This is a genomic window from Arthrobacter sp. Ha26, assembly GCF_059091705.1.
In genome coordinates, this window is record NZ_JBNHGX010000001.1 from 511040 (window position 1) to 959456 (window position 448417).

Annotated in this window: 435 protein-coding genes, 1 tRNA gene, 2 pseudogenes and 2 riboswitches (1 of these 440 only partly in view); of the genes and pseudogenes, 209 read left to right on the forward strand and 229 right to left on the reverse strand. The window is 64.9% G+C overall.

Going from position 1 to position 448417, the window contains the following annotated elements:
* From AC5RVY_RS02385 to AC5RVY_RS02435, 11 genes are all read left to right on the forward strand, one after another.
* A protein-coding gene (locus AC5RVY_RS02385) for a glycosyltransferase family 4 protein (RefSeq protein WP_493953090.1) crosses the window boundary here: on the forward strand, window positions 1–983 show its 3' portion. 52 nt of this gene lie to the left of the window's left edge; only the last 983 of its 1035 coding nucleotides appear in the window; its start codon lies beyond the left edge, outside the window; the stop codon is at window positions 981–983.
* A complete protein-coding gene (locus AC5RVY_RS02390; RefSeq protein ID WP_493953091.1) occupies window positions 946–1530 on the forward strand; it encodes a serine O-acetyltransferase in 585 nt (194 codons plus the stop codon). Before AC5RVY_RS02385 ends, AC5RVY_RS02390 begins: the two co-directional genes overlap by 38 nt.
* 191 nt (window positions 1531–1721) lie before the next feature.
* Window positions 1722–2732 (forward strand): hypothetical protein, encoded by a 1011-nt coding sequence (locus tag AC5RVY_RS02395; protein WP_493953092.1) that lies wholly within the window; start codon window positions 1722–1724, stop codon window positions 2730–2732.
* Between the two features lie 559 nt (window positions 2733–3291).
* Window positions 3292–4152, forward strand: coding sequence for an STELLO glycosyltransferase family protein (locus AC5RVY_RS02400; RefSeq protein ID WP_493953093.1), 861 nt, complete (start codon window positions 3292–3294; stop codon window positions 4150–4152).
* 482 nt (window positions 4153–4634) lie between these two features.
* Window positions 4635–5225, forward strand: a complete 591-nt coding sequence (locus AC5RVY_RS02405; protein ID WP_493953094.1) for a glycosyltransferase family 4 protein — start codon at window positions 4635–4637, stop codon at window positions 5223–5225.
* 435 nt (window positions 5226–5660) lie between these two features.
* A complete protein-coding gene (gene gmd, locus AC5RVY_RS02410) occupies window positions 5661–6689 on the forward strand; it encodes a GDP-mannose 4,6-dehydratase (RefSeq protein WP_493953095.1) in 1029 nt (342 codons plus the stop codon).
* Window position 6690: 1 nt separating this feature from the next.
* Window positions 6691–7665 carry a GDP-L-fucose synthase family protein gene (locus AC5RVY_RS02415; RefSeq protein WP_493953096.1) on the forward strand — a complete coding sequence of 325 codons (975 nt, stop codon included), beginning with the start codon at window positions 6691–6693 and terminating at the stop codon, window positions 7663–7665.
* Between the two features lie 56 nt (window positions 7666–7721).
* Window positions 7722–9158: a sugar transferase gene (locus AC5RVY_RS02420; protein ID WP_493953097.1), complete on the forward strand. Its 1437-nt coding sequence runs from the start codon at window positions 7722–7724 to the stop codon at window positions 9156–9158.
* A gap of 46 nt (window positions 9159–9204) precedes the next feature.
* Window positions 9205–11076: a DUF4012 domain-containing protein gene (locus AC5RVY_RS02425; RefSeq protein WP_493953098.1), complete on the forward strand. Its 1872-nt coding sequence runs from the start codon at window positions 9205–9207 to the stop codon at window positions 11074–11076.
* A 179-nt stretch (window positions 11077–11255) separates the two neighbouring features.
* Window positions 11256–11852: an LPXTG cell wall anchor domain-containing protein gene (locus AC5RVY_RS02430; protein ID WP_493953099.1), complete on the forward strand. Its 597-nt coding sequence runs from the start codon at window positions 11256–11258 to the stop codon at window positions 11850–11852.
* Window positions 11853–12192: 340 nt separating this feature from the next.
* Entirely contained in the window at window positions 12193–12600 is a 408-nt protein-coding gene (locus AC5RVY_RS02435; protein WP_493953100.1) for a VanZ family protein, read from the forward strand.
* Between the two features lie 8 nt (window positions 12601–12608).
* On the opposite strand, the gene galU is transcribed toward AC5RVY_RS02435, so the two are convergent.
* The 9 genes from galU to paaA all read right to left on the reverse strand — a co-directional run bounded on the left by galU (window position 12609) and on the right by paaA (window position 19065).
* A complete protein-coding gene (galU, locus tag AC5RVY_RS02440; RefSeq protein WP_493953101.1) occupies window positions 12609–13499 on the reverse strand; it encodes a UTP--glucose-1-phosphate uridylyltransferase GalU in 891 nt (296 codons plus the stop codon).
* 113 nt (window positions 13500–13612) lie between these two features.
* A complete protein-coding gene (locus tag AC5RVY_RS02445; protein ID WP_493953102.1) occupies window positions 13613–13789 on the reverse strand; it encodes a hypothetical protein in 177 nt (58 codons plus the stop codon).
* A gap of 41 nt (window positions 13790–13830) precedes the next feature.
* A complete protein-coding gene (locus AC5RVY_RS02450; RefSeq protein ID WP_493953103.1) occupies window positions 13831–13959 on the reverse strand; it encodes a hypothetical protein in 129 nt (42 codons plus the stop codon).
* A 121-nt stretch (window positions 13960–14080) separates the two neighbouring features.
* The gene (locus AC5RVY_RS02455) at window positions 14081–14860 is read right to left on the reverse strand and encodes an enoyl-CoA hydratase/isomerase family protein (RefSeq protein ID WP_493953104.1); all 780 of its coding nucleotides are present in this window, start codon (window positions 14858–14860) and stop codon (window positions 14081–14083) included.
* A 29-nt stretch (window positions 14861–14889) separates the two neighbouring features.
* Window positions 14890–16131 (reverse strand): 1,2-phenylacetyl-CoA epoxidase subunit PaaE, encoded by a 1242-nt coding sequence (paaE, locus tag AC5RVY_RS02460; RefSeq protein WP_493953105.1) that lies wholly within the window; start codon window positions 16129–16131, stop codon window positions 14890–14892.
* Between the two features lie 9 nt (window positions 16132–16140).
* On the reverse strand, window positions 16141–16662 hold the full coding sequence (gene paaD, locus AC5RVY_RS02465) for a 1,2-phenylacetyl-CoA epoxidase subunit PaaD (RefSeq protein WP_493953684.1): 522 nt from the start codon (window positions 16660–16662) through the stop codon (window positions 16141–16143).
* 11 nt (window positions 16663–16673) lie between these two features.
* Window positions 16674–17609, reverse strand: a complete 936-nt coding sequence (gene paaC, locus AC5RVY_RS02470; RefSeq protein ID WP_493953106.1) for a 1,2-phenylacetyl-CoA epoxidase subunit PaaC — start codon at window positions 17607–17609, stop codon at window positions 16674–16676.
* Window positions 17606–18064, reverse strand: coding sequence for a 1,2-phenylacetyl-CoA epoxidase subunit PaaB (gene paaB, locus AC5RVY_RS02475; protein WP_493953107.1), 459 nt, complete (start codon window positions 18062–18064; stop codon window positions 17606–17608). The genes paaC and paaB overlap by 4 nt, the downstream gene beginning before the upstream one ends.
* On the reverse strand, window positions 18061–19065 hold the full coding sequence (paaA, locus tag AC5RVY_RS02480) for a 1,2-phenylacetyl-CoA epoxidase subunit PaaA (RefSeq protein ID WP_493953108.1): 1005 nt from the start codon (window positions 19063–19065) through the stop codon (window positions 18061–18063). Before paaA ends, paaB begins: the two co-directional genes overlap by 4 nt.
* A 366-nt stretch (window positions 19066–19431) precedes the next feature.
* On the opposite strand from paaA, the gene AC5RVY_RS02485 reads away from it, so the two are divergent.
* The 3 genes from AC5RVY_RS02485 to AC5RVY_RS02495 all read left to right on the forward strand — a co-directional run bounded on the left by AC5RVY_RS02485 (window position 19432) and on the right by AC5RVY_RS02495 (window position 22846).
* Window positions 19432–20403, forward strand: a complete 972-nt coding sequence (locus AC5RVY_RS02485) for a hypothetical protein (RefSeq protein WP_493953109.1) — start codon at window positions 19432–19434, stop codon at window positions 20401–20403.
* Window positions 20404–21011: 608 nt separating this feature from the next.
* Window positions 21012–21524: a GAF domain-containing protein gene (locus AC5RVY_RS02490; protein ID WP_493953110.1), complete on the forward strand. Its 513-nt coding sequence runs from the start codon at window positions 21012–21014 to the stop codon at window positions 21522–21524.
* 473 nt (window positions 21525–21997) lie between these two features.
* Window positions 21998–22846, forward strand: coding sequence for a hypothetical protein (locus AC5RVY_RS02495; protein WP_493953111.1), 849 nt, complete (start codon window positions 21998–22000; stop codon window positions 22844–22846).
* Between the two features lie 56 nt (window positions 22847–22902).
* On the opposite strand, the gene AC5RVY_RS02500 is transcribed toward AC5RVY_RS02495, so the two are convergent.
* The 5 genes from AC5RVY_RS02500 to AC5RVY_RS02520 form a co-directional block, all read right to left on the reverse strand.
* Window positions 22903–24849 carry an APC family permease gene (locus AC5RVY_RS02500; RefSeq protein ID WP_493953112.1) on the reverse strand — a complete coding sequence of 649 codons (1947 nt, stop codon included), beginning with the start codon at window positions 24847–24849 and terminating at the stop codon, window positions 22903–22905.
* 136 nt (window positions 24850–24985) lie between these two features.
* Complete coding sequence (locus tag AC5RVY_RS02505) at window positions 24986–25669, reverse strand: response regulator (protein WP_493953113.1); 684 nt, start codon at window positions 25667–25669, stop codon at window positions 24986–24988.
* Window positions 25666–27204, reverse strand: a complete 1539-nt coding sequence (locus AC5RVY_RS02510; protein ID WP_493953114.1) for a sensor histidine kinase — start codon at window positions 27202–27204, stop codon at window positions 25666–25668. Before AC5RVY_RS02510 ends, AC5RVY_RS02505 begins: the two co-directional genes overlap by 4 nt.
* 77 nt (window positions 27205–27281) lie before the next feature.
* Complete coding sequence (locus AC5RVY_RS02515; RefSeq protein WP_493953115.1) at window positions 27282–27944, reverse strand: dihydrofolate reductase family protein; 663 nt, start codon at window positions 27942–27944, stop codon at window positions 27282–27284.
* A gap of 168 nt (window positions 27945–28112) precedes the next feature.
* A complete protein-coding gene (locus AC5RVY_RS02520) occupies window positions 28113–28763 on the reverse strand; it encodes a DUF1345 domain-containing protein (protein ID WP_493953116.1) in 651 nt (216 codons plus the stop codon).
* 117 nt (window positions 28764–28880) lie between these two features.
* On the opposite strand from AC5RVY_RS02520, the gene AC5RVY_RS02525 reads away from it, so the two are divergent.
* The 4 genes from AC5RVY_RS02525 to AC5RVY_RS02540 all read left to right on the forward strand — a co-directional run bounded on the left by AC5RVY_RS02525 (window position 28881) and on the right by AC5RVY_RS02540 (window position 31939).
* Window positions 28881–29570, forward strand: coding sequence for an SGNH/GDSL hydrolase family protein (locus AC5RVY_RS02525; RefSeq protein WP_493953117.1), 690 nt, complete (start codon window positions 28881–28883; stop codon window positions 29568–29570).
* A gap of 169 nt (window positions 29571–29739) precedes the next feature.
* Window positions 29740–30504: a hypothetical protein gene (locus tag AC5RVY_RS02530; RefSeq protein WP_493953118.1), complete on the forward strand. Its 765-nt coding sequence runs from the start codon at window positions 29740–29742 to the stop codon at window positions 30502–30504.
* A 23-nt stretch (window positions 30505–30527) separates the two neighbouring features.
* The gene (locus tag AC5RVY_RS02535; protein ID WP_493953119.1) at window positions 30528–31244 is read left to right on the forward strand and encodes a sortase domain-containing protein; all 717 of its coding nucleotides are present in this window, start codon (window positions 30528–30530) and stop codon (window positions 31242–31244) included.
* Between the two features lie 53 nt (window positions 31245–31297).
* Entirely contained in the window at window positions 31298–31939 is a 642-nt protein-coding gene (locus AC5RVY_RS02540) for a hypothetical protein (RefSeq protein ID WP_493953120.1), read from the forward strand.
* Window positions 31940–31973: 34 nt separating this feature from the next.
* Here the strand turns inward: AC5RVY_RS02540 and AC5RVY_RS02545 are convergent, their stop codons facing one another.
* The 3 genes and pseudogenes from AC5RVY_RS02545 to AC5RVY_RS02555 all read right to left on the reverse strand — a co-directional run bounded on the left by AC5RVY_RS02545 (window position 31974) and on the right by AC5RVY_RS02555 (window position 33332).
* Window positions 31974–32516, reverse strand: a complete 543-nt coding sequence (locus tag AC5RVY_RS02545; RefSeq protein WP_493953121.1) for a TOPRIM nucleotidyl transferase/hydrolase domain-containing protein — start codon at window positions 32514–32516, stop codon at window positions 31974–31976.
* A gap of 176 nt (window positions 32517–32692) precedes the next feature.
* Window positions 32693–33032 (reverse strand): annotated as a pseudogene (locus AC5RVY_RS02550) (YnfA family protein).
* A 36-nt stretch (window positions 33033–33068) separates the two neighbouring features.
* Window positions 33069–33332 (reverse strand): hypothetical protein, encoded by a 264-nt coding sequence (locus AC5RVY_RS02555; RefSeq protein ID WP_493953122.1) that lies wholly within the window; start codon window positions 33330–33332, stop codon window positions 33069–33071.
* A gap of 285 nt (window positions 33333–33617) precedes the next feature.
* Here AC5RVY_RS02555 and efeU point away from each other — a divergent pair, with 285 nt between their 5' ends.
* Genes efeU through AC5RVY_RS02575 form a run of 4 tightly spaced genes read left to right on the forward strand, consistent with a single transcriptional unit; the run spans window position 33618 to window position 37637 of the window.
* Window positions 33618–34484 (forward strand): iron uptake transporter permease EfeU, encoded by an 867-nt coding sequence (gene efeU / locus AC5RVY_RS02560; protein WP_493953123.1) that lies wholly within the window; start codon window positions 33618–33620, stop codon window positions 34482–34484.
* A 47-nt stretch (window positions 34485–34531) separates the two neighbouring features.
* On the forward strand, window positions 34532–35719 hold the full coding sequence (efeO, locus tag AC5RVY_RS02565) for an iron uptake system protein EfeO (RefSeq protein ID WP_493953124.1): 1188 nt from the start codon (window positions 34532–34534) through the stop codon (window positions 35717–35719).
* Window positions 35716–37008: an iron uptake transporter deferrochelatase/peroxidase subunit gene (efeB, locus tag AC5RVY_RS02570; RefSeq protein ID WP_493953125.1), complete on the forward strand. Its 1293-nt coding sequence runs from the start codon at window positions 35716–35718 to the stop codon at window positions 37006–37008. The genes efeO and efeB overlap by 4 nt, the downstream gene beginning before the upstream one ends.
* A complete protein-coding gene (locus AC5RVY_RS02575) occupies window positions 37005–37637 on the forward strand; it encodes a hypothetical protein (RefSeq protein ID WP_493953126.1) in 633 nt (210 codons plus the stop codon). The genes efeB and AC5RVY_RS02575 overlap by 4 nt, the downstream gene beginning before the upstream one ends.
* 172 nt (window positions 37638–37809) lie before the next feature.
* On the opposite strand, the gene AC5RVY_RS02580 is transcribed toward AC5RVY_RS02575, so the two are convergent.
* The 3 genes from AC5RVY_RS02580 to AC5RVY_RS02590 are packed head-to-tail and all read right to left on the reverse strand — an operon-like array spanning window position 37810 to window position 39268.
* Window positions 37810–38220, reverse strand: a complete 411-nt coding sequence (locus tag AC5RVY_RS02580) for an arsenate reductase ArsC (RefSeq protein WP_493953127.1) — start codon at window positions 38218–38220, stop codon at window positions 37810–37812.
* Window positions 38217–38921, reverse strand: coding sequence for an aquaporin (locus tag AC5RVY_RS02585; RefSeq protein ID WP_493953128.1), 705 nt, complete (start codon window positions 38919–38921; stop codon window positions 38217–38219). The genes AC5RVY_RS02580 and AC5RVY_RS02585 overlap by 4 nt, the downstream gene beginning before the upstream one ends.
* Complete coding sequence (locus AC5RVY_RS02590) at window positions 38918–39268, reverse strand: metalloregulator ArsR/SmtB family transcription factor (protein WP_493953129.1); 351 nt, start codon at window positions 39266–39268, stop codon at window positions 38918–38920. Before AC5RVY_RS02590 ends, AC5RVY_RS02585 begins: the two co-directional genes overlap by 4 nt.
* 164 nt (window positions 39269–39432) lie before the next feature.
* On the opposite strand from AC5RVY_RS02590, the gene AC5RVY_RS02595 reads away from it, so the two are divergent.
* The 5 genes from AC5RVY_RS02595 to AC5RVY_RS02615 all read left to right on the forward strand — a co-directional run bounded on the left by AC5RVY_RS02595 (window position 39433) and on the right by AC5RVY_RS02615 (window position 44742).
* A complete protein-coding gene (locus tag AC5RVY_RS02595) occupies window positions 39433–42081 on the forward strand; it encodes an AMP-binding protein (protein ID WP_493953130.1) in 2649 nt (882 codons plus the stop codon).
* 310 nt (window positions 42082–42391) lie between these two features.
* Window positions 42392–42760, forward strand: coding sequence for a PadR family transcriptional regulator (locus tag AC5RVY_RS02600; protein WP_493953131.1), 369 nt, complete (start codon window positions 42392–42394; stop codon window positions 42758–42760).
* A 2-nt stretch (window positions 42761–42762) separates the two neighbouring features.
* Window positions 42763–43128, forward strand: a complete 366-nt coding sequence (locus tag AC5RVY_RS02605; protein ID WP_493953132.1) for a DUF1048 domain-containing protein — start codon at window positions 42763–42765, stop codon at window positions 43126–43128.
* Between the two features lie 25 nt (window positions 43129–43153).
* On the forward strand, window positions 43154–43981 hold the full coding sequence (locus AC5RVY_RS02610; RefSeq protein WP_493953133.1) for an ABC transporter ATP-binding protein: 828 nt from the start codon (window positions 43154–43156) through the stop codon (window positions 43979–43981).
* Window positions 43978–44742 carry an ABC transporter permease gene (locus tag AC5RVY_RS02615; protein ID WP_493953134.1) on the forward strand — a complete coding sequence of 255 codons (765 nt, stop codon included), beginning with the start codon at window positions 43978–43980 and terminating at the stop codon, window positions 44740–44742. The genes AC5RVY_RS02610 and AC5RVY_RS02615 overlap by 4 nt, the downstream gene beginning before the upstream one ends.
* 218 nt (window positions 44743–44960) lie before the next feature.
* Here the strand turns inward: AC5RVY_RS02615 and AC5RVY_RS02620 are convergent, their stop codons facing one another.
* Together AC5RVY_RS02620 and AC5RVY_RS02625 are read right to left on the reverse strand one after the other, a co-directional pair.
* Window positions 44961–45767, reverse strand: a complete 807-nt coding sequence (locus tag AC5RVY_RS02620) for a YsnF/AvaK domain-containing protein (protein WP_493953135.1) — start codon at window positions 45765–45767, stop codon at window positions 44961–44963.
* Between the two features lie 59 nt (window positions 45768–45826).
* Window positions 45827–46621, reverse strand: a complete 795-nt coding sequence (locus AC5RVY_RS02625) for a hypothetical protein (RefSeq protein WP_493953136.1) — start codon at window positions 46619–46621, stop codon at window positions 45827–45829.
* Between the two features lie 188 nt (window positions 46622–46809).
* On the opposite strand from AC5RVY_RS02625, the gene AC5RVY_RS02630 reads away from it, so the two are divergent.
* The 3 genes from AC5RVY_RS02630 to AC5RVY_RS02640 all read left to right on the forward strand — a co-directional run bounded on the left by AC5RVY_RS02630 (window position 46810) and on the right by AC5RVY_RS02640 (window position 49044).
* Complete coding sequence (locus tag AC5RVY_RS02630; RefSeq protein WP_493953137.1) at window positions 46810–47175, forward strand: ArsR/SmtB family transcription factor; 366 nt, start codon at window positions 46810–46812, stop codon at window positions 47173–47175.
* Window positions 47172–48242 (forward strand): cation diffusion facilitator family transporter, encoded by a 1071-nt coding sequence (locus AC5RVY_RS02635; RefSeq protein WP_493953138.1) that lies wholly within the window; start codon window positions 47172–47174, stop codon window positions 48240–48242. The genes AC5RVY_RS02630 and AC5RVY_RS02635 overlap by 4 nt, the downstream gene beginning before the upstream one ends.
* A gap of 61 nt (window positions 48243–48303) precedes the next feature.
* Window positions 48304–49044 (forward strand): ABC transporter permease, encoded by a 741-nt coding sequence (locus AC5RVY_RS02640; protein WP_493953139.1) that lies wholly within the window; start codon window positions 48304–48306, stop codon window positions 49042–49044.
* 37 nt (window positions 49045–49081) lie between these two features.
* On the opposite strand, the gene AC5RVY_RS02645 is transcribed toward AC5RVY_RS02640, so the two are convergent.
* The 4 genes from AC5RVY_RS02645 to AC5RVY_RS02660 form a co-directional block, all read right to left on the reverse strand.
* On the reverse strand, window positions 49082–49381 hold the full coding sequence (locus AC5RVY_RS02645; protein WP_493953140.1) for a DUF4193 domain-containing protein: 300 nt from the start codon (window positions 49379–49381) through the stop codon (window positions 49082–49084).
* A gap of 91 nt (window positions 49382–49472) precedes the next feature.
* Window positions 49473–49952: an SgcJ/EcaC family oxidoreductase gene (locus tag AC5RVY_RS02650; protein WP_493953141.1), complete on the reverse strand. Its 480-nt coding sequence runs from the start codon at window positions 49950–49952 to the stop codon at window positions 49473–49475.
* Between the two features lie 2 nt (window positions 49953–49954).
* Entirely contained in the window at window positions 49955–50959 is a 1005-nt protein-coding gene (locus AC5RVY_RS02655; protein ID WP_493953142.1) for an alpha/beta fold hydrolase, read from the reverse strand.
* Window positions 50960–51015: 56 nt separating this feature from the next.
* The gene (locus tag AC5RVY_RS02660) at window positions 51016–51390 is read right to left on the reverse strand and encodes a cupin domain-containing protein (RefSeq protein WP_493953143.1); all 375 of its coding nucleotides are present in this window, start codon (window positions 51388–51390) and stop codon (window positions 51016–51018) included.
* Between the two features lie 312 nt (window positions 51391–51702).
* Between AC5RVY_RS02660 and AC5RVY_RS02665 the strand changes: the two genes are divergently transcribed.
* Window positions 51703–51987, forward strand: coding sequence for a DUF1540 domain-containing protein (locus tag AC5RVY_RS02665; protein WP_493953144.1), 285 nt, complete (start codon window positions 51703–51705; stop codon window positions 51985–51987).
* Window positions 51988–52070: 83 nt separating this feature from the next.
* Here the strand turns inward: AC5RVY_RS02665 and AC5RVY_RS02670 are convergent, their stop codons facing one another.
* The 9 genes from AC5RVY_RS02670 to AC5RVY_RS02710 all read right to left on the reverse strand — a co-directional run bounded on the left by AC5RVY_RS02670 (window position 52071) and on the right by AC5RVY_RS02710 (window position 60670).
* Complete coding sequence (locus AC5RVY_RS02670) at window positions 52071–53243, reverse strand: carboxylate-amine ligase (protein ID WP_493953145.1); 1173 nt, start codon at window positions 53241–53243, stop codon at window positions 52071–52073.
* Between the two features lie 32 nt (window positions 53244–53275).
* Window positions 53276–53683: a four-helix bundle copper-binding protein gene (locus AC5RVY_RS02675; RefSeq protein WP_493953146.1), complete on the reverse strand. Its 408-nt coding sequence runs from the start codon at window positions 53681–53683 to the stop codon at window positions 53276–53278.
* A 132-nt stretch (window positions 53684–53815) separates the two neighbouring features.
* A complete protein-coding gene (locus AC5RVY_RS02680; RefSeq protein WP_493953147.1) occupies window positions 53816–54949 on the reverse strand; it encodes a glycosyltransferase in 1134 nt (377 codons plus the stop codon).
* A complete protein-coding gene (locus tag AC5RVY_RS02685) occupies window positions 54939–56258 on the reverse strand; it encodes a family 1 glycosylhydrolase (protein WP_493953148.1) in 1320 nt (439 codons plus the stop codon). The genes AC5RVY_RS02680 and AC5RVY_RS02685 overlap by 11 nt, the downstream gene beginning before the upstream one ends.
* Complete coding sequence (locus AC5RVY_RS02690; RefSeq protein WP_493953149.1) at window positions 56255–56533, reverse strand: DUF6752 domain-containing protein; 279 nt, start codon at window positions 56531–56533, stop codon at window positions 56255–56257. Before AC5RVY_RS02690 ends, AC5RVY_RS02685 begins: the two co-directional genes overlap by 4 nt.
* Window positions 56530–58263 carry a class I SAM-dependent methyltransferase gene (locus AC5RVY_RS02695; protein ID WP_493953150.1) on the reverse strand — a complete coding sequence of 578 codons (1734 nt, stop codon included), beginning with the start codon at window positions 58261–58263 and terminating at the stop codon, window positions 56530–56532. The genes AC5RVY_RS02690 and AC5RVY_RS02695 overlap by 4 nt, the downstream gene beginning before the upstream one ends.
* Window positions 58260–59159 carry an SDR family NAD(P)-dependent oxidoreductase gene (locus AC5RVY_RS02700; protein WP_493953151.1) on the reverse strand — a complete coding sequence of 300 codons (900 nt, stop codon included), beginning with the start codon at window positions 59157–59159 and terminating at the stop codon, window positions 58260–58262. The genes AC5RVY_RS02695 and AC5RVY_RS02700 overlap by 4 nt, the downstream gene beginning before the upstream one ends.
* Window positions 59134–59724 (reverse strand): IspD/TarI family cytidylyltransferase, encoded by a 591-nt coding sequence (locus tag AC5RVY_RS02705; protein WP_493953152.1) that lies wholly within the window; start codon window positions 59722–59724, stop codon window positions 59134–59136. The genes AC5RVY_RS02700 and AC5RVY_RS02705 overlap by 26 nt, the downstream gene beginning before the upstream one ends.
* Window positions 59725–59752: 28 nt before the next feature.
* Window positions 59753–60670 (reverse strand): metallophosphoesterase, encoded by a 918-nt coding sequence (locus AC5RVY_RS02710; RefSeq protein ID WP_493953153.1) that lies wholly within the window; start codon window positions 60668–60670, stop codon window positions 59753–59755.
* Between the two features lie 333 nt (window positions 60671–61003).
* On the opposite strand from AC5RVY_RS02710, the gene AC5RVY_RS02715 reads away from it, so the two are divergent.
* The 4 genes from AC5RVY_RS02715 (at window position 61004) to ctaD (ending at window position 64289) form a co-directional block, all read left to right on the forward strand.
* Complete coding sequence (locus AC5RVY_RS02715; protein WP_493953154.1) at window positions 61004–61261, forward strand: hypothetical protein; 258 nt, start codon at window positions 61004–61006, stop codon at window positions 61259–61261.
* A gap of 32 nt (window positions 61262–61293) precedes the next feature.
* The gene (locus AC5RVY_RS02720; protein WP_493953155.1) at window positions 61294–61518 is read left to right on the forward strand and encodes a hypothetical protein; all 225 of its coding nucleotides are present in this window, start codon (window positions 61294–61296) and stop codon (window positions 61516–61518) included.
* Window positions 61519–61652: 134 nt separating this feature from the next.
* The gene (ctaC, locus tag AC5RVY_RS02725) at window positions 61653–62534 is read left to right on the forward strand and encodes an aa3-type cytochrome oxidase subunit II (RefSeq protein ID WP_493953685.1); all 882 of its coding nucleotides are present in this window, start codon (window positions 61653–61655) and stop codon (window positions 62532–62534) included.
* A 78-nt stretch (window positions 62535–62612) separates the two neighbouring features.
* Complete coding sequence (ctaD, locus tag AC5RVY_RS02730; protein ID WP_493953686.1) at window positions 62613–64289, forward strand: aa3-type cytochrome oxidase subunit I; 1677 nt, start codon at window positions 62613–62615, stop codon at window positions 64287–64289.
* Window positions 64290–64473: 184 nt separating this feature from the next.
* Here the strand turns inward: ctaD and AC5RVY_RS02735 are convergent, their stop codons facing one another.
* Together AC5RVY_RS02735 and AC5RVY_RS02740 are read right to left on the reverse strand one after the other, a co-directional pair.
* Window positions 64474–65424 (reverse strand): manganese catalase family protein, encoded by a 951-nt coding sequence (locus AC5RVY_RS02735; RefSeq protein WP_493953156.1) that lies wholly within the window; start codon window positions 65422–65424, stop codon window positions 64474–64476.
* Between the two features lie 133 nt (window positions 65425–65557).
* Window positions 65558–66049 carry a DUF2243 domain-containing protein gene (locus AC5RVY_RS02740; RefSeq protein WP_493953157.1) on the reverse strand — a complete coding sequence of 164 codons (492 nt, stop codon included), beginning with the start codon at window positions 66047–66049 and terminating at the stop codon, window positions 65558–65560.
* Between the two features lie 244 nt (window positions 66050–66293).
* Between AC5RVY_RS02740 and AC5RVY_RS02745 the strand changes: the two genes are divergently transcribed.
* The 5 genes from AC5RVY_RS02745 to AC5RVY_RS02765 all read left to right on the forward strand — a co-directional run bounded on the left by AC5RVY_RS02745 (window position 66294) and on the right by AC5RVY_RS02765 (window position 69855).
* Window positions 66294–67442: a zinc-dependent alcohol dehydrogenase gene (locus AC5RVY_RS02745; RefSeq protein ID WP_493953158.1), complete on the forward strand. Its 1149-nt coding sequence runs from the start codon at window positions 66294–66296 to the stop codon at window positions 67440–67442.
* Between the two features lie 13 nt (window positions 67443–67455).
* Window positions 67456–68073: a hypothetical protein gene (locus tag AC5RVY_RS02750; RefSeq protein WP_493953159.1), complete on the forward strand. Its 618-nt coding sequence runs from the start codon at window positions 67456–67458 to the stop codon at window positions 68071–68073.
* A complete protein-coding gene (locus AC5RVY_RS02755; RefSeq protein WP_493953160.1) occupies window positions 68070–68840 on the forward strand; it encodes an MBL fold metallo-hydrolase in 771 nt (256 codons plus the stop codon). The genes AC5RVY_RS02750 and AC5RVY_RS02755 overlap by 4 nt, the downstream gene beginning before the upstream one ends.
* A 328-nt stretch (window positions 68841–69168) precedes the next feature.
* Window positions 69169–69393, forward strand: a complete 225-nt coding sequence (locus AC5RVY_RS02760; protein ID WP_493953161.1) for a hypothetical protein — start codon at window positions 69169–69171, stop codon at window positions 69391–69393.
* Window positions 69394–69537: 144 nt separating this feature from the next.
* Window positions 69538–69855, forward strand: coding sequence for a GlsB/YeaQ/YmgE family stress response membrane protein (locus AC5RVY_RS02765; protein ID WP_493953162.1), 318 nt, complete (start codon window positions 69538–69540; stop codon window positions 69853–69855).
* A 24-nt stretch (window positions 69856–69879) separates the two neighbouring features.
* Here the strand turns inward: AC5RVY_RS02765 and nhaA are convergent, their stop codons facing one another.
* Window positions 69880–71220 carry a Na+/H+ antiporter NhaA gene (gene nhaA / locus AC5RVY_RS02770; protein ID WP_493953163.1) on the reverse strand — a complete coding sequence of 447 codons (1341 nt, stop codon included), beginning with the start codon at window positions 71218–71220 and terminating at the stop codon, window positions 69880–69882.
* Window positions 71221–71301: 81 nt separating this feature from the next.
* Window positions 71302–71976 carry a PAS and ANTAR domain-containing protein gene (locus AC5RVY_RS02775; protein WP_493953164.1) on the reverse strand — a complete coding sequence of 225 codons (675 nt, stop codon included), beginning with the start codon at window positions 71974–71976 and terminating at the stop codon, window positions 71302–71304.
* Between the two features lie 373 nt (window positions 71977–72349).
* Here AC5RVY_RS02775 and AC5RVY_RS02780 point away from each other — a divergent pair, with 373 nt between their 5' ends.
* The 3 genes from AC5RVY_RS02780 (at window position 72350) to AC5RVY_RS02790 (ending at window position 75688) form a co-directional block, all read left to right on the forward strand.
* Window positions 72350–74506, forward strand: a complete 2157-nt coding sequence (locus AC5RVY_RS02780) for a heavy metal translocating P-type ATPase (RefSeq protein WP_493953165.1) — start codon at window positions 72350–72352, stop codon at window positions 74504–74506.
* A 57-nt stretch (window positions 74507–74563) separates the two neighbouring features.
* Window positions 74564–74998: a hypothetical protein gene (locus AC5RVY_RS02785; RefSeq protein WP_493953166.1), complete on the forward strand. Its 435-nt coding sequence runs from the start codon at window positions 74564–74566 to the stop codon at window positions 74996–74998.
* Between the two features lie 69 nt (window positions 74999–75067).
* Entirely contained in the window at window positions 75068–75688 is a 621-nt protein-coding gene (locus AC5RVY_RS02790) for a DUF305 domain-containing protein (protein ID WP_493953167.1), read from the forward strand.
* A gap of 35 nt (window positions 75689–75723) precedes the next feature.
* Here AC5RVY_RS02790 and AC5RVY_RS02795 read toward each other — a convergent pair whose 3' ends face one another.
* Window positions 75724–76959, reverse strand: coding sequence for an FAD-dependent oxidoreductase (locus AC5RVY_RS02795; RefSeq protein WP_493953168.1), 1236 nt, complete (start codon window positions 76957–76959; stop codon window positions 75724–75726).
* A 180-nt stretch (window positions 76960–77139) separates the two neighbouring features.
* Between AC5RVY_RS02795 and AC5RVY_RS02800 the strand changes: the two are divergent.
* The 4 genes and pseudogenes from AC5RVY_RS02800 to AC5RVY_RS02815 all read left to right on the forward strand — a co-directional run.
* A pseudogene (locus AC5RVY_RS02800) lies at window positions 77140–77769 on the forward strand (arsenate reductase/protein-tyrosine-phosphatase family protein); the annotation flags it as partial.
* Between the two features lie 168 nt (window positions 77770–77937).
* Window positions 77938–79032 carry an LCP family protein gene (locus AC5RVY_RS02805; protein WP_493953169.1) on the forward strand — a complete coding sequence of 365 codons (1095 nt, stop codon included), beginning with the start codon at window positions 77938–77940 and terminating at the stop codon, window positions 79030–79032.
* 125 nt (window positions 79033–79157) lie between these two features.
* Window positions 79158–79934, forward strand: a complete 777-nt coding sequence (locus tag AC5RVY_RS02810) for a histidine phosphatase family protein (protein ID WP_493953170.1) — start codon at window positions 79158–79160, stop codon at window positions 79932–79934.
* A complete protein-coding gene (locus tag AC5RVY_RS02815) occupies window positions 79912–80871 on the forward strand; it encodes an NAD(P)H-hydrate dehydratase (RefSeq protein ID WP_493953171.1) in 960 nt (319 codons plus the stop codon). The genes AC5RVY_RS02810 and AC5RVY_RS02815 overlap by 23 nt, the downstream gene beginning before the upstream one ends.
* Before the next feature lie 179 nt (window positions 80872–81050).
* On the opposite strand, the gene AC5RVY_RS02820 is transcribed toward AC5RVY_RS02815, so the two are convergent.
* Both AC5RVY_RS02820 and AC5RVY_RS02825 read right to left on the reverse strand, forming a co-directional pair.
* Window positions 81051–81473, reverse strand: coding sequence for an Hsp20/alpha crystallin family protein (locus tag AC5RVY_RS02820; protein WP_493953172.1), 423 nt, complete (start codon window positions 81471–81473; stop codon window positions 81051–81053).
* Window positions 81474–81677: 204 nt separating this feature from the next.
* The gene (locus AC5RVY_RS02825) at window positions 81678–81869 is read right to left on the reverse strand and encodes a hypothetical protein (protein WP_493953173.1); all 192 of its coding nucleotides are present in this window, start codon (window positions 81867–81869) and stop codon (window positions 81678–81680) included.
* Between the two features lie 306 nt (window positions 81870–82175).
* Here AC5RVY_RS02825 and AC5RVY_RS02830 point away from each other — a divergent pair, with 306 nt between their 5' ends.
* Window positions 82176–84413, forward strand: coding sequence for a S9 family peptidase (locus AC5RVY_RS02830; protein ID WP_493953174.1), 2238 nt, complete (start codon window positions 82176–82178; stop codon window positions 84411–84413).
* Window positions 84414–84514: 101 nt separating this feature from the next.
* On the opposite strand, the gene AC5RVY_RS02835 is transcribed toward AC5RVY_RS02830, so the two are convergent.
* Window positions 84515–84967, reverse strand: coding sequence for an SRPBCC family protein (locus AC5RVY_RS02835; RefSeq protein WP_493953175.1), 453 nt, complete (start codon window positions 84965–84967; stop codon window positions 84515–84517).
* 296 nt (window positions 84968–85263) lie between these two features.
* Here AC5RVY_RS02835 and AC5RVY_RS02840 point away from each other — a divergent pair, with 296 nt between their 5' ends.
* The 4 genes from AC5RVY_RS02840 to AC5RVY_RS02855 are packed head-to-tail and all read left to right on the forward strand — an operon-like array spanning window position 85264 to window position 89850.
* The gene (locus tag AC5RVY_RS02840) at window positions 85264–86028 is read left to right on the forward strand and encodes a peptidoglycan-binding protein (protein ID WP_493953176.1); all 765 of its coding nucleotides are present in this window, start codon (window positions 85264–85266) and stop codon (window positions 86026–86028) included.
* Window positions 86029–86034: 6 nt separating this feature from the next.
* A complete protein-coding gene (locus tag AC5RVY_RS02845; protein ID WP_493953177.1) occupies window positions 86035–88434 on the forward strand; it encodes a zinc metalloprotease in 2400 nt (799 codons plus the stop codon).
* 8 nt (window positions 88435–88442) lie between these two features.
* Complete coding sequence (locus tag AC5RVY_RS02850; protein WP_493953178.1) at window positions 88443–88649, forward strand: hypervirulence associated TUDOR domain-containing protein; 207 nt, start codon at window positions 88443–88445, stop codon at window positions 88647–88649.
* A gap of 4 nt (window positions 88650–88653) precedes the next feature.
* The gene (locus tag AC5RVY_RS02855; protein WP_493953179.1) at window positions 88654–89850 is read left to right on the forward strand and encodes an NAD(P)/FAD-dependent oxidoreductase; all 1197 of its coding nucleotides are present in this window, start codon (window positions 88654–88656) and stop codon (window positions 89848–89850) included.
* Window positions 89851–89933: 83 nt separating this feature from the next.
* Here AC5RVY_RS02855 and AC5RVY_RS02860 read toward each other — a convergent pair whose 3' ends face one another.
* Window positions 89934–90521 carry a GNAT family N-acetyltransferase gene (locus tag AC5RVY_RS02860; protein WP_493953180.1) on the reverse strand — a complete coding sequence of 196 codons (588 nt, stop codon included), beginning with the start codon at window positions 90519–90521 and terminating at the stop codon, window positions 89934–89936.
* A gap of 220 nt (window positions 90522–90741) precedes the next feature.
* Between AC5RVY_RS02860 and AC5RVY_RS02865 the strand changes: the two genes are divergently transcribed.
* Window positions 90742–91854 (forward strand): TRAP transporter substrate-binding protein, encoded by a 1113-nt coding sequence (locus AC5RVY_RS02865; protein ID WP_493953181.1) that lies wholly within the window; start codon window positions 90742–90744, stop codon window positions 91852–91854.
* Window positions 91855–91886: 32 nt separating this feature from the next.
* Here AC5RVY_RS02865 and AC5RVY_RS02870 read toward each other — a convergent pair whose 3' ends face one another.
* Window positions 91887–93053, reverse strand: coding sequence for an acetate kinase (locus tag AC5RVY_RS02870; protein ID WP_493953182.1), 1167 nt, complete (start codon window positions 93051–93053; stop codon window positions 91887–91889).
* A gap of 138 nt (window positions 93054–93191) precedes the next feature.
* Here AC5RVY_RS02870 and AC5RVY_RS02875 point away from each other — a divergent pair, with 138 nt between their 5' ends.
* Entirely contained in the window at window positions 93192–93485 is a 294-nt protein-coding gene (locus AC5RVY_RS02875; protein WP_493953183.1) for a hypothetical protein, read from the forward strand.
* 111 nt (window positions 93486–93596) lie between these two features.
* Here the strand turns inward: AC5RVY_RS02875 and AC5RVY_RS02880 are convergent, their stop codons facing one another.
* From AC5RVY_RS02880 to pta, 3 genes are all read right to left on the reverse strand, one after another.
* Window positions 93597–94028 carry a hypothetical protein gene (locus tag AC5RVY_RS02880; protein WP_493953184.1) on the reverse strand — a complete coding sequence of 144 codons (432 nt, stop codon included), beginning with the start codon at window positions 94026–94028 and terminating at the stop codon, window positions 93597–93599.
* Complete coding sequence (locus AC5RVY_RS02885; protein WP_493953185.1) at window positions 94025–94405, reverse strand: cupredoxin domain-containing protein; 381 nt, start codon at window positions 94403–94405, stop codon at window positions 94025–94027. The genes AC5RVY_RS02880 and AC5RVY_RS02885 overlap by 4 nt, the downstream gene beginning before the upstream one ends.
* A 97-nt stretch (window positions 94406–94502) precedes the next feature.
* Window positions 94503–96581 (reverse strand): phosphate acetyltransferase, encoded by a 2079-nt coding sequence (pta, locus tag AC5RVY_RS02890; RefSeq protein ID WP_493953186.1) that lies wholly within the window; start codon window positions 96579–96581, stop codon window positions 94503–94505.
* 245 nt (window positions 96582–96826) lie between these two features.
* Between pta and AC5RVY_RS02895 the strand changes: the two genes are divergently transcribed.
* The 5 genes from AC5RVY_RS02895 (at window position 96827) to AC5RVY_RS02915 (ending at window position 100919) form a co-directional block, all read left to right on the forward strand.
* Window positions 96827–97288, forward strand: coding sequence for a hotdog fold thioesterase (locus AC5RVY_RS02895; RefSeq protein WP_493953187.1), 462 nt, complete (start codon window positions 96827–96829; stop codon window positions 97286–97288).
* A gap of 8 nt (window positions 97289–97296) precedes the next feature.
* Window positions 97297–98655, forward strand: a complete 1359-nt coding sequence (paaK, locus tag AC5RVY_RS02900) for a phenylacetate--CoA ligase PaaK (RefSeq protein WP_493953188.1) — start codon at window positions 97297–97299, stop codon at window positions 98653–98655.
* An 89-nt stretch (window positions 98656–98744) separates the two neighbouring features.
* Window positions 98745–99362 (forward strand): TetR/AcrR family transcriptional regulator, encoded by a 618-nt coding sequence (locus AC5RVY_RS02905; protein WP_493953189.1) that lies wholly within the window; start codon window positions 98745–98747, stop codon window positions 99360–99362.
* Between the two features lie 94 nt (window positions 99363–99456).
* On the forward strand, window positions 99457–100587 hold the full coding sequence (locus AC5RVY_RS02910; RefSeq protein ID WP_493953190.1) for a S1C family serine protease: 1131 nt from the start codon (window positions 99457–99459) through the stop codon (window positions 100585–100587).
* A 26-nt stretch (window positions 100588–100613) separates the two neighbouring features.
* Window positions 100614–100919 (forward strand): hypothetical protein, encoded by a 306-nt coding sequence (locus AC5RVY_RS02915; protein WP_493953191.1) that lies wholly within the window; start codon window positions 100614–100616, stop codon window positions 100917–100919.
* A gap of 78 nt (window positions 100920–100997) precedes the next feature.
* Here the strand turns inward: AC5RVY_RS02915 and AC5RVY_RS02920 are convergent, their stop codons facing one another.
* Together AC5RVY_RS02920 and paaZ are read right to left on the reverse strand one after the other, a co-directional pair.
* Window positions 100998–101405: a VOC family protein gene (locus tag AC5RVY_RS02920; protein WP_493953192.1), complete on the reverse strand. Its 408-nt coding sequence runs from the start codon at window positions 101403–101405 to the stop codon at window positions 100998–101000.
* 143 nt (window positions 101406–101548) lie between these two features.
* Window positions 101549–103660, reverse strand: coding sequence for a phenylacetic acid degradation bifunctional protein PaaZ (paaZ, locus tag AC5RVY_RS02925; RefSeq protein WP_493953193.1), 2112 nt, complete (start codon window positions 103658–103660; stop codon window positions 101549–101551).
* Window positions 103661–103806: 146 nt separating this feature from the next.
* Between paaZ and AC5RVY_RS02930 the strand changes: the two genes are divergently transcribed.
* Window positions 103807–104250 carry a PaaI family thioesterase gene (locus AC5RVY_RS02930; protein WP_493953194.1) on the forward strand — a complete coding sequence of 148 codons (444 nt, stop codon included), beginning with the start codon at window positions 103807–103809 and terminating at the stop codon, window positions 104248–104250.
* A gap of 60 nt (window positions 104251–104310) precedes the next feature.
* On the opposite strand, the gene AC5RVY_RS02935 is transcribed toward AC5RVY_RS02930, so the two are convergent.
* On the reverse strand, window positions 104311–106518 hold the full coding sequence (locus tag AC5RVY_RS02935) for a S1 family peptidase (protein ID WP_493953195.1): 2208 nt from the start codon (window positions 106516–106518) through the stop codon (window positions 104311–104313).
* Window positions 106515–107234, reverse strand: a complete 720-nt coding sequence (locus AC5RVY_RS02940; protein ID WP_493953196.1) for a tyrosine-protein phosphatase — start codon at window positions 107232–107234, stop codon at window positions 106515–106517. The genes AC5RVY_RS02935 and AC5RVY_RS02940 overlap by 4 nt, the downstream gene beginning before the upstream one ends.
* Before the next feature lie 274 nt (window positions 107235–107508).
* Between AC5RVY_RS02940 and AC5RVY_RS02945 the strand changes: the two genes are divergently transcribed.
* Window positions 107509–108231, forward strand: a complete 723-nt coding sequence (locus AC5RVY_RS02945; RefSeq protein ID WP_493953197.1) for an SGNH/GDSL hydrolase family protein — start codon at window positions 107509–107511, stop codon at window positions 108229–108231.
* A 3-nt stretch (window positions 108232–108234) separates the two neighbouring features.
* On the opposite strand, the gene AC5RVY_RS02950 is transcribed toward AC5RVY_RS02945, so the two are convergent.
* Complete coding sequence (locus tag AC5RVY_RS02950) at window positions 108235–108843, reverse strand: GNAT family N-acetyltransferase (protein ID WP_493953198.1); 609 nt, start codon at window positions 108841–108843, stop codon at window positions 108235–108237.
* Between the two features lie 68 nt (window positions 108844–108911).
* On the opposite strand from AC5RVY_RS02950, the gene AC5RVY_RS02955 reads away from it, so the two are divergent.
* A complete protein-coding gene (locus AC5RVY_RS02955; RefSeq protein ID WP_493953199.1) occupies window positions 108912–109145 on the forward strand; it encodes a DUF6480 family protein in 234 nt (77 codons plus the stop codon).
* 9 nt (window positions 109146–109154) lie between these two features.
* On the opposite strand, the gene AC5RVY_RS02960 is transcribed toward AC5RVY_RS02955, so the two are convergent.
* The 5 genes from AC5RVY_RS02960 to AC5RVY_RS02980 all read right to left on the reverse strand — a co-directional run bounded on the left by AC5RVY_RS02960 (window position 109155) and on the right by AC5RVY_RS02980 (window position 113351).
* Complete coding sequence (locus tag AC5RVY_RS02960) at window positions 109155–110027, reverse strand: 3-hydroxyacyl-CoA dehydrogenase family protein (protein ID WP_493953200.1); 873 nt, start codon at window positions 110025–110027, stop codon at window positions 109155–109157.
* Window positions 110024–110851 (reverse strand): enoyl-CoA hydratase/isomerase family protein, encoded by an 828-nt coding sequence (locus AC5RVY_RS02965; protein ID WP_493953201.1) that lies wholly within the window; start codon window positions 110849–110851, stop codon window positions 110024–110026. The genes AC5RVY_RS02960 and AC5RVY_RS02965 overlap by 4 nt, the downstream gene beginning before the upstream one ends.
* On the reverse strand, window positions 110851–112077 hold the full coding sequence (locus AC5RVY_RS02970) for a thiolase family protein (RefSeq protein ID WP_493953202.1): 1227 nt from the start codon (window positions 112075–112077) through the stop codon (window positions 110851–110853). Before AC5RVY_RS02970 ends, AC5RVY_RS02965 begins: the two co-directional genes overlap by 1 nt.
* Window positions 112078–112197: 120 nt before the next feature.
* The gene (locus tag AC5RVY_RS02975; protein WP_493953203.1) at window positions 112198–112890 is read right to left on the reverse strand and encodes a pentapeptide repeat-containing protein; all 693 of its coding nucleotides are present in this window, start codon (window positions 112888–112890) and stop codon (window positions 112198–112200) included.
* Window positions 112890–113351, reverse strand: a complete 462-nt coding sequence (locus AC5RVY_RS02980; protein WP_493953204.1) for an SRPBCC family protein — start codon at window positions 113349–113351, stop codon at window positions 112890–112892. The genes AC5RVY_RS02975 and AC5RVY_RS02980 overlap by 1 nt, the downstream gene beginning before the upstream one ends.
* A gap of 140 nt (window positions 113352–113491) precedes the next feature.
* Here AC5RVY_RS02980 and AC5RVY_RS02985 point away from each other — a divergent pair, with 140 nt between their 5' ends.
* Entirely contained in the window at window positions 113492–113668 is a 177-nt protein-coding gene (locus tag AC5RVY_RS02985; RefSeq protein WP_493953205.1) for a CsbD family protein, read from the forward strand.
* Between the two features lie 110 nt (window positions 113669–113778).
* Here the strand turns inward: AC5RVY_RS02985 and AC5RVY_RS02990 are convergent, their stop codons facing one another.
* From AC5RVY_RS02990 to AC5RVY_RS03025, 8 genes are all read right to left on the reverse strand, one after another.
* On the reverse strand, window positions 113779–114849 hold the full coding sequence (locus AC5RVY_RS02990) for a DNA polymerase IV (protein ID WP_493953206.1): 1071 nt from the start codon (window positions 114847–114849) through the stop codon (window positions 113779–113781).
* Window positions 114850–115077: 228 nt separating this feature from the next.
* Entirely contained in the window at window positions 115078–116538 is a 1461-nt protein-coding gene (locus AC5RVY_RS02995) for an amino acid permease (RefSeq protein ID WP_493953207.1), read from the reverse strand.
* A gap of 173 nt (window positions 116539–116711) precedes the next feature.
* Window positions 116712–117050 (reverse strand): Rieske (2Fe-2S) protein, encoded by a 339-nt coding sequence (locus AC5RVY_RS03000; RefSeq protein ID WP_493953208.1) that lies wholly within the window; start codon window positions 117048–117050, stop codon window positions 116712–116714.
* Window positions 117047–119560 (reverse strand): nitrite reductase large subunit NirB, encoded by a 2514-nt coding sequence (gene nirB / locus AC5RVY_RS03005; protein ID WP_493953209.1) that lies wholly within the window; start codon window positions 119558–119560, stop codon window positions 117047–117049. The genes AC5RVY_RS03000 and nirB overlap by 4 nt, the downstream gene beginning before the upstream one ends.
* Window positions 119560–119907 (reverse strand): molybdopterin oxidoreductase, encoded by a 348-nt coding sequence (locus AC5RVY_RS03010; protein WP_493953210.1) that lies wholly within the window; start codon window positions 119905–119907, stop codon window positions 119560–119562. Before AC5RVY_RS03010 ends, nirB begins: the two co-directional genes overlap by 1 nt.
* Before the next feature lie 227 nt (window positions 119908–120134).
* Entirely contained in the window at window positions 120135–121004 is an 870-nt protein-coding gene (locus tag AC5RVY_RS03015; protein WP_493953211.1) for a metal ABC transporter permease, read from the reverse strand.
* Window positions 121004–121780: a metal ABC transporter ATP-binding protein gene (locus tag AC5RVY_RS03020; RefSeq protein WP_493953212.1), complete on the reverse strand. Its 777-nt coding sequence runs from the start codon at window positions 121778–121780 to the stop codon at window positions 121004–121006. The genes AC5RVY_RS03015 and AC5RVY_RS03020 overlap by 1 nt, the downstream gene beginning before the upstream one ends.
* Window positions 121777–122763 (reverse strand): metal ABC transporter substrate-binding protein, encoded by a 987-nt coding sequence (locus tag AC5RVY_RS03025; RefSeq protein WP_493953213.1) that lies wholly within the window; start codon window positions 122761–122763, stop codon window positions 121777–121779. Before AC5RVY_RS03025 ends, AC5RVY_RS03020 begins: the two co-directional genes overlap by 4 nt.
* Window positions 122764–122847: 84 nt before the next feature.
* Between AC5RVY_RS03025 and AC5RVY_RS03030 the strand changes: the two genes are divergently transcribed.
* The 5 genes from AC5RVY_RS03030 to AC5RVY_RS03050 all read left to right on the forward strand — a co-directional run bounded on the left by AC5RVY_RS03030 (window position 122848) and on the right by AC5RVY_RS03050 (window position 127278).
* A complete protein-coding gene (locus AC5RVY_RS03030) occupies window positions 122848–123609 on the forward strand; it encodes a CPBP family intramembrane glutamic endopeptidase (RefSeq protein WP_493953214.1) in 762 nt (253 codons plus the stop codon).
* A 65-nt stretch (window positions 123610–123674) separates the two neighbouring features.
* A complete protein-coding gene (locus AC5RVY_RS03035; RefSeq protein WP_493953215.1) occupies window positions 123675–124115 on the forward strand; it encodes a VOC family protein in 441 nt (146 codons plus the stop codon).
* Window positions 124116–124137: 22 nt separating this feature from the next.
* Window positions 124138–125091: a 1,4-dihydroxy-2-naphthoyl-CoA synthase gene (locus tag AC5RVY_RS03040; protein WP_493953216.1), complete on the forward strand. Its 954-nt coding sequence runs from the start codon at window positions 124138–124140 to the stop codon at window positions 125089–125091.
* Between the two features lie 13 nt (window positions 125092–125104).
* Window positions 125105–126328 carry an AMP-binding protein gene (locus tag AC5RVY_RS03045; protein ID WP_493953217.1) on the forward strand — a complete coding sequence of 408 codons (1224 nt, stop codon included), beginning with the start codon at window positions 125105–125107 and terminating at the stop codon, window positions 126326–126328.
* Window positions 126329–126396: 68 nt separating this feature from the next.
* Entirely contained in the window at window positions 126397–127278 is an 882-nt protein-coding gene (locus AC5RVY_RS03050; protein WP_493953218.1) for a 1,4-dihydroxy-2-naphthoate polyprenyltransferase, read from the forward strand.
* On the opposite strand, the gene AC5RVY_RS03055 is transcribed toward AC5RVY_RS03050, so the two are convergent.
* Window positions 127275–127586 carry a DUF4229 domain-containing protein gene (locus AC5RVY_RS03055; protein WP_493953219.1) on the reverse strand — a complete coding sequence of 104 codons (312 nt, stop codon included), beginning with the start codon at window positions 127584–127586 and terminating at the stop codon, window positions 127275–127277. The two genes, AC5RVY_RS03050 and AC5RVY_RS03055, sit on opposite strands and share 4 nt — an antisense overlap.
* A 62-nt stretch (window positions 127587–127648) precedes the next feature.
* Here AC5RVY_RS03055 and AC5RVY_RS03060 point away from each other — a divergent pair, with 62 nt between their 5' ends.
* Together AC5RVY_RS03060 and AC5RVY_RS03065 are read left to right on the forward strand one after the other, a co-directional pair.
* Window positions 127649–128050: a PLD nuclease N-terminal domain-containing protein gene (locus AC5RVY_RS03060; RefSeq protein WP_493953220.1), complete on the forward strand. Its 402-nt coding sequence runs from the start codon at window positions 127649–127651 to the stop codon at window positions 128048–128050.
* Between the two features lie 201 nt (window positions 128051–128251).
* Complete coding sequence (locus AC5RVY_RS03065) at window positions 128252–128662, forward strand: hypothetical protein (protein WP_493953221.1); 411 nt, start codon at window positions 128252–128254, stop codon at window positions 128660–128662.
* On the opposite strand, the gene AC5RVY_RS03070 is transcribed toward AC5RVY_RS03065, so the two are convergent.
* The 10 genes from AC5RVY_RS03070 to AC5RVY_RS03115 all read right to left on the reverse strand — a co-directional run bounded on the left by AC5RVY_RS03070 (window position 128659) and on the right by AC5RVY_RS03115 (window position 142851).
* On the reverse strand, window positions 128659–130146 hold the full coding sequence (locus AC5RVY_RS03070; protein WP_493953222.1) for a dynamin family protein: 1488 nt from the start codon (window positions 130144–130146) through the stop codon (window positions 128659–128661). The genes AC5RVY_RS03065 and AC5RVY_RS03070 overlap by 4 nt on opposite strands.
* The gene (locus AC5RVY_RS03075; protein ID WP_493953223.1) at window positions 130146–132086 is read right to left on the reverse strand and encodes a dynamin family protein; all 1941 of its coding nucleotides are present in this window, start codon (window positions 132084–132086) and stop codon (window positions 130146–130148) included. Before AC5RVY_RS03075 ends, AC5RVY_RS03070 begins: the two co-directional genes overlap by 1 nt.
* Before the next feature lie 108 nt (window positions 132087–132194).
* Entirely contained in the window at window positions 132195–133403 is a 1209-nt protein-coding gene (locus AC5RVY_RS03080; protein ID WP_493953224.1) for an IniB N-terminal domain-containing protein, read from the reverse strand.
* Between the two features lie 170 nt (window positions 133404–133573).
* Entirely contained in the window at window positions 133574–135637 is a 2064-nt protein-coding gene (locus AC5RVY_RS03085; RefSeq protein WP_493953225.1) for a helix-turn-helix domain-containing protein, read from the reverse strand.
* Window position 135638: 1 nt separating this feature from the next.
* Window positions 135639–137783: an Hsp70 family protein gene (locus AC5RVY_RS03090; protein WP_493953687.1), complete on the reverse strand. Its 2145-nt coding sequence runs from the start codon at window positions 137781–137783 to the stop codon at window positions 135639–135641.
* Between the two features lie 153 nt (window positions 137784–137936).
* Window positions 137937–139022: a c-type cytochrome biogenesis protein CcsB gene (gene ccsB / locus AC5RVY_RS03095; RefSeq protein WP_493953226.1), complete on the reverse strand. Its 1086-nt coding sequence runs from the start codon at window positions 139020–139022 to the stop codon at window positions 137937–137939.
* The gene (resB, locus tag AC5RVY_RS03100; protein WP_493953227.1) at window positions 139022–140785 is read right to left on the reverse strand and encodes a cytochrome c biogenesis protein ResB; all 1764 of its coding nucleotides are present in this window, start codon (window positions 140783–140785) and stop codon (window positions 139022–139024) included. The genes ccsB and resB overlap by 1 nt, the downstream gene beginning before the upstream one ends.
* A complete protein-coding gene (locus AC5RVY_RS03105) occupies window positions 140785–141540 on the reverse strand; it encodes a cytochrome c biogenesis CcdA family protein (protein ID WP_493953228.1) in 756 nt (251 codons plus the stop codon). Before AC5RVY_RS03105 ends, resB begins: the two co-directional genes overlap by 1 nt.
* Before the next feature lie 2 nt (window positions 141541–141542).
* Window positions 141543–142157: a TlpA family protein disulfide reductase gene (locus tag AC5RVY_RS03110; protein ID WP_493953688.1), complete on the reverse strand. Its 615-nt coding sequence runs from the start codon at window positions 142155–142157 to the stop codon at window positions 141543–141545.
* Between the two features lie 13 nt (window positions 142158–142170).
* Window positions 142171–142851, reverse strand: a complete 681-nt coding sequence (locus tag AC5RVY_RS03115; RefSeq protein ID WP_493953229.1) for a histidine phosphatase family protein — start codon at window positions 142849–142851, stop codon at window positions 142171–142173.
* Between the two features lie 198 nt (window positions 142852–143049).
* Here AC5RVY_RS03115 and AC5RVY_RS03120 point away from each other — a divergent pair, with 198 nt between their 5' ends.
* From AC5RVY_RS03120 to AC5RVY_RS03130, 3 genes are all read left to right on the forward strand, one after another.
* Complete coding sequence (locus AC5RVY_RS03120) at window positions 143050–143598, forward strand: YceI family protein (protein ID WP_493953230.1); 549 nt, start codon at window positions 143050–143052, stop codon at window positions 143596–143598.
* Window positions 143599–143697: 99 nt separating this feature from the next.
* On the forward strand, window positions 143698–144174 hold the full coding sequence (locus tag AC5RVY_RS03125) for a hypothetical protein (protein WP_493953231.1): 477 nt from the start codon (window positions 143698–143700) through the stop codon (window positions 144172–144174).
* Between the two features lie 183 nt (window positions 144175–144357).
* On the forward strand, window positions 144358–145131 hold the full coding sequence (locus AC5RVY_RS03130; protein WP_493953232.1) for a hypothetical protein: 774 nt from the start codon (window positions 144358–144360) through the stop codon (window positions 145129–145131).
* 51 nt (window positions 145132–145182) lie between these two features.
* Here the strand turns inward: AC5RVY_RS03130 and AC5RVY_RS03135 are convergent, their stop codons facing one another.
* Together AC5RVY_RS03135 and AC5RVY_RS03140 are read right to left on the reverse strand one after the other, a co-directional pair.
* Window positions 145183–145887 carry a redox-sensing transcriptional repressor Rex gene (locus tag AC5RVY_RS03135; protein WP_493953233.1) on the reverse strand — a complete coding sequence of 235 codons (705 nt, stop codon included), beginning with the start codon at window positions 145885–145887 and terminating at the stop codon, window positions 145183–145185.
* A gap of 119 nt (window positions 145888–146006) precedes the next feature.
* Complete coding sequence (locus tag AC5RVY_RS03140) at window positions 146007–146261, reverse strand: glutaredoxin family protein (RefSeq protein WP_493953234.1); 255 nt, start codon at window positions 146259–146261, stop codon at window positions 146007–146009.
* Window positions 146262–146338: 77 nt separating this feature from the next.
* On the opposite strand from AC5RVY_RS03140, the gene AC5RVY_RS03145 reads away from it, so the two are divergent.
* On the forward strand, window positions 146339–147157 hold the full coding sequence (locus AC5RVY_RS03145; RefSeq protein ID WP_493953235.1) for an HAD family hydrolase: 819 nt from the start codon (window positions 146339–146341) through the stop codon (window positions 147155–147157).
* A gap of 84 nt (window positions 147158–147241) precedes the next feature.
* Here AC5RVY_RS03145 and AC5RVY_RS03150 read toward each other — a convergent pair whose 3' ends face one another.
* The 9 genes from AC5RVY_RS03150 to AC5RVY_RS03190 all read right to left on the reverse strand — a co-directional run bounded on the left by AC5RVY_RS03150 (window position 147242) and on the right by AC5RVY_RS03190 (window position 156042).
* On the reverse strand, window positions 147242–147340 hold the full coding sequence (locus AC5RVY_RS03150; protein ID WP_003792170.1) for a 30S ribosomal protein bS22: 99 nt from the start codon (window positions 147338–147340) through the stop codon (window positions 147242–147244).
* Between the two features lie 190 nt (window positions 147341–147530).
* A complete protein-coding gene (locus AC5RVY_RS03155) occupies window positions 147531–147743 on the reverse strand; it encodes a helix-turn-helix domain-containing protein (RefSeq protein ID WP_050053879.1) in 213 nt (70 codons plus the stop codon).
* A gap of 155 nt (window positions 147744–147898) precedes the next feature.
* Window positions 147899–149044 (reverse strand): 3-deoxy-7-phosphoheptulonate synthase, encoded by a 1146-nt coding sequence (locus AC5RVY_RS03160; RefSeq protein ID WP_493953236.1) that lies wholly within the window; start codon window positions 149042–149044, stop codon window positions 147899–147901.
* A 215-nt stretch (window positions 149045–149259) separates the two neighbouring features.
* Window positions 149260–150366, reverse strand: coding sequence for a glycoside-pentoside-hexuronide (GPH):cation symporter (locus AC5RVY_RS03165; RefSeq protein WP_493953689.1), 1107 nt, complete (start codon window positions 150364–150366; stop codon window positions 149260–149262).
* Window positions 150273–150587 (reverse strand): MFS transporter, encoded by a 315-nt coding sequence (locus AC5RVY_RS03170; protein WP_493953237.1) that lies wholly within the window; start codon window positions 150585–150587, stop codon window positions 150273–150275. The genes AC5RVY_RS03165 and AC5RVY_RS03170 overlap by 94 nt, the downstream gene beginning before the upstream one ends.
* 186 nt (window positions 150588–150773) lie before the next feature.
* Window positions 150774–152324: a rhamnulokinase gene (locus tag AC5RVY_RS03175; RefSeq protein WP_493953238.1), complete on the reverse strand. Its 1551-nt coding sequence runs from the start codon at window positions 152322–152324 to the stop codon at window positions 150774–150776.
* Entirely contained in the window at window positions 152321–154423 is a 2103-nt protein-coding gene (locus AC5RVY_RS03180; RefSeq protein ID WP_493953239.1) for a bifunctional aldolase/short-chain dehydrogenase, read from the reverse strand. Before AC5RVY_RS03180 ends, AC5RVY_RS03175 begins: the two co-directional genes overlap by 4 nt.
* A gap of 4 nt (window positions 154424–154427) precedes the next feature.
* Window positions 154428–155594, reverse strand: coding sequence for an L-rhamnose isomerase (gene rhaI / locus AC5RVY_RS03185; RefSeq protein WP_493953240.1), 1167 nt, complete (start codon window positions 155592–155594; stop codon window positions 154428–154430).
* 103 nt (window positions 155595–155697) lie between these two features.
* Window positions 155698–156042 carry an L-rhamnose mutarotase gene (locus AC5RVY_RS03190; RefSeq protein ID WP_493953241.1) on the reverse strand — a complete coding sequence of 115 codons (345 nt, stop codon included), beginning with the start codon at window positions 156040–156042 and terminating at the stop codon, window positions 155698–155700.
* Window positions 156043–156191: 149 nt separating this feature from the next.
* Here AC5RVY_RS03190 and AC5RVY_RS03195 point away from each other — a divergent pair, with 149 nt between their 5' ends.
* Window positions 156192–157214 (forward strand): LacI family DNA-binding transcriptional regulator, encoded by a 1023-nt coding sequence (locus AC5RVY_RS03195; protein WP_493953242.1) that lies wholly within the window; start codon window positions 156192–156194, stop codon window positions 157212–157214.
* Window positions 157215–157229: 15 nt separating this feature from the next.
* Here AC5RVY_RS03195 and AC5RVY_RS03200 read toward each other — a convergent pair whose 3' ends face one another.
* On the reverse strand, window positions 157230–157607 hold the full coding sequence (locus AC5RVY_RS03200; protein ID WP_493953243.1) for a DUF7793 family protein: 378 nt from the start codon (window positions 157605–157607) through the stop codon (window positions 157230–157232).
* Between the two features lie 152 nt (window positions 157608–157759).
* On the opposite strand from AC5RVY_RS03200, the gene AC5RVY_RS03205 reads away from it, so the two are divergent.
* From AC5RVY_RS03205 to AC5RVY_RS03225, 5 genes are all read left to right on the forward strand, one after another.
* Window positions 157760–158380, forward strand: coding sequence for a nucleoside/nucleotide kinase family protein (locus AC5RVY_RS03205; RefSeq protein ID WP_493953244.1), 621 nt, complete (start codon window positions 157760–157762; stop codon window positions 158378–158380).
* 76 nt (window positions 158381–158456) lie between these two features.
* Complete coding sequence (locus AC5RVY_RS03210) at window positions 158457–158666, forward strand: hypothetical protein (RefSeq protein WP_493953245.1); 210 nt, start codon at window positions 158457–158459, stop codon at window positions 158664–158666.
* A 568-nt stretch (window positions 158667–159234) separates the two neighbouring features.
* Window positions 159235–159651, forward strand: a complete 417-nt coding sequence (locus AC5RVY_RS03215) for a hypothetical protein (RefSeq protein ID WP_493953246.1) — start codon at window positions 159235–159237, stop codon at window positions 159649–159651.
* 202 nt (window positions 159652–159853) lie between these two features.
* Window positions 159854–160453 carry an alpha/beta hydrolase gene (locus AC5RVY_RS03220; RefSeq protein WP_493953247.1) on the forward strand — a complete coding sequence of 200 codons (600 nt, stop codon included), beginning with the start codon at window positions 159854–159856 and terminating at the stop codon, window positions 160451–160453.
* Window positions 160454–160619: 166 nt separating this feature from the next.
* Window positions 160620–161879, forward strand: a complete 1260-nt coding sequence (locus AC5RVY_RS03225; RefSeq protein ID WP_493953248.1) for a Gfo/Idh/MocA family protein — start codon at window positions 160620–160622, stop codon at window positions 161877–161879.
* Between the two features lie 28 nt (window positions 161880–161907).
* Here AC5RVY_RS03225 and AC5RVY_RS03230 read toward each other — a convergent pair whose 3' ends face one another.
* Genes AC5RVY_RS03230 through AC5RVY_RS03250 form a run of 5 tightly spaced genes read right to left on the reverse strand, consistent with a single transcriptional unit; the run spans window position 161908 to window position 167087 of the window.
* Complete coding sequence (locus AC5RVY_RS03230) at window positions 161908–163170, reverse strand: MFS transporter (RefSeq protein ID WP_493953249.1); 1263 nt, start codon at window positions 163168–163170, stop codon at window positions 161908–161910.
* 40 nt (window positions 163171–163210) lie between these two features.
* On the reverse strand, window positions 163211–163867 hold the full coding sequence (locus AC5RVY_RS03235; protein WP_493953250.1) for a Poxvirus protein I5: 657 nt from the start codon (window positions 163865–163867) through the stop codon (window positions 163211–163213).
* A gap of 18 nt (window positions 163868–163885) precedes the next feature.
* A complete protein-coding gene (locus tag AC5RVY_RS03240; protein WP_493953251.1) occupies window positions 163886–164803 on the reverse strand; it encodes a carbohydrate ABC transporter permease in 918 nt (305 codons plus the stop codon).
* Window positions 164800–165753 carry a carbohydrate ABC transporter permease gene (locus AC5RVY_RS03245; protein ID WP_493953252.1) on the reverse strand — a complete coding sequence of 318 codons (954 nt, stop codon included), beginning with the start codon at window positions 165751–165753 and terminating at the stop codon, window positions 164800–164802. The genes AC5RVY_RS03240 and AC5RVY_RS03245 overlap by 4 nt, the downstream gene beginning before the upstream one ends.
* A 44-nt stretch (window positions 165754–165797) precedes the next feature.
* Window positions 165798–167087, reverse strand: coding sequence for an ABC transporter substrate-binding protein (locus tag AC5RVY_RS03250; protein ID WP_493953253.1), 1290 nt, complete (start codon window positions 167085–167087; stop codon window positions 165798–165800).
* A gap of 187 nt (window positions 167088–167274) precedes the next feature.
* Between AC5RVY_RS03250 and AC5RVY_RS03255 the strand changes: the two genes are divergently transcribed.
* Complete coding sequence (locus AC5RVY_RS03255; protein ID WP_493953254.1) at window positions 167275–169293, forward strand: beta-galactosidase; 2019 nt, start codon at window positions 167275–167277, stop codon at window positions 169291–169293.
* 283 nt (window positions 169294–169576) lie between these two features.
* On the forward strand, window positions 169577–171871 hold the full coding sequence (locus AC5RVY_RS03260) for a DUF222 domain-containing protein (protein ID WP_493953255.1): 2295 nt from the start codon (window positions 169577–169579) through the stop codon (window positions 171869–171871).
* Between the two features lie 8 nt (window positions 171872–171879).
* On the opposite strand, the gene AC5RVY_RS03265 is transcribed toward AC5RVY_RS03260, so the two are convergent.
* From AC5RVY_RS03265 to AC5RVY_RS03275, 3 genes are all read right to left on the reverse strand, one after another.
* Window positions 171880–173247 (reverse strand): ABC transporter substrate-binding protein, encoded by a 1368-nt coding sequence (locus AC5RVY_RS03265; RefSeq protein ID WP_493953256.1) that lies wholly within the window; start codon window positions 173245–173247, stop codon window positions 171880–171882.
* Between the two features lie 237 nt (window positions 173248–173484).
* Window positions 173485–174429 carry a carbohydrate ABC transporter permease gene (locus AC5RVY_RS03270; RefSeq protein ID WP_493953257.1) on the reverse strand — a complete coding sequence of 315 codons (945 nt, stop codon included), beginning with the start codon at window positions 174427–174429 and terminating at the stop codon, window positions 173485–173487.
* The gene (locus AC5RVY_RS03275; protein ID WP_493953258.1) at window positions 174419–175363 is read right to left on the reverse strand and encodes a carbohydrate ABC transporter permease; all 945 of its coding nucleotides are present in this window, start codon (window positions 175361–175363) and stop codon (window positions 174419–174421) included. The genes AC5RVY_RS03270 and AC5RVY_RS03275 overlap by 11 nt, the downstream gene beginning before the upstream one ends.
* Before the next feature lie 495 nt (window positions 175364–175858).
* Here AC5RVY_RS03275 and AC5RVY_RS03280 point away from each other — a divergent pair, with 495 nt between their 5' ends.
* The 4 genes from AC5RVY_RS03280 (at window position 175859) to AC5RVY_RS03295 (ending at window position 181077) form a co-directional block, all read left to right on the forward strand.
* A complete protein-coding gene (locus AC5RVY_RS03280; RefSeq protein ID WP_493953259.1) occupies window positions 175859–176398 on the forward strand; it encodes a hypothetical protein in 540 nt (179 codons plus the stop codon).
* Window positions 176399–176549: 151 nt separating this feature from the next.
* A complete protein-coding gene (locus AC5RVY_RS03285) occupies window positions 176550–177731 on the forward strand; it encodes an alpha/beta hydrolase family protein (protein ID WP_493953690.1) in 1182 nt (393 codons plus the stop codon).
* A 53-nt stretch (window positions 177732–177784) separates the two neighbouring features.
* Complete coding sequence (locus AC5RVY_RS03290; RefSeq protein ID WP_493953260.1) at window positions 177785–179917, forward strand: DUF6807 family protein; 2133 nt, start codon at window positions 177785–177787, stop codon at window positions 179915–179917.
* Entirely contained in the window at window positions 179914–181077 is a 1164-nt protein-coding gene (locus tag AC5RVY_RS03295) for a M24 family metallopeptidase (RefSeq protein WP_493953261.1), read from the forward strand. The genes AC5RVY_RS03290 and AC5RVY_RS03295 overlap by 4 nt, the downstream gene beginning before the upstream one ends.
* 100 nt (window positions 181078–181177) lie before the next feature.
* On the opposite strand, the gene AC5RVY_RS03300 is transcribed toward AC5RVY_RS03295, so the two are convergent.
* The 5 genes from AC5RVY_RS03300 to AC5RVY_RS03320 all read right to left on the reverse strand — a co-directional run bounded on the left by AC5RVY_RS03300 (window position 181178) and on the right by AC5RVY_RS03320 (window position 187238).
* Window positions 181178–182647 (reverse strand): aldehyde dehydrogenase (NADP(+)), encoded by a 1470-nt coding sequence (locus AC5RVY_RS03300; protein ID WP_493953262.1) that lies wholly within the window; start codon window positions 182645–182647, stop codon window positions 181178–181180.
* Window positions 182648–182797: 150 nt separating this feature from the next.
* Window positions 182798–183901 (reverse strand): mandelate racemase/muconate lactonizing enzyme family protein, encoded by a 1104-nt coding sequence (locus AC5RVY_RS03305; protein ID WP_493953263.1) that lies wholly within the window; start codon window positions 183899–183901, stop codon window positions 182798–182800.
* The gene (locus AC5RVY_RS03310) at window positions 183901–184806 is read right to left on the reverse strand and encodes a 5-dehydro-4-deoxyglucarate dehydratase (RefSeq protein ID WP_493953264.1); all 906 of its coding nucleotides are present in this window, start codon (window positions 184804–184806) and stop codon (window positions 183901–183903) included. Before AC5RVY_RS03310 ends, AC5RVY_RS03305 begins: the two co-directional genes overlap by 1 nt.
* Window positions 184803–185768 carry an NAD-dependent epimerase/dehydratase family protein gene (locus AC5RVY_RS03315; RefSeq protein ID WP_493953265.1) on the reverse strand — a complete coding sequence of 322 codons (966 nt, stop codon included), beginning with the start codon at window positions 185766–185768 and terminating at the stop codon, window positions 184803–184805. The genes AC5RVY_RS03310 and AC5RVY_RS03315 overlap by 4 nt, the downstream gene beginning before the upstream one ends.
* A gap of 27 nt (window positions 185769–185795) precedes the next feature.
* Window positions 185796–187238 (reverse strand): Gfo/Idh/MocA family oxidoreductase, encoded by a 1443-nt coding sequence (locus tag AC5RVY_RS03320; RefSeq protein ID WP_493953266.1) that lies wholly within the window; start codon window positions 187236–187238, stop codon window positions 185796–185798.
* 381 nt (window positions 187239–187619) lie between these two features.
* Here AC5RVY_RS03320 and AC5RVY_RS03325 point away from each other — a divergent pair, with 381 nt between their 5' ends.
* Window positions 187620–188654, forward strand: coding sequence for a LacI family DNA-binding transcriptional regulator (locus AC5RVY_RS03325; RefSeq protein WP_493953267.1), 1035 nt, complete (start codon window positions 187620–187622; stop codon window positions 188652–188654).
* Between the two features lie 10 nt (window positions 188655–188664).
* Here AC5RVY_RS03325 and AC5RVY_RS03330 read toward each other — a convergent pair whose 3' ends face one another.
* Entirely contained in the window at window positions 188665–189366 is a 702-nt protein-coding gene (locus AC5RVY_RS03330) for a FadR/GntR family transcriptional regulator (protein WP_493953268.1), read from the reverse strand.
* Window positions 189367–189470: 104 nt separating this feature from the next.
* On the opposite strand from AC5RVY_RS03330, the gene AC5RVY_RS03335 reads away from it, so the two are divergent.
* A complete protein-coding gene (locus tag AC5RVY_RS03335; RefSeq protein WP_493953269.1) occupies window positions 189471–190811 on the forward strand; it encodes an alpha-hydroxy acid oxidase in 1341 nt (446 codons plus the stop codon).
* A 78-nt stretch (window positions 190812–190889) separates the two neighbouring features.
* Here AC5RVY_RS03335 and AC5RVY_RS03340 read toward each other — a convergent pair whose 3' ends face one another.
* Window positions 190890–191510 (reverse strand): ArsR/SmtB family transcription factor, encoded by a 621-nt coding sequence (locus AC5RVY_RS03340; protein ID WP_493953270.1) that lies wholly within the window; start codon window positions 191508–191510, stop codon window positions 190890–190892.
* A gap of 89 nt (window positions 191511–191599) precedes the next feature.
* Window positions 191600–192811, reverse strand: a complete 1212-nt coding sequence (locus AC5RVY_RS03345; RefSeq protein ID WP_493953271.1) for an acetoin utilization protein AcuC — start codon at window positions 192809–192811, stop codon at window positions 191600–191602.
* A gap of 104 nt (window positions 192812–192915) precedes the next feature.
* On the opposite strand from AC5RVY_RS03345, the gene AC5RVY_RS03350 reads away from it, so the two are divergent.
* Entirely contained in the window at window positions 192916–194349 is a 1434-nt protein-coding gene (locus AC5RVY_RS03350) for a TrkH family potassium uptake protein (protein WP_493953272.1), read from the forward strand.
* Window positions 194350–194389: 40 nt separating this feature from the next.
* The gene (locus AC5RVY_RS03355) at window positions 194390–195028 is read left to right on the forward strand and encodes a potassium channel family protein (protein ID WP_170850877.1); all 639 of its coding nucleotides are present in this window, start codon (window positions 194390–194392) and stop codon (window positions 195026–195028) included.
* A gap of 9 nt (window positions 195029–195037) precedes the next feature.
* Here the strand turns inward: AC5RVY_RS03355 and proC are convergent, their stop codons facing one another.
* The 5 genes from proC to AC5RVY_RS03380 form a co-directional block, all read right to left on the reverse strand.
* Window positions 195038–195871: a pyrroline-5-carboxylate reductase gene (proC, locus tag AC5RVY_RS03360; RefSeq protein ID WP_493953273.1), complete on the reverse strand. Its 834-nt coding sequence runs from the start codon at window positions 195869–195871 to the stop codon at window positions 195038–195040.
* A 287-nt stretch (window positions 195872–196158) separates the two neighbouring features.
* A complete protein-coding gene (locus tag AC5RVY_RS03365) occupies window positions 196159–197145 on the reverse strand; it encodes a Ppx/GppA phosphatase family protein (RefSeq protein WP_493953274.1) in 987 nt (328 codons plus the stop codon).
* Window positions 197146–197152: 7 nt separating this feature from the next.
* Window positions 197153–197572, reverse strand: a complete 420-nt coding sequence (locus tag AC5RVY_RS03370; RefSeq protein ID WP_493953275.1) for an SseB family protein — start codon at window positions 197570–197572, stop codon at window positions 197153–197155.
* Window positions 197573–197634: 62 nt separating this feature from the next.
* Window positions 197635–200361 (reverse strand): type I DNA topoisomerase, encoded by a 2727-nt coding sequence (topA, locus tag AC5RVY_RS03375; protein WP_493953276.1) that lies wholly within the window; start codon window positions 200359–200361, stop codon window positions 197635–197637.
* Window positions 200362–200497: 136 nt separating this feature from the next.
* Window positions 200498–202159: a DUF7059 domain-containing protein gene (locus AC5RVY_RS03380; RefSeq protein ID WP_493953277.1), complete on the reverse strand. Its 1662-nt coding sequence runs from the start codon at window positions 202157–202159 to the stop codon at window positions 200498–200500.
* Window positions 202160–202237: 78 nt separating this feature from the next.
* Between AC5RVY_RS03380 and AC5RVY_RS03385 the strand changes: the two genes are divergently transcribed.
* Both AC5RVY_RS03385 and AC5RVY_RS03390 read left to right on the forward strand, forming a co-directional pair.
* Window positions 202238–202714: a DUF6023 family protein gene (locus tag AC5RVY_RS03385; RefSeq protein ID WP_493953278.1), complete on the forward strand. Its 477-nt coding sequence runs from the start codon at window positions 202238–202240 to the stop codon at window positions 202712–202714.
* 38 nt (window positions 202715–202752) lie between these two features.
* A complete protein-coding gene (locus tag AC5RVY_RS03390) occupies window positions 202753–203322 on the forward strand; it encodes a DUF6023 family protein (protein WP_493953279.1) in 570 nt (189 codons plus the stop codon).
* 35 nt (window positions 203323–203357) lie between these two features.
* On the opposite strand, the gene trhO is transcribed toward AC5RVY_RS03390, so the two are convergent.
* Window positions 203358–204251, reverse strand: coding sequence for an oxygen-dependent tRNA uridine(34) hydroxylase TrhO (trhO, locus tag AC5RVY_RS03395; protein WP_493953280.1), 894 nt, complete (start codon window positions 204249–204251; stop codon window positions 203358–203360).
* Between the two features lie 151 nt (window positions 204252–204402).
* On the opposite strand from trhO, the gene AC5RVY_RS03400 reads away from it, so the two are divergent.
* Both AC5RVY_RS03400 and AC5RVY_RS03405 read left to right on the forward strand, forming a co-directional pair.
* Entirely contained in the window at window positions 204403–205095 is a 693-nt protein-coding gene (locus tag AC5RVY_RS03400) for a GNAT family N-acetyltransferase (protein ID WP_493953281.1), read from the forward strand.
* 118 nt (window positions 205096–205213) lie between these two features.
* The gene (locus AC5RVY_RS03405; RefSeq protein ID WP_493953282.1) at window positions 205214–207589 is read left to right on the forward strand and encodes a DEAD/DEAH box helicase; all 2376 of its coding nucleotides are present in this window, start codon (window positions 205214–205216) and stop codon (window positions 207587–207589) included.
* A gap of 20 nt (window positions 207590–207609) precedes the next feature.
* Here the strand turns inward: AC5RVY_RS03405 and AC5RVY_RS03410 are convergent, their stop codons facing one another.
* The 7 genes from AC5RVY_RS03410 to ssd form a co-directional block, all read right to left on the reverse strand.
* The gene (locus AC5RVY_RS03410; RefSeq protein WP_493953283.1) at window positions 207610–207984 is read right to left on the reverse strand and encodes an Rv3654c family TadE-like protein; all 375 of its coding nucleotides are present in this window, start codon (window positions 207982–207984) and stop codon (window positions 207610–207612) included.
* Window positions 207985–208104: 120 nt separating this feature from the next.
* On the reverse strand, window positions 208105–208515 hold the full coding sequence (locus AC5RVY_RS03415; RefSeq protein ID WP_493953284.1) for a TadE family type IV pilus minor pilin: 411 nt from the start codon (window positions 208513–208515) through the stop codon (window positions 208105–208107).
* Window positions 208512–208859: a DUF4244 domain-containing protein gene (locus tag AC5RVY_RS03420; protein WP_493953285.1), complete on the reverse strand. Its 348-nt coding sequence runs from the start codon at window positions 208857–208859 to the stop codon at window positions 208512–208514. Before AC5RVY_RS03420 ends, AC5RVY_RS03415 begins: the two co-directional genes overlap by 4 nt.
* A 137-nt stretch (window positions 208860–208996) precedes the next feature.
* A complete protein-coding gene (locus tag AC5RVY_RS03425) occupies window positions 208997–209617 on the reverse strand; it encodes a type II secretion system F family protein (RefSeq protein WP_493953286.1) in 621 nt (206 codons plus the stop codon).
* Window positions 209614–210438: a type II secretion system F family protein gene (locus AC5RVY_RS03430; RefSeq protein WP_493953287.1), complete on the reverse strand. Its 825-nt coding sequence runs from the start codon at window positions 210436–210438 to the stop codon at window positions 209614–209616. Before AC5RVY_RS03430 ends, AC5RVY_RS03425 begins: the two co-directional genes overlap by 4 nt.
* The gene (locus AC5RVY_RS03435) at window positions 210435–211709 is read right to left on the reverse strand and encodes a TadA family conjugal transfer-associated ATPase (protein ID WP_493953288.1); all 1275 of its coding nucleotides are present in this window, start codon (window positions 211707–211709) and stop codon (window positions 210435–210437) included. Before AC5RVY_RS03435 ends, AC5RVY_RS03430 begins: the two co-directional genes overlap by 4 nt.
* Window positions 211706–212905: a septum site-determining protein Ssd gene (gene ssd / locus AC5RVY_RS03440; RefSeq protein WP_493953289.1), complete on the reverse strand. Its 1200-nt coding sequence runs from the start codon at window positions 212903–212905 to the stop codon at window positions 211706–211708. Before ssd ends, AC5RVY_RS03435 begins: the two co-directional genes overlap by 4 nt.
* 138 nt (window positions 212906–213043) lie before the next feature.
* On the opposite strand from ssd, the gene AC5RVY_RS03445 reads away from it, so the two are divergent.
* Both AC5RVY_RS03445 and AC5RVY_RS03450 read left to right on the forward strand, forming a co-directional pair.
* Window positions 213044–214762: a bifunctional 3'-5' exonuclease/DNA polymerase gene (locus AC5RVY_RS03445; RefSeq protein ID WP_493953290.1), complete on the forward strand. Its 1719-nt coding sequence runs from the start codon at window positions 213044–213046 to the stop codon at window positions 214760–214762.
* 161 nt (window positions 214763–214923) lie between these two features.
* The gene (locus AC5RVY_RS03450; RefSeq protein ID WP_493953291.1) at window positions 214924–215115 is read left to right on the forward strand and encodes a YegP family protein; all 192 of its coding nucleotides are present in this window, start codon (window positions 214924–214926) and stop codon (window positions 215113–215115) included.
* 46 nt (window positions 215116–215161) lie between these two features.
* Here AC5RVY_RS03450 and AC5RVY_RS03455 read toward each other — a convergent pair whose 3' ends face one another.
* The 3 genes from AC5RVY_RS03455 to AC5RVY_RS03465 all read right to left on the reverse strand — a co-directional run bounded on the left by AC5RVY_RS03455 (window position 215162) and on the right by AC5RVY_RS03465 (window position 218139).
* Window positions 215162–215839 (reverse strand): NUDIX hydrolase, encoded by a 678-nt coding sequence (locus AC5RVY_RS03455; RefSeq protein ID WP_493953292.1) that lies wholly within the window; start codon window positions 215837–215839, stop codon window positions 215162–215164.
* Window positions 215836–216630 carry an endonuclease III gene (gene nth / locus AC5RVY_RS03460; protein ID WP_493953691.1) on the reverse strand — a complete coding sequence of 265 codons (795 nt, stop codon included), beginning with the start codon at window positions 216628–216630 and terminating at the stop codon, window positions 215836–215838. The genes AC5RVY_RS03455 and nth overlap by 4 nt, the downstream gene beginning before the upstream one ends.
* A gap of 99 nt (window positions 216631–216729) precedes the next feature.
* Entirely contained in the window at window positions 216730–218139 is a 1410-nt protein-coding gene (locus AC5RVY_RS03465; protein ID WP_493953293.1) for an energy-coupling factor transporter transmembrane component T family protein, read from the reverse strand.
* 407 nt (window positions 218140–218546) lie between these two features.
* On the opposite strand from AC5RVY_RS03465, the gene acs reads away from it, so the two are divergent.
* The 5 genes from acs to AC5RVY_RS03490 all read left to right on the forward strand — a co-directional run bounded on the left by acs (window position 218547) and on the right by AC5RVY_RS03490 (window position 224951).
* Complete coding sequence (acs, locus tag AC5RVY_RS03470) at window positions 218547–220565, forward strand: acetate--CoA ligase (protein WP_493953294.1); 2019 nt, start codon at window positions 218547–218549, stop codon at window positions 220563–220565.
* A gap of 204 nt (window positions 220566–220769) precedes the next feature.
* The gene (locus AC5RVY_RS03475; RefSeq protein ID WP_493953295.1) at window positions 220770–222080 is read left to right on the forward strand and encodes an ABC transporter substrate-binding protein; all 1311 of its coding nucleotides are present in this window, start codon (window positions 220770–220772) and stop codon (window positions 222078–222080) included.
* A 144-nt stretch (window positions 222081–222224) separates the two neighbouring features.
* Window positions 222225–223196 (forward strand): carbohydrate ABC transporter permease, encoded by a 972-nt coding sequence (locus AC5RVY_RS03480; RefSeq protein ID WP_493953296.1) that lies wholly within the window; start codon window positions 222225–222227, stop codon window positions 223194–223196.
* The gene (locus AC5RVY_RS03485) at window positions 223193–224104 is read left to right on the forward strand and encodes a carbohydrate ABC transporter permease (RefSeq protein ID WP_493953297.1); all 912 of its coding nucleotides are present in this window, start codon (window positions 223193–223195) and stop codon (window positions 224102–224104) included. Before AC5RVY_RS03480 ends, AC5RVY_RS03485 begins: the two co-directional genes overlap by 4 nt.
* A gap of 58 nt (window positions 224105–224162) precedes the next feature.
* Window positions 224163–224951 carry a DeoR/GlpR family DNA-binding transcription regulator gene (locus AC5RVY_RS03490; protein WP_493953298.1) on the forward strand — a complete coding sequence of 263 codons (789 nt, stop codon included), beginning with the start codon at window positions 224163–224165 and terminating at the stop codon, window positions 224949–224951.
* A 68-nt stretch (window positions 224952–225019) separates the two neighbouring features.
* Here AC5RVY_RS03490 and AC5RVY_RS03495 read toward each other — a convergent pair whose 3' ends face one another.
* Window positions 225020–226048, reverse strand: coding sequence for a LacI family DNA-binding transcriptional regulator (locus tag AC5RVY_RS03495; RefSeq protein ID WP_493953299.1), 1029 nt, complete (start codon window positions 226046–226048; stop codon window positions 225020–225022).
* A gap of 5 nt (window positions 226049–226053) precedes the next feature.
* Window positions 226054–227256, reverse strand: a complete 1203-nt coding sequence (locus AC5RVY_RS03500; protein WP_493953300.1) for a Gfo/Idh/MocA family protein — start codon at window positions 227254–227256, stop codon at window positions 226054–226056.
* A 208-nt stretch (window positions 227257–227464) separates the two neighbouring features.
* On the opposite strand from AC5RVY_RS03500, the gene AC5RVY_RS03505 reads away from it, so the two are divergent.
* The 5 genes from AC5RVY_RS03505 to aroQ all read left to right on the forward strand — a co-directional run bounded on the left by AC5RVY_RS03505 (window position 227465) and on the right by aroQ (window position 233614).
* A complete protein-coding gene (locus AC5RVY_RS03505; protein WP_493953301.1) occupies window positions 227465–228406 on the forward strand; it encodes a carbohydrate ABC transporter permease in 942 nt (313 codons plus the stop codon).
* A 9-nt stretch (window positions 228407–228415) separates the two neighbouring features.
* Window positions 228416–229342, forward strand: coding sequence for a carbohydrate ABC transporter permease (locus AC5RVY_RS03510; protein ID WP_493953302.1), 927 nt, complete (start codon window positions 228416–228418; stop codon window positions 229340–229342).
* Window positions 229343–229387: 45 nt separating this feature from the next.
* Complete coding sequence (locus AC5RVY_RS03515) at window positions 229388–230728, forward strand: ABC transporter substrate-binding protein (RefSeq protein WP_493953303.1); 1341 nt, start codon at window positions 229388–229390, stop codon at window positions 230726–230728.
* Between the two features lie 151 nt (window positions 230729–230879).
* Window positions 230880–233066, forward strand: a complete 2187-nt coding sequence (locus AC5RVY_RS03520; protein ID WP_493953304.1) for an alpha-galactosidase — start codon at window positions 230880–230882, stop codon at window positions 233064–233066.
* Between the two features lie 89 nt (window positions 233067–233155).
* Window positions 233156–233614: a type II 3-dehydroquinate dehydratase gene (gene aroQ, locus AC5RVY_RS03525; RefSeq protein ID WP_493953305.1), complete on the forward strand. Its 459-nt coding sequence runs from the start codon at window positions 233156–233158 to the stop codon at window positions 233612–233614.
* A gap of 4 nt (window positions 233615–233618) precedes the next feature.
* On the opposite strand, the gene AC5RVY_RS03530 is transcribed toward aroQ, so the two are convergent.
* A complete protein-coding gene (locus AC5RVY_RS03530; protein WP_493953306.1) occupies window positions 233619–234803 on the reverse strand; it encodes a MarP family serine protease in 1185 nt (394 codons plus the stop codon).
* Between the two features lie 184 nt (window positions 234804–234987).
* Here AC5RVY_RS03530 and AC5RVY_RS03535 point away from each other — a divergent pair, with 184 nt between their 5' ends.
* Window positions 234988–235665: a Crp/Fnr family transcriptional regulator gene (locus tag AC5RVY_RS03535; protein WP_009359192.1), complete on the forward strand. Its 678-nt coding sequence runs from the start codon at window positions 234988–234990 to the stop codon at window positions 235663–235665.
* Between the two features lie 71 nt (window positions 235666–235736).
* On the opposite strand, the gene AC5RVY_RS03540 is transcribed toward AC5RVY_RS03535, so the two are convergent.
* From AC5RVY_RS03540 to sp36, 3 genes are read right to left on the reverse strand one after another with little or no spacing between them, the layout of a single operon-like run.
* On the reverse strand, window positions 235737–236648 hold the full coding sequence (locus tag AC5RVY_RS03540; protein ID WP_493953307.1) for an NUDIX hydrolase: 912 nt from the start codon (window positions 236646–236648) through the stop codon (window positions 235737–235739).
* Window positions 236649–236663: 15 nt separating this feature from the next.
* Window positions 236664–237197, reverse strand: a complete 534-nt coding sequence (locus AC5RVY_RS03545) for a RidA family protein (RefSeq protein ID WP_493953308.1) — start codon at window positions 237195–237197, stop codon at window positions 236664–236666.
* Window position 237198: 1 nt separating this feature from the next.
* The gene (sp36, locus tag AC5RVY_RS03550) at window positions 237199–237354 is read right to left on the reverse strand and encodes a Sp36 family protein (protein ID WP_003797879.1); all 156 of its coding nucleotides are present in this window, start codon (window positions 237352–237354) and stop codon (window positions 237199–237201) included.
* 37 nt (window positions 237355–237391) lie between these two features.
* On the opposite strand from sp36, the gene AC5RVY_RS03555 reads away from it, so the two are divergent.
* The 5 genes from AC5RVY_RS03555 to AC5RVY_RS03575 all read left to right on the forward strand — a co-directional run bounded on the left by AC5RVY_RS03555 (window position 237392) and on the right by AC5RVY_RS03575 (window position 244672).
* The gene (locus AC5RVY_RS03555; RefSeq protein ID WP_493953309.1) at window positions 237392–239713 is read left to right on the forward strand and encodes a transglycosylase domain-containing protein; all 2322 of its coding nucleotides are present in this window, start codon (window positions 237392–237394) and stop codon (window positions 239711–239713) included.
* 6 nt (window positions 239714–239719) lie between these two features.
* On the forward strand, window positions 239720–240667 hold the full coding sequence (locus AC5RVY_RS03560) for a metallophosphoesterase (RefSeq protein ID WP_493953310.1): 948 nt from the start codon (window positions 239720–239722) through the stop codon (window positions 240665–240667).
* 212 nt (window positions 240668–240879) lie between these two features.
* Window positions 240880–242688, forward strand: coding sequence for an ABC transporter ATP-binding protein (locus AC5RVY_RS03565; RefSeq protein ID WP_493953311.1), 1809 nt, complete (start codon window positions 240880–240882; stop codon window positions 242686–242688).
* Window positions 242685–244511, forward strand: a complete 1827-nt coding sequence (locus tag AC5RVY_RS03570) for an ABC transporter ATP-binding protein (protein ID WP_493953312.1) — start codon at window positions 242685–242687, stop codon at window positions 244509–244511. Before AC5RVY_RS03565 ends, AC5RVY_RS03570 begins: the two co-directional genes overlap by 4 nt.
* Window positions 244512–244595: 84 nt before the next feature.
* Window positions 244596–244672: transfer RNA gene (locus AC5RVY_RS03575), tRNA-Pro, on the forward strand.
* Window positions 244673–244809: 137 nt separating this feature from the next.
* Here the strand turns inward: AC5RVY_RS03575 and AC5RVY_RS03580 are convergent.
* Window positions 244810–245028 (reverse strand): hypothetical protein, encoded by a 219-nt coding sequence (locus AC5RVY_RS03580; protein WP_493953313.1) that lies wholly within the window; start codon window positions 245026–245028, stop codon window positions 244810–244812.
* A gap of 133 nt (window positions 245029–245161) precedes the next feature.
* On the opposite strand from AC5RVY_RS03580, the gene AC5RVY_RS03585 reads away from it, so the two are divergent.
* The gene (locus AC5RVY_RS03585; protein ID WP_493953314.1) at window positions 245162–246427 is read left to right on the forward strand and encodes a helix-turn-helix domain-containing protein; all 1266 of its coding nucleotides are present in this window, start codon (window positions 245162–245164) and stop codon (window positions 246425–246427) included.
* 10 nt (window positions 246428–246437) lie between these two features.
* Here AC5RVY_RS03585 and AC5RVY_RS03590 read toward each other — a convergent pair whose 3' ends face one another.
* Both AC5RVY_RS03590 and purD read right to left on the reverse strand, forming a co-directional pair.
* A complete protein-coding gene (locus AC5RVY_RS03590) occupies window positions 246438–247376 on the reverse strand; it encodes a phosphoribosylaminoimidazolesuccinocarboxamide synthase (protein WP_493953315.1) in 939 nt (312 codons plus the stop codon).
* Between the two features lies 1 nt (window position 247377).
* Window positions 247378–248694, reverse strand: coding sequence for a phosphoribosylamine--glycine ligase (gene purD / locus AC5RVY_RS03595; RefSeq protein ID WP_493953692.1), 1317 nt, complete (start codon window positions 248692–248694; stop codon window positions 247378–247380).
* Between the two features lie 106 nt (window positions 248695–248800).
* On the opposite strand from purD, the gene AC5RVY_RS03600 reads away from it, so the two are divergent.
* Genes AC5RVY_RS03600 through AC5RVY_RS03610 form a run of 3 tightly spaced genes read left to right on the forward strand, consistent with a single transcriptional unit; the run spans window position 248801 to window position 251851 of the window.
* Entirely contained in the window at window positions 248801–250375 is a 1575-nt protein-coding gene (locus tag AC5RVY_RS03600) for a molybdopterin-dependent oxidoreductase (RefSeq protein WP_493953316.1), read from the forward strand.
* 36 nt (window positions 250376–250411) lie between these two features.
* Complete coding sequence (locus tag AC5RVY_RS03605) at window positions 250412–251428, forward strand: asparaginase (RefSeq protein WP_493953317.1); 1017 nt, start codon at window positions 250412–250414, stop codon at window positions 251426–251428.
* Window positions 251429–251470: 42 nt separating this feature from the next.
* Complete coding sequence (locus tag AC5RVY_RS03610) at window positions 251471–251851, forward strand: sterol carrier family protein (RefSeq protein WP_493953318.1); 381 nt, start codon at window positions 251471–251473, stop codon at window positions 251849–251851.
* Between the two features lie 10 nt (window positions 251852–251861).
* Here the strand turns inward: AC5RVY_RS03610 and AC5RVY_RS03615 are convergent, their stop codons facing one another.
* The 3 genes from AC5RVY_RS03615 to AC5RVY_RS03625 all read right to left on the reverse strand — a co-directional run bounded on the left by AC5RVY_RS03615 (window position 251862) and on the right by AC5RVY_RS03625 (window position 255016).
* Window positions 251862–252623 carry an SDR family oxidoreductase gene (locus tag AC5RVY_RS03615; protein ID WP_493953319.1) on the reverse strand — a complete coding sequence of 254 codons (762 nt, stop codon included), beginning with the start codon at window positions 252621–252623 and terminating at the stop codon, window positions 251862–251864.
* Window positions 252624–252694: 71 nt separating this feature from the next.
* Window positions 252695–253438, reverse strand: a complete 744-nt coding sequence (locus AC5RVY_RS03620) for an aspartate/glutamate racemase family protein (RefSeq protein WP_493953320.1) — start codon at window positions 253436–253438, stop codon at window positions 252695–252697.
* A gap of 9 nt (window positions 253439–253447) precedes the next feature.
* On the reverse strand, window positions 253448–255016 hold the full coding sequence (locus AC5RVY_RS03625; RefSeq protein ID WP_493953321.1) for an NCS1 family nucleobase:cation symporter-1: 1569 nt from the start codon (window positions 255014–255016) through the stop codon (window positions 253448–253450).
* 293 nt (window positions 255017–255309) lie between these two features.
* Between AC5RVY_RS03625 and aceE the strand changes: the two genes are divergently transcribed.
* The gene (aceE, locus tag AC5RVY_RS03630) at window positions 255310–258078 is read left to right on the forward strand and encodes a pyruvate dehydrogenase (acetyl-transferring), homodimeric type (protein ID WP_493953322.1); all 2769 of its coding nucleotides are present in this window, start codon (window positions 255310–255312) and stop codon (window positions 258076–258078) included.
* 79 nt (window positions 258079–258157) lie between these two features.
* Window positions 258158–258847: a nicotine blue oxidoreductase gene (nboR, locus tag AC5RVY_RS03635; protein ID WP_493953323.1), complete on the forward strand. Its 690-nt coding sequence runs from the start codon at window positions 258158–258160 to the stop codon at window positions 258845–258847.
* Between the two features lie 289 nt (window positions 258848–259136).
* Here nboR and AC5RVY_RS03640 read toward each other — a convergent pair whose 3' ends face one another.
* The 8 genes from AC5RVY_RS03640 to AC5RVY_RS03675 all read right to left on the reverse strand — a co-directional run bounded on the left by AC5RVY_RS03640 (window position 259137) and on the right by AC5RVY_RS03675 (window position 268412).
* Window positions 259137–259370 carry a hypothetical protein gene (locus AC5RVY_RS03640; RefSeq protein WP_493953324.1) on the reverse strand — a complete coding sequence of 78 codons (234 nt, stop codon included), beginning with the start codon at window positions 259368–259370 and terminating at the stop codon, window positions 259137–259139.
* Window positions 259351–259998, reverse strand: coding sequence for a uracil-DNA glycosylase (locus tag AC5RVY_RS03645; protein ID WP_493953325.1), 648 nt, complete (start codon window positions 259996–259998; stop codon window positions 259351–259353). Before AC5RVY_RS03645 ends, AC5RVY_RS03640 begins: the two co-directional genes overlap by 20 nt.
* 89 nt (window positions 259999–260087) lie before the next feature.
* Entirely contained in the window at window positions 260088–261068 is a 981-nt protein-coding gene (locus AC5RVY_RS03650) for an aldo/keto reductase (RefSeq protein ID WP_493953326.1), read from the reverse strand.
* A gap of 87 nt (window positions 261069–261155) precedes the next feature.
* Window positions 261156–263999 (reverse strand): molybdopterin-dependent oxidoreductase, encoded by a 2844-nt coding sequence (locus AC5RVY_RS03655; RefSeq protein ID WP_493953327.1) that lies wholly within the window; start codon window positions 263997–263999, stop codon window positions 261156–261158.
* A gap of 2 nt (window positions 264000–264001) precedes the next feature.
* Window positions 264002–264952, reverse strand: coding sequence for an FAD binding domain-containing protein (locus tag AC5RVY_RS03660; RefSeq protein ID WP_493953328.1), 951 nt, complete (start codon window positions 264950–264952; stop codon window positions 264002–264004).
* Complete coding sequence (locus tag AC5RVY_RS03665; protein WP_493953329.1) at window positions 264943–266235, reverse strand: XdhC family protein; 1293 nt, start codon at window positions 266233–266235, stop codon at window positions 264943–264945. Before AC5RVY_RS03665 ends, AC5RVY_RS03660 begins: the two co-directional genes overlap by 10 nt.
* Window positions 266236–266382: 147 nt before the next feature.
* A complete protein-coding gene (locus tag AC5RVY_RS03670) occupies window positions 266383–267903 on the reverse strand; it encodes an NCS2 family permease (RefSeq protein WP_493953330.1) in 1521 nt (506 codons plus the stop codon).
* Between the two features lie 14 nt (window positions 267904–267917).
* Window positions 267918–268412 carry a nucleoside deaminase gene (locus AC5RVY_RS03675; protein ID WP_493953331.1) on the reverse strand — a complete coding sequence of 165 codons (495 nt, stop codon included), beginning with the start codon at window positions 268410–268412 and terminating at the stop codon, window positions 267918–267920.
* A gap of 402 nt (window positions 268413–268814) precedes the next feature.
* On the opposite strand from AC5RVY_RS03675, the gene AC5RVY_RS03680 reads away from it, so the two are divergent.
* The gene (locus AC5RVY_RS03680; protein ID WP_493953332.1) at window positions 268815–270182 is read left to right on the forward strand and encodes an 8-oxoguanine deaminase; all 1368 of its coding nucleotides are present in this window, start codon (window positions 268815–268817) and stop codon (window positions 270180–270182) included.
* A 194-nt stretch (window positions 270183–270376) separates the two neighbouring features.
* Here AC5RVY_RS03680 and AC5RVY_RS03685 read toward each other — a convergent pair whose 3' ends face one another.
* Entirely contained in the window at window positions 270377–270562 is a 186-nt protein-coding gene (locus AC5RVY_RS03685) for a hypothetical protein (RefSeq protein ID WP_050053784.1), read from the reverse strand.
* 351 nt (window positions 270563–270913) lie between these two features.
* Here AC5RVY_RS03685 and pucL point away from each other — a divergent pair, with 351 nt between their 5' ends.
* Both pucL and AC5RVY_RS03695 read left to right on the forward strand, forming a co-directional pair.
* Window positions 270914–271822, forward strand: coding sequence for a factor-independent urate hydroxylase (gene pucL, locus AC5RVY_RS03690; protein ID WP_493953333.1), 909 nt, complete (start codon window positions 270914–270916; stop codon window positions 271820–271822).
* 133 nt (window positions 271823–271955) lie between these two features.
* Window positions 271956–273461, forward strand: a complete 1506-nt coding sequence (locus AC5RVY_RS03695) for a nucleobase:cation symporter-2 family protein (RefSeq protein WP_493953334.1) — start codon at window positions 271956–271958, stop codon at window positions 273459–273461.
* A gap of 77 nt (window positions 273462–273538) precedes the next feature.
* Here AC5RVY_RS03695 and AC5RVY_RS03700 read toward each other — a convergent pair whose 3' ends face one another.
* Window positions 273539–274294, reverse strand: a complete 756-nt coding sequence (locus AC5RVY_RS03700; protein ID WP_493953335.1) for an IclR family transcriptional regulator — start codon at window positions 274292–274294, stop codon at window positions 273539–273541.
* 234 nt (window positions 274295–274528) lie between these two features.
* On the opposite strand from AC5RVY_RS03700, the gene AC5RVY_RS03705 reads away from it, so the two are divergent.
* From AC5RVY_RS03705 to AC5RVY_RS03725, 5 genes are all read left to right on the forward strand, one after another.
* Entirely contained in the window at window positions 274529–275968 is a 1440-nt protein-coding gene (locus tag AC5RVY_RS03705) for an NAD-dependent malic enzyme (protein WP_493953336.1), read from the forward strand.
* A gap of 37 nt (window positions 275969–276005) precedes the next feature.
* Window positions 276006–277604: a malate synthase A gene (gene aceB, locus AC5RVY_RS03710; RefSeq protein WP_493953337.1), complete on the forward strand. Its 1599-nt coding sequence runs from the start codon at window positions 276006–276008 to the stop codon at window positions 277602–277604.
* A 3-nt stretch (window positions 277605–277607) separates the two neighbouring features.
* Window positions 277608–278888, forward strand: coding sequence for a DUF6986 family protein (locus tag AC5RVY_RS03715; RefSeq protein ID WP_493953338.1), 1281 nt, complete (start codon window positions 277608–277610; stop codon window positions 278886–278888).
* 12 nt (window positions 278889–278900) lie between these two features.
* Window positions 278901–279713 carry a bifunctional allantoicase/(S)-ureidoglycine aminohydrolase gene (locus AC5RVY_RS03720; protein ID WP_493953339.1) on the forward strand — a complete coding sequence of 271 codons (813 nt, stop codon included), beginning with the start codon at window positions 278901–278903 and terminating at the stop codon, window positions 279711–279713.
* A gap of 90 nt (window positions 279714–279803) precedes the next feature.
* Entirely contained in the window at window positions 279804–280955 is a 1152-nt protein-coding gene (locus AC5RVY_RS03725) for a serine hydrolase domain-containing protein (protein ID WP_493953340.1), read from the forward strand.
* On the opposite strand, the gene AC5RVY_RS03730 is transcribed toward AC5RVY_RS03725, so the two are convergent.
* Window positions 280952–282127 (reverse strand): zinc-dependent alcohol dehydrogenase, encoded by a 1176-nt coding sequence (locus AC5RVY_RS03730; protein ID WP_493953341.1) that lies wholly within the window; start codon window positions 282125–282127, stop codon window positions 280952–280954. The two genes, AC5RVY_RS03725 and AC5RVY_RS03730, sit on opposite strands and share 4 nt — an antisense overlap.
* A gap of 160 nt (window positions 282128–282287) precedes the next feature.
* Between AC5RVY_RS03730 and AC5RVY_RS03735 the strand changes: the two genes are divergently transcribed.
* A complete protein-coding gene (locus AC5RVY_RS03735; RefSeq protein ID WP_493953342.1) occupies window positions 282288–282536 on the forward strand; it encodes a hypothetical protein in 249 nt (82 codons plus the stop codon).
* Window positions 282537–282543: 7 nt separating this feature from the next.
* On the opposite strand, the gene AC5RVY_RS03740 is transcribed toward AC5RVY_RS03735, so the two are convergent.
* The 3 genes from AC5RVY_RS03740 to AC5RVY_RS03750 form a co-directional block, all read right to left on the reverse strand.
* Entirely contained in the window at window positions 282544–283251 is a 708-nt protein-coding gene (locus AC5RVY_RS03740) for an HAD family hydrolase (RefSeq protein WP_493953343.1), read from the reverse strand.
* 5 nt (window positions 283252–283256) lie between these two features.
* Window positions 283257–283547 (reverse strand): hypothetical protein, encoded by a 291-nt coding sequence (locus AC5RVY_RS03745; RefSeq protein WP_493953344.1) that lies wholly within the window; start codon window positions 283545–283547, stop codon window positions 283257–283259.
* A 116-nt stretch (window positions 283548–283663) separates the two neighbouring features.
* Window positions 283664–285472 (reverse strand): glycoside hydrolase family 15 protein, encoded by a 1809-nt coding sequence (locus tag AC5RVY_RS03750; protein WP_493953345.1) that lies wholly within the window; start codon window positions 285470–285472, stop codon window positions 283664–283666.
* Window positions 285473–285556: 84 nt separating this feature from the next.
* Here AC5RVY_RS03750 and AC5RVY_RS03755 point away from each other — a divergent pair, with 84 nt between their 5' ends.
* A complete protein-coding gene (locus AC5RVY_RS03755) occupies window positions 285557–286288 on the forward strand; it encodes a DUF72 domain-containing protein (protein ID WP_493953346.1) in 732 nt (243 codons plus the stop codon).
* A gap of 67 nt (window positions 286289–286355) precedes the next feature.
* Window positions 286356–287447 carry an App1 family protein phosphatidate phosphatase gene (locus tag AC5RVY_RS03760; protein ID WP_493953347.1) on the forward strand — a complete coding sequence of 364 codons (1092 nt, stop codon included), beginning with the start codon at window positions 286356–286358 and terminating at the stop codon, window positions 287445–287447.
* 52 nt (window positions 287448–287499) lie between these two features.
* Here AC5RVY_RS03760 and AC5RVY_RS03765 read toward each other — a convergent pair whose 3' ends face one another.
* The 4 genes from AC5RVY_RS03765 to AC5RVY_RS03780 all read right to left on the reverse strand — a co-directional run bounded on the left by AC5RVY_RS03765 (window position 287500) and on the right by AC5RVY_RS03780 (window position 290722).
* A complete protein-coding gene (locus tag AC5RVY_RS03765) occupies window positions 287500–289122 on the reverse strand; it encodes a glycoside hydrolase family 1 protein (protein ID WP_493953348.1) in 1623 nt (540 codons plus the stop codon).
* A gap of 158 nt (window positions 289123–289280) precedes the next feature.
* Window positions 289281–289658, reverse strand: a complete 378-nt coding sequence (locus tag AC5RVY_RS03770) for a hypothetical protein (RefSeq protein WP_493953349.1) — start codon at window positions 289656–289658, stop codon at window positions 289281–289283.
* A 131-nt stretch (window positions 289659–289789) separates the two neighbouring features.
* Window positions 289790–290182, reverse strand: a complete 393-nt coding sequence (locus tag AC5RVY_RS03775; RefSeq protein WP_493953350.1) for a J domain-containing protein — start codon at window positions 290180–290182, stop codon at window positions 289790–289792.
* A 114-nt stretch (window positions 290183–290296) separates the two neighbouring features.
* Window positions 290297–290722, reverse strand: a complete 426-nt coding sequence (locus tag AC5RVY_RS03780) for an Hsp20/alpha crystallin family protein (protein ID WP_493953693.1) — start codon at window positions 290720–290722, stop codon at window positions 290297–290299.
* A 139-nt stretch (window positions 290723–290861) separates the two neighbouring features.
* On the opposite strand from AC5RVY_RS03780, the gene AC5RVY_RS03785 reads away from it, so the two are divergent.
* Window positions 290862–291182 carry a MerR family transcriptional regulator gene (locus AC5RVY_RS03785; RefSeq protein ID WP_493953351.1) on the forward strand — a complete coding sequence of 107 codons (321 nt, stop codon included), beginning with the start codon at window positions 290862–290864 and terminating at the stop codon, window positions 291180–291182.
* Between the two features lie 117 nt (window positions 291183–291299).
* Here the strand turns inward: AC5RVY_RS03785 and AC5RVY_RS03790 are convergent, their stop codons facing one another.
* Complete coding sequence (locus AC5RVY_RS03790; RefSeq protein ID WP_493953352.1) at window positions 291300–292112, reverse strand: phosphatase PAP2 family protein; 813 nt, start codon at window positions 292110–292112, stop codon at window positions 291300–291302.
* Between the two features lie 132 nt (window positions 292113–292244).
* Between AC5RVY_RS03790 and AC5RVY_RS03795 the strand changes: the two genes are divergently transcribed.
* Window positions 292245–293372 (forward strand): DNA alkylation repair protein, encoded by a 1128-nt coding sequence (locus tag AC5RVY_RS03795; protein WP_493953353.1) that lies wholly within the window; start codon window positions 292245–292247, stop codon window positions 293370–293372.
* A gap of 6 nt (window positions 293373–293378) precedes the next feature.
* On the opposite strand, the gene AC5RVY_RS03800 is transcribed toward AC5RVY_RS03795, so the two are convergent.
* The 3 genes from AC5RVY_RS03800 to AC5RVY_RS03810 form a co-directional block, all read right to left on the reverse strand.
* Window positions 293379–295241 (reverse strand): S8 family serine peptidase, encoded by a 1863-nt coding sequence (locus AC5RVY_RS03800; protein ID WP_493953354.1) that lies wholly within the window; start codon window positions 295239–295241, stop codon window positions 293379–293381.
* A gap of 168 nt (window positions 295242–295409) precedes the next feature.
* Window positions 295410–296282 carry an NAD-dependent epimerase/dehydratase family protein gene (locus AC5RVY_RS03805; protein ID WP_493953355.1) on the reverse strand — a complete coding sequence of 291 codons (873 nt, stop codon included), beginning with the start codon at window positions 296280–296282 and terminating at the stop codon, window positions 295410–295412.
* Entirely contained in the window at window positions 296279–296872 is a 594-nt protein-coding gene (locus AC5RVY_RS03810; RefSeq protein WP_493953356.1) for an adenylate kinase, read from the reverse strand. The genes AC5RVY_RS03805 and AC5RVY_RS03810 overlap by 4 nt, the downstream gene beginning before the upstream one ends.
* A 305-nt stretch (window positions 296873–297177) precedes the next feature.
* Here AC5RVY_RS03810 and AC5RVY_RS03815 point away from each other — a divergent pair, with 305 nt between their 5' ends.
* Window positions 297178–297921 carry a GAF and ANTAR domain-containing protein gene (locus tag AC5RVY_RS03815; RefSeq protein WP_493953357.1) on the forward strand — a complete coding sequence of 248 codons (744 nt, stop codon included), beginning with the start codon at window positions 297178–297180 and terminating at the stop codon, window positions 297919–297921.
* A gap of 56 nt (window positions 297922–297977) precedes the next feature.
* The gene (locus AC5RVY_RS03820; protein ID WP_493953358.1) at window positions 297978–298397 is read left to right on the forward strand and encodes a response regulator transcription factor; all 420 of its coding nucleotides are present in this window, start codon (window positions 297978–297980) and stop codon (window positions 298395–298397) included.
* A gap of 85 nt (window positions 298398–298482) precedes the next feature.
* Here the strand turns inward: AC5RVY_RS03820 and AC5RVY_RS03825 are convergent, their stop codons facing one another.
* From AC5RVY_RS03825 to AC5RVY_RS03845, 5 genes are all read right to left on the reverse strand, one after another.
* Complete coding sequence (locus AC5RVY_RS03825) at window positions 298483–299319, reverse strand: alpha/beta fold hydrolase (RefSeq protein ID WP_493953359.1); 837 nt, start codon at window positions 299317–299319, stop codon at window positions 298483–298485.
* Window positions 299320–299553: 234 nt separating this feature from the next.
* A complete protein-coding gene (locus AC5RVY_RS03830) occupies window positions 299554–299751 on the reverse strand; it encodes a hypothetical protein (RefSeq protein WP_493953360.1) in 198 nt (65 codons plus the stop codon).
* 188 nt (window positions 299752–299939) lie between these two features.
* The gene (locus tag AC5RVY_RS03835; RefSeq protein ID WP_493953361.1) at window positions 299940–301127 is read right to left on the reverse strand and encodes a fatty acid desaturase family protein; all 1188 of its coding nucleotides are present in this window, start codon (window positions 301125–301127) and stop codon (window positions 299940–299942) included.
* Window positions 301128–301140: 13 nt separating this feature from the next.
* Window positions 301141–302238 (reverse strand): ferredoxin reductase, encoded by a 1098-nt coding sequence (locus tag AC5RVY_RS03840; RefSeq protein WP_493953362.1) that lies wholly within the window; start codon window positions 302236–302238, stop codon window positions 301141–301143.
* A 232-nt stretch (window positions 302239–302470) separates the two neighbouring features.
* Complete coding sequence (locus tag AC5RVY_RS03845; RefSeq protein ID WP_493953363.1) at window positions 302471–303505, reverse strand: LLM class flavin-dependent oxidoreductase; 1035 nt, start codon at window positions 303503–303505, stop codon at window positions 302471–302473.
* Window positions 303506–303639: 134 nt separating this feature from the next.
* On the opposite strand from AC5RVY_RS03845, the gene AC5RVY_RS03850 reads away from it, so the two are divergent.
* Window positions 303640–304044 (forward strand): YidH family protein, encoded by a 405-nt coding sequence (locus AC5RVY_RS03850; protein WP_493953364.1) that lies wholly within the window; start codon window positions 303640–303642, stop codon window positions 304042–304044.
* Between the two features lie 3 nt (window positions 304045–304047).
* The gene (locus AC5RVY_RS03855; protein ID WP_493953365.1) at window positions 304048–304383 is read left to right on the forward strand and encodes a DUF202 domain-containing protein; all 336 of its coding nucleotides are present in this window, start codon (window positions 304048–304050) and stop codon (window positions 304381–304383) included.
* 17 nt (window positions 304384–304400) lie between these two features.
* Here the strand turns inward: AC5RVY_RS03855 and AC5RVY_RS03860 are convergent, their stop codons facing one another.
* A complete protein-coding gene (locus AC5RVY_RS03860; RefSeq protein ID WP_493953366.1) occupies window positions 304401–304799 on the reverse strand; it encodes a hypothetical protein in 399 nt (132 codons plus the stop codon).
* A gap of 54 nt (window positions 304800–304853) precedes the next feature.
* On the opposite strand from AC5RVY_RS03860, the gene AC5RVY_RS03865 reads away from it, so the two are divergent.
* The 3 genes from AC5RVY_RS03865 (at window position 304854) to AC5RVY_RS03875 (ending at window position 307762) form a co-directional block, all read left to right on the forward strand.
* Window positions 304854–305090, forward strand: a complete 237-nt coding sequence (locus tag AC5RVY_RS03865; protein ID WP_493953367.1) for a DUF2630 family protein — start codon at window positions 304854–304856, stop codon at window positions 305088–305090.
* Window positions 305091–305167: 77 nt separating this feature from the next.
* The gene (locus tag AC5RVY_RS03870; protein WP_493953368.1) at window positions 305168–305962 is read left to right on the forward strand and encodes a carbon-nitrogen hydrolase family protein; all 795 of its coding nucleotides are present in this window, start codon (window positions 305168–305170) and stop codon (window positions 305960–305962) included.
* A gap of 444 nt (window positions 305963–306406) precedes the next feature.
* Entirely contained in the window at window positions 306407–307762 is a 1356-nt protein-coding gene (locus tag AC5RVY_RS03875; RefSeq protein ID WP_493953369.1) for an ammonium transporter, read from the forward strand.
* Window positions 307763–307804: 42 nt separating this feature from the next.
* Here the strand turns inward: AC5RVY_RS03875 and AC5RVY_RS03880 are convergent, their stop codons facing one another.
* Window positions 307805–308440, reverse strand: coding sequence for a PadR family transcriptional regulator (locus AC5RVY_RS03880; RefSeq protein WP_493953370.1), 636 nt, complete (start codon window positions 308438–308440; stop codon window positions 307805–307807).
* Between the two features lie 177 nt (window positions 308441–308617).
* Here AC5RVY_RS03880 and AC5RVY_RS03885 point away from each other — a divergent pair, with 177 nt between their 5' ends.
* Both AC5RVY_RS03885 and AC5RVY_RS03890 read left to right on the forward strand, forming a co-directional pair.
* Window positions 308618–310777, forward strand: coding sequence for a transglycosylase domain-containing protein (locus AC5RVY_RS03885; RefSeq protein ID WP_493953694.1), 2160 nt, complete (start codon window positions 308618–308620; stop codon window positions 310775–310777).
* Window positions 310778–310824: 47 nt separating this feature from the next.
* On the forward strand, window positions 310825–311394 hold the full coding sequence (locus AC5RVY_RS03890; RefSeq protein WP_493953371.1) for a GNAT family N-acetyltransferase: 570 nt from the start codon (window positions 310825–310827) through the stop codon (window positions 311392–311394).
* Here the strand turns inward: AC5RVY_RS03890 and AC5RVY_RS03895 are convergent.
* The 7 genes from AC5RVY_RS03895 to AC5RVY_RS03925 form a co-directional block, all read right to left on the reverse strand.
* Window positions 311391–311990: a DnaJ family domain-containing protein gene (locus tag AC5RVY_RS03895; protein WP_493953695.1), complete on the reverse strand. Its 600-nt coding sequence runs from the start codon at window positions 311988–311990 to the stop codon at window positions 311391–311393. The genes AC5RVY_RS03890 and AC5RVY_RS03895 overlap by 4 nt on opposite strands.
* Before the next feature lie 183 nt (window positions 311991–312173).
* A complete protein-coding gene (locus AC5RVY_RS03900) occupies window positions 312174–312671 on the reverse strand; it encodes an SRPBCC family protein (RefSeq protein ID WP_493953372.1) in 498 nt (165 codons plus the stop codon).
* 14 nt (window positions 312672–312685) lie between these two features.
* Window positions 312686–313018 (reverse strand): ArsR/SmtB family transcription factor, encoded by a 333-nt coding sequence (locus AC5RVY_RS03905; RefSeq protein WP_493953373.1) that lies wholly within the window; start codon window positions 313016–313018, stop codon window positions 312686–312688.
* A 100-nt stretch (window positions 313019–313118) separates the two neighbouring features.
* Complete coding sequence (locus tag AC5RVY_RS03910) at window positions 313119–313853, reverse strand: ANTAR domain-containing protein (RefSeq protein ID WP_493953696.1); 735 nt, start codon at window positions 313851–313853, stop codon at window positions 313119–313121.
* A gap of 370 nt (window positions 313854–314223) precedes the next feature.
* Window positions 314224–314481, reverse strand: coding sequence for a hypothetical protein (locus AC5RVY_RS03915; RefSeq protein ID WP_493953374.1), 258 nt, complete (start codon window positions 314479–314481; stop codon window positions 314224–314226).
* Window positions 314482–314654: 173 nt separating this feature from the next.
* Window positions 314655–314999 (reverse strand): hypothetical protein, encoded by a 345-nt coding sequence (locus AC5RVY_RS03920; protein ID WP_493953375.1) that lies wholly within the window; start codon window positions 314997–314999, stop codon window positions 314655–314657.
* A 76-nt stretch (window positions 315000–315075) separates the two neighbouring features.
* Window positions 315076–315867 (reverse strand): GAF and ANTAR domain-containing protein, encoded by a 792-nt coding sequence (locus AC5RVY_RS03925; RefSeq protein ID WP_493953376.1) that lies wholly within the window; start codon window positions 315865–315867, stop codon window positions 315076–315078.
* 186 nt (window positions 315868–316053) lie between these two features.
* On the opposite strand from AC5RVY_RS03925, the gene AC5RVY_RS03930 reads away from it, so the two are divergent.
* The 6 genes from AC5RVY_RS03930 (at window position 316054) to AC5RVY_RS03955 (ending at window position 319542) form a co-directional block, all read left to right on the forward strand.
* Window positions 316054–316773 (forward strand): GAF and ANTAR domain-containing protein, encoded by a 720-nt coding sequence (locus AC5RVY_RS03930; protein ID WP_493953377.1) that lies wholly within the window; start codon window positions 316054–316056, stop codon window positions 316771–316773.
* A 9-nt stretch (window positions 316774–316782) separates the two neighbouring features.
* Window positions 316783–317112: a hypothetical protein gene (locus AC5RVY_RS03935; protein ID WP_493953378.1), complete on the forward strand. Its 330-nt coding sequence runs from the start codon at window positions 316783–316785 to the stop codon at window positions 317110–317112.
* A gap of 169 nt (window positions 317113–317281) precedes the next feature.
* On the forward strand, window positions 317282–318013 hold the full coding sequence (locus tag AC5RVY_RS03940; protein ID WP_493953379.1) for a GAF and ANTAR domain-containing protein: 732 nt from the start codon (window positions 317282–317284) through the stop codon (window positions 318011–318013).
* Entirely contained in the window at window positions 318010–318261 is a 252-nt protein-coding gene (locus tag AC5RVY_RS03945; RefSeq protein WP_493953380.1) for a hypothetical protein, read from the forward strand. The genes AC5RVY_RS03940 and AC5RVY_RS03945 overlap by 4 nt, the downstream gene beginning before the upstream one ends.
* Window positions 318258–319040, forward strand: a complete 783-nt coding sequence (locus AC5RVY_RS03950; protein ID WP_493953381.1) for an ANTAR domain-containing protein — start codon at window positions 318258–318260, stop codon at window positions 319038–319040. The genes AC5RVY_RS03945 and AC5RVY_RS03950 overlap by 4 nt, the downstream gene beginning before the upstream one ends.
* 304 nt (window positions 319041–319344) lie before the next feature.
* Window positions 319345–319542, forward strand: a complete 198-nt coding sequence (locus AC5RVY_RS03955; protein ID WP_493953382.1) for a hypothetical protein — start codon at window positions 319345–319347, stop codon at window positions 319540–319542.
* Between the two features lie 91 nt (window positions 319543–319633).
* Here the strand turns inward: AC5RVY_RS03955 and trxB are convergent, their stop codons facing one another.
* On the reverse strand, window positions 319634–320632 hold the full coding sequence (gene trxB, locus AC5RVY_RS03960) for a thioredoxin-disulfide reductase (protein ID WP_493953697.1): 999 nt from the start codon (window positions 320630–320632) through the stop codon (window positions 319634–319636).
* Window positions 320633–320898: 266 nt separating this feature from the next.
* Here trxB and AC5RVY_RS03965 point away from each other — a divergent pair, with 266 nt between their 5' ends.
* The 9 genes from AC5RVY_RS03965 to AC5RVY_RS04005 all read left to right on the forward strand — a co-directional run bounded on the left by AC5RVY_RS03965 (window position 320899) and on the right by AC5RVY_RS04005 (window position 330526).
* Entirely contained in the window at window positions 320899–321669 is a 771-nt protein-coding gene (locus tag AC5RVY_RS03965; protein ID WP_493953698.1) for a CPBP family glutamic-type intramembrane protease, read from the forward strand.
* 351 nt (window positions 321670–322020) lie between these two features.
* Window positions 322021–322446: a nuclear transport factor 2 family protein gene (locus AC5RVY_RS03970; protein ID WP_493953383.1), complete on the forward strand. Its 426-nt coding sequence runs from the start codon at window positions 322021–322023 to the stop codon at window positions 322444–322446.
* Window positions 322447–322804: 358 nt separating this feature from the next.
* Window positions 322805–324148 carry an ABC transporter substrate-binding protein gene (locus AC5RVY_RS03975; RefSeq protein ID WP_493953384.1) on the forward strand — a complete coding sequence of 448 codons (1344 nt, stop codon included), beginning with the start codon at window positions 322805–322807 and terminating at the stop codon, window positions 324146–324148.
* Entirely contained in the window at window positions 324148–325041 is an 894-nt protein-coding gene (locus AC5RVY_RS03980; protein ID WP_493953385.1) for a carbohydrate ABC transporter permease, read from the forward strand. Before AC5RVY_RS03975 ends, AC5RVY_RS03980 begins: the two co-directional genes overlap by 1 nt.
* Entirely contained in the window at window positions 325038–325877 is an 840-nt protein-coding gene (locus AC5RVY_RS03985; RefSeq protein WP_493953386.1) for a carbohydrate ABC transporter permease, read from the forward strand. Before AC5RVY_RS03980 ends, AC5RVY_RS03985 begins: the two co-directional genes overlap by 4 nt.
* A 41-nt stretch (window positions 325878–325918) precedes the next feature.
* On the forward strand, window positions 325919–327001 hold the full coding sequence (locus AC5RVY_RS03990) for an ABC transporter ATP-binding protein (protein WP_493953387.1): 1083 nt from the start codon (window positions 325919–325921) through the stop codon (window positions 326999–327001).
* Window positions 326998–328377, forward strand: a complete 1380-nt coding sequence (gene ggh / locus AC5RVY_RS03995) for a glucosylglycerate hydrolase (RefSeq protein ID WP_493953388.1) — start codon at window positions 326998–327000, stop codon at window positions 328375–328377. The genes AC5RVY_RS03990 and ggh overlap by 4 nt, the downstream gene beginning before the upstream one ends.
* Complete coding sequence (locus tag AC5RVY_RS04000) at window positions 328374–329321, forward strand: N-acetylglucosamine kinase (protein ID WP_493953389.1); 948 nt, start codon at window positions 328374–328376, stop codon at window positions 329319–329321. The genes ggh and AC5RVY_RS04000 overlap by 4 nt, the downstream gene beginning before the upstream one ends.
* A gap of 20 nt (window positions 329322–329341) precedes the next feature.
* Window positions 329342–330526, forward strand: a complete 1185-nt coding sequence (locus tag AC5RVY_RS04005) for an ROK family protein (protein WP_493953390.1) — start codon at window positions 329342–329344, stop codon at window positions 330524–330526.
* 29 nt (window positions 330527–330555) lie between these two features.
* Here the strand turns inward: AC5RVY_RS04005 and AC5RVY_RS04010 are convergent, their stop codons facing one another.
* The 5 genes from AC5RVY_RS04010 to AC5RVY_RS04030 all read right to left on the reverse strand — a co-directional run bounded on the left by AC5RVY_RS04010 (window position 330556) and on the right by AC5RVY_RS04030 (window position 334677).
* On the reverse strand, window positions 330556–331302 hold the full coding sequence (locus AC5RVY_RS04010) for a hypothetical protein (protein WP_493953391.1): 747 nt from the start codon (window positions 331300–331302) through the stop codon (window positions 330556–330558).
* A 175-nt stretch (window positions 331303–331477) separates the two neighbouring features.
* Entirely contained in the window at window positions 331478–332521 is a 1044-nt protein-coding gene (locus tag AC5RVY_RS04015; protein ID WP_493953392.1) for an NAD(P)-dependent alcohol dehydrogenase, read from the reverse strand.
* A 112-nt stretch (window positions 332522–332633) separates the two neighbouring features.
* A complete protein-coding gene (locus AC5RVY_RS04020; protein WP_493953393.1) occupies window positions 332634–333041 on the reverse strand; it encodes a cupin domain-containing protein in 408 nt (135 codons plus the stop codon).
* 63 nt (window positions 333042–333104) lie between these two features.
* Entirely contained in the window at window positions 333105–333428 is a 324-nt protein-coding gene (locus AC5RVY_RS04025) for a carboxymuconolactone decarboxylase family protein (protein WP_493953394.1), read from the reverse strand.
* On the reverse strand, window positions 333421–334677 hold the full coding sequence (locus AC5RVY_RS04030; RefSeq protein ID WP_493953395.1) for a multidrug effflux MFS transporter: 1257 nt from the start codon (window positions 334675–334677) through the stop codon (window positions 333421–333423). Before AC5RVY_RS04030 ends, AC5RVY_RS04025 begins: the two co-directional genes overlap by 8 nt.
* Window positions 334678–334846: 169 nt before the next feature.
* On the opposite strand from AC5RVY_RS04030, the gene AC5RVY_RS04035 reads away from it, so the two are divergent.
* Both AC5RVY_RS04035 and AC5RVY_RS04040 read left to right on the forward strand, forming a co-directional pair.
* Window positions 334847–335728, forward strand: coding sequence for a helix-turn-helix transcriptional regulator (locus AC5RVY_RS04035; RefSeq protein WP_493953396.1), 882 nt, complete (start codon window positions 334847–334849; stop codon window positions 335726–335728).
* Between the two features lie 323 nt (window positions 335729–336051).
* The gene (locus tag AC5RVY_RS04040) at window positions 336052–337446 is read left to right on the forward strand and encodes an LLM class flavin-dependent oxidoreductase (protein ID WP_493953397.1); all 1395 of its coding nucleotides are present in this window, start codon (window positions 336052–336054) and stop codon (window positions 337444–337446) included.
* Between the two features lie 104 nt (window positions 337447–337550).
* Here the strand turns inward: AC5RVY_RS04040 and AC5RVY_RS04045 are convergent, their stop codons facing one another.
* The 5 genes from AC5RVY_RS04045 to AC5RVY_RS04065 form a co-directional block, all read right to left on the reverse strand.
* Window positions 337551–338363: a phosphatase PAP2 family protein gene (locus AC5RVY_RS04045; protein WP_493953398.1), complete on the reverse strand. Its 813-nt coding sequence runs from the start codon at window positions 338361–338363 to the stop codon at window positions 337551–337553.
* A 31-nt stretch (window positions 338364–338394) separates the two neighbouring features.
* Complete coding sequence (locus AC5RVY_RS04050; protein WP_493953399.1) at window positions 338395–339294, reverse strand: DUF817 domain-containing protein; 900 nt, start codon at window positions 339292–339294, stop codon at window positions 338395–338397.
* Entirely contained in the window at window positions 339287–340099 is an 813-nt protein-coding gene (locus AC5RVY_RS04055) for an oxygenase MpaB family protein (protein ID WP_493953400.1), read from the reverse strand. Before AC5RVY_RS04055 ends, AC5RVY_RS04050 begins: the two co-directional genes overlap by 8 nt.
* Window positions 340100–340200: 101 nt before the next feature.
* The gene (locus AC5RVY_RS04060) at window positions 340201–341814 is read right to left on the reverse strand and encodes an amidohydrolase (protein ID WP_493953401.1); all 1614 of its coding nucleotides are present in this window, start codon (window positions 341812–341814) and stop codon (window positions 340201–340203) included.
* A 5-nt stretch (window positions 341815–341819) separates the two neighbouring features.
* Complete coding sequence (locus AC5RVY_RS04065) at window positions 341820–342329, reverse strand: MFS transporter (RefSeq protein ID WP_493953402.1); 510 nt, start codon at window positions 342327–342329, stop codon at window positions 341820–341822.
* Window positions 342330–342403: 74 nt separating this feature from the next.
* Between AC5RVY_RS04065 and AC5RVY_RS04070 the strand changes: the two genes are divergently transcribed.
* The 8 genes from AC5RVY_RS04070 to AC5RVY_RS04105 all read left to right on the forward strand — a co-directional run bounded on the left by AC5RVY_RS04070 (window position 342404) and on the right by AC5RVY_RS04105 (window position 351383).
* Window positions 342404–342856: a hypothetical protein gene (locus AC5RVY_RS04070; protein ID WP_493953403.1), complete on the forward strand. Its 453-nt coding sequence runs from the start codon at window positions 342404–342406 to the stop codon at window positions 342854–342856.
* 414 nt (window positions 342857–343270) lie between these two features.
* A complete protein-coding gene (locus tag AC5RVY_RS04075; protein WP_493953404.1) occupies window positions 343271–343873 on the forward strand; it encodes a TetR/AcrR family transcriptional regulator in 603 nt (200 codons plus the stop codon).
* Window positions 343874–344060: 187 nt separating this feature from the next.
* Entirely contained in the window at window positions 344061–345179 is a 1119-nt protein-coding gene (gene chvE / locus AC5RVY_RS04080; RefSeq protein ID WP_493953699.1) for a multiple monosaccharide ABC transporter substrate-binding protein, read from the forward strand.
* Window positions 345180–345287: 108 nt separating this feature from the next.
* Window positions 345288–346817, forward strand: coding sequence for a multiple monosaccharide ABC transporter ATP-binding protein (gene mmsA / locus AC5RVY_RS04085; protein ID WP_493953405.1), 1530 nt, complete (start codon window positions 345288–345290; stop codon window positions 346815–346817).
* 4 nt (window positions 346818–346821) lie between these two features.
* Window positions 346822–348108, forward strand: coding sequence for a multiple monosaccharide ABC transporter permease (gene mmsB / locus AC5RVY_RS04090; protein WP_493953406.1), 1287 nt, complete (start codon window positions 346822–346824; stop codon window positions 348106–348108).
* A gap of 352 nt (window positions 348109–348460) precedes the next feature.
* Complete coding sequence (locus tag AC5RVY_RS04095; RefSeq protein WP_493953407.1) at window positions 348461–350083, forward strand: HNH endonuclease signature motif containing protein; 1623 nt, start codon at window positions 348461–348463, stop codon at window positions 350081–350083.
* A gap of 269 nt (window positions 350084–350352) precedes the next feature.
* On the forward strand, window positions 350353–350775 hold the full coding sequence (locus tag AC5RVY_RS04100; RefSeq protein ID WP_493953408.1) for a universal stress protein: 423 nt from the start codon (window positions 350353–350355) through the stop codon (window positions 350773–350775).
* A 341-nt stretch (window positions 350776–351116) separates the two neighbouring features.
* Window positions 351117–351383 (forward strand): hypothetical protein, encoded by a 267-nt coding sequence (locus AC5RVY_RS04105; protein WP_493953409.1) that lies wholly within the window; start codon window positions 351117–351119, stop codon window positions 351381–351383.
* A 99-nt stretch (window positions 351384–351482) separates the two neighbouring features.
* Here the strand turns inward: AC5RVY_RS04105 and AC5RVY_RS04110 are convergent, their stop codons facing one another.
* Window positions 351483–351635, reverse strand: a complete 153-nt coding sequence (locus tag AC5RVY_RS04110; RefSeq protein ID WP_493953410.1) for a hypothetical protein — start codon at window positions 351633–351635, stop codon at window positions 351483–351485.
* 40 nt (window positions 351636–351675) lie between these two features.
* Window positions 351676–351912 (reverse strand): hypothetical protein, encoded by a 237-nt coding sequence (locus AC5RVY_RS04115; protein WP_493953411.1) that lies wholly within the window; start codon window positions 351910–351912, stop codon window positions 351676–351678.
* Window positions 351913–352127: 215 nt separating this feature from the next.
* Here AC5RVY_RS04115 and AC5RVY_RS04120 point away from each other — a divergent pair, with 215 nt between their 5' ends.
* Together AC5RVY_RS04120 and AC5RVY_RS04125 are read left to right on the forward strand one after the other, a co-directional pair.
* Window positions 352128–352625, forward strand: coding sequence for a DUF2975 domain-containing protein (locus AC5RVY_RS04120; RefSeq protein WP_493953412.1), 498 nt, complete (start codon window positions 352128–352130; stop codon window positions 352623–352625).
* The gene (locus tag AC5RVY_RS04125; protein ID WP_493953413.1) at window positions 352625–352855 is read left to right on the forward strand and encodes a helix-turn-helix domain-containing protein; all 231 of its coding nucleotides are present in this window, start codon (window positions 352625–352627) and stop codon (window positions 352853–352855) included. The genes AC5RVY_RS04120 and AC5RVY_RS04125 overlap by 1 nt, the downstream gene beginning before the upstream one ends.
* 30 nt (window positions 352856–352885) lie before the next feature.
* Here the strand turns inward: AC5RVY_RS04125 and AC5RVY_RS04130 are convergent, their stop codons facing one another.
* From AC5RVY_RS04130 to gcvP, 10 genes are all read right to left on the reverse strand, one after another.
* Window positions 352886–353050 (reverse strand): hypothetical protein, encoded by a 165-nt coding sequence (locus tag AC5RVY_RS04130; protein ID WP_493953414.1) that lies wholly within the window; start codon window positions 353048–353050, stop codon window positions 352886–352888.
* Between the two features lie 58 nt (window positions 353051–353108).
* Complete coding sequence (purU, locus tag AC5RVY_RS04135) at window positions 353109–354029, reverse strand: formyltetrahydrofolate deformylase (RefSeq protein WP_493953700.1); 921 nt, start codon at window positions 354027–354029, stop codon at window positions 353109–353111.
* Window positions 354030–354067: 38 nt separating this feature from the next.
* A complete protein-coding gene (gene cycA / locus AC5RVY_RS04140) occupies window positions 354068–355558 on the reverse strand; it encodes a D-serine/D-alanine/glycine transporter (RefSeq protein WP_493953415.1) in 1491 nt (496 codons plus the stop codon).
* The gene (locus AC5RVY_RS04145; protein ID WP_493953416.1) at window positions 355548–356381 is read right to left on the reverse strand and encodes a methylenetetrahydrofolate reductase; all 834 of its coding nucleotides are present in this window, start codon (window positions 356379–356381) and stop codon (window positions 355548–355550) included. Before AC5RVY_RS04145 ends, cycA begins: the two co-directional genes overlap by 11 nt.
* Window positions 356382–356411: 30 nt before the next feature.
* Window positions 356412–357419: a lipoyl synthase gene (lipA, locus tag AC5RVY_RS04150; protein ID WP_493953417.1), complete on the reverse strand. Its 1008-nt coding sequence runs from the start codon at window positions 357417–357419 to the stop codon at window positions 356412–356414.
* Between the two features lie 13 nt (window positions 357420–357432).
* Window positions 357433–358875 (reverse strand): L-serine ammonia-lyase, encoded by a 1443-nt coding sequence (locus AC5RVY_RS04155; RefSeq protein WP_493953418.1) that lies wholly within the window; start codon window positions 358873–358875, stop codon window positions 357433–357435.
* Window positions 358876–359147: 272 nt separating this feature from the next.
* Window positions 359148–360470, reverse strand: coding sequence for a serine hydroxymethyltransferase (gene glyA / locus AC5RVY_RS04160; RefSeq protein WP_493953419.1), 1323 nt, complete (start codon window positions 360468–360470; stop codon window positions 359148–359150).
* Window positions 360467–360850 (reverse strand): glycine cleavage system protein GcvH, encoded by a 384-nt coding sequence (gcvH, locus tag AC5RVY_RS04165; RefSeq protein WP_493953420.1) that lies wholly within the window; start codon window positions 360848–360850, stop codon window positions 360467–360469. Before gcvH ends, glyA begins: the two co-directional genes overlap by 4 nt.
* Window positions 360851–360954: 104 nt before the next feature.
* Window positions 360955–362103, reverse strand: coding sequence for a glycine cleavage system aminomethyltransferase GcvT (gcvT, locus tag AC5RVY_RS04170; RefSeq protein ID WP_493953421.1), 1149 nt, complete (start codon window positions 362101–362103; stop codon window positions 360955–360957).
* Between the two features lie 10 nt (window positions 362104–362113).
* A complete protein-coding gene (gene gcvP / locus AC5RVY_RS04175; protein ID WP_493953422.1) occupies window positions 362114–364966 on the reverse strand; it encodes an aminomethyl-transferring glycine dehydrogenase in 2853 nt (950 codons plus the stop codon).
* Between the two features lie 51 nt (window positions 364967–365017).
* Window positions 365018–365125, reverse strand: a riboswitch (glycine riboswitch).
* A 1-nt stretch (window position 365126) separates the two neighbouring features.
* A riboswitch (glycine riboswitch) is annotated at window positions 365127–365224 on the reverse strand.
* A 183-nt stretch (window positions 365225–365407) separates the two neighbouring features.
* Here gcvP and AC5RVY_RS04180 point away from each other — a divergent pair.
* The gene (locus tag AC5RVY_RS04180) at window positions 365408–367282 is read left to right on the forward strand and encodes a Na+/H+ antiporter (RefSeq protein WP_493953423.1); all 1875 of its coding nucleotides are present in this window, start codon (window positions 365408–365410) and stop codon (window positions 367280–367282) included.
* Window positions 367283–367357: 75 nt separating this feature from the next.
* On the opposite strand, the gene AC5RVY_RS04185 is transcribed toward AC5RVY_RS04180, so the two are convergent.
* Both AC5RVY_RS04185 and AC5RVY_RS04190 read right to left on the reverse strand, forming a co-directional pair.
* Window positions 367358–367765, reverse strand: coding sequence for an SRPBCC family protein (locus AC5RVY_RS04185; protein ID WP_493953424.1), 408 nt, complete (start codon window positions 367763–367765; stop codon window positions 367358–367360).
* The gene (locus tag AC5RVY_RS04190; protein ID WP_493953425.1) at window positions 367762–368076 is read right to left on the reverse strand and encodes an ArsR/SmtB family transcription factor; all 315 of its coding nucleotides are present in this window, start codon (window positions 368074–368076) and stop codon (window positions 367762–367764) included. Before AC5RVY_RS04190 ends, AC5RVY_RS04185 begins: the two co-directional genes overlap by 4 nt.
* Window positions 368077–368236: 160 nt before the next feature.
* On the opposite strand from AC5RVY_RS04190, the gene AC5RVY_RS04195 reads away from it, so the two are divergent.
* The gene (locus tag AC5RVY_RS04195; RefSeq protein ID WP_493953426.1) at window positions 368237–368596 is read left to right on the forward strand and encodes a VOC family protein; all 360 of its coding nucleotides are present in this window, start codon (window positions 368237–368239) and stop codon (window positions 368594–368596) included.
* Between the two features lie 126 nt (window positions 368597–368722).
* On the forward strand, window positions 368723–369007 hold the full coding sequence (locus AC5RVY_RS04200; RefSeq protein ID WP_493953427.1) for a DUF427 domain-containing protein: 285 nt from the start codon (window positions 368723–368725) through the stop codon (window positions 369005–369007).
* A gap of 145 nt (window positions 369008–369152) precedes the next feature.
* On the opposite strand, the gene AC5RVY_RS04205 is transcribed toward AC5RVY_RS04200, so the two are convergent.
* Window positions 369153–369767: a hypothetical protein gene (locus tag AC5RVY_RS04205; protein ID WP_493953428.1), complete on the reverse strand. Its 615-nt coding sequence runs from the start codon at window positions 369765–369767 to the stop codon at window positions 369153–369155.
* Window positions 369768–369974: 207 nt separating this feature from the next.
* A complete protein-coding gene (locus AC5RVY_RS04210) occupies window positions 369975–370184 on the reverse strand; it encodes a DUF4177 domain-containing protein (RefSeq protein WP_493953429.1) in 210 nt (69 codons plus the stop codon).
* Window positions 370185–370546: 362 nt separating this feature from the next.
* Between AC5RVY_RS04210 and AC5RVY_RS04215 the strand changes: the two genes are divergently transcribed.
* From AC5RVY_RS04215 to AC5RVY_RS04225, 3 genes are all read left to right on the forward strand, one after another.
* Window positions 370547–371110, forward strand: a complete 564-nt coding sequence (locus AC5RVY_RS04215; protein WP_493953430.1) for a dihydrofolate reductase family protein — start codon at window positions 370547–370549, stop codon at window positions 371108–371110.
* Window positions 371111–371284: 174 nt separating this feature from the next.
* On the forward strand, window positions 371285–371689 hold the full coding sequence (locus AC5RVY_RS04220; RefSeq protein ID WP_215053967.1) for a VOC family protein: 405 nt from the start codon (window positions 371285–371287) through the stop codon (window positions 371687–371689).
* On the forward strand, window positions 371686–371967 hold the full coding sequence (locus tag AC5RVY_RS04225) for a winged helix-turn-helix transcriptional regulator (RefSeq protein ID WP_493953431.1): 282 nt from the start codon (window positions 371686–371688) through the stop codon (window positions 371965–371967). The genes AC5RVY_RS04220 and AC5RVY_RS04225 overlap by 4 nt, the downstream gene beginning before the upstream one ends.
* Before the next feature lie 1318 nt (window positions 371968–373285).
* Here the strand turns inward: AC5RVY_RS04225 and AC5RVY_RS04230 are convergent.
* Window positions 373286–373630, reverse strand: a complete 345-nt coding sequence (locus AC5RVY_RS04230) for a hypothetical protein (RefSeq protein WP_493953432.1) — start codon at window positions 373628–373630, stop codon at window positions 373286–373288.
* On the opposite strand from AC5RVY_RS04230, the gene AC5RVY_RS04235 reads away from it, so the two are divergent.
* The 3 genes from AC5RVY_RS04235 (at window position 373629) to AC5RVY_RS04245 (ending at window position 376381) form a co-directional block, all read left to right on the forward strand.
* Window positions 373629–373901, forward strand: coding sequence for a hypothetical protein (locus AC5RVY_RS04235; protein WP_493953433.1), 273 nt, complete (start codon window positions 373629–373631; stop codon window positions 373899–373901). The two genes, AC5RVY_RS04230 and AC5RVY_RS04235, sit on opposite strands and share 2 nt — an antisense overlap.
* A 215-nt stretch (window positions 373902–374116) precedes the next feature.
* The gene (locus AC5RVY_RS04240) at window positions 374117–374590 is read left to right on the forward strand and encodes a GNAT family N-acetyltransferase (RefSeq protein ID WP_493953434.1); all 474 of its coding nucleotides are present in this window, start codon (window positions 374117–374119) and stop codon (window positions 374588–374590) included.
* A gap of 207 nt (window positions 374591–374797) precedes the next feature.
* Window positions 374798–376381 (forward strand): phospholipase D family protein, encoded by a 1584-nt coding sequence (locus AC5RVY_RS04245; RefSeq protein WP_493953435.1) that lies wholly within the window; start codon window positions 374798–374800, stop codon window positions 376379–376381.
* A gap of 23 nt (window positions 376382–376404) precedes the next feature.
* Here AC5RVY_RS04245 and AC5RVY_RS04250 read toward each other — a convergent pair whose 3' ends face one another.
* Entirely contained in the window at window positions 376405–377238 is an 834-nt protein-coding gene (locus AC5RVY_RS04250) for a response regulator transcription factor (RefSeq protein ID WP_493953436.1), read from the reverse strand.
* A 385-nt stretch (window positions 377239–377623) separates the two neighbouring features.
* Here AC5RVY_RS04250 and AC5RVY_RS04255 point away from each other — a divergent pair, with 385 nt between their 5' ends.
* Window positions 377624–378661: a LamG domain-containing protein gene (locus AC5RVY_RS04255; protein WP_493953437.1), complete on the forward strand. Its 1038-nt coding sequence runs from the start codon at window positions 377624–377626 to the stop codon at window positions 378659–378661.
* On the opposite strand, the gene AC5RVY_RS04260 is transcribed toward AC5RVY_RS04255, so the two are convergent.
* Window positions 378662–378826 carry a hypothetical protein gene (locus tag AC5RVY_RS04260; protein ID WP_493953438.1) on the reverse strand — a complete coding sequence of 55 codons (165 nt, stop codon included), beginning with the start codon at window positions 378824–378826 and terminating at the stop codon, window positions 378662–378664.
* Between the two features lie 5 nt (window positions 378827–378831).
* The gene (locus AC5RVY_RS04265; protein WP_493953439.1) at window positions 378832–379881 is read right to left on the reverse strand and encodes a glycosyltransferase family 2 protein; all 1050 of its coding nucleotides are present in this window, start codon (window positions 379879–379881) and stop codon (window positions 378832–378834) included.
* 330 nt (window positions 379882–380211) lie between these two features.
* On the opposite strand from AC5RVY_RS04265, the gene AC5RVY_RS04270 reads away from it, so the two are divergent.
* The 3 genes from AC5RVY_RS04270 (at window position 380212) to AC5RVY_RS04280 (ending at window position 385561) form a co-directional block, all read left to right on the forward strand.
* The gene (locus tag AC5RVY_RS04270) at window positions 380212–380781 is read left to right on the forward strand and encodes a hypothetical protein (RefSeq protein WP_493953440.1); all 570 of its coding nucleotides are present in this window, start codon (window positions 380212–380214) and stop codon (window positions 380779–380781) included.
* Complete coding sequence (locus AC5RVY_RS04275; RefSeq protein ID WP_493953441.1) at window positions 380778–383606, forward strand: ATP-binding cassette domain-containing protein; 2829 nt, start codon at window positions 380778–380780, stop codon at window positions 383604–383606. Before AC5RVY_RS04270 ends, AC5RVY_RS04275 begins: the two co-directional genes overlap by 4 nt.
* A 329-nt stretch (window positions 383607–383935) precedes the next feature.
* Window positions 383936–385561, forward strand: a complete 1626-nt coding sequence (locus tag AC5RVY_RS04280) for an ABC-F family ATP-binding cassette domain-containing protein (RefSeq protein WP_493953442.1) — start codon at window positions 383936–383938, stop codon at window positions 385559–385561.
* Between the two features lie 26 nt (window positions 385562–385587).
* On the opposite strand, the gene metH is transcribed toward AC5RVY_RS04280, so the two are convergent.
* On the reverse strand, window positions 385588–389229 hold the full coding sequence (gene metH / locus AC5RVY_RS04285; protein ID WP_493953443.1) for a methionine synthase: 3642 nt from the start codon (window positions 389227–389229) through the stop codon (window positions 385588–385590).
* A 327-nt stretch (window positions 389230–389556) separates the two neighbouring features.
* Between metH and AC5RVY_RS04290 the strand changes: the two genes are divergently transcribed.
* From AC5RVY_RS04290 to AC5RVY_RS04310, 5 genes are all read left to right on the forward strand, one after another.
* A complete protein-coding gene (locus tag AC5RVY_RS04290) occupies window positions 389557–390648 on the forward strand; it encodes a type I restriction endonuclease (protein WP_493953444.1) in 1092 nt (363 codons plus the stop codon).
* Between the two features lie 232 nt (window positions 390649–390880).
* Window positions 390881–391318, forward strand: coding sequence for a DUF8548 family protein (locus tag AC5RVY_RS04295; RefSeq protein ID WP_493953701.1), 438 nt, complete (start codon window positions 390881–390883; stop codon window positions 391316–391318).
* Window positions 391319–391613: 295 nt separating this feature from the next.
* Entirely contained in the window at window positions 391614–392492 is an 879-nt protein-coding gene (locus AC5RVY_RS04300; RefSeq protein ID WP_493953445.1) for a DUF4393 domain-containing protein, read from the forward strand.
* Window positions 392489–393391 (forward strand): LuxR C-terminal-related transcriptional regulator, encoded by a 903-nt coding sequence (locus AC5RVY_RS04305; RefSeq protein ID WP_493953446.1) that lies wholly within the window; start codon window positions 392489–392491, stop codon window positions 393389–393391. The genes AC5RVY_RS04300 and AC5RVY_RS04305 overlap by 4 nt, the downstream gene beginning before the upstream one ends.
* A 32-nt stretch (window positions 393392–393423) precedes the next feature.
* Window positions 393424–394119, forward strand: coding sequence for a hypothetical protein (locus AC5RVY_RS04310; RefSeq protein ID WP_493953447.1), 696 nt, complete (start codon window positions 393424–393426; stop codon window positions 394117–394119).
* 358 nt (window positions 394120–394477) lie between these two features.
* Here the strand turns inward: AC5RVY_RS04310 and AC5RVY_RS04315 are convergent, their stop codons facing one another.
* The 7 genes from AC5RVY_RS04315 to AC5RVY_RS04345 form a co-directional block, all read right to left on the reverse strand.
* Window positions 394478–394759, reverse strand: a complete 282-nt coding sequence (locus tag AC5RVY_RS04315) for a recombinase family protein (RefSeq protein ID WP_493953448.1) — start codon at window positions 394757–394759, stop codon at window positions 394478–394480.
* Between the two features lie 513 nt (window positions 394760–395272).
* Window positions 395273–395866 carry an RloB family protein gene (locus tag AC5RVY_RS04320; RefSeq protein ID WP_493953449.1) on the reverse strand — a complete coding sequence of 198 codons (594 nt, stop codon included), beginning with the start codon at window positions 395864–395866 and terminating at the stop codon, window positions 395273–395275.
* On the reverse strand, window positions 395860–397326 hold the full coding sequence (locus tag AC5RVY_RS04325; RefSeq protein ID WP_493953450.1) for an AAA family ATPase: 1467 nt from the start codon (window positions 397324–397326) through the stop codon (window positions 395860–395862). The genes AC5RVY_RS04320 and AC5RVY_RS04325 overlap by 7 nt, the downstream gene beginning before the upstream one ends.
* A 210-nt stretch (window positions 397327–397536) precedes the next feature.
* Entirely contained in the window at window positions 397537–399555 is a 2019-nt protein-coding gene (locus AC5RVY_RS04330; RefSeq protein ID WP_493953451.1) for an ABC transporter ATP-binding protein, read from the reverse strand.
* Complete coding sequence (locus AC5RVY_RS04335) at window positions 399552–401285, reverse strand: ABC transporter ATP-binding protein (RefSeq protein WP_493953452.1); 1734 nt, start codon at window positions 401283–401285, stop codon at window positions 399552–399554. The genes AC5RVY_RS04330 and AC5RVY_RS04335 overlap by 4 nt, the downstream gene beginning before the upstream one ends.
* A gap of 161 nt (window positions 401286–401446) precedes the next feature.
* Window positions 401447–402232, reverse strand: coding sequence for a ZIP family metal transporter (locus tag AC5RVY_RS04340; RefSeq protein WP_493953702.1), 786 nt, complete (start codon window positions 402230–402232; stop codon window positions 401447–401449).
* A 78-nt stretch (window positions 402233–402310) separates the two neighbouring features.
* The gene (locus AC5RVY_RS04345) at window positions 402311–403270 is read right to left on the reverse strand and encodes a GlxA family transcriptional regulator (protein ID WP_493953453.1); all 960 of its coding nucleotides are present in this window, start codon (window positions 403268–403270) and stop codon (window positions 402311–402313) included.
* A 131-nt stretch (window positions 403271–403401) separates the two neighbouring features.
* Between AC5RVY_RS04345 and AC5RVY_RS04350 the strand changes: the two genes are divergently transcribed.
* The 3 genes from AC5RVY_RS04350 to AC5RVY_RS04360 all read left to right on the forward strand — a co-directional run bounded on the left by AC5RVY_RS04350 (window position 403402) and on the right by AC5RVY_RS04360 (window position 404829).
* Window positions 403402–404040, forward strand: a complete 639-nt coding sequence (locus AC5RVY_RS04350) for an isochorismatase family protein (RefSeq protein ID WP_493953454.1) — start codon at window positions 403402–403404, stop codon at window positions 404038–404040.
* Between the two features lie 115 nt (window positions 404041–404155).
* Complete coding sequence (locus AC5RVY_RS04355) at window positions 404156–404512, forward strand: DMT family transporter (RefSeq protein WP_493953455.1); 357 nt, start codon at window positions 404156–404158, stop codon at window positions 404510–404512.
* The gene (locus tag AC5RVY_RS04360) at window positions 404509–404829 is read left to right on the forward strand and encodes a DMT family transporter (protein WP_493953456.1); all 321 of its coding nucleotides are present in this window, start codon (window positions 404509–404511) and stop codon (window positions 404827–404829) included. Before AC5RVY_RS04355 ends, AC5RVY_RS04360 begins: the two co-directional genes overlap by 4 nt.
* A gap of 77 nt (window positions 404830–404906) precedes the next feature.
* On the opposite strand, the gene AC5RVY_RS04365 is transcribed toward AC5RVY_RS04360, so the two are convergent.
* The 5 genes from AC5RVY_RS04365 to AC5RVY_RS04385 form a co-directional block, all read right to left on the reverse strand.
* Entirely contained in the window at window positions 404907–406262 is a 1356-nt protein-coding gene (locus AC5RVY_RS04365; protein ID WP_493953457.1) for an MFS transporter, read from the reverse strand.
* Window positions 406263–406919: 657 nt separating this feature from the next.
* Window positions 406920–408395, reverse strand: coding sequence for a Re/Si-specific NAD(P)(+) transhydrogenase subunit beta (gene pntB, locus AC5RVY_RS04370; protein WP_493953458.1), 1476 nt, complete (start codon window positions 408393–408395; stop codon window positions 406920–406922).
* A complete protein-coding gene (locus AC5RVY_RS04375; protein WP_493953459.1) occupies window positions 408392–409951 on the reverse strand; it encodes a Re/Si-specific NAD(P)(+) transhydrogenase subunit alpha in 1560 nt (519 codons plus the stop codon). The genes pntB and AC5RVY_RS04375 overlap by 4 nt, the downstream gene beginning before the upstream one ends.
* A gap of 188 nt (window positions 409952–410139) precedes the next feature.
* Window positions 410140–411099 (reverse strand): 2-hydroxyacid dehydrogenase, encoded by a 960-nt coding sequence (locus AC5RVY_RS04380; RefSeq protein WP_493953460.1) that lies wholly within the window; start codon window positions 411097–411099, stop codon window positions 410140–410142.
* Window positions 411096–412295, reverse strand: a complete 1200-nt coding sequence (locus AC5RVY_RS04385; RefSeq protein ID WP_493953461.1) for a pyridoxal phosphate-dependent aminotransferase — start codon at window positions 412293–412295, stop codon at window positions 411096–411098. The genes AC5RVY_RS04380 and AC5RVY_RS04385 overlap by 4 nt, the downstream gene beginning before the upstream one ends.
* Before the next feature lie 429 nt (window positions 412296–412724).
* Here AC5RVY_RS04385 and AC5RVY_RS04390 point away from each other — a divergent pair, with 429 nt between their 5' ends.
* The 4 genes from AC5RVY_RS04390 (at window position 412725) to AC5RVY_RS04405 (ending at window position 418017) form a co-directional block, all read left to right on the forward strand.
* Window positions 412725–414695, forward strand: a complete 1971-nt coding sequence (locus tag AC5RVY_RS04390; RefSeq protein ID WP_493953462.1) for a BCCT family transporter — start codon at window positions 412725–412727, stop codon at window positions 414693–414695.
* A 103-nt stretch (window positions 414696–414798) separates the two neighbouring features.
* A complete protein-coding gene (locus tag AC5RVY_RS04395) occupies window positions 414799–414987 on the forward strand; it encodes a hypothetical protein (protein WP_493953463.1) in 189 nt (62 codons plus the stop codon).
* 109 nt (window positions 414988–415096) lie between these two features.
* On the forward strand, window positions 415097–417391 hold the full coding sequence (katG, locus tag AC5RVY_RS04400) for a catalase/peroxidase HPI (protein ID WP_493953464.1): 2295 nt from the start codon (window positions 415097–415099) through the stop codon (window positions 417389–417391).
* A gap of 119 nt (window positions 417392–417510) precedes the next feature.
* On the forward strand, window positions 417511–418017 hold the full coding sequence (locus tag AC5RVY_RS04405) for a methyltransferase family protein (RefSeq protein ID WP_493953465.1): 507 nt from the start codon (window positions 417511–417513) through the stop codon (window positions 418015–418017).
* A gap of 38 nt (window positions 418018–418055) precedes the next feature.
* Here the strand turns inward: AC5RVY_RS04405 and AC5RVY_RS04410 are convergent, their stop codons facing one another.
* Entirely contained in the window at window positions 418056–418631 is a 576-nt protein-coding gene (locus AC5RVY_RS04410; RefSeq protein ID WP_493953466.1) for a TetR/AcrR family transcriptional regulator, read from the reverse strand.
* A 105-nt stretch (window positions 418632–418736) separates the two neighbouring features.
* Between AC5RVY_RS04410 and AC5RVY_RS04415 the strand changes: the two genes are divergently transcribed.
* The 4 genes from AC5RVY_RS04415 to AC5RVY_RS04430 all read left to right on the forward strand — a co-directional run bounded on the left by AC5RVY_RS04415 (window position 418737) and on the right by AC5RVY_RS04430 (window position 424077).
* Entirely contained in the window at window positions 418737–419957 is a 1221-nt protein-coding gene (locus AC5RVY_RS04415; protein ID WP_493953467.1) for an MFS transporter, read from the forward strand.
* Window positions 419958–420049: 92 nt separating this feature from the next.
* A complete protein-coding gene (locus AC5RVY_RS04420; RefSeq protein WP_493953468.1) occupies window positions 420050–421036 on the forward strand; it encodes an aldo/keto reductase in 987 nt (328 codons plus the stop codon).
* Between the two features lie 725 nt (window positions 421037–421761).
* Window positions 421762–423561 (forward strand): glycoside hydrolase family 15 protein, encoded by a 1800-nt coding sequence (locus tag AC5RVY_RS04425; RefSeq protein WP_493953703.1) that lies wholly within the window; start codon window positions 421762–421764, stop codon window positions 423559–423561.
* A 9-nt stretch (window positions 423562–423570) separates the two neighbouring features.
* Window positions 423571–424077: a DUF2231 domain-containing protein gene (locus AC5RVY_RS04430; RefSeq protein WP_493953469.1), complete on the forward strand. Its 507-nt coding sequence runs from the start codon at window positions 423571–423573 to the stop codon at window positions 424075–424077.
* Window positions 424078–424310: 233 nt separating this feature from the next.
* Here the strand turns inward: AC5RVY_RS04430 and AC5RVY_RS04435 are convergent, their stop codons facing one another.
* A complete protein-coding gene (locus AC5RVY_RS04435; protein ID WP_493953470.1) occupies window positions 424311–424499 on the reverse strand; it encodes a hypothetical protein in 189 nt (62 codons plus the stop codon).
* Window positions 424500–424598: 99 nt separating this feature from the next.
* Complete coding sequence (locus tag AC5RVY_RS04440) at window positions 424599–425354, reverse strand: ZIP family metal transporter (RefSeq protein ID WP_493953471.1); 756 nt, start codon at window positions 425352–425354, stop codon at window positions 424599–424601.
* Window positions 425355–425658: 304 nt separating this feature from the next.
* Here AC5RVY_RS04440 and AC5RVY_RS04445 point away from each other — a divergent pair, with 304 nt between their 5' ends.
* Window positions 425659–426132 (forward strand): sensor histidine kinase, encoded by a 474-nt coding sequence (locus AC5RVY_RS04445; protein ID WP_493953472.1) that lies wholly within the window; start codon window positions 425659–425661, stop codon window positions 426130–426132.
* Between the two features lie 79 nt (window positions 426133–426211).
* Here the strand turns inward: AC5RVY_RS04445 and AC5RVY_RS04450 are convergent, their stop codons facing one another.
* Window positions 426212–426823, reverse strand: a complete 612-nt coding sequence (locus AC5RVY_RS04450; RefSeq protein WP_493953473.1) for an NADPH-dependent FMN reductase — start codon at window positions 426821–426823, stop codon at window positions 426212–426214.
* A 210-nt stretch (window positions 426824–427033) separates the two neighbouring features.
* On the opposite strand from AC5RVY_RS04450, the gene AC5RVY_RS04455 reads away from it, so the two are divergent.
* Entirely contained in the window at window positions 427034–427189 is a 156-nt protein-coding gene (locus AC5RVY_RS04455) for a hypothetical protein (RefSeq protein ID WP_493953474.1), read from the forward strand.
* Window positions 427190–427359: 170 nt separating this feature from the next.
* Window positions 427360–428340, forward strand: a complete 981-nt coding sequence (locus AC5RVY_RS04460) for an SRPBCC family protein (protein WP_493953475.1) — start codon at window positions 427360–427362, stop codon at window positions 428338–428340.
* A gap of 131 nt (window positions 428341–428471) precedes the next feature.
* Here AC5RVY_RS04460 and AC5RVY_RS04465 read toward each other — a convergent pair whose 3' ends face one another.
* Complete coding sequence (locus AC5RVY_RS04465) at window positions 428472–430469, reverse strand: rhamnogalacturonan lyase (RefSeq protein WP_493953476.1); 1998 nt, start codon at window positions 430467–430469, stop codon at window positions 428472–428474.
* Between the two features lie 368 nt (window positions 430470–430837).
* On the opposite strand from AC5RVY_RS04465, the gene AC5RVY_RS04470 reads away from it, so the two are divergent.
* A complete protein-coding gene (locus AC5RVY_RS04470) occupies window positions 430838–431479 on the forward strand; it encodes an NADPH-dependent F420 reductase (RefSeq protein ID WP_493953477.1) in 642 nt (213 codons plus the stop codon).
* A 27-nt stretch (window positions 431480–431506) separates the two neighbouring features.
* On the opposite strand, the gene AC5RVY_RS04475 is transcribed toward AC5RVY_RS04470, so the two are convergent.
* Window positions 431507–432457 (reverse strand): SMP-30/gluconolactonase/LRE family protein, encoded by a 951-nt coding sequence (locus AC5RVY_RS04475; protein WP_493953478.1) that lies wholly within the window; start codon window positions 432455–432457, stop codon window positions 431507–431509.
* Window positions 432458–432657: 200 nt separating this feature from the next.
* On the opposite strand from AC5RVY_RS04475, the gene AC5RVY_RS04480 reads away from it, so the two are divergent.
* A complete protein-coding gene (locus AC5RVY_RS04480) occupies window positions 432658–432996 on the forward strand; it encodes a hypothetical protein (protein ID WP_493953479.1) in 339 nt (112 codons plus the stop codon).
* 39 nt (window positions 432997–433035) lie between these two features.
* Here the strand turns inward: AC5RVY_RS04480 and AC5RVY_RS04485 are convergent, their stop codons facing one another.
* From AC5RVY_RS04485 to AC5RVY_RS04495, 3 genes are all read right to left on the reverse strand, one after another.
* Window positions 433036–433968, reverse strand: a complete 933-nt coding sequence (locus AC5RVY_RS04485) for a threonine/serine dehydratase (RefSeq protein WP_493953480.1) — start codon at window positions 433966–433968, stop codon at window positions 433036–433038.
* A 1-nt stretch (window position 433969) separates the two neighbouring features.
* Window positions 433970–434230, reverse strand: coding sequence for a hypothetical protein (locus AC5RVY_RS04490; RefSeq protein ID WP_493953481.1), 261 nt, complete (start codon window positions 434228–434230; stop codon window positions 433970–433972).
* A 196-nt stretch (window positions 434231–434426) separates the two neighbouring features.
* Complete coding sequence (locus AC5RVY_RS04495; protein WP_493953482.1) at window positions 434427–435290, reverse strand: hypothetical protein; 864 nt, start codon at window positions 435288–435290, stop codon at window positions 434427–434429.
* Between the two features lie 212 nt (window positions 435291–435502).
* Between AC5RVY_RS04495 and AC5RVY_RS04500 the strand changes: the two genes are divergently transcribed.
* Window positions 435503–436261, forward strand: a complete 759-nt coding sequence (locus tag AC5RVY_RS04500) for a GntR family transcriptional regulator (protein WP_493953483.1) — start codon at window positions 435503–435505, stop codon at window positions 436259–436261.
* Between the two features lie 11 nt (window positions 436262–436272).
* Here AC5RVY_RS04500 and AC5RVY_RS04505 read toward each other — a convergent pair whose 3' ends face one another.
* Both AC5RVY_RS04505 and AC5RVY_RS04510 read right to left on the reverse strand, forming a co-directional pair.
* Window positions 436273–436731, reverse strand: a complete 459-nt coding sequence (locus tag AC5RVY_RS04505) for a PTS sugar transporter subunit IIA (protein ID WP_493953484.1) — start codon at window positions 436729–436731, stop codon at window positions 436273–436275.
* Window positions 436731–436961 carry a PTS sugar transporter subunit IIB gene (locus AC5RVY_RS04510; RefSeq protein ID WP_493953485.1) on the reverse strand — a complete coding sequence of 77 codons (231 nt, stop codon included), beginning with the start codon at window positions 436959–436961 and terminating at the stop codon, window positions 436731–436733. The genes AC5RVY_RS04505 and AC5RVY_RS04510 overlap by 1 nt, the downstream gene beginning before the upstream one ends.
* Window positions 436962–437192: 231 nt before the next feature.
* On the opposite strand from AC5RVY_RS04510, the gene AC5RVY_RS04515 reads away from it, so the two are divergent.
* The 4 genes from AC5RVY_RS04515 to AC5RVY_RS04530 all read left to right on the forward strand — a co-directional run bounded on the left by AC5RVY_RS04515 (window position 437193) and on the right by AC5RVY_RS04530 (window position 441247).
* Window positions 437193–438443, forward strand: a complete 1251-nt coding sequence (locus AC5RVY_RS04515) for a PTS transporter subunit EIIC (RefSeq protein WP_493953486.1) — start codon at window positions 437193–437195, stop codon at window positions 438441–438443.
* 67 nt (window positions 438444–438510) lie between these two features.
* Window positions 438511–439290 (forward strand): glucosamine-6-phosphate deaminase, encoded by a 780-nt coding sequence (nagB, locus tag AC5RVY_RS04520; protein ID WP_493953487.1) that lies wholly within the window; start codon window positions 438511–438513, stop codon window positions 439288–439290.
* 2 nt (window positions 439291–439292) lie between these two features.
* Window positions 439293–440045, forward strand: a complete 753-nt coding sequence (locus tag AC5RVY_RS04525) for a copper homeostasis protein CutC (protein WP_493953488.1) — start codon at window positions 439293–439295, stop codon at window positions 440043–440045.
* Complete coding sequence (locus AC5RVY_RS04530) at window positions 440045–441247, forward strand: N-acetylglucosamine-6-phosphate deacetylase (RefSeq protein ID WP_493953489.1); 1203 nt, start codon at window positions 440045–440047, stop codon at window positions 441245–441247. Before AC5RVY_RS04525 ends, AC5RVY_RS04530 begins: the two co-directional genes overlap by 1 nt.
* A gap of 62 nt (window positions 441248–441309) precedes the next feature.
* Here the strand turns inward: AC5RVY_RS04530 and AC5RVY_RS04535 are convergent, their stop codons facing one another.
* Window positions 441310–441678 carry a hypothetical protein gene (locus AC5RVY_RS04535; RefSeq protein ID WP_493953490.1) on the reverse strand — a complete coding sequence of 123 codons (369 nt, stop codon included), beginning with the start codon at window positions 441676–441678 and terminating at the stop codon, window positions 441310–441312.
* A 309-nt stretch (window positions 441679–441987) separates the two neighbouring features.
* On the opposite strand from AC5RVY_RS04535, the gene AC5RVY_RS04540 reads away from it, so the two are divergent.
* Complete coding sequence (locus AC5RVY_RS04540; RefSeq protein ID WP_493953491.1) at window positions 441988–443112, forward strand: HNH endonuclease signature motif containing protein; 1125 nt, start codon at window positions 441988–441990, stop codon at window positions 443110–443112.
* A gap of 33 nt (window positions 443113–443145) precedes the next feature.
* Here AC5RVY_RS04540 and AC5RVY_RS04545 read toward each other — a convergent pair whose 3' ends face one another.
* The 3 genes from AC5RVY_RS04545 to AC5RVY_RS04555 all read right to left on the reverse strand — a co-directional run bounded on the left by AC5RVY_RS04545 (window position 443146) and on the right by AC5RVY_RS04555 (window position 445915).
* Window positions 443146–444048, reverse strand: a complete 903-nt coding sequence (locus AC5RVY_RS04545; protein ID WP_493953492.1) for a Rieske (2Fe-2S) protein — start codon at window positions 444046–444048, stop codon at window positions 443146–443148.
* Window positions 444049–444172: 124 nt separating this feature from the next.
* Entirely contained in the window at window positions 444173–444472 is a 300-nt protein-coding gene (locus AC5RVY_RS04550; protein ID WP_493953493.1) for a putative quinol monooxygenase, read from the reverse strand.
* A gap of 39 nt (window positions 444473–444511) precedes the next feature.
* On the reverse strand, window positions 444512–445915 hold the full coding sequence (locus AC5RVY_RS04555) for a cation:dicarboxylate symporter family transporter (protein ID WP_493953494.1): 1404 nt from the start codon (window positions 445913–445915) through the stop codon (window positions 444512–444514).
* 236 nt (window positions 445916–446151) lie between these two features.
* On the opposite strand from AC5RVY_RS04555, the gene AC5RVY_RS04560 reads away from it, so the two are divergent.
* Complete coding sequence (locus AC5RVY_RS04560) at window positions 446152–446565, forward strand: Hsp20/alpha crystallin family protein (protein WP_493953495.1); 414 nt, start codon at window positions 446152–446154, stop codon at window positions 446563–446565.
* A 208-nt stretch (window positions 446566–446773) separates the two neighbouring features.
* The gene (locus tag AC5RVY_RS04565) at window positions 446774–447733 is read left to right on the forward strand and encodes a hypothetical protein (protein ID WP_493953496.1); all 960 of its coding nucleotides are present in this window, start codon (window positions 446774–446776) and stop codon (window positions 447731–447733) included.
* 41 nt (window positions 447734–447774) lie between these two features.
* Here the strand turns inward: AC5RVY_RS04565 and AC5RVY_RS04570 are convergent, their stop codons facing one another.
* Entirely contained in the window at window positions 447775–448173 is a 399-nt protein-coding gene (locus AC5RVY_RS04570; protein WP_493953497.1) for a cupin domain-containing protein, read from the reverse strand.
* Between the last annotated feature and the right edge of the window lie 244 nt (window positions 448174–448417).

Sequence of the window (448417 nt, forward strand, 5' to 3'; positions counted from 1 at the left end):
TCGTGGATCGACGATTTAGCGTGAATATGACACAGGTCGGTAAGCCATCGTTAGGAAAGATCTGGAGTGCTTTTGGGCTGCTCCTACGCTTGATCGGTTCTATCGTAAGAGGCAGACCTGATGTGTGCGTATTTTTCGTCACTACGCGACCTGGTTCCCTGATTATAGATTGGGTTCTCTCCGAAACACTTGCGGCCTTTAAAATCCCTACAATAGCGTACTTGCATACGTTGGGGTTTGGAGCGTTGGCGGCAAAGTCGCCCTTCTGGAAGATGCTCATCCAACGCCTACTTCGAAACTGCGCGAAAATTGTGACCCTTTCGCCGCATTTATACTCCGATGCGGCCAAGTTCGCGCCAAGAAGCGAGTTCTCGTTTGTTGCTAATACTGTCCACAATGCGACTGACGGGTGTAAACACCGCACGCCACCATCGGGGGGACACGTAGTCTTCATGTCGAACTTGCTTCCTGAGAAGGGTGCCAGAGACTTTATTCTTATGGCCAAAAAGCTGATGCCTGTGACAGATGCCAAGTTTAGTCTCATCGGTGCTAGTACGGACGAGGATTTCTTGGCTGAATTACGGCTCTTGGTTCAAGAGTTGGGCCTAAGCAATCGGCTTTCGATGCCGGGCCCGCTCTATGGCGCCGAAAAATGGCGAGCCCTTAGTGAAGCCACTGCGCTTGTATTTCCGAGCACATATCGCTTTGAAGCGCAGCCTCTAACGATCATTGAAGCTTTGCTGACCGGGACACCAATTCTCGCCTATCGTGCTGGTGCCATCGCAGATTGCATCGTCGCGGGAGAAACGGGCTGGCTAACGGACCCCGGAGATATCGACGCCTTAGCGGAGCGCGTGCTCGAGCTCCTGACCGATGACCAAGAGTGGTCCGTCCTATCGGACAAATGCCGAGCCTTGTACGCCGACCGCTTCTCAAGAGAGACTTATGAAAGGAGCTGGCGTGAAATTCTCAAACCCTTCTGACTCTTCAATCCGCTCCGCATTCACATTGGCGTTAAGTGACATTGCCGCTAACCCCCGCGATCCGAAGGCGCAGCTTGCCCTAACCCTATTTCGTCTTGCGCACTGGGCTCGGACAGGAAGCCGGCCCAAAGCCCTTATCCTGTGCCCTATCGTGATCCTTTATCGAATCGCGGTCGAATGGCTTCTTGGAATCGAACTTCGGCCCAAAACCAAAGTAGGTCCTGGGCTTAGGCTATACCATGGGATTGGGTTGGTAATTAACGATGGGGCCACACTAGGCCGCAACGTAACGCTTCGGCATGGTGTGACCATCGGTAGTGCGCAACATGGCGGGCCGTCCCCCGTAATTTGCGACGACGTAGAAATTGGCGCTGGGGCAATCCTGTTGGGTGGTATCACTATAGGTCGGGGGGCTTCAATCGGAGCGGGAGCCGTAGTGGTGCGGGATGTCCCCGCAGGGTGTATAGCCAGAGGCAACCCAGCGGCCATCTTCCACGGGAAGGATCAAATCTATCCCGTCATAGACCGATTAGAGAGTCGCACATGATTCGACGGCGAAACCCGTTGAAGAGCGGATTGGCTGGAATAGTTGATCAGTCCTCTATAGCAATTACAAACCTTTTACTAACACTTTATGCCGCGCAGGGCGGCGTCAACAGCTTGGGTTCGTTTGCCCTTGTAGGAGCACTTTATTTCTCGAGTCTCATTCTTATGCGGGCGCTCCTAGCCGAACCATACATGGCCATTGACGACACCGGATCAAGACACTTTTACGGCACCATTTCGTTGACATTTGCGCTAATTGGTTGCACGGTCAGTGGTATCATCGCCGTTGCATTCTTCCCCATGAGCATCCAATGGTACCTGATGCCTCTATTGATTCTGGTCCTAAGCCTGTTTGAATTCGCACGTATCAGGGCTTACGCGGAAGGACGTCCTGGTACTGCCTTGGCCGGCTCTCTTGCTGTGCTCCTTGTTGTCGCCGGTACTGGGTTAGTCGACGCGAACTTCAGCCAAGACAGATGGGTAGCTCTGACGTGGTATTGGTTGGCAGGAGGTCTCATTGGCTATATTATTTTGATATTCCGAACCGGAGGCTTACCGACAGTCAAGTCCGGGGCTTGGTCTTGGTTTATGCAGAACCTGCTACCAAAGGGGAAAAGCCTCGCCTTGGACTCGGCTGGGATCATCCTTGTGGCACACGTCGGCCTATTTATCATCAGCCACAATGGAAACCTTACTGAGGTTGCGTCGGTAAGGGCCATTACGGCACTCCTTTCCCCTGTTTCTCTGGTCTTTACCGGCCTAACTATTAGCTTGACACCAGCACTCGCGCGATCAGACTCTGCATCGCATGGATCCACCCTCAGGGCCTTTTGGACCCTGATTCTGACCGTCTCCTTATCAGCCACAGTGGTCGTTTCTGCATTTGGCTCGCAAATTATTTCAATTGCATTCGGCATATCTGCTGTGCCGGAATACCGGACTCTACTGGTGGCCGTTGCCTCGGTAGTCGTGTTCTCTCTGGGAGCGCCACTGCTCGCGCAGGTCCGCGTTCGTGGAGCCTATTCCATTGTTGCCGCAGTGCGCTTGGTCACGGGTATTATCACCGTCTTAGCCCTTGCCTTAGCAAGCGCGGGCGACTTAGGCTTGATGTTCTTTTCTCTCCAGCTCGGACAAGCAGTTCTTATCCTGGCAGGCGCATGGTTCGCCCTCAGGCCCCCGGGAGACGGTGTTCGGGCCGTGTAATTTCGATGACACTAGCAGAAGTTTTGAGATCTGCTCCAGTACAGAGGTCAGCGTTCTTAGCTCGGCTTGTTCATGACCTGAAACAAGTGCCCTCGAGCACAGCCTGAATATTCACTTGCCGTTAACGTATTGGGATAGGTCACTCAGTCTTTTGCGACCCTCACATTGCACGTGGGGGGATTCCTGCTGCCAGCTCAAGACCCTGCGCACCGCGGAGGCGTCAGTACCAAAAAGAGTTCACGAGAGTCGACTGGTACGCAATGTCGCCTGGCTCGGTAACTTTATTCTTGGAACTTGTGACAAAAACCATCCGAATTCTTCATTCGCAGCAGGCGTAGCTAAGATGTGGAAGAAACCTCGCTACATTCGCAGCGACAGTCAGTGTTTTTATGGGAAGTGACAAAATATGAACCGTCAAGCTATGGTCCTAACAACGATCAATGGCCCAACGCCAGCTGTGCTTGAGCTGGCTGGCAGAAGCCACGATTGGCCGCTAATAGTCGTTGGCGATGCCAAGACACCCACGGACTGGCAGGCGCCTGATACCAAGTTCATGTCTATGACTGATCAGAAGGCATCGCGAGGGCGTCTGGCCGCGTCACTTCCACAGAATCATTACTGCCGAAAGAATCTGGGTTACCTCGCAGCCATTTCAAACGGTGCCACCATATTGGCGGAAACTGATGACGACAACTTCCCCCAGGGTTGGCCCTACGAGGCGCCGGTCGACCACCTCGAGGCGCCCGTCCTGTCAACCGATGGCTGGGCCAACGTATACTCCTTCTTCACCGAAGCGAAAATCTGGCCACGAGGGCTGCCTCTAGGGGAAATAGCGGGTGACCTGCCGCGTTGGGAAAATTTGCCCACGGCGCGCCGAAAAATAGGTGTTCATCAGTTTCTCGCGGCTGGCGACCCCGATGTTGATGCAATTTACCGCCTCACCGTAGGTCGCGATGACCACAAGTTTTATGACCGCTCGCTTATTCTCGACAAGGGCACAGCAGTCCCTTTCAATTCACAGTGCACCATCTGGTTTGAAGAAGCGTTTCCGTTGATGTATCTGCCAAGTAATGTGAGCTTCCGCATGACCGACATCTGGCGGTCCTTTGTCGCGCAAATCTGCCTTTGGGCGATGGACAGTCACGTCGCATACCACGGTCGAGGCGTTTATCAGGAGAGGAACGCGCACGACCTTCACCGAGATTTCCTTCAGGAGGTGGTGGGATACGAGCGCAATGATGAGATATTCAAGGTCCTTTCAGGGCTCGAACTCGATTCGAATCCCGCCGAGGCGGGTAGTAATCTAAGGACGTGCTACTTGGCGTTGCGGAAAATCGAGGTTGTCGATGACGCCGAATTAGCCATGGTCAACGACTGGCTGGCCGACCTTGAGGCTATCAAGAACGGTCAAAAGCTTTGACGGAGCAGATTGGCATAACTGCCGCCGGTGACCCTCGGGACGGGAAAACTTGGAGTGGTACTCCAAAAGCTTTGGTAAATGCTGCGGAAGCCCTGGGCAAGTCAGTAGTCACTTTCTCTGGACAATATTCCCAACAGTTAGACAACATGCTCTACCTGCCATCGATTCTCCGCCATGGGGTGGGTGCACGGCGATTCAGGCACTACTACGGTCCCTCATTTCGTAAAAACGTAGCTCAGTATGCAATACGGCGAGAAGCGCATCCGGACATTCCCTTTTTGCACACGGACCATCTATGGCTGGACCCGGCTCGAGTGGACCGGAAAGACTTCCTTTTTAGAGACTGTGGTTGGACGTCGTGGGCACAGTCGAGGGGGTTGAGTGTAGCTCTGACTCAGAAAATTGGTCGTCGGTATGCCGCCTTGCTGAATCGAGTAGGACACGTCTTTACGACGTCAGAGTGGGCCAAGAATGAACTCATTATGGACGGTGCTCGCCCTGAAAATGTGACTGTCGTGGGCACGGGTGTCGGCAATCTGATTAAGCCATATTTCGGCGAGAAGGACTATACAAGCGGCGTCACTTTGTGCGTCGCCAAAGTTCGTCATTACGATAAAGGTATCGACCTATTACTGGAGGGTTTCAAAGTAGCGCGGCGTTCACGGCCGGATCTATCCTTACACCTAGTTGTTCCTCCTAATTCTGTAAGGCAAGCCCCAGGGCTCCATCTATACAGCAGTTTGCCTGCCGACGACTTGATTTCGCTGTACCAAAAGGCTCCCTTGTTTGCGATGCCAGCTAGAAACGAGCCATATGGTCTTGTATATCGAGAAGCCCAACTAGCTGGCATGGCCCTCCTAGGGGCATCGCGGGGGGCATTTCCCGAGTTTGCAGCTCATGGAAATAGCGGCTTCATCGTCAAGGAATTAACAGCGGAAGCTGTGGCTCAAGCACTATTGGACGCTCATGGGGACCCTGAAGGCCTTAGGCGTATGGGTCACCTCGGGCGCGAAGCGGCAATCGGCGCGACTTGGAAAAACACCACAGAGGCTATTCTCGAGCGCATGATCTGACGTTATTGTCGACCAAGAGGATCTTCCTGTTTTTGTGAATCGGAAACGGTACCAACCCGGATGACACCCTTTCGATTTGGACGCCGGGCAAGTGCTGGGGATCGTAACGGTCGAGACAGCACAGACGTTGGAAAACTTGTTGTTCGCCCGACGGCTTGAATGGCGTACGAATGCGCAGATCGTCGAGTGCTGGGGCAGCCTCCTCATAGGCTTGAAAGCTAGCCTCCGGTAGGCAACTTTGTAGCAGTCGCAAATGGGCCTTGAGTTGCGGTGCAACCAACCCTCAGATACTTCACGACGGAATGCCACCCCAGCAGACAGGTCCCATTCCCAAGACGTTACAAAGAACGGTTATAGTAAGTGTGAAACACTAGCTAAGGGGCAGTGTGCCGCATTTAGCGTTGAGACGTGCCCCTTTTTCGTACTGGGGGAACCTTGACCAAGCGCGCTCTTATTACCGGCATTACAGGCCAGGACGGCTCCTACTTAGCAGAACTATTGTTGAGCAAGGGTTACGAAGTCCATGGCCTTATACGCCGGGCATCTACGTTCAATACAGCACGAATCGACCACCTGTATGTAGACCCGCATGACCCCAAGGCTAAGCTCTATCTCCATTACGGCGACCTCAGCGATGGCGCTCGCCTCGTAACTCTTATAGCTGAAATACGGCCCGACGAGGTATACAACCTTGCCGCGCAGTCCCACGTTCGCGTCTCGTTCGACGAACCAGAGCACACTGCGGACACGACAGGTGTCGGCTCAATCCGGCTACTAGAAGCAGTTAGGCTGTCCGGAATAGAGACGAAGTTCTACCAAGCGTCATCCTCAGAGATGTTTGGGGCAACGCCTCCTCCGCAAGACGAAGAGACGCCTTTCTATCCTCGCTCCCCATACGGCGCAGCGAAGGTTTACAGCTACTGGATTACCAAGAACTACCGCGAGGCCTACGGACTCTTCGCGGTGAATGGCATCCTGTTCAACCATGAGTCGCCGAGGCGCGGTGAGACCTTCGTTACAAGAAAAATCACTCGTGCGGTGGCCGCCATAAAGGCAGGCAAACAAGATTTACTCTATATGGGCAACCTGGACGCCGTTCGAGATTGGGGTTATGCAGCAGAGTATGTCGAAGGAATGTGGAGGATGCTCCAAGCGGACGAACCTGAAGATTTTGTTTTAGCCACGGGCGGTAATTACACGGTCCGAGACTTCCTGCAAATTTCCTTCGAACATGCCGGGTTGAACTGGGAAAATCATGTGCGTTTTGATGAGCGATACTTGAGGCCCACGGAAGTGGATGCCTTGGTGGGCGATGCCTCTAAAGCTCAGGAAAAGCTCGGGTGGAAAGCATCAATCCACACTCCTGAGTTGGCCCGCATCATGGTAGACGCTGACATTGAAGCTCTTAAACATGCCGGCAACCATTGGATTGACACCGTTTCGTTGGAAAGTTGGACGAAATAGAATGCATGATGGTATCGAGTTTAGAGCAACTCCCTTAGATCGCTCGTCGACCTTTTACGTTGCAGGACACCGTGGCCTAGTAGGATCCGCGCTATGGCGACAGTTGAAGGCTGCGGGTTTCACTGAGCTAGTGGGACGCACTTCCGCCGAGTTGGACCTGAGGAACCGCGATGCCGTTTTTGACTTTTTTTCTTCTACGAAGCCTCGCTACGTTGCACTCGCTGCAGCCAAAGTCGGTGGCATCATGGCCAACAACACCTATCCGGTGGACTTTCTGAGTGAAAATCTCAGGATTCAGGTCAACGTCCTGGACGCGGCAAGGGAGCACGGAGTTGAAAGGCTGTTGTTCCTGGGTTCCTCGTGCATCTATCCGAAGTTCGCCGCGCAACCAATCCGGGAGGATTCTCTTCTTACAGGGCACCTAGAACCCACAAATGACGCCTACGCTATTGCAAAAATTGCCGGCATTATGCACGTTCAAGCGATTCGCCGCCAGTACGGCCTCCCTTGGATTTCGGCGATGCCCACCAATCTCTACGGACCTGGCGATAATTTTTCGTCTACAGGTTCACACGTCCTGCCCGCACTGATTCGGCGGTACGACGATGCAGTAAGGTCAGGCGCAACCACGGTTACAAATTGGGGGTCCGGATCGCCTCGACGTGAATTCCTGCATGTCGACGACATGGCGGCCGCGTGTTTGCATCTGCTTGAAAACTACGACGGGCCTTCACAAGTCAATGTAGGCACGGGCAGTGATGTCACGATCAAAGAGTTGGCGTCCATAGTAGCGGACGCTGTGGGCTACAGCGGGACTATCGAGTGGGACTCGAGCAAGCCCGATGGAACGCCTCGTAAACTCCTAGATGTATCGACACTAAGCGATGTTGGATGGACCGCGGCCATCAGTCTTTCTGACGGCATCCGAGAGACTGTCGACTGGTATCGAGCGAATGTGTCGGCCGTTCGGCGCTAGACCACGCACCGTCTAATGGCGCCCGTGGGTTAAATCTAAGTGAATGGGGGACTCCGTTGAGGGCGGACGCGAACTGGCGCCTACGGGCGTCCCGTCAGCTGAGGTGTGTCGATGCTTTTGTCGTAGCCTGGGCAGTCGTCGGCGCCTATATCGTGCGGTTTGGACTCGAACCTGATTTCGTGGTGTCTGGTCAGGAGCTTAATTACGCAATATTGTCTCTGTCGCTATCTGTCGCATGGTGGCTGATGCTTGGCGCTTGGAACAGCAGACAAAGCCGCATCCTTGGCGCGGGGCCCGATGAATACAAACGAGTGGCGGCGGCATCGCTCTGGCTATTCGGGTTGGTAGCCATCATTTCTTACCTGCTCCGCGTCGACACCGCACGGGGCTACGTCGGTATCGCACTCCCAGTAGGGCTCGGCGGACTGTTGCTTGCAAGATGGCTTCTTCGGCAGCACCTAAACATCGAGCGGCAACGAGGTGGGAGCATGTCGCGTCTCTTGCTGTTAGGAGGACCAAGCGCTATTGCCCATCTCGCAGCGTCACTGGAGAGTGCCAAGCACGCTGGCTACCTACCCGTTGCTGCGTACGCACCGGGGTCACACGACTGTCCAGACATTGAGTCCGAGTCGGGCCTACCCATTTTGGGGTCCAGGCCAGAAACGAAATCTATTCTGGAATGTATTGAGCTGTGCCGCGCAGACGCGGTCGCCATTTCCGCTGGGGTCCAATTGCATCCTCAAACACTTCGTCACTTGGGTTGGGAGCTTGCAGCTAGGAATGTCGGCCTCATCATGGCTCCCGCGCTTACCGACATAGCAGGACCGCGCATACATACACAACAGGTTGCTGGACTCCCGCTTATCCACGTGACGACACCTACACTGGAAGGCGGCCAGCGAGTCGCCAAACGTCTAACGGACCTAGTGGTGTCCTCGCTGATGATTGCTGTCCTGGCCCCACTTATGATTGTGATTGCTGTGCTCGTGAAGTTAGAAAGTCACGGTCCCGTCCTTTTCAAACAAGAAAGAGTTGGAATCGAGGGCAAACGCTTTGGCATGCTCAAGTTCCGCTCAATGGTGGTTGACGCCGAAGACATGCTCTCCGGGCTCGCGGAACACAATGAAGGCGCCGGAGTTCTGTTCAAGATGCGAAATGACCCGCGCGTAACACGCATCGGTGCACTTTTGAGAAAGTACAGCCTGGACGAGCTCCCTCAGCTACTCAATATCTTGGCAGGATCCATGAGTTTGGTCGGTCCTCGTCCGCCATTGCCGCAGGAAGTCGAGGCTTACGAACAGGACGTTCGTCGCCGCCTGCTGGTGAAACCAGGTTTGACGGGTTTGTGGCAGATAAGCGGTCGATCTAACTTGTCTTGGCAAGACTCTGTTCGCCTTGACCTTTACTACGTAGAGAACTGGTCGTTGGCTGGTGATCTTGTAATTATCTTGCGGACCTTCCGCGCAGTCTTTCTCAGCACGGGCGCATACTGATGCGAGTGCTGCCTATATACATCCCCCGGAAAGGACTTGGGCTCCTATGAGCGAAGTCAAGGAGCGCGGCACTGACCGTAAAAAAAGCGATGGGTCCGAATCCGGACGGGGACAGAGATCTCACCTCCGTCATCGGCTGCTGACTGCCTTCATCTGGATCGCCATCCTAGTGGCCGTCACCGCAACTGCTTCCGGCTGGCTGGGGTCACGAGCGTCGATAATAAAGGAACAGCTCCAACTGGCAAATGGCATGGTTCCGCTACTCAAGGAGAATTTGGTTCAAGGCGACGGCGCGGCTGCTGCCGAAACCATGGATGCGATTACGAATCACACGTCGAATGCTAGGCGTGCCGCGGCTGACCCGGCTTGGGTTTTGGCCGGTACTTTACCATGGATAGGAAACAATTTTCGGGTTGTAAATGAGTTGGCCAAGACTGTCGACGATGTCACTACTCTCGGCGCGGCACCTCTCGTGCAAGTTTCTGAGTCACTAGATTGGAAAACACTCGCTCCCGCGGGCGGCGAGATCCGTGTGGGCGAAATCGCCAAGGTGGCGCCGACAGTCCGGTCTGCGTCCGACGCAATCGGCCAGTCATCCGATCGCCTCGATGCACTTGATGCTGACGGCGTCATCCCTCAGGTTGCCGCGCCTCTGCTGGAAGCGCGGGAACGGCTCGCCTCCGTACGCGCAAGTCTGGACTCAGCAGCCAATGCGGCGATGATTTTGCCCGAGATGGTGGGGGCCGAATCACCGCGGACTTACTTGCTGATGATACAAAACAGTGCGGAGGTGCGGGCCTCTGGTGGAATCCCTGGAGCTCTTGCAGTACTGAACATGGATAAAGGCAAACTGACTTTGGGAGTTCAAAGCAGCGCAGGAGAATTTGGAACGATGACTCCCGTTTTACCGGTTGATTCATCTCAGGAGCAAATATATTCTGCACGTCTAGGCAAATACATGCAGGACGTCAATCTGACACCTGACTTCCCCACTACGGCCAGCATTGCCCAAGCTATGTGGGAGAAGAAGACAGGCCAACGCGTAGACGGTGTGATTTCGATTGATCCGGTCGCACTAAGCTACCTTCTGGAGGCCACCGGACCCGTGCAAGTCAACAGCGCTGAGTCACTTCCAGTGACTGGCCAAGGATTACCAACCGAGCTGAACGTAAACAACGTCGTCCAGACACTACTCTCGGACGTCTACTCCAAGATCGAGCAACCAAACCTTCAGGACGCATACTTCGCAGGCGTGGCTCAAGAGGTGTTTGCAGTTCTATCGAATGGCGGCGGTGATGCCAAGGGACTCATAAATGCGATCGGGCGCGGTACGCAGGAAGGTCGCATATTGCTTTGGGCGGCCAATAAGAACGAGCAAGCCGTAATTTCGAAGTACCCGCTAAGTGGTTCTATAGCCGGTCCGAGCGTCCAACCAGCCCAGTTTGGTGTCTACTTCAATGATGGTACCGGTGCGAAGATGGATTACTACGTAAAGCGCACAGTTCGACTAATCAAGGAATGCCCCAAGGACGGATACGAGCAGACTACCGTGCGCGTCACGAATACGAACACTGCTCCTGCAGACGCTGCTATAGCGCTGCCAGCGTATGTGACGGGAGCCGGGAAATATGGTGTGCCCCCCGGTTCTATACGCACCAACATCGTGGCCTACGGGCCGGTCCAGGCAAATATGGAAACCGCCAAGTTGGATGGTCAGAGAACGGAATTTGCCCCCTACCAGCACAGCGACAGGCCGGTCGGCGTCTTGGCCGTGCAGTTGGCGCCTGGAGAAAGCAAGACGGTGGAATTCACCTTCGGGAAAATTGTTCAGCACTCGGAACCTAACCTGGTTGTCACGCCAACCGTTCAGGATGTAAAAGATGTGGCTTTGCCTACAGAGAACGCGGTATGCGGCTAGCACGCATATACATCGCGTTAACACTATGTAAACCGATTGGATTGAGATTGCTCACAAGCCATAGCAGATGGTAGCGTCTTCTTTGGGATATCTATCCGTAGTTCTGCACAAGGTCTCGTGCGGAGGGGAATACGCCCCAAAATCGGGTACATTAATACTTATCGTCTCCGGGGGGACACATGAAGAAAACACTCGCAGCACTTGCACTTGCCGGCTCGCTCGCCCTTATTGGGTCACCTGCCGTTGCAGCCACCTACCCAGCACTTCCGCCTCAGGCTGCCGTTTCCGACGGCACTGTTGGCCCAGGCGAAACCTTCGTTTTCCGCGGTCAGGGTTTCCTCGCCGGCGAAGGGCTCACCATCACCGTCACACCGGGACAGGCTCCCGCTTCCAACGGTGCAGCCTTGGGCCGCTCTGTTGTCGCAAAGATTCCCGTCTTTCAGGCTCCCCAGACGCTCTCGGCAGTTGCCGACGCTCAGGGCGCCTTCTCACTGCCGATCTCCATCAGCGAAGCCGGCACCTACAGCCTCACCGCCACGGGTAATACCTCCGGCATCACGGTTGGTCCCGTCACCGTCACTGTGGCGGCTTCCCTGGCAAACACCGGTGGTAACGCTGGCGGCGCTGCGCTGGCTAACACCGGCTCGGGCCTTGCCAACACTGGTGCCGACTCGGGTCTGGTTCTCTGGACTCTGGTTGGTGCCGGCGCTCTCGCTGCGGGTGCAACTTCCGTAGTGGTTGTTCGCCGCCGGGCTAAGGCCGAGGTAGCTGCATAACCGCAGTTCCCTACACGCACCAAAGAAAGGTGGGTGTTCTCCTGAAAGCGGAGGACGCCCACCTTCTTTTGTTTCGGTTTCGGCGGGCTCAACCACTGGCCGCGCTCAACGGATCAGGTGTGGTAACTATTAGAGTTATGGGGACACATTGACGCGGACCACCGAGAGACTTCGACTTCTCCGTACCGCTCCCCCGCTCTCAGATGCTCGGGCACGTCCTGCTGGGGGTCCTGACAGTTGTCGGCCCTAGCCACAGCGGCGGTCGCCCTTCTGCGGACCTCCTGAGGCCGGCTTGAGGCATCTTCACAATCGCCTGCTTTGGCGAGTCATCCTTGCCGCGATGCTCATCCCCCTAGCATTCATCGCCTTTTGGCCGACGCCCGTGGACGAACCTGTTCAAAGGCAGCTCTCGGGCGCCCTGGATTTTCTCCACCATCACGGTATCCCCCAATGGTTCAATTACAAATTCGTTGAGGCGTCCGCGAACGTCGTTCTTTTTGTACCCGTGGGGTTAGTGGCCGCACTCGCGTTCCCGCAAAAGCGCTGGTGGCAAATCGGCGCATTCGGCTTGCTGGTTTCTGGCGGAATCGAACTTAGCCAGCTCTTGTTGCTTCACCAACGCTTTGCAAGCCCGTCAGACGTCGTGACCAACACGTCAGGCGCTGTTATCGGCGCTCTGCTAGCCGCTCTGGCCAGTAAAAAAGGAAGGCCTGCCGCCTTTCGGCAGCAGGCCTTCCAGAAGCGTTAGCGGCAGAATTAGCCGACGAAGCCTTTCATCCAGGTCTTCAGGTCCTCGCCGAACTCCACACGCTCAGAAGCCAGCGTGATGACGGCCTTGAGGTAGCTCAGCTTGTCGCCCGTGTCGAAGCGGCGGCCCTTGAAGACTACGCCGTACACTCCTGAGCCTTCACCCTCCCCGGCGGCCAGGGTCTGCAGGGCGTCCGTCAGCTGGATCTCTCCACCGCGGCCCGGCTCAGTGTTCTCCAGGACCCCGAATACGGACGGGTGCAGGACATACCGGCCTATTACAGCCAAGTTGGAGGGAGCTTCACCAACAGCAGGCTTCTCCACCAGGCTGTTCACGCGGACGTAATCCTCGCCGTCGACCGCTGTGATGTCAGCGCAACCGTAGGCGCTGATCTGGGTGGGATCCACCTCGATGAGGGCGATGACCGATCCCCCGGTCTTCTGCTGCACCTCCATCATGGTGGTCAGCAGGTCCTCCGCCTCGTCAATGAGGTCATCACCCAGCAGGACAGCGAAGGGCTCGTTGCCCACGTGCTGGGCGGCGCACAGCACTGCGTGGCCCAGGCCCTTGGCCTCACCCTGGCGGACGTAGTGGATGGGGCCCAGCTCCGACGCGTACTGCACGGAGTCCAGCTTGTCCTTGTCCCCCTTCAGCTCCAGCGCGCGCTCCAGGCCCGGCTCGCGGTCAAAGTGGTCCTCCAGGGAGCGCTTGTTGCGCCCCGTGATCATCAGCAGGTCGGTGAGCCCGGACTTGACGGCTTCCTCCACGACGTACTGGATGGCGGGCCGGTCAACCACCGGCAACATTTCCTTCGGCATTGCCTTGGTGGCGGGCAGGAAGCGAGTCCCCAATCCGGCAGCAGGAATGACGGCTTTGGTGATAGCTTTCCCCTTAGTCATAGCTGAACCATACAAATCAGCGGCAGGCAAAGGCAATTTCCCGCCAGCGAACTTCGGCTCCCGCTTCTCCTGGAAAGCCCGGACACCCTCCCGTCCAAGGGGCTATGGACAACCTAGGTGCGTGGGCTGGGACCCGCCTCGTCCGAGAAGGTGGTTCCGCCTTCATCGGTCACCAGCTCATCGGATTCCTTCAGGCCTGCTGACCCGGAACAGTCATCGCAGCGGCCCACAAACTGGTGGGGGCAGGTGGCGAGGTTGATGCCGTCCCCCGTGGATAACCTGGCTCGCATTGAATCCGCCGTTCCTGAATCGTCCCGGTCCCCCGGGGGATTCATTGTTCAGCCGCCGTGATGATGGTGCCGGCGAACTGCTGGGGCGGGAGCCGTGATCGCGAAAGCTCTCTCTCCTCGCCGGCACTTTCAGTGAACAGGGAACCCAAACGGGAAACACGAGTAGCCAATACCCGATTCCTTCAGCCCGACCGTACCTTCCTAAGCCAAAGGAGGCGGAACCTACCTAAGCCCCTACTTGGTTTCGCGTCCCGGCACCTCAACCACCGAGCGGCTTAACCGCAGAACGGCTCAACCGCGGAACTGCGGCTCGCGCTTCTCTTGGAACGCCCGGAAGCCCTCGGCGTAATCGTCGGTCTTGCAGAGCCTGGCTTGCTCGGTATTCTCCTCCGCCATGGCCTCCCACAGGCCCAGCCGCTGGTCGCGGATGTGCGCCACCAGCTCCTTGCTCGCGGTAAAGGCACCGGTGGCGCCTCGCGCCACCCGGCCCACAATTTGCCGGGTGTTTTCCAGCAACGAATCCGCCGGCATGGCACGGCTGAACATCCCCTGCGCCACGGCCTCGGTGCCGCTCATCAGGTCCGCCGTGTAGATCAGGTCCAGCGTCCGGTGCATTCCCAGCCGCTCCGTGAAGTACCAGTGCCCGCCCGAATCCAGCGTTGCCCCCAGCTTGGCGAACGGCGACCCGAACTTGGCGTTCTCCGCCACATACACCACGTCAGTGGCCAGCAGCAGCCCCAGCCCCACGCCCAGGCAGGCGCCGTGGGCTGCGGCGAAAGTCGGCGCGGGAAAAGAAGCCATTTTCTTCAGCAGCGGCTCCACCAGCCCGCCCAGGTACGCGGCGGCATCGTCACTGTCCGGCGAGACGTTCGAAATGTCCCGGCCCGCGCAGAAGGCGCGGCCCTCTCCCCTGAGCAGCAGCGCCCGCACCTCACCGCGTGAGGCGGCGGCAGCAGCGTCGTCGTACGCCTGGGACAGTTCCTCCAGCGCCGGCTCGTCCAACGAGTTCAGCTTGTGCGGGACGTCCAGGACAACTTCGGCGATGCTGTTGCTGATGGAGAGGGAAATCATGGGGCTCCTTCTTTAGGGGCGGGCAAAACTTAGACGTCGAAGTCGACGGTGACTTCCTTGCTGGTGGGATGGCTCTGGCAGGTCAGTACGTAGCCCTTGTCCAGCTCATCCTGCTCCAGCGCGTAGTTTTCGTCCATGGTCACGCTGCCGGTGACCACCTTGGCCCGGCACGTGCCGCACACTCCCCCGGCGCACGCGAACGGCACATCCGGGCGGACCCGCAGCGCGGCGTTGAGGATGGACTCGCGGGCGTGGGTGGGGCTGGCCACCTCGCCCTGCAGGCCGTCCAGCTTGAACGTGATCTTGTACGTCTCCTTGGACTCGTCCACCACCACGGGGCGGCCGGCGTGCCCCTCCGGCCGGTCCGGCTTGCCCGACGTGAACAACTCGAACCGGATGTTCTCCGGCTTCACCCCGCGCTCGGCCAGGGTGTCCCGGCACAGCTGCACCAGCTCGAACGGCCCGCACAGGAACCACTCGTCCACATCGTCCGCGTGGATGGCCGTGCCCAGCAGCTGCTGGAGCTTCTGGGCATCGATCCTTCCACTGAGCAGCGGCGCGATCCGCTGCTCGCGGGACAGCACGTGGTGGATGGCCAGCCGCTGCGGATACTTGTCCTTCAGGTCCGCCAGCTCCTCCAGAAACATCACGTCCATGGCGGCCTTGTTGGCGTAGATCAGGTCGAACCGGCACTCCGGGTTTTTGGCCAGCAGCGTGCGGGCGATCGCGATCACCGGGGTGATACCGCTGCCCGCGGCGATGGCCACAAAGTTCGCTTCCCCGCTGGAGGCGACGTCCCCGGCGAGCTCCTCCGGGTTGTTCATGGAGTTCATCCGGTTCTGCTCCACGGCCTTGCCGTCGCGGCCGTGCTTGGACACGAACGCGCCCATGGGGCTCATCACGTCCAGGGTGTCCCCGGCCTTGAGCTCGGCGTTGGCCCAGGTGGAGAACAGCCCGCCCAGGTCCTTCTTCACGGCCACCCGGATCTCGCTGCTGCCGTCCCCGAAGCTGCGCGGCTCGGCGCAGATGGAGTAGCTGCGGCGTACCTCGTGCAGTTCGCCGGTCTCGTCCGGGAGCTTGGTGCGCAGGGCCACGTACTGGCCGGGCAGGTAGTCGAACTGGCCGGCGAGCTCCTGGGGGACGTGGAAGGCCACCTCGATGGCGTCCTCGGTGAGCCGGCGCACCTCCTTCACGGCGAGGCTGTGGAAGGACGGACGACGGCGGCCGGTGGCCTGCGCCGATTCGGCGGCGGTCTGGCGGACAACAGGCATGGGGCTTCCTTACAGCACTTTGAAGTAGTCGAACGGTTCCTTGCAGTCCTGGCACGCGTACAGGGCCTTGCAGGAGGTGGAGCCGAAGCGGGTGAGCTCTTTGGTGTTCAGGCTGGCGCACTGGGGGCACTTGACGGCCATCTTCAGGCGGATAGGGCCGGCGTGCCGTGCCGCATTGGACATGCCCGACGGCGGGGCGATGCCGTACTCCTGCAGCTTCGCCTTTCCGGCGTCGGTCATCCAGTCCGTGGTCCAGGCCGGGGCGAGCACCAGGTCCACCTCGACGTCCTGGTAGCCCTCTTTCCTGAATGCCGCTTGGACGTCGTCGCGGATGGCGTCCATGGCCGGGCAGCCCGAGTACGTGGGGGTGATGGTGACTGTGACTTGTCCGTTTTTTACTTCCACGTTGCGCAGGATGCCCAGGTCCTCGATGGTGAGCACCGGGACCTCGGGATCGCAGACGGTGGCGGCGATGTCCCACGCCTTCTGCCGCGGGGTCCGGGTCCGGGTTTCAAAGTCCGAGATGTACATGGCCGCCGCCGTCACCAGCTTGCTCCTGGGTGCTCGCGGGCCAGCACCTGCATCTCGGCCAGGATGTAGCCCAGGTGCTCCGAATGCTTGCCGTGCCGCCCACCACCGGGAGCGGCCGGGACGTCCGGGACCTCGAGTTCTGGCTCTTTCAGGATTTCCCCGGTCAGCCGGTCAAAGTCCTCGCGCAGGCTGGAAGGCGCGACGGCGGCACCCGCCTCGGCGAGCCGCTGCGTCAGCTCATCGTCCTGGAACAGTTCGTTGACGTACGGCCACATCAGGCGAAGCCCGTGGATCATCCTTCTGCGGGATTCCTCGGTGCCGCCGGCCAGCCGGAGGATCCATTGGGCACTGTGGTCCCGGTGGTAGTCCACTTCCTTTACGGCCTTGGCGGCTATCGCGGCCAGGGTTTCGTCCGTTGATGCGGTGAGCCGGCGGTACAGCTCGAACTGGTAGTAGCTCACGATGAACTGGCGGGCGATGGTCACCGCGAAGTCGCCGTTGGGCTGCTCGAACAGCTGGACTGAGCGGAACTCGTGCTCGCGGCGGAAGTAGGCGAGATCGTCCTCGGACTTGGCGGTGCCGTCGTCGTTGGTCCATCCACCGCCGGCGTAGCTGAGGAAGCTGCGGGCGTGGCCCAGCTGGTCCAGGGCGATGTTGCCCAGGGCCACGTCCTCCTCCAGCTCCGGGGCGCGGGAGATCCAGTGGCCCAGGCGCTGGGCGAGGATCAGGGCGTCGTCACCAAGCCGCAGCGCGTACTCTGCTACGTCCTCTGTTGGTTTCGCGAGTCCAGTGCGGACCTCGAGTGCGATGTCCTCCGGTCGCAAGGCGTTGCCGGGCGTGATTCTTGTTGCGCTGGCGTTCGAATCGCCGCTTCCGGAAGGGGCATGCACACCGGTGGAGATATCGCCGTGGCCTGTTGTTTCGGTCTTGGAGCCGGTGGGGATCACAGGTGCTTCACCCCCTCGCTCTTGGTGTAATACGTGGCGTGCCGGTAGTCCTTGCCCTGCGGCGACTCAAAGAACGAGCCCTTGGCGTCCGGATCGCTGGCGGCGATGGCCTCGGCCGGGACAACCCAGATGGAGACGCCCTCGTTGCGGCGGGTGTAAAGGTCGCGGGCGTTGCGCAGGGCCATGGCGGCATCGGGTGCGTGCAGGGACCCGGCGTGGACGTGGCTCAAACCGCGGCTGGACCGGACGAAGACCTCCCACAGGCCCCAGGCGTTCCGGTCGTGGTGCTCGGGCTGCGCAACGGCAGCCGGGGCGGCCGGAGTTCCGGGAGCCGCGGAAGCACTAGGGGCCGCGGTATCTGCCGCGGTGTCCGGACCTGCCGAGACCTTGGGCGCGTCGCGGTTGATTTCACTGGCGGAGCTGGCGGGCTCTTCCGGGTTGCCGTGCGGGCTCATGCTGCGTATTCCTTCGTCGTCATTGACTGTTTTGCTGCGTAAGCGGCGGCTGCCTCGCGGACCCAGGCGCCGTCGTCGTGCGCTTCCCTCCGGCGCTCCAGGCGCTGGGCGTTGCAGGGGCCGCGGCCGGCGAGGACTTCCTGGAACTCGTGCCAGTCCAGCGGGCCGTGCTCCCACTTCCTGGTGTCCTCGTTGTAGCGGACCTGGTCATCGGGGAGGGTGAGGCCCAGGACCCGGACCTGCTCCACCATCATGCCCACGAAGCGGCTACGGAGCTCATCGTTGCTGAAGCGCTTGATGTTCCAGGCCATGGACTGCTTGGAGTTGGGCGAATCGTCATCCGGCGGCCCGAACATCATCAGGGCCGGGGCGTACCAGCGGTTCACGGCGTCCTGGGCCATCTGCTTCTGCTCCGGGGTGCCGTTGGAGAGTTCGAGAAGGATCTCGAAACCCTGGCGCTGGTGGAAGGACTCTTCCTTGCAGATGCGCACCATGGCGCGGCCGTAGGGGCCGTAGGAGGCGCGGCACAGCGGGACCTGGTTGCAGATGGCGGCGCCGTCCACCAGCCATCCGATGGCGCCCATGTCCGCCCAGGTGAGCGCCGGGTAGTTGAAGATGCTCGAGTAGCGGGCCTTGCCGGCGATGAGGTCTTCCATCATCTTGTCCCTTGTTTGGCCAAGGGTTTCGGCGGCGCTGTAGAGGTAGAGTCCGTGGCCGGCCTCGTCCTGGACCTTGGCCATGAGGATGGCCTTGCGCTTGAGGCTGGGGGCGCGGGAGATCCAGTTGGCTTCGGGCTGCATGCCGATGATCTCGGAGTGCGCGTGCTGGCTGATCTGGCGCAGCAGGGTCTTGCGGTAGGCCGCCGGCATCCAGTCCTTGGGCTCGATGCGTGAATCCTCGGCCATGACCCGGTCAAAGTTGGCCTGGCCTGCCGCCTCTGCCGTCTCGCTGGTTCCAGCCGTTAGCTCAGCCGGCACTGACTGCAAGTTCTGCGCTGCCATGGTTGCTCCTATGCAAAGACCTTCTGGGACGGCCCGAATTATTTACCGACCGTTCGTTCAGGATATGCGGAAGCGCGGAAGCCCGTCAAGCGCCCCACCCCTCCCCCCGAACGCCCCATCACCTCCCGCACGTTTTTCAGGAACGCCCCATCACCTCCCGCGGGTTCTCCCGGACGCCCCTGCGCCTCGCCAATTCAATTTCGACACGGACACTACATCTCGCACCCCATATCTAGGGTGCGTCAGAGAAGGTGCGCGTCGGGACTGCATGTGCGCGTCGGGACGGAAGGTGCGCGTCGCCCGCGTTTCTCCACATAGCCGCACCGACCCCTACTGCCGGATGATCCCGGCTGGCAAGTTCAACCTATGCCGGATCTTCCACCACTCCTGTTGTCCCGCGAGCGGCTCGTGCATGGGCTCACCCCGAACGATCTCGCCAAACGCGTAAAGGCCGGCGCATTGGTCCGCGTCCGGCACGGCGTCTATACCGACGGGCCGGCCTGGCAGAATCTAAAGCCCTGGGAGCAGTACCGCCTCCGCGTCCAGGCAGCGGCCGAAACTTTCGAAAAACCCACGGTCTTCGCCCGGTGCTCTGCTGCCAGCGCCTGGGGTTTACCCACTATTGGTGTACATCCCGTCCAAGCCCTCACCTTGAAGAACGACGGCGGCCGGTCACGTGCCGGAGTCAGCCGCCACTTTGCAGCGCGGGAAGGCTTGGAGGTGGTCCGGCGGGACGGCCTGCTGATTACCAGCCGCCGCCGCACCGTGCTTGACCTTGCCGCGTTTTTGCCGTTCGCCGAAGCGGTTCCAGCCATGGATCATGTCCTGCAGCCGGACAGAATTCAGCGGCTTCCCGCTATGACCAGGGATGAACTGGAGGCCGGGATCGGATCGCAGTATTCCGCTGCAGCCGTCCGGAGGATACGGGCAGTCATCGGGTTTGCTGATCCCGCTTCGGGTTCGGCTGGAGAATCCCTGAGTCGGGCGCTGATGCACGTGGCTGGCTTCGAAGCCCCGGTCCTCCAGCAGATGTTCTCCGACGCGGCCGGTTTAGTGGGTTACACAGATTTCCACTGGAAACGGGCGAAGGTTGTTGGTGAATTCGACGGCGAGGAGAAGTACGTCAAACCCGAATACCTGAAGGGCCAAAGCGCGTCCCAGGTGGTTATGGCGGAAAAGCAGCGCGAAAACCGGATCCGCGCCATGGGTATGAACGTAGTCCGCTGGGACTGGGCTGACCTCATGCAAAGCGGGACGCTGGAACGAAAGCTCACGGCGGCAGGCGTGCCCCGCCGTCATACGCGTTCTGCAGCTGCCGACGCGCAAAACCACCTGTGACGCGCATATTCCCTGACGCACCTGAAATATGGGTAGCGGAAACGCATACGCGCGTCACGGATGAGTGCGCGCGTCGTGGGAGAACCTGAGCGTCTTAGGAAAGATGCGGGTCGCGAGCGGAAGGCGGCGAGACTGGCGCGCCTGGCTTTCGTATGCGTTCGGCAGAGATTGCCGACGCGCAAGAACTGTCTGCGACACGGGTCATTCCCTGCCAGTTCCCTGCCGGGCTAGCCATCGGCACAAAGAAGTAAGTAGCCTTATCAGTATGATTACTGCAGGTGCGGAACTCTGTGCGCCAGGGATGCGTTTGGTTGGAGGTTCAGGCGGTGGATGAAAACGCGGAGCGGTACGCCAAACTCGCTGCCCGCCTCGGTTTAGATCCACTGAAGCTTCGGGCTGCAAATTCCGGCCGCTCCCGGTGGTCGGAATTCGAGTTGGGCATGTATATGCGTGATCCCTCGGTCTGGTCGAAACCGGAACGTGCTCATAGCTCCGGCAGGAGGGGGGGCAAGCACACGCCTGGACAGCGGCAGAAGGCCTCACCTCGTGAAATGGCGGGAAAGTCCAGCCCGCGCCCTGCGGATAGGAGAAAGACCCGGGAGCGTGCCATGTCCGGGCTGGGAGCGGCCGGCAGGTTCCTCCTTACGCCTGAACAGGCAGAGACGGAACGCCTGGCGTCACTGAACGAGACAGACCTGCTGCAGACGGGCGCGGAGGAACCATTTGACCGGATTGTGGCTGCCGCCCGGGAGTTTTTTGACGTCGGCGCTGCATCGCTATCCCTCATCGGCCGGGACGCTCAACACTTCAAGTCGGTCATCGGGCCCCTCCGCGACGAGACTCCACGGCAAATCGCGCTCTGCACGGCGACTGTTGAACAGAACTCGATGCTAATCATCAACGACACTCTGACCGATGACCGCTTCGCATCCAACCCCCTCGTCGTCGGAGAGCCGCACATCCGCTTCTATGCCGGCTATCCGTTGCACGGACCACGCGGCTGGAACATCGGCACCCTGTGCGTGATCGATCAGAAACCCCGGCCGTTCCCCCCATCGGAACAACAGGTACTCCGGATACTCGCGGCAATCGCCCAGGACCGTATAGACGCAAGGACCTAGACGCACTTTGCGGCATCCCGCCGTTCCCGCACGAGATGCGCACCGCCGTCGTAATAAGCGGAGAGACTCCGCCAGGACGCTGGCCTGCTACTTACCCCGGGCATATACTGGCCGAGCCTTTTGTGGCCTGAGTCACACTTGGACATCGCACGGTCCGTGCTAAATGCCGGCAGCGGGCCGTCGCGCAGTTTTTCCGGATACACATACCGACCCCTCCGGGCGGGCCTTGGTGATGACGACGCCGCCTCAACGAACCTTGCCAACATCGTGCCGAGCATGAATGGTGGCTCGAAGGACAGATGGTCATGAGACGTTGCTTGGCACTCGTAATAGCTGTTGCTTTGGCCTTTGTCCTCTTGCCAGCGAGTCCTGGTGCTGCCCGTGCTGCGGCGGGCCTATGCGTAGGTGCACCTGGCGCCGATGGCACCACGTACTCAGAGACGCGGCAGTTCGTGGATACCCAGGCGTGGTGGATGCCGGACACTGACCAGGCCGACAACTCCACCACCAATACCGGCCATGTGCACCTGGGGGCATGCATCCCTGAACGTGAAACCATCAGCTCCGGCAACCTCACCGTGAATGTGCGGGTGGTCCTCCATGACAATCCGGGCACGGCCAATTACGTCGCGATGGTGTTCAAGACCTCGGACCGCGAAACCACGGTCCAGAAGTGTTACCTGCGGGCCACAGCAACGGACTTCACTTGCCCCGGACCGTCCGGCACCGGCAAGGGCGACTTCGTGTGCAACGGAACCTGCGAGCGCTGGCTGACGTTCTCGCGGCCAATTTCTGCGTTCAACCACTCCGGCGTCCAGGACGTGCGTTTTCGCGCGTTCGTTCCGGAACCCGACGGCAACGAAATGCAGGCCAACTTCAACTGGCAAGTCAACATCCAAAACGGCAGGTCTGCGTCCGACGCATCCAGGGATGTGTTCCTGCGGGGCAAGGGATGGTACACCCACGCCCTGTACTGCGAGGCCTCGTTCCGCGCCGTACCCCTTGCCGATGGTCCGGTGTCAGGAATCTGGACTCCCGCAGTAGGCCTGACCAACCGTTCCGATAACTCGCGGCCGGTGACTCACTCCTTTATTTCGATCGACCCCGACTTCCACGCTGTTCCGTCCAACCCCGGGACCGTGCTTTGGGACGCTGCCGGTCCATACGGGGCCGGGAACTTCGGGTCCGCGCCCATTTCGATTGATACCAGGACGCTGGCCAACGGCGTGCATAAGCTGCATCTGCGATCGTCGTGCCGCGACAACAAGCTGGGTTCCACCAACTCCGGGGTAACCGTAGTTCCCTTCACAGTGGCCAACTGACTGCCGGCTCCCATTGCTCGACGCTGCCCGCTGCCGGAGCACCGTGCCGGAAGGCGTCAGCCCACGTGCACCCAGGGCCGCCGGGTCACGTCGGGGACCGCCTCGCGCAGCACTTCCCGGGTGACGGGTGCGATTTCGCCTTCGCCCAGGAACAGGAACCGCACGAGGTTGCTGATGGGGTTCCCCTCGGTCCAGCGGAAGTAGATGTGCGGCATCAGCCCGGTGACGTCCCGGATGTGCAGCAGGACGGAGGCGATGGTGTTGGGCACCACCGGTCCGTGGACTTCCAGGATCCGGTAGCCGTGCCGGTTCACCCCGTGGACGTGCAGCTCCGTTTCGAAGTCCGAGGAGTCATCCACGATGACCTCCAGGAACAGGGCCTCGCCCGCCAACGGCAGGTGGCTGACCTCGATGGCCGATTCGAGCTTGTCCCGGTACGCCTCGGCGGACAACCGCAGCGGCTCGTGCGCGATGATGGCAATGGGGCCCTCGAGCTTGTCCGACATGAACTCCAGTGCCTGCTGGTCCAGGTGGACGCGGGTGGCGTGCAGTTCGAAGGAACGGCGGATGCGGGAGAGCAGCGAAATCACAATGATGCCCAGGATGAAGATTCCGGCGATCCTGATGCCCTCGGGGCGTTCGAAGATGTTGGCCACGGTGGTGTAGGCGAACACCACCGAGATGGCACCAAACCCGATGGTGAGTTTGCGCTGCCGCCGGCGCTGGGCGGAGAGCGTGACGGCGACGGCCGCGGACGTCATCAGCACCAGGACGCCGGTGGCGTACGCACCGCCCTGGGCATCGACGTCGGCATTGAACAGGAAGGTGATCAGGAAGCCCACCAGGGTGAAGACGAGGACCAGGGGGCGTACCGCCTTGGCCCACTCCGGTGCCATGCCGTAGCGGGGCAGGTACCGGGGCACCAGGTTCAGCAGGCCGGCCATGGCCGACGCCCCGGCGAACCAGAGGATGGCGATGGTGCTGATGTCATAGATGCTGCCGAAGCCCACCCCCAGGTACTCGTGGGCCAGGTAGGCCAGTGCGCGGCCGTTCGCCTGGCCCCCGGGCTGGAACTCCTGCTCCGGAATGAGGACCACGCTCATGATCACGGCGGCGGTGGTCAGCATGCGGCGGGTGCCCCTGATCCGGCCGGCAGGGTTTTCCTCGGTGTCCTCCGCCGCTCCCCTGACCTGCGGCATCACGGCGACGCCGGTTTCGAACCCGGACAGGCCCAGTGCCAGCTTGGGGAAGACGAGCAGTGCGATGGCCACGGCCATCAGCGGGTCGCCGTGGGACGTCCACAGCGCGGCCCACCAGTTGCCCATCGCAATGGGGTGCACAAAGACCTGGAGCAGCGTGACGGCGACGACGACCGCGTTCAGTCCCAGGTACAGGACCACCAGCGCGACGGCGACGCTGATGGCCTCCTTGAAGCCGCGCAGGAACACCGCGGCCAGCAGCGCCAGCAGGATAAGGGTGACCGCGACGTTCTGCGTTTGCAGCCAGTCCGGCGCCACCGGGTTATGGATCAGGTGTGCGCTGGCGTCGGCGGCCGAGAGGGTCATGGTGATCATGAAGTCGGTGGCAGCGAACCCGAGCAGCACCAGGACCAGGACCTTGCCGCCCCAGCGCGGCAGCAAGCGCTCCAGCATGGCGATGGAGCCCTCCCCGCGGGGGCTTTCACCGGCCACGCGCCGGTAGACGGGCAACGCTCCCAACAGCGTGACGGCCACCAGCACCAGGGTGGCCAGCGGTGAGATGACCCCGGCTGCGAGCGCAGCAATCGCGGGCTGGTAGCCGAGGGTGGAGAAGTAGTCCACACCGGTGAGGCACATGACCTGCCACCACGCATGTTTCTTTTCGTGCCCGGCGGCCACCCCGCCGGGGCCCGGGTGGCTGCCCTTGCTGTCCTGGAGCCCGAACAGCAGCCAGTCCTTCAGCGCTTCCCTGCCGTGCGGATGGGGAGCGGAAGGATCCGCCGGGGGCCTGCTCAACGTGGTCATGTTTGCCTTTCCGCGCTGCCCACTGCACCGCGACCAGTGCGAAACTAGCACCGGCAAAAACGGCGGCAGCGCGAAAAGGATGATTATTGATGAATCATTTACGCCCCCGCTGACGACGGCGATGGGCGCCCGCGGCTCAGGGCTCGAACCGGTAGCCCATCCCCGCTTCAGTGAGCAGGTGCCGGGGACGGGCCGGGTCTGCCTCGAGCTTGCGCCGCAGCTGTCCCATGTAGACGCGCAGGTAATGTGTTTCGCCGTCGTAGCCCGGTCCCCAGATCTTCGCAAGCATCTGCTGCTGGGTGATGAGCCGTCCGGGGTTCCGCACCAGGAGCTGGAGGATGGCCCATTCCCTGGGAGTGAGGCGGACCGGGGCGCCGGCGTGGGTCACCTTCTGGTTGGCGAGGTCCACTTCAAAGTCGCCCATGCTGATGATGGGACCCGGGCCGCCGGGTTCGAGGGCACCGAGCCGGCGCTCGGCCACCCGGAGCCGGGCCAGGAGTTCGTCGAGGCCGAACGGCTTAGTGACGTAGTCATCGGCACCGGCGTCCAGGGCACGGACCTTATCCGCCGAACCGTGCCGGGCCGAGAGCACGATGATGGGGGTGCTGCTGCTGCGGCGGATCCTGGTGATGATGTCCACGCCGTTGATGTCCGGAAGGCCCAGGTCAAGGACGACGACGTCCGGGTGCGCAGTCTCCGCATGGTGGAGTGCGGCCATGCCGTCCAGCGCGGCCAGCACCCGGTAGCCTTCCGCTTCAAGGTTGACCTGGAGGGCGCGCAGGAGTTGGGGCTCGTCATCGACGATCAGCACTGTTCTCATGACGGACCCGTTCCTGCGTCCCGGCGTGGAAAGGCAGGTACTTCGGGCCCGGCGGACAACGGCAGCCGGATAATCATCGTCAAGCCCCCGCCCGGGGTCGGTTCCGCCACCAGCTCCCCGCCCATGGCTTCCATGAAGCCCTTTGCGACGGCGAGCCCCAGCCCTATTCCGAGCCCTTCGGGAGCGTCATCGAGCCGCTGGAACGGCTGGAACATGGACACGACGGCGGCAGCGGGCACACCCTGCCCGTGATCGACGATGCGCAACTCGCCCAGGGGGCGCCCGCCGTCGGCCGTTCCGCTGAAGCCGCCAGCCGTACCCACGATGCCCACATCCGAGTCCGGCGCGTATTTCAGCGCGTTCTCCACCAGGTTGGCGATGACCCGCTCCAGCATGCCCAGGTCCGCATCCACCGTGGGCAGGTTGGGTGCGAGGTCGATCCGGATCCGCCCGGCAGGAATTCCCCGCAGGGCTTCTTCGACGGCGTCACGCCAGGTCACTGCCTCGGTGAGGGGTGCTGCCGAGCCGCTGGAAATCCGGGACATGTCCAGGAGGTTGGAGATGAGGGCATCCAGGCGCGCGGTGTAGGACTCGATGGTGGCCAGCATCTCCGCATGCACGTCCTCCGGCAGCCGCCCGCCCTGGCGCTGCAGTGCAGTTACAGCGAGCCGGATGCCGGCCAGCGGTGTCCGCAGGTCGTGGCCGACGGCGCGCAGGATGGAGGTGCGGACGCTGTTGCCCTCGGCCAGCTTCGCGGTGTGCTGCAGCCTCTGCTGAAGGTCGTGGCGCCGGCGCAGCATCAGGAGATGGGCTCCGTGCGCGGCCAGGAGTCGCCGGTCGCCTGAGGTGAGGGTTTTGCCGGAGAGGACCAAGGCCGTGTGGGGGTCGGCCAGTTCGACGCTGTCCGTCCCGGGCACCGCCGCATCCGGGGAGGGTGGCGCCGTGGTGCCGGAAAAATCCTCAAGCTGCCACCCGGCGTCGCTTTCCCTGGTGTAAAGGCCCGCGGCCCCGGCCTGGAAAGTTTCGCGGAGCTTGTCCAGGAACGCGGCAACGGTGTCATCCTCGATCAGCGCGTCGCGGGCAAGGTCCGCCAGTGTTGCTGCTTCGGCGCGGGCCCGGTTGGCCTCCCGTGCCCGCCTGGCCGAAACGCCCACGAGGAGCGAGACGGCCGTGGCGGCGCCAACGAATACCAGCAGCGCAAAGACGTTCTGCGGATCGTTTATGGTGAACGTCCCCACCGGCTCCGTGGCGGAGTAATTGAGCAGCAGCGAGGCCCACAGCGCGGCCAGCACCGCGGGCCAGAGACCGCCCACGAACGCCACTGCTATGACCCCGGTGAGCTGGACGAGGGCGTGCGTGGTGAGGTTCAGCCCCGGGGCAAGCGACATGGCTGCCGTGGCGAGGACGGGGATGAGCACGGCCAGGACAAAACCCAGGGTGGTGCGTACCCTGCCCAGGGCGGCGGGAAGCATGGCGGACGTCTTGACCGCCCCCGCTGCCGGCCCCAAAAACATCCGCCGCGTTTCCTGTGCCATACCCCCAGTCTTGCAGTTCTTCGTGCTCCGGCGGGAGTTGCCTGGCGGGCGTTGGAGGCGGCGCCGCAGCAGGTTTTCTAAGCGCCCTGGCTGCGCCGGGAGAAGGTCAGGTGGATGACACCGCTGGGCGAAGGTGCCGCCTCGATCCGGAAGCGTTCCTCAAGTCCCTCGAGGTTGTCCCAGAGCCGCTCGCCGCGGCCGAGAAGAATCGGCACAACAACGATGTGCATCTGGTCGATCAGGTCGGCCTCGAGGAACTGGCGGACGGTGGTGGCGCCGCCGCCAATCCGGACGTCGAGGTCGCCGGCGAGGGTGCGTGCCTGCTCGAGCGCCTCGGCGGGTTCGGCGTCGACAAAGTGGAAGGTGGTGCCGCCGTCCATGGTCAATGTGGGGCGCGGGTGGTGGGTGAGCACGATCACCGGGGTGTGGAAAGGCGGATTGTTGCCCCACCAGCCCTGCCACTCCTCGTCCTCCCACGGGCCGCGTTGAGGCCCGAACTTGTTGCGGCCCATGATCTCCGCACCGATCCCTGAGGCCCACCGGCTTGCGAAGGTTTCGTCGATTCCGGTGGAACCTCCCTCCTGGCCATGGAAGCCCATCTGCTGGAAGGTGCGCGTGGGGAAGGCCCACTCCATCAAGCGCCTCCCGGCGTGCCCGAAGGGCGCTTCGAGCTCCTGCCCCTCACCGGTGCCGAATCCATCCAGGGAGACAGAGAAGTTGTGAACGCGAACGAGTGACATAGGGCTCCTTGCTCATGGTCCTGATACCGGAGGCGGCACGGGGAAGGGTCAGCGCCTCAACCTGTGCAATCTTCCACCGCTGCGCCGACCGTAGCCCGGCTGCCGGTAACGCGCAAGCAGCTCGGGCGATGCGTGGTGGCGGCAGCCCGGCCGGCTACCGAAACCGCATCACCGCACCAGTCCGGCCACCAGGTTGACGGTGGTGGCCAGCACGATTGTGCCCAGCACGTAGGAGAGCAGTGCCTGGCGCAGCACTGTATACCGGGTGGTGTCCGTGGTCAGGCTGGTGTCCGAGACTTGGAATGTCATGCCGATGGTGAACGCCAGATATGCAAAGTCGGCGTACCTGGGAGGGTGCCGCTTGTTGAAATCGACTCCATCGTCTGCCCGGAAGTAGAGCGTGGCGTACCGGAGCGTGAAGAGGGTATGGACCAGGAGCCAGGAGAGGACGACGCTCGCCAGGGCGAGGCCAATGATGGCCGCCTTGAGGCCGCCCTCGGCGGAGCCGGCGTCGAAAAGGATGAGCGCGACGCCGCCGAAACTGCTCACCGTGGCCACCAACACCAGCAGGTCCGATGCAATTCGCCCTGGATCCTCCCTGAGCGCATGGGCCGAGGTGCCCGCGGCGTCGAGGCGTCCGATAACGGACCACACCCACACCAGATAGATCAGCGACGCCGCCGCCCAGCCGAGGGCCGGTGCGTAGGCCCAGGAACCCAGAAGCCCAACGGCCAGCGCGACGCCGGCCCCTCCTGCCGCCATAACCAGCAGCCGGACCCGGGTGCTGTGGACCGGTGTGCTGAAATGCTCGATGCTCATGGCCCGATCATGACAGCTGCAGCTGGACGTTCCACGACTTTCTGGCCGGGTCCATGAAAAGCGGGTTAGCATAGGGCTTTTCATTGATGTCCTGGCTTCCGGGAAGTTGGAGGAGTGGTGGACGGACGGTCACTTCGTGTCCTTGCCCCGTTGGCCGCCGGTGCTGCACTGCTTCTCGTGGGGACCACGGCCTGCACTCCGGGCACTGTAGACCAGGGATCCGGTGACACTGCGGTGAGGGTTGTTGTGATCGGGGACTCGCTGAGCACGGGTTACGGAACCTCGCCGGAGCAGGCATGGCCACGGCTCCTTCAGCAGGCGCACCTGCTTCACAAACGCCCGGTCCAGGTCACCAACGCGGCCGAGAACGGCAGCGGTTACCTGGTTGCCGGGGAGAACGGAAACACCTTCGCCATGGAAGTGGAGACGGCCGTGACGGCTGACGCCGACGTGGTGGTGTTCTTCGGGTCGGACAACGACTGGGGTGCAGACCCTGAGGAACTCCGGGAGGCTGCGGCCTCAACGTTCGCCGCCGCTTCGTCCCTGGCACCACAGGCAACCCTCGTGGCGGTGGGGCCGCTGTCCAGCGCGGAGGAACCAGATCCGGTGCTGGCCGGCGTCCGTGATTCTGCGGCCTCTGCAGCGCAAAGCAGGGGGATAACGTTCGTCGATCCCGTTGCCGACCAGTGGCTCAGTGGCCGCGCCGACGTTCTCTTGGGACCGGATGGTGAACACCCCAGCGTCACGGGGCAAAAGTTCCTGCGGGACAAGATGAAGCGGATTCTTTCCGCTGCCGTGGTGGGCTAAGAGCCTCCCCTTCGCGGTGCAGCCCACGGCGGCACTGATGCTGCTCTAACCTCCCGGCCAGTGAACTGGGCCACTTCCTCACCCATCCTTCCCCTGGGCTGCCGCGAAGTACTGTTGTCCCCTCCCGGGGCGCCAACATCACACGGACGTGTATGAGGAGATTTTTCCAATGAATAAGACACTTCGCTTTATGGCAGTCCCCACCCTGGCCTTGGCCGCTCTTGCCCTGTCCGGTTCGCCGGCCATGGCTGCCGACGGCTCCTACCAGTCCACCCTGAAGCAGATCAACGGCAGCGCCGGCTCGGGCACCATCACACTCGATGTCACGGGCAACCAGGCCCACGTGGTCCTGAAGGTTTCGGGCATGCCGGCCACCTTCATGGACGCCCCGTACCCGCACGTCCAGCACATCCACGGCGGCGCCAAGGGCACCTGCCCGGACCCTTCCGCGGATAAGGACGGTGACCAAGTCATCTCCACCACTGAAGGCGCACCCTCTTACGGAGGCATCGTCACCACTCTGTCCACCAGCGGCGACACGAGCCCGGCAGCAGGCCTTGACCTGAAGGTCGGCGGACAGGGCGCCTCCTACACTGTGGACCGCACCTTCGAACTGAACGCTGAAACCAAGGCCGCCCTCGAAGCAGGCACCGCAGTGGTTGTTGTCCACGGCCTTGACCCCGCCACCCTCAGCGCAGCAGGCCAGGCCGCCAAGAGCGATCTCGCCCCCACCCTTCCCCTGGCCGCTACTTCGCCCGCCCTGTGCGGCACCTTGACGGCCGGCCAGATGAAGATGCCCGCAGGCGGCGCCAACACCGGCATCGCTACTGAAACCGGCACGGACACAGGTGCCCTCGCCGTCGGCGGTGGCCTGGCCCTGATCGCCGTCGCCGGTGGAGCCTACGCAGTCCGCCGCCGCAACGCAGCAGCCTAAGCGGATCTGAACGGATCAATACTGTGACAAACAGGAATCCCGGCCACCGCGGAGGTCTCGGGGCCTCCACGGCGGCCGGGATCCTGCTCGCGCTTTCCCTGGCAGGCTGCGCCGCCGGACCCGCTGCAACTCCCGACGCCGGCGCGTCGCCTTCCGCCTCCGTCTCACCACCGGTGGCCCCCGCCGCAGATCCGTCCCCGGCCGGGACGGCTGCAACGCCCGCCGCCGCACCCGCGCAGGCGCAGGCGCAGGCGCAGCCTACAGCGCAGCTTCCGGCGGTGCTTGGCACTTCGGCTCCCGTCACCCTGAGCATTCCCTCGATCGGGGTCCGGACTGACCTGCTTCATTTGGGGCTGGAAGAGAACGGCTCGTTGAAAGTACCGGAGGACAAGGGCAACGGGGCGCCGGCCAGCTGGTACGACGGCTCCCCCACGCCGGGCGAACGCGGACCTTCAGTGTTGTTGGGCCACGTTAACGCCCTGGGCGGAAACAAGGGTGTGTTCGCTGACCTCCGCAAGCTGGCCCCCGGCGCTGAAATCAGCGTTTCACGAACCGACGGCAGCACCGCCCTGTTCACCGTTGACCGCGGCGCCCTCTACTCCAAGAATGAATTCCCCACCCTTGAGGTGTACGGCAACACTCCCGGGGCCGAACTCCGGCTGATTACCTGCGACGGCTACGACCCCGCCACCGGGCTCTTCGACGACAACTACGTCATCTACGCCAAACTCAAAGCCTGACTACGGAACTGCCGCTCGTTCCTGAAGCGGCCCTTGGTGCGAATGGACTGGACATGAACAACCGAAAGAACACTTTGGCTGCCGTTGGCCTCGCGTCCCTGCTGCTGGCCGGCTGCGCCACTGCCGCCGGATCCGTGTCCGCACCATCAGATGTGTCCGCGACGGCGTCCTCGCCTGGCGCTGCATCCGCTCACGGGCATGCCGGCGGCCACGGCGCGAGCCACAGCCAGGGGTCCTCTTCCGGGAGTACGACGGCGGCCGGGCCCAGCGAGGCCGCCCTGATGGTTTGCGGGGACCAGCCCAAGGAGAGGTTGCGGTCCATCCTGGACCTGGACTCCGCCCCGCACACCATCAACGACTGGGCCGACAGCACCTTCACCTGCACCTACCACCTCGCGGAAGGGGCTCTGAAGATTTCCGTCCAGGAAGCTTCAGATAAGGCGTCCGCTTTGGGTTACTTCAATGCGATGCAGGCTCTGGCGAAGGATGCCACTGCCATCGAAGGCCTTGCGAACCTTGGCTTCCCGGCCTACGAGACTGCGGACGGGTCAGCGGTTTTCCAGAAGGACAGCTTCGTGCTGCACGTAGACGCTTCCGATCTGCCGGCCACCCTCGGCCCGGACAACATCACCCGGAACGCCCTGGCGTACCAGCTCTCCACCACCATCCTGGCCTGCTGGGTGGAGCACCACTAACACGCTCAGGGCCCTTTTCGGCCCGGCACCTTCTTCAGAATGACGCGACAAGGCGGGCCAGCGGTGGGGGTGCCTGCCCGGCTGGCAAGGCGTCGACGAGCAGACGGGCGTAGCGGACCTTGTTGCCGCTGCGTCCGGCGAAGAACCGGCGCAACTGTGCCGAAACGGGCTGCTCCCGCTGGGACGGCTGCTGTTGGAGGATCCGGAATGACGCGAGCTCGCCTTGAGCTGCGATGACGTTGAGCACGGCGTCGATCCCAAGGCAACGGATGAGTTCATCCTCCAGGTCGGCCTGGCAGACCTCGAACCCAAGCTCCGCCAGGGAACCTGACCCGATTCCTGCCCGGGCCAGGGCACGGGCGATACCAGCGGATTCCGCTGCATCACACAGGCCGAGCAGCCGGTGGTCTGCGCCAGTCGGGCCGTAGCGGCCAAGAAAGTGGACAATGCTTGTTGCCCCTCCCATCGGCACCACGGTCACCCGCCCAGACGCCAGGTCAAGGCCAACGTGACGGGCCAGCGTCTCCACAGCCACCCTGTCGCTCTCGCCCTCAACCAACACCGTTGTCGCCTGCATACGACCAGTATGACAAGGGCCTGCCAGGGCAGTCCTCCCTTCCGCGGCCTTGACCCGGCACTTCGGCCGCTTACTAGACCTGGTGAGGGCCGCCGTCGTCCATTCCTGCCCGGTTGACTGCCGCGCCGCGCCAGGTACGACGGCGTGTCCCCGGCTCAGAGCAGGTGGTTCACCGTTCAACCAGCGTTTCGGGGCGCAAACATGATCACCGCAACCCCGAGCAGGCAGATGACTGAGCCTGCAATGTCCCACCGGTCGGGTTTGAAGCCGTCGAAGATCATGCCCCATGCCAGGGAGCCGGCAACAAAGACACCGCCGTATGCTGCCAGGATCCTGCCGAAGTGTGGGTCAGCCTGAAGGGTGGCGGCGAATCCGTAAATGCCAAGGGCCATGACACCGAGCCCCGCCCACCACCAGTCCTTTCCTTCGCGGACCGCCTGCCAGACCAGCCAGGCCCCACCTATCTCGGCGGCCGCGGCGACGGCAAAACAACAGAATGGTCCTGGCGATATTCATTGGGCCGATTATTCCAGCCCCCACTGGCCCGCTAGGTCAGGGCAGCTTCCGGCCGGAGGAGTCCAGGGATCCGGCAGTTGCTGATGGCCGCAGCGAAAGCATGTGCATCAATAGAGCCCGCTGAGGCTGGCCGGGATAGTTGGATACATGGTGCCGCAAGCACGTACGTACCTCATCGCCGGCCGGATCCGTGCCGGCTAGAACGTCGTCGATAATCTCGAGAGCCTGCAGTTGCAGTTGCAGGTGCAGGTAGCAGACATCATGCTCAATGTCCGCGGAAAGCCGCTCGTTTCCGCTCACTCGCTCACCTTCGCATTCACCGCTCGAAATCGACGCCAACGCCCGCCTGAATCCCCCAACCCAATTTACTAAGTGTACTTATGGAACCGGCATTTTATAAGACGGCGAATTGACTCAACAATGACCCCGCATGGTGCGGTCCGCTGCACTCATCCACCCCGCCAACGACTGTAGTAATTTTCGATTCAATTACGACATGCTTCTTTTTCGTAATCCGACGATGCATGTACTCTTCACTCTTAGGCAAGCCTAAGAAGGGCTTCCTTGATAGAAGGCACAGTGCATATGACAGCCAACTTCCTGATTGGCCTGCGCGAGGGACTTGAGGCCACGCTCATCGTGGTCCTCCTGACGGCATACCTCACCAAGAGCGGACGCCGCGGGCTGCTGCCCAGGCTGTGGGCCGGCGTCGGGATCGCCGTCGCCGTGTCCGCCGGATCCGGTGCGCTGTTGACCTTCGGTCCCCGCGGCCTGACGTTCGAGGCGCAGGAAGCCATCGGGGGCGGCCTGTCCATCATCGCCGTCGGCATGGTGACCTGGATGGTCTTCTGGATGGCCCGCGCGGCCCGCACGCTCGGCGCCGACCTCCGCTCGCAGGTGGACGGAGTGGCGTCAGGAGCGGCGTGGGGACTCATAGCCGTGGCCGCCCTGGCCGTGGGGCGGGAGGGTTTGGAGACGGCGTTGTTCCTGTGGGCCGCAGCCCAGTCCAGCGGCGAGTCAACGTCCCCGCTCATCGGCGCCCTGCTTGGCCTGGCTGTCGCCGCCGGCCTCGGCTTCCTCCTCCACCGCGGGGTGCTGAAGATCAACCTGACCCGGTTCTTCACCTGGAGCGGCGCAGCCCTGGTGGTCATCGCCGGCGGGGTCCTGGCCTACGGCGTCCATGACCTGCAGGAAGCCGGCATCCTGCCGGGGCTCCATAACCTTGCCTTCGACGTCTCAGCCGCCATCCCGCCGTCGTCCTGGTACGGAACGCTCCTCAAAGGCACGCTGAACTTCTCCCCTGCCACCACCTGGCTGGAATCAGCCGCCTGGGTCCTCTACACGGTCCCCGTCCTGTTCTTCTATCTCCGCACCAACCGGCGCCCCGCCATCCGGCCCTCGGGAACCCCGGCAGTGGCAACCCCCGCCGTGCCGGCCCCCGCAGCATCCTGACCTAACCCCATCACCGCATCACCCCAACAACCCCTGAAGGAATCCCCATGCCTGGCTTGACCCTGCCTAAATTCCGCCGCACCGCCGGCCCACGGCTCGCCCTGCTGTCCGCCGCCGTCGTCCTGCCCCTGGCACTGACGTCCTGCACGGACAACACGAAGGCGGCCGCCACCGAGGGTCCCATCCAGGTCAGCAGCACCAGCACCGAGTGCGCGCTGACAGCGTCCGAGGCACCCAGCGGAAACCTCACGTTCGCGGTCAAGAACGACGGCGCCGAAGTCACCGAGTTCTACGTGCTGGCGGAGGACGGCCTGCGCATCCTGGCCGAGGTGGAGAACATCGGCCCCGGCATCACACGCAACCTGGTCCTCACCGCAGCGCCCGGGACATACGTCACGGCGTGCAAGCCGGGCATGGAAGGAGAAGGTATCCGGGCAGCCTTCAAGGTGACCGATTCGGGCAAGAAGCCTGTGGTGGACGCCGATTCGCAGAAGCTCCTGGACACCGGTGTCAGCCAGTACGCCGCCTACGTCAAGGACCAGACCGAACAGCTGGTGGCCGGAACCAGGGAATTCGCGGAGGCCTATGCTGCCGGCGATACCGCCAAGGCCCGGGACCTCTACGCCGCCACCCGCATGCACTGGGAGCGCATCGAGCCAGTGGCGGAGTCCTTCGGTGACCTGGACCCGAAGCTGGATGCCCGCGAGGCGGACCTGGAACCCGGCCAGGAATGGACCGGCTGGCACCGCGCCGAAAAAGACCTCTTCCCGCCGGCGGACTACACCGCTCTGACCACCGACGAGCGCGCAGCCCTCGCCACGCAGCTGGTGGCAGACACCGAGGAGCTCGCGAGCCGCACCCGGACCGTGGAACTTTCCGCGGACAAGCTTGGGAACGGCGCCAAGGAACTCCTTGACGAAGTGGCCCGCGGAAAGGTCACCGGGGAGGAGGAAATCTGGTCCCTCACCGACCTCTGGGATTTCCAGGCCAACGTGGATGGAGCGCGGATCGCCTTCGAGAACCTTCGGCCCGCCCTGGAGCAGAAGGACGCCGCCCTGGCCTCCGACCTCGATGCCAAGTTCACCGCACTGCAGTCCGAGCTGACCAAGTACGCCAAGGGCGAGGGCTTCGCCTACTATGACGAGCTGAGCCAGGACCAGGTCCAGCAGCTCAGCGCCCTGGTGGATTCCCTGGGCGAGCCGCTGTCCCAGCTCACCGCTGCCGTCATACTGTGAGCGGCTGCCCCTTCGGGCACGGCCTGTCCCGCCGTGGCCTGCTGGGCCTTGCCGGGGCAGGCGGAGCGGGCGCGGTGGCGGGAATTGCTGCGGGGCTGCTGGGCCATGACGCCCTCGCCGCCGCGGCGGCTCCCCCCGCCGCCAACGGCTCCGTTGTCCCCTTCTTCGGTGAACGGCAGGCAGGAATTACGACGGCGGCACAGGACCGGCTGCACATGGCCGCCTTCGACGTCACTACAGAGGACCGCGCGGCCCTGATCAAGCTCCTCAAGGACTGGACGGCTGCGGCGGAGGCGATGACGGCGGGCCGTACCACCGGCGAAACCGGCGCCGTCGGCGGGCCCTATGACGCGCCGCCGGAGGATACCGGCGAAGCCCTGGACCTCGATGCCGGCCGGCTGACGCTGACGTTCGGATTCGGGCCCGGGCTGTTCGAAAAGGACGGCGCAGCCCGCTTCGGCCTGGGCGGCCGCCAGCCCGATGCACTGATCGACCTCCCGCACTTCCCCGGAGACGCCTTGGAACCCGGCAGGACCGGTGGCGATATTGTGGTGCAGGCCTGCGCCGACGATCCGCAGGTGGCCGTGCACGCCATCCGCAACCTGGCCCGGATCGGCTTCGGCAAGGTCCGCGTCCGCTGGTCACAGCTGGGTTTTGGCCGCACCTCCTCCACCTCCCGCACCCAGCAGACGCCGCGGAACCTGTTCGGCTTCAAGGACGGGACGAACAACCTCAAGGCCGAGGACACAGAGCTACTCGACCAACACGTCTGGGCAAGCGGCGGTTCCCGCCAGGCCGAGGCGTGGATGGAAGGCGGCAGCTACCTGGTGGCGCGGCGCATCCGGATGCACATCGAAATCTGGGACCGCACCTCGCTGCGGGAACAGGAAGGGCTCATCGGCCGGACCAAGGGCGAAGGCGCGCCGCTGTCCGGCGGCAAGGAGTTCAGCAACCCGGACTTCGCCCTGGCCGGCAGGGACGGCCAACCGCTCATTCCCCTCGACGCGCACGTGAGGCTGGCCCACGCGGACCAGAACGACGGCGTGCGGATGCTGCGCCGCGGCTACAACTACACGGACGGCTCAGACGGACTGGGCCACCTTGACGCCGGGCTGTTCTTCATCGCCTTCGTCACCGACCCCAGGACCCACTACGTGCCCATGCAGATGGCCATGGCGAAAGAGGACACCCTGGCCCTGGAGTATCTCAAACACACCGGTTCCGGCCTGTTCGCGGTCCCGCCCGGCACCCAGCCCGGAGGGTTCATCGGCGAGGGCCTGTTCACGTGAGCCACAGCGTTGTTGACTCCGACGGCGTCAACGGTGTCTCCGGACCCAGTACGGATACGGCCACCAGCAACGCTCCCGGAGGAAATCCTCGTCATCGGAAAGGTTTCCTCCTGGCCGGCCTGTGCACCTTGGCATGGCTGGCATCGGTGTCCGCCGGTTCCTTCCTTGACTGCGGGCCGGAGCTGCACCGGATCGGCCTGGCCTGCCACATCATCGCCCTGGTCTTGTCCTTCGGCGCGATCCTGATTGTCGACTGGGTGGGATTCCTCTGGCTCCTGGGCAAGCGGGACCTCCATGACACCCACAAGCTTGAAGCAGCAGCGCAGCCGTTGATTTGGGGCGGCCTGCTGGTCCTGCTGGCCTCCGGGGCCCTCATCAAGCCGGACGTCACCAACCCGGTCACCCAGATCAAACTGGTGTGCGTCCTGGTTCTGATGCTGAACGGCCTCGCACTTGCCCCCGTACTTCGCCGGCTCCGCGCCCTCCCGGCGGGAACCCATTTCAAGGCCGTGGCTCTGCGGGTGCGCACGCGGCTGCTGGTGGCGCTGTGCATTTCACAGGGTTGCTGGTGGACGGCCGTGCTGGTGGGCCTGGTCAACAGCACCCTTCGGCGCTGGGCGGACGGGTAGGGCCCTCGGGCCCCGGCGTCCACTACCTGCCGGAGGGGGGCTGCCCGCTCTTTGCGCGGGCAGCCCAGCGATTGTGCGGCCGGGGTTAGCAGCAGCACTGTTCGTCGTCGCAGCAGTTGTCGTCGCAGCAGCCGGTGTTCATGCGTGTCGCCCCCTTCCCGTGACGGTGTGGTTATGCAGAGGCCGGGGCCAGGGAGGCGATCAGGGCCTCGACCCGGGTTTTGATGTCGTCGCGGATGGGCCGGACGGACTCCACCCCTTTGCCGGCCGGGTCCTCCAGGACCCAGTCCTCGTAGCGTTTGCCCGGGAAGTAGGGGCATTCGTCGCCGCAGCCCATGGTGATCACCACGTCAGAGTCCTTGACCGCCTCGGTGGTGAGGATCTTGGGGATCTCGGCGGACATGTCGATGCCCACCTCGGCCATGGCTTCCACGGCGGAAGGGTTGACCTTCTCGGCGGGCTGGGACCCGGCGGAGCGGACCTCGATGGCGCCCTTGGAGAGGGTGGTGAGGAACGCGGCGGCCATTTGGGAGCGGCCCGCGTTGTGGACGCAGACGAAAAGGACGGAGGGTTTCTGGCTCATGAGAGCACCTTTCGGTCAGCCGCCGGAGCGGCGGAATCAGCAGTGAAGGAGGGGTAGAGGAACCGGACCAGGAAGTATCCGGCGGCACCGCCGAGCAGCTGCGCGAGGATAAAACCTGGGGCCGACGGCGGTGCGATGCCGGCGAAGGTGTCCGTGATGGTGCGGGCGACGGTGACTGCGGGGTTGGCGAAGCTGGTGGAGCTGGTGAACCAGTAGGCGGCCGTGATGTACCCGCCGACGGCGAATGCCACCCGGTCCGCCCTGCCCGACCGGACGGCGCCGAAGATGACCAGCAGCAACCCGACCGTGGCGATGACCTCACCGAGCCAGAGCGCGGGACCGGTCCGTTCGTGGGTGGAGAGGGAGACTGCGTCCAGCCCGAACATCAGATTGGCTGCCACCGTGCCGGCCAGGCCACCCAGGAACTGCCCGGCGATCAGGAACACCGTGGTCCTGCTGTCGATCATCCCCAGCGCCCGTTCAACCAGGGTGACCACCGGATTAAAGGAAGCGGACACGGGCTGCAGGGCCACGATCAGCGCCACCAGGGCGGCACCCGTGGCGAGGCTGTTCTGTAAAAGCTGCAGGCCGACGTCGTCCGGGGACAGCCGCGAGGCCACGACGCCGGAGCCAACCACCGCCATCACAAGGAAGGCCGTGCCGACAAACTCCGCCGCGGCCCGGCGCGCCAGGAAGGTCATTTGGCCTGCCCGCCGATCAGGGCTGCCAGGTTCTGCAGGGCCTCGGTGCGGGCCCGGTAGTACACCCAGACGCCCCGCTTCTCCCGGTCCAGCAGGCCCACCTCGTGCAGGATTTTCAGGTGGTGGCTGATGGTGGGCTGTGAGAGCTCAAAAGCGTGGTTCAAATCGCAGACGCACGCTTCGCCGCCCTCGTGCGAGGCGACCATGGACATCAGCCGCAGCCGGACGGGGTCGGCCAGGGCCTTCAGCAGCGGGGCGATCCCGTCGGCTTCAGACTCGGACAACGGCTCCCGCGTCAACGGGGAGCAGCACGCCACCGTCTGGACCGGGGTCAATTCCAAGGACATAGACACAGGTAAATATATACACTTGTCTATATCTGGAGGCAAGACTTCCAACGGGGAGACCCCATTCATCTCGGAGCATTGTGGCACCTGCAGGCGTCGCCCCTTTATGACACGGACCAAAGTCCAGTTGAGTTAGGTAAGCATTACCTTCTACAGTTCACCGGGTGACGTTACAGACAGAGCTCGCCGGCGTCTCCTTTGCCGCCGCCCTGGCCCGCTTCGGAGACCGCCTCGCCGTCAGCACCCCCAAGGAGTCGCTCAGCTACGGGGAACTGGCGCGCCGGGTGGAGGACATGGCCCGCTCCTTCGGGCCCGGCCGCCGCCTGGTTGCCCTCGAAGCGGAGAACACGCTGGCGTCGCTCATTGCCTATCTTGCGGCTCTTTCGTCCGGCAACCCCTTGCTGATCCTGCCCGCCGGCGGCGGCGCAGCAGGGGAGGCGCTCGTGGCGGCCTATGATCCCGACGTGGTTGTCCGCGCGTCATCCGGTGAAGCAATCCTCGACGTCCGCCGCGAAACCACCAGCCATGATTTGAACCCGGAACTGGCACTGCTGCTCAGCACGTCAGGATCCACCGGCTCGCCGAAACTCGTCCGGCTTTCCGGGGACAGCATCCAGGCCAACGCAGGCGCCATTGCGGAATACCTCCAGCTGCGCCCCAGCGACACCGCTGCCACCACACTCCCCCTCTCCTACTGCTACGGGATGAGCGTGGTGAACAGCCACCTCCTGGTGGGCGCGTCCCTGGTGTTGACGGACCTTTCGGTGGTGGACCCGTGCTTCTGGCAACTGGTCCGGAGTGAAAAAGTGACGTCCTTCGCCGCGGTGCCGTACACGTTCGACCTCCTGGACCGCGTGCGTTTTGCGGACATGGACGTGCCGAGCCTGCGGTACATCACGCAGGCGGGCGGACGGCTCTCGCCGGACCGCGTCCGGTCCTATGCAGAGCTGGGCCGGCGGCAAGGGTGGGACCTGTTCGTCATGTACGGCCAGACAGAAGCCACAGCCCGCATGGCATACCTGCCCCCTGACCAGGCTGCAGATAATCCCCAGGCGATCGGAGTGCCCGTGCCCGGCGGCGCCTTCCGGCTTGAACCGGTCCCCGGGCTCGACGAGCGCGAGCTCGTGTACACCGGGCCCAACGTCATGCTCGGGTACGCCGAACGGCCCGAGGACCTTGCCCTGGGCCGGGTCATCACCGAGCTTCACACCGGGGACCTGGCACGGCGCGGACCCGACGGCCTGTACCAGATCGTGGGCAGGCGCAGCCGGTTTGTGAAGATTGTAGGACTCCGGGTGGACCTGGGGCAGGTGGAAAAATTGCTGGCGGACCTCGGGCTTACTGCAGCCGCCGCCGGAACGGACGATGCCGTGGTGGCCGCCGTCGAAGGCGACCACGACCTCGCCCTGATCGCCAAAACCCTGGCCCAGGACCTCGGCCTGCCGCGCGCCGCCGTCGAACTCGTTGCCGTGGAAGCCATCCCGCGCCTTGCCAACGGGAAGCCGGACTATCCCGCCGTCGCCGCCCTCGCCCCTGCAGGGGAACTCGCCTCTGGAGGAGAAGATGACGACGGCGGCCCTGCTCCGGTCCCGGACGCCGGCTCCACCGATGTGCGGCGGATCTTCGCGGAGGTCCTGGAGCAGGACAACGTCACCGATACGGACTCGTTCGTTTCGCTGGGCGGCGATTCCCTGTCCTACGTGGCGGCGTCCATCCGGCTGGAGCAGGCGCTCGGGCACCTTCCGCAAGGGTGGCACCTGATGCCGGTTTGCGAACTGTCGCCTGCGCCGCACCTGTCGCCCGGCCAGGTGCCGTCGTCGGGCCGTTCCCTCGCGGAGAAAGTGCCGCGGCTGCACACCTGGCGGCGGCGCATGCTCGCGCCCCTGGAAACGGGGATCGTGCTCCGCGCCGTCGCCATCATCTTCATCGTTTCCACCCACATCGGGTTCTTCCACTGGACCGGCACCGCGCACGTCCTGATGGCCGTGGCCGGCTACAACTTTGCCCGCTTCCAGCTCGCGGGCTCCCGAAGCGCCCGGTTGCGGCGGCATCTGCGCAGCATCACACGCATCGTGGTGCCCAGCGTGGCGGTCATCGCCGTCGCGTTTGCCATCACGGACAAGTACGCCTGGTTCAACGTGTTCCTGCTGAACTCGGTCCTCGGCCCGCAGGGGTGGACCGACTACTCCCGCTTTTGGTTCGTGGAGATCCTGGTCCACATCCTGATTGCGCTCGCCCTCATCCTGGCAATACCGGCGGTGGACCGTGCAGTTCGCAGATGGCCGTGGGCTTTCGGGCTTGCACTGGTGGCCGTTGACCTGCCGCTCCTTTTTGACCTGGTGGAAAACCGCTATCCGGGCCAGGGGCCGGTGCTGTGGCTGTTCGGGCTGGGCTGGGCCGCCGCGGCGTCCCGCACCCTGTGGCAGAAGGCGGCCGTAACGGCGGTGGCGTTCCTGATCGTCCCGGAATCGTTCGACAACCCCTACCGGAGCGCCACCATCCTGGCGGGCTGCCTCATCCTGCTCTGGGTGCCCACCCTGCACGTGCCACGCGGACTTCACCGGATCACGGCCCTGCTGGCCAGTGCGTCCCTGTACATCTACGTCACGCACTGGCTGGTGTACCCGCTCATCGACCCCGTCAGCAAGGGCCTGGCCGTCCTGGCCTCCCTGGCCTTCGGCGTCCTCTACTGGGCTGTGGCCACCCGGGTGATGGGCTTCGCGGAAAAGCGGCTGAAGGGCCGGCGCTCCTTGGCCCGGACTCCCGCTCTTGTGGGCCCTCGAGTGGATAGGCCGCGCACTCCCGCCGTCTAGGTCCGCCCTTTCCTGACCCGGCGCGCGTTCCAGCCCCGACCGGGCGCGCGTGCCAGCTCTGGCGCGTGCCGCCGTCGTACCTTCTCACGCGTGCCGCGGCCGTACCTTCCTGCCCGGTTACCTTTTTCGCACGCTGACAACGCGCCGCCTACGACGGCATGTCCCGCCCCGAGTGCCCGCCCGCACCGCGGGCAACTGGGCAGGAAGGTCTTAAAGAACCGATAGATCGGCCCCGGGCCTCTTGCGCCACCGCTATTCAGCGATACTATGTACTGGTAGTCAGTAATACTGAATAGCTGAGGTGGTCCGCATGGGCAAGCAAATGACAGAGATGCTCAAGGGCACCCTCGAGGGGATCGTCCTTGCGATCCTGGCCGTCAAGCCGGCCTATGGGTACGAGATCACGGCCCGGCTGCGCGACCAGGGCTTTTCCGACATCGCGGAGGGCACGGTGTACGCGCTGTTGATCAGGATCGAGCAGCGCCGACTGGTGGATGTGGCGAAGGTCCCGTCCGAGAAGGGCCCCCCGCGCAAGGTCTATTCACTGAACGGCCAGGGCAGCGAGTACCTCGAAGAATTCTGGCGCACCTGGGGCTTCCTTGCAGAACGCATCGACCAGCTCCAGGGCCACATCGGCACCGCACAAGACAACAAAAACGCACGGGATAAAGGAGAGTAACCATGGCCGCAGGATGGCTGGAAAAGATCACCGGCTCACTGGACGACAAGAAGCGCTGGCGCCAGTACAAGGACCGCAAGGAACAGCTTCCCCCGCGCTACCGGACGACAATCGACGGGCTGGAGCGCTACTTCACCTACGCCGGCGCCATCGTGAAGGGCGATGTGATGATGCAGATGCTCGAGGACCTCGCGGACCTGATTGAGCGGGCCGCTGCAGACGGCACCCCCATCCGCGACATAGTGGGGGACGATCCCGTGGAGTTCGCGGAGGCCTTTATCCAGAACTACTCGGACGGCCAGTGGATCAACAAGGAGCACAAGCGCCTGACGGACGCCATCAACCAGGCCGCAGCCGGCGACGCGTAAATCTGCCGGGAACGGAGAACCGGACATGACAACCAACCCGGCCCTCACACCGGCCATCCAGGTGCGGGGCATCGAAAAGTCCTTCAAGGACCTGCACGTGCTGCGGGGCGTCGACTTTGACGTGGCCGCCGGCACCATCTTCGCCCTGCTCGGCTCCAACGGCGCGGGCAAGACCACCCTGGTGCGGATCCTGGCCACGCTGCTCAAAGCTGACTCAGGCACCGCCACCGTCAACGGCGCCGACCTCGCCGCGGATCCCGCCGTCGTGCGCGGTTCCATCAGCCTGACCGGACAGTTCGCCGCCGTGGACGAAGTACTCACCGGCCGGGAAAACCTGGAGCTGGTGGCCAGGCTGCGCCACCTGAAGAATCCGGGCCGGATCGCCGATGGCCTGCTGGCCCGTTTTGACCTCGCCGAGGCAGCGAACCGCAAGGCAGGGACGTACTCGGGCGGCATGCGGCGGCGGCTGGACATCGCGATGAGCCTGATCGGGAACCCGCCGGTCATCTTCCTCGACGAACCGACAACCGGCCTGGACCCGCAGGCACGGATCGAGGTCTGGCAGACCGTCCGGCAACTGGCCGGCCAGGGCACAACGGTGCTGCTCACCACGCAGTACCTCGACGAGGCCGAGCAGCTCGCCGACCGGATAGCGATCCTCCACCAGGGCACCATCATCCGGAACGGCACTCTCGCGGAACTCAAACAGCTCCTCCCGCCCGCGAAGGTGGAATACGTCGAGAAGCAGCCCTCGCTTGAGGACGTCTTCCTCGCCCTCGTCGGCGGCACGGACGGTACGCGCGGCACCGGCGGGAAACACGGCGCGGGTGGAACACGAAAGGAACTTCCATGACCAGCCATGCCCTCAGCGACACCCGCATCCTGACCGGCCGCTCGCTGCGCCACATCCTCCGCAGCCCCGACACCATCATCACCACGGCCGTCACCCCCGTGGCGCTGATGCTGCTCTTCGTTTACGTGTTCGGCGGCGCGATCAACACCGGCTCCGACGAGTCCTATATCAACTACATGCTCCCGGGCATCCTGCTCATCACCATTGCGTCCGGCGTCGCCTACACCGCATACCGACTGTTCCTTGACCTGCAGGGCGGGATCTTCGAACGGTTCCAGTCCATGCCGATCGCGCGGCCCAGCGTGCTCTGGGCGCATGTGCTCACCTCGCTGACGGCCAACCTGGCGTCCGTGGCGGTTGTGGTGGGCGTCGCGCTGGTGATGGGATTCCGCACCGGAGCATCCGTGGCCGCCTGGCTCGCAGTGACCGGCATTTTGGTCCTGTTCACCTTGGCCCTGACCTGGGTTGCGGTGATCGCCGGCCTCTCGGCCAAAACCGTGGACGGCGCCAGCGCCTTCAGCTATCCCCTGATCTTCCTGCCGTTCATCAGCTCGGCGTTCGCGCCCACGGACTCAATGCCGGGCCCGGTGGCCTGGTTCGCCGAGAACCAGCCGGTGACCTCGATGGTGAACAGCATCCGGTCCCTGTTCGCCCAGGAGCCCGTCGGCAGCGACATCTGGACCGCCCTCGCCTGGCTCGTGGGCCTGCTCGTGGTTGCCTACGCCTTCGCGGGCGCGGCCTACCGGCGCAGGATCAGCTGACTGGCCAGTCCACGTCACGCAAGGGCAACTGCTACCACAACGCGGTGATGGAAACACCGTCAAAATCTCAACAAAGCCCAAGGGCCTGAGCTCGGTGCAATACCGTGCTCAGGCCCTTGCGGCGTAGGCTCTCAATTGGCCAGTCCAACTTCGGGGACCAGTTCAGGCAGGAGGGTGGACCGCGCTTTGCTTATCCCCGGGAATCCCGGCCGGAAGCCTTAGCGGCGGGTGCGGCCATCGTCGTCGAGCTCGATCTCTTCCTTGCGGACTTCCTCGGTGACGGTGTGCTCGTTGGTCACCGTCTCCTTGTCGAGGCGCACGCGCTCCACCGGGACGGTTTCCTTTTCCACAACGGGGCGTTCCTCGTGGAGGATGACCTCGTGCTCTTCCTCGCTGATGGCGGGCCCGTCCAGGGCGGCGCCCCTGTTGGCATCCGTGATGGGCTCGCGCTCGATGCGGACCTCTTCGCGCTGCACCGGGACGGTGGTGGTGACGTTCTCGGTGACGACGTACTTGCGCAGGCGTGCCCGGCCGGTTTCTTCCTGGCGGGTGCCCACGTGCAGCTGCTCCTCGGAGCGGGTCATTGCGTCGTCGGTGGTGGGACCGGAGGTGTCGTGGCCGACGGTTCCGCGGCTGTCCGCCGTGTCCGCGGTGCCGGTGAAGCCGTTGCCGGCAACGTCGCCGTTACCGCCCGCGAACCCGTTGCCGCCGGTGATGCCGTAGTAGGTGTAGAGCCGGTCTTCCTCCGCGGGCTCAAGGTGCCCGTCCGGGGCCACGCGCGGGGCGTCCTTGACCTTGTCCTTGGTGTGGGCCACCACGATGTCGTTGCCGTCCTGGGAGGCAGAGTCCAACGGTGCGAAGGATTCGTGGGTTCCGAAGAGCCCGGTCTTGACGGTGACCCAGGTGGGTTCTGAGGTGTTGTCGTCAACGTAGATCTGTCCGATGGATCCGATCTTGCTTCCGTCGGAGCCCAGGACATTTCCTCCGGCAGTGCTCAGTGCAGAAAGGTTCTCAGTGCTGATCATGTGTTTCTCCTTCTTGTTACTGGTTTGGTGCTGCTTGGGGGCAAAAATGTGGGCCTCTGTTAAGGCTGGCGCTCGGAGCCGCGGACCTCGCTGTACGGGTCATCCGGATCCTTCAGCGGGACTCCCCCCGCTTGGGTCCCGGAGTAGGCGGGACGCGCAGGTTCTCCGTAGATGGTTTCGCCGTAGGCCGCGGGTGCTGCGGGCTGCTCCCGGTATACGGGCTCCCCGCCCCATGGCGGAGCAGTTGCGCCGGCAACCGGCGGCTGTGCCGGCTTCGGCGGGATGGCAGCTTGCGGCGCCGCCGGCTGCAGGCCGCGGGCGAGGCGACCGGCGAGGATGCCCGCACCGGCGGCCAGGAGCAGGAAAGTGCCCGGCTTGCGGCGCGCGAACCGCTGAACCTCGCCCAGCAGCGCCCCCGGGTCCTTGCCCTCAACCCAGGAGGCGACCGACGACGTCCTGTCGGCAACCTGCCGGACCAGGTCGCTTGCGACGCCCTGCTGGTCCGGGGCCTCGGCCATGCGCTCCAACTGGCTGGAGATGGTCCGAAGTCCTTCTGCCGCCTTCCGTTGTTGCGCGCCGGCCTGGCTGCCCAGGCCCGACTTAGCCTGGTCCAATAAACCGCGGGCGCTGGACTTCGCCTCAGCTGCGACGTTTCCGGCCTCGTGCCTGGCGGTCTGGGCCACATTGTGGGCCGCACCGGCCGCCTGCCCGGCGAGCTTGGACGTCTCCTCCTTGGCTGCTTCCTTCTTGGTCAGGTACGTTTCCGGCTCCGCTGAGGGATCCGCCGGTATTGCATTCCCGTACTGGTCGAGAGGGCTTCGGGCAGAAGCCTCAGGCCACTGGTTCTCCGTCATCGTCACTCGCTTCCACTGGTGGTCACCGGCTGCTGAAGCCCTGCCGGATCGAATAGTAAGTAAGGTTACTAATTAGATACTAAGCACACTTGCTATCTTTGATGCAAGCGGATGCGAAGGAATTCGCTCGGCGCTTTGTGCTTCGAGCCGATTGTCACCCACGGGCCAAGCTATGCCATTATGTGCGTATGAATGCAGATAAGAGTGCATGCTCGCTGAGTGCGGACAGCCAGTACGTGGAGCTCGCCGTGGAGGTCTTCGCCATGCTGGCCGATGCCACCCGCGTACGGATCATCCTTGCCCTGCGCGACGGCGAGATGGCCGTAGGTGCCTTGGCGGACGCCGTTGGAAAATCACCCGCTGCCGTCTCCCAGCACCTGGCCAAGATGCGCCTGGCCCGGATGGTTTCCACCCGGCAAGACGGGACCAGGGTTCTCTATCGGCTCGAAAACGAGCATGCGCGCCAGCTGGTGGCCGACGCGATCTTCCAGGCTGAACATGCTCTGGGCGGCGAGCCGGCGCATCACCGGCGCGAGCGGAAGGCAGCGTCATGAGCAGTTCCGGGCACGTCCATCAGCACACGGACGACGAGCACGAGCATGACCACCACCATGGGCACGACGACAGCCACGACCACCCCCACGGTCACGGGCACGACCACGACCACGACCACAGCCACCATCACCACGGCGGTTTCAAGGGCTGGCTGTTCGAGCTGTTCGTCCCGCATACCCACGACGCCGCGGACTCCATTGATGACGCTATGGAAGCCAGCGTGGAGGGCGTCCGCGCGCTGAAGATCAGCCTCTTCCTCCTCCTGGGCACCACTATCCTGCAGTTCCTCGTGGTGCTGGTCAGCGGTTCCGTGGCGCTGCTGGCAGACACCATCCACAACTTCTCGGACGCCCTAACCGCCGTACCGCTGTGGGTCGCCTTCATCCTGGGCCGCCGCGCAGCAACCCGCCGGTACACCTACGGCTTTGGCCGGGCGGAGGACCTCGCGGGCCTGTTCATCGTCGGCGTCGTGGCCCTGTCCGCCGTCGTCGCAGCCTGGCAGTCAGTGGAGCGCCTCCTGAACCCCCAGCCGCTGGCCAATCTGTGGTGGGTCTTCGCCGCGGGCCTGATCGGATTCGCGGGGAACGAGGCGGTGGCCATCTACCGCATCCGGGTGGGCCGCCGCATCGGCTCCGCAGCCCTCGTCGCCGACGGCGTGCACGCCCGCACGGACGGCTTCACCTCCCTGGCCGTGGTGCTCGGCGCCGTCGGTGTGATGCTCGGCTTCCCCCTCGCCGATCCCATCGTTGGGCTCCTCATTTCCGCGGCCATCCTGGTTCTCTTGTGGGGGACGGTCCGCAGCATCGGCCGGCGGCTGATGGACGGGATCGAGGCTGAACTGGTTGAAACGGCGCAGCGGGCCCTCGAGGGCACGCCGGGAGTCCTGGCCGTGCCGCGGCTGCAGCTGCGCTGGTCCGGTCACCGTTTGCAGGGCGCAGCCACCCTGGTGATGGACGACGGCGTCACGCTGGCTGCCGCCGCTGAGGTCACCCACGAAGCCGCGCACCGCCTTAAGCATGCCCTGCCCAAGGTGGACGACATGATCCTCACCCCGTTCCGTGGCTGAGCTTTCGAAAGGCTCAACCACCCTGGACCGTTCACGCCACCGCCGGGCTTAGTCTGGGCTGATGGCCGTCCTCGCTGCCCTGGCACCCACGTTCGCGGCGGTGGCCATCCTGATGCTGCTCACCGTTGCGGTGCTGCGCGGCTCGCGCACGCCGTCATACCTGGGCCCAGCCCTGGCCATCCTCCGGGGGGCTGCCCAGCTCGCCCTCATCAGCCTGGTGCTCGGCGGCATCATCACGGCGCCGCTGTTGGTGGCATTGGCGCTCCTTGTCATGTTCACGGTCGCTGCCGTCACCGCCACCCGCAGGCTGGCGTGGTCCTGGCCGCGCTTCCTGGTAGTGGCAGGAACCATGGCCGCGGGCATCACGGTGACTCTCGCCGTCGTCTTCGGCACTGGCGCCATCGAATTCACGCCACGCTACGTTCTCGCCGTCGGCGGCATTGTGATCGGCAACTGCATGACCATAGCCGTCCTGGCCGGGCACCGGTTCTTCGAGGCCGTCCGGGAGCAGTGGGACCAGGTGGAAGGCTGGCTGGCCCTGGGTGCCACAGCCAGGCACGCGACCCTGACCCAGGCGCGCTATTCGGTGCATGCGGCCCTGATCCCGTCCACCGACCAGACGAAAACCACCGGCCTGGTCACCCTGCCCGGCGCATTCGTGGGCGCGATCTTCGGCGGGGCGTCACCGCTGGAGGCCGGGCGGTTCCAAGTGGTGGTGCTTGCGTCCATCATGGCGGCCGGCGCCATCACCGCCGTCGCGCTGATCCGTTCGCTAGGGGCGGTGAAGGTGCGGCCGCCCTAGCCGTCCACGCAGCCGATCCGTACTCGCGCCCCGGGCGTCAGCCTTCGCACTCGCGGCAGTATTTCTTTCCGTCCTTTTCCCGCGCGAGTTGGCTGCGGTGGTGCACAAGGAAGCACGACATACAGGTGAATTCGTCGGACTGGACCGGGACCACCTGCACCTGAAGCTCTTCATTGGAAAGGTCCGCACCGGGCAGTTCAAAGGCGTCCGCCAGGTCCGCTTCATCGAGATCGATCACCGCACCCTTGGGCGTGGCCTTCTCCGTGTTGAGCTCATCAAGCGGCTGGGGCAGCTCGTCCTCGGCCGAGCCGCGTGGTGCGTCGTAATCAACTGCCACTGGTTCTCCTTTGTTGCTCAGTCATTGTAGTTCCGAACCACCACACAACCCCGCGCATGGGCAGGATATTCCCGCGTGAAACGAGCGCGTTTCAGTGCCGGTGCCGCGCCTCCTTGCTCGAGCCGGTCAACAACTGCTGCAGCTCGGCGGTCAGCGCATTGACCAGCTCGGGCCTGCCATGGAACTGTGCCGGGGTGTTCTGGAGGAGCTCGATACCCCAGGCGCCATCCTGGCGGACCGCAATGAGGGTCTGATGCGCGTTCGTGGCGGGTGATACGTCTGACCCGCCCGGCGCCACGAGGCCTGCAATGGCGATCAGAAACGCAAGGTCCGGTCCGAGCAGGCGCACTTCCCTGACCTTGGTGACGTACCTTGCCGTGGCATGGTCCTTGAAGATGGGCTCCAGGTGCTGGAAGATCTCCTCCGGCCCCGTGGCGGTGCTGCCATCGAACCCGATCTGGAGCCCGTGTTGCCTAAAGCGCCCTGCCATTGATCTGGCGTCACGCCGGTTCCAGGCATCAATAAATCCTTCGTACAGTTCCTGTACTTCATAGAGGTCCGGCTGGTCCACGGCTACTCCTTGAGGAAGGTCTGGATAGTGTCTGCCATTCGCTCCGCCTGGGTCCAGTGCAGGTAGTGGTTGCCTTCCAGCGCGACGATGTGGTGCCGCTTGACGTTTTTCAGCAGGCTTTCGGCCCTGGCTGCCTTCTCGGCTGTGTGCTCGGTCTTTTCGTCCGCGATGAAGGCGAGAACGGGCAGGTCGTCCGGGTAGGTCACTCCCCGGAGGGCAGCGGCGTTGTTCGCAATCCGGGCCGTCTCGTCCACCACGGCCGGGTTGCCGAAGTTCCAGTTCAGCATCATCCGCATGCGCCGCAGCTCGTCGTCGGTGTAGGCGTCGCTGTCCGGATCAAGGAGGCCCGGCGCCACCCAACTCACTACCCGGATCGCGCCGGTGGCGGCCAGCGCCCGTTGCCAGTTGAACTCCGGCTGCGGGTCCGGAACCGGCTGATCCCCGGGCGTCGGGATGGTGGCATCGATTCCCACCACGGCAGACACCTCGGCACGGTAGCGGTTGGCGTAGTCAAGCAGATAGAAACCGGCGATCGAGTGCCCTGCCAGAACGTAGGGCTGCTTCACCTGGAGCCTGGTGAGCACTTCGTGGAGTTCGGTGCTGATGTTCTCGTTGGTCCGCGGACCGGCGTCGGGGTCGCTGTAGCCATACCCAAACCCCTCCACCACTGTGACGTCGAAGCCGTTGAACTCGCGGATCAAAGGCTGGAAATCGAGGGCAGGAGCCGGGGTTCCCAGGCCGCTGAGGAGGACGATCGGCTGGCCATCCTGCCCGTTCCGGTAGACGTTCAGGGCACCGCTTCCGACGGCGACGCGCTCGCCGTAGGCAGGGGTGCTGGATTTTTCCGTCCGCTCCAGGATCAAGTTGACCGCCGTCGACATCAGGATCAGGCCCAGGATGGCGAGCACCAAGACCCCGGCGCGGCGCAACCGGCGCCGGGGCCTCTTAACGGTCCCGGCGCCGTGTTCTTCCGGTTGATCAGGGATGTTTTTCGGGAGTGCACGCATGGAGGTGCCTGCGGTTCCGTTCCGTCCGGCTTTTATGTTCGGGCCAGCAGGTGAGCCTAGGCAGGCTTGGCGTAACCGGCCGCACTCATGATTTCGTAACCCACAAATGGCTCGTCGCCTTCCACCCAGGCATCGTGGCCCGCCGGAACGGTATAGGCCTGGCCGGCCGTCACCGTGGTCCGCGTGCCGTCATCCATTTGTACCGTGAGTGTCCCGGCGGCGCAGATCCCCACGTGGTTGACCTGGCAGCTGTCCGTATGCACCACGGTCTTGACGGTCTCGGACCACCGCCAGCCCGGCTCAAAAGTGAAGCGGCCCAAGGTGGTGTCTCCTATGCTGACCACATCGACGGCGGTCTTGGGCGGCCGGCGCCTTTCATCGGGTTCGTCAAATGACTTCGCTTCAAGGGTTCTGACTGCTTCTCCGGCCATTTCCGTCTCCTGACAGGGAGTGATTGGAACTATTCATCCGGAGCGCCCAGACCGCTCCCGGGGTTGGTTGGCCGGCCCGGACAGGTTCTGTGCCGTGCCAACGCTGGCGCCCAGCGGTATCAGAGTGCTCCCAGGAGTGGGTGGTGTCAATACATTCGCCACCCGGATGCGGTTTACCGAACGGGCCAGAAATCCGCAGGCCATCAAGGAATTAGGTCAAACAATTGGGTCTTTTTGATCGCCGCCGCCGGGCCTACCGTAGGAAAACACAGGACGGCCACACCGGGCTGCCGAAGTACGGAGGGTCTTAAGATGACATCGCACGTCGCAGACTGCAGCGTAACCAACTGTTCCTTCAATGACCATACAAACTGCAACGCCGCCGCCATCACCGTCAGCGGTGCCGAAAATCATGCCCATTGCGCAACCTTCATTGACACCGGCATGCACGGCGGCCTCCCCAAGGTGCTGGCCGACGTCGGAGCCTGCCAGCGCACCGAATGTGTCCATAACGACCATCTGATGTGCCAGGCACCGGAAGTCCATGTTGGTCCGGGCGCAGATAACGCCGACTGCCTCACCTACTCCCACCGCTGACCTTTTAGCCTTCGGTGGCTGAGCTTGGGTCGAAACCTGGATTTCGACAGGGCTCACCCGCCGAGGGCTTTTGGTTGCCCTCTTCAGTCCGCGGGCACCCACACCGTGCAGTTGGCGGCGTCTTTGACCACGTCTTCTAGGTCACCCGTGCGGTGCAGCACTTCCAGCTGGCGGGTCGCGCCGGTGCCCGCGTAAAGCAGGTCGTCGATCAGTTCCTCCACCCGGGGCAGGTCCCCGATGTCCTGCAGCGCCTCCCGGATGTGGTCCAGCAGCAGATTCACCACCGTGATGGCGGAGGCCGGCTGGAAGGTCAGGGGGTCCAGCAGTTCGCCGCGCAGTCCCCACCGACTGGCTTTCCAGCTGGCCAGCCGCAGCAGCTCGGTGGGGACGGCCACGGGCGGGATGCCCTCCCGCCACTCCCGGGCCCCCGTCTCCACCAGCCCGCGCGCAATCCCCGCCAGCAGCACGGCGTTTTGCGGCCGGAGGCACACATCGGCAATCCGGATTTCAACGGTGGGATAGTGCCGGGACAGGCGCGCGTCGAAGTAGACCATGCCTTCATCGAGCACCACCCCGGTGCTCACCATGTCATGCACCAGCTGGTGGTACGCATCCGGCGAGCCAAGAATACCCAGTGGCCCGGCGGACGGCCACCGGCTCCAGACCTGGGCACGGTAGCTGGCGTAGCCCGTGTCCTGCCCGTGCCAGAAGGGCGAGTTCGCACTGAGGGCGCTCAGTACCGGCAGCCAAATGCGGATCCGGTCCAGCACCGCCACACCTTCCTCGGCTGAATCCACGGACACGTGGATGTGGCAGCCGCACGTGAGCTGCTCCCTGGCGGTCAGCCCGTATTCCTGGGCCATTGCCATGAAGCGGCGCAGCTGCACCGGATGCGGATCAGAAGGAAGCGGGGATGTTCCCAGGGCAGCAACCCGGACCCCCACGTCCTGCGCTGCCCGGTCAGCCACAGCGCGCCCTGCGATGACGTCTTCCTGCAGTCCCGCCATGGTGGAATGCGGGGGCGTGACAACCTCGATCATCTCCTGTTGGAACTCGGCGGTCAGGACCGGCCCCTTGCTGGATTCCATCGGGCGCACGTACAGGTCCAGGAGCGCACCGGCCATGGGCACGGCTTCCCCTGTCCCCGGGTCTACCAGGAGCAGTTCCTCCTCCATCCCAAACGTACGACGACGTCCCTCGCCTGCGCTGGAATCTCCAGTTGCCGCCGGGGTGCTTTCCGCTTCCAAGCCATCCATCGCCGTCGTCCTTCTGCTATTCCATCCGGGCCTCAACTAAGTGAGGTCAGCAGGGCTGCGCACGCCTGTTCGCAGCGCCGGCACGCCTCCGCACAGATCTGGCACTGGTCATGCATGTCCGCGTGCTTTTCGCATTCCTCCGCGCATGCTTTGCAGGCCGTCCGGCAGGCTTCCACGAGAGCCCGGGTGACGGCGGCCTCATACCCGGTGAGCCGGGACAGCACTTTTCCGGTGGTGGCACAAATGTCGGCGCAGTCAAGGTCAGTGCGGATGCACTGGGCCAGATCCGCCACCATGTCTTCGCCCAGGCAGGCATCGGCGCAGCCAGTGCACGTCTGGGCACATTCGTAGCAGGCGCTGATGCACTCGGAAAGCTTGATGACGTCGATACCGCCGAGGTCCTTGGGATACGCATCAATCATGGACCGTATATGGGTCATGGCTGTTCTCCCTCTCGCTTGGGTTTACCCGCCCGCTTTATTGGTAAGTACACTTACTTCTTTTACGGTACCGGGATGGGCGCCGCTGGTACAGAGGAGCCCATCCCGTCGAACCGCCCGCCGGACAGCCCGCTAGGCGCTCACCTCAGCCCCCACCGGTTCCGGTTCCCGGGAGCCGGCCGCGAAAACAGACTCCGCCATCTGGTCAGCTATCGCATCCCAGTGGTACTTCTTCAGCAACTCACGGGTTTTCGGCTTCGGCCCGCGCGACGGATCCCGCTGGCCAAGGGTGCGGCAGAGCGCTGCGAACCCTGCGGCGTCGTCCCGCAGGTGCACCACTCCCGGGAAATCCGCGACGACGTCCGGCACCCGGGTGGAGACCACAGGCAGGCCGGCGGCCAGGTATTCCAGGGTTTTGGTGGGGCTGATGGAACGTGTCGCCTCATTCAGTGCGAACGGCATCAGTGCCACGTCCAGTCCTGCCATCGCGGCGGGCAGGTCCGTGTAGCAGGTGTAGCCTTCGTAGCTGATGTTGGGGGCCTGGGGCAGGCTGGCCGGATCGATTTTGGCCACCGGCCCGTACATTTTGATGTCCCACTCCGGCAGCGCGTGCGCCAGGCCGGCGATCAGCCCGAGATCCAGCCGTTCGTCCAGGACGCCCACGTAGCCCGCGACCGGACGCTGCCCCGCAACCCGCGGTTCCGCCGTCGGGAATCTGTAGTGCTCCGGCTCCACGCCGCTGGGAAAGAGCAGCGTGTCCGCGCGGCCCTGCCGCACCATGGAGCGGTGGAGCGAGCGGCCGCCGGCAAAAACGACATCGGCCCTGCGCAGCGCCTGCCGCTGCCTCACCACCAGTTCCGGCGGCGCGTCCTTGAACGCGGCAAGATCGTCCATCACGTCGTACACCAGCGTGGTGGGGTTCAGGGCCAGGGCCAGTTCCAGGGCCAGCGGGGTGTACAGCCAGACCACCCGGTCCCCTGCCGGCGGTCCCACCAGCCCGGGCAGCTGCTCGATGTAGTCCGGGAGGACGTCGTCGAAGAATCCCACGTGGTGGCCCTGCTCCGGAATTTCCAGCCAGGCGCGGTTCAGCCCGTCCACCTTCGTGTGGTTCATCCGGTTCGGCCCACTGAATCCCGGCGACGGTGTCAGCGGCTCCTCCACGTACCAGGTGGAACACCGGGAGCCCAGGCGGGAAACGAGGTGCTGGGGGCGCTGCCAGACCCAGTCCCAGCGGAGGTGCGACAAGACGATCAGTTCACTCTGCATTGGTTATCCTCAATTCCATTCGTGTCTCCGTGCGGGGAAGGCTGTTTCCCTGGTCCGCTTCAGGGGCCGGTATCCACTTCCAGTGGGACATCTGTGGCTCATAACCGCGCAGCCAGGTGGCCACGGGCTCGCCCAGCGTGTAGGCCGGCAATTCCCTCGAGGGGCTTCCGGCTGCGGCTTTCGCGTACGTCTCGGACATCGCTGACGGTTGGCGGCTCAGCTCGTCATCCAGCCAATACACCCCCACCGGGTCGATGTGCCCGTCGCTGCGGAACAGGAGTGAATCCCAGTCCGTGGAGTCAATTACCGGGAACCAGCAGAGCCCGTCCAGGGGGACCCCCATCCGCCGGGCGCGTTCGCACTGCTCCAGCACGTACTTGAACCAGGTGGCACGGTCCGTTGTCCTGCCGCGGACGTTGGTTTCGGTGAGCAGGCAGGGCAGGCGGTAGCGGTCCCAGTACAGGTAGATCTGCTGTGCCAACGGCAGCGGAAACGGGGTGTTGGGAGCGCCGCCCTCGTCATCGAAGTGCCACTGGCAGTGGGCGTAATAGTCCAAGCCGAGCACATCGACCCGGCCCGCTTCCAGTTCCTGCAGTTTCTCCCCGCCGGCTTCGCGGAGCAGGCCGGCCAGGGGGCCGCCCGGATCAAATCCCTTGCCGAGGAAGCTGTCCAGCACCAGGAACCGGCGCTCATTGGCCATGGTGGCGTAGGCGCTTCCGCCGGCGCCCTGCCCCGTGTGGTGTTCGCAGCTGTCCACCCAGACGTGCTTGGCGTCCGGCAGCAGTTCCGCATAGGCCCTGCTGGCCTCCGCCACGGCCGGGAGCACGTTGAGGAGTTGCGCCACGAAGGTGTCCAGGCCCTTCTGGTAGGGCGGCCAGATGCCTTCGTGCCCCGTCAGGAACAGGGTGGAGAAAGGCTCGTTGAAGAGCGTGTACTCCTGGACCCACGGGTAACGCCGGGCGAATGCCTCCGTGTACTGCAGGTAGGCGGCGTGGAACCTGGGGTCGGCGAAACCGCCATGCAGCCAGCGGGGGTAGCTGGTGTGGTGCACCAGGTCCACGATGGGCCGGAACCCGTGGTCGCGCAGGTAGTGCAGCACCTTGTCCGTATCCTGCCAGTCATAGACTCCCCTTTCGGCCTCCACCCGGTGCCACCGGACGGGATACCGCAGCCTCTTCACGCCGCAGCCGGCCAGGAGTTGGAGGTCCTGCTTCCACTGGACGTCGTGGGCGGTGGATTCAAAGATGTCCTTGTCGTGCCGGGGAAGGTAGGTGCTCTCGAAGGCGCCGATGATGTCGATTCCGCTCATATCCCAGCCCCTTCGCCCTGCAGGACGGGACTTTCTGCCTGGCCGTGAGCGACAGGAGCGGGTTTGGCGGCCAGGTGCTCGTACACCAGGTCCAGCAGTTCCGCTGCCCGCAGGTTCAACCTCCGGGATTCATCCAGGTCCCGGTCCAGCCGGGCCACTTCAGCCCGCAACTCCGCGATGTCCGTCGCGGCGATGGCCAGCCGCAGGTTGATCTCCTCCAGCGGGTCGCCCAGGGGCTCGTGCTCGTGGATGGCGTCAATCAGGGGATCATTCATGGCAGGGCCCTCACTTTCAGTCGGTTGGTGGAAAGGGCGCCTTCTTCCGGACGCCCTGATGGTGGTGGAACATCTTCTGTTTCCAGCCCCAGCCCGGCGAGGGTGGCCTTGAGCGCCGCGACGTCCACGGGAGCGTGGAAGCGGCTGTCCGGAAACGGCGGCTCGGAGTCTCCCGGGTGGACCTCCAGGAACGCCTCGGCCGGGTGGGACTGCTCCCTCAGCACATGCCCGATAAGCGTCAGCACGTTGTCCCTGCCCTGCCCGTTCAGGGAATTCAGCAACAGCCGGGCATACACGTGCAGCGGGCCGGGACCCTTGTTGGCCAGCCGTGCAAGCGGAGCGGTTTCCCGGACCGAATTGAGGTTGGCCCGCAGTGCCTCAAGGGAGCCGGGGCCGGATTGGGGGGTGTGCAGGCTCTGGACGGCGGGGCGGCTGTAGTCCACGGCCACCACGTGGTGTCCGTGTTCTGCGAAGTGCCGGGCATCGGCGCCGAGGCCGCAGCCCAGCTCCAGGATCCGGGAGCCCGGCGGGAGTTCCCGGGCCAGCTCCCGGGCCCAGCGGGATGGCAGGAGACAATCCGACGGCGTTGGGCCGGCATGGTGCCCGGCTTCCGGTCCGGCACGGTGCCCGGCTTCCGGTCCGGCACGGTGCCCGGCCTCACCGCGCGCTTCCTTACCGTGCGCGTCCTTAATACGGAGCAGCGAGCGGTGGTGGTCCTCCCAGTTCTCCCGGTCCCCGTCCAAATTGCCCAGCCAGTTGTCATAGCGGCGGCGGGCCGGCGGCGGGGTGGTGAACCGGAAGGCAGGATCGGGTGTAGGCCAGCCGGGGCCGTAAATGGCGGCGAGCATTTGCGCGGGTTCCGCCGGCGCGGGCAGGTCCCTGCCGTTGATCTGGAGGCTCCGCAGCGGAAAGATCTTCACCTTTTCGCTGCGCTCCCGGGCGTGGAAGGTGCCGTGGAACCAGCCGCCCACGGTGAAGTAGGTGAAGATGTCCAGGTAGAACCGGTCCGTGCCGTCAGCCCCTGGAAACAGCAACTGCAGGTGCCCTGCGGAGTGCCGCACTGTTTCGTAGCCCTGGGCATGCAAAGCGCGTTCCAGCTCGAAGCCCTCCAGCACTATGTCCGATGGGTTTTGGTGCCGGCTCAGGTAGGCCAGGTCCACGTCGTCATCACCCGGCATGACCCGGCCGTCCCGCACCGGTCCCAGGAGCGTGCCACCGGTGACAAACAACTCCTGGCCGCGGCCGCGCATCCACTCCACCAGCCTGCAGGCCTCGTCCAGCGCCTCATCAATGAGGTAGGCGCGCTCCCCCGCGAAGTTGCGGGCGATTCGCCCCCACTTGTTGACTACCTGCGGCATTCCGGTCCCCGGCTCCTCGAGGAAGAACTGGTGCGGTGCCTCATCGAAGGCGACTGTCGCCGTCGTACTTAACGGGCTGCCGTCCTGCAGCACGCTTAACCGGGCCCAGCCGGACAGGCGGGCGGCGAGCGCCGGGGGCCAGTCGACGATGGACACGCCGCGGCCGGGCCGGGCGGCCTCGCCGGCACGGACGTTCCAGATGGACCGGTCCTCCAGCACGATGGACAGGATCGCGTCCGCGGGGATGGGCGGGCCTTCAAGCCACAGCGACGACTTGTCCGCCCGCAACGCGTGGCTGGGGACTCCGGTTGCCCCTGCGCCTGCCTCAGCCCCGGCCCCGGCTTGATCCCTGGTTTCCACATCCTGGCTCACGGCTGGGCCACCAGTTCGGGATCCTTGGAGGCGTCCGTGTAGGGAAGCCGGACGTCAACCACCTGCCCGGTCATGGCCGAGGCCAGTACCTGGATGCTGGCGTCAGCAACGACCGCGGCCGGCAGGAGCGATCCTTCCGCTTCCAGCCCGAACGCCCTGGTCCGCATGGGGGTGGCGGTCCGGCTGGGGCTGATGCAGTTCACCCGGATGCCGTCCGTGCTCCATTCATCCGCGAGCGCCTGGGTGAGGTTTACGATGGCGGCTTTGGTGGCGGAGTAAAGGGTGTAGTTGGCGCGGCCGCGGGTGTACGAGCTGGAGGCGAAGAAGGTCAGGGATCCCCTGCTTTCGGCCAGGTACTTCTGCGATTCCTGGGCCACGATAAAGGCGGCAGTAAGGTTGACATCCACGTCGTGGTGCAGCTGCTCGTCCGTCAGCTGGGCCAGCGGACCCACGTTGAGGACGCCGGCGGTGAGGATCACGTGGTCCACGCGTCCGTGGATGGCGGCGGCCTGGGCGAGCGCCTGCGCCACGCACCGGCGGTCCTCCACATAGGTTCCATTGCCCGTACGGCTTTGCCCGATCACCAGTGCGCCCTCAGCCTCCAGCTGCTGGGCCAGTTCCAGCCCAATCCCTGAGCTGGCACCGAAGACCATCACCGTGGAACCCCGGAGCCCAGCCGTATCTCCGCCGGGCAGCACACTCTTGTGCTTGAGCTGGAACAGCTTGTCCGCGAGGTGGATGTCGATGGGCTGGGTGATCTTGATGTTGGCCTCGTCGCCGTCCACCACAAAGATCGGGACGTCCGGGCAGTACTTAAGGACCACGGAACAGTCGTCAGTGGCGGAGAAATCGGGGTCCTGGCTGGCCCGTTCATACGCTTGGGCTATGACCGGCATCCGGAAGGCCTGCGGAGTCTGGCCCCGGCGGAGTTTGGCCCGCGGGGGGGACGGCGCGGATGAAGTTGTTGTCATCCACTTCGATGATGGTGTCCGCTGAGGGAATGGCGGTGTCGACGGCGGCGTAGACATCCAGTGCGCGGATGCAGGCGGTGATGATGTCGCCGTCCAACAGGGGCCGCACGGCGTCGTGGAAGATGACGTTGGCGTCCTTGTCCGCGATGGCGGCAAGGGCCCGGCAGGACGTTTCGCTGCGGTCAGCGCCGCCGGTCAGGATCGCCGTGACCTTGCCCGCCCGGCTGGCTGCCTTTCCATCCTTGGTGCCGTTCAGAAGCAGTTCCCGGGCTTTGGGAATATAGCCCGGTGCCATCATCACGACGATCTCGTCCACGAGCTCGGAGTGCTGGAACAGCTCCACCGTGTGCTCAAGGCTGGTGCGGCCGGCGATGGGGACAAACTGTTTGGGAATGTCCAGGCCCATGCGGGCGCCCACTCCTCCCGCAAGGATGACAGCCACGTTTCGGCGGCGCGTGCCGGAGGAGGAAGAGGGTGGTTTCTGGTCCATGGCTGGTCCTTTCAATCGGGGTTTCGGCCTAGTGGCGGCCGCAGGGGGTGCCTCCCGCGTTCTCGCTGGCAGACGGAATGACGATGGCGGCGGCCTGGAGCCGCTGCTTGGCTTCCTCGGCTGTGATCTGGGAATTCATCCGGGGGTATTCGCCCACCGGAACCACTGCCGAAACGAAGGTCCTGTTGTGGATGCGGACCAGGTTGAAGGACCGCGCCCCGGCCAGCCCCTGCATCGCCCCGCCCGGCAATGCCAGGTCCTGGTTGTAGCTGGTGGATGAGGCCACCGATACGGGGATGTTGGCGAACACTGAAAAAACGGTGTGGTGGGTGTGGCCGGACAGGATCCCGATGACGTCGCTGCCTTCCAGCACCTGGGCCAGATGCTCCTGGTTCCGCAGCTCGGAAAGCACCGCGAGTTCCTGTACCGGCGGGACAGGCGGGTGGTGGATCACCAGGAGGGTGCCGTCGTCGGCCGTTGTTTCCAGCTCACCTGCCAGCCAGCGCAGCTGCTCGTCGGTAATGTCACCGTGATGGTGGCCCGGTATGGACGAATCCAGGACCAGCACGCGCAGGCCGCCCAGCCAGTAGCTGCGGTCCACGGGGAGCGACTGCGGTTCCTCGTCCAGGAGCGATTCCCGGAAGTTTGCCCGCTGATCGTGGTTTCCCATGGCCCAGATGAGTTGTGCGCCCATCCGCCCGGCGTATGACTCGCAGGTGTTCCTTAGCCGGCGATAAGCGTCTGCGTTCCCCTTGTCAGTGAGGTCGCCGGAGAAGATGATGGCTTCGGGGTGCAGGCCGCTTGCCTCGATGGAAGTGAGGACTTCCACCAGCCCCGCCTGCGGATCCAGCTCGCCGTACAGCAGCCCTTCTTCCACAAAGTGCGGGTCACTGACGTGGACCAGCACATGGTCGGGCGTGGAGTACTCAGAGCGGATCACGTGCATGGAAGCCTTTCAGCAGTTTCCCGCCGGGCATGCCGGGGGTGGTGTGCTGACGGACTCTGCATGCCGCCGAAAGAACAACATCATAAGCATGCTTACGAAACCTTGGGAAGACTTCCCCCTACCCTGCTTTGCGCCCCCGCCTTGCACAACTGGCCCGGCGCTCCCGCAACGTCTGGCGTTCGCTGGTCCGCTGTACTTACCCGCCGGCCGCGAGTAGATTCAAAACTGTGACGTGGATAATTCCCGTTCCTCGCCGGCCCCGCTGCATCCGCCGGACGAGCAGCTGCTGGAGCCAGCCGGCAGCACATGTTGCAGAACCGGAGAGAGCCTGAAATGCAGTCCTCCCACTACCAACAGTTCCTTGAGGAAGCCACCACTCCAGATCCTTCTGCCGACCACCCCCTGGGCCCTGATTGCCTCTACGGCCTGTACGTCAGCTGGGCTTCCCTGCACAATTTCCGGGCGAAACCGGACCAGGCCTTCCGCGCCGGCATGCGGCGCTGCGGCGTGGACCCGGATGACTGCCGGCTGCACATGACCGGTCCCGCGGCGGCGGACTACATCCTCTGCAGCTATCCCGCCGTAGCGTGACGTTCAAGCCCACGGCCGGAAAGGGGACAGCCATGGGGTTCGATCCGCACGAACCGGAGGAACGCAGCCGACTCAACCACACGTTGGAGGAAGCTGACATCACCGTTTCAGAACTCTGGCTGCAGTACTTCAGCATGAGCGGCACCGCCGGGGAATACGAGGTGCAGGCCTACGTGGAGGGGGTTATCTCCCTGCCCGCCCTGCAGCGCGACCTTCTGGCCATGGCCGCGGAGGAGATCATCAGCGAAACAGCCTGACCCCGGCACGGCAGCCCCTTTCCATGCGGCTCCCTTCCGCGCTACTGTGAGCACATCCACTGGCCACGAGCCATGGATTACTGGGCTCATGCAGTTGGGCCTCTGGAGGATTTCCGGAGGAGAACCGCGCGGTGATCACTACTCAACGAAGCACTTCCAGATGGCGGCGGGCCGCCCTCTTCTCCCTCCCCGCCCTGTTGGCTTTGACCTCGTGCTCCGCAGAGGTCCAGCGCGGCTGGCTTCCCGGGGAACGGGACACCACGGACCACACCCCCCTGGTCACCGACCTGTGGGTGAACTCGTGGATTGCGGCCCTGATTATCGGCGTCATCACCTGGGGACTCATTCTCTGGTGCGTCATCGCCTACCGCCGCAGGAAAAACACTGAGGGCTTCCCGCGGCAGATGAGCTACAACCTTCCGCTGGAAGTCTTCTACCTCTCCGTGCCGCTCATGGTGATCATGGTGCTGTTCGTCTTTACGGACCGGGACCAGCGGGCCATGGACGACCGCTTCAAGGACCCGGACGTGGTGATCGACGTACGCGGCAAGCAGTGGTCCTGGGACTTCAATTACGTCAAGGAAGATGTCCACGAGGACCCGGGCCAGCAGGCACACCTGGATGGCAACTGGGGCACGCCGGACCGGCTTCCCACCCTTTACCTGCCGGTCAACAAAAAGGTGGAACTGCAGGTGAATTCCCGCGACGTCCAGCATTCGTTCTGGGTAGTGGAGTTCCTCCAGAAACGGGACCTGTACCCGGGCGAAAACCAGTACAACAGGTACATCGACATCATTCCCACCCGCACCGGTGAGTTCACCGGCAAGTGCGCTGAACTCTGCGGTGAGTACCACTCCGAGATGCTCTTCAAGGTCCGGGTAGTCACCGAACAGGAATACAACAACCGCATTTCCGAACTGCGGGCCAAGGGCAACACCGGAATCCGGGGCGACGAATACGACCGGAATCCCGAACGGCCGGCCCTGGAGCAGGCACAGCAAAGGACGGAACCCTAAATGACCACCACCGGGCACAACCTGGGCGCCACGACGGCCACCGCCGCACCGGCGGCGGTCAAACGCCCCAAAGGCAGCATGGTTGTCAGCTGGATCACCTCCACCGACCACAAGACCATCGGGTTCATGTACCTGATCGCGTCGTTTGTGTTCTTCTGCCTGGCCGGCGTGATGGCGCTGCTCATCCGGGCGGAACTGTTCGAACCAGGCATGCAGATCCTGCAGACCAAGGAGCAGTACAACCAGCTGTTCACCATGCACGGCACCGCCATGCTGCTGATGTTCGCCACCCCGCTTTTTGCCGGCTTTGCGAATGTGATCATGCCGCTGCAGATCGGTGCGCCTGACGTGGCGTTCCCGCGGCTGAACGCGCTGGCTTTCTGGTTCTTCCTCTTCGGCTCCATCATCGCAACCGCAGGGTTCATCACCCCGCAGGGTGCTGCCTCCTTCGGCTGGTTCGCCTACGCGCCGCTGTCCAATACCACCTTCACACCAGGGGTGGGCGGCGACTTGTGGGTGTTCGGCCTGGCCCTGTCCGGCTTCGGCACCATCCTGGGCGCAGTCAACTTCATCACCACCATCATCTGCATGCGCGCACCCGGGCTCACCATGTGGCGGATGCCGATCTTCACCTGGAACACCCTGGTCACCGCCATCCTGGTCATCATGGCCTTCCCCCCGCTGGCCGCCGCACTGTTCGCTCTCGGTGCGGACCGGAAGTTCGGCGCCCACATTTACGACCCAGCCAACGGCGGCGCCATCCTCTGGCAGCACCTGTTCTGGTTCTTCGGCCACCCCGAGGTGTACATCATCGCGCTGCCGTTCTTCGGCATCGTTTCCGAGATTTTCCCGGTCTTCAGCCGCAAACCGATCTTCGGCTATAAGGGCCTGGTCTATGCGACGATCGCCATCGGCGCGCTGTCCGTGACCGTGTGGGCCCACCACATGTACGTCACCGGCGCGGTGCTGCTGCCGTTCTTCGCCTTCATGACCATGCTGATCGCGGTTCCTACCGGCGTGAAGTTCTTCAACTGGATCGGCACGCTGTGGGGTGGCTCGTTGACGTTCGAGACTCCTATGCTGTGGAGCCTGGGCTTCCTCATCACGTTCCTCTTCGGCGGCCTCACCGGCATCATCCTGGCTTCCCCGCCACTGGACTTCCACGTGTCCGACTCCTACTTCGTGGTGGCACACTTCCACTACGTGGTGTTCGGCACCGTGGTGTTCGCCATGTTCGCCGGGTTCTACTTCTGGTGGCCCAAGTTCACCGGCACCATGCTGAACGAACGGCTGGGCAAGATCCACTTCTGGATGCTGTTCCTCGGCTTCCACGGCACGTTCCTGATCCAGCACTGGCTCGGCGTGATGGGCATGCCCCGCCGGTATGCGGACTACATGCCGGAGGACGAGTTCACCTGGATGAACCAGTTCTCCACCATCAGCTCCTACCTGCTGGGGGCTTCCCTGATCCCGTTCTTCTGGAACGTTTACATCACCTGGCGGCGGGGCCACAAGGTTACCGTGGACGATCCGTGGGGTTTCGGGGCTTCGCTGGAGTGGGCCACGTCCTGCCCGCCGCCGCGCCACAACTTCACCTCGCTCCCCCGCATCCGGTCCGAGCGGCCGGCCCTTGACCTGCACCACCCCGAGCTCAGCGTCCGGGAGCACCCGGCCGCGCACGGCCCGGCCGCAGACATCCTGGGCGCTGCGGACATCGGCCCGGGCGACGTCAAGAATCCGGACCCCAACCAGTAGCATCCATCAACCAGTAAGCACCGACGAAGCCCCCTGCCGCCCGGTCCCTCGATCCGGCCGGCAGGGGGCTTCTTACTGCCATAGCGTACTGTGCTGTTTCCCCCGTGACGCCTTACCCGGGTACGCAGCCAGCCGTCGTCGTGCGCCCGCCCGCACTCTGCTGAGCGCGGGCCGGCGCCGCGCGTTAGACCTTCGACTCCTTAGGGTTGTCTGCGTCCTTCAGCTCAATCTCGGCCGTGGCCTGGATGAGTGCGAGCAGCTCGGGGTCCAGGCCCGGCGCGAACTCTTCCTTACGCTCCGGGGACATGGTCAGCGGGACGCCCGTGGGCATGACCTCGGTGCTCAGTTCGGTGCCGTCGTTGGACGGCGATGCACCCCGGTACAGCTTTCCCGCCTGGCTGAGGTTGTCCGCGCTGAAGGTGTACTGAACACTTTGCAGCCCCAGGTCGAGCAGCTTCTTGACTTCGGGGAACTGCTCGGCGTTGGTCTTGGGAATAGGCAGGACCTTGCCCCAGTTCACCCCGAGGCTTTCAAGGGCCTTGGCAAAGGCGTTCTCGTGCGCCTGGTCCCGGACGATCAGGTAGGCGATGGTGGACCGGGCCGTCTTGTTGTCCGTCATCTCGTAGATGCGGCATTTCTGGAGGCGCCCGGTGGATTCCAGCATCAGGTTGTACAGCAGGTCCAGGACCAGGTTCCCGCTGTTGTAGACGTACGATCCGCTCCAGGGGTTCCCTGCGGCATCCACGGGCAGCGCGCCCTGGGCGCCCACCAGGTAGTGGTGGATATTGCTGGTGTCCAGCGCGATCTTCAGCGGCGTGGCACCCTTGGCGCCGGGCTCGTCCACGGGGTCGGTTTTCTTGCCCTGGTACCGCGGGGATCCGTCCAGAAGCTGGGAGATGGTGGTTCCGATGAGCTCGACGTGGCTGATTTCCTCGGTGCCGACTCCCTGGAGCAGGTCCTTGTACGGCTTGGAGGACCGGTCCCCGCGGAAGTTCATGCTTTGGAACAGGTACTGCATCATGGTGCGCATCTCACCGAACTGGCCACCCAGGCCTTCCTGCAGCGCATTTGCTGCTGCCGGATCCGGCTCGTCGGCAGCGATTTCGTTGATGAGAAGCTCAGTATGCAGGTACATGGTGATTCTCTCCCTTGTTCGTGTGGCTTTGCCGCTTCATGCTTCGGGCCCGCCTACCGCGGGAAACCCTTGCCTGCGGCCGTAGGTACCGTCACGCCGATGCCTACGCCAGCCGACTTAGTCAGCATGCTTACTATCCTGTACCAGCCGCGTGGATATGGCCAGACGTTTGGCTACCCCGGTACCAAAACCATCCGCCCACGGCCAGGAGGAGGCTCACGCCCAGGAAGCCCAGGTCCCAGGCCAGCGGTGCGCCCAGGTCGTCCCGGACATGGTGGATCTGCAGGAGCTGATGGTTGACCAACCCCTCGATGATGTTGAAGACGCCCCAACCGCAGAGGACCAGTCCGGCGTGGAACCGCCATCCCGCGGACAACCGCCCCTTCCGCCGGGCACGGACGGCAAGAACCCCTGCGGCCGCCACCAGCACCCACATGGCGCTGTGGAACAGCCCGTCAGCCACGGTGTTCAGTTCCAGTCCGGCCACGGTTTTGGTGTTGCCTGCCCCGGTGTGGCTGAGCAAGTGGTGCCACTGCAGCAGCTGGTGCAGCACAATGCCGTCCACAAACCCGCCCATTCCCATGCCGAAAAGGAAGGCGGGTGCCTTCGCCGGCCTTTCAGCCATGGCTGGTGGTTGGGTTTCCCGTGACACTCTTCCGTCCCCTCTTCGGCGCGCCTTTCACTTTGTCCCTACCCGCCGTCGTCCGCGCTAACCACCTGGGGCCCCGTCAGCGGCCACCCTGGGCTACCGCCCTTGACCAATTCCCGCACCAGGTGGAAACGTAGGGCACGCGGTGCGCCTCCAGCAGCGGGGTGGTTCCTGCAATGGAGGGAACCGCACTGCCAGCCACAAATGTGAGGCGGCGCTCATGCGAGCGATGGTTTACCGCGGCCCGTACAAGATCCGGGTCGAAGAAAAAGACATTCCCAGGATCGAGCATCCCAACGACGCGATCGTGCGGGTCACTACGGGGGCCATCTGCGGCTCCGACCTGCACCTCTACCACGGCATGATGCCGGACACGCGGGTGGGGATGACGTTCGGGCACGAGTTCGTGGGGGTGGTGCACGAGGTTGGCCCGTCGGTGCAGAACCTCGCCCCCGGCGACCGCGTCATGGTGCCCTTCAACGTGTACTGCGGCTCCTGCTACTTCTGCTCCCGCGGCCTCTACTCGAACTGCCACAACGTCAACCCGAACGCGACGGCGGTGGGCGGCATCTACGGCTACTCCCACACCTGCGGAGGGTACGACGGCGGCCAGGCTGAGTTTGTGCGCGTGCCGTTCGCCGATGTGGGACCCGCCAAGATTCCGGACTGGATGGACGAAGAGGACGCCGTCCTCCTCACTGACGCGCTTCCCACCGGCTACTTCGGTGCGCAGCTGGGCGACATCGTGGAAGGCGACACCGTGGTGGTGTTCGGCGCCGGGCCCGTGGGGCTTTTCGCGGCCAAGTCCGCTTGGCTGATGGGCGCCGGACGGGTGATCGTGATCGACCACCTGGAATACCGGCTGGAGAAGGCGCGCTCGTTTGCACACTCCGAGACGTACAACTTTGTGGAGTACGACGACATTGTGGTGCACCTGAAGAAGGCCACTGATTACCTGGGCGCCGACGTCGTGATCGATGCCGTGGGGGCCGAGGCGGACGGCAACTTCCTGCAGCATGTGACCGCAGCAAAGCTGAAGCTGCAGGGTGGCTCGCCGGTGGCACTGAACTGGGCCATCGATGCGGTGCGCAAGGGCGGGACTGTGTCCGTGGTGGGCGCATACGGGCCGATCTTCAGCGCCGTGAAGTTTGGCGATGCCGTGAACAAGGGCCTCACGTTGCGGATGAACCAGTGCCCGGTGAAACGGCAGTGGCAGCGGTTGTTCGAACACATCCGGAACGGGTACCTGAAGCCCAGCGACATCGTCACCCACCGCATTCCCCTGGAGCACATCGCCGAGGGGTACCACCTGTTCTCCGCGAAGCTCGATGACTGCATCAAGCCGCTCATCGTTTCCACCGCATCGTGAAAGTGAGCGCAGCATGACTGATTCAGCAGACACACACCCAACGCCATACGTAGGGGCCCGGCCTTTGCCCAAGGAGTCCGCGGCCTCGCTGCTGGCGCGGATTCCGGGCTGGGGCGTGGACCTCGACCCGGCGGACCGCCCGTCGTTTCCCCGGGAAAAACCGGGCATCCCCACCGGCGCGCACTGGGACTTCCCCGAGCGCCAGCCCGAGGAGTGGCCCCGGGAGCGGTCCATCGAACACGCCATGCTGACTCCCGTTTTCGGCACGTCGTCCCCGCCAAAGGGAGCATCGGGAGCCATCAGGAAATATGCCTACGCCAGGTTCAGCGAGGGCCGGGCCGCGCACTGGCTTCTGCTGATTGCCGCTGACCGGGTGGACGCGTGGGAACACCACCTGCGGTCGCTGGCCACGCTGCGGCCGGACAATCCGGTCACCGAAACCGGGGTGCTCAGCGAGTTCTCCCGCCACGGCGTCCGCTCCCGGTTCGGGCAGAAGCGGGCCGACGTCAACCACCAGTGGATTGATCCTTTACTGGTGGGCGGGCCGTGGGTGCTGGCCGGGCTGGGCGCTGTTGCTGCAGTCCGGGCGGTGCGGCGGAGTTCAGGGCGGCTGGCAGGAGCCAGGCGATGACGCAGCCCGCCACCGGCAGGGCGTCGTTCACCACCGTGGCCGAGGGCGTGCACCGGATCTCCAAGGCTTACGTCAACTTCTACCTGGTGGAAAGCGCCGATGGGTTGACGCTGGTGGACTCCGGGCTGCCCGCGATGTGGAAGTACTTGGCGGAGTCCGTCCAGGGACTCGGACATGCGATCGGCGACATCAAGGCGGTGGTCCTCACCCACGCGCACTTCGACCACCTGGGCCTGGCGCATCGGCTGCATACGGAGTTCAAGGTGCCGGTCTGGGTCCACGGCGGCGACTCCTTCATTGCCCGCCACCCGTACCGGTACCAGCACGAGAAGTCCCGTTTTGTGTTCGCGTTGGCCCATCCTCAAGGCTTTCCCGTCCTGGCCCGAATGACGCGGGCGGGGGCGCTGAGGGTGCACGGCGTGGATGACCTCACCCTGTTTCCGGCCCAGTCCGGGACCCTGCCGGTGCCGGGCTCGCCCGAGGTGGTGTTCTCCCCCGGGCATACGGCGGGGCACTGCGGGCTGTACCTGCGGGACAGGGACGTGCTGTTCAGCGGGGATGCACTCGTGACGCTTGACCCGTATTCCGGCCGGACCGGTCCGCGCATCGTGGCCGGAGCTGCAACCATGGACAGCCTGCAGAACCTGGACACCCTCACCCAACTGGCACAGACCGGGGCTTCCCTGGTGCTTCCCGGGCACGGTGAACCCTGGACCGCGGGCATCGAGGAGGCCGTTTCAGCAGCCCGGCGCGAGGCGGCCACCTGAAAGATGCCGGACTTCGACGCGCACATGCGCATTCGAGGCGCAGATTTCAACGCGCACCGCTTATATCCAGCGCGTCAAGTAATTTGCGCGTCGGGGCTGCATTTCCGCGTCGAGGGTGAATCTGCGCGTCGGTGTGTCCAGTCCGTCGGCGCGGGCCGTAAGCATCACGTGTTCATGAGAACCGCAGCCCGCCGCGATATGTCGCGCCGGACCGCCGTCGTCGTAATCCCGCCACTGGATACAGAAAAAACACTGGATTGAAACATTTCAGCAACCTCCGCCGGGCAAGCTGTGACCACGGGGATACAACAGCAGGAGGCACCGCATCATGGAGGCACAAGGAGTACGCACCGCCCAGCTTCGCATCGGCGACCAGATCGAAGCGTGGCACAACGGCAAGCTTTTCCACCGGGGACGGGTCACGGACGTGGTTCCGGCCCTGGAACTGTTCTGGATCCTGGACGCCCGGACCGGCACGCGCAAGTTGCTGGATCCTGAGGCGCTGGAGATCCGGCACGTCGAGGCGCCGGCTAAACCGCTGGCCACGGCTTGAGAATGGGCGCCGTCAGCGGCAGGGGTTCCGACGCAGCCGGGGACAGCATCCGGGCCCTGCTCGAGCGCTAAGGAGCGGCGGCCCTGTCTGCCGCTCCTGAGCGGCAGCCGCGGACATAAGGTCAGCATGCTTACAATTAAGCCGATGCGGACCCGCCAGGGCCGTACGGGCCACATGCCCGCCAAACCGAAGGAGAACACCGTGATCGGATTTATTGTTGCCGGCCTGATCATTGGCGCACTTGCCCGCCTCATCAAACCTGGCAAGCAGAACCTTGGCCTGCTTGCCACACTGTTGCTGGGCCTTGTGGGGTCCGTCATTGGGGGCGTGGTGGCTTCGCTGCTCGGCACCGGGAACATTTTCGAGCTGAACTTCCTGGGCTTCGTGGTGGCCGTCATCGCCTCGGTGCTCCTGGTGGGAACCGCCGAGGCAGTTGCCGGGCGCCGCTCAGTGCGCCGCTGACACCATCGCCGGGAGCGGCCGGCGTTAAGGCCGCTCCTGGTAGACGTCCGGGATGCCGTCCTGGTCCGCGTCCAGTTGTTCGGCTTCCTCAGCTGCGCGGTATTGGCGGTTCCTGGCGCGCAGCACAACAGTGGCGAGCAACGCCGCCAGCAGGGATGCAGTCAGGATTCCCACCTTGGCGTGGTCATCATGCGGGCTTCCCTGCCCAAAGCTGAGCTCGGCCACCAGCAGGGACACCGTGAACCCGATGCCGGCCAGGACCGCCACTCCGAAGACGTCGATCCACCCGAAGGAATCGTCCAGCCGCGCCCTGCTGGTCTTAGTCAGGAGCCAGGTGGTGCCCATGATGCCCACCGGTTTGCCCAGCACCAGCGCCACAATGATGCCCAAGGCCACGGGATCAGTCAGGGCAGAGCCAAGGCCCTCCCAGCCGCCCACGGCCACGCCGGCGGAAAAAAACGCAAAGATGGGAACGGCGATGCCGGCGGAGATGGGCCGGAACCGGTGCTCGAAGATCTCGGCAAGGCCTGGCCCTGCTTCCGGCCCGCCGCTGGCCTGGGAACGGATCACGGGGATGGCAAAGCCGAGCAGGACCCCCGCCACGGTCGCGTGGATGCCCGAGGCATGGACAAGGGCCCAGGTGGCCACCCCGAGCGGCAGCAGGATCAGCCAGGCTGCTGCTGTATGCCGGCCGAAGAAGCGGCGGTATTTCTGCGCCAGGAACGCGTAGACGGCCAGCGGAATGAGCGCCAGGAGCAGCGGCATGACCTGGAGGTCGCTGGAGTAGAAGAACGCGATGATGCTGATGGCGATGAGGTCATCCACCACGGCCAGTGTCAGCAGGAAGATCCGCAGGGCGCTGGGGAGGTGGGAACCGATGATGGCCAGGACCGCCACCGCGAACGCGATGTCCGTGGCGGTGGGGATGGCCCAGCCGCGGAGGGTTTCCGGGCTGGCGAGGTTGATCAGGGCGTAGATGGCCGCTGGGGCCACCACTCCGCCGAAGGCCGCAGCTACCGGAACAATCGATTTGTTGATCTGGCGGAGGTCCCCCGCCACGAACTCCCGCTTAAGCTCAAGCCCCACCAGGAAAAAGAAGATGGCAAGCAGTCCGTCCGCCGCCCACGCGCCGAGGCTCAGCTGAAGATGCCAGGGCTCATAGCCGACTTTGAAGTCCCGCAAGGCGAAGTAGCTGTCCGACGCCGGCGAGTTGGCCCACACCAGGGCCACTACGGCTGCGGCAACGAGCAGGGCGCCGCCCACGGTTTCCTTGCGAAGGATCTCCCCGATCCGCAAGGCTTCGGCATAACTGCCGCGGCCGAAAATCGTGGACCGGGTGGCACCGGAACGGGGCGTTTGGCTCATAAAGGGTCCTCAAACTTGGCTCGACAAAATTATGCCGACCAGACTTCCCGGCGCACCTTCAAACCATCCTACAGGGGACTCCTAGCCCGCCCGGCGCCGCCCGCTTCCCGCCGGCCTGCTGTCCTGGGCGATGGCAGCCACCGCGTCGTTCAAATAACGGCGCGTCGCCCCGGAGTTGGCCAGCTTCACCAGTTCGGCGGCCACCACCACCAGTTTGACGTTGCGGTGGCTGCTGGTGCTCACAAGCACCTGGAAGGCATCATCGGAGTTCATCTCAAGCTGGCCCATCAGGATTCCGCGCGCCTGGTCGATGACGCTGCGGGTGGAGGTTGCCCCTATCACCGCATCCCGTGCCGTCTCCTCGGTTTCCCGCCGAAGGGTGGAGGTGAGATCCACCATCACGCCGTCAATGGCAACCACTTTTCCGGTGGCGTCCAAGATTCCATCGCCAGAGGTCAGCACCCGCCTGGTCCGCCCGCGGGAATCAATGATGCGGTGATACATACAGAAGTAGCCGCCGGTCCGGGACACCTGCTCAACGATTTCCTGGCAGCGCGCCCTGTCGTCCGGGTGTTTGTGGGAGAACAGCAGTTCAATCGTGGGGACCACCTCGCCGCGCTGGTACCCGTGAAGTTGGTACATCCCGTCCGACCACTCAAACTTCCAGCCGTCCAGTTCCACATGATAGGTGCCAGCCACGCACTGGTCGTCCCCCAGGGCACTGGAGTATGTGTAGGGGCTGCTGAGTTCAGCCACAAAGCCACCTCCGGTCTAGATTTCCCGGCCGCACGCGGCCAGGGCAGGCACCATTGCCCTGTGACAAGTATGGCCATGATGGCGCGCGGCGGATAGGTGGCGTCCAGGTTTGTGTGCTGCGCACGCAGGGTTGGGGAAAGCCGCACTCCGTTGACACGTATACCCCCTAGGGGTATATTTTGGAGTGTTGCCAGTGAAGTGGTATGTCCCGGCGGTGCACCGCACCCGCTTTCACAGCCGTTCAACCCTGCCACGCCCCATCACCTTTCGCGCTGATCCGGGCGACGCCCATCACCTTTCGCACGACCTACCGCAACGCTCCATCACCTTTCGCCGCCAGGCAGTGGCGGCGACGTCCTCCAAGGAGGAACACATGCAGGACCACATGCACCATCACGACGACGACAGCCGGTCCAGCGGCACCCTCACCGACGCGGGGGCTGCTTCAGCCCCGGCCGCGGCTGCTGCAGGGCACGGACACGGGCACGCGCACGAGCACCACCCTGCCCAGCACGACGACGACCACGCCGTCCACACCCACGGCCAGCACGCCGGGCACAGCACAGCCATGTTCAAGAACAGGTTCTGGCTGACACTGGCGCTCTCCGTTCCCGTGGTCTACTTCAGCCCCATGGTGGGCCACATCCTGGGGTATATGGCCCCCATGTTCCCCGGCTCCACCTGGATCCCCCCGGTCCTGGGCACAGTGATCTTCCTCTACGGCGGGCAGCCGTTCCTCAAGGGCGGGCTGCAGGAGCTGAAGGACCGCCGGCCCGGCATGATGCTCCTGATCGGCATGGCCATCACGGTGGCGTTTACCGCGTCGTGGATTACCAGCCTGGGCCTGGGCGGTTTCGATCTGGACTTCTGGTGGGAACTTGCGCTGCTGGTGGCCATCATGCTGCTGGGCCACTGGATCGAGATGCGGGCCCTGGGTTCGGCTCAGGGTGCTCTGGATGCGCTCGCCGCGCTGCTGCCCGATGTAGCTGAACGCATCACGGACGCCGGCACGGAAACCGTTCCCGTCTCAGAACTCCGCCCCGCCGATCTAGTGCTGGTGCGCTCCGGCGCCCGGATGCCCGCCGACGGCACGGTGGTTCAGGGGCAGGCCGAGTTCGACGAATCCATGATCACCGGTGAATCCAAGACGGTCCCGCGAGGCCCGGGGGACGCCGTGGTGGCCGGAACCGTGGCTACGGATTCGAGTGTCCGGGTCCGGGTGGACGCCGTGGGCGACGATACCGCGCTGGCCGGCATCCAGCGGCTGGTGGCCGAAGCGCAGGCTTCCTCGTCGCGGGCCCAGGCTTTGGCCGACCGCGCCGCGGCCTTCCTGTTCTACTTCGCGGCGGGCGCCGGCGTCATCACCTTTATCGTGTGGGCACTGCTGGGCAGCATTCCCGAAGCGGTGACCCGGACTGTGACCGTCCTGGTGATCGCTTGCCCGCATGCCCTGGGCCTGGCCATTCCGCTGGTCATTGCCATCTCCACGGAGCAGGCAGCCCGCGCCGGCGTCCTGATCAAGAACCGGATGGCGCTGGAGCGGATGCGCACCATCGACGTTGTCCTGTTCGACAAGACCGGCACCCTCACTACCGGCGAACCGGAGCTTAAGGACGTGGCCGCCGCGCCGGATGTGGACGCCGATGAGCTGCTGGCCCTGGCCGCCGCCGTCGAATCCGACAGCGAACACCCCGTGGCCCGGGCCATTGTCCGCGCCGCCCGGGAACGGAACCTGGCCCTGCCCGCCGTCGACGATTTTACGTCGCTCACCGGCCGCGGCGTCCGCGCCTCCATGGACGGCCGCACCGTGCACGTGGGCGGGCCCGCGCTCCTGCGCGAGCTTGGCGCCGTCGTACCCTCTGCCCTGTCCGGCACAACGCGGGGGTGGATGGACCGCGGCGCGGCCGTCCTGCACGTGATTGACGACGGCGGCCGCGTGCTGGGCGCCGTCAGCCTCGAGGACGCGGTGCGGGCGGAGTCGCGGCAGGCGGTGGCTGCCCTGCAGCAGCGCGGGGTCAAGGTGGCAATGATCACCGGCGACGCGCGCCAGGTGGCACAGGCGGTCGCGGCGGACCTTCGGATTGACGAAGTGTTTGCCGAGGTCCTGCCCGCGGACAAGGACAAGAAGGTGGCGGAGCTGCAGGCCCGCGGCCTGAAGGTGGCCATGGTGGGCGACGGCGTCAACGATTCACCCGCGCTGGCCCGCGCCGAAGTAGGCATTGCGATCGGCGCGGGGACGGACGTGGCGATGGAATCGGCCGGTGTGGTGCTGGCCGGAAACGACCCGCGCGCCGTGCTGTCCATGGTGGACCTGTCCCGGGCGAGCTACCGCAAGATGTGGCAGAACCTGGTGTGGGCCACCGGCTACAACATCCTGTCCGTGCCACTGGCCGCAGGCGTCCTGGCCTTCGCCGGCGTGGTGCTCTCCCCCGCCGCCGGCGCCGTGCTGATGTCCGTGTCCACCATCGTGGTGGCCCTGAACGCCCAGCTGCTGCGGCGCCTGAAACTGAACCCCGCCGAGGTACGTTAGAAACGCTGCCCCACTTACAACCATGTGCCGCCAATTCCCGGGAAGGAGGAACCGCCGGTGACTGCACGCCTCGAAACTTTGCCGGCAGTCCCCCGCACGGCGGCTCTGCTGGCTGTTGTGCTCGCCGTCGTGGCCGGGATCCTGGGAATGCACGTCATGACCGCCGGCCACTCGGAGCACTCGTCCCGCCCGGTGGTGCAGGAAGCCATGGTCTCACACGCGGCCGACGGTCTGCATAAGGCGGCCGCGCATGGAGGGCATGCGGCACACACAAGCCTGGCAACGGACCACTGCATGGGTTCCTGCCCGGGGATGCAGGACGCGGGACCAGCATGCATCCTCCTGGCCAAGACCCCGTCACTGACTGTCTTTCCGCCCGAGGAAACCCTTGCCCTGCAACGTGGCCCCGCGGCCGGTATCAGTCCGGTCCTTCCCTGCTCCTACAGGCCGGCAAGTCCCACGCCCGGTGAACTGTCCATCTCGCGAACGTAAACCCGGCCCCCGCGTAGCTCACCACGCACCAAACGGCCCGATTTACTACTTTCTTGAAGGACACCCCACATGACTACGAAGATCAAAACCCTGTCCATCGCCGCTGCCCTGGCTGCCTCGCTCGGACTGGCTGGCTGCGCGTCCGATTCCGGATCGTCCGGGGGCAGCAGCATGCACTCCGGCCATGGCAGCTCCAGCCCCATGTCCAGCATGACGCCGGAGGCCAACGCCGACCATAACCAGGCAGACATCGTGTTTGCCCAGATGATGATTCCGCACCATGCCCAGGCTGTTGAGATGAGCGAGATCGTCCTGGCCAAGCCGGACCTGCCCGCGGATGTCGCCGCGCTGGCCACCAGGATCAAGAACGCCCAGGCACCGGAAATCGAGACCATGACCGGCTGGCGGACAAGCTGGAATGTGCCCACCATGATGTCCGACCATTCCGGGCACGGCATGTCCGGCATGGTGGACGCCGAGGGCCTCGACAAGCTCAAGGCGGCCCAGGGAACCGAGGCTGCCCAGCTGTTTATGGAGCAGATGACGGGGCACCACGAAGGCGCCATCGACATGGCCAAGCAGGAGATCGGCGGGGGCAAAAACCCGGAGGCCATCCAGCTCGCGCACGACATTGTCACGGCCCAGGAAGCGGAGATCGCGGAGATGAAGGAACTCCTGGCCGGCCTCTGACTTTCCCTCAGGCTTGGGGCAGCCACACGGGCCGGTCAGGCGCGGCGTGTGGCGGGTTCAGGGTGGCTGATATGTTCGGGGCGGATTCCGACTCCGATGAACCGGGCTGTCACCGGGCGCAGCAGCGGCGAGGCGGCACGCAAGAGCCGCACCAGCCAGCGGGGTGCGACGCGGTTCCCGGTGGCAGCCCTGAACAGCACCCTGTGCCCGTTGCGCTGAAGCTGCTGCATGATCTTCACCGGCATCTCCCGGCGCCGCTGCACGCCCGCGAGCTTCTGGTCCGGAGCAGTTCCGGTGGCGAGGTCTTCCGCAACAGCGTTGGCCAGCGCGACGGCGTCCTGGATTGCGAAGTTCACACCCACGCCGAACATGGGTGACATCGCGTGGGCGGCGTCGCCGATGGCAATAAACCCAGGGCGGTGCCAGCGCCGAAGCCGGTTGATCTGGACGGTGAGGAGTTTCACCTGGTCCCAGCCGGCGAGGGTTCCGACGACGGGCAGCAGGGATGGGGCCGCGCTAACGATCCGCGCCCGAAGGGCTTCGATCCCCGCCGACTGCAGCTCGTCAAAGCCGCCTTTGGGGATCACCATTCCCGACTGATACCTGTCGCCGCGGTCGATTGTGAGGACCAGCCCCTGCGCCGAGATGTAGCCGAGCGTCACGGGCGGAGGGTCCGGCGGCTTGGGCAGGTTGAACCAGAGCACGTCAATGGGCACTCCGAAGTCATCGGGAACCAGCCCGGCAGCGGCGCGCAAGGCGGACGCGCGTCCGTCGGCAGCGACGGTGAGCGTCGCGCGGATCTCCAGCCCGCCGTCGGACGTTCTTGCCCTGACGCCGCGCACCTGGCCGTCTTCAATGATGAGCCCGGTGGCCTCGGTGAGCATGCGGAGTTCGAAGGTGTGGAACGCCGCCGTTTCGCGGGCGAGGAAGTTCAGGAAGTCCCATTGGGGCGCGAGGACGAGGAAGTTGTCCGGGGCGGGAAGGGTGCCAAAGTCGACGATAGTGATCCGCTGTCCGTCCACGACGGCGTCCAGGGTGGACAACCTGGTCAGCGGAAGTTCCAGGAACTTTTCGCGCAGCCCGAGCTCGCCCAGCAGGGTGACGGTGGACGGGTGCACGGTGTCGCCGCGGAAGTCGCGCAGGAAGTCCCCATGTTTCTCCAGGACGCTGACCCGCAGGCCTTTTCGCGCGAGCAGGTAGCCGAGCACCATCCCTGCCGGGCCGCCGCCGGCGATAACGCAGTCCCGTTCGATCAAGCTTTCCACAGTCATATCATCGTGCTTCCTCTCCTGAGGTGATAGAGCGTCGCCGGAAACCGTTCGGGAAGTGATGGAGCGTCGCCGAAAAACGCGCGAAAGGTGATGGAGCGTCCGGGGTGGGGCGGGCCCGGCAAGCCCGTCGCGTGTTAAGTTGAAAGGCACGGACGCACCGGCTGGAAAGAGAAATCTCCCTTGGACTCACCCGCACCAGTAAGAATCCTCACTGTCTGCACGGGCAACATCTGCCGCTCTCCCGTGGCCGAGCGGCTGCTGCAGGCCGGGCTCAACCAGGTGGTGCCGGATGGTTTCGAGGTGCGCAGCGCAGGGACCCGGGCCATGGTGGGCGACCCCATGCAGCCGATTTCCGCGGACATCGTGCGCACGTTCGGGGGCGACCCGGAGCATTTCGCCGCCCGCCAGCTGACTCCAAAGATCCTGCGCGGTGTCGACCTGGTGCTGACCATGACCGCCGGGCACCGCGGCGAAGTCCTCCAGCTTGATGCATCCCTGCTCAAGCGCACCTTCACCCTCCGCGAGTTCGCCCGGATGCTCGACGTCCTGGACCAGCGCGCCGGGGCTGCGGGCACCGTACCCGGGGAAACGTACGACGACGGCGATCCCCTCGCTGCCAACCACGCCTTCTGGCGGGGCTTGCCTGCGCGCGCCGCCGCAGTCCGGCACCTCTCGCTGCCCGCAGACCCGGCGGAGAACGACATCATCGACCCATACCGCAGGGCGCCGGAGGTATACCGCCAGATGGAGGATGAACTGGCGCCGGCCATTGTGTCCATCCTGCGCCATGCACGCCTCAATGCCCCGGCTCCCGGAACGCCGGCGCGCCCGCTTAAAGCCCGGCAACCCAGCCCCTCCCCGGGAGAGCGGAACAGCATCTTCCACCCATGGCAGATGACAGTTTGGATACGTATATAGCCAGCGAAGGCCCGGCGGGCGGACACTGATCCCACCAAGTCCACAATGAGGTGAGGCACAATGAGCACGCCAGGCGGTTCTGACCCCTCCAGCACGCATCCCCACGGCCTGGGCTGGGTGGCACACGGACGTCGCCGCTGGATCGCGGCCCTGCTGGCGCTGGCACTCGTGGCGGTCGCCGTCGTCGCGATCGTTAACCTGAACCGGGCCGGCTCGGAAGCGCAGCCCGCAGGACCCCAAACTGCTTCCCAGATGCCCACTCCAAGCGAGACACCCTCGGAAACGCCGCCCCCTGCCCCGGCACCCCCGCCACCGCCTCCCCCCATTCCGGAGCTTCCTGCGGCCGCCATGAACGTATTGGTGATCGGCAGCGACAGCCGCGAGAACGCCCGGGACGCGGCGGCGCATACGGCGGCAACCGGTGAGCCCATGGACCACCGCTCGGACACCCTGATGGTGGTCCACGTCCCGGCGGACCGGCACACCCTGTACATTGTGTCCATCAACCGGGACCTGTGGGTGGACATCCCCGGTTTCGGCGGCGGGAAGATCAACGCGGGGCTGCAGTACGGCGGCATCGACATGACCACCCAGACGGTGCAGCAACTCCTGGGCATCACCATCGACCACACCCTGATGCTGGACTTCAACGGCTTCCGGGGACTGATCGATAATCTCGGCGGAATCGATGTCAACGTCACCCTGCCGTTCCAGTCCACGCACGATACCGGGCACGTCTTCGGTCCCGGTGTGAACCACCTGGACGGGCAGGCCTCGATGGAGTTCGTCCGCGAGAGGTACGCATTTGCCGACGGCGACTTCCAGCGGGTGCGCAACCAGCAGACCATGCTCCGCGCCATCCTCGCCCGGCTCACCGCTGGCGGCGCCCTGAATGACGTCACCGCGGTCCGTAGCCTGGTGGACTTCGCCTCCTGCTGCCTCACCGTGGACAAGGGCTTCGATCCGGTCCAGGCCGCCATCCTCGCTTACAGCCTGCGGAACCTGGACACCAACGCGATCGGCACCATGACCCTGCCCACGGCCGGCTACGCAATGATCGCCGGCCAGTCGGTAATCCTCCCCGACTACGGCGGCATCGGCGCTGTCGGGGCGGCGCTGAGGGAGGGCCGGATCGGCGATTTCGCAGTGCCGTAAGGGCATCGGCCGGTTCTCCGTGCCGTGACGGCATCTAGGGCTTTTCCGTTTACACCGCTGCCCGGTGGGTACGCCGCTGATAGTGTTCCTGCATTCGGCACGGCACGCGGACGGGGTGATTTCTTGTGAAAGAGAACGGGCTGACGGAGGCTGTCCAGGAGGCCGGGGCGGTGGAACTGCTCCTGGTCCGCCATGGCGAGAGCGAAGGCAACGTGGCGGCCACGGACGCGAGGGTGGCCGGGGCCGAGGTGATCGAGGTGCCGGCAAGGGATGCGGACGTGAACCTCTCGGGGACCGGCCAGGAGCAGGCCAAGGCATTGGGTGCGGCGCTGGCACGGATCGCTGAAGACCTCCGGCCTGATGCCGTGGTTTCCTCTCCTTATGCGCGGGCGCTGCAGACTGCCGAGATTGCCGTGGAAACCGCAGGGTGGCCTGTGAAGGTCCGCACGGATGAGCGCCTGCGCGACCGGGAACTCGGCATCCTGGACCGGCTGACGCGGAGGGGGGTGGAAAAGCGCTTCCCGGAGGAGGCCGAACGCCGGGAGTGGCTGGGCAAGATGTACTACCGACCGCCGGGCGGGGAATCATGGGCCGACGTGGCATTGCGCCTGCGCTCCGTCCTGGACGAGCTGAACAACCTCAGCACCGGGCACCGGGTGATGCTGGTCTGCCATGACGCCGTGATCATGCTGTTCCGGTACGTGCTGGAGGGCATGAACGAGCGGGAACTCCTGGACTTGGCGGCGAACACGTCCGTCCTTAATGCCTCGCTGACACGGTATGTCCGGCCGTCAGGGGCGGGTCCCTGGACATTGGAGAGCTTCAACGTTGCGGACCACCTCACGGAGCAGGGTGTCACAGTCACCGAGCATGCGGGGGATGCCAGTGTCCACCCGAAATGAGTCCACGTCCCCCACGCTGGTGACGCCGTCGCTGCTGCGTGACTGGCCGCTGCCGGCCGCGGGCGAGGACAAGTATTCACGCGGCTCGGTGCTGGTGATCGGGGGCGCACGGTTCACCCCGGGTGCTGCGCTGCTGGCCGGCACTGCCGCCCTGCGGGCCGGCGCGGGCAAACTCACGCTGGCGGTGGCGGAATCCGTGGCCATGCAGGTAGCTGTGGCGCTCCCCGAATGCGGGGCCATGGGGCTGCCCGAAACCCCTGATGGGTCGGTGACAGGCGAAGGGCTGGACGTGCTCTCGTCCTACCTCAACCGGGCGGACGCGATCCTGGTGGGCCCCGGGCTGGATGACCAGGACCTTGCCGAGGCTCTGTTGCGGGCCCTGCTCGATCGGGAGACCGACGGCGGTTCAGGCTCGGGTGATTCAGGCTCCGGTGAGGGAAAAGGGGGCGGAGGTCCCGCCGTCGTTCTTGATGCGTATGCCTTGGGCGGCCTGCTGAAAGTGGCCGACCAGCTGGACCCGTGGAAGGGGCGGCTGATCCTCACGCCGAATCCCAAGGAGGCGGCTGTCCTGCTGGAGCGCGACGTGGATGACCTGGCGGCAGATGTTGCTGAAATTGCGGATAAGTTCCAGGCGGTGGTGAGCTGCCAGGGCCTGATCGCCCGGCCGTCCGGCGGGGACGCGGCCGACGAACCGGAGCTGTGGCAGATGACCACGGGTTATGGCGGACTGGGAACATCCGGAAGTGGCGACGTGCTGGCCGGCGCGATTGCGGGCCTCCGCGCACGGGGAACCAGCAGCACGCAGGCGGCCTGCTGGGGGACGCATCTGCACGCCGCGGCAGCCGACCGGCTCGCCAGCAGGATGGGCCCCCTCGGCTTCCTCGCCCGCGAGCTCGCCGACGAACTGCCCGCCCTGATGCTGGAGCTGAACACCTAAACGCATTGCAGGGACACCTGGGCATGGGATGACCCCCGGCTGAAGCCGGGGGCCACCGTATCGGGAGGTTCAGGTGTAGGCTGCCGGTGCGCTTTAAGCGCTGTGGCGTGCATACTTGGCGATCCGCCCAAAAGGCAGTCAACAATTAATCAATACCCGACGTCCCGATCCTGTTGAGACTAGGCGGAAATTTCCTGCTTTGCCCCCTTCGTTTCAATTTCAATCTTGCGCGGCTTGGCCTTTTCGGCGACAGGAATCCGCAGCGTCAGGACACCGGCGTCGTAGCTTGCCTTGACGTTATCGGTATCCAGGGTGTCCCCGAGGATCAGCTGGCGGCTGAACACGCCGCGCGGCCGCTCGGAGGCGATCAACTCGGTGTCTTTGCCTGCAGGCTCAGGGCGCTCGGCCCGCACCGTCAGGACATTCCGTTCCACATCCAGATCCACTGAATCCAGTGCCACGCCGGGCAGATCAAAGGCGACGACGAATTCCTGGTCCTCACGCCAAGCGTCCATGGGCATCGCTGCCGGACGCGCTGCCGTTCCGAGGACCTGCTGGGCCAGCCTGTCCAGCTCGCGGAACGGATCGGTTCGCATCAACATGGCTTCCCTCCTCGTAAGAGACGGTCCAACATTGGTTGTGGTACCAGCCGATCTATGTTGGCTGATATAGATTTTTTACCACTGGGCCAGCAGGTCTGCAAGCGGTTTTGGGGAAGATTTTTCATGCTTTTTCAGTCCGCGCGGACACGGCGAAGGGGCCCCCTGCGGTGTGCGGAAGGCCCCTTCTTTTAGGGGTTTGGGCAATCAGCTCCGGGTGGGATCCGGACGCAGCGGTGCGGGCCCTGGATCCGGCACCGGCAGCGGACCGGGAGGTTCCGGCGCGGGGAACGGATTGGGCGGCTGCGGGCCGGGATGGCCGGGCTGGGTGGGATCAGGCTGGTCCGGGCCTGGTTCCGGCGGGAACGGTTCGGGCTCGTGCACTGGCGGGATGGTCATATGCTTCCCCTCTCACGCTGGGCGGATGTGCCTTAGCGTGAACAGGATACGCCTGCGCCCGGAACCCCACTAGGCCACCCGACCTCCCCGGATGCGCTATCAGGTTTGGTCCCCAAGACGGGCCGTTGGGGACCAAACCTGATAGCGCATCGTCCGGATTCGCGCGAAAGGTGATGGGGCGTCGGGCCGAAAGGGGCGGAAGGTGATGGAGGGTTTCGGGGTGGTGTTGACGGGGTCGCGCGGCGGAGCTCTCGTCCGGTAGCGAACGGCCGGTCCATTGTCGGGGCGGGTCGATATATTGAAACCATGACCCAGACTCCCCTGCAGGATTCCGCCAGCACCGCGACTGCCACGCCCGCTCCCCCGGTTGCCAGGAAGGTCCCCACCGAACGCACGCACCACGGGGACACCTATGTGGATAACTACGAGTGGCTGCGGGACAAGGAATCCCAGGAAGTTGTGGAGCACCTGAAGGCGGAGAACGCCTACCAGGAAGCGGTCACAGCCCATCAGGAGCCGCTGCGCGAGGCCATCTTCCAGGAAATCAAGGGCCGCACCCAGGAAACAGACCTCTCCGTCCCGCACCGCAAGGACGACTGGTGGTACTTCAGCCGCTCCGTGGAGGGCAAGGAGTACGGCATCCAGTGCCGGGTCAAAGCAGAAAACACGGGCAATCCAATCCGGGACTGGACTCCGCCCCGCGTGGAACCCGGGGTGGACATCCCGGGCGAACAGGTCCTGCTGGACGGCAACGTCGAGGCCGAGGGCAAGCCCTTCTTCTCCGTCGGCGGCACGGCCGTGACAGTGGACGGGAACCTCTACGCCTACGCAGTGGACAACAGCGGCGACGAACGCTTCACCCTGCGCATCAAGGACCTTCGCACGGGTGAGCTCCTTCCGGACGTCATCGAGAACATCTTTTACGGCGTCTCCTTCTCCCCGGACGGCGCCCGCATCTTTTACACCGTGGTGGACGAGTCCTGGCGCCCCTACCAGGTCAAGGCACACACCCTGGGTACTCCCGTCGAGGAAGACGCGGTGATTTATCAGGAGGACGACGCCGCCATGTGGCTCGGCTTCGAGCTCTCCGCCGACAGGCGCTACCTCGTGCTGGGCATTGGCTGCTCCGAGTACAGCGAGACCCGCCTGCTCCGCTTCGATGACCCTGCGGGCGAACTGACAACGGTGATCTCGCGCAACGAGCGCGTGCTGTACGAGGCCGAGCCGTTCCTGCTGACGGGCCCGGACGGCGGAAAATCGGAGAAGATCCTGCTGACGCACAACCGCGGGGCCGTCAACTCCATGGTTTCCCTGGCAGATCCGGCCGAGCTCAGCAAGCCGCTGGCAAAGCAGCAGTGGGACACCGTGGTGGAGCATTCCGACGACGTCCGCGTCAATGGCGCGGGGGTCACCTCCACGCACCTCGTGGTGTCCATCCGCAAGGACACCATCGAACGTGTCCTGGTGATGGGGCTGTCCGGGCTGGGGACAGCCGCACAGGAACCGCCAGTGGAGCCGGCGTTTGATGAGGAGCTGTACACGGCCGGCGTGGGCGGCTCGGATTACGAGGCCCCGTTGATCCGCCTGGGGTACACCTCCTACTTCACGCCGTCGCGGGTTTACGACTTCGTGCTGCCCACCCCCGAACAGCCCGCCGGGGAGCTGCTGCTCCGGAAGGAAAGCCCCGTGCTGGGCGGCTACGACGGCAGTGACTACGTGGCCACGCGCGAGTGGGCGAAGGCCCAGGACGGAACCCGGATCCCGCTCTCGGTGCTGCGGCACAAGGCAGTCCGGCAGGATTCGACGGCGGCTGGCCTGGTGTACGGCTACGGCTCCTACGAGATGAGCATGGACCCGGGCTTCGGCATTGCGCGGCTGTCCCTGTTGGACCGCGGAGTGGTGTTCGTGATCGCCCACATCCGCGGCGGCGGTGAGCTGGGCCGGCACTGGTACGAGAACGGCAAGAAGCTCACCAAGAAGAACACGTTCACCGACTTCATCGACGCCACCGACTGGCTGGCCGGTTCCGGCTGGGTGGATCCCACCAGGATCGCCGCGTTGGGCGGCTCGGCCGGCGGGTTGCTCATGGGTGCCGTAGCGAATATTGCACCGGAAAAGTACGCCGCAATTGTGGCGCAGGTGCCGTTCGTGGACCCGTTGACCAGCATCCTTGACCCCGAACTGCCCCTGTCTGCGCTGGAGTGGGAAGAGTGGGGCAATCCGATCACGGACCCCGAGGTTTACGCGTACATGAAGTCGTACGCCCCTTACGAGAACATACGCCCGGCGGCGTATCCGAAGATTGCCGCCGTGACCTCCTTCAATGACACCCGGGTCCTCTACGTGGAGCCTGCCAAGTGGGTGCAGGAGCTGCGGAACAAGACCACCGGAACCCAGCCGATTGTGATGAAAATCGAGATGGACGGCGGCCATGGCGGCGCGTCCGGCCGCTACGTCCAGTGGCGCGAACGGGCCTGGGACTACGCCTTCATCGCCGATTCACTCGGGGCCAGGGAGGTGCTGCCGGGCGCCGGCCTGCGGTAACACTTAAGGCGACGACGGCGGGCGGGTCCCGCCGTCGTTCGTCCGTCTTGCGCCGATGCGCCGTGCCCCAGGCTGGGGGCTCCCGGGCAGGTCTTTGGACATCAATACTGCGGGTGCTCGGCAAGCCACTCCGCCAGGGTTTCCAGGTTCGCGCGGACCGTCCTCCCCTGTGCGCGTTCCACCAGGGAGTCGGCCAGTTTGCCAAAGACCCCGCCCAAGCCGGACGCGGCGTCGATCCTCTGGGTGAGGCGGGTGCCGTCGGCAGCCGGTTCGAGTGTGAACGCGACCGTAAAGTCCAGCTTGCCCTCGACCGAACGGGACACCATGCGCCGGGGCGGATCGAACTCGATGACCTCCACAGTCCAGTCAAACTGGCGCCCCATGATCTTGCTGGTACCGCGGCCCCGGGAACCGAGGCCAACCGGGCCTTCCCCCACCTGCGCAGACGAGGTGACGGAGGAATCATAGACGGCGATGTTTTCGAACTTCGAGAGGAAGTCAAAGACCTCCTGCGGCGGCCTTGCAATAACCACACTTTCCTCTACAACAGGCACAGCAGTCTCCTTTGGAAGGCACCTGATCCGGCCCGGCTGGCCGGCGCATGGGCAGGCACAGCGCCAGAGTGGACCCGGAGCCTGCCAGTGTCAATGCCCTGCGGGAGAGCAAAGCCGGGCTGCAGGGAGGGCAGCCTCCTGCGCCACTCCGACCCGCCTGACCGCCCTGACCTGCTGCAACAGGGCGCGCGGCAGGTCCCGCGCAATTCCCAAAAAAGCTAATCATGCTTACCATTGTCTGGCGTTGGCTGCCCGCTGGGGGCAGGAGTACCGGCGTTGAATGTGGAGGTTTGAGCATGGAACAGGAAATGCGTCCCGTGACCGCTGACGAACTGATCGCAGAACAGGCAACGGCTTTGCCCGATAAGGAAGTTGCCTCTGTCCTTGACCTGAACGCGGACCTGGACCTGGGCATCGACGCGGCAGCGCCCATTGATCTCGCCGTGGCCGCCAACGCCAACGTCGCTGCCCCGATTGACGCCGCCGCTTCTGCCAACATCCTCTCCTACGGCTCGGACGCGCAGGCGCTGGCGGACCAGGGCGTCATGATTGACCAGAGCATCGTGGCCGACGCGAACGCCGAGTCCACGCAGGACAGCGTCATCGACCAGGGCAACGACACCGTCGATGACGGCACGTCGGGCACCGACGGCACGTCAACTACCGGGGGCACAGAAGCGGCCGGCACCGAAACGGCGGCCGACGGCGGCACCCTCCTTCCGGATGGAGCGGGCACCGACGGGCTCGTCTCCGACGGCGGCCTGACCGACGCCCTGCCCGACGTTGGCGCGCTGCCCGTGGATCCCGCAGCGGCGCTCGACGGGGACCTGCTCAACGTCAACGTGGACCTGGCAGCCGACGCGGATATTGCGGCTCCCATCAACGGTGCCGTGGCCGCCAATGCGAACGTCGCCGCACCGATCGACGCCGCCGTCGCAGCCAACATCGGTTCCATCGACAGCCAGGCCTACGCCGTGGCGGACCAGGACGCCTTGATCACCCAGCACATCGAGGGCGAAGCCAACGCCTCCGCCGACCAGCAGTCCGACCTCGAACAGTAAGCCCAGATGACCCACACCAGCGGCGGGCCGCGCTCCCAGGCCGGCCCGCCGTCGTCTGCTGTGCCCTTTGCCGAACAGCGGCCGCACGTCCCTGCCACGGCGGATGGCGTGCAGCTCATCGGCCCGTCCCAGGGATCCGGCTACCGGGAGCCGCCGTCGCTGGTGCGCCGCGCGGACGGCCAGACCCTCCAGCTGACGCCGTTGCTGTTCGCGGTGCTGGAAGCGGTGGACGGCAGGCGGACGGTGGAGGACATCGCCCAGCACGCCAGCCAGGCAACCGGGCGGCTGATCAGCGCCGAAAATGTGCGCACCCTGATCGATTCTCAACTCCTGCCGCTGGGCCTGCTCCGGCTGGCAGACGGCTCGCAGCCCCAAGTTCGCAAGGCCGACCCACTGCTGGGCATGCGCTTCCGCTACACCGTGACGGACCCGGAACGCACCCGCCGGATCACGGGACCGTTCGCGGTGCTGTTCAACCCGTTCATTGTGGTGGCCGTGACGGTGGCATTCCTGGCCTCGTGCTGGTGGGTGCTTATGGTGAAGGGGCTGGGATCGGCCACCCATGAAGCGTTCGGGAACCCTGTCCTGCTGCTGCTGATCTTTGCCGTCACCATCCTCTCCGCCGGCTTCCACGAGTTCGGACATGCCGCAGCCGCCCGCAAAGGCGGCGCCACACCGGGCGCCATGGGTGCCGGCGTCTACCTCATTTGGCCCGCGTTCTTCACGGACGTCACTGATTCATACCGGCTGGGCCGGGCTGGCCGCCTCCGCACGGACACCGGCGGACTGTACTTCAACGCCATCGTTGCCGTAGTGATCATGGGGCTATGGTGGGCCACCGGCTTCGACGCGCTGCTGCTGGTGGTCGTCACGCAGATCCTGCAGATGGTCCGGCAGTTGCTGCCCCTGGTCAGGTTCGACGGGTACCACATCCTGGCCGACGCCACCGGGGTCCCGGACCTCTTCCAGCGCATCAAGCCGGTCCTGCTCGGCCTGCTTCCCTGGCGGTGGGGCCGGCCGGAAAACAAAGTCCTCAAGCCCTGGGCACGTACCGTGGTGACCCTGTGGGTGCTGGTCACGGTGCCGTTGCTGATATTCAGCCTGGCCATGATGGTGATCTCCCTCCCGCGGCTGCTGGCCACCGCCTGGAGCAGCGCGGCCAAACAGCAAGGGCTGTTCGCCCAAAGCCTTTCCGACGGCGACCTTGCCGGCGCTGCGGTGCGCGTCCTGGCGATCCTGGCCGTTGTACTGCCCGTGGTGGGGATGCTCTACATCCTGCTGCGGCTCCTGCGGCAACTGGTCACCGGGCTCTGGCAGAAGACGCACGGCAAGTTTATGCAGCGCACCGCTGCCATGGGTGCCGTGGCGGCATTGCTCGCCGGGCTCGCCTGGGCGTGGTGGCCCGACGGCGGGACCTACCGTCCGGTCCAGCCTTACGAACGCGGGACGCTGGCCGATGCGACAACAACAATCTTTCCGTCCACGGGAACGGCCCTTCGTGAGGGGCGCAGCGGCAGGACCGTGGCGCTCTGGCCGGAAGGGGCGGCGAAGCCAACCCGCGAGAACCCGCAGCTGGCCATGGTGCTGGTTCCGGCCGACGGTTCGGCCACTGGCCCATCTGCCGTTTCCCCTGCCGGGTCTGCCGGTCCCGCCGCTCCATCATGGGTCTTCCCGTTCGACCGGCCGTCTGCTCCTGAACGGGACGGCAACCAGGCGCTGGCGGTGAACACCACCGACGGTTCCGTCACCTACAGCGTGGCATTCGCGCTGGTGTGGGCTGAGTACGGGGAACCCGTTGATGCGCGCAATGAGGCCTACGCCTTCGCCAGCTGCACCGGTTGTGCTGCCGTGGCGGTGGGTTTCCAGGTGGTCCTCATCGTGGGGCAGGCGGACGTCATTGTTCCGGAGAACCTGTCCGCTGCTGCGAACTACAACTGCCTTGAATGCCTTACCTACGCCCTCGCCAGCCAACTGGTCCTCACCTTGGACGGACCGTTGACGGACGATGGCATGGCAGCCCTTCAGGCGCTCTGGACGGAGATCGCGGAGTACGGCCGGAACATCCAGAATGTGCCGCTCTCCGAAATCCAGGACCGGCTCGCGGCCTACAAGGAGCAGATCACGGCCATCATCAAAGCCGACCCGGGTGCTACGAAGAGCCCGACGGCGCCAAGCACGTCCGGGCCGACAGGAGCCCCAGGAGCAACGGGGGCTTCAACACCGCCCAGCCAGGGAGCCGAAGCACCTGCTCCGGCAGGAACTGCGGCCGCGACGGCACCGGCGGCGCCGCCGGTCCCCGGTGACGCCCCGCCGTCGTACGCCCCCGTTGAGACGGCGGTCCCAACAGCGGATACTGGGGGCACGGCCCCGGCCGTGGAGCCCCTACCGACCGCAAATCCCAGCTAGGAGTGCAGATGCCGTTGAGCAAGGGAACGTCCGTGGAATGGAACACGCCGCAAGGCACAACGCACGGCAAGATCGTGGAGAAAAAGACCAGCGACTTCGAGCTGGATGGGCACACGCACCGCGCCACTGAGGAGGAACCCCAGTATGTGGTGGAGTCCGCCAAAACCGGAGCCCGCGCGGCCCACAAAGCCTCGGCCCTGACGGAAAAGAAATAACCCGGTGGCTGGGCAGCACGAAGTTGTCATCATCGGCGGCGGCAACGCGGGCATCTCCCTCGCCGCCCGGCTGGAGCGGTACGGGGTCAAGGACGTGGCCGTTGTTGAGCCCCGGGACCACCACCTTTATCAGCCGCTGTTCTCGCACATTGCCGGCGGCAGGGCGTCAGCCAAGGAAGCGGTCCGGCCCCAGGAACCGTTGATCCCGAAAGGCGTGACGTGGATCCGGGACGCAGCCGCCGGTGTGGACACCGACTCGAACACGGTGACTCTTGGGTCCGGCACCACCGTTGCGTACGGGCAGCTGGTGGTGTGCCCGGGCCTGCAGTATGACTGGGACGCTGTGCCCGGGCTCGCCGAGGCAGTCCATTCGCCACACGGCGCCTCGCATTACGAATTCGAACTCGCACCCAAGGCCTGGACCCTGCTGAGCGGGCTGACATCCGGCACGGCCTTGTTCACCATGCCGTCCGGGCCCATCAAATGCGGTGGGGCGGCGCAGAAGCCCATGTACCTGGCCTGTGACTACTGGAAGGAACAGGGCGTGCTGGACCGGATCCGGGTGGTCATGGTGCAGCCTTACCCCACGATTTTCGGCGTGCCCGAGGTGGACCGGGAACTGGACCGGAAGATCGCCGAGTACGGCATCGAGCTGTGGACCAACAGCGAACTCGTGTCTGTTGATGCCGCAGGCCAGCTCGCCACCATCCGCAACACGGGCTCAGGCGACGAGGAGAACCTGCACTACGACGTCCTGAACGGCGTCCCGCCGCAGTCCGCCCCAGACTGGCTAAAAGCCACCAACCTGCCGGCGGCCGGCGATGCCGGCGGTTTTGTGGAAGTGGACCGGCAAACCCTGCGGCATATCCGGTTGCCGAACGTCTGGTCCCTGGGTGATGCTGCCGGGACCACCAACTCGAAGTCCGGCGGTGCACTGCGCAAGCAAGCGTCCGTGCTGGCCAAGAACCTGGTGGCAGCGCGGAAGGGGAAGCAACTGCCCGCCAAATACAACGGCTACTCGGTCTGCCCGTTCACCGTCTCCCGCGACACTGTGGTGTTTGCCGAATTCGATGACCGCTACCGGCCCATGCCCACCATCCCGCGGGTCCCCACCTGGAACGAGAGCAGGCTGTCCTGGGTGGTGGACCGTGACATTTTTCCGCAGGTCTACTGGAACATGATCCTCAAGGGGCGGGCCTGACCGAAGGGTCGGGCCTAACCGAAGGGGCGGGCCTCACCGAAGGGTCGGGCCTAACCGAAGGGGCGGGCCTCAGCGCCTTCGGCTCAACCAGGGGCATTCTGCTGCAGCCGCCCCAATTCCCGGGCCACGCGCCACTCGTCAGCCAGGACTGCGTAGATCAGCTCGGTGGCCCACTGGCCCTTGTAATGCCACTTGTCCACATGCCGTGCCTCCTGCCGCATGCCCAAACGGCGGCACAGCCCGGCGGATGCCGTGTTGAGCTCGTCCAGCCGTGCCTCGATCCGATGCATCCCCAGGTCCTCAAAGCCCAGCCGGAGAACGGCCGCGGCGGCTTCCGTGGCGTATCCCTTGCCCCTCGCGGCCGGTGCCAGGGTCCAGCCCACTTCGCCCTGGCCATGGCCGGGGAGCCACTTCAGCACCACCTCGCCCTGCAGTCCCGGGACGCCCGGCACCTCGATGGCCAACGCCACCCAGTCCCCCTCCTTCTCGAAGACAAAGTTGGCGTACCTGCCCACCCGCTCCATCGATTGCGTGTACGTCTTGGCCGGCCCTGGCAGGAAGCGGGCGGTTGCCGGCAGCGAATGGTAAGCATGGAAGGCGTCCAGGTCGGTGCCGTCAAAGCGGCGCAGGATGAGCCGTTCGGTATGGATCGGCAGGGTGATATGCGGCATGGACAGAGGCTACGCCATGGCCCGTCCATTGCTCCAAATCAGCCCTTTTGAGCGTCCAAAAGGGCCTTGATGGAGCAACCGATGAAGAGACGGCGGCGGCAGCTGCCTCCGTGTGGAGTGCTGACTGTTGCTCCTCCCACCGTCCAGGCGTAGGGTTCGCGTACGGCCTGCTGGCGCCCGCCCTGTCGCATATTCTTGCCCTTCGTGGAAGGTCGTTGCCATGGTCAAGCCGGTGGGGCGTTGGGCCGGATCCCTGGGGTTCGTGATGTTGCTGGCCCTTCCCGCCTGCACCTACGAGGAGAACACGGAGGAGCCAACCCAGGCAGCGACGACAGCCGCTCCTGCCAAGGTTCTCCGGGTGGGGACCCAGGATGATGGCAATGTGCCTACGCGCGGCCAGATCGAGGAATTTGCCCGGCAAGTTGCGGAACGATCCGGCGGAAGCCTCGCTATTGAGCCGGTTTTTAGGGCCGGAGGCGACGAAGTGAGGGCCTGGGATCAACTCGTCGCGCACCGGGTGATGACCGGCGACCTGGAGATGGCGGTAATTCCCGCCCGGACGTGGGATACCGAAGGCGTGTTATCTTTCCGCGCCCTCTCCGCACCGTTTTTGGTAACGTCCAGCGCCATCATCCGGGAAGTCGTCAAACCCGAGTACGCACAGGGCATGATGGCCGGCCTCAAGGACGTGGGCGTCACAGGGCTAGCCCTGTTCCCTGACGGGCCGCGGGTGCTGTTCTCCTTCACCACCCCGATCCTCACGCCTGATGACATCAAGGGGAAGGTGGTCAGGGCGCCCCTGTCCGCCACTACCTTCGCTGTCCTGGAGGCTCTCGGCGCGGTGCCGCAGGATCTGGCCGACCAGGAATTCGGCAATCGGGTTGAAGACGGAACGGTGGGCGGCGCCGAATCGTCAATGGCCTATGCCTCCAACTTGCCAGGTGCGCTGAACAGGTCGGGGCACGCGGTCGCGACAGGTAATGTGGTGGTCCACTCGAAAATCAGCACCCTGGTGATCAATGACAAGGCCAAGGATGCCCTCACCGCCGCGGAGCAGCAGATTCTCCAGGACGCGGCGGACTACACCCGGGAATGGGCCGTGGCACTGCTCTCACCGCTCGCGGCGGAGGCTCGGAAGTACTGCGAAGACGGCGGCCGAGTGGTGCTGGCAACCGAACAACAACTGGCTGCCTTCCGTGAGGCCGCAGCCCCGGTCTATGGCGCTCTCGAACAGGACGCCGGCACCCGGAAACTCATAGCATCAATCCGCGATCTGGCCGCCAGGACTCCAGCCGAGCCCGCCGTCGCGCCCTGCGACTACGACACCTACTGACGGCACACGCGCCAGCTCTGGAAGCGGGACCGTCAGGAAGGAACCGATGAAGAGACGACGGCGGCAGTCGCCTCCGCGATGGCGCGTTCCTCGTCGGTGGGAATCACCAGGACGGGGAGGGCAGACTGTGGCGTGGAAATGACGCGCGGTTCCTTGGACCGCGCAGCGTTCAGGCCGCCGTCGAGCTCCACCCCCAGCGCACCCAGCTTCTCCGCCACGAGCGCGCGGAACTGGTGTGAGTTCTCGCCGATCCCGGCGGTGAAGACCAGGGCCTTGGCCCCGCCCACGGCCACGTGGTAGCCGCCGATGTACTTGGCCAGCCGGTAGGAGGCGACCGCGAGCGCGGTGGCAGCCTTCGCGTCACCGGCCTCGGCCGCCTCCACCACGGAGCGCATGTCGTTGTTCCCGGCCAGGCCCTTCAGCCCGGATTCACGGTTGAGCATGGTGTCCAGGTCCTCGGGGCTCCACCCGGCCCGGCCCAGGAACACCAGGATGGAAGGGTCAAGGTCACCCGAGCGGGTCCCCATCACCAGGCCCTCCAACGGCGTGAAACCCATGGACGTGTCCACGGAGCGGCCGCCGCGGATGGCCGTGACGGAGGCGCCGTTGCCCAGGTGGGCGATCACGCCGTCGAACTCCTCCACGGGCAGGTCCAGCAGCGCTGCCGCCTGGCGGGTGACGTACTCATGGGACGTCCCGTGGAACCCGTAACGGCGGATGCCGTGGTTGGTGTACAGCTCGTCGGGGACGGCGTACCGCCAGGCCTGCTCCGGGAGGGTGCGGTGGAAGGCGGTATCGAAGACGGCCACCTGCGGCATGCTGGGCCACTTCCTGGTGATGGCCCGGATGCCCAGCACGTTGGCGGGGTTGTGCAGGGGCGCCAGCGGGTTGAGGCGCTCGATGGCACGGGTGATCTCGTTGTCGATCAGGACCGGCTCGGCAAACCGCTCACCGCCGTGCACTACCCGGTGCCCCACGGCGGCCAGCTCGAGATCACCCAGCTCCTGGTGGATGGCCGCGTCCACCTGCTCCAGCGCCTCGGCGTGGTCCCGCGGGCCCTCGATTTCGCCGTCCCCGTCGCCACCGTTGCCCATGCCGATCTTTTCGATCAGCCCCTCGGTGAGGACGCTCCCGTTGGCCACGTCACGGACCTGGTACTTGAGGGAGGACGAGCCGGAATTGATGACGAGCACGAGCATACGGGCCTCCTGAGCCTGGCTTTTGCAGTTCAAACCACACTATAGGTGGCACGGCCGGCTCGGCGTTTTCCTTGCGGACGGGCGCGGGCTGCGCCTAGAGTCGGCGGACAGGCTGGACCACGGCGAGAGGACATCTTCATGACAAGCGAGCCCACCCAGATCGACGAGAACGACCCCACCAACACGGGGTCCAGCAGTACGGCGCCTCTGAACGCACACGAGGGCGGCAGGTCCGGAACGTCAGATCCCACCGGCGTGGAGGGTGCCAACCCGGCCCTGGATGACACGGGCGGCCTCAAGGCAGCCGAGACCGGGGACTCTCCGGAGGCACCGGACAACACCGAGAACCTCGACCTGACACCGCAGGGACTGTCCGACGAGCCTGCCAAGCAGGAGGACGACGAAAGCCTGGCCAAGCCGGACAACAGCTAACCCCTCGGAAAGGACGACGGCGGCACCGCCTGGGTGCCGCCGTCGGCCTTTGTTGTGTCCCCGGAATCAGGACCCCGCCTGGTCGCGGCAGCCTCAACCGGCGGGAGGACCTCAGGCGGGACGCCCCTGTGCGGGCCCAGGAGTGCCGTGTACCCGCCGTGTGGCGGGCGCCCGGGCAAGGCCGATGGCCGCGAGCACGGCTCCCACGCCTTCGGCGACAGCGCTGAGCGTCTTCTCGAAGAACCACACGGGCTCATACATGGCGGGCAACGGGCCGAAGGCCGGGATATCGACATAGCGGTACAGCATCACGGCAGCGAAGGCACTCAATGCAACTGCCAGGGCCAGGGCGTAGGCGAGCTTGCTGCCCCGGATCAGGACATAGAACGCCACCAGCACCGCCGCAGCCGATTCGAGCAGGAACAGGTTGCCCTGCCCTATCCCGCCCGGGTTCGCGGCCTGGTAGCCCGGAGCCAGAATGATATGCACTCCGGCGTCGATGAACAGCGCCAAGGCTGTCAGCACCCTCAGGGTGATGTTCATTTCACCGTCAGCGTTCCTTTCATGTTGGAGTGGTACACACAGATGTAGGCGTAGGTGCCGGGTTGCGAGGGGGCCGTGAAGGTGCCCGTTGCGCCGCCGGCGAGGTCGACGTCAAAGACCTTGTTCTTTTCGGCTGTGACGGTGTGCGGGGCGGAGTCCATGTTCTTGACCGTCACCACCGCACCGGGTGCCACCGTCAGCGGCGCACCATAGTTGAAGTCCTTGATGGTGATGGTCGCCGCCGCTTCCGGCGCTGCGTCGGTGCTGGCTCCTCCTGGCGGTGCAGCCCCGGTTCCGCCTCCGCCGCCGGGGGCGCAGCCGCCCACCAGGACCGCGGCCATCAGGAGCACTGCCGCCTTGCCTCGAACCGCCCTCATCCTGCACCACCCTTGACGCCGGAAACCAGGCCGGGAAGTCCCCGCCCGTCCCTCTAATTGTGCGCCTAATGGTGGGGGCTGGCGGGCCGAAATGATCCTACAAAGCCGGAGCCTGCGCCTGGATGGCAGTGATGGCAACAGTGTTCACGATGTCCTCGACAGTGCAGCCGCGCGAGAGGTCGTTCACCGGCTTCCGCAGCCCCTGCAGGACCGGCCCGACGGCGACAGCCCCCGAGCTCTGCTGCACCGCCTTGTAGGTGTTGTTGCCGGTGTTCAGGTCCGGGAAGATGAACACCGTGGCCTGCCCGGCAACGGAGGAACCGGGCATTTTGGACTCGGCGATGGAAGCGTCCACGGCGGCGTCGTACTGGATGGGCCCTTCCACGGCGAGGTCGGGGCGGCGCCGGCGCACCAGTTCGGTGGCCTGCCGCACCTCATCCACCGCCTCGCCCGAGCCGGAGCCGCCGGTGGAGTAGGACAGCATGGCCACCCGCGGCTCCACCCCGAACTGGGCGGCGGTCTCGGCCGAAGCCAGCGCAATGTCCGCCAACTGCTCCACGTTGGGGTCCGGGTTCACCGCGCAGTCCCCGTACACCAGCACCCGGTCCGGCATGAGCATGAGGAACACGGAGGACACGATCTTCACGTCCGGGCGGGTTTTAACGAACTCCAGCGCCGGCCGGATGGTGTGCGCCGTGGTGTGGGCAGCCCCGGACACCATCCCGTCCACCACGCCGAGCTGGACCATCATGGTGCCGAAGTAACTGACGTCCTGCATGACCTCCAGCGCCTTGGCCAGGTCCACGCCCTTGTGCGCCCGCAGTTCGGAGTACTTCTCGGCGAACTTCTGCCGGAGGTCCGACGTGGCAGGGTCCACGATGTTGATCCCGGACAAGTCGATGCCCCGCGCGGCCGCCAGCTCCCGCACATCCAGTTCCGGGCCCAGCACAGTCAGGTCGCAAACGTCCCGCCGGTGCAGGATTTCAGCCGCCCGCAGGATCCGCACGTCCGTCCCCTCCGGGAGAACCACATGCCGGCGCTGGGACCGCGCACGTTCGATGAGGTCATGCAGGAACCGCAACGGGGTCATGCGTTCGGCCCGGGGCAGGTGCAGCCGTTCCACCAGCTCAGCCTCGTCCACGGTGCGGGACCAGAGGCCCAGGGCCGAGGCCACCTTGCGCCGGTGCCCGGACCAGATCTCGCTCCGCACTTCCGAGACGCGGCGGGCCGTGGTGTAGGTGTCATCGCCGGCCGCGAACACCGGGAACGGTGCCTGTGCCAGGAGCGGGTAAATGTTGGCGTCAGGGGCCAGACCACCGGTGAGGATCAGCGCCGATGCCACCGGGAACTCGGGCGAGAAGGACGACGCCAGGCAGGCCACCATCACATCCGCGCGGTCGCCCGGCACAATCACCAGGGCGCCTTCGTCCAGGACGTTCAGGAAGTTGCCCACATTCATGGCCGCCACCTTGATATCGCGGACATCGCGTTCCATATCCGCCCGGCCGGCGATCTGCCGCACACCCAGCGCGGCGGCCACCTCACCGGTGGTGGGCCGGGCGATCTCCTCCAGCTCCGGCAACACGTATACCGGTCGTTTGGAAGCGCCGGGCTTCACGGCTGCGGCGATTGACTCCACGTCGTCCGGGTGGGCGCGGTTCACCATAATTGCCAGCAGGGCGCACTTCTCCGCGACGAGCTCCTTGCGGGCAACCTCGACGGCGGCCGCCGCTTCCGCCACCGTGCGCCCCTTCGCGCCCACGACCGCCACAACAGGTGCCGCCAGGTTGTTGGCAAGGCGGGCGTTCAAGTCGAATTCGACGGCGGCGTCCTGGCCCGTAAGGTCGGTCCCCTCGATGATCACCACATCGCAGTGGCGGGACATTTCGGCGAAGATCTCCACGCAGCGGGAGTCGATGTCCGCCCGCTTCCCTTCGGCGAGCAGGGACCGGACTTCCTCGTGGGTGAGGCCGCCGCGGCACCGTTCATCCTCCAGCTCGAACCGCGACTTCATCAGGGCCACCATGGGATCGTTTGCCGCATCGGGGCCGTGGACCACGGGTTTGAAGAAACCGATCCTGTCCGCGTGCCGGTACAGGGTGTCCGCCAGGCCCAGGGCCACGAGGGACTTGCCCGAGCCGGGGGTGGTTGCGCTGACGTAGATGCCTTTGGCCATGGTCCGCCCTTTGCTGGTCTGCTGGTGCCGGTACTCCATCCTTGCACTTACCGCACAGAGCCGCCTGCCATCCACTCCAGCCCAGCTTTTGGCTGTCCTGCCCTAAGGCGTCCCAAGGTTGGGTTCTGAATCGGCAAAAACTGGGCTGGTCTGGACTGCTCGCTGATTCCCCTGCCCTTGACACCGGACCCCCTCATGGGATTACCTAATGAACATTCGGTAAATAAAGCTGGAGGCAATGACGCATGGCTGAAACGACAGTTTCCGGGGAAATACACCCCATCCTGGAAAACGACTACGCCTCCGAATGGATGGGAATCCAGGTCCTGTCCCTCAGCGACGGACACGCCACCATCCGAATGACCCTCCGCCAGGAGATGCTCAACGGCTTCGGCATGGCCCACGGCGGAATGATCTTCGCCTTCGCGGACACGGCCTTCGCGCTGGCCTGCAACCCGGTCAACCCGGCACCCGGCGAGGAAAAGAACATCACCGTGGCTGCCGGCGTCGACATCAACTTCCTGAAGCCGGCCTACCGCGGCCAGGTGGTCACCGCCGTCGCAGACCGCCGCTCCAGCGCCGGCCGCAGCGGGCTGTACGACATCCAGATTTTCGCTGCCGATGCCGGCTCCCAGCCGCATTCCGAAACGCCGGGTGAGCTTATCGCCGAGTTCCGCGGCCGCAGCCGGACCATCCCCAAGAAGTAGGAAACCCAATGACCCTCCACGCCCCCGAATCCCCCACATCCGCGGCCGCCCCAACAGATGCCACCCTGGACCGCGAGGAAACCATCTCCCGCGACGAGCTCGAAGCCCTGCAGCTCAGCCGGCTGCAGCACAGCGTGGCCTATGCCTACGAGCGGGTGCCCCTGTACAAGCGCAAGTTCGACGACGCCGGCGTCCACCCCTCGGACCTGCGCGAACTGAGCGACCTGGGCAACTTCCCGTTCACCACCAAGGAGGACCTGCGCGCCGAATACCCGTTCGGCATGTTCGCGGTGCCGCAGAGTGAAGTAGCCCGTATCCACGCCAGTTCGGGCACCACGGGCCGGCCCACCGTGGTCGGCTACACCAAGCAGGACCTGGCCGACTGGGCCAAGCTCGTGGCCCGCAGCTTCCGCGCCTCGGGCATCCGCCCCGGGATGAAGGTCCACAACGCGTACGGCTACGGCCTGTTCACCGGCGGCCTGGGCGCCCACGCCGGTGCCGAAGCGCTGGGCTGCACCGTCATCCCGATGTCCGGTGGACAGACCGAACGCCAGATCCAGCTCATCCAGGACTTCAAGCCGGACGCCATCCTGGCCACTCCCACCTACCTGCTGACCATCGCGGATGCCATGGCCCACATGGGCATCGACCCAGCCTCCACCTCGCTGAAGTTCGCCGTACTGGGCGCCGAGCCGTGGACCCAGGAAATGCGGCACGAACTCGAAGTCACCATGAACATCAAGGCCTGCGACATCTACGGCCTGTCCGAGGTGATGGGCCCGGGCGTCGCCGGCGAGGCCGTGGAAACCCAGGACGGCAGCCACATCTGGGAGGACCACTTCCGCCCCGAAATCATCGATGCCTTCAATCCCGTAGTGGGCAAGGAAAACGTCCTGCGCGACGGCGAACACGGCGAGCTGGTCTTCACGTCGCTCACCAAGGAAGCCCTGCCGATCATCCGCTACCGCACGAAGGACCTCACCCGGCTCCTGCCCGGCAGCGCCCGTCCCGCGCACCGGCGGATGGGCCGCATCACCGGCCGCAGCGACGACATGATCATCCTGCGCGGCGTGAACCTCTTCCCGTCCCAGATCGAGGAAATCGCGCTCCGCATCCCCGAACTGAGCCCGCACTTCCAGCTCGAACTCACCCGCCCCGAGGGCCAGCGGATGGACCAGCTCACCGTCCGGATTGAACGGCGGGACGCCGTCAGCCCGGAGCAAAGCACGACGGCGGCACGCACCTTGAAGGAACAGATCAAGATCCACGTGGGTTCTTCGTGCACGGTGGACGTGGTGGAGCCGGGCTCGCTGGAGCGGTCCAACGGCAAGCTGCGCCGGATCTACGACCTGCGGCCGAAGGGATGACCGGCAGGGGGCGGTATGGCCTTGGCCGGACCGCCCCCTGCCGTTGACCCTGCGCCGGCCGACCGACCGTTCATGAGAAACTAGCCACCATGCCCAGCAGCACTGAAACCGCAAGCACCGGCACCAAGCGCGGCCGCCCCGGATACGACCAGCAATCGGTGCTGCGCATCGCCGTGGACGTCTTCAACCGGCACGGCTACGACGCGACGTCAATGGGCATCCTGGCGGACAACCTGGGCATCTCGAAGTCGGCGATCTACCACCACGTACCGTCCAAAGGCGATCTGCTCAAGCTCGCGCTGGACCACGCGCTGGGCGGGCTCGAGGCCATCCTGGAGCAGCCTGAGGCCACCTCAGGGGCAGCTGATGCCCGGCTCGAGTTTGTGCTCCGGCAGACCGTAGCCGTACTCGTGGACCGGCTGCCGTTCGTCACGCTGCTCCTGCGGCTGCGCGGCAACACCGAGATTGAACGTGACGCGCTGGAACGTCGCCGCACCTTCGACCACAAGGTGGCCGGCCTCATCTCCGCGGCGCGGGACGAGGGCTCGCTGCGCCAGGACATCGATCCCCGGACGGTCACCCGGCTTCTTTTCGGCATGATCAACTCGATCGTGGAATGGTACAAACCGGGCGGTTCCCTCTCCCCCCAACGGCTTGCCGACGACGTCATCACCATGGCGTTCGACGGGCTGCACTCCCAGCCCTAGACTCTCCCGACCCCCCAATACTAAGTGTGCTTGGTATTTCTGCTGAAGCCCGGCTACGGTGGTAGGACAGCCAGCATCCGCAGGAGGTCAGCCCATGAGCACCAGCCGGGAATTACACGATTCCGCCCGCCTCGGCACCCTCGCCGGAGCCGTGGTGCTGGCAGCTTCCCTGACCCTGACTGCCTGCACGGGATCCCAGGCTCCGCCAGCCCCGAGCGAAACGTCCGGTGCCACTACGGCTGGCAGCAGCGGCTCGCCGTCGGCGGGCACTCCATCCGGCTCCAGCGCCGCACCCGGCGCCAGCAATCCCGCCCCCGGGCCGGACGCGGCCGGCGGAATTCCCCAACTGGTGGAGAACCTGGCTCCTTCGGTGGTGACCATCTTCACCCAGGACGGGCTGGGCAGCGGCGTGGTGTATTCCGAGGACGGGCTCATCCTGACCAACGAACATGTGATCAAGGGCAACAGCCGGGTGGAGGTCGGTTTCGCTGACGGCCAGCGGGTGCAGGGCACGGTCAAGGCGAGCGACGCCGTCACCGACCTGGCCCTGGTCCAGGCGGACCGGAAGGGCCTGCCCAAGCCCCCCTACCAGAGCACGCTGCCTAAGGTCGGAGAAGGCGCCCTGGTCCTCGGCTCCCCGCTGGGCTTCGAGAACACGGCGACGGCCGGGATCATCTCCGGACTGCACCGTGCCATCCCGGGCTCGGCCTCCAACAGCCTGTCCCTGGTGGACCTGATCCAGACGGACGCACCGATCAGTCCGGGCAATTCCGGCGGCGCCGTGATCAACATGCGCGGTGAAATCATCGGTATCAGCGAGGCGTACATTCCGCCGTCGGCCGGTGCAGTCTCCCTGGGCTTTGCCATTCCCGCCGCCACCGCCGTCCAGGTGGCGGAGGAACTGCTTGCCGACGGCACCGCCGAACACGCCTATCTGGGACTCACCCCGGGCGAACTCACACCCCAGATCGCGGACCAGCTGGGCATTCAGGCGAGTACCGGCGTCGTAGTCCTGTCCGTGGACGAGGACGGCCCCGCGGGGCGGGCCGGGATCCGGCCCGGTGACGTCCTGGAATCCATGGAAGGAGTGGAGCTGAATACCCCCGAAAAGCTCCTCGCGGAACTGCGGAACCGCAACCCCGGCGATACCGTGAGTTTCAAAGTCCAGCGCGGAGACGAGAGCCTTGAGCTCAAAGCTGACCTGATCGACAGGCCCACCCAGTAGTAAAACCCCGAAAGGAAGGTAGGACCATGAGCCACCCCAAGGAAGAACCGGACGCAGGCTTCATCATCCCGGACCCGTCCAAGCTCCGCGAGGACGTTCCCGGCGACGCCGCAGACGAGGCCAACGCGATCCGCTTCAGCGAAGAGCAGGCGCTGATCGAGGAACAGTCCCACGGCATCCGCCCGGACACCTACAGCGTCCCCTCCGGCGGCCCCACCATGGACGAGGCCCGCGGCAACATGGACTTGTCCGACCGCAGCGAGGGCGGCCGCGGTACGGGCCCAGAGGATGACAGCAGCGATGACGGCCTGCACGGCGGCGCCGAATCCTGACGCTTTCCCGTTAGAACGGCGGCAGGCGCGTCCCGGTCACCGGGGCGCGCCTGCCGCTGTCTGCGGGTCTTTAGTTCGTCAGAGTTCGTACTCGGCCTGGACGCCGCGCGTTTCGTGGACGCACAGGATGTTGTGCTCCGTATCCATGAACCAGGCGCACTTCTCCGAGTCCGTGGTGCAGATGTGGTTCTCGGTCCGAAGGTTCGGCAGGTCGTAATCCTGGAACTGCACTCCCCTGGCTTCCATGTCCCGGACAGTTCCTTCGATGTCCGTCACCTCGAAGGTCAGGGCCGTGTGCTCGGAATGTTTGCCATCCGAGACGGGCATCAGCTGCAGCATCGGGCCGCCGTTGGTGCCGAGGAGTACGCTACCGTCGTCTGTCTTGCCGCGGTGCGGGAGTCCGAGTTTTTCGGTATAGAACCGGCGGGCGCGCTGCGGATCATCGACTGGCAGGACGGTTGTGACTGTGTTCAATCTAAGGCTCATCTAGCCACCTCCTACGGGCAAAATTTTACGCGCGGGCAGCCCGAAAAGCCCCTGCTCCCCTTCACCGGATGCGCTATCACTTTTGGTCCCCATTCGGCGGTTTTAGGGACCAAAAGTGATAGCGCAACTGGCAGGGGGTGGGGTTACTTTTCGACCAGGGTGAGGACGTCGTAGGTGGCCACGATCTCGTCGTTCTGGTTGGTGAGGACTGCGTCCCAGGCCACCTCACCATACTCGTCCGTTTCGCGCGGGGTAATCTTCTTCGCGGTCAGGGTCACCCGGATGGAGTCGCCCGCGGCCACCGGCGTGATGAAGCGCAGGTTCTCCAGGCCGTAGTTGGCCAGGACGGGCCCCGGCGCCGGCTCCACAAAGAGTCCCGCACCCCAGGCCAGCAGGAGGTAGCCGTGCGCCACGATGCCCGGGAAAAACGGATTGGCCTCCGCGGCTTCCTCATTTGTGTGGGCGTAGAACGTATCGCCGGTGGAGTTGGCGAAAGCGGTGATGTCCTCCAAGGTGACCTGGCGCAGGTCGGAGCGGACGGCGTCGCCAATCCGCAGCGTCGCCAGGGACTTCCGGAACGGATGGGTCCCCTCAGTGTCGACCGTGAAGTTGCGGTCCGCTCCGGCGTGCCACACGCCGGTGACGGCGGTGAGCATGTTGGGCGAGCCCTGGATCGCGGTGCGCTGCATGTGGTGCATCACCGAACGGATGCCGCCCAGTTCCTCGCCGCCGCCTGCCCGGCCGGGACCGCCGTGGACCAGGTGCGGCACCGGTGAGCCGTGGCCGGTGGAGCTGCGGGCGTCCTCGCGGTTGAGCATGAGGACCCGGCCGTGGTGGGCTGCGATCCCGGTGACCAGTTCGCGGGCAACCGCGGGATCGTTGGTGCAGACCGAGGCGACCAGGGAGCCGCTGCCGCGGGCGGCGAGGCGGACGGCGTCGGGAAGGTCTTTGTACCCGATGACCGACGAAACAGGACCGAACGCTTCCAGCGAGTGGACTTCCTCTGCCTCCGGGTCCGGCCAGCTCAGCAGGACGGGCGCCATAAACGCCCCGCCGTCGGCCACGCCCGTGGATCCATCGGCAGAGGTGACCGACGGCGATTCGAGGGTTCCGTAGGCAAGCTCACCGCCGGCGTCGAGCATGGACTGCACGGCCGCGCGGACGTCGTTGAGCTGCTCCACGGAGGCGAGCGCGCCCATGGTGACACCGTCTGCGCGGGGGTCGCCGAGGACAATGCATTCTCTGATGCGCTTGCCGACGGCGGCGGACACGGCCGGGACCAGCTCCTGCGGCACGATGGCGCGGCGGATGGCAGTGCACTTCTGCCCGGCCTTGGCCGTCATTTCGGTGACCACGGATTTCACGAATGCGTCGAATTCCGGCGTTCCCTCCACCGCGTCGGGGCCGAGGATGGCGGCGTTGAGTGAGTCGGTTTCGGACGTGAAACGGACGCCGCCCTGGACCACGTTGGGGTGGGACTTCAAGGACAGCGCGGTGGAGGCGGAGCCGGTGAAGGCCACGAGGTCCCGGTAGTCCAGGACGTCCAGCAGTCCGCGGACCGAGCCGGAAATCAGCTGCAGCGAGCCCTTGGGCAGGATGTTGGATTCGACGATGGCTTTGACCACGGCCGCTGCCACGTAGCCGGTGGGTGTGGCCGGTTTGACGATGGTGGGGACGCCGGCGATGAAGGCAGGCGCGAACTTCTCCAGCATGCCCCAGACTGGAAAGTTGAACGCGTTGATCTGCACGGCCACACCGGGGATGCGGGTGTAGATGTGCTCGCCGGCGAAGGATCCGTCCTTGGACAGCACCTCCATGGGCCCGTCCACCACCACCTGCGAGTTGGGCAGTTCGCGCCGGCCCTTGGAACCGAAAGTAAACAGGACGCCGATGCCGCCGTCGATGTCGATCATGGAATCGACCTTGGTGGCACCCGTCTGCGCAGAGTAGGTGTAGAAGTGTTCGCGCCGGGCGTTGAGGTACTGCGCCAGTTCCTTGAGCTTGAGGGCCCGCTGGTGGAAGGTCAGCTGGCCGAGTTCGGCCTGGCCGGTGGTGCGCCCGTACTCAACCACGGCGCCCAGGTCCAGCCCCTCCGTGCTCACCTTGGCCAGGATCTCTCCGGTGCTCGCGTCACGGACGGGAACGGCGGAACCCGCGGCGCCGTCGTCGGGCGTCCACCATGCATCCATGATGTAGCTGGGCACTGTCTCCACGGTGTCGACCGTGGCCTGGGGAGCTGTGGCGGTGGTGGTCATCGTTGACGTGTCCTTCCAACAAAGGGGGCATACTTCGGCGGGCAATGATTACTGACCGTCCGTTCGGTAATATATTCACCATACATGAAGTGCCATGCTGCACACTAGAAGGCCAGGACTGAAATGCCCGCCCAGAAGGAGAACGTATGAGCACCACATCAGCGAAGGACGCCGCCGAGGACCAGCCGTCTGCGCATGAGCTGTGGAAGATCACCCTCGGCGAGCTCGACGAAAAGATGGGTGTCAAGATCCTGGAGGAGTCCGTCGAACGGGTGGTGGCCACCATGCCTGTGGAGGGGAACAGGCAGTCCTTCGGGTTGCTGCATGGTGGCGCGTCCCTTGCCGTCGGCGAAGCCGTGGGGTCCTGGGCAGCGGTGATCCATGCCAGCACGATGGGCAAGACGGCGGTGGGCGTGGACGTTTCCGCCACCCACCACCGCTCGGCGCGCGAGGGCCAGGTGACTATCACTGCAACCCCCATTCACCTGGGCGGCACGCTCACCACGCACGAGGTGGTCATCACCAACGAGGCCGGCCAGCGGCTGTGCACCCTCCGCATCACCAACCTGCTGATGAGGCGCCACAAATAACGCCGTTGCCCTGCCAGTTATCGTCGTCATCCATCGCTTTTGACGACGATAACTGGCAGATCATTTGCCCGTGCGTTGCCTCCGACGGCGGACCAGCACCATCAGGACGCCGCCGACGACGATCGCGCCTGCGGCAGCGGCTCCCGCGGGAAGCAGGGAGGAGGATCCGGTGAAGGCCAGGACGCCGGTGTCTTTTCGGTCACCGGTGTCTGTTCGGTCGCCGGACGTGTCCGCCAGGTCAGCGGGAGGGCTGACTGGTGGGATGACGACGACGGCGGTCGGGTCGTTCGCGGGTGCCGGCGGTACCAGCGGGGCCGGGTCAGCGGGAGCGGCGGGAGCGGCGTCAGCGGGGCCAGGATCCGCCGGAGCAGGGTCCGGTTCAGCGGGAGCAGGGTCCGGTTCAGCGGGAGCGGGGCTGGCCGGAGCAGACTCCGCTGGAGCAGGCGGCGGCGGTGTTGGTTCAGCCGATGCAACTTCTCCGAGCTCGAAGCTGCTGGCGCCGGAGGTGCTGAACCCGTTCACCGTTTCGGCAGTAAACCGGAGCGGTCCGTTGCCCCCGGGAGCGGGGAAGCTCCAGTTGCCGTCAGCGTCGACAGCAACATCAAAGGGCTCTTGTCCTTGAAGGGTGATCCGGACTTTCGAACCGGCCGCAACTGCCGCGGCGGGGGCTGCCGGGACATTGCCGTTGATGACCTGTCCGGGTTCGTAGGCGGCACCTGGCAGCGGCGAGGTCAGCACCGGCTTGTTGAGGAAAAGCTCCAGCTGGTACCCGGGTAGGACGGACATGCTGTCGCTCAGGGTGGCCGCGACCGCGAAATTCTGGATGACGTTGCCCTGCTTGTCCGGGGTATCGCCGGCTGAATGGGTACCCACCGCGTAGTTACCGCTGACGTATGGGCCGCCGGAGTCTCCGCCACTGGACTGGACGCCGTATGACAGGAACCCGCGGAATGCCCTGAGGTCCAGGGGCTCAGGGGGATCGGTGGGATTAGTTGGCTCTACATATGTCGGGCCGGGAACAATGAAGATTCCCACTGCATCCACTGTGCCGCAGGACCAGGCGGAGGTCCTGCCCGAACGGCATACCGGCATTCCGGCCACGGGATCTGCCGTGCCAATGATCTTGACGTCAGGTTCCGGCTGCGATGCGTCGCCCCACGTGCTGGCTGCTGGAAGCGGGTCCAAGTCGGGACGGAGGGACTCCACCACGGCGATATCCGTTCCCACGTTGCCGGGGTCCGTAAGGGCAGTATTATCCGGGCCTATGGGAGTGTTGGGATCGACTACCCATGAGTTACCTGGGCCCCCGAACTGGCTGAAACCAAACCTGCCCAGGAGCCCGATGGGATTGAACTGGAATTCAAGCGTGGCGGTCCGGGCAGCACCATCTGAAGCGCAATGCCCTGCGGTGAGGACCGCCGGCAGCCCGGCCGGGTCGAATGCGGAAAAGCCGGTGGAGCAGAACCAGCCGGTGTCGGCGAAGTAGCCAACTCCCCCGGGGACGTCCGCTTCGGGCGCGAGTAGAGCGCCGCCGTCGAGCTCCACGTTCGCAAAACGTGAGACGAACTCGGCCGGCGACTTCCTGCCGGTCTCCGCTTTCACAGCAGCCGCAGTGCCGGCCCCCGCGGGCCCGCTGCTGGTGGACGCAGCCGCAGTTTCGCCGTTAGCTGCGTTCTCCGTTGACTCCGGAGTGTTGATGCCGCCGGTGCGGATGACAAATTTCCCGCCCGTGGACACCACTGCCTGCAGGCCCTCCGTGCCCACCTCGCGGACATAGGCCTGGAAAAGCTGTTCCGTGCTGACCGCCAGTTCGGAACCGCGGGGCTGGGCAGCGGTCCCAGGGAGCGCCTCAGCCTCCTCCGCGGTGACGGGGTCCTCCACTGCCAAAGCAGGGACGGTCTGCGAAAGCACTGCCACTGCCGCCAGCAGTTTCTCGCCGGAGCCGGACACAACAATCCGGGCATCCTGCAACCTGACCCCCACAAATCCCGGAACGTCCCGCAGTTGCCCTGCCACCTCTGCCGCCCGGGTACCCAGCTCGCCCGCGGCGGCGAACTCCGCCGGAGTTAGGCCAAGATCGCGGGCCACGGCTTCCTCAAGGGCAGCCGCGGACAGGCCGGAGCCATTGGAAGCCCTGACGGTTGCCGAAGGTTCCGGCAGCCCGGGCTCGTCATTAGCCCACGCCGGAGCCACGGCGTAACCGGAGGCCGCAAGCAACCCGGCAGCCGCGCCGGCCGCCAGCATGCGCTGCACACCGCCCGGCGTCACCGGGATACCCCGGCTCCGCAGAGGGACCGCACGGCATCCAGTTCGGTCGCGGTGAGGCCGTTGCGAAGCAGGAACTTCGCCGTGTCCAGGCCGCGCACAAACGCCACCACGGCGTTCCCGCGCTGCTCAAGCAGTGGGGCCAGTTCGTGCTCCTCAACGTAGCGTTCGCGGGCATGCGGCGGGCCGTGCGTACGGTAGCGCTCATTGATGCCGCGGGCCGCCCGCCGGTAACCGTCCGCGATGTCCTGGTCGGAGTCCCCTGCCAGGTCCTGCACCATGGCTGCCACCATGCCGCTGCGGTCCCTGCCGGCGGCGCAATGCAGCACCACATCCCCGCGCTGGGATGCTGCCGCGAGCGCCTGGAAAACACCAGCGAGCTTTTCGGGGAAAAGCCGGGCGTTGTCGGCGTAGTAGGCAGGATCGTTAAGGTAGGGGCCAGCCAATTCCGTGAAGCGCACATCGTCCGGTTGTTCGGTGGGCGCGGACACCACTGTGATTCCTGCCAAGGCGGACTCCACCACCAAAGGGTCACTGTCCCGGCGCCGCGCCTCCGCAGCGTTTCGGAGGTCGATTACGGTGCGGACGCCGTCGTCGTACGCCTGCCGCCACCCCGCCTCGGTCAGCCACTCGCGCCGCCCCATACGGTAAACCCCGCCAGCCACATGCCACGCGTTGACAGCACCATCCCAGTCCATGGACCCGTCCGCTCTCTTCATCCGCACAGCTAATCACACGCGTCACAGGGGTGCACGTCACGTGCAGTGACATGGGAAGGAAAACGGGTACTCAGGTTCAGTGACCGGTGCTGCCCGCAGGCGTACGGTGACACCTACCGACTTCGCACGCCCACAGTTGATGTTCAAAGGAGAACCCATGGCCAGTACAGTACGACGACGGCACTCGGCTTTTGCTGCAGCTCTCGCCGCTTTTGCAATGACGTTGAGTCTCGCCGCTCCTGCGCAGGCACGCACAGTCCAAGACTAGGTCGCCTTGGGAGACTCCTATGCGGCCGGAATCGGAGGTGGATCGTACGCGATAGAAGACTGCGTCCGTAGTGCAAACGCCTACTCCCAACTCGCGGACGATCTGAAATCCGTCAGGGACGTCACAAACGTGGCGTGCGGCGGAGCTACGACTCAGCAAGTGGTGCAAACCCAGCTCGCCCTGCTCGACAAGAAGACCGACCTTGTCACCATCACGGCTGGCGGCAATAACTTAGGCTTCCGGACCCTCGCTGCTGCTTGCGGCCCCGCTCTGATCGATCCTGCCGCCGGTCCGGCGTGTTTCGGCTCCATCGCTGAGGCTCGAGCCAAGATTGCGAGCGGACTTCTGCTCCAGGACCTTGTCACCATGATCGAAGCCGTGAAGGGCGCCGCGCCAAAGGCCGAGATTGTGCTCACCGGGTACCCCTACCTCTTCGATCCGGTCCCTTTCGATCCAACCAATCCGACGTCTGTCTTCATCAGTCAAGCCAATCTCCTGGTGTCCGAGCTGAACGCCACTATCGAGGCCGCCGCCGAAGCCACTGGAACGGAGTACGTCGACGTCACGGACGAGTTCGCGGGCCATGGCATCAACTTGACGAACAACGACTCCTGGATCAACTTCAACGTTCACCCGGCTGCCCCGAACAGCTTCGAAAATCTCCACCCCAACGCCGAGGGCTACCAGGCGTACTTCGCCGCGATCTACAGCGAGGGCTTCTACAACTAGCCCCTACCCGCGCCGGACCAGCCGGTATTCGAGCCCGGCGCGGACCATGGGCCATTCGTGCTCAAGGATGGAGAAGACCACGGTGTCGCGGAGGATTCCGTCGCGGGTCCTGGAGTGGTTGCGGAGCACACCGTCCTGCTTCGCACCAAGCCGGGCAATGGCTTCGCGCGACTGGTGGTTGAGCCAGTGCGTCCGGAACTCCACCGCCGGGCAGCCCAGCACCTCAAAGGCGTGCTGCAGGAGCAGCAGCTTGGAGTCCGGGTTCGTTCCGGTCCCTTGTACGGAGGCGGCATTCCAGGTGGAACCGATCTCCACACGGGGAGTTCCGGCGTCGACATTCATATACGTGGTCATCCCGATGATCCTGCCCGGCCCACCGGTGGCGGGATCGATCAACCGGGTGGTGAACGGCAGCATGGAGCCCTGCTCCTGCAGGGCGAGCCGCCGCTCAATCTCCGCCGCCATCCCCTCCGGAGCCGGCACCGAGGTGTACCAGAGCCGCCACAGCTCGCCGTCGCTGGCCGCCTCAACCAGACCGTCGTGGTGATGACCGGAAAGCGGCTCGAGGATTACATGGCGTCCGGTCAGGGTAAGGGGTTCAAGGAAAGTCACTGCACCAGCCTAGGTCCAACCCCTTGCGCCGGGGAGGAGACCAGGGACCCGCAAACGAAGGAGATGACATGTCAGGACACAATCCGGACCCGGAGGATGACAAGCTGACCGGCCTGGAGCCGGGCGGTGGAGTCCCGCCGGGGGAAACGCCGCCGGGTGAAGCTTCGACGACCACCACGCAGGGCCATGACGAGCATGGCACGAAGAGGGGCACGCAGTTCATCGTGATCGGTGCGATCGCGGTGGTGGTCCTGCTGTCGCTCCTCTACTTCGTCGGCTACATCGTGGGGATGTTCGACTGACGCGGTGTCCTAGCTGGGCCAGTCGAAAAAACCCTTCCCGGTTTTGCGCCCCAGCTCGCCCCTTGCCACCTTGTCCTTGAGGATCTGCGGCGGTGCGAAGCGTTCACCCAGGGTGGAGTGCAGGTATTCGGCAATGCCCAGCCGGACGTCCAGCCCCACGATGTCGGTGGTTTTCAGCGGCCCGGTGGGGTGCTTGTAGCCAAGGACCATGGCAGCGTCGATGTCTTCCGCCGACGCCACGCCCTCCTCCACCATGCGCATCGCTTCCAGCGCGATGGCCACGCCCAGCCGCGAGGACGCGAACCCGGGAGCATCGTTGACGACGACGGCGGTCTTGCCGAGTGCCTCCACCCACCCTTTCGCCGCGGCCGCGAGTCCGGGAGACGTGCGCGTCCCGAGCACCACTTCGATGAGTGTGGATGCCGGAACCGGGTTGAAGAAATGCAGGCCCACGAAATTTTGCGGCCGCTTCAGCTCACCGGCCAGCCCGCTTACGGACAAGGACGACGTGTTGGACGCCAGGTACGCCTCATCCGCCAACCGCTCCTCTATCCCGCGCAGCGCCGTCACTTTGAGGTCCCAGTCCTCCGGCACCGCCTCAACCACCAGCTGCCGGTCCTTGAAGGCGTCATAATCCACGCCCACCTTCAGCCGTGACACCAGCTCGTCCATGGTGGCATCCACGGACCCGCGCTCGATGCTCTTGGCCGTGGCCGATTCGACCCGCTCACGCGCTGCCTCTGCCGATTGCTCGTCGCGCTCAATGACCAGAACATCGGCACCCTTCACCAGGAAGGCGTGGGCAATGCCGGCACCCATGCGCCCACCGCCGAGGACACCCACCCGCGACGGCAGGCCAGTGGAAAGTTGCGGTGTGCTCATGAAATCTTGTCTCCGGTCTCGGCGCCGGTATTCGCGCCAGTAGTCTTATTGGCCTTCTTGCCGGCATTCCTGTCGAGGAATTTCTGCATCCGGTCGAACTTGGCCTCGGATTCAAAGAGGATCCCCTGGGCCAGCTGATCAATCAAGGGGTGCGACTCTGCCGGGGCGTGGAACACGGACTTGGTGATCCGGACCGCCAAAGGGTCCTGCCGGCCGATCCGGTCCGCCAGGTCATGTGCCGCGCCCAGCAGTTCTGCGGGCTCGTGGATCCCCGCAATGAGGTTCACGGCGAGGGCTTCGTCCGCGCCAAGAACCCGCCCGGCGAGGAGGAGCTGCTTGGCTACCGGCTCCCCCACCAGTTCCTTGAGCCGCCAGCTGGCACCGGCGGCGGCGAGGATGCCCAGCCCCGTTTCGGGGTTGCCAATCCGGACGTTGGGGGTCCCGATCCGGAAATCGGCTGCGTAGGCGAGCTCCGCCCCGCCTCCCAGGCAGTATCCGTCCAGAGCCGCGATAACCGGCATCGGCAGCTTCGCGATCCGTACAAAAATCGTGGAGTTGATCCCCTGCAGGGCGTCATCCCGGCGCCGCTCGCGCAGCTGGGCTATGTCCGCACCGGAAGCGAAGACACCATCCACACCCGCGATGATCAGTACCTTCGGATTCTGCTCCAGGGCCGCACAGACCAGATGGAGTTCATCCACCATCTGCTGGTCGATGGCGTTACGCACCTCAGGGCGGTTGAGGAGCACCACCACCCGGTCGGAGCGCTCCTCCACCAGCAGGGCATGGAACTTCTCCGCCGCCAGGTCCACAGCGTCCGCCATCAGACCTTCTCCAGCAGCATCGCCGTACCCTGGCCCACACCGATGCACATCGTGGCCAGGCCCACCTTGGCATCCTCACGCTCCATCCGCCCCAGCAGCGTGATGGCAATCCGTGCCCCGCTGGAACCCAGCGGGTGCCCCAAAGCGATGGCGCCGCCGTCGTTATTCACAATGTCCGCTTCCAGGCCCAGCCGGCGGATGCAGGCCAGGGACTGCGTGGCAAACGCTTCATTAAGTTCGACGGCGTCAAGGTCGCCTACGCTGAGGCCGGTCCGCTTCAGGATTTTCTGTGTGGCCGGCACGGGGCCGATGCCCATGATTTCCGGTTCGCAGCCGGCCGACGCGCCGTCGAGGATCCGGGCCCGGGGCGTGAGGCCGAGCCGTTCGATGGCTGCTTCGGAGGCAACGATGATCGCGGAGGCGCCATCGTTGAGTGACGAGGAGTTGCCGGCTGTGACCACCTTGCCGCCGTGGGTCACGGGCTTCAGTCCGGCCAGGACGTCCATGGTGGTGCCCTCGCGGGGGCCTTCGTCTGTGTCCACGACGTGTTCGGACTTGCGGGTCTTGACGGTGACGGGGACGATCTCATCCTTGAACCGGCCGGCAGCGATGGCGTCCAGGGCGCGCTGGTGGGAGCGGACGGCGAAGGCGTCGGCGTCCTCACGGGAAATGCTGTCCACGCGCGCCACTTCCTCTGCGGTTTCCGGCATCGCGTAGGTCATTTTGCCGTCCCGGGACAGCTCGCCCTTGTGGAAGCGGGGGTTGGTGAAGCGCCAGCCGATGGAGGTATCGAAGATCTGGCCGGGTTTGGCAAAGGCAGCGGTCGGTTTCTCCTGGACCCAGGGAGCACGGCTCATGGATTCAACCCCGCCGGCGATCACGATGTCCGCGGCGCCGGCCTTGATCATGTGGCTTGCCTGGATGATGGCGCTGAGGCCGGAGGAACAGAGGCGGTTGACCGTAATGCCCGGGATGTGGAGGGGCAGTCCTGCGAGCAGGGTGGCCATCCGCGCCACGTTTCGGTTTTCCTCGCCCGCCCCGTTGGCGTTGCCCAGGATCACTTCATCAATGCTGTCCGGATCAAGGCCGGCCCGGTTCACCGCTTCCCGGATCACCAGGGCGGCGAGGTCATCCGGGCGGATCGACGACAACGCGCCGCCGTATTTGCCCACCGGCGTTCGGACCCCGCCAACAAGGAAAGCCTGCGGACCTGCGGTTGCAGCCATGGAAACACCCTTCACGCGATAAACAACACTGTCATCTGCGGCCGGCGGCTCCCCGCGCACTTACCGACCGTTCGTTCTGTAAATGGTACACGGGAGGAGGCTGCGGTGAATACCTGTTACCTAGAGGACCGTCATCCCCAGGTGCGCTGCGAGCAATGGCGCCAACAGGCCCAGCTGGTATTCATCGATCACCACACCGGCCAGGCTGCCGAGACCGCTGATGCTGCGGAAGTTGTTGCCGCGGAGGTCGAAGTCCTTGAGCCGCGCCCCGCTGACGTCCAGCGAACCGATGGTGCAGTTCTTCAATGCCACCCGCGTACCTGCCGCTGAACCGAGATCCAGTTCATTGATGATGCAGTCACTGATCAGGACGTCCACGAGCTTGGCGCCCCGCAAATTCAGGAAATCCACCTTGCCGCCGTCAATGCGGACGGACTGCCAGCCACTCTCATACAGTTCCGCAGAGCCCAGCCGCGGGTTCCGCAGCTCAACGTCCCGCCACGTGCTCCGGGCCGCCCGAAACACCGGGGCATACAGCTCCCCGACGATGCAGTCGCGGAAGGAGGCGCCGCGCAGTTGGGTGTCGTTGAAGGAGGCGCCCGTAAACTCACACTCGGCGAAATCCGTGCCGCCCAACTCAAGGCCGTCAGCTGCCACCCTGCTGTACCGGCCGCCGTCGTACCTTTCACCACGCCGGAAAACCGGCGCGGAACCCTCCTCCAGCTCCTCCAGCACAACGGGCGAAAGCCTGGGGGCAGTAACTGCTGGCGCGGCCGCTTTCCGGGCGCCGCCACGGCCGGTGGAGGCTGCCACTACGCTTGAGATTCCGCTTTGGCCGCGATCTCCGCCAAGTCCTTGGTGAGGGCCTTGCGGGTGGCAGCCATTCCCATCCTGCCAAACAGCAGCATCAGGATTTTGCTGGCGGGCGTGGGCTTGAGGACCTCGGCGCCGAACGTAAGGGTGAGGTCCGTGCCGCCGTCGCGCGGGGCGAGGTTGAACCGGGTGGTGTAGTCCGCCCCACCCTGGAGGGCCTTGACAGTGGTGCTCCGGTTCGGCTCAGCCTGGGCCACCCACATCTCCACCGTTTCAGCCCTGCCGAACATCTTCCGGGTCTCCTTCCAGCGGGTTCCCTCGGCATAAGGGCCGTCGGTGAGGAGCTGGACGGAATCGACCCCGGAAAGAGTGGCCGCGGAGCCCGGGATGTCCGTTATGACGGACCAGACCCTTTCCGGTGGCGCCTGGATGTGTTGGGTGAGGCTGGTTTTGTGGTCCATGATTCGAGCCTAGCCGCGGGCACTGACGATCAACAGGCGCCCAGTCTGGGTGGGACAGAGGAATCGGAGATAGTAAGTAAGCTTCATGTTATGGTGAAACCGCACTGTTTGATCACTGGAAACGAAAGGAGGCCACCACCATGGGCCTCGGAGACAAGATCAGTAACGCAGCAGAAGACATGGGCGGCAAGGCCAAGGAAGCAACCGGCAATGCCACCAACAATGACCGCTTGAAGGCTGAAGGCCAGACCGACCAGGTCAAGGCTGACGCCAAGAAGGTGGGCGAAAGCGTGAAGGACGAGTTCAAGCGCGACTAGCATCTTCCTGCGGCAGCCACCCCCCAAGCTGGCTGTGACAGAGCGAAACGGCGGCGGATCCCCCCGGATCCGCCGCCGTTCTGTTTGTCCCGGAACTAATCACTGGAGCATCACCATCCGCTGCGGGTGGGAGTATGCCCTTGCCGGGAATCCTCGGGCATGGTCATTTCGGCGCGCAGGCCAAGGAGCCGGATGGGACGCTCCGGCTCGATCTTGGCCATGAGCTCGAGGGCGCGGGTGAGCACTTCTTCAGGAGCCGATGTCTCCGGGATCTTCCGTGCGTACGTCTTGGTGATGAACGGGGCGTAGCGGACTTTCAGGGTGAGTCCCACCACCGGCCGCCCCTCAGCCGCAACATCCGCCAGGACGTGCGCTGCCAAGTCCCTGACAGCGTCCTCAATCTGCCCGGGTTCGGTCAGATCGCGCTGGAAGGTGGTTTCCCGGCTGTGCCCGCGCGCCACCCAGGGCGTGTCATCGACTACCCGCGCTCCGTCGCCCCGCCCGAGCTGTGCATACCAGGGACCCATCTTTGGACCGAACTCGGGAACCAGGTCCTGGGGAGGGGAAGCGGCCAGTTCGGCAACGGTCCCGATGCCGAGCTTGGCAAGGCGGCGCGAAACCTTGGTTCCCACACCCCACAGCTCGATGGTGGGCCGGCTCCCCATCACCTCGAGCCAGTTCGCTGCCGTGAGCCGGAAGACGCCGGCGGGCTTGCCGAACGTCGTCGCCACTTTTGCCCGCACCAGGGTGTCGCCGATGCCCACACTGCAGTGCAGCCGGGTCTCCTGAAGGATGGCCTGCTGCATCTGTCGGGCGTAGGCCGTGGGATCATCCGTCTGCACGCCAACAAACGCCTCATCCCAGCCGAGCACCTGAACCGTGGCACCGGGTTGTGAGCGCAGCACCGCCATAACGTTGTCGGATGCCTCGAGGTAGGCCTCGTGGTCAACGGGCAGGATCACCGCATCGGGGACCTTCCGGGCGGCGATACGCAGCGGCATCCCCGAGCCCACACCGTATGCCCGGGCTTCGTAAGATGCCGTCGAGACCACTGCCCGTTCGGTGGGATCGCCGCGGCCGCCGACGATCACCGGCTTGCCCGCCAGCTCAGGCCGGCGCAGCACCTCCACCGCCGCGATGAACTGGTCAAGGTCCACATGCAGCACCCACGGTTCACTCACAAGCCCCAGTCTGCCCCGGCCGGTGCCCGCAGCACCACCGTCTCCGCCGGACGTCGTCGAAATCGCCGAAACAGTGCCCGGACGCTGAACCGTTCCGACTACCCGGCACTGTTCCGGCGATTCGGCCCTTCCAGGTTCCGTACAGAAGCCGGGAAACGCCGACGGCGGGACTCCCCTCCCCCAGGGATCCCGCCGTCGTCGTACTGCTTGGAGGTTGCCGCTTGGAAGCTAGCTGTACAGCTCGCTCTTCGGCTGGTTGTTTTTGACCTTCTGCCAGCCCAGCCACAGAACCAGGGCGAAGAACGGGATGGTGGCCAAAGTCCAGAGGCCCAGGTAGAAGACCTCGCCGCTCTTGCTGGTCATCGTGTCGAAGCCGATGAGCACGGTGATGGCGAGCAGGCCAACCAGGCCCGCCCAACTGGTCCACGGCGAGCCGGGCATCGCCAGGGTGGACGTGACGCCCTTGCGGTGGCGCAGTGCGATCTGGCTGGCGAAGATGGAGCCCCAGCAGAAGATCACGCCGATGGAGGCCGAGTTCAGAGCCAGGTCGAACGCGTAGGAGCCGCCCAGCCAGATGTTGAGCAGGATGCCCACCAGGTAGAAGACCGCGATGGCGAGGATGGCCGCGTACGGGACGTGGCGCTTGGACATCTTGGTGAGCCACTGCGGGGCGTGCCCGTTGTTGGCCATGGTGCGGAAGACGCGGCCGATGGAGTACAGGCCGGAGTTGCAGGAGGACAGGGCGGCGGTAATAACGATCATGTTCATCACGTCACCCACCCAGCCCAGGCCCATCTGGCCGAAGACGGTGACGAACGGCGAGGTCCCGGCAACGTACTGGTCCGAGGGCAGCAGCATGGCGAGCAGGGTCACGGAACCGACGTAGAACACCACAATGCGGAGCACGACGGCGCGGATCGCCTTGGGCACTTCGCGTTCCGGGTTCTGCATCTCGCCGGCGGTGATGCCCACCAGTTCGATGCCGTTGTAGGCGAAAATCACGGCGTTGAGGACCAGGACCATCACCAGGGCGCCCTTGGGGAACATGCCGCCTTCTGCGGCGAACAGGTTCGCTACGGAGGCGTGGCCGTCGCCCACCTGGGCGTTGGTGAGGACCATGAACGTGCCCACGGCCAGGAAGATCAGGATGGCGCCCACCTTGAGGCAGGAGGCCCAGAATTCGAACTCGCCGAACGCCTTGACGCTCAGGAGGTTGACGGCCACCAGGAGCAGCAGGGCGGCGATGGCGGAGGCTTCCACCGGGACGTTCGGGAAGAAGAACTGGAAGTACAAACCGATGGCGATCAGTTCCGCGATCCCGGTCATGCCCCAGTTGATGAAGTACATCCAGCCGGAGAGGTAGGCGCCCTTTTTGCCGAACATCTCGCCGGCATAGCTGACGAATGAACCGGAGGTCTGGCGGTACATGATGAGTTCGCCCAGCGCGCGCATCAGCAGGTAGGCGATGACGCCGGCGATGGCGTAGGAGAAAATCAGGGCCGGTCCCGTGGAGGCCAGGCGGCCGCCGGCTCCCATGAACAGGCCGACGCCGATGGCGCCGCCCATGGCGATCATGGTGACATGGCGCCGGCCCAGCGTCTTGCTGTAGCCCTCGGCGCTGAGGGTGGGGTCGACGGCGGTGGATGGGGCCGTGGGGTTCTGGAGATCTGTGGGGGTACTTTGAGGCACAACGATTCCTTGTGGGTTGGGGGTTGGCCGCATCCGGACACAAATGATCCGGCTCACAAAATTCGGGGAAATGCCTGTTGGGCAACCGAATGTGATCGGAATCTCTCGTGGCGCCGAAGCTTCGAGCGGCTCGTCTATCTTACAAGACGCGAAGGGGTGCTACGTGACGCGCGCTACACCGGCATCCGCAGGACCAGGTTGTGCTGCCCGTCCGTGGACACGGGGTAAGTGCGGAGATCGTCCGCGCCCGTGGTGGAACATCCCGTTGCCAGGTCAAACGCATGCTGGTGCAAAGGACACACCACAAGGTTGAGGTCAATGGTGCCGTCAGCCAGCGGGCCTCCCCTGTGCGGGCAGACGGCGGGAAGCGCCCGGAGCGAGCCGTCGCGGAGCCGGAAGACGGCCACCTCCCCACCGTCCACCGCGAAGGCTCTGCCCTCACCCAGCGGAATCTGCTCCACGGGGCCCAGCACGAACGTCTTCCCTCCTGCCGGACTGGGATCGGCGCTCATCGGACGGGTACCTGCGGGAGAACGGTCAGCGGCAGGGACGTGCGGAACTGCCCGGGGGTGGCTGGTTCCCCGCGCTCGGCCCAGGGGTCCTCGTAGCTGTCCACGGAGTCCTGCATCGCGGAGTCCAACTGGGCCGCGATGCCCTCCGAATCGGCCACAATAACCGCGCGCAAATGCTCGATGCCAACCCGCGGGACAAACGAATAGGTCCGTTCCAGCCAGTTGGCCCGCTCCCGGTAGTACTGCATGAACCTTCCGGTGAGGACCTTGACCTCTTCAGGATCGTCAACGGTGGCAAGGAGGTCGCCCTTGCGGATATGGGCGCCGGCAGCACCACCAACGTAGATCTCCCACCGGCCGCCTTCCACAGCCACCACGCCCACGTCCTTCACCAGCGATTCCGCGCAGTTGCGGGGGCATCCAGACACGGCCAGTTTCAGCTTGGCCGGTGCTTCGATCCCCTGGAAGCGGGATTCGATTTCAATGCCCAGTTTGGTGGAGTCCCCGGTTCCGTAGCGGCAGAAGTCCTTGCCCACGCAGGTCTTCACAGTGCGGAAGCTCTTGCCGTAGGCGTAGCCCGAGGGCATATCCAAGTCCGCCCACACCTGCGGCAGGTCCTCCTTGCGGATGCCCAGGAGGTCGATGCGCTGCCCACCGGTGAGCTTGATCAGCGGGACGTTGTGCTTTTCGGCAACATCGGCGATGCGGCGGAGCTGCTGGACAGACGTCACGCCGCCTTTCATCTGCGGCACCACCGAGAAGGTGCCGTCCCGCTGGATGTTGGCGTGCACTCGGTCGTTGATGAACCGGGCGTCGCGTTCATCGATGTAGCGGTCGGCCAGCATCATCTTCAGCAGTGAGGCGAGCCCCATCTTGGATTTGGCGTCTTCCCCGCCCGGTGCCAGCGCTTGGAACACCGCCGAGACCGACCGCAGCCCGCGCTTCCGGATTTCGGCCATCAGCGCGGGCTTGTCCAAGGGGATGGCCGGCACGTAGTAGCTGGCCGCGGGGTCCTCTTCAACGGCTCCGTCCGCAGCCCACTCCACCACCTGCCGCACCAGCAGTTTGCACGAGCCGCACCCCTTGCCGGCACGGGTGGCCTCCATGGCTCCGGCAACCGTGGTGCAACCGCCCTGCACCGCATCCACGAGCGTCTTTTTGCTCACGCCGTTGCAATTGCAGACCTGCGCGTCATTGCTGAGCTCGCCGACCCCTGCGTCCCCGTCCGGGGTCCCGATATCGAACATCAGCCCGATCCGTTCCTCGGGCAGGGGCAGTCCGCGGTCGTATGCTTCGGTCAGGTAGGCCACTTTGCGGCTGTCGCCAAGGAGCGTGGCTCCTACCATTTTGTTGTCCCGGACCACGATGGATTTGAAGACGCCGCGGCTGGGCTCGGAGAAAACGATGTGTTCATCCGTATCGAGCACCGGTGCGTGCAGGCCCATCGAGGCCACCTCGACGCCGGCAACCTTCAGTTTCGTGGCTGTACGTGAGCCCAGGTACTGGGCTGACGTATCCGCCCCGGTGACGTGGTTTGCCAGCACCACCGCCTGTTCCCAGAGCGGTGCCACCAGGCCGTACACCTCGCCGCGGTGCTGGACGCACTCGCCCACGGCGTAAATGTCGTCCTCGTCCTGGACCCGCAACCTGTCATCCACCACGATGGCCCGCTCCACCGGCAGGCCACTGAGGACGGCGAGGTCAACGTTGGGGCGGATCCCTGCCGCCACCACCACCATGTCGCATGCGATATCGGTGCCGTCGCGGAGGCTGACTCCGGTGACCCGGTCGCTTCCCTGAACAGCGGTGGTGCGGCTGCCGGTAAGTACCCCGATGCCCAGGGACTCCACGCTGCGGCGGAGCACGGCACCGCCGTCGGGCCCCATTTGGGCGCTCATCAGGTGGCCGCCGGAGTGGACCACGTCCACCTCAAGCCCGATACTCCGCAATCCGTAGGCGGCCTCAAGCCCCAGCAGTCCCCCGCCGATCACCACGGCGCGGTGGTGGTGATCATGCTGGGCGTACGCCACCATCCTGCGGGTGTCGTCGATGGTGCGGAAGCCGAAAACGCCCTGCTTGATCGATCCGCCCGGCGTGTATAGCCCATCCATTGGCGGCATGTGGGAGCGGCTGCCCGTGGCGATGACCAGGGTGTCGTAGGGCGTTACCCTGCCGTCGCTGGAGAACACGTGTTTGGTGAAACGGTCTATCCGCTCCGCCTTCACCCCGGCGTGGAGCGTGATGCCGTTGTCCTGGTACCAGGACAGGGAGTTGAGGAAGATGTCGGCATCGCTTTCCTCGCCGGAGAGGACGTGGCTGAGCATGATCCGGTTGTAGTTTCCATAGGGCTCGTCGCCGAACATGGTGATGGTGAACTGCCCGCCGCCGCCCCGGGCCAGGATTTCCTCCACCGCCCGGGCTCCGGCCATGCCGTTGCCGATGACCACCAGCCGGCGTCGCTGACTCTGCCCGGACGGCCGGGTCCGCGGGTTGTCCAGGATGCTGGTCATCAGTGCTCCACCATGCCCAGGTCGATCACCACGGAGCCGCTGGCGCCCTCCGGCGCTGCCAGGTACAGTTCGATGGCCGATCCGCCCTCGATGTCCTCCACCACCCGCAGCGGAACGTGGACGTCGCTTTTGGCTCCGATGGGAAAGTACCGCATGGGCACGCCGTTGCGCAGCAGGACCACCGTGATCAGTTCCGGGCTTGAGTTGCCGCCGCGGAAGTAGAGCGTCTGGTTGACCACTCCGTCCGGGACGTAGTGCGAGAGCTCGCTGTGGATGGGCACCGGCTTTTCCAGGCCCGCGCCGTGGAACGGGAAGATGCCTTGCAGGAAAAGGTTTTTGGTCAGCATGGGCGTTCCCTTTCGGCCGGCAACAACTGTTACAGCCCATCCTGCGACGCCGATGTTTCAGCCTGCCGGTTCCCCGGTAACGATCCTTTTACGCAAAACTCACGGTTTTTCGGGCTGGCCGTACTACCGCCGACCCAAATGCGTGACTTATGCCGGCTGCGTCGAACCGGAAGCCCGGCAATCCAAGGAAACCGGCTCACTGGGAAGCTGAAAATGACGCATTAACGTCAGGAGGCGGCGAGTGCTGCCGCTTTCCTGCGACGGGCCTTTGCCAGCCGGGTACCGATCAGGCCCTGCCGCGGGCTGAACAGGTAGACAACGGCGAACACCACCCCCTGCGTGAGCACCACCATGGCTCCGGAGGCGGTGTCCAGGTAGTAGCTGATGTAGATGCCGGCCAGCGAGCACACGGCCGAGACCACCGGGGCGATGACCAGCATGCGGGAGAAGCGGTCCGTCAGCAGGTATGCCGTGGCGCCCGGGATGATGAGCATGGCCACCACCAGCACCACACCCACTGTCTGCAGTGCCACCACGGAGGTGAGGGCGAGCAGGCCCAGCAGCAGCGCACCGAGGCGTTTAGGTGAAAGGCCAATGGCGTGTGCGTGGGTGGGATCGAAGGCGTAGAGCGTGAGGTCGCGCCGTTTGAGGATCAGGATGGCGAAAGCCACCACGCCGAGGACAAGGACCTGGATCAGGTCCGGGACGCTGACGCCCAGGAGGTTGCCGAAGATGATGTGGTTGAGGTCCGTCTGGCTGGGTGTGACCGAAATCAGCACCAGGCCCAGGGCGAACAGCGACGAGAACACAATGCCGATCGCGGCGTCCTCCTTCACCCTGCTGGTGTTGCGGACCACCCCGATCAGGGTGACGGCGACCAGCGCGAAGACGAGTGCCCCCAAGGCAAACGGGGCACCGACGATGTACGCCAGCACAACACCCGGGAGCACTGCGTGGGACACGGCATCGCCCATCAGGGACCAGCCGATCAGTACCAACCAGCAGCTCAGCACGGCGCACACCACTGCAGCCAGGGCGGTGGTGACCAGTGCGCGGACCATAAAGTCGTAACCCAGCGGTTCGAGGAGGAGCTCCATCAGCGGGTCACCTTCTTCGTGTCCGTGCCCTTGCCGCCCGGCAGCTCCCGGTCCAGCACGTCCAGGCCGAACGCCATGGCCAGGTTCTCCGGTTGCAGCACCACATCCGGCGGCCCGTGCATGAGGACCTTGTGCATCAGGAGTATGGCCTCATCGCACAGCTGCGGCAAGGCATGCAGATCGTGGGTGGATACCAGGATGGTGCAGCCATCTGAGGCCAGTTCGCGCAGGAGCCGGGTGATGGTGGCCTCGGAGCGTTTGTCCACGCCGGCGAAGGGTTCGTCGAGCAGCATAGTGGTGGCCCCCTGGGCGATCCCGCGGGCCACAAAAGCTCGCTTCTTCTGCCCGCCCGAGAGCTGGCCGATCTGGCGCCCGGCATACGCCCCCAGCTCCACCCGGTCCAGGGCTTCGTCCACGGCCGCGCGGTCCGCCTTGGAGGCACGCCGGGTGAAGCCCTGGTGGCCGTAGCGGCCCATCATCACCACGTCCCGGACGGACAACGGAAATTGCCAGTCAACGTCCTCGCTCTGCGGCACGTAGCCGATGCCGCCCTGCCTGCGCGCCTTGGAAGGCGACGCTCCGTTGATCCGGACGGTGCCGGCGTCGGGCTTGACCATTCCCATGATCACCTTGAACAGGGTGGATTTTCCCGAGCCGTTCATGCCCACCAGGCCGCAGATCCGGGCGGGCTCGAGGGTCACGGACGCCGAGTCCAGCGCCAGCACCTCGCCGTAGTGGACGGTGACGTTCTCAACAAGGATGGCCGGTGGGGTCATGATGCCGCTCCTGTGCTGGCTCCGGCGAGCGCCTTGGTGATGAGGCCGGCGTCGTGCCGGATGAGGTCGAGATAGGTGGGCACCGGGCCATCTGCCTCTGAGAGGGAGTCCACGTAGAGGGTGCCGCCGAACTTGGCTCCGGTGGCGCCCACCACCTGCTGCATGGGCGCATCGGAGACGGTGGATTCACAGAAAACCGCGGGGACTTTATTGGCCTTGACGTATTCTATGGCGCGGGTGATCTGCTGTGGCGTGGCCTGCTGTTCGGCATTGACGGCCCAGATGTACACCTCTTTGAGTCCGGCGTCGCGGGCCAGGTAGGAAAACGCGCCTTCGCAGGTGACCAGCGCGCGCTGGTTCTCCGGCAGGACTGCCAGGCTTGACACCATCTGGTCCTGCACCGCCTGCAGTTCAGCCTTGTAGGCATCCCCGTTGGCCTTGAAAACCCCGGCATTATCAGGATCCAGAGCGCTGAAGGACTTCACCATGTTGTCTACATAGATCTGGACATTCACAGGCGACATCCACGCGTGCGGGTTCGGCTTGCCCTGGTACGAGTCCTCGCTGATGGACACCACCTTCACCCCGTCACTCACCACCGCATGCGGCACGTCCAGGCCCTCCACGAATTGCGCGAACCAGGCCTCCAGGTTCAACCCGTTGTCCAGGATGAGGTCCGCCTTCGAGGCTTTCCGGATGTCGCCGGGAGTGGGTTCGTAACCGTGGATCTCGGCGCCGGCTTTGGTGATCGACTCCACGGTGAGCTTGTCCCCCGCAACGTTCTTCGCGACGTCGGCCAGCACGGTAAAGGTTGTGAGGACCACCTTCTTGTTGCCGTCGCCGTTTCCGGAGGCGCCTCCTCCGCAGGCTGTCAGCAGGAGGGAAAGCACGACGGCGGCTGCCGCAGCCAGGCGCAAGCGCTCCTTGCGGAGGGAGCGGGTCCGGGCGGCTACTTTGGCGCACCGAAACGAAAGTTTAGGCATACCGAATATTCTAAGGGACGCACGAATCACGGGACAACGCTGTTACGGCAAATGCAGTGGGATGTGGGGGGATAGGCTGAAACCATGGCCATCGCACACCGCCGACCACCCGCTCCGCAGCCACAGCTCTACCGGTTTACGGCATGGGACTTCACCACCGCGGGCCTGTACGTGGCGATCGCCGGGTTCTTCGCGGTGGCCGGGCAACTGGTGGAACCGTTCCTGCGCCAGATTGCCCCTACCCCCGCAGCCGCCTCCTATGCCACCAACCTGCTCTTCTATGCCTCGGTGGGAATTCTTGCGGTGCTTGCAGCCCGGCGCGTGATAGCCCGGGACCTGCGGGTCCTCGCAACCAGGCCGTGGTTCACCCTGCTGATGGTGCCCGCAGCCGTGATCGCGATGATGATCCTCTCGGCCATCGCCGTGGCGGCCAGCGGCAGTGTGGCGACGTCAGAGAACCAAGCGGGCCTGCAGGCGCTGATGCAGCAGGTCCCGGCCTGGCTGATGGTCCCGCTGCTGGTGGTGGTGGGCCCGTTTGTGGAGGAATATATTTTCCGCCACCTGCTGATCGGCAAGCTGAGCCGGCGGATCAACATCTGGGTGTGCTGCATCCTGTCCGTGTTCCTGTTCGCAGCCCTTCACATCGTGGGCCAGGAAGCACTGACCCTCACGGTCCTGCTGCCGTACCTGGCCATGGGCGCAACGCTGGTGTTTGTGTATGTGTGGACCGGCAGGAACCTGATGTTCTCCTACTTTGTCCACGCCGCCAAGAACCTGCTGGCAGTGGTTTTTATCTACGCCATCCCGCCCGAGGTCTACGAACAGCTCCAGCAGGTCCAAACCTAAGAGAGGCCGCTCAAGCGGCATGCTTAGCGCTGTCGCAATGGCCCCGGCCCACGTAGCTTGGTGCCATGGGACTGAATATCCAGATCGTCATCGACTGCCGCGATCCGCACCACCTTGCAGAATGGTGGGCTGAATCCCTCGCCTGGGCGGTGGAACCCCAGGATGAGCGCTTCATCCGGTCCATGATCGAGCAGGGCTTCGCGACCGAGGACCAGACAACCATCCACAACGGGGCACTGGTGTGGCGGGATGCGTGCGCCATCCGCCCGCCCGAGGAACTGGAATCCAAGGCGCCCGCCCGGCGCCTCCTGTTCCAGACGGCGCCGGAGGAAAAGACAGTCAAGAACCGGGTGCATTGGGACTTAAACCTGGCAGGCCGGGACAAGGACGAGGCGCGCCGGGAACTCGAGGCCCGCGGCGCAACATTCCTGTGGACGGCCAATGAAGGACCTCACTTCTGGCACACCATGGCGGACCCTGAGGGCAACGAGTTCTGCATCAGCTGACCCCGATTACTAGACTTGGACGGTGAGCAACCAAATCCCCGCCTCGGTGTCCGATGTCTTCGATCCCAGCCGCTGGCGTGTTGTGTCCGGCTTCGAGGACTTCCAGGACATGACCTACCACCGGCAGGTGGAAAGGGATTCCGACGGCGGCTGGGTGCGTGACCTGCCCACGGTCCGGATCGCTTTCAACCGGCCCGAGGTCCGCAACGCTTTCCGGCCCGGGACCGTGGATGAGCTGTACCGGGCAATGGACCACGCCCGGATGTCCCCGGACGTCGCCACCGTCCTGCTCACCGGCAACGGCCCCTCCCCCAAGGACGGCGGCCACTCCTTCTGCTCCGGCGGCGACCAGCGGATTCGGGGCCGGGACGGGTACCGGTATGCCGACGGCGAGACCCAGGAGAGCATCGACCCCGCCCGGGCCGGCAGGCTGCACATCCTGGAAGTCCAGCGGCTGATGCGGACCATGCCCAAGGTGGTCATCGCCGTCGTCAACGGCTGGGCGGCCGGCGGCGGCCACTCCCTGCACGTCGTCGCGGACCTCACCATCGCCTCCCGTCAGTACGGCAAGTTCAAGCAGACTGACGCCACCGTGGGCAGCTTCGATGCCGGCTACGGCTCCGCGCTGCTGGCACGCCAGATCGGCCAGAAGGCTGCCCGGGAAATCTTCTTCCTGGCCCGCGAATATTCCGCAGAGGACATGGTTCGGATGGGCGCCGTCAATGAGGCGGTGGACCACGACCGCCTTGAGGAAGTGGCACTGGAGTACGCCGCCGATATCGCCCGCCAGTCGCCGCAGGCCATCCGGATGCTGAAGTTCGCCTTCAACCTTGCCGACGACGGCCTGGCCGGCCAGCAGGTGTTCGCCGGCGAGGCCACGCGCCTGGCCTACATGACGGACGAGGCGGTGGAGGGCAAGGAGGCGTTCCTGCAAAAACGGGACCCGGACTGGTCCGGCTTCCCGCACTACTTCTAAGGCAGGACCGGCCATGAGCACCGAACCTACCGGCGCCCGCGTCAACGGAGCCCTCAACATCGATCCCGCGCTGAAGGCCTTGGCTGCAGCCCTTCACGGTGAAGGCCCTGCGGTGGAACTTTCCGTCGACGACCAAGGCCACCTGGTGGTGGGCCACGTGGAAACCCCCGGCTGCGACGACGCCGTCGCCGTGGTCCGCACCTCCGGTTCCACGGGGACCCCGAAGGCCACCGTCCTCACCGTTGAATCCCTGGCCGCGTCCTCCATGGCGACGGCACTGGCGCTCAAGGGCGAGGGCCAGTGGCTGCTGGCGCTGCCCGTGCAGTTCGTCGCGGGCATCCAGGTCCTGGTCCGTTCCCTCTTCGCCGGCACCCGCCCGTGGGTGATGGACTTGTCCGGCGGGTTTACCCCCGAAGCCTTCACTGCGGCAGCCCTGGAGTTGACCGATAAGATCCGGTTTACCTCGCTCGTCCCCACCCAGCTGCAGCGGCTGCTCGAGGATCCGTCGCCGGAAACGCTGGCTGTGCTCCGCCGCTTCAATGCGGTCCTGCTGGGTGGGGCCCCTGCCTCCGCTTCGCTGCTGGCCGCTGCCAGGGATGCAGGCGTCCGCGTGGTCACCACGTACGGTTCCGCCGAGTCCTCCGGCGGCTGCATCTACAACGGCTATCCGCTGGAAGGTGTCTCGGTCCGGGTGGACGGGGACGGCCGGATCCTGCTGGGCGGCGACACTATCGCCGCCGGCTACCTGGAAGCCCCGGACCAGGAGTCCGGCACCTTCTTCGAAGAGGACGGCGTGCGCTGGTACCGAACCAGCGACCTCGGCACCATCGACGAGGACGGCCGCCTCACCGTCCTGGGCCGCGTCGACGACGTGATCATCACCGGCGGCATCAAAGTGTCTGCCGCGCTTGTGCAGGAAGAGCTGGAAAAGTCCGACGCCGTCATCGCCGCTTTTGTGGCGGGCGTCCCGTCCGCGGAATGGGGCCAGGCCGTGGCCGCTTACGTGGCACTGGCCGCAGAAGGCTCCGCGGCGGGTACCGGGACCGCCTCCGAAAGCGGCGGGCCCTCACGCAGCCGGGACCACGCCGTCGTCCTTGAACAGGAATGGCACCGGACGCTGGGCATCCTGGCGCCCAAAACCGTGCTCGCCGCCCCCGCGCTGCTGATGCTGCCGAACGGAAAGCCGGACCGGCTGGCCATGACCGCCGAACTCAACGCCCTGCACCAGGGAAAGTAAAGTAGACCTGCACCACCTGGCAGGACCCCATCCTGCCGCCTTCCCCAAACCAACGCGAGGTACTGACCGTGGCCACAGCCGCACAATGGATCCAAGGCGCCCGACTCCGGACGCTGCCCGCTGCGATTGCGCCGGTGCTGATCGGTTCCGCCGCCGCCTATGAGATGGATTCGTTCCTCCTGTTCAACGCCATCCTCGCGGCGCTTGTGGCACTCCTGCTGCAGGTGGGCGTGAACTTCGCCAACGACTACTCGGACGGGATCCGCGGCACGGACGATGACCGGGTGGGCCCGCTCCGCCTGGTCGGCTCAGGCGCCGCCAAGCCCGAGCACGTCAAGTATGCCGCTTTCGGTACGTTTGGCGCCGCCATGCTCTTCGGCCTGGTCCTGGTGGTCATGACGCAGAGCTGGTGGCTGATCCTGGTGGGCCTGGGCTGCGTGATGGCGGCCTGGGGATACACCGGCGGCAAAAATCCCTACGGCTACATGGGCCTGGGCGACGTGTTCGTGTTTGTGTTCTTCGGGTTGGTGGCCACCCTGGGCACTACCTATACCCAGGCGGGGCAGATCAACCTGCCGGCCATCATCGGCGCGATCGGAACCGGGCTGATTGCCACGGCGCTGCTCATGGCCAACAACGTCCGGGACATCCCCACCGACATGCAGGCCGGCAAGAAAACCCTGGCCGTGCGGCTGGGTGATAAGCATGCCCGCGAAAGCTACGTGCTGATGCTTGCCGTCGCCATCATGCTGGTGGTGATCCTGGCCCCGGGACGGCCGTGGATGCTGATTGTCCTGCTGCTGATCCCGGCTTGCCTGATGCCTGCGTGGCTGATGATCAACGGCCGCAAGCGCAAGAGCCTCATCCCGGTGCTGAAGCAGACCGGGCTGATCAACCTTGGATACAGTCTCCTGTTCTCGCTGGGCCTGGTCCTCAGCCACGGCTTCTAGGAGCGCTTGGGATCCTTGGCGTCGTTGCTGATGGCGATGTCCGGGTTGGCATCCAGGAGAGCGTCCTCGGCGTTCGCGTCCAGGACTTCACCTGCTGAGCGGAGCGGCTTGGCCTTACCGGAAAAGCGGTGGTGGAGGGCCGCTGCCGCAGCGTCCCGCTGCTTCTGGAAGAACAGGTAGCTCACGGCGAAAGCGATCAGGGCAGCGCAGATCACGGACATCAGTACGCCCAGCTGGAGGAGCATAAAAACCACGAACAGGGGCGCGAAGAGCGCCAGGCGGATCAGGGAATATTTCAAAAAGGCCACTATTCAAGTTTAGCCGCCTCCCGCCCAAGGCCCCTGCGCCTCCTGACGATAGACTTAATGGCATGCTCCTCCGTGTGGCTTTGGCCGTGGCAGTCCTCGTCATCTTTGTGTATGGCCTCGTGGACGTGATCCGCACTGATGGGCGACTCACCCGGGGGATCTCCAAACCGGCCTGGATTGTGGTCATGATCGTCCTGCCCGTCATCGGCGCCATCCTCTGGCTCCTGATCGGCCGGCCGCGCGGCACCTCCCCCCAGCAGAGCCAGCGCCATCCCACTGCTCCGGACGACGATCCGGATTTCCTCCGCAACCTTGAGGCGCGCCGGCGCAACCAGGCGGAAGCGGAGCGCCTGAAGAAGCTCAAGGATGATCTCGATGCCAAAACGAAGAACCATGGCGAAGGGACAGCCGGCGGCAAGGACAAACACGAAACCGACGAACACGATGCCGACGGACTGAAGTAGGGGCGGATGGCTCTGGACTCTGAGGGAGAAGACCGGCTTCGGGCCGCATCCAATGGGCCTGCAGCCCCGTCTTCATCCCCAGGCCCGGCGGCCCCTCCGCCCAGGCCGGGGTTGTCCTGGTCCGCTCCGGCCCCCATTCCCGCCATCCCGTCACCGCCCCGCAGCGTCCGAAACGCGAGGACCCTATGGCTGTTCAGTTTCGTGGCTGGCCTGGCCGTCCTCATCGGATCCTTCCTGACCCGGGATTCCCATCTTCAACGGCTGAAAACCGTAGTGGAAGGGATGGCGCCCGGCCGGGACGCCGAGGCCGTCACCACTGCAACCGGGGTCGTCTTCTGGGGAAGCCTGGGGGCAGTCCTCCTGGTCATCCTTCTGGAGGGCGCCATGCTGGGCGTGGCGATGGGCCGCCGCGGCTGGGCCCGCTGGGCGCTGCTCCTCCTGCTGGCCGGGCATGCGGTGGTCCTGTTCGTGGCCGCAGCCTTCCTGGTGCCCGACGGCGATGCCGGCAGCTATGTGGTGCTGCTCTGGGGCCTTGATCTCCTGCTGGCGGTTGTTGGGCTGGTGTTCTTCTTTATGCCCGCCGCCAACGCCTGGCTGAAATCGCGCCGCTAAGCTGGTTGGTCCGCCAGTTGCGCGCATTCGGCCAGCACGCCTTCGCAGCTGCGGATCACCACCCGGCACACCTCGAGGGCGGATCGGTCGGTCAACGGGCTTTCCGCCACGGCCCGCCACCTGTCCAGGCAGCGACGGGCAGCAGCCGACAGCTCGTCCGGGCCGGCGTCGGCTCGGAGTCCCAGCCGCAGGTGGGAGGCTGCGCCCCAGCCGCCGATGAGGCCTTCGGCTTCGGCAGCCACCTCAGGGGGCAGCGCGACGCCGGTGGTCCGCAGGGTTGCCAGCAGCCTCAGTTCACGGAACTCGTGGGCGTTGACCTGGAGCCGCTCCAGTGCGGCCTGCAGCTTGCCGGTGCCCTCCCGGGGTGAGTTCCGCAGCAGGGTTTCCACCCCCACCAGGGCTGTCCTGGCCTTGAGTGCCTCGGCGCGGGCCTGGAACTGGCTTGCCAGCAGGTCCAGCAGCGGGTGCAGGCCGCTGCGCCGGGCCAGTTCGTGTGCCAGCGGCGTGGGTTCGGCAAACCCATTGCGGATGAGGACCACTGCAAGGCGGATCCCGAACAGCCCGTACCTTTCCAGCAAGGACCTGCGGGACGCCGCGGTCAATCCCTCCGGGCCTGCCACCCGCACAAACCGGTCCGCGGACAGCAGGAGCTTTTCCCGCTCACCCCGTTCCATTCCAGCCAGGAGCTGCAGGGCCTCGAAGTCGGGCTGGCGCATGGTGCGGGCGCTTTGCGCCAGGAGCCCCGCCACCGGGACCACCCCCAACGCCAATTTCCGCAGGTTGTGGTCCTGCCGGTACCTTTCGGCGATGTCCGCGGCGGACAGCAGGGAATCAATCCGTCCTGCGCCCACCTCGTCTGCCCTGGAAAGCACGGCCAGGGCATTGACGGTGCCGGACCTGCCCGTCTCCGTGTCCTTGAAGGATTCGAGGAACCGCAGGTCCGAGGCATGCATGTGCCGCATCAGGTAGACGATGGCATCAGCCTCCGACGGCGTGTCCCCCGGGGTGAGGAAGCTGGTGGTCCGTGCGGCCACGTCCGTCGACAGGGAGGCAATGCCAGGCGTATCGATCAACGTCATTTCCCGCAGCCCCGGCGACGGCCACTCTACGTCCAGCCGGTCGACGTCGTCTGCTTTAAACCCGCCCAGAACAAACGCGAGCCGGCCGTCCACGCGCTTGACGGGGAGGCTGCGCGGTTCACCCTGAACGGGGAAGAGCGTGATGCGGGGCGTGTGGCCGTAGCGGTACCAGGTCACGATGCGGGTGCATTCCGCAGTGTCCGTCGGGGCTATTTCTTCGCCGAGGATCGCGTTCAGCAGCGTGGACTTGCCGGCCTTCACCATGCCGGCGACAGCGATCCGCAGCGGCTCTTCCAGTCTCATGGCATAGCCCTGAAGTGCTGACACAGCTGCCGGATCATCCCGGTAGGCCACCAACGCCTCCCGGACCAGGTCCGCCGCTCCCGCGATCGTTGATGCTGTCATCACACCCCCGCCGCTGCCGGTGACACGCCCGCACCACCGGTCGGGCCTGCCGGCGCGTTCGAAGGCACGGCCGGCTGGCCGGGCTGGGCAGTGCCGGTGGCCACTTCCGCGGCCACCGCCTCCGCGGCACGCGCCAGCGCATCAACCTTTTTCAGCTCCGCCTTGATCTCCCGGATGCGCTCGTCCTTCTCCAAGGCGTAGGTGGTGGCCGCTTTTTGGGCTGCAGCCACTGAATCCGCCAGGGACCGATGGTGCTCGTCTGCGACCTCCGTGAAGTGGTCCCGGGTGGAACGCTGGACCAGCCGCAACCGGTCTTTCAGCTGTTTGCCCACCTGGAACGTCACGTCGTCGAGTTGGCGGCGCACCAGCGCTTTCGCCTCGGCCTGGCGCCGCTTCAACCGGGCTTCCTTGTCCTCCCGGTATGCCTTGCGTCCCAGGAGCAACCCGGCACCCACGGAAAGGGGGTTGATGAGCGCCATGCCGAAAATCCCGGTCAACAAGCCGAACATCAGCACGCCCCCGTAGGACCCCCGCATGCCGATCAGCACTTTCTGCACGGGGTTGACCCGGCCGCTGTCCAGCGTTGGCATGTCATCCACAGGGTCCAGGGCGTCTCCGGTGTCCGAGACGTGCAGGACCGGAAGGGTTACCTCGTCCGCGGCGAAATGCTCTGCAACCTGCGCGGCCAGCCACTGTGCCCGCTCGCTGGTCCAGACGAACGTGTCCGAGATGGCGGCGGCGGTGCACTCCTCGAGCCATTGGGTGAATTCGGTCCAGGCAGGTCCGGGATCACCGAGGTCGATGGCCGTCTCGGCTTCGCGCTGGATCCGCCGCAGCCGGTCCCGGAGGTCATACTCCATATCCGCGATGAGATCGCTGATTCCATCGTTCAGGGTGATCTGCCAGCGCGCGGACCGTTTGCGCAGTTCGTCGGCCTCCGCCTTAGCCTCTTCCAGGCCGGCGATCATGCGGGGTGTCTTTTCCGGGTTTTCAAAGGCTTCCAACTCGGACTGCAGGGACAGCCGGAGGTTCTCGGCAACGGACAACAGGTCCTGGCTAACCGAACGCCGCTGGATCCGCTGTGCCTTGCCCACGATCTCGTTACGGATGTGCGTGATGAGGGCGGGGAAGCCCGACTCCGCGTTGAGTTCGGCATCCTGCAGGCGTGAGGCTTCCAGGCGAAGATCCGCGGAGACACTGAACAGCGGAATGTCCGGGGCCACCTGGGCAAGATGGCCCCTGTCGATCTCCTCCACGCGCCGCCACTCCGGGTAGAGGTCGGTCTTCGAGAGGATCCCCACCACGCTGGGCGTGATCCGCATGGCCTGCCGCAGGAACCGCAGTTCGGGTTCGGTGTACTCCTGGGAGGCGTCGGAGACCAGCAGCATGGCGTCGGCGGTAGGAAGGGCGGTGAGGGTGGTCAGGGTGTGCGAGGAGTTCAGTCCGCCCACACCCGGGGAGTCAATGACCGTCAGCCCGCCCATGAGCAGTTTTCGAGGCAGGCACACTTCGCCCGCCACGAGTTTTTTGGTGTTGCCGGGGTTCCCCCGCTCGGAGACATAGGACGGCAGGTCAGAGATGGGGACGGGGCGGCGTTCAATATTGGCATCATCGCCGGGATCGGAGTCTGGCTTGGGGACCAGGATGGCAGCAGAAGCGGTGTCGCCGTAACGCACCACAGTGGGGACAGACGTGGCAATGTCGTCATCAACAGGGCATGCCGGCGCATTCACCAATGCGTTGATCAGTTTGCTTTTGCCTTGCTTGAATTCGCCCACCACGATGACGCGGATGCTGGGGTCCTGCAACCTCCTCAAGGTCTGGTCGAGGCGCTTTCGCAGGTCCAGACGGTCTCCGGTACCCACCAGTTCAAGGCCATGCTCCACCAGCCGTTCAAGTTGCGCCGGCGTTGCCGGTTTTGCCTGCCCTGCTTCTGCCACAGCGTGTCCTTCGCCTCGCATCCGTAAAAAACATGACTGGGGTGAGCCCCGAAATGCCCGGCAGGAGCTTCGCGTCTCCTGCCGGGCACCTCTGGGACCTCTGGACTTCTAGCTTTCCGCCACCGCGTCATCACCTGCGATCGCAGTGGTCACGTCCAGATCGTTGTTCGCGATGATCGTCGACTCGTCAATGGTGGTGAAGTCGGCGTCCACGTCGCCCATTGCCACTTCGGTGTAGTCCACGTCGCCCACCTCAAGGGATTCGTGGACAGAATTGTCGGTTGTGTTGCCGACGTTCTCCAGGTTGTTCTCGGTGTTCCCCACGTCCTCAACGTCGATTCGATTGTCAGAGTTGTCCGTGGTGTTACCGACGTCCTCGATGTCGACACGGTTGTCAGAGTTGTCCGTGGTGTTACCAACGTCCTCGATGTCGACACGGTTGTCAGAGTTGTCCGTGGTGTTACCGACGTCCTCGATGTCGACGCGGTTGTCAGAGTTGTCGGTGGTGTTGCCCACATTGTCAAAGTCAACCTCAGTGTTCCCGACATCATGCAGGGAGTTGTCGTTGCCGGAGTCGCGGATATCGATCGAGTTGTCCGATTCGTCGTTGAAGGACTCATCGATGTCCACATCCAGGTCGGTGTTGAAGGAATCGTCGATGTCCGTATCGGTGTTGCCCACGCTGGCATCCCGGCCGGCCCTGATGGAGTTGTCCGTCGAGCTATCCGTGGAGTTGTCCGTGGTGTAGGAGTCCTTGATGTTGTTGGACCCTTCAACGTCAGCGTCGTCGCCGGCAGCAATGGCCCGGTCACCGGAGGCTACAACCGCATCATTATCGAACCACTGCTCTACGTCACCGTCAGCCCAGATGTTCTGGTTCACCGACTGGTCCGTGATGGTGTCCCGGTCATCCACTGTGGACGTATAAGAGTAGTTGTTCACCACGTGGTGCAGCTGCTGGACTGCATGCGCATGGTCCTCGTGCTCATCATGTCCGCCGCCGCCTCCACCGCCATGATGGCCTCCGCCATTGGAGCTGCTGCCGTGGTGTCCGCCACCCGTGCTGCCGCCACCATTGTGTCCTGTCCACGAGGTGTTGCCTCCGGTGTTGTACTCGCGGTCGAACCGGGAAGCGTTGATCGTCACGGGTGCATAGTCGAGGACAACAGGCATGACCGCGTCAACGTCAGCGGAGCAGACACCACCCAGGCCGTGGGCCTCAAGGACGCGTTCCGGATCGTCCAGGAAGTCCTGTGCGGCCTGGCGGTTGCCGAAGATCTGCATCAGGAACTGGACAAGATCGTTTGCGAGTGTCATTGGTTGTCCTCATCTTCTCGAATAGCGGATGACCCGCGGGCCTTGCCGGGCTTCCATCCAAACGTAGGTTCCCCGTCGGAACCGGGCATCGGGCCATTTCCCCCTATCCGAGGTCCCCCCTCTCGGGAACTGGACGCCCTCCGGTTAGGTGTTTTAGGGATGCCGGGGTTTCATTCCTCCTGGAGGTTCTCGACAGCCAGGGCCAGCCGGAGCCTTGCCAGCAGGTCCGATCGGTTTTCGGCACCGAGCCGGCGGCGCATGCGGGCAATGTGGTGTTCTGCAGTCCGCGGCGAGATGTAGATCGCCTCCCCGATCTCCCGGTACGTCTTGCCCTCAAGCACCAGCCTGGCAACTTCCTTCTCACGCTCACTGAGGCCGGAGCCATCAGGATGCATTCCGTTGGCGCCCTCGGGAGCCTCGCGGGACTCCGGCGTCCTCGGTGGTCCGTTTCCTCCCACGCTCGGCTGCGGGTGAAGGTCCCTTGCACAGGAGAGCAGGCGCACCATGTCCTTGCGGTCCTCGGCGCGTGCGGCACCGTGCCCGGCCAGCCTGGCGCCTTCCCATGGCATCCCCACACTGCCCAGGCCCCGCGCTGCGGACTCGACGTCACTTGGGCGGAACTTGCGTGCCAAGACAGAAACCCAGGCCTTCCCGGCGGCGGCAAAGACCGCAGCAAGGCGGCTGTGGCTGGCAGCCCTGGCCAAGGCAGCGGCATGGGGGGCCAGGCTTGCCGGGCTTTCGCCGAGCAGGGCTGCCTGGACCGCTGTCCAATGGAAGGGCACCGCCCAGAGGGGGGGATCACCGAGGCGCGCCAGCAGTTGGATCGCCTCGTCCAGGTAGTGCGTTACCCGGCGGGTCTCCCTCAAACGGGCGGCGGCGATGATCAGTTCACCCCACGGCAGCAAGCTGTAAAGGTCCACAGCCGTGTGCAGCATGGCTTCACGTGCCCGCTCCCAGGCCATTACAAGTTCGGGGATCTCGCCGTTGCGCCGGGCGAGGCCCACCTCCAGGGCCGCGCAGAGGAACTCGTCCCGGGGAACCAATGGCCAGTGATTCACTTTGGAGGCCTCGTTGATGGCAAGCCGGGCGTCCTCAGGCTTGTCCTGTTGCATCGCTGACCACGCTTGAAGCAGGAAGAGCCTTGGCTTGGCGGCGTTTCCGCCTTGGCCTGCCGCCGCGGCGGAGCGGCAGATGGTTTCGGCGAGGTGCGGCTCGCCCGTATGCAGGGCGAGAAGCGCGGCCAGGGCCGCGGGGGTGTCCGGGAGGGGAAGGGCAGTACCGGTTGAGTTGAGCATGTCCGAGGCATGAATCAGCACTGGGAGCGCCTGCTTCGGCTCTACGGCCAGCGATTCCAGGACTCCCTTACCCATCTCCGCAAGGGCAGCCGCTTGCAAGGTCGGAGAGGCCGGCGGCGCGTCCGCCCGGAACAGCGTCGTGGCGCCCGCGGCATTGCCGCAACCGATCATGGCCACGGCAGCAAGCGGCGCCGACGGCCCCACCCGCGAAGCACCCAGCCAACTGTAAACGTCCGCACCCCTGGCCAGCATGCCCCGCTGGGCCCACACTGCCGCGGCTACGTCCACGCCGCGGCGGACGTCGGGCGGATCAGCCTGTACCAGGAGGGTATCGATAATACGGGCGGCCCTGTCCAGGTCGCCGTCGGCGGCGGCAGCCTGGGCGCGTCGGGCGGCGGTTGCCGTTTCGTCGGCCCCCGCCCGCAGGGCTTCGTCGTAAAGCTGGGAGGCCAGTCCCGGGTCATGATCCAGCGCCTTGTCACCTGCGTGTTCAAGCTCGGAGGCAACACGGGGATCAGCAAGGCCGCCGCGGGCAAGTTCACGGGCAAGGTCCCCCAGTAGTTGGCCATCCTCCGCATAATCGGACACGAGCTCGCGCTGGAGCATATGCACCCTGCTCGTAGGGGTCACCGCCAGCAAGGCATGCTGCGCAGGTCCCACCACTGTTCCGTCCGGAGCCAGCAGCCCGGCGGACTCGGCCCGCTCCACGAGCGTCTCCAGGCTGTCCACATGGCCTTCGTCGATCTTCCGTTGCAGGTCCGCGGGCAACGGGCCGGGCAGTGAAAAACCAACGGACAGGGCGAGGAGGAGTTCACGGACAGCCGCGGTCTCACCCTTGAGCTGCCGGGCCATGTGCTCCGCAGCATCGGGCGACGACGCGTGGTTCAGCTCCTGCGGCAGGAAACCATCCCCTTCCGGGTAGATGTCACGGCCAGCCATCCTACGCCGCCGGCTCAATCGTGGTGGCTGTAGCCTGCTCGGTCACAGCTGGCTCGGTGGCCGGAGGCGGTGGCGGAGGAACTTCCGTCGCTTCCGGTGGTAGTGGAGCTTCCGTCGTTTCCGGCGGTGGCGGAGGAACTTCCGTCGCTTCCGGCGGTGGCGCTTCCGTCGGCTCAGCCTCCACCACAGGGGAAGGCGAAGGCGAAGCTTCCGGCGGCGGTGGAGAATCCGGCGTGGTGGGATCAGGATCCGGCGTGGTGGGATCAGGATCCGGCGTGGTGGGACCAACCGGCGTGGTGGGGTCCGTTGCCGGCAACGGCTCGCCCGTCACCGGATCAGTGGGCAGCGGCTGGCCTGTCACAGGATCAATTGCGGTTGGTGTTCCGGCCGGGTTGGGGGTTCCCGCCGCGCTGCCGCCACCGGTGGAGTCCGCGCTTCCCCCGGCTGCAACGAGCGGCCCGACCGCGGTTCCAGCACTGGTTGAACCACCATCAGCTGCGGCATTCGACGAGGGGCGGCTGGTGGGCGAGGCCTCCACCTCGAGGCCTGCCCCGGCCGCGGCTGCGTCCGGTTTGTTCACGCCCGCTTCGATGCCCGCCACCGGTGTACTGGCCATCTGCGCTGCCGCGGCACCCGTTCCGCTTCCACCCCCGGAACCGCCGGAGGTACCGGGATCCGCAGCGCCGCCAGGGGCAGCACCGGCCTGGGGTATAAATATGGCTGTCAGCTCAGTGAAGCCCGCCGGACTCTGGGCGGCAGTGGCGGTGAGGACACTCACCAAGGCTGCAGCGGTGGCGATCGCCGTCAGCCGGACAGTGGGCTTCGGCGCGTGGGCGCCACCGTGCGCGTGGGCGCCACCGTGCGTATGGGCGCCGCCGTGCGTATGGGCGCCGCCGTGGGCATGAGCCAAGGCGGCTCCTGAAACCGCACCGCCCGCCGTCGGGCTCTTGCGCGACCAGCTGGCGTGGCGGGCATGGTGCACATCCCTGTCTGGAACCAATCCGACGGCGGCGCCGGCGGCTTCCGCAGGCTCCTCCCCTGCGGCTGCCCGCGGCTGGGCCTGCGCGTGTGCAAGCACGGCCGACACTGCCGCGCCAAGGCAGATGGATGACTTGGGGTCGGCGTCCACGGCGATGGGCCGGTCCAGCTGTTCGGAAATCAGCTGTGCCACGAGCGGAATCCGCGATGATCCGCCAATCAGCAGCACGGCGGAGAGGTCCGCCGGCTCCAGATCCAGCTGGGCCAGCGACTTTTCCAGCGCTTCCACGGTATCGCGGACGGAATCCTCGATCAGCGCTTCGAACTCCGAACGCACCAGGCGGATCTGCTGCTGGAATCCGGGAAGGAGCACCGAAATGTTGGCTTCGCTGTCCGATGAGAGCGCTTCCTTGGCTTCCACGCATTCCCGCCGCAGCCTGCCCAATGCCCCGCGTACGCCTTCATCGGCAGGGTTGAGCGTGGACAGGGCGTCGCCGGTGTGCTGGGCGACGTAGCGGAACACTTCCGCGTCAAAGTCGGCACCGCCCAGGTTCTCGATACCCTCCGGGCGTCCCACCAGCTGGAACCGGTCGCTGCCGGCCTTCCGCAGGACAGCGGTGTCGAAGGTCCCGCCGCCAAGATCATAGACGGCGAGGGTGCTGCCCACCTCCACGCGGACCTGGGAGGCGTAGTACAGCGCCGCGGCTTCCGGCTCGGCGACGAGCGTGACGTTGGCCAGGCCCTTGGCGGCCAGCGCGGCCAGGATCATCGAGGTCCGGTGGCTGCCCCAGGCAGCAGGATGGGTCAGGATGACCTCCGACGGCGGCGCCCCCTCACGCTCCGTGGCGCGGTCCACCACCCAGCAGGCCATGGTGGCGAAAACGTCTTCGGGGGCCAGGGACAGCCCGCCTATTGAAATCGGGACAGCATCGCCCACGCGGCGCTTGAATTCGCGCACCACACGGCCGGGGAAATCGAGGCCGCGGCGTTCCGCCGCCTCACCCACAAGGAGGGGACCATCCTCGGGGTAATACACCACGGAGGGTACTGATGTACCGCGAAGACCCAGCGGCAGGCACTCCGGAGCAGGGGAAGTTCCCTCGCTAAAACGGGCAACGGCGGCAGCGGTGAAGCTGGTCCCGACATCGATGGCGAGGACATAGCTCATGGGAACCTCGGCAAAAACTTGCGTTTCGCCTGCAAGCTTCATCACGGGCGAACGTCACCAAGTTAGCATCAGGCCCGGACGGCGAACAGCCCTATTGCTACACCGATTTGTTATTCGCCTGCACCTACCGCCGAGTACGGAAGAAACGCCTGTTCAGAGCCCTGAGTACGAGTGCAGCCCGTTGAAGAATTGGTTCACGATGGTGAAGTTGAAGATCACGCACAGGTAGCCCACGATTGACAGCCAGGCAGCCCGTGTTCCGGTCCATCCGCGGGTTGCGCGGGCGTGAAGGTAGCCTGCGTACACCACCCAGATGACGAAAGTCCATACTTCCTTGGTATCCCAGCCCCAAAACCGTCCCCACGCCTTCTCCGCCCAGATGGCACCGAACATCAGGGTGAAGGTCCAGCCGATGAAGGCGATGGCGTTGATACGGTAGGACAGGTTTTCCAGGCTCAGTGCCGACGGCACCAGGCGCATGAAGCCCAGCTTGTCCGCGCCGCCGGCGGCAACGGCCTTTTGCCGGTGCGACTGGACCAGTTGCAGCGCGGACATGGCAAACGTCAGGGTGAACAGCGCTGAGGAGAGCACGGCGATGGACACGTGGATGATCAGCCAGTAGCTCTGCAGGGCCGGGACCAGGTGGCCCACCGGTGTCCAGTACGCTACGGAGGCAGCCACCAGCATGATGATGGCCAGGCCCACCACGAAGGTGCCAAGGAACCGCAGGTCGCGGCGGATCAGCACCAGGAGGAAAACGGCGACTGCCACGAAGGCGCCGGTGGTAAGGAATTCGTACATGTTGCCCCAGGGCACCCGTCCGGCTCCAAGGGCACGGGTCACTACGCCCGCACCGTGGATCACTGCGCCCAGGACGGTCAGGGCCACGGCCACCCGCGCGGGGGCGCGGCGTTCGGCCGCGTACCGCATATCGCCGTCTGCGGTGACCACACCCCCGCCTCCTGCGCCGGCTGCCCGCGCAGTGGACGACGACGGCCGTTCAGCCCGGCCCGCAGGCCCGGCAAGGTGGGACCCGCTGCGGGTCCCCGCCCCCGCTGCCACCGGCACCCTTGCGGACTCTTCAGCCTGCGCGGCCTTGAGGTCGATGGCGCGCAGGGCCTTGCTGCTCTTTGCCAGGTCCCATGCGAACGCGATGAAGGCCACCGTGTACGTGCCGGCCGCCAGGAGCATAAACAGCTCGCTGTACTGGCCCATGGTTTCGTTGATTCCAAACGGCATTACTGGTCCTTTTCGGGCCCGGAGGGGCCGGCTGGGGTGGGTTGCGCTGAAGGTGCGGCAGCGCCTGCGCCATTATCGGCGCCGCTGCTGGGAGTTTGCTGTGATTCACCGGTGTCTGCATCCGCGGCGAGCTGCCATTCGGCGGACAGCAGCTTCCGCACGGCTTCCGCTTCGGCGGCGAGCCGGTGGTCTTCGCCGCGGGCCAGGAGCCCGTATTCCACCATGGTGCGGCCATCCTGGTGAGTGCCGGTGCGGACCCAGGCGCGGCGGCGGTTGATGTACAGGGACAGGATCAGCCCTGCCACCGCCAGGAGCGCGAAGATCAAGGCATAGACCTGGCCGGGGTTGTGGTGGATGTCCACGCCGATGTAGCGCTTCACGCCGTCAAAGCTGATGGTGCCCTTGCCGTCGGGAAGCGTGTAGCTGGTCCCGGGGGCCAGTTTGATACCGCCGGCCTCGAGGTTCCGGGCGTTCAGCGGGGTGAGGTTCCTGACGTCGATTTCGAAGACGTTCTGCGGGGCGCCGTCGTCCAGGCCAAGGTCACCGTAAAAGGAGTTAAGTGTCAGCTGGGGGTTGAACAGTCCGGGGTCTCCGCTGTAGGAAACGCCCTCATTCGAAACGAACGCCGTGGGCAGGAAAAAGCCCTGGAACCCTAACTGGTCAGGCTTGGCGTCCGGGACCTTGATCACCACGGAGGAGTAGTAGTTGTCCCCTTGCAGCTTGCCCACTACGGGTCCCTGCATGGCAACGTTTCCCTGGCCGTCCCTGACGGTCACCACGGGGGCGTAGCCGTTGCCGGTGAGGTAGATGCTGGTGCCGCCGAGGGTGATGGGATCGTTGACCTTCAGGATTTCTTTCTGCGCCGGGGCGTCCGGATTTTCCTTGGTGGTCACGGACGCGGAGAAGTCGATGGGCTGGCCGATCTTGCCCCGTGACTCACGGTCAAACGTGATATCGAACTTGTCCAGCTGCAGGGAGTAGGGCTGGAGCTGGCTGGACTGGAAGTTGGTGCCCGGGGTGAACTGGTCGTAGCCCACCAGGGTGTTCACGAAGGTATCGCCCTCCACCAGGATGCGCTGGCCGCTGTAACCGAACAGGCCGCCGATCGCCACGGATACCAGCACCCCGATCAGTGAGGTATGGAACACGAGGTTCCCCACCTCTTTCGCGAGACCGCGCTCGGCGCCCAGGGACGGGCGGTCGCCGTCGGCGTCCCGGACTTCCACGCGGTAGCCGCGCTTCTTAAGCACCCCGGCGGCACTGGTGATGGCTTCCGACGCCGGGATCCCGGCGTCGGCCGGAATGACGAGGGTGCCGTACTCGGGAAGGCGGGACAGGCGTTGGGGGGTGCGCGGCGGCTGCGAGCGCATGGCCTTGTAGTGCGCAATGGCGCGGGGCACCACGCAGCCGATCAGGGAAATGAACAGCAGCAGGTAGATGGCGGAGAACCAGGCCGAGGAGTAGACGTCGTACAGCTGCAGTTTGTCCAGCAGCCCGCCGTAGTCCGGGTTGTCCTTAATGTACTGGGTGACCACGGAGGGATTGGCCGGACGCTGCGGGAACAGGGACCCCGGGACCGCCGCGACGGCGAGGAGCAGCAGCAGGAACAGCGCCGTGCGCATGCTGGTCAGCTGGGTCCAGGCCCACCGGAGCATACCCACCGGCCCCAACACCGGCAGCGCGGCGTCAGCCTTGGCCGCTGATACCTTGTCGCCGGCCACCGGAGTGGAGGACTTCTTCTCTGTCTTCACGCGCTCGCTCATCAGATCGGCAATTTCACATCGGTTTGGAACCAGTACTGCAGCCCGGTGACCCAAGCCCCCCAGACGCCGCTGGCCATCAGCAGGCCAAGGACCACCAGGATGCCGCCGCCGATGCGCTGGATGGCCAGGCGGTGCTTGCGGAAGAAGGCCATGACGCCCATCCCCCGGCGGACCGCCAAAGCGATCAGCAGGAACGGGATCCCCAGCCCCAGGCTGTAGATGAAGGCCAGGAAGGCGCCCTTCGCAGCGGACGATCCGCCGGACAGGCTCAGGAGCTGGACCGCAGAGTAGGTGGGGCCGATGCAGGGTGCCCAGCCCAGCCCGAACGTCAGTCCCAGCAGCGGTGCACCCCAGAGTCCGGCCGGCGGTTTGGCATGAATTTTTGCGTCCCGTTGCAGCCAGCTGAAGCCGCCCATGAACACAATGCCCATCACGATCACCAGGATGCCCAGGAGTTGGGTGATCCAGGCGTTCTGCGATCCGGTGAGCAGGGTGCCCAGCTGGCCGAATGCACCGCCCAGGAGGACGAAAATCACGGAGAATCCCAGCACGAACAGGCCGATGCCCACCAGCATCCGCCCGCGCTTCTGCTTTTGCAGGTCCACGCCGGACAAACCCGTGACGTAGCCCAGGTAGCCGGGCACCAGCGGCAGCACGCAGGGGGAAAGGAAGGAGACCAGTCCGGCAAGCAGCGCCACCGGAATGGCAAGGAGGAGCGAGCCGTTGAGGATGGCTTCGGCGAAGGGGCTGTTCACGGCTACTCGGCCACGGCGGCGGCGATAAGGGCCTTCAGGGTGCCCTTTTGGATTTCGCCCAGGACGCGGGAGGCCACCCGCCCCTGCTTGTCCAGCACCAGGGTGGTGGGGACTGCGCCGGGGGGAACCAGTCCGGAGACGGCCAGGAGGACGTCGCCGTCCTTGTCGTCAAAGCTGGGGTAGGTCAGGTTGAAGGACTTCTCGAAGGCTTCCGCGGTGGCTTTCTCATCCCGAAGGTTGACGCCGAAGAACTGCACGCCCTGGGGCTTGAACTCCTGGTGGAGCTCTTCGAGGATGGGCGCTTCCACCCGGCACGGGGCGCAAGCGGCGAACCAGAAGTTCAGGACGGTCACCTTGCCCTGGAAGTCCGACGGCGTCACGCCAGTGCCGTTGAACAGTGTCCCGCTAATCTGCACGGCAGATTTCCGGTCCGCGGCGGCGAACTCCGTGACGGAGCCGTCGCCGGCAACATAGTTCTTGTTGTCCCCCGCCCTGGCCTGCTCGGCAAGGGCGTCTTGTTGGGCGCAGGCCGAGAGGCCCAGGGTGAGGGCGGTCAGGGCGAGGCCGCCGGCAGCCAGGACGCTGCGGCGGGAGGCCGAAGGAGCGGCCTTATTCATGCTGTCAGTCACGCTAGGCTCCAGGGGTGCTGGCTGCACCGGGAAGAAGGGATGCCGCGGGCTCGCTGTACGTCACGCGCAGCAGCGCGCCGTCGTCGTCGAACACCAGCGACGTGATGGAGGTCAGGGTGCACTCACGCTTGCGCGGATCGTGCCAGAGGGGCTTGCCTTCTGCGCTGAGCCGGGTGGCCCAGATGGGCAGCTGGTGGCTGACCATGATCGCCTCGGGCCCGTCCGTTCCGAAATCGCCTGCGGCCAGTTCGATGGCACGGAGGCGCGCGTCCTGCACTGCTGCCATCACCCGCGCTGCCTGCTGCTTGTATGGCTCGCCCCACGAGGGCCGCAGGGGATTGACCAGCCTGGGCCAGTGCTTGGGCCGGCGGAGTTCGGCCTTGGTGACCTTTATGCCCTCGAAGTAGTTTTCGGCTTCGATGATCCGCTCGTCCGTGTGGATCTGCAGATGCAGGGCTTCCGACGTCGGCCGGGCAGTTTCCTGCGCACGGTCCAGTGGCGAGGCGGCCAAGTACGTAATGCGGGCGCCCCTTTCCGCACGCTGCCGGAAGTGGTCCGCCAGCATGCGGGCCATCTCCTGTCCCAGTGCGGAGAGGTGGAATTCGGGCAGCCTTCCATACAGAACGCCGTCGGGGTTGTGGACCTCGCCGTGGCGGAGCAGATGGACAGTGGCTTGGGGCATGTTTACCAGTTTCTCAAAGATGGCGTGCGATCCGAAATCTTCTACATCCAGTAGAACTGAAGTTTTTGAAGAAATGTTCCGAAGGCGGGAACAAAAGATGCAAATGCATGTTTATACTAGGTGCAGCAGTTAGTTGATACTTCAACAGATGAAGCTTCAACGCCACTCATCAGGCACCATCCTCTAAGGAGCAACATCATGGCACTTCCCGCAGACGTCACCACCGGCACCTGGACCCTCGACAACTCCCACAGCGAAATCGGCTTCACCGTCCGCCACGCAGGCATCAGCAAGGTCCGCGGCCAGTTCACCGAAGCCGCCGCCACCCTGGACCTCCCCCAGGACGTCACCGGCGCCAAGATCAATGCCACCATCAACACCGCCAGCTTTGACTCCGGTGACGCCAACCGCGACGGCCACGTCAAGGGCGAAGACTTCTTCGACGTGGAGAAGTTCCCCGAGATCTCCTTCGTCTCCAACGGGCTCGTGGCCAAGGGCAACAGCTACGAACTGACCGGTGACCTGACCATCAAGGGCGTCACCCGCCCCGTCACCCTCGAAACCGAGTTCAATGGCGTGGCCGTGGACCCGTTCGGCAACACCCGCGCCGGCGTTTCCGCCGAGACCACCATCAGCCGCAAGGACTTCGGCCTCACCTGGAACGCTGTCCTCGAGACCGGCGGCGTCCTGGTGAGCGACAAGGTTGCCATCAACCTCGAACTGGCCTTCATCGCCCCCGCGGCCTAATCACGAATCACGCCGGAACCCCGGCACCGGCTTCTCCAGCCGGTGCCGGGGTTTTCGCCTTAACCCGTGCCGCCCTGGGCCGGGACTACAGTGATGGCCATGAGCAACTTCGAGAATGCCAGGCCGCGCGCCGGTTTCGCCGCAATGCTTTCGGTGGCCGGCCTTCCCACCGCGCTCAAGGTCTCGTTCTGGATCTGGTTCATTGGCGGGCTCCTCGGCCTGCTCGGCGGGCTGCTGGGAATGATGGCCTCGCTGACGCTCTTTGCCGCAGCACCGGCCGCCGCCGTCGGGGTCCTGTTGCTGATGCTGCTGGCCGCCGCCGTAGGCACCGCGCAAATAGTCTTTGCACTGCGGATGAAAGAAGGAAAGCAGTGGGCGCGGCTCGCCCTCACGGTCCTGACCGCCGTCACCCTGGTCCTTGCCGTGGCCAACCTGGCCATGCGTGTGGGACAAGGCGGCAACTGGGCAGGCTTCCTGATCAGCCTTGCAGCAACAATCCTGTTGTGGCTGCCCCGTTCACAGGCATGGTTCGACGCTGCCCGCACGGGCAGGGGCACCGGGGCAGGTGCCAACTGAGCAGCACGGCCGGCCGCAGCTGATTCGGCAGGGACATCCGCGGAACGGCGGGCGGAATACCTCCTTCGAATGACCCCCAAGCGTCCGGTCCGGGGGTACGGTGGACTTAAGCCATGCTGGGGGTAGGGCGCAGGACCGAAACCCGGCAGCCCACCTGAATCCCGACATGCAGAAGGACAGCTCATGAGTAATCCTCCAGTCCCGCCCCCCGTGCCCAACGGCCCCGAGCAGGGCAACCAGCAGCCGCGCTACGGTGAAAACGCTCCCCAGTACGGTCAGCAATCAGGGCAGAACGCGCCACAGTACGGTCAGAACCCGCCCCAGTACGGCCAGTCCGGCGTACCGCAGTACGGGCAGAACGCTCCCCAGTATGGCCAGAACCCGCCGCAGGCCCCCGGTTATGGACAGCAGCCGTACGGTCAGCAGCCCTACGGCCAGTCCCCTTACGCGCAGTACCCGTCAGAGCAGCCCCAGCCCACCGGCAGCAACGGCGTCCCTCAGCTGGTCAACATTTCGTTCTGGCTGCTGATCGCTTCCGCCGCGATTTTCGTCATCTCGTTGCTCACCGGACTCACCCAGCTTGACAACCCCGCCTTCCGCCAGGCTTTTGAGGACCAGATGGCGGCCGGTGGTGCCAGTGGAATCACTTACGAAGACATCAAGGGCGTCATCGCCGGCACCCTGGTGGTGTTCGCGATCATCGGCGCAGCGCTGTACCTGCTGGTGGCATTCTTCGTCAGGAAGGGCAAGAACTGGGCCCGCATCCTGGGCACCGTGTTCGCCGCGCTGTCCATCTTCGGCCTGTTCGGTGTTCCTACACTCGGCACCGTGGGAACCCTTCTGGGGATTGCCGCCATCGTCCTGCTGTACCTGCCGGCGTCGGCTCCCTACTTCCGCAAGCAACAGCCCTTTGCCAACCCGTACGGCGGCGGCCTGGGCAACCCTTACGGGCGGTAACCACAGCACTTCCCACCCCTGCGGGCGTGGGTCCCGGAACTGCCGGAGCGATCAGGCAGTCTGACCCGGGGCCTGCGCCCGTTGTGCGTGGTAGGCCAGGATCTGCAGTTCAGTAGCCATGTCCACCTTGCGGAGATTGACCCCCTCGGGTACCTGAAGCATCACGGGTGCGAAGCTGAGGATACTGTGCACGCCGGCTGCCACCACCCGGTCGCAGACGTCCTGCGCCACAGCGGCCGGCAGCGCGAGGACCACCATGTTGGCGCCGGTCCGGTGCAGTACAGTTTCCATGTCCGCCACGTCACTCACCCGCAGCCAACCCACCTCGTTGCCCACCACCATCTGATCGGCGTCGAAAATTGCCACGACGTCGAAACCGCGGGATTCGAACCCGCCGTACCGTGCCAGCGCCTTGCCCAGGTTGCCGGCGCCGACGATTGCGACCTTCCAGTCATGCGTCAAGCCAAGGGCCGCAGCAATGTGCCGGCTCAGGTACTGGACTTCGTAGCCCACGCCCCGGGTGCCGTAGGAGCCCACATGGGACAAATCCTTGCGCAGGGTGGCGGAACTGACGCCCGAGGCTTCAGCCAGGGATTCGGAGGACACGCGCTCCACACCCTCCGCCAGCAGGGTGTTCAGGGCGCGCAGGTAGAGCGTCAGCCTGGCCACCGCAGCGGGCGGTATCTGTTTGGCCGGAGTGTCCGTGGCGTCCGGCAGGTCCGGGACAGCCTGGGGGGTTGAATCCAGCGAAGCCACCAGCCCCTCCCTCGCATCGCGTTGTGACTCCACTCTAGAGCCCTCCCGCCAAAGCCAACAAAGCAGGGAGCAACAAAGCAGCGGGCAACACAGGGCACGCCATCACCGGCATGGCTCCCCTACCGGGCCATGGCCCGCTGAAGAACGCGTTCCAGCCGGGCCTCGTCGATCTTCCAGAAATCGCGCTGCACACCGTCCACCAGCACCACGGGGATCTCCTCTGCGTAGCGGTCCCGCAGTTCCGGCTGGTTGTCCACCAGCTCTTCGGTCCACTCAAGGCCCAATGAGGCAGTAACCCGCGCCACGGCGTCGCGCGCTTCCTCGCAAAGGTGGCAGTCAGCTTTGGTGACCAGGACGACGTGCGGGGTAGCCATGGGTTAACCGTAGTACCGTTCACGGGGCCCGGCGACGCCGACCGCGCCCAGGCAGGGGATTGACTAGACTCGACTCCATGCCCGAGGAGAAATACGTCGCCGTGGTCACCAAACCGGTTGCTGCGCCGCAGCCCGGCGAGGCGGCGTTCTTCGATGTGGACAATACGCTGATGCGCGGCGCCAGCCTCTTTCATGTGGCCCGGAAGATGCACCAGCGGGGGGCCTTCACCCTTGCCCAGGCAGCGGGTTTCGCCTGGAAGCAGTTCAAGTTCGTGGCCCGCGGCGAAAACATGGACGACGTCCACGCGGTCCGCGACTCTGCCCTCACGCTGGCGGCGGGGATCACCGTGGATGATGTGAAGGCCCTGGGCGAGGAAGTCTACGACGAGATGATCGCGTCCAGGATCTGGCCCGGCGCGAAGGCCCTGGCCGAGCAGCACCTGCGGGTGGGCCGGCGCGTGTGGCTGGTGACGGCCACCCCTATCGAGGTTGCCACCGTGATCTCCACCCGGCTGGGCCTCACCGGTGCGCTGGGCACGGTGGGGGAAATCTCGGACGGCATGTACACCGGACGGCTTGTGGGAGACATCCTGCATGGCTCCGCCAAGGCAGTGGCTGTCCAGGAGATCGCCGACGCCGAGGAGCTGGACCTGAAGCGCTGCTGGGCCTACAGCGACTCCTTCAACGACATCCCGTTGCTCACCCTCGTGGGCCACCCGGTGGCCATCAACCCAGATGCACGCCTGCGCCGCCACGCCCGCGACCACAACTGGCCTGTCTACGACTTCCGCGCCGGCCGCCGCGCAGCCACGCTCGGCCTGAAGGCGGCCACGGCCGGCGGCGCCGTCTACGGTCTGTGGAAAGGCTTCGCCCGGATCCGCGGGCCGCGCGTCTAGGCAGCGCTACTCAGTTGGGCCGGAAAACAGAAATGCCCGCCGCCTCGGAAGGCGACGGGCATTTCCACGCTGTTTGAAGTATCTCTACTTCTTGTTGCGGCGCTGGTGACGGGTCTTGCGAAGCAGCTTGCGGTGCTTCTTCTTGGCCATACGCTTGCGACGCTTCTTGATAACTGAACCCACGAAAGTTCCTTACAAACTAGATGCAGTACCTGTCTGATGGAGAAGGTTCGTGGACAGAGCTACGAACTGAACAACTGACAGATTCTTACAATGACGTAAAACGTTCCTTAACAGGGTACCGCCTATCCGGGGCGGCTTCTGACCGCCCTGGCTCCCACCGGCGGAAATGCGGGTTTTTGCTAGGTAACGGTCAGGCGGTTTCCGTGTGGCCGTCCACCACAGCACCCTTGAGGTACTGCTCCACGGCGTTCTCGGGTACCCGGTAGGAGCGGCCGAACCGCACTGCCGGCATCTCGCCGGCGTGGACAAGCCGGTACACGGTCATTTTGGAGACACGCATGACCTGGGCTACTTCTGCCACGGTCAGGAACTTCGCGTTGGAGAAGTTCTGTTCTGCCGACATTTCCCTATTTCCTTTGCTGACGGATGGACAACAGTGACCCCAGGTACATGCCAATGCGGTGTTCCGATGCTGAGCCATCCACCAACCACCTACCTAGATACTCTAGATGTTCGTGTGGCAGATGTGAAAGTAGTGTGCTCCCCTATTTCACTCCCCTAATTGGCCGCACGGCGCTTGCGTGCAGAAGCCGCCAATTGGCCCAGTACGGAAACGGAGACGTCCCAATCCATGCACGCATCGGTCACGCTCTGGCCGTAGACCAGTTCAGTGCGGCCCGCGGCATGCTCGGCAACGTCGAGGTTCTGGGCCCCGCCCACCAGGAAGCTCTCCAGCATGACACCGGCAATGGCCTGGGCTGAGGCGCCGCCGTCCTCGAGCTGCGCACCGATTTCCAGCGCCACTTCAGCCTGCCGGTGGTGGCTCTTGCCGCTGTTGGCGTGGCTTGCGTCCACGATCAGGCGCGGGTTCAGCTGCTTGCCGGCAAGCTTGGCGGAGGCAGCTTCGACGTCCGCCGCGGAGTAGTTCGGCCCCTTGCGTCCGCCGCGGAGGATGACGTGGGTGTCCGGGTTTCCGGCGGTGGCCACCAGGGCTGCCCGTCCGTCGCCGTCGATGCCCAGGAACGCCTGGGCTGCCGCGGCGGCACCGCAGGCGTCAATCGCCACCTGGAGGTCGCCGTCGGTCCCGTTCTTGAAACCGATGGGCATGGACAGGCCGGAAGCGAGCTGCCGGTGGATCTGGCTTTCGGTGGTGCGCGCCCCGATGGCGCCCCAGGAGATGAGGTCCGCCATGTACTGCGGGCTGATCGGCTCGAGGAATTCGGTGGCAGTGGGCAGTCCGAGCGTGGTGACCTGCTGCAGGAAGTGCCGGGCGGTGCGCAGGCCGGTGACCATGTCGTGGCTGCCGTCCAGCCGCGGATCGTTGATCAGGCCCTTCCAGCCAACAGTAGTGCGGGGCTTTTCGAAGTAGGTCCGCATCACGATCAGCAGGTCTTCCTTGTGCTTTTCGGCCTGGCTGACCAGCCGCCGGGCGTATTCCAGCCCTGCCTTGGGATCGTGGATGGAGCAGGGCCCCACGATCACCAGCAGGCGGTCGTCCACGCCGTCCATGATGGCGCGCACTTCATCGCGTCCGCGTTCGACGACGCCTGCCACCTGGGCTGCCAGCGGCAGTTCCGCGATGAGTTCCTGTGGCGTGGGCAACGGAGTGAATTCGCTGACGCGCAGGTTGGATGTGGACTTTGCCGTCGCTTCCGTGCGCGGGTTGCCGGCGGCTGTGTGTGCGGGGGCTGTTGCGGTGCTCATTGTGCGGGTCCTGTTCCAGAAGGGAAGCGGGCCCAGTCAGAACCCGCCGGAGAAACGGCGAAGGGCAGAGAATGATCTCTGCCCTGTTGGCTCTGAAGGAAAGTTGGATGCGTGTCAGTTAGACGCGGGCCCCTCCAGAGCCAACGAAAAATACGCATACCAACGGTTTGTCATGCCATGAACCATAACCGGAAGCAGCCGCCTCCGCAAAAGTGTTACGCCTCGTCACGGGAGAGGCCCGCCACCAGCTCTGCGTGCTTCTGGTCCGTGAGGTGGTACCAGTGCATGATGCCGACGGCGGCCAGCACCAGCATTCCGGGCAGCAGGCCTGCCGCTGCCCGGATGGCAAGGGTGGCGGCACTGGAGTGTGCCGCCGTGCCCGAAACATAGCCGCCCCAGGCCAGGGAGAAGGCCACCAGGCCGCCGCCGAATCCCATGCCCAGCTTCCTCGTGGCTGCCAGGAGTGCGTAGTTGATGCCCTGGACCCGCACACCGGTTTTCCACTCGCCGTATTCCACGGTGTCAGCGATCAGCGCCCAGGTGAGGATGCTGACCGACGCCGACGCCAGCAGCCCCAGGACGAGTCCTGCCAGACCGAGGAACGGTGCGTCCGCGGGTGCCAGGAACACGAACAGCCCGCCCAGCACCCCCAGCCCGCCGCCGGCACTGTAGACCGCACGCTTGCCCCATCGGGACACCGGGCGTGGCATCAGGACGGCCACCGTGAGGGTGATGGCCACTTGCGCGCCGGCCATCACGGGGAACAGGTCCACCCGGGAGAGGACGTCCCGCAGGTAGTAGAACTGCGCGGCGCCGGTGGCGGACGTGCCTGTTACGAAGAGTATGGAGCTGAGGCACAGAATCACCAGCGGCGAATTGGCCTTCAGGGCGGTGATGCTTTGGCTGAGGGTGATTCTGGGGACGCTGCCGGCACTCCGCTCCACGCAAACTGCACCGGTGAAGAAATACAGTCCGGAACCGAGGACCGCGAATGCCAGGGTCAGCCAGGTGAAAATCTGCTGCATGTCCTGGCCGGCCCCCAGGAGCGGTGCGATGAAGAAGCCCAGGGTGGCGCCCACCGACAGGCCCCCGAGCGTTCTGGCCCCAGCGAGCCGGGCGCGGTCCCTGGCGTCCTGGGTCATGGCTCCCACCAGGCACCCGTAGGGGACGTTGACCATGCTGTAGGAGAGGCAGACCAGGCCGTACGTGCAGTAGGCGTAGAGCAGTTTCAGGGACGGGCGACGTCCGGGACGTGGAACACGGCCACACTCAGCAGCAGGGGAATGAAGCCGAACAGCAGGAACGGCCGGAATTTTCCCCAGCGCTTGCTGTGCACGCGGTCCACAATCCGGCCGGCGGCGATGTCCGTGAAGGCATTGAAGATCCGCGCCGACAGCAACAAAGTGCCGGCGGCAGCCGCCCCGATTCCCGCCACGTCCGTGTAATAGACCAGCAGGAACATGTTCCCGGTACTGATGATCATGCTGTTGGCGGCATCGCCGGCGCCGTAGCCGAAGACACTGAGCCTGCTGAGTTTGTTCATTGCTTCCTTGTCCCTGCAGGCCAGAAACCGTTTTCCCGGGCCTGCAGACAGGAACTTACCCCAAATTCTTTCCGAGAAACACCACCTACCTGATTAGGTGGTGTTCCCGGCCGCCTTCGTGGTTGATGGACCCGTAAACCTCGATGCCCGCGGCCGCGTCGGTGCACCGCTTCAACAACCGCAGCGCTACAGCCGCGAGAGCTCCGGCACAAAGACCTGCAAGGGGCTCCCGGCTGCCACAAGGGCACGCAGTTCTCCGAGGCCGCCCTCCACCGTTCCGGCCGCTCGGGCCTGCACCAGGACGTTCCCCAATGCCGTGGCTTCCACCGGCCCGGCCACCACTTTCCTGCCCGTGGCATCGGCGGTGAGCTGGCAGAGCAGGCGGTTTTGGGAACCGCCGCCCACCACGTGCACCACATTCACGGACCGGTCAGCGAGCCGTTCGGCGTCGCGGATGGTGCGGGCGTAGCCGGCGGCGAGGCTGTCCATGATGCAGCGGGTGATGGCCGCGGGGTGGTCCGGCAGCACCTCTCCGGTGCGGCGGACTGCGGCGCGGATGCGGTCGGGCATGTTGTCCGGGGCGATGAAGCAGGAATCGTCCGGGTTGATCTGCGGCCCGCCGGCCGGCAGTGCGGCCGCCTCGGCCAGCAGTGCAGTGAGTTCCAGCTGGAACCCTTCCTGTGCCCAGGTCCGCTGGCATTCGCTGAGGAGCCAGAGCCCGCCCATGTTGCGAAGGTAGCGGATGCTGCCGTCCACGCCGCGTTCATTGGTGAAGTTCGCCTCGCGGCTGGCCTCGGTGAGCACCGGATGGTTCAGTTCCAGGCCCACGAGCGACCACGTGCCGGAGGAGATGTAGGCGAAGTCCTCCTCGCCGTCGTCTGCTGTGGCAGGAACCGCGGCGACGGCGGAAGCAGTGTCGTGCGAGCCCACTGCCACTACCCGGGTTTCCTGGGCCAGGCCCACCTGCGCGGCGATCTCCGGCAGGAGCGTGCCCACCGTTTCGCCCGGCTGGACCAGCGGCGGAAACAGATCCTTCCGCAGGCCAAGGGCTGCAAAGAATTCCGTGGCCCACTTCCCCGCCACGGCGTCGAACAGCCCGGTGGTGGAGGCGTTGGTGGCTTCGGTCCGGCGCTGCCCCGTCAGGAGGAACGCGATCAGATCCGGAATCAGGAGGGCCTGCAGCTCGTCCAGGTCCGGCTCGGTGGCGAGCTGGTAGATGGTGTTGAACTGCAGGAACTGCAGTCCGGTGATGGCGTAGAGGCGTGCGGGGTCCAGCTTCCGGTGCACGGGTTCGACGGCGGCGCGGCTGCGGTCATTGCGGTAGCTGAACGGCTGAGCCGTCAGCTTCCCGGCGGCGTTGACCAGGCCGTAGTCCACCGCCCAAGTGTCGATGCCGATGCTGGCCACCCGCTCACCCTGCACGGCGGCGACGGTAGCGGCCGCTGAGAGCCCCTTGAGCACCTCGGCGAACAGGGCGTCGAAGTCCCAGCGAAGGCCGCCGTCGATCTCCACCACGCCATTGGGAAAACGGTGCACAACTTCGAGCTGCACACCGGGTTCCCCGGCGGTACCGCCGTCGGTTTGCCCGCCGGTGATCCGGCCCAGGATGACCCGGCCGGAGGAGGCGCCAATATCGACCGCGGCGAAAACACTGCCGCCGAAGACGTCGGCCGGTGTTCCTGCTGAAACTGCCCCGGCCTGGGCCGGGGCTGTTTCAGTGGCGCGTTCGCGGCTCATCGCAGGAAGGCTGCGGCCACTCCGGCGTCCACGGGGATGTGCAGGCCGGTGGTGTGGGACAGTTCGTTGCTGGTGAGGACAGCGGCTGCGTTGGCCACGTGCTCGGGCAGGACTTCGCGCTTGAGCAGGGTGCGCTGGGCGTAGTACTCGCCCAGTTTCTCCTCGTCCACGCCGTACACGGCGGCGCGCTTGGCGCCCCAGCCGCCGGCGAAGATGCCGGAGCCGCGGACCACGCCGTCGGGGTTGATGCCGTTGACGCGGATGCCGTACTCGCCCAGTTCGGCCGCGAGCAGGCGCACCTGGTGGGCCTGGTCCGCCTTAGTGGCGGAGTAGGCGATGTTGTTGGGGCCGGCGAACACGGAGTTCTTGGAGGAGATGTAGATGATGTCTCCGCCCAGGCCCTGGGCGATCATCACCTTCGCGGCTGCCTTGGCCACCAGGAACGAGCCCTTGGCCATGACGTTATGCTGCAGGTCCCAGTCCTTCTCGGTGGTTTCCAGCAGCGGCTTGGAGATGGACAGGCCGGCGTTGTTGACCACCAGGTCCACGCCGCCGAACGCCAGCACGGCGGCGTCGATGGCGGCGGCGACCTGGGCCTCCTCCGTGACGTCCGCCTGGACGCCGATGGCAACGTCCGGGCCGCCGAGCTCTTCAGCCACCTTTTCGGCGTTCTCCAGGTTCAGGTCCGCGATGACCACGCAGGCGCCTTCCGCGGCGAGACGCGTGGCGATGGCCTTGCCGATGCCCGACGCCGCGCCGGTGACCAGCGCGATGCGCGTGGCGTGCGACTTCGGCTTGGGCATGCGGGCCAGCTTGGCTTCCTCCAGTGCCCAGTACTCAATCCGGAACTTCTCGGATTCCTCGATCGGGGCATAGGTGGAGATCGCTTCGGCGCCGCGCATCACGTTGATCGCGTTGATGTAGAACTCGCCGGCAACCCGGGCGGTCTGCTTGTTCGCGCCGAAGGAGAACATGCCCACGCCGGGGACCAGCACAATGGCCGGGTCCGCGCCGCGCATGGCCGGGATAGCAGGGCCCACGGCCGCAGGGTCCCCTGGCCGAGCTTGCGAGGTTAGGGAGCGGCTGGGGACATGGCGGTCGTAGTAGGCCTGGTAGTCCTCGCGGTAATCGGCGTGCAGTTCGTGCAGGCGGGCGATCGAATCCTCGACGGACGCGTCGGCGGGCAGATCGAGGATCAGCGGCTTGACCTTGGTGCGCAGGAAGTGGTCCGGGCAGGAGGTTCCGAGCGCACCCAGGCGCGGGTGCTCGGCGGCTTCGAGGAAGTCCAGGACGACGGCGTCATCGCTGAAGTGCCCCAGCTGCGGCTTGTCCGTGGAGGCCAAGCCGCGGATCACGGGTGCCAGGGCTGCGGCCTTGGCTTTGCGCTCGGCTTTGGGCAGTGCTGCGTAGCCGGGGAGCTTGGGCCCGAAGGGTTCGGCCTTGCCGTTGTCGCGGATGAACTTTTCGGCCTGCTCGATGATCCACAGCGAGTTCTGCTCTGCTTCTTCGCTGGTGGTACCCCAGGCCGTGATGCCGTGTCCGCCCAGGACGGTGCCGATGGCCTGCGGGTTGGCTTCCTTGATCGCGGCGATGTCCAGGCCCAGCTGGAACCCGGGGCGGCGCCAGGGAACCCAGACCACTTTGTTGCCGAAAATCTTGGTGGTCAGTGCCTCGCCATCCACCGCGGTGGCAATCGCGATGCCGGAGTCGGGGTGCAGGTGGTCCACGTGGGCGGCGTCCACCAGGCCGTGCATGGCGGTGTCGATGGAGGGGGCTGCGCCGCCCTTGCCGTGCAGGCAGTAATCGAAGGCGGCCACCATCTCGTCTTCACGCTCGACACCGGGGTAAACGTTCTTCAGGGCATTCAGCCGGTCCAGGCGCAGCACAGCGAGGTTTTCGGCCTTTAGCGTGCCGAGGTCTCCGCCCGAGCCCTTGACCCAGAGCAGCTGGACGTCCTCGCCGGTTACCGGGTCCCTCTCAGTGCCCTTGGCGGAGGTGTTGCCGCCGGCAAAGTTGGTGTTCCGCTTGTCTGCACCCAGGCGGTTGGAACGGGAAATCAGGTCTTCAACAGTCTTATTGCCTGTGTTCTGCATGTTCATGCTTCTACGCGCCCCATCCGGCTTGCTGGCCGCCCACGCGGTCCTCGTTGATCTTCTTCTGGTAACCGCTGGCCTTGAACGCGGCCAGGGGGTCCGCGGGCAGCCCGCGGGATTCACGCCATTCGGCCAGCACGGGCCGGACGTCGGTGTAGAAAGCATCGTTGAAGATGCCATTCGCAGCCAGGACATCACCCGCGCGCTGGGCTTCGGCCAGGGCGGCGGTGTCCACCAGCAGGGCCCGTGCAGTCATCTCCTGCACGTTCAGGACCGAGCGGATCTGGCCCGGAATCTTCTCTTCCAGGTTGTGGCACTGGTCCAGCATGAGCGCCACGCCGGAATCCTTGCCGTAACCGCCGCCACGGATCACCTCATACATGATGCGGAAAAGCTGGAAGGGATCCGCAGCACCCACGATGAGGTCGTCGTCGGCGTAGAAGCGCGAGTTGAAGTCGAACGAACCCAGCTTGCCCAGGCGCAGCAGCTGCATCACGATGAACTCGATGTTGGTGCCCGGGGCGTGGTGGCCGGTATCCAGGCAGACAAACGCCTTTTCGCCCAGCGCGAGGGTCTGGGCGTAGGAGGTGCCCCAGTCCGGAACATCGGTGTGGTAGAAAGCCGGCTCGAAGAACTTGTACTCCAGCACCAGGCGCTGCTGATCACCCAGGGCCGCGTAGATTTCCTGCAGGGATTCGGCCAGCCGGTCCTGGCGGCCGCGGATGTCATCCTGGCCCGGGTAGTTGGTGCCGTCGGCCAGCCAGATCTTCAGGTCCTTCGACCCCGTGGCGCGCATGATCTGGATGCAGTCCAGGTGGTGCTCGATGGCCCGGCGGCGGACGGCCTCGTTGGAGGAGGTCAGCGAACCGTACTTGTACTCGTCGTCCTGGAAGGTGTTGGAGTTGATGGTACCCAGGCCAACACCCAGGCCGGCCGCATACTCCTTCAGGGCGGCGTAGTCATCCACCTTGTCCCAGGGAATGTGCAGCGCCACGGTGGGGGCAAGGCCGGTCAGTTCGTGAACCTTGGCTGCGTCCGCCAGCTTCTCCTGGACGGTACGCGGGGTGCCGGGGGTGCCGAACACCTTGAACCGCGTACCGGAATTTCCATAAGCCCACGAAGGGACCTCGATGGCAAGCTCCTCGAGCCTACCCAGCGCCGTTGCTACGTCATTCATGGTGGGGGTTCTTTCCGGTGTCTTGTTATCTGGTCTGGATTGTTGTGCCACCAGGGGGTGGGCTCCGGTGGCGGAGCGCCTGGCGTATGTCCCGTTGCCGCTGTCAGCCGGCGGAAGCTGCTGCCGCCAGCTGGCTCTCAAGGTTGAAGACTTCCTCAAGTACCTGGAACCCCTCATCGGGCGCCTGGTCCGTCTTCTCAAAGAGCGTGGCCATTTCAACCTGCCAGCGGGCGTTCACCTTGGCGAGGGCCATGCGGGCCCTGGCCGCGTCGAAGTCGTCGCACTCCAGGTAGCCGATCAGGAGCCCGTCCCCGTCGAGGAAAAGGGAATAGTTGTTCCAGCCGGCCTTCTTGAGGGCGTGGAGCATTTCCGGCCACACGGCGGCGTGCCGCCGCCGGTATTCGTCCATCAGCGCCGGCTGGACCGACGAACGGAAACACACCCTCATTTCAACTCTCCCGAACTCTTGCATCTTTGAATCGTTTCATTGTTACGATTCAAAGTACTCTTGAACGTGAGTAGGTGTCAAGCATTCTGTGGCTGCGTTCTTCAGCGGCAAAGGACGCGCAGGCACTCCGCCCACCAGCACGGAGAATTATGAACCGCACAGCCAGCATCAAGGACGTTGCCAACCATGCCAGCGTGGCGGTGGGCACGGTTTCGAATGTGCTGAACTACCCGGACAGGGTCTCGCAACGGACCAAGGAGCGGGTGCTGCGTGCCATCGACGAGCTGGGCTTCGTCCGCAACGACGCTGCCCGCCAGCTGCGCGCCGGCCACAGCCGCACCATCGGCCTGATCGTCCTGGACGTGGGCAACCCCTTCTTCACCGCCGTGGTGCGGGCGGCCGAGGATGCAGCCGCCTTGCAGGGCAGTGCCGTGCTGCTGGGAGACAGCGGCCATGACGCCAGCCGCGAAGCCAATTACATCGACCTTTTCCAGGAGCAGCGCGTCCAAGGCCTGCTGATCTCACCCGTGGGCGACGTGACTGAGCGCCTGGACCTCCTCCGCGAGCGCGGCGTGCCCACCGTCCTGGTGGACCGGCTGGCGGACGAGGAAAAGTTCAGTTCCGTAGCCGTTGACGACGACGCCGGCGGGTACCTCGCTGCCCGGCACCTGCTGGACACCGGCCGCCGTCGGCTCGCCTTTGTGGGTGGCTCCACCGCCATCCGCCAGGTGGCGGACCGCCTGCAGGGCGCCCGGCGTGCCGTGAAGGAAGAACCGGGCGCCACTCTTGAAGTGCTGGCGTCCGAGGGCATGACGGTCCTCGCCGGACGCAGCGTAGGAGATACCTTGGTGGAGCGGGACCGAGGGGACCTGCCGGACGGGATCTTCTGCGCCAACGATCTTCTGGCGCTGGGAGTCATGCAATCACTGACCATGACGCATACCTTCAGGATTCCGGAGGACATTGCCCTGATCGGTTATGACGATATCGACTTCGCAGTCTCCGCAGTGGTACCGCTGTCCTCAATCCGGCAGCCCACCGGAGCACTGGGCCGCACCGCCATCGAGCTCCTGGCGGAAGAGGTCGAGGCCCAGCATTCCCGGCACCGGGCAGTGATCTTCACTCCAGAACTGGTTGTCCGGCAGAGTACCGGGGCAGCGTCCACGAATTGATCCGCGGCGGGCGCGTTACCCGTCCGCCTGCTGCAGCCACTGCATCGACTCGGCCCTGGACGTGAAGAAGCGGGTGGGGCAGGGCGGGATGTGGACGCCCAGGAAAAAGTTCGCCAGGATCCGGTCCACCGGACTCGCCCCCAGGAGGGCGATCCGGTTCGCGGCGCACGGGATCGAGAACACGCCCCGTGCCGCCCTGGTGACAGATTCGGTGGTGGCCATATCCACCAGCAACGGGTAGCCCTTATCCCCCGCAATGTCGTTGACGGCCGCCATGGCCGCCTTCGCATCCTGCTGTTCTATGCGTACTTTCGGTTCCCAGATAAGGTGGATCACCCCGTCGGAACGCAGCTCCACCGTGCCTTTGCCGCCGTCAACCATTACAGGCTCCATGCCCTGCTCCCCTCCATGTGCAGACTCCCCCATTCTGCTCCTACTTTCACTTTCCGGATCAACATTGGCCCGGCGGCTGTTCCAAGCGCACTCACAGCCTTTCCTCAGAAACCCTAAACCGCAGGCACAGCCCCGGGCAGTAAGAAGGACACATGACATACGGCAAAAGACCCGGACCGGCATTGATTGTCCTCCTGGGCATCGATGGTGCCGGCAAATCCACGGCTGCCAAGGAAGCGGCAGGGCTGCTCCGGGACACACCAGTGCTGGTCCTGGGCAACTATTCCGGGCGGAAAACCATCGCGGGCCTGGGACAGCGCTTCGGTATGTCCTTGCCGGTCCAGGTGGCAGATGTCCTTGAAACCGCTGTTCGGGTGTTCAATGTCCTGCTCAACCACTTGCGGGCCTCACGCTTCGACGGCCTCGTGATCATGGACAGGCACCTGTACTGCCAGCTGGCGCTGCGGGCAGCCCGCGGGATCCGCCGCGGCCGGGCCCTGGCAGGCCTGTTGCGGTTGCTGCCGCAGGCCCGGGCTGTGGTCTATTTCGACATATCCGCCGAGCAGGCGCACCACCGGATCACTTTGCGGGGCGAGGACCAGGAGAACCTCGATGATCTTGAGAAGTTTCGAAAGGGGTATACCGAAATGCCGGGGTTTTCCGGTTTCACGGTGGTGGATGCGAGCGGCACCACCCACAGCAGCGTGAGTCAACTGATGCAGATCCTCCACGCCGTACGGGAACCCGGCGGGGCTCTCACCGAGGTGATGTAGCCCCTGATCCGAATCTCTTGCGGCAAATCCCGCCACTGCTCTTGTGGGCAGGGGGGAGCAGAAGCAAGGATTGGTCATGGAAGACCTGCGGCACACCGCCAGAGCACTGCTGCAGCGGAATGATCTTGGCCTGATCGACTTGTGGATTCTCTACTGGAACCACGGCGGGCACTGCCATCCCTTTGATTTTGATGCTTTTATCCACGACGTGCTGCCCGCTGCGTGGTTCGACCTGGAAGCCCTCCAGGTGGCAGTGGAGGAGTTGTCGCTGGAAGCGATCACGTAAAGGCCGGGGCCCCAAAGCAGGGGCTGGATCCACGGATATGGACCGGGTGCCGGGCAGAGACTGAGGTATCGCCAGCAGCGAGGACCAACCACTCACGGTGCCGCCAAAATACTATCCAGGGCATTACCAGGAACGAGGCCGCATGGCCCAACAACCCGGCGCACAACATGAAAACATGGCCCGGGGTCCACTCCCTGGACGAACTGCAGTACGGCCTCGGCATAGCCCATGCCTGACGGCGATCGGTGAGCTGACTGTGGTCCACGTGCCCGACGTTAGCGCTGGCCCGAATATTGCCGCGCGGTGAAGTTGCGGCGTCCATTGTCGCTTCCGTTGCCCAGGACCCGAAGGTCCTCACGCATTTCGACAGCTGACCGTGACCCAAGCGCTGCCGATTACCTCCCCTCCCCGTTACCTCTTTCGCCTGCTGGGTAGGGATGGAAGATCAGCGTTGCAAGGTAACGGCCAGCATGGACGGGAGCAGCAAATGCAAAATGCAAAGCGGGGACGAAGCCTTCTGGCGGCCGCTGGGAAGGGCGCTGTATGCGGTCTTGCAGGGGTTGCGGTGATGACCGTGGGCGAGAAGGTGGAACAGGTTGCTACCAAGCGGCCCAACTCCTACGTGCCCGCCCGGACACTGCTTACCCTCCTGGGCAAAGGCCCAGGACAGGGGGAGACTCCGTTGATCTGGAACCACGCGATGCATTGGGGCACAGGCGCGCTGCTGGGGGCACTTCGCGGCGTTTGGTCTGCCACGGGGATCCGGGGAGCATTGGCGAACACGAAGCACGCCGGCGTTCGCCTGGCCTTTGACCAGACCCTCGAAAACGCTACCGGCATGGGGGCGCCTCCCTCAACGTGGACACCGCGGGAACAGGTCATTGATGTGCTGCATAAGGGCATCTATTCCATTGCAACCGGCATCGCCGCAGATCGCTGGATCCAGCCCGGACTCGAATCCCGGAAAGGAACCAGCAGCCACTAGGCGGCCGGCTGATGCAGAGGTGCCCACACGACGCAGCTTCCTGGTGAGCGCGCGAGCCTTCTCCGCGGTAGCTGCCCTCTCAGCCTGTTCTGGAGGAAACATGGAGCGTCCACAGGAAACGCGGCTGGGTTTCGCCGCCATTAAGGCAAGGCCGGGACGTGACCCTGGACAGCTCCCTGCGCCTGGGCAGCATGGCCTGGGCATGGACAGTCTCCGGGACACCTTGCTCTCTGTCCCCTCCGGGCTCCAGCCGGGCCAACCAGCCCCGCTGATCCTCCTGCTCCACGGCGCGGGAGGTGAAGCGGCAGGTGGACTGGCGCTGCTTTCCGCCCTTGCCGAAAGCCGAAAAATCCTCCTGGCGGCGCCGTCTTCGCGTGCCTCCACCTGGGACGGGGTCCGGAGCGCATTCGGCCCCGACATCCAGATCATCAATCAAAGCCTGGAACGGATTTTCCAGTTGGTTTACGTTGACCCGGACCGGATAGCGGTGGGCGGCTTTTCGGACGGAGCTTCCTATGCCCTGGGACTGGGGCTGGCGAACGGCGAGCTCTTTTCAAGGGTCATTGCATTCTCCCCGGGGTTTGTCCCGCCTGTGCCGCACGGTGCCAAGCCGTGGCTTTTCGTTTCCCATGGCACTGCCGACGGCGTCCTGCCGATAGACCGTACCAGCCGCCGCTTGGTGCCTGCCCTGCAATCGGAGGGTTATCGCGTCACCTACCGGGAGTTCCAGGGCGGCCATACGGTCCCCGCGGATATTGCCCAGGAGGCTGTGGACTGGCTGGACTGGGCGGGCACCGGCTGAAGGCGTCTGTTGATGGGCCACTGTGGCTGCCTGCCGACGAGGGGTTTTTCCGGTGACGTCATACCGCTGGACTTGCGCACTTCCGTGCTTCACACTTGATACGGGAAAGCGCTTGCCAAGAACGTAAGCGCTGCTAAAAGCGCCCTCTGGGGCGGAACGGAGCACTATGGGAACGCCAGCGGGCACCGCCGCCCGGACTCAAGCCGACGGCATCGACGTCGCGGCGACCACCGCCGTACAGGGGTCACCGCTTTCTACGGCGCGGCCTCGACGAGCGGCGAGGGTGGCGCTGGTAGGTGTTCACGGCTTTGGTACCCATCACCTGCGGAACCTGGAACGCCTCCAGCCTGCCGGCGTCGTCGATCTTGTTGCCGTGGCGGACCCTCATCCCCCTGCGCCCGGCGCCGTCCCGGACACCACGCAGGTTTTCCCGGCGCTGGCTGAACTGCTCGCCGGGACCAGCGGACTGGACGTCGTTATTGTCGCCACCCCCATCCAGACGCACGCTCCGCTGGGCCTGGCAGCCCTGGCCACGGCCGCCGACCTTTACCTGGAAAAGCCGCCTGTGGCCTCCCTGGCGGACTTCGACCGGCTCTGCGACGCCGCTGCCGCCTCCGGCCGAAGCGTACAGATCGGCTTCCAAAGCCTGGGTTCGCACGCACTGAACGCCATTGAAAAGCTCCTCGCCGAGGGAACCATTGGAACGTTGCAGGGCATCTCGGCAACGGGCCGCTGGGTGCGGGACCGGGCCTACTACAAGCGGTCCCGCTGGGCCGGGAAACGCTCCATCGATGGCGTGGATGTGGTGGACGGCGTGGCCACGAATCCGCTGGCCCATGCGGTGGCGACGGCGTTGAGGATAGCCGGAGCACGTACCACGGCGGACCTTGCGTCCCTTGAAACCGAGCTGTATCGTGCCAACGACATCGAGTCCGATGACACCTCGGTGATCCGGATCCGCACCAGCGCGGGCCTGCCCATCACGTGTGCTTTGACGCTGTGCGCCACGGAGTCCGTGGAACCCTACGTGACCCTCCAGGGCTCCGAAGGAACAGCGGTGTTCCATTACACGGAGGACCGCCTCGCCGTGGAAACGGCAACTGGACGTTCCGAGGAAATTTTCGGCCGGGACGACCTTACCGAGAATCTCTTGGCGCACCGCAACAATGGCGAGCCGCTTCTCAGCCCGCTCCTGGACAGCGGCGCTTTTATGCTGGTGCTGGAGGCCATCCGGACCGCTCCGCTGCCCGCTCCCATTGATGGCGGGTACGTCCAGTGGGAGGGCGGGGACGACGCAGCGCACGCTGTGGTCAGCGGTATCGAAGAAGCGCTGGAACGTGCCGCCGCGCAGCATGCCACCTTCAGCGAGTTGGGCCTGCCCTGGGCCAGGACTGCCCCGACCGTCTTCAGCCTGCCCGTTTCCTGAAGGGGACCAAGTGGCGGCATTAGTGGGGTCACGCCTGCCGTGCACGCCTCCGGTTCAGCCAGAGCAGCAAACCGATAACGGCGGCGGACAGCATTCCCCCGGCGCCCGTGGCCACAAGGCCCAGCCGCACCCCGAACTGCTCAGTTAGCCAGCCTGCCAGCAAGCCGCCCATGGCGTGTCCGCCCAGCAGGAGCGGGAGGTAGAGGGCCATCACCCTGCCGCGGATTTCGGGCCCTGCCTCAAGCTGGACGGCGGTTGCCGCGCTGGTCAGGAACAGCAGGGTCATCAGGCCCACCACCACCAGCATCACGGTAAAGAGGATGAGGTTTGGCATCAGGGCAGCCACCAGCTGCGACAGACCGAAGAGGCCGGCCGCCAGCACAATCCCCTTCCGTCCCAGCGTCCGGAGGCGGGCGGCCAGCAGCGCCCCCGTGAGGGCTCCAATGGCACTGACTGTGTTGAACAGGCCAAAGCCTTCAACACCGTTATGCCAGACGCGTTCGGCAAAAGCTGCCAGCACCACGGGTCCGTTCATCCCGAACATGCCAAGCAGCCCCGCAAGTGCGATAACCAGCAGCAGGGAGGGGCGGTCCTTGACGTACCGGAACCCGGCCAGCAGTTGGCCCCGCCCCCGCACGGCCGGGGTGCTGGGGTACAGCTCAGCGGGCCTGATTGCGGCGATCATGCACAGGACCAGTACGCACAACAGCGAATTCGCGGCGAATGCTGCCGCTGAGCCCGCCTGGGCAATGACTACTCCGCCGACAGCGGGTCCAGCCATCGCCCCCAACTGGCCGATCGCGTTGTTAAGGCCAATGGCAGGCCGGAGGGCAGCGTCTCCCACCACTTCGTTGACGAACACCTGGCTGGCGGGCTGATTGATGGCTGACGTCACCCCCAGCGCCATGCAGCTGGCATAGACGGCCGAGACGGTAATGGTCCCGCTCGCCGCCCAGGCCGCCAAGCCCATGGCGAGCAGGGCGATGACGGCCTGGCAGACCAGCATGATCCGGCGCTTGGGAAAGAGGTCCACCAGCAGGCCGCTGAGCGGGCCCACCACCAGCATTGGCAGGAATTGCAGGGCAACGGCCACACCCACCGCGGCGGGGCTGCCGGTCAACTGCAGCACCAGCCAGTCCTGGGCCAGGCGCTGCATCCACACCCCCACACCGCCGGTGAACACCAGCGCCAGGAAGAGCCGGTAATTGCGCTGCTTCAGTGGCTGGTACCACGGCGGCTGGTTCTGTGAAGGACGGAGGGACTGCTCGGAACGCTGGCGGTCGGAAGACACGTCGGACTCAACTCAATAGTGACGGACAAAACCAGGAGATTCAGGCGGGGTTGGAGCGCACTTTGACGGCCGCCGCGGCCAGGATCAAGGTGCCGGGGACCACTACGAACAGGGCGGCGAGCATCCACACGAACACAACGCCCCCGAAGAGCGCGGCCACCAGCAGGAGGGATCCTGTCCAGTCCCGCACGGACACGGCTTGGCCGGTTTCGAGTGCGGAGCGCCAGGCACCGCCCGCGTCCGGACGGGAGCCCGCTCCGGAGCCTGCGGCGTCGGGGCGAGTGACGTCAGACCAGGCCGCGGTGGTGCGTAGGAGCAGGACGGCGCCCGCCGCAGCCAGCACCAGGGTGGCGGGCAGCACGACGTCCCGGCCGGGAAGCTGCCCTACCCAGGCGAGCAAAAGGTTAAGGACAATCACGACGGCGGCTGCCGCCGTCGTGATCCCCAGCTTCCAGCTGCCCGGCAGGGCAGCCTTGAACGTCCCCCAGAGGCTGCGGACGGAATCGTCGCGGCCGGAAAGGTGGCGTTCCAAATGGGCGATCCCCGCCGCATAGGCGGCGGGGATCGTGACCAGCGGAATGGACAGCACCAGCACCAGCACGCCGGCCAGGAGGGTCTCGGAGAACAGCGCAAAGCGGTTGACCGGTACGGGTTCGTGGTGGTTGGGGGCGGGGGTGGTGCTGTCCATGACGCTCATTTTCTATCGGTCCGGCGCTTAGCCCTTGAGGCCCTGGGTGGAAACGCCTTCGACGATGTAGCGCTGGAAGACCAGGAAGAAGATCAGTACGGGGAGCAGGGCCAGGACGGACATGGCGATCATGGCGCCGTAGTCCGAGCTTTGCGTCTGGTCCACGAAGAGGCGCAGGGCCAGCGGCAGAGGGTATTTTTCCGGAGTGTTCAGGTACAGCAGCGGGCCAAGGAAGTCGTTCCAGCTCCAGATGAAGGAGAAGATCGAGGTGGAGATCAGGGCAGGCTTCATCAGCGGCAGCATGATGGAGGTGAAGATACGGACGTGGCCGGCGCCGTCGATCCTTGCCGCCTCATCCAGCTCACCCGGCAGGTTGCGCATGAACTGGACCATCAGGAACACGAAGAACGCATCGGCCGCGAGGAACTTGCCGATCAGCAGCGGCACATACGTGTCCACCAGGCCCAACTGCTGGAACACGATGTACTGCGGGATGATCACCACATGGAACGGCAGCAGCAGGGTGGCGATCATCATGCCGAAGAACATGCTGCGGCCGGGGAACTTGATCCGTGCGAACGCGTACGCGGATACGCTGGCCGAGAGGATGGTTCCCACTACGGCGCCGATGGCCAGGATCAGGGAGTTGGTGAAGAACTGGAGGGTGGATACGCCGCCGATGCCGTCCATCGCCGTGACGAAGTTGTCGAAGCTGAAGTTGTTGGACCACAGCGAGGTGTTCCCGCCACCGATCTCGGCGTTTGGTTTGAAGGACGAGGCGATCATCCACAGGCCCGGGTACAGGACAACGGCCGTGAGCGCGAGCGCCACCACGTGGAAGATGGCACTCTTGGTCCGCTTTGCGCCAACCGATTCGGACTTGGGGTTGTAGTGCGGCACCTGTGCGTCCGGCGTGGACTGGGTGGGGGTTGCCATGGTTGTCATTTTGCATCACCGCTGTAGTGGACCCAGGACTTGGACGTGCGGAAGAAGATCAGGGTAATGATGCCCACCACGACCACCAGCAGCCAGGCCATCGCCGAGGCGTAGCCCATCCGGAAGTCGCTGAAGCCCCGCAGGTACAGGTAGAGGGTGTAGAAGAGGGTGGAGCCGGCCGGGCCGCCTTCACCGTTGGAGATGATGTAGGCCGAGGCGAAGATCTGGAACGCGTGGATGGTTTCCATCAGCAGGTTGAAGAAGATCACCGGAGAGAGCATGGGCCAGGTGATGTTGAAGAACTTCCGCACCGGGCCGGCACCGTCCATGGAGGCAGCTTCGTAGAGATCGTTCGGGATCTGCTTCAGGCCGGCCAGGAAGATCACCATCGGGGCGCCGAACTGCCAGACCGTCAGCAGGATGAACATCGGCATGGTCATGGCCGGGTTGCCCACCCAGCCGCCCAGGTTGATTCCGAAGAAGGACAGGCCCTGGTCCACCGGACCGGAATCACCGAACATGGCCTTCCAGACGATGGCGATGGACACGGACGCGCCGATCAGGGACGGCGCGTAGAACGCCGAGCGGTAGAACCCCTGGCCGCGGCGCTTGCTGTTCAGCAGCATGGCCACCGCGAGGGCCGCGGCGAGCTTCAGCGGGGTACCGAAGACCACATAGCCCACGGTCACGCCTACAGACTGCAGGAACCGTTCGTCCTGGAAAAGGGAGGTGTAGTTGTCCAGGCCGATCCACTTGGGCGCATCGAACAGGTTGTAGTTGGTGAAAGACAGATAGAGCGAGGAAATCATTGGCCCGACAGTGAGGGCGATGAATCCCAGCAGCCAGGGCAGCAGGAAAGTGTAGCCGGCGCGGGCGTCCGCCCCGCGCTGCTTCGACTTGCGAAGCTGCGCGGGAGCGGATGGCGTGGAACGCCTGCTCAGTGTTGGGCTTTGAGTCACGAGTTCATTCCGTCAGTTGTGGACGTCTTGGTCAGAGTGCCTGATCAGGCGTTCTGCTTGATGAGGTCTTCGGCTTCCTTGAACCATGCGTCGGCTGCGCCGTCGACGGTCAGCTTGCCGTAGTTCAAATCCGAGGCGACGCGCTTGAAGGAAGCTTCGAGGGTGCCGAAACCGACGATGGGCGGCTCGGGAGCGTCCTTGAGGTACTTCTCGATGGACTTTTCGTAGTCCACCACGAGCTTGTCCGTACCTTCGAAGGTGGTGCCGTCACGCTGGGTCTTGGACGCCGGAACACCGCGGGAGGTCTTGAAGATCTGGCCCACCTCGGGATCGTTGACCATGAAGTCGATGAAGCGGGCGGCAGCGTCCTTGTACTTGGTCTTGGCGCTGGCCACCATCAGCATGGACGGCTTCAGGAACAGGCCCAGGTTGTCCTGGTCATCCGACGGAACCGGAACCAGCTTCAGTTCCTTGGCACCGCTGTCCGCGAGATAACCGGCCATGAAGTTGTCCCAGGTGACTTCCGTGGCGGTGACGTTGGAACCGAACGGGGACTTGGGGGCGAGCTGGGTGACGCGCTCTTCGGAGACGATGGCAGGGGTGCCGCGCAACGGGGCTACCTGGTTCCACCACTTCTTCAGGTCGTCCTTGGAGAAGCCGAGCTTGCCGTCTTCCGTGAACGCCTCGATGTCGTTCTGGCGGAGCCAGATGTTGAACATCCACCAGACTCCCGTGTAGTCCGTGCCGCCGAAGAGGGTGCCGTTGCTCTTGGTGCCCACCTCAGTGAGGAACTCGTTGAATTCCTTGTAGTTCCAGGAGCCTTCCGGTTCCGCTATGCCCAACGAGGCGAGCTTCGCGGGGTCGTAGTAGACGGCGAAGGCGTTGGTGCTGGTGGGGATGCCGTACTGCTTGCCCTTGATCTGGCCGGAGGGCAGGAGCGACTTCTCAAAGGCATCAGTGTTGATCTTGAGTGCGCCAAGGTCCAGGAGCTGGTTGCGCTGGCCGTAATCGCGCAGGTAGGAGAGGTCCCACTGCATGACGTCCGGCAGGCCGCCGCCGGCTGCCTCGGTGGCGCGCTTCTGCCAGTAGCCGGCGAAGTCGGTGAAGTTGCCGTTGACCTTGATGTCCGGGTTCTTCGATTCGAACAGGGCGATGGCCTTGCGCGTACGCTCAGCGCGGTCATCGTTGCCCCACCAGGTGTAGTTGATGGTGACCGGCTTCTCGGCGGAGCCCGTTTCTCCGGAGGAGCTGGCGCCAGTTCCACAGGCTGCCAGAGCTGCGGCAGATGCGGTGCCGACGGCTACGGTGGTGAGGAAATGCCTTCTGTTGATCATGGGAGCCTCCTTGCTCGATGTGTGCAGTCCCTTTGCCCGACCCAGGTGAGAAGTGAGCTGGCTTACACGGCTTCTGAAACGATACAATATCTGCATTCCCAGGAATGGGCAAGCGTTTTCCAACGACCAGCTTTCGAGCCTCGTCCGTTTTTCCAGCAGACAGTTTCCCAGCAGACAAAGGAGTCCCATGACTTTGCAGGAACCCTCCCGGCCAGCCAGCGTCTGGAACAACATTGAAGGCATTGCCTATGGCGGCGACTACAACCCGGAACAGTGGCCCGTCAGCGTCCGGCTCGAGGACCTGGAGCTGATGAAGGAAGCCGGTGTCAGCTTCCTCAGCGTGGGAATCTTCTCCTGGGCACTGCTGGAGCCTGCCGAGGGGAACTACGACTTTGGCTGGCTGGACGAGGTGATGGACAACCTTGCCGGAATCGGTGTCAAGGTTGCCCTCGCTACCGCCACCGCCGCTCCCCCTGCGTGGCTGGTACGGAAGCATCCGGAAATCCTGCCGGTCACGGCTGACGGAACCGTACTGGGACCGGGGTCGCGGCGCCACTACTCGCCGTCGTCGGCCGTCTACCGCCGTTACGCCACGGGAATCACCCGCGCACTGGCGGAACGGTACAAGGACCACCCGGCCCTGGCACTTTGGCATGTGGACAACGAACTGGGCTGCCATGTCTCGGAGTTCTACGGTGAGGAGGATGCGGCCGCCTTTCGTGCCTGGCTGGAGCGCCGGTACGGCAGCATCGAGGCCCTGAACGCATCCTGGGGTACTGCCTTTTGGTCCCAGAACTACAGCTCGTTCGAAGAGATCCTGCCGCCTGCCGTCGCCCCGTCCACGCTGAACCCGGGCCAGCAGCTGGACTTCCAGCGCTTCAACTCCTGGGCGCTGATGGACTATTACCACGAACTCGTTGCCGTCCTGCGCGAAGTGACCCCGGACGTACCGTGCACCACCAATCTGATGGCATCCAGCGCCACCAAATCCATGGACTACTTCGACTGGGCCAAGGACCTGGACGTCATCGCGAATGACCACTACCTGGTGGCTGCGGATCCGGAGCGGCACATCGAACTCGCGTTCAGCGCGGACCTCACCCGCGGCATCGCGGGAGGCGACCCGTGGATCCTGATGGAACATTCGACGTCGGCCGTCAACTGGCAGCCGCGCAACCAGCCGAAGATGCCGGGCGAAATGCTCCGCAACTCGCTGGCACATGTTGCCCGCGGCGCCGATGCCGTGATGTTTTTCCAGTGGCGGCAAAGCTTCGCCGGCTCGGAGAAGTTCCACTCGGCCATGGTGCCCCATGGCGGACGGGACAGCCGGGTGTGGCGCGAGGTGGTGGATCTGGGGGCGGCCCTGAAGCGGCTGGCTCCGGTCCGGGGCTCCCGGGTGGAATCACGGGTTGCCATCGTGTTCGACTACGAAGCCTGGTGGGCAAGCGAAATCGACTCCAAGCCGAGCATAGACGTGAAGTACCTGGACCTGCTGCGGGCCTTCCATCGGTCGTTGTTCCTGCGGGGCGTATCGGTGGATATGGTGCATCCCTCTGCATCCCTGGATGGGTACGACCTCGTCCTGGTGTGCACGCTTTACTTGGTGACGGATGAGGCCGCGGCCAAAATTGCCGCTGCCGCTGCCGCCGGGGCCACCGTTCTGGTGAGCTACTTCAGCGGGATCGTGGATGAGAAGGACCACATACGGCTGGGCGGCTACCCAGGCGCTTTCCGTGATCTGCTGGGCGTGCGGGTGGAGGAGTTCCACCCCCTGCTGGCGGGTACGCAGCTGAAGCTGAGCGACGGCACGGTGTCCTCTGTCTGGAGCGAGCACGTTCACCTTGCCGGCGCGGAAGCCGTGCAGACGTTTACGGAATATCCGCTTGAGGGCGTTCCGTCGTTAACCCGGCGTGCCGTGGGCTCCGGTGCAGCCTGGTACCTGGCCACGTTCCCTGATCCGGAGGGCATCGAGTCCGTTGTGGACCGGCTGTTGGAAGAGTCCGGGGCTGCGCCCGTTGCGGCTGCCGATCCGGGTGTGGAGCTGACGCGCCGCCGTTCCGGTGACGGCCGCACCTTCCTTTTCGCGATCAATCATTCGCGGTCTTCCGGGACGGTCCGGGCCTCCGGTGTTGACCTGCTCTCCGGTGAGCGGTTTGACGACGGTACGGTTCCTGCCGGCGGCGTTGTGGTGATCGCGGAGGACTGACCGCAACAGCGGCGTTGTGGTGATCGCGGAGGACTGACCGCAACAGTTATCCACATAGGAGGGTTGGCAGTCATGTTCTGCCGGCGGCCTTTGGGAGAGTTGACCTATGGAGGATATTGGGTATCAGCTCGCAGAGTTCGGCGGCTCCACCGCCGCGCCTGCGCTGGTTCCTGGTGGCTCCTTAGTCGCTGATTCTGCAATACAGCCCGGGACGACTTCGCGCGCTTCTCGGTTTGCTGACCTTGGCGGCAGAATTGTCCGACCCCCACACCAAAATGGGGTTATGGAAGCCATTGGGGAACGGCCTGAGCAGTTCGGCGGTAGCGTCGTGGTGCTCGGTGGGGCTGGGGTTCCCACCTTGCCGGCACCCTCGGGCTGCAAAAGTCCGGCAGCGGTCAGTTCCGGTTCTTTTGCCGTTTCCGGCCCGTACGCACGCGCTGACTACGACGACCGCACCCCGCTTAGTCCCGGCTGGCCCCTCCAGGCTGTACCCACCGAGCCCATGCACGATGACGACACCACGCCAGCGGCGCCCACCGAGCCTGCTTCAGCACTCGCGGGGCCCGTGGCAGGGCCGGCGCCGGCGGATTCCTTGGGTGCCGGGGGGCCGCTGGGTCTGGCGGAGCTCGGCAGGCTCGTGGCGCAGGCCGCTGCTGCCGCGCCGTCCATGCTTGCCGGGGCCAGCTACGTTGAAGCCGCCACCTACGCTGCTGGAGTGGAGGATCTCTCCCGGACTGCCGAGTATCTGCAGGTCCTGTCCGCCGGGGCCGTGGACCGGACCCGGACCGAGGCCATCGCCGCCGCGGACGCCGCGCGGGCCAGCCGCTCCCGCGCGGGCAAGGGCTGGGTTACCGGCTGGGACAACGGGGGCGAGACTCTGGACGAAACAGATGCCAACTGGCCCGGCCCACCAGCAGCACCCAGTTCAAGCAGCCCCGACGAATCCACCGATTCCGGGAGTGGGGCTGGGTCTGGGAGTCAGGACCGTGTCGTGACCTCACCGGCGGATGACGGCTGCGCCAACACCGCCGAGTTCCTCCGGCTCCTGCTGCGGATCGGCAAAAGCGAAGCCAACCGCCGTCTCGCTTTGGCAAGAGACATCCTGCCCACCCCAACGCTCACCGGCGACAGCATCCCCGCACCCCGCGAACACCTCGCCGCCGCCCTCACACCCACATCCGCCAACAACAGCGCCGGCGCCGAAGACCCGGCAGTGGCCCAGGCCCCGGACGCCCCGGTAGCGTCGTCCCGCGCTGGGACCATCATCGCCCTGACCCTGAACCGGCTCCAACACCTCACCACACCCGAGAAACTGTCCCTGATCGAAGAAAACCTCACCGCCACCGCAGCGGCATCAGATCCGGACTTCCTCACCCGCGTCGCCCGCCGCTGGGCCGACACCATCGACGCCGACGGCACCGAACCCAGCGAAGAAGCCCTCCGCCACAGCCAAGGCGCCTTCATCCGCAAACCCCGCCACGGACTCCACCACCTCGAAATCTTCGCCACCACCGACCAATACGAACACCTCCTCACCGTCATGAACACAGCCACCAACCCCCGCACCACCACAGCCACCGGCCCGGACCTGGACCGGCGCACCCGCCCGCAAAAACAACTCGACGGACTCGTCGACGCCGCCAAAGTAGCCCTTGCCACCAACGCCCTGCCCGCCACCGGTGGCAACCGCCCCCAGATCATCGCCACCATCAACTACCAAGACCTCCTCCCCCACCACCCCGGCACCGCCACCCGTGCCAATACCCGAGACACCGGCAACGGCAACAGCAACCCCGGAGGCACCCGCACAGGCACAGGTTCTGCAGTGAATAGCCCCGAGGGCAACAGTTCCTTACCCGGCACGGGCAACGGCATGGGCACCGGCGCCGTCAGCAACCGAACCAACACCACGGCCACAGGCGCCAGCAACGGCACCGGCACCGGCAATTTTGTGTTCACCGGGCCCGTCGCCGCCGCCACCCTGCGCAAAATCGCCTGCGACACCGACATCATCCCCGCCATCCTCGGCACCGACGGCGAACTCCTGGACCTCGGCCGCAAAACCCGGCTCTTCAGCCCAGCCCAACGCACCGCCCTCATCGCCCGCGACCAAGGCTGCGCCTTCCCCAACTGCACCATCCCCGCCCCCTGGTGCGAAGCCCACCACATCACCTACTGGTCCCACGGCGGACACACCACACCGGACAACGGCGTCCTGCTCTGCAGCGGCCACCACCACCTCATCCACAAAGAACAATGGACCATCACCACCACCAACGGCACCCCCTGGTTCACACCCCCAAAACACCTCGACCCCCACCAAAAACCCCAACAAAACCACTACTTCAAACCACCCCCACCACCAACACCCCCCCGAATAGACCACGGGACCACATTGTCGGCCCGAAAAATCCCCATAAACGAGCAGAAAGCCCCACAAACAGCTCCGCCCCGGAAGGAACCTAAAGGTTCCCGCCGGGACGGAGCTGCCACCCGCCGTCGGACGTTCTGGGCGGAGGAGGCGGCCACCCAAGTTGTCCAGAGCCGTGTTGGCGGCGTGAAGACTGGCTGTCTTTGAAACTGAAACTAGCTGCTGATGGCGGACTTCATCTCGTCGTGCGCCTTCTTGCCTGCGTCCTCCGTGGAAAGCCTCTCGAAGAGGACCTCGGAGGTATAGCGCTTGATGATTTCCTGGATGGCGCCTGCGCCCTTCGGCGGCGGGGCCGGGGCCTCACCGAGCTCGTCCTTGATCTGGTCGATGAACTTGACCACCTTGACGTCGGACGGGGTCAGCTTGGATTCGATGGCTGCACGGACTTCCGAGTTGGGGTAGACGCCGCGGTCGGCCAGGAGGGCCTCGCCGGCCTTGACGTTGTTGGCCAGGAAGTTGATGAACTTGGCGGTTTCCTCAGGGTGCTTGGTGCGCGAAGAGGCCGACCAGAACTGGGATGCCTTGTACCAAAGCCCCGCATCGTCTGCCGAACCCGTCTTGGTGGGGAACCGCAGGATCTTCAGGTCACCGCCGGATGCCTTTTCCAGCGCAGGAGCCTGGTTGGACCACCAGAAAGCCATGCCGTTTTTGCCGGTGGCGAGTCCACTCTGGTCCAGCGGCGCGGCCTCGGCCTCTACCACCTCGGACGCGGTCGGAACTGCCTTCTTTTCGCTGAGCTCCTTCAGGAACGCCCACCATTCGGCGATGTCGCCCGGCTCAAAGCCCAGCTTGCCGTCCGAGGTGTACAGGGACTTGCCGTTCTGGCGGAGCCAAACGCCCAATGACGCTTCATCGGTTCCATAGGCGGCCGCCCCATAGGTGCCCTTAGGGGACTTGGCCGTGATGTCAGCGGCAATCCGCTCGAAGTCCTGCCAGGTCCACTTCGAATCGTCCGGCAGTGGTACGCCTGCAGCCTCAAACACCTTGGGGTTCGCCAGGATAGTCGCTGCGTTGATGCCGGCTGCGATACCCGTCAGGCCGTCTTCGCCCTTGCCCGCGTTGAGGGCGGCCTCGTCGAGCTTGGAAGTGTCGATGTCGTACTTGGAAAGGTCAAGAAGCGCGCCGCGGCTGGAGTATTCCGTGATGTACTTTTCATCCATCTGGATGATATCGGGGGCGTCGTTGGCGGCGACCTGTGTGGCCAGCTTGTCCCAATAACCGCTCCAGTCGCCGAATTCCGGCTTGACCTTGATATTGGGGTTTTCAGCCTCGAACTGCTTGATGGCTTCCTGGGTCAGCTGCGCGCGCTTGTCGCCGCCCCACCAGGAGAACCGCAGTTCAACCGGACCGTCGGCGCTTTGCTGGCCGGCTCCCCCGCCGCAGGCACTGAGGCTCAAGGCCATAACGACGGCGGCCGCTGCAGCTGCAACGCCGGTCTTACGTATGGGGCGGCGTCCGCCGGTGGAGGATGTTGCTGCCGGCTGCTGGGTAGCAGCGGAGGCAGAGCGGGAAAAAAGCGGCACTGGTACTCCGATCTTCTTTGATCATGGTGCTTGGATGCGAATGGGGAAAGGATTCAGGACTGAAAGGGCAGAAACGGGAAACCGGTTTCTGGAATGCAATACTACAAGTCTGCAACTTGTATCACAAGATCTGGCGGCAACACTTTTGGAAGCAGAAGCGGCCCATCTGTGGGCGGGCCGCTTCCAGGCTGGCAGCCGATCCCATCAGGGGAGGTGGAACCGGACCAGTTGCTGCGGCTACTTGATGCCGGTGGTGGCGATGCCCTTGATGAGGAACCGCTGGCCGAAGAGGAAGACCAGGAACACCGGCAAGAGGGAAACGATGGACATTGCGAACAACGATCCCCAGCTCGTGGCCGACTGTGAGTCGACAAAGGCCCGGAGTGCTACCGGAACAGTAAACATGTCCGGGTCCGTCAGGTAGATCAGGGCGCCGAAGAAGTCGTTCCAGGTCCAGATGAACGTGAAGATGGTGGTGGTGGCCAGCGCAGGGACCATCAGCGGCAGGATGACCCGCAGGAAGATACGCGGGTGGCCTGCGCCGTCGATCCTCGCGGCCTCGTCCAGTTCCCGGGGAATGCCGCGGATGAACTGGACCATCAGGAACACGAAGAACGCATCCGTGGCGAGCAGCTTGGGTACCAGGAGCGGCCAGAACGTATTCACCCAGCCGATCTGCGAGAACAGGATGTACTGCGGCACGATGACCACGTGGAACGGCAGCATGATGGTCAGCAGCATGATGCCGAAAAACAGTTTTTTGCCGGTGAACTGCAGCCGCGCGAAGGCGTAGGCGGCCATCGAGCAGGAAATGAGGTTGCCCAGGATGGAGCCGATCACCACGATGGCCGAGTTGAGCATGTAGTGGCCGAAAGGGTGGGTCAGGGCGGACCAGCCGGACGTGTAGTTGCCCATTTCCAGGCTGTTCAGCCACAGGCCCGGCTCGCGGAAGATCAGCTCGTTGGGCCGCAGCGAGGAAACCACCATCCACAGCAGCGGGTAGATCATCAGCCCGCCGGCCAGGATCAGGATCGCATGCTTGATAAGGGCTTTTGTCCGCTGCGAACGGCTGAAAGCCAGGGTGCCGCGGGACTCCCGGACTTTGGGCTTGCGGTGGTTCGTAGGCGTGCCGGCGCCGGGTGACTTTTTGTCCGGGGCGGGCAGCTCAAGCTTAGTCGTCATAGAAAACCCAATACTTAGAAGCGATGAAATTGATAGCGGTGAAGACGCCGATGATCAGCAGCAGGACCCACGCCATTGCGGACGCGTAGCCCATGTCGAACTGGCCGAAGCCCTTTTGGTACAGGTACAGGGTGAAGAACATCGTGGAGTCCGAGGGCCCGCCGTTACCGCCGGAAACAATGAACGCCTGCGTGAACGACTGGAACGAACCGATGATCTGGAGCACCAGGTTGAAGAAGATGATGGGGCTCAGCATCGGCAGGGTGATCCTCCAGAACTGCTGGAGCGTGGTGGCACCGTCAACCTTGGCCGCCTCGTAGTACATGTTCGGGATCTGCCGCAGGCCGGCCAGGAAGATGATCATGGGAGCGCCAAAGGTCCAGACGTGCAGCAGGATGATCGAGCCGAGCGCGGTGCTGGGGTCCGAGATCCACCCCGGCCCCTGGATGCCGAACATCGCCAGGACCTGGTTGACCAGGCCGGTGGTGCCGAAGATCTGCTTCCACAGGATGGCCACGGCTACCGAACCGCCCAGAAGGGAGGGCAGGTAGAACACGGACCGGTAGAACGGCAATCCCCGCAACCCCTTGTCCAGGACAAGTGCGATCAGCAGAGCCACTGCGAGCTGGAGCGGAACACCGACAAACACGTAGGTGAAGGTCACCCGCAGCGAGTTGTGCAGCCGGGCGTCGCTGAGCATCCGGGTGAAGTTCTCCAGTCCCGTCCATTCCGGCGGCTGGAGCAGGTTGTAGTCCGTGAAGGACAGGTAGAGGGACATCAGCATGGGGCCGATGGTGATGGCCACCAGGCCAACCAGCCACGGCAGCAGGAAGATGTAGGCGGCCTTATTGTCCCGGCCGTTCGCCTTCTTCTCCTCAGCGGTGGCCTTGCCCTTCCGCCGGGAGATGGAGCTGAGTTCGCTGATGGCGCTCATTGCATCAACCCCGTTCCGGTCAAGTGCTCCGCTGCAGCCGGCATTCCTGCCGGGCGCGGCGCCCTGGGTATGTGCTTAGCGGCCATGTGGTCTCCTTTGGTCATCGTGGCCTCCACGTGTTGGTTGTCGCCGGAGTGATCGAGGACGCCCACCTCCCCCGCCAGGCCTCCAAGTGAAGGTGGCATTGGATTGATGATCGTCTTGCGCGCCACCCTTGGGCGGTGGCGGATGAGAATGCTGCTCCGTACCAAAGTAAACGGTTTCTTGACTCTTGTATAGCCCTTTGTTAGCTTTTGAGAAAGCGCTTTCCATCCTAGGCGGTTATGTCACCCTGGTTCACCAACTGAGAGGCAGGACAATGCGGTTTGGTCTCGAGATATCGTCAATGGCAGCAGCCGGCGCTTCAGCAGCGCTGGCGCTGGTTCTCACCGGCTGCGGCGGAAATCCCGAAGCCGGCAAGGTAGGAACCGTGGGTTGGGCCAGGGCAAGCAAGGCATGAAGATCTCTTGGAGCAACCGGATGAACTCCTACTCGGGTTCGCCGCTGGTCATGATGAAGCTGCCCAACGAGAGCAAGCAGCCCGGTTCCTGGTTGCGGTCCTCGATGGAATACGCCATCTCCGCCAAGTTTGCGCACCCCAAGGAAGCGGCGCAGTTCATCAACTACCTGGTGAACAACGTTGACGCCGCCACCAAGATCAAGAGCGACCGGGGCATGCCCGCCAAAACCGAACTCAAGGCCGCCATCACCCCCCTCATGAAGGAATCCCAGCAGAAGGAAGCGGCATACCTGGACCGTCTCGCCACGATGGACATCGACCCGCCGCTGCCGTTCCCCGCTGGATCCTCCGCCTCCATGGAGGTCCTCAACAGGTTCAACACCGATGTATTGTTCGGGAAGATCTCCCTGCGGGACGCCGCCCCAGGCTTCATCCAAGAGGTCAACTCGAACCTGGGCTACTCCAGGGATGATTCTGGTGTCACCATACCCATCCCGTATCACCAGGCGAACCGGAGGCAAGCCCGTGAACCGTAAGGCCGGACCTAATCCTGATGTTGCGTTCAGCAGTGCTGGTGGCCTGACTCCCGATGCCCGGCTGGGCCCTGATGCCGGGCTGAGCAGTCGTGGGGAACTGCGTCAGGACGGTGGCCCGCACCGGGACGGTGGCCCGCGTCAGGATGGTGGCCTGCGTCGGGATGGTGACCCGTCCCGCGATTCCCGCCCACCACGGCCCAGTGCGATTGCCGGCTACGAGGACTGGCCCGGCTACGTCCAGCAACACCCCCGGTACCAGGCCGCTGGCGAAGCGTCGCAGGAACTGGCGGACGTCCTCGGCGTGCCCGCGGCGCTGCGGACCCCTGAGGTGACGGTCCACTGGGATAGGACGCACGACGGCGTCACCACCTCCCAGCTCAGCTGGCAGTTGGGCTTTGGTCCCCGCAGCACCGGCTGGCTGATTCGGCCGGCGGGTGCTGCCGGTCCCCTGCCCGGCGTCCTGGCATTGCACTGCCATGGCGGGAACAAGTTCGGTGGCGCAGACCGGTTGGTGGAACTCCACGAGTCCCATCCCTCGGCGGAAAACGCGCGGGCCGGGCACTACGACGGCCATGCACTCGCCACTGACATCGCGCGGCGCGGCTTCGCCGTTTTGGCCCACGACGCTTTCGCCTGGGGAAGCCGCCGCTTTAACCTCGACGTCCCGCCCTGGCGGACGGCCTCGGCACTTGAGGCGAGGCGGGCGCAATGGCGGGAGGACGGCGTCGTGCCTTCCGAAGCCGAGGTGTACAACGCCGCGGCCGGATTCCACGAAGAAACCGTCGCCAAAACCGCAGGCCTCCTCGGAACCAGCCTCGCCGGCATGGTGGCCCATGACGACCTCGCAGCCCTGGAGATCCTCGCCGGACTGCCCGGGGTGGACCAGGACCGGCTGGGCTGTATGGGGTTCTCCGGCGGCGGCGGCCGTTCCCTTGCCCTCGCCGCGCTGAGCCCCCGGATCCGCAGCTACGTGGTGACCTGCATGATGACCACGTTCCAGTCACTGCTGCCTGCCCACCTGGATGCCCATTCCTGGCTGCTGCAGACTCCACGCCTGTGGCGGCTGGGCGACTGGCCGGAGCTGAGCGCACGGTCAACAGCCGGCCGCCTGCTGGTCCAGTACGCCTTGGCCGACGAACTCTTTCCCGAAGACGGCATGCGCGAGGCCCACGCCATCCTTGAGTCACTGCACCCACCCGGAACCTACACCGGACGCTTCTGGGCCGGCGGGCACGTGTTCACGTCCCGCATGCAGGACGAAGCACTGGACTTCCTCGCCGCCACACTTCATCCTCAATCCAACCTCACGTCGGCATCGACCCCAAGCTTCTGATCCACCCCAGCTTCCAGTCCACCTCCAGCCTTCAGCCTTCAAGGACCATCCTCATGATTCAACAACCCGCCACCGCGGAGAGCAGCACGCAGCCCGCCGGTGACAACCCGACCGCCCCTGATCGGGTGGCCGTTCCACGCATAGCGCTGGTAGGCGTCCACGGCTTCGGTGAACAGCATCTGGCCAACCTGGCCCGGCTGGAGGAGGCCGGCGTCGCCCAACTTGTCGCCGTGGCGGACCCCAACCCGCCGGCGCAGGGACGGCTGGCAGACTCCGTAGCCGTCTTCGATGACCTGGCGCAGCTGCTGGCCGCGGACCCGGGCGTCGACGTGGTTATTCTTGCCACCCCCATCCAGACCCATGCTCCCTTGGCCCTCGCCGCTTTGTCAGCGGGCAAAGACGTCTATGTGGAAAAACCGCCCGTGGCGTCCCTCGCCCAGTTCCAGGAGGTGCTGGCAGCGGCCGAAGCCGCCGGACGGCTGGTTCAGGTGGGCTTCCAAAGCCTTGGCTCCCACGCGCTGCCTGCCATCCGGGCACTTGTTGAATCCGGCGGCATCGGCGACGTCCTCGGGCTGAGCGCAACAGGGCAATGGGTACGGAGCAAGGCGTACTTCAAGCGGTCACGCTGGGCGGGGAAGCGGAGCCTGGATGGCATCGACGTGGTGGACGGCGTGGCAACCAACGCCCTCGCGCACGCGGTGGCCACGGCGCTCCACATGGCCGGGGCCCGCACCATTGCGGACGTGGACTCGGTGGACACGGACCTTTACCGGGCGCACGATACCGAGAGCGACGACACCTCCATCCTCCGCGTGCGGACCGCCGGAGGCACTACCCTGCTCTGCGGCCTGACACTGTGCGCGGCGGAGCAGGAAAACCCCTCCGTGACGGTGCACGGCACGCTCGGGGAGATCACCCTGTTCTACACCGAAGATGAGGTGCTTATCACCACGGCCGACGGCGAGCGCCGTGAAACATTCGGCCGCACCGACCTGTTGGAGAACCTCCTGGACGCTCGCTCCACCGGGGCCCCTCTGCTCTGTTCCTTCCCGGACACCGGCGCTTTCACCACGGTGCTCGAAGCCATCCGCACCGCACCGGCACCGCAGGAGATCAGCCCTGACCACATCACGTGGGAGGGCGAAGGCGACGAGGCCCATCCCGTAGTGCACGGCATCGGGCCCTTGCTCGAGCGGGCCGCCAAAGCACAGGCCACGTTCGCTGAACTGGGCGTGCCCTGGGCCCGGAAAGTGCCACCAGTGCGCACGCTGACGGTGGACGGCCACGGGGTTGCAGAGTACCAGGACGGCAGCCGCATCCGTGCGGTCTCTTCCCCGCGGCCGTACCTGCACCCGGTCCGGACCCTTGCCGGAACCGTGGTCACCGATCATCAACCGCTGGACCACGTGTGGCACCTGGGCGTCGGGGTGGCCCTGCAGGACGTCGACGGCATCAACTTTTGGGGCGGCCGTACCTACACGCGCGACGCCGGACAGTACATCTGGCGCCCGGACCATGGCACCATCACCAGCACGGCCACCTTGATGGAGGAGGCCAATGCGTTGACAGGCAGCCGGGAAGGCCGGCTGCAGGAATCCCTCAGCTGGAACGGACCCGACGCCGCCACGGTCCTGGTGGAGGAACGCACCTGGGCCTGGTCCGGCGTCGACTCTTCCACCTGGCAGCTCTCCCTGGACTTCGCCCTTTCCCCCGCCGGCAACCATCCAGTGAGCCTGGGAAGCCCCGGCTCCAACGGCCGCCACGAAGGCGGCTACGGCGGATTCTTCTGGCGGCTGCCCGGATGCGACGACGCCACCGTCTGGACGCCCGCGGGCACCGGGGAATCCGAGGTTCATGGCTCCCTGAGCCCTTGGCTCGCCTGGGCCGGGACATTCGGGGCGGGAACATCCGGTGCGGGAACACCGGGGGCCGGGACAGCAGAGGCGGCAACTTCCAGCTCGGGCAGCGCCACGCTCGTTTTTGTGGCCACGGAGGGTTCCACAGACCCCTGGTTCGTCCGTGTGGACGGCTACCCGGGGGTGGGCCAGTCATTGGCGTGGGGCGCACCGGTCATCGCTGAACCCGGCAGGCCCGTCCAACGCAGCATCACCGTTTTTGTGGCCGACGGCATCCTCGGCACAGCAGACATCGAAGCATTGATCAACCGGCAGGGGAACCGTTCATGAGCCAGACAACAGCCGACACCACACGGATTGCGGGCAGGGTCGCCCCAGCCTCCACGGAAGACCGCGCCGTCAAGCGAAAACGCGTCCTGGATATCCTCGACGCGAAAGGCCGGGATTCCCTGCTGCTGACCACCAACACGGCGCTGACCTGGTACCTGGATGGCAGCCGGGTGCACATCAGCCTGGCCGGCGATCCAATCGCCGCGCTCCTGGTGGACCGCGAGGGCGACCACCTCGTCACCTTCAACAACGAAGCCGCCCGGATCGCTGCGGAGGAACTGCCGGCCGGCGTCGCCCTGCACACGGTGCCCTGGTACGGCAACCTGCACGAGGCCGCTGCCGCCGTCGGTACCGCTGGAGCTGGCGCAGATGGAGCTGGCCCTGCTGGAACAAGCGCAGACGGAACGGGCACCGCACCGCTGGCCGAAGCAGAAGTGGCCGAGGAACTCCGCGCGGCCCGGCAGCGCCTGCTCCCGGCGGAGAGCGAACGCTACGCCCGCCTCGGTGCCGACGTCGCCGTGATCATGACCGATGTCCTCGCCTCGGCCCGTCCGGAAACCACTGAGTTTGAGCTGGTGTCCGCGCTGGCCGCCCGAGTGGTCGCCGCCGGTGCGGAGCCGCTGGTCCTGCTGTGCAACGGCAGCAGCCGGAGTGAATTCAGGCACCCGCTGGCCACCCACTCGCCCCTGGGCCGCCGCGCCATGGCCGTGGTGTGTGCGCGCAGGGACGGCATGGTCGCCAACATCACCCGCTGGGTAAGGTTCGACGGCGGCACCGCGGAAGAGCGCGACGCCGAGGCGCGCATCGCAGCAGTGGAAGCGGACATCTTCGACGCCACCGTCCCCGGCGCCCGGCTGGACCGGATCTTCGCGGAGATCAAGGCAGCCTACGCCCGGCACGGCTTCGGCCCGGACCAGTGGGAGCTGCACCATCAGGGCGGGCCTGCCGGTTACGCGGGCCGTGATCCCCGGGTCACCGCTGCCGCAACGGACACCGTAGTCCTGAACCAGGCCTTTACCTGGAATCCGTCCGGGCCAGGCGTCAAGATCGAGGACACCGTCCAGCTCGCCGAGTCGGGCCTGCAGGTCCTTACCGTCGATCCACGGTGGCCGGTTAACACCGTCAACGGCCTCCAGCGGCCGGACACGCTCCAGCTGTAGGAAAACGCTCTCCCAGCTCCTGCAACAAAACGAAAAACGCTCTCCCGGTCGCCGCGGTAGTCCCGGCAGCGACAGGGAGAGCGTTTCGGTTAAGCCGACGTCAGGTGAGAGACGGTTGCTGAGGAAGCACCAATTCCCCGTCCACCCGGCGCGGGATGCCGAGCGGGTTGCTCTCGAGCAGCGCCGGGTGAAGCACCGTTTCCGGTGCATCCTGGTAGGCGACCGGGCGCTGGAAGCGGCGGACCGCCGTCGCGCCCACCGAGGTGAAGAGCGAGGTGGTGGCCGGGTAGGGTCCGCCGTGCTGCTGCGCCCAGCTGACGGCCACGCCGGTGGGCCACCCGTCGAAAAGGACGCGCCCGGCGAGTTCCGACAACTGCTCCACGAGCGCGGAGATGTCCTCCCCGGGCTGGGCGTGCACCGTGGCAGTCAGGCTGCCCGGTACTTTGGCCAGCACGGAGGACAGTTCGTCCCGGTCCTTGTATTCGATGAGCATGGTGGTGGGCCCGAAGCACTCCTCGAGCAACTGCCCGGGGTTTTCCAGGACATTGGCGGCCGTAGTGGAGAAGACCACCGGAGCTGCCCCGTTGGACACCGCGTCCTGGTCCACGCTTCCGCTGACCACGTCCACACCCTGCACGGAGGAGAAACTGCGCAGGCCGTCGGGGTAGGCCTCAGCGATCCGGCTGGTGAGCATGCCCAAGGCCGGTTTGTCCTTGCTTGCCTCTGCCACCTGGGCGGCGAAATCGGTTCCGGCCGGGATGAACACCAGCCCGGGCTTGGTGCAGAACTGCCCCGCGCCCAGGGTGAAGGACTCGGCCAGGCCCTCGGCAAGCTGGCCGGAGCGTTCCGCCAGCGCGTCTGCCGTGACAACCACCGGGTTCAGGCTGCCCAGTTCCCCGTAGAACGGGATGGGTTCCGGGCGGGTCGTGGCGAGGTCGAAGAGGGCGCGGCCGCCGGGGATGGAACCGGTGAAGCCCACCGCTTTGATGGCCGGGTCTTGGACCAGGGCTGTTCCCACCTCACGCCCTGTTACCAACGCAAAGATGCCTTCCGGTGCGCCCGCTGCATGGAGCGCCTCAGCCACGATTTCAGCGGTCCGCTCGGAGAGGCGCAGGTGGCCTGAGTGGGCCTTGACGATCACCGAGCAGCCCACCGCCAGCGCCGAGGCAGTGTCGCCACCGGCCACAGAGAAGGCGAACGGGAAGTTCGACGCCGAGAAGACCGCCACTGGTCCGATGGGTCGCAGGATGCGGCGCAGGTCGGGCGTGGGTGGAGTGGCGTCCGGGTTTGCGTGGTCAATCACGACTTCAAGGTAGGAGCCCTCGGTGATAACGCGGGCGAACAGGCGCAGCTGCCCGCTGGTCCTGGCCACTTCCCCGGTGAGCCGGCCGGCGCCGAGGCTCGTCTCGGAATCGGCGATTTCCACCAGTTCGGCGGCATTGGCGTCCACAGCATCGGCCACGGCGGTGAGCCAGGCGGCCCGCTGCGCGTCGGAGGCCGCCGCCGAGATTTTGGCGGCAGCCGCGGCCGCGGCCGTGAGCTCGGACAATGAAAGCGTTGCAGTTGTCACGTCAGGTACCTGTTCTGTGGATGTGCGTTCTTCGTTGCGGTGTGTCCGGGAATCTACGTGTCCGGGAATCTACGTGTCCAGGAATCTACGTGTCCAGGAATTACGGCGTCCAGAAAGTTACAGCGCCAGGGCATACGGCGCGCGTCCTGTTTACAGGTCCACCCGGAAGCGGAAGCCCAGCCCCTGCTGGTCGGTCAGTGCCACCTGGCTGTTGCTGAACTGCACCGGCGACGGGCCCGCCAGGATCCCCAGCTGTTCAAAGGACGCCTCCTCCACGTCTTCCACCAGGGTGGGTTCCGCGAGCGTCAACGCCAGCTGGCCGGACAGCTCCGGAAGCAGGTGCGGCATCACCTTGATGCTGTTGGTCCGGGCCAGTTCAACGATGCGGCGGAACGGAGTGATGCCTCCCACCCGGATGATATTGGGCTGGACGATGTCCACTGCTTCCGCCTCTATGAAATCGCGGAAGCGGTAGATGGTGTGCAGGTTTTCACCGAGGGCGATCGGCACGGGCGAGTGCTTGCGGAGCCTCCGGTAAGCCCAGAGGTCGTCAGCGCGGATGGGTTCCTCGAGCCACTCCAGGCCAAACCCGGCGAGGACATCGAGGGCGCGGAGCGTGGTGGGCAGGTCCCAGCGCTGGTTGGCGTCGATCATCAGCTTCCGGCCCGGGCCCAGGACGGAGCGGACGGCGGCAACGCGCTCAGCGTCCTCACGGATGTCCCGTTTGCCCACCTTGATCTTTACCGCCTGGTGCCCGGCGGCGACCCAGCGTTCCGTCTGGGCTACGAGCTCATCCAGGCTGTAGTGCAGGTTCACCCCGGAGCCGTAGACCTCGGCGGACTCGTGGCGTTGCCCCAGAAGTCCGGTGACGGAGGTGTGGGCGCGGCGGGCCTGGAGGTCCCAGAGCGCCAGGTCCACTCCGGCCATCGCAATGGTGGTCAGTCCCCCGCTGCCGGCCTCGTGCAGGCGTTTCCACAGGGCGTCCCAGACCACCTCAGGGTTGGCGGGCAATCCGGCGATGAAGGGCGCGATGTCGTAGTCCAGTAATGCTTTAACTGCCTGGGGGCCGATGGTGGGCGTCCAGGAAAATCCGTGCCCCGCACCGCCGTCGTCCGTGTGGATCTCCGTGGCGATCACATGGTTCTCGGGCGCCTCAACGCCCCAGCTGCGGCGCAGCGGAACAGTGATGAGCCGGCTGGAGAGGCCCGTAATGCGCGGTACTGTGCGGACCGCTTCGGCGGCCGGGGCACTCATCAGCGGCCGGCCAGCTCGTAGCCCTTGGCAAGGATGCTTTTCAGCTGCACCAGCTGCTCCTCCGTGGGGTCAACCAGCGGCGGGCGCACGGAGCCCACCGGCAGGCCACCCAGGCGCAGGCCTGCCTTGATCAGCGAAACGCCGAAGCCGGGGGTCTGGTCGCGGAGCCGGACGAGCGGTGCGTAGAAGCCCTCCAGCAGGGCATTGCGGCGGTCCTCATCACCGGCCATGTAGGCGTCGTAGTAGGCCTTGGCGATCTCCGGTGCCATCGCGAACGCGGCCGAGGAGTAGAGCGGGATGCCGAGGCCGCGATAGGCGCCCTGGGTCAGTTCTGCAGTGAGCAGGCCGTTGAAGAACGCGAAGTCCTCGCGTCCGGTGGCCTTGACGGCTGACACGATCTCCTGCGCCAGTCCCACATCCCCCAGTCCGTCCTTGAAACCAACCACTTTCGGGTTGGCTGCGAGCCGGGCCATGGAGGCGGCGGTGAACTTGGCATTGCCGCGGTGGTAGACGATCACCGGAAGGCTGCTGGCATTGGCCACGGCTTCGATGTAGGCCACGAGCCCGTCCGTGGGGCCGGTCACCAGGTAAGGAGGCAGCACCAGGAGGGCGTCGGCACCGGCCTCTTCGGCAGCGCGGGCGGAGGCGATGGCGTGTCCCAGCGGACCGCCGGCGCCGGCTACCACCGGAACCTCTCCTGCGACAACCTCGACGGCGGCCGTCACCACGGTGCGGACCTCCTCGATACTGAGGGCATGGAATTCGCCGGTGCCGCAGGCCGGGAACACGCCACCGGGCCCGAACGGAAGCCGGGAGCTGATGTGCTCCTTGAGCAGTTCCACGTCAACAGCACCTTCAGCCGTAAACGGGGTGACGGGAAAGAACAGTACGCCGTCGAATTTCATGGTGTCTCCTTGGCTCCGCTGCCGGCAGTGGCCAGCGCGGAGTTCTCGTCGTTGAGGGTGGGGCGGGACTTGAGTTCTGTACGCCAATTGCGCGTGGGGTGCCAGCCCAGGAGTTCCTCGGCTTTGGCGATGGAGAAGGCCGGGCTGGTGCCGGTCAGGCCGGCGCTGAGGACTTCGCTTCCGGGCAGGAATTGGGGCATCAGTTCAGCCAGGGGTCTCGTGGCCAGGGCGTCAGCGGCGCCCACGAAGAAGGTTTCACCGTTGGGGATGGACGGCATCTTCTTCAGCAGCAGGTCCAGGAAATCCGCCACGTCCCGGGCATCCACATAGTTGAACAGTGCAGGAGCGGAGAGGGCGGGATCGGCCAGCCGTTCAGCGAGGGTATGGCCCTGCTGCGTCGGCGCGCCGTCCCATTCCTCCGGTGAGATCACAAAGCACGGGCGGAAAGCCGCGTACCGGATCTTCTCGCCCTGTGCTGCAGCGAACGTCTGCACGGTCTGCTCGGCAATGAGTTTGGACAGTGCGTACGCGTTCCACGGCCGTGGCGGTGTCCGCTCATCGAGCGGGAACGACGGCGGCAGCCAGCCCGCCGGTGAACCGTAGCCCAATACCGTGGGGCTGCTGGCCGTCACGATCTTCGGCACCCCCACGTCCGTTGCCGCACTGATCACGGCGAAGGCGAGGCGCGTGTTGGTGGCGAAGATGACGTCCTCGGGCGCGCTGAACGGGACAGCGATCGCCGCAAGGTGGATGACGGCGTCGGGCGTGGTCTCCCGGAGGAGGCGCAGCGCCTCGCCCGGGGCCAGGAGGTCGGCGGTTTCCTGCACGACGCCGGCCGGCAACTGGTCTGCGGGGACGGCGTCGCGGTCCACCGAGATCACCTCATGACCCTTTTCCACGAGACCGGCTACAACGCTGCGCCCCAGGCGGCCGGAGCCGCCGGTGACAAAAATCCTGCTCATGTTATTCCTTCAGATCCGGCGCCGCGGTCACTTGCCGCGGTGGAGGTCGACGCCGAGGTCCAGGTCCTCGATGCGTACGGGCAGGGAGGTCTCGAGGGAGCGGTTGCCGGCGATGCCGACCGAGACGGACCGCAGCCCGTCAAGGTAGCCCGAGGGCCGGCCCAGCGGGTCCTCCCCGGGTCCGTTGAAGAGGTCCGAGAGCAGGAGCTCGTCACCGCCGCCGTGGCCGCCTTCGCCGTTGACGATCGGCACCTCGTAGGCTGCTTCCCAGTGGCGCTGGACCACCAGGCGCTCGCCGTTGCGGCGGATGGCGTCATCTTCCTCAATGGGCGTAGCGCTGGGGTCCACCACGGTCTTTTTGTCCGTGCTGCTGGTAACGGCGGCGCGTTCCACCACCTCCAGTTCGGCGCGGCCTTCGGTGCCGTTGACCGCTACCCGGTAGCCCTCCCAGGGGCTGTGGGCGTTCAGCGAGTAGCTCAGGCGCGGGCCGCCCTGGTATTCCACTACCAGCGCGAGGTTGTCTTCGATGGTGATGCCGCCGGTGAAGACGTCCTGGTCGCGGCGGTAGCCGTCGTAGTGCTCGTTGTCCAGGAAGAGCGCCTTGAGCCGCTCGTCCTCCCGCAGGTCCAGGGTGAAGGGATCCTTTTCAGCGGTGGCCGGGGCATCGGCGTCAGGGGTGCCGCGTTCGGGTCGGGGTCCCAGGCCCCGCTCGGCGGCGTTCTTGTCGCCGTAGAACTTCAGGCCGCCGGAAGCGAAGACCCGCTCGGGGACGTCGTCGATCCACCAGTTGACGAGGTCGAAGTGGTGGGACGCCTTGTGGATCAGCAGGCCGCCGGAGTTCTTCTTCTCCCGGTGCCAGCGGCGGAAGTAGTCCGCGCCGTGGACCGTGTCCAGGACCCAGCTGAAGTCGATGGAGGTAACCTTGCCGATCACGCCGCTTTGGATGATCTCCTTGAGCGCGCTGTTGCGCGGTGAGTAGCGGTAGTTGAAAGTGACCACCACGTTGCGGCCGGTCTCGTGCACGGCCTGGGTGATGCGGCGGCAGCCCTCTGCATCGATGGTCAGGGGCTTTTCGACGACGACGTCCGCGCCGGCGCGCAGTCCCTCGACGATGTAGTCGGCGTGGGTGTAGTCCGGTGTGGTGACGATGACGCGGTCAATGTTGTTGGCCTGGATGAAGGCGGTGAGCTCCGCCGGATCAAAGGAAGCGAGCGGTCCCGGCGCCCCGAGTTCCTGGATCAGTTGCTGGTAGAACTCCACACGGCCCGGGTTCACATCCGAAAATGCGACAAGTTCAGCGGTATCTGAGTGCTTGCCGAAGATGGCGCGGATGTACATCTCGGAACGGCCGCCGGTGCCGATAAGGGCGATGCGGGCTTTGCCGCCGCGTCCGGCTGCAGCGCCAAGGGCGGTGGCAGTCTCCGCGGCTGCTGCCGTCCCTGCAGTACTCGACTCGGCTGTGTTGACCATGAGGTCCCTTTCGAAAGCTGTCTACTGACCGCACCAGCGGCCACTGAGGTCCGAGACACGACGCCTTGCTGCACCTGCGCAAGAAAGCGGTTTCTCAGTTCGTTACTAGATTTGTACCAACCCTGACCGGCATTCGTCAACCATTATGGGTACTGAGAGAAAGCGTTTTCCAGTGACCGCGAGGGGTCCACACGGGTCGAGCGGTAAAAATCTTGCGGGAAAAATTGGGAAAAGGTTAGAAATCGGTTTCCTGCCTCGTTATATGCTGTGAGCAATAAGCCGCCGCAACGGCGGCAGGAATAGGCCCGCCGCAGCATCACGTCCGCGGCAGCAGCAGCACGCGCACGGTCACGGCCCGCGGCGCAAACGAAGGGGACCACCATGGTCAGGAGATCGGCAACCGGCAGGATCGGCATCGCTGATGTTGCCGTCAAGGCAGGGGTTTCCCACGCCACGGTGTCCCGGGTGATGAACGGGAATTTCACAGTGGATCCGGACATTGCCGCGCGCGTCCGGGCGGCCGCCGCCGAACTGAAGTACCAGCCCAACCCCGTCGGCAGGAGCCTCGCCCTAGGCAAGACCGACACCATCGGGATTGTGGTGCCGGACCTCGCGAACCCCACCTTCCAGGCAATCCTCCGCGGCCTGAGCCGGGCTGCCGCCCAGGACGGTTACCGCGTCCTGATCGCCGATTCCTTTGAGGTGTCCAGTGAGGAAACCATCCTTGCCAGTGAGGCCCGCAGGCGCTGTGATGGCCTGGTGCTGTGTGCACCCCGCATGACAGACGCCGAACTGGAGGAAATCGCACCCTCCCTGCAGCCCCTGGTGCTGATCAACCGGACCACGGCGGCAGCGGACGTTCCCAGCCTGGTAGTGGATTACGGGCAGGGCGTGCAGGACCTGGCCGAGCACCTGGTGGATCTGGGCCACACCCGGCTGGCATTCCTTGCCGGCCCGCCCCGCAGCGCGTCCAACGGCATGCGGCTCAAGGGCCTGGAAGCGTTCAAGGCTGCCCACCCCCAAGTGGATGTGCGGATGCTGGAAGGCGGCTCGGACTTCGACACCGGACATGACGCCGTGGACGCGGTGCTGGACAGCGGCGCCACCGGCATCCTCGCCTTCAACGACCTGGTGGCCATGGGCCTGATGAGTGGGCTGCACGAGCGGGGGCTGGATGTGCCCGGCGATATTTCCGTCACGGGCTTCGATGACATCCCTTTCGCCAAATACACCACCCCCGCCCTCACCACTGCGGCCGTGCCCATCACCGAACTGGGTGAGCAGGCCTGGCACCAGCTGCGCGCGCAGATCCGCAAGGAAGAGAACGACGCACCCGGAAGCCGCTACCAGCCCCGCCTCCAGGTCAGGGCCAGCAGCGGACCGGCCAAGGCACCGCGCTCAGCCGTGCACGGCTGACGACGGCCGACTAGGGCTCCAGCTTCCCGGGGCCGAGCCCGGCTTCCCGGTAGTAGCCCTCGATGTGGGCGGCAACAAGCTTTGCCGCCCGTTCGCCGTCGCCATTCCGGACGGCGGCCAGGATGTCATGGTGCTCCGCCCGCAGCCGCGCAGCGGTGGTCTCCCAATCGGGCAGGTTAGCGGTGAGGCGGGACGCGTAGCCGGTAATGGATTCGCGCAGCGACCCCATCATGGCGCTGACCACGGCATTGCCGGCGGCGTCCGCGAGCGCAAGGTGGAAACGGACATCCAGGGCCAGGAACTCATCCACCTCCACCGCTTCGGCGTCCATCTCGTCCAACAGCCGGGCAGCACCTGCCAGCTCCGGTGAGCCGGGCTTGGCGTGGGAGACCGCCCATGACTCAAGCAGCATCCGTGTTTCCACGATGTCCGCCACGGGGAGGTGCTGCGTGGCCACGTGCAGCCGCAACGCTGAGCCGAGTGCCGCCGTCGGATCTGAAATGACAACCGTCCCGGCATCGGGACCGGACCCCACACCCGCCCGTACCACGCCCATGGCCTCCAGGATCCTGATGGCCTCGCGCACGGAGGTCCGGGACACCTGCAGTTGCTCGGCAAGGGAACGCTCGGCCGGAAGCCGCCCACCCACTGCCAGCCGCCCCTCGGAAAGCTCGGTCTCGATCCAGGCGAGGACAAGTTGATGGGTCTTCATGCAGCAATAGTAGTTGATGTGGTTGGACCACATGGCCTAGAGTGTGGTTAGACCACATCGAGCCTCGAACCTGACTCCCCTGTCACCGCCCAACGGAGGACGCCATGACCCACACCATCCAGCCCAACAACCCCGAAACCACCCCGGCTCCGGATGCCACGGATATCCCGGCCACGCCTGCGGCTCGCGCCGCCCCGGCCACCGCTTCCGCTGTTCCCGCTGCCCTGAAGCGGCGCATTCCCAAGTACTCGGACCTGGCCCCGTTGATGCAGTTCAAAAAGCCCGAGTTCAGCAAGGAAGCCCGGCTCAAGCGCGCCAGCACCATTTGGGAGTTGCGCGACATCGCCAAGCGCCGCACCCCGCAGGCACCTTTCGACTACACGGACGGTGCCGCCGAAGAGGAAATCACCCTTCGCCGCGCCCGCCAGGCCTTCCTGGACATCGAGTTCCGTCCCGGTATCCTCCGGAATGTTTCCGCCATCGACCTAAGCACCGAGATCCTGGGGAAGCCGTCCCGGCTCCCCGTCGGTATCGCTCCCACCGGCTTCACCCGCATGATGCAGTCCGAAGGCGAGTACGCCGGGTCCCAGGCAGCCGAGGCCGCCGGCATCCCCTACACCCTCTCCACCATGGGCACCGCTTCCATCGAAGACGTCGCCGCCGCCGCCCCCAACGGCCGCAACTGGTTCCAGTTGTATTTGTGGACGGACCGCGACCGCTCCCTGGAGCTGATCGAACGTGCCGCCAAGGCCGGCAACGACACCCTGATGGTCACGGTGGACACTGCAGTGGCCGGCGCCCGCCTCCGCGACGTGCGCAACGGCATGACCATCCCGCCGGCACTGACCGTGAAGACCGTGCTGGATGCTTCATACCGCCCCGCCTGGTGGTTCAACTTCCTCACCCATGAGCCGCTGACCTTCGCCTCGCTCTCCCGCTATACCGGCACGGTGGCGGACCTGATCAACTCAATGTTCGATCCCACCCTCACTTTCGAGGACCTCGACTGGCTGCGGGAAACCTGGAAGGGCAAGCTCGTGGTCAAGGGCATCCAGACCGTAGAGGACGCCCGCCGTGTTGTGGACCACGGCGCGGACGGTGTGGTCCTGTCCAACCACGGCGGCCGCCAGCTGGACCGGGCACCCATCCCGTTCCACCTGCTCCCCGAGGTTAAGCAGGCGTTCACCGCGGACAACACCAACGCGGCGATCATGCTCGATACCGGCATCATGAGCGGCGCGGATATCGTGGCGGCCCTGGCCTTGGGAGCAGATTTCACGCTCATTGGACGCGCCTATCTGTACGGGCTGATGGCCGGCGGCCGCGCAGGCGTGGACCGCACGCTGCAGATCCTGGAGAAGGACATGGCCCGCACCATGGCGCTGCTGGGCGTCAGCAAGATCTCGGAGCTCACCCCGGACCACGTGCGCCTGCTGAACAAGTAGGTCCCCTCGACCAAGTAGCGCCACGTGCGGTTCTGATCGCCCAGAACGGCACGTGGTGCTGCTCACTTGCTGAGGCGGCTACTTCTTGCGGCCGAACTTGGGCAGGTTCGGAAGGTTCGCCAGCAGGTCTGCGGCCTTGGTGGCAGCGCGGCCCACGGTCCGGCCGATCTGCTGGGGCACACTGTCGTCACTGAGCGGCGCAGCCGTTCCACCGGGGATGACGACGGCGGGGCTCAGGTCGGCGCCGTCGGGCGTCAGGACGCCGGCGGAGACAGCGTCCGCTGCCACGGCATCCGCTGCCCTGTGGTCCTTCGCCTGCGCGAACCGGGCCGGGGCTTCCCCCGTTGCTCCTGGGGACAATGCGGAAGCTTCTTCCCGAAAGAGGGCGCCTGCGCCTGCGCCGGGGGCGGCAGGTGACTTTGATGCCGCGGCGGCCGAGCCGACGTCGAACGTTTCCAGCCAGCTGGCGATCCCTTCCAGCGGCTCGCGGTTCAACGCGTAGTAGCGCTTCTGGCCTTGCGCCCTCATGCTGACCAGCTGCGCTTCACGCAGGACTTTAAGGTGCTTGGAAATGGTGGGCTGGCTCGCCGCCAGTTCCTCCACGAGTTCACCCACGGCCTTGTCTCCGGAACGAAGGGAGGCCAGGATGTCCCGCCGGGTCGATTCCGCTATGACGGCAAATACGTCGTCTGTCACCATGCCTCCCACCCTAGCGACATATACGTCGAAAGGCATCAACTATTTCGCCGGTCAGCGCCATTGGGAAGAGCCACTTGGAAGGGGTGGATTTAGTCGAACCAGGGGTCGAGTCCGTGCAGTGGAAAAACCGCCTTGCGGGTGGCCATTACGGTGCGGTCAACGGCGTCGTTGGGATCGAATCCCACTTCCCAGGACCGCCACCAGAGCTCCACGTCATCGCCCATCAGGCCAGGTGCCGCGGCACCGAACTTCTCCTCAACGTAGGTGCGCCAGTCCTCCGGGACAGCAGTCCGCAGCGGCACCGGCCGGCCCGCAGCGATGGCAATCAGGTGGCTCCACGACCGCGGCACCACCCGCAGCACGTTGTACCCGCCGCCGCCGGTAGCAATCCAGCGGTTGCCGCAGTAGCGGGCGGCAAGGTTTCCGACGGCGGTGGCTGCTTCCCGTTGCCCGTCCACACTGAGGTTGAGGTGCGTGAGGGGATCCGTCCGGTGCGAGTCACAGCCATGCTGGCTGACGATCACCTCGGGGTGGAAGGCTGCCACAAGCTGGGGCACCACCGCGTGGAAGGCCCGCAGCCAGCCGGCGTCGCCTGTGCCTGAAGGCAGGGCGATGTTGACCGCCGTTCCCTCCGCTGCGGGACCGCCGATCTCGTTGGCGAACCCGGTGCCGGGGAAAAGGGTGAGGCCGCTTTCGTGCAGGGATATCGTGAGCACCCGCGGGTCGTCCCAGAAGATGCTTTCCGTTCCGTCCCCGTGGTGGGCGTCAACGTCAAGGTATGCCACCTTGCTGATCCCGCCGTCGAGCAGCTTCTGCACGGCCAGTGCGGCGTCGTTGTAGATGCAGAACCCGCTGGCCCGGTCCCGCGAGGCGTGGTGCATGCCGCCGCCGAAGTTGACCGCGTGCAGGGCCGAGCCGTCCAGGATCTTCGATGCGGCGAGCAGGGAGCCGCCGGCCAGCCTGGCCGCGGCCTCGTGCATCCCCGCGAACGCAGGATCATCCTCGGTGCCGAGGCCGCGCGATTCGTCGGTTGCGTAAGGGTCGTCGCTGACCCTGCGGACCGCTGCCACGAATTCGGCTGAGTGCACGGACTCGAGTTCCGCGTCGGTGGCCACAGATGGAGCCTCCACGGAGACATGCGCGAGGTCGAACAACCCCAAACTGCTGGCCAGGCGTGCCGTCAGGTCCATCCGCTCAGGCGCCATCGGGTGCCCCGGACCGAAATTGTAGGCGGTCATGTCAGCACCCCACGCCACCGTCGTCGGCGGCGCGGGCTGGCTGAGACCGGGCAGATATGTCATCAATCACAGGCTACCCGAGCCTGCAGCCCTTCCCGCCCGGCCATTACGCGGGCATAAGTGGTTTACTACTGAGGGAAGCAGATTCGACCGAGGAAAAGCCACACATGACGCAAAGCCAGGCGAGGCCCCGGAACCCGGCCAGCTGGCATCCCGCCGCGCAGGACCGGGAAGGCCTTTGGATCTTCACCCGGCTGCGCGACTTCATTGACGATATTGCCAACACTTCGCCGGCCCGGCTCGCCCTCAGCGCGTTCGCCGCCGTCTGCCTGGTGTTCACGTTCCTGCTCTCCTTGCCCATCTCGTCCGCCACCGGCACGGCCACCCCGCTGCACCAGGCGATGTTCACCGCCGTTTCCGCTGTGTGCGTGACGGGCCTGACGGTGGTGTCGACGGCGGTCCATTGGTCCTTCTTCGGCCAGCTGGTGATCCTGATCGGCATCTTCATCGGAGGCCTCGGCACCCTGACCCTGGCGTCGCTGCTGGCGCTGATGGTGAGCAAGCGGCTTGGGGTGCGCGGCAAGATTATTGCGGCCGAATCCATGAATAACGCAGGCCGGCTGGGCGAAGTGGGTACCCTGCTGCGGATCGTGATCACCACCTCCATGGTTATCGAAGGCACCCTTGCGCTGGCACTGGTCCCCCGGTTCCTGACGTTGGGCGAGCCCTTCTGGCAGTCCGTCTGGCACGGCATCTTCTATGCCATCTCGTCCTTTAACAACGCCGGTTTCACGCCGCACTCGGACGGCATCGTGCCGTATGAGACCGACCTGTGGATCCTGGTTCCCCTGATGCTGGGGGTGTTCCTGGGCAGCCTCGGATTTCCCGTGGTGATGGTCCTGCAACAGAACGGCCTGAACTGGAAAAAGTGGAACCTGCACACCAAGCTCACCATCCAGGTGTCCTTCATCCTGCTGGCGGCGGGCATGTTCCTGTGGGCGTTGATGGAGTGGGACAACGCCCGCACCATCGGTTCCATGGACCTGGGTGACAAGATCACCCATGCGTTGTTCGCTTCGGTGATGACCCGGTCCGGCGGCTTCAACCTGGTGGACCAGAACCAGATGGAATCCACCACCATGCTGCTGACGGATGCACTGATGTTCGCCGGCGGCGGGTCCGCATCCACCGCCGGCGGCATCAAGGTGACCACCATCGCCGTGATGTTCCTGGCCATTATTGCCGAAGCACGCGGTGACGCCGACGTGAAGGTCTACGGCAGGACTATCCCGCAGGGCAGCATGCGAGTCGCCATCTCGGTGATCGTGGCCGGCGCCACCCTGGTGTCCGTGTCCGCGTTCCTGCTGCTGCACATCAGTGGCGCTTCCCTGGACCGGGTGCTGTTCGAAACCATTTCCGCGTTTGCCACCGTCGGCCTGAGCACCAACCTCAGTGCGGAGGTGGCGCCGTCGGGCGTGTATGTCCTCACGGCGCTGATGTTCGCAGGCCGTGTGGGCACCGTGACCCTTGCCGCCGCCCTGGCCCTGCGCCAGCGCAGCCAGTTGTACCACTACCCCGAAGAGAGGCCCATCATTGGCTAGTTCCCCAGACGCTCCCCGGCGGCCCGCCCACAATGCGCCCGTGCTGGTCATCGGGCTGGGCCGCTTCGGTTCCTCGACCGCCGAGCAGCTGGTCAAGCAGGGCCGGGAAGTGCTCGCCATCGAGCGTGACCGCAGCCTGGTGCAGAAGTTCGCGCCCCTGCTGACGCATGTGGTGGAGGCCGATGCGACCAATATCGATGCCCTTCGCCAACTCGGGGCGCAGGAGTTCAGCTCTGCAGTGGTGGGTGTTGGCACGTCCATCGAATCCTCGGTGCTGATCACCGTCAACCTTGTGGATCTCGGCATCGAGCACCTGTGGGTCAAGGCCATTACGCCCTCGCACGGCAAAATCCTCACCCGCATCGGCGCCAACCACGTGATCTACCCGGAGGCCGACGCCGGAGTCCGGGCCGCCCACCTCGTTTCCGGGCGCATGCTGGACTTCATCGAGTTCGACGACGATTTCGCCATCGTAAAGATGTACCCGCCGCGCGAAACGGTGGGGTTCACCCTGGATGAGTCCAAGGTCCGGTCCAAATACGGTGTGACGATCGTGGGCGTGAAGTCGCCGGGCGAGGACTTCACGTATGCGCGGCCGGAAACCAAAGTGTCCTCCCGGGACATGCTGATCGTGTCAGGGCACGTGGACCTGCTGGAACGCTTCGCCGCCCGGCCGTGATTTGCGGGGTTAGCCGAGCTGCTTGGTGATTTCTGCTGCCCGGTCCGCTGCTGCGCGTGCGCCTGCGGCGATGATGGACGGGATGCCCCGTTCGTCGAAGGTTGCGATGGCCCGCTCGGTGGTGCCGTTCGGGCTGGTCACGGCCTTCCGCAGAGCGGCCGGGTCTGCCCCAGGCTCGGCGAGCATGAATCCGGCGCCAGCCACGGTTTCCCGGGCCAGGAGCAGGGACAGTTCCGCGTCCAGGCCGAGCTCCTGTCCTGCGGCTGCCATCGCCTCGGCCAGGTAGAAGGCGTAGGCCGGTCCTGAGCCGCTGATGGCCGAAAGGGCATCCACCTGCTCCTCGGGCACCTCAACAACGGTTCCGGCGCCTTGCAGGATGTCCTTCACCTTCTGGACCTGTTCCGGCGTGCAGTTGGTGCCCGGCGAGACCGAAACAACCCCGCGCCCCAGCTTCGCGGGAGTGTTGGGCATGGTGCGGATCACCGGCTGGCCGGGAGGGAGGGCAGCCTCCAGCTGGGCGATCGAAACGGCCGCGGCCACGCTCACCACGACGGTGTCCGGCGCCAGTGCCGGGCTGATCTCCCGCGCCAGTGCGGCAACGCCTACGGGTTTCACACCCAGAATCACGACGGCGGACCCCTTGCTGGCCTGCTTGTTGTTGTCCGGCTCTTCCTCACCGGCGATCGCGGTGATGCCGTGGTAGCGCTCGGCCAGTTCCGCGGCACGCTCTGCGCGCCGGACGGTGGCTACAACGTCAGCCGGGTCCGTCCCGGCTTCCAGCAGGCCGCCAAGGATGGCCTCGTTCATGGACCCACAGCCAAGGAATGCGATTCGGTTGCTCATGGCTCCATCATTGCAGTTTGATCCCGCAGGCGCAGATTCTTTACTGCGGCAGATTCTTTACTGCGAAGGGAGGGGAAACCAGATTCACAGGTGGCTCACATGTAGGGTGCAGCTTCCTCACAAGTGGCGTCCCTACAGTAGTTAGTACCTCATTGAGGGTGCGAGTGATGCGGCAGGCATGGGGATGCCTGCCAGGGCACCGGCGTACGCAACAGGTTTTCCCCCATTTTCCTGTCGCGGCCGCCGGTGCTTCCGCTTTTAAGCCGAGGTTTCGGCGCGCGGCGCGCTCAGACGGCGGCCTGCACCACCGCGGGCGCAACGTGCGGGGCCAACTCCAGGGGCCCGGAGAACACCAGCTGGTCGAGCCGGCGCAGGATCAGGCCTTCGCGCAACGCCCAGGGACAGATCTTGATCTTCTTGAACTTGAACAGCTCCAGTGCCGCCTCCGCCACCAGGGCCCCGGCAAGCAACTGGTGCGCCCGCGCCTCGGAAACCCCGGGCAGGTGCAGACGGTCCTCAACTTTCATCGCAGAGATACGCTGCGCCCACACGCCAAGATCGGAACCGTTCAGCTCCCGCTTGACGTACGGACCGGCCGCGCTCGGTGCAGCCCCGGCGATGCGGGCCAGGGACCGGAAGGTCTTGGAGGTTCCCGCGACGACGTTTGCCCGCCCCAGCCCGTCAAATTCCCGCACCGCGGGTTTGAGCGTGGCCTGGATGTAGCGCCGCAGCTCCTTGACGCTTTTTGCCGACGGCGGGTCTTCGGCAAGCCAGTCCCGGGTGAGGCGGCTGGCTCCCAGCGGTACGGAGGTGGCTACTTCCGGCAGCTCATCCTGGCCAAACGCCATTTCAAAGGAGCCGCCGCCGATGTCCAGGTTGAGGATGGGTCCGGCGCCCCAGCCATGCCAGCGGCGTACGGCGAAGAAGGTCATGGACGCTTCTTCACTGCCCGTCAGCTCCTGCAGCGTGACGGTGGTTTCGTGCTTGACGCGGGCCAGGACGTCGGGGCCGTTCGTGGCCTCCCGGATGGCGGAGGTACAGAACGCCAGGAGGTCCTCGGCCTTGTGCCGGGCGGCGAATTCCCACGCTTCCAGGACGAATTCAGTGAGTTCGTGCTGGCCGGCGTCGCTGATGCTGCCGTCCGGCTCCAGGTACTGGACCAGGGAGAGCGGACGCTTGTGTGACGCGAAGGGCACTGGCCGCGCGCCGGGGTGGGCATCCACCAGCAGAAGATGGACAGTGTTGGACCCGATATCGAGGACGCCTAGCCGCATGGTGCCATTATTCCCCGTCGGCGCGCTTGAAGTCGCGTTTGATGTTGGCCACGCCTTCGGGGTTGATCTCAAAGCCGTAGGCCGCGCCCGGGTTGATGACCATTCCCAACTCGTCTCCGATGTTGGCGATGATGGCTGCACCCTGGGTTCCGAGAACGTTGGGCGCCGCATCCAAGTACTGCTGGTCCACCCGGCTGGGGTGGGAGAAGACCGCGAGGACGGGATCGCCGTCGGCGTTGGCGAGGACCAGCGGCTCCACCTGGGAATCGGCGCCTTCGATGGAGTCCGAGCTGACGATGTAGACCTCGCTGTTCAGGAAGGACAGGATGACGTCCACGGGACTGGCATCAGGCTGTCCGCCCTTGGCGAGCTTCTCCTCAAGGTCATTAAGCGGAGCGGGATCGGCAATTCCGGGTTGTTCAGTCATGTGACAACTCGACCACGTTGGGCCCTCCACCGCAATTCGGCCATGCTTGCTGCGGACCGAAGCTACTTTTTCGCAGCCGCCTTCTTCTTGGGCGGAGCCTTGCGGGCGGCAGTGCGCTTGACCGGTCCCTTGGCACGCTTCTCGGCGAGGAGCTCAACAGCCTGCTCACGCGTCAGTTCCTCCAGCGAGGTGGCGCGGGGGACCGTAATGTTGGTGATTCCATCAGTGATGTAGGGCCCGAAACGGCCTTCCTTCACCACGATGTTCTTCTCCGACACCGGGTCCGGGCCAAACTCGGCCAACGGCGGCACCGCGGCACGGGCGCCGCGCTGCTTCGGCTGCGAGTAGATCTCCAGCGCCTGTTCCATCGTGATGGTGAAGATCTCCTCCTCCGACCCGATGGAACGGGAGTCGGTACCCTTCTTCAAGTACGGACCAAACCGGCCGTTCTGGACGGTAATGAGGTTGCCTTCGGCGTCCTCCCCCAGAACGCGGGGCAGGCTCATCAGCGCAAGTGCCTCATCCAGGGTCACCGACTCAACGGTCATGGACTTGAACAGCGAGCCCGTGCGCGGCTTGGCCTTGACCGGCTTCTTGGGCGGCTTCGGCTTGCCGTTCTTGTAGTACTCCACCGGCTGGGCGGCGATCTGTTCCTCTGTCATCTCGGGAATGATCTCGGTGACGTAGGCGCCGTAGCGGCCGTTCTTGGCCACGATGGTGTGGCCGGTGTGCGGGTCGGTCCCCAGCACCCGCTCCTCGGGAGCCGCCGTCTCCATCAGTTCAATAGCTTTCGCCGCGGTCAGTTCATCCGGGGCGAGGTCCTCGGGCACATTGGCCCGCGCCGATTCCACGATTTCCCCGGTCTTCGGGTCGACCGTGGCGGCGGAGCTTTCAAGGTAGGGACCGAATTTGCCTACCCGGAGCGTGATTTCGTCCGTGATGGGGATGGAGTTGATTTCCCGCGCGTCGATTTCGCCGAGGTTGTTAACGATGCTCAGCAGGCCCGGATCGGAGTCCTCGCCAAAGTAGAAGTGCCGGAGCCAGGAGGCGCCCGCGGCCTGGCCATTGGCGATCTTATCCAGGTCGCCTTCCATGTCAGCGGTGAATTCGTAGTCCACGTAGTCGCTGAAGTGCTGTTCCAGCAGCCGGATCACGGAGAAGGCAATCCAGCTGGGAACCAGCGCGGAGCCTTGTTTCCGGACGTAGCCGCGGTCCTGGATGGTGGAGATGGTGGAGGCGTACGTGGACGGGCGGCCGATGCCCTTCTTCTCCAGCTCTGCTGTCAGCGAGGCTTCCGTGTAGCGCGGCGGCGGGGACGTTTCGTGGCCGATGGCGATGATGTCGGCTGCGGTGAGTGGGTCGCCCTTGGCAACGTTCGGCAGGCGGCGGGCTTCGTCGGACTCGTCGTCGCCGCGGGTCTCGTCCTTGCCTTCCTCGTAGGCTGCCAGGAAACCGGGGAACGTGATCACTGTGCCGGAGGCGGAGAACTCGGCGTCACGGCCGTCGGAAGCCACGGCACCCAGCCGGATGGTGGCGGTCGAACCCTTGGCATCAGCCATCTGCGAGGCGACCGTGCGCTTCCAGATCAGTTCATAGAGGCGGAACTCGTCGCCGGAAAGCTGCTTGGCCACCTGCGCCGGAGTGCGGAAGGAGTCACCGGCGGGACGGATGGCCTCGTGGGCTTCCTGTGCGTTGGCTGCCTTGCCGGTATACACGCGGGGGGACTGCGGGATGTACTCGGGGCCGTACAGCTCGGAGGCCTGGCGGCGGGCGGCCGTGACGGCTTCGTCGCTCAGCGCCGAGGAGTCCGTACGCATATAGGTGATGTAGCCGTTTTCGTACAGCCGTTGGGCCACCTGCATGGTGCTCTTGGACGAGAACCTCAGCTTCCGGCCCGCTTCCTGTTGCAGGGTGGAGGTGGTGAAGGGGGCTGCCGGACGGCGGGTATACGGCTTGGTGTCAACGGAGCGGACGCGGAACTCGGCGTTCTGCAGCCCGGCTGCCAGGGACGTTGCCAGCTCCTCGTTGAGGTGCGCCACGTTTTTTGAGGTGAGGACGCCGTCGTCGTTGAAGTCCCGGCCGCTGGCCACTTTGGCACCGTCAACAGCGGCGAGCTTGGCTTTGAAGGAGCCGGCGTCGGCGCCGAACTGGCCCGTGAGGTCCCAGTAGGAGGCAGCCTTGAAGGCCATACGTTCGCGTTCGCGGTCCACCACCATGCGCGTTACCACTGACTGCACGCGGCCGGCGGACAGGCCGCGTGCCACCTTGCGCCACAGCACCGGGGAGATTTCGTAGCCGTACAGGCGGTCCAGGACGCGGCGGGTCTCCTGGGCGTCCACCAGCGCCGTGTCCACATCGCGCAGGTTGCCCATGGCGCGCTGGATGGCTTCCTTGGTGATTTCGCCGAACGTCATCCGGTACACCGGGACCTTGGGCTTGAGCACTTCGAGCAGGTGCCACGCGATGGCTTCGCCCTCGCGGTCCCCATCGGTTGCGAGGTAAAGTTCGTCGGCGTCCTTGAGCGCAGCCTTGAGCTCGGTCACCTTTTTCTTTTTGTCCGGGGACACCACGTAATAAGGCTTGAAGTCGTGCTCAATATCGACGGCGAACTTGCCCACAGAGGTTTTCTTCAGCTCGGCGGGGAGTTCGGACGGCTGCGGCAGGTCGCGGATGTGACCGATGGAGGCCTCGACGATGAAGCCCTCGCCCAAGTACTTGGCGATGGTCTTGCTCTTGGCCGGAGACTCCACAATCACGAGTTTCTTGCCGGTTTTGGCCTTGCTTGGCACGGTGCTCCTACAGAAAAAGGTTGCTCGGGCAGATGCGCCCATACTGGCCTAGTTCACCATATTTTGCAGAAATGTGCGCATCCATGTGGAAAAGAGGGGGATGGGCGGGACTCCCTCCCGCTCCCCCTGCCTTTCCTTAATCAGTGGCTGGAATCAGGAAGCCGTCGCGGACCAGGTTGGCTGCGTCGGCGAGCAAACCGGCCCGGAATCCGCTGGCGTCGAACGCTTCATCGCCACCCGGGCCGCCGCCCAGGCCCCCTCCCAGCAGCGCCTCCAGCGCACCGGCGATCTGGCCGGCAGTCAGGTCCCCGTCGCAGGCAGAAACAAACCCGGCCAGTTCGGTGCTGAGCAGGTTGGTCCGTCGCAGGCCGGCGCCCTGGCGGAGCAGGATCACACCCGGATGCTCGGCGCCCGGCCGCTGGTGGCGCTCCTCAGTCACGTCGTCCGCCACCAGCAGGTGCGCGTCCTCGATATTGTTGGCCGCCAGCCAGTCCTGCCGCTCCAGGGCAGCACCCAGGTGCGGGCCAATGGGCTGCTCGATGGGATAGGTGATTTCCTCAAACCGGTTAAAGTTGGCTGGCCCCGGCGTGAGGGGCCGTCGCAGCAGCACCATGCCGAATCCGATTCCCGCCACGTTCCTTGACGCAAAGTCGGCAAGATATGCCTCGTAGGCGTCCCGGTAATGGTCCCGGTCCCGGGCCTCGGAGGCGTCCCGCAGCCACGTTTCCGCATACTGCTCCGGGCTGACCTGTTCGCGCTGGATGAACCAGGCATCCACGCCGGGACCAACCCACGCCTGGGGGCGCTCCTGCCAGGCGGCGCCGTGGGCCACCTCCCAGTTGCCCAGCATCTGAGCCGTTCCACCCGGAGCCAGGACTGCCGGGAGTTCCGCCACCAGGGCCGCCACTATCCCGTCGCCGGGCAGGCCGCCGTCGCGGTAGGTGAACTGTTCGGAGGCGTCCTCCCCGACGCTGCGCGGGGTGATGACGAAGGGTGGGTTGGAGACCACGAGGCCGAACTCCTCGCCGGCCACCGGTTCCAGCAGCGAACCAAGGCGCAGGCTCACCCGTTGCTCCAGCCGGTCCGGGTCCACGTGCAGGGCCTGCGCGTTCAGCAGGATATTGAAGCGGGCAAAGGCGAGCGCGCGCTCGGAGATATCAGTGGCGGTGACGTGCTCGCAGTGGTGCAGCAGGTGGAAGGCCTGGATGCCGCAGCCCGTTCCCAGGTCCAGTGCGCGTGCGGTGTGGCGGCGGTAGGTGGTCTGCACCAGGGTGGTGGAGGCCTGGCCGATGCCCAGCACGTGGTCGTGCCGGAGCACCCCTTCCTGCTGGTGCGCGGCGAGGTCGCTGGCCACCCAGAGTTCCGCCCCGCCGCTGCCGTCCTCATTAACATCCCAGCCGTAGGGCCGCAGGTCGGCTTTGGCGGCCAGCAGCGAGGTGCCCGGACCGGGCTCCACCAGTCCCAGCGCCAGCAGGCCTTCGGCCCCGATGCCCGGCAGGGCGGCGTCGAGCGTTTCCTTCGGCTGCGGCTCAGCGAGGAGCCACAGACGGACGACGGCGGCAAGCGCCTTCGCGCCGTCATCCCGCCGCACTGCGTGCTCGGCAGCGAGGAGCGCGGGGATGACCTGGTCCCGGTTCAGCGCCGTGTAGGCCGATTCACCCAGAAGGCTGGCCACACCGTCGAGTGTGTACTGCACGGCCCTCAGATCCGCGGCGAGCGCGGCGAGCAGGTCCGGAAGGTCGCTGCGGGGCGCGTCGGGGGTGTTACCGGCGGTGAACTCGTATGGGGATTCAGGCACCGCTCAAGTTTAGTGCGGCAGCCCGGGGTCGGAGGGAGGTGGCACCTTGACGCCGGCCCGACGCGGTAGCGTGGGGGTATGCCAACAACGCTCTCCGTCCTTCCGCGCGCCCGGAAGCAGCCCTCCACCCTGCGGCGTTCGCCGCTTGGAGCTTTGGTGCTCGCAAGCTTGGCGGCCGTCACCTTGGCGGGGTGCTCGCCGGTGGTGTCGATCGAGAACGCGGACGTGCCGGCGTGGCGGGCCACCGCCCTGCCAACGGCCCCGGGGGCCGTGCTGGAGGACGCCGGGAAAATCCTCAACCGGAACCGGATCGTGCAGGAGGCCGCCAACGTGGGCGCCGGCCGCTACACCTTGACGGCGACGTGCGAGGGTGGGGGCAAAGCCTTCTTCGCGGTGTCACTGGACGGGGAAGACGTGGTGGATGCCGGGGCCGCCTGCAACGGAAGCAACGAGATCACCAGGATCGCGCTGCCGCATTCAGGAAAACTGGAAATCAGCACCTCCAGTGTGGACGCTCCGCTCATCTACGCCTACCAACTGACGCCGGCCGAATAGCACTGGCCCGCGGGGGCGAGCGGGCTTAAAGTCGGATCATGCCCAGTGTGCGGAAATCCTCCGCGCCCAGTCCCCTGCCGACAGCCCAGCCGCCGCTGGCGCGAAACCCTGCGGCCGTCGCCGTCCTGGCCCTGGTGTCTGCCGCGGGGCTGGCGCTGGGCGGCTGTGAATACACCTACGACGACGGCCGGTGGGCTGATCCCTCTAATGCCGAAGAAACAGTGGCCCCGGCTCCGGCATTCACCCGTGATCCGCTCCAGCGCGAGCCGGTCAGCCAGGCCGAACTGGAATCGTGGGTGGCCCGCAGCCTGCCGGACACCGGCGATCCCGTAGTCCATGCGGCGGCCGGGCTGCTGGCCGCGGGCGAGGTGCGCAGCGAGACGAGTCCCGTGGTTGGCACCGGCACCTACGCTTTGGAACTGACGTGCCGGAGCCAGCGGCGGGTGGACTTCACGGTCCGGAGCGACACGCTGACCCTGGTGGACCTGGGCCTGCGGTGCGGCATCAACCGGGAGAACGTCATCTACCTCTCGGCCGAAACTGCGCTCACCATCATCGTTGAGTCCAGGACAGGGGCCAATTACGCCTACCGTCTCCGGCGCCTGTGATGGCTGTTCCCGGTGCCGCGCCCATCAGGCAGGACTTAAGCGGCGCACCCTTCAGGACACCGCAGGGTCTCCGGGCTGGAAGCGCATTCGGCGCAGTACAGGGTGAGGGTTCGGCAGCTCGGGTTGGAGCAGTTCTCGAATTTGCTGGTGGGGGCCGAGCACCGGACGCATTGCCCGATGGTTTTGGCGTCCTCGCTGAATTCGAGGTGCATGCGTTTGTCGAACACGTACAGCGAGCCTTCCCAGAGGCCCTGGTCCTTGAAGGTTTCGCCGTAGCGGACGATTCCGCCGTCCAGCTGGTACACCTCTTTGAAGCCGCGGTTGACCATCAAACTCGAGAGCACTTCACAGCGGATACCGCCCGTGCAGTAGGTGACTACCGGCTTGTCCTTGAGTTCGTCATATTTTCCGGACTCAAGTTCCTTGATGAAGTCGTGGGTGGTGGCGACGTCGGGGACGATGGCGTCCTTGAACCGGCCGATCTGTGCTTCGAAGGCGTTTCGTCCGTCGAAGAACACCACGTCTTCCCCGCCTTGTTTCCTGGCTTCCACGAGTTCGTGGAGTTCTTCGGGCTTGAGGTGCTTGCCTCCGCCCACCACCCCGTTCGCGTCCACCCTGAGTTCGCCGGGGGCGCCGAAGGAGACGATCTCGTCGCGCACCTTGACGCTGAGCCGCGGGAAGTCCTCCGCCCCGCCGTCGGACCATTTGACGTCGATGCCGTGGAATCCCTTGTACTCACGCGTGGTCTTGACGTATTGCTTCACGTCGGCGATCGGGCCGCCCACGGTTGCGTTGATGCCGTCTTTGGAGATCAGGATGCGGCCGGTCAATCCCAGCTTTTCGCAGAGGGCACGCTGCCACAGCCGTACGGCGTCGGGATCAGCGATCGGGGTAAAGCCGTAAAAGAGGACGATTCGGTTCAAAGCCACGTATTTAAGGGTACCGGCTTGGGTTCCTGCGGCCCGCCCCGTTTCCGCCGGGGCCGGGCAGGTGGCCGCGCCGCATCACAATTGCGTAAGCACAGCACTTCCGGCCTGCCAACCCCTGTTGCTTGTGAACGCCGTGGAATAGTCTCATCGCATGAGCCCGGACACCATGGTTAACGACATCACTGGCCTTCTTGAAGTGTGGGTGGCCGGTTGGGCAGGCTGTCGCGGATACCGGACGTCGTCCGAAGGCCGCTTTCCCGCGGTGTTCCGGTCTGACACCAGCGGTGAATGGGAATTTTTCGCTTCCGAGCCCACCGACGCCGAGTTTGCCGTTCTCGCAGCGAAGACGGCGGAAGCCCCGGCCCGGGGCCTTACCATCCTGACCAACGACCCCGCCCGCTATTCGGATCTTGCCCTGCAACACGGCCTGAACGTGAATTCCGACTCCCAGGCCATGATGATCGTGGACATGGAGACCCAGGATGCCGAAGATCCGTGGCTTTCGGATGACGATCTTTCCCTGGCGACGTCTGAACAGGACGGCGTGCACTATGCGGAAGTGATCTCAGGTGACACCGTGGCTGCCAGCGGACGCGTATTTGTGGTGGGCGATACCGCCGTTTTCGACAAGATCATCACCAATTCGGCCTTCCAGCGGCGGGGCCTTGGCAGTTTTATTATGCGGGCCCTGGCGGCGCAGGCGTTTGAGCACGATGTCCAGACCGGGCTGCTGCTGGCATCCCTTGACGGCCAGAAGCTTTATTCGCACCTGGGCTGGACCACTGTTTCCCGGGTCCTGATGCTGTCCGCATCGCACGACGGGTCCGACTTGTCCCTGAGCTAGGTGCCGGCAGTATCCACGGTTCCCCGGTTTCGTCCGTTTCCTTCAGTTTCCCTCTTGCGTTGTTTCCCCGAGGGCGAATCCGGCGTGCCAAGGTCCTGCCGGGTGAAACAATGTTGGGGTGAACCCCCATGACTCCCTGATTCCGTTGCTGGGCCGCGGCCCGGACCCGGAGCAGCTGCGTCATGTCCGCACCATCCCTGCCCGCGAGGCGGTGCACGAGCCGTGGCCGTCATGGGTGCACCCGGACCTCGTTGCAGCGTACGGTTCCCTCGGCGTCGAGCGGCCCTACCGCCACCAGGTGGAGGCTGCCGATATCGCCCACAGCGGCGGACACGTGGTGTTGGCCACGGGCACCGCCTCGGGAAAGTCGCTCGCCTACCAGCTGCCGGCGCTGGATGCCATCCACCGTTCCGAGCTGCGGGTCCTTGCCGACCCCGGAAAGATCCACGACGACGGCGCGGTCACCCTTTACCTGTCCCCCACCAAGGCCCTCGCGGCCGACCAGCTGAACGCCATTCGGGCGCTGCAGCTGCCCACGGTCCGGGCGGAAACCTACGACGGCGACACCGACCCCGCGTCCCGGCGCTGGATCCGGGACCACGCAAACTTCATCCTGGCCAACCCGGACATGCTTCACTTCGGGATCCTCCCCAACCACGCTTGGTGGGCGGGGTTCTTCCGCCGCCTTCGCTATGTGATCGTGGACGAGGCGCACAGTTACCGGGGCGTTTTCGGCTCGCACGTGGCCAACCTGATGCGCCGGCTGCGCCGGATCTGTGCGTACTACGGAGCCGGTTCCTCGTTCCCTGAACCGGTGTTCATTGCCGCTTCAGCCACTGCCTCCGACCCCGATGTCTCCTTCGCCCGGCTCATCGGGGCACCGGTCAAGGCAGTGTCGGAGGATGGTTCGCCCCATGGTGCCACCACGGTGGCGTTCTGGGAACCTGCCCTGACCGAACTCAAGGGCGAGAACGGTGCCAAGGAACGGCGCACGGCGGTGGCTGAGACGTCGGACCTCCTGGCCAACCTGGTGTCCGCACACGTCCGCACCATTGCCTTCATCAAGTCCCGGCGTGGAGCGGAAACCATCTCCTCCATCACCAAGCGCCTCCTGGACGAGGTGGACCCCAGCCTGCCGCAGCGGGTGGCGGCCTACCGTTCCGGGTATCTTCCCGAGGAACGCCGGGCCGTGGAGAAGGCCCTGCGTTCGGGCAGGCTGCTGGGTGTTTCGAGCACCTCCGCCCTGGAGCTGGGCATCGACATCTCCGGGCTGGACGCTGTGCTGGTAGCCGGTTGGCCGGGCACCAGGGCCTCACTGTTCCAGCAGATCGGGCGGGCCGGCAGGGCAGGACAGGACGCCATCGCGGCGTTCGTCGCCAGTGACGACCCGCTGGACACGTTCCTGGTGAACCATCCGGAGGCCATCTTCGACGTGTCCGTGGAAGCCACTGTTTTCGACCCCGCCAATCCGTACGTCCTGGGACCCCACCTGTGCGCCGCTGCTGCGGAACTGCCACTGGGACCGGCTGAGCTGGACCTGTTCGGGAGCACGGCAGAGGCCCTTCTCGACCGGCTGGTGGCCCAGGGCTATCTCCGGCGCCGCCCTGCCGGATGGTTCTGGACCCATTCCCAGAGCGCAGCCGCCATGGTGAACCTTCGTGCCGACGGCGGCGGCCCGGTCAGTATTGTTGATGCTGAAACCGGTTCCCTGCTGGGGACGATGGACTCACCCCAGACCCACTACCAGGCACACACTGGCGCCGTGTACATCCACCAAGGTGACAGCTACGTGGTGGAGGACCTCAACGAAGACGATCACTGCGTGGTGGTCCGCCGCGCCAATCCCGACTACTACACCACGGCACGGGATGTCACCCAGATCGAGGTGCTGGAAACACAGCGCACCGCCCGGTGGGGGGACGTCTCCCTGCACTTCGGCGACGTAAAGGTCACCACCCAGGTGGTTTCCTTCCAGCGCAAGGCCCTGATCTCCAACGAGATCCTCGGCGAGGAACCCCTCGACCTCGGAGCCCGGGAATTGTTCACCAAGGCTGTGTGGTTTGAGGTGGACAACCGGTCCCTCGCTGCCGCCGGCCTGATCGAAGCCCAGTTCCCTGGCGCCCTGCACGCGGCGGAGCACGCAGCAATCGGCCTGCTCCCGTTGGTCGCTTCCAGTGACCGGTGGGACATCGGGGGCGTTTCGACTGCTCTGCATGCCGACACCGGGGTGCCCACCATTTTTGTGTATGACGGGCACCCTGGCGGCGCTGGTTTTGCCGAGCGCGGATTCGACAAAGCGAAGGTGTGGCTGGCGGCGACGCGCGATGCCATCAAGGCCTGTGAATGCGACTCCGGCTGTCCGTCCTGCGTGCAGTCGCCCAAGTGCGGGAACAAGAACAACCCTTTGGACAAGGCCGCGGCTGTCACCTTGCTCGAGGTCCTGCTCAAGGATGCCACCGAGGCCAGCGCCGAGAGCCTCGAGGCCCGGCGCTGACGCGCGGATCTCCGCCCTACTCAGGGTGGAGGTCCGGCACGGGCGTGGCCGCTGGCCGCCCCCATCGTAGTCCGCTCCCTCAGTTCCGTCCGGACCTCCACCGTCTGCCCCTCACCCTCGAAGCAGCTGGTAACCGTGGCGGCGTGCCGGGCCGCGACCTCCGCAGCCACGCTGCACGGTTCCCCGTCAGCGACCCCCCGCAGGGCGTCCGCGGCGGCAAGTGCAGCAAGATCTGCAGCTGCCGCTGCCCGGCTGGCAAAAACAGCCGACTGCGCCAGGAGCAGCAACAGTGCCAGGGCCATCATCACCACCAAGGCAAGGCCCGCCGCCAGGACGGTTCCCGAACCGCGCTCCGGGCCATCCTGGCCATGCTTCGCCCGCACGGTGACTTTCATGTGGCCGGGCTCCTTCCTGCTGTTGTGGTTTGCCTGTGCCGGGTTGTTGGAAGGGATAGCAGTTCCGGGCGCCGCTGTACCGGTTTCGCTGCAGCAGGCGGCCCGATCATTCGGCGCCCGTTATGGCCGCAACCGGTAATGGAACAGCCGGGCTCGCGGCAACTGTTCGCTGCGGGTTGAGGCGCGTGCCGTGAGCGTCCATGGAAGCGACGACCCCAGCGGTCCCCCTACCCGGTCCGTGACAGTGACACTGAGCCATTCGCCGTCTGCTGCTACGGCCGCGGACGCCGACGCCCCCGAAAGGGTCCGTACGATTCTTTCCACGGCAGTGGAATCGTCGCCGCGGGCCAGCGCACGGGCACCCGCCCGGGCTCCCTCCTCCAGCCGCAACTGCGTGACACCGGCCGCGGCGCCCGACAGAAGCATGGCCAGGAGCAGCAGGACGGCAGGCAGTGCCACGGCAAACTCTGCGGTAATGGCGCCATGGTCTGCCGCTTGCCGAAGCTGCAATCCGTCCGGCGCTCTGGTCATGGCAACGCCAGCGCCGTGCGGATCAGGTTCAGCAGGAAGCCGCGCACTTCCTCGCTGCGCAGGATAAAGACCAGCAGCCCGGCAAAGCCGACGGCGGCCAACGTGGCGATGGCGTATTCAGCTGTCGCCATGCCTGCTTCTGATCCGAAAAGACTTCTGATCGCGGTGCGGCGGGGTACGGCGGCGCCCGGGTAAAGCTCCACCACATTGGCGGGCAGCGAGGCAGCGCCAGCCGGGGCTGCATACGCGGACTGAGCCTGCCTGGCGCCGTGTTTGGTGTTTGCGTGCCCTGTTGCACGTGCTGCGGTTCCGGCAGGATAGCGGCGGTCCTGGTTGATGGACATGCGATGGTTCCTTTCTGTACACCGGCGGGATTGCCGGCTGGTTTGACTCTTCCGGGCCTTGCCAGGAGCGGTAAGGCCACCGGTGGTGTAAGTGGAAAACTGGATCGATTCGGCTGCTGTGGAGGGAAAGAGCAGGGTTACTGGCCGGACGGCACCAGGGCCAGCAAAACGGGAACAACCCCGAGGCAGATAAAGGCCGGCAGCGAACACAGGCCCAGCGGGACCACGAGCTTGACGCCGAGGGACGCCGCCCGCTTTTCGGCAGCACGAAACCGCTCCCTGCGCAGCCTTCCGGCCTGGGCATAGAGAATGGCCGATGAGGGCGCTCCTGTGAGCGCCGCAAACCCCAGGGCGTCCCGTAACTCCAGGATCGCGGGCAACCTGACGGCAGAGCTCCGCCACGCAGTGTCCCAGTCGGCACCGATGGCCAGCGCGGAAACGACAGGGCGGAGAGATTCGCGGTACTGGGCTGACGCCGAAGCAGAGACGAGATCAAGCGAGCGGCCAATTCCGGACCCCGAGTCCAGCATTGCGGCGACGAGTTCAAGCATCATGGCGGTGTCGTGCAGACCGTCGTGGCGGTCACTGGTGCGGGGTCGCCGGGCTGTGGCCCGGTGATTGTCCGCTGAATCAGGCTGTTGAGCCGTGGACAGGCCGGTCAGGCGCTTCCGGGAGCGGCTCTTTCCTGTGAAAAGAAGACAGGCGGCGGTGACCAATATGGCCAAGAGCGCAGAGGCCTGCAGCAGCGGTCCGGTCATGGCACTCCCGCACCTGCCGCAGCAGCCACCAGCCGGGAGGACCAGGCCCGGCCCGCTAGGGTGAGCGCAATGCCCGCACCGAGCGACGCCAATCCCAGCGGTGTACCCAGCAGAATGGCCAGCGGATCCACGCCAAGGGCCATGCCTAGGCCCAGTCCCATCAGGGGAAGCCACGTCAGCAGCCTGACCGTTGCTTTGGGTCCTGCCAATGCCGTCTGCCGGGCAGCATCGGCATCGTCCTCCACTTCCAACTGCGCCGCGAACCTGGTCAGGACATCAGCCAAGGGACAGCCGCTTGCCTCTGCGATATCGAAGCAGGCAGCCAGCTGCGACCAGATCCTGCGCTCACGGTCCGCCCGGGGAAACGCCGCGGGCAAGGAGCACCTGATGGCCTCTGAGACCGGAGCCCCGGTCCCCGCAGCCGCGCGCGCGGCAGTCAGCATGGCGATTGAACCTCGGGCGGGTCCCCTGGCCTGCTGCCATGCGGCTGGATCATCCGGCCTGGTCTTGCCGTCAACGGCGTAAACAAGCCACAGTTCGTCCCACAGCCGGCCGGGCGTCCGCCCACCTTTCAGCAGTGCGGCCAATTGCTGCACCACCAGGGTCATGGGTACCGCCGGAGCGGAATGTGGGGCCTTCCCGGCTCCATGTCCGGCCCTCGGGAACAGGGATCCGGCCCACGGGACCACACGAGCCGGCGGACTGCCGGTCGAAGGGGCAACCGCGCCCGTTGCACGACGGAACCTTGCCGCTGCACCCTGCGGCGGGCGAAGGATCATCAGTGCAGCCAGGACCAACGCGGCTGCCAGGAAAACGGTCACAGGCCTTGCCCCTGATCAAGACCCAGCCGGCCGGCCAGGGCGTGCCAGGCCGGGCCATAAACCACCGCGTCTCCAGCCACTTCCAGGGCGGATTGAACGCGAAGCGCGCCGGCGACGTCCTCGATGACGCCGATTGCGGCCACTTCCCTGCCGCGGCCGGTCCTCCCAACGTGAATGACCACGTCAAGGGCGCTGGCAGCCTGGAGCCGGACGCCGTCAGGGCTCAGCCCCGCGAGGGCGCCCAGCGCTGTGAGCCGGGCAGGGACCGCGCCTGCGGTATTGGCGTGGATGGTTCCGCCTCCACCGCTGTGGCCGGTGTTCATCGCGGTCAACAGTTCCCGGACCTCGGCGCCGCGGCACTCACCGACCACCAGCCGGTCGGGCCTCATGCGCAAGGCCTGCCGGACGAGCTCACCCAGCCCCACCTCCCCGCCGCCTTCAAGGTTCCCGTGCCGGGATTCGAGCGAGACTACATGCGGATGGACCGGGTTCAGTTCGGACGCATCCTCAATGAGGACCAGCCGTTCCCGTGGAGCACACAGCCCCAGCAGGGTGGACAACAGGGTGGTCTTGCCGGAGCCTGTGGCACCGCTGATCAGGAAGCTCAGCCGACGCTCCACCACCCGCTCCAGTACGTCCTTGACGAGGGGGCTGAACATGCCCGCCGCCTGCAACTCGTCCATGCTGAAGACGCGTTCGCGGCGAATCCTGACACTGAGGAGTGTTCCCGCCGTGGAAACCGGCGGGAGCACCGCATGGACGCGGTACCCGCCTGCCAGCCGAACATCCACACAGGGCGAGCCGTCATCCAGGCGCCGGCCTCCTGCAGCAACCAACCTGCACGCAAGCGCCCGCAGCTGGGCTTCATCATGAAAAGCCGCCGCGACCTGCTCGATGCCCCTGCCGCGGTCCACCCACACGGAATCCGGAGCGTTCACGAAAATGTCTGTGACTGATGGATCCCGGGTGAGCGATTGGAGGGGTCCCAGTCCGTTGAGCTCAGCACTGATTCTTTCCACAGCGGCGAGCGAGCCCGCTGTGCCCAGCAGTTTGCCGGTGGCCTGTACGGCGGCCGCCACCCGCGAAGGGGTGACCAACCCGGCTTCCGCCATCATGGATTCACGGACCGATTCCAGCAGCCCCGCGTCAACAGCCTGGCGTTCCGCCTGGCGCCAGTCCCGGGGCCGGCTTTCCAGGCGTTGGCCTTCGAGGACTCGGGCCCTGCGCCGAAGGCCGTCGACCGCTCCCGATTCGCGCGCGGACTGCTTCATCCAAACTCCCCGGCCGGCAACTCGTCGCCGAGTGAATCCAGTACGGAGGCGGCAAAGCGCCGGATGCTGCGCCGCTTGCCGAGCTCCAGGAGCCGGCCGGACTCCATGGCCGCAGGGACACCGCGGAGCTCTGGGACCCGGCCCTGCACGGGCAACCCGATGGCCTCTGAAATGATTGGGCCGTCCAACGCCGCCCCTGCCCGGCCGCGAACCAGGAGCCCGGCTTCAACGGGCGGGAACTCGTGGAGCAGCCGCACGGCGGCCACGGCCGCCTTCAACTGCGCGGGAACCACCATCATGATCCGGTCACAGTCCCAGGCATAGGACTGAAGCGGCCCCGCTCCCCTGCCGATATCCAGCACCACCAGCTCATAGCCCCTGCGCGCGGCGTCCAGTACCCCGGTGGTGGTAGGTGCTGCCACCGGAACGGGCTGTTCCCGGCTGGCAGGCCAGGACAGGAACGAGAATCCGCCAGCCACCGGCAGCGAGTCAGAAAGCTGGCTCGAATCGATGCTTCCCCGCGCCTCAGCAAGGTCAGGCCACCGCAGGCCGGGACTTTCCTCGGCGGCAATGGCGAGCTCCAGACCACCGCCCCATGGGTCACCGTCAACGAGCAGTACCCGGGCCCCCATTCCGGCCGCCGCCTGGGCTATCCAGACCGCAGCCGTGGAGGCTCCTGCCCCGCCGCACCCGCCGGTCACGCCAAGGATGATCCCGCCGGGGCCGGGCGAGCGGGAGCGGCTGAGATGGTCCGCCAGCCACGCCGCGGCATCAGGGAGCACAGCCACCCGCTCAGCGCCAAGCGCCGCCGCCAGATGCCACAGGCTGTCGCCTTCACCGTCCAACCCGACGAGGACGGCGGGCGCCCGCCGGCGGGGCGGCAGCTCCCGGATGTCGCTTCCCACCAGCACCGCGGCCGAGCCGTCCCAGTACCTGGCCCCTTCCAGGGCATCGGCAACAACCCGAAGAGTGGCGCCGGCAGCCGCCACGATGCGCTCCACCTCCGCCCGCACAACAGCGGACGAAGTTACCAGCAGCACCTCTTCTCCGGTATCGGGGAGCCAGGCATCGGCCGGCCCTCCCGGCCCAGCCGCAAAACCCGGAGGCGCGGGCAGCAGCCCGTCATCCGGGCTTCGGTATGAACGCCCGGCGAGGCGAGGGCCAGGGTAGGAGGGGGTCAACTGATGCCTGCTCATGGAGCCACTGTCCGCTCCTGGCCGGGCAAGGATAAGACGGCCCCGGTCCTATGTGCACAAACCCCGGCCTCGGCAACCCTGTGGAGGACAAGACCTTCGGCACAACAACACCCTGGAAAGACAAGGCAGAATTGGAGCATGTATCTCCTGCTCGCCGCCCACCCCTCCGGGGCGGTCCTGCAGGAACTCACCCAGGCAGGCCACGCCCACCCTGCCAATCCGGAACCCAGGGTGATCGCCGCCGGCGAGCTGGCCGACGTCGTCCTCGGGCTGGAACGAAAGCCGCGGGCAGGGCAATCTCCCCGCTGGATCTGGCACCGCACCCAGGACTGGTACCCGTCCCTCCTGTCCAGCGGGGTGGAGCTCGAGCGCTGTTATGACCTCCGCCTCTGCGGGAACATCCTGGCCCTCTCCCAGTTCACCGCCCACACGGATTACGCCCGGAATGCCGAAAAGGTCACGCTCGATGACCCGCTGCAGCCGCCCAGGGCGCTCCAGCCCCCGTCGCCGCCACCGGAACAGGACGCCCTGTTCGACAATCCCCGCCCGGGCTCTGGCCTGCAGCACACCCTTGACGATCTTCGCGGTGAATACGCTGCCCAGCAGGAAGCCCTGGCCTCCGTGAGCCCGGACGAGAACCGCCGAAACAGGTTGCAGCTCCTGCTCGCCGCGGAATCGGCCGCTGCCATGATCGCAGCTGAGATGCAGCACGCCGGTGTTCCGTGGCGGGAGGACCTGCACGAAATTATCCTCGCCGACTACCTGGGCCCCCGCCCGCCCATGGGCCACCGTCCGGCGAAACTTGAAGCCCTGAACAACGAACTGCGCGGGCTGCTGAACGCGCCAACGCTCAATCCCGATTCCCCGCAGGAACTCATCCGCGCGCTGCACCGGAACGGCATAGAGGTCAACAGCACCCGGCAGTGGGAGCTGAAGGAATCAAACCACCCTGCCATCGCGCCGCTCCTTGCCTACAAGAAGCTTTCACGCCTGCACACCGCCAACGGCTGGGCCTGGCTCGACGCGTGGGTTGCCGGCGGCAGGTTCCGGCCCGAGTACGTGGTGGGCGGAGTGGTCTCGGGCCGCTGGGCGTCGCGCGGCGGGGGCGCGCTGCAGATTCCCCGCCAGATCCGCGGTGCAGTCCATGCCGATCCCGGGCACAAGCTGATTGTGGCGGACGCTTCCCAGCTCGAACCCCGCGTCCTGGTGGCATTGGCCCAGGACTCCATCATGGCCGAGGCCGCCAGGGACCAAGACCTCTACGCGGGAATCGCTGCGAAGGGGTTTGGCGGCGACCGGGCAAAAGCGAAGGTGGCCCTGCTGGGCGCCATGTACGGCGCCACCTCAGGCGAGTCCGGACGCCTTATGCCGCAGCTTGCCAGGACCTATCCGCGGGCGGTGGGGTTCGTGGAGCAGGCGGCCCGCGCCGGGGAGTCCGGCGGGACGGTCACCACCCGGCTGGGCCGCAGCAGCCCGCCGCCCTCCGAAGGATGGTTCCAAAGCCAGCGCCCTGCGTCCGCGGAGGGGCAGCGGCGGGCGGAGTCGATAGCCCGTTCCAGGGGACGTTTCACACGGAACTTTGTGGTCCAGGGCTCCGCGGCGGACTGGGCGGCCTGCTGGCTGGCGGAATTACGACGGCGGCTGCGCACCTTGCGCACGGAAGGCCAGGCGGGGCCGGAGCTGGTTTTCTTCCTCCACGACGAGGTGATGGTCCACGCGTCGGTTCAGCAGGTGGAGGCGGTTGTCGCAGCGATCGAGGCCGCAGCCAGCGCAGCCAAGGAGCTGTTGTTCGGACGCATCCCCGTGGAGTTTCCGGTAAGCGTGGCCGTGGTTGATTCCTACGACCATGCCAAATAACGGGGTCCTCTACGGGGTGCACCGCGACATTTGTCGACAAATGTAACCTACCCGGCAGTAGCTCGCCCGGGCCCCGTGACCCGGGTTACAGTCTTTGGGTGACTGAAACAGATCGGTCCGCAGGTTGATGCAAAGACGCACACCAAGGGGAGGTCCGGGCTATGGCGGGCAGGTTTGAAATACACCGGGTTGGGGACGAGTCGTACAGGCTTCGGCTTACAGACGCAGAGGGCAACATCGTTGCCGTTTCGCCCAACTTCAAGTCGTTGAACACACTTTTGGAAGGCATCAAGGCGATGCGCGAGAACGCGGCTACCGGAATAGTGGTGGATCTGCGGCAACAACAGGTCTGAGCCACCGGCCGCTGGCGCAACCGGGCCGCAGCTGGACAGCTATCAGCTAGACACCTATTGGATGGACCCGGCTGCGGTCCCACGGAACGGCCCAGCCTAGCTGTTCGAACAGTCCGTTCAGGACGATTCCGGTGAAACCCCAGACCACCACGCCGTTGACGGTGAAGGCGGGACTGTCGAAGCTTCGCCCGGCCCGATGGACTGTGGCCATGACCCTGTTGTCGGGGTCCAGCAGGTCCCGGACAGGAATTCGGAACACTTGGGAAGACTCGGCATAATCCACCACCCGGACCGGCGATGGCGCACGCCACCAGCCGAGCACGGGGGTGACCAGGAAGTTGCTGTGGGCCAGGCCCAGTTCCTGCAGGGTGCCAAGGACCTCGACGCCGTCCGCGTCCAGTCCCGTTTCTTCTTCGGCCTCGCGCAGTGCCGCCTGAACCGGCGTTTCCCGGGCGTCAATGGAGCCGCCGGGAAACGCCACTTGACCTGGGTGCGAACCCAACGTGTGGGCGCGCTCCAGGAGCAGGACGTCCAGCTCTGCCGGGGCCAGCGGCTTGTCCGAGGCAGCTGGAACGTCATCGAGCGCGCCGAACAGCATCAGGACGGCAGCCCTGCGCGCCCGTGTGGCATCCACCGTCAGGGCGGCCCACAGGGGGTCCGGGGCGGAGACCGACCCTGACGCGGACCTTTGCGCCAACCCGATCAGGTCTTCGCGGGCGCTCACGGGGTCCTCTTTTGGGATTCCATCCTGATTTCGGCCGCCCGGTGGGTTTCGGCCAGCAGTTGGGCCAGGAGGGCTTCGTTGCCGGGAGCGAGTTCGTATTTCAGCAGTTTTGCCGCTTTCGCTGGATCTGTTTCGCCCATGCCGTAGCTGGGGCACCACGTGGCCACAGGGCACGCGCCGCAGGCCGGTTTGCGGGAGTGGCACACCCGCCGCCCATGGAACACCACCCGGTGCGAGAGCATGGTCCAGTCCCTCTTCTCGAAAAGCTCGGCCACGTCATGTTCAATCTGGACGGGGTCCTCGGATTGCGTCCAGCCGAACCGGCGGGCCAGCCGGCCGAAGTGGGTGTCCACTGTGATCCCGGGGACGCCGAAGGCGTTGCCCAGCACCACATTGGCTGTCTTCCGGCCAACCCCCGGCAGCGTGACCAGGTCCTCCAGCTTTCCGGGAACCACGCCGTTGTACTCATCCACCAGCCGGGTGCACAAGGCGAGAAGGCTTCGCGTCTTGGCCCGGAAGAAACCGGTGGGTTTGATGATCTCTTCAATCGCGGCGGGATCCGCTTCTGCCATGGACCGGGGGTCGGGATAACGCGCGAACAGCAGCGGTGTGATCTGGTTGACGGTGACGTCCGTGGTCTGCGCTGACAGGACGGTGGCCACCAGCAGCTCAAACGGATTGCGGAAATCCAGTTCCGCATGGGCGTAGGGATACTTCTCGGCCAGCGCCCTGTTGATCCGGCGCGCCCGCCTCTTCAGCCCAAGCATGGACTCCGAGGACACTACGGGCATGCCCGCCGCCTGGCCACCGGAGGCAGCTGCACCACCTTTCGGGGCAGCTGCCGTGCCGGCGGCCAGTGCGGCCTTGGCCTGCCGGGGCGAGGCCATGGGCTAGCCGCGCTCGATATTACTGAGGTCCCGCAGCACACCCAGCCGCCCGTCAGTGTGTTGGACCAGGAACTCGTGCCCACGGTCCTCCAAGGCCAACACCCAGCCGCCGGGCTCAATAACGAACGCCGGGGCGCCGGTGCGGGGATCGAAGGCGGTGCGGTGCTGTGCTACGGCAAACCAGAAGGCTTCATGGATGGGCTGCTCGTCCGATTCCTCCGGCCGGCTGGCGGGGTCCACGGTAGCCCCGATGGGAACGTCGGCGCGGACCTGCGGGTGGACCGCGGTAGCGGCGGGCGGCTCCCAGGAGCCCTGCCCGGCGGAGGCAGCGGAGGCGGGAGTGCCGCCGTCGTGATTGTCCGCAGTTCCCTGCCCTGCAGCCGGTGCCGCAGCCGCGGAAGCCCCGGCACGGGCACCGGGGGCAGCGGCGCTGGCGGAAGCGGCGCCAGGGGCGCTGGCGGAAGCGGCGCCAGGGGCGCTGGCGGAAGCGGCGCCAGGGGCGCTGGCGGAAGGGATGTCCGCGTACTGTGTCTCTTCCGCGGCAGGCGTCGAAGCAGGACGGACGACGTCGGAGGCCTGGGTGGCGGGACCGGAGTCACCGGCGGAGCCCGCATCGGAAGCTTCAGGGGCGGTGGAAACAGGTGCGGGACGGGCGGCCGGTGCACCGGCAGCGGCAGCCCCGCTGGTGGGAACTGCCGCAGTGGCAGGTTCCTGGTGTGCGGCACTGTGCTGGACTGCGGAGGACCCGGCACCGGCACCGCTGAACAGGCCAGCCCCGGAGGCGGGCTTGGAAGCAGAGGACTCCGCCTTGGGCTTTTTGGGAGCGCGCGGCTTCCGGACAGGAACGGCCGCTTCCCGTGCCACTACATGGGCCGGGGATTCCGCGCGGCCCTGGAAATCGGGCGAGACGTAAGGGAGGAAGCGTCCAAGGACCGTCGCGGCGAACATGATCAGGGAGCCGATCAGGCCCACCAGCAGGCTCGGAACATAGGCGCCGGCTACTGACAGGAAGAAGAAGGCGACGGCGAAGGACGCCACCACCGAAGCGAACTGGTCAATAGACAGCGACCCGATCCGGATTTTCGTGCCCGGGGCCAGCCGGCGCGCAGCGAAAAGTGCGCTCACCACCAGGGGAAGCACTATGCCCAAACCCAGGAAAAAGAGGTTGTTCAGGTTCCAGAGGTTGTACCTGCCGCCAAAGATAGGCAGCAGGGACGCGATAAACAAAATGAGCGTGCCAGCGAACACGGCCAGGTCGCGGATGGTGAAGGGACCGAGCACCGTCTGATGGGCGTCGGCAGCCGGCTTACCTCCGGACGTGGCCGGCCTGCCTGCCCCGGTGGCCGGCGCGCTGCTGCCGGAACCCGCCACAGTGTCAGGGCCCGTTTTCTGGCCGAAGATCTGCTGGTTCATTCTGTTCTCCTTAGCGTGGCGGCACCGGCGCCCATTGGCTCCGAAACCGTGCCGTCGTACAGCGGTCCCTCCCGTTCCGGACGCATGTGCGGCCGGGATGGGAGGGCCCGAAGTGAAGTCACAATTCCATCTCAGCCTAGTCAACAGCCCCACTGATCACTAGCTGGGCTCGGCGCCGGAGGGCCCTCTGCAGCCGTGCACTCCACCATTCACCGCTTAATAAATGCCGCTCGCGGGCCCATCTGTGACAGGGCACACATGCGGCGGCGGGCAAGCACTAGTCTTGATTTTGGAACAGCTCTTTGCGGAAAATCCGTGACCAGCCGGTGCCCGGCGTCGTGCAGGCGGCGGAGCCCGGCCGGCGGCGGATGCCTCCGCAGCAAAGATCGATGAATGATGAGGTTCACATGTCCCAGGACACTTCAAGCTCCACGGCCACCGCTTCCACCGGCTCCGGGCACAGCGGTCAGCCCGGCCAGCAGGGGGATGCCTTTGAAAACCTGCTGCACGAGACCCGGACGTTTCCGCCCTCTCCCGAGTTCGCCGCTGACGCTGTGGTCAAGGCATCTGAATACGAGGAGGCTGCTGCTGACCGTCCCGCTTTCTGGGCCAAGCAGGCGCGGGAGCTGCTGACCTGGAGCAAGGACTTTGACCAGGCGCTGGACTGGTCCAACCCGCCATTCGCCAAATGGTTCGTGGGCGGGGAAGTCAACGCCGCCTACAACGCGCTGGACCGGCATGTGGAAGCCGGCCGGGGCGACCGCGTGGCCATCTACTTCGAGGGCGAACCGGGCGACACCCGTACCTACACCTACGCCCAGCTGACCGAAGAGGTGAAGAAGGCGGCAAATGCTTTCGAGTCCCTCGGCGTGGTGAAGGGTGACCGGGTGGCGGTGTACCTGCCGATGATTCCCGAGGCGGTCATCACGCTCCTGGCCTGCGCCCGGATCGGGGCAGTGCATTCGGTGGTGTTCGGCGGGTTCTCCGCGGACGCGCTGCGCTCGAGGATCGAGGATGCCGAGGCCAAGCTGGTGGTCACCGCGGACGGGACGTACCGCCGCGGCAAGCCCAGCGCACTCAAGAGCGCGGTGGATGAGGCCCTCGCGAACGATGGCCACAGCGTACAGAACGTCGTGGTGGTCAAGCGCAACGGCCAGGACGTGGACTGGACCGAGGGCCGGGACCACTGGTGGGCGGACACCGTGGAGGCCGCTTCCGCAGAGCACACCGCGGTGGGGCATGATTCCGAGCACCCGCTGTTCATCCTGTACACCTCCGGCACCACCGGCAAGCCCAAGGGCATCCTGCACACCACCGGCGGGTACCTCACCCAGAACGCCTACACGCACAAGGCCGTCTTCGATCTGCACCCGGAGACCGACGTGTACTGGTGCACGGCCGACGTCGGCTGGGTCACCGGCCACTCCTACGTCACCTACGCCCCGCTCCTCAACGGCGCCACCCAGGTGATGTACGAAGGAACCCCCGACTCCCCGCACCAAGGCCGCTGGTGGGAAATCGTGGAGAAGTACAAGGTCTCCATCCTCTACACCGCCCCCACGGCGATCCGGACTTTCATGAAGTGGGGCCGGGAGATCCCGGACAAGTACGACCTGTCCTCCCTCCGCGTGCTCGGTTCCGTGGGCGAACCGATCAACCCCGAGGCCTGGATGTGGTACCGGAACGTCATCGGCGGGGACAAGACCCCCATCGTGGATACCTGGTGGCAGACCGAAACCGGCGCGCAGATGATCGCACCGCTCCCCGGCGTCACGGCCGCCAAGCCCGGCTCCGCCCAGGTCCCCCTGCCGGGCATCGCGGTGGACGTGGTGGACGAGATGGGCGGATCGGTGCCCAACGGCCACGGCGGGTTCCTGGTGATCCGCGAGCCCTGGCCCGCCATGCTCCGCGGCATCTGGGGCGACCCGGAACGGTACAAGGACACCTACTGGTCCCGCTTTGAGAACATGTACTTCGCCGGGGACGGCGCGAAGAAGGACGAGGACGGCGACATCTGGCTCCTGGGCCGGGTGGATGACGTCATGAACGTCTCCGGCCACCGCCTCTCCACCACCGAAATCGAATCCGCCCTGGTCTCCCACCCCGCCGTCGCAGAAGCCGCCGTGGTCGGAGCCACGGACGAAACCACCGGGCAGGCCGTCGTCGCGTTCGTCATCCTCCGCGGTGACGCCATTGATTCCGGCGATGACATCGTGCAGGAACTCCGCAACCACGTGGGCAAGGAAATCGGCCCCATCGCCAAACCAAAGAACATCCTGGTGGTCCCCGAACTGCCCAAAACCCGCTCCGGCAAAATCATGCGCCGCCTGCTCAAGGACGTAGCCGAAGGCCGCGACCCCGGCGACGCCACCACCCTCTCGGACCCGACCATCATGCAGCAGATCGCGCAGTCGCTCAGAAAGTAACAGTGGCTTAGTATCTGCTTCTACGCTGCAGAATGGCCCCGTTACCCCGTCATCACGGGGAAACGGGGCCATTCTGCGTTGTGACGATTCAAAAAAATCGTTGCTCAAAATGTTACTTCCCGTGCTTCCATGTTCTGTTTTGCGAGGTTATAGTCGTAAGCGTGTGAGGTGCCTCACACGCGGCTATTTTTCAAGGGAGAGAACATGGCTTCACAGTTTGATGCATCCGCAACTGCTTTTCCGAGCAGGCGGAGCATCCTCAAGACCGTCGGCGTGGGCGCGGCAGGCCTGGCCGGCATCCCGTTCCTCGCAGCCTGCACCGGCGGAAGTGCACCCTCCGCTACGGGTTCCGACTCCCCCGGCCTGACCTTCGGATCCGGATCCTCCGACGACGTCCCCAAGCGGGCATACCAGGCGGTCACCGATGCCTTCACCGCCAAGACGGGCAAGAAAGTCACCACCAACGTGGTGCCGCACAACGATTTCCAGAACAAGATCAACTCCTACCTGCAGGGTTCCCCGGACGATACATTCACCTGGTTCGCCGGGTACCGCATGCAGTACTACGCAGGCAAGGGCCTTCTCGCACCCATCGATGACGTCTGGGAAACCATCGGCGACAACTACTCCGATGCCTTGAAGAAGGCCTCCACCGGACCCGACGGCAAGATGTACTTCGTCCCCAACTACAACTACCCGTGGGGATTCTTCTACCGGAAGAGCCTTTGGGCCGAGAAGGGCTACGAGGTGCCGGAGACCTTTGACGCACTCAAGGCCCTCGCCACCAAGATGCAGGCTGACGGCATCATTCCCATCGGCTTCGCCGACAAGGACGGCTGGCCAGCCATGGGAACCTTTGACTACATCAATATGCGGCTCAACGGCTACCAGTTCCACGTGGACCTGTGCTCGCACAAGGAATCCTGGGACCAGCAAAAGGTCAGCTCCGTCTTTGACACCTGGTCCGCGCTCCTTCCTTTCCAGGATCCTGCAGCCCTCGGCCAGACCTGGCAGGACGCCGCCAAGGCACTGGAAGCCAAGAAGACCGGTATGTACCTGCTTGGTTCCTTCGTGACGCAGCAGTTCACCGACCCGGCGGTTCTGGCAGACATCGATTTCTTCCCCTTCCCGGAGATTGCCATGGAAGGCCGCGACTCGGTCGAAGCCCCCATCGACGGCCTGCTGCTGTCCAAGAAGGGCGGCGAAAACAAGACGGCGCGCGACTTCATGGCGTTCCTCGGCACGGCCGAAGCCCAGGACGCCTACGCCGCCGTGGATGCGTCCAACATCGCCACCGCCAAGGGGACGGACACATCCAAGTTCAGCCCGCTCAACAAGAAGTGCGCAGACACCATTGCCGACGCCAAGAACATCAGCCAGTTCTTCGACCGCGACGCCCTGCCGGCCATGGCCAACAACGTGATGATCCCGGCCCTGCAGAGCTTCATCAAGGACGGCAAGATGGACGTCAAGAATCTTGAAGCCCAGGCCAAGACGCTCTACGCAGCGCAATAATTCCAGCCGCAGCAGTTCCGGGGCCTGGCTTCCGCCCTGCGCGCCGTTTCACAGGCGACCAGCCAGGAACGGAACGACGACGGCGGCACGCCCGCGCCGTCGTCGTTCCCTTCCAGCGTCAGCACCAACAAAGGGAAGATTTCCATGAGCAGCATCGCACAAGAACTGATCCCGCCCGAGGCGCGGGAACCCGGGGGCGGCCGTATCGCCCGGACAAAAGGCGGACGGGTCCGGCGCCTGTCCGGACGGGACAAGGTGGTCCTGTCACTGATGGTGGGCATCCCCACCCTGATCGAATTAGCCCTGGTCTGGCTGCCGACCCTGATGTCTGTGGGCCTTAGCTTCACCCGCTGGAACGGGCTGGACCTGGGCGATATACGCCCCGCCGGCGCTGACAACTATCAATACATCTCCCAGGACTATCCGCCCTTCTGGCCGGCCGTGCAGCACAACCTGCTGTGGCTCCTGTTCCTTGCCCTGATTGCCACACCGCTGGGCCTGTTGCTCGCCGTCCTCCTGGACCAGAACATCCGCGGCAGCAAGATCTACCAGAGCATCTTCTTCGCGCCGGTGATGTTGTCTCTGGCCCTGATCGGCATCATCTGGCAGCTCTTCTACCAGCGCGACAACGGGCTCCTGAACTTCCTCCTGGGCACTGCAGGAACGCCGCAGGCCGTTGACTGGTTCGGGGACTCCTCCGTGAACATCTGGGCCGCCATGATCGCGGCGACCTGGCGGCATGCCGGTTATGTCATGCTCCTGTACCTGGCCGGGCTGAAGGGCGTGGACCCGAGCCTGAAGGAGGCCGCGGCCATCGACGGGGCCAGCGCAGTGCAGACCTTCTTCCGTGTGGTCTTCCCGGCGATGCGCCCCATCAACATCGTCATCGTGGTCATCACCATCATCGAATCTCTGCGCGCCTTTGACGTGGTGTATGTCATCAACCGCGGCACCAACGGCCTGGAAATGCTCAGCGCCCTGGTCATCCAGAACCTCGTGGGCGAAGGCCAGGTGATCGGCGTTGGCTCGGCCCTGGCAGTGGTGCTGCTGGTCATTTCGCTGGTCCCCATCGTCTTCTACCTCAGCCGCACCTTCGGCAAGGAGAACCAAGCATGAGCACCACAACAGCACACCCGGGCACTATCGACGCCCAGGTACTGCGGTCCGGCAGCAGGCCCAAGCGCCACTTCGGAACACATGTCTTCCTGATGGTCATGGCGGTGATGTGGCTGATACCGCTTGGCTGGTCGCTGTACACAGCGCTCCGTCCCGTGGCCTCCACGAACCAGTACGGTTATTTCAGCTTTGCCGGCGACTTCAACTTCGACAATTTCGCCCAGGCCTGGACCCAGGGCGGGTTTGCCACGTACTTCGTCAACTCCATCATCCTGACTGTTCCGGCCGTGCTGCTCACCCTGTTCCTTGCTTCCCTCATGGCCTTCGCCGTGAGCCGGGTGAACTGGAAGTTCAACATCACGCTGCTCATCATGTTCACTGCCGGCAACCTGCTGCCCCCGCAGGTCCTGGCCGCTCCGCTATTCGAGATGGCCAAGCACTTCGAGGTGCCGTATTCGTTCAGCGACTCAGGAAACATGCTGAACACCTACATTGTGGTGATCGCCGTCAATACCGCCTTCCAGATGGGATTCTGCACCTTTGTGCTCTCCAACTACATGAAGGCACTCTCCGCGGACCTCACCGAGGCCGCCTTGGTGGACGGCGCCGGCATCTGGCGGCAGTACCGGGAAATCATCATGCCGCTGTGCCGGCCGGCGTTCGCCGCCCTCGGCACGCTCCAGGTCATCTTTATCTATAACGACTACTTCTGGCCCCTGATCTTCATCCAGAGCGGCAACCGCCTCCCGATCACCACGGCCATCAACAACCTTCAGGGCGAATTCCTGAGCAACTACAACCTCCTCGCAGCCGGCGCCGTCATCACGGTCATTCCCACCCTGGTGATCTACCTGCTCCTGCAGCGGCAGTTTGTTGCGGGGCTGACTCTTGGTTCCAGCAAGGGGTAGACCATGATGGAACGAGACGGGGACAGCGCTCCCCTGGCCGAAGCACGAAAGGAACCCCATGCTCCCCGCAGCACGCCACCAGGCAATCGTGGATGCCGTCCAGCGCGAACGGGTTGTCCGCGTCTCGGACCTCGCCCAGCAACTGGGTGTATCGCTGATGACTGTCCGCCGGGATATCGAGCTGCTGGAGGACGGCGGGAAGCTGGAGCGGATCCACGGCGGGGCCAAGCTCCCCGGCGATGCGAGCACGCACGAGCCAGGCTTCGAGCTGAAGTCCACGCAGCTGACATCGGAGAAGCGGGCCATTGCAGTTGAAGCGGCCGCGCTGGTGCAGGAAGGAATGGCGGTCGGCTTGAGTGCCGGGACCACCACGTGGGCCCTGGCCAAGGAACTGGTCAACGGCCCCCAGATCACAGTGGTCACCAACTCGGTGCGCATTGCCGACCTGTTCCACCATGCCGCGTCAACCGGCCCGGCCCGCTACAGCTCCACGGTGATCCTGATCGGCGGGCAGCGCACGCCGTCGGACGCCCTGGTGGGCCCAATTGCCACCAGCGCCCTGAAACAGCTGCACCTGGACCTCCTGTTCCTGGGCGTGCACGGCATGGACGCCCAGGCTGGTTTCACCACACCCAACCTGCTTGAAGCGGAAACCAACCGGGCTTTTGTGGCCGCAGCGCGGAAAACGGTGGTGCTGGCGGACCACACAAAGTGGGGGGTGCTGGGCATCAGTTCCATTGCGTCGCTGGAGGACGTGGACGAGGTAATTAGTGATCCCGGGCTGGGTTCGGAGGCACAACGCGTGCTGCAGGAGAAGGTGGGCAGGCTGCGGCTCGCTGCTGCCTAGGAGCCTGGACTGGAAGCTTCTGGACCAGGGGCTTCTGAACCCGGGATTTCCGAACGCGGGCTTCCGGCCTAGGGGCAGCCGCAGGACTGCCGGACCTGGAGCTCGGCCGGGAAGATAAGGTGTTCGGATTCCTGGCCGCGATGGGCGCCGATGAGGGCACTGACGGCGGCCTCAGCCATTGCTTTTGCCGGCTGTTTCACGGTGGTGAGGGGAGGCCAGCTGTATTCCGCCTCGGCCGAACCGTCGAAGGATGCCAGGGCGATGTCATGGGGAATGGACCGTCCAGCTTCGTGGAGTGCGCGAAGAATGCCCACGGCCTGCAGGTCGGAGGTGGCAAAAATGGCTGTCGGATGGCTCGCGGAGGCAAGGAGGCGTTTGCCTGCGGCGTAGCCGCCCTCGCGGGTGAAGGGGGTACGGACAATGGGGCCTTCCGGCAGTCCGGCCTCGGCCAAGGCCTGCAGCCATCCCTCTTCACGCCCGTCATAGTAGTTGCCGGTGTTGGTACCCATGGCGAGGGCGATGGTGGTGTGCCCATGGCCGATCAAGTGTCTAACGGCTGCTTTTGCGCCCGACACCAGGTCCACGCCCACGCTGTTGAATCCGGGCGCATCCGCACTGTGGTTCAGGAGGACAACCGGTATCTCCGCCGCTTCAAGGTCCGCCAGGCCAGGTTCCATCAAAACACTGGAAAGGATCACCCCGTCCACTTGGCGGGCAGCGAGGTTGCGGACGTTCCGGATTTCCTTCGCCAGGTTTCCGTCCGAGTTGGTCAGCACCAGGGCGTACCCCAATTCGGCGGCGGCATCTTCCACGGCGTGGGCCAGCAGGGAGAAGAAGGGGTTGCTGTTGTCCGGGATCACCAACCCGATTGTTTCGCTGGATCCCAGTTTCAGGGCCCGGGCGGCAGCGTTCGGGCGGTACCCGAGCCGGCGGATTGCATCCTGCACTTTTGCTTCGGTGGCGGGTGCCACTTTCTTGGGCCCGCCATTGACCACATAACTCACGACGGCGGTGCTGACGCCGGCGAACCGGGCGACGTCCTTGCGTGTCACCGGGCCGCGCGGGGCCGGCACTGCCGAAGTGGTCATGGAGTACATGCTAGCTACCAGTTGCCCGGCGCATCGCCGAAGTCGCGGATGGGCAGCCGCGCGCCATTTTGCCGGGCTGACTCATGGGCCACGATTCCGGGCAGGGTAAAGCGGGCCGCCACCCAGGCATTGACCGGCGGCAAGGTCCCCGTGTTGACGGCGGTGGCGAAGTCATCCACCAGGAAGTGGTGGCTGCCTTCATGTCCATTGGGCGCGCCGCGGAATTCTTCCGGCAGCCGCTCCGCGTCATGGACGGGCGCAAGCCCCGAGACGAAGGCGTCGCGCAGCTCAGGGGCAACGTTGGCCAGGGACGGGTCGTCCAGGGACATGCTGGGCCGCGTTTCAAGCTGTTCCGAAATGTCGTGGACGTTCACCTTGTCCTGCCAGACGGTGACCTTCGCGAGCTGTTCAAAGCTGGCCTCGGTACCGAAGAACCGGAACCGGGACTCGCGGATGTGTGACGGATAGCCAACCCTGCGCATCTCGTTAGTGCGCATCACGCCGCCGTCGTTCAGTTCGAAGAGCGCGGTCGCGTTCGAAAAGTCGTTGCTGAACATACTGACGTCCTTGTTGAACACGCCGTCATTCCGGTCATCCTTGACCCCCACGCAGCTGACGCTGACGGCGTGCGCCGGGACGGCGCCGAGTACGCCGCCGATGGCGTGGGTGGGGTAGAGCATGGGCGGGTAGCTGGCAGTTTCTTTCCACCGGTCCCCGCCGCTGTACTGGTAAGCGTCGTAAAAGCCCAGGTCCATGTCATGGACGTAGTCGCCCTCCGAGTAGAAGATGCGCCCGAACCGGCCGGCAGCATGTTGCTCGCGGGCGTAGACGGTGGCGGGGTTGTAGTAGCTGGTCTCCCCCATCATGTACACCAGCCCGGTTTCGCGGACGGCGTCGATAATGCGCGCAATTTCTTCTTCGGAGATGGCCATTGGAACGGCGGAGTACACGTGCTTGCCTGCGCGCAGGGCCTGTTCCACCAGCGGGCCGTGGGTCCAGCGCTGCGTGAAGATCGCCACCGCGTCGACATCTGAGGCGAGGAGTTCTTCAAAATCTTCCTTGGAACCGGCCAGCTTGTAGCGCTCCACCGCCTCGGCCGCACGCTCAGGACGCTCGTCCACCACATAAACACCGCTGACACCGGGGTGGAGGTTGAAAAGGTGCGCGAACTGCCCGCCGAATTGCCCTGCACCGAGTACGCCGATCGAAAACGTCATTGTTTACCTTTCCGGTATGGGGACGCCTGAGTAAGTGCGCCCATCAAATAAAGCCAAGTGTTCCACCTTGATCTACTCGAGTCAACGCTCGCCCGGGCACAAAGGGGACGGCATTACTGCCCAGTGGATTGATCCTTGCCACTCCAAATCTACTCGTGTAGATTGCAACCAGTTGTTGCCCCCCGTCACAGTCAGGAAAGGGTCGAAGATGACCACCCTTGCCAAACACCCACGATCCGTTTCGCCTGTCCCGGACAAACCGCGGCCCAGCGGCGGCCTCCGCCGGTTCGGGGATCTCAAGATTGCACTGCTTTTTATCGCCCCGGCCATGATCGGGTTCATTGTGTTCTACGTTGTGCCCACCATCCGCGGCGTGTACCTCAGCTTCACCGAATACAACATCCTTGGAGACCCGGAGTGGGTGGGCATGGAGAACTACACCGCCATCGTCAAGGATCCCCTTTTCTGGAACTCGTTGGCGGTCACGGGACAGTACGTATTCCTGAACATCGTCCTCCAAACCGCGCTGGCCCTGGGCATGGCCCTCCTGATGCACCAGGTGGCCAAATCCACCATCATCAGGGGCACCCTGCTGCTGCCGTACCTGATGTCCAACGTCATCGCCGCGCTGCTGTGGTTCTGGATGCTCGACTACCAGATCGGCGTGGTGAACCAGTTCATCGAATGGAGCGGGCTTCCCCGCGTGGCGTTCTTCGGCAGCGAAGCCTGGGCCATCCCTACCCAGGCCCTGATCAACACCTGGCGGCACATGGGCTACACCGCGCTGCTGATCTTCGCAGGTCTGCAGGCCATCCCGGGTCACGTGTACGAGGTAGCGAAACTGGACGGCGCATCCGCGTTCCAGACCTTCCGCAAAATCACCATTCCACTGCTGCGCCCGGTCCTGGTCCTGGTCCTCGTGGTGACGGTGATCGGCTCCTTCCAGGTTTTCGACACCGTTGCTGTCACCTCAGGGGGCGGCCCGGTCAACGCCACGCGCGTTATTCAGTACTACATCTACCAGCGCGCCTTCACCGAGTCTGACTTCGGCTACGGATCTGCCATCGCCGTCATCCTCTTCCTCATCCTCGCCCTGGTGGCCTTCATCCAGATGAAGTTCCTCAAAGGCAACGAATCGGACCTGGACTAAGGAGTCCCCATGACCACCACTGCCCGCCGCGCGCCCCTGCCGGCCGCAACCCGCCGCCGTCGTACATTCAACCCGCGCCGTGCTGCCGCCTGGACCCTGCTGGCCCTCGCCATTGCCGTCTCCGTCCTGCCCTTCCTCTGGGTACTGCGCACAGCATTGTCCACCAACAACGCGCTGGCCACCAACGCCACCAGCCTGCTGCCCGCAGAGTTCAGCTTCGGCGCCTTCAAACGCGTCTTCGGGCTCCAGTCAGCCGCGGAAGCCGTGGCCGAAGGTGGCTCCGGAGCACAAATCGACTTTTGGCTCTACCTGCGGAACTCCCTCGTTTTCTCCTCCATCACCACCGCAGGCGCAGTCTTCTTCAGCGCGATGGCCGCCTACGCCTTCGCCCGCCTGCGCTGGAAGGGCCGCAACGCCGTCTTCAGCCTCTTCCTGGGCACCATGCTGGTCCCGCCGATCTTCACCGCACTGCCCAATTTCCTCCTCATCAAGAACCTGGACCTGCTCAACACGATGCTCGGCATGGTCCTGCCCTACCTCTTTATGACCCCCTTCGCCATCTTCTTCCTGCGGCAGTTCTTCCTGAACATGTCCCGCGAGGTGGAGGAAGCCGCAATGCTCGACGGCGCCAAGCACGTCCGGATCTTCTTCCAGATCATCCTGCCCAATGCCGCAGCCCCCATCGCCACACTTGCCCTGCTCACCTTCATCGGCCAGTGGAACGAATACTTCTGGCCCCTGCTGGTGGGCTCGCAGGACGATGTCCGCGTGCTTCAGGTTGGCCTGGGCGTCTTCAAGTCGCAGTCTCCGCAGGGCGCACCGGACTGGTCCGGCCTCATGGCCGCGACCCTCATCTCGGCCCTGCCGGTGCTGATCCTCTTCGCCGCCTTCGGCAAGAAAATCGTCAACTCCATCGGCTTCTCCGGCATCAAGTAATCACCCGCATCCCTTATCACCCCACCCCGAACCGAAAGTAGAACCATGAAGAAATCCCTCGGCGCCGTCGCCGTCGCCGCAGCTGTGGCACTGTCCCTCTCCGCATGCAGCGGATCCGCCTCCTCGAGCGAATCCGCCAAGGGTGAGATCAGCTACTGGCTCTGGGACGCCAACCAGCTTCCCGCCTACCAGCAGTGCGCCGACGATTTCACCAGGGCCAACCCGGACATCAAGGTCAAGATCACCCAGCGCGGCTGGGATGACTACTGGAGCACCCTCACCAACGGCTTCGTGGGCGGCACCGCTCCGGACGTGTTCACCAACCACCTGGGCCGCTACGGCGAACTGGCAGAGAACAAGCAATTGCTGGCCATCGACGACGCCGTCACGAAGGACAATCTGGACCTGACCGCCTACCAGGAGGGCCTGGCCGATCTCTGGGTGGGCCAGGACGGCAAGCGCTATGGCCTGCCCAAGGACTGGGACACCATCGGCCTTTTCTACAACAAGGCAATGCTCGCCGGGGCAGGGGTATCCGAGGACCAGATGAAGGACCTCAGCTGGAACCCGGAAGATGGCGGCACCTACGAACAGGTCATCGCCCACCTCACCGTGGACAAGAGCGGCAAACGCGGAGACGAGGCCGGCTTCGACAAGAACAACGTTGAGGTCTACGGCCTGGGGCTGAACGGGGGTGGGGACTCCTCCGGCCAGACCGAGTGGAGCTACCTCACCAACACCACCGGATGGTCCCACACGGACAAGAATCCGTGGGGCACGCACTACAACTACGACGACCCCAAGTTCCAGGAAAGCATGACGTGGTTCGCCGGGTTGGCGGACAAGGGCTACATGCCCAAGCTTGAGACAACGGTGGGCGCCAGCATGGCCGACACCTTTGCCGCCGGCAAGTCGGCAATCAACGCCCACGGTTCCTGGATGACCGGCCAGTACACCGGCTACAAGGGCATCGAGGTGGGCATCGCTCCCACCCCGGTGGGGCCGGAAGGCGAGCGCGCGTCAATGTTCAACGGCCTCGCGGACTCCATCTGGGCCGGTACCAAGAAGAAGGACGCCTCCATCAAGTGGGTCGAGTACCTCGCCTCCGCTGACTGCCAGGACGTTGTAGCCGCCAAGGCGGTTGTGTTCCCGGCGCTCAAGGCATCCTCGGACAAGGCTGCGGCAGCGTTCCAGGCCAAGGGCGTGGATGTCAGCGCGTTCACCGAGCACGTCAAGAACAAGACCACCTTCCTGTACCCCATCACGGACAACACCGCCAAAGTCAAGGGCATCATGGAACCCGCCATGGATGCAGTGGTCTCCGGCAAGGCCCCCGCGACTTCCCTCACCCAGGCCAACGAGCAGGTCAACGCCCTGTTCAAGTAGGCCTCCATCGTGGCTGCGTTTGTGGTCGCAGCCACCTGTGCTGGATGCCGCCGCCTCCTCCTCCTCGCGGCGGCGGCATCCAGCCGCCCCTTCCCTTGCTTTCCTCCCGTGCGTAACTTAGACGCACGCCCTTTGCACCGAAAGAGATCCTATGGACCCCCTCCACCTCCGTTCCGCCGGCACCAGCCTGGTGATCAGCTTCAGCAGCGGGGAGGCCGAGATCATCCACTGGGGCGCTGATCTTGGCGGCAGCCTTCCGGACCTCGCCATCCTCGGCGAACCGGTTCCCCACTCCGCCGTCGACGCCACCGTTGCCGCCGGGCTCCTGCCCCAGGCTTCCTCCAGTTGGCGGGGCCGGCCTGGCCTGCGTGGGCACCGGATTGCCGACGGCCTCTCCGGACTCGACTTCTCCCCGCGGCTCCGTACGGTGGCAGCGCGCGCCGACGGCACCACCGCCATGATCACCCAGGCGGACGCCGAGGCGGGCCTCAGCGTGGAGTCGACCCTGACGCTGCACGACGGGGGCCTGCTGGAGCTGCGGCACACCCTCACCAATGAAGGGACCACGCCTTACCAGCTGGACGAACTGGCCACCGTCCTCCCGGTGGCCCCGGACGCCGTCGAACTCCTCGACCTGACCGGCCGCTGGTGCCGGGAGAACCACCCGCAGCGGCGCGCCATCCAGCAGGGCACCTGGGTCCGCACCGGCCGCCACGGCCGCACCGGACACGACTCTTCCCTGCTGCTGGCCGCCGGCACCCACGGATTCGGCAACCGCCACGGCAAGGTCTGGGCCACGCACCTGGCCTGGAGCGGGAACCACGAACAGTTCACCGATACCTTGGGCGACGGCCGCACCATGATCGGCGGCTCCGAACTCCTGGGACCGGCCGAGGTGATCCTCGGGCCCCAGGGCACATACACCACCCCCGCCTTGTTCGCCGCGTACTCGGACAGTGGCCTGGACGGCATCAGCGAAGCCTTCTACAGCTGGTTCCGGTCCCGCCCGCACCACGTCCTGCCGGCCACCGGCGGAGGCAAGCCACGCCCGGTGGTGTTGAACACCTGGGAAGCTGTCTACTTCGACCACAACCTGTCCACACTGATTGAACTTGCTGACTCAGCGGCAGAGCTGGGCGTGGAACGTTTCGTGCTCGATGACGGCTGGTTCCGCGGACGCCGCGACGACCACGCCGGCCTCGGCGACTGGTACGTGGACGAGACCCTCTGGCCTGAGGGGCTGGCCCCGCTGATTGACGCCGTCACCTCACGCGGCATGGAATTCGGCCTGTGGGTGGAGCCGGAAATGGTCAACCTCAACTCCGACGTTGCCCGGGCACACCCGGAGTGGATCGTAGGCCCGGCCGCGCTGTCCCACAAGGAGGGCGGGCGGCTGCCGCTGGAATGGCGGAACCAGCACGTCATTGACCTGGTCAACCCCGACGCCTGGCAATACATCTTCGACCGCATCGACGCCCTGCTCCGGGAAAACAACATCAGCTACCTGAAGTGGGACCAAAACCGTGACCTGCTGGAACATGGACATGCCGGCCGGCCTTCCGTGCACCAACAGACCCTGGCCGCCTACCGGTTGTTCGACGAGCTCAAGAAGGCGCACCCCGGCGTCGAAATTGAAAGCTGTTCCTCGGGCGGCGCCCGTGTGGACCTCGGAATCCTGGACCGCACCGACCGGATCTGGGCGTCCGACTGCAACGACGCCCTGGAGCGCCAGAACATCCAGCGCTGGACCGGCCTGGTGGTCCCGCCGGAGCTGGTGGGCGGGCACATCGGGCCCACCACCTCGCACACCACGGCCCGCACCCATGACTTGTCCTTCCGCGCCATCACGGCGCTCTTTGGGCACTTTGGCATGGAGTGGGATGTCCGGCAGGTCACGGGGGCCCAGCGGGAGGAACTCACGCGTTTCATCGGCCTGTACAAGGAGCACCGGGACCTCATCCACAGCGGCCGCATGATCCGAGCGGACGTTCCGGACCAGTCCCTGATGCTGCATGGTGCCGTAGCTCCCGGGATGCCGGAAACCGGGACGACGGCGGCCCTGTTCGCCTTGGTCAGCACGCGCACGGCGTTTGCCGAACAGCCCGGCAAGGTGGCCATCCCAGGCCTGGAGCAGGACCGTGACTACCGGGTGGAAGCGATCTTCCCGGCCCCGGGTGATGCCGACTACAGCCACACGTTCACCCAGGTCCGGCCCCCGGCCTGGCTGGCGGACGGTGCCGTGGCCAACGGCCGCTTCCTTGCCGAGGTGGGACTGCCCATGCCCATCCTCAACCCTGAGCACGCGCTGCTGCTGCGCTTCACCGCACTCGGTGGTTAAGCCTGTCGAAACCGGGCGGCCGCTCAATCACTGGGGCATTTGGCTGTAAGAAATGCGTCCCGGGCCCGCGCAGCACTAGATTTGCATCCATGACTGAAGCCACCACCGAAGCCAGCCGCGGGACCATCCTGGTCATCAACGGACCCAACCTGAACCTGCTGGGCACCCGGGAACCGGAAAAATACGGAACGTCAACCCTGGCTGACGTGGAGGACCTGGCCGCCCGCACCGCAAAGGAACACGGCTTCGCGGCCGAATGCCTGCAGTCAAACCATGAGGGCGTGCTCCTGGACGCCATCCACGCCGCAAGGGAATCCGCCGTCGGAATTGTCCTGAACGCCGGCGCCTTCACGCATACGTCGGTGGCTCTTCGCGATGCACTCGCGGCAGTCCAACTGCCCGCGGTGGAAGTGCACATCACCAATGTGCACCAGCGCGAGGAGTTCCGGCACCACTCGTTCCTGTCGCCGGTGTGTTCCGCCGTGATTGTGGGCGCAGGAGTGTTCGGCTACAAGCTGGCCATCGACTACCTCGCCGAAGTCCTCTAGGGGCCTACTTCTGGATGCACTGTCCCGAGGAAACGGGTGCGCTCAGTGAGGCTGCCTGCGAGGCTACCGGGTTCAGGTCGTCCATAGTGATGGCGAAGCCCATCTCGGCGTCGGACGTCGCTTTTGCGAAGACCACCCCGGCCACTTGGCCGTCCATGGTCAGCAGCGGGCCGCCGGAGTTGCCGGGCTGGACATTTCCGGCCAGCCGGTAGATCTCTTCAGGTGACGGGTTGCTGCCGTAAATGTCGGGTACCAGCACCGTGGTGATGTCCTGGATGGTGGCCGGCCGGGACTGGAAGGGGCCGCCGTAAGGGTAGCCGGCGAACGCCGCCGGGCTGCCGCTGGGCAAGTCGCTGCTCAGCGGCAAGGGCTGGACAGGGAGGTCCTCTACGGCAAGGACGGCGAGATCGTGCTTGGTGTCGAAGTAGACAACGCGCCCGGGCATCGCTCCGCCGTCGGCCAGCTCCACCACCGGCTCCGACACGCCCGCCACCACATGGGCGTTGGTGACTATCCGGTCCTCGGAAACGACAAAGCCGGTGCCGGTCTGGTTCTGGCCGCACTGATAGGCCGTTCCGGCGATCTTCAGGACGGACTCTGCCGCGCGGTTCAGGGCAGGTGTATCGGTGCTGGCGTCCGGTACCGGCACTGCCTGGCCCTGGTCCAGCCCTTCAATCAGGGTGGGGATGCCGTTGCCGATCACCTCCGACCGCAACTGCGCCATGGTGGCCTTCACGGGATCCGGCGTCATGCCGTCGATAAAACGGATCACCTTGGATTCGGCGAGCTGCCGGGAAACAAACGGCACACCCAAGGATCCAATGCTGAAGGCCAGCATGGACATGACCAGGGCGGAAACCACCAGGTTCACCGCGCCGCCCACCAGGCGGTCAACGGCCCGCAGCGGCCTGATCCGGACCACACCGCGGATTTGCCGGCCGATCATGGTTCCGAGTCCGTGGCCAAGAACCACCAAGGCGACGGCGGCGGCAACGATCGCGGTAAGCCGCCATCCGGAGTCTGCCACGAAGCCGCTTACCAAAGGGACTGCGAAAAAGGCGGCTATGGCTCCGGCAGCAAAGCCGGCAATGCCGCCGATGGTGACGAGGAACCCGTTGCGCAGACCGTAGGCCAGGTAGGACAGCAGCGCCAGGATCAGGACGAGGTCCAGGACAGTCAAGCCGACCACTAAGGCTCCTTATAAGCAGTTGTAGGCTCATTCTAGTGGCGCACGCTGACAATCTTCTGAGCGCTCCCGCCGCCCGCGCTGCCCGCCGTTCGGGCGTTTTCGCTGCCAAGTTCGTCACAGAACCTTGAAAATTCTGAAACAATGGCACAAGCGCCACAGCCGAAACTTTTATTCAGGAGATTTTATGGACATCGAGGTACTGCGCCGAGCACCCCTTTTCGCCACGCTCGACGACGACGCATTCCGTCTGCTGACGGACGAGCTCACCGAGGTGGACCTTTCCCGCGGTGCTTCGGTTTTCCGTGAAGGAGACCAGGGCGATCAGCTCTACTTCATCGTTTCGGGCAAGGTGAAGCTGGGACGCACGTCCCCGGACGGCCGGGAGTCGCTCCTTGCCATCCTCGGCCCGGGTGAGCTCTTCGGCGAGATGGCCCTGTTCGATCCCAGCCCGCGTACTGCCACCGCCACCGCGGTATCGGAAACCCGGCTGGCCGGGCTGAAGAACGAAAGCCTCAACAACCTGCTCCGCACCCGCCCGGAGGTTTCCGCGCAGCTCCTGCAGGCCCTCGCCCGCAGGCTGCGCCGCACCAACGATTCCCTGTCGGACCTGGTGTTCTCCGACGTGCCAGGCCGCGTTGCCAAGGCGCTCCTGGACCTGGCAGACCGCTTCGGCCGCCCCGCCACCGACGGTGTGCTGGTTGCCCACGAGCTCACCCAGGAAGAGCTGGCCCAGCTGGTGGGCGCTTCGCGCGAAACCGTCAACAAGGCCCTGGCCGAGTTCGTCCAGCGCGGCTGGCTCCGCCTCGAAGCCCGCGCCGTGGTCATCCTGGACATGCAGCGCCTCCGCCAGCGCTCCCGCTAGGCTTAACAGCACAAAGGCCGCCCCAAGGGGCGGCCTTTGTTACGTCCGCAGCGTCACGAACTGATATCCGGTCAGCGCTCCCGCTGGGGATCGCCGGCCACGGTCTTGGCGGCCTCGACCTCAAGCAGCAGCTTTCCGTCTTCCTCCACGAGTTGCGGCTGGTACACGTGCGCCTTGCGTTTGTAGCTAAGGTACGCGATGCAGCCGTTGGCCATCGCCATCTTTTCGAGCATGATCTCCGAGCCCGGCACCAGGAGTTCGCCGAGGGTGCGGCCCACCGTGTTCTCCTGGCCCACTTCGTCACCCAGCGCGGTGGTATCGCGTCCGGCGATGACTTCCGCGGCGTTCACCCACCGCCCCCACACGCCCTTGCCCTCCAGCAGGGTGGGCTGCTGGTTCAGCGGAACGGTGGCGGCGAAATAGCGGGTATCGAACCTGCGGTGGGCAAAGTCCGGGCTGCGCCAGTTGACCAGGGACTTCAGCAGGTCGGTGCGCAGGGAGAGTCCCCGTTTGCCGAGGACCTCGGGGAAGCTCTTTTCCTGGTCGGCCACGGCGAGGCGGGCACGCATCCATTCAGAAGTGGACGTGGCTTCAACCGTGCCGGCCATGTCTGCGCCGGCCAGGAGCACGCCGGTCTCCTCGAAGAGTTCGCGGATGGCGCCCACCACGTGGCGGCGCGCCAGCCCGACGTCGTCCGTTCCCATCTGCTCGGCCCAATGCTGCGGTGAGGGGCCCAGCCAGCCCACGGGGTCGTCGTCGGCCGCATCCAGCGAGCCGCCGGGGAACGCCAGGACCCCCAGCGGCGAGGAACCGGGCCTGTAGGCCAGCCAGGTTTCCAGGCCGGTGGGGGAATCACGCAGCAGTACAACGGATGATGCGAGGCGGGCGGCCCGGGGGCTCCTCTCGCCGTGTTCGAGCCAGCTCTGCGCCGCTCCTTCAAGGTCCTGAGGGAGTGCAAACAGGCGTCGGGCGAGGTGAGGCAAGGGAAGCGACCGGTCCTAGCTGAATTCGGCGATCAGTTCGACCTCTACCGGAGAGTCGAGCGGCAGTACGGAAACGCCGACGGCGGAACGGGCATGCTGGCCTGCGTCACCAAGGACGCGGCCCAGCAGTTCCGAGGCGCCGTTGATCACCCCGGGCTGTCCGGTGAAGGACGGGTCCGATGAGACGAATCCCACAACCTTGACGATGCGGGTGATGCGGTCGAGGTCTCCGATGACACTCTTGACGGCGGCCAGGGCGTTAACGGCGCAGACCGCGGCGTACTGCTGGGCGTCTTCAGGGGAAACAGTGGGCTCGTCGGCAAAACCTTCAGTGCCGGCGGAAACTTTGCCCCTTGCCGGGAGTTTGCCGTTAATGAAGGGCAGCTGTCCGGAGGTGTAGACGTGGTTGCCGGAGATCACGGCGGGGACGTATGCGGCCACCGGCGCGGCAACCTCGGGAAGGCTCAACCCGAGGTCCGCCAGGCGCTGCTCAACAGCGGAAACAGGTGCGGCGGCGGCGCCGGACTGGGCTTCTGCGGAGGTGCTCATGCTACTGCTTCTCCCTCTTCAAGTAGGCAACCAAACCGTTTCCGTCGGGTCCGGGGACTACCTGGACGAGCTCCCAGCCGTCATCTCCCCACTGGTCCAGGATCTGTTTTGTGGCGTGGATAATGAGCGGAATCGTGGCGTACTCCCATTTGGTCATGAGAGAAAGACTAGTCCTTGCCGGTAAAGTGGAAAACATGGCGACTCGTAAGAACCCATTATTCGACACTGCCACCACCCTCGGAAAGATCCTCGTTTTCCTTGGCGTGAGTGCTATTTGTGGTGTCCTGGTAGCAGGCCTGCTGGTCCCCGCGGCGGCCGTCTCCGGCAGCGCGGCCAGTGGTTCGATCGAGTTCTTCGACACCCTTCCGGCAGAGCTGAAGGTTGATCCGCCCAACCAGACCACCAGGATCCTGGCCGCGGATGGCAGCGAGATTGCCAGCGTCTACACGGAAAACCGCACCAAGGTAGCGCTGGATCAGATCTCACCGTTCATGAAGGAAGCTGTCATCGCCGTCGAGGACAGCCGTTTTTATGACCACGGCGGTGTGGACACCACGGGTATCCTCCGTGCGCTGGTCAGCACTGCGCGCGGCAACAAGCAGGGCGCCTCCACCATCACCCAGCAGTACGTCAACAACGTGCTCAACGCCAACCTCGCCGCCGAAGGCAACGAGGACCAGATCAAGCTCAACGGCGTCAACAAGGGCGTTGGCGACAAGCTTCGCGAGATGAAACTCGCCATCGCCCTGGAGAAGGAGTTCAGCAAGGAGCAGATCCTTGAGGGCTACCTGAACATCGTGTTCTTCAACCGTGACGCGTACGGCGTGGAGGCCGCCTCCAGGTTCTTCTTCAGCACTTCCGCCAAGGACCTTTCGCTTCCGCAGGCTGCGCTGCTGGCCGGGCTGGTCAACAGTCCCTCCGCGTTCGACCCCATCACCAACCCGGAAGCGTCCAAAGAGCGCCGCGACCTGGTCCTGGGCCTGATGCTGAACCAGGGCAAGATCAGCCAGGCAGACCATGACGCCGCCGTCGCCACCCCGGTGGAACCCAAAGTGACCCAGCCCAAGCAGGGCTGCTCCTATTCATCCACCGCTCCGTACTTCTGCGACTACGTCCTGCACCTGCTGGAGAATAACCCTGCCTATGGCGCGGACCTCAAGGAGCGCCAGCGCCTGATTTACGGCGGCGGCCTCACCATCACCACCACGCTGGACCCGAATGCCCAGGCCGTGGCACAGGAACAGGTCAACGCGTCCACCGGAGCCAACCCGGACAAATGGGGCGCCTCGATGGTTTCCGTGCAGCCTGGCACCGGCAAGATCATCTCCATGGCGCAGAACACCAGCTTCCTGCCCGCTGAAAGTTCCTTCGACTCGCAGCTGAACTTCAACGTGGACAAGCTGGACAAGGACGGCAACGACCTCAACGGCATCGGCGGCTTCCAGCCCGGCTCCACCATGAAGCCCTTCACGTTCGCGGAATGGCTTAACGAGGGCAAGTCCATGAACACCGTGGTCAATGCAGCCCAGCGCATCTACCCGCTGAACTTCCCGTGGCGGAACACCTGCGGCAAGGTGACCGGCGGCTACAGCACTGCGCAGAAGAACGCCGGCCTTGGCACGGCGGACGACCTGCAGAACGCCGAACCCCAGTGGTACCGCCCCTTGTCCGTGCTCGAAGGCCTCTACAACTCCATCAACACGGTTACCTTCGCCTCAGCAGCCCAGCTGGACTTCTGCGGCATCCAGAAGGTGGTTGACGCCGTCGGACTGCACAGCGGCCTGCCGTCCGGGGATGATCCCCACCCCAAGGTGGACATGTCCACGCTGGGCAACCTCCTGGGTTCCACCCAGACGTCCCCGCTGACCATGGCCAGCGCCTTCGCCACGTTCGCGAACGACGGCAAGTTCTGCGAGGCCATTGCCATCACCGCGGTTACAGATGGAAGCGGCAAGCAACTGCCTGCGCAGTCCACCAGTTGCCGGGACGCACTCAAGCCCGAGGTGGCCCGCGGCGTCAACTATGCGCTGCAGGAAGTCCTCAACCGCGGATCGGGCTCGTTGATCCAGCCCCGGATTTCCACCCGCACGAGCTTCCCCATCGGCGCGAAGACCGGTACGTCCAACAACAACGGCTCCACCTGGGTTGTTGGCCACACCACGGGCCTGGCCACCGCTGCCTGGTTCGGTGATGCACTGGGCGACCAAGGCCGCGCAGGGCAGAACGTCACGGTCAACGGCAAGTTCTACAAAGGCATTGACGGCTACATGATCGCGGGGCCGATGTTCTCCAACTTCATGTCGAAGATCGCACCCGCGTACGGCACGGATCCGTTCCCGGCAGCGCCCGGCAACCTGCTGAACGGCGGCGGAACCACTACCCGGACCACCCCGGCGGCACCCCAGGGCACCCAGGGCACCCAAGCCCCGGTGGCACCGCCCGCCACCCAGCCCGCGCCCCAGCCGAGCAGCAACGGAAACGGCAATGGGAACGGCAATGGAAACGGGAACGGCTAGCCGCCGATGACCTCAACCAGTGCTTTGGTTAGCCGCGCCCGCACCATCGGGCGCGGCTTTGCCGTCACCGCGGGAGCCGGCGCCACGGCAGGACTCGCTGCCGTGGGGTACGGCCTGTGGGAGAAAAACCAGTTTGTCCTCCGGGAAGAGACTTTGGACATCCTTCCCCGGGGCCAAGCGCCCTTCCGGGTCCTGCACCTGAGCGATATCCATTTTGTCCCGGGGCAGGAGAAGAAGGCTGCCTGGCTGGAGTCGCTGGCCGGCCTTGAGCCCGACCTGGTGGTCAACACCGGTGACAACCTCAGCCATGCCAAGGCGGTGGACCCCCTCCTGCAGGCGCTCCGCCCCCTCCTGGAGTTCCCCGGCGTGTTTGTCCCCGGCTCCAACGACTACTTTGCCCCCAGCCTGAAGAACCCGGCGTCCTACCTGCTTGGCCCTTCCAAAGCCAAACCCAAGCCCATCCCGCTGGACTGGCCGCGGCTCCGTTCCGGCTTTGGCATGGGCGGCTGGATAGACCTGACCAACCGGCACCAGTCCGTGGTCCTGAAAGGCATCCGCTTCGACTTCTCCGGCGTGGACGATCCCCACCTCAACCGGGAGCGCTACGCAGGCTGGCCCCGCGGCACAGTCAACCAGGACGCCACTCCGCACGTCCGCGTCGCCGTCATCCATGCCCCCTACCAGCGCGTGCTGGACCACTTTACCGAGGCCGGGGCGGACCTCCTCCTCGCCGGGCACACCCATGGCGGCCAACTGTGCGTGCCCGGGTACGGCGCGCTGGTGTCCAACTGCGACCTCCCCACCTGGCGGGCCAAGGGCCTTAATGACTGGCAGAGCAACGGAAGTACGACGCCGGTGAACGTCTCGGGCGGTATCGGCACCTCCCGCTTTGCCCCGGTAAGGATCGCCTGCCGGCCCGAAGCAGTCCTGCTGACGCTCACCTCGCCCAGCTGACCCGTTTGCGCTATCAGTTCGGGTTCCCTGCCGGCACTTTTTGGAACCAAAGGTCATAGCGCATCGGGTTCTGCCGGACAGCCTCTTCATTGCGTACTGCAATAACTGGCCAAGCTGCCTACGCTCTCCCGATTCCTGTGAATCGCCTCACGCCATGGCATAGGGTTGTTGCTACGGGAAACTACATTCGTTTTAGAGCTTGAGAAGCGGGCATGGCCAAGCAAACTCCTTTTTTTCGATCCATCCGTCGCCTCTATCCGCATGTCCGGCCGATCATCCCCCGGCTTCTGTTGGGACTTCTCTGCGCGCTTCTGGCCAGCGTGGTAGCACTCACCATCCCGCAGGTCCTCCGGGTGCTGGTCAATGAAGCACTCAAGCCGGGCGGCGCAACGGAAGCAGTCTGGATCTCCGCCGGCGTCATCCTGGTACTGGGTGTAGCCGAAGCAGGCCTTGTGGCCCTCCGCCGGCAGTTCGTCATCAACCCCGCCACGTCAGTGGAAACCCGGATGCGGGTTTCGTTGTATGACCACCTCCAGGACCTGACCGTCTCCTTCCACGATCGCTGGGGATCCGGCCAGTTGTTGTCGCGGGCAATGACAGACCTGAACTTCCTGCGCCGCTGGATGGCTTTTGGCGCCATCATGCTGGTGGTCACCACCCTCACGGTAATCATCGGCATCACGGTGATGTTCGTCATGAGCTGGCAGCTTGCCCTCATCTTCCTGGCCGCGGCCGTGCCCATCATGGCCTACAGTTTCCGGTTCCGGACCCGCTTCAGCAGGGTGGCCCGCCGCAGCCAGGACCAAGCCGGCGATCTTGCCACCACCGTTGAGGAATCAGTGCACGGCATCCGCGTGCTCAAGGCGTTCGGGCGGAGCCGGGAGGCGCTCGAAAACTTCAACGAACAAGCGGAAGAACTGCGCCAGACCGAGATTGAAAAGGCACGCCACCAGGCAACATTCACCATGGTGGTCACGCTCCTGCCCGAACTTGCCCTCGGGGCAGGGCTGGTGGTTGGCGTGATGTTGTGCGCGAGCGGCCAGCTCAGTATCGGCGCGCTGGTGGCTTTCTTTGCCACCGCAGCCGTTATGGCCTCACCCGTGGAATTTTCCGGCATGCTGCTGGCCATGGCACTCACTGCAAAGACCGCCGTCGACCGGCACTTCGAAGTGATGGACGCGCCCAACACCATCACCAGTCCCCCGGAACCCGCCCGGCCCAGCCAGTTGGCCGGCGAACTCCGCTTCAACAGCGCCACCTTCGCCTTTGAGGACGCCCCGGACAAGCCCATCCTGAAGGAAATCACCCTCGACATCCGGCCCGGCGAAACCATGGCGCTGGTAGGCATCACCGGAAGCGGCAAGAGCGCACTCATCCAGCTTGTTCCCCGCTTGTACGACGTTACGGGCGGGTCCATCACCATCGATGGCGTGGACCTGCGGAACTTCCACGTGGAGGAGCTCCGCCGGATTGTCGCCGTAGCCTTCGAGGACACCACGCTTTTCTCCAATTCCGTCCGGGACAACGTCCTGCTCGGTGCGCCCGTGAGGACAGACGCCGTCCTCGACGAAGCCCTGGACGTGGCCCAGGCGCACTTCGCCTACTCCCTTCCTGAGGGGGTGGACACGCTGATCGGCGAGGAAGGACTCAGCCTGTCCGGCGGACAACGGCAGCGGATTGCCCTGGCGCGCGCCATCGCCGCGCGCCCCCGGGTACTGGTCCTGGACGATCCGCTGTCTGCCCTGGACGTCCACACCGAGGAGCTGGTGGAAACACGGCTCCGGGCGGTACTGCAAGACACCACTACGCTCATCGTGGCCCACCGCCCGTCCACCGTGGCACTGGCGGACCGGGTGGCGCTGCTGGAAGACGGCCGCATCAGTGCGGTGGGCACGCACACCGAACTGCTGGCGGGCAACCACCACTACCGCTACGTCATTGCCAGCCTGGAGCAGGAACCACGCGACCTCGACTCTGAACTGTCCGCCCTCGAGGACCAGGCAGAGGAAGTGACCCGATGAGCACCACTACCTTTGGCACGGCCAACGAGGATAATGCCCACCTCAGCAAGAGCGACAGCAGGGCAGTACGACGGCGGTCGCTGGCACTGCTGCGCAGCCTGATCCGGCCGGTGCGGCTGAGGTTCTGGCTGACGATTGCCACGGTGGTCCTTTCGCAGGCGGCCCGTGTGGCCGGCCCGGCGCTGATCGCCTTTGGGATCGACCACGCGCTGCCTGCCCTGCAGGCCGGAGACAACCTCCCCCTGGTCATGACCGGCGTCGCCTATCTGCTCGCTGCGGTTGCGACGGCAGGGCTCACCGCCCTGTATGTGACGTCCACCGCCAGGCTGAGCCAGGCCATGCTGCTGGACCTTCGCCTGAGGGTGTTCCGCCACACGCAGCGGCTGAGCCTGGAGTTCCACGAGAAATACACGTCGGGGCGCATCATTGCCCGCCAGACCTCGGACCTGGAAGCCCTCCGCGAACTCCTGGACTCCGGGGTCAGCTCGCTGGCTTCCGGTTTGCTGTTTATGGTCTTCACCGCCGTAACGGTGTTCGCGCTGGACTGGCGCAGCGGCCTGCTGGTGCTGGCCGCCGGCGTCCCGATGTTCTTCCTGGCCCGCTGGTACCAGAAGCACTCCCAGATCGCGTTCCGTGAATCCCGGGTGGTCTCCGCGCGGCTGATTGTGCACTTCGTGGAGACCATGACGGGCATCCGGGCCGTAAAGGCTTTCCGCAAGGAACAGGAAAATGCCGATCAGTACGGGAAGCTCGCCGAGGACTACCGGCTGGTTACCGTCCGTTCCATCAACCTCAACGGCATCTTCCAGCCGGGGCTGGTATTGATCGGAAACGTCTGCGTGGCCGTGGTGCTGCTCTTTGGCGGTTTCCGCGTCCTCACCGGCGACCTTGCAGTGGGGGTGCTGCTGGCGCTCATCCTGTCCACCAAGCGGTTCTTCCAGCCCGTGGACCAGATGGCGATGTTCTACAACTCCTTCCAGAGTGCGCAGGCCGCCCTGGAGAAGGTATCCGGCCTCCTCGAAGAGGTGCCCACCGTCCGCCCGCCCAGGAACCCCGTGGCCCTGGACAACGCCAGCGGCAGGATCGATTTCAAGGACGTGGAGTTCCGCTACGGCGACGGCCCGCTCGTTGTTCCGCGGCTGAACCTGCACATCCCGGCGGGCCAGACGGTGGCCCTGGTGGGCCAGACCGGCGCCGGGAAGTCCACCCTGGCCAAACTGATCGCCCGCTTCTACGACGTTTCTTCCGGATCCCTGGCCCTGGACGGCGTGGACCTCCGCAGCCTCAGCACCACCGACCTGAGGCGCAACATCGTGATGGTCACGCAGGAGGCCTTCCTGTTCAGCGGTTCCGTTGCTGACAACATCGCCCTGGGCCGGCCGGAGGCATCCCGGGCCGACATCGAGGAGGCCGCGAAAGCGGTGGGCGCGCATGACTTCATCCTGGAACTTCCCGAGGGATATGACACCGACGTCAACAAGCGCGGCGGCCGGGTCTCCTCCGGGCAACGCCAACTGATCAGCTTCGCCCGCGCGTTCCTGGCCCGCCCGGCCGTGCTGATCCTGGACGAGGCCACGTCCTCACTGGACATCCCCTCGGAAAGGCTGGTTCAGAACGGGCTCTCCCGGCTGCTGGCGGGCACGGACGCCGCCAGCAGGACGGCGCTGATCATCGCGCACCGGCTGTCAACGGTGGAAACGGCTGACCGGGTACTGGTGGTGCATGCCGGCCGGATCGTGGAGGACGGCTCCCCCGCGGAACTGATCGGCGGGGGCGGCCGGTTCGCCGACCTGCACGGTGCGTGGAAGGACTCGCTGGTCTGAGACTGGAAAGCCGAGGGGAGCCTTCAGGATTTCGCATCGGGGACCCGCATCGGCTATTCTTGTAAAGTTGCTTTTGCAGCGGATCGGGATGTAGCGCAGCTTGGTAGCGCGCTTCGTTCGGGACGAAGAGGTCGCAGGTTCAAATCCTGTCATCCCGACCATAGCAAAGAGGGTCTCCTGCCGGAGGCCCTCTTTTGTGTTCCGGGCAGACGTGCCGGCAGATAACTTTTCGGTAAAGGGAAAGGCCCCGGAGCAGATGCTCCGGGGCCTCCCTCGCCTCCTGTGGTGAGGAAGCTATTTACATCGGGTCAGGCCAGTTGCCGGTGTACGTGGTGTACGTGGTGTCGCTGTTCTTATCCTTGACCGGCTTTGACATCGGATCCGGCCAGTTGCCTGTGCGTGCTACCGCTACGTTCTCGGTGTCGGCGATGGAACCCGCGGACAGAACGGCCGGAGCCGCAGCAGAGAAGGCCAGTGCCCCGGCCAGTGCGGCGGCGGCCGCAATCTTCTTCAACATAGATATGTTCCTCAATACGAGTCGGATTCGTTACAAATTCAGCACAGCCCTTGTTGACATACATTGTAAAATGTTTTCCACAGAGGCTGTCAAGCCTCTGATGCAAAGAGTGTCCGGAAAAGGAGGAAATCCCGTGGGCAACGGATTCGGGGAGAAGCTCCGGGCGGAGCGGCTTGAACGCGGACTGACACAGGCTGAACTGGGTAAAGATCTTTACTCGCCCAGTTACATCTCCCTGCTTGAAACCGGCCGAAGGGAACCAACGGCGGAGGTGATCGACGAGCTTGCAAAGCGGCTTGAGCTTGCCCCCAAGGCTCTGGAGGCCTGGAGCCAACCCATCACCGTCAGCGACGCCGAGTACGTCCTGGCCGGCCTCTACGCCCGCCAGGCCTGGGACCTGCGCGACTATCCGCTCGCCGCGAGCCACGCCGCCAGTGCCGCCCGGATAGCCCTCGACGGGAAGAACACCAGCGCCTGGTGGAACATGTCCTATATGCAGGCCGAATGCCTGATGAAGCATGGCGACCTGCAGGAGTGCCGTGAAATTATCCAGCGCCTGCTGGAGCACCCGATGGCCACCGAATCGGTGGGCCTGGGCGTGCGAGCGCGGCAAATGCTGGCCACGGTGTGCCAGCGCCAGGGCCAGTTGTCAATGGCTGTCAATTATGCCCAGGAGGCCATGGAGCTTTCGCGGCAGCTGCCCAAGAGCTCCACCATCATCGTCGGTGCCCTGCGGGTCCTGATCGGCGCCCTCGCTGAGAGCGGCCGGCTCGACGAAGCATGGAAATCCTGCCAGGACCTCCTGACCCAGGTTGACGAGAACTCCATGTCCCAGCTTGCCGGCGAAGTCGCGTGGGTGGTGGGCAATGTGGCCTTCATGCGCCACGACTACGCTGAAGGAGTCAAGCATCACGAACGTGCCGCGAAGCTCCTCTCCCCCGCCAACGATATAGAGCTGTGGGCGCGGTTCAACAAGGCCTCCGCGGCGGTCCGGCTGTCATCGGGAATCGTCGAGCCCGAGACCTTATCCTCGATCGAACGGGCAGAGCTGGCCTTCTCCATCGTGGGCGGCACCAAGAGCGACGAACTTGAGGTCGCCTTCATCCGCGCCCGCTGGCTGTACCTGACCGGGGACATTGTTGGCGCCGTCGAAAAGCTGCGGGAAATCCACGCGGAACGCGACGCCCTCGCCAAGCACACGGCAGGCGAGGTTTCACTGCTCCTCGGCAAATCCCTGAAAGCCGCCGGCGAAGCTGACGAAGCCCTGGTGCACCTGGAAGAAGCCCAGAAAGCCTTCACCGCGGCCGGCGCGGCAGACCGCGTCCAGCAGGCACTGGACGCGGTCCTGGAAATCCGGCTGGCCCAGAAGCGGGCCGCAGCTGCCACCAAGGCCAGCTGAGCCGCAACAATCAGGCGAAGGCCTTCCCGGTCAGCTTCTCGTACGCCTCGACGTAGCGGCTGCGGGTACGGGAAATAACGTCTTCGGGCAGTGGCGGCAGAGGCGCATCAGACGATCTGTCCCAGCCCGACTCGGCCGACGTGAGCCAGTCGCGGACATACTGCTTGTCGTACGAAGGCTGCGCCTGCCCCGGCTGGTATGTGGCGGCGTCCCAAAACCGCGAGGAATCCGGTGTCAGCACTTCGTCGCCAAGGGTGATCGAACCGGAGACGGCGTCGTAGCCGAACTCCACTTTGGTATCGGCGAGGATAATCCCCCGGTCCCGCGCAATGGCCTCCGCCTTGGTATAAATCTGCAAGGTGAGCTCGCTCAGCCGGCCGGCGATGTCGTCACCCACCATGGCCACCACAGCGTCGTAGGTGATGTTCTCGTCGTGCTCGCCCACCGCAGCCTTTGCCGACGGCGTAAAGATGGCCTGCTCCAGCCGCGAGCCGTCCACCAGCCCCTCCGGCAGGGGGATGCTGCACACGGTTCCGGAGGCGCGGTATTCCTGCAGGCCGGAGCCGGTGAGGTAGCCGCGGGCGATGCACTCCACCGGGAACATGTCCAGCTTCTTGCAGATCATGGCACGGCCTTCCACGGCCGCCGGAACGCCGTCCTCCACGGTGGAGGCCAGCACGTGGTGCTCCACGTCCAACTGGTCGAACCACCAGAGGCTCAGCTGGGTCAGGATGCGCCCCTTGTCCGGAATTTCGCTGGCCAGGACGTGGTCGAAGGCGCTGATCCGGTCGCTGGCCACTACCAGCACGCACTCCTGGCCCACCCGTTCGACGATGGAATCGTCAGCCGGCTCATACAGGTCGCGGACCTTGCCGGAGTAGAGGTGCTTCCAGCCCGGCAGGTCCAGGGTGGCGGTGCTGAAGCCGCGTGGTGCGGAAGTTTCGCTCATGCTATGCCTTCGCCTTCGTGATGGGCAGCGATCCGGTAGCGCCGGACGATACCCGGATCTCGCCGCGGGCGGCCTTGCCGCCGATGTCCGTGCGGAACTGCGAGCCTTCCAGCTGGACCAGCTCCACGCCGTCGTACGCTTTTTCACGCGCCTCCACCAGGTCACTTCCCAGCGCGACGACGGCGAGGACGCGCCCGCCTGCGGAGATGACCTTGCCGTCCTCGTCCAGGGAGGTGCCGGCGTGGATCACGTGTACGCCTTCAAGTTCCTCCACCTTCTTCAGCCCGCGGATGCGGTCACCGGTGCGGGGAGTGCCGGGGTAGTTTTCGGAAGCGACGACGACGGCGACAGCAGTCTCTTTCGCCCAGCGCAGCTCTTCTGCCTTGTCCAGTTCGCCCTTGGCGGCTGCCATCAGCAGGGCACCGAGGGGCGTCTTGAGCCGTGCCAGCACGGCCTGGGTTTCGGGGTCGCCGAAGCGGACGTTGAATTCGATCACGCGGGTGCCGCGGGAGGTGAGGGCCAGCCCCACGAACAGGACGCCAACAAACGGGGTGCCGCGGCGGGCCATCTCGTTGACGGTGGGCTGGGCCACGCGTTCGATGACTTCCTGGACCAAACCTTCGGGGGCCCATTCCAGCGGGGTGTAGGCGCCCATTCCGCCGGTGTTGGGTCCTTCGTCGTTGTCGAAGATCCGCTTGAAGTCCTGGGCTGGTGACAGCGGGACGGTGTTCTGGCCGTCGCAGAGGACAAAGAGGGAAACCTCGGGGCCGTCGAGGAACTCCTCGATCACCACGGAGCCGCCGGCGTCGAAACAGGACTGCGCGTGGGCCAGGGCTTCGTCGCGGTTCTTGGTGACCACCACGCCCTTGCCGGCCGCAAGTCCGTCGTCTTTCACCACATAGGGCGCGCCGAAAGTGTCCAGGGCTGATGCGGCTTCCTCGGCGTTGGTGGCCACCATGGCCATGGCCGTGGGGACGCCGGCTTCGGCCATGATCTCCTTGGCGAATGCCTTGGAAGCCTCGAGCTGGGCGGCGGCCTTGCTGGGGCCGAAGACGGGGATCCCGGCCTCGCGGACGGCGTCCGAAACACCTGCTGCGAGCGGCGCCTCCGGACCCACTACCACCAGGTCCACGGTGAGCTTGGTGGCCAGGGCGGCTACGGCGTCGGGATCGTTGGCGTTGATCTTGTGGGTGGGGACCAGCGTGCTGATGCCGGCATTGCCGGGGGCTGCGTGGACCTCGGAAACGTTGGGGTCGGCGAGCAGGGAGCGGACAATGGCGTGTTCGCGGCCTCCGGGGCCGATGACGAGTACCTTCACAGTCTCCAAGGGTACTTTGTGCACCCTGCCCCCTCCTAAGCTGTGTCAGTACCTGTGCCAGCCCGGGGAAAACCATCCCTGGAGCAGTCCGCTCCGAATCTCCATCATGGAAAACCTTCAAAACCGGCTCAAAGGCCCCACCCCTCTGGCAGCGCTGGCGGGTGTGGTGGCGGCCGCCGTCGTCCTTGCCGTGGCCGAGCTGGTTGGAGCGTTTTTTACGGCCCGCGCTACCCCCGTTATTGCCCTGGGTTCGACTTTCATCGACTTCACGCCATCGTGGATGAAGGACTTCGCGATCGCCACGTTCGGCACCAACGACAAGGCGGCGCTTTTTGTCGGCATGGGCCTGACCATCGCCGTCCTGGCGTGTGTCCTGGGCGTTGTGGCCTACCGGCGCTGGATCCTGGGTGTGTTGGGTGTCCTGTTGATGGGTGCTGTCATCGTGGCCAGCGTGGTGACCCGGGCAGGAGTAGGGCCGGCGGATGCCATCCCGTCCGTCGTGGGAACCATCGCCGGCCTGGTTGTGCTGCGGCTCTTGGTGGCCCGGCTGCACGGACTAAAGACCTGGCCGGAAGCGCCGGCCAGTAGTGCCGGCTCTGCCGTGGCCGGCGGCGCCACCCGCCGCCGTTTCTTCGCCGCCGCCGGGACCACGGCGGCTGCTGCCGGAATGGCAGCGGTGGGCGGCAAGCTCCTGAGCGCCGCACGCAGCAGGGTTGCCCAGGCACGCGGGGCGCTGCAGCTGCCCGCACCGGCCAGGGCTGCCTCCGCCGTTCCGGCCGGGGTCCAGTCTCCGGTGCCAGGTGTCCCGCCGTGGGTCACCCCGAACGGGGAGTTCTACCGCATCGATACCGCCCTGAGCGTGCCGGAAATCAATGCGGACGAGTGGGAACTGCGGGTGCACGGGCTGGTGGAGGAGGAAGTCCGGCTCACCTTCCAGGACCTGCTCGACGCCGACCTGATCGAATCGCACGTCACGCTCACCTGTGTCTCCAATCCTGTGGGCGGCAACCTCGCCGGCAATGCCAAATGGCTGGGCCTGCCCATCCGCGAGGTGCTGAAGCGGGCACGGCCCAAGGACGGGGCGGACATGGTGCTCTCCACATCCGTTGACGGTTTCAGCGCATCCACCCCGCTGGAGGTCCTGCAGGATGACCGCGATGCCATCCTGGCGATCGGAATGAACGGCGAGCCGCTGCCCCTCGAGCACGGCTACCCGGTGCGGATGGTGGTCCCAGGCCTGTACGGGTTCGTATCCGCCACCAAGTGGGTAGTGGACCTGGAAGTGACGAGGTTCGCGGACAACAAGGCCTACTGGACGGAGCGCGGCTGGTCCGAGCGCGGGCCCATCAAGACCATGGCGCGGGTGGACGTTCCAAAGTCCTTCGCGAAGGTGCCCGCGGGGAAGGTGGCGGTGGGCGGCACCGCCTGGGCCCAGACCCGCGGCATCACCAAGGTGGAAATCCAGGTCGACAACGAGGACTGGGTGGAAGTGGACCTCTCCGCTGAGGCGTCCCTGGTGACGTGGCGCCAGTGGTCCTATCAGTGGGATGCCACGCCCGGCCCGCACTACCTCAAAGTCCGCGCCACGGACGGCACCGGCGCAGTCCAGACCCAGCAGCGTGCCGACCCGGTTCCCGACGGCGCCTCCGGCTGGCAGTCGGTGATGGTCACCGTGGAGTAGCCGGGCATCCAGGGCGCTGGCCCATAGACTGGCAGCATGCCGCATAACCCGCATGCCACCTTTACCGTGGACTCCGCCGTCGAGCTGGCCGTGATCGAGCGCAGCGGCTTTGTGGAATCCCGGCACATTGGCTCCGCCGTGCTCATCGCCGCCGACGGTTCGGTGGTTACCGAACTTGGCGACATCAACACCCCCATCTACGCCAGATCCGCCCTGAAGCCGCTCCAGGCACTGGCCTCGATGCAGGCCGGCGTGCCGCTCCGCGGCGCCCAGGTGGCGTTGGCCTGCGCCAGCCACGTGGGTTCCCTGGACCACATGGATGTTGTGTCCGGCATGCTCAAGGCGGCCGGGGTGCGCGAAGACCAGCTGCAGTGCCCCGAAGCTTGGCCGCAGGATGAAACAGCCCGGAACTGGCTGGTGCGTTCCGAACGCGGCAAGTCGAAGCTGGCCTTCAACTGTTCGGGCAAGCACGCCGCTTTCCTGTGGGCCTGCACGGAAAACGGCTGGGACACGCACAGCTATTTGGAGCCCAACCACCCGCTGCAGCAGCAAGTCCGCACGGTTATCGAGGAGTACACGGGTGAGAAGATCGCCCACCTGGGGATCGACGGGTGCGGCGCGCCCGTGGCCGCCGTCTCGCTCAAGGGGCTGGCGCGGGGCTTCTCGCAGCTGGCCAAGGCGCCCGGCGACCAGAGCTTCAACGCCCGGGCCGCCACCATCGCGACCTCGATGCTCGACTATCCGTGGGCGGTGCAGGGCCGCGGCGAGGCCAACACCGTGGTGATGGATGAACTGGAAATCATCGCCAAGATAGGAGCAGAAGGTGTCCTGGCCATGGCCACGCCGCAGGGTGCCGCCGTGGCCGTCAAGGTCCTGGACGGAAACGTCAGGGCCACCTCGCTGGTGGCCCTGACGCTCCTCGCTGCCGCCGGTGCCGTAGAGATCCCGGGGGTCGCCAGCGTGCTCGAGAAGGTAGTTGAGCCCGTCCTTGGCGGCGGCCGGCCGGTGGGGAAGATCCGGCTCGGGCCGGCTGTTTCGGCGCTGCTGGACTGACACCGGCCAGAAGCATTCACTTTCACAGAGGAGCCCGGAAACATGCCTGTCGCCCGCCGTCGTATTGACGTCCAGGAAGGCGCCGCGGCCCTCGCGGCGTGGCGGAAAGCTGCCGGCCCGGCCTCGGACGTTCCTCCCGTTACGCGGGCCCTCCTGGCGACGGCGGTGCGGTACACACTGGAGGAAGTGACGGCGCGTGCACCGGGCAATTCCGTGGAGGTGCGGGTTCCGCCGTTCGGCGTAACCCAGTGTGTGGAAGGTCCCCGCCACACGCGCGGAACGCCGCCCAATGTGATTGAGTGCGACGCCGGCACTTGGCTGGCGATGGCAACGGGCCAGTTGGGCTGGGCGGAGGCAGTGGCGGCAGGCAGGGTGGCCGCCTCCGGCCTGCGCGCCGATTTGTCAGGCCTGCTGCCGCTGTAGTTCGGTGCAGCTAGCCGCGCCCGATGAACGGCATGCCCGCCGCCGTCACTACCACGGACCCCACACTGGCCGAAGCCGGCATGTTGGCCATCATCAGGACGGCCCGGGCTGCGTCCTCCACTGGAAACGTGGGCTCCACCCGGCGGCTGCCGTCGGCCTGCAGCGCTCCGGCTCCGACGCCGATCGTGTCCATGATCTCCGTGGCGGTGTTGCCGATGTCGATCTGCCCGCAGGTGATCCCGAAGCCCCGCCCGTCCAGCTCGATGCTTTTAGTCAGGCCCGTCATGGCGTGCTTCGTGACGGCGTAGGCCACCGTCCGGGGCCGGGGCGAGTGCGCGGAAATGGATCCGTTGTTGATAATCCGCCCGCCCTGCGGATCCTGCGCCTTCATGGCCCGGACTGCCGCCGCGGCGCAGAGCATGGACCCGGTCAGGTTCACCGCCAGGGTGGCGTCCCAGTCGGCCAACGAGATCTCATCCACGCTCGCCGCCGGACCAAACACCCCGGCGTTGTTGAACAGCAGGTCCACCCGCCCCCATTTCTGCAGTGTGGCACCAAAAAGACGCTCGACGTCGTCAGGCCGGGTAACGTCGCATGTCACCACCAGCGCACCCGGATGGGCGTCCGCGGTCTCCTGCAGTTGCTGTTCGCGCCGCCCGGCCAGGGCAACGGCGAAGCCATCGGCCAGGAGGAGGTGGGCCACCGCCCGGCCGATTCCGGAACCCGCTCCGGTGACCACTGCGACGCGGCCCGGGCGCTGGGGGTGGTTCAACTTTTCTCCTGTGTGCCGATGGCTGCCGTAAGGCGGTGACGGATTCGAGCCGGTGCTGTATTGAGCGGCAGCTAAAGGGAAGCCGGGACGCCCGTGCTGTTCAGCGGCCAGCCTATGACGGTCTTGGGCCGCGGTGCAGCGTACGTCCGGACTTTGGATGTGGAGAGGCGCATGCGGACAAGGGATTCGGCGATGGTTACCGCGGAGGCCACACCGTCCACCACGGGCACTCCCGCGCGTTGCCGGATCTGCTCGTCCAGGCCCGCCATCCCGCCGCAGCCCAACACAATCACCTCGGCCCTGTCCTGGCTGACGGCCAGCATCGCCTGGCTGATGATGGCTTCCACTGCACGCTCCGGCTCCTCCTCCAGCTCCAGGACTGCCATGCCGCTGGCCCGGACGGAAGCGCAGCGGGCATCCAAGCCGGCCAGCTTCAGCCGGTCCTCGATGAGCGGGACAGTCCGGTCGAGGGTGGTCACCACCGAATACTTGTGGCCCAGGAACATGGCGGTGCTGGCCGCGGCTTCGGTGATATCCACTACGGGAACGTCCAGCAGCTCCTGCAGCCCCTCCCGTCCGTGCTCACCGTACCCGGCCTGGACTACGGCGTCGTACGGCTCCGGGTAGGAGGTCACAGCATCCATCACTGCGATGGCCGCAAGGTAGCTTTCGAAGTTCCCCTCACAGGAGTCGGCGCCGAACCGTGGTGTTATTCCCACGATTTCCGTTCCCGGGGACGCGATGCTGCGGGCCTGGGCGGCGATGGAGTCCGTCATGGACGCGGTGGTGTTGACGTTCGCTACGAGTATGCGCATTGCGGTTCCTTAGTGCTTGCTGGCGACGGCGATGGTCTCGCCGTCGCGGTCTTCCAGCTGCTGCGAGCGGTCCGCGATGAAGAAATACACCACAGCCGCAATTCCGGCGGCGAAGAACCAGGCGAACGGTGCTGCCGGTGCCAACGCCGGGACGAACGCGATGAGGAGGGCGACGACGGCGGCCGGCACCAGGGCGACGATGGCCTTGGGATTGACGCCGTTTTTGTAGTGGTAGGCGCCGGCCGGGGAGGCGGTATACAGCTCGGGGACGTTGACTTTGCCGCGGCGGATGAGCCAGTAGTCAGCCATCACCACACCGAACAGCGGGCCGAGCAGGGCACCCAGGCCACCCAGGAAGTACACAATCACCAAGGGGTTGTTGTACAGGTTCCAGGGCAGGATCACCAGGCCGATGACAGCGCTGACAATGGCTGCCTTGCGGAAGTTCAGGTGCTTGGGGAACAGGTTGGTCAGGGCGTAGACGGGGGCCACGAAGTTGGCCATGAGGTTGACTGCGATGGTCAGGATCAGCAGGGCCAGGCAGGCCAGCACCAGGAACAATGTGTTGGGGATCGTCTGGACGATGTCCGACGGGCTTTCGATGATGGTGCCGTTGATCTTGAACTGGCCGCCGGCCATCACCACAACGATGGCTCCGAACACCAGCATGTTGATGGGGATGCCCCAGAAGTTGCCGCGGACAATGGCCTTTTTGGAAACGGCGGAGCGGGTGAAGTCGCAGAAGTTCAGCACGAAGGTGCCGTAGATGGAGACCCAGAGGGCGCCGCCGGCGAAGATGGTGAGCCACATTTCGGGCCCTTCGAGGGCGTTGTCCGAGGACCAGGCGATGGCGCCGCCGGCTTCGATGAAGATCCAGACGGCGATGGCCGCCATAGTGGCCAGGATGACCGGGCCGGCGAACGCCTCGTACTTGCGGATCATTTCCATGCCGAAGCTGACGATGACCAGCTGGACAATCCAAAGAATGACGAAGGCGATCCAGCCGAGGGTGGACAGCCCGAGGATGGAGTTTTTGTCCAGTTCCCCGAGGGGTGGGAACATCGCCACAAGCATCACGCGGAACACCACGGAGGCGAGGTAGGTCTGGATGCCGAACCAGGCGACGGCGACGGCGCCGCGCAGGAGGCTGGCAATCTGGGCTCCCCGGATCCCGAAGCTGATCCGGCTCATCACCGGGAAGGGGACGCCGGTTTTAACCCCCATAAACCCTGAGAGAGTCAGCAGCCCGAAGAGGAGCGCCGCGCCGATGCCCAGGGCCAGCAGGATCTGCCAGCCACCGAGGCCGAGGGCGAAGAGCCCGATGGCGAAGGCGTAGTTACCGAGGCTGTGGACGTCGTTGGCCCACAGGGTGAAGATGCTGTAGCCGGACCAGCTGCGGCCGGCACGCTTGGTGGGGGCGAGGTCTGCGTTGTAGAGGGTGGGGCTGATGGCCTGGCCTGATGCCGCGCTTGCTGATTCACAAAGAGCATCGATGCCCGTTGCCGGGTGGGCGGACGAATCTGACGGCGCTGTCAGGTCGGTAGCCACATCAACGCCCACCGGTGGAGGGGTCTGCATAATCGTCTCAATTCTGGGAGGATTCCGCGGTGGTGAGTCCGGCTCGAAGCCGTTTCTGTTATTCCACATCGCGGAAGCAAGATATTGAATAGTGAAATAAGACTATGACCTGCATCACCCGCGGTCAAGCGTTGCACGGGGGCTGGTCCGGTCATAATCGGTTGGCAGGAGCCATCCCGCGAAGACTGCGGGCGGTGGAGCCGGCAATATTGACCCCACCACACGCCCGTCGCTAATCTCATAAGGCAAGAATGTTTTCTCACAATACGAAAACATGAAGCCAGCATTCAAAGATGAAAGAGGCTGACGTGGCTGCAGGAGAAGATACCTCCCATATCCTCAGCGGGTTGACTAACCAGCTGCCTGATCGTGATCCGGAAGAGACCGCCGAGTGGGTTGAGTCCCTGGATTCGTTGATCAGGGAACAGGGCACCGAGCGTGCGCAATACATTATGCGGAGCCTGCTGCAGCGCGCGGGTGCGCAGAGCGTGGGCGTGCCGATGGTGACCACCACCGATTATGTGAACACCATCCCGGTGGACCAGGAGGCGCAGTTCCCGGGCAACGAGGAATACGAGCGCCGGTACCGGGCGTACATGCGCTGGAACGCCGCGGTGATGGTCCACCGCTCGCAGCGGCCCAACATTGGTGTGGGCGGGCATATTTCCACCTACGCCGGCGCGGCGACCCTGTACGAGGTGGGGTTCAACCATTTCTTCCGCGGCAAGGACCACCCCGGCGGCGGGGACCAGGTGTTCTTCCAGGGCCACGCCTCCCCCGGCATGTACGCGCGGGCGTTTATGGAAGGCCGGCTCTCGGAGCAGGACCTGGACGGGTTCCGGCAGGAAAAGTCCCGGGAGGGCCATGCCCTGTCTTCCTACCCGCACCCGCGGTTGATGCCGCAGTTCTGGGAGTTCCCCACGGTGTCGATGGGGATCGGGCCGATGAACGCGATCTACCAGGCCCAGTCCAACCGGTACCTGCATAACCGGGGCCTGAAAGACACCTCCGACCAGCAGGTCTGGGCGTTTTTGGGTGACGGGGAAATGGATGAGCCCGAGTCCCGCGGCCTGCTCCAGCTCGCCGCGAACGAGAACCTGGACAACCTGAACTTCGTGATCAACTGCAACCTCCAGCGCCTGGACGGGCCGGTGCGCGGCAACGGCAAGATCATGCAGGAACTCGAAGCGTTCTTCCGCGGCGCGGGCTGGAACGTGATCAAGGTGGTCTGGGGCCGGGAATGGGATGACCTGCTGGCCCGCGACACCGACGGGTCGCTGGTGAAGATCATGAACGAAACCCCTGACGGGGACTACCAGACCTACAAGGCCGAATCCGGCGGGTTCGTCCGTGAACACTTCTTCGGCAAGGACCCGGCCACCAAGGACCTGGTCGCGGACCTGACCGATGACCAGATCTGGAACCTCAAACGCGGCGGCCACGACTACCGCAAGGTCTACGCCGCGTACAAGGCAGCCACCGAATTCAAGGGCAAACCCACCGTCATCCTCGCCAAAACCGTCAAGGGCTACGGACTCGGACCCCACTTCGAAGGCCGCAACGCGACCCACCAAATGAAAAAACTCACCCTCGATGACCTGAAGAAGTTCCGCGACCACCTGCGGATCCCGGTCACGGATGAGCAGCTCGAAAAAGACCCGTACCAGCCGCCCTACTTCCACCCCGGCACGGACGCCCCCGAGATCCAGTACATGATGGAGCGCCGGGCCGCCCTGGGCGGATCTGTTCCGGAACGCCGGTCCAAGCACGCCCAGATCACCCTGCCGGACGCGAAGTCCTACGAGGTGGCCAAACGCGGTTCAGGCAAGCAGCAGGCCGCCACCACCATGGCCTTCGTGCGTCTGCTCAAGGACCTGATCAGGGACAAGAACTTCGGCCACCGGATTGTGCCCATCGTTCCGGACGAATCACGGACCTTCGGGATGGACGCGTTCTTCCCGTCAGCCAAAATTTACAACCCGGGCGGGCAGAACTACCTCTCCGTGGACCGGGACCTGGTCCTGGCCTACAAGGAGTCCGCACAGGGCCAGCTGATCCACCCCGGCATCAACGAAGCCGGCGCCGTGGCAGCCTTCACCGCCGCCGGCACCGCCTACGCCACCCACGGCGTACCCCTGGTCCCGGTCTACGTCTTCTACTCCATGTTCGGCTTCCAGCGCACCGGCGACGCCTTCTGGGCAGCAGCAGACCAAATGACCCGCGGCTTCATCATCGGCGCCACCGCAGGACGGACCACCCTCACCGGCGAAGGACTCCAGCACGCCGACGGCCACTCCCCCCTGCTCGCCTCCACCAACCCCGCCGTCGTCACCTACGACCCCGCCTACGGCTACGAAATGGGCCACATCATCCGCGACGGCCTCGAACGCATGTACGGGGAGGGCGGGTCCGGAACTGCGTCAGATAAAAACCTGATGTACTACCTCACCGTGTACAACGAGCCCATCACCCAACCCGCTGAACCCGAGAACCTCGACGTCGAGGGTGTGCTGAAGGGCATCTACCGGGTCTCGGCGTCGGGGGTTGATGGTCCGAAGGCGCAGATACTCGCCTCCGGCGTGTCCGTGCCCTGGGCCCTGGAGGCGCAGAGGGTCCTGGCCGATGACTGGGGTGTCTCCGCCGACGTCTGGTCCGTGACCTCCTGGAACGAACTGCGCCGCGATGGCCTCGCCGCGGAGGAGGAAGCCTTCCTCAACCCGGGCCAGCCCGCCCGCGTCCCCTTCGTCGCCCAACAGCTCGAAGGCGCCACCGGCCCCGTCGTCGCCGTGTCCGACTACATGAAAGCCGTCCCGGACCAGATCCGCCAGTTCGTGCCCAACGAATTCGCCACCCTCGGGGCCGACGGCTTCGGCTTCTCCGACACCCGCGCCGCAGCCCGCCGCTTCTTCAAGAACGACATCCACTCCATCGTGGTCAAAGCCCTGCAGATGCTCGCGGCGAGGGGCGAAGTCGAGGAAGGCGCGCCGTCGTACGCCATGGACCGGTACAAACTCCTGGATGTCAATGCCGGAACCACCGGTGGGGCCGGCGGCGACGCCTGACCGGTTCCTTATGCCGGCAACCGGGACGGTTTCCGGGGGGAGGCCGTCCCGGTTGCCATTCATCATCTAGGGTTCAGCTATGGGCAGTAGTGGAAGGGACGGGCCGGACCGACCGGCGACGGGCATCGTCCTGGCGGCCGGGGCAGGAACACGCCTGGGCCTGGGCCCGAAGGCATTGCTGCCGTACCGCGGGCGTCCGCTGGTGGAGACCATTGCCGGAAACCTGCTCGACGGGGGCTGCCGCGAAGTTGTGGTGGTGCTTGGTGCGGGGGCGCCGGACGTGGCCGCCACCGCCGAACTGGACCGCTACCGCACTGTAGTGAACCACGAATGGCAGTCCGGGATGGGCAGTTCCCTGCTGCTGGGCAACACTGCCGCCGATCCCGCGGACCATCTGCTGATCGCGCTCGTGGACCAGCCCGGGGTGACCCGGGCAACTGTTGGCCGCCTGCTGGCGGTTCACCGGCCGGGGCGGATCACCGCCGCTGCCTACCGCCGTTTGGCAGCGCCCGACGGCGGGCAGCCGGCCGGGCGCAAGACCGGGCCGGAGACCTGGCATGAGACGGGTGCACCGGACGCGCTCCTGCGCGGCCATCCGCTGCTTATTGATGCTTCCCTGCGCGAAGCAGTCATCGCCACCGTGACTGGCGACGCCGGGGCACGCGGCTTCTTGCAGGCCCACCCGGACCTGGTGGACGAGGTGGACTGCAGCGACCAATCCACCGGCGAGGACATCGACACACCGGACCAGTTGCGGCTTCTCAATTAGTGCACCGCTGAATTTTCCAGTGTTGGATAAGGCCGGGTCAGCGTCGGATGACGGCTCAGGTTTCGCTTCTGGCCTCAATTGCTGCGGCCAGTGTGGTGGTTCCCAGTCCTGGTGTTCGCGCTTGTAGCGTCGTCCGGATGGCGATATCCAGGCCGGTGGCTTGTCCTTGGTCGCCGGACTGGGTGTCCAGGTTCCAGCGGTGCCCCGTCCCGTGGGCCCACCAGCACCCGGTAGAACGAGCCCGCCCCGGCAAGAGTCAGCGGCAAAGGGAGCTTGCGGCCCTAGTCTGTCAACGTTGTTTCCGACCCCAGGCAGCCGATTCCTCGAACCAGCCGAGCGCGGCCACAGTCTCGAGGTCGGCCGGCGTGCGCACTTCGATCTGGTGCGTGTACTTGTCGTCACGAAAGCGGATAACACTCCGAAGGGACGGGGCGTCGTGCTCCTCCCACATGTCCATGGTCAGAAGCGCCTTGGTTTTCTTGACCGGGGTGAGCCAGAATCCTTCAGGCCTGCATTCCAGCATCCAAGAGCTGCTCCAGCCCGCCCTTGAAGCCGGATCTTCCGCCATGGGAGGGATGCCGGACCTTTGGTACATCCATTCCGTTGGACAGCAGGCTGCGGTGGGCCACGTTGCCCACAGCCACCACGGTTTCGATCCGGAACAGCTCTGCCAGCGACTGCCAGAACGGGGTGCCGAGCCGGGCATCGGCAGCGGTTGGCGTCCGGTTGGATTGTGGCTTGCCCGGTACATGGGTGTGCCAGGGGCAGGCACTCCAGAGCAGGGGAAGGAACTGCAGTTCGGCCAGCACTCCCCACATCACGGTCGCCGTAGGCTCGGCTGGCACGTCCGCCGCCTCCGGCGGCAAAGAATAGCCCTTGCCCGGGCCGAACAGGCCGAAGCTGTTGGCCGGCCCCTGGAACATGGTGCGGTTGGTGAAGGGAACCCCGGTGATCCTCATCCCCCGGAAACCCGGGGCCTCGCCCAGCAGCAGCACCTTTGGGGAGCGCTCCAGCATCTCACCGAGGTAAAGCTCCAGGTTGTGCCGCCGCAGTGCATTCGCCGGTACGTGGTGATCGAAAAAGTTGTTGCGCCCGGGGACGGTTGGCACGGCCGCGAGCCGGTCCACAAACTCACTGACGGAGGCAGTCACAAGCGTGCTCCCAAGCGTAAGAGTGCCCCGGGGCCGCCGTGGCGGGTGCAGCGAGGCAGGCGGCAGGAGGCACGGGGCAGGCGCGAACGCTACCAGCGCGGGTGGATGGCCTCGCGGAAGTAGTGGTCGTAGATCCAGCGCACGCCGCCGTTGAACTCCTCAGTAACGGCGATGGAGGCCGCGGCAGCATTCGCTGCCGCCTGCTCGGCGTTGCGCGCGCCGGGGATTACCGAGGTAACGCCGTCCTGCGCGGCGATCCAGGCGATAGCCGCCTGGGCGGTGCTGGCACCGGCCGGAACGATCTGCTCAAACTCGGCAACGGCTTTCAGGCCCAGGTCGTAGTCCACGCCGGAGAAAGTTTCACCGACGTCGAAGGAATCGCCGTTGCGGTTGTAGTTGCGGTGGTCGTTCTCAGCGAACCTGGTCTCCTTCGTGTACTTGCCGGAGAGCAGCCCGGAAGCGAGCGGCACGCGGGCGATGATGCCCACGTTCGCTGCCTTAGCGGCGGGCAGGACCTCGTCCAGGGGCTTGAGCCGGAAGGCGTTCAGGATGATCTGGACGGAGGCCGTCCCCTCGTGGCGGATCGCTTCGAGCGCCTCGTCGGTTCGCTCCACGCTCACGCCGTAGTTGCGGATGGCCCCCTCGGACACCAGTGTGTCCAGCGCGTCGTAGACCTCGGCCTTGCTGTACACCGGCGTGGGCGGGCAGTGCAGCTGGACCAGGTCCAGGGTGTCGGTGCCCAGGTTCTTCCGCGACCGGTCCACCCACTGGCGGAAGTTGGCCAGCGTGTAGTGCTCCGGCTTCTGCTCCACGCGGCGGCCCATCTTGGTGGCTACCGTGATGTCCAGGCCCGGGTTGTCCGCGAGGAACTTTCCGATGGCCTGCTCGCTCCTGCCGTCGCCGTAGACGTCCGCGGTGTCGAAGAAATTCACGCCCGCTTCCGCGGAAGCGGCCAGGATGGCCTGCGTCTGGGCCGGATCAACGTTGCCCCAGTCCGCGCCGAGCTGCCACGTTCCGAGCCCCACGATGGAGACGTTCCGTCCGGTCTTGCCTAAAATCCGCTGTTCCATCCCTCGACTATATGCAACGATGCAGCGATGGGGTCAGATGGGACCCGCTGCACGTGCCGTACCGGGCGTTATGTGACCCCCGCCCGTTCAGGAACGGGCGTGTTCCAGGTCCGGCACCAGCCCCGCTTCCTTGAGCCCCAGGTAGATCTTGTCGCGCGCGATGGGCAAGGCAGCGAAGCGGACCCCGGTGGCATTCCGGATGGCGTTCGCGAGCGCCGGCGCCACCGGGTTGAAGGGACTCTCGCTCATGGACTTGGCACCAAGCGGCCCCATCGTGTCATTGGTGTCCGCGAAGTACACCTCACTGCGCGGCACGTCGGCAAAAGTAGGGATGTGGTACTGCCGCAGGATGTCAGTTGTCACCCGTCCGGCGTCGTCAACCACAACCTCCTCATACAGCGCCGCCCCGATGGCCTGGGCAATGCCGCCCTCGACCTGGCCGCGGCACTGGCGCGGATTCACCACCACGCCGGCGTCCGCCGCTTGCACGCTCTGCAGGATTTTCAGCTCGCCCGTGCCCCGGTTCACGGCAACACGGAAACCGTGCACGTTGAACGCCACGGACCGTGGCGTTCCGCCCCAGCGCCCTTCCGCTGCGAGTTCGACGCCGGCTTCCGCAGCCGCCTGCGCCAGTTCAGCGAGCGGCACGGGCGTTCCGTCGATAACTATCGCCTCACCATCAAGGACGCACGCGGACGCCTGGGTCTGGTGGATGCCGGCGGCGAACGCCCGGACGCGGACGGCCAGTTCCTCCGCCGCCGTCAGCGTTGCCTTTCCGGCCACCACCGTTCCGGCAGAGCCGAAGGCACCGGTGTCGTGCTCGATCAGGTCCGTGTCCGACTGCCGCACCGCTACTTTGGTGGCGTCCGTGGACAGGGCCGTTGCGGCCAGCTGGGCGTGGACGGTGGTGGTGCCGTTGCCGAACTCGGCTGTCCCGACGTCGGCCTGGTACGTGCCGTCCGGCAGGAGCCGGAGCCGGGAATGGGCGAAGTGGCCGCGCGGGGGCACGGTGTCGATCATGGAGAGCGCGGTCCCCTCGCCCGTTAGCCATTCAGGTCCCAGCTCATCCAGGCCGGCGGCGCGGTACCGTTCGCGGCCGCGGGCCAGGGCGTCTCGGACCAGGCTCAGGCATTGGTCCAGTCCGTAGCTGCCGTAGTGGACGTCCTCCTCGGGCTCGGGCTGGGTAGACAGCATCCTGTCCCCCTCGCGCACCATGTTCCGGCGGCGGAATTCGAACGGATCCATGCCGATGCCCGCCGCAAGCTCATCCATGGCGGACTCGATGGCGAAGATCATCTGGCTCAGCCCGTAGCCGCGGAACGCCCCTGCCGGAACGGTGTTGGTGTACATCGCATGGGCGTCCACCTTCTTGTTCGCGCAGTTGTAGACGCTGAGGGATTCGCCGCAGCCATGGAACATCACGCCCGGTCCGTGGTTGCCGTAGGCGCCGGTGTTCGTCAGGACATCCAGTTCCAAGGCTGTGAGCCGGCCGTCATTGCTGGTGCCGGCGCGAAGTTTTATGGTGAACGGATGCCGGGTGGTGGTGGCTGTGAACTGCTCGGTCCTGGTCAGTTCGAGCTGGACGGGCCGGCCGAGTTTCAGGGCCGCGAGCGCCACGATGTCCTCGGTCAGGACCTCTTGCTTGCCGCCGAAGCCGCCGCCCACCCGGCCGGCCACCACGTGGACCTGATCCTCGGGAAGCCCGAAGACCCGGCACAATGTCCGGCGGACCAGGAACGGAACCTGGCTGGACGTGCGGACCTGCAGCCGCCCGTCGCTGTCCACCGACGCGATGGCTGCGTGGGTTTCCAGCGCCACGTGCTGGACGCGCTGGGTCCGATACGTCTGTTCGTGGATAAAGTCGGCTTGGGCAAAACCGTCAGCCACGCTCCCGAGTTCGGAATGAAGTTCGGCCACCACGTTGCGCTCCGGGCGGGAAATGCGCGACGCCGATCCGTCCTTGTCTCCGTGCACCAGCGGCGCGCCGGGCATCAGTGCGTCCTGGGGAGAGAAGACGGCGGGCAGCTCCTCGTAGTCCACCTCCAGCGCCCGTACTCCGGCTTCGGCGGCGGCCACGGACTCGGCCACCACTGCGACAACCCGCTGGCCGCGGAACCGCACCACGTCATCGAGCACGCGGGTATCGTCCGGGTCATCGGTGAACAGTTCGTGCTGCGCCGTGGAAAACAGCTGTTCCGGAGCGTCGCGGTGGGTGAAAACGGCCACCACGCCGGGAATCTTCAGCGCGGCGTCTGTATTGATGGACAGCACCCGGGCATGGGCATGGGGCGAGCGTAGGAGCTTGAGGTGGAGCAGGCCCTTCAGCTGGTCCTGCAACTGTTCCGGCGGAATGTCCAAGGTGTAACGGGCCGTCCCGGTGACAATGGCCCGGCTGGCAGGTGCGGGAACGTCGTCACCCAGTTGTCCGGGTTCGGGTTGCGGCTGCCCGGCGCCTGCGATCCCTGAGCCTTGTCCCTTGGGATCGGGGTGGCCGGCGTGCCCGCAGACGGCATCGGAGATGGCCCGGTACCCTGTGCAGCGGCAGAGGTTTCCCTTAAGGTTCCGGGGCAGGTTCTCCTTCTGGTCGTCGTCGAAGGTCGCGGCCGTCATCACCATGCCCGCCGTGCAGAATCCGCACTGGAAGCCCTGCCGCTCCATGAACTGCTGCTGGACAGGGTGCAGGTCCGCGCCGCCGCCTTCAGTTGCAGCCAGCCCCTCGATAGTGGTGACGGCGTGTCCCTCCGCCCGGACGGCCGGGTAGATACAGCTGTGAACGGGAATGCCGTCCACATGCACAGTGCAGGCCCCGCAGTCTCCACCGTCGCAGCCTTTCTTCACACCCAGGTTGCCCTGTTCCCGGACGAAGGTGCGCAGGCACTGCCCGGGTCGCGGCGCGGCGTCCGCCGGCTTTCCATTAATCTCGATGGCCATGCTCAGGCCCCTTCCTGCTCTGCGTAAAGTCCCTGGGCGTAAAGTCCCTGTGCGTAAAGTCCACGGCCCATCGGCGGCCAGAAGTCACCGGAGATCCGGAGCGCGGCGGCGCCTTCCGGGGCAGCGAGCTCGGCGCGGATTTCCTCGGCCAGACGGTAGGTCATGTCCCGCCGCCAGGCAGGCAGCCCATGGATGTCGTTGTGATAAAGGTCGGCCGGGACGGCGTCGTCGATGGCCCCGGCCAGGGCGGCCGTGTCCGGCATTGTCAAGAAGCGCAGCTGCACGGGCCGTGTGGTGGCGGCGGTGACGGTGAGGACAAAGGAAGTGCCGCCGTCGAGCCTTCCGATCAGCAGCACTCCGGACCTGCCGAGGTTGCTCAGTGACAGGCGGCGGAACGCCACGCGCGAGGCAAGGGCCGACGCCGGGAGCTGGACGCTTCGGAGGAGCTCGCCGGGTGCCAGGCAGTTTTTTGCGTCGCCGGTGACGAAGTCAGCGACCGGGACGCTGCGGCTGGTGCCGCCGGGACCGAGGATGGTGGCGGTGCCGTCCAGCCCCGCGCAGAGCGAGATGATGGGGCCGGCGGGCAGGGATGTGCACAGGTTCCCGCCGACGGTGGACATGTTCCACACCTTAAAGGAGGCGACGAAGGAGTCGCAGCAGGGCCGGACCAGGTCCAGTCCGGGCCAGTTGAGCGCTGCGGCCGCTGGCAGCCCTGGAAGCTTGTACAGCTCGGCGATGGTGCAGGTGGCGGCCAGCTCGATCCCCTCGTCCGTGATTGTCACGGGGTTCCAGCCTGCGCTGCCGAGGTCCAGGAGGCGCTTCAACGGCTGGGGCCCAAACGCGAAGCTGCCGTAGGAGAACAGCACGGTGCCGCCAGCCAGCCAGGCGTCGCCCTCGCGCCATTGTGCCGGGTCCGTGGTGGGGACCACGGCCTCGATGGTGTTCATGTCCATGCGATCTCCTGCTGTTTAACGTTGGTGAGCGCCGGCGCGTTGGCTGGATTGTCCGCGGTGGGCGCGGCCGGCTGGTGGATGGGGCCGGAGGTCTCCCTCAACGGCTGATGGGATGCTGCAATGTTGCGGGCGGCGATGATCTCCGCCAGGACGGAAACTGCCACTTCCGCCGGGGTCACCGCCCCGATGTCCAGGCCGAGCGGTGAGTGGAGCTGGACGATCCGTTCAGGCCGCGCTCCCCTGTCCAGGAGTGCGTCCACCCGTTGCGCATGGCTCCGCCGGGATCCGAGGGCTCCGATAAAAGCGGCATCCAATCCCAGCGCGGCTTCGAGCAGGGGAATATCAAACTTGGGGTCGTGGGTGAGGACGCAGATGACTGTCCTGCCGTCCACCCGTCCCGCGGCCGCTTCTGCTGCCAGGTACTGGTGTGGCCAGGCCGTGATGACGTCATCGGCTGTTCCGAACCGTGCCTGGGCGGTAAAGGCCGGGCGCGCGTCCACCAGCGTGACGTGGTAGCCCAGCGGTTTGGCGGCCGGCAGCAGTGCTGCGCTGAAATCGTTGGCGCCGAAGACCAGCAGGCGGGGCGGCGCGAGCCGGGACTCCACCAGCACATCGGCTTCCCCGGCGCAGAGTCCCGCACCGGCCAGATCCAGGACGCCAGTGCCTCCGCTGTGCAGGAACGACTCAAGCTGGGCTGCTGCCCGGGTCCTTCCTGCATCCGGGGCTCCGGCAAGGTCCTGCGACCGGTGCCGGGGCATATACAGCGGCACGTCCAGCAGCGCGTCCAGCAAGGCAGCCAGCACCGGATGTCCATTCACCCGGGCGGAGCCGGGGTCAGGAATAACGACGGCGGTGCTGCCGCCATGTTCCGCGTGGCCGTCGAGCCGGCGCACCAGCGCTACCGGCTCATCCTGCCCGTAAGCAGCCAACTGCCGGACGGCTTCTCCCAGGGTGCAGCCATCGTGCAGGTTGGCCGGCTCGATGTGCACGTCCAGCTCTCCCCCGCAGGTGAGCCCGGCGGCGAAGGCATCCTCGGCACTGAACCCGAAGGTCTCACGGCGCGTGACGCCGTCGTCCATCGACTCCAGTGCTGCGGCCACTACGGCTCCTTCGACGCAGCCGCCGGAAAGGCTTCCCAGGATAGCCCCGGCGTGGGACACCAGCATGGAGGTGCCCACCGGCCGGGGAACCGAGCCGCTGGCCCGCACGATGGTGGCCACCGCAAACCGCTGACGGGCCAGGGCCGGAGCCCAGCCGCTCAGTGAAGGGATCAAATCAAGCATGGCGGCACTCCTTCTTCCGCACTGCGGTGGTGTCCATATTGTCGTTCCTAAAACGTGGTACGGAAAGCGCTGCAGCTCCGGACATCCGCCCCTGGGTCACGGGGGCGGATGTCCGGAAACCGTGCGGGGGTCCGAAAAGGGGTCCGGTCAGGCGCCGAGCAGCAGGTTGATGGGTCCGCGGGCGAAGTACACCAGGAACCCGGCGCTGACCACCCACATGAGCGGATGGATCTTCTTCGCCTTGCCGGACGCGGCCCCGATGATGGCCCAGCTGATGAAGCCCACCCCGATCCCGTTGGCGATCGAGTAGCTCAGCGGCATGGTGACGATGGTGAGGAAGGCCGGCAGCGCCACGGTGAACTTGCTGAACTTGATCTCCCGGATCTGCGCCATCATCATTGCGCCCACCACCACCAGGGCAGCCGCGGCCACCTCGAGCGGAACCACGCTGGTGAGCGGAGTAAGGAACATCGAGCCCAGGAACAGGACTCCCGTCACCACCGATGCCAGGCCGGTCCGGGCACCCTCGCCGATGCCGGCCGCGGAGTCGATGTACACGGTGTTGGACGAACCCGACGTTGCCCCGCCGGCGATGGCGCCAAAGCCTTCCACAATGAAGGCTGACTTCAGGCGGGGGAACGTCCCGTCTTTGTGCGCGACGCCGGCGCTCTTGGCCAGGCCGGTCATGGTGCCCATGGCGTCGAAGAAGTTGGTGAACACCAGGGTGAACACCAGCATGGTGGCTGCCAGTCCGCCGATCCTGCCGAAGGCGCCGAACAGGTCGAACTGCCCTACCAGGCCCAGGTCCGGGGCGGATACCAGGTGCCCGGAGAGGACCGGGGTGTTCAGGTGCCAGCCGCCGGGGTTGGTGCTGCTGGCCGGGCCGATGTGCAGGATGGCTTCGACGATGGCGGCCAGAACAGTGGTTGCCACGATGCCGATCAATAGCCCGCCCTGGATCTTGCGTGCCACCAGGATGCCCATGGCCAGCAGGCCGACGATGAACACCAGCGTGGGAATGGAGGTGATGGAGCCGCCGTTGCCCAGCTGGACGGGAGGTCCGCCGGCCGTTGCCTTGACGAAGCCGGAGTCCACGAAGCCGATGAAGGCGATGAACAGGCCGATGCCCACCGTGATGGCGGCCTTCAGCTCCTTGGGAACTGCCCGGAAGATGGCCGTGCGGGCGCCGGTGATGCCGAAGAGGACGATCAGGACGCCGTTGATGACCACCAAGCCCATGGCCTCGGCCCAGGTGACTTCCTGGATGACGGAGACAGCCAGGAATGAGTTGATGCCGAGCCCGGCGGCGAGGCCGAAGGGAAGGTTGGCGATGAGGCCGAACAGGATGGTCATCACGCCGGCGGTGAGTCCGGTAACCGCTCCCACCTGCGCCGCTGACAGCCAGCCCCCGGCGACGTCGGTGGGGGCGTTGTCCGCGCTGAATCCGCCAAGGATCAAGGGGTTGAGGATGACGATGTACGCCATGGTGAAGAAAGTGACCAGGCCGCCCCGGAACTCGCGGGCAAGGGTGGAGCCGCGCTGAGTGACCTGGAAGAACCGGTCCAGGACCGAGTCAGACGCCGGTGGCTTGGGAGTGCTGTTCGCGGGCCGCGGGGTGCGGGTGCTTGGAGCCGAATGCTCCTCGTGTGAGTTGTCCAGGATGGTCATGTCAGCCGCCGGGCCTAGTAGTCAATCCTGGTTTCGAGTGTGTTCCAGGTGTTGAACGGTTCCAGCGGGGCCGGGGCCTCGGGATCGTCCAGCACCAGCTTCGAGACCGGCATCAGGGAGTCCCTGTCCTGGTTGTCGAAGTATTCGTAGAAGACGGCGTCATCGAAGCCAACGGAGGCGGCGTCGTGCCTGTCGGCAGCGAAGACCACCTTTTCCACCCTGGCCCAGAGCGCGGACGCCAGGCACATGGGGCACGGCTCGCAGCTGGTGTAGAGGACGGCTCCGGTGAGGTCGAAGGTGCCGAGTTCGCGGCAGGCGGTCCGGATGGCCGTTACCTCCGCGTGGGCGGTGGGATCGTTGTCCGCAGTGACGCGGTTGACGCCGTCGAACGTCCGGCCGTCAGCCGTAACGATCATGGCTCCGAAAGGGCCCCCGCTGTTCAGGACGTTGGCCGTGGCCAACCGGATGGATCTGGCCAGAAACTGTTCGGCCGTGACGGTGGTACTCATGATGCGACTTCCTTTTGCCGGGAAGCCTGTTGCCGCTTGCAGGACCAGTAGAACCAGGTGCGAACGGTTACCAGGCTTCAGCATGTGCTGTGAAGGTTAAGTTGCGCCTGGTAGATAGCTTCCCGGTGACCGGGTGCCCGCCTTTGGCAAGATCGAGATTAGCACCGGAATGTGGGCTACGCCATAGCTTTCTGGAATTTTAATTTCGCAATGTGAAATCCTTGTTTCGCGGTCTTCACCCCGCCGACGCAGCTTGGTCACATCGTGCAGACGTTGACGCAGGTCAGGCCGTTTGCCTAGTCTTATCCCACCCGCCGCTGCTCCGCAGCCGCGGCACCTGGATCAGCAGACAGGGCCTCACTGAGCTGGAATGAAACCAACCCCGCTCAGACAGGGAAGTCCATGAACCCCTCCACACCTCCTGCTCCCCGCTTCTGGATCCGCAATCCCCAAGCCGCCTTCACAGCCAACCAGCTCGACGCATCAGGCGGCCTGGTGGTCAGCGGCGGGAAAATCGCCGAGGTTCTCGCCTCAGGGCAGCAGCCGTCCGCGCCGTGTAATGAGACATTCGACGCGCGGAACCATGTGCTGCTGCCGGGCCTGATCAACACCCACCACCACTTCTACCAGACCCTCACGCGGGCCTGGGGTCCGGTAGCGAACGCCCCGCTGTTCCCCTGGCTGCAGAACCTGTATCCGGTGTGGGCCCGGCTCACTCCGCGGGACCTCGAGCTCGCCACTACTGTGGCACTGGCGGAACTGCTGCTGTCCGGCTGCACCACGGCAGCCGATCACCACTACCTCTTCCCCGCGGGCCTTGAGGACGCGATCGACATCCAGGTGGCGGCGGTCCGCCGGCTGGGAATGCGCGCCACCCTCACGCGCGGGTCCATGACATTGGGGACTGACGACGGCGGCCTGCCGCCGCAGTCAACGGTGCAGGCGGCCGAGGTGGTTCTGGCCGACAGCGAACGCTTGGTGCACGCATATCACGAGCGCGGTGACGATGCCGTGATCCAGGTTGCCCTGGCGCCATGCTCGCCGTTCTCGGTCACCAAGGAGATCATGGCCGAAAGCGCCGTCCTCGCCGAAAGGCTGGATGTCCGGCTGCACACACACCTGGCCGAAACCCTGGACGAGGAGGACTTTTGCCGGGAGATGTTCGGGCTGCGGACCGTGGACTACCTGGACAGCGTGGGCTGGCTGACGGACCGCACGTGGCTGGGCCACGGTATCCATTTCAGCAGCGCGGAGATAGCAAGGCTGGGAGCCGCGGGCACCGCCGTCGCGCACTGCCCCACGTCCAACATGCGCCTGGCCTCCGGGACGGCGCGGGTCCTGGAACTCGAGGACGCGGGGGCTCCGGTGGGGCTGGGAGTGGACGGCTCGGCGTCGAACGATGCGTCGAACATGATCCTGGAAGCACGGCAGGCGCTCTACCTCCAGCGGCTGCGGTACGGGGCGAACGTTCCCGTGGAGCGCGCGCTCGGCTGGGCAACCCGCGGTTCGGCAGCGGTCCTTGGCCGTTCCGGGCTGGGCCAGCTGGCTCCCGGGATGCAGGCGGACCTGGCCCTCTTCCGGCTGGATGACCTGCGCTTCTCCGGCAGCCACGATCCCGTGGCCGCGCTGCTGCTGTGCGCCGCGGACCGGGCGGACCGGGTGATGGTGGGCGGACAGTGGCGCGTGCTGGACGGCCAGATCCCGGGGCTCGATATCGCCGGCCTGATCGCGGAACATTCAGCGGCCGCGCGCCGCCTGGTGAACGGGTAGCCGGATCGCCCTAAACCATTTCCGACGCGCAGATTCAGCTGTGACGCAAAAATGCACTGGCGAGACCCATATATCGGTCTCGCCAGTGCATTTGCGCAGCGGAATCGAAGGTGCGTGTCGCCACCCTAGATTCCCGTCGCGCCGCAGATACGCGTCGCCGGCAGGGGCCTGTTGAAAGCTTGGCCCGTGGCCGGCTACGAACGCCGGCTGAAGCCCGGGAGCGCCTGGACCCAGCGAGAGAAGCGGCCGGGAACGTGCTCCCGGTCCGCAGGGAGGTAGAAGTCCGGATCCGTCCCGCCACCGAGGGGGAGGTAGAACTCCTGGACTGAAGCTGCCGCCGTGGGTGCTGGTGAAACCGGCGTGCTGTCCTGCTGGTACATCTGATCCTCCTTCGAGGGCTGGTATGAGTTCCGCAAAATGGAAAAGAAGTTTTGCTATGTGGAATATCCTAGGGCTGACTCCACAGGTTCGTCAATGGCCGGCGCCAGGCGCGGTCATAAACCGAATTTTCGCTTTGTGATGTACACCACCGGATTCCGGGGGTACGCTGGATGTCAATTCGTGGTGTATGTCACGTAACCTGGGAGCAGCAGGCAGGGTCGTAATGAGCTGGCATCAATGGATGCCGGCTCTTTTTTGTTGGGTCGGCACCACCGGAAACGCGCTTGAAATGCGCGCTTAATTTCAGTGATGGAACCTAGGTTCCACTTACCGGAAGTTGGGAACAGACCATGAGCAGCAAGATCATCCTCGGCGAGAACCAGTACGGCAAGGCCGAGGTCCGGGTCGTCAAGATCACCCGCGATACCGACCGCCACGAGATCGAAGACCTCAACGTCACCTCGCAGCTGCGGGGCGATTTCGCCGCGGCGCACCTTGAAGGCGACAACGCCCACGTGGTGGCCACTGACACCCAGAAGAACACCATTTACGCCTTCGCCCGTGAGGGCGTCGGCTCGCCCGAGGCGTTCCTACTTCGACTCGGCGAGCACTTCACCTCCGGCTTCGACTGGGTCACCGGCGGCCGCTGGGAGGCCGAGTCCTACAGCTGGGACCGGATCCAGGCCCACGGCGCCGAGCACGACCACTCCTTCGTGCGCAACGGCCAGGAAGTCCGCACCGCAGTCCTGGTCCGCGACGGCGCCACCTCGCACCTCATCTCCGGGCTCAAGGACCTGACCGTCCTGAAGTCCACCCAATCCGGCTTCGTGGGCTACCCGAAGGACAAGTACACCACCCTGCCCGAAACCACGGACCGCATCCTGGCCACCGATGTCTCGGCCCGCTGGCGCTTCAAGACCGGCACCGACTTCAGCACCCTGGACTTCAACAAGAGTTACGACGACGTCAAGGGACTCCTGCTTGAAGGCTTCACGGAGAAGTATTCCCACGCCCTCCAGCAGACCCTGTTCGACATGGGCACCAAGGTGCTGGAAGCCCACAACGAGATTGATGAGATCAAGTTCTCGATGCCCAACAAGCACCACTTCCTGGTGGACCTCTCCCCGTTCGGCCTCGACAACCCGAACGAGGTCTTCTTCGCCGCGGACCGCCCCTACGGCCTGATCGAGGCCACCGTCCAGCGCGACGACGCCACCCCGGCAGACATCGCCTGGTCCGGCATCGCCGGCTTCTGCTAAACAGCCGCATTGGTGGCGGCGGGCTCACCCCGGTGGTTGAGCCCGCCACAACCCACCACACGTCTTTCAACACCTGTTAGCCAGACCCCGTTAGCCAGACAATGTCGTCTGCCATGAACCAAGAAAGTCTGCCATGAACATCCGAAGGAAACCGGCCGCTGCTGCCGCCGGAAAAGGCACCCCCTCAACCCGCCCGGAGGACCAGCGCCTCCCCATCGCCAGCACTTTTGCATACGGCTTCCAACATGTCCTCACCATGTACGGCGGCATCATCGCCCCGCCCCTGATCATCGGCGCCGCAGCCGGAATGTCCTCCCAGGACATCGGCCTGCTGATCGCGGCCTGCCTCTTTGTCGGCGGGCTGGCCACCATCCTGCAGACCGTCGGCGTCCCCTTCTTCGGCTCGCAGCTGCCGCTGGTCCAGGGCGTCTCCTTCGCGGGCGTCTCCACCATGGTGGCCATTGTGCACGGCGGCGGCGGAATTCAATCAGTCTTCGGCTCCGTCATTGCCGCTTCCCTGATCGGCCTGCTGATCACACCGCTCTTTTCGAAAATCATCCGGTTCTTCCCACCCGTGGTCACCGGCACCGTCATCACCACCATCGGACTCACGCTGATGCCTGTGGCAGCCAACTGGGCCATGGGCGGCAACAGCAAGGCGGACAACTACGGCAGCGTGGCCAACATCGGCCTCGCCGCGGCCACGATGGCCATCGTCCTGCTGCTCAGCAAGGTGGGCAGCGCCGCCATCTCCCGCCTCTCCATCCTGCTGGCGATGGTCCTGGGCACGCTGATCGCGTTCGCCTTCGGCATGGCCGATTTCTCCAAGGTGGGCCAGGGCGAGATCGTCGCGTTCCCCACGCCCTTCGCCTTCGGTCCGCCGACGTTCGAGCTTGCCGCCATCATCTCCATGCTCATCGTCATCCTGGTGACCCTGACCGAGACCTCGGCGGACATCATCGCGGTGGGCGAGATCGTGGGCACCAAGGTGGACTCCAAGAGGATCGGCAACGGCCTCCGGGCGGACATGCTCTCCAGCGCCATCTCCCCGCTGTTCAACTCCTTCACGCAGAGCGCGTTTGCCCAGAACGTGGGTTTGGTGGCCATCACCGGCGTCAAGAGCCGCTTTGTGGTCAGCGCCGGCGGCCTCATCCTGGTGATCCTTGGCCTGCTGCCGGTCCTTGGCCGGGTGGTCGCAGCGGTGCCCACGCCCGTCCTCGGAGGTGCCGGCGTCGTGCTCTTTGGCACGGTGGCCGCCAGCGGCATCCGCACGCTGTCCAAGGTGGAGTACAGGAACAACATGAACCTGATCGTCGTGGCAGCCTCGATCGGGTTCGGCATGATCCCCATCGCCGCCCCGTCGTTCTACGACCACTTTCCGTCATGGTTCGGGACCATCTTCCACTCGGGAATCAGCTCCGCCGCCGTGATGGCCATCCTGCTGAACCTGCTCTTCAACCACCTCAAGGCCGGCAACTCGGAGAATCAGTCCGTCTTTGTGGCTGGCACTGAACGGGTGGTCCGGGAAGAGGACCTGAAATGCCTGGCCGACGGCGACCGCTATGAAGGCGGCAAGCTCATCGACTGCGACGGCAAGGAAGTCCGGGTCGAGTCGTCCGAAAAGGCGTCAGAACACTAGGAGTGTCCCTGAATAAAAAGACGGCGGCCCGCTTCCGAAAGGAGCGGGCCGCCGTCTGGGTAGCAGCGGACGTTGTGTCAGGTGCGGTTGAGTTCCAGCGAGATTGCCTCGGCGGCCTCACGGAGGACGGGTACGGCCTTGTCGGAGAAGTGCTCGTCCACGCGGGATACCGGACCGGAAACCGAGATTGCCGTGGGGGTGGGAGCGTTGGGCACTGCCATGGCGAAGCAGCGGACGCCGAGTTCCTGCTCCTCCTCGTCAATGGAGTAGCCCCGCTCGCGGATGAGCTTCAAGTCGGCCAGGAGGTCATCCACATCGCCGATGCTCTTGGAGGTGGGGGTGGGCATCCCGGCGCGGCTGACGATGCCGCGGACCGTCTCGTCATCCAGCTGGGCGAGGATGGCTTTTCCGACGCCGGTGGCATGGGTGTGGGCGCGCCGGCCCACTTCCGTGAACATGCGCATGGAGTGCAGCGACGGCACCTGTGCCACGTAGATCACCATGTCCGAGTCCAGCACAGCCATATTGGAGGTCTCCCCCAGCCGGTCCACCAGCGTCTTCAGCTGCGGACGGGCCACGGCCCCAAGCTGCTTGTTGGCTCCTTCGCCGAGCCTGATAAGCCGGGGCCCCAGTGCGTAGCGCCGGTTGGGCAGCTGGCGGATGTAGCCCAGGGACACCAGCGTCCGCAGCAGGCGGTGGATGGTGGGCAGCGGAAGGTCGGTGGACGAGGACAGTTCGCTGAGCGTGACGTCACCGCCGGCGTCCGTAATGAGCTCCAGCAGTTCGAAGACGCGCTCTACCGACTGCACGCCGCCCGTGGCTTTTTCTGCCATTCCGTTGTCTCCTACGGCTCGGAATCCGACAACTCTTATCCGCATCGTGAAAAGAGTTGCTTAGAACACCCAACATACAGCACCCCGGCAGGCACGGCGATGCATGCTTGCCGGTCGCATTCGGAGGGCTTGTATTTCCATCTTGTAGATAATAATATCCATAATACGAAAACATTCGTTTCGAGATGACAGACCGGACACGGCCCGGCACAGGGCCCAACAGGAGGACATTCAATGGCGAACCCCAGCCCCGGAAATTCGATTACCCTGCGTGTGGAAGCACCGTCCAGCTTCAGCGCTACCAGTGAACTCGCCGCAGCCGTGGGAGCGGCAGGTGCTGCCATCACCGCGCTGGACGTCAGCGAATCCCACCACGAGACCCTGGTAGTGGACGTCACCTGCAACACCACCGACGACGAACACGCCGCCCGCGTCAAGGACGCACTTAACGCGCTCGACGGCGTCACGGTCCAGCACGTCTCTGACCGCACCTTCCTGATGCACCTGGGCGGCAAGCTGGAAGTCGTCCCCAAGGTTGCCCTGCGCAACCGCGACGATCTTTCCCGCGCCTACACTCCCGGCGTCGCCCGCGTTTGCCTCGCCATCGCCGAGGACCCTGCAGCGGCCCGCAACCTGACCGTCAAGCGCAACACCATTGCCGTCCTCACCGACGGTTCCGCTGTCCTGGGCCTGGGCAACATCGGCCCGGCAGCGGCGCTGCCGGTGATGGAAGGCAAGGCGGCGCTGTTCAAGCAGTTCGCCAACGTTGACGCCTGGCCCGTCTGCCTCGACACGCAGGACACCGAGGAAATCATCATGATCGCCAAGGCCATGGCCCCGGTCTACGGCGGCATCAACCTGGAGGACATCGCCGCCCCGCGCTGCTTCGAAATCGAGAACCGGCTCCGCGAGGAACTGGACATCCCGGTCTTCCACGACGACCAGCACGGCACCGCCATCGTCACCCTGGCAGCCCTGGTCAACGCACTGCGCGTGGTGGGCAAGAAGCTGGACGAGGTGAAGATTGTGGTGTCGGGCGTCGGCGCAGCCGGCTCAGCCATCATCCAGCTCCTGAAGGCACAGGGGGCGCAGCACATCGTCGCCGCCGGCCGCTCGGGCGCCATCCACTCCGGCGAAACCTACGGGGACGAGCACCGCAGCTGGATCGCGGCGAACACCAACGAAGAAGGCTTTGCAGGCACGCTCCACGAAGCACTCGTCGGCGCGGATGTGTTCATCGGCGTCAGCGCCCCGCACGTGATCGGCGAGGAACAGGTGGCAGCGATGGCGGACAAGGCCATCGTGTTCGCCATGGCCAACCCGACACCGGAAATCGATCCGGTCATCGCCTCCCGGCACGCCGCCGTGGTGGCCACCGGCCGCAGCGACTTCCCCAACCAGATCAACAACGTGCTGGCCTTCCCGGGCTTCTTCCGCGGCCTGCTCGACGCCGGAGCCTCGGACATCACCCCGGAGATGCTGGTGGCCGCCGCGGAGGCAATCGCCAACCGGGTAGCTGACGACGAGCTCAATGCCAGCTACATTATCCCCAGCGTCTTCGATCCCCACGTGGCTGCCGATGTTGCCTCAGCCGTTGCCGCCGCCGCCCACGCTGCCAACGTGGCAACCGCGGCCGCAGCCAAGGAACTTGAAGCCGCCCTGGCCAGCGCCTGATTCACCGCCTGACTTCAGTACAAGGAAAGGACCAGAAATGGCCATCACTGTCACAGACCCCCGGCCCATCGAGCGCGCGGAGGAAATCCTCACCCCCAAGGCCCTGGCCTTCATCGAGGAGCTCCACACCCGCTTCGCCGGCACCCGCAACGAACTGCTGGCGGCCCGCGGCGCCAAGCGGCAGCGCGTAGCTGAAACCGGCAAGCTGGACTTCCTGCCCGAGACCCAGGACGTGCGCGACGGCGACTGGAAAGTTGCGCCGGCACCTGCGGCTTTGCAGGACCGCCGGGTGGAGATGACCGGACCCGCCTCACCGGCAAAGATGGCCATTAACGCACTGAATTCAGGCGCCAAGGTCTGGCTCGCGGACCTCGAGGATGCCAGCACCCCCACATGGGGCAACGTCATCGACGCCATCCTGAACCTCCGCGACGCCGCCCAGGGCACCCTCAGCTACACCTCAGAGGAGGGCAAGGAGTACAGGCTCCGCACGGACGCGCCGCTTGCCGTGGTGGTGGCCCGCCCCCGCGGCTGGCACATGCCCGAAAAGCACCTGCTCATCAACGGCGAACCTGCCGTGGGCGCGCTGGTGGACTTCGGCCTGCACTTCTTCCACGTGGCCAAGCAGCTGGTCCTCAACGGGCAGGGCCCGTACTACTACCTGCCCAAGATGGAGAGCCACCTTGAGGCCCGGCTGTGGAACGACGTTTTTGTCTTCGCCCAGGATTTCCTGGGGTTGGGCCAGGGCACCATCCGCGCCACCGTGCTGATCGAGACCATCCCGGCGGCCTTCGAGATGGACGAGATCCTGTACGAACTGCGGGACCACGCCTCCGGCCTGAACGCCGGCCGCTGGGACTACCTGTTCAGCATCATCAAGTACTTCCGTGATGCCGGTGAGGAGTTTGTGCTCCCGGACCGCGCCTCGGTTGCCATGACCGCCCCGTTCATGCGGGCCTACACCGAACTGCTGGTCAAGACCTGCCACAAGCGCGGCGCCTTCGCGATGGGCGGCATGGCGGCCGTGATCCCCAACCGCCGCCACCCGGAAGTCACCGAGGCCGCCTTCGCCAAGGTCCGCGCGGACAAGACCCGTGAGGCAAACGACGGCTTTGACGGTTCCTGGGTTGCCCACCCGGACCTGGTGCCCACCTGCCGCGAGGTGTTTGATGCAGTGCTCGGCGACAAGCCGAACCAGCTGGACAAGCAGCGCCCCGAGGTCAACGTGACGGCAGAGCAGCTGCTGGACGTCACTTCTGCCGAGGGCCAGGTCACCGAGGCCGGGCTGCGGCTGAACCTCTACGTCGCCATCGCCTACACAGCGGTATGGCTCTCCGGAAACGGCGCCGTGGCCATCCATAACCTGATGGAGGACGCCGCCACCGCCGAGATCTCCCGCTCACAGGTGTGGCAGCAGATCCGCAACAAGTCCGTCCTCGCGGACACCGGCAACACCGTCACCCGCGAACTCGTGGAGCGGATCCTGGGCGAGGAAACCGAGCGCCTGCGCACCGAGTTCGGCGACGAGGCTTTCCGTCGCTACTACCAGCCGGCCAGCGAACTGATTGCGGACATCTGCCTGTCCGAGGAGTACACGGACTTCCTCACCACCCCGGCCTACGAACTGGTGGGCTGAGGCATGGCCGGATCACCCAAGCCCTCCCTGTCCGCCGGGGACCTGGCGACCATTGACGGGCAGCTGGCGGACACGGACCGGCTGCTGGAGCAGAACTACCCGGGCGACGACGGCTCCCGCCAGCCCGTCCACACGGTGTATGTGCCCGCGGACCGGTTCACGCCGTCGTTCGCTCCCGACTGGGGCGCGGAGGCACTGGCCGCGGCGAACGCCCACGGCGGGCTGGAAAAGCTCGGTGCCCTGCTGGGCCAGGACGCGGCGCTGGCTGAGGCCGTAGCCCCGCGCGTCGAAGCGAAGCTGGCCAGCGAACCGATCGAGGACCTGCGGCTTGATTTTGAGGACGGCTTCGGGGACAGGGGCGACGACGCCGAGGACGACGCCGCGGTTGGCGCGGCTTCCGCCGTGGCCGCCGCTGTCGCTGCCGGTTCGGCTCCCCCCTTTATAGGGATCCGGTTCAAGTGCTTCGAGGCGGCCACCCGCGCCCGCGGGCTGCGGACCCTGGACCTGTTCGTCTCCGGCCTGGCCGCGGCGGGCGAGCTGCCGGAGGGACTGGTCCTGACCCTGCCCAAGGTGACCACCGTGGCCCAGGTCAAGGCAATGGACTACGCCGTGTCCCGGCTCGAGGAAGTGCATTCACTGCCGGCCGGACGGCTCCGCTTCGAAGTGCAGGTGGAAACGCCGCAGCTGATCCTGGGGCCGGAGGGAACGTCGCCGGTGGCGCAGCTGCCGCACGCCGTCCCGGGCCGGATCAGCGGCCTGCACTACGGCACCTACGACTATTCCGCCTCGCTGCAGATCTCGGCCGAATACCAGTCCATGGAGCACCCCGTGGCGGACTTCGCTAAAGAAGTCATGCAGCTGGCCGTGGCCGGTACGGGCATCAGGCTCTCGGACGGCTCCACCAACATCATCCCCGTGGGCGACAACGTCGAGAACGCCTGGCAGCTGCACGGCCGGCTGGTCCGCCGGTCGCTGGAACGCGGCTACTACCAGGGCTGGGACCTGCACCCGGCCCAGCTGCCCAGCCGCTTCGCCGCTACCTACGCCTTCTACCGGCAGGGCCAGCCCGCCGCCGCGGCCCGCCTGCGGAACTACGTGGAGCAGACCGCGGGCGGGGTAATGGATGAACCGGCCACCGCCCGCGCGCTGGCCGCGTTCGTCCTCCGCGGCGTCCAGTGTGGCGCCGTAGGTGCCGATGAAGTCCAGTCGCTGGCCGGCGTTGGCGTCCCCCAGCTGACTGCACTGGCCCACCCGCGGCTCGCCACCACCTCAACTCCCAAGTAAGGATCCACACTGATGGGCAAGTACTACTCCCCCACCGGCGGGCTGCCGCCGCAGACCCACCTGACCACCGAGCGGGCCATCGTCACTGAGGCCTACACGGTCATTCCCAAGGGCGTGATGACGGACATCGTCACGTCCAACCTGCCGGGTTTTTCGAACACCCGCTCCTGGATCATCGCCCGCCCCATCTCGGGCTTCGCCACCACGTTCTCGCAGCTGATCGTGGAGATCGGCCCGGGCGGCGGTGCGCCAAAGGCAGAATTCGAGGCCGGCGTTGAAGGCGTCATCTTCGTCACCCGCGGCAAGGTCAACCTGACCCTCGACGGCGAGCTGCACCAGCTCGAGGAAGGCGGCTACGCCTACCTCGCTGCGGGTTCCGACTGGGGCCTGGAGAACGTCTCCGACGACGTTGTGTCCTTCCACTGGATCCGCAAGGCTTACGAACGGCTCGAGGGCTACGAAGCGAAGTCCTTCGTCACCAACGAAAAAGACGTGGAGCCGACGGCGATGCCGGACACCGATGGCGCCTGGAAGACCACCCGCTTCACTGATTCCAGCGACCTGGCCCACGACATGCAGGTGAACATTGTGACCTTCCAGCCCGGCGGCGTCATTCCGTTCCCGGAAACCCACGTGATGGAGCACGGCCTGTACGTCTTGGAGGGCAAAGCCATGTACCTGCTCAACAACGATTGGGTGGAGGTGGAGGCCGGCGACTTCATGTGGCTGCGTGCGTTCTGCCCGCAGGCCTGCTACGCCGGCGGCCCGGGCGAGTTCCGCTACCTGCTGTATAAGGACATGAACCGCCAGGTGCGCCTCACCTAAAGCGCCGCCTCCCCAACCAGGTAGCGCATAGTGTCGTTTGGAGCCCAAGAACGACACTTAGCGCTACCTGGTTGGGGCAAAATTGGTCGCATGGGCACACCCCTTGGCCGAGCGTGGAAACGGATCGCGGCCGCCCTGTGCACCGTCCTGCTGGCGGCCGCTTCGGCTGGCTGCACCGAGGAGCCGCCCCCTCCCGAACCGGATAAAGCGGCGGCTTTTGCGCTGTTGGAATCCTTCAGCGCCAGGATGCTGGAGGAAGGCGCCCCGGCGGTCTTGATCGCCGTCCGGACCGGCGGCAACAGCTGGACCCACGCTGCCGGCGTCCGGAACCTGGAAACGGGTGAGCCCGCCACCGTGTCTGATCCCGTGCGCATCGGTGGCGTCACCGAATCGATGGTGGCGGTTTCCGTCCTCAAGCTGGTTGAGGAGGGAAAACTTAACCTGGACAGCCAGGCCAGTGATTACCTTCCCGAGTTCGGCAGCGTCCTCCATCCGCCCGGGCCTGTCACCGTCCGCCAGCTCCTGACCCACGAATCCGGCCTCCCCGACTTCTTCGTGCCGTTGGTGGCGTCCGGCGGATGGGAGGAGACGATGAACCGGCCGCTCAGCCTTGAACAGCAATTGTCCCTGGCCGCTACCGTTCCCTGGGAACGGCGGCTGGCACAGATTTTCAACTACTCCCGGACCAATTACGCGGCCTTGGGGCTGATCATTGAACGGCTCCGCGGCCAAAGCATCAGCCGGGTCCTGACTGCAGACATCGCACAACCACTGGGTTTGAAGGCCACCAGCCTTGGCAGCGAAGCTCCGGCCAGCATGATCCACGGTTACATCACCGCCGAGGGCAGGCGGCTGGACGTGGCCCGGCCCGCATGGCAGGCCGAACTGCCCTCCGGGGGAGCAGTATCCACTGTGGAGGAAGTGAACACGTTCTATGCCGCGCTGCTGCGGGGCAACCTGCTCCCACCGGATCAGGTGACGGCCATGAAGGGCGGCTACTCGCAGTATTACGGGTTTGCCCTCCGGCGGTGGAACAACACCTGCAACAACCGTTTCTACTATGGCCTCCCCGGTGACACCGACGGCTACGGCATGATTGCCATGACCAGCGAGGACGGCAGCACGCAGTTGACCCTCTCGGTCGCCTACCCTCCCGCGCCGCCAACCCTCCAGCTCAACCCGCTGATCTACGAGATGCAGGACGTAGCGCAGGAAGCCTTGAACAGCCTGTGTGCCGCCTAGGGGTTCAGGACCACCTTGATGCAGCCGTCTTCCTTCTTCTGGAACTTCTCGTACAGTGCCGGCGCCCCCTCCAGGCCGGAGCGGTGGGTGACCAGATCCATGACACCCAGCGGATCGGCGTCGTCCTCCACGAGGGGAAGAATGTCATCCGTCCACCGGCGCACGTTGCACTGCCCCATCCGGAACTGGATCTGCTTGTCGAACATGGTCAGCATCGGCATCGGACTGGCCTGCCCGCCGTACACCCCGCTTAGCGATACAGTTCCGCCCCGGCGCACCGCCTGGATGGACGCATGCAGGGCAGCCAGCCTGTCCACGCCTGCCGTTTCCATCGCCTTCTGCGCCAGTTTGTCCGGCAGCAGGCCCAGCGCCTGGTGGGCGAACCCGGCAACGGGGGAACCGTGCGCTTCCATCCCGACGGCGTCCACCACCGCATCCGGTCCACGCCCCGCAGTCATCTCCCGCAGCCGGTCCACCACGTCCTTGGTGTAATCCAGCGCTTCGATCCCGTGCCGCGCCGCCATGTCGCGCCGCTCCGGAACAGGATCGATGCCGATGACGCGCAGCCCGCGCTGGACCCCGATCCGGCCCGAGAACTGGCCCACCGGTCCCAGTCCGAAAACTGCCAGGGTGCCGCCGGCCGGAGTGTCGGCATATTCAACGGCCTGCCAGGCGGTGGGAAGGATGTCCGAGAGGAAGAGGTACCGTTCGTCCGGCAATTCCGTTCCCACCTTGACGGGGCCGTAGTCGGCGTGCGGGACGCGCAAGTACTCGGCCTGGCCGCCGGGGACGGAACCGTACAGCTCCGAATAGCCAAAGAGGGCTGCGCCGGAGCCCTTGTCCTTGACCTGGGTGGTCTCGCACTGGGACTGCAGGCCCTGTGCGCAGAAGTAGCAGCGGCCGCAGGAGATGTTGAAGGGGACCACCACGCGGTCGCCTTTGCGCAGGTTGGTGACGGCGCTGCCCACCTCCTCCACGATGCCCATGGGTTCGTGCCCGATCACATCGCCCCTGTGCATGTACGGCCCGAGCACCTCATAGAGGTGGAGGTCCGAGCCGCAGATCGCCGTGGAGGTGATCCGAACGATGGCGTCAGTGGGCTCCTGGATGACGGGATCAGGCACTTCTTCCACGCTTACCGACCGTTTTCCTTGCCACGTCAGTGCTTTCACAGTCTCCCTTTCTCCGGATCAGGGCGTGCCGCCCTCGCTTCGACGCTATCGGCTCCGGAACAAAAAAGTAAGCAGGCTGATGAAAGTCTTGTCGTCCCGGCCGGCGGCTCCTAGCGTAGGAAGGGTCAGCACCGGAGATGACGAATGAAAGAGGAACGCCATGTCGCTCTACCAGCCGGAACCGGTTGAGATTTCCACGCGGATGCGTCCGGGAGAATGGACGGAGGCCAGCCTGGAGGAGCTCGTGAACAGCTACCGCCAGAGGATTGTGGAGATGGGAGCCAGCCCCGCCGACGTGGTCACGGACATTGAGCGGGGCGACGACGGCGCGGTGCGGGTGGCGGTGTCCTGGGACAAGCCGGCCAATGCGGGCGACGAGGACGCCGCCGCCCGCGGCCAGACCCTCTAGGGCAGGATCAAGAGGCCGTCGAGAGCAGCCGGCCCACGGCACTGGTGGTCAGGTTTTCGAGCAGGTCGCGCGGTCCCGCATAGACTTCCACCGCACCGGCGTCACGGAGTTCGGCGGCGTTGACGCCCCCGCAGGTGACCCCGACGGCAGGGATGCCGAGCGCTGCGGCGGCCTTCATGTCCCAAACAGCATCCCCGACAAAGACGGCATCGGCCGCTTCCACGCCGATAGCCTCCAGCGCAGCGACGAGGATGTCCGGGGCCGGCTTGCTGTCCTTGGCGTCGTTGGCGCTGGTGGCGGCGTCGATGAACGCATCAGCATCGAGGGTGGACTTCATGACCTCCAGGTCCTGGCTGCGCGCCGAGGACGCGAGCGCGACGGCGAGGCCCACCGCGTGGCATTGGGCCAGCAGTTCCTTGGCGCCTTCGAACCTGCGAAGTGCCGGCCAGTGCGAGGCATAGAGTGCGGCATGGCTGGCCATGACCTCAGAATCGAGGGATTTGTCCCGCCCGGCCGGCAGGAGGTTGTCCACCAAGCGGTCACCGCCCATGCCCACAAAGTGGTGGATCGAGGCCATCGGGACATCGTAGCCCTGCTGGCGGAAGGCACCCCACCAGGAGATGGTGTGGATGTATGAGGAATCGATCAGCGTGCCGTCAACGTCAAAGAGAATCCCCCGGCGGCGTCCACCGTCAGGGGATCCAGGTTCCCGCACCACCATCAGCTGACCGCAGCCCGCTTGGCATCCGCGGCCTTCCTGGCCCGCGAGGCCTCTTCTTTGGGGCTGCTCACCGGACGCACACGCTCCCTGATGACCGTGCCGGCGCCGTCGTGGCTCTTATCCCTGATAAGGCCGGTGCCGGCGATCTCCCGCGCCATTGCCACCCCGGCAGCAGCCGCCCTTTTCGTGGGAAAGGTGACCGAGATGGCCATCAGGTTCCCGCTGCCGTCCATCATCCGGACCCTATAGCCGCCGTCGGGCGCGTCCACGAGCTCAAAATACCCGGCCATTGCAATCACTCCTCCGTCAGTCACGGCACTGTGCTTTCCAGGCGCACGCCATGAAGTGTTAGTAAGTATACTTATCTATTTCGCGAAGGAGAAGCCGGACACCCGAACGCGCCGCCTCAGCGCGTTTCCGCCGTTTCCGGCGGAATGGGGGTGTCACTTCGCCGAACCGTATCCTGATGCAGCTCCAGGGCGCTAGTCACAAGCGCGAAGTGGCTGAACGCCTGGGGTGTGTTCCCGAGCTGCCGGCCCAGCCGGACCCCCCATTCCTCGCTCAGGAGGCCTACGTCGTTGCGCAGCTCCAGGAGCCGCTCGAACAGCTCCCGGGATTCATCCTGGCGGCCCGCACCCAGCAGCGCTTCCACCAGCCAGAACGAACAGGCCAGGAAAACGCCTTCGTCGCCTGGCAGGCCGTCATCGGCTTCGGCAGGACGGTAGCGGAGCACAAACCCGTCCTCGGTCAGCTCCCGCTGGACGGCCTCGATGGTCCCAATCACCCGGGGATCGTCCGGCGGCAGGAAGCCCACCCGGGGAATCAGGAGGAGGCTGGCGTCCAGTTCCGGCCGCCCGTAGGACTGGACAAAAGTGTTGCGCTTGGCATCGAAGCCGTTGGCCATAACGTCACGGTGGATGGTGTCCCGCAGCTTCTCCCAACGTTCCACCGGCCCCGGCAGGCCTGAATCGCGGACACCCTTCACCATCCGGTCCGCCGCGACCCACGCCATCACCTTTGAGTGCGTAAAGTGCCGGCGCGGGCCGCGCATTTCCCACAGCCCGTTGTCCGGCTGGTCCCAGATGGTTTCCAGGTGCTCCATCAGGGCAATCTGGACGTCCCAGGCCTCATCGGTGTGCTTCAGGAGGGAATTGCGGGTGAGGGCCAGGCAGTCCAGCACTTCGCCCCACACATCCAGCTGGAGCTGCTCTGCGGCGCCGTTCCCAATACGGACCGGGGAAGAGTTTTCGTAGCCTTTCAGCCACGGCAGCTCCATTTCCGGCAGGCGGCGCTCCCCGTGGATGCCGTACATGATCTGGAGGTCTGACGGGTCGCCGGCCACGGCCCGGAGCAGCCAGTCCCGCCAGGCTGCCGCCTCGGCGGTATAGCCGGCAGCCAGGAGCGCCTGAAGCGTCATGGTGGCGTCCCGCAGCCAGCAGTAGCGGTAGTCCCAGTTCCGGGGGCCGCCCAATTGTTCCGGAAGGGACGTGGTCACGGCCGCAACGATCCCGCCCGTGGGTGCGTAGGTGAGGGCCTTGAGCGTCACCAGCGAGCGGATCACGGCCTCCTGGTACTTGCCCTCTACGGTGCACTGGGAGGCCCAGCCCCGCCAGAACGCGTAGGTGGTGCCCAGCACTTCCTCGGCGTCCACCGTATGCGGCCGTCCCACGTGGCTCGGAGCCCAGGTCAGCACAAACGGGACCCGCTCGCCTGCGTTGACCGTGAAGTCGCTGACGGTGTGCATGTTCTCCCCGTGCAGGGGTGCGGGGGTCACAAAATAGACGGCGTCCGGTCCGGCGATGGCGTGCAGGCCGTACTCGTCCTTGCGCACCCAGGGGATAATGTGTCCGTAGTCGAACCGAAGGGTCAGTTCACCGCGCATTTTCACGCTTCCGGTGACCCCTTCGACGATGCGGACGATGTCAGCCACGGAGTCTCGCGGCGGCATGAAGTCGATGACCCGCACCGTACCGTCTTCGGTTTCCCACTCGGTTTCCAGGATCAGGGTGCCGTCCCGGTAACGGCGCCGGGTGCAGGTGCCACCGCTTGCCGGTGCCAACAGCCACCGGCCCGCTTCGGGCGTGTCCAGCAGTGCGTTAAAGCAGGCAGGGGAATCGAACCGGGGAAGGCAGAGCCAGTCGATGGAGCCTTCCTTGTTGACCAGCGCCCCCGTATGGAGGTCACCAACAACCGCATAATCTTCAATTCGCGCCATGACCATACCCTGCCACAGCAAGAGCCGCAGTGGACCGGTAAGAGAGGTGTAGCCTCAAAGAACGGCAGCGGGACGGGGGCAAACATGGCAATCCACATCGGGACCTCCGGCTGGAGCTACGACCACTGGGAGAACGTCCTCTACCCGCCCAAGCTGCCCGTGAAGAACCGGCTGCAGCATTATGTGGCCCGCTTCCACACTGTTGAGCTCAACGCCAGCTTCTACCGCTGGCCCCGCGACACCACGTTCGCCGGCTGGAACCAGCGGCTGCCCGCCGGCTTCAGCATGTCCGTCAAGGCTCCCCGCGGCCTGACCCATGCCCGGAAACTGTACGAGCCGGAGGTGTGGCTGGAGCGCATCACCCGGTGCTGGCATGAACTCGGCGACAAACGGGCAGTACTCCTGGTCCAACTCCCGCCCGGCATGGAACGGGACGATGCCAGGCTGGACTATTTCCTGGCCGCAGTGCCGGACTGGATCCGGGTCACGGTGGAGTTCCGGCACCCGAGTTGGGACTGTTCCGAAGTGTTCGCCCTGCTGGAGCGGCACCAAGCGGCCTACTGCATCATGAGCGGCGCCAATCTTCCCTGCATCCTTCGGACCACCGCACCCTTCACGTACGTGCGGCTCCACGGACCGGACCACCAGCACCTTTATGCGGGCTCCTACTCAGACGCGGACCTTCAGTGGTGGGCGGACCGCATCCGGGAGTGGGCGGGCAATGGCCTGGATGTCTACGCCTATTTCAATAACGACGGCGGTGGGAACGCCGTGCGGAACGCCGAGACCCTGCGCGGGATCCTGGGCGAAGGGTAACGTCACGAAGCGTCAGCGGACGCCCGGCTTCCCTTCCGCCCGTACCGCCCTGTGGCAGAGTGGAGGCATGGACTCGGCTCCCAAGAACTCCCCACAGGACACAGTGCCCACCGTGGCTCCGGCCGCGCTCTCCGGGAACCACGTGTTCCGGCTGGCGCACCGGCTCTCCGACGCAGTCAACTCCGTTCGGATCCAGCTGGCCAAGCGCTGGAACTTCGTTCCCCAGACGGTCGCATACCAGGGCTACGGCTCCACCAGCCTGGTGCGGGTGCTGGCCAGGGTGTTGCTGACACAGAAGCCCCTGCCCGGGAGCAAAGCAGACCATGCCGCGCGCAACGGCAACCAGAACGTGCGCGGCTGGCGCGCCTTCACGAGTGTTCCGCTGCAGTTCACCGACGTCGAAATCACCATCGGCGATGTAGTCACCCATGCCCGTGCGGACCGGGGCGGACTGATCGACGTCGAGGTGGACGTCCAGCTTTCACCTGGCTGGCACACCGCTATCCTTCGGGCGGAAGGCACAGAGCCCACCGAAGCGCTCATCCGCGTTGTTGCACCCGATGTGAAGTTCGGCATCGTTTCCGATATTGATGACACCGTGATGGTAACGGCGCTGCCGCGGCCCTTCCTTGCCCTCTGGAACACCTTTGTGCTGAGCGAACGGGCCCGTATGGCAACGCCCGGCATGGCGGTGCTGCTGGACCGGCTGACCGTGGAGCACCCGGATGCCCCGGTGGTCTACCTGTCCACCGGGCCGTGGAACGCTGCGCCTACGCTGGCCCGTTTCCTGACCCGCAACATGTACCCCACCGGAGCCCTGCTGCTGACGGACTGGGGCCTGACGCAGGACCGCTGGTTCCGCAGCGGCCAGGACCACAAACTGCGCAACCTCGAGCGGCTCGCCAAGGAATTCCCGGACATGCGCTGGCTCCTGGTGGGCGACAACGGCCAGCATGATGAAGCGATCTACTCACGCTTCGCGCAGGAGCATCCGGACAAGGTTGCCGCCATCGCCATCCGCCAGTTGTCCATCAGCGAATCCGTGTTCGCGGGCGGCCACTCCGAGGACGGCGACCACACGGCCTCGCAGGTGCCGTGGATCTACTCTCCGGACGGCGCCGGCATCGCCAAGCAGCTGGCCATGCTGGGCCTCCTCTAGGCCGGAACCCTGACCGCACCTTGTGACGGGGCGGTCTTTTCCCGCGCCGGGCCTAAGCGCTGGCACCCAGCGGGCTCACGCCGTCGTCGGGCGATTCCGAATCCAGGGCCTCCGGGTCCAGGACTTCAGGATCCAGAACTTCAGGATCCAGCGCCTCAGCACCCAAGGCCTCAGGATCCAGCTCCCCGGGCGCAACGGCTGCCGCGATGACAACGTCCGCCGCGACGGCAAGGTCGCGCTCCTCGATGAGTTCCTGGTACCAGAAGTAGGAGGCCTTGGGGGTCCGTTCGAGGGTCTCGAAGTCCACGTGCAGCAGCCCGAATGGCTGGTTGTAGCCGGCAGACCATTCGAAGTTGTCCATCAGGGACCACACGTAGTAGCCGCGCAGGTCGATCGACTCAGCCGAACCGCCGGGGGCGGTGGCCCTTAAAGCGGCCTCAAGGTGGTCGGAGAGGTATTTCAGGCGGCGCTCGTCAGGAATGAACCGGGTGTTGGTGGACTTGTCCCGGACAATGATGTCCTCGAAACTGGCACCGCCCTCGGTGAGGATGACGGGCGGCAGGTTGGGGTAGCGATCGGCCATTTCCTTCAGGGCCACCGCCATATACTCCGGTTTCACCGGCCAGCCGTAGGCCGTGATGTCCGCTTCCGGCCAGGTCTCCACGTGGAAGGGGGTGCCTCCGCTGCCTGCTGCACTGAGGTCGCTGCCCATGGCCTCGGCCATGCTGGCCGGCACCGCCCCGCCGCCCGGCCCCACAGCCACCTTGGTGGGCATGTAGTAGTTGAGTCCGTAGAAGTCCAGCGGCTGGGAAATGAGTTCCATGTCTTCTTCGGGGTGCTCGAACGAGCTGAAGAACTTGGCGGCACGGATCAGGTCCGGGTATTTTCCGGTGAGTACCGGATCGGCGTAGAGCCGGTTCTGGGCCAGGTCCATCAGGCCGGCACTGACGTAGTCCAGCGGGTTGATGGAGTTCGGGACCATCGGCGAGTAGACGTTGGTCATTCCGATCTCGCCCGGCACTTTCGCGGCCCGCAGCGCCTGCACCGCAAGCCCGTGCCCCAGCAGCTGGTGGTGGACGGTGGGAAAGGCGCCCAGGAGGAGCTCCTTGCCGGGCGAATGCAGACCCAGCGTGTAGCCGTTGGTGCTCACGGTGGCGGGCTCGTTGATGGTCACCCAACGGGCCACCCTGTCACCGAAAGCCTCGGCCAGGATACCCGCGTACTCCCCCAGCCGGTAGGCCGTATCCCGGTTCATCCACCCGCCGTCTTCATCCAGTGCCAGCGGGGTGTCCCAATGGTAGATGGTGGCCATGGGCGAGATCCCGTTGGCGAGGAGCTCATCCAGGAGCCTGTCGTAGAAAGCCAGCCCCGCCCGGTTTGCCGGGCCGCTGCCGATGGGCTGGATGCGCGGCCAGGCGAACGAGAAGCGGTAGGAGTCCACGCCCAACTGCTTCATGAGGGCCACATCCTGCGGCATGCGGTGGTAGTGGTCGCAGGCTGTCTTCGGGCTGTGGTCCTCAACGATGGCGCCCGGTTTCGCGGCAAACACATCCCAACCGGCGGCTCCGCGCCCGTCCTCGTCCAGTGCCCCTTCGATCTGTAGGGCCGCAGTGGCCACTCCCAGCGTGAAGCCCGGCGGGATGAGCGCGGCGAGGTCCTTGGCGGAAATATGCATCGAATCAACCCTTACTAGGACAGGACGGTGCCCGCGCCAATCCTGGGACCCGCGCGGACTCAGGACCATATCCTCGCATATCGGCCGCCGCTGGTGAACGACCCGACACGGATGCCCCTCACCGCCAGTCCGCTGCCGGTGGCCCTCTGCCCCGGCTGCTACTGGTCGCCGAACAGGAATTCCTTCGCGTGCGCCACGGCCTTGCGGAAGGCATCGTTCCGGAGCGTCACCAGGTGTTCCGTTTCGCCGTCTGCCGGTTCGAGATACCCCGTATAGCCCGGCCGCAGGACCCAAATGTCTCCGGCGGGAGGAAGATAGAAGACTCCGAAAGAACGCTGCTGCTTTTCATCCAACGTCCACACCGGTACCACGGCCAGGGCTGCGCCGGTTGTCGGATTGATCCACTGGGCACGCGGAAGCGGCTCCTCGTGTGCTTCGGGGTCCAGGAACGGTGCGGTGCCTTCGCCCCAGCGCTGTTCAAAACGTTCGTGGAACGCCGGTATCAGGTGTGAGTCGTAGCGGCGCCAATCACTCATACAGTTCTCGAACCTCCTTTAGTAGGTGCCGCCCCGGGTTGCCTCCCGGGCGGCTTAACAGCCGTTGCACCGGCACGATTGTGCCCGGGGAAGTTTTCGCCCGGTGGTTTGCACCGGGTGCGTTGGTACAGCTAGGCCCATGGTCCGCTTTCCCAATGCACAGGGCTGATTCTGATGCTGTTCCCGGAACGGCCGGTTGCGCGCTGGACTTTGCGGACCGGGATGTCCGTCGCCGTACTCGACGCCGGTGTTGCCCGCACCGTCGGCGATGTCTCGCGGTCATAGTCTGCCCGCCGGCCGGGATCGCGCAGGACAGCGAAGGCGCGCATGATGTCCAACAGTTCGCCTTCTGCTGGTGGCTGTCCCGTCACCGGGTTGCCTGGGGGCCCGCCTGCCTTGGCCCGGCCTGCATCGAGGTCCGGGTGGTGGCTGCGCATGAGGGCCCGGTAGGCGCGCGAAATCTGCTGCTGTGTTGCGTCCCGCGGGACGCGCAGCATGGCATAGTAATCCGGGATATCGCTCATGTCAGCCTTCCCGTTCCACGTCCGGCCCGATGTGTGTCGGCGCAGGGCTGCCGCCAAGGCTGCCCTGCGCCGCCGGACCGTTCGCTTTCAATCCGTCCTGGCTTTCGATGTGGCCTACCCTGCGATCTGATGCATCTCGCTCTGCTGGGTCTGGACTTCGATCTTGCGGGGCTTGGCCTGTTCCGCCACCGGAATCCGCAACGTCAGGACACCTTGGTCGTAGCTGGCCTTGATGTTGTCCGTGTTCAGCGTGTCGCCCAGGATCAACTGGCGGCTGAAAACGCCGCGGGGCCGCTCGGATGCCACCAGCTCCACGTTGGGCTGGGTGGGGTCCTTGCGTTCGGCGCGGACGGTGAGGACGTTGCGCTCAACGTTCAGGTCCAGGGAATCGAGCTTGACGCCGGGCAGATCAAACGCGACAACAAACTCCCCGTCTTCCTGCCAGGCATCCATGGGCATGGCAGCCGGGCGGGCGGCGGTTCCGAAAACCTGCTGCGTGAGCCGGTCCAGCTCACGGAACGGGTCCGTGCGCATCAACATCATTTCCCACTCCTTCAGCTTTGTCAGATGTTGGTTCGATGCCATATCCGCTGGCCATGATCTATGGTAGTGGATATAGATTTTTTATAGCACCCGTGGGAAACTGAAGCAAGATCACTGCAAAAAATTTGGAGAATCCATGGCAGAGCAGGAGACAGGACGCATCCCGGCGCCCGCGAAGGGACGTGCGCTGTATGCCATTTCCGTTGCCGCAAAACTGGCAGGCACGGGCCAGCAAAACATCCGCCTCTACGAGACGCGCGGCCTGCTCACACCCTCACGCACTTCAGGAGGCACGCGGCAGTACAGTGATGCGGACATTGCCGTTCTGCTCAGGATCGGAGAACTCCTCGAACAAGGCCTGAACCTCGCCGGGGTGGCCAAGGTATTGGAACTGGAGGAAGCGAATCTCAGGCTCCATCGGGCGCTGAAGCGGGCACGGTCGCGGCCACCCACCTGACTGGTCCAGCCTTCAGGCCGGCATCCCAGAGTGGCGTCCAGAATCACGACGGCGGCGCGTCGCCCCGGTGCCACACCCCGCAGGGGCTGTTGGTCACCGGGCCAGCACAACCCCCGTTCAGTCGCCCGGGGCTTCGGCCTTGGACAGTTCCCCGGTGATCCGTTCGCCGGGAATCCTTGCTGTGCGCCAGGTGTCGAGGGCGATGACTCCGCCCAGGATCAGCACTGACAGCGAGACCGAGGCCAGGGCGTCGCTGAGCCAGTGGTACCCCAGGTACAACCGGCTGGCGGAGGCGAGCAGGATGCCGATCCCGGCCCCGATGAACCCAAAAACCGCGGCCTTCCGGTTCTTCCGCCGGGAGTAGATCAGGAAGGTGCCCACCAGAAGGAAGTCGCACGCACCCAGGACGTGTCCGGAGGGGAACGAGAAGGTGTGGTCTATCCCGAAGAGCATCTGTTCCACCGGAGGACGCGAGCGGCGCACAATCTGGAGGATGATCTGCGAGATAACCACCCCGCTGAGCATGGCCGATGCCAGCACGATGGGACGCCAGGCGTGCTTTGCGGCGAAACCCCACACAACAACCACCACCAGCACGATGATGGGCAGGGCAATGGGACCGAAGACCACGGCAAGGAAGATCATGACAACCGTCAGGGTCTGGGACCGCAGCCCAAGCAGCCAGTCGCGGACCGGCCCGTCGGCTGCGGAAAGTCCGTCCGCCTGCACCACGCTGACCAGGGTGGCGAGGAAAAGCGCCAGCCCGGCCGCCGCCAGAATGACCGAGGCCCGGTACAGTCCGCGGCGGTCGGCCGGGTCCATGTAACGCTCCTCCACCACGAACTTGTCGTGGAAGGTCCGCCACCTGCCGGTACTCTTCCGGCTGGTCCCGGAGCCTGATGATTCCTGCTGTCCCACCGGCACGTCCATCCTCAGTAGTGAAGTTTTCCTAGGGTGAAGATTATCCCTGTTCCCCGATGTTGGCGCGGCGCCGTATGGCAGGTGGTTTCCGGCTGCCTGTGTGCGGCCCGAATTGTCGGACCGCGGCGGTAGCCTGACTGCATGGGCGTGATGAACGAACTGATTGACCCGCCGGCCGTAGCCAACCTCACCAGGGTCCTCACGCAAAAGGCGCCCGGGATCCGGTGGAGTCGGACCGCCGCCAGCGGCGTGGAGTTGGGGCAGCTCAATTTGCGCGCCCGCACTGACCTGGTGGCGCAGGCCCTGCTCGCAGACGTCAGGGCAGGCACCAGGGAGGGCAGCGGCGGCAGGGAATACACGACGGCGGCCGGCGCCTTCCGCGCAGCGCTGTCTGTTCCGGAATTCACGGGCTGGGTCTTGTGGCCGGTGTCCGAGGCAGCCGTCAGCCTCGCCTTGGATACGGGTGGTCAGGAGGACTTTGACGACTGCCTGGCGCTGCTGGCGGAACTGACGCCACGGCTCACCGGAGAGTTTGCCGTACGGCGCCTCCTGGCCCGGAACCCGGACCGCGCCCTGGCGGCAATCCAAGACTGGACGGGGAACCCGGATGAGCACGTCCGCCGGCTGGCAAGCGAGGGAACCCGTCCCTACCTGCCCTGGGCGGTGCGCGTCCCCGCCCTGGTACAGAGTCCCGGAGCCACCATCCCGATTCTCGATGCCCTGTACCGGGATTCCTCGGAGTACGTACGGCGTTCTGTAGCGAACCATCTCAACGACCTCGCCAGGCACGATCCGGAAGCTGTTGTTGCCACGGCCCGGCGCTGGCTCTCCGCCGCAGACGGCAACACGAACTGGGTAGTTCGCCACGGGCTCCGCACGCTGATCAAGAAGGGGCATCCCGGCGCCCTGGCGTTGTTGGGTTTCACCCCGGCGTTCGTCGCCGTTACCGGGCCGCGGCTTGACCAAAAAACCCTCACCCTGCCGGCTGAGCTCACGTTCAGCTTTGAAATTTCCAACACCGGCGGCCAGGACGCGCGGCTGGCTGTGGACTATCTGATCCACTACCAAAAGGCCAACGGCAGCCAGTCCTCGAAGGTCTTCAAGATCTCCACCCTGACCCTCGCCCCGGGTGAGAGCAGGAGCGTGTCCAAACGCCACGCGTTCCGGCAAATGACCACCCGGGTGCACCATCCGGGGCTGCATGCGTTGGAGCTGCAGATCAACGGCGAGGTGCATGGGCGCACGGAATTCCTGCTGGAAACGGTCTAGGACGAACTAGAACGAACCGGTGCTGAACTGCCAGCTGCTGCCGGCAAAGGGGTTCCCTGCCAGGTCCCGCACCCCGGCACCGCCGCCGGTCACGGTCACGGTGTACTTTGTTTTGGCGGCCAGCGGCTGCTGGGGATCCAGGATCCACTGGTTGGTAGTCCCGTACCGATATACGGACGCCGGCACCAGGGCTCCGGTGGCGGCGTTCTTCACCGTGAAAGTGGTTCCGGCAACGCCTTGGACGGCCTCGTTGAAGGTGATGCTGATGTTGTTGGACCGGCGTACCAGCAGGGCATTGCTGCCGGGCGTGGTGCCGGTGGCCACGGGCACGGGACCGGTAAGGAAGCTCCAGCTGGTGGAGGCCAGCGGGGTGCCTGCACTGTCCCGGATGGCCGTGGCTCCACCCACCAGCCAGGCGGTGTAGCGGGTGTCCAAAGCCAGGCCGGCGGCCGGATCAAGGGTAGCTGTGCGGGTGGTGGCGTTGTAGGAGACGGCAGCGGGGATGGTGCTGCCTGCCGCGTTTTTGAGTACGAACGTTCCGCTGGTGACGCCTTGGACCGCGGCACTGAAGGTGGCCGTGATGTTGGTGCCGGCGCCTACGGCCGTAGAATCGGCGCTCGGCGTCACCGCTGTCACAGTGGGTGCCGGAGCAGGCGCGGGGGCGGGGGCGGGAGTGGGTGCCGGAGCAGGCGCGGGGGCGGGAGCGGGGGCCGGTGCAGGGGCAGCAGCTTCGGCCCCGGCAAACAGCAGCCGGTTGGGGGTGCCGCTGGTGGCACCGGTGATCACCCCGGCCGTGGCGTCAGCCGTCAGCGCACTGGCCACCTGCGCCGGCGTGAGGGCAGGATTCCGGGACAGCAGCAGTGCTGCCGCCCCGGCCACGTGCGGCGACGCCATCGACGTTCCGGACATGGACGCTGTGGCACTGGCCGAGGTGTAGTAGGTGGAGGTGATGCCAACACCAGGGGCGTAGAGGTCCACGCAGGAGCCGAAGTTGGAGAAGGACGCCTGCCGGTCGGCAGAGTCACTGGCAGCAACCGTTACGGCGGCCGGAACCCGGGCGGGAGAACTGGTGCAGGCGTCCACGGCAGAGTTGCCGGCGGCAACCACCGCCGTGACGCCGTCGTTCATTACTGCCTGGATGGCAGTGTCCACGGCTGTGCTCGCACCCCCACCAAGGCTCAGGTTTGCCACTGCGGGAGCCCCGGCGGCGTGGTTGGCCACCACCCAGTCCAGCCCGGCCACCACGTCGGAGTTGTAGCCGGAGCCATTGCAGTCGAGCACCCGTACGGGCACCACCGCGGCACCCTTTGCCACGCCATAAGTGGAACCTGCCACAGTACCGGCCACGTGTGTGCCGTGCCCGTTGCAGTCGCCCGAGCCGAGTCCGTCCGCAACGGCAGACCAGCCGGCCGCCACCCGTCCGCCGAAATCGGTGTGTGAGGCCAGGACGCCGGTGTCCACTACGTATGCGGTCACACCGGCACCGGAGGCAGTCCAAGAGTAGGACCCGGACAAGGGAAGTGCCTTCTGGTCGATGCGGTCCAGGCCCCACGGTGCGGGCTGCTCAGTTGCGGAAACACTGACCGGGGCATCGGCTTCCACCGAGACCACGCGTCCGGAACGTGCCAGTGCTGCTGCCTGCGCAGGGTTGGCGGTCACCACGGCGGCGCGGACGGCATGCGAAAAGGTCCGGCCCACAGCCAGGCCCTGTGCCCGTAGTTCCGCCGCTTCTGCTGCCACGTCGGCAGTGGCCGCATACTGCACGATGTACCGGGCGGCACCGGTATCAGCCGGTGGAGCTGCGGAGGCAGGCATGGCAGTGGCGGAAAGTGCGACGGCGGAAACCAGTACAGCTGCGGCGGACAGCACAGAGGCGGGAGTACGAATTTTGGGGTCCTTGTTTTGGTTTGGGGAGGTGCGCGGGCGGAACATCCATCCGTCCGTACCAAAAGATTAGGACCCCAAAACCCGCCAAAACCCGGTCCTTGCCGGATCCTGTGCCAACCTTGGGCGATTCCTGTGCCGGTCCCGAAATCCCTACTTCAGGGTGCCTGCCGGGGTATGAGCCTGGTGGTTCCGCCAGGAGTGTTCAGGTTCGAAACCCAGCAGCCGCCGGGCCTTGTCGATGGACAGCATGGTCTCGTGCTCGCCCAACTCCTTGGTGACTTTGACATCGGGGAACACCTCGGCAGCAAGGCTTGCGCTTGACCGGCTCATCACCGTGTCCGCGTTGGCGATGATGTAGGCCTCGAATCCGGGCCGACCGTTCTCCAGTGCGCGCGCTACTGCCTGCGCTCCGTCGCGGCCGTCGATGTAGCCCCAGAGGTTCCACTTCCGCAAGGTGGCGTCGGCGTCGTAGGCCGGGAACCTTTCGTAGTCTTCCGGGTCCATCACATTGGAGAACCGCAGGCCGGAGATGCTCAGCTCCGGGTCCCATCGGGTCAGCTCCACCGCCATCTGCTCCTCCAGGTGCTTCACCAGGGAGTAAGTGCTCTCAGGCCGGGCCGGGTACTCCTCGTCCACCGGGATGTAGGGCGGATCGACGTCGAACGGCAGCCCCAGCACCGTCTCGCTGGAGGCATACACAATTTTCTTGATCCCGGCCCGCCGGGCGGCCTGGAACACGTTGTAGGTGGCGAGCATGTTGTTTTCGAAGGTGGCAGCATCCGGGATGATGCCCGGCGCCGGAACGGCGCCCAGGTGGACAACAGCATCAAATCCGGTGTGCCGGTCATCAACGCCCAGCAGGACATCCAGGACCTGGCCGTAGTTGCGCAGGTCCACCACCACCAGCCCGGGGTCCCGCTCCCCTGCCCGGTCCAGGTTCAGCACCTGGTGCCCGTCATCCACCAGCCGCCGGATAACGTGCCGTCCTAGTTTTCCGCTTCCTCCGGTTACTGCCACCCTCATGCGTGTGCTCCTTTTCCGTTAATAAAGTGTTCGACGGCGGCAATCGCCAGTTCGGTGATCTCGCCGGGATCCCCGCTGCCGTTCACCGGCACCAGGAGGCTCCGGCCGGCGTAGACCGACACCACTTCGTGGGTTTCCCGGTGATAGAGGTCAAGGCGGCGCCGGAACACGTCCAGGGTGTCGTCCTTGCGGCCCTCCTTGTGGGCGCGCTGCAGCATCCGCTGTTCCAGCTCGGAGTCTGGCGCCCGGAGTTCGATGACCGCATCCAGGGCGCAGCCCTGGGAGGCCAGGAAGTTGTCCAGCTCCACCACCTGGGGCGCGGTCCTGGGGTAACCGTCCAACAAAAAGCCTGCCCGGACGTCGTCGTCCAGGAGCCGGTCCTTGACCAGGGCGTTGGTGAGGTGGTCCGGGACGAAATCCCCGCCGTCGAGATACCTGGCTGCTTCGTTTCCCAGTTCAGTGTGCCTGCTGACATTGCTCCGGAAAATCTCACCCGTGGACACGGCCTGGATCCCGAAGTGCCGGGCCAGGTGTTCGGCCTGGGTTCCCTTTCCGGAGCCGGGCGGACCGATGATAAGCAGTCTGGTCATGTACGTATCCCTCCGCGGCGCAGCAACCGCTGGTTTCCGGACCGGCCACCGGCAGCCCCGGCGCGTGCCCTATTCTGCCCATAACCGGCAACACAATGCCAGCGTCCGCAAGTAAACTCACCGCGCCCCAACAAGGCGGAAAGCGAAGTTGCCATAGGCCAGAGCTGTATATACTTCTGGATATCGGTTTAGCAGCAGGCCGTTGGAAAGTTCTTCGATCCAGCGACGCCAGCCGCCTGCCGCCCTCCGGGTGAAGGGGGATGTTGCGGGGTCGTTTTGACCTGAGCGAATGGCACCAAAAAACCGTGGCCAGCGAGTCAACAGCAAAAACCGATACTTCAATAACTGAGCACCTGCATGAACTCGTCCTCAACAGCTCTGACGTTGAGGACTTCCTTAACGAACTGGCACAGGTGTCCGCCCGTAATCTGTCCGAGCCAGGGGACGAGATGCTGTGCGCCATCACCCTGCTGCGGCAGCGGAAGGCTGCCACGGTGGCCAGCAGCAGCCCGGCTGCCGAGGCTGTGGCGCGCCTTGAGTACGAATGCAGCCATACGCCCAGCATGGAGGCGTCCACGTCCCAAGCCACAGTCCACGTGCCGGACGTCAGGGATGACGGGGCCTGGCCTGAGTACTCCGCATCCCTGCTGGGCCAGGGCATCCGCTCCGTCCTGGCCGTGCCTTTCCGGCTGGAAGGCGAGACAAAAGCGGCGTTGCTGCTGTATTCAAGCCGTCCCAACCGCTTTGAGTCCCGGGTGCAGGAGTTCGCCGAGGACTTCGTCAGCCAGACATCCCTCGCACTGCGGCTTGCGGTGCGTTTTGCGCACTACAGCGAGACGGCAGCCAACCTGCGTGCCACGCTGGAATCGCGCACAGTGATTGATATGGCGGTGGGCATCATCATGGCCCAGAACAGGTGCAGCCAGCACGATGCCTTTGAGATCCTGAAGACGGCCTCCAGCACCCGCAATGCCAAACTGCACGACGTGGCAGCCTCAGTGGTGAACTCGCTCGGCCAGGGACCTGCCCGCACGCACTACGACGGGTAGCACTAACCGGAAGCCTGCGGCGGTAGACTGGGTCAAACTTTCGCCGGGGGGCCTAAATGGAAATGAAACGCGTCTGCCTGGTCGTCGAGGACGACGACGACATCCGCGGGCTGGTGACCGTCGTGCTGCAACGCGCCGGATTCGAGGTCATGGCCGTGGCCACCGGCGCCGAGGGCATTGCGGCAGCAGCAGATCCCTCCGTCTCGCTGGTCACCCTGGACCTTGGCCTGCCGGACATGGACGGCCATGTGGTGGCCCGCGCCGTCCGCGCCCTGAGCAAGGCTCCCCTCCTGTTCCTCACGGCCAGGTCGGAGGAGGATGACGTTCTGGCAGGAATGGCCTCCGGCGCCGCCGTCTACCTCACCAAACCGTTCAGCCCCAGGGAACTGCGGGACGTGGCCGAACAGCTGTGCCCGGCCCCGGTTCCAGCAGGTCCTGCTTCGGAAACTCCTCTTTCACCGGCTCCACACGATTGATCCAACGCTCCATCGCTTCCGGCGACGGCGGCCTCCCGCCGTCGCCGGACGTTTTTGGCGTGGGGCCTGACTACGTGGGGCCTGACTACTTGGCGAGGAAACCCAGCAGCGCGTCGTTGACTTCCGCGGCGTGTGTCAGCAGCAGGCCGTGCGGGGCGCCCTCGATCTCCACGTACTCGGCGCTGGGGAGGGCCTTGGCGAACAGCCGCCCGGTGGAGTCGATGGGGAGGATGTTGTCCGCCGTTCCGTGGAGGATCAGTGCAGGGACGTCGATCTTCGGGATATCATCCCGGAAGTCCGTGATCCAGGTGGCCTGCGCGGCAACGGAGGCTGTGGCACCGGCGTTGGACGCTGTATTCCAGCTGGCAGTGACGGCTTCCTGGCTGAGGCGGGGCGTGCCGAGGAATGTATCGCTGTTGTAGAAGTTCTTGAAGAACTCAGTGAAGAAGGCGTACCGGTCGGCCGTGACTGCCTCCTTCAACCCGTCGAAGACTTCCTGCGGAACCCCGTCCGGGTTCTCATCCGTCTTCAGCAGGAACGGTTCCAGGGAACCCAGGAAGGCTGCCTTAGCAACCCGGGCCGATCCGTAATTGCCGAGGTACCGGGCCACTTCGCCGGTGCCCATGGAGAAACCCACCAGCACTGCATCGCTCAGGTCCAGGGCGGTCATGAGGGTGTTAAGGTCAGCCGCGAAAGTGTCGTAGTCGTATCCGGCGGTGGTCTTGCTGGATTTCCCGAAACCACGGCGGTCATAGGTGATCACCCGGTAGCCGGCGTCGAGCAGGGCTGTGGTCTGTTTCTCCCAGGAGGCGCCGTCCAGTGGGTAGCCGTGGATCAGCACTACGGGCTGGCCGGAGCCGTGGTCCTCATAATAGAGCTCAGTATCAGTGCTGTTTTCAGTTCCAACGGTGATGAAGGCCATCGCGGCGGTCCTTTCGAGACTGTGGGATCGGAGCGGGCGGAAAGCTGCCTTGCCCGCGCAGTTCCTACTCTAGGCGGGCATCCGCTGCTCCGGTCCGCAATCCATGTTTGGGCCCCACAGCACCTACTCCTCGGGTGGTCCGCCCCTCGGGTGGTCCGCCCCTCGGGTGGTCCGCCCCTCGGGTGGTCCGCCCCTCGGGTGGTCCGCCGTTCCGTTGACTAGCCGTGCCGCTGACTACTGGGACGGCTGCGGCAGCTCGCAGGATATTTGCGGATTGGCGCCCATGTAATTCAGCGGCCCCGCGGCAATAGTGATGGCGATGGTACCGGCCTGGGCACAATTTCCGGGAGCCGCGCCGAAGTAGCCGCGCTGCCAGGCAGCCACGCCGCCGATAATGAGCCAGATGACGACAAGTACTCCGAGAATCCGCATGATTCCTCCATTGGCCGCGGCGGCTGTGGGATCAATTATGCGCGTGGACCGCGCAAAGTGAGAGAGCGCGGGGTGAAAACGTGCACGGAGCGGGTGAGCGCCCGGCGCGGACAAAGAAGCACCCCCGGCGCCGGGTTGGTTCCCGGCACCGGAGGTGCATTGCTGTGCTTTCCCTAAACGGGCTGTGATCAGGCCTTGGCGGCCTTGCCCGGGAGGGCCAGTTTGAAGATTTTGCCCCAGGTGGATCCAACCTGCTTCAGCAGCGGACCGGTGGTGTACTTCAGGCCGTAGCGCTGGCAGATTTCCCGGACCTTGGGCGCAACCTCTGCGTACCGGTTGGAGGGCAGGTCCGGGAACAGGTGGTGTTCAATCTGGTGGGACAGGTTGCCCGTCATGATGTGCATGAACTTTGACCCGGAGATGTTGGCTGAGCCGATCATCTGGCGGATGTACCAGTCGCCGCGGGTTTCGCCTTCAGCCATTTCCTCCGTGAAGGTGTCGGTGCCTTCGGGGAAGTGGCCGCAGAAGATGACTGCGTGGGCCCAGACGTTCCGTACCGCGTTGGCGGTCAGGGTTCCGTAGAGCGCCTGCTTGCCGGAGCCCGTCAGCATGGCGACAGCGGGGGTGGCGGCATAGTCCTTGGTGAACTGGGTGACCACCTTCTTACCCAGGGCTTTGAGGTCCTTAAGCAGTGCTTCCTTGGACTTGGTGCCTTCCTTGAACTCCGTGAGCTCGAGGTCGTAGATGGCGATGCCCCACTCGAAGAGTGGAGCGAGAATAGCGTTGAACAACGGGTTGGCCAGGTTGATGGGCTTCCACGGCTGCTGCTCGTCCATGCGCAGGAGGTTGTATCCGACGTCGTTGTCCTTGCCCACCACGTTGGTCCAGCGGTGGTGGAGGTCGTTGTGGGTGTGCTGCCAGGAGCGCGACGGCGTGACGAAGTCCCACTCCCAGGTGGTGGAGTGGATGTCCGGATCCCGCATCCAGTCCCACTGGCCGTGCAGGACGTTGTGCCCGATCTCCATGTTTTCAAGAATCTTGGCCAGGCTGAGCAGGGTGGTGCCGGTGACCCACGCGGCCTTGTTCTTGCTGACCAGCAGGGCGGCCCGGCCGGAAATTTCCAGGCCCCGCTGGATCTTGATCACGCGGCGGATGTACGCGGCATCTTCCGCGCCTCGCTTGGCGAGGATGTCGTCACGGATCGCATCAAGTTCGCGCCCGAGTTCGGCCACTTGCTCGTCACTGAGGTGGGCGGCCGCAGGCGGGCGAACAGTGGGGCTGCCGGATTCGGCAAGCTTTCCGGGGCGCGTTCGTGAGCTCCCGGCGGTGTTGCCGCCGGTGGTGGGTGTGGCCTTGCTGGGTGAAATTACAGACATACAGTGATACTCCTCAGATTTCGAGGTTGACGGGCCCGGCGGCTGCCGAGACACACGTTTGGATCAGTTGGCCGGGTTCGCCGTGGACTTCCCCGGTGCGGAGGTCGCGAACTTGCCCGGACAGGAGTGGAGTGAGGCAGCTGTGGCAGATACCCATGCGGCAGCCGCTGGGCATCAGCACCCCGGCGTCCTCGCCGACGTCAAGGATGGGGGTGTCGCCGTCGGCCTGCACTTCCCGGTCGGAGGCTTCAAAGGTGACCAAGCCGCCGTCGTACCCCACACCGCCTTCGAAGGTGGTGTTGAAGCGTTCGATCATGAGGTTCCCGGCGCCACCTGCTACCGCGACATCCGTGCCGGGCGCGGCGGTGGTCAGGGCCGCACGCTTCCACAGCGCTTCGGCGTCGTCCAGGAAGCTGTCCGGGCCGCACGCATAGGCGGCGCGTTCCTTCCAGTCCGGGCAGATTTCGTCCAGCTGCGTGGTGTTGGTCAGGTCCATGCGGCCCTGTTCACCGGTGAACCAGTGGGCCAGGCGGAAGTTGGGGAACTGGTCCGCGAGTTCGGCGAGTTCCTCACGGAAGAGGCTGTCACCGGGGGTGCGGGCTGAATGGACCAGCACGACGTCGGCATCCGGACGCCGCGGAACGAGGGTGCGGATCATCGACATGACGGGAGTGATGCCGCTGCCCGCAGTGACCATCAGCAGGGGGCGGGGGTGCTCCGGGAGAACGAAGTCGCCCTGCGGCGGGGCCAGGAACAGCACATCACCAGGCTTGGTGGTGCGCACCAGCGTGCCGGAGACTGCGCCCACATCGGTGACGGTGATGGCCGGATCCTTGCCGGCGGGGGCGCTGAGGGAGTAGGACCGCCAGTGGCGGACGCCGTCGAGCTCAACGCCGATGCGTGCCCATTGGCCGGCAAGGTGGGAGTGCCAGCCGCGGCCGGGCCTGAAAAAGATGGTTGCTGACTGCGCGGTCTCCTGGACCACCCGTGTGACCACCCCGCGTAACTGCCTTGCAGAGTACACAGGGTTGAACAGCGCCAGGATATCCTCGGGCGCCAAGGGCGTGGTAAGCACAGAGGCCGCCTGGGCCAGCTGACGTAGCCGGATCATAGATCAAAGCCTAAAACGGCGCGGGCCATATTTCTCTCTCTTCGTTATATGACCGTTCCGCAGTCACGCTGTAATAAAGGCGCTAAGCCCCCAAAGCCGCACTACAAGAGTAACGGCTGCGATGTGCGGAAGGTTCCCCCTCACTTCAGTAAGTATGCTTATCATACCCGCCGATGCGGGTGGGCAAAGTTTTATTCAGGGGTGACGGAGAGGAAAGGGGACGCTTACTTAGTCAGGACCGGGCCGCCGTCCAGCCAAGGGCAGGAGCGATGTAGCGTGCCACGTTTCCCAGGAGCTTGGCGTTGAACTCCACGCCGAGCTGGTTGGGGACGGTGAGCAGCAGGGTGTCGGCAGCCTGGACCGCGCTATCGGCAGCGAGCTCTTCGGCCAGGACATCCGGGGCGCCCACGTAGCTCTTCCCGAACCGGGCCGTCAGCCCGTCGATGATGCCCACCTGGTCGCGGCTGTCGCGCAGGGCGCTACCGGCGAAGTAGCGGCTGTCCTCGGCGTCAACGATGGGAAGCACACTGCGGCTGACCGAAACCCGGGGTGTGTGGCTGTGGCCCGCGGCCGCCCAGGCGTCCCTGAAGAGCCGGATCTGTTCGGCCTGGAGTTCGTGGAAGGGAACGCCGGTGTCCTCCGTCAACAGGGTTGAACTCATCAGGTTCATCCCCGCTTCGGCGGCCCAGATTGCGGTCTTCCGGCTGCCCGCTCCCCACCAGATGCGTTCGCCCAGTCCCGGTGATTGCGGCTGGATGGGCAGCAGACCGGTGGCGCCCCCGGCGTACCGCGGGTCAGCCTCGGCCACACCGTCACCCGTGATGGCCTTCCGGAAGAGTTCGGTGTGCCGGCGGGCCATGTCCGCGTCGGTTTCCCCCGGCGCGGGGCGGTAGCCGAACGCGGCTGCACCTTGCTTGGCCGGTTCGGGTGAGCCGCGGCTGATGCCCAGTTGCAGCCTGCCGCCGCTGATGAGATCCGCTGCCGCGGCTTCCTCCGCCATGTACAGGGGATTTTCGTAGCGCATGTCGATCACGCCTGTGCCGATTTCAATCCTGCTGGTCCGGGCGGCAATGGCCGACAGGAGCGGGAACGGGGACGCCTGCTGCCGGGCGAAATGGTGGACCCGGAAGAACGCGCCGTCCACTCCCAGGTCTTCAGCGGCCACGGCAAGGTCGATGGCCTGGAGGAGGGCGTCCCGGGCGGTCCGTGTTTGTGAGCCCTGCCCGGGGCCCCAGTGTCCGAATGAGAGGAATCCGATGCGCTCCATACCTCCCCTAACCGCCCTGGTACCCGCGGCATTCCCGCAGAAATGGGACCCCCTTCCCACCCTCGCCAAGCGCCACCGGCAGCCACGTTCACCTGCGGGCACGTGTTGCTGCAAGGCGTGGCTAGACTGGCACCGTGACCAACAGTGAGCCGCCCACCAACGCCGGCAGCACGCGGTCTCGCGGGAAAATCGCTGAGCGGCTCCTGCCCGGCGGCGAGGAACCGGACCCGCGGTTCACGCTTGCCAACGAGCGCACCTTCCTGGCCTGGATCCGCACCTCCCTTGCCCTGCTGGCAGGCGGCATCGCCATCGAGGCATTCACGGCCGAACTCTTCCTGGAGCCCGTCCGGAAGGGCTTGGCGGTGGTACTGCTCCTGCTGGGGATGCTGCTCAGCGCCGGTTCAGCAGTGCGCTGGTTGCGGGTGGAACGGAGCATGCGCAACAAGGCACCGCTGCCGCTGCCGCTCATTGTCCCGCTGCTGGCAGGGGCAGGTGCGCTGGCGGCCGCTGTCGTACTGGTCTTCATCCTACGGCGCTGACCCGTGGCCGCTTCCCGCCCTGCCGGCAACCACGGCGACCCCGGGCTGCAGCCCGAGCGGACCACCCTGGCCTGGGGCAGGACCGTGCTGGCACTGGTGACAGTCAGCGCCATCTTCCTGCGCTGGCTCCCCCGGCACGGCCTCCCCATCCTGCTGCTCTTCGCCGTCTCGGCAGCCGCGGCACTGGGCATCTACCTCACCCAGCGCCGCCGGTACAGCGCCAGGTCCCGCGGCCTCCTGAAGGAAAAGTTCGACGCCGACATCACGGCAGTGCTGTGGACGGCTTGTGCGGGGGTTGTGCTGGGCGGCCTGGGCATCGTCGTGGTGCTGGGCGGATAGCACCGGCGGCGAAATCCCTAGAACATCGGCAGCACAAAACCCGCAAGCAGCGCCACGGCACCGATGGCGGTCAGGCAACGGCCCAGGACAGCGGCTGTCCTGCCGGGCTCTTCCGGCACCGCCGTCTGCCACTGCGTGGGCCGCTTGGGGTGGTAATAGATGGGAAGGGTATCCCCCACGGCCATGTCCTTGATGTCATGCGGCGACATCGGTGCGTGGTGCACCTGGTATTTGCGGTCGAACCAGCGGAAGCCTACGCCCGTGTTGTCCGAGTAGACCACCGCTTCGGCCACATCCCACGGGTGCACGAAGCGGCGCAGGAATCCCGTGTAGAAGAGCAGACCAAGCCCGACGGGCAGGCACAACCAGGTGAGCATTTCCAGGATCGGACTTGCCATATCAAGCACAGTGGGCATGGATTTGATGGTACAGGCGTACGCTGAGGGAAACGTTCCTGCGGAAGGGAAGACATGAACGACGAAGATCTTTTGGCCCGCATCCAGGCCCTGGTGGAGGAGGAACACACCCTCCGCGAGGGAGCTGGCGACGGCCAGGCGCCGGACCACGCCCGGCTCCGGCAGGTTGAAGAAAGACTGGACCAGTGCTGGGACCTGCTCCGCCAACGCCGGGCCAAGGCGGAATCCGGGGAGAACCCCAACGACGCCGAAGCCCGGCCCGTCAGCGAGGTCGAGGGCTACAAGCAGTAGCTCTGCCGTTGCCGCAACGCCTGGCAGGATGATCGCGCCAGAGCGATTGGAGCCGTGCCAACAGATTGGAGCTATTGATGCGTCTTGCCGTCGCCCAGATAATCAGCAGTGCGGACCTTGAGTCCAACCTGGAGCTGATCCGGGACTACGCCACCGAAGCCAAGTCTGCAGGAGCGGAACTGGTGGTCTTTCCGGAGGCGACCATGCGCGCGTTCGGCCACTCCCTGAAAGACATCGCCGAACCATTGGACGGGCCGTGGGCCGAAAAGGTCCGCGGACTGGCCAATGAGCTGGACCTTGTGATCGTAGCGGGAATGTTCACCCCCGGACAGGACGGACGGGTCCGCAACACCCTCTTGGTCACCGGCCCCGGCGTTGACACCTCCTATGACAAGGTGCACCTCTTCGACGCCTTCGGCTTCATGGAGTCGAAAACGGTGGACGCGGGCACGGACCCCGTCACCTTCGAAGTCAACGGCACCGTCTTCGGGCTGGCAACGTGTTACGACGTCCGCTTCCCGGAGCTGTTCACCGCCAACGCCCGCACGGGCGCCCAGGTAAACATCGTGTGCGCCTCCTGGGGAGCCGGCGAAGGAAAAGCTGAGCAGTGGGACCTCCTGGTGCGCGCACGCGCCTTGGACAGCACCACATTCGTGGTGGCCTGCGGCCAAGGCGACCCCCAAACCATTGGGGCCGGTCCGGCCGGGACAGCCCCTACGGGCATCGGCCACAGTGCCGTCATCACTCCCCTGGGCGCAGCAATGGTTGCGCTGGGTGGAAAGCCGGAGCTCGCCGTCGTTGACCTCGATCCCTCCATAGTGGACGACGTACGGAGCAAGCTCCCTGTGCTGGCCAACGCCCGCCAGTTCTGATCCCGGCCCAGGGCCTGCCGCCTGAGCCTCCCGGGCCCGGGCAGCTCCCCTCGACGGCGCGCCGCTTGTCCTCCTGGCGGCGCGCCGTCGTCGTGCTTGCCGACGGCAATTTACCGCCGGCAGCGGTGAGCTTCCGTTCATGGCCGTGTAATTTTCGGGGATCGAACGGACGACGACGGCATCTCACTGCTTGTCCCTTGTCCCGCCGTGGTGCCGCAGGGGTTTTTGCCGCCGATGCGCCATCTCGCGGCAGTCGCTGATGGCCCCTGTTTACACAGCCGAAACATTTCCGACACGGGGACTTCACACACCCGCTGTTTCTGTAACGCGAACGCAACTTTGGCGCGCATTTCCCGAAACACGGAACGCGAAAGATGGAGCGCGGGGGAAATGCGAGGGCCTGGAAGAGCGCCCCGCTTCAGGCGCAAGTGAAGGGACCTTCCGGTGGAGATTTCTGCCCAACATGTCTGGCTGATGATCTCAGCCGCGATGGTGCTGCTGATGACGCCCGGGCTCGGTCTCTTCTACGGTGGCATGACGCGGGCCAAGGCAGCCCTGAACATGATCCTGATGAGCTTCATCTCTGCCGGGATCGTCGGGGTGGTCTGGGTTCTCTGGGGCTACTCCATGACCACCGGCGACGGCGTGCTCGGCATCTTCGGCAATCCCTTCGCCAACTTCGGATTGCAGAACCTGATGGGATCCCCGGACCTGATCAAAGCCGGCTACAGCGCCACGTTCGCAATCATTACTGTTGCGCTGATCAGCGGCGCCATTGCTGACCGCGCCAAGTTTGGTGCCTGGGCACTGTTCGTACCCATCTGGATCACCGTGGTCTACTGCCCGCTCGCCTACATGATCTGGGGCGGCGGCCTCATGAGCGCAGGCGGAGCCGTCTCCGCTGTTTTCGGCCAGGTCATCGACTTCGCCGGCGGCGCAGTGGTGGAGATCAGCTCCGGCACGGCGGCCCTTGTCCTCGCCATCATCGTCGGCCAGCGCCACGGCTTCGCCAAGGACCCCAACCACCGCCCGCACAACATCCCCTTCATCATGCTGGGCGCCGCCATCCTGTGGTTTGGCTGGTTCGGCTTCAACGGCGGCGCTGCCACCACGGCTGAACAGGCCGGCCTGATTTGGATCAACACCCTGGTGACGCCCGCAGCCGCCATGCTCAGCTGGCTGCTCGCGGAGAAGGTCCGCCACGGACATCCCACCTCGCTCGGTGCTGCCTCCGGTGTTGTGGCCGGCCTGGTTGCCATCACTCCTTCCTGCGCCAACATCAGCCCGGTGGCCGCAATCGGCCTGGGCTTGGTGGCGGGCGCCGCCTGTGCCGTCTTCGTGGATCTCAAGTACCGCTTTGGCCTGGATGACTCCCTGGACGTAGTGGGAGTTCACTTGGGCGCCGGCCTCATCGGCACCCTGGCTCTTGGCTTCATCGCCCTCCCGGTGGACGGCCAGGGCGGCGGGCTCTTCTATGGCGGCGGCGTCCAGCAGCTCATTGCGCAGACCGCGGCCGTGGTCATCACGCTGCTGCTCTCAGGGATCGGCACCCTGGTGATCGGCCGGGCCATCAACAAGGCCATCGGGTTCCGGGTCAGCCGTGAAGCCGAAACCGCCGGTGTGGACTTGGCCGAGCACGCCGAGAGCGCCTACGCCTTCGGGGAAATCGGCGGGGGCTTCCGCCCCCTGAACCACGGGGTTCCGCAGGCATCCGCTGCGTCGCACGCCGCAGCCGGACCAGTTTCTCCTTCCGGCGAAACCCAGCCGCAGCGGCAAGCCAAGGAAGACTCGTTCGCCTGAGTCCTGCCCGCCATCCCGCAACTTTCCCGGTGGGCGCTTCCGTTAGTCAGCCAGGATTTTGTAGAGCGCCCGGCGGGTCTCATCCAACTTTTCCAGTGCAGCGGCCCGCTGTTCCTCGGTGACACCGCTACGGAACTGGTGGATGGCAGCCATCAGCTTCCCAATGCTCTGGTGGAAATCCCGGTCCGGGTTTTCAGCTCCGGTGTTCCAGGCGTTCTCCAGTTCCTCAGAGTGCTCTTCCACCCACGCCCGCCCGGCGTCCGTGAGTGAGAATTCGGTGCCGCGGCCTTCGCTCAAGGGCGTGATGAGCTCCTCGTCAACCAACTGCTGCAGCGTGGGGTAGATGGATCCGGGACTGGGCCGCCATGCCCCGTTGGTCTTTTCCGCAATGGCCTTGATCAGTCCGTAACCATTCGACGGCGATTCGGCCAGCAGCGACAGGATTGCCGAGCGCACATCGCCCCGGCTGGCCCGCCGTGTTCCACGGCCAAAGCCCGGTCCGAAACCCGGGCCAAGCCCTGGCCCGGGACCGCCAAAACCGGGTCCAAAACCGGGGCCGAAGCCTGGTCCAAAGCCTGCACCCCTGTGTCCGTGCGGTGCGCGCCGCCCCCGGCCACGCTCAAAGCGCCCTCTGCCGTGCTGCTGATTGGGGAAACTTTCTTCTGGTATGCCTTTCATCGTGGCATCAACCTTTCATTCAGTAAGGTCGCCGTTCGTTCGGCGATAGTTAACGATATGTCGTTAACTATCGGTGAGTCAATAGAAAAATTCATCAAATCATGACCTTCCATCCTCTGGATCGCCCTCGGGAGCCCGCGTAGTCTTGTGGCACTCTTCAAGCTCGAGGGCTGGAAAATGGCGAAGAAAAAGAAGCGCAGGCGTCGCGGCGGTTCAGCCTTGGGAAGGATCCTGGGTTTCCTCGCGGCCAGTGTTATGTGTGGGATACTGGCCGCGAGCCTGGTGGTTCCGGCAGTAGCAGCGGCAGGATTCGGCGTCACCACTTCCATCGGGTTCTTTGAGAGCCTGCCGGAGGAACTCACGGTCCAGCCGCCGTCGCAGTCCACCAAAGTCCTCACCTCCGATGGCAAACCCATCGCCGCCTTCTACGCCGAGAACCGCGTCCGGATTCCGCTGGACCAGATGTCGCCCTACATCAAGGACGCCGTCATTGCCATCGAGGACAGCCGCTTTTACGAGCATGCCGGCCTTGACCCCCAGGGGATCCTCCGGGCGGTGGTGGCCAACCTGACCAAGGGCGACCAACAGGGCGCGTCCACCATCACCCAGCAATACGTCACCAATGTGATTAATGAGGCCCGGGTGTCCCAGGACAGGCCCGACGAGGTGATCCTCAGCGGCCAAAAGGACATCGGCGACAAACTGCGCGAAATGAAGCTGGCCGTCGCGCTGGAGAAGAAGTACACCAAGGACCAGATCCTTGAGGGCTACCTGAATATCGTGTTCTTCAACAGTGACGCCTACGGCGTGGAAGCTGCAGCCCGGTACTTCTTCAGCACCACCGCCCACGACCTGAACCTTCCGCAGTCCGCACTCCTGGCCGGGCTGGTCAACAGCCCTACGTTCTATAACCCGGCGATTAACCCGGAGAACTCGCTGACGCGCCGCAACCAGGTGCTTGACGAGATGCTCCGGTTGCAGAAGATCAACCAGAAAGAGCATGATGACGCCGTTGCGGCGCCTATCGACTTGAAACTCAGCCCCGAGCGGCAGGGCTGCGCCAACGCCTCCATGGCACCGTATTTCTGCGACTACATCTCGCATCTCATCCTGAACAACCCTGCGTTCGGATCCAACCAGGCTGAACGCGAGCAAAAGCTCTACCGGGGCGGCCTCACCATCACCACCACCTTGGACAGCAGGCTGCAGGCCGCCGCCCAAGCCCAGGTGGATGGAACGGCTGGAGCCAACCCGGACCGCTGGGGCGCAGCCCTGGTCACCATCCAGCCAGGAACGGGAAAGATCCTGGCAATGGCGCAGAACACGGTCTTCCTTGCCGAGCCGGGCAAGTTCGACACGCAGTTGAATTTCAACGTGGACGCAAAGGACCCCCAGGGCAACGACCTGAACGGCGCCGGAGGGTTCCAGACTGGGTCCACCATGAAGCCTTTCACCTTCGCTGAATGGCTGAACGAGGGCAAGACCATTACTGCCGAGGTGGACGCCTCCCGCCGGGTCTATCCTTTGGGATTCCCGTGGCGTTCCAGCTGCGGAAAGGTGCTGGGCGCCTACAGTACCGCACAGAACAACCCCGAACTGGGCGCAGCCGATGACCTGCAAAACGCCGAAGAGGGCTTCTACCGCAAGATGGCGGCCAATTACGGCCTGTACAACTCCATCAACACCGCCACTTTTGCCGAAGCCACGCAGCTGGACTTCTGCGGGATCCAGAAGATGGTGGATGCCGTCGGCCTCCACAGCGGCCTGGACGGTTCTCCGCTCAACATGCATCAACTGGGCAACCTGCTCGGCGCCACTGGTGTTGCTCCCCTGCATATGGCTAATGCCTTTGCCACCTTCGCCAACGACGGCCGCTACTGCAACCCCATCGCCCTGCTGGAGATCACCGATGCCAACGGCGGCAAGCTGCCGGCGCAGTCCACGGAATGCCGGGACGCTGTGAAGCCGGATGTGGCTCGCGGGGTCAACTCCGTTCTCCAGGACGTGCTGAAGAAGGGCTCGGGCGTCTGGATCAACCCCAAGGTGCACGACAAGGTTCCCACTGCGGCCAAAACCGGAACGTCGAACAACAACGGCTCCACCTGGGTAGTTGGATACACCTCGGGACTTTCCACCGCTTCCTTCTTCGGGGACGCACTGGAGGGCCAGAAGCGGTCCGGGCAGAATGTCACCATCAACGGAACGTTCTACCCCCGCCTTGACGGCTACATGATTGCCGGACCGCAGTGGGCCAACTACATGGTGAACGTCGCTCCGCTGTACCCGGCTGCACCGTTCCCGCCCCCTCCGCCGCCGATGATAGGCCCGAACCCGTAGCCACCCGCGGGCGGTAATCATCGACGGCAGCACCTAGGATTGGCGGAGTGAAAAGCCTCGAAACCGAGCGGCTGATTCTCCGCCCCTGGGAGCCGGAAGACGCCGACTTCGTGTTGGACCTCTACTCCCGCTGGGAGGTGCAGCGCTTCATCGGCAACCATCCGCAGGTGATGCGGGACCGCACCGAAGCCGAAGAACGTATCCGGACATGGCGGGCGATGCACCACGCCGTGCATGGGGTGTGGGCAGTGCAGCTGAAAGAGCGCTGCCAGCTGAAGAACCCGGGCCAAACAAAGAACCCGGCGCCCCTGGCCGGCACGCTGCTGCTGAAGTCCATCCCGGCTTCCAGCGAAAAACTTCCGCTGCAGCCCTCGGGCGATACGGAGGTCGGCTGGCACTTCCACCCCGACTACTGGGGGCACGGCTACGCCACGGAAGCCGCCGCCGCAGTCCTCTCCTACGCCCACGCCGGAGGTTTGGACAAGGTTGTGGCAGTCACGGCCCCGGCCAACAGTGCTTCACAGGGAGTCTGCCTCCGGATCGGGATGACCCACCGGGGCCAGACCAGCAGGTACTACAACGCGCTCTGCGAGCTTTTCGAACTCACCTGGCCCTAGCCGCCGTTGCCCTTCCAGAGCCGCTGCCACCAGGACCGCGGCGGTTCCGGCTCAGGCGGCGGGGCCTGCCCGGCCCGGGCGGCCCTGCGCTGACGCCACCGCTCCACCTCACCCTCAACGTCCCGGGTCTTGGTGATCACGGGCGGGCCGCCCTGAAGCTGGCGCCGGGCGTCGATGACCCGGCGGTTAAAGTCCTGCAGGATGTCCCGCGCCTGCTGCTCGGTGTACTGTGCGTCGAGCTTGGCGTCCAGCTCCGCGTCCTCGCTGCGGAGCAGGATGGCGGCAGGGCCCAGGCCGCTAATGTTTTCGCGCTGGATGAGGCCCTTGACCCACCAGTCGGGATCGTAGGACTCGCCCAGCCCTGGGATCGGCTTGCCGGCATACTTGAGGTTGTCGAATTTGCCCTGCGCCATAGCGTCCCGGACCAGGTACTCCGCCTTGGCTGAGTCGCTGACTTTCCGGCGCTTCTCCCGCTCTTGTGCATCGAGGGCGTCGAGCGCGGCTTCCTCCTCGGCGCTGATGCCGGCTCCGCGGTAGGACCGGACCTCTGCGGCCCGCTCCAGGCGTTTCCGGAAATCCTCCGCACCGCCGCTCATCGTTGCCACCGCCTCACCTCGAAAAGATGCTTCTTCCAGTATTCAAAAGCTTTTCCTCCGGTTCAACGGTTACCGGGCAACACGAATTCCGGGAGCTTTGGGACACCAGCGGGCGGGGGCGAAAGAAGGCGTACGACGGCGGGATGGCCCGCCGTCGTACGCTTCTGCTGGGTGCCGCGATGGTCAGGCGTTGGCGTGTTCGGCGAGGATGGCGTCGATTTGGCCGACGGCCTCCTTCATCCCTTCCTCCATGCCCATCTGGACCATCTGTTCCATCTGCTCCTCCGACTCGAAGGTGGAAAGGATGATCATCCTGGTGCGGTCGCCGATGCCCTCGAGATTGACGGATGCGTGGGTGGTTCCCATGGACTCCACTGGCTGGCCGTTGTCATCAGCAAACCCGTCGTCGAAGGCAAGCCGCTTGGGTCCTTCAATGGTGCTGAAGCGCCACCAGCCACGCGCCTTTTCACCCTCAGGACCGGTCATGTAGTAGCTGGCATTGCCGCCCGGCCGGAAGTCGAACTCTTCGAAGGTGGCCGGCCACGTGGGCGGGCCCCACCACCGCTCCAGCTGGCGCGGGTCTTCCCACAGCTGCCAGACCCGCTGGATATCCGCGTCGAATTCTGCGATCAGCGTGAAACTGAGCGCCTCAAGATTCTTGGTGGAGCTGATAACCGGCATTGCAGAACCTTTCCTTATCCTTCAGCCAAGATGTCCGCGATCCGGTCAACACGCTGCAACCAGATCGCCTCGTACTCATCGAGCAGCCGCCGGGCCTTCTGCAGGCCTTCGTGGTTTCCCCGCACGATCTGCTCCCTTCCGCGCTTCTCCTTGGTGACCAGGGATGCACGCTCCAACACCGCCACATGCTTCTGGACTGCGGCGAAACTCATGGCGTAGAGCGCCGCAAGGCCGGAGACGGAGTATTCACCCACCGTCACGCGCCGGACGATGTCCCGGCGGGTGGAGTCGGCGAATGCCTGGAAGAGCCGGTCCAGTTCGGTCTCGTGGAGCTGATCTACAACCATTTGGTTGTACGATAGTCCCGGCCGATAGCGGTGTCAATGGCTTTTCGCGCCGGTCTCGTGTGGCCCGGAATTAGCCCCGCGCCAACCGGCACCTGTGCCGCTAAGCGTCGAAGTGGGTTTCGATCTTGCTGCCGGACAGCTGTTCGATCAGTTCTGTTGCCACGTCACGCAGCTTGCGGTTGCGGTTGCTGGAGACCTTGGTCAGGATTTCCATCGCCTCTGATTGCGAGCACCTGTTCTGCGCCATGATGACACCGCAGGCGAGGTTAATCGCCGTACGGTGTTGCATGGCTGCCTCCAGGTCTTCCGCCCGGCTTTCTGCCGTATCAATTCGCACCGACAGATGCAGCGTGCTGTGGGCGGCGGCGCCAAAGCCAACAGCCTTGTCGTAAACGTTGGGGGTGAAGACGCCGGGCTTTGACGCAAAGAAGTTCAGCGCCGCGCTGGCATCACCGGTGATTTCCAACGGCACGCCCAGCGAGCTGTAGACGCCTGACTCCGCGAATCTCTTGTTTAGCTCAGGCCAACGGGAGTCCGAGGCAACGTCGTCGATAATCACCGGAGACATTTCCTTCAGCGCCCTCAGGCACGGGCCATCGCCGATGGCCTGCTCAATGCGGTCGAGTTCAACAGCCCGATTGCTGCTGCCCGCAACCGTGGACGGCCTGCGCCGCAGCTTGACGGTAACAGCGCATTCCACGGCATCGCCTGCCACTTCGGAAACAGCTGCCGCGGCCAGCCCCGAGAGCCCCGAAAGAAACTCCCCTGCATTTTCCGCTCCCACCAGAATGCTCTGCAACTGGTTAACAGGTTCGCTTTCCGGTGAACTCGACATGATGCCCATACTACTGTCCCGTCTCTCTCTGTTGCGCAGTGGAGGCTATGCCGCGACCTGGGATCAGCTCATAACCAGCCACGCCGCCCCGAAAATATGCAACAGGTCCCGGACGGTAGCTCGAAGGGTTCTTGGCCCGACCCCTACTCCGGAACCTCCATTTGGAAACCGCACTGGCAATGCAGTACCTGTGTCGTCAGGTACACGTCCAAGGCGTCCACCGGTGGCCCGTCGGTGAAGGCCGGCGCACTGAGCCTGCGTAGCTCAGAGCCGGTCTTCTGCATCGGCTCCCCGCAGTGGATGTATTGACCGCCAAAAGCCAGGATCCCCTCGATACGATTCCTGCGGCGCTCGGGATGGATGGACATCGTCATGCAGCTGCCGGATAGCTGAACAGGATGTAGTCGGCCGCCGCCGGGCCCACCATCCGAAGCCGGAGGTCATGGACGTCGACCCCTGCCCGGTGCATGGCGGCGCGAAAGGTGACGTCGGGCTTGGCTTCCATACCTTGGAGGCGGCACCAGCTGACGTACAACCCATAAAGGCAATCAGCGGAGATGGGACAGTCCGTATCGAATTCCGGAACGGTGGCTTCGGCAAGGAACTTTGTGAAATGCGAGGCAGCCATGATGGCTCTCTTTCGCCTGTGTGCATCTGTCCGCCGTGTTGCTACAGCGGCCGCTCCTGGAAGGCCCTGCACATGGCCCGGAGGGGTAAATCGCCAAAAAACGTGACGCCTACCACTAAGAATTTACGCATTGACCGGCAAATTGTCCAATTGCTGGGCTTCCTGCCCGCGGACTACTTTTTCCTTAGCCAGTTTCGAAGCCAGAAGAGTTCGACGGCGGAATCAAGCAGGTAAACCTTACTGATCCGTCCCTTGGACGCGTAATACAGGTCAATGGCAGCGAGGGTTGCGGCTGTTCCCACGCCAAGGCGTTTTGCAACGGCAGCACCTTCGCCATGAGGGGCGGCGCGGAGCTGTTCCAAGCCGACGGCGATCAGTAAGCCTGATACGGTCCGCACCAGCCACTTATCCTTCTTGGGTCCGCTCACCGCCTCGAAGCTGCGCATGTGGACGAGCGGCCAAACGCCGCTGACAAGGTTGAAGGTTCCCTGGGCCTTTGCCGTGGTTAGTGGCTGCACAAGTGCTCCGCTCTGATACGTCTTCGAAGGCCCAGCCCTGCCAACCCTGGGCTTACGCATGGAACTGCTGGCGGCCTTACTCGTCGAAGTGAGTCCGCAACCCCGAGTCCGGCGAGACGGATTCAATAACGCCTGCGGCCACATCCCGCAGCTTGATGTTGCGGCTGTTGGACGCCTTCCGCAAGATTCCCATGGCTGCCGCCTGGGTGCAACGGTTTTGCGCCATGATCACACCTACGGCGATGTCGATGGCCGTCCTGGATTTCATCGCCGCTTCAAGGTCTTCCTTCGCGTCCCTCAACTGCGCCAGCCGCAGTTCCAACTTAAGCGTCTTGGCGGAATGTTCACCAAACGATTCAGCCCGGGCAATATCCTCCGGGGAGAAGCCTTCAACGGACGAGGAGTAGATGTTCAAAGCAGCCGTGGAGTCCCCCTCGAGCTGCAGGGGAACTCCGAGAATTGAGCGGACGCCGTGGGCAGCGACCGCCGCGGCGTAGGCCGGCCATCGGCAGTCCGTAGCCACATCGCCCACGTAGATGGTTTTGCCTGTCCGCATCGCCGTAAGGCAGGGCCCGTCACCGTGGGAATATTGCAGCTCATCCATGACCTGCGCATGGGGAGTGCTGGAGGCAACGGTGATGGGCCGCTTCCTGCGCACCACGGTGACGTTGCAATGCACTTCTCCGCCGGGGGGCGCCAGCAGGGAGGCCGAGAAGACGGCGAGCTCCTTGAAAAAGTCCTGCGCGTCGGCAGCGTCCAGGACAAGGTCCTGCAGGCGTGAGACGACCCCGTCCTGCATCACGGCGCTGTGGGACGAAGAATCTGCACTGTTGGGTAAAGAGTCTGCGGTGTTGGGCAAAGTGTCCATGGCAAGTCCCTGATCATAAGCGTTAACCGCAATCAGTTTTCCCGCGCGGCCTTTAGACGCCCACTTCCAAACGCTTCCAACAGCCTACATTGATTCCCAAGACGGGCCCTGCACCAACGGGACCGCTGGCCCACGCTGCGGATGTGCCCCACGGCAGCCGCCACCCTTGGCCGTATGCTTGGAATTATGGCCCAGCAACCTCCCTTGGACGAGCTCAGCACTGTGATCGCCCGCATCCAGGGGCTGCTGCTGACGGAGGAAAAGGTGAGCACCGCCGTCCGGCTCCTGGCCCAGGCGGCGAAGGAATCGGTTCCAGGCACTATTGGGGCGGGCGTGTCCCTCCTGGATGCCCGGGGGCGCCGTACGAGCAGCGGTTACACGGACAAGGTTGTGACCCTGGCCGATGCCACCCAATACGAGTGCGGGGAAGGACCCTGCCTGACAGCCTGGGCATCAGAGGAGCCTGTGCTGGTCCGCAACCTCAAGGACGAATCCCGATGGCCGGAGTGGCGGAGGGCCGTCGCCGGACTGCCCATCCGTTCTGTAGTGAGTGCCCCGCTGATCTCGGGCAAGGATTCCATCGGTGCGCTGAAGCTGTATGCCGCTGCCCCGAATACCTACGACGAGTCCAGCGCAATGCTGCTGCAACTTTTTGCCGGCCCGGCGGCCACCTTGCTCTCGCACATCCAAACCAGCGAGGCGCCGCACCGAATGACAAAGGTCCTCCAGACGTCCTTGTATACGAGGGACCTTGTAAACCGGGCCTGTGGCGTCCTGATGGAGCGCATGGGGCTGACCCACGAAGTCGCGCTGCAGCGCCTGATCAAGCAGGCCCGCGATGAAGACACCGCACTGCAGAACATCAGTGAACGCGTCCTGGCCGGGACGCGGGCGCCCGGACCGTAGGTGTTGAGCATGGGCTTCGATCCCAACGAACCGGAACAACGGCGCAGGCTCCGCTCAGCGATGAAGGCCGCCGATATCTCACTGTCCGAATTGTGGCTGAAATATTTTGGCCTCTCCGGAGACGCGGGCGAATACGAGGTGGAAGCCTACCTGCAGGGATTGTTGTCCCTGCCACCCGTCCAGCGCGACCTGCTGGCATTGGCCGCCAACGAGTTGATCGATGACCTTCCCCGGCCGCGTGCACCCTACTCCGATGACTTCAACGGCCTGGGCCTGGGCAGCGCAGCATCGGATACCACAGAGGATGGAATCGAACGCCAGGCCGAACCCGAGGAGTAGATCTGAGGGCAGGCGCCGTATCAATAGGTCCCGCACCGGCGTAGTGTCGGTAGTAGGAGATTTCGGGATAAACAACAGATCCAGGGGTTGAATACTCAGGGCCAGCCCGCGTACAGAGCGGCGGCCGATGCCAGGGAAAGATTCCCTGGAAACTCAGGATCGAGGGCTCATGGCCCAGGACAGCAGCCTTACCACCACGGACCAGATGCAGGACCTGCTCCTCGAAAGCCCCGGCTTCCCTGATTTCCTCCTGGGCCTGGCCACCATCTCCGCCTCCCAGCTCGCAACTGAGGGACCGCTCTGGTGCACCATCACAGTGGAGCGCGATGGCGGCCCCATCACCGTTGCCAGCAGCAGCGAGGAGGGGCGCCGGCTGGATGAAACACAATACGCGCTCGACGATGGGCCTTGCCTCACTGCCTTGCGGCAGCAGCGCCTGGTCTGGATTCCGGACCTGAAAGGCGACGAGCGCTGGAGCGACTATCTGGACGCTGCACTGCAGCTGGGCGTCCGCTCCATACTGGCCGTCCCCATTGCCACCGATCCCTTGTCCCGGGCCGGGCTGAACTGCTATGCGGGCACGATGGGCGCGTTCACTGAAGACTCGATAGTGCTCATCGAACAGCACGCTGCCGCGATGTCACGCGTCCTGCGCATCGCCCTGCGGCTGCACGGGGCCGAAGTACATCCCCAGCACCTCCGTGCGGCGTTGAAATCACGGGCCATGGTGGACGCGGCAGTTTCGCTGATCATGCTCCAGAACCACGGCGGGCGGGACGGCGCCCTGGACATTCTTCAGTTGGCGGCGAAATCCACCAACCGCCGGATCCATGACATTGCGCACGACATTGTCCGGGGAGCCAACCTTCCTGCTGCACAGCCGGGCGGAGGAGCGGAATGATCCCTGACCCATTGGGAGGCCCCGAGCAACCGGACCGGGCCGTTGAAATGCGACGGGGGGCAGCGGAACGTTTCCGGAACACGGATATTCCGCTGCCCGCATTGTGGCTGTACTACTACGGCATCGGCGGCGGGATCGACGAAATGTCCATGGACGCCTTCCTCCACGAAGCCCTCGACATCCCGGCCGGGCAAGTGACACTGATCTCCCTGGCAATCACGGAACTGACGGAAGGCGATGCGCCATGACCAATCTTGATTCCGGCGCCGGCAGCTTTGGCATCACGCCCCGCGAAACCCCGGCTTCAGCCCTCAACATGGAGCTGCAGCTGCAGGAACTGGTCCTGGACAGTCGGGACATAGTCGGCTTCCTCACTGATCTGGCAGTTATTGCCTCATCCCGGCTGTCCTCTACACACAACAGGATCCATAGCGGCGTCACGGTCATCCGGCGCAAAAGGCCTGAGGCAGTGGCCAGCAGCGACGCCGCAGCCCGTGCCTTGGACGAGTTGCAGAACGGGTTCGGAGACGGCCCCTGCCTGACAGCGCTTCGGACCGGAACAAGCGTCCTGGTATCCGATCTTTCCATCGAGCGGCGCTGGGCCCCCTACATCAGGATCGCCCTGGAACAGGGCGTGGCCTCCATCCTTGCCGTGCCGCTGGACCTCGCCGGCGAGGCAGAAGCGGTCTTGAACCTCTACTCAGGCCGAAGCCAAGGATTTTCCCCAGACGACATTTCTACTGTGGAAGCCTTCGCCAGCCAGGCTGCAAGCTCCGTCCGGCTGGTCCTCCGCATTACCCAGCTCAGTGAGGCCAGGCGCGACCTCGCCACAGCAATGCAGTCCCGGACCGTCATCGACATGGCGGTGGGGGCCATCATGGCCGAGAACAGGTGCAGCCGGGAGAGTGCTTTCAATATCCTCACCAAGGCCTCCAGCACGCGCAACACCAAGCTGCGGGACGTTGCGGCCTCAGTCATTTCCTCCATCTCCGGTGAGAAGCAGATCATCACCTACTTCGACGAGTAGCTTCTGGTGCTCTGACTCCGGTACGTGATCAGACTCACCTGCAATAATCCCCATTCCAGTTGAGACCCCTCCGCCGCTCTGGGCACTATGGAAACGCAGGGCGAGGCGCTGCGGGGCTCAGGCCCGCCGGGCCGGTGTGCTTGGTCACACTGGCCCTGCCACGGTTGCCAATCGCATCGGCAACCTGCACCATAGAAGTAAGGGAATGCGCTTTCCCACCCTGCATTCCGTCCTCATAGACGAGGACAACGGCCCGGGCAATGAAGATTCCGGGCTGTCCACCGCATGAAATGGAAGTTGAATAATGACGTTCGATGCCAATGACTCCGTGACCCTTAAAATCTGGGACAGGTCCGCCCTCCACCACACCCTGGACGCCGCAGTGAGCGATCTCTCGGCGCGCCACAACACCACCAACTGCCGCATCGCCGTCACGTGCAGCGGGCCCAACACCTTCACCTTGAGCGTCCGAGCCGAAGACCGGGCCTTGGTGTCGGCCTAAGTCTCCAAGGGGATAAATGAAGCGGTCGACGGCGGTGCTTACCGCCGTCGACCGCGTCAGTTAAGCGCCCCTCCCCACCAGGGAGGGATGGTCAGCTGTGGGTCGGTTCCTCGACCAGGGCCATGGCGATGCTGTCCGCATCCTCAAGCGCGGCGAGGTAGCGTTCGGCGTCGAGGGCGGCTGCGCAACCTGTCCCTGCGGCGGTAATGGCCTGCCGGTAGCGGTGGTCAACGGCATCGCCGCATGCGAAGACGCCGGAGAGGTTAGTGACGGTGGTGGGTGAGTCCACCTTGATGTAGCCGTCCTCGTCGAGGTCCACCTGCCCGGCCAGGAGTTCGGTGCGTGGCACGTGGCCAATGGCCACGAAGATGCCGGTGGCTGCCTGGTGCCGGCTCTCCCCCGAGCGGGTGTCCGTCAAGGTAACGCCCGAGACTTTCCCGTCGCCGTGGATGGCCGTGACGGCGGAGTTCCAGGCGAAGCTGATTTTGGGGTTGTCCTTGGCGCGCTGGGCCATGATGCGGGAGGCGCGGAGTTCGTTTTTCCGGACGACGACGGTAACGGACTTGCCGAACCGGGTCAGGAACATCGCTTCCTCCATGGCCGAGTCGCCACCCCCGACCACGATGATGTCCTGCTCACGGAAGAAGAATCCGTCGCAGGTGGCGCACCAGGAAACGCCGTGCCCGCTGAATTTCTTCTCCTCCGGGAGGCCGAGCTCCTTGTACGCCGAGCCGGTGGCCAGGATGACGCCCGGAGCCCTGTGGGTTTCGCCGCCGCCGGTGACCACTGTCTTCATGTGACCCTTCAGCGAAACTTCGGTGACGTCGTCGAACACCACTTTGGCGCCGAACTTCTCGGCCTGCTCCTGCAGCCCATCCATGAGCTCCGGGCCCTGGATGCCGCCGGGGAAACCGGGGAAGTTTTCCACTTCGGTGGTGTTCATCAGCGCCCCGCCGGCGGTCACGGACCCGGCCAGCACCAGCGGCTGGAGGCCTGCGCGGGCCGCGTAGATGGCGGCGGTGTAGCCGGCCGGGCCGGAGCCGATGATGATCAGCTGCTCAGTTGCGGGGTGCTGGTTGTTCGCGTCCATACTCACGGTGGGGCTTCCTTTGTTTGGCGTTTGGAAACAGGCTACTGGGCACCAGGTGCTGCCCGGGAACCAGGTGGGCGGGATAGGTTTTAATTGTGCGCGCTTATGGCGTGCGGCTCGTACAGGAATCACGTGCAGGGCAAGGACCGGATATGGCATCACCGCAGAACGCCAGTGACAATACTGAAGCGTCCATGACGCAGCTGCCCCAGCAAGCCCAACTGCCCGACGCGCGGCCGGCCGGTCTGCACCGTACGTCCCTGAACGTGATCCCGGCGGCGCTCGTTTCGGCGTCGGGCTTCCTGCTGTTTGTCCGGGAGGACCGCGTGTCGGGCTTCCTCCTGCTGGCCGCCGCCCTCCTGCTGGCCGGCATCATGGGCCGGCGGCTGTTGGTTGACCTGGCGTTGATTGCCGTGGGTTTGACGGCGATGAGCCTGGTCCCGGTCACCACGGACATCAGTACCGAACACATGGCGGTGATGGGGACCGCGATGATTCTGGCCGTCGGTATCCCGTATGCCGTTTCGCGCTTCGTCACCAGGGACCACGCCATCCGGTTTCCCGTCCGGACGGGCCAGCCGTGGACCCATGCGGAGAAGTGGTACCTGCCCGCCGTCCTGGTGATCGGGTACGCGCTGATGCCCGTCTACATGATCCGGACCGGCGTCTACAACAACTGGCCGGCGGTCAGTGATCCCGAGGGCATATTCCGGCTCTTCCTGGGCACCAATGTGCTGGGCATCTGGGACGAGCTGTTCTTCATCTGCACGGCTTTCACCCTGCTGCGCCGGCACCTTCCGGACTGGCAGGCCAACCTGCTCCAGGCGGTGCTTTTCACATCGTTCCTGTGGGAGCTGGGATTCCACGCGTGGGCGCCGTTCTTCATCTTCCCGTTCGCGCTGCTCCAGGCGCGGCTGTTCACGATCACCAGGTCGCTCTCCTACATTGTCAGCGTGCACCTGCTGTTCGACTTCGTGTTGTTCCTGGTCCTCATCCACGCCCACAACCGGGAATGGATCGACATCTTCCTCTACTGATTTCTTGCCATGGACGTGCAGTGATGCCGGGCCCATAGTTGAACTGTGCAGACACCTGACCCTGAACGTTAGGCCCTGACGCGGCTGGCGGACCAAGGTGACCCGGATGCCATTGACGAGCTCGTTGAGCGCGCCGCGGAGCTCGGGGACCTCACCGAACTCCGGCGGCTGGCCGATGCCGGCAGCAGGGACGCGCTGGACCAGCTGGTGGAAACTGCAGGCGAACAAGACGATCTCGATGAACTCAGGCGCCTTGCTGCCGGAGGGAACCGCGACGCCGCCGACGTGCTGGCCGAGCTCGAAGAAGGAGCCGGCGGCTCGTAGTACGGATAGACGATAGGCGGTTGGAACATGAGTGGAACTGTTGACAAGCTGGCGGCGGCGCTGAATTCCCATGATGTCGACGCAGCAGCCGCGCTCTTCGAAGAAAACTACCGCAGCGAGCAACCGGCCCATCCGGCCAGAACCTTTGTTGGGCGCGCTCAAATGCATGCCAACTGGAGGGCGATGCTCGCTGGCATCCCCGATTTTCATGCGGAGCTGGTCCGCTCCGTGGACGATGGCGACACGACATGGAGCGAATGGTCATGGACCGGAACCCGGTCCGACGGCCACGACTTCCAAGTCCGGGGTGTGACACTCTTTGAGATTCTGCAGGGCAAAATCACGGCCGGCAGGCTTTACCTGGAGGACGTGGAGCGTGATGCCGTAGGTGTGGAGGAGGCCGTTGAAAAATTATCGGGACAGCGGCCCGATTCGGCGAGTCCACAAAAATAAGGCAGGGGCAGGACTGAGGCCCGCACCGGGAAGTTTTACCCGTGTCATGACCTGCCCTGCCCGCCGATTCTTCCTCAGCGGCTGCATCAAGCCAGGGGCGCCCTTCCGGACGTGCCGCCGCGGAACCTGCCACACGTAGTTGCACTACAGAACGCTAGCTCCCTCTTTGGCGGACGTGCCGAAAACGCCCGCCGGCCTGCTTGCGCGCCCGCTGCCGTGCCTGCTCCAACGATCACTCCATCGGCCGACCGATGCCTCAATGCACCTCAACTACCGCCAAGGGGTTGACACAACCACGCTTATGTCTAATGCTTAGACGAAAGTTTGTGCAGTGGCGCACACTCGATTGGAGCAGTCAATGAAAGACATGAATTTCCAGCTCAAGCACGCCGCAGTTTCCCGCAGAAGCCTCCTTTTGGCCGGACTGGGCACGGCGATGTCGGCTCCCTTCCTGGCATCATGTGCAGGTTTCGACACCAGCGGGGCCTCCGCCGGCGAGGGGACTGTGGGTTTCCTTTCCACCCAGTTCACTCCTGTTGAGGAAAAGCAGAAGTACGAGGCGGTCCTTAAGAAGTTCGCCAAAGTGCCGGTGGCCTACAACTCCGTTGACCCGGGCGTTTTCGCCTCAACAGTCAAGACGCAGACCGACGCAAGCAACGTCCGGACGGCCCTGCTGGGGGGACTTCACGGTGAGCTTGCTCCCCTGGCTGATTCCCTTGAGGACGTGGACGGCCTCATCCGCGACCTCTCGGGCCGGGGGTTCACCAAGGAGATGCTTGAGCTGACCAAAGTTGGCGGCTCAACGTCCCGGTATGTCCCCTGGATGCAGGCCACCTACGTGGTGGCGGTGAACAAAAAGGCACTCGAATGGCTGCCGTCCGGCGTGGACGTCAACGATCTGACGTACGAGGATTTCCTTGCCTGGGCCAAGGCCGCAAAACAGGGCGCCGGCCGTCCGGTGTTTGGGATGCCTGCCGGCCCTAAAGGCCTGCACCATCGCTTCTACCAGGGTTTCCTGTTGCCGAGCTTCACCGGAGGCCAGATCACCACCTTCCGGAACGAGGACGCGGCGGCGTCCTGGACCTACATGCAGGAGCTGTGGTCCGCGATGACTCCGGCTTCCACCAACTACGACTACATGCAGGAACCACTGGCCCGGGGCGAAGTGCTGGTGGCTTGGGACCACGTGGCAAGGCTGGTCAATGCCCCGGCCAACAACCCCGACGAATGGCTGATGGTGCCCGCACCGCGAGGACCGAAGGGCCGCGGCTACATGTTGATCGTCGCAGGCCTCGCCCTGCCAAAGAACGGTAAGGAGCGAGACCTGGCGGAGAAGGCCATCCGTGCGCTGTCCGAGCCGCTGTCCCAGATTGAAACCCTGCGCAGCAATGCCTTCTTCCCTGTTGTCCAGACGGAACTTCCGTCTGACCTGAAGGGCGCCATCGCGCTGGAAGCCGCGGCCGTCCGGAAGCAGCAGCGATCCGAGGGTGCCCTGCTGGCACTTCCACCCGTGGGCCTGGGTGCGAAGGAAGGCGAGGTATCCCAGGTCTTCAAAAACTGCTTCCAGCAGATCTGCCTGGAAAACCGCCCCGTCAGGCAGGTCCTGGATACCCAGGCAACACAGCTGAACACCATCCTGCAGGGCCTGAACGTGCCCTGCTGGGCACCGGATCCGATCTCAACGAAGTGCGAGGTAGCGTAATGGCCGTAGAGGCACCACCCACTCCGGCCGGAACGCTGGCCCCGCCCCGTCGTCGCAAGATACCTCCGGCCATCATGCTCATCGCCCCTTCGGTGGTCTTTATGGCGCTTCTCCTGGGCTGGCCGGTCATCCAGGGAATCCTCCAGGCGTTCCGGGACGAAAACGGCTTCACGTTGGACTTTGTGACCCGCATGGTGGAGGATCCGTACTTCTGGCCTGCCGTCCGCAACACGGTGCTGCTCATCGTGGTGATGATTCCGCTGCAGTTCGCGTTCGCCATCGGCATGGCCCTGATGCTGCGGACCAATCCCCGTTTGCATAAAATCCACTTCTTCGTCTGGGCCATACCCCTGGCGCTCAGCGACCTGGCGGCCGGCCTTGTGTGGCTGGCGATCTTCAATGACCGCGGCTACCTGAACTCCGCCTTGTCGTTCATCGGCATTGAAGGGGGCTCCTGGCTGGCCTACGACAACCAGGCGAGCATGTTCATGTGCGTCCTGATCGCCGAACTCTGGCGGGCAACGTCGCTGGTGCTGATCATCGTGGTGGCAGGCCTGCAGGGCATTCCTAAGGACTACGACGAAGCCGCCCAGGTCTTCGGCGCCACCTTCTGGCAGCGGCTCAGGCACGTGACCCTGCCGCTGTTGAAACCGAGCCTCCAGGTGGCCCTCATCCTCCGGACCATCCTGGCCTTCCAGACCTTCGCGGTGGCCCAGGCCCTCACCGGACAGAATTTCCCACTCGTCGTGGGTGAAACCTACCGGTGGTACACCGGGCTGCAGAATCCCAACGTGGCGGCTGCGCTGGCGCTAGTCATCCTCGTCGTCTCCATGCTGACGTCGATCTTCTACCTGCGGGCACTCCGCGACAAGAACCAGGGAGGGCTCCGATGAGCACCACAGTGGACACAACCCCCATTGCCCGGCAGAAGCGCAACCGGTTCCTGCTGCAGGCGGCCTGCATCGCCGTCTCGCTCTTTATGCTGATCCCCATCTACCTGATCTCGCTGGCGGCACTGTCCACCAGGGAATCCCTCAACGCGTTTCCGCTCTCGCTGCTTCCCAACAATCTGTCCGTGGAGACCCTCAACGCATTCCTCGGATCCACCGGCATCTTCGGCGCCCTGGGCAACTCCCTGATTGTTGGGCTGGGAACGCTGATCTTCGCCGCGGTCCTCGGAGTCCCCGCCGGATACGCGCTGGCCCGCTTCAGCTTCCGGGGCAAGGACCCCTACCAGCTGTTCCTGCTCTTCACCCGCGCCCTTCCCATCGTGGTCCTCTCCGTTCCCCTGGCCAGGCTCTTCCTGACGGTGGACATTTATGACACCACCTACGCGGTCATCCTGCTGCACACCGCCCTTGCCCTGCCCACCACCATCCTCATCTCTGCCAGCGTCTTCCTCAGCGTCCCCATCGACGTCGAAGAGGCGGCCAGGCTCTTCGGCTGCAGCCCCCTCGGGGCCTTCGGCCGGGTGGTCCTGCCCATGGCGCTGCCGGGCCTGGCGGCGGCGTCGATCTTTACGTTCGTGATGTCCTGGAACGAAGTCCTGGGCGCCTCCATCCTGACCCTGGACCACCGCACACTGCCGGCCCAGGTGCTCAGCTCGCTGTCCGACTCACCGCTCGCCTACCGGTTCGCCGGCGGCTTTGCGCTGGTCATCCCGTCCATCATCTTCATTGCCCTGATGCGCCGTTACCTCACCAACATGTGGGGCTCAACCATCCGCTAGGTCCGCCCGACCTATCACCGCACTTCAAAAAGGAGCCGATCGTGGCTGACATCCAAATCTCCAACCTCGTCAAGACCTATCCGGGCGGATCCGAAAGGGCCACCGACGATGTGTCCCTGCAGATCCAGGACGGCGAATTCACCGTCCTCCTGGGCCCATCCGGCTGCGGCAAGACCACCTTGCTGCGCATGATCGCCGGACTCGAACTCCCCGATTCGGGTTCGATCTCCATCGGTGGCCGCGATGTAACCTACCTGCCGCCCAACAAGCGCAACCTGTCCATGGTGTTCCAGTCCTACGCCGTATTCCCGCACCGCAAGGTCCGCTACAACATCGGATTCGGGCTGCGGATGGCAAAAGTTCCTGCCGACGAAATCGAACGGAAGGTCCAGTGGGCGGCGGACCTGCTCCAGCTCGGCCCGTACCTGGACCGGCTGCCCGCCAACCTGTCCGGCGGCCAGCGCCAGCGCGTCGCCGTCGCCCGTGCCATCGTGATGGATGCCGACGTCCTGCTCATGGATGAGCCGCTCTCCAACCTCGATGCCCTGCTGCGCCTGACCTTCCGGTCGGAACTGAAAAAGATCGTCCAGGACCTCGGCACCACCACCGTGTACGTAACGCACGACCAAAGCGAGGCCCTGTCCCTCGGCGACCAGGTGGCGGTGATGCGCAAGGGCCGCATCGCCCAGCTCGGTGACCCGCTGGACGTCTACGATGCCCCGGCGGACCGCTTTGTGGGCGGCTTCATCGGATCCCCGCCCATGAACTTCATGGACGCCGCGGTCAGCCACGACGGCGGCACCCTGGTCCTGGGCGAACAGCAGCTCATGGCGCCGTCCATCCTGAGGTCCTTCGCCGGCAGGAACGTCCTGCTGGGCGTCCGGGCCGAGAACGTGACGGTCCGCAACGAGCGTTCGTCCGGCGACGTCGCGGCTACGGTCCTGGTGGTTGAACCCATGGGCTCCACCATCCTCCTCACCGTGGAAGTGGACGGTCACACCCTGAAGGTCCAGGCACCGCCGACCTTCAGGACAGCGCCCCACAAAACCATCTGGCTGGGCTTCGCCCCCAACACCATGCGCGTCTACGACCGCGAGACCTCGATGGCACTGGAGGCCAATTGAACCCCGTCACGTCCGTTTCCATGGAACAGCTCCGCACCGCCGCCATTGAGGTCCTGCGCCTGAATGACCTCGGCACCATGACCAGCGCAGCGCCAAACCTCTACCCGCACATGTGGAGCTGGGACGCCGCGTTCGTAGCCATCGGCCTGGCCCGCACCAGCGTGCCGCGCGCCGTCACCGAGCTCCGGACCCTGCTCAATGCCCAGTGGTCAACCGGGATGATCCCCCACATCGTGTTCAGCGACAACGACACCGGCTACTTTCCCGGCTTCGACAGGTGGGGAACGGCCGGCGCGGCGGCCCTTCCCGCAGGTGTGAGGAGCAGCGGAATCTGCCAGCCTCCGGTGCACGCCATCGCACTGCGCCACATTGTTGACCGTGGCCGGGAAAATGGCGGCGCAGACCAGGAAGCGGCCGAAGAGTTCCTGGCCGGGTCCTTCGACGGCTGGCTCGCGTGGCACCGCTGGCTTGCTACCGTACGTGACCCGGATGGTGTTGGCCTGGTTGAGATCCACCACGGCTGGGAATCGGGCTTTGATAATTCCCCCCGCTGGGACGGCCCGTATGCCCGGGTGGTGCCCGGCGCCGTCGCACCCTTCACACGGCGGGACACGCTTCACGTTGCGGATGTCAGCGAACGTCCGGACGATGCGGAGTACACCAAGTACCTGTGGCTGGTCCAGCAGATGGCGGACGTAAAGTTCGACGACGACGCCGTCCAGCAAGTGGTGGACTTCCGGGTCCGCGACGTGTTCTTCTCCGCCATCATGGCTGCTGCAAGTGCCGTGCTGGCCGATCTCGGTGACGACATCGGACGGCATGAGGAAGCCCGGGAACTGCGGGCGATTGCCGCCCGGTTCCAGGCAGGGGTGGCCTCAACCGTGGACCCGGCGACCGGCCTGGCGAGGGACTATGACGTGCTTGCCGGGCAGTGGATCGGCACCGAGACGGTCTCCGGATTCGCGCCGCTGGTGTCCGGCGGAGACCCTGCCCTGCTGGCAGCCCAGCGGGAACTGCTGCAGGGGCCGCGCTGGATGGGCTTCCCGGACCTCCGGTTCCCGCTGCCGCCGTCGACCTCTCCTGCGAGCGGCGCCTTCAAGCCCCGGACGTACTGGCGGGGGCCCGTGTGGCCCTTCCTCAACCTGCTGCTTGGCTGGGCCTCCGCGCGCGACGGCGAGGCCGGGCTGTACAACCAGCTGAGGTCAGCTTCCCTTGAACAGCTGGCCGACCTTCAATTCGGAGAGTACTACGAGCCCTTCACGGGCGAACCATTGGGAAGCCTTGCCCAGGCGTGGACAGCGGCCGCGGCCCTGGAATGGATGGGGGCCGGGCCTGCAACAGTCCATTTGGAAAGCCAAGGGACCCGACCCCAATGAACACTCCGGAAAAGGTGATTATTGGCCTGGACATCGGGGGCTCCAAGACCCACGGCGTCCGGATCGACGGCGGCCGGGTCACCCGGGATGAGGTGGCGGGGAGCGCCAACGTGCAGAACGTTGACAAGCCCACGGCCAGCCGGAACCTGGAAAACCTCATGTCTGCCCTTGGCGGGCCGGAGGCCGACGAGGTGTACGTCGGGGCCGGCGGAATCGACACGGAAGAGGACGCCGCCAATCTCAGCCTGCTCATAGCTCCTTACGCTCCGCGCGCCTCTGTGCAGGTGGTGCACGACACCAGGCTGATCCTGGCCGCAGGAGGCCAGGACACCGGCATAGCGGTGATCGCGGGCACCGGATCTGCCGTCTGGGGAGTCAATGACGCTGGTGAACAGGCCCGGAGCGGCGGCTGGGGTTACCTTCTCGGTGACGAAGGAAGCGGATACTGGTTTGGCCGGGAGGCTGTCCGCCACAGTCTCCGCCAGTTCAACCTGGGGCTGGTGCCGGACAAGCTCACGGTGCTGTTATTGGCCGAGTGCGGGCTGGACCGTCCTGAGCAACTGATCAGCCATTTCCACACCCACCACGACCGGCGCTACTGGGCGCAGCGGTCCGGCGTCGTTTTTGAAGCCGCGGCGGGCGGACATGTGCTCAGCCAAACCATCATTCAGGAAGGCGGGTGGCAACTGGCGGAGCAGGTCCTGCAAGTGAGCCGCCGGCTCACCGCCAGTGGTCCCGTAGTTTTGGGCGGCGGCCTGGGCGTGCACCAGCCGGCCCTGCTGGAAGCGCTGAACGCCCATCTGGCAGGGGAGGGGCTCTCCCCTGCCCAGCCCCTTGCTGCCGAGCCGGTTTTCGGCGTCCTCCATTTGGCCGGCCTCCAACAAGTGACTGATGCACCAATGGCCGGGGACGGCCGGAAGCTCGGGCAGGAAGTAGGCTTGTAACCCGAGAGAAGGGGGCCGGTGTGACAGTTGAAAGAGTGCCTGCCAGCCTGGGCGGAGCCACCTCGCATGGGCATCTCCTGGAACTGATCCGTGCAGCTGACGGACTCTCGCGCCAACAGCTGCTGTCGAGCACCGGGATGTCGCGCGCAACGCTCTACGAGCGGTTGGACACCCTGACCAGAAGGGGTTACATCTACGAGGCTGAACCCCTCGGCTCCACAGGCGGCCGGCCTTCCCGGAAGATCCGGTTCGAGGACCGTGGGCGGGTTGTCCTGGCCCTGACCCTGGGGCAGGCCCACGGCACCGTGAGCATCACTGACACCACAGGCCGCCAATTGCGGTCCGAGACCTTCGAACTGGATATCAGCGCGCCCGCTGAGGTTGTCCTGACTCCACTGGTCAAGGCGGGGCTGAAGCTGGTGGAGCAGGGCGCCGATGAAACGTTGCTGGGCATCGGCGTCAGCCTGCCGGCCCCGGTGGAGGCTGAAACCGGGCACGTGAAGCACCCCACCACCATCCCGGGCTGGTCCCCCGATTCAGTGGTGCAGGCCGTCAAAACGACCTGGGACCTGCCGCTGGTTATTGAGAACGATGCCCGTGCCGCGGCCTTGGGCGAACGGGCCAGCGACGCTGAAACGGTGGTGTACGTCAAGGTGGGAACCGGTATTGGCTGTGGCATCGTGGTGGAAGGATCCATCCTGCGCGGAGCCCACGGATCTGCCGGCGATATCGGCCATATCCGCATGTCCGCTGATGGTCCGCTCTGCCGCTGCGGCCGCCACGGGTGCCTGGCCGCCTACAGTTCGGGCCGCGCGCTTCGGGACAGGCTGGGCCACCTGGGGCTGCGGAAGGTCGAGGACATCAGTGCGGCGGCCACGAAGGATAATTCCGAGGTCCTTGAAGCCCTCGATGAAGCGGCCGATGTCCTGGGCCGGGCCTTGGCCGCCACCGTCACCACCCTCAACCCGGACCGCCTGGTACTCGGCGGACAGATCGGCGCCCTGCCCGGGTTCGTGGACAAGGTGTCCACCCGTGTGCTCACCGACGTGGTGGAGCGCATCGCCGAAGGCATGGTGGTGGAAGCCGGGCATCCGGAAGACCTCGCCGCATGCAACGGCCTCACCACCCTAGTCATGCGGAAAATCTTCGACCCGGCGGCCGTGGACCAGCAGTTTACCGACGACGCGGAGAGCGTCGAGGGCTAGGAACCAGCGAGGTGTTCAAATGACGGGCTTCAGCCGGCCGGCCGGAGCGACGTGATCATGCGCCTGATGTTCTGGTACTCCGTGGTGTCCATGTATTTCCGCGCCTGTTCCAGGTAGGGCAAGGATTCGGCGCCCGGGGTCCTGTTGTTGTCCGGGTTGTAGAAGGCGCCGAACATGGCGGCCGTGGGCGGCCAGGTAAAGAAGTGGAAGATCGGGCAGGCCGAATCACCGGCCGGAGCCTCAACAGTGGTAATGCCGTAGGCGGCAGCCGGGGTATCGGCCGGGCCGGGAGCGCCGGCATTGCCGCGGGTCTCAAACACATACCGGGGCACGTCCCCGTTTTGGGCCAGGGCCGGCATTTCCTGGGACTCAAATTCGGAGAAGGGGTACTTCTCCATGCAGGTGGACCCTGTGGCCATGTTGGTCCGCAGCGTCGCCAGCGGCCTGCCCGCCTCGTTCGTGACCTCCGCGAAAGCCCCGCCGCCTTCAGGGAGCTCGCCCGCCGGATCCCGGACGCTCCACGCGGCCGGATGATCGAAGGCCAATTGTCCGTCCGCCGTAGTAAAGGTCATCCAGGCCTTCGCCGGGGTGGTGGCCGCGGTAGGGCCGGCAGGTGACTGCGTCGGCTGGACCGGTGGCGTGGGCGGCACACTGGTGACGGTAAACGTGCCGGGAACAGCCGTCGTCGAGATCGGCGGGGCTGGCTGCTGGCCGCATCCGGCCGCCAAAACGCCAGCCACAACCAACACGGACAGCAACCCGGCGGACCCACGCATGTCAACCTCCTCGCGTAAAAACCTGTCTTTCAATTGTGGAACCGGGGGCAGGTTTAGGACCGTGCGCCGGCTGATTGGCGCCGAACTGTTGTGGCGAATAACAGAAGGGCTTTGAGGCTTTGACGCGCAACGGCGGCCCGCTCCCCCGGAGCCGGCCGCCGTCGAAGGCGTTGTGTTACTGGAGGGTGGCGGTATCGATCACGAAGCGGTAGCGGACGTCAGAGGCTAGGACGCGCTCGTAGGCGTCGTTGATCTTTTCGGCCGGGATGACCTCGATCTCGGCACCCAAGTGGTGCTCAGCGCAGAAGTCCAGCATTTCCTGGGTCTCGGCAATGCCGCCGATCATGGAACCGGCGAAGGACCGGCGCCCGCCGATGAGGGCGAACGCGTTGACCGGCAGCGGCTCGGCAGGGGCGCCGACGTTCACCAGTGCGCCTTCGAGGGCCAGCAGCTGCAGGTAGGAGCTGATGTCGATCGAGGCGCTGACCGTGTTGATGATCAGGTCAAAGTGGCCGGCGAGTTCTTCGAACGTGCCGGGATCGCTGGTGGCGAAGTAGTGGTCCGCACCCAGGCGCAGCCCGTCCTCCTGCTTCTTCAAAGACTGGGACAGAACCGTCACCTCGGCCCCCATGGCGTGGGCCAGTTTGACGGCCATGTGGCCGAGCCCGCCAAGGCCGACGACGGCCACCTTCTTGCCAGGGCCGGCACCCCAGTGCCGCAGCGGGGAGTACGTGGTAATGCCGGCGCACAGCAGCGGGGCGGCGACGTCGAGGTCCAGGCCGTCGGGGATCCGCACCACGAAGTCTTCGGTCACCACAACGTGGGTTGAGTAGCCGCCCTGCGTGATGGTGCCGTCGCTGTCAACCGCCCCGTACGTGCCCACCATTCCCTTGAGGCAGTACTGCTCATCGCCCTTCAGGCAGTTGGCGCACTCCTTGCAGGAGTTGACCATGCAGCCGACTCCGACGCGGTCGCCTACCTGGTGTTTGGTCACCTCAGTGCCCACCTGGGTGACGACGCCGGCGATTTCGTGCCCGGGCACCAGCGGGTACTGCTGCGGGCCCCAGTCGCCGCGGACGGTGTGGATGTCCGAGTGGCAGATGCCGGCGAACTTGATCTCGATCAGGACATCGTGCGGCCCCACTTCGCGGCGTTCGATGGTGGTGGCGATGAGGTCCTCTGTGGCGGACGGGGATGCATAAGCTTTGACGGTAGTCATGGCTCTCCTGTGGTTTTGGGGGGGGCTTTCTTTATGCTAGCGGGGAAAAAGGCCGTCAATGCGGCATATGGGCCCTTCAGGGGTGGCCCTGTTGATACTGGGTCTGGCAGTCCTACCCTTGGCGGCCTTCAAACTGGTCGTCGGTGATGTGGTCTGCCCAGATGGTGGTTTTGGCCGGATCGTCGCCGTTCTCGAGGATGGCGATGTGCTCCATGAAAGTTCCGTTGGCCGAGGCATGCCAGTGCTCCTCCCCGGGCGGGGTGTAGAGCGTCTGCCCGGGGTGCACTTCGACGATGTTGCCGTCACGCGTGCCGAAGCGGGCAACACCTGCGGTGACGTGCAGGTACTGGCCGCGTTCATGTGAGTGCCACGCCGTGCGGGCACCCGGCGCGAAACGAACTTTGGCAACCACTGCACGCTGTTCGGGCCCATGCGGCGCGGCAATGATGTCCAACCACACGTCGCCGGCGAACTGCTCCGGCGGGTTCTTGATGGTTTCACGGGCTGGTTCGATGTTCATTTGGTTCCTTTCCTGCGGCTGCTACTGGGCGGCTGCTGCTGGCTGGCCTGCTACTCGCCTCAACTACTTGGCGAGGATGCGCTTCGCCAGCATGAGCGCGGACACGGCCTTGGGCCAGCCGGCGTAGAACGCCACGTGGGTGATCGCTTCCTTGACCTCGTCCTCGGTGAGGCCATTGGCGATGCCCATGGGGATGTGCGCCTCGAGCTGTTCGATGTTCCCGGCCGAGACGAGGCTGCTGATGGTAATCAGGCTGCGGTCCCGCGGGGACAGTTCCGGCCGGGACCACACCTGCCCGAACAGCACGTCATCGGTCAGTGACACAAATGTGGGAGCGAAATCGCCCATCATTTTCTGCATCGGAGTCTGTCCAACGTTTTCAGGCATGTGCTTTTACCTCCTGGAAGGGAATGGGTTTGGAATGCGGGCGGGCCAGGACAAGGAGCCCAAACAGGGACAGCAGCGCGCCGCCGATCATGAGCAGGGCCATGGGCACGGCCGTGTTCTCGCCGCCAAGGCCGGCGATTGGCGCCACGATGCCTGCGGTGGTCCACTGCACGAGTCCCAGGACGGCGGAACTGGTGCCGGGGTGCTGGGGCACTTCCGCGGAAGCGAGCGCGCCGCCGTTGGTGTTGATCAGGCCCTGCGCCACCATGAGGGCCAAGAAGCAGCCCATGGCTACGAGCAGCGGGGTGGCCCACCAGAGTGCTCCGGCCAGCATGGCCACCCCGGCGGCCAGGGCGATCAGCTGTCCCGCCAGGATGACCTTCCTGGTGGGGACCCGGCCGGCCAGCCTGGCTGAGACGAGGGCCGCGATTGTCATGCCGCCGGCGTTAGCGGCGAACACGATGGAGTACATCACCGGAGACAGCCCGTTCATGTTCTGCAGGATGAACGCCGACGTTGCCACGTACGCGAACAGGGCGATAAAGGCCGACGACGCCACCACCACATAGCCGACGAACCGGCGGTTTGAGAGCACGTCCTTGGCCGCTCGGCCGAATTCGGCCAGCCCGCCGGAGTGGCGTTTTTCCGGCGGGAGCGATTCCGGGACGACGAACAGGGCGCAGAGGGTCATCAGGATGCCCAGGGCGGCTAATGTCCAGAAGGTCATCCGCCACCCGGTCAGCTGCAGGATCACCGCCCCGAGCAGCGGGCTGATGATGGGTGCCACCCCGCCGATGCCCATCACGATGTTGAGCACCCGGACCAGCTGGGACCCATGAGCCAGGTCCACGATGACGGACCGGCCAATCACCATGGCCCAGCCGCCGCCAAAGCCCTGCAGGAACCGGGCGATCATCAGGATCGCTATGTCCGGGGCGAGGGCGCAGGCCACCGATGCCACCGCCATCAGGACGGTTCCGGCCACCAGCGGCAGCCGCCGTCCGCGCTGGTCGCTGAAAGGTCCGCCCACCAGCTGCCCCAGTCCCATTCCGGCGAAGAACGTAGTGAGGGTCAGCTGTACCGCGGACGCTGGGCTGCCGAACTCCGCGGCAACGCGCGGGAAGGCCGGGACGTACATGTCGGTGGCCAGGGGGGCCACCGCCGTCAGGAAGATGACCGTGGCCACGAGCGTCGCGGGGACGGCGCCGGCAGCAGAAGGGGCCCGGGTTGGCGATGTTGATGCTGTCACGGGCGAAGGGCGTGCCTGATCGTGTCGCGCAAGTGGTGCTCCATCCGGTTGGCAGGCTTTGTGGTTGTGTCCATCAAACAGCCGCCCGGCATCCGTAGCGAGGGCCCTGCTGTAACTGGTTCTGCCAGACCCTCCTTGCGGGCATGCCCTTCGCCGTAACGTGTCCTGTATGGATAACCGGGCCGAGGTACGGCAGTTTCTTTCCACCCGCCGTGCGCGCATCACGCCCGAACAGGCAGGTATCGAACCGTACGGCGGACGGCGCCGCGTGCCCGGGTTGCGCCGGGAAGAGGTGGCCCGCCTGGCAGGCGTCAGCGTGGATTACTACACCCGGCTGGAACGCGGCAATCTCTCCGGCGTCTCGGACAGTGTCCTCGACGCGATCGCACGCGCCCTGGAGCTGGACCGCGCCGAACACGACCACCTCTACGACCTTGCGCGGACGGCCAACACATCCGGCCGCAAGCGTGCCGCCAGCGCGGCGCCCGCCGGCGTGCGCCCCGAACTGCAGTACCTCCTGGACGCCATCACCAGTGCGCCGGCTTTCATTGGCAATAACCGGCTGGACATCGTGGCTGCCAACACCCTGGGTTACGCCCTGTACTCGGACATGTACCGGGGCCCCGCCCGGCCGGCCAACCATTCGCGGTTCATCTTCCTGGACTCCCGGGCGCACAACTTTTACACGGACTGGGAACGGGCCGCCGAGACCAATGTGGCCATCCTGCGCCGTGAAGCCGGCCGCAATCCGCTGGACAAGGGCATCGCGGAACTCATCGGCGAGCTCTCCATGCGCAGCGACGAGTTCCGGACCCGCTGGGCTGCCCACAACGTCCGGCGGCACTATGCCGGAACAAAGATCTTCCAGCATCCCGTGGTGGGACTGCTCGAACTGAACTACCAGGTCCTGGGGCTCGAAGAGGATCCCGGGCATGCCCTCACTGTCTACCCCGCCACCCCGGGCACTCCTTCCGAAGAAGCCCTCAAGCTTCTCGCCTCCTGGGCCGCTACGGAGAAAATCACCGAGCTGGCTCAAGCCCAGGCACGTTAGCTCCACGCCGGCCCGGGTGTTCCGGACGTGCCTGCCACGTTAACCACCGTTGCGGATGATGGCGCCGCGTTGCCCGGTTTGTCCTCTGAATGGCGCCATGTGTAGCGCCGTTTCCTTCCGTTTCGCCTCTGGTGCGCAGTGCTGGCCAAGGCCTTGACCAGCGTGCTTAGGTGTTTGCACGGCCCCGGCCGGACAGCACCAGAACGCACCGCAACTACCCCAAAGCCATCCTCGGCCCTCGTCCAGGGCCAGCTCGGCCATGCCCACCTTCCGCCGTCGTCCTTCCACGCAAGCCGCCCTCCCACCTCAACCAGGAGCACCTCATGACTTCCGCACACCCCGCCCCGACACCGTCTCCAGCCCAGCGGACACTCCACCTCAACGCGTTCCTGATGAGCACCGGCCACCACGAAGCGTCGTGGCGGCTGCCGGAGAGCGACCCGCAGTCCAGCACCAACATTGAGCACTACAAGCGGTTGGCCCGCACAGCAGAACGCGGCAAGCTGGACTCCATCTTCTTTGCCGATTCTCCGGTGCTCTTCGGCGAGGTGGGCCGCCGCCCGGCCGGCAAGCTGGAGCCCACCGTGCTGCTCACGGCCATCGCAGGAGCCACTGAACGCATCGGGCTGATCGCAACCGCCTCCACCACCTACAACGAGCCGTTCAACCTGACCCGCCGCTTCGCCTCCGTGGACTGGGTCAGCGGAGGCCGCGCAGGCTGGAACGTTGTTACCACCGCCGGCCCTGACGCCGCCCGCAACTTCGGCGTGGACGACCAGCCCGCCCATGCTGTCCGGTACGAGCGTGCCGCCGAATTCATCGAGGTGGCGCAGAAGCTGTGGGACAGCTGGCAGGACGATGCAGTCCTGGCCGACAAGGCGGAGGGCGTGTGGGGTGACTCCGAAAAGATCCGCGTGATCGACCATGAAGGCAAGCACTTCAAGGTCCGCGGGCCGCTCAATGTGCCCCGCCCGCCGCAGGGACACCCGCTGATCGTCCAGGCCGGGTCATCCGAAGCCGGAAAGGACCTCGCGGCCCGGTATGCCGACGCCGTCTTCACGGCCCATCAGACGCTTGCCGATGCCCAGGCGTTCTACCGCGACCTGAAGGCCCGCACTGCAGCTGCCGGCCGCGATCCGGAGCGCATCAAGATCCTGCCGGGCATCGTGCCTGTCATCGGTGCCACCGAGGAGGAAGCGCTCGAGCTGGAGCGGGAGCTGGACCGCCTGATCAAGCCGGAGTACGCCCGGATCCAGCTGGCCAAGACGCTCCGTGTTGAGCCCGAGGACCTGCCGCTGGACCGGCAACTGCCGGACGACCTGCCGAGCGAGGACCAGATCGAGGGCGCCAAGAGCCGCTACACCCTGATCGTCCAGCTGGCCCGCCGGGAAAAGCTCACAGTGCGCCAGCTGATCGGCCGCCTGGGCGGCGGCCGCGGCCACCGGACCTTCACCGGCACCCCGGTGCAGGTGGCGGATGCCATCCAGGAGTGGTTCGACGGCGGCGCGGCGGACGGCTTCAACATCATGCCGCCGGTGCTGCCCTCGGGACTGGAGGCGTTTGTGGACCAAGTGGTGCCGATTCTTCAGGACCGCGGCCTGTTCCGTACCGACTACACCGGCACCACATTGCGTGAGCACTACGGCCTGGAACGTCCGGAGAACCGCTTTGCCGGTGACACTGCGCCGGCGCTGGCTTCAATCGGTTCGGCATTCTGACGGGCACGCACTAACGGCCACGCGATGACGGGCGGGCCGGCGGCGGCGCAGGGCGGGTCGGGCGGCGGCGCGGAACCTCCCGCCGTCGTCCGGCCCGGGCTCAGTCAGGCCGAATGCACCCGGGTGGTGAGGTAGAGGCGGTGGGCGGTGATGACCAGCGACAGCCACGCGGCGCCCAAAGCCCAGGCCCCCAGCACGTCGGTGAGCCAGTGGTGCCCAAGGTACACCCGGCTGAGCCCCATGGTAGCGGCGAAGATTGCTGCGGCCACGACTGTCAGGACGCGGGCGCGGGCGGACTTGAGGCGCAGGATGATCAGGTAGGCCACGATCCCGGCGATCACCACCGAGTTCAATGAGTGGCCGCTGGGGAATGAAGCGGAGTATTCGTAAGGCGGCACCGCGTCGGCCAGGTCAGGCCGTGTCCGGCCCACCAGTTCCTTGCCGGCGATAGTCATCAGCAGCGAACCGAGCCCGGTCACCAGCATCAGGATGACAGGTGTCCAGGACCGCCGCCGCCACGCGAGAAGGACCATGACCACTACAGCCAGCACGGGCATTCCGACGGTCCCGCCAATGTCTGTGTATGCGGTGACCACGAGATCCAGGGTTGGGGAACGAAGTGTCTTGGCACCGTCCAGGACCGGATGGTCCAGCCCTGCCACACCGTCAGCTTCCACCACGGATTCATAGACCTGGGCGAAAACCGACGCCAGGGTAACGGCCAGCACCGCCCCGACCGCCAGCGTGAGCACCAGCGCGGCATGCGAACCAAGCAGGCTGCTGATTTTCTTGACAACCGAAACCAGGAACCGGCCCAGCTTGGTATCCCAGCGGGTGAGGTCCTGGCCGCCGACAAAGCGGTCCTGCTGGACCTCACCGGTGACGCCGGTCTCGGCCGGATTGTTGCCTGCAACCATTTCCTCAGTCCTCCGCGCAGCCCATGTGCAATTAGTAAGTAAGCTTACCTTGCGGTTCGGCGGACTCCTTCTGCCCTTCTTCCGCGTCCGGAGGCTGGGGTTTGTAGACCCAGGCCACCAGCACCACCGAGATGATCATCAGAAGGAACCACGAGACGAGTTTGTCCAGCGGGACCGGGTGCCAGCCATCCACCTGGCTGGGGTAGAGCCAGGCACCGGACCAGGTGGCAATGTTTTCGGCGATCCAGATGAAGAGCGCCACCAAGAGGAATGCGATGACCAGGGGCATCCGGTGGTGCTTCCTAAAGACCCTGAAGTGCATCACGCACCGGCCGAAAGTGATCACGACGGCGGCGAGCAGCACCCAGCGCAGGTCCCAGATGTAGTGGTGGGTAAAGAAGTTGGCGTAGATGGCCCCCGCAACGAGGGCCGTGATCCACCGGCGCGGGTAACCGGTGAAGCGGAGGTCGAAGAGCCGGTATACCCGCACCATGTAGGAGCCCACCGCCGCGTACATAAACCCGCTGAAAAGCGGCACCGCGCCCACCCGCAGGACGCCCTCCGCCTCATAGGACCAGGAGCCGACGTCGGTCTTGAACAGTTCCATCACCGTGCCCACCAGGTGGAACAGGATAATGACGCGCAGTTCCCGGAGGGTTTCCAGTTTGAACGCCACCATGAGGACCTGGATGGCCACCGCGGCGAGGGTCAGGAAATCGTTCCTGGCCAGTCCACTGCCTTCCGGGTACCAGAGCCGCGCGGCCATGAGCACAGCAAGGAGGGCGGCGCCGAAGATGCACGCCCAGCCCTGCTTGAGGCCGAAGACAACGAATTCCGTGAGCTTGGGGCGTATCCGGCTGGCCGGGGCGTTCTCCAGGAACCGGCGCGCGCGATCGTCCAGGCGCTGCTCCAGCGGGGTGGAATTACGCACCGGCTCCCTGACGCTGGGCTGGCCTCCGCCGGCTGTTTCCGCGAATATCGGTCTCCAGGCTGTTCAGGCAATAGTTCTTGAACCAGTGCCGGATGCCTTGGGGCAGTTTGGGGTAGGTGACGGCCAAAATCCGCATGGTCCGGTTGAAGCGGCGCTCGTGGCGGCCGCTCCACGGGAGGCCAAAGTCCTGCCGGAGCTGCTCGGGAAGGAACCCGGCCGTGAGGAACCTGGCGGCCGGCATGATGGCGCGGTACCAGAGAGCCGTGTGCTTCGGGAACAGCAGCCCGCGGCCTACCCGCACCCCCGCGTCCCCGGCGCGCAGGGTGGAGATGCGCTGGTTCCAATAGCGGCTGAATGCTGCCCTGTCCTCCGGCCAGACGTCGGGCGGAAGCTGCAGGGCTGTGCCGATCCTCGCGTAGTCGCGGTACATCGCATCGGCTGACTCGTCGTCGAGCGGGCCGTAGATCTTCTCGATGATAGTGACCGCCGTGTCATAAAGCGTGGCCACCACCCAGAGCTGCAGCTGGGGGTCGTACGCGTTGTAGCCGGCGGTGGCCGCCTCGTCCGGCCTGTGGACCGGAACGTGGGCGCGGTTCACCCTGCGGCGGACCTCTTTCACTTGCTCATCCGTGCCGTAGACAATGGCGTAAACGTACGTCAGGGTGCCCTTGAGCCTGTTGACCGGCCGGCCCACGAACGTGCTGTGCTCGTAAACGCCCCGGCCAACCGCGGGATCGGCAAGCTGCAGGAGGAGAGCCCGCCCTGCCCCGGCGAGCAGGATGCCTTCCGCGCCGTACTCAGCCATTCCTCGCACCATTTCAACAGGGTACCGGAGGCGGACGACGGCGGGACGTCCCGCCGTCGTCCCCTCCCCTCAAAACGGGGTGGCTGCGGTCCCCGGCGGCGTCAGGCGAGGTACTCCGTGCGACCGGCCACGACGGTGCGCAGTACCCGGGCATTCAGCAACGACTCATCACCATGGAGGAACGGATCCGCGTCAAGCACGGCGAAGTCGGCAGCGAGTCCCGCCACCAGGCGGCCTCGCCGGTCCTCCTCCATGACCGATGCCGCGGCGTCGCGTGTGGCGTGGCCGATGGCATCCGCCAGGGGCCGGGCGAAATGCGGATTGTTGGGCGGATAGGACGGGTCCAGCGCCGACTTCCGCGTGGCGGCGACGAACATGTTCTGCAGGGCATCATAGGGAGCGGTGGGAGCGTCAGTGGAAAAGGCCAAAAGCGCGCCGGCGGCCACATACTCCGGCCAGGCGAAGCTGCGGTCCGGCCGGTCATCCCCCAGCATGGCCACCCAGTTGCCGTAAATGGCGGGGTCCGCGTGGACGGGCTGCATGGATGCGGTGACGCCCAGCCTGGCCATCCGGGCGGGGGTTTCCGGCGAAGTGTATTCGAGGTGCTCGATGCGGTGGCGGCGAAGCATCGGACCATTCACCTCTGCGGCATGTTCGAGCGCATCCAGGGCAATATCGCTGGCGTGGTCGCCGATGGCATGCAGCGCCACCTGCAGTCCGGCAGCATCGGCAGCGGCAACCACCGGAGCCAACTGCTCCGGCAACCAGATCGGCCCCGCGTGCGAGCCGTCCGCGTAGGGCTGGTTCATGGCGGCAGTGCAGGCATCGATCACGCCGTCGAGTGCCAGCTTTATGCCAGCCACCCGCAGCCACTTCGTGTTCACTTCCTTCGCCAGGAGCACGGCGCGTTCCACCTGCGCCAGGTTTTCCGCTTCGTCGCCGGTGTTGTGGATGAACCAATGTGCCACGATGCGGATGGGCAGCCTGCCGCCGCGCCGTGCTGCAGCACGCCGGAAAGCGGCCAGGTCGAGTTCGCCCAGGGCCATGTCCACTGCACCGGTAACGCCGGCCGCGAGATAGGCAGCAAGGGAACGTTCGACGGCGGCGTCACGGTCCGCGTCGGACGTCACCTCCCCGAGGAACGTCCAGACAAACTGCTGGGCAGCAGTTTCGTAGAGCATGCCGTCAGGCTCGCCCTGGCTGTCCCGTCCAATACGCCCGCCGAGCGGATCCGGGGTGTCGCGGGTGATGCCGAGTTCCTTGAGGGCAGCCCGGTTGACCCAGCAGGAGTGGTAATCGTTGGCATCGAGGTAGACAGGGGCATCCGACACGGCCTCATCGATCATGGCCGAGGTTGGTGCTCCGGGCAGCGAATCAAACAGCCAGCCCCTCCCCAGCACCCGCTCGCTACCGGTGTTCGTGGCCCGGGCGGTGCGAAGGCGTTCCTGTATTTCGGGCAGGGACCTGGCGTCCGTCAAAGCAACCTTCCCCAGCGCCTCCCCCAGCATCATCACGTGCGTGTGCGCGTCGATGAATCCCGGCAGCACCAACCGCCCGTCGAGGTCCACCACCTCGGCAGCGGCACCGGCGGCCGCCTCGGCCGAGGCGTTGGTGCCGACGTGGGCAAGGGTGTCGGCGTCGACAACGAATGCATCAGCCCAGGGAGCCGATCCGTCAGCGGTAAAGACGCGGGCGTTGCGGTACAGCACGGTCATGGGTTTCATACTCCTGCAGTTCGGATGGTGGCGATATCAGGCGAGTTTGGAGTGTTTGCGGCGTTCGCTGACTCCACCCGGGACGAGAGCCGGGCGATAAGGACGGCGGGAACCAGGAGCACCAGGCTGAAGCCGGCGAGGACCCAACCGAGGGCGGGGAAGCCGAACGACTCACCGATCCAGGCTCCGAACATAGGCGCGAAGCTGGATCCCACCAGATACACCCCCAGTACCGGCCCGGACCAGCGGCCGCTGGCATCGAGGGCTGCGGCGGTGGCAATGAAGTACATAAACGCGACGGCGTACACAGTGTTCCAGGCGATCATGGCGACGAGGTAGATCGTGGAGTCGGTGGTCAGGCAGGCTGTCAGCTTCAAGGCGGCGCCGAGGGCGAGCAGGATTCCCAGCGGGAGTGCCCGGCCCAGCCTGGTTCCGAGGAAAATCAGGGCTATGGCGGCAAGCAGTCCGCCGCCGGTGGAGGCGCTCAGCACCAGGCCCAACTGTTCCTCCGTCATCCCGGGCCTGGGCTACCCCAATGGCGCCGGACATCGCCCAGAGCGAGTCTTCGCCAACGGCCCAGAGGGCAAAGATGGACAGCAACGCGAAGCCCGCAAAGGTGATGGTCCGGGTGGTGACCGTTGCCCCGGTGGTGGCTGCCGTCGTCGTACTTTGCCGTGGTGGTGTGTGGGCCGCTTCGCCGCCGACTGCTGAATCGCCGGCCGTGGGCAGCCACCCTGCAGCGAACAGCAGCACGAGGGAGAGCCCGGCCACAAAGCCGAAGGCACTGCCCATACTGATACCTACTGCCGGAATGAGTCCCAGCACCACCGTGACGATGGCGCGGTTCGCCAATCCGCTGATGCCGGAGGCGCGGTTTGGATTGCGCAATGCCGCAAGGGCAGCACCGCCGGATGCCACCGCGCCGCCGGCGCCGATACCTCCGGCGATGATTCCGGCAATGGAGGTGGCGGGAGCCAGGTCCAGGGCGGCGAGTCCGAAGCCGGCAGCCGTCACCAGGAGCCCCAGCCGCGCCACGAGGTAACGCCCCCGGCCTTCGGTGAAACGGGTGACGGCGAGGCAGGTGAGGGCGGTGGCGAGGAGGCAGGCGGTCATGAGTGTTCCGGCTTCGGTGGCGCCTACCTCCAGCGAATCCTGGATGGCAAGGATCATGAACGGGACCAGGTTGGCACTCATGAAGCCCACCACGCCGATGCCGAAAGTCGAGACCGCGCGTTTGGTGGTCAGCGGAAGCCGCTGTGGTTCGTGCTGGGTCATTTCTTGTCCTTTAAACAGGGAGATGCGCGTGGTTGGCCTGCGGCGGATGCTTCGTTGCATCCTGAGGCGCTTGCCGCCGGTTCTGGCTTTCCCGCTAAAACGAATGGCGTTCGTTTTATTATGCATGTGACCTGGATCAAAGGGAAGAGTCCTTAGACTGGCTTTTGACGAAGGGAGTTTGATGGCACGGCCCAGGACGCCGATCCTGTCAGTGGACCGCATTGCGGATGCGGCCATTGAACTGGTGGATGAAGGGGCCGGCTTCGGCGTTAATGCCCTTGCCCGAAGGCTTGGGGTAACCGCATCGTCCCTGTACAACCACATATCGGGGCGGGACGAGATCATCGAGCTCATGCGCGCCCGGCTGGCGGAACAGTCCATTCCGGAGGTGCCTGCGAGCGCCGGCTGGGATACTGCGGTTTCATTGATTGTGCGGGGCCAGCGGGAAATGTACGCAGCGCACCCGTTCGTGGTACCGCTCATCGTGGGCAAGACCATCACTGATCCCGGCGTCATCAGCGCCTACGAACGCATGGCCTCCGCGCTCATTGAGGGCGGTTTTCCCGAGGCGGACGTCCTGACAATCATCTCCGTCATTGACAATTTTTCCCTCGGCGCCGGCATGGACCTCGCCGCCCCCGACGACGTGTGGGCACCCACCGAAGCCGCAGCCACCCTGTCCCGGCTGGTCAAAGCATCGGGCCAGGGGCGGGAGCGCAGCGACAGGGCCTTCGAGGCGGGGCTTGAACTGCTTCTTGAGTCGCTGCGGCTGCGGCTGGCCTGAGATGGTAGTTGCACGGGCACCGTCTCCTCGTTCCTTAGACCACCCGGCTGGACCGATGAGTGAGTTGACTCACAAGCAAACAAGAACTAACATTTGCTGTTAGCGCTAACATACCGGTACGCGCAGATGCTTGCCGGACCAGCACCACTTAGCGGAGCAAGCTCCGCAAAAGGAGAAGATCGTGAGAATGAGGAAACTCCTGGGCGCCGTTGCTGTCGCCCTCGCAGTTACTGTGGGTGCCACAGGTTGCGGCTCCCGAGGCGCAGCGCCTGAATCGGCTGCCTCTGCAAACCCCAGCGACTCGCTGGTGGGAATCTCCATGCCGACGCAGACTTCGGAGCGCTGGATCGCCGATGGCGGAAACGTGGAGAAGTCCCTGAAGGACCTGGGCTACAAGACCGACCTGCAGTTCGCTAACGATGACATCCCCACCCAGGTGTCGCAGATCGAGAACATGCTCACCAAGGGAGCCAAGGCCCTCATTATTGCGGCTATCGACGGCACCACCCTCACGGATGTCCTGGCCAAGGCAAAGGAACAGAACGTCAAGGTCATCGCCTACGACCGCCTCATCAACGGCACCCCTAACGTTGACTACTACACCACGTTCGACAACTACACCGTAGGCGTGCAGCAGGCCACATCCTTGTTGACCGGACTGGGCCTGGTCGATGCCAGCGGCAAGAAGGTGGACGGCAAGGGCCCCTTCAATGTGGAGCTTTTCGCCGGCAGCCCGGACGACAACAACGCCAACTTCTTCTGGACCGGCGCGATGGACACCCTGAAGCCGTACCTGGACGCCGGAACCCTCAAGGTGCCGAGCGGCCAGACCAAGTTCGAGCAGGCGGCCATCCTGCGCTGGCAGGCCCCCGTGGCCCAGAAGCGCATGGAAGACATCCTTACCGCTGCCTACAGCTCCGGCACCAAGCTCGACGGCGTGCTCTCCCCCTATGACGGCCTCTCCATCGGCATCATCTCCGCCCTGACCAGCACCGGCGGCTATGCCAAGGGCGACCTCCCCGTGGTCACCGGCCAGGACGCCGAGAAGGGTTCCGTGAAGTCCATCATCGCCGGCGAGCAGTACTCCACCATCTTCAAGGACACCCGCCAGCTGGGTTCCCAGGCTGTCAAGATGGTTGATGCCGTGCTGAAGGGACAGGAGCCGGAAACCAACGACACCAAGACCTACAACAACAAGGTCAAGGTTGTCCCGGCCTACCTGCTGAAGTCCGTGATCATCACGAAGGACAACTACAAGAAGGAACTGATCGAGTCGGGCTACTACACCGACGCCGACGTAAAGTAACCGTTGTTTGGGGTTGCGGCCGGCCACAGAGGCTGGCCGCAACCCCTTCCCGTCGGCTCCTGCAGCCGCAGGCGGCCCAGTTTTCCAACCAGTCAGTGGGAATTGACGATGAACACACCCATTCTTCAAATGCGAGGAATCACCAAGACCTTTCCGGGCGTGAAGGCCCTCCAGGATGTCACCCTGGACGTGAACCGGGGCGAAGTCCACGCCATCTGCGGCGAGAACGGGGCAGGGAAGTCCACCCTCATGAAGGTCCTGTCCGGCGTCTACCCGCACAACTCCTTCGACGGTGAGATCCTCTTCGAAAACGAGCCGTGCAACTTCTCCAGCATCAGCGACAGTGAGAAGCGCGGCATTGTGATCATCCACCAGGAACTCGCCCTGAGCCCCTACCTTTCGATCGCCGAGAATATCTACCTCGGAAACGAGCAAGCCAAGAACGGCTGGGTGGATTGGCGCAAGACGAACCTGGAGGCGGCCAAGCTGCTGGCCCGGGTGGGCCTGAGTGAAAACCCCGTTACCCCGGTCCAGCACATCAGCGTGGGAAAGCAACAGTTGGTGGAGATCGCCAAGGCGCTGTCCAAGGAAGTTAAGCTCCTCATCCTGGACGAACCCACGGCCGCGCTCAACGACGAAGACTCCGGCCACCTCCTGGACCTGATACTCCATCTGAAGGGTCAGGGGATCACCAGCATCATCATCAGCCACAAACTCAACGAGATCCGCAGGGTCGCGGACGCCGTCACCATCATCCGTGACGGCAAAACCATCGAAACCCTCCGCATGGATGAAGGCCAGATCACGCAGGAACGGATCATCCGCGGCATGGTGGGCCGGGACCTGGAGAGCCTCTACCCGGACAGGAACCCCCGCATCGGCGAGGAAGTCCTTCGGATTGAGGACTGGTCCGTCAGGCACCCCCAGGACCACTCGCGCATGGTGGTCCGTAACGCGAGCCTGAACGTCCGCAAGGGCGAGGTGGTGGGCCTTGCCGGCCTGATGGGCGCGGGCAGGACTGAACTGGCGATGAGCGTTTTCGGTCGGACGTACGGCACCGCGACGTCCGGAAAGGTCTACAAGTACGGCAAGGAAATCAACACTTCCACCGTTCCCGCTGCCATCGCGAACGGCCTTGCCTACGCTACCGAGGACCGCAAGCGGTACGGCCTGAACCTGATTGAGGACATCAAGCGGAACATCTCCATGGCGGCGCTGCGGAAGCTGGTCAAGGGCGGCTGGGTGGACAAGAACCAGGAAACCATGGTGGCCAACGGCTACCGCGAAAGCATGAACATCAAAGCACCGTCGGTAGCCGCCATCACCGGGAAACTCTCCGGCGGAAACCAGCAAAAGGTGGTGCTCAGCAAATGGATGTTCTCGGACCCGGACGTGCTGATCCTCGATGAACCTACCCGCGGAATCGACGTCGGCGCCAAATTCGAGATCTACACCATCATCGGCAAGCTGGCGGCGGAGGGAAAAGCGGTGATCGTCATTTCCTCTGAGCTGCCCGAGCTCCTTGGCATCTGCGACCGGATCTATACCCTCTCGGCTGGCCACATCACCGGCGAGGTACCCATCGCCGAAGCAACCCAGGAATCACTCATGCACTACATGACCAAAGAGAAGGAATAGGACCATGTCCGCCCTACGAGAATCGCTCGGCTTCCTGACAAGCCGCCTCCGGCAGGTTGGCATCTTCGTTGCCCTGATCCTGATCGTCCTGCTATTCCAGGTTTTGACCAACGGCATCCTCCTGGAACCCCAGAACGTCACCAACCTGGTGGTCCAGAACAGCTACATCCTCATTCTCGCGATCGGCATGGTGATGGTGATCATTGCCGGCCATATCGATCTCTCGGTGGGTTCCATCGCAGGGTTCATCGGCGCCGTAGCCGGCGTGATGATCGTCCACTGGGGTTGGGCCTGGTGGATCGCCATCCCGGCGTGCCTGCTGGTGGGAGCGCTTGTGGGAGCGTGGCAGGGTTACTGGATCGCTTACGTCGGCATCCCGGCGTTCATCGTCACGCTGGCGGGCATGCTGATCTTCCGCGGCCTGACCCTGATCACGCTCAAGAACCAGCAGATCACCCCCTTCCCCGCTGAACTCCGTGCCTTGGGCGGCGGCTTCCTGCCGGACATCTCCGGCGGCACCTCGGTGCTGGAATGGCTAACCGTCATCCTGGGCGTCGGAGCCACCGTGGCACTGCTCATCCAGGCGCTGAAGGAACGCCGGATCCGGAAGAAGTTCGATCTCGAGAACGAACCTATGGCCTGGTTTGCCACCAAGACCACCTTCATCGCCCTGCTCATGCTGGTCATCACGTTCCTCCTGGCTAGCTACCGTGGCACGCCGATCGTCCTGATCGTGCTGGCCGTCCTGGTGATCGCGTATACGGCGCTGATGAACAACAGCGTCTTTGGCCGGCACACGTACGCGATCGGCGGAAACCTCCACGCCGCCGAGCTGTCCGGCGTCAAGACCAAGGCCGTCACCTTCCGCCTCTTCGTCAACATGGGCGTCCTGGCAGCCTTGGCAGGTCTCGTGTTCACGGCACGCCTCAACTCGGCCCAACCGGCCGGCGGCACAGGCTTCGAGCTTGACTCCATTGCCGCCGCTTTCATCGGCGGCGCCGCAGTCCAAGGCGGCATCGGAACAGTGGCCGGCGCCATGATCGGTGGCCTGATCATGGGCGTCCTGAACAACGGCATGTCCATCCTGGGCCTCGGCACCGATTACCAGCAGCTCATCAAGGGCCTGGTCCTCCTGCTGGCCGTAGGCTTCGACATCTTCAACAAGAACCGCACGGGTGGCGGCACCAGCATCACCAGCCGCTTCAAGAAGAAGCCGGTGCCCCCGGCTGCTGCCGAGTCGGCTGCGGCCGATGAGCGGTCGGTTCCGGTGGCAGCAAACGCCTCCGAATAGAACCGACGCAGGAGCAGGAAGCGGGCGACGGCGGGAACCTCCCGCCGTCGCCCGCTTTCCTATGTGCGCTGATCTATGAAGTTTTTGTTGTGGCGGGTGACTGACCCGGGACCAGTTGCAGTTCCTGGATTATCCGGTCCGCCAGCGCTGCCGGGTCCTAATTCCGCGCCGAGCAGGCGATGACGCAGGAGGCCGTTCCCTCAGCCGGGGATGCCGGGGCAGCCCCGATTTCAGCAAGCCAGGGCGCCGTCGTCGTCGTTGAGTGGAACTCCCTCGGCCATCTTGGCCTTATTCGCCGCGGATGGAAGTCATCACCCACCGGATTGTCTGACCCCCTTGTCATGATGGGTGTATGGGGAAAGCAGCGGTGGCGAGGGCATTTGCGGACATTGAGTCCGCCCTTGCTGTGCTCACTGCCGAGGTGGACCGGTGCGGTTCAGAGCCGTTCTCGGCTGCTGATCCGTTGGCCGGCCTCGCTGATGGGTGCCTGGACATTCTTGCCGGCGCGGCAGGGGTGCAGGCACGCGTGTCGGGCTTAGTGGCCAAGACCGCGGGGACGTACGCCGACGCCGCCCGGGCGGCCGCGCCACCGGATACTCCTGTGCAGGGGCTGGAGATGGCGACCGCCGCGGAAATCGGCTGCGTCCTCGCGATCGGTGACCGGGCCGCCGGTTCCTTGCTGGCCCGGTCGCACGCCCTGACCACCTCCCTGCCCCGGACTCTGGCAGCCCTGCAATCCGGGACGATCTCCTGGCAGCACGCCACAGTGATGGTGGACGAAACCGCCACCCTGGACCCAGCCGGCGCGGCGGCGCTGGAAGCCAACTTTCTGGACCCGGACGTCCCGAGGCCGCCGGCGGCCGCCTCAATCGGGGACATGCCGGCGTACCGGTTCCGCCATAAGGCCCGCACCTGGCGCGAACGCCACCACGCCGAATCCATCGAAAAACGCCACGCCAAGGGCGTGGCGGACCGGCGCGTGGAGTACCGGCCGGACCAGGACGGCATGGCCTGGCTCGGCGCCTACCTGCCCGCCGACCAGGCAGCGGCAGGCTGGAACAGGCTCACCACACTCGCCCGGGCCGCGCAGGGCCCGGACGAACCCCGCACCCTCACCCAGACACGCACCGACATCTTCTCCGCAGCACTCCTCACCACTGGCACCAACACCAGCACGACCGCCAGCGCCAGTGCCGGTGGAGGTGGGAGTACCAGTGCCGGGACCGCTACGGGCGGCAGCGCAGGCGCCGGGACCGGTGGTATTGCCAGCGCCGAAAACGGAAACGGTAGCGCTGGCGCTGGCGGGGACGGTACTGGTGCAGGAGCCGCTCCCGGGCCGGGCTCCTCGATCCGGGTGCAGGTACTGGTCACCGTGCCGGTGTTTTCGCTCATGGGCCTGACCGATGAGCCCGCGATGCTGGACGGGTTCGGGCCCATCCCGCCCTCGATGGCGCGGGACCTGGTAGCGAACGGGGCGGGCTCGTTCTACCGGGTGCTGGTGGACCCGCGGGACGGGGCGCCCCTGGAAATCGGCCGCACCAACTACCGCGTGGGCGCGGCAATGCGGAAATGGCTTATGCTCCGGGACGGCAAATGCCCCTTCCCCGGCTGCAACAACAACTCCCTCGACAACGAAGCCGACCACATCCTCGCCTGGCACCACGGCGGCACCACCGGAATCAGCAACCTCGGACAACCCTGCCCGAAACACCACAAACTCCGCCACACCAGCGGCTGGAAACCCACCCCCGCCACCACAACCGAACCACCCGGCTGGACCTCACCTACCGGCCGTCACTACAAAAGCGAACACCAGAACTGGGAACCACCCCACTGGCCCGAACAACTGCAGCCGGAACAAAAAGCAAAGGCCGGCTGCCCGCCATCGGCCCACGGCGACCCACCAGACTTTATCTACCTCAGACACTCCCCAGGCGAAGACGCCCTCGAGCGGTTCCTGCACGCCCACGGCTAGAGAGGCGCGTAGGAGGACCTTTTGGGGTGCCGCAAGTCGGAGTCCCTGCGGGAAACACTTGAATGCAGAAGCGCCGCCGAAGTGCGATTCTGACTGCCACGGTTCGGAAGCTGTTCTGTCCTGGCGCCGCTCTGGCCTGTCGCTGTTCTGTCCGGGCGCCGCTCTGGCCTGTCGCTGTTCTGGTCCGAGCCACTTGCCGGCGTCGTGCATGAAGTTCTCTAGACTGACTCCTGAACGCCAAGTGACGGATACCAGTAAAGGAGCACGGCATGAGTGGAGTAGTTGTTGTAGGTGTGGATGGCAGCGAGTCGGCCAGGAAGGCCGCGGAAGCCGCGAGGGACCTGGCGGCGGCGCTGGGTGCCTCACTGCACGTGGTCACCGCCTTCGAGACCGAGACGGCCGAGACCTTCGGCGTTGGGTCGGACAAGGTGAGGATTTCAAACGCCGACAGCGCTGAACTGGTTGCCAACGGGCTCGCCAACTCCGGGCAGAGGTTGCAGATTACCCACTCTGCCGCCCGCGGCAAGCCGGCGGATGCACTGATCAAGGAAGCCATCCGCCTTGATGCCCGGGTGATCGTGGTGGGCAACCGCAGGATGCGCGGCATCGGCCGGCTCTTGGGCAGCGTCGCCAACAGTGTGGCGCACAACGCCCCCTGCGACGTGTACATCGCCAACACGTACGAAGACTGACGGCCTAAAAAGCGAGCGGACGACGCCGGGACCTCCCGGCGTCGTCCGCTCGCTTTAAGTGACGGTGCGGGCCACCTGGACCACTGGTATTGCTCCCGGTAAGGAGCCATGCGCCCAACACGGCCAGCGCACTAATCCAGGTTGTTCCCTGCCGTTTCAGGCCCGCCCGCCCTAATACTACGAACTGGCCTGAAATCGCTCCACTTTACTCACCACAAATTCCGACTAATACAATGCGGAATCCATCGCTTTTTCTTATTTCCCTTGACATAGATACTGGGACGCAGAACGAAACCAGCCTCAGTCACGCAGCGCCGCGTGGAGTGAATGGAGAAGAAGCAATGATGAAGAAACGTATCCCCAGCAAGCAGTCGCGGGGCAGGCACCACGGCAAAGGCGGCGAGGCCCGGACCGGCGAGCATTGCCCGCTCGATGGCTGGTGGGTACCGGCAGGGCAGGAGTCAGAAGCCAGGTTTGTTGCAGAGGGCAGCATCATGCCGCCACGAAGCGGCCATCCAGTCGTTTGGGAGCTTGCCGTGGCCCAATCCGAACCACGCCAGCCCAAGCATGCGCACCCCTTGATCGGAGCATCCATTGACCAGCTTTAGCCCGGCCACCAGCCAGGACACCTGCGAAGCAGGCTGCCACTTCTGCGAGGGGCCGGAAACTGACTAGCTGCCATGCGGCAGCCCTTCAGCGGAGGAGGCTCAGACGTTGGCTTTGCGCTTGAACCAGCCCCACACGGCCGTGGCCACAAACAGGATCAGGCCGATGAACGCCAGCCACAGCAGGCCTTTCACCACGAAGCCCGCGATCGAAAGAACAAGCCAAATAATAAGCAGTGTGATTATTAGTCCCATAAACGAAGCTTAGGCCACGGAGGGAACTCCACACGCCACCCTAGCTGGACACGTCCCGCTCAATTTCCTCGGCGAGGTCATCCACCGCTTCGGGACGCAGGTTGATGCCCGCCTCATCAAAGCGTTCCTCCAGCACATGGCTCACATCGTCCTGCACGTGACCCAGCCGGATCTCATCCTTGACGTCTTCGGCGATGCTTTCCGCCGTCTCCACGGCGTCAACCTCCTCGGCATTGTCGTCGTCGAAAGGGGCACCGGTATCAGCTGAGTCACTCATACTTCATGGTTGCGGGTTGGCGGCGGACGGTCAATGCCGGGAACCGCAAAAAGGAAGTGGACGACGGCGGGCCCTCCCGCCGTCGCCGGCCCGCCTTGTGCGTAGTTCCCCGTCCGCGCCGCCTTCCCTTGGGCGACCCCCTTGCACAGGAGCAAACCTGGTGAGCCTCGCCCATACCGATTGACTTTCGATAGAAAAGCCAACACTATTGACGCATGTCTATCGTTAGTCGATTGATCCTCCCGCTGCGGGTCCTGCTGGCACTGGTGTTTCTCGGGCTCCTGGTGGCCCAGGTCATGTCCTTCCCTGGCGAGTTTCTGTTCACCACTGAGGAGGGGCCCGCCATGGATCCGTGGCGATGGCCCATGCTGTTGTTCTGGGAACTTGAAGCCCTGTGCCTGCAGGTGGTGATTGTGTGCATCTGGCGGTTGCTGATCCTGGTCCAGCGCGACCGGATCTTCACCACGGCCTCGCTGCACTGGGTCGACGTGATCATGTGGACGTTTATCGCGGCGTGGCTTCTGCTGGCAGCCATGGCGGGTTCCCTCGTGGCCTACATCTACTTCACCCCGGAACTGCGGGACCCGGGAACGCCCGCGCTGCTGGTCGGCATCACGCTGATCGGCTCGGTGTTTGTCCTGCTGATCGTGGTGATGCGGGATCTCCTGCGGCAGGCAACGTCCCTGCGCACCGACATGGAAGGGGTCATCTGATGCCCATCGTGGTGCGCATCGACGTCGAACTGGCCAAACAAAAAATGAGCGTAGGGGAATTCGCCGACCGTGTGGGCCTCACGCCCGCCAACGTCGCAGTGCTGAAGAACGGGCGGGCCAAGGCAGTCCGCTTCAGCACCTTGGACGCAATGTGCCGGGTCCTCAACTGCCAGCCCGGCGACCTGCTCGAATGGGTCGACGACGACGGTGCTGCCGCCGGGCGGGTGTAGAAGCCGTGAGGTGGCGGGGCCAGCCCCGACTTATTCCATGATTTCCACCCGGACGTAGTCCTCCCGCAGGAACATCCGGCGTTCCAGCCACCCGTCGAGTACAACCCAGATGATGGAGCCGTCGGGCGTGGCTGCGTCCACATAACCCGACCCGATGGGCAGCCCGTGCTGCGAAAGCCGCACGCGCTGTCCCATCGGCAGGGCGTTCCACGAGACCCGCCGCCACTGTTGCCCGCTCGCCGTTCTCAAGTGGCTACCGGAGGATGACCGTGCGGTTGCCCAGGAGCAGGATCCTGCCCTCGCAGTGCCAGCGGACAGCGTTCCGCAACGCCACGCACTCGGCGTCCCGGCCCGCGGCCACCAGGTCATCGGCGGTATAGGTGTGGTCCACCTCGATGACCTGCTGCGAAATGATTGGCCCCTCGTCCAGTTCGGCGTTCACGTAGTGCGCCGTGGCGCCCACCGTCTTCACGCCCCGTTCGTAGGCCTGGTGATAAGGCTTGGCACCTTTGAAACTGGGCAGGAACGAGTGGTGGATGTTGATGGTCCTGCCCGCGAGCTGCGCTGAGAGCTCGTCGCTGAGCACCTGCATGTAGCGGGCAAGGACCACGAGTTCCACGTCGAATGAGTCCACCAGTTCCAGCAGCCTGGCCTCGGCGTCGGCCTTGGTGTCCCTGGTGACCGGTACGTGGAAGAACTGGATGCCGTTCCACTCGACAAGGTCTGCCTGGTCACGGTGGTTGGAGACGACGGCGACGATCTCCACCGGGATATCTCCCGTGCGTGCCCGGAAGAGCAGGTCGTTGAGGCAGTGCCCCATCTTGGACACCATCACCAGCACCCGGCGTTTCCGGCCGTGCGGTTCCAGCTGCCAGTTCATCCGCCACTTTTCCGCAACAGGCGTGAAGCCCCGGCGGAGGTCCTCCGTGCCGGAAAAGTCCTCCTCGGGGGCGGATGGGCCCGGGGCGGATGGCTTCGAGGCGGCGAATGGTTCGGAGGCGAAGTGCACCCGCATGAAGAAGTGGCCCTGCGCCCTGTCGCCGTACTGCTTGATGTCGATGATGTCGCAGCCGCGCTCCAGCAGGAATGCCGAGACCGCGTGGACAATCCCTGGCGACTCCGCACAGTCAAGCGTCAGGACATGCTCGACGGCGGCAGCGGGCTCCCCCGCCACGGCATCGGCGGAAGGGGCAGTCGTTTCCAACGCCCCGCTCACTTCTTCGCCCCATCCTTCAGTGCGCCGTCCAGGTCCCGTCCAATGGCGGACGCCTCGGAATCCATGTCCTGCGCCAGCTCGGACTTGAACGTCTCGTAACGGGCCACGTGGGCGGGACGCCGGCGCAGCACCAGCCAGGCGGCACCGAGCACCAGGAACCACACGGGGGTGACCAGCAGCGCCATCAGGGTGTCCGGTTGTGTGGTCAGGGCCCACAGCACGAAGGCGAAGAAGGCGAACACCACCCACACCATCGCGATCCCGCCGGGCATCCGGTACTTTGACGCCTCGTGCAGGTGTGCGCGCCGACGTCGGAAGGCCAGGTAGCTGGCCAAAATGATGGACCAGACGAACACGAAGCAGACGGCGGAGACGGTGGTCACCATGTCGAAGGCCCTGCCGATGTCCTGGCCGGCGTACATCAGCACCACGCCGGAGAGCAGGAGGACACAGGAGAGGAACAGGGCGTTCTGCGGGACTTTGCGGGTGGACAGGTGGCGGAAGACCGACGGCGCGTCGCCCTCCTGTGCCAGGCCGTAGACCATGCGCGAGGTGGAGTAGATGCCGGAGTTGGCCGAGGACATGGCCGAGCTGAGCACCACCAGGTTCACCACGGTGGCTGCGGCGCCGAGGCCGGCAAGGGAGAACATGGCGATGAACGGGCTGTGGCCGGCCTGGAACTGGGTCCACGGGGTGACGGACATCAGGATGATTAGGGCGCCCACGTAGAACAGGAGCACGCGGATGGGGATGGAGTTGATCGCCTTGGGCAGGTTCTTTTCCGGATCTTTGGCCTCGGCGGCCGTGGTGCCCACCAGCTCAATGCCCACAAACGCGAACACCGCAATCTGGAAGCCGGCCACAAACCCCATGAACTCGTTCGGGAAGAACCCGCCATGGCTCCACAGATTCGTAAAGGTGGCAGGGCCGGCGTCGGACTGGAAGCCGGTGAAGATCATGAACATGCCCACGATGATCAGCGCCGCGATGGCGACTATCTTGATCAGCGCGAACCAGAACTCGGTCTCGCCGAACGCCTTAACGGTGACGAGGTTCAGGAACAGGAGGATGGCCACGGTGGCCAGGCCCGGGATCCAGAGCGGCAGTCCGGGCCAGAGCTCCTTGGAGTAGCCGGCGATCGCGATCACGTCCGCGATGCCGGTGATCACCCAGCAGAACCAGTAGGTCCAGCCGGTGAAGAAGCCAGCCCAGGGGCCCAGCAGGTCGGCCGCGAAATCGCTGAAGGATTTGTAGTTCAGGTTGCTCAGCAGCAGTTCGCCCATGGCCCGCATAACGAAAAACAGCATGAAGCCGATGAGCATGTAGACGAAGATGACGGACGGTCCGGCTGCCGAGATGGTTTTGCCTGAGCCCATGAACAGCCCCGTGCCGATGGCGCCGCCGATGGCGATCAGCTGGATGTGCCTGTTGGTGAGCTGCCGCTCCAAATGCGGCTCCTGGTGGGAAATTTCAGGTTTAGTTGTCACGTGCTGCTCCTCGAATCAATGCTGTCTGGAGTGCTGAAGGGGATGCCTGGTCCGGTGCCGCGGGGACGGGCTCCAGGCTGTTGAAGGTGTAAAGGTGGATGCCGGCGATATCGCCGGGCCGGCTTTCGAGGCCGGCGATCAGGCTGTCCGGCGAGTAGCGGTCACCGCTGAGGAGTTTGCGGGCCAGCGGGCCCTTGCGGCTGAGGAATTTCAGTGAACTTCCGACGCCGATCTGCCCGGCGAGTGCCACAAGCTTGGTCCGCGGGACGGACCCTGCCACGCCCGCCCAGACGGGCAGGTGGACGCCTTCGCGGCGCAGGAGCGCCGCGTAGTCGTGAATTTTCGCGGCGGCAAAGCACATTTGGGTGACGACGTGTGTGGCCAGGTGCTGCTTGGCCAGCAGGCCGTCCAGCAGGTCCACCGGGCTGACCCGCGGATGGCCCTCCGGGTAGCCCGCCACGCCTGCCCGCATCATCCCGCCGCTGTACTGCGCGATGTCTTCGAGGACCGGAAGCGCTGAGTCGTAAACGCCGGCGGGCTGTTTCCGGTCTCCCCCAATAACGAAGACTTCGCTGATGGCCGCGGCATCGCAGGCGCGGACAATCTCGGTGAGTTCAGCGCGGCTGCGGATGCTCCGCGCGGCGAGGTGCGGAACCACGGTGTAGCCGGCGTCGCCCAGCTCTACCGCGGTGCGGATGGTCCGTTCGATGCCGTGGTGCGGCAGGCACGTCACGCTGAGCGTGGTGGTCTTGGGCACCAGGGCCTGGACCTGCCCAACAATTCCCTGTGAGGGGATGATTTCGATTCTGACGGGGAACATCATTGGTCCTGTCTATGCATCAGGTGTGGGGCATCATGCCGAGGCGGCGAGCAGTGAGCTGGCTTCCTGGCGGGTGCTGCCGGAGGATTCGATGTGGGCCAGTTCGGCGGGGATTTCCCAGCCTTTCTTCCGCATCGCGGTGGCCCAGAGCCGGCCGGCCCGGTAGGAAGAACGGACCAGCGGGCCGGACATGACGCCGAGGAAGCCGATCTCGTCCGCTTCGTGCTGGAGGTCCACGAATTCCTGCGGCTTGACCCACCGGTCCACCGGCAGGTGCCGCTCACTGGGGCGCAGGTACTGGGTGATGGTGATCAGATCACACCCGGCCTCGTGCAGGTCCCGGAGCGCTTCGGAGATCTCTTCGCGGGTTTCGCCCATGCCCAGGATCAGGTTGGACTTGGTCACCATGCCCAGGTTCCGGCCCTGCGTGATCACATCCAGGGACCGCTCGTACCGGAAGGCCGGCCGGATCCGCTTGAAAATCCGCGGCACGGTCTCCACGTTGTGGGCGAACACCTCGGGCTTGGAATCACAGATCGCGGCGATGTGCTCGGGCTTTCCGGAGAAGTCCGGGATCAACAGCTCCACCCCGGTGCCGGGGTTCAGTTCGTGGATCTTGCGGACCGTCTCGGCGTACAGCCACACACCCTCGTCCGCCAGGTCGTCCCGGGCCACGCCGGTGACGGTGGCGTAGCGCAGCTGCATCGCCTGCACCGACCGGGCCACCTTGGTGGGTTCGAACATGTCCACCGGGGAGGGTTTGCCGGTATCGATCTGGCAGAAATCACACCGCCGGGTGCATTCGGACCCGCCGATCAGGAACGTCGCTTCCTTGTCCTCCCAGCACTCAAAAATGTTGGGGCACCCGGCCTCCTCACACACCGTGTGCAGGCCTTCCTTTTTCACCAGGTTCTTGAGCTGGACGAACTCCGGGCCCATCTGGACCTTGGCCTTGATCCACTCCGGCTTACGCTCCACCGGGACAGCAGAGTTGCGCTGTTCAACGCGCAAAAGCTTCCGGCCTTCAGGTGCCAATGTCATTTCTATACTTCCTTCAGCATTCGACGACGTTGACGGCGAGGCCGCCCATGGCCGTTTCCTTGTATTTGGAGCTCATGTCCTTGCCGGTCTCGCGCATGGTCACGATGACCTCGTCCAGCGAGACGCGGTGCGACCCGTCGCCCCAGAGCGCCATCTTCGCCGCATTGATCGCCTTGGCCGCGGCGATCGCGTTCCGTTCAATGCACGGCACTTGCACGAGGCCGCCGATCGGATCACACGTCAGGCCCAGGTTGTGCTCCATCGCGATCTCGGCCGCGTTCTCCACCTGCGCCGGAGTTCCGCCCATCACCTCCGCGAGGCCGGCCGCCGCCATGGACGACGCCGAGCCCACCTCGCCCTGGCAGCCCACCTCAGCACCCGAAATGGACGCCTGTTCCTTGTACAGCACCCCGACCGCGCCGGCGGCGAGCAGGAACCTGACCACCACGTCGTCGCGGTCCTCCTGCGAGGCGTTCTCCATCCCCGGCGCGAAATGCAGCGCGTAATACAGCACCGCCGGAATAATCCCGGCAGCGCCGTTCGTGGGGGCAGTGACCACCCGGCCGCCGGAGGCGTTCTCCTCGTTCACCGCCAGGGCGATCAAGTTAACCCATTCCTGCCAATACTTCGGGTCATGGAATTCCCGGTCCTGGCCTTCACCGTCCTGGCTCTCCGCGGCCGGCCGGGAGCTTTCCTTCCTCAGCCGGTCGTACCAGTCCGGAGCACGACGGCGGACCTTCAGTCCCCCGGGCAGCACACCTTCGCGCTTCAGGCTGGTGGCCACGCAATCCTCCATGACTGACCAGATATGCAGCAGGCCTGCACGGATCTCCTGGGGAGTGCGGCTGTCTTCCTCGTTGATCCGCATCACGTCGCTGATGCCCAGGCCGGTTACCCGGCAGTGCTCGAGCAGTTCGGCGGCGGTCCGGAAGGGCAGCGGCAGCTCCTTCTTGGACTCCTCGAGTTCCTGCTGCGCTGCGTCTTCCTCGCCCTCGCGGACAATGAAGCCGCCACCCACCGAAAAGAACGTGGCCGTGTGCAGGACGTTGCCGTCAGCGTCGAATACCGTGAAGGTCATGCCGTTGGTGTGCCGCGGCAGTACCGTCAGCGGCCGCAGCACCATGTCCGTCACCCCGTAAGGCAAGGGGACGGCACCGGCCAACTGGAGCATGCCGGTGTCGGCAATTGCGGCCAGCCGTTGCTCCACCTCGTCCGGCAGGATCAGCTCCGGGTGGAAACCTTCCAGCCCCAGCAGGATCGCGGTCATGGTGCCGTGGCCGTGGCCGGTCGCCGCGAGGGACCCGTAAAGGTCAACCCGCAGCGAGGCCACGTCCGCGAGCTTGCCGAGGCCCTTGAGCTCCTCCGCAAAAACGGCAGCAGCCCGCATCGGCCCCACAGTATGAGAACTAGAGGGCCCAATCCCAATAGAAAAGAGATCAAAGACTCCAACAGCCATTACTTTGTTCCTAACTAAGTTCTGGTCGGGGTGGAGGTGCCAGGACATCCTCTGCATGCTCGGTCGCGAAGACGCCCGCTGCGCGGACGTGACGCTCCCTTAGACGCATGCTGCCGGATGCCCCACCACCTCCGAGGGTCCGTTACCAAGGCGACGGAACTGCGAGCGTCGGCGGAGCCAGACTTTTCGAAAGCGTGCGTCAGAGGCGAGGAACGAGCCAGCACGCGTGAAAAGTCCGGTCCGCCGGCGCGGACGCAGCCGAGGCAAAGCACCTAGGCGAGGTTCTTGACACGGGGGTAAAGCGGGTGGGCTGCAGCCAGGGCTTCGACGCGGTGACGCAGGGCGGAAAGGTCCGTGCCGGCGTCGGCCGTCAACGCCTCGGCGATGATGTCCGCAACCTCGCGGAAGGCATCCTCGCCGAAGCCGCGCGTAGCCAGCGCAGGGGTGCCGATCCGCAGTCCGGAGGTGACCATCGGCGGGCGGGGGTCGAACGGGACGGCGTTGCGGTTGACCGTGATGTCGATCGCGGCGAGCCGGTCCTCGGCCTGCTGGCCGTCGAGCTCGCAGTTGCGCAGGTCAACGAGGACCAGGTGCACATCCGTTCCCCCGGAGACCACACTGATGCCCTTGGCGGCGACGTCGGGCTGGACCAGGCGCTCGGCCAGGATCCGGGCGCCGGCCAGGACGCGCTCCTGGCGCTCCTTGAACTCGGGCGACGCGGCGATTTTGAATGCCACGGCCTTGCCGGCGATGACGTGCTCCAGCGGGCCGCCCTGCTGACCCGGAAACACTGCCGAGTTGATCTTCTTGGCGATGTCGGCGTCGTTGGTCAGGATGATGCCGCCGCGGGGACCGGCGAGGGTCTTGTGCGTGGTGGAGGTGGTGACGTGCGCGTGCGGCACCGGCGACGGGTGCAGCCCCGCAGCCACGAGGCCGGCGAAGTGCGCCATGTCCACCATCAGGTAGGCGCCCACCGAGTCGGCGATCCGGCGGAATTCGGCGAAGTCGAGCTGGCGGGCGTAGGCGGACCAGCCGGCCACGATCAGCGCGGGCTTGGTCTCCTGCGCCAGCCGCTCCACCTCGGCCATATCCACCGTGTGGGTGTCCTCGCGGACGCCGTACGGCACCACGTTGTACAGCTTGCCGGAGAAGTTGATCTTCATGCCGTGCGTGAGGTGGCCGCCGTGGGCCAGGTTCAGGCCCATGATGGTATCGCCCGGCTTGATCAGCGCGTGCATCACCGAGGCGTTGGCCTGCGCGCCGGAGTGCGGCTGCACGTTGGCGAACCCGGCACCGAAGAGTGCCTTGATCCGGTCGATCGCGAGCTGTTCAATGACGTCCACGTGCTCGCAGCCGCCGTAGTAGCGCTTGCCCGGGTAGCCCTCGGCGTACTTGTTGGTCAGCACCGAACCCTGTGCCTGCATCACGGCGACGGCGGTGTGGTTCTCGGAGGCGATCATCTCCAGGCCGTCACGCTGCCGGGTGAGTTCGTCGTCGATCTTTGCGGCGATTTGGGGATCCAGGGCGGACAGGTCCGCGTCCAGCGACGGCGACACGACCTGTTCGAAGGCGGTTACCCCTGCAGCGGCGCTCACAGTTCGCCGCCGTTGGCTGCCGCGTACTCTTCGGCGGACATGAGCGGGCCTTCTTCGGTGACGGCTACTTTGAAGAGCCAGCCGGCGCCGTAGGGATCGTTGTTGATCAGGGCGGGATCGGAGACCACGTCGTCGTTGATCTCCACCACTTCGCCCGTCACGGGCGCGTAAAGGTCGGAGACGGACTTGGTGGATTCCACCTCGCCGCAGGTCTCCCCCGCGGTCACCGTGGAGCCAACCTCGGGCAGGTCCACGTACACGATGTCGCCCAGGGCTTCGGCAGCCACAGCGGAGATTCCGACGCCGGTAGGCCCGGATCCGTCCGCAGCAACCCACTCGTGCTCGGCGGAGTACTTCAGTTCAGCAACAACTTTTGCCATGTGTATTTCCTTAGGTTCGTGTGTTAAAAGTGATGGGGGGTTTGGCCAAAACGTGCATTTAGTGATGGAGCGTTTCGTTAAACCCTGCGAAAGGTGATGGAGCGTTAATTTTGGCGCTTGTAGAAGGGCAGCGCGACGACTTCGAAGGGCTCTGCCTTGCCGCGGAGGTCGATGTCCAGTGCTGTACCGGGTTCTGAGTGTTCGACGTCGACATAGGCCAGGGCGATCGGGTAACCGAGGGTGGGGCTCGGCTGGCCCGAGGTCACCTCGCCCACCACGTTGCCGTCCTTGAGGACCGGGTAGTGGCTGCGGCCGGCCCGGCGGCCAAGGCCTTTGAGTCCCACGAGCTTCCGGCCGGACGTGGAACCGGCGCCCAGTTCCTTGAGCTCCGCGAGCACTGCCTTGCCCACGAAGTCCGACTCCTTCTTGAGTGAAACAACAGGACCCAACCCGGCAGCGTAGGGGTTGCCCTCGCGGGAGAGCTCGTTGCCGTAAAGCGGCATGCCGGCTTCGAGGCGTAGGGAGTCGCGGCAGGCCAGGCCTGCGGGAATGAGCCCGTGGCTGGCGCCGGCGTCCAGCAGGGCCTCCCACAAGCCGGCGGCGTCCTCGTTGGGGATGTAGATCTCGAACCCGTCCTCGCCGGTGTAGCCGGTGCGCGCCAGCAGCAACTCCTGGACAGTACCGTTGACGGCGATGCCTACCTCCACAGCAGCGTAGTACTTCAGCTCCGTCACCAGCGAGTGCTGCTCGGCCGGGACCAGTGCCAGGAGGATGGCCTCGGCGTTAGGGCCCTGCACGGCGATAAGGGACGTCTCGGCGGAAACGTCCTCCACGGTCACGTCAAAGTTGGCAGCCCGCTCAGCCAGGGCAGCAGCCACCACCGCGGCGTTTCCTGCGTTGGGCACCACCAGGTACTTCGCTGTTCCGTCCGCAGCCGCGGGAAGGCGGTAGGAGATGAGGTCGTCGATGATGCCGCCGTCTTCCTGACAGATCAGCGAGTACTTGGCCTTGCCCACGGCCACGGCGGAGAGTTTGCCGGCCAGGGCGTAGTCAAGGAAGGCGGCGGCGTCGGGGCCGGTGACCCAGACTTCGCCCATGTGGGAGAGGTCGAACAGGCCTGCGGCGTTGCGCACGGCGTGGTGCTCGGCCAGCTCGGAGACGTACTTCAGGGGCATCTGCCAGCCGCCGAAGTCGGTGAAGGAAGCGCCGGCAATCTTGTGCTGCTCGTACAGCGCGGTGTAATTCTCAGTCATCACGGAATCCTTAGTTCTCAAATTCGGAGAGCGGCGGGCAGGAGCAGATCAGGTTGCGGTCCCCTGCTGCGCCGTCGATGCGGCCCACGGGCGGGAAGTACTTGTCCTGCCGCAGTGACGAGACGGGGAAGGCTGCCTGCTCGCGCGGGTACGTCCGGTTCCAGTCAGAAGAGACGACGGCGGCGGCCGTGTGGGGTGCGTTGCGCAGCGGCGACTCTTCTACTGTGAAGTCACCGGCGGCCACCTGGTCGATTTCCTTGCGGATGATGATCATGGCTTCGATGAAGCGGTCGATCTCGGCGAGGTCCTCGGACTCGGTGGGCTCCACCATGAGGGTCCCTGCCACCGGGAAGGACAGGGTGGGGGCGTGGAAGCCGAAGTCGATCAGGCGCTTGGCCACGTCCTCGGCAGTCACGCCGGTCTTCGCCGTCAGGTCGCGCAGGTCCAGGATGCACTCGTGCGCCACCAGGCCGCTCTCACCGGTGTAGAGGACGGGGAAGTACTCGTCCAGGCGAGCGGCAACATAGTTCGCAGCGAGCAGCGCGGACTTGGTGGCCTCGGTCAGGCCCTGCCCGCCCATCAGCTTCACATAAGCCCAGGAAATCGGCAGCACACCGGCGGAACCGAAACGCGACGCCGAGATGGCAACGCCGTGGCCGTCCTCATGGGCCGCCTTGTTGGCATCGCCCGGCATAAACGGGGCCAGGTGCGCCTTGGCCGCAACCGGGCCGACGCCGGGTCCGCCACCGCCGTGCGGGATGCAGAAGGTCTTGTGCAGGTTCAGGTGCGAGACGTCGCCACCGAACTTGCCCGGCTGGGCCAGGCCGACCAGGGCGTTCAGGTTTGCCCCGTCAACGTACACCTGGCCGCCGGCTGCATGAACCGCGTCGCAGACTTCGCGGACGTCAGAGTCGTACACACCGTGGGTGGAGGGGTAAGTGATCATGATGGCCGAGAGGACGTCCTTGTGCGCCTCGATCTTGGCCTGCAGGTCGGCGTGATCAATCGTGCCGTCGGCAGCCGTGGCCACCACAACAACCTTCATGCCCGCAAGCACGGCGGAGGCGGCGTTGGTTCCGTGAGCTGAGGCCGGGATGAGGCAGATGTTGCGCTGCGCCTCACCGCGGGAGTGGTGGTAGCCACGGATCGCCAGCAGTCCGGCCAGCTCGCCCTGGGAACCGGCGTTGGGCTGGATGGATACCTGGTCGTACCCGGTGATCTCGGCGAGGTCAGCTTCCAGGCCGCTGATCAGTTCACGCCAGCCGGCAGTCTGGGAGTCGGGCGCGAAGGGGTGGATCGAGGCGAACTCGGGCCAGGAGATGGCTTCCATCTCGGCCGTGGCATTCAGCTTCATGGTGCAGGAACCCAGCGGGATCATGGTGCGGTCCAGCGCCAGGTCCCGGTCGGAAAGGCGGCGGATGTAGCGCAGCAGCTGGGTTTCTGAGCGGTGGGTGTTGAACACCGGGTGCTGCAGGTAGGTGGAGGTGCGCAGCACGGACTCGGGCAGTTCGAACCCGGCGGCTTCCACAACGGGACCGGCGCCGAAGGCGACGACCACCGCGGAGAGGACCTCCGGCGTCGTGGTTTCATCGACTGACACGCCGACGGTGTCCGCGTCGATCAGGCGCAAGTTGATGCCGCGGGCTTCGGCGGCGGTGATCACCTTGTGTGCCTTGCCGGGCACGCGGACGGTGATGGTGTCGAAGAAGGTGTCGGATACCAGTTCGCGGCCGGCGATTTTCAGCGTGGTGGCCAGGGCGCGGGCGTTGTTGTGTACGGTCTCGGCGATTGCCTTGAGGCCGTCGGGGCCGTGGTAGACGGCGTAGAAGGACGAGACGATAGCCAGCAGCGCCTGCGCGGTGCAGATGTTGGAGGTGGCCTTCTCGCGGCGGATGTGCTGCTCGCGGGTCTGGAGGGCCAGGCGGTAGGCGGGGACACCGGCGTTGTCCTTGGAAACGCCCACGATGCGGCCGGGGAGTGTGCGCTCCATGCCTTCACGGACGGCCATGTAGGCGGCGTGCGGGCCACCGAAGAACAACGGCACGCCCAGGCGCTGGGTGGAGCCGACGGCGATGTCCGCGCCCTGCTCGCCCGGCGGGGTGATCAGGGTGAGGGCCAGGAGGTCGGCGGCCACGGTGACCAGGGCGCCGCGGTCCTTAGCCTCGGCGATGACGGCGGACTGGTCCCAGACGCGGCCGGAGACGCCGGGCTGCTGGAGAACCACCCCGTTGATGTCGCCCTCGGGCAAGCCGTTGGTGAGGTCCGCGATCTCCACCTCGAAGCCGAGGGCTTCGGCGCGTCCCAGCACGATGGCGATGGTCTGCGGGAGCAGGTCGGCGTCCAGGACAGTCTTGCCGTCCTTGGCCGTTTTGTTCTTGTTGGCCCGGCGCATCAGCAGCACAGCCTCGGCCACGGCGGTGGCTTCGTCCAGCAGGGAAGCGTTGGCCACCGGGAGGGCCGTGAGGTCCTGCACCATGGTCTGGAAGTTCAGCAGCGCCTCGAGCCGGCCCTGCGAAATCTCGGGCTGGTAGGGCGTGTAGGCGGTGTACCAGGCGGGGGATTCGAGGATGTTGCGGCGGATCACCGGCGGGGTCACAGTGTCGTAGTAGCCCTGGCCGATCATCTGCACGGCCATCTTGTTCTTGCCGGCCAGCTTGCGGAGCTCGGCGAGGACCTGGACTTCGCTCAGGGCGCTCTCGAGGGTAAGCGGCTTGTCCTGGCGGATGGAGTCGGGGACTGCGCTGTCGACGAGGCCGTCAACGCTGTCATAGCCGACGGCCTTGAGCATGGTGTCGATGTCAGCCTGGCGGCGCGCGCCGATATGGCGGTCAGCGAAGGTGGTTGGGGACGATTGAACCGTCATGAGAGGAACTCCATAATTCAGGTGGCATACATCGCCACTTTGATTCGGGTTCCTCCCCGCTCTGTATTGGACCTGAGAGTTTTGCTTTGCCCTGCTGTTCAGCGGGACGCCACTTGCACCGTCGGTGAGCCCGGTTGCCCGGACTGCTTTCCAGAGTTGCCTTGCCGCGGCGGTACGTGGGCCTGAGAGATTCCTGGGGAGGATTTGCTCCTACGGCGCCTGCAGAACGTACCGGCAGGACTCTCCCGCCGCAGATCATTAGCATGTGCCACTGGTGGGTGACACGGCTCACACCATACAGGATTCGGCGCCGGGATGCCAAATCCGCACCGTTTTAGGGCGGGCGTACGACGGCGGGACGCCGGCCGTCGGCCCCTTCCCAAGGCGTCACGGGGGAACCGCGGTGGTCACCGGGCGCTCCCGGCCTGAGAGAATAGCCCCATGGAAATCGCCCTGGGCCTTCTGGTTCTGGTTGCGGTGGTCTGCGCCGGAAGCGCGCTGGGCCGGAAACTCAATATTTCGGTTCCCTTGCTGCTGGTGCTGGCCGGTGTTGCCGGTTCCTTCCTCCCGTTCGTTCCGCGGATTGAGCTGAACCCCGAGCTGGTCCTGATTGGCCTGTTGCCGCCGTTGCTCTACGCGGCGGCCCTGCGGACTTCACTGTTCGATTTCAGCTCCAACCGCCGTTCCATCGGGCTGCTCTCGGTGGGCTATGTCATCTTCGGCACGATTGCCGTGGGATTGGTGGTTTCGTGGCTGTTCCCTGAGATTCCGCTGGCCGCCGCGTTCGCGCTCGGCGCCGTCCTGGCGCCGCCGGATGCGGTGGCGGCAACCGCCATCGCCCGGAAGGTGGGGATGCCGCGCAGGATCGTCACTATCCTGGAGGGCGAATCCCTGGTCAACGACGCGACGGCGCTGATCTGCCTGCGGGCAGCGATCGCCGCCATCTCAGGGTCCGTGTCCGCAGTGGAGATCGCCGGGGACTTCCTGCTCGCGGTGGGCGGCGGGCTGGTGGTAGGCATCGCTGCGGCCTACGTTTTGACCGAACTACGCAAGCGCATCCGGAACGTGGCGATCAACACCTCCACATCGCTGGTGGCCCCCTTGGTGGCGTACCTCCCGGCGGAAGCGATCCACGCGTCGGGTGTCCTCGCCGTCGTCGTGACCGGGTTGGTGATGGGCACCAAGGCGCCGTCCATGCCCAACGGCGCCGCCCGGCTGAGCCAGCGCAGCAACTGGAACACGCTGCAGTTCCTGCTCGAAAACTCGGTCTTCCTGCTGATCGGGCTGCAGGTGCGGACCATCATCGAGGGCGTCCAGGATGATTCCCTTGGTGCCGCACGGATCTGGGCCGGCTGCGCGGTGATCCTCGCGGCGGTGCTGGTGCTCCGGCCGGTGTGGGTGTTCCCGGCGACGTACCTGCCCCGACTGATTCCGGCCGTCCGGCGCAACGATCCGAACCCGCCCTGGCAGTTCCCGGCCATTGTCTCCTGGGCCGGGATGCGGGGCGTTGTCACCCTGGCGGCGGTGCTGGTGCTGCCTCCCGACCTGGAGCACCGTTCAGTGCTGATCCTCGCTGCCTTGGTGGTGGTGGGCGGCACCCTAGCACTGCAGGGCCTCACCCTCCCGGGGCTGGTCCGCGTCCTGCGGGTGCAGGGTCCGGACCAGCGCGAGGATGCCCTGAACAAGGCGTCGCTGATGCAGCTGGCCACTGCTGCTGGTGTGGCCCGCCTGCAGGAGCTGCGGACGGAGGACGATCCGCCGGAGGTGGTGGCCATGCTGAAACGGCGCACGCAGGAGCGCGGTTTGGCAGCATGGGAACGGCTGGGCCGCCCGTCGGCGGAAACGGCGACGCCCAGCGAGCGCTATGCCCGGTTACGGCTTGCCATGCTGGAAGCCGAACGGTCAAAGGTGCTGGAGCTGCGGCGCGGCGGCGAGTACGCGCAGGAAGTCCTGAGCGACGTCCTGGAGCGGCTGGACGTTGAGGAATCCATGCTCGACGTGGCCCTGGACGAGGTGGATACCTCCGGCGAGGGCGGCGGGGAAGGAATCGCGAGGCCAGGCGGGGTGTGCGGCCACCTCGAGTCCGCAGGGTCGCGGGACGTGCCGAAGGATGCCTTCTGCGCGGACTGCCGCAGGGAAGGTACGGTGCCGGTCCACCTGCGGATGTGCCTCGCGTGCGGCCAGGTGGGGTGCTGCGATTCCTCCCCCGCAACCCACTCTTCCAGGCACTTTGAAACGACGGGGCATCCGGTCATGCGAAGCATCGAGCCGGGCGAAGACTGGCGCTGGTGCTACCAGGACGACCTGCTGGGTTAAGGGCCCGCTGCGTGATCGCCCGCTGAGGTGACAGGACGACGGCGGAACGTCCCGCCGTCGTCCGCTTGCTTACCGTCAGGAAACTCCAGCGAGAACCCCGTCGATCCGCGCAAGCAGGCCGGGCCAGCCGTTGCCCATGCCCTCAATGGCCTGCTTGCCCATCGGGGTGTCGAGGCGGAAGCCGGCGTGTTCGTGGTGCAGGACGGTGCCGCCGTCCACCGGTTCCAGCCGCCAGGTGATGGTGGTGTCCAGTATGCCTTCCGAGAAGAGGAAGCTGATGGATGTGCCCGGGTCCACGGTGAGGACTTCGCACTGCTGCTGGCCCCAGGAGCCCATGTCCATGGTGAAGCGGTGGCCCACCACCGGCGCGATATCCCCCGGCGCCCACCAGCGCGCGAGGAGTTCGGGTGTGGTCAGCGCAGCCCAAACAGCGTCGGCGGGGTGCGCGAAGCGGCGTTCGAGCCGGATGGCGTTCTCGGTCATGATGGTTTCTCCTCGTTTAGAAGGTCGGCCAGCGCGTCGAGCCGCTGGTTCCAGTAGTGCTCAAAGTGCTTCACCCAGCCGCCGATCTCGGCGAGGCCCCCGGGCTGGAGGTGGTACAGCCGGTTGCGGCCGTGCCGTTCCTCCCGGACCAGCCCGGCTTCCCGGAGTACAGCGAGGTGCTCGGAGGCCGCCGAGCGGCTGAGGTTCAGCAGCCCGGTGAGCTCGCCGGCAGTCCGGGGACCCTGGCGGAGCTCGTCGAGAATGACGCGCCGTGCCCGGTTGGAGACGGCGCCGAAGACATCAGGAAGCACCAGATCAGTATATGTCGGAAATTTCCGACATATCTAGTAGGGCCTGGTGGGCGGCGAGGATTTTGGCACGTTTGGACGCGTTCCGACTGCCCGGCAGCGTTGTTTTCCCCCATGGAGGCGAGTCTGGTCCGGCCGCCGGGGACGGGTTTAGGCTGGGCTGATGTTGACCATCGGCAGTACCGTCCTCGGCGTCAATGACGTCGCCCGCGCAACCGCTTTTTGGCACGACGCCCTGGGTTACGTCCCGCGGGAGCCCGGCGACGAGACCTGGGTGATTTTGGTGCCGGCGTCGGGGCCGGGAGCGCAGCTGGCACTGATGCGGAGCGAGACGCCAGTCCAGGAGCACCCGCGCACCCACCTGGATTTGTACGCGGATGATCAGGCTGCCGAGGTGGAGAGGCTCGTTTCACTCGGCGCCCAACGGGTGGACTGGGACCTGTACCCGGCGGACCCCGACTTTGTGGTCCTGGCGGATCCTGACGGGAACCGGTTCTGCGTCATCGACAAAAGCCCGCGGTAGCACCGCCGTCGGCCGCCTATGGAGACTCCCGTCCAACACATTCGGGGAACAATCGCGGCCGCCAGGCCGTTTGCATCCCTACGAGCGCGCATTCTGAATGCGGCGGCACCTACCGAAGGGAACCACATGGTCCGGGCTATCTGGAACGGAAAAGTCATCGCCGAATCCACGGACACCGTGGTGGTGGAGGGCAACCACTACTTCCCGCGCGACGCAGTCAATGCAGGCTACCTCCGGGACAGCGATCTGTATTCCATCTGCCCGTGGAAGGGCAAGGCTAGCTACCACTCGCTGGAGGTGGACGGAAAACTGAACGTGGACGCAGCCTGGTACTACCCGGACCCCAAGGCCCGCGCGAAGCAGATCGAGGACCGGATCGCCTTTTGGCGCGGGGTCACCATCGAGGCCTAGCAGGCCCTCGCCTCGGGCGGGACATACGTAAAGCAAGCGGACGACGGCGGGACTTTCCCGCCGTCGTCCGCTTGCTGTGAGGAGGTGCTGCAGGTTTTGGCCTACCTGGCTCGCCTGCCCGTTAGCCAAGCGGCATTCCGAGACTTCACTTGAGTCCAGGCAGCTCGGCTACGAGTGCATCGAGCAGCCGCCGGTCATATCGATCGGCGTAGGAGGCAGTTCCGCTGATTGATTCGACGCCGTCTGCAGGCAGCTCCCACACGACGTGACCGGGTTTCAGCCTATCCAGGCACTGGTACCACTCAATAAGGGGCTCGCGCAGCTTCGTATGCAGCTCGAATGAGCGCCGGGACCGGGCCGGATCTCCTGCCTTCTGCAGGCGCAAAGTTTTCTCATCGGGCACTGTTACCAGCACGGCATCCGCAAATCCGAGCCTCTTGCGGCTCATTGCCTCGCGCACGCATTCCAACTCGTAAGCAAACCGCGAAGCCGGGGCGGCGCCGATCCGCGCCAAGCACCAGGAGTAGTGCAGTTTCATCGGATCCGCGTCGCAGACCGCCACCAGAACCCGGTTTTCAAGGTCCAGTGCTTGCGACCAGCGCGCCGAATTAACGTCGGTCCAGTAACGCGCCTGGATCATGGCCTCACTTCCGTCCGGCTCGGTACCTGTTGGAGCGTATTCAGCCACGAATTCGACGGCTGCCGTCCTGCACCACGTCGTTTTTCCGGCCGCACTGGGACCTTCAACTGCCACAATCACCAGGCGATGCTATAACGCTGAACCATGCCCTGCTGCGGCCGTCCCTCAACGTGGGCGCATAGTGGGGGCAAACCGATTCTTACCGACCGTCCAGAAAGCCATTGAGCGCTTCTATCCACACTCCATATCCTCTACCCACGCACGCTGTAACGGACCGTCCCATAGGAACTTTGCCGCCGCTCGCCAGTCGGATATGGCGGCCGGAAATTAGCTGAGGCTCTCGAACACCAGCGTCGCCTGAATGCGGTCACCGCCGCCGATCATTCCCTTGCTCCCGCTGCTCGCGGTTGTGATGGTGTGGAGTCGGTAGCCTTTCGCGGCCTGATCGTTGATGGTCTTCTCCAAGGAGGTCAGGTTGCCCGAACCGGTTCCCCACATTTTCTCTTTGAGGATTACCTGCAAAACGACGTACTGCATGACACGACTCCCTTCCGTTGATGGCCGATTGGGAGCCATGCTACTGGATGCGCGGAGCGCCTCTCCGGACGTGAGCGACGGCGCCTCGGGGGTGCCAACGATGCCGGTCCGGTTCAACGTCACTCCAGCAATGCTGAACGAGTAGCGTCTGGACAGATCTGGACGCACACCAACGTTCGGGGAACGAAGGTGGAGCTCGGAGCCTCTGTTTTCGATGCCGCACCTGTACCGCGATAGATGAAGGGTTCACTTTTACGCAGCATCCGCTGGCTGCGGTGATTCACCGACCCTCCGTGTGATCTCACTGAAGAGTTCCCCTGTTTGTCTGTACGCCGAATACGGACTCATGGGAAGCTGACGCCATGCGGAAATTGGCCTTCGCCATGAACCTGAGTCTGGACGGCTACATCGCCGCGCCCGGCGATGACCTTGGCTGGAGCGTGCCGAGCGACGAGTTGTTCCAGTGGTGGTCCGACCGGGTGGCGGCGACGGGCCTGGCGCTGTACGGGCGCAAGCTGTGGGAGACGATGAGCTCCCACTGGCCGACTGCCGACCAGCAGCCCGGTGCCACACCGGCGCAGATCGAGTACGCGCGGCGTTGGCGGGACATGCCGAAGGTGGTGTTCTCCTCGACCACCAGCGGGGTCGATTGGAACAGTCGCCTGGTCAGCGGCGACGCGGTCACCAAGATCACCCGGCTCAAGACCGACGACGGCGGCCCCATGGACATCGGCGGTGCCACCCTCGCGGCGGCAGCCATGCGGGCAGGGTTGATCGATGAGTACACACTCGTTACCCACCCGGTCCTGGTGGGCGGTGGCACTCCGTTCTTCACAGCACTGGACAACTGGGTGAATCTGAACCTGATGGAGACCCGGACGTTCCCCGACGGTGTGGTCCTCACTAGTTACCAGACCAGGAGCTGAGCACCCGACGTCGAATCAGGCTTCGGGCCATCCAAGGATCTCGTGGCGAGGTGTTTTGAGGCGACTGTCTGGTCCCTATCACTCGGCAGTACCTCTGAATGTGCTTTTACGCGCCCGCAAATCGTCAGCGCGGGGAGGCTTGACGCCGCACTTGCATTTTGCAAGTATGGCCGCATGAGCCTTTTCATTACCTGCCCGGTTGAGAGCGTCGAGCGTGCGACCGCCTTCTACACCGCCCTCGGCTGGACCCTCAACCCCGAGATGTCCGATCACAACGTGTCATGCTTCGCGATCGCGCCCGAGCAGTACGTCATGCTCGGCAGCCGCGAGATGTATGCGAGCGTCGGGGGCGCAGAGGAGCTGGTCGGCGGCCCCGACACCCCGTCGAAGGTCACCGTCTCCTTCGACCTCGGCAGCCGTGAGGCGGTCGATGAGCTCACCGAGCGCGCCGGTGCCGCCGGCGGACGCATCGGTGATATCGACGACTACCCCTTCATGTACCAGCGCCAGTTCGACGACCCTGACGGCTACCACTACTCGCCGTTTTGGATGAAGCCGGACGCCGATCCGACCGTGTGAGCGACCTCGCCGCGGCCCTCGACATCGTCGGAGCACGGTGGGCCCTGCTTGTCGTGGAGCGGCTGCTCGACGGGCCGCAGCGCTACGGCGATCTGCAGCGCGACCTGGGAGTGCCGACGAACATTCTCGCGACCCGCCTGCGCGAGCTCGAGGCCGCCGGGGTACTGTTCCGTCTGCCACTCCGGCACAACACCCGGGCCTACGCGCTGACCGATCGCGGGCTCGCCTTGCGAGAGGCGATCGTCGCGCTAGGACGCTGGGGCGGCGAGGAGACCTAGGCGTGGCGCGGAATCGCGATGCGCTCCGCTGAGCTCCTACGCAGCTCCCGCAGGAGGATCTAGTACCGGTAGCTGGCGCCCAGGTCGCTGAATGCGCCGCCCAGGGAGATGAGGCACACGCCAGAGCCCACGATGCTGCGCAATAGTCGAACATGCGCTGCAGGCGGTGGCACGGCCTTGCCGCGAGCTGCCCCACTAGAGACCAGGCGAAACGTCAAGGAGCGGCCAACAGGATGCCACTGACGGACAGAAGCTGTCAGACCGTAGCCGATCACTGCAGCCTAAAGGCCTGGCTTGTTGATGGGCTTGCAACAGATGCTCACCAGACGCAGTCTCCCGAGTATTCGATGAGCCCACTGGGCACCCCCGGACTCAGGCAGATGTGCCCGGCTAGGGCCCGTTCAACCTTCGTCTTGCGCGCGGTGCAATCGGCGATCAGTCATTATATGAGGCCTTTCGGCTACCCTTCGCAGGCGGTAGCCTTTTGCCCCCTGAAGCATTTGGATTGTCCACGTGGGTTCCCCTGAAGGCTCAATCCGTACCTCAAGGTATTCCATCTCATAGTTAGACGCTAGTGACTTACGAAACGCGCGCGTAAAAACTTCGTTGCTCAGAGTCTCGTACAGAGCGTGTTCGAACGCATTGCTTTGTACAAGTGAAGTGGTGATGTACTTCGCCATCTCACGGTTAGCGTTAGCCATGAACCTTTTGGTCATGGGCTTCCCGAACACTGCCAACCCAGCCATTGATCCTACAAGCAGAATGAGAAGCAGTATGTGGTTCTGCGTCGCTAACAGGACAATTCCAACGACTGCTATCGCCAGTAATATCAGCAATGTCGGGATGTGGGATGCGTTGCGCTTATTGATGATGTCATCAGGAAGTATCAGAGTGACACCACTGCTGTCTGCACCGCCCGTGCTAGATGGTTCTGACGCTGAGTCCGTCATCTCTACTGCCCCGATCTTTGAGGTCGTCTCCGGGCTTCGCGAAGAACCGCCTGACCACATGGGCAGGCGATTTTCGCTCATCCATAGTTTAGTGGTCAAGTGTCGATCCTATCGACGGGCTTGATCGATGGGGCGGTAGGCGCGGGGCGTCAGTCCGCCAAGTGCCGCCCGTAGGCCGGTCCCCCACCCGCCTGCTCACCACTTTAGTGACTTTTTCGAGACGACCGTCGCACCGGCCGTCGCTGATTCCCATAAGACCCGCCCGCAATTGCCCGGTGAACGTGCCCTAAACGCTTCACATCGCTCCCGCCGTCGTCGTACGCTGCCTTTGGCAGGGCCCTCCATCGCGCCCCTTGCCTGCCACCCGATTAGGCGGCGAGGGGCAGGTCGAACAGTCGCTCCGCGAGCCTGATCAGATGGCTCGGAGCGTCGGCCTCTTCACCGGGGATGCCGTGGCCCAGAAAGAGGGCGGTGCCGTGGAGGGCTTCCCCGACATTGATGCCGGCTTCGCGGATGAGGACTTCCGCCCGGGGGTTCTCGGGGAATTTGATCCCCTCGCTGTCCAGGTAGACGTGCCAGTCCCGGCCGGCGATAACGCCGACGTCCCCGGCGGCCACCCGCTGAAGTGCTGTCACGTCCAGTTCAACAGCTTTCATGTGCACCGGGTGGACGAGGCGGGCCGGGACAACGAGTGCGTTGCAGGAGGTGTTCATGATCAAGTCCTTGAAACATGGTTCGGGTGTGGAGCGGGCGGCCGGGCCGCGGGCTAGGAGTCCCGAAGCCGGCCGCCCGCCGGCTCAGCGCTGGTTTTTGCGCGGTTTTACAAAAGCGAGTTCACTATTTTCGTTTTTGGCTCTTTTTTCGGCCCGTTTTTCCAGAATGGACTTGCCGACTTTTTTAGCGGCGCCGCTTTTGGGAGATTTTCCGGACATCGGAATCACGCCTTTCTTTGCTTGCGTTACCCGATACCATACCCACTTTTAATTTTTAAGCCAGTCGCGGGAAAGTCGGGCTTTTGACTTTTCCATCAAAAGCGATTTACAGCAAACTTAATACAATAAAGGGCTGCGGAATCAAAGGAACTGCTTCGTTCGCTCAAGGTTGTGAAAGTTCCTACAGGCCAACAAGGCAGGGGAAAACCCGCCCCAGGAACCGCAAGTCAGCGAAATCCACAGCGAAGGACAGTAGATTTGAGGGTGATGATGCAGATTGACCGGGATGACCCCGTCCGCAGTGATGTCCACCAACTCCTGAGCGAGCACCTGGCCGACATGTTCGCCACGTCGCCCGCGGAAAGCGTCCATGCCCTGGACCACTCAGCGCTGTCCGCGCCTTCCATCACGTTCTGGACCGCTCGCGAGGACGGCACCCTGCTGGGATGCGGCGCACTCAAGCTCCTGGATTCCACATCCGGCCCGGCCAGCCATGGCGAGATCAAGTCGATGCGCACCACTGAAAGCGCCCGGGGACGGGGCGTGGCCACCCTGATGCTCCGGCACCTCCTCGACGAGGCCCGGATTCGAAACCTCGAGCGCATCTACCTGGAGACAGGAACCGAGGACTACTTCGCCCCTGCTCGCCGCCTCTATTCACGGCACGGCTTCACCGAATGCCCGCCTTTTGCCGACTACACCCTCGATCCAAACAGCGTCTTTATGGAACTTCACCTCTAGAAGGGTCGGCCTGGCGGAAGGAAGCGGACGACGGCGGATGGCAGCTTGAGGCAGAGGGGCGCCAGCCAGCGGCGTGGGCTGGTGCCCGTCACGCTGGATAGCTCGCAATCCAGGATCTTTCTAAGCCGTGTGGAATACAGCGGGCCGACGTAGGGTACTGAAGAGGCTGAACACCAACGCAGGCGTCGGCCCCGAAGGGAACATCGAGTGGACAGTAATCCTGGTACCTGGTTCTTGAGCGGTGTTGAGCGGGGGAACGTGGCCACCGGCGTGCACGCCGAAAGAGACGGATCGGGGTCCTGGTCCGAGGGCAACCTCGTGCGCCCCCTGATTCACGGCGCCGCCTACTTCGCCCGGCTGCATGAGGAACTCACCGCGCTCAAAGCGGGAGACCGCGTGTGGTTCACCGACTGGCGCGGCGACGGCGACGAGCGGCTCACAGCGGACGGACCCACCGTCGGTGAGCTGCTCGCGAAGTTAGCCGGAGCGGGAGTGGAAGTGCGCGGGCTGATTTGGAGATCCCATGGCGAGCGCATCTCGTCCCCGATGAGCAACCGGTCCAACGAGCTCCTCAGCCGCCAGATCAATGACGCCGGCGGCGAGGTGCTTTTGGATCAGCGGGTGCGCCTCTTCGGCTGCCACCACCAGAAACTGGTGGTCATCCGCCGTCGTGACGACCCCTCGCGGGACGTGGCATTCGTGGGCGGCATCGACCTTTCGCACGGCCGCCGGGACGATGCCGATCACGAGGGAGACCCGCAGGCGGTGGATATGGATCCCCGGTACGGGGAACAACCCCCTTGGCACGATGCCGCACTGGAACTGCGTGGCCCGGTGGTGGCGGATGTGCTCGAGTTGTTCGCGGAACGGTGGAATGACCCCCATCCCCTGGACCGGCGCACACCGTACCGGATGCTGCTGCAGCGCCTGGCCGACATGCCACGGCATCCCAAACCCCTGCCCGAGACTGCGCCGCCGCCGCCACCGGCCGGACCGCACGCCGTGCAGCTGCTGCGCACCTACGGCGTGAAACATCCGCCGTTCCCGTTCGCACCCGGCGGCGAGCGGAGCATCGCCCGGGCCTACACAAAGGCTTTCACCCAGGCCCGGTCGCTCATCTACATCGAAGACCAGTACCTGTGGTCCGAAGAGGTGGCCGACGGAATCGCTGCGGCCCTCGAACAGAACCCCGCGTTGAACGTGATCGCCGTCGTGCCCCGGTACCCAGACTCGGACGGTCGCCTCGGAGGGCCGCCCAAGCGGGTGGGGCAACTGCGCGCCATCGAAAGGATGCGCCGCGTCGCCCCGGACCGGTTTGGCGTTTTCAACCTGGAGAACAAAGCCGGAACCCCGATCTATGTCCATGCCAAGATCTGCATTATCGACGACACCTGGTTCACCATCGGGTCGGACAACTTCAACCGCCGGTCCTGGACCACGGACAGCGAGCTCACCTGCGCGGTCATCGACACCAGCGCTGGTTCTGATGCTTCCCGTTCTTTGGCGCACTCGCTCCGGCTCCAGCTCTGGGCCGAACACCTGGGACTGGACCAGGATGACCCCCGGCTCCACGATCCCGCAGCAGCGCTCGGCCTGTGGAAAGCCAGCGCCGACTGCCTGGACCAATGGCACAAAACCGGTGGCAGCCCGCCCCGCCCGAAGGGACAGGTGCGGCACCACAATCCGGAACCGGTACCGCGCCTGCAGCGCCTCTGGGCGAACCCCGTCAACCGTCTCCTGGTGGACCCGGACGGCCGCCCCCGGAAACTGCGCGGCACCACAGAGTTCTAGCAAGGAATAACCACGACGCTCGGCTAGGGGGTCATGCGGTAGCCGACGCCCCGTACTGTCTCTACCCAGCGGGGATGCCGCGAGCTGTCCCCCAGCCGCTTGCGCAAGTTGCCCATGTGCACTTCGACGGCACGCTCCTCGTCGACGCTGACGAACGAGCCGGTGTTATATGGCTCGTTACGAAGCCGCCGGACCAGGTCCGCTTTTGTCTGGACGGTCCGGCCGTTCTCCATCAGGACCAGGAGGATGTCGAACTGCGTCCGGGTCAGGTCCACCGCAACCCCGTCAATGGCCGCCTGCCGGGATGCTTCGTGGAGCGTCAACCCCTTATGGGCAAAGTCGCAGCAGGCGGGGCTCACCGCTGCCAAAGCATCGCCCTCCGGAACCTCGGCGTGAACTCGAGGGTGGCCGACGTCGTATGGCTGCTTCTGGGGCAACCCGTTGTGCCGGTGCTGCGGCACCCGTTCGGCCGGTAGGGCCTGCATGGCCCGCGGCCGCCGGAGCATGGCAGCAATGCGGGCTCGCAGTTCCCGGGGGCGGAAGGGCTTGGTGAGGTAATCGTCGGCGCCGGCTTCAAAGCCCATCAACGCATCGGCCTCGTCCACCCTGCCAGTAATGATGATGAGATAGGCGTCGCTGAAGGTCCGGATCCGCCGTGAGGCTTCAATGCCGTCGAAATCCGGGAGGCCCACGTCCATGGTGACGATGTCCGGCCTGTGTTCACGAACAGCCTCAACTCCGTCGAAGCCCGAGGATGCTGTGTGGACAGCAAAACCTGACTGCTGGAGCACCTCCGTCAGGGCCAGCCTGATGTCGTCGTCGTCCTCCACCACCACGGCAACACCGCGCTCCACCATTTCCCCCAGGCCTCTCTGTAATTGTCTGCTCCTGGCCGTTTCCTCAAGCACCGTCGTGGAGTATTCGGAGAACCAGGACAAATGGATTGCTACTACTTGCCCAGCGTTACGGCCATCCTGAGCCTAACAATGAACAAGACAGCACACGTATTTCTTTGGCACAGTTTGAGTTATTCTTGAGCTTTCGGAAATGTTGCGTATTTTCTGAGGTTGGGATTAGACCAAGAATTACGGTGCCCGGCTATTGCCTTTGTCCATCGTTGTGGCCGAAGATCAAGCTGTGCTCAATGGGGGCGCATATTGCTCGCTGGGAGCAGATGAGAAGGGGCGTTGCATGCCTAATATTCGCTTTTCTGTCTTACATCGCACCCGCAGGATCCGGCCAATGGCGTTTCTGGCGGCCTTTGGCGTAGTGCTCGCTTGTGTGGCACCGGCCCAGGCCGCTGACACCACGCCGCTTGATCCGAATCCGGGACCCGCCGGTAGTTTCACGTGGAAAGGTTTCAACTGGGAGAAACGGTCCTGGGGCGGCGCCCCGCAGTACAACAAGGCCTTCTCGGGTGCCAATGTCGGCAACCCGGACGGCAACGGGTACGTCACCCTGAACCTCACCAACCCCACCGGGGAAGCCCCGGTGGGGGCGGAGTTCCAGTCCACGCGGCAAGGCTTCGGCTACGGCACATACAGCACCACCGTTGAAAAAGACCTCTCCGCGCTTCAAAAGGAAGTGGTGTGGGGCTGCCTGTTCACCTACGATCCTCTGGCCGCACCGGGCTATAACGAGATCGATTTGTGTGAGGCCTCGGCGTGGGGCGGAGGAGCCAGCTACGGTGAGTCCTGGCCCGTGACACAGGGCCATGGTTACTGGTTCGATGCCACCAAGCCCCCGGGCGAAGGCAACAACACCACCGTCTTCGACGTAACACCGGCACCGATCACAACGCACAGGATGCTGTGGGAGCCCGGCAAAATAACGTTCGAAACCTTCGCGGGCGAAGGCTTTACCGGGCCCCTGCTGAAGCGGACTGTCCTGGAAGGGGCCACTGTTCCGGTTCCCGCCAAGGAGCAGATCCACTTCAACCTCTGGGTTACGGGCGGAGGCGGAGGAGATCCCGCGCATGTCAGGCCTGAAAGCGTGGTCATCCGGGACTTCTCGTTTGTTCCTGCCACCGCTCCGGCGCCCGCTGTCCCTGTTTCGACCATCAAGCTGACTACTACCACCACCAAGGCTAAATCCGTCAGCACCACTACCCTCAAGTGGACCGGCGCCACCGGCAGCAACGTGACCCTGTGGATCAACGGAACGCAGAAGACCGTTGCCAATACCGGCAGCTACGTCAACTCCATCAAAGGCGGAAGCACCACGGCTTACAAGATCTGTGATGCCGCCGGCTGTTCAAATGTGGTCAGCGTGGTGACGTGACTAGGACTTCGCGCCGCGGACGGGGACGATCCTCTTGATGGCCAGGCCCAAGGCCAAGAGGGCAAACGCGGCAAGGGCGAACCAAAACAGGTCACCGGCGCCCGTCATGGCAAGGGTTCCCGAACCGGCGCCCGCTGCTGCCGGCACTGCTGGATTGTTGTACATGTCTGTTACCAGGCTTTCTTCTTGTTGAATGCTGCATCTAGGTACGCCTTCGCGTGGACCATTTGGAGGAACAGGTCGATCACCAGTTCGTACATGGTGGCGGCTGCGAGCATGTACTTCCATCCCCGCAGCCGCACAGTCACCACTCGTTCGATCACGAAGACACCGGTCACGGCAAGCCAGAACGGCTGCATGTGCAGCCCTTCCCCCGTGCCCAGTGCGATCGCCACCGTACTGAGATAGCCCAGAGTCACCAGGACGCCGACGACGGACAGTGCCTGCCGTCCCCAATACGGCCGGGTAACCCGGGTCCAGCCGTACTGGACGCAGTTCTCCACCGCTCCACGCTTCCAGCGCAGGCGCTGCGCCCACAGCTCACGCCAGGAAGGCATGACCTCGGTGACCAGGGTGCAGTCAGCGGGAGACTTGATCCTGTACTTGAGGGTCAGCAAAGCGAAGGAGAGCTCGTTGTCTTCAGTAAGGACGGAGGTGTCATAGACACCGCCACGGCCGTTCCCGGGCGGGAGGGTCCCATCCAGCCGTCCGGCCACCACGTCCTGGAGTGTCCGCACGCGGAACAGCGCAGCAGTGCCTGTAACAACAAGGCACTTTCCGTGCAGTCTGCGGACATCCCTGGCGTACCGGGCATACTCGTTCCGCTGAAGGTGCCCCACGAAGCCGCCGCCGTCACCGCCCCGGAATATGCCACCGACCGCACCGAGCCGTGAGTCGGCTCGCAGGTGACTGACGGAACGCTCGATGAAGTCGTGCGAGAGCTGCGAGTCTGCGTCCTGTACCAGGATCATGTCCTCGGGTCCGGCTTGGGGCAGCAGACCGGCAAGGACGTAGTTGAGGGCTCCGGCCTTCTTATCTTTGTTGCCCACGGTCCTGACAACCTCGGCACCTGCAGCAAGTGAAATCGCCTCCGTAGCGTCGGTGCAATTATCCGCGATGACAATGACGCGGTGCGGCACAATTGTCTGGTTGCGCAGCGAGTGCAGCGTTTCGCCAATTCCGGCGGCCTCGTTATGTGCGGGAATTAGGACAAATATCACAGGAGTCCCATGGCATCCGGGCGTGGCCGGGCAGCACTGTAGAACTGCGATGTGCAACACATTTTCTTTCTTACTCCCGCCAAAAGCTCCCAAAGTCCTATTGGCTTCGAGTTTTTCAAAGGGAACTCAAATGAATGGCAAAGAAATAGCAAAAAAGCTACAAGCTTTTATCAAGTTAAACGCAAACCCTCAGGCTCAAGAGTTGAGATGGGGAGTCTCAAGATCCGGACACTGCACCCGCTGGTTGAGGGCATCCACCTCAGGAGATACCTGACGTCACACAACGCGACAGCATCCGCATCCGGGCAAGCAACGCCCTACCCTTGACACGTGACTTTGACTAAGATGCGCAACGCCGCCGCGAGCTCCCTCGCCGCCGCCGGTCTCCTGTTTACCCTCGCCGCCTGTTCCACCCCTGCGGCCACCCAGCCCACCACCTCCGCCCCCGCGTCTACCGCAGCGGCAACGTCCAGTGCTTCCTCCAGCGCCGCCGACGGACCCTGCACCGGCGTGAAGGTCGTCGTCGATTCCGGCGCCCTAAAGCAGGCTGCCGCGGACAAGTCCGTGTGTGTGCCCGTGGACGCACCCACGCCCGCTTCCAAGGTGCTCGAACAAGCCGATGTAAAGACCGTTGGCACCACCCAGTACCCCAATGAACTGGTGTGCCGCGTGAACGGCGTGCCCGCCGCAGACTTCGAGATCACCCACAAGGGCGGCACGTACAAGGAAGAATGCGCCGGCATGCCTGCTGCCTTCGCCTACTGGTCCCTGTGGACCAAGCCGGCCTCGGGTGAGTGGGCCTACGCGCAGGAAGGCCTCGCCACCCTGAAGCTAAGCCCGGGAGAGAGCCTGGAACTGCTCTTCACGGTCGACGGCGAACCGGCCGCTCCCAAGGCATGACCTTCCGACCCGCGCCGTTGCGCGCCGGCGCTGTTCTGGCCGTCGTGTTCATCGCGGCGCGGGTCATCTACCGCGTCCTTTTCAACGGCGCGGGCATTGGCGCCCCGGTTCTGCTGGATCTCCCGGCCGTCCGGCTGCCTGCCCCGTACGCCCATGTGGTTTTCCTCGGTCCGGTTACTGCGCCCGGGCTGTGGGCGGCGGTCCTGTCCGCCCTGCCGATTGCCGCGATGTTCCTCGCGTTCGGCCTGCTCAACGCCTGGGTGGACGTGGCCCGCGGCTTCGTGCACCTGGCCCGGCGCGGTCCCCTGCAGGGCCTTGCCCGGACGCTGGTGGTCGCGTGGGCTGCACTTCCGGCACTGGCCGACGCCGTGACCTCCGTACGCCTGGCGTTCCGGTTGCGGGGTGAACGCTTTGGTCCCCGCGCCCTGGTGCCCGTGCTGGAGCGCACCCTTGAGCACGCCGCCAGGGTTGCCGCGGCCCTGGAGTTGCGGGGCTTCGGGAGCAGGGCAACTAACCAGCCCGGCAGCGGTAACGGAGCGCCGGTCCTCGTCCGGGATGCACAATTCCGGATCGCTGACGCTCAGGTGCGCGTCGCCGGGTTCGCGCCGTCGAGCGGGTCCATCACAGTGATTACGGGGCCCACGGGCTCCGGCAAGTCCACCATCCTGCGGGGCATCGCCGGGCTCCTTTCACACGTTGACGGCGGAGAAATTACCGGCACAGTCCGCGTCGGCGGAACCGACCGTGCTGCCACGCCGCCGCGCGATTCCGCCCGCTTCATCGGCGTTGTCCTGCAGAATCCCCGCGCCGCCTTCGCCGCTACCAGGGTCCGGGATGAAATCTCCCTCGCGCTGGAGCTGCGCGGCGTCGCATCAGGCATCGCCAAGGCGCGGGTGCTGGAGGTCGCGGAGCACATCGGGGTGTCGGCTCTGCTGGACCGGAACGTCAGCACCCTCTCGGCGGGTGAGGCAACGCTCGTGGCCATCGCCGCCGCGGTGGTGGATCAGCCGTCCCTGCTCCTGGTTGATGAGCCCCTGGCCGACCTTGACACCGCAGCCCGCGGACGTGTCATCGCGGTACTCCATTCCCTCGCCCGCGACGCCGGTGTCTGCGTCATCGTGGCGGAGCACCGGGCGGAAGCGCTCGCACCCGTTGCTGATTCATGGTGGACCATTGACGACGGCGCCCTGGTACCGGGTGCCGCGCCGTCCCCTTCGGTCCCGGCTATCGCGCCGCCAATTCCAGTTCCAGCCAACCTCCCGCCCGTGCTGACAGCAGCAAAGCTCGCGGTGCACCGCAAGGCCACGCCACTCGTGCGCGAAGCATCCCTGGCCCTGCACCGCGGCAAAGTGGTGGCGTTGGTGGGCCCGAACGGCGCCGGCAAGTCCTCCCTCCTGGTGGCTCTCGCCCTCGGTGAGGGCATCGGTGATGGGACGGGGAGCCTAAAAACGTACGACGGCGGTCGGGTCGCCCTGGTGCCGGACGCGTCAGACGACCTCTTCACGAGGGATACGGTTGCGGCTGAGCTTCGCGCCGCGGAGCGGCGACTCTCGCGCCGAAAGGATGCGGCGCATCCTTCGCCCGGCTTCGCAGCTGCACGCCTGGCCCGGCTGCGGGGGGACGCCCAGATTCCCGTCGGGCACGTGCATCCCCGGGACCTCTCGGCGGGAGAGCGCAGGATCCTTGCCATCGCACTGCAGACCATGGACGATCCGCAGGTGCTCCTGATCGATGAGCCCACCCGCGGCCTCGATCCGGCGGCGCGCACAGCAGTCGCGGCTGCACTTCGGGCAGCAGCGGACTCCGGCACGGCCGTCCTGATCGCCACCCACGACATCAACTTTGCCCACGGCCTCGGTGCCCGGATCCTACCGATGCGGGACGGCGTCGCGCCCGCGTCGGAGGCAGAAGCCGCCCCGGTTGATGCCGCCGCTGAACTACCCCTCCCAGCACCACGGATGCCGGCACTACGGTTCACCGACGAACTAGCTGCTCACGGCAAAAAGAAGCCGAGCCCCATCCGCATACCGAGGCCCGTGGAACTCGCAGTCCTCGCAGCGGCAAACCTTCTGGCCCTCGGCGCATTCTGCTGGCCGTTGCTGGCAGCCGCGCTTCCGCAGGATGCCGCCGCGGCCCTCCCCTACGCGGCGCTGGCCATTGCGCCGGTGGCCGCGGTCGCCGTCGTCGTGTCCCTTGACGGCTCAGTCCGCTCGGCACACACCGTGGCGCTGCTGGGAGTCCTGGCCGCGGTGGGTTCCGCGGTGCGGGTGGCGAGCACCGGCGTCGGGGGCGTGGAGGCGGTGTTTATCCTGCTCATCCTGGCCGGGCGGGCGTTCGGTGCCCGGTTCGGCCTGCTCCTCGGCGCCGCCACCATCGCCCTCTCCAGCGCGCTGTGGGGCGGCATCGGGCCGTGGACACCGTTCCAGATCTTCGCCTGTGCGTGGGTGGGAGCGGGAGCCGGCCTGCTTCCCAAGCGCATTCGCGGGAAGGCCGAACTGTGGATGCTGTCCGGCTACGGGATCGTGGCGTCCTACCTGTTCGGCCTGCTGACCAACCTGTGGTTCTGGCCCTTCGCGGTGGGCGCCGGCACCGGCATTTCCTACCATCCTGGCGCACCCTTGGGCACCAACCTCAGCAGCTTCCTGCTGTACTCGCTGGTGACGTCGACGGCGGGCTGGGACACCCTGCGCGCCATCACAACCATCATCGGGATTGCCGTAGTGGGCCGGGCGATCCTCGCCGCACTCCGGCGGGTTAAGCCGGTCGCCGGCAGCCCGGAACGGAACGCACAGGAGGCAAGTTGCCTTCAGCTAACGAATTTGTGACACTGTTGTCCTCTGTTCCCCAGTGTTAGGCAATGTTTTGACGGGCATTTCAGGTTTCGCCGCAGTCCGCGCGCTGATACTTTCCTGATGCCCTAAGGGCCGGCGGGTCTCAGCGCTTCTTCCGCTGAAACCACCCGGAGCCCGATGCCACTCCATGGCCTTCTTTTTCCTGCACTGATTTCCCGCCACGCTGCACGGCCTGGTGCTCGCCCCTGCCTGCCCATGCCGCGCACCGTCATGTCCCGTGCGCCGTAGGACCTCACCCGCGTGACGGACCTGACCTTGCGGACCGCGGCTGCGGCCGCCCAGCAATTTCTCTTGGGAGCACCATGCCTACAGCAAAGAATCCATCCATCGTCCTCACGGACGTGCATTTCCGGTGGCCGGACGGCTCACCAGCACTGTCCGGGATTACCGGCAGCATTGGGCCGGGCAAAACCGGCCTGGTGGGAACCAATGGTTCCGGAAAGTCCACCCTGCTTCGTCTCGTGGGGCGAGCCCTCACTCCGACGGCCGGCAGCATCACCACGGGAGGCGACGTCGGCTACCTTCCACAGACCCTGACGCTGCACAACGAGGCCACCCTGATGGAGCTTTTGGGCATCAAGGACAAAGTCCTTGCCCTGCGGGCCATCGAGTCCGGTGACGCAGCCGTGCAGCACTTCGATATCCTGGACGACGACTGGGACATCGAGAGCCGTGCGGATGAGGCGCTGCAGGAGATCGGTCTGACCGGCGTCAGCCTGGACCGGCGCGTGGGTCAGCTGTCCGGCGGGGAAGCCATGCTGGCAGCCATCTCCGGGCTGCGGCTCCGGCGCACGCCTATCACCCTGCTGGACGAACCGACGAACAACCTGGACCGCGAAGCCCGCTCGGCACTCGGCCGCATGCTGGCTGACTGGCCTGGCAGCCTGGTGGTGGTCAGCCACGACCTGGCACTCCTGGAACTTATGGACAGCACGGCAGAACTGTACGAGGGGGGGCTTACGGTGTTCGGCGGCCCCTACAGCCAGTGGCAGGCCTACCTGGAGGAGCAGCAGGACGCGGCCGTGCAGGCAGCCCGTGCCGCGGAGCAGCTGGTGAAGAAGGAGAAACGCCAAAAGCAGGAGGCGGAATCAAAGCTCGCTCAACGGGCCAGGACGGGCCAGGCCAGCTACGACAACAAGAAGGGATCCAAGATCCTGATGAACCAACGGGCCTCTGACGCCCAGGTCTCAGCAGGAAAAATGCGTTCCGGCATGGACTCCAAAGTGCAGGCGGCCAAGGCGGCCCTGGACGCCGCCGCATCCAGGGTGCGGGAACAGGAACGGATCTCCCTGAACCTTCCGGATCCACGCGTGCCGCGAAGCCGGAGGATCGCCGAACTATGGGGCACCAACCGCTCCTTCGTGGTGCAAGGCCCCGAGAGGGTGGCGATCGTCGGGCCCAACGGTGCCGGCAAGACCACGCTCCTGGAGCGGCTGGTGGGCGGCGCGCCATGCGCCGGGGGCGAAGCCGGGGGAAGCCTGCTGACGGACCGTGCGGGCTACCTGCGCCAGCGGCTCGACGGGCTGCGGGAACAGGCAACAACACTCGAAAATGTGCAGGAAGCGGCGCCGGATGTGCCGCCCGGTGACATCCGCAACCAGCTGGCCCGGTTCCTCCTCCGCGGGGACAGCATGAACCGGCCGGTGCAGACGCTCTCGGGCGGTGAGCGGTTCAGGGTTTCCCTGGCCCGGCTGCTCTTCGCCGACCCTCCGCCGCAAGTCCTGATCCTGGATGAGCCAACCAACAACCTGGACATCAGCAGCGTCGACCAGCTGGTGGAGTCACTCCGGGCGTACGGCGGCGCCGTCATCGTGGTCAGCCACGATGACGCGTTCCTGAACCGACTGGACCTGGACCTCATCCTCAGCATGGGCCGCGACGGGTCATTGACCGAGCTGGCCTCACTGCCTGGCGCGACCCCGGAGTGACGCTTCCTCCACCCGGGGGCTTCAACTCACACCTTGAAGTACTTCGCCTCCGGGTGGTGGAACACAAACGCGTCGGTGGACTGCTCGGGGTGCAGCATCAGCTCGTCGCTGAGGATCACGCCCATCCGCTCGGGCTTCAGCAGCTCCGTCACCTTGCGGCGGTCCTCCATGTCCGGGCACGCGGGGTAGCCGAGCGAGAACCGCGCACCGCGGTAATCGAGCTTGAAATACCCTGCCGTGTCCTTCGGCTCCTCGGCCGCGAAGCCCAGCTCCTTGCGGATGCGGGCGTGCCAGAACTCTGCCAGCGCCTCGGTGAGCTGCATGACCAGGCCGTTGAGTTCGTAGTAGTCGCGGTACTGGTTGGCGGCGAACATCTTTGAGGTGAAATCTTCGATCTTCGAGCCGGCGGTGACCAGCTGGACCGGCAGCACGTCGATCTGTCCGGACTCGCGGGACTTCACGAAGTCGGCAAGGCACAGGTGCCGGTCACGGCGCTGGCGCGGGAAGTCGAAGCGCAGCCGGTCGGTGCCGATCGGGCCGCCTGAACCACCGTCGGGGGCGAGGAGTCCCGCCGTGCCGAGGACGCCGTCGCGATCCTCCCCGTGGTGCAGCACCACCACCTGTTCCCCTTCGGAGACCACCGGGAAGTAGCCGTAGGCGACGGACGCGTCCAGCATGCCCTCGCCCAGGATGCGGTCCAGCCAGTAGCGCAGGCGCGGCCGGCCCTCGCGTTCCACCAGTTCCTCGTAGGAGGCGCCGTCCTCGCCGCGGCCAGGCTTGAGCCCCCACTGCCCCATGAACGTGGCGCGCTCATCGAGGAACGCCGAGTAGTCGTGGAGCGAGACGCCGCGAACGATGCGCGTGCCCCAGAACGGCGGGGAAGGAACCGGGTTGTCGGAGACGACGTCGGACCGGCCGGGCATTGCCTCGGGCTCGGTCACCGTGAACTTGGCACCGCCCTTGTGGATGCGCTTCTTCAGCGGCGGCAGGCCGACGTCATCCGGTGACTCGCCGCGGGCCACGCGCACCAGCGGTTCCATGAGGGCAAGGCCTTCGAAGGCGTCCTTGGCGTAGCGCACCACGCCGTCGAACTGCTCGGCCAGGTCCTGCTCCACGTAGGCGCGGGTCAGGGCTGCGCCGCCGAGGATCACTGGCCACTTCTTCGCCAGGCCGCGGGACTGCAGCTCCGCGAGGTTCTCCTTCATCACCACGGTGGACTTCACGAGCAGCCCGGACATGCCGATCACGTCCGCGTTGTGCTCCTCCGCCGCGGCCATGATCTCGGCGATGCCCTGCTTGATGCCGATGTTGATGACTTTGTAGCCGTTGTTGGTGAGGATGATGTCCACCAGGTTCTTGCCGATGTCGTGCACGTCGCCGCGCACGGTGGCGATCACCATGGTGCCCTTGCCGGAGGAATCCGATTTCTCCATATGCGGCTCGAGCAGGGCGACGGCGTTCTTCATCACCTCGGCGGACTGGAGCACGAACGGCAGTTGCATCTCACCGGCACCGAAGCGCTCGCCCACCACCTTCATGCCCTCAAGCAGGTGGTCGTTGATGATGCCGAGCGGGGTCATGCCCTCGCTGCGCGCCAGGTCGAGGTCCGCTTCAAGGCCCTTGCCTTCGCCGTCGATGATGCGCCGTTCCAGGCGCGCGCCGGTGGGCAGCGCCGCGAGTTCCGCGGCGCGCTGGTCCTTGAGCGCTGCGGTGTCGACGCCGGCGAACATGTCCAGCATGATGGCCAAGGGATCGTAGGTGGTGTTGCCGTCCGCGTCGTATTCGCGCCGGTCATAGACGAGGTCCAGGGCCACCTTGCGCTGCTCTTCGGGCAGGGAGGCGAGCGGCACGATCTTGGCGGCGTCGATGATACCGCTGGTCAGGCCCGCCTGCACGGCCTCGTGCAGGAACACCGAGTTCAGGACGATGCGCGCGGCCGGGTTCAGGCCGAAGGACACGTTGGAGACGCCGAGGGTGGTGTTGATGCCGGGGTACTTAGTGGTGATCTGGCGGATGGCCTCGATGGTTTCGATGCCGTCGCGGCGGGTTTCTTCCTGGCCGGTGGCGACGGGGAAGGTGAGGCAGTCCACGATGATGTCCTCGACCCGCATCCCCCATTCGCCCACCAGGGCGTCGACGAGGCGGGAGGCGATGGCCACCTTGCCGTCGGTGGTGCGGGCCTGGCCCTGTTCGTCGATGGTCAGGGCGATCACGGCGGTGCCGTGCTCCTTCACGAGCGGCATAATGCGAGCGAAGCGGCTGTTGGGGCCGTCGCCGTCCTCGTAGTTGACGGAGTTGACCACCGGGCGGCCGCCGATGTGCTCCAGGCCGGCCTGCAGCACGGGAGGCTCGGTGGAGTCGATGACGAGCGGGAGGGTGGAGGCCGACGCGAAACGGGAGACGATCTCCTTGATGTCCGCGACGCCGTCGCGCCCCACGTAGTCGATGCAGACGTCCAGCAGGTGCGCGCCGACGCGGATCTGTTCGCGGGCGATGTCCACGCAGTCGTCCCAGCGCTCTTCGAGCATGGCCTGGCGGAACGCCTTGGAGCCGTTGGCGTTGGTGCGCTCACCGATGGCGAGGTAGGAGGCGTCCTGGTCGAAGTTCACGTGTTGGTAGAGGGAGGCGACGCCGGCTTCGCGCTCGCTGGGGACGCGGGCTGGTTTTGCACTGTCGGTAACCACGGCTTTGGTGCGGAAGGGCGCCAGACGTTCGACGACGGCGGCCATGTGCTCCGGCGTCGTACCGCAGCAGCCACCCACCAGGCCCAGGCCGAATTCGCGCACGAACTGCTCGTGCGCGGTGGCGAGTTCGGTTGGGGTGAGCGGGTAATGCGCGCCGTTGGCGCCGAGGATGGGCAGGCCGGCGTTGGGCATGCAGGCGATGGCAACGGAGGACTGCTTGGAGAGGTGGCGCAGGTGCTCGCTCATCTCGTCCGGGCCGGTGGCGCAGTTCAGGCCGATGGCGTCGACGCCGAGCGGTTCCAGGGCGGTGAGTGCGGCGCCGATTTCGGAGCCCATGAGCATGGTTCCGGTGGTCTCGACGGTGACCTCGACGAAGATGGGGAGGCGGATGCCGCGGGAGACGATGGCCTGCTTGCAGCCGTTGACCGCGGCTTTGGTTTGCAGGAGGTCCTGGCTGGTTTCGATGAGGAAGGCGTCCGCACCGCCGTCGATGAGGCCCTCGGCCTGCAGTGCGAAGGTCTGCTTGAGGTAGTCGTAGCTGGTGTGGCCGAGGCTGGGGAGCTTGGTGCCCGGGCCCATCGAGCCAAGGACCCAGCGCATGCGGCCGTCTGTTTCTTCTGCCGCTTCCGCGCGTTTTCGGGCGATCTTCGCGCCCTTGAGGGCGAGCTCGGTGATGCGGTCGTCGATGCCGTAGTCCGAGAGGTTGGACCAGTTGGCGCCGAAGGTGTTGGTTTCGACGGCGTCGATGCCCGTGGCGAAGTACGCGTCGTGGATGTCCGCGATGACATCCGGGCGCGTGTCGTTGAGGATCTCGTTGCAGCCCTCGAGGTTCTGGAAGTCCGTTTCAAGCGACAGTTCCCGGCCCTGCAGCATGGTACCCATCGCGCCATCGGCAATGACGACGCGGTGGTTCACGGCGTCCAGGAGCTCCTGCGCACGGACAGGGCGGGGCACGGACTCAATATCAAGCGCAAAACGAGGCATCTAAACAGGTTACGGGCGACACGCCGAAACATTGCTTCGTATGTCAGTGTGCTACGGCGGGGGGTGGGTGGGTGGGCTTCCTAGTCACAGTTCGCTGGCGCTTGGGTCGGCGGCTGGCCGACGACGGGCTCGGCCCGGGAGCTTCGCCTTGGCAGTTGTAGCGGCTGCACAACCCACGAGGATGGTTATGCCCTTTTTCGACATGGAGTCATACCTGCCCGCCAGATGAGTGGTATTCGGGACAATCACATGTAGTTTGTTGCTTCATCAGCTTGGATCTTTGCTGCACTGCGTTGTGCAGCATCGACTGTACTTGTAGGGGGACAAATGGAGTTCGCAGAGAAGCTTTCAGCGTTGGCAGCAAAGGTGCGCCAGCAGCGCGGCGTTATTCAGACGGAAGAGGCAACAAAAAACGCGTTCGTGATGCCGTTCATTTCGACGATTCTTGGCTACGACGTCTTCAATCCGATGGAAGTCGTTCCGGAATTCATCGCAGACGTGGGGCTCAAAAAGGGCGAAAAGATCGACTATGCCATCGTCAAGGACGGCGAAGTCCAGATCCTGATCGAGTGCAAGAAGTCCAGCGAACCCGTCAAAATCGAGCATGCGTCACAGCTTTTCCGATACTTCGCCGTGACCAACGCTCGGATTGCGATCCTTACCAACGGGGAAATGTATCAATTCTTTACGGACCTTGATGCCCCTAACCGTATGGATGCAAAGCCGTTCCTCGTGCTCGATTTGAACGACATCGACCAAATGCTTATCCCTGAACTGCAGAAGCTGTCCAAGGATGTTTTTGATCTTGATTCAATCATCAGCGCGGCCGGCGAGTTAAAGTACATCGGCGAGCTAAAGCGGACCCTAGCCGCGCAGTTTAAAGCGCCAGAAGATGAATGGGTCAAGTTCCTGACCGGGCGAGTGTATTCTGGTCCCTACACCCAGAAAGTACGCGAACAGTTCACAGCCCTGGTTACCAAAGCCTCGAAGCAGTTCTTGAATGACCAGGTGAACGAGCGTCTCAAGAAGGCCCTCGGCAACCCCGGCTTCCCGCAAACTGAAGAAGCCGCAGTCGCGGCAAGTGTAACCAGCGCTCCGGTAGCCGAAGCGGACTTGGCAGAAGCTGATGGGCTAGAGACAACACTTGAGGAAATCGAGGGCTACCAAATTGTTCGGGCCATCGTCTGCAGCGAGGTCAAGCCTGCTCGTGTGGTGCAAAGGGACGCCAAGTCCTACTTCGCAGTACTGCTGGACGATAACAACCGCAAGCCCATCGCACGCCTGCATTTCAACCGGACGCAGAAGTACATCGGGCTCTTCGACGTCAACAAAGAAGAGACTCGAATGCCGATCAGCTCACTTGAGGAAATTTACGAGCACACCGAAGCGCTGCGCGCGAGCGTCAAGAGTTACCTGTGACAGCACCCCCAACAGATGTGGATCTGCTTCTCGGCGCGATTGCGGAAATCCCCACGCCGTGGAAGAAGTGGCCCGGCGGATACCCTGACCGCCTGGACCTCGCATTGGTAGACGCCGTCATGTCCATCCGATTTCGTTATGGTCGGGAACGCAGCGATGGCACTTGGACGGGTGCGCCCGGGCCATGTTGCGCTACCAGAGTCATTCCGAGCATGTGATTCGCACGGAGAAGATGAAGCACCTAGCGGGCCAGGACCCAGTCGCCTTAGAACGGATTCCCAACACACAAAAGGTGCACGCAGGGAAGACCAAGGCGTATGCAATCGTGAAAGCGGCTCAGAACTTCACATCAGCGCGAGTGACTTTGCCTGAGCACTTCAATCCCGCCAGCGATGCTCATAGGAAGCCATACACCACCGTTTCAGGTCTCGGCCCAGTCACTTGGGAGTACTTAACGATGCTCCTTAGCCATGTAGGGGTGAAGGCAGACACCTGGATTACGGCTTTTGTCAGGCGCGCGCTGCAGCGCCAGGTGTCGTCGGAAGAGGCAGGGGTGCTCGTCAAGGAGGCCGCTGACAAGTTGGGTGTAGCCAAGAGGACCCTCGACCGTGCAATTTGGGGATACGCCAGCACCACTGGGCTAAAGGATATGTCTGCCCAGTTGTCCTGATTCTGCCCAAACATAGGGGGCAACTGGCGGGAGGTCTGGCACGCTTCCCCCACCTTCCGGCAGTCCGCTGACGATTGACACACTCGAAGAATGGCGACTCTCAACATATACAGCTCGACGCTATTGTTCCGAGGCCTGCGGAGAATCCACCAGCAAGCACGCCGAATACCAGCGGCACCCCGTCGTGCAGTACTTACAGTGGTGGGTTCGCGTTGTAGCCGCTCCAGAAGCTGGCGGGGGTTTGGTGGCCCGGCCAGCGACAGCCCGTGTCAGTGCTGCCCAGTAGGATCGGATCATGATGGGTGGAGAGGCCGCGGCAGCGGCAATGGTCGGCAAAGTGGTTACTCACGCGGGTAAGGAAGTAGCGGAGGAGAGCAAGTCCATAAAAAAGGAACTTCTCGAGCACGCTAAGCAAACTCCAGAGTTCGACAAGGCGGCGAGGAATTACGCCAAGCGCGTTGCAATCCGACAAGAAATCTTGACCAGCATGTACAAGCCGATCGCAAAGATGCTCGGCTTCGCTAATCAGTATTTCGAAGATGCCTTTGAAAAAGACATGGCTGAGAAGCTTGCCGATGTGCCAGAGGAGAACATCACTGCGCCGAAGCCTTCTCTCGCTGCCCCAGCCATGCAGCAACTTGGTTTCAGCCTTGACGAAGCCGATCTCAAAGAGATGTACCTAAATTTGTTGGCGACTGCGTCCGACAACAGGAAATCAGTCTCCGCCCACCCCTCCTTCGTCGAGATAATCAAACAACTCAGTGCCGCCGAACTGCCCACCTTGAATCAGGTCCTATTGAAAAAGGGGCGACACACCCCGATCGTCCAGCTCAAGCTTCTGACCGCGAATCAAGACGGTTGGAACTTGCTAGCTCAGCACATTATCGACGACCGGGACCAAGCGACTGGTGGCATAATATTGCGCCCGCTCCTCCCTACGTATATCGACAACTGGATTCGTCTTGGCCTAGTTGAAGTCAGTTATGCGTCCTTCGTTACAGAGGACGGTGCTTACTCTTGGGTTGACACCCGGCCTGAACTGATCATGTGGAAACAGCGCTTTGAATCCGACGACGACAAGACGGTGGACTTCGACAAGGGCATCATCAGCCCAACCGCCTTCGGACAGTCGTTCGCCCAGGTAGTCGGCATAGCTCAGCAGGCTGAAGCGTGAAAATCTTTATAAGTTGGTCAGGCGAGGAGAGTAAGCAGGTAGCACTGTTGCTCAAGGGCTGGTTGAAGAAACTCCTGCAAGCCACTGAGCCATGGATGAGCGACCTGGACATAGTGCCTGGTACTCGGTGGTCACAAACAATCGCGCGTGAACTGCAGACCTCTGATTTCGGCATCATCTGCGTGACTCAGGAAAATAGGAATGCTGAGTGGATAAATTTCGAAGCCGGAGCGCTGTCTATTGCTATCAGCGACACGGAGCGAAAAGTAGTCCCGCTCCTTGTTGGTTTCGATAACCGTGGCGGGCTAAAACAAGGGCCACTCAGTGCGTTCAATTCACTACTCTTTGATCGCGACGACATGTGGAAGCTTGTACTCACCCTAAACGCAGAGCTTTCGGACAGCGTAGATGCTGACGATTTGGGAGAGTTGTTTGAAATCTTATGGCCCAAGCTTGATGCTCAGGTCAAGGACATGAGGAAAAAACTCGATGCTGCACCACCGCCGCCCCCGCCGGGCGAGAAGGAGATGTTGAGCGAAATTCTAAGCACCGTCCGGGAACTTCAGCGAGGACAGGTCAGTCAGCTTGAGCACGGCGCTCCCGCTAATTCAGTTCGGCTGTCCCACGCTACAGTTGGCGTCCCCACTTCTAGCCGCCACTTGACGGAAAGGGAACTTGCGATTGCCGGCCTCGCCGCGGAAGGAGCCACGGACCGTGACATAGCACGTGAGTTAGGGCTTTCAGTGCGTACGGTTGAGGGTCATCTTTATCGTGTTTACAGCAAGTTCGGCGTCGCAACCAGGATAGAACTTAGGCAAGCGTTCTACCGATACATCGAGGCTGCCCGGGACTTTAGCGCACCGCTTGAACCCGACGCTGAGCGGCCGACGGAAGGGTGACGAGTAACTCCGTGGGAGGTAAGCACGTCCGATTGACCGTTCCTGTCTCGCTTGCTGGCCTTGGTGCCGTCTACTACGGCATCAGCATGCTAAGTCTTGCCAACGGCAATATGACAACGGCCCTTGCTGTTGCCGCAAATATAGAGTTCTTGCCAGCACTCGCAGCTATGTCGTTAACGGCAGCTCCGGCAATCCTCTTGCCCCTTGTGCTGTACGGCTTATATCGAATAAGTAAGTACCAGACCGATGACCTGGACTTTCAGGTTGTTGTCGTGCTTGCGGTCCTGGCATCGCTAGTTGCGGTGATGTATTCGTCAGTGGTGGTGTTGTCGGTATGTATATTGCTGCTCGCACTTCACCTTATTCATTTGCGGAGCCACAAAAAGAACTGGAAACGGAAGTTTGAGCGGGGACGCTTTGATCCAGAACTAGCACGAGTACTCCTGGTATCGATACTTATGACCTCAGTAATTTGGGGTCCTTCATGGCTGGTGCGGGAAACAGCGACTGTGCACGATAGGAAACATCTGATTTCCGTCGTCAGAGAAACGGACGAGCTGATCTACTACCTAGACCGAAAAACGGATCGGGTGGTATATGCAAAGCCATCGGATTTATCCGAACGTGCATTCTGCGGCTCCGCCGAAATCACGACGCTAAACTCACTGATGATTTTCATAACTGACGGCCCTACTTATCCAAGTTGCCCTAGCACTAGAGACCTGTAAGGCAAAGTGTGGGTTAAAAGCAAACGGGAAAGGCAAGGCCCGCGGCTCCGTGGGGTGGTGTTCCACGGTAACGGCGGGCCTTTCTCAATCGGGCGCTGGTCGGGTCACTGGGAGCCGAAAGGAGAAGCCCCTGACCGGCCATCGGTCCGCTGCCGCCGGAAACAAGCGCAAACCGGGCAGCGGTGGCGTTGACGCCCTTCGCTCAACTGCCTTTCACCGGCCGCTTGCCTTCAGTTTTCGCGTCGTCCAGCGGCAGCAGGTCCAGCTTCGCCATTTGGGCAACCGCGACACCCGTCGGGTCCCCCACATCCAGGGAGAAGCCATGCACGCGAATGTTGACACGGTGCGCCTGCCCCGCTTAGATGATGCGGGTCAAGTCCTTCATCGAGCGCGTCAACCGGTCAAGGTGCCAAACCACAACGGCCGACACTGCACCGGATTCAACGGCTGCAAGGAGCTGTTCGAAGGCGGGCCTTGTCTTGCCCGTGGTGGCGCTGATGGAGTTGTCAGCGTATAGGTGCGGGCTATCCCAGCCCTTGGCCTCTGCTAGTAAACGGCAGGCGGCCTCCTGCCGCTGGAAGGCTGCTTCCGCTCCGGTCTTATCCTCGGACTGGCGAACATAAACGGCGGTGGTGCTCATGCCTCGAAGAGTACCCCCAACGTTTAACTACCGGTACCACCGTTGTTACCTGCTAACGTCTCAATGCCTTCTTGGAAATCCTACGCATGTCCCTGTAGGGAGCCCCTCGCACGGAGAGGTCCCCGGACAGGAGATACTATGAAGCGCTTTTGGAACACACTTGCAGCATTGGCAATCGCCGGGGGTTCCGCCTTGGCGTCAACCGCCGCGACCAAGGTCCTTCACGCTCTGCCGAAGGCAGTCCTCGAATTGTACGGCACGATGCCGACTCCGTACCTGGTCGTCTACGCCATGTTCCTGGCCGCCTGGGGCGTCATGTGCCGCTGGGCGGCCAGGAAGTACCGCACTGCCCTGATATCAGTTGTAATGCGCATGTTTGACTGGCTAACGGACTGGTTGGGTTAGTGCTGCGGGGGTAGGGAGTATCAAACCTCTACCCCCGCTTCACCCACGACCCCTTGCCGGTGAGTAGTCCCCCTCCCCCCGCCTCGCAAGGGGGGTACCTGTCTCCTGCTAGTTTTGAACAGCCAACAGGTAATCCAGCAATTCGTTCATTGAACTTGATGGATTTTTCCCTACGGATCCAACGTGGCAATTGGGATCAGCCTGAACTGCACGAGCCGACGCCTTTTCGAAGTCGTGAATCGGAAACTTCATAGTGATTGACTTTCCCGGATTGCCGAGTGTCTTGAATACCTCTTGGATTCCGGGGGTTGTTTCTGGTCGTCGGTGGTCTTGGAGATGCCAGACCAGCCATATTTCAAAACACGGGTTTGAAACGACGACGGAGATGTCCTCTTTTGCTGCAGCCGCAATGCAGCTATCGAGAGTGGTGTGTTCGTCCACGTCAACCACTACCCACACGGAATCAAACGAGTCCGCATCCTCGTCTCGCCTAGCGACAGCAGCTTTCAAAACCCGGAAAGGATCCCGCCCGACGCCGTGGCGCGTCATGGGCCAATGGTTAACACCGGTCGCCTTCAGGTGCTGTACAAGAAGACCAAAATACTGATTTTCGGTTTCCTTACCTTCGGTTACGACCAGAACACGGGTTCTCTCCTTACGAGTCTTTCGTTTGCGCTCAAGGCTAGCACCCCGCTTTACCAACTAATTTTCTCCGCCGCCGAGCTGTCCTCCGATACCCCAAGGTCCGACGCCTTCTCTTTATCGGCTCGGATCAGAGGCCCTACTAGGGAAGGAACGACGGCAGGGATGGCGCCATAGCGACCAGCTAGGTATCTGCGGGCCACATTTTCATTTTTCCTGGTACCGAAGTCCGCAAGGGAATAGATGTCTGTCACTCCCTTAGTCTTCTCCGCAAACCAAACTTCGTCATCCGTCAGAGGAGTGGTGGAAGTTGGTGAGAGATAGTAAGTGTCGTGAGTAGTGAATATTAGCTGTGCACTATTCCTATTTATCTCTGGGTCTCTAAACATCTGAATCAAAGCCAGACCCAGTTGGGGGTGGAGACTGGCATCGATTTCGTCAACGAGTAAGACCCTCCCCTTACGAAGGCACTCTAAAGCTGGAACCGCTAAACCCAACCAGGACATCGTGCCAGTGCTCTGGACATTCTCACCCAAAACGTAGCTAGAGCCGTCCACACCGACGTGGTAAAACTCCAAGTTACGTTGAAGCGTTTCGTCCAGGGATAGCTTGACCTCCGCACGACGCTCTAGGCTTTGCTCAACCTCATCCCTATCGAGTTGCGCCTTCTCGCCATCAAGCTCCGCCTGCCTTCTTCTGCGTGCGCCTTCAAAGATTAGCCTCATTACCTCCTTGATGTCGTCATCCATTTCTCGCGTAGAGACCTCGACATTGGCAATTCCCACGTCGGCCATGCGCAAGAGAGCGATTATGTCCTCAAACTCAATTTCACCAGACAGCAGCCCAGCGCTTATTCGGGATATGCGAGTGTTACGGTCCATATCATCGAAGCGCGTAACCACAAGACCATCAACGATGGCTGCGTGAATTTCTGTGAGGAAGGGGTGTTGGGTCGCCGCAGCACGCGAGAGGAACAGTTCAGTTCGACGAGTTGCCCGAACAATGGCCGCCGATCCCCCTTTGAACGTGGGACCGAACTTGTATCCTCTGTCGAATTCATTTCCGCGTTCAAAAAGAAGGCGCGAACGCCCTTCTGGAAACGAATACAGCCACTCCGCGCCGACGCGCCCCTTCAGGATTGAAAAACCATATTCATACCGAACGTTGTTTACCACTATGTCGGCGGCGTACACCGAAGGATGTCCCTCCGACTCACCATCCAACGCAAACGGCATGTAAGGCAGTAACCCACCGCTCCACAGCGTGGCGGAGTTCGCAACGGCGTCACGGAAGAAGCCTAAGGCATGGATCACCGTTGATTTCCCCGAGGCATTGGCTCCGTAGATGCCGGCAACCCTGAGACTTGAGGACTTCCAATCACCCGACTCGGGCATCGTCCCTTTGTGCCTTGATGGGATAAGCGACAACTCAACCTCGTCGCGGAGGCTTCTATGATTTTCGACCCTGAATCGGAGTAGTAACACAACCTGAGTATGTGTCCTGAGGCTAATTTTGTCCATTTTTGACCAAATCAGACCTGAAATTTGATCTCGCATCCTTCCAAGCGTCGCTCGTGCCAGGACGGCTAGCGTGCAAAAGGCACACCCGTCGCGTTCTCTATTCTTGCCGAGGCAGTAGGTGGGTCCCCGTTCGGAACGGCCCGGATCCCCGGGCCACAGTCTAAAGCGGTGCCGCTAGGTGTGCGCGCCGTACACAATCAAACGCGACCCCTATACCTCCGCCGCAGGAGCCGCGAACTGCGCCTCATACAGCCGCGCGTAAGCCCCGCCAGCAGCCAGGAGTGAAGCGTGGGTCCCCTGCTCGACGATCTGGCCAGCTTCCATCACCAGGATGAGGTCGGCGTCGCGGATGGTGGACAGCCGGTGCGCGATGACAAAAGAAGTCCGGTCGGAACGCAAAGCACTCATCGCCTTCTGCACCAGGACCTCTGTCCGGGTGTCTACCGAAGACGTCGCCTCATCCAGAATCAACACCGACGGCCGGGCCAGGAACGCCCGCGCAATCGTCAGCAGCTGCTTCTCCCCCGCGGACACGTTCCCACCTTCATCTTCAAGAACAGTGTCGTACCCCTCGGGCAGCGACCGCACGAACCGGTCCACATACGTCGCCCTCGCCGCCTCCAGGATCTCGTCCTCAGTAGCAGTAGGCCGCCCGTATGCAATGTTGTCCCGGATGGTCCCGCCGAACAGCCACGTATCCTGCAGCACCATCCCCAGCCGCGAGCGCAGCTCGCGCCGCGGCACCGAGGTGACGTCCACGCCGTCGAGCGTTATCCGCCCGGCGTCCAGCTCGTAGAACCGCATCATCAGGTTCACCAGCGTGGTCTTGCCCGCCCCGGTGGGCCCCACGATCGCCACCGTCTGCCCCGGCTCCGCCACCAACGAAAGCCCGGAAATCAGCGGCTTGTCCGGCGTATACGAGAACGAAACGTCCTCGAACACTAGCCGCCCGCGCCCAAACACAGGCCCAGAGGAAGGAGCAGGCTCCACAGACTCCTCGTCCTCATCCAGCAGCGAGAAAACCCGCTCAGCCGAGGCAACCCCGGATTGCAGCAGGTTGGCCATGGACCCCAGCTGCGCCAGCGGCATGGTGAACTGCCGCGAGTACTGGATGAACGCCTGCACATCGCCCAGCTGCATCGCCCCGGACGCCACCTGCAGTCCGCCCACCACGGCGATCCCCACGTACACCAGGTTCCCGATAAACGTCATGGCCGGCATGATCAGCCCGGAAATGAACTGTGCCCCGAAGCTCGCGTCATACAGCTCCGCGTTCTTCTGCCGGAACCGCTCCTCCACCTCGCGCTGCCGGCCGAACACCTTCACCAGCGCATGCCCGGTGTACGTCTCCTCGATCTGCCCGTTCAGCTCCCCCGTGTTCTTCCACTGCGCCACAAACAGCTTCTGCGAGCGCTTGGCAATCAGCGCCGTGATCCCCAGCGTGAGCGGAATGGTCACCAGCGCAATCAGCGCCAGTGTGGGCGAGAGGATCACCATCATCACCAGCACGCCCACCACGGACAGCACCGACGTGACTGCCTGGCTTATGCTCTGCTGCAGGCTCTGGGAGATGTTGTCCACATCGTTGGTGACCCGGCTGAGCAGCTCGCCGCGCTGGATCGAGTCGAAATACCGCAGCGGCAGCCGGTGGATCTTCGCCTCGATCTCCTCACGCAGCCCGAACACCGTCCGCTGCACCACCCCGTTCAGCACATACGCCTGCACCCACATGAACCCCGATGCCAGCACATACAGCACCAGCGCCCACGTCAGCACACTGCCCAGCGCGGCAAAGTCGATCCCCTGCCCCGGCGTCAGCGCCATGGGCGTCAGCATGTCCGCCTTCTGGTTCTCCCCCGCGGCCCGCAGCTGGGCCACCAACTGCTCCTTGCTCACCCCGGCGGGCAGCTGCTTGGACACCACCCCGGCGAAGATCAGGTTGGTGCCCTCCCCCAGCAGCCGCGGCCCGATCACCTGCAGCGCCACGCTGATCACCGACGCCGCCAGCACCAGCAGCAGCCACGCCCGCTCCGGCCGCAGCTTCCCCAGCAGCCGTTTGGCCGACGGCCAGAAGTTCATCGCCTTCTCCGCCGGCACATTCATCCCGGCGAAGGGTCCGCCGCGTCCCGGCCCGCCTGCCGGACGGGGAATGCGTACGACGTCGGCACTTGCAGTTTTGGAGGCGGGTGCGGCTTTGGTGCCGGCTGAGGGGGTGGGTTCGGGGCTCATACCGTCTCCTCCGCCGCCAGCTGGGAGTTCACGATTTCGCGGTACGTCTCCGACGTCTCCAGCAGCTCACTGTGCGTTCCGCGCCCCACGATCCTGCCGTCGTCGAGCACTAAGATCTGGTCCGCGTCTGTGATGCTGGAGACGCGCTGGGCGATGATCACCAGCGTGGCGCCGGCGGTGCTGCGCTTGAGGGCCTGGCGCAGCCGGGCATCGGTGCCGGTGTCCAGGGATGAGAACGAATCGTCGAAGATGTACAGCTCGGGCCGCTTCACCAACGCCCGGGCGATAGCCAGCCGCTGCCGCTGCCCGCCGGACACGTTGGTGCCGCCCTGGCTGATGGGCGCATCCAGCCCGCCCTCCATTTCCTCCACGAAGCCGCGCGCCTGGGCGATCTCCAGCGCTTCCCAGCACTCGTCATCGGTGGCGTCCGGTTTGCCGTACTGCAGGTTGCTGCGGACGGTGCCGGTGAAGAGGTAGGGCCGCTGCGGGACCAGGCCGATGTGCCCCCAGAGCAGGTCGGGGTGCAGCTCGCGCACGTCCACGCCGTCAATGCGGACGGCACCGGTGGTGGCATCGAACAGCCGGGGCATGAGGTTTACCAGGGTGGTCTTGCCGGCGCCGGTGCTGCCGATGATGGCCGTGGTCTGCCCGGCCGTGGCGGTGAAGCTGATCCCGGAGAGGACGGGCTGGTCGGCACCCGGGTAGGCGAATCCGGCGTTGACCATCTCCAGCTCGCCGCGCCGCACCTTGCTGCTCAGGGGCTTCAAAGGTGGCCGGACGCTCGACTTCGTGCCCAGCACCGCGCCGATCCTGTCCGCGGAGACGGACGCGCGCGGGATCATCACGGCCATGAAGGTGGCCATCATGACGGACATGAGGATCTGCATCAGGTAGCTCAGGAACGCGATGAGGGTGCCCACCTGCATGGATCCGTCCTCGATCCGGAACGAGCCGAACCAGATCACCGCCACGCTGGACACGTTCATCACCAGCATCACCACAGGGAAGGCGAGCGCCATCAGCCGGCCGGCCCTGAGCGCGGTGTCCGTGACGTCCTCGTTGGCCTGGGCGAAACGGGCGCTCTCGATGTCCTCGCGGACGAACGCGCGGACCACACGGATGCCGGTCAGTTGCTCACGCAGGACCCGGTTCACGGTGTCGATCCGGTTCTGCATCTTCCGGAACAGCGGCACCATCCGGAAGATGATGAGCCCCACGCCGGCCAGCAGCACCGGGACGGCTACGGCGATCAGCCAGGACAGCTGCAGGTCCTGCCGGACGGCCATGATCACCCCGCCGATGGCGAGCATGGGCGCGGCCACCATCATGGTGCAGCCCATCAGCACCAGCTGCTGGACCTGCTGGACGTCGTTGGTGGAGCGGGTGATCAGGCTGGGGGCGCCGAACTTGGTGACCTCCTGCTCGGAGAACTCCCCCACCCTGGAGAAGATGGCGCCGCGCAGGTCCCGGCCGGTGCCCATGGCTGCCTTCGCCCCGAAGTACACGGCGATCACGGCGCAGGCGATCTGCAGCAGGGTGATGCCCAGCATCAGGCCGCCCAGGTTGAGGATGACCCCGGTGTCCCCCTTGGCCACGCCCTCATCGATGATGTCCGCATTGAGCGTAGGCAGGTACAGCGACGCGATGGACTGCGCCAGCTGGAAGATCACGACGGCGATCAGCAGCGTGCGGTGCGGCCGCAGGTATTCAACGAGTAACTTCCAGAGCATGCGCAGCTCCCCTGACACAGTGTCCACAAGTGGTGGTGCGAAGGTCAGTTTACGACCGGAAGCTGGGAACGATCCGTGCCTTGGGAGGAGAAGTTGGGCAGGTTCACGCAGGGCGTATTTGGAGCCTCAAGTGCCGCCCAATCGTGAGCTGGCGGCTGCTCCTACGCCAGGGACAACAGGAATGAGGCCACGAATCCGGCCGCCGTGCTCAATGCCACTGCCGGTCCCCCGTGTTCGAATGCCTCAGGCATGATGGTGTCAGCGAGGGCGGCGATCACCGCTCCAGCCGCGAAGGCCAGCGGCAACGAAATCGTCTCGGGGCTGCTGCCGGAGAGCGGGCCGGCACCGAGCACTACGGCAAGGATGAGTACCACTGAGCACACGCCCCAGAGCCTGATGATGGCGGCCGTGGACATCCCCTGGCTGCGCATCGATGCTGCGCCTACGAGAGCCTCGGGCAGATTGGAGACGAAGATCGCGGCCAGCAGCGCCAGGCCGCCGGTCCCCTCACCCAGCGAAACGCCCAGAGCGAGGTTCTCAGGCACTCCATCCAGCGTGGCGGCAGCCAGCAAAGCCAGGCCCGCCGTACCCCGGGTGGACGCGGCGGACGGCGCACGCCCCTCGGCGGCGGCGTCCGTGTCGAGCTTGGGGCTGCCCCGGTATTCATCCGCGGGAACCGGCTTCGACCCGGCCTGGGCCCACCGGTCGAGCAACGCGCTTAACGCCGTGAAGACCACGGCACCAACGAACAGGCCAATCCCGGCGCGCCACGCTCCGCCGCGTTCGTAGGCATCCTCGAACAACTCGAAAGTCAGTGCAGTGATCAGGGCGCCCGCCGCAAAGGACAACACCATGGCCAGGACGCGCTTCGGCAGTTCAAAACGCACGCCCGCGAAGGCCCCCAGCACCAAAGCACTGGCAGTCACCACGCCGAAAAGCAGCGACATCCCCACAGCCACATTATGGATGGCCGCGAAATGGACCACAACAACCAAAAAAGCCTGCGAAGCGGGGTGCCCCCACGATCAGTGTCCCGGCGTCAGCCGGGCGTCAAAGCGCCGCCGGTATTCGGTAGGCGTCGTGGAAAAGGCGGCCGCGAAATTCTGCCGCAGGGTCACGGCGTTGCCGAAGCCGCAGTCGGAGGAGATCTGGTCTATGGACAGGTCCGTGGTTTCCAGCAACCGCCGGGCTGCATCAAGGCGGCGGGCGCGGATCCAGGCCGCCGGCGTTGTCCCCGTCGCTGCGCGGAAGGCCCGTACGAAAGTGCGGCGGCTCAGGTGTGCCTGGGCAGCGAGCCGGTCGATGGTGAGGGGTTCAGCCAGGCGGGCCAACGCCCATTCGAGCAGGCGCGAGATCGGATCATCCGTAGCGCGCTTCGGCACCGGGTGTTCAATGTACTGCGCCTGGCCGCCCTCCCGGTGCGGAGCGATCACAAGGCTGCGTGCCACCCGGTTCGCTGCGTCCGCTCCAAGCCGGGAGCGGACCAGGTGCAGGCAGGCGTCCAGGGCGGAGGCAGTGCCGGCCGAGGTTAGTACGTCACCGTGGTCGATATAGAGCACGGTCTGGTCGAGCGGGACATCCGGATGCCGTGCGGCAAGGGAATCGAACGCCTGCCAGTGGGTGACGGCCGGGCGCCCAGCGAGCAGGCCTGCGTCGGCTACGGGGATTGCTCCCAAGCACAACCCGAGGATCGGCACCCCACGCCCATGTGCGCCTTGGAGCACCCGCCGCAGCGCATCGCCGGGGACGCGTCCGTCGTCGAACCACGAGGGCACCACCACCACGTCCGCTTCTTCCGCGGCCGTCGGGCCCTTCACCCCACCCAGCCGATAGCCCTCCGCGGTTGTAATCCCGCCTTCATGGTCGGAAAAGAGCACCGTCTTCCACTTGGCAAGACCCTGGCGGGCAACCTCGTCAAACACCATTTGCGGAACGGCAAGGTGGAACATCGTGGCGCCCGTGAAGGCGTAGACCGCGACTCTCATAGTGCCCCTTCTACCGTATGGCCCGAATTCATCGTATATGCGCCTTCGTGCCACTGTCGCCATGCACCGGCAGCGGGAAAACTGGAAAAGTCGCCAAAAGGCAATCAAAATCATCAGGGAGAAACAAGAACATGAGCACCCCCCGCCGCGCCCTCATCCTCATTGACGTGCAGCAGCAGTACTTCAGCGGCCCTTTTGAAATTCAGTACCCGCCGCACCAGGAGTCCCTGCCCATGATCGCGAAGGCCGTTGATGCCGCCACCGCCGCGGGCATTCCCGTCGCGGTGATTCAGCACTCAGCGGGCGAAGGGGCGCCGGTCTTTGCGCCCGGCACACCCGAATTCGACCTGCACCCCGAGATTGCCCGCCGCAAGACCGCCGAATGGAAGGCGCTGGTGAAGCAGTATGGCTCCGTCTACGCCGGTACCGGCCTCGCCGAATGGCTGCGTCAGCACGACGTCGACACGGTCACCTTGGCGGGCTACATGACGAACAACTGCGTGCTCGCCTCCGCCGTGGAGGCAGAGTTCCTGGGTTTCACCACCGAAGTCCTGTCAGACGCCACCGGTGCCGTCAATCTGGCCAACGACGCAGGTTTCGCGGACGCGAAGACAGTGCACACCACACTGCTCGCACTGCTGAATTCGAACTGGGCAGCCGTGGCCGATACTGATACCTGGACCACAGCCCTGGCCGGACGGCAGGCCCTCCCAAAGAGCGACCTCGGAAGCTCAGCGGTCGCCGGCGCGGTACTGGTCCCGCAAACGTAGCCAGGCGCCCTGGGCTTCCCACCTGCTTGCCTTGTGGGAGACCAGGGAACACCACCAGCGTCCTTGCCGTTGCATACACGGGACCAAGCCCTCACGACTCTCAAGGACTGTTTACATGAAGTGGATTCTTCTGGCCGGCGCGATCCTGAGTGAGGTGACGGCGTCCCTCTCCTTGAAAGCCGCCCTGGATAATCCTGCCTTCTTCGTGGTGGTGGTTGTTGGTTACACCGCGTCCTTCGGTTTCCTGGCCGGAGTCCTCCGCAAAGGCCTGGGCCTGGGCGTTGCTTACGGCATCTGGTCTGCGCTGGGAGTAACTCTCACAGTGTTGCTGGCCGCGCTCTTCTTTGGTGAAGCGCTGACCCCCGTCATGATGATCGGCGTTGCCATGGTCATTGGCGGCGTGCTCTGCGTGGAACTCGGGTCGCACAAAGCCCCGGCAACGGAACCTGAACAGGAAATGGTCAATTCATGATGTGGCTGTTCCTGGCAGGGGCAATCCTCACCGAGGTGACCGCCACCCTGTTCCTCCGCGTCGCTTCCAGCGGTAAGCGACGCTGGTACGTACCGGTCGCCGTCGGGTACTTCCTGGCGTTCAGCCTCCTCACCCTGACCCTGGACTCCGGGATGAGCCTGGGAGTGGCCTACGGCATCTGGGCCGCTGTCGGCGTGGCACTGACCGCGCTCGCCAGCCGTATCTTCTTCAAGGAGACCATCACTCCCGTCATGATGCTCGGGCTCGGCCTCATCATCGGCGGCGTCCTGCTGATCGAACTCGGTGCAGCCCACTAGAGCGCCGCTGAACGCTTGAAGTGAGCAGTGAGCCCCCGCCTGCGGGGGGCAGGCAGGGGCTCAACCGGTCGTCGTCGTCAGGCCTTCTGGTTCTCGAGGTCCTCGAGGGACTTGCCCTTGGTATCGGAGGACAGGAAGGTGGCCACTGCCGCCGCGGCGCAAATGCCGAAGGTGATCAGCCCGATCACCAGCGGAACATTGGCCGAGCCCGGGGGCGCCACTGCCGTGAAGACGCTCGGGAAGAACGAGGCGAGCATCAGGCCGATGTTCTGTGACACGGCAAACCCGGTCACCCGGATCCGCATGGGGAACTGTTCCTGGAAGAAGGTGGCGAACGTCGCGTTCCACATCTGGAAGAAGATTCCCTGCACGATCAGGACGCACACAAAGACGAGGACCAGGCTCCGCTGGTCGATGGCCCACAGGTAGACCCACGTCAGCAGGCCGCCGCCCAGCCCGCCGGCGAGCATGAGGGCCTTGCGTCCGATCCGGTCCGACAAGGCGCCGAAGACGGGGATGGTGATGACGGCAGCGATGTTGGCCACGAGCGTCACCCAGAGGAATTCGCTGCTGGAGAATCCGATGCCGTAGCCCTTCTGGGTGGCGTAGGAGACGCCGAAAATCAGGGTGGCCATGCCGATCACGTTGGTGAAGGTCATGATGATGCAGCGGATCAGGACCCGCGGGTGGGTGCGCATGAGCTCGACGAGCGGGAACCGGCGCTTTTCCTTGCCGGCGTTGGACTGCGCGAGGTATGCCGGGGGTTCGTGGACCCGGCGGCGGATAATGTAGCCCGCCAGGATCACCAGGGCGCTGAGCAGGAACGGGATACGCCAGCCCCACGTCTCGAACTGGTCCTTGGGGAGAAGCGCGGACAGCGGAAGCAGCACGGCAGTGGCCAGGATGGAGCCCACCTGCGTTCCCTGAAGGCTGAAGCTGGCAAAGAAGCCGCGCTTGGCGTCAGGGGAATGCTCCACGATCATTGCGCTCGCACCGCCCAGCTCACCGGCGACGGCGAATCCTTGGATCAGTCGGAGGATCACCAGCAGGGCAGGGGCGAGGATGCCCACCTGGCCGTAGGTTGGCAGGAGCCCCACCGCGAAGGTGGCGAAACCCATGAGCAGCATCGCGAAGACGAGGACGTTCTTGCGGCCGTGCTTGTCGCCGATCGCGCCCAGGACGATCGCGCCCACCGGGCGGGAGACGTAGCCCACGGCATAGGTGGCCAGCGACGCGATGATCGCGACGGTGGGGTTCCCGGAAGGGAAGAAGATGGCCGGGAAGATGAGGGTTGCGGCGAGGGAATACAGCGCAAAGTCGTAGTACTCAAGGGCGCCTCCGATCCAGCCGCTCATCGCGGCCTTCTTCGGATCCCTGCCCGGGTGGGCTGCATCGAGTTTGGGACGGATATGCCCGGCGGGAGTGACGGTCATTCTCTGGCTTCCTTCGGCGTCATTGGCTAGGAACCGGAACTCTTCCATTCCGGCGTGGCTTTTTCACGGTGAGTGCTGCGGGGTCTCAAGAGCAGGCAGGATATTTGCTGTTTCTTGAATCGTTTCACAAATTCTACTCAGTGACGGACGCCACGTCAAAGCCCAACGTGACGAGAGCCTGCGAACTAAATCCAACCCGAAAACAAAACGTCCGGGCCAGCCGCAAACAGCGGCCAGCCCGGACGTTTCTCTGCTGAAGCTCAGTACCGGCGGTGGGCACGGGCTGGGTCAGGTCACTTAGGCCGCGATGTGAAGGACCTCGTGTGATTTCCCAGGTCAACCCGCCGCCGACCACGCGCCGGATGGTGGTGTTCCAGAGTTTCGTGCTTGTAATGGAGCAGAAACTCGTGTCGGTAGTGGAGTCCTACCCACGATGACGTAACTAGTTCGTCGATGAAATGGGCAGGCTGCAACGGTGCTTGTTCGGTGCTGGGGATTTGCTCCGGTTCACTCGGCCCCGTCGCGCTGCTCGGAGTTCCGATGCGGAATATTCGGGACAAGATCATGGTCTCTCCTCTCGTTTTTGTTAGGTGATTGAGCCGGGATGCCCGAACCAGCCCCGTCAACGACGTTGCGGGAGGAAGAGGGGCCGGCGCGTCAGAAGGCTTTGAGGATGTCTTCGACGCGTTGTTTTGCGTCGCCGAAGAGCATTTGGGAGTTGTCGCGGTAGAAGAGCGGGTTTTGGACGCCGGCGTAGCCGGCGGCCATGGAGCGTTTGAAGACGATGACGTTTTCGGCTTCCCAGACTTTGAGGACGGGCATCCCGGCGATGGGGCTGCCTGGGTCTTCTGCCGCGGCGGGGTTGACGGTGTCGTTGGCGCCGATGACCAGGACTACGGAGGTGTCGCCGAGGTCGTCGTTGATTTCGTCCATTTCCAGGACGATGTCGTAGGGGACTTTGGCTTCGGCGAGCAGGACGTTCATGTGGCCTGGGAGGCGGCCTGCGACCGGGTGGATGCCGAACCTGACGTTCACGCCGCGTTCGCGCAGCTGGTGGGCGAGTTCGGCGACCGGGTATTGGGCCTGTGCTACGGCCATGCCGTAGCCCGGGGTGATGACCACGGACGAGGCGTTGGTGAGCATTTCCGCTGTTGCCTCGGCAGTGATTTCGCGGTGCTCGCCCTGGTCTGTGTCCCCTTTGCTGGCGGGGGCGGCGATGCCGAAGCCGCCGGCGATGACGGAGATGAAGGACCGGTTCATGGCCTTGCACATGATGTAGGACAGGTACGCGCCCGAGGAGCCGACGAGGGCGCCGGTGATGATGAGCAGGTCGTTGTTCAGCAGGAAGCCTGCCGCGGCCGCTGCCCAGCCGGAGTAGCTGTTGAGCATGGAGACGACGACGGGCATGTCGCCGCCGCCGATGGAGGCCACCAGGTGCCAGCCCAGCCCGAGGGCGAGGACGGTGACGAGGATCAGGAGCCAGAGCTGGGAGTCATTGACGTACCAGACGGTCAGGGCGATGAACGCGGCGAGGGCGCCGAGGTTGATGGCGTTCTTGCCCGGCAGCATCAGCGGTGAGGATTTCATCCGGGCCGAGAGCTTCAGGAACGCCACGATGGAGCCGGTGAAGGTGACCGCGCCGATGAAGACGCCGATGAAGACTTCGGCGTGGTGGACGTCCTTTAGGGCTCCGGTCAGTTCCGGGGCTTGAAGGTGGCCGTTCCAGCCGACGAGCACCGCGGCGAGTCCCACGAAGCTGTGCAGCAGGGCGATGAGTTCGGGCATGCCGGTCATCTCGACCACCCGGGCACGCCAGAGCCCGATTGCACCGCCCACCAGCACGGCAGCGACGAGCAGCCCCAGGCCGGTCAGGCCATGGTTTGTTCCCCATGCACCCTGAAGGGTCAGCCAGACCGTGGCCGCCAACGCGATCACCATGCCGGTGATGCCGTAGACGACACCGGCCTTGGCTTTTTCGTGCTTGCTCAGCCCGGCGAGGGACAGGATGAACAGCAGGGCCGCGACGACGTAGGCCGCCCCTGCAATGGATTCCGCGGTCAAGGGACCGGAGACGGTGTCAGACACGGTTAAGCTCCTTGTAAATGTTCCTGCTGCTTCGATGACGGCGCTCATCCGTGGGCCCTATTTCCGCGGGAGAACATGGCGAGCATGCGCCGGGTGACAGCGAAACCGCCGAAGATGTTGATGCTGGCCAGCAGCACCGCGACAGCGGCGAGCACCTGCACCACCGGGTTCTCCGAGGTGACCTGCAGCAGGGCCCCGACGACGATGATCCCTGAAATCGCGTTCGTGACAGACATCAGCGGCGTGTGCAGTGCGTGGTGGACTTTTCCAATGACGTAGAAGCCGACTACGACCGAAAGCATCAGCACCGTGAAGTGCTGCGGCAGCGGCGCCGGGGCCACCGCATTGACCAGGAACAGGGCAGCGATACCCGCGGCGAAAAGCCCAGCCTTACCGGCGGCGCTCAGGCCAGTCTTCTTCTTGGGCGCGGTGCCCTGGGCGGGCGTTGCAGCGTCGCTTTTTACCACCGGTGCGGCGGAGACCTGCACCGGGGGCGGTGGCCAGGTCTTCTCACCGTCCCGCACCACGGTCACTGACCGCTGCACAACGTCCTCGAAATCGATCCGCAGAACCCCGTCCTTGCCAGGGGTGAGCAGCTTGAGCAGGTTCAAAAGGTTCGTCCCGTACAGCTGCGAGGCCTGGGCCGGCAGCCGGGCCGGCAGATCCGTGTAGCCAAGGATCACCACACCGTTCTCCGTCACGATCCGTTCCCCGGCCACGGAGCCTTCCACGTTTCCGCCCTGCCCGGCAGCCATGTCAACAATCACACTGCCCGGCTTCATGTCGGCGACGTCATCGGCCGTGAGCAGCTTCGGCGCAGGGCGTCCCGGGATCAGGGCCGTGGTGATGATGATGTCCACATCGCGGGCCTGCTCGGTGTAAATCTCAGCCGCGCGCCGGTTGTACGCCTCCGACGTCGCTTTCGCGTACCCGTCAGAGGACTTCATCTCCTCCTCCACCTCAACCTTGAGGTAGGTCCCGCCAATGGACTTCACCTGGTCAGCGACCTCCGGCCGCGGATCCGTCGCACGCACAATCGCGCCCAAGCTCGAGGCCGCACCAATCGCCGCCAACCCGGCAACACCGGCACCCGCGACCAGGACCTTCGCCGGCGGGACCTTGCCCGCCGCGGTCACCTGACCTGTGAAGAACCTGCCGAACTCATGGGCGGCTTCGATCACGGCACGGTACCCGGCGATGTTGGCCATCGAGCTGAGCACATCCATCGACTGCGCCCGTGAAATGCGGGGAACAGCATCCAACGCCAGCGCCGTAATAGGCCGTGACGCAAGTGCCTCCACGAGTTCCGGCCGCAATCCCGGGGCCAACATTCCAATCAACGTCGCACCCTCAGCCAAACGGCCGATCTCCTCTTCGGAGGGTGGATTGATACGCAGCACCACCTCACTGCCCCACGCCTCATCGGCGCCCACCACCAGGGCACCTGCAGCTTCATAGTCCTCATCACGGAAAGCCGAGGACTCCCCCGCGCCCTTCTCGACCACAACGTCGTAGCCCAACTCCGCTATCTTCCTGACGGTGGCAGGCGTCGCTGCCACCCTTGACTCATTACCCAGCTCGGCCACGATGCCAATACGTGTCACTATGATCTCTCTCTAAGGTGTGATGCCCCGGTAAATACTGTTGCCGCGAGGCAGTAGGGATCTGTCCTGCATGTGAAGAACAGCCGCCGCGGAGACGGACGACGCCGGCGGCTGTGTAGCCCCGCCCCATCCCTTGGGACGGGGCTACTACGCGGCCGGGTTTGTCGTCCCGCGGGCGCCAGCCCCCTCTAGTTGATCGGTGCGGGCGGCGGTCCGTCGTTGAGCACTGCCAGTACGTTGTCGGCGGCGAGCATTGCCATCGCGGTACGGGTCTCAACGGTGGCGGAGCCGAGGTGCGGCACGAGCACGACGTTCTCCAGCTCGAGCAATCCGGGGTGCACTGTGGGCTCGTTTTCAAAGACGTCGAGCCCGGCACCCGCGATCTGCCCATCGCGCAGCGCGGCGGCGAGTGCTGCTTCGTCGATGATAGGGCCCCGCGCGGTATTGATGAGGTATGCCGAATCCTTCATAGCCGCCAGTTCCCCGGCACCGATCAGGTGGTGGGTGGCCGGTGCGTAGGGGCAGTGCAGCGAGACGACGTCAGAGTTGGCCAGCAACTCGTCGAGTTCAACCCTCCTGGCGCCAAGTTCAGCTGCGACCTCGGGGGCGATCTCACGGCGGGACTGGTAGAGGATTTCCATGCCGAAGGCCTTGGCCCGGCGTGCGGTCGCCTGGCCGATGCCGCCCATACCGACGATGCCGAGGGTCTTGCCTTGCAGGCTGCTGCCGAGCAGGAAGAACATGCCCCACTTCCAGTCCTGGCCTGAGCGGATGAGCCGTTCCCCCTCGCCGAGCCGGCGCGTCGCCGAAAGGATGAGGCCGAACGCGATGTCGGCCGTGGCCTCCGTGAGCACGCCCGGTGTGTTGGTGGCGACGACGCCCCGTTCGGTGCACGCGGGCACGTCGATGTTGTCATAGCCGACGGCGACGTTCGCGACGACCTTGAGCTGCGGTCCGGCGGCGTCGAGCAGCTCGGCGTCCATGCGTTCGGTGAGCAGGCTCACCACTGCATCTGCCCCTGCTACCCGGCGCAGGAGCTCCTCGCGGCCTATCGACTCCGGACCCGTCCAGGCGTCGACTTCATGCTCGGTACGCAGTTTTTCGAGTGCGGCTTCGGGTATACGTCCCGTGACGACGACCCGGCTCATGCCGTCTCGATCCACTTGCGCAAGCGGCCTAGGCCGTCGTGAATATCGGCGACGTCGATGCCCGAGTAGGCGAGGCGGATGTACTGCCGGTCTTCGCCGGGCTGGCGGCGACCGAAGTGCTCACGGGTGCAGAAGGAGACGCCCGTTTCGTACAGCGCTGCGGAGGCGAAATCGCCGACTGCCGTGTAACCCATGCGCTCCATGGCCTCGGTGACGTCGGGGAACAGGTAGAACGTCGACTGGGGCACGGCGACGTGCATGCCGGCGATGTCATTCACCAGTTCGCAGGCGGCGTCCCGGCGCGCGCGCAGGATGTCGAGCATCTGCTGTACGGGTTCCTGGGTGCCGCGGAGCGCTTCAATACCGGCCCATTGCACGTAGTGCGTCGTGCACGACTCGTCGTTGGTGTTGAGTGTGCTGAGGATTTTGGCAATCTCGACGGGGGCGACCGCGCAGCCGAGGCGGGATCCGGTCATGGCGAACTTCTTGCTGAAGGTGTAGAGGATGACCGTGCGCTCCGCCATGCCGGGAATCGACGCGATTGAGTTCGAGACACCCTCGTAGCGCGTCTCGAAGTACGCCTCATCCGAGAGCACCCAGAGGTCGTGCTCCTGCGCGAGCTGTGCGATTGCCTCCCGCTCAGCCGCCGTCGACTCAGCCGAGATGGGGTTCTGCAGGTCGTTGTAGATGATCGCGGCAGTATTCGGGGTGATCGATGCCCGCACCTGGTCGAGGTCAATCGCGAAGCCCTCGCTCGTGGGCAGGTAACGGTAGGGTACAGCCGTTCCACCGAGGTACTCGATCTGCGATTCGTAGATCGGGAATCCGGGGTTCGGGTAGAGCACTTCCTGGCCCGGGTTCATGACCGCCTGCAGGAACTTCGTGATAACAGGCTTGCCTCCCGTCATCACCACGACGTTTTCCGGTGAGAATTCAATACCCCGGCGGCCCCCGATGTCTTCGGCAAGGGCCTCGCGCAACTGCGGAATGCCGGGGCCGGGGCAATAACCGGTATAACCGTCCGCGATGGCCCGGTTCATCGCTTCGACGATATTCGGGGCCGTCGGGATATTGATGTCGCCCAGATGGAAGGGGTACACGCGGTTCCCCTTCGCCTTCCAGGCGGCGGCCGCTTGGGCGACACTGAAGGCGGTTTCCGTGCCCAGGCGTTCGAGCCGGTGCGCGAGTTGCTTCATGCTGTTCCACTCCTCATTGAGTTGGCGATCGATCCGGGGACGGACCCGGTCTAGTATAGAACTTATATATCAGATTAGTAATAGATATATGTCAATAATCTTCGGCGAAACGGGCTAAAGCCGTCAGCCTTACGGATGCTCCCTTAGGGCTGCACCTGCCGGACGGACGAGCCCGTCCACAGGCCGGAGCCGGCTACATGGCCCGCAAGAAATCTCTGGACACCTATCCCGTCCTGCCATACCATAGCACTGATATATCTCTACTGATGGTTGAAAATATCAGCTGCGTTTGGTGTCCCAGCACCAGTTTTCTTGACGTCAACATCATGATCATCGATCGGGCGAGGCCCCCCAACCTTCCGCCCGGTCTGACCCCCAAGGGCCATGCCTAACGGCAGGCCCATGATTCGCCGAGCAAAGGACCCGCTCATGGCTATTAATAGTGATCTAAAACCGCTCACACCTGAGGAGTTGCCTGCCGGGAACGGCCGGGCAGGAACTCATCCAAGTGAGGAGCCCGAAAGTGTGGGCAGTACCGTAGAAGTCCTCAGTGTCTCTACCGACGAGACCGAGGAGTATCAGCAGATTCTTGAGGAGTTGCGCAGCGCCAAGACCGAGCAGGCGGTTTCGGAACGCCGGAACCACAGCCTCACGCTCGATAAGGTGACTTTCGGGATCACGGGCGCTATCGCTATCGCTTTTGTGGTGTGGGGTTTTGTGGGCCGGGACAGCCTGGCTTCGAGCTCAACGCTGGCCCTGAACTGGGTGATGGAGTACACGGGCTGGCTCTTTATGGTCCTGGCCTCCCTGTTCGTGGTTTTTGTGTTGTGGCTGGCCCTGGGCAAGTTCGGGAACATCCCGCTGGGCAAGGACGGCGAGAAACCCGAATTCCGGACCGTGTCCTGGGTGTCCATGATGTTCGCCGCGGGTATGGGCATCGGGCTGATGTTCTACGGGGTGGCCGAGCCGCTCTACCACTACATCTCCCCGCCGCCGGGCACCGTGGACGGACGGACCCCCGCAGCGATCCAGACCGCGATGGCCACCTCGATCTTCCACTGGACCCTGCACCCCTGGGCCATGTACGCGGTCGTGGGCATCGCGATGGCCTACGGCACGTACCGGCTGGGCCGCAGGCAGTTGGTATCGGCGATGTTCACCTCGCTGTTCGGCATCCGGATGGTCGAAGGCCCGATCGGGAAACTCATTAACATCCTGGCCATCTTCGCCACCCTCTTCGGCACGGCCGCGTCGCTGGGCCTGGGTGCGCTGCAGATCGGCTCCGGCATGACCTCCAACGGCTGGTTCGGCGAAGTCGGAACCCCTGTCCTGGTGGTCATCGTCGCGGTCCTGACCTTCTGCTTCGTCGCCTCCGCGGTCTCCGGCATCAGCCGCGGCATCCAGTGGCTCTCCAACATCAACATGGTCCTGGCCGTGGTGCTGGCACTGATCGTCTTCATCGCCGGTCCCACCCTCTTCATCCTGAACCTGATCCCGTCCGCCGTCGGCGACTACGCCCGCGACCTGGCCGAGATGTCCTCCCGGACCGAAGCGGTCGGCGACGAGGCCCTGCGGAGCTGGATGACCAGCTGGACCATCTTCTACTGGGCCTGGTGGATCTCCTGGACGCCCTTCGTGGGCCTGTTCATCGCCCGCATCAGCCGCGGCCGGACCATCCGCCAGTTCGTCACCGGCGTCCTGCTGGTCCCCAGCATCGTGAGCATCATCTGGTTCGGCATCTTCGGCGGCGCCGCCTTCCACGTCCAGCAGGAAGCCGACCAGGCCGGCACCCCGGGCCTGGTCACCATGACCAACGGCGTCCCGTCGGTCAACTTCGACGGTGCCCTCTTTGACCTCGTCAAAAACCTCGGCATGCCCGGCTGGCTCACCGCCGCAGTCATCGTCCTGGCCATGGTCCTCGTAGCGATCTTCTTCATCACCGGCGCCGACGCCGCCTCCATCGTCATGGGATCACTGAGCTCCAACGGCGCCGAACACCCCCGCCGCGGCGTCGTGATCTTCTGGGGCAGCCTCACCGGCGCCGTCGCAGCCGTCATGCTCCTGGCCGGCGGCGACGAACCATCCGAAGCCCTCACAGGGCTCCAACGGATCACCATCGTCGCGGCCCTGCCATTCGTCATCGTGATGTTCCTGCTCTGCTTCGCCCTGGCCAAAGACCTCCGCCGCGACCCCCTGTCCCTGCGTAAACGCCTGGCAACATCAGTGGTGGAACGGGCCATCCGCACCGGCGTGGAACAACACGGCGGCGTCCAATTCGACCTCGTCACCAAACACGACTGCGGCGAAACATGCCCCGACCCCGACTCCCACCACGGCAGCACCCACACCGGCAGCATCCCGACCGTCCAAGGCCGGCACGCGGACCCGGACAGCAAATAACCCGTCCACCCCTAAAGCAGCACCCGCCCCGGTGGCACGCGGCCTCCCACCCCGCGCCACCGGGGCACCCTCACCCCCCAACGCATCAGGAAAAGGTAATGACATGACTTACCGCAACGACCAAGCACAGACCCTCCGGATCAGCAGCGAAGGGAAGGACACCGTGGACATCCAGCTGGAGTCCTCAACCCCAGTGACCGTCCGGCTCCAGGTCGACGGCGGCTGCAACTGCCAGCACGGCACCGCAACCCGCCCCGGCTCCTACATCGACAGCGACCCCGGACACCGCTGACGGGCAGCGTCCGCGTCTTATAATTCACCATCCGCCCGGCTGGGCGGCCTCTGTAAAGGAACCAACTGCCTGGGTCCGTTTGTGGCGTGGGCTTTAGGGAAGGAAGCATATGACCGATTCACAGGACCATCCTCCGGTTCCCACTCCGGGAAGCGCTCAGGGCCTTGATGGTAAGGCTGGGGGCGGGTGCCCGGTGGCTCATGGCAGTGTCACCTCGCATGGCAGTGAGAGTGAGAACCCGGCGATTGATTCGCCCCAGCCCAAGGGGCATCGGCCCCGGACGGTCGCGGACTGGTGGCCCAACCAGCTGGACCTTTCGGTGCTCCACGCCCACGGCCAGGCGAGCAACCCCTTGGGCGCATCGTTCAGCTACCGGGAGGAGTTCGCGAAGCTCGACGTCGAGGCCCTGAAGCGGGACATCACCGAGGTCCTCACCACCTCCCAGGACTGGTGGCCGGCGGACTTTGGCCACTACGGCGGGTTGATGATCCGGATGAGCTGGCACGCGGCCGGGACCTACCGCATCCAGGACGGCCGCGGCGGTGCCGGCGACGGCGGGCAGCGGTTCGCGCCGCTGAACAGCTGGCCGGACAACGCGAACCTGGACAAGGCCCGGCGGCTGCTGTGGCCGGTCAAGCAGAAGTACGGCCAGAAGCTCTCCTGGGCCGACCTGCTGGTCCTCGCCGGCAACGTGGCCCTCGAATCGATGGGCTTCAAAACCTTCGGCTTCGCGTTCGGCCGAGAGGACGTCTGGGAGCCCGAGGAAATCTTCTGGGGACCCGAAGACGCCTGGCTCGGCGATGAACGCTACATCGGCGAAGGCCAGATGTCCGAAGACGTCGGCTCCACCGAGATGGGCCTGATCTACGTCAACCCCGAAGGACCCATGGGCAACCCGGACCCTGTCGCCGCGGCCGCGTTCATCCGGGAAACCTTCAAGCGCATGGCCATGAACGATGAAGAGACCTTCGCACTGATCGCCGGCGGCCACACCTTCGGCAAGACCCACGGCGCCGGGCCCGCCGACGCCCACGTCGGTCCCGAACCCGAAGGCGCCGACCTCGAAGCCCAGGGCCTGGGCTGGCTCAGCACCTACGGCACCGGCAAGGGCGCAGACACCATCACCTCCGGCCTCGAAGTGACCTGGACGGACAAGCCCACCCAATGGAGCAACCGCTTCCTGGAAATCCTCTTCGAGTACGAATGGGAACTCGTCCAAAGCCCCGGCGGCGCCAAGCAGTGGGTGGCCAAGGACGCCCCCGAAATCATCCCGGACGCCCACGACCCGGACAAAAAGCACCGCCCCACGATGCTGACCACCGACCTGTCCCTGCGCTTCGACCCCGCCTACGAAAAAATCGGGCGCCGCTTCCTGGACAACCCGGACGAATTCGCCCTCGCGTTCGCCAAGGCCTGGTACAAGCTCCTGCACCGCGACATGGGCCCGGTCGGCCCGCACATGCTCGGCCCGTGGGTTCCCGAAGCCCAGCTCTGGCAGGACCCCGTCCCGGCCGTGGACCACGAACTGATCGGCGAGGAAGACATCGCCGCGCTCAAAACCCGGCTCCTGGACTCCGGCCTGACCATCCCGCAGCTCGCCGGCACCGCCTGGGCTTCGGCCGCAACCTACCGCAAGACCGACCGGCGCGGCGGAGCCAACGGCGCCCGGATCCGCCTCGAACCCCAGCGCAGCTGGGAAGCGAACGAACCCGAACAGCTCTCCACCGTCCTCCCCGTCCTTGAACGGGTCCAGGAAGAATTCAACACCGCCCAGACCGGCGGCAAGAAAGTCTCCCTGGCTGACCTTATCGTCCTGGGAGGCACCGCCGCCGTCGAAAAGGCAGCAGCCGACGCCGGGTTCCCCGTCACCGTGCCGTTCCGTCCCGGACGCACCGACGCCACCCAGGACCAGACCGACGTCGAGTCCTTCCAATACCTCAAGCCCCGCGCCGACGGGTTCCGCAACTACCTGCGCCCCGGCCAGAAACTCCCACCCGAAACCCTCCTGCTGGACAAGGCCTACATGCTGGACCTCTCCGCCCCGGAAATGACCGCCCTCATCGGCGGCATGCGCGCCCTGGGCACCAACACCGGCGGCACCAGCCACGGCGTCCTCACCGACAAACCCCACGTCCTCACGAACGACTTCTTCATCAACTTGCTCTCCCCCGGCACCAAATGGAAAGCCTCCGAGACCGAGGAAAACATCTACGACATCACCGACATCACCACCGGCGAACTCAAATGGACCGCCACCCCAGTAGACCTCGTCTTCGGATCCAACTCCCAACTCCGCGCCCTCGCCGAGGTCTACGCCAGCAACGACGCCAAAGAAAAATTCATCAACGACTTCACCGCAGCATGGACAAAAGTCATGGAACTGGACCGCTTCGACCTCAACTAAATCCGGTCCCAAAATAAAACGTCCGGGCCAGCCGCAAACAGCGGCCGGCCCGGACGTTCCTCTGTCCCCTCAACATCTCCCCCTCGCCCCGGTGGAGGAAGCACGCTAGCCTGACGCTCATGGCGCACTCAGCCTCTACAGCCCGCGCATGGCTCGGCACCATCGTGTTCCTGTTCCTGGCGCCCGGCATCGTCGCGGGCTTTATCCCGTGGCTCATTTCCGGCTGGCGTCCGTATGCCTGGGGAGGTGCTGCCTGGGTGGCGCCGGTCGCCTGGCTCGCGATCGCCGTCGGGGTGGCCTTCCTCCTGCACGCCTTCGCACTGTTCGCCATGCACCGCGGCACACCCGCGCCGGTCGCCCCGACCGAGACGCTCGTGGTCACGGGCGTCTACCGGTTCGTACGTAACCCTATGTACCTTGCGGTGCTCACCATCATCCTCGGCCAGGCGCTGGTGTTCGGCAGCTTGTGGCTGGTGTTGTACGCCGCAATCGCCCTCACCGCGGTGGTCGCCTTCGTGAAGGGCTACGAGGAGCCGACGCTCACCAGCACCTACGGCCAGCAGTACCTGGACTACAAACGCAATGTCCCGGGGTGGTTGCCACGGCTCACCCCGTGGCGGAAGTGACGGAGCCTAACGGGCAGGCCACCCCCGCCGCCCCCGGCTTACTCAGGACGCTTGGGTGAGTTGTTAAGAACCATCGACGCGAGTTCCTTCGCCAACCGGGCCGAATCAGTATGCGCATCAAGCTGTGCGTTGGCCACCGCCCCGTCGTAGAGCAGGCCGAGGCGGGCCGCCACGCCGGCGGCATCAGCGAACCCGGCTTCCCCGCACAGTTCCAGGAGCATGGTGCTGAGCCACTCCCGGAATGTTCGCAGCGCTTTGGCCTCCACGCTCCCCGGCAGGGCTTCCGCGTTCGCGTTGGCGAAGGCGCAGCCTTTGTAGCCGGGCTCACTGACGGCTTCCTGCAGAGCGTCGAACATGGCGAGCAGTTTCTCCACGGGGTCTTCCAGCCCTTGCTGGTACCGGAAAATCCGGTCTCGCCGGCGCTGGTCCCGGCCGGCGAGATAGGCGGCTACGAGTTCTTCCTTGCCCGAGAAGTTGTAGAAGAGGGACCCTTTCGCAACTCCGGCCTCTTCGATGACCCTGTCAATCCCGACGGTGTGGACGCCCTCCGCATAAAACAATCTGTCCGCCGCGTCCAGGAGACGCTGGCGTGCTGGAACCCGGATGGAAGTCATAAGCCAAGACTATCAGACAGATCTGTCTAAAAAGGCTTGACTTCATTGAACCGATCTGTCTAACTGGTTTCTTGTTAGACCGATCTGTCTAAGGAGACCTCAATCTTGTCCCGTATACCCTCAGCCCGTTCCTCATTTGTCGGATTGGCCGCGGTTTTCGCGGCGTTCTTTCTAGCCGCCGGCGCCCCGACGCCGCTCCTCTCGCTCCGCCAGCAAGAATGGGGCTTCTCGGCGGGCACCCTCACCCTCGCCTTCTCGATTTATGCCTTGACCCTTCTGGCCGCGCTCCTGGTGGGCGGCTCGCTCTCTGACCACCTTGGCCGCCGCCCGGTCATGCTCGCCGCCCTCTACGGCGAGTTGATGTCAATGATCGCCTTCCTGTTGGCGCCGACCATCACCTGGGTGATCATCGCACGGGCCCTGCAGGGCGTCGCCACCGGGCTGGCCACCAGCGCTTTCAACGCAGCGATCATCGAGCACGCCCCGGCCCACCTGAAAAAGTTCGGCGGAGCCCTGGCAGGAGCGTCCGTGGCGGGCGGCCTTGGCATCGGTGCGCTCCTGGCCGGGGTTGCAGTCCAGTTCACCCCGGACGCCAATACGCTCATCTTTTCGGTTCTCAGCGGGGCCATGGTGCTTGCGATCGGCTTCGTGGCTTCCACTGCCGAGACGGCCGGCAGGCGGCCCGGCGCGCTCCGTTCACTGACCCCGCGCCTTGAAATTCCGGCGGGCATCCGCGGCGAGTTCTTCGCAGGCATCCCGGTGCACATCGCCGGCTGGATGTTCCCGGCCCTCTTCCTTGGGCTTTCACCGGCGGTGCTCCGGCTCCATTTCGGTCTGGATGGCGGCCTGGTTGCCGGTTTCACTTCATTCCTCGGCCCATTTGCAGCCGCGGTCTCGAGTTTCGTGTTCGCCCGGCACCCCGCGCGGCGCAGCACCCTCCTGGGTGTGATCCTTATCCTCGCCGGGATCATCCTGGTCCTCCTCGGCGTCAATGAAACCTGGCTCCCCGCCGTCTGGGCCGGTGCGGTGCTGGGAGGCAGTGGCTTCGGTGCCGCGTTCGGCGGACAGCTTCGGCTGATCGGCCCGCACATCCAGCCGAACCAGCGCGCAGGCGTCTTCTCCGGCATCTACGCCGCTGCGTACCTGGCATTCAGCGTCCCCCTGATCATTGCCGGCCAGCTTGTGCCCCTCCTCGGCCTGGTTCCCACCCTCCAGTCCTACGCGGCAGTCATCATTGCCTTCGCCGCAATGGGCATCATCATTCAGGCCGGACGGCTGCGGCGTGAGCTCGCGCCGAAAGCTGTTCCCGCGAATTCAGCCGCCTGATTCGCGGCCCGGTTTCCGTTGACAGCGCCACCGGGCGAATTTAGGCTCCTTGCCATCGCGGCCTCAAGGCACTCCGAATCGAAGGAGCAGGAATGGACCAGGACAACGCACAGTTGCGGGATCGGCTTGGGAGCCTTGGCTTTGGCGGGACCGGAGTAGGAAACCTGTACCGCGCCATCCCGGATGAGCAGGCGGCCGCAACGGTGGAAGCCGCCTGGGACTCCGGGATCCGCTACTTTGACACGGCACCGCACTACGGGCTGGGCCTGTCCGAGCGGCGGATGGGCAAGGTCCTTGCCGGCAGGCCGCGCAACGAGTTCGTCCTCTCCACGAAGGTGGGCCGGGTGCTCGTCCCGTCGCCGGCGACCAAGGACAACAAGGATCCGGAGGGATTCGACGTGCCTGCCGAGTTCCGGCGCGAATGGGACCCCTCAGAAGCAGGAGTGCGGCGCAGCATCGAGCAGTCATTGGAGCGGCTGGGCCTGGACTACATCGATGTCGCCTACCTGCACGATCCCGACGTGTACAGCATGGAAGACGCCGTGAAGTCCGCACTGCCGGCACTCGAGAAAGTCCGGGCCGAAGGCCTGGTGCAGGCCATCGGGGTGGGCACCAACACCGCCGGCGCAGCCTTGCAGTGCGTGGAAGCGGCGAACCTGGATTTCCTGATGCTGGCAGGCAGGTTCACCATGCTGGAACAGCCGGGCTCGGACGGCCGCCCAGGCGAGGGGCTGCTGGACAGGTGCCTCGAGCTGGGGACGGGAGTGGTGAGCGTGGGCGTCTACAACTCCGGCATCCTCGCCAAGGCTGAGCTGTCTTCGGACGCGCACTACAACTACTCACAGGCCCCAAAGGAAATTCTGGATCGGGCCCGGCAGCTGGCAAGCATCTGCAAAGAGCATGGCGTCGAACTGCCCACCGCCGCCATCCAGTTCCCCTTCCGCCACCCCGCCGTCGTCAACGTCACTGTGGGAGCCAGCCGGCGGGAGCAGATCAGCGAAAGCGCGGACCGCATGTCCGCTGGGGTTCCGGATGAACTGTGGCAGGACCTGCAGGAGCAGGGACTGATTCCGGGCTGACCAGCGCCTGGGCTATGCGTTTCTAAAGCCGCTTTGCTTGTTTAAAGATCCCGCTCCTTCTAAAATTAGAGAACCTACTTTTAGAAGGAGTCCACGATGCTGTGGCGGAGTCGGACGCTCACGTTCCTGCGCAGGCAGGGTATGGGCGCCAAGGCCAGGTGACCTGGAATGGACTGGCAAGGCTGGGCCGTATTCGGGCTGCTGGCGACCGCCGTCCTGACGGCTGTGATGATCGCCGCCCAGATGGCCGGGTTGACCCGCCTGGACCTCCCCCTGGTGCTCGGAACCCTGGTCACCCCTGATCCGGATAAAGCCCGGGCGGCTGGCTTCTTCATCCACCTCGCCGCCGGGCAGGGGTTCGCGTTGGGATACGCTGCGGTGTTCGCGCTGCTGGGGCAGGCAACATGGTGGCTCGGCGCGCTGCTGGGATTGCTTCACGTCACAATCGCACTGACGGTCATCCTTTCCCTGCTGCCCGGCGTCCATCCTCGAATGGCGTCCACCCGGGCAGGACTCTTGACGACGGCCTCACTGGAACCTCCGGGCCTGTTGGGGCTGAACTACGGCATCCAGACACCCGCCGTCGCAGTGGTTGCCCACGTGGCATACGGCACTGTGCTTGGCCTGCTCCTGGGGGCGCCATTAGCCTTGACCACCGCGCTCCGGCCCCGCCTCAGCAGGAGCATCCCGCTCCCCTCCAGGCCCGGCGGGAGGGCGTCACACCGATTGCGGATTACGGGCTCCTCGGTGACACTCGGACTGCCGCCCTTGTCTCCTCCACGGGCTCCGTTGACTGGCTCTGCGCTCCCGCGTTCGACGGCGAGCCTCTCTTTGGTGCCTTGCTGGGCGGCCCGGAGGCGGGCAGCTTCCTCGCAGGACCGGCGCAGCCTGCCCACGTGATTTCGCGGCGGTACCGCGACAACACTGCCACCCTGGAAACGGTATGGGCGGCCGGCGATGGCCGGCTCACCCTGACAGAGGCGATGATCGCGGAAGTCCAGGGACAGCTGCTGCCCACAACCCTCCTGGTGCGGCGCCTCGCCGCCGAAGGCGCACCCGTGCCCGCCACTGTGCTGTTCGACCCGCGGCTCGGCGAACAGCACCTCCTCCCGCGGGTCCGCCGTGGGCCCGGGCTGATCTGCGACTGGGGCCGGCTGGCGACCTCCCTCGAAATGACCCCCCGCCTGGACCTTGAGCCAGGGTACCCACTGACCTTCGACGTCGTTCCAGGGAATCCCCTGACGCTTGTCCTGGCGCTGGCCTACGGTGAACCCCTGATCCATGTAGAAACCGGGGCAGCGTGGGACCTTGTCCAGCGGGACGAGGGCCGCTGGCAGGCGTGGACGGAGGAGGTGGACATCGCCCTCCCGTACCGGCCCGCGGTTGTGCGCAGCCTGCTCACGCTCCGGCTGCTCACCTACTCCCCTTCCGGTGCTCCGGTGGCTGCCCCCACCACCTCGCTGCCCGAGGCCCCCGGCGGCATCCGCAACTGGGACTACAGGTACGCCTGGCCCCGCGACGCCAGCATCGGCGTCGGCGCTTTCCTGCGGGCAGGAAAGACACAGGAGGCGGAGGGCTTCCTGGGCTGGCTGCTTCATGCCAGCCGGTTGCAGCGGCCCCATCTTCCGGCACTGCTCACCTTGATGGGAGGACACGTGCCGGCGGAGCGGAACCTGTCCCGCTGGCCCGGTTACGCAGGCAGCAGTCCTGTGAGGACGGGGAATCTCGCTGCCACCCAGCACCAGTTGGACGGCTACGGCTGGGTGCTGGACGCTTCCTGGGCATTCGTGGAAAGGGGGCGCAAGCTCACCTCGGAAACCTGGCGGGCCATGCGTGGCTTCGCTGACCTGGTTGCCGCCACCTGGCGGGAGCCCGACGCCGGGATCTGGGAAGTACGTGGCGACGCGGCCCAGCACGTCCACTCCAAAGTCATGGCGTGGCTCGCGCTGGACCGGGCCCTTCGCATCGCCGCTACCCACCACTTAGGAAAACGACGCCGCCTTAGCTGGGAAACGGCGCGAAGCCACATCACGGCAGAGCTGCGCACCAATGGCTACAACGCGGCGCGGAACTCCTACACCCGCACGTACGGCTCCGACGATCTGGACGCCGCCCTGCTGGTCCTTCCGCTCACGAGCCTGGAGGAAACGGACTCGTCCCGCCTCCGGGGAACCATCGACGCTGTCCAGTCGGAACTCTCCGCCGGCTTCCCGCTGCTCTACCGGTATCCGCCGGGGCGGGACGGCCTCCCCGGGACGGAGGGGGCGTTCCTCCCCTGCTCGTTCTGGCTTGCCCAAGCCCTGGCAACCACCGGCCGGCATCAGGAAGCCACGGCACTGTTTGAGGCGCTGCTGCAGAAGAGCTCGCCGCTGGGGCTCTACAGCGAGGAGATGGACCCGTCCTCCGGCATGTTCCTCGGCAACTTCCCCCAAGCCCTGACGCACTCCGCCCTGGTCCAGGCGGCACTGGCCCTCCGCGACAACCAGCCCGGAAGCCCACCGAATAACGCACCCTCAACGGAATAAGGAGCAATCATGGCTGACCTCACTGCCCACCAACGGTCAAAGCACCCCAGAACCCCACTGGCCGGACCCTACGGGCACCCGCTCCACCCCACCCTGGTGACCATCCCGATCGGCGCCTGGACAGCGAGCCTGGTTTTCGACGTCGTGGCATTGCTTGGAAGCGACGACGCTCCCTTCCTCATCGGGGCTCAGTGGCTCGTGGGGATTGGCATCCTTGGTGCACTCGCCGCCGCCTTGTTTGGCCTGATGGATTTTATGACGCTTACCGCGGGAACACCGGCCCACCGGACAGGGCTCATCCACATGTCGCTGAACCTGACTGCCGTGGCCCTGTTCATCATCGGCTTCTTCCTCCGCCTTGGCGCTGATAAGCAGGACTTCACCCTGATTCCGTTCATCCTCAGCCTCATGGGCTACCTGGTGGTCGGCGCCTCCGGCTACCTCGGCGGAAAGCTTGCCTACCACTACGGAGTACGGGTGGCGGATGAAAAGACGCAGAGTGAAGGTTTCGTGTAGGCGCGTATCAGCGGATGAGGCGTTGATGCGGTTGGTATTTTGTGGCGAAAGCCCCCGCGCGAGTCATGCTCCAGCGCGGGGGCTTTCCATGCTTCCGTGTTGGGGAATTAACGTGGAAACAGAGAAGAATCTACCGGCAGGGAATCACGCAAAATGCCGATTTGGGCATGACTGCGGCATTCTTGATTGAACCTTGAGCCAGCGCGCTGCCGGCATCAAATTCGTCCCGCCGTTCAGTCGCTTTCCGGCCCCTCGGTTGCGTCCGGATCTTCTTCGGGCTCGAAGGTGTTTGGTTCTCCATCGGCGCCGATTCCCACACCGTCTTCCCTGCCGGGGATACCGCCGTCGTTGTTGCCCTGAGAGCCCTTGGCGCCGCTTTGCTGCTCGTCGTCAGGCAGTGAATCAGGTGAGTTGATCGTCATCGCTCCTCCTTCAATGGCCGGGCCTCCACGCTAACAGCCCCCGGGAAGAAAGGCGCCTGGCCAAGCCGAAAAAGTTGGGCCGGAACCCCTGGAAGTTGCCTAGCCCCCGACGTGGTGCACCGTGAATGCGGTCAGGAACCCGACCGAGGCAGTGAGCCCCGTGAGATTGTGGTGCTGCTCGAAGGCCTCCGGGATCATGGTGTCCGCGAGCATCGCCAGGATTCCCCCTGCCGCCACCGCGGTAATAAGTGCAACCACTTCTCCGGGTGCGTTTTCCAGGGCTGCGTAGCCGATGAGGGACGCGACTCCACAAAGCAGCGCGATCCCGCCCCACAGGCCGAAGACATATTTGGCGCTCCGGCCGGCCTTCTTCATGCCTGCGGTCCCGGAGAGCCCCTCGGGAACGTTGGAGATGAACACGGCAGCCATCATGGCCGGGCTAACCACTCCGCCTGCGAGCATGCTCACACCAAGCACCACCGACTCCGGGACACCGTCCAGCAGCGCACCCACGGCAATGGCAGTGCCGCTGCCGGGATCGTCCGATTCGGAGGGCTGCTGGTCACCCGAGCGCTTGCGGTGCTTGGCCCCCGCCCGGGAGAGCAGCATGTTGGCCCCGACGTACACCACGGCGCCAGCCAGGAACCCGACCACGGTGGGCCACAATCCCCCGCCCTGCACGGCCTCGTCCACCAGTTCGAAAGCCAGCGCGGAGATCAGGACGCCCGCGCCGAAGGACATGATGGATGAGACCAGCTTGGGCGGCAGCGACCACCGCCAGGACATCGCTGCCCCGAGGACCAGCGCCGCCCCGGCAACAGTTCCCCACAGCAGCGCCTGAATCCATACCGGCATGACTTCCCGCTTCCCGGCCGATCCAGCCCGTCTCACCCAACCGCCGGCCCCGCAAGCCGGCCTAGCCTCAAAGACCCCAGCGTAATACAGGCGTGTCAGTGAGCCCGGGAACCACGCAAGCAATCCAGGCGGCACGTGGCGGCGGGCTTCTACAGGGCCGGCCACCTGTCGTCGGACGCAAATCCGGCGCCCGCCCTCCGCCGCGCAGAATTGATCGGATCTTGCGGGAAACCTTGCTGCCCGTTGACGTTCCGGGTCCACGCTGGAGCCATAGGACCAACCAGCTTGTGGGGAGCAGGAAGTCATGGGAAACAAAGTGGTTTTTGATGAAGTTAAAACCGTAGGAGGAGTGCTTACGGATCAGCATCCGCTCGACTTCTACGCACTGGGGCTGGCCGGCTGCATCGACCGGCTCACCGGGCCCCTCCGCCAGCAGGGCACCGCGGTCCGCTGGGATACTCCGCACTGGGGCATCGAGATTCCAGCGAACTGCGCCACGCTTCTGTACCAGTCGGCGCGCGAGGCCCTCAGCAACGCCTTCAAGTACTCAGACGCCTCGCAGCTCAATCTCCAGCTCGCCGCAGTGGACCACGGCATCCGCCTGGTGGTGTCCGACGACGGCACAGGCTTTGACAGCAAACTCGCCACGTGCGGCCGGCACCACGGTTATGGCCTGCGGCTGATGTCCGTGGCCGTCCACGAAGCCGGCGGCACCGTGGACATCAGCTCCGCCCCCGGCCGGGGCACCAGCGTGACGGTCACCTTGCCGCTGGACTGAAAGCCCCGGATACCCGGCAAAAGACTCGGATGCCCGCCGTCGCTGGGCCGGCGGGCATCCGTACGCCTGGACTGCCGGGTTACCGGGAGAGCTTGGCGGTGTCCGGCTCCATGTCGCCGATGTGGCCGGGTGCGTTCGCGGCCAGGACGCGGGCAACAAAAGCGCTGTACTCATCCATGTAGTGACGCAGGAATTTGGCGGACGCCTCGTCCTTGACCTCGCCGTCCTCGCCGAACGCGGCGGGGTCGTAGTGGAAGTAGACCTCAGGGGCGTTCAGCTGCGGCGCATCCAGGAAGCTCAGCACGCTGCGCATGGAGGACTGCATCACCGCGGTCCCGATGCTGCCAGGGGATGCTCCGATAATGCCGGTGGGCTTGCGGGCAAAGGAGTTGCTCCCCCAGGGCCGGGACCCCCAGTCGATGGCGTTCTTGAGGGCACCGGGGATGGAGCGGTTGTATTCGGGTGAGATGAACAGGATGCCGTCGGAGCCCTCGATGGCCTCCTTAAGGGCTCGTCCTTCAGGCGGGAAATCGGCATCGTAGTCGTAGCTGTACAGGGGTAGGTCCTTGATGGGGATCTCCGTGAACTCCAGGTCCTCGGGAGCCAGTTTGATCAACGCGTTGGCCAGGACGCGGTTGATGGAGCCGGTAGCCAGGCTCCCCACGAAGTATCCGATCTTGAACGGTGCCATGAGTGTTCCTTCCAATGGCCAGTCAGCGCCGGCCGTCCATGTTCTGTTTGGAAAAGGTGCCGCCCGTGCTGGACGGCGATTGCTGCCCACTGCCTCACCAGTCCAACACAGAAGACCCGGCTCGGCCAGAGGTTCACCGCTCCTTGACAGGCCGTGCCGGGGAGCGCTGAATGATCTGTAGCGAAGTCCCCGGCGCGGTGAGGAGCAGGCATGAGCGAGAATCCATTACAGGATGAGCGGGTCCATACAGAGGCGCCCGCCGAGGGCGATCCCGATGCGGACGCCACAGAAATCCGGGCGCACTCGCAGGACCCGGCCGAGGGACCGGACACGCCGGACGCCACGTCTCCTGACCACAAGCAATAACTGACGGCTTTTCGCCTCCCCTGAACGCACTCGTACGCCTTGGAACAGCGGCGACGCGCCGACGTCGTACATCCCGCTCTGGAAACCAGCCCGCCCAAAAGGTATGTTGGTAAGCATGCTGATGATTTTTACCGACTCATCAGTTCCGGTTACACAGCGAAGGAGACGTTATGAGCACGAAGGTGGAAAAACGCATTCTGGTGAACGTACCGGTGAGTACCGCTTACAACCAGTGGACGCAGTTCGAGGAATTCCCGCACTTCATGGGCGGCGTCAAGAGCGTTACGCAGCTCAGCGACGACCGCCTGCAGTGGGTTGCCGAGATCGGCGGCGTCCGCAGGCAGTGGGAAGCCAAGATTTTGGAACAGATTCCGGACCGCAAGGTTGCATGGGCCGCCACTGAAGGCGCCACCAACGCCGGCTCGGTTGATTTCGAGGACGTGGGCGGCGGGCAGACCTCCATCCAGCTGACGCTCGAATACGAGCCCGAAGGCCTCATCGAAAAAGTGGGTGACAAGCTCAACGTGGTGGACCGCCAGGCCGAGGCAGACCTGAAGCGGTTCAAGGAATTCATCGAGGACGAGGGCTACGCCAGCGGCGCGTGGCGCGGCAGTGTCAGCTCCGGGGCGCCGGTGGGCACGCCGGGCGTCGAGGATGCTGCAGGATCCCGCGGCGACTCGGGCAGGGCAGGCGTATCCGGCAAGGTCGCAGCAGGCGTTGGCCTTGCAGCGGCGGCAGGCGCGGCGGCAGCCATGGCATCCGGCGGCAACAAGGAGACAGCAGAGGGTGGTGCGGACGTCACGGTAACTCCAGTGGATTCCGCAGAGCCGGTCATTGTCACGCCGGTTCCGACGGACATCACCACCGATACCACCGGCACCGCAGGAATGGGGACTGCGGGAATGGGCACCACGGGAACAGGCACCACTGCAGGCACGACGTCGGCAGCAGGCTCCACCGGCTCGGTCGCCGACCTGGGTGATGACAGGATCGGACACGCCTTTGACCAGACCAACGGGCTGGTGGACACCACCGGCGAGTCGGACGAGACGCTTGAGGGCGAGAACCGCAGCGCCGGCGAACGCCGCGATGACGAGCGGCGGCCCGACGGCGGCCTGCCTCCTGTTGGCGGCAACCTCGGCCAGCACTGACCGCAACCTGACCGCCTGAGGATCGTCCCGGCGTCGGACATGCCGGCACCGGACGGACGTTCCCGCAAAGCAAAGCGCCGCCCGCCTCTCCCCCGAGGCGGGCGGCGCTTGGCGTTGCTGCGTTGCTGCTGCTACTTGCCGGCGCCTGCGTAGAACACAGACGGTGCTGCCGGGGCCTCCATGCCCTCCCCGATGAAGAAGCTCGGGTGCGGTGGCTGGTTGTAGGCCACGGCCTCGCGGGCAACGCCGGTGCGGTACATCGGGTCATGCATCAGGGTGCGGAGCCGGACCTCGGTGGGCGAGGTGCTGGTGTAGATCCGCAGTTCCGTGCTGTCCGACGACGGGAAGACCAGTTCCTCGCGCCAGTCGCCCAGGAGGTCCGCCTGGAGCGACGGGTTGCCCTTGGTGCCGTTGTTGGTCCGCGCGCCCGTGGCGGTCAGGAGCCTGTCGCTGGTTTCGGTTTCCCAGTTCCACTTCGAAATGGTGGGAACGCCCACCTGCGTGGCGGCATCGAAGTCGTGGTCGACGATTTCGCGGAGCGGGTCACCGTCCCACCAGGCCAGGAAGTTGGCTGCCGGGATCTTTTCAGCAATCAGCTCACCCTTGGCTGAACGCAGCTGGCCTACCGGGGAGTTCCAGGCGGCGTCTCCGCCAACGGCCCAGCCTTCGGCTCCGGCGTAGCGCGGGTCGATGTCCCCTGCAGCGCCGCGGCCGGTGTCCCGCGTGGCCGGGATGCTCCAGAGGATCTCGCCGGTGGCGGCGTCACGGAAGGTGGCGCCGCGGTTGCCGCTCTGGCTCATGCTCTCGTGCACGGCGAAGGTCTCCAGGCCCGGGCGCGACGGGTCCAGGTCGCCTGTGTGGATGGCGTCGCCGTGGCCCAGCTTGGTGTTGTACAGGGGCTTGCCGTCGTCGTCGATGGTCATGGAGCCGAATACAAACTCGTCCTTGCCGTCCTGGTCAACGTCAGCCACAGAGAGGTTGTGGTTGCCCTGGCCCTTGTACTCGGCACCGGCGATGTCCGAATCGAAGGTCCAGCGCTTCACCAGCTTGCCGTCCACCAGGTCATAGGTGACCAGGACGGCGCGGGTGTAGTAGCCGCGGCTGAACATCATGGAGGGGTGTTCGCCGTCCACATAGGCGACGGCGGCGAGGAAGCGGTCCACGCGGTTGCCGTAGTTGTCACCCCAGGCAGCGACGGAGCCGCGGGGCGGGTCGTAGGGCACGGTGTCCATGATCGCTCCGGTAGCGCCGTTGAACACGGTAAGGAATTCCGGGCCGGACAGGACATAGCCGGCGCTGTTCCGGTAATCGGCTGCGGGGTCGCCGATCACGGTTCCGGCGCCGTCCGTGGTGCCGTCCGCCGTCTTCATGGACACCTCGGCCTTGCCGTCGCCGTCAAAGTCGTAGGCAAGGATCTGGGTGTAGTGGGCGCCGGCGCGGATGTTGCGGCCCAGGTCGATGCGCCACAGCTTGGTGCCGTCCATCTTGTAGGCGTCCACAAACACGTTGCCGGTGTAGCCGGACTTTGAGTTGTCTTGCGCGTTGGTGGGATTCCAGAGCTGGATGATCTCGTAGGTGCCGTCGCCGTCCAGGTCCGCGACGCTCGAGTCATTGGCCGTGTAGCTGTAGGGTTTTCCGTCCTTGCTGACGCCATCGGCCGGCTTATCCAGCTTGATGGGAAGGTAATTCTGGGCCAGCGGCGTGAACTCGGCGCTGAGCTTGTCCTGCCCATTGCCGTTACCCACGGTCTTGATGACGTACTTCGACGTTGCCGTACCCGCCGGGTCAACGTAGGTGGTGGTATCGCGGATGGGCTCGTCGGTGAGCTGGACGCCGTCTCGGATCACGTGGAATCCAACACTGTCCTGGTCCAGGCCCAACATGCGCCAGCCCAGGGTAACGCCCTGGTCCGTGAGCACTGCCACGGGCGCCCGGTCCAGGTTTTCCACCTGGCGCTTGAGCTCTGCCTGCTTTGATTGCCCGGGCGCGGTGCTGCTGTCCGCTTGTGCCAGGGGGAGGCCGGTGAAAGCAAGTGCTGCGGCCGTCAGGGAAGCTGCTGCAGCGAGGGGAGCCGCTTTCCAGGCGCGGCCGCCCCGGGATGAGGGGGAACATTTTGAGTGGTAAACCAAAAGAACATCTCCTTTGATGCGCCGGCAGCTGAGTCCGCCGGACGACAGTTGGAACGTTTCACTCCTCGGCTGACGAACCTGTCTGGGCGGTTCGGGCGGTGGTGCAGGAGGGAGGGAAATCGCTTTCTGCCCTTAACGTTTATCAGCGGCAGGAGCGAGGGGTCAAGGCTTCTCCGTTACTAACTGGGCGAATTTGTTCTATTGCGTTTTGTTATTGGCAGGACCTGCCCCTCCTGCGCTGGAGGAACCACGACGACGACCTGCCGCGCCATGCGGAGGCGGCAGGACGGCATCGTACGCGTTTCCTGCGGCATTTATTCCCGGAACGCTGTTGAAATATCTGCGCGGAAGCGGTGGTTGGGGGCGATATGACAACTATTGGAATCATCGGTGCAGGACATATTGGAAGCGCGATCGCCAGGAAGGCGGTGGAGCTGGGCTACGACGTGGTGATCAGCAACTCCCGCGGCCCGGAAACCCTGGCCGGGCTGGTGGCGGAACTCGGCCCTAAGGCGCGGGCCGCCACGGCTCCGGAAGCGGCGGAAGCAGGAGATTTCGCCGTGGTGACCGTGCCGCTCAAGAACTACAAGGACATCCCGGTGGTACCCCTGGCCGGCAAGATCGTCATCGACACGAACAACTACTACTGGGAGCGGGATGGCCACATCCCGGCACTGGATAACGGCGAGGCCACTACCTCGGGACTGCTCCAGGAACACCTGCCTGAATCGAAGGTGGCGAAGGGCTTCAACCACATCGCGGCCGCCCAGATCGCCACGGACGGGACACCCGCCGGCACCGAAAACCGCCGTGCATTGGCAACAGCCAGCGACTACCCGGAAGCTGCCGAACTTGTCACCCGCCTGTACGACGAATTTGGTTTCGACACTGTGAACATCGGTCTCCTCGAGGACAGCTGGCGTGTGGAGCGCGACCGGCCCGCGTACGTGGTGCGGCAGAACGCCCAGGAACTGAAGGACAACCTAGGCAAGGCTCCTCGGACCATCTAGCAGCCGATTATGCAGTTGGGGTTTTAGCTAGTCACGTGCGGGCACCAACACCACTTCATACTGCGTAGCCTGCTTTCCAAACTTCGCGTTGACCGCGGCGAGGGTGTTGCCAAACCTGGCTACCGTCGTCGGAATGTCGAACTGCTTACTGGTGATCACGTCCTGCACCGTGAAGCAGGACAGGTCGCCGGACAGCTTGAGCCTGCTGATCTGGTTGGACATGTTCTGGACCGCCCACAGGGTGCGGCCCTTGACCAGGATCCCGTCGACGTTGGGCAGGCTGACCCCTTTGATCACGGCACTTTCGCCGCTGGTCGGGTCAACGGTGTAGAGCTGGGAGTTGCCCGAGTGGGCCACAATCAGGACTTCGCCGCCCTTGGCGGCAGCGATGCCGTTGAGATTGAAGGCATCACCGGCGTCGCCGGCCGGGCCAGTAAGCGGCAGAATCTTGAGGTCCCCCAGCTTCCCGTGCCTGCCCACCGGGATGAAGTAGAGTTCCGCAGCGGCGGAGTTGGTAAACCAGGCACCGTGGTCGGTGAGGGTCACGTCATTGATGAACCCGGAGCCCAGAACGTATTCCTTTACGGTCTTGCGGGTTTCGGTGTTGTAGACGAAAGCCTTGCCGGTAGCCCCGCCCGCCACGAAGAGCAGGTGGTTGCTGACATCTGCCTTCATCCCCACGGCCATCCTGCCGTCGGGCGCATCGATGAAGAGCCTGGCAGTATCCTCCCGGATGTCGCCGCGGAAAATGTCGCCGGTCATCAGGTCGCCGGCATAGAAAGTCCTGCCCTCCCCAGCCGCGATGCCCTCGGCGGAGGTGGCGCCGTCGAGCATAATGACGTCGTCACTGTTGGGTGGCGAGGCCGCCGCCGGAAGGGCAGAGGGCAGGAAAAGGGCCAGAAGGGCGATGACCCCGGCGGCTGCGTGGCGTTTCGCTGTTCGGCCCTGAACTGTTCGACGTTGTACTGTTCGGCGCATGATGCTTCCTCGATGGGATGGGAACGCACGGGGCCGATCTGCGGCAGCTCCGCACGATGGTGGTGCCATTTTAAGCACCGGCAGGAAGCCCCGCCAGAACTTGGTGCCCCCTTCATAAGGAAGGGGGCAAGGTCCACGGACCGGCAATCGTGCCCCGGTTCTGCTTACAATCGAAACCTCAATCAACTACTGAGGGACCCATGAAGAAACTCGCCACAGCCTTGATCGCCGCCGGACTCGTTGTCTCCGCCACGGCCTGCACCGCCTCCAACCAGCTCACCACCGCGGAAACCTGCGAGCGGATCCAGAGCGTGGTATCCAACCCGGCCAACAACGCCGGCAAAACGGGCATGAACCGCCTCGCCAACCAGATCCGGCCCATTCACGAGGTTGCCTCCGATGACCTCAAGCCCGCCCTCGAGTCCATCCTCGAATACACGGATGAGCAGGCCAAGGAGACGCCGGACGAGGCCAGGATTGCCGAACTGCAGGCCAGCTACGAGGAAGCCGGGAGCACCTACCAGAAGTTCTGCAGCTAGCCTTTACTGCTGGTTGACCGCGCACCGGACCCGGCTGCCCTACAAGGTGGCCGGGTCCGTGTTAGCTCCGCAGAGGATGACCGCCACGCGCTCCCCCGGCCTTGGCACGTAGCGGCCGGAGCTCAGGGCAGCGTACGCAGCCGCGGCGCCGTGTTCCACCACCAGCCGGTAGTCGTCCCACAGGAGTGAGCGTGCGGTGACGATGTCGTCGTCGGACACCAGGACGCTCTCGACGCCGGTGCTGACCGCGACGGAGAAGCCGATGTCACCGATGCGGCGGGCCCCCAGGGAGTCCGAGGCGACGCCCGATACTGCGACGTCGACGGGTTCTTTCGCGGCGAGGGCGGCGTGAAGCGTGGGCGCGTTGTCGGGCTCCACGCCCACCACGTGGGCATGGCGTTCCACCGCTGCAGCGATTCCGGCCATCAGCCCGCCGCCGCCCACCGCCACCAGCACGGTGTCCACTCCGGCGATCTGCTCCAGCACTTCCGTTCCCACCGTTCCGGCTCCGGCTGCGATCTCGGGCTGGTCGTAAGCGTGGCAGTAGACGGCCCCGGACTGTTGCGCATGCGCCACGGCGGCCTGGTACGCCTCAGCGTATTCAGCTCCGCCCTGGATCACAGTGGCACCGATGGCCCGGAGCTTTTTTACCTTCACGGCCGGCGCAGCAGCCGGAACGAATACCGTTGCCGGTACTCCCAGTTGGGCTGCCGCGTACGCGTTGGCCAGACCGGCGTTTCCGCCGGAAGCGACCACAACACCCACGGCGGGATCCAGCTCACCGCGCTCCTTGCTGGCCAGGATGCGGTTCAGTGCACCGCGGACCTTGAAGGTGCCGGTGTGCTGCATGAATTCGCACTTGAACCACACCTCCCCGGGGAACGCATCTGCATCCGCCTGCAGGACGGGCGTTATCCGGGTGAGCCCGGCCGTGCGCCTGGCCGCATCCTCAACATCGGCGCGGGTGATCATATCAGACGTCGTCGTCCCAGTTTCCCGGCTCGTCCAGGGCTTCCTCGGGCTTGTGTTCCTGCGGCGGTGCACCGCTCCCTGAGTACGACGCCGGCACTGTTCCCGCAGCATGCGCCTGCTGCTCCTCGCGGATGTTGCCCGCGCCGGGGAGCTCCGGGTGCTGGCCGCTCTGCGGGGCCTGCGTCGGCTTTTTGGCTTCGTCCGGATCGCCGGGACCGCGAAGGTCGGCGGTGTTGCGGGGCTCTTCACTGGACGTGGTCATGATTCTGCCTTTCACCTGGGTTCCGGCTGCTCTCCCCCCGGTGGTGCCCGGGGTCAAGACTCCAGCCTACGGTCACTGCTGCTACAGATTGCGGTCAAGCCAACGCCGGCGCCGTCAGCAACCCCGGCTGGCTTAACCGGCTGTGTACAGAAAGGCGGGCAGGAATATCCTGCCCGCCTTTGTGCTGCCCTTGGGGTTACCGTGAAGCGGAAGGCGATGCGGAGGACATGCTGCTGTCTTCACTCTCCGTTGACGTGGCCGTAGCCGACGCGGAACCGGTCGGTGAGGATGTGCGCGTGGAACCCGAGGTGCTGGTGGACGTGGGGCTGGAAGTCCCGCTGCCGCCGTCGGCCTTCTCCAGGACCTCATTGATCAGGTCCTCAAGTTCCTTCTGGTCTGTGTCACCCAGATCTGCACCGCTCTTGGTGGCAACCACCAGGAGCTTGCCCTCGGCAGCGGATACCTGCATCAGCTTCTGCTGGTTCTCGCCCGTGCGGGTGCTGAGGGTGGCGAAAGTCTTCTCGGCGTCAGTGTCGGCCTGGAGTTCCTCGCTGTTGACCTCATAGGTCTGACCCAGCGCGGTCACCGAGAACTTGTCGCACTGGTCCATTTTGCCGCTGATCTTATCGAGGACTTCGACGGCGTCCGGCCCCTCGCTGCCCGACTGGGCGGACAAGGTGCGCGGCTGGTCGCCCTCGGAAAGCGCAACGGCAACGTCACCGCTTTCCACCTTGTCCAGGAGCCCAGCGGTGGCGATGTCCTTGCAGTCCGATGGGTCCACGGTTGCCGTGCTCAGGAGCAGGTTGGCGATGTTGCCGCCCTGGTCCACCTGCTCCTTGGAATAAAGCTTCAGCTCGTTGCCGTCCTCGTCCTTCATTCCCGAGATCAGGTCGCGGAGCTCATCCTCGGTGTACACCTTGGCCTCCGCTGACGCACTGGCGCTCTGGGTAGCCGTTTGGGTGGACGTTGGGCTTGCCGCACCGCCGCCGCCGCCGCCCGTGCAGCCAGCCAGTGCAATCATCGCTGCCGCCAAAACTCCCAGCGCAGGTACTTTTCGCATAGGTACAACCCCCTCGAAATAGAAAGCATGCTTAGTGTTTCTAACACTAAGGGTATGTCCGGAGCTTGGCAAAGAACTGAGCCTAACTTTTAATTTCGGCTTCGTCATGGGCGGGCCAGTAGCCTCGCCTTCCCCTTGCCCCGGCGGTGGCGTGTGGAATAATCCGAGGAAGTGGTCCTCACCGGACCGCTCCAGGATCGAAGGGGCCTTCCGTGCCAGCCACAGCACCATCAAGGAGCAGCGCTCCGGCGGCGAGCGCGCCCATCAACAACACGCAGGTCCCCAAGCATGAGCAGTTGCGCCTGATCATCCTCAAGCTGGCAAAAGAGGAACTGGAGCCGGGCGCCCGGCTCCCCAGCGAGCGCACCCTGATGGACTCCTACGGCGTCAGCCGCATCACGGTACGTGCCGCCATTGGCCGGCTGGTCAACGAAGGGCACCTGGTCCGCGTTCCCGCTAAGGGCACATTCGTGGCGGACTCCCCCGTGCAGTCCACCCTGCACCTGGCCTCCTTCACCCAGGAAATGGAGGCCATGGGGCACGTTCCCAGCACCGTAGTGCTGGTGGCGGAGGCCGCCGCGGTCCCTGACGACACCGCCGAGGCGCTGAGCTTGAATCCGGGTTCCGAGGCCTTCCATCTCAAGCGCCTCCGGCTGGCGGACGGCCGTCCGGTCAGCGTTGATGATGCCTGGTACAACCCGGAGCACGCACCAGGGCTGCTGGACATCGACCTCACCGGATCCGTATACAAAGCCCTCGCAGCGCAGTTCGGGCACCAGATCGACAGGGCCCGCCAAAGCGTGAAGTCCGAGGGCGCCCCTGCAGACGTCGGGGCGCTCCTCGGCACTGGAACAGGAGCGCCGGTCTTGGCATTCGACCGGGTCTCCTATTCAGGCCACCTGGCCATCGAGCATTCACGCTCCTGGTACCGCTCCGACCGCTACTCCCTGAATATGGAAGTCCGGCTCTAGGAGCAGGCCCGTCAGTCCAGCGAGAACAGCTCCTGCCCTGCGGTGACAGTGCCGCTTCCGATAAGGGTTGCCATGTCCGGCTTGGTGTCGAGGACGACGACGGGACTCACCATCGAGTAACCGGCCGCGAGGGCGGCGCTGGGATCGACGCGCATGACGGCGGCACCGGCGTCGACAGTGTCGCCTTGGGCGATGAGCAGCTTGAAGCCTTCGCCCTTGAGCTTGACCGTATCGATGCCCACATGGGTGAGGACGCCGCGCCCGGAGGACTCAACCACCACAAAGGCGTGCGGCAGGAGCTTGATCACCTTTCCCGCCACGGGGGACACGACGTCGAACATCTCGCCTGCCGGCGGTTCCACGGCGGCGCCGGAACCCACCATCTGGCCGGCGAAAACAGGGTCCGGGACGTCGGCAAGGGGAACCACGGTACCGGCGATGGGCGCGAGGACCACGAGGGACTGCGCCACTAGAGGAGGTCCTCGATGTCTTCGGCCAGGGTGTCGGCCTCGGGGCCAACGATGACCTGGACGGCCGTGCCGGAGGCCAGCACGCCGTGGGCTCCGGCGGCTTTCAGCGACGCCTCATTCACGAGGGCACCATCCTTGACCTCAGTGCGGAGGCGGGTAATGCAGGCTTCAATCTCCACAATGTTGCCGGCTCCGCCCAGGCCTTCGATGATCTTTTCTGCTTTGGACATGGTTGCCCTTTCTGACGGTGCCCGCTCGGAGCACAGCTTCATCACCGGGGCCGGCGGCCCAAGTGCGACCAATTATGTCTTCCACCGCCGGCTATTTGAATGGTCCGGCTGGCTTTCCCCTTGCCTTGACAGGCGCTCGTGGGATGGATCACACTGAACTGGTCATAACCAGACAGTACCGGCTGGAACCCCTCCTTTACAAGCCCCACCCGAACCCGCAGAGGTGCAACCATGTCAACATCCGAGACCGCCGCCTTGGCTCCCGAAAAGAAGCCAAACAAGGCGTTTGCCACCCTGCAGCACCTGGGCCGCACCCTGATGCTGCCCATCGCTGTCCTTCCCGCCGCAGGCATCCTCCTGCGTATCGGCCAGGCCGACCTGCTCGGCGCCATCCCTGGATTCGAAGGCGGCGCCGCCGTCATCTCCGCCGCCGGCAATGCCGTCTTCACTTGGCTGCCGCTCATCTTCGCCGTGGGCATTGCCATCGGCTGGGCCAAGAAGGCCGACGGTTCCACGGCACTGGCCGCCGTAGTTGGCTACATGGTGATCGACGGAGTCTTCAAGGCCATGTCCCCGCTGGTCTTGGCCGGACAGGTTGATCCGGCCGGCAAGCCCGCCATGATCAACTACGGCGTGCTCGCCGGCATTGTGGTGGGCCTGCTCTCCGCATCGCTATGGCAGCGGTTCTACCGCACAAAACTGCCCGACTTCCTCGGATTCTTCAGCGGCCGCCGCTTGGTGCCCATCCTGACCTCCGTTACCAGCCTGGTGGCCGGCGTCGTCCTTGCCCTGGCCTACCCGCTCTTCAACGCTGGCCTTTCCGCAGTGGGCCAGGCCGTGGCCAGCAACGCTGTAGTGGGCGGGGGCATCTACGGCTTCGCCAACCGCATGCTGATCCCCGCCGGACTCCACCACATCCTGAACTCGGGCGTCTGGTTCCTCATCGGCGACTACACCGACGCTTCCGGCCACCTGGTCCGCGGTGACCTCAACCGCTTCTTCGCCGGTGACCCCAGCGCGGGTATCTTCATGACCGGATTCTTCCCCATCATGATGTTCGGCCTGCCGGCAGCAGCACTTGCCATCTGGCGCCACGCGAAACCCTCGCAGAAGAAGATCGTGGGCGGCATCATGCTCTCCACCGCCCTGACCGCTTTCTTCACTGGCATCACCGAACCGCTTGAGTACGCCTTTATGTTCGTGGCGTTCCCGCTCTACATCGTCCACGCCGCCCTGACCGGAACGTCCATGGCCCTGGTCAACGCGCTGGGTATCCATCACGGCTTCACGTTCTCTGCCGGCCTGATCGACTTTGTCCTGAACTTCGGCAAATCACAGAACGGCTGGCTGCTCATTCCCATCGGGCTCGGTTACGCGGTGATTTACTACTTCCTCTTCTCCTTCGTGATCAAGCGCTGGAACCTTCGCACCCCCGGCCGCGAGGATGACGAGGTCACCGTGGAGACGGACGCCGCGAAGTAACCCGCACCGCCACTGCCCCCGTACTGCTCACTCCGCAGGCACACCGACACCGAAAGCATCTTCATCTATGGAAATCGTCATCCTTCCCACACCCGCAGACGTGGCCCGCACGGCCGCAGACGCCATCGAGCAGCAGGTCCGCAGCGGCCCGTCCGTCCTTGGCCTGGCCACGGGGTCCACACCCCTCGGCACGTACCGGGAACTCATCGCACGGCACCGGAATGACGGGCTGAGCTTTGCCGGGGCGCAGGCTTTCCTCCTCGATGAGTATGTGGGCCTGCCCAGTGCACACCCGCAGTCCTACCACTCGGTGATCCGGGAGGAATTCGTGGACAGCGTGGACTTTGCGGCCGGGGCAGTGCATGGGCTGGATGGTGTGGCGGAGGACCTCGAGGGCGAGACACAGCGGTATGAGGCCGCTATTGCGGCGGCAGGCGGAGTGGACATCCAGATCCTGGGGATCGGCACGGACGGCCACGTGGGCTTCAACGAGCCAATGTCCTCGCTTTCATCCCGGACCCGTATCAAGACGCTGACACAGCAGACCCGTAAGGACAACGCGCGCTTTTTCGCGGATCCCGCGGCTGTTCCGGACCATGTCCTCACCCAAGGCCTGGGCACCATCCGGGAGGCCCGGCACCTGTTGCTGCTGGCGATGGGCGAGGCCAAGGCAGAGGCGATCGCGGTGGCCGTGGAGGGTCCGGTTGCCGCGATCTGCCCGGCCTCCGCGCTGCAGCTTCATCCGCACGTCACGGTCCTGGTGGATGAGGCAGCGGCATCCAGGCTGGCTCACCGGGAGTACTACCAGGACACGTTTGGGCGCAAGCCCGCCTGGCAGGGGCTCTGAGGGTGGCAGGGATTCAAAGGGTCCTGGGGCTGCCGCACCTTGAGCTGGCCGTGGAGAGTGCCGACGGCGTCCGGTTGGCGGAGTCAGTGGGCGCAGCACGGGTGGAACTGTGCGCTGCCCTCGCCGAGACGGACGGCATCACGCCGAGCATTGCCACGGTGGAGCAGGCGTGCCTCGTGGGACTGCCCGTCCACGTCCTGGTCCGCCCGCGCACCGGCAGCTTCACCTATACCGCCGCCGAGCTTGAGGTGCTGGAGAGGGACGTGGAGGCGGCATTGGATGCAGGTGCCGCTGGCGTCGTCGTGGGGGTTTTGGCGGCCGACGGCGGACCGGACGTTCCCGCCCTCCTGCGCCTTTCTGAGGTGGCCCGCCGTCGCCATCCCACTGCTGAAGTAACCTTCCACCGCGCGTTCGACGCCGCCCTCGCTGCCGGCGCGGACCCTGCTGATGCCTTGGCGAGGCTGGAACGCGCCGGCGTCAACCGCGTGCTGACCAGCGGCGGAAGCGCCGACTGCACCGCCGGGCTCCCCATGCTGGCGCGGTTGGTGGAGCTGGGACGGAACCACGCGCCGTCGGTACAGATCATGGCCGGCGGCGGAGTACGCCTGGAACTGATGCCGGAACTGGTCCGCGCCGGCGTCCATGCCGTTCACACGTCAGCCCGCGGACTGGACCCTTCCACCGGGTCCAGGGCGCGTGTTGCAGATCCCATACTCGCTGCCGGCATGGCGGCGGCTCTGCGAAAGGCTGCGTGATGGGCGGGGAATTGATACTTCGGGGGCGCGTGGTGTCCTCAAGCATGGATGTCGACGACGGACTCGTCGCGGTGGCTGGCGGCCGGATTACCTACGCCGGGCCGGCGTCGGGATTTCCTGGCGAGGCCGGTGGTGCAGTTGCTGCCGGGGACTCTGCCCGCATACTGTTGCCCGGCCTGGTGGACCTCCACTGCCACGGCGCCCATGGCACTGACTTCGCCGAAGGATCGGAGGAGGGCTCCCGCGCTGCTGCCCGCTACCTTCACAGCCGGGGCACCACAACACTGCTGGCCAGTTTGGTCACCGGAGCGCCGGCGGACCTGGTCCGGAACCTGAAGGTGCTGCGGTCGCTGACTAAGGAGGGGCTGGTGGCCGGATCGCATCTTGAAGGCCCGTTCCTGTCCGGCCAACAGTGCGGGGCGCATGACCCCGCGCTGCTGCTGGAACCCGACGCCGAACTCCTGACTGAACTCTTCGAGGCGGCTGGTCCTTCCCTGGCTTCGATGACCCTGGCGGCCGAACTGCCGGGTGCGTCGGGCCTGGTGGACCTGCTCACATCACGTGGGGCCATCCCTTCGTTGGGGCACACTGCAGCCGAACATTCCGGTGCGGCTGCCTTCCTGGAGCGGGCCGCCGTCGGACTTGCCGATTCTTCCGGCGCTGGCCGGAGACCCACCGTGACCCACCTCTTTAATGCCATGCCCACCATGCACCATCGCTCCCCTGGTCCGGTCTCCGCCTGCCTGAGTGCAGCGCGGGGCGGGACTGCGGTGGTGGAACTTATTGCTGACGGCGTCCACCTCGCCCCGGAAACCGTCAAGACAGTCTTCGAGCTGGTGGGAGCGGAGAACATCGCGCTGGTAACGGATTCCATGGCCGCTACGGGTCTGGCTGATGGCCAATACCGGCTGGGGCCCCTGGCCGTCACGGTTGGGGGAGGCGTGGCGCGCGTGGACAACACTGGTGCCATCGCCGGCGGAACTGCCACATTGCTGGACGTTGTCCGATCCACCGTTGCCGCCGGCGTCCCCTTGCGGGAGGCGGTCACGTCGGCCACCGCAGTCCCGGCGGGGGTCTTGGGACTGTCGGGGAAGGCAGGTGACCTTGGCGTGGGGATGCCTGCCGACGTCGTTGTGGTTGACCGTGAACTGAAGCTGGCAGGAGTTCTGCGCCGGGGCGAGTGGGTGGCTGCACCCGCATAGTCGGCCGGGCTTGCCCGCCAGCCGCACCCGGACCTGGGCCAGCCCGAATTGTCAGACCCCCGTTAGATGATGTTCGTATGGGAAACGGCGAGGGCATGGCAGCGGCGATGGAGGGCATTTATGCCTCCGTCGCGGGCCTCGATGCGCTGTTCCTCGAAGATGACCGGCTGGAAGCTGGCACTGCAGCCGGCGCCGGTGCCGGTGGTAGTCGCGATGCTGGTGTGGATGTGCTGCAGCGCCAGTATGAGATCCGGCTGGAACGGATGTCGGTAGTGTCTCGGTTGGAGGCCCAACTGGCCGCGGTGAAAGCCCGGGACGCAGCCGAGGCGATCGAAATTCAGCACGCGATGACCCCACCGGACGCGCCCGCACATGAACGGACCTACGCCGAGATGTCCGCGGTCGAGGAAATCGCCGGGGTCGCTGACCATCAGCTCCGCCGCCGCCGGAGCACTCGTCACCCAATCCCGCCAACTCACCGCCCTGCCACTTGCCATGGACGCCCTGTCCGCCGGGACCATCTCCTGGATGCACGCCCGGATCATCGCCGACGAAACAGACAGCCTCGACCCCACCGGCGCGGCCGCCCTCGTCGCCCATGTCCTGAACCCGAACCCGGCCCGCGGAGCCGCCGCCGGCGAACTGATACCGTCCCGCTTCCGGTCCCGAGTCCGTAGCTGGAACGCCACCACCCCGAATCCCTCGAAAAACGCCACACCAAAAGCGCCGCGGACCGGCGGATGGAATGCACCCCGGACCGCGACGGCATGGCCTGGGTGTCGCTCTACCTCCCCGCCGGCCAGGCATCAGCCATCTGGAACCGCACCACCGCCCTCGCCCGCGGCCTCCAAGGCCCCGACGAACCGCGCACCCTCACCCAACTAAAAGCCGACATCGCCGCCAGCCTCCTGCTCCGCGCCCCCGCTGCAACCGGCACCGCCGACCACGAACCCGCCAGCGGCAATAGATACCCGGAGGTGGGCAAAGTCCCGGCACCCAAGGTCGACGTGCTCGTCACCGTCCCGGTCCTCGCACTGTTCGGCGCCACCGACGAACCCGCCACCCTCGACGGGTTTGGCCCGATCCCGGCCTCCATGGCCCGCAAACTCGTCACCGACGGTGCCACCTCGTTCTACCGGGTCCTGGTCGATCCCCGCGACGGGGCGCCACTGGAAATCGGCCGCACCAACTACCGCCTCACCACAGCCATGAAAAAAGCCCTGCACCTCAGGGACGGCAAATGCACCTTCCCCGGCTGCAACAACCCATCCCCGGACAACGACACCGACCACCTCACAGCCTGGCACCACGGCGGAACCACCGGCATCAGCAACCTCGCCCAACTCTGCCCCAAACACCACCGCCTCAAACACAACACCCGCTGGAACCCCACCCCAGCAACCCACACCGAACCACCCGGCTGGACCTCACCCACCGGCCGCCACTACAAAGCCGAACAACCCGACCGGGAACCACCACACTGGCCACCCGGACTCCTGACCCGCGCAACCGACACAGCCGGGCTTCCGACCGGTGTACCACAGCGGCCATCCGGGCTCCCGACCGGTGCACCACAGCGGCCACCCGAACAACCCGACCGGGAACCACCACAATGGCCACCCGGACTCCTGACCCCTGCAACGGAACCAACCGGGCATTTGACCCAAGCAACGGAAACGCCGGGATTCATGGACTTCCCGAACGTTGACCCGCCCTTTGAAGAACCAGTCGATGACAACCTTGAAGATCCCCACGACTTCCCGCCGGACGACCCCATCTGGGCCGACTTCTACGCCCACCCACCGAAACTGCCGAAAGACCCGCTCAAAGAGTGGGAGCGGGAGTGGAACATGGTGAAGTCCTGAAGCCGCCTGAAAACTTGAGCTGCGCCAAAAGAGTCAGTCTGCGCCGGGAAGGTTCACTTCCACGAGTCCGCCAGTGACCCGTGATTCGAACCGCGGCTGCCGGGAAGTTGCCGGTCCGGCCTGCACCTCGCCGGTACGCAACGAGAAGGTGCTGCCGTGCCAGGGACACACGACGCAGGGGTCGCCGCCGTCGTTACCTGAACCACCAGCCCGGTTGCCGCCCTTAAGCTTGCCCTCGTGCAGAGGTCCGGAGAGGTGGCTGCAGACGTCGGACAGAACACTCACAGACTCCCCCTCCCGAAACACGAGCAGCGGAAGCCCCGCCACGACGCGCTGGTGGAGCTTCCCGTCCGGCAGGTCCTCCAATGGCGCAAGCTGCTGCCAGCCGCTGGGAAAACGGTGCGGGACATCCTCGCTGTGGTTCACGCCGGCTGCCTGCCGGTAGCTCAGGTGACCGCCCAGGAAGCCGCCGAAGCTGACTACGCCCAGGCCCAGATAGGCGAGCACCTTCCCTGCCCCCTGCCGTCCCTGCCCACGCGCCACCAGTGACGCGGTGTAGAGGCTGACGGCCGTGATGTTGGCTGTTGCATGGACAAGTCCCACCCGCTGCTGCTGGCTGTGGAGCTGCGACCAATCCATAAAACCGGCCACGGCGGAAGGCACAGCGGTTGCGCTGCCCACGCCGATCAGGACGGTTGCCGCCTTGTCGTTGCCGGGTAGTGCGTCCAGGACTGCGGCTGAAATCCAGGAACCCAGCGGAACCTGGACTGCCAGCGGATGAACCGGGTGCCCGATGGGAACTCCATGCAGGATGTCGCGGGCCCACTGCGGGCGGATGGTGCGTTTGACGAACTTCCGGACCTTTTTGGCCACAGGATCCAGCCAGTCGGCGTCTTCCAGTCGGGCAACAAGCTCAAGTGCAGGCAGCGGTTTCATGTGTCTCCCTTACCCCGTTCGTGGGTCTGCATTGGTACAGTGCAGTCGATGCCGGTCAGCCTAGCGGCTGAGGGGCAGAAGGCACAGGGGTGAGCAGCACACCATCCGCGGGCTGATTCCGCGGTCAGTGCAGCGGAGACCCCAGCACCCTGAACTGGTTGCCGCCCATCTCACCGGACAGCAGGGGCATGGCCTCGGCAATGGCTGCCCGTACGCTGTCCAACTGCAGCGACGCCCGGTGCGCCTCCGGCGATTCCCACAGCTCGCACACGAACACCGTATCCGCCGACTCGTCGTTCACGCCCACCTCGTAGAGCAGGCAACCGGCTTCCTTCAATCCCGGCATGGGGCGGAGGAGGATGGAGACCACGGCGTCGCGCCGGCCGGGTTTGGTTCCGAGACTTCCCACATTCGCAAAGGTCATGGGGATAGTGTGCGGCACGGGCACGACAGAACGGGGAAGCTAGGGCACGGTGGCGGTGAGGGCAGGCGCTGTTGGTCCCTCACTAGCCGTGCTCTCTCCGGCCGTGTCCTCTCCCGCAGTGCTCTGTCGGGCCGTGCTCTCACCGGCAAAGGCGCGGAGCATCGCGGCCCTGTCAAACTGGCCCTCCCACTTGGCCACAACAAATGTGGCCACGCAGTTCCCCAGCAGGTTCACCACCACGCGCATGGAGTCCATGAGCCGGTCCGCGCCAAGGAGGAGCGCGACGCCGGCGACGGGAAAAATCCCCAGGGCACCCGCCGTCGCGGAGAGCGCCAGGAACGCCGAACCGGGCACGCCGGCCATACCCTTCGAGGTCAGCATCAGGACACCCAGGGCGGCGAGCTGCTGCCCAAGATCCAGGTTGTGGCCGAAAGCTTGCGCCAGGAACAGCAGCGAAATGGACAGGTACAGGGCTGCACCGTCCAGGTTGAAGGAGTAGCCGGTGGGGACCACCAGGCCGGTGGTGGCCCGAGAACAGCCGGCATTGGTCAGCTTGCTCATGATGCGCGGAAGCACGGACTCGGTGGAGGCGGTACCGAGGGCCAGGAGGAATTCTTCCCGCGTGTACTTCATGAACTGCCAAAGCGGCACCCGCGGATACACCCATGCCACCACGAACAGCAGTGCAATGAATACGAGGGCAGCACCGTAGCAGGCAGCTATGAGCAGGGCGTACGTGCCGAGCGATTCCAGTCCGTACTGTCCGATGATGAACGCCATGGCCCCGAAGGCACCGACGGGAGCCACCCGCATCACCCAGGCCATGATCTTGAAGAACAGCTCCAGCACAGTTTCCATCAGCGTGATCACCGGAAGGCACCGGTCGCGCCCCACCGCAATGATGGCGGCCCCGAAGAACACCGCAAAGCACAGCACCTGCAGGAGGCTGTTGCTGGCAAAGGCACCCACCACGCTGGCGGGGATGATCCCGAGGAGGAATGTGCCTGCATCCGTGGGCGGCGCTGTGGTGGTCTTCGCGTTAAGGGCATCCTGGGACAGCGACGCCGGATCGATGTTCAGTCCCGCCCCCGGCTGGACCAGGTTTCCCACCACAAGCCCGAACACCAGGGCGAAGAGCGTTGCTGCCGTGAAATAAGCGAGCGCTTTGATCCCCACCCGCCCCACAGCCTTGACGTCGCTGACCGCCGCAATCCCGGTAACGATCACAAGGAAGATCAGCGGCGCGATGATCATCTTGATGAGCTGGATGAACCCGTCCCCGAGGGGCCGGAGCCCGGCGCCGATATTGGGCCAGAAGTGGCCTATCAGGATCCCGACGAGTACCGCAACCAGGATTTGGAAGAAGAGTGATTTATACAGCGGTTTCCTGCTGGCCCGGGTATCCGGTTGCGGTGAGGGTGCTGCCGTGGCGCTGATGTTCATGGCGGTGCCTGTTCGTTGAAGACGGCCGGCACACGGGATGCCGCTGGGTCATGAGCAACGGTAGAAAAATGATGTTTCCGGAAAGATAAATCCGTGATGCGGAAGTATTAAGCGGCGGTTGAAGGCCTAAAGGGTGTGGCAGAGGCGGCAATTCCGGCCGAAAATAGTCCTAGGAACGTGATGCACTAGCTCGCCGCAGCCCAAGCGCAGCAAATCGATCGAAAGGAGTACTTGGGATGAACAACAGCATTCTTCGGCGGACCGGTTCCGACATCACCGAACCCCTTCGGCGCTTCTTCGAAGGGGACATGGACACCTGGCTCCGGACCGAGGAGTACCGGGAAGATGGGACGCTGGTGGTTAAGGCCGAGGTCCCCGGCATCGACCCCGAGAAGGACGTAGACATCACCCTGACCGGCGACCAGCTGCGGATCACTGTCCGGCGGGAAGAGAAGTCGGAACACAAGGGCAAGGACGGATACCGGTCCGAATTCCGTTACGGCACGTTCTCGCGCTCCATCACGCTCCCCGGCCCCACAGACCAAAATGACGTGAAGGCCACCTACCGCGACGGTGTGCTTGAGGTCCGTGTGCCGGCGCCCGACCCCGAAACTACTGAACGCCGCAGGATCCCTATCATCAGGGGTTAATCACAGGGAGGTACGACGGCGACGGCGGAGTCCCGCTGCCGTCGCGCCTCTTTCCACCCTGCCGCAGGTCCTTCCGCCCTCCCCCAAGCCGGACGCTCCTGTTTCCACCGGAAACACGGTTAATCCAGTCGGTGTATTATTCTGCTGTCCTCTTACGCAGCCATCACCAGCACTGCCCTGTGCTCACACAACGGGCAAAGGAGCCTTCATGAGCCATGCCAACCCGACCGGGCCACGGTCAGTCGCTGCACCGTTAGCAACACCCGCCCTGGAGCGGGAGCGCAGGATGAGCCTGTGGACGTGCGCTCTCATCGGAGTGCTGGCGGGTTTGCTGGGCCTGGCGCCTTGGCTGGTTTCCGGCGCACAGCTGCCGCTGCAGAACCTGTGGGCGAGGGACGTCCTTCCGGAGCAGATGCCGCTATCGCTCCTGCCGCTGAGCCAGTACGAACTCACCACACTCGTCGCGCTGATGACGGTGGGCGGAGCAGTTGCGGGTGTCGCCGTCCGGTTGTGCAAGCCAGAACGACGCCGTGCGGCCACCTGGACCACCGCAGCAGGGGTCCTCGCCGTGCAGTGTGGGGCCACCGTTCAGTCTTTCAGTATTGTCCGCGCTGGACTGGCTCCGGGATCGGCATCCGGTCTTTACTTCGGGGGCCTGCTCGCCGGGGTGGTTGCCGCCATCGCTGCAAGCCTGGTGGCGCTCCTCCTCCTCGCGTCGCGGCCCAAGCCACGCGTTGCCCTCGGCGCAGGACTTATGGCCGTACCCTTTGCGTCCTGGGTGGTCGAGTGGTTCGTAAACCTCAGCGGCGTCGGCAATGTTCCTGACGTGGTCCTCGTGCTGGGGCACTGGCTACCGCCGGTCCTGGTGGGCGTGGCGCTGGCCTGGTGCGGCCTTCGGCCTCCCGGCCGGGTGCTGGTGTGGGTTGCGGACCTGGTCCTGCTGTGGGTGGTTCCGGCATTGTTCACCTCGGTCAATTACGTCTTCGGCACCCGGGTGTACTTGGGCGACTTTGACGAGATGGCCCTGATGGCGCGCCAAATCCTGGCCGCTACCCTCGGGCCTGCGGGCGGAGCCGGATCCATCGTTATGCTCGCCATCGCCATGGCCTTGGTGGGCGCCGGCGCACTGGAAGTCCAGCGTCGGCGGCAGGCACTGCCCGCCGGGTGACTCGGCGGCTTTCAGCGACTGATCAGGTCAGCAGGAAAAGCTTAGAGCAGGGCGTGCATCCCAAAGCTGCGGGGCCTGCCCAGCGAGGCAGCGCCGAGAAACTCGACGGCGACGAAGGGCTCATCGCCCACCACCCATTCATCATGGCCGGGAGGAAGCGCATAGGAATCATTGGTGCGGATGGTTGACCTCCCGCCGTCGGCCGTTTCAACCTCAAGCTGCCCGGAAATGCAGTAGCCGAGGTGGTGATGCTCGCAGTAGTCAGTTTGCTCGGCAGGCTTGGCCGACTCGGACCACCGCCAGCCGGGGGCGAGGATCAGCCGCGCCACCGAGTAGTCATCAACAGTGACGAGGTCGAACTCCGCCTTGTCCGGGCAACGCTTCCTATCAGGATCATCAAACGACTTAACTGCCAATGCTCTGATGAAATTCGCGGTCATGTGGACACAGCCTATTGATCAGAAGAGGACGCCTGGTTGCGAACCAGACGATGGGTTCGGATACCGACGAGCGGTGAAGTATATCGAGACCTGGCCATACACGCCTCTGCCCCGGCGCATACGTGTTCGCCAAACAGTGCCAGCGTATCTATAACCGTAGTCCCACCACCCCTGAAGTCAATGGCTCACCGGACCTACTGGAGGGTGAGGGCTTGCAGCATCCTTCCGCATCCGGGCCCCCTTG

Bases quoted from the DNA above. Each gene is read 5' to 3' on its own strand.
- paaD (WP_493953684.1), bottom strand. From the start codon at position 16,662: ATGTACATCTCGGACTTTGAAACCCGGACCCGGACCCCGCGGCAGAAG.
- AC5RVY_RS02930 (WP_493953194.1), top strand. From the start codon at position 103,807: ATGAGCACCACATCAGCGAAGGACGCCGCCGAGGACCAGCCGTCTGCG.
- AC5RVY_RS04065 (WP_493953402.1), bottom strand. From the start codon at position 342,329: ATGACGGAGGAACAGTTGGGCCTGGTGCTGAGCGCCTCCACCGGCGGC.
- AC5RVY_RS03200 (WP_493953243.1), bottom strand. From the start codon at position 157,607: ATGGAGCCTGTAATGGTTGACGGCGGCAAAGGCACGGTGGAGCTGCGT.
- AC5RVY_RS03020 (WP_493953212.1), bottom strand. From the start codon at position 121,780: ATGACCCCACCGGCCATCCTTGTTGAGAACGTCACCGTCCACTACGGC.
- galU (WP_493953101.1), bottom strand. From the start codon at position 13,499: ATGACTAAGGGGAAAGCTATCACCAAAGCCGTCATTCCTGCTGCCGGA.
- AC5RVY_RS03785 (WP_493953351.1), top strand. From the start codon at position 290,862: ATGGCAGAGCAGGAGACAGGACGCATCCCGGCGCCCGCGAAGGGACGT.
- AC5RVY_RS04155 (WP_493953418.1), bottom strand. From the start codon at position 358,875: ATGGCTGTTGGAGTCTTTGATCTCTTTTCTATTGGGATTGGGCCCTCT.
- AC5RVY_RS03750 (WP_493953345.1), bottom strand. From the start codon at position 285,472: ATGGCGCGAATTGAAGATTATGCGGTTGTTGGTGACCTCCATACGGGG.
- mmsB (WP_493953406.1), top strand. From the start codon at position 346,822: ATGTCCGCCCTACGAGAATCGCTCGGCTTCCTGACAAGCCGCCTCCGG.
- AC5RVY_RS03180 (WP_493953239.1), bottom strand. From the start codon at position 154,423: ATGAACATGCAGAACACAGGCAATAAGACTGTTGAAGACCTGATTTCC.
- AC5RVY_RS04535 (WP_493953490.1), bottom strand. From the start codon at position 441,678: ATGGTCAGCGACCCCGGCGATTTCCTCGACCGCGGACATCTCGGCGTA.
- AC5RVY_RS02545 (WP_493953121.1), bottom strand. From the start codon at position 32,516: ATGCAGGCGACAACGGTGTTGGTTGAGGGCGAGAGCGACAGGGTGGCT.
- AC5RVY_RS04355 (WP_493953455.1), top strand. From the start codon at position 404,156: ATGAAGTGGATTCTTCTGGCCGGCGCGATCCTGAGTGAGGTGACGGCG.
- AC5RVY_RS03935 (WP_493953378.1), top strand. From the start codon at position 316,783: ATGGGCTTCGATCCCAACGAACCGGAACAACGGCGCAGGCTCCGCTCA.
- AC5RVY_RS03235 (WP_493953250.1), bottom strand. From the start codon at position 163,867: ATGAGCGTCATGGACAGCACCACCCCCGCCCCCAACCACCACGAACCC.
- AC5RVY_RS02620 (WP_493953135.1), bottom strand. From the start codon at position 45,767: ATGATCAGCACTGAGAACCTTTCTGCACTGAGCACTGCCGGAGGAAAT.
- AC5RVY_RS03865 (WP_493953367.1), top strand. From the start codon at position 304,854: ATGAACGACGAAGATCTTTTGGCCCGCATCCAGGCCCTGGTGGAGGAG.
- AC5RVY_RS03665 (WP_493953329.1), bottom strand. From the start codon at position 266,235: ATGCTTGATTTGATCCCTTCACTGAGCGGCTGGGCTCCGGCCCTGGCC.
- AC5RVY_RS04440 (WP_493953471.1), bottom strand. From the start codon at position 425,354: ATGCCGGTATGGATTCAGGCGCTGCTGTGGGGAACTGTTGCCGGGGCG.
- AC5RVY_RS03425 (WP_493953286.1), bottom strand. From the start codon at position 209,617: ATGACCGGACCGCTGCTGCAGGCCTCTGCGCTCTTGGCCATATTGGTC.
- AC5RVY_RS02625 (WP_493953136.1), bottom strand. From the start codon at position 46,621: ATGACGGAGAACCAGTGGCCTGAGGCTTCTGCCCGAAGCCCTCTCGAC.
- AC5RVY_RS03190 (WP_493953241.1), bottom strand. From the start codon at position 156,042: ATGAGGGTGTGTTTCCGTTCGTCGGTCCAGCCGGCGCTGATGGACGAA.
- AC5RVY_RS03465 (WP_493953293.1), bottom strand. From the start codon at position 218,139: ATGAACCAGCAGATCTTCGGCCAGAAAACGGGCCCTGACACTGTGGCG.
- AC5RVY_RS02515 (WP_493953115.1), bottom strand. From the start codon at position 27,944: ATGTCACTCGTTCGCGTTCACAACTTCTCTGTCTCCCTGGATGGATTC.
- AC5RVY_RS02445 (WP_493953102.1), bottom strand. From the start codon at position 13,789: ATGCGAGCCAGGTTATCCACGGGGGACGGCATCAACCTCGCCACCTGC.
- AC5RVY_RS03600 (WP_493953316.1), top strand. From the start codon at position 248,801: ATGGAAAACCTTCAAAACCGGCTCAAAGGCCCCACCCCTCTGGCAGCG.
- metH (WP_493953443.1), bottom strand. From the start codon at position 389,229: ATGCCTCGTTTTGCGCTTGATATTGAGTCCGTGCCCCGCCCTGTCCGT.
- AC5RVY_RS03370 (WP_493953275.1), bottom strand. From the start codon at position 197,572: ATGACTGAACAACCCGGAATTGCCGATCCCGCTCCGCTTAATGACCTT.
- AC5RVY_RS02780 (WP_493953165.1), top strand. From the start codon at position 72,350: ATGCAGGACCACATGCACCATCACGACGACGACAGCCGGTCCAGCGGC.
- AC5RVY_RS03255 (WP_493953254.1), top strand. From the start codon at position 167,275: ATGACTTTGCAGGAACCCTCCCGGCCAGCCAGCGTCTGGAACAACATT.
- AC5RVY_RS03980 (WP_493953385.1), top strand. From the start codon at position 324,148: ATGGCCGTAGAGGCACCACCCACTCCGGCCGGAACGCTGGCCCCGCCC.
- AC5RVY_RS04420 (WP_493953468.1), top strand. From the start codon at position 420,050: ATGGACCAGGACAACGCACAGTTGCGGGATCGGCTTGGGAGCCTTGGC.
- AC5RVY_RS04060 (WP_493953401.1), bottom strand. From the start codon at position 341,814: ATGACCGTGCTGTACCGCAACGCCCGCGTCTTTACCGCTGACGGATCG.
- AC5RVY_RS04185 (WP_493953424.1), bottom strand. From the start codon at position 367,765: ATGACCGAGAACGCCATCCGGCTCGAACGCCGCTTCGCGCACCCCGCC.
- AC5RVY_RS04335 (WP_493953452.1), bottom strand. From the start codon at position 401,285: ATGCTCTGGAAGTTACTCGTTGAATACCTGCGGCCGCACCGCACGCTG.
- AC5RVY_RS02425 (WP_493953098.1), top strand. From the start codon at position 9,205: ATGAGCGAAGTCAAGGAGCGCGGCACTGACCGTAAAAAAAGCGATGGG.
- AC5RVY_RS03140 (WP_493953234.1), bottom strand. From the start codon at position 146,261: ATGGCTACCCCGCACGTCGTCCTGGTCACCAAAGCTGACTGCCACCTT.
- ssd (WP_493953289.1), bottom strand. From the start codon at position 212,905: ATGAGCAGGCATCAGTTGACCCCCTCCTACCCTGGCCCTCGCCTCGCC.
- AC5RVY_RS03680 (WP_493953332.1), top strand. From the start codon at position 268,815: ATGAACCCCTCCACACCTCCTGCTCCCCGCTTCTGGATCCGCAATCCC.
- AC5RVY_RS04555 (WP_493953494.1), bottom strand. From the start codon at position 445,915: ATGAACATCAGCGCCACGGCAGCACCCTCACCGCAACCGGATACCCGG.
- AC5RVY_RS02735 (WP_493953156.1), bottom strand. From the start codon at position 65,424: ATGTACCTGCATACTGAGCTTCTCATCAACGAAATCGCTGCCGACGAG.
- AC5RVY_RS03495 (WP_493953299.1), bottom strand. From the start codon at position 226,048: ATGTACTCCATGACCACTTCGGCAGTGCCGGCCCCGCGCGGCCCGGTG.
- AC5RVY_RS03145 (WP_493953235.1), top strand. From the start codon at position 146,339: ATGCCCGAGGAGAAATACGTCGCCGTGGTCACCAAACCGGTTGCTGCG.
- AC5RVY_RS02455 (WP_493953104.1), bottom strand. From the start codon at position 14,860: ATGATTTCCCTCTCCATCAGCAACAGCATCGCCGAAGTTGTCCTGGAC.
- AC5RVY_RS04145 (WP_493953416.1), bottom strand. From the start codon at position 356,381: ATGATGTTCCCCGTCAGAATCGAAATCATCCCCTCACAGGGAATTGTT.
- AC5RVY_RS03175 (WP_493953238.1), bottom strand. From the start codon at position 152,324: ATGAGCCGCGAACGCGCCACTGAAACAGCCCCGGCCCAGGCCGGGGCA.
- AC5RVY_RS04570 (WP_493953497.1), bottom strand. From the start codon at position 448,173: ATGACCGCGAATTTCATCAGAGCATTGGCAGTTAAGTCGTTTGATGAT.
- AC5RVY_RS04360 (WP_493953456.1), top strand. From the start codon at position 404,509: ATGATGTGGCTGTTCCTGGCAGGGGCAATCCTCACCGAGGTGACCGCC.
- AC5RVY_RS02605 (WP_493953132.1), top strand. From the start codon at position 42,763: ATGGCCGCAGGATGGCTGGAAAAGATCACCGGCTCACTGGACGACAAG.
- pta (WP_493953186.1), bottom strand. From the start codon at position 96,581: ATGGCCAAAGGCATCTACGTCAGCGCAACCACCCCCGGCTCGGGCAAG.
- AC5RVY_RS04290 (WP_493953444.1), top strand. From the start codon at position 389,557: ATGGAGTTCGCAGAGAAGCTTTCAGCGTTGGCAGCAAAGGTGCGCCAG.
- AC5RVY_RS03590 (WP_493953315.1), bottom strand. From the start codon at position 247,376: ATGAGCGAAACTTCCGCACCACGCGGCTTCAGCACCGCCACCCTGGAC.
- AC5RVY_RS04430 (WP_493953469.1), top strand. From the start codon at position 423,571: ATGGCTGACCTCACTGCCCACCAACGGTCAAAGCACCCCAGAACCCCA.
- AC5RVY_RS02830 (WP_493953174.1), top strand. From the start codon at position 82,176: ATGACCCAGACTCCCCTGCAGGATTCCGCCAGCACCGCGACTGCCACG.
- AC5RVY_RS02610 (WP_493953133.1), top strand. From the start codon at position 43,154: ATGACAACCAACCCGGCCCTCACACCGGCCATCCAGGTGCGGGGCATC.
- AC5RVY_RS03400 (WP_493953281.1), top strand. From the start codon at position 204,403: ATGAGCCCGGACACCATGGTTAACGACATCACTGGCCTTCTTGAAGTG.
- AC5RVY_RS04040 (WP_493953397.1), top strand. From the start codon at position 336,052: ATGACTTCCGCACACCCCGCCCCGACACCGTCTCCAGCCCAGCGGACA.
- AC5RVY_RS03260 (WP_493953255.1), top strand. From the start codon at position 169,577: ATGGAAGCCATTGGGGAACGGCCTGAGCAGTTCGGCGGTAGCGTCGTG.
- AC5RVY_RS02845 (WP_493953177.1), top strand. From the start codon at position 86,035: ATGACCCACACCAGCGGCGGGCCGCGCTCCCAGGCCGGCCCGCCGTCG.
- AC5RVY_RS04015 (WP_493953392.1), bottom strand. From the start codon at position 332,521: ATGACTACCGTCAAAGCTTATGCATCCCCGTCCGCCACAGAGGACCTC.
- AC5RVY_RS04035 (WP_493953396.1), top strand. From the start codon at position 334,847: ATGGATAACCGGGCCGAGGTACGGCAGTTTCTTTCCACCCGCCGTGCG.
- AC5RVY_RS04120 (WP_493953412.1), top strand. From the start codon at position 352,128: ATGTCTATCGTTAGTCGATTGATCCTCCCGCTGCGGGTCCTGCTGGCA.
- AC5RVY_RS02685 (WP_493953148.1), bottom strand. From the start codon at position 56,258: ATGAGCGGAATCGACATCATCGGCGCCTTCGAGAGCACCTACCTTCCC.
- AC5RVY_RS03420 (WP_493953285.1), bottom strand. From the start codon at position 208,859: ATGTCCATCAACCAGGACCGCCGCTATCCTGCCGGAACCGCAGCACGT.
- AC5RVY_RS03035 (WP_493953215.1), top strand. From the start codon at position 123,675: ATGGGACTGAATATCCAGATCGTCATCGACTGCCGCGATCCGCACCAC.
- AC5RVY_RS03060 (WP_493953220.1), top strand. From the start codon at position 127,649: ATGCTCCTCCGTGTGGCTTTGGCCGTGGCAGTCCTCGTCATCTTTGTG.
- AC5RVY_RS03280 (WP_493953259.1), top strand. From the start codon at position 175,859: ATGAAGATCTCTTGGAGCAACCGGATGAACTCCTACTCGGGTTCGCCG.
- AC5RVY_RS02870 (WP_493953182.1), bottom strand. From the start codon at position 93,053: ATGCTCGTGCTCGTCATCAATTCCGGCTCGTCCTCCCTCAAGTACCAG.
- AC5RVY_RS03950 (WP_493953381.1), top strand. From the start codon at position 318,258: ATGACCAATCTTGATTCCGGCGCCGGCAGCTTTGGCATCACGCCCCGC.
- AC5RVY_RS04110 (WP_493953410.1), bottom strand. From the start codon at position 351,635: ATGGGACTAATAATCACACTGCTTATTATTTGGCTTGTTCTTTCGATC.
- AC5RVY_RS04410 (WP_493953466.1), bottom strand. From the start codon at position 418,631: ATGACTTCCATCCGGGTTCCAGCACGCCAGCGTCTCCTGGACGCGGCG.
- AC5RVY_RS03120 (WP_493953230.1), top strand. From the start codon at position 143,050: ATGGCACTTCCCGCAGACGTCACCACCGGCACCTGGACCCTCGACAAC.
- AC5RVY_RS03835 (WP_493953361.1), bottom strand. From the start codon at position 301,127: ATGTCTGTAATTTCACCCAGCAAGGCCACACCCACCACCGGCGGCAAC.
- AC5RVY_RS02790 (WP_493953167.1), top strand. From the start codon at position 75,068: ATGACTACGAAGATCAAAACCCTGTCCATCGCCGCTGCCCTGGCTGCC.
- AC5RVY_RS03640 (WP_493953324.1), bottom strand. From the start codon at position 259,370: ATGCTGGAATGCAGGCCTGAAGGATTCTGGCTCACCCCGGTCAAGAAA.
- AC5RVY_RS03125 (WP_493953231.1), top strand. From the start codon at position 143,698: ATGAGCAACTTCGAGAATGCCAGGCCGCGCGCCGGTTTCGCCGCAATG.
- AC5RVY_RS04395 (WP_493953463.1), top strand. From the start codon at position 414,799: ATGACTTACCGCAACGACCAAGCACAGACCCTCCGGATCAGCAGCGAA.
- gcvT (WP_493953421.1), bottom strand. From the start codon at position 362,103: ATGACTGAGAATTACACCGCGCTGTACGAGCAGCACAAGATTGCCGGC.
- AC5RVY_RS03970 (WP_493953383.1), top strand. From the start codon at position 322,021: ATGAGTGGAACTGTTGACAAGCTGGCGGCGGCGCTGAATTCCCATGAT.
- AC5RVY_RS03350 (WP_493953272.1), top strand. From the start codon at position 192,916: ATGACGCAAAGCCAGGCGAGGCCCCGGAACCCGGCCAGCTGGCATCCC.
- AC5RVY_RS03825 (WP_493953359.1), bottom strand. From the start codon at position 299,319: ATGGCCTTCATCACCGTTGGAACTGAAAACAGCACTGATACTGAGCTC.
- AC5RVY_RS02850 (WP_493953178.1), top strand. From the start codon at position 88,443: ATGCCGTTGAGCAAGGGAACGTCCGTGGAATGGAACACGCCGCAAGGC.
- AC5RVY_RS02710 (WP_493953153.1), bottom strand. From the start codon at position 60,670: ATGCACGTGATCCGCTCTGAGTACTCCACGCCCGACCATGTGCTGGTC.
- AC5RVY_RS04255 (WP_493953437.1), top strand. From the start codon at position 377,624: ATGGCGTTTCTGGCGGCCTTTGGCGTAGTGCTCGCTTGTGTGGCACCG.
- AC5RVY_RS03515 (WP_493953303.1), top strand. From the start codon at position 229,388: ATGAAGAAATCCCTCGGCGCCGTCGCCGTCGCCGCAGCTGTGGCACTG.
- paaZ (WP_493953193.1), bottom strand. From the start codon at position 103,660: ATGACCACCACCGCCACAGCTCCCCAGGCCACGGTCGACACCGTGGAG.
- AC5RVY_RS02905 (WP_493953189.1), top strand. From the start codon at position 98,745: ATGCCCAGCAGCACTGAAACCGCAAGCACCGGCACCAAGCGCGGCCGC.
- AC5RVY_RS02760 (WP_493953161.1), top strand. From the start codon at position 69,169: ATGGAGGCACAAGGAGTACGCACCGCCCAGCTTCGCATCGGCGACCAG.
- AC5RVY_RS04200 (WP_493953427.1), top strand. From the start codon at position 368,723: ATGGTCCGGGCTATCTGGAACGGAAAAGTCATCGCCGAATCCACGGAC.
- AC5RVY_RS03765 (WP_493953348.1), bottom strand. From the start codon at position 289,122: ATGCATATTTCCGCCAAGGACCTCGCCGCGCTCATCCCGCCGGGCTTC.
- AC5RVY_RS04450 (WP_493953473.1), bottom strand. From the start codon at position 426,823: ATGGCACCGTTCAAGATCGGATACTTCGTGGGGAGCCTGGCTACCGGC.
- AC5RVY_RS03720 (WP_493953339.1), top strand. From the start codon at position 278,901: ATGGGCAAGTACTACTCCCCCACCGGCGGGCTGCCGCCGCAGACCCAC.
- AC5RVY_RS03115 (WP_493953229.1), bottom strand. From the start codon at position 142,851: ATGCCCCAAGCCACTGTCCATCTGCTCCGCCACGGCGAGGTCCACAAC.
- AC5RVY_RS04325 (WP_493953450.1), bottom strand. From the start codon at position 397,326: ATGGACAAAATTAGCCTCAGGACACATACTCAGGTTGTGTTACTACTC.
- AC5RVY_RS03450 (WP_493953291.1), top strand. From the start codon at position 214,924: ATGGCGGGCAGGTTTGAAATACACCGGGTTGGGGACGAGTCGTACAGG.
- AC5RVY_RS03330 (WP_493953268.1), bottom strand. From the start codon at position 189,366: ATGAAGACCCATCAACTTGTCCTCGCCTGGATCGAGACCGAGCTTTCC.
- AC5RVY_RS03345 (WP_493953271.1), bottom strand. From the start codon at position 192,811: ATGACATATCTGCCCGGTCTCAGCCAGCCCGCGCCGCCGACGACGGTG.
- nth (WP_493953691.1), bottom strand. From the start codon at position 216,630: ATGCCCGTAGTGTCCTCGGAGTCCATGCTTGGGCTGAAGAGGCGGGCG.
- trxB (WP_493953697.1), bottom strand. From the start codon at position 320,632: ATGGACGCGAACAACCAGCACCCCGCAACTGAGCAGCTGATCATCATC.
- AC5RVY_RS03520 (WP_493953304.1), top strand. From the start codon at position 230,880: ATGGACCCCCTCCACCTCCGTTCCGCCGGCACCAGCCTGGTGATCAGC.
- nboR (WP_493953323.1), top strand. From the start codon at position 258,158: ATGGGCAGTAGTGGAAGGGACGGGCCGGACCGACCGGCGACGGGCATC.
- AC5RVY_RS04000 (WP_493953389.1), top strand. From the start codon at position 328,374: ATGAACACTCCGGAAAAGGTGATTATTGGCCTGGACATCGGGGGCTCC.
- AC5RVY_RS03270 (WP_493953257.1), bottom strand. From the start codon at position 174,429: ATGACGACTAAGCTTGAGCTGCCCGCCCCGGACAAAAAGTCACCCGGC.
- AC5RVY_RS02875 (WP_493953183.1), top strand. From the start codon at position 93,192: ATGACAAGCGAGCCCACCCAGATCGACGAGAACGACCCCACCAACACG.
- AC5RVY_RS02980 (WP_493953204.1), bottom strand. From the start codon at position 113,351: ATGGACCACAAAACCAGCCTCACCCAACACATCCAGGCGCCACCGGAA.
- AC5RVY_RS02720 (WP_493953155.1), top strand. From the start codon at position 61,294: ATGGGGTTCGATCCGCACGAACCGGAGGAACGCAGCCGACTCAACCAC.
- AC5RVY_RS03490 (WP_493953298.1), top strand. From the start codon at position 224,163: ATGCTCCCCGCAGCACGCCACCAGGCAATCGTGGATGCCGTCCAGCGC.
- AC5RVY_RS02640 (WP_493953139.1), top strand. From the start codon at position 48,304: ATGGCCGTCCTCGCTGCCCTGGCACCCACGTTCGCGGCGGTGGCCATC.
- AC5RVY_RS03210 (WP_493953245.1), top strand. From the start codon at position 158,457: ATGGAAGACCTGCGGCACACCGCCAGAGCACTGCTGCAGCGGAATGAT.
- AC5RVY_RS03220 (WP_493953247.1), top strand. From the start codon at position 159,854: ATGGACAGTCTCCGGGACACCTTGCTCTCTGTCCCCTCCGGGCTCCAG.
- AC5RVY_RS03655 (WP_493953327.1), bottom strand. From the start codon at position 263,999: ATGGCCATCGAGATTAATGGAAAGCCGGCGGACGCCGCGCCGCGACCC.
- AC5RVY_RS02805 (WP_493953169.1), top strand. From the start codon at position 77,938: ATGAGCACGCCAGGCGGTTCTGACCCCTCCAGCACGCATCCCCACGGC.
- aceE (WP_493953322.1), top strand. From the start codon at position 255,310: ATGAAAGAGGCTGACGTGGCTGCAGGAGAAGATACCTCCCATATCCTC.
- AC5RVY_RS03675 (WP_493953331.1), bottom strand. From the start codon at position 268,412: ATGAGTACCACCGTCACGGCCGAACAGTTTCTGGCCAGATCCATCCGG.
- AC5RVY_RS03660 (WP_493953328.1), bottom strand. From the start codon at position 264,952: ATGGACATGAACACCATCGAGGCCGTGGTCCCCACCACGGACCCGGCA.
- AC5RVY_RS02500 (WP_493953112.1), bottom strand. From the start codon at position 24,849: ATGACCACGTTGAGCAGGCCCCCGGCGGATCCTTCCGCTCCCCATCCG.
- AC5RVY_RS03930 (WP_493953377.1), top strand. From the start codon at position 316,054: ATGGCCCAGCAACCTCCCTTGGACGAGCTCAGCACTGTGATCGCCCGC.
- AC5RVY_RS03480 (WP_493953296.1), top strand. From the start codon at position 222,225: ATGAGCAGCATCGCACAAGAACTGATCCCGCCCGAGGCGCGGGAACCC.
- AC5RVY_RS02520 (WP_493953116.1), bottom strand. From the start codon at position 28,763: ATGAGCATCGAGCATTTCAGCACACCGGTCCACAGCACCCGGGTCCGG.
- AC5RVY_RS03195 (WP_493953242.1), top strand. From the start codon at position 156,192: ATGAACCGCACAGCCAGCATCAAGGACGTTGCCAACCATGCCAGCGTG.
- AC5RVY_RS03805 (WP_493953355.1), bottom strand. From the start codon at position 296,282: ATGAGGGTGGCAGTAACCGGAGGAAGCGGAAAACTAGGACGGCACGTT.
- AC5RVY_RS02675 (WP_493953146.1), bottom strand. From the start codon at position 53,683: ATGACCCATATACGGTCCATGATTGATGCGTATCCCAAGGACCTCGGC.
- AC5RVY_RS03620 (WP_493953320.1), bottom strand. From the start codon at position 253,438: ATGCGCATACTCGTAGCGAACGTCAACACCACCGCGTCCATGACGGAC.
- AC5RVY_RS03795 (WP_493953353.1), top strand. From the start codon at position 292,245: ATGGGCGTGATGAACGAACTGATTGACCCGCCGGCCGTAGCCAACCTC.
- AC5RVY_RS04490 (WP_493953481.1), bottom strand. From the start codon at position 434,230: ATGACCACGTCCAGTGAAGAGCCCCGCAACACCGCCGACCTTCGCGGT.
- AC5RVY_RS02405 (WP_493953094.1), top strand. From the start codon at position 4,635: ATGGACGGTGCTCGCCCTGAAAATGTGACTGTCGTGGGCACGGGTGTC.
- AC5RVY_RS02705 (WP_493953152.1), bottom strand. From the start codon at position 59,724: ATGGACCAGAAACCACCCTCTTCCTCCTCCGGCACGCGCCGCCGAAAC.
- AC5RVY_RS04215 (WP_493953430.1), top strand. From the start codon at position 370,547: ATGCGGAAATTGGCCTTCGCCATGAACCTGAGTCTGGACGGCTACATC.
- AC5RVY_RS02390 (WP_493953091.1), top strand. From the start codon at position 946: ATGAAAGGAGCTGGCGTGAAATTCTCAAACCCTTCTGACTCTTCAATC.
- AC5RVY_RS04550 (WP_493953493.1), bottom strand. From the start codon at position 444,472: ATGACCTTTGCGAATGTGGGAAGTCTCGGAACCAAACCCGGCCGGCGC.
- AC5RVY_RS03315 (WP_493953265.1), bottom strand. From the start codon at position 185,768: ATGAGCAGGATTTTTGTCACCGGCGGCTCCGGCCGCCTGGGGCGCAGC.
- AC5RVY_RS04230 (WP_493953432.1), bottom strand. From the start codon at position 373,630: ATGAACACCTCCTGCAACGCACTCGTTGTCCCGGCCCGCCTCGTCCAC.
- AC5RVY_RS03650 (WP_493953326.1), bottom strand. From the start codon at position 261,068: ATGGAACAGCGGATTTTAGGCAAGACCGGACGGAACGTCTCCATCGTG.
- AC5RVY_RS02485 (WP_493953109.1), top strand. From the start codon at position 19,432: ATGCCGGATCTTCCACCACTCCTGTTGTCCCGCGAGCGGCTCGTGCAT.
- AC5RVY_RS04275 (WP_493953441.1), top strand. From the start codon at position 380,778: ATGACCTTCCGACCCGCGCCGTTGCGCGCCGGCGCTGTTCTGGCCGTC.
- AC5RVY_RS03570 (WP_493953312.1), top strand. From the start codon at position 242,685: ATGAGCACCACTACCTTTGGCACGGCCAACGAGGATAATGCCCACCTC.
- katG (WP_493953464.1), top strand. From the start codon at position 415,097: ATGACCGATTCACAGGACCATCCTCCGGTTCCCACTCCGGGAAGCGCT.
- AC5RVY_RS03945 (WP_493953380.1), top strand. From the start codon at position 318,010: ATGATCCCTGACCCATTGGGAGGCCCCGAGCAACCGGACCGGGCCGTT.
- AC5RVY_RS04385 (WP_493953461.1), bottom strand. From the start codon at position 412,295: ATGAAGCAACTCGCGCACCGGCTCGAACGCCTGGGCACGGAAACCGCC.
- AC5RVY_RS03015 (WP_493953211.1), bottom strand. From the start codon at position 121,004: ATGGAGCTCCTCCTCGAACCGCTGGGTTACGACTTTATGGTCCGCGCA.
- AC5RVY_RS03910 (WP_493953696.1), bottom strand. From the start codon at position 313,853: ATGTCGAGTTCACCGGAAAGCGAACCTGTTAACCAGTTGCAGAGCATT.
- AC5RVY_RS02965 (WP_493953201.1), bottom strand. From the start codon at position 110,851: ATGGCGGACGCTGTGGACCTGGCGGCGGAGAAGTTCCATGCCCTGCTG.
- rhaI (WP_493953240.1), bottom strand. From the start codon at position 155,594: ATGAATGACGTAGCAACGGCGCTGGGTAGGCTCGAGGAGCTTGCCATC.
- AC5RVY_RS04515 (WP_493953486.1), top strand. From the start codon at position 437,193: ATGTCAACATCCGAGACCGCCGCCTTGGCTCCCGAAAAGAAGCCAAAC.
- AC5RVY_RS02400 (WP_493953093.1), top strand. From the start codon at position 3,292: ATGACTGATCAGAAGGCATCGCGAGGGCGTCTGGCCGCGTCACTTCCA.
- AC5RVY_RS02510 (WP_493953114.1), bottom strand. From the start codon at position 27,204: ATGGCACAGGAAACGCGGCGGATGTTTTTGGGGCCGGCAGCGGGGGCG.
- AC5RVY_RS04250 (WP_493953436.1), bottom strand. From the start codon at position 377,238: ATGGTGGAGCGCGGTGTTGCCGTGGTGGTGGAGGACGACGACGACATC.
- AC5RVY_RS04295 (WP_493953701.1), top strand. From the start codon at position 390,881: ATGAAGCACCTAGCGGGCCAGGACCCAGTCGCCTTAGAACGGATTCCC.
- AC5RVY_RS03385 (WP_493953278.1), top strand. From the start codon at position 202,238: ATGCCAACAACGCTCTCCGTCCTTCCGCGCGCCCGGAAGCAGCCCTCC.
- AC5RVY_RS04480 (WP_493953479.1), top strand. From the start codon at position 432,658: ATGAAGAAACTCGCCACAGCCTTGATCGCCGCCGGACTCGTTGTCTCC.
- AC5RVY_RS04565 (WP_493953496.1), top strand. From the start codon at position 446,774: ATGAGCCATGCCAACCCGACCGGGCCACGGTCAGTCGCTGCACCGTTA.
- AC5RVY_RS03250 (WP_493953253.1), bottom strand. From the start codon at position 167,087: ATGATCAACAGAAGGCATTTCCTCACCACCGTAGCCGTCGGCACCGCA.
- AC5RVY_RS03895 (WP_493953695.1), bottom strand. From the start codon at position 311,990: ATGAGCGGCGGTGCGGAGGATTTCCGGAAACGCCTGGAGCGGGCCGCA.
- AC5RVY_RS02910 (WP_493953190.1), top strand. From the start codon at position 99,457: ATGAGCACCAGCCGGGAATTACACGATTCCGCCCGCCTCGGCACCCTC.
- AC5RVY_RS03030 (WP_493953214.1), top strand. From the start codon at position 122,848: ATGGCCATCGCACACCGCCGACCACCCGCTCCGCAGCCACAGCTCTAC.
- AC5RVY_RS03845 (WP_493953363.1), bottom strand. From the start codon at position 303,505: ATGGAGCGCATCGGATTCCTCTCATTCGGACACTGGGGCCCCGGGCAG.
- AC5RVY_RS02895 (WP_493953187.1), top strand. From the start codon at position 96,827: ATGGCTGAAACGACAGTTTCCGGGGAAATACACCCCATCCTGGAAAAC.
- AC5RVY_RS04260 (WP_493953438.1), bottom strand. From the start codon at position 378,826: ATGTACAACAATCCAGCAGTGCCGGCAGCAGCGGGCGCCGGTTCGGGA.
- AC5RVY_RS04470 (WP_493953477.1), top strand. From the start codon at position 430,838: ATGACAACTATTGGAATCATCGGTGCAGGACATATTGGAAGCGCGATC.
- AC5RVY_RS03885 (WP_493953694.1), top strand. From the start codon at position 308,618: ATGGCGAAGAAAAAGAAGCGCAGGCGTCGCGGCGGTTCAGCCTTGGGA.
- lipA (WP_493953417.1), bottom strand. From the start codon at position 357,419: ATGACATTGGCACCTGAAGGCCGGAAGCTTTTGCGCGTTGAACAGCGC.
- AC5RVY_RS03700 (WP_493953335.1), bottom strand. From the start codon at position 274,294: ATGGCAGAAAAAGCCACGGGCGGCGTGCAGTCGGTAGAGCGCGTCTTC.
- paaE (WP_493953105.1), bottom strand. From the start codon at position 16,131: ATGCCTGTTGTCCGCCAGACCGCCGCCGAATCGGCGCAGGCCACCGGC.
- pntB (WP_493953458.1), bottom strand. From the start codon at position 408,395: ATGAGCGCCGTCATCGAAGCAGCAGGAACATTTACAAGGAGCTTAACC.
- AC5RVY_RS03510 (WP_493953302.1), top strand. From the start codon at position 228,416: ATGACCACCACTGCCCGCCGCGCGCCCCTGCCGGCCGCAACCCGCCGC.
- AC5RVY_RS03535 (WP_009359192.1), top strand. From the start codon at position 234,988: ATGGACATCGAGGTACTGCGCCGAGCACCCCTTTTCGCCACGCTCGAC.
- AC5RVY_RS02740 (WP_493953157.1), bottom strand. From the start codon at position 66,049: ATGGCTGAAAGGCCGGCGAAGGCACCCGCCTTCCTTTTCGGCATGGGA.
- AC5RVY_RS02815 (WP_493953171.1), top strand. From the start codon at position 79,912: ATGCCAGTGTCCACCCGAAATGAGTCCACGTCCCCCACGCTGGTGACG.
- AC5RVY_RS04235 (WP_493953433.1), top strand. From the start codon at position 373,629: ATGATCAAGTCCTTGAAACATGGTTCGGGTGTGGAGCGGGCGGCCGGG.
- AC5RVY_RS04445 (WP_493953472.1), top strand. From the start codon at position 425,659: ATGGGAAACAAAGTGGTTTTTGATGAAGTTAAAACCGTAGGAGGAGTG.
- AC5RVY_RS02750 (WP_493953159.1), top strand. From the start codon at position 67,456: ATGACTGATTCAGCAGACACACACCCAACGCCATACGTAGGGGCCCGG.
- AC5RVY_RS04300 (WP_493953445.1), top strand. From the start codon at position 391,614: ATGATGGGTGGAGAGGCCGCGGCAGCGGCAATGGTCGGCAAAGTGGTT.
- gcvH (WP_493953420.1), bottom strand. From the start codon at position 360,850: ATGGCAAAAGTTGTTGCTGAACTGAAGTACTCCGCCGAGCACGAGTGG.
- AC5RVY_RS03130 (WP_493953232.1), top strand. From the start codon at position 144,358: ATGAGTAATCCTCCAGTCCCGCCCCCCGTGCCCAACGGCCCCGAGCAG.
- efeO (WP_493953124.1), top strand. From the start codon at position 34,532: ATGCCTGGCTTGACCCTGCCTAAATTCCGCCGCACCGCCGGCCCACGG.
- AC5RVY_RS04115 (WP_493953411.1), bottom strand. From the start codon at position 351,912: ATGAGTGACTCAGCTGATACCGGTGCCCCTTTCGACGACGACAATGCC.
- resB (WP_493953227.1), bottom strand. From the start codon at position 140,785: ATGAGCGAGCGCGTGAAGACAGAGAAGAAGTCCTCCACTCCGGTGGCC.
- AC5RVY_RS03735 (WP_493953342.1), top strand. From the start codon at position 282,288: ATGTCGCTCTACCAGCCGGAACCGGTTGAGATTTCCACGCGGATGCGT.
- AC5RVY_RS04195 (WP_493953426.1), top strand. From the start codon at position 368,237: ATGTTGACCATCGGCAGTACCGTCCTCGGCGTCAATGACGTCGCCCGC.
- AC5RVY_RS03340 (WP_493953270.1), bottom strand. From the start codon at position 191,510: ATGGTGACAGACGACGTATTTGCCGTCATAGCGGAATCGACCCGGCGG.
- AC5RVY_RS03090 (WP_493953687.1), bottom strand. From the start codon at position 137,783: ATGAGCTATGTCCTCGCCATCGATGTCGGGACCAGCTTCACCGCTGCC.
- AC5RVY_RS02615 (WP_493953134.1), top strand. From the start codon at position 43,978: ATGACCAGCCATGCCCTCAGCGACACCCGCATCCTGACCGGCCGCTCG.
- AC5RVY_RS03310 (WP_493953264.1), bottom strand. From the start codon at position 184,806: ATGAAATTCGACGGCGTACTGTTCTTTCCCGTCACCCCGTTTACGGCT.
- AC5RVY_RS02395 (WP_493953092.1), top strand. From the start codon at position 1,722: ATGGCCATTGACGACACCGGATCAAGACACTTTTACGGCACCATTTCG.
- AC5RVY_RS03545 (WP_493953308.1), bottom strand. From the start codon at position 237,197: ATGAGCACCTCCGCAGAAGCCCAGTCCGGCGCCGCCGCCGCACCTGTT.
- AC5RVY_RS03580 (WP_493953313.1), bottom strand. From the start codon at position 245,028: ATGTTGAAGAAGATTGCGGCCGCCGCCGCACTGGCCGGGGCACTGGCC.
- AC5RVY_RS04095 (WP_493953407.1), top strand. From the start codon at position 348,461: ATGGGGAAAGCAGCGGTGGCGAGGGCATTTGCGGACATTGAGTCCGCC.
- AC5RVY_RS03500 (WP_493953300.1), bottom strand. From the start codon at position 227,256: ATGACGTTTTCGATCGGCGTACTCGGTGCAGGGCAATTCGGCGGGCAG.
- AC5RVY_RS03755 (WP_493953346.1), top strand. From the start codon at position 285,557: ATGGCAATCCACATCGGGACCTCCGGCTGGAGCTACGACCACTGGGAG.
- paaA (WP_493953108.1), bottom strand. From the start codon at position 19,065: ATGGCAGCGCAGAACTTGCAGTCAGTGCCGGCTGAGCTAACGGCTGGA.
- AC5RVY_RS03760 (WP_493953347.1), top strand. From the start codon at position 286,356: ATGGACTCGGCTCCCAAGAACTCCCCACAGGACACAGTGCCCACCGTG.
- AC5RVY_RS02495 (WP_493953111.1), top strand. From the start codon at position 21,998: ATGCCGGACACTGACCAGGCCGACAACTCCACCACCAATACCGGCCAT.
- AC5RVY_RS04560 (WP_493953495.1), top strand. From the start codon at position 446,152: ATGAACAACAGCATTCTTCGGCGGACCGGTTCCGACATCACCGAACCC.
- sp36 (WP_003797879.1), bottom strand. From the start codon at position 237,354: ATGACCAAATGGGAGTACGCCACGATTCCGCTCATTATCCACGCCACA.
- AC5RVY_RS03810 (WP_493953356.1), bottom strand. From the start codon at position 296,872: ATGACCAGACTGCTTATCATCGGTCCGCCCGGCTCCGGAAAGGGAACC.
- AC5RVY_RS03695 (WP_493953334.1), top strand. From the start codon at position 271,956: ATGAACATCCGAAGGAAACCGGCCGCTGCTGCCGCCGGAAAAGGCACC.
- AC5RVY_RS03820 (WP_493953358.1), top strand. From the start codon at position 297,978: ATGGAAATGAAACGCGTCTGCCTGGTCGTCGAGGACGACGACGACATC.
- AC5RVY_RS03625 (WP_493953321.1), bottom strand. From the start codon at position 255,016: ATGCAGACCCCTCCACCGGTGGGCGTTGATGTGGCTACCGACCTGACA.
- AC5RVY_RS03085 (WP_493953225.1), bottom strand. From the start codon at position 135,637: ATGGCTGGCCGTGACATCTACCCGGAAGGGGATGGTTTCCTGCCGCAG.
- AC5RVY_RS04380 (WP_493953460.1), bottom strand. From the start codon at position 411,099: ATGAGCCGGGTCGTCGTCACGGGACGTATACCCGAAGCCGCACTCGAA.
- AC5RVY_RS04075 (WP_493953404.1), top strand. From the start codon at position 343,271: ATGGCACGGCCCAGGACGCCGATCCTGTCAGTGGACCGCATTGCGGAT.
- AC5RVY_RS02665 (WP_493953144.1), top strand. From the start codon at position 51,703: ATGACATCGCACGTCGCAGACTGCAGCGTAACCAACTGTTCCTTCAAT.
- AC5RVY_RS04340 (WP_493953702.1), bottom strand. From the start codon at position 402,232: ATGTCGCTGCTTTTCGGCGTGGTGACTGCCAGTGCTTTGGTGCTGGGG.
- gcvP (WP_493953422.1), bottom strand. From the start codon at position 364,966: ATGACGGTTCAATCGTCCCCAACCACCTTCGCTGACCGCCATATCGGC.
- AC5RVY_RS03325 (WP_493953267.1), top strand. From the start codon at position 187,620: ATGGTCAGGAGATCGGCAACCGGCAGGATCGGCATCGCTGATGTTGCC.
- AC5RVY_RS02635 (WP_493953138.1), top strand. From the start codon at position 47,172: ATGAGCAGTTCCGGGCACGTCCATCAGCACACGGACGACGAGCACGAG.
- AC5RVY_RS03610 (WP_493953318.1), top strand. From the start codon at position 251,471: ATGCCTGTCGCCCGCCGTCGTATTGACGTCCAGGAAGGCGCCGCGGCC.
- AC5RVY_RS03685 (WP_050053784.1), bottom strand. From the start codon at position 270,562: ATGTACCAGCAGGACAGCACGCCGGTTTCACCAGCACCCACGGCGGCA.
- AC5RVY_RS04475 (WP_493953478.1), bottom strand. From the start codon at position 432,457: ATGCGCCGAACAGTACAACGTCGAACAGTTCAGGGCCGAACAGCGAAA.
- AC5RVY_RS02985 (WP_493953205.1), top strand. From the start codon at position 113,492: ATGGGCCTCGGAGACAAGATCAGTAACGCAGCAGAAGACATGGGCGGC.
- AC5RVY_RS04240 (WP_493953434.1), top strand. From the start codon at position 374,117: ATGATGCAGATTGACCGGGATGACCCCGTCCGCAGTGATGTCCACCAA.
- chvE (WP_493953699.1), top strand. From the start codon at position 344,061: ATGAGGAAACTCCTGGGCGCCGTTGCTGTCGCCCTCGCAGTTACTGTG.
- AC5RVY_RS03240 (WP_493953251.1), bottom strand. From the start codon at position 164,803: ATGACAACCATGGCAACCCCCACCCAGTCCACGCCGGACGCACAGGTG.
- AC5RVY_RS02765 (WP_493953162.1), top strand. From the start codon at position 69,538: ATGCGGACCCGCCAGGGCCGTACGGGCCACATGCCCGCCAAACCGAAG.
- AC5RVY_RS03445 (WP_493953290.1), top strand. From the start codon at position 213,044: ATGTATCTCCTGCTCGCCGCCCACCCCTCCGGGGCGGTCCTGCAGGAA.
- AC5RVY_RS03975 (WP_493953384.1), top strand. From the start codon at position 322,805: ATGAAAGACATGAATTTCCAGCTCAAGCACGCCGCAGTTTCCCGCAGA.
- AC5RVY_RS02600 (WP_493953131.1), top strand. From the start codon at position 42,392: ATGGGCAAGCAAATGACAGAGATGCTCAAGGGCACCCTCGAGGGGATC.
- AC5RVY_RS03045 (WP_493953217.1), top strand. From the start codon at position 125,105: ATGAGCACCGAACCTACCGGCGCCCGCGTCAACGGAGCCCTCAACATC.
- AC5RVY_RS03110 (WP_493953688.1), bottom strand. From the start codon at position 142,157: ATGAATAAGGCCGCTCCTTCGGCCTCCCGCCGCAGCGTCCTGGCTGCC.
- AC5RVY_RS03275 (WP_493953258.1), bottom strand. From the start codon at position 175,363: ATGAGCGCCATCAGCGAACTCAGCTCCATCTCCCGGCGGAAGGGCAAG.
- AC5RVY_RS03295 (WP_493953261.1), top strand. From the start codon at position 179,914: ATGAGCCAGACAACAGCCGACACCACACGGATTGCGGGCAGGGTCGCC.
- nhaA (WP_493953163.1), bottom strand. From the start codon at position 71,220: ATGAGCCAAACGCCCCGTTCCGGTGCCACCCGGTCCACGATTTTCGGC.
- AC5RVY_RS03780 (WP_493953693.1), bottom strand. From the start codon at position 290,722: ATGTTGATGCGCACGGACCCGTTCCGTGAGCTGGACCGGCTCACGCAG.
- AC5RVY_RS03940 (WP_493953379.1), top strand. From the start codon at position 317,282: ATGGCCCAGGACAGCAGCCTTACCACCACGGACCAGATGCAGGACCTG.
- AC5RVY_RS03435 (WP_493953288.1), bottom strand. From the start codon at position 211,709: ATGAAGCAGTCCGCGCGCGAATCGGGAGCGGTCGACGGCCTTCGGCGC.
- AC5RVY_RS03770 (WP_493953349.1), bottom strand. From the start codon at position 289,658: ATGAGTGATTGGCGCCGCTACGACTCACACCTGATACCGGCGTTCCAC.
- AC5RVY_RS03985 (WP_493953386.1), top strand. From the start codon at position 325,038: ATGAGCACCACAGTGGACACAACCCCCATTGCCCGGCAGAAGCGCAAC.
- AC5RVY_RS03560 (WP_493953310.1), top strand. From the start codon at position 239,720: ATGACCTCAACCAGTGCTTTGGTTAGCCGCGCCCGCACCATCGGGCGC.
- aroQ (WP_493953305.1), top strand. From the start codon at position 233,156: ATGACTGAAGCCACCACCGAAGCCAGCCGCGGGACCATCCTGGTCATC.
- AC5RVY_RS02415 (WP_493953096.1), top strand. From the start codon at position 6,691: ATGCATGATGGTATCGAGTTTAGAGCAACTCCCTTAGATCGCTCGTCG.
- AC5RVY_RS04020 (WP_493953393.1), bottom strand. From the start codon at position 333,041: ATGAACATCGAACCAGCCCGTGAAACCATCAAGAACCCGCCGGAGCAG.
- paaK (WP_493953188.1), top strand. From the start codon at position 97,297: ATGACCCTCCACGCCCCCGAATCCCCCACATCCGCGGCCGCCCCAACA.
- AC5RVY_RS03830 (WP_493953360.1), bottom strand. From the start codon at position 299,751: ATGCGGATTCTCGGAGTACTTGTCGTCATCTGGCTCATTATCGGCGGC.
- AC5RVY_RS03905 (WP_493953373.1), bottom strand. From the start codon at position 313,018: ATGGTTGTAGATCAGCTCCACGAGACCGAACTGGACCGGCTCTTCCAG.
- AC5RVY_RS03790 (WP_493953352.1), bottom strand. From the start codon at position 292,112: ATGGACGTGCCGGTGGGACAGCAGGAATCATCAGGCTCCGGGACCAGC.
- AC5RVY_RS03215 (WP_493953246.1), top strand. From the start codon at position 159,235: ATGACCGTGGGCGAGAAGGTGGAACAGGTTGCTACCAAGCGGCCCAAC.
- AC5RVY_RS03725 (WP_493953340.1), top strand. From the start codon at position 279,804: ATGGGCACACCCCTTGGCCGAGCGTGGAAACGGATCGCGGCCGCCCTG.
- AC5RVY_RS04055 (WP_493953400.1), bottom strand. From the start codon at position 340,099: ATGGCTGAGTACGGCGCGGAAGGCATCCTGCTCGCCGGGGCAGGGCGG.
- pucL (WP_493953333.1), top strand. From the start codon at position 270,914: ATGAGCAGCAAGATCATCCTCGGCGAGAACCAGTACGGCAAGGCCGAG.
- mmsA (WP_493953405.1), top strand. From the start codon at position 345,288: ATGAACACACCCATTCTTCAAATGCGAGGAATCACCAAGACCTTTCCG.
- proC (WP_493953273.1), bottom strand. From the start codon at position 195,871: ATGAGCAACCGAATCGCATTCCTTGGCTGTGGGTCCATGAACGAGGCC.
- AC5RVY_RS03475 (WP_493953295.1), top strand. From the start codon at position 220,770: ATGGCTTCACAGTTTGATGCATCCGCAACTGCTTTTCCGAGCAGGCGG.
- AC5RVY_RS04365 (WP_493953457.1), bottom strand. From the start codon at position 406,262: ATGACCGTCACTCCCGCCGGGCATATCCGTCCCAAACTCGATGCAGCC.
- AC5RVY_RS02970 (WP_493953202.1), bottom strand. From the start codon at position 112,077: ATGGCTGCAACCGCAGGTCCGCAGGCTTTCCTTGTTGGCGGGGTCCGA.
- AC5RVY_RS03775 (WP_493953350.1), bottom strand. From the start codon at position 290,182: ATGAGCGATATCCCGGATTACTATGCCATGCTGCGCGTCCCGCGGGAC.
- AC5RVY_RS03080 (WP_493953224.1), bottom strand. From the start codon at position 133,403: ATGACACTCGCAAACGATCTTGTCCAGTTCCTGATGCAGATCTTCGGC.
- AC5RVY_RS02825 (WP_493953173.1), bottom strand. From the start codon at position 81,869: ATGACCATCCCGCCAGTGCACGAGCCCGAACCGTTCCCGCCGGAACCA.
- AC5RVY_RS02860 (WP_493953180.1), bottom strand. From the start codon at position 90,521: ATGCCGCATATCACCCTGCCGATCCATACCGAACGGCTCATCCTGCGC.
- AC5RVY_RS03955 (WP_493953382.1), top strand. From the start codon at position 319,345: ATGACGTTCGATGCCAATGACTCCGTGACCCTTAAAATCTGGGACAGG.
- nagB (WP_493953487.1), top strand. From the start codon at position 438,511: ATGGAAATCGTCATCCTTCCCACACCCGCAGACGTGGCCCGCACGGCC.
- AC5RVY_RS04315 (WP_493953448.1), bottom strand. From the start codon at position 394,759: ATGAGCACCACCGCCGTTTATGTTCGCCAGTCCGAGGATAAGACCGGA.
- AC5RVY_RS03840 (WP_493953362.1), bottom strand. From the start codon at position 302,238: ATGATCCGGCTACGTCAGCTGGCCCAGGCGGCCTCTGTGCTTACCACG.
- AC5RVY_RS04125 (WP_493953413.1), top strand. From the start codon at position 352,625: ATGCCCATCGTGGTGCGCATCGACGTCGAACTGGCCAAACAAAAAATG.
- AC5RVY_RS04045 (WP_493953398.1), bottom strand. From the start codon at position 338,363: ATGGTTGCAGGCAACAATCCGGCCGAGACCGGCGTCACCGGTGAGGTC.
- AC5RVY_RS04010 (WP_493953391.1), bottom strand. From the start codon at position 331,302: ATGCGTGGGTCCGCCGGGTTGCTGTCCGTGTTGGTTGTGGCTGGCGTT.
- AC5RVY_RS04220 (WP_215053967.1), top strand. From the start codon at position 371,285: ATGAGCCTTTTCATTACCTGCCCGGTTGAGAGCGTCGAGCGTGCGACC.
- AC5RVY_RS03305 (WP_493953263.1), bottom strand. From the start codon at position 183,901: ATGAGTGCCCCGGCCGCCGAAGCGGTCCGCACAGTACCGCGCATTACG.
- AC5RVY_RS03870 (WP_493953368.1), top strand. From the start codon at position 305,168: ATGCGTCTTGCCGTCGCCCAGATAATCAGCAGTGCGGACCTTGAGTCC.
- AC5RVY_RS03390 (WP_493953279.1), top strand. From the start codon at position 202,753: ATGCCCAGTGTGCGGAAATCCTCCGCGCCCAGTCCCCTGCCGACAGCC.
- AC5RVY_RS02690 (WP_493953149.1), bottom strand. From the start codon at position 56,533: ATGAATGATCCCCTGATTGACGCCATCCACGAGCACGAGCCCCTGGGC.
- AC5RVY_RS02955 (WP_493953199.1), top strand. From the start codon at position 108,912: ATGTCAGGACACAATCCGGACCCGGAGGATGACAAGCTGACCGGCCTG.
- AC5RVY_RS03565 (WP_493953311.1), top strand. From the start codon at position 240,880: ATGGCCAAGCAAACTCCTTTTTTTCGATCCATCCGTCGCCTCTATCCG.
- AC5RVY_RS03160 (WP_493953236.1), bottom strand. From the start codon at position 149,044: ATGAGCACCGCAACAGCCCCCGCACACACAGCCGCCGGCAACCCGCGC.
- AC5RVY_RS02530 (WP_493953118.1), top strand. From the start codon at position 29,740: ATGAATAAGACACTTCGCTTTATGGCAGTCCCCACCCTGGCCTTGGCC.
- acs (WP_493953294.1), top strand. From the start codon at position 218,547: ATGTCCCAGGACACTTCAAGCTCCACGGCCACCGCTTCCACCGGCTCC.
- AC5RVY_RS02820 (WP_493953172.1), bottom strand. From the start codon at position 81,473: ATGTTGATGCGAACCGATCCGTTCCGCGAGCTGGACAGGCTGGCCCAG.
- AC5RVY_RS04180 (WP_493953423.1), top strand. From the start codon at position 365,408: ATGGAAATCGCCCTGGGCCTTCTGGTTCTGGTTGCGGTGGTCTGCGCC.
- nirB (WP_493953209.1), bottom strand. From the start codon at position 119,560: ATGACCAGCATCCTGGACAACCCGCGGACCCGGCCGTCCGGGCAGAGT.
- AC5RVY_RS02430 (WP_493953099.1), top strand. From the start codon at position 11,256: ATGAAGAAAACACTCGCAGCACTTGCACTTGCCGGCTCGCTCGCCCTT.
- AC5RVY_RS03225 (WP_493953248.1), top strand. From the start codon at position 160,620: ATGGGAACGCCAGCGGGCACCGCCGCCCGGACTCAAGCCGACGGCATC.
- AC5RVY_RS02505 (WP_493953113.1), bottom strand. From the start codon at position 25,669: ATGAGAACAGTGCTGATCGTCGATGACGAGCCCCAACTCCTGCGCGCC.
- AC5RVY_RS03485 (WP_493953297.1), top strand. From the start codon at position 223,193: ATGAGCACCACAACAGCACACCCGGGCACTATCGACGCCCAGGTACTG.
- AC5RVY_RS03290 (WP_493953260.1), top strand. From the start codon at position 177,785: ATGATTCAACAACCCGCCACCGCGGAGAGCAGCACGCAGCCCGCCGGT.
- AC5RVY_RS04390 (WP_493953462.1), top strand. From the start codon at position 412,725: ATGGCTATTAATAGTGATCTAAAACCGCTCACACCTGAGGAGTTGCCT.
- AC5RVY_RS04330 (WP_493953451.1), bottom strand. From the start codon at position 399,555: ATGAGCCCCGAACCCACCCCCTCAGCCGGCACCAAAGCCGCACCCGCC.
- AC5RVY_RS03025 (WP_493953213.1), bottom strand. From the start codon at position 122,763: ATGCCTAAACTTTCGTTTCGGTGCGCCAAAGTAGCCGCCCGGACCCGC.
- AC5RVY_RS04510 (WP_493953485.1), bottom strand. From the start codon at position 436,961: ATGTCCAAAGCAGAAAAGATCATCGAAGGCCTGGGCGGAGCCGGCAAC.
- AC5RVY_RS04455 (WP_493953474.1), top strand. From the start codon at position 427,034: ATGAGCGAGAATCCATTACAGGATGAGCGGGTCCATACAGAGGCGCCC.
- ctaD (WP_493953686.1), top strand. From the start codon at position 62,613: ATGGTTGTCAGCTGGATCACCTCCACCGACCACAAGACCATCGGGTTC.
- AC5RVY_RS03170 (WP_493953237.1), bottom strand. From the start codon at position 150,587: ATGAACAAACTCAGCAGGCTCAGTGTCTTCGGCTACGGCGCCGGCGAT.
- AC5RVY_RS02590 (WP_493953129.1), bottom strand. From the start codon at position 39,268: ATGTCCTTGGAATTGACCCCGGTCCAGACGGTGGCGTGCTGCTCCCCG.
- AC5RVY_RS04025 (WP_493953394.1), bottom strand. From the start codon at position 333,428: ATGCCTGAAAACGTTGGACAGACTCCGATGCAGAAAATGATGGGCGAT.
- AC5RVY_RS03555 (WP_493953309.1), top strand. From the start codon at position 237,392: ATGGCGACTCGTAAGAACCCATTATTCGACACTGCCACCACCCTCGGA.
- AC5RVY_RS03605 (WP_493953317.1), top strand. From the start codon at position 250,412: ATGCCGCATAACCCGCATGCCACCTTTACCGTGGACTCCGCCGTCGAG.
- AC5RVY_RS02580 (WP_493953127.1), bottom strand. From the start codon at position 38,220: ATGAGCCAGAAACCCTCCGTCCTTTTCGTCTGCGTCCACAACGCGGGC.
- AC5RVY_RS02670 (WP_493953145.1), bottom strand. From the start codon at position 53,243: ATGGATGGCTTGGAAGCGGAAAGCACCCCGGCGGCAACTGGAGATTCC.
- AC5RVY_RS04100 (WP_493953408.1), top strand. From the start codon at position 350,353: ATGAGTGGAGTAGTTGTTGTAGGTGTGGATGGCAGCGAGTCGGCCAGG.
- AC5RVY_RS03880 (WP_493953370.1), bottom strand. From the start codon at position 308,440: ATGAAAGGCATACCAGAAGAAAGTTTCCCCAATCAGCAGCACGGCAGA.
- AC5RVY_RS03410 (WP_493953283.1), bottom strand. From the start codon at position 207,984: ATGAAAGTCACCGTGCGGGCGAAGCATGGCCAGGATGGCCCGGAGCGC.
- AC5RVY_RS04530 (WP_493953489.1), top strand. From the start codon at position 440,045: ATGGGCGGGGAATTGATACTTCGGGGGCGCGTGGTGTCCTCAAGCATG.
- AC5RVY_RS02880 (WP_493953184.1), bottom strand. From the start codon at position 94,028: ATGAACATCACCCTGAGGGTGCTGACAGCCTTGGCGCTGTTCATCGAC.
- AC5RVY_RS04070 (WP_493953403.1), top strand. From the start codon at position 342,404: ATGGACAGCAACGCGAAGCCCGCAAAGGTGATGGTCCGGGTGGTGACC.
- AC5RVY_RS04280 (WP_493953442.1), top strand. From the start codon at position 383,936: ATGCCTACAGCAAAGAATCCATCCATCGTCCTCACGGACGTGCATTTC.
- AC5RVY_RS02655 (WP_493953142.1), bottom strand. From the start codon at position 50,959: ATGCGTGCACTCCCGAAAAACATCCCTGATCAACCGGAAGAACACGGC.
- aceB (WP_493953337.1), top strand. From the start codon at position 276,006: ATGGCCATCACTGTCACAGACCCCCGGCCCATCGAGCGCGCGGAGGAA.
- AC5RVY_RS03505 (WP_493953301.1), top strand. From the start codon at position 227,465: ATGACCACCCTTGCCAAACACCCACGATCCGTTTCGCCTGTCCCGGAC.
- AC5RVY_RS02435 (WP_493953100.1), top strand. From the start codon at position 12,193: ATGCTCATCCCCCTAGCATTCATCGCCTTTTGGCCGACGCCCGTGGAC.
- AC5RVY_RS03670 (WP_493953330.1), bottom strand. From the start codon at position 267,903: ATGACCATCCTGGACAACTCACACGAGGAGCATTCGGCTCCAAGCACC.
- AC5RVY_RS04130 (WP_493953414.1), bottom strand. From the start codon at position 353,050: ATGGGACAGCGCGTGCGGCTTTCGCAGCACGGGCTGCCCATCGGGTCG.
- AC5RVY_RS04210 (WP_493953429.1), bottom strand. From the start codon at position 370,184: ATGCAGTACGTCGTTTTGCAGGTAATCCTCAAAGAGAAAATGTGGGGA.
- AC5RVY_RS04345 (WP_493953453.1), bottom strand. From the start codon at position 403,270: ATGAGAGTCGCGGTCTACGCCTTCACGGGCGCCACGATGTTCCACCTT.
- AC5RVY_RS03320 (WP_493953266.1), bottom strand. From the start codon at position 187,238: ATGGTCAACACAGCCGAGTCGAGTACTGCAGGGACGGCAGCAGCCGCG.
- AC5RVY_RS03205 (WP_493953244.1), top strand. From the start codon at position 157,760: ATGACATACGGCAAAAGACCCGGACCGGCATTGATTGTCCTCCTGGGC.
- efeU (WP_493953123.1), top strand. From the start codon at position 33,618: ATGACAGCCAACTTCCTGATTGGCCTGCGCGAGGGACTTGAGGCCACG.
- AC5RVY_RS03365 (WP_493953274.1), bottom strand. From the start codon at position 197,145: ATGCGGCTAGGCGTCCTCGATATCGGGTCCAACACTGTCCATCTTCTG.
- AC5RVY_RS03925 (WP_493953376.1), bottom strand. From the start codon at position 315,867: ATGGACACTTTGCCCAACACCGCAGACTCTTTACCCAACAGTGCAGAT.
- AC5RVY_RS04350 (WP_493953454.1), top strand. From the start codon at position 403,402: ATGAGCACCCCCCGCCGCGCCCTCATCCTCATTGACGTGCAGCAGCAG.
- AC5RVY_RS02660 (WP_493953143.1), bottom strand. From the start codon at position 51,390: ATGGCCGGAGAAGCAGTCAGAACCCTTGAAGCGAAGTCATTTGACGAA.
- AC5RVY_RS02630 (WP_493953137.1), top strand. From the start codon at position 46,810: ATGAATGCAGATAAGAGTGCATGCTCGCTGAGTGCGGACAGCCAGTAC.
- AC5RVY_RS04105 (WP_493953409.1), top strand. From the start codon at position 351,117: ATGATGAAGAAACGTATCCCCAGCAAGCAGTCGCGGGGCAGGCACCAC.
- AC5RVY_RS03745 (WP_493953344.1), bottom strand. From the start codon at position 283,547: ATGGCCGGGTATTTTGAGCTCGTGGACGCGCCCGACGGCGGCTATAGG.
- AC5RVY_RS02865 (WP_493953181.1), top strand. From the start codon at position 90,742: ATGGTCAAGCCGGTGGGGCGTTGGGCCGGATCCCTGGGGTTCGTGATG.
- AC5RVY_RS02715 (WP_493953154.1), top strand. From the start codon at position 61,004: ATGCAGTCCTCCCACTACCAACAGTTCCTTGAGGAAGCCACCACTCCA.
- AC5RVY_RS03070 (WP_493953222.1), bottom strand. From the start codon at position 130,146: ATGACAGCATCAACGATCGCGGGAGCGGCGGACCTGGTCCGGGAGGCG.
- AC5RVY_RS02920 (WP_493953192.1), bottom strand. From the start codon at position 101,405: ATGAGCCTTAGATTGAACACAGTCACAACCGTCCTGCCAGTCGATGAT.
- AC5RVY_RS04435 (WP_493953470.1), bottom strand. From the start codon at position 424,499: ATGACGATCAACTCACCTGATTCACTGCCTGACGACGAGCAGCAAAGC.
- AC5RVY_RS02680 (WP_493953147.1), bottom strand. From the start codon at position 54,949: ATGCAGAGTGAACTGATCGTCTTGTCGCACCTCCGCTGGGACTGGGTC.
- AC5RVY_RS02585 (WP_493953128.1), bottom strand. From the start codon at position 38,921: ATGACCTTCCTGGCGCGCCGGGCCGCGGCGGAGTTTGTCGGCACGGCC.
- AC5RVY_RS03000 (WP_493953208.1), bottom strand. From the start codon at position 117,050: ATGAGCGCCGATCCCAGTCCGGCAGGAGGGAAGACGTTCGTGCTGGGC.
- AC5RVY_RS02755 (WP_493953160.1), top strand. From the start codon at position 68,070: ATGACGCAGCCCGCCACCGGCAGGGCGTCGTTCACCACCGTGGCCGAG.
- AC5RVY_RS02940 (WP_493953196.1), bottom strand. From the start codon at position 107,234: ATGAAGAGAGCGGACGGGTCCATGGACTGGGATGGTGCTGTCAACGCG.
- AC5RVY_RS04485 (WP_493953480.1), bottom strand. From the start codon at position 433,968: ATGATCACCCGCGCCGATGTTGAGGATGCGGCCAGGCGCACGGCCGGG.
- AC5RVY_RS02745 (WP_493953158.1), top strand. From the start codon at position 66,294: ATGCGAGCGATGGTTTACCGCGGCCCGTACAAGATCCGGGTCGAAGAA.
- AC5RVY_RS03915 (WP_493953374.1), bottom strand. From the start codon at position 314,481: ATGGCTGCCTCGCATTTCACAAAGTTCCTTGCCGAAGCCACCGTTCCG.
- AC5RVY_RS03335 (WP_493953269.1), top strand. From the start codon at position 189,471: ATGACCCACACCATCCAGCCCAACAACCCCGAAACCACCCCGGCTCCG.
- AC5RVY_RS04495 (WP_493953482.1), bottom strand. From the start codon at position 435,290: ATGCGAAAAGTACCTGCGCTGGGAGTTTTGGCGGCAGCGATGATTGCA.
- AC5RVY_RS03860 (WP_493953366.1), bottom strand. From the start codon at position 304,799: ATGCCCACTGTGCTTGATATGGCAAGTCCGATCCTGGAAATGCTCACC.
- AC5RVY_RS02795 (WP_493953168.1), bottom strand. From the start codon at position 76,959: ATGACTGTGGAAAGCTTGATCGAACGGGACTGCGTTATCGCCGGCGGC.
- AC5RVY_RS02915 (WP_493953191.1), top strand. From the start codon at position 100,614: ATGAGCCACCCCAAGGAAGAACCGGACGCAGGCTTCATCATCCCGGAC.
- AC5RVY_RS02540 (WP_493953120.1), top strand. From the start codon at position 31,298: ATGAACAACCGAAAGAACACTTTGGCTGCCGTTGGCCTCGCGTCCCTG.
- paaB (WP_493953107.1), bottom strand. From the start codon at position 18,064: ATGAGCCCGCACGGCAACCCGGAAGAGCCCGCCAGCTCCGCCAGTGAA.
- AC5RVY_RS02840 (WP_493953176.1), top strand. From the start codon at position 85,264: ATGGAACAGGAAATGCGTCCCGTGACCGCTGACGAACTGATCGCAGAA.
- AC5RVY_RS03010 (WP_493953210.1), bottom strand. From the start codon at position 119,907: ATGCTGACCAAAAACCTTTTCCTGCAAGGCATCTTCCCGTTCCACGGC.
- AC5RVY_RS04545 (WP_493953492.1), bottom strand. From the start codon at position 444,048: ATGAAACCGCTGCCTGCACTTGAGCTTGTTGCCCGACTGGAAGACGCC.
- ccsB (WP_493953226.1), bottom strand. From the start codon at position 139,022: ATGCCGTTTGGAATCAACGAAACCATGGGCCAGTACAGCGAGCTGTTT.
- AC5RVY_RS02700 (WP_493953151.1), bottom strand. From the start codon at position 59,159: ATGCCGGTCATAGCCCAAGCGTATGAACGGGCCAGCCAGGACCCCGAT.
- AC5RVY_RS03415 (WP_493953284.1), bottom strand. From the start codon at position 208,515: ATGACCAGAGCGCCGGACGGATTGCAGCTTCGGCAAGCGGCAGACCAT.
- AC5RVY_RS04540 (WP_493953491.1), top strand. From the start codon at position 441,988: ATGGAATGCACCCCGGACCGCGACGGCATGGCCTGGGTGTCGCTCTAC.
- AC5RVY_RS03715 (WP_493953338.1), top strand. From the start codon at position 277,608: ATGGCCGGATCACCCAAGCCCTCCCTGTCCGCCGGGGACCTGGCGACC.
- AC5RVY_RS04405 (WP_493953465.1), top strand. From the start codon at position 417,511: ATGGCGCACTCAGCCTCTACAGCCCGCGCATGGCTCGGCACCATCGTG.
- AC5RVY_RS03705 (WP_493953336.1), top strand. From the start codon at position 274,529: ATGGCGAACCCCAGCCCCGGAAATTCGATTACCCTGCGTGTGGAAGCA.
- AC5RVY_RS03900 (WP_493953372.1), bottom strand. From the start codon at position 312,671: ATGCCGGTTATCAGCTCCACCAAGAATCTTGAGGCGCTCAGTTTCACG.
- AC5RVY_RS03155 (WP_050053879.1), bottom strand. From the start codon at position 147,743: ATGTCGGCAGAACAGAACTTCTCCAACGCGAAGTTCCTGACCGTGGCA.
- AC5RVY_RS04460 (WP_493953475.1), top strand. From the start codon at position 427,360: ATGAGCACGAAGGTGGAAAAACGCATTCTGGTGAACGTACCGGTGAGT.
- AC5RVY_RS02885 (WP_493953185.1), bottom strand. From the start codon at position 94,405: ATGAGGGCGGTTCGAGGCAAGGCGGCAGTGCTCCTGATGGCCGCGGTC.
- AC5RVY_RS02490 (WP_493953110.1), top strand. From the start codon at position 21,012: ATGTCCGGGCTGGGAGCGGCCGGCAGGTTCCTCCTTACGCCTGAACAG.
- AC5RVY_RS02960 (WP_493953200.1), bottom strand. From the start codon at position 110,027: ATGAGCACACCGCAACTTTCCACTGGCCTGCCGTCGCGGGTGGGTGTC.